448 protein-coding genes, 8 tRNA genes and 2 pseudogenes (2 of these 458 only partly in view) are annotated in these 461,373 nt (G+C 39.0%); 204 read left to right on the top strand and 254 right to left on the bottom strand.

What is annotated here, in order from left to right; genetic code table 11:
* From rplB to EHR01_RS05255, 27 genes are all read left to right on the top strand, one after another.
* Window positions 1-213, top strand: partial view of a 50S ribosomal protein L2 gene (rplB, locus tag EHR01_RS05385; RefSeq protein ID WP_135693651.1) — the 3' end only. It extends 624 nt beyond the left edge of the window; only the last 213 of its 837 coding nucleotides appear in the window; the start codon falls outside the window, past its left edge; the stop codon is at window positions 211-213.
* A 13-nt stretch (window positions 214-226) separates the two neighbouring features.
* Window positions 227-505 (top strand): 30S ribosomal protein S19, encoded by a 279-nt coding sequence (gene rpsS, locus EHR01_RS05380; protein ID WP_100743125.1) that lies wholly within the window; start codon window positions 227-229, stop codon window positions 503-505.
* An 8-nt stretch (window positions 506-513) separates the two neighbouring features.
* Window positions 514-864, top strand: a complete 351-nt coding sequence (rplV, locus tag EHR01_RS05375) for a 50S ribosomal protein L22 (protein ID WP_004783773.1) — start codon at window positions 514-516, stop codon at window positions 862-864.
* A gap of 3 nt (window positions 865-867) precedes the next feature.
* Window positions 868-1,545 (top strand): 30S ribosomal protein S3, encoded by a 678-nt coding sequence (rpsC, locus tag EHR01_RS05370; RefSeq protein ID WP_135693650.1) that lies wholly within the window; start codon window positions 868-870, stop codon window positions 1,543-1,545.
* 22 nt (window positions 1,546-1,567) lie between these two features.
* Entirely contained in the window at window positions 1,568-1,981 is a 414-nt protein-coding gene (gene rplP, locus EHR01_RS05365) for a 50S ribosomal protein L16 (protein WP_002974545.1), read from the top strand.
* Window positions 1,978-2,250, top strand: a complete 273-nt coding sequence (gene rpmC / locus EHR01_RS05360; protein WP_135693649.1) for a 50S ribosomal protein L29 — start codon at window positions 1,978-1,980, stop codon at window positions 2,248-2,250. The genes rplP and rpmC overlap by 4 nt, the downstream gene beginning before the upstream one ends.
* Window positions 2,251-2,253: 3 nt before the next feature.
* Window positions 2,254-2,523: a 30S ribosomal protein S17 gene (gene rpsQ / locus EHR01_RS05355; protein WP_012388932.1), complete on the top strand. Its 270-nt coding sequence runs from the start codon at window positions 2,254-2,256 to the stop codon at window positions 2,521-2,523.
* Window positions 2,520-2,912, top strand: a complete 393-nt coding sequence (gene rplN / locus EHR01_RS05350) for a 50S ribosomal protein L14 (RefSeq protein ID WP_002974152.1) — start codon at window positions 2,520-2,522, stop codon at window positions 2,910-2,912. The genes rpsQ and rplN overlap by 4 nt, the downstream gene beginning before the upstream one ends.
* A 1-nt stretch (window position 2,913) precedes the next feature.
* Window positions 2,914-3,297, top strand: coding sequence for a 50S ribosomal protein L24 (gene rplX, locus EHR01_RS05345; protein WP_135632113.1), 384 nt, complete (start codon window positions 2,914-2,916; stop codon window positions 3,295-3,297).
* A 2-nt stretch (window positions 3,298-3,299) separates the two neighbouring features.
* Window positions 3,300-3,851 carry a 50S ribosomal protein L5 gene (gene rplE / locus EHR01_RS05340; RefSeq protein WP_135693648.1) on the top strand — a complete coding sequence of 184 codons (552 nt, stop codon included), beginning with the start codon at window positions 3,300-3,302 and terminating at the stop codon, window positions 3,849-3,851.
* Window positions 3,852-3,861: 10 nt separating this feature from the next.
* Window positions 3,862-4,047, top strand: coding sequence for a type Z 30S ribosomal protein S14 (locus EHR01_RS05335; protein WP_012476296.1), 186 nt, complete (start codon window positions 3,862-3,864; stop codon window positions 4,045-4,047).
* A 16-nt stretch (window positions 4,048-4,063) separates the two neighbouring features.
* Window positions 4,064-4,462, top strand: coding sequence for a 30S ribosomal protein S8 (gene rpsH, locus EHR01_RS05330; protein WP_002973604.1), 399 nt, complete (start codon window positions 4,064-4,066; stop codon window positions 4,460-4,462).
* Window positions 4,463-4,476: 14 nt separating this feature from the next.
* Window positions 4,477-5,016, top strand: a complete 540-nt coding sequence (gene rplF, locus EHR01_RS05325) for a 50S ribosomal protein L6 (protein ID WP_002973724.1) — start codon at window positions 4,477-4,479, stop codon at window positions 5,014-5,016.
* A gap of 6 nt (window positions 5,017-5,022) precedes the next feature.
* Entirely contained in the window at window positions 5,023-5,391 is a 369-nt protein-coding gene (gene rplR / locus EHR01_RS05320) for a 50S ribosomal protein L18 (protein WP_135693647.1), read from the top strand.
* A gap of 3 nt (window positions 5,392-5,394) precedes the next feature.
* The gene (rpsE, locus tag EHR01_RS05315; protein ID WP_002973816.1) at window positions 5,395-5,898 is read left to right on the top strand and encodes a 30S ribosomal protein S5; all 504 of its coding nucleotides are present in this window, start codon (window positions 5,395-5,397) and stop codon (window positions 5,896-5,898) included.
* Window positions 5,899-5,911: 13 nt separating this feature from the next.
* Window positions 5,912-6,091, top strand: coding sequence for a 50S ribosomal protein L30 (gene rpmD, locus EHR01_RS05310; protein ID WP_135569118.1), 180 nt, complete (start codon window positions 5,912-5,914; stop codon window positions 6,089-6,091).
* A 4-nt stretch (window positions 6,092-6,095) separates the two neighbouring features.
* Window positions 6,096-6,629, top strand: coding sequence for a 50S ribosomal protein L15 (gene rplO, locus EHR01_RS05305; protein WP_135693646.1), 534 nt, complete (start codon window positions 6,096-6,098; stop codon window positions 6,627-6,629).
* A gap of 7 nt (window positions 6,630-6,636) precedes the next feature.
* A complete protein-coding gene (secY, locus tag EHR01_RS05300) occupies window positions 6,637-8,016 on the top strand; it encodes a preprotein translocase subunit SecY (RefSeq protein WP_004783927.1) in 1,380 nt (459 codons plus the stop codon).
* A 3-nt stretch (window positions 8,017-8,019) separates the two neighbouring features.
* Window positions 8,020-8,580 (top strand): adenylate kinase, encoded by a 561-nt coding sequence (locus EHR01_RS05295; protein ID WP_135693645.1) that lies wholly within the window; start codon window positions 8,020-8,022, stop codon window positions 8,578-8,580.
* A gap of 13 nt (window positions 8,581-8,593) precedes the next feature.
* Entirely contained in the window at window positions 8,594-8,812 is a 219-nt protein-coding gene (infA, locus tag EHR01_RS05290; RefSeq protein WP_012476295.1) for a translation initiation factor IF-1, read from the top strand.
* A gap of 8 nt (window positions 8,813-8,820) precedes the next feature.
* The gene (gene rpmJ / locus EHR01_RS05285) at window positions 8,821-8,934 is read left to right on the top strand and encodes a 50S ribosomal protein L36 (protein ID WP_002974084.1); all 114 of its coding nucleotides are present in this window, start codon (window positions 8,821-8,823) and stop codon (window positions 8,932-8,934) included.
* Between the two features lie 6 nt (window positions 8,935-8,940).
* Window positions 8,941-9,318 carry a 30S ribosomal protein S13 gene (gene rpsM / locus EHR01_RS05280; RefSeq protein WP_035983662.1) on the top strand — a complete coding sequence of 126 codons (378 nt, stop codon included), beginning with the start codon at window positions 8,941-8,943 and terminating at the stop codon, window positions 9,316-9,318.
* A gap of 11 nt (window positions 9,319-9,329) precedes the next feature.
* Window positions 9,330-9,743, top strand: a complete 414-nt coding sequence (gene rpsK, locus EHR01_RS05275) for a 30S ribosomal protein S11 (protein ID WP_004783964.1) — start codon at window positions 9,330-9,332, stop codon at window positions 9,741-9,743.
* A 9-nt stretch (window positions 9,744-9,752) separates the two neighbouring features.
* Window positions 9,753-10,385, top strand: coding sequence for a 30S ribosomal protein S4 (gene rpsD, locus EHR01_RS05270; protein WP_135693644.1), 633 nt, complete (start codon window positions 9,753-9,755; stop codon window positions 10,383-10,385).
* A 25-nt stretch (window positions 10,386-10,410) separates the two neighbouring features.
* Window positions 10,411-11,388, top strand: a complete 978-nt coding sequence (locus EHR01_RS05265) for a DNA-directed RNA polymerase subunit alpha (RefSeq protein ID WP_002974165.1) — start codon at window positions 10,411-10,413, stop codon at window positions 11,386-11,388.
* 1 nt (window position 11,389) lies between these two features.
* Window positions 11,390-11,905, top strand: coding sequence for a 50S ribosomal protein L17 (gene rplQ / locus EHR01_RS05260; RefSeq protein ID WP_135693643.1), 516 nt, complete (start codon window positions 11,390-11,392; stop codon window positions 11,903-11,905).
* Window positions 11,906-12,010: 105 nt separating this feature from the next.
* The gene (locus tag EHR01_RS05255) at window positions 12,011-13,831 is read left to right on the top strand and encodes a sensor histidine kinase (RefSeq protein WP_135693642.1); all 1,821 of its coding nucleotides are present in this window, start codon (window positions 12,011-12,013) and stop codon (window positions 13,829-13,831) included.
* Here EHR01_RS05255 and EHR01_RS05250 read toward each other — a convergent pair.
* Window positions 13,828-15,843, bottom strand: a complete 2,016-nt coding sequence (locus EHR01_RS05250; RefSeq protein ID WP_135693641.1) for a 1-acyl-sn-glycerol-3-phosphate acyltransferase — start codon at window positions 15,841-15,843, stop codon at window positions 13,828-13,830. The two genes, EHR01_RS05255 and EHR01_RS05250, sit on opposite strands and share 4 nt — an antisense overlap.
* Window positions 15,844-15,965: 122 nt before the next feature.
* Between EHR01_RS05250 and EHR01_RS05245 the strand changes: the two genes are divergently transcribed.
* The 4 genes from EHR01_RS05245 to EHR01_RS05230 all read left to right on the top strand — a co-directional run bounded on the left by EHR01_RS05245 (window position 15,966) and on the right by EHR01_RS05230 (window position 18,541).
* Window positions 15,966-16,991: an ATP phosphoribosyltransferase regulatory subunit gene (locus tag EHR01_RS05245; protein ID WP_135693640.1), complete on the top strand. Its 1,026-nt coding sequence runs from the start codon at window positions 15,966-15,968 to the stop codon at window positions 16,989-16,991.
* A 7-nt stretch (window positions 16,992-16,998) separates the two neighbouring features.
* Window positions 16,999-18,273 (top strand): adenylosuccinate synthase, encoded by a 1,275-nt coding sequence (locus EHR01_RS05240; protein WP_135693639.1) that lies wholly within the window; start codon window positions 16,999-17,001, stop codon window positions 18,271-18,273.
* 79 nt (window positions 18,274-18,352) lie between these two features.
* A tRNA-Lys gene (locus tag EHR01_RS05235) sits at window positions 18,353-18,425 on the top strand.
* Window positions 18,426-18,466: 41 nt separating this feature from the next.
* Window positions 18,467-18,541, top strand: a tRNA-Glu gene (locus EHR01_RS05230).
* Here EHR01_RS05230 and EHR01_RS05225 read toward each other — a convergent pair.
* Together EHR01_RS05225 and EHR01_RS05220 are read right to left on the bottom strand one after the other, a co-directional pair.
* Entirely contained in the window at window positions 18,520-19,404 is an 885-nt protein-coding gene (locus tag EHR01_RS05225) for a TIGR02757 family protein (protein WP_244309979.1), read from the bottom strand. The two genes, EHR01_RS05230 and EHR01_RS05225, sit on opposite strands and share 22 nt — an antisense overlap.
* Window positions 19,394-20,293 carry a hydroxymethylglutaryl-CoA lyase gene (locus tag EHR01_RS05220; protein ID WP_135693638.1) on the bottom strand — a complete coding sequence of 300 codons (900 nt, stop codon included), beginning with the start codon at window positions 20,291-20,293 and terminating at the stop codon, window positions 19,394-19,396. Before EHR01_RS05220 ends, EHR01_RS05225 begins: the two co-directional genes overlap by 11 nt.
* Window positions 20,294-20,364: 71 nt before the next feature.
* Here EHR01_RS05220 and EHR01_RS05215 point away from each other — a divergent pair, with 71 nt between their 5' ends.
* On the top strand, window positions 20,365-21,153 hold the full coding sequence (locus EHR01_RS05215; protein ID WP_135693637.1) for an ABC transporter ATP-binding protein: 789 nt from the start codon (window positions 20,365-20,367) through the stop codon (window positions 21,151-21,153).
* On the opposite strand, the gene EHR01_RS05210 is transcribed toward EHR01_RS05215, so the two are convergent.
* A complete protein-coding gene (locus tag EHR01_RS05210; protein ID WP_135693636.1) occupies window positions 21,108-22,124 on the bottom strand; it encodes a tetratricopeptide repeat protein in 1,017 nt (338 codons plus the stop codon). The genes EHR01_RS05215 and EHR01_RS05210 overlap by 46 nt on opposite strands.
* Window positions 22,125-22,132: 8 nt before the next feature.
* Between EHR01_RS05210 and EHR01_RS05205 the strand changes: the two genes are divergently transcribed.
* The 18 genes from EHR01_RS05205 to gshAB all read left to right on the top strand — a co-directional run bounded on the left by EHR01_RS05205 (window position 22,133) and on the right by gshAB (window position 38,347).
* The gene (locus tag EHR01_RS05205) at window positions 22,133-22,753 is read left to right on the top strand and encodes an ABC transporter ATP-binding protein (RefSeq protein ID WP_135693635.1); all 621 of its coding nucleotides are present in this window, start codon (window positions 22,133-22,135) and stop codon (window positions 22,751-22,753) included.
* A complete protein-coding gene (locus tag EHR01_RS05200) occupies window positions 22,734-23,390 on the top strand; it encodes a heme exporter protein CcmB (protein ID WP_135693634.1) in 657 nt (218 codons plus the stop codon). Before EHR01_RS05205 ends, EHR01_RS05200 begins: the two co-directional genes overlap by 20 nt.
* A 51-nt stretch (window positions 23,391-23,441) precedes the next feature.
* On the top strand, window positions 23,442-24,140 hold the full coding sequence (gene ccsA / locus EHR01_RS05195) for a cytochrome c biogenesis protein CcsA (RefSeq protein ID WP_135693633.1): 699 nt from the start codon (window positions 23,442-23,444) through the stop codon (window positions 24,138-24,140).
* A gap of 3 nt (window positions 24,141-24,143) precedes the next feature.
* Entirely contained in the window at window positions 24,144-25,271 is a 1,128-nt protein-coding gene (locus EHR01_RS05190; RefSeq protein WP_135693632.1) for a PP2C family protein-serine/threonine phosphatase, read from the top strand.
* Complete coding sequence (locus tag EHR01_RS05185; RefSeq protein ID WP_135693631.1) at window positions 25,268-26,125, top strand: phosphoribosylaminoimidazolesuccinocarboxamide synthase; 858 nt, start codon at window positions 25,268-25,270, stop codon at window positions 26,123-26,125. Before EHR01_RS05190 ends, EHR01_RS05185 begins: the two co-directional genes overlap by 4 nt.
* Window positions 26,107-26,355: a phosphoribosylformylglycinamidine synthase subunit PurS gene (gene purS, locus EHR01_RS05180; RefSeq protein ID WP_135693630.1), complete on the top strand. Its 249-nt coding sequence runs from the start codon at window positions 26,107-26,109 to the stop codon at window positions 26,353-26,355. Before EHR01_RS05185 ends, purS begins: the two co-directional genes overlap by 19 nt.
* Window positions 26,352-26,999: a phosphoribosylformylglycinamidine synthase subunit PurQ gene (purQ, locus tag EHR01_RS05175; protein ID WP_135693629.1), complete on the top strand. Its 648-nt coding sequence runs from the start codon at window positions 26,352-26,354 to the stop codon at window positions 26,997-26,999. The genes purS and purQ overlap by 4 nt, the downstream gene beginning before the upstream one ends.
* 54 nt (window positions 27,000-27,053) lie before the next feature.
* Window positions 27,054-28,337 carry a sugar phosphate nucleotidyltransferase gene (locus tag EHR01_RS05170; protein ID WP_135693628.1) on the top strand — a complete coding sequence of 428 codons (1,284 nt, stop codon included), beginning with the start codon at window positions 27,054-27,056 and terminating at the stop codon, window positions 28,335-28,337.
* 115 nt (window positions 28,338-28,452) lie between these two features.
* Window positions 28,453-29,691 (top strand): EAL domain-containing protein, encoded by a 1,239-nt coding sequence (locus tag EHR01_RS05165; RefSeq protein WP_135693627.1) that lies wholly within the window; start codon window positions 28,453-28,455, stop codon window positions 29,689-29,691.
* A 94-nt stretch (window positions 29,692-29,785) separates the two neighbouring features.
* Entirely contained in the window at window positions 29,786-30,538 is a 753-nt protein-coding gene (gene sufC, locus EHR01_RS05160) for a Fe-S cluster assembly ATPase SufC (protein ID WP_004783640.1), read from the top strand.
* On the top strand, window positions 30,535-31,692 hold the full coding sequence (locus EHR01_RS05155) for a SufD family Fe-S cluster assembly protein (protein WP_135693626.1): 1,158 nt from the start codon (window positions 30,535-30,537) through the stop codon (window positions 31,690-31,692). The genes sufC and EHR01_RS05155 overlap by 4 nt, the downstream gene beginning before the upstream one ends.
* On the top strand, window positions 31,692-32,006 hold the full coding sequence (locus EHR01_RS05150; RefSeq protein ID WP_135693910.1) for a Rieske (2Fe-2S) protein: 315 nt from the start codon (window positions 31,692-31,694) through the stop codon (window positions 32,004-32,006). The genes EHR01_RS05155 and EHR01_RS05150 overlap by 1 nt, the downstream gene beginning before the upstream one ends.
* The gene (locus EHR01_RS05145; protein ID WP_135693625.1) at window positions 32,003-33,247 is read left to right on the top strand and encodes a cysteine desulfurase; all 1,245 of its coding nucleotides are present in this window, start codon (window positions 32,003-32,005) and stop codon (window positions 33,245-33,247) included. The genes EHR01_RS05150 and EHR01_RS05145 overlap by 4 nt, the downstream gene beginning before the upstream one ends.
* Window positions 33,231-33,653 (top strand): iron-sulfur cluster assembly scaffold protein, encoded by a 423-nt coding sequence (locus EHR01_RS05140; protein ID WP_135693624.1) that lies wholly within the window; start codon window positions 33,231-33,233, stop codon window positions 33,651-33,653. Before EHR01_RS05145 ends, EHR01_RS05140 begins: the two co-directional genes overlap by 17 nt.
* Window positions 33,650-33,973 carry a metal-sulfur cluster assembly factor gene (locus EHR01_RS05135; RefSeq protein ID WP_135693623.1) on the top strand — a complete coding sequence of 108 codons (324 nt, stop codon included), beginning with the start codon at window positions 33,650-33,652 and terminating at the stop codon, window positions 33,971-33,973. The genes EHR01_RS05140 and EHR01_RS05135 overlap by 4 nt, the downstream gene beginning before the upstream one ends.
* Window positions 33,970-35,730 (top strand): gamma-glutamyltransferase, encoded by a 1,761-nt coding sequence (gene ggt, locus EHR01_RS05130; protein ID WP_135693622.1) that lies wholly within the window; start codon window positions 33,970-33,972, stop codon window positions 35,728-35,730. Before EHR01_RS05135 ends, ggt begins: the two co-directional genes overlap by 4 nt.
* Before the next feature lie 3 nt (window positions 35,731-35,733).
* Window positions 35,734-37,326 carry a glutamate--cysteine ligase gene (gene gshA, locus EHR01_RS05125; RefSeq protein ID WP_135693621.1) on the top strand — a complete coding sequence of 531 codons (1,593 nt, stop codon included), beginning with the start codon at window positions 35,734-35,736 and terminating at the stop codon, window positions 37,324-37,326.
* A gap of 1 nt (window position 37,327) precedes the next feature.
* Window positions 37,328-38,347 carry a bifunctional glutamate--cysteine ligase GshA/glutathione synthetase GshB gene (gene gshAB / locus EHR01_RS05120; RefSeq protein ID WP_135693620.1) on the top strand — a complete coding sequence of 340 codons (1,020 nt, stop codon included), beginning with the start codon at window positions 37,328-37,330 and terminating at the stop codon, window positions 38,345-38,347.
* A 14-nt stretch (window positions 38,348-38,361) separates the two neighbouring features.
* Here gshAB and EHR01_RS05115 read toward each other — a convergent pair whose 3' ends face one another.
* From EHR01_RS05115 to EHR01_RS05060, 12 genes are all read right to left on the bottom strand, one after another.
* Complete coding sequence (locus tag EHR01_RS05115) at window positions 38,362-38,604, bottom strand: glutathione S-transferase N-terminal domain-containing protein (protein ID WP_135693619.1); 243 nt, start codon at window positions 38,602-38,604, stop codon at window positions 38,362-38,364.
* 5 nt (window positions 38,605-38,609) lie between these two features.
* Window positions 38,610-38,918 (bottom strand): Grx4 family monothiol glutaredoxin, encoded by a 309-nt coding sequence (gene grxD, locus EHR01_RS05110; protein ID WP_135693618.1) that lies wholly within the window; start codon window positions 38,916-38,918, stop codon window positions 38,610-38,612.
* A 2-nt stretch (window positions 38,919-38,920) separates the two neighbouring features.
* Complete coding sequence (locus tag EHR01_RS05105) at window positions 38,921-39,145, bottom strand: BolA/IbaG family iron-sulfur metabolism protein (RefSeq protein ID WP_135693617.1); 225 nt, start codon at window positions 39,143-39,145, stop codon at window positions 38,921-38,923.
* 1 nt (window position 39,146) lies between these two features.
* Window positions 39,147-39,818, bottom strand: a complete 672-nt coding sequence (locus EHR01_RS05100) for a glutathione S-transferase family protein (protein WP_135693616.1) — start codon at window positions 39,816-39,818, stop codon at window positions 39,147-39,149.
* Window positions 39,819-39,833: 15 nt separating this feature from the next.
* Window positions 39,834-40,115: a BolA family protein gene (locus EHR01_RS05095; RefSeq protein WP_135693615.1), complete on the bottom strand. Its 282-nt coding sequence runs from the start codon at window positions 40,113-40,115 to the stop codon at window positions 39,834-39,836.
* On the bottom strand, window positions 40,099-40,869 hold the full coding sequence (locus EHR01_RS05090) for an ABC transporter permease (RefSeq protein ID WP_135693614.1): 771 nt from the start codon (window positions 40,867-40,869) through the stop codon (window positions 40,099-40,101). Before EHR01_RS05090 ends, EHR01_RS05095 begins: the two co-directional genes overlap by 17 nt.
* Before the next feature lie 2 nt (window positions 40,870-40,871).
* Window positions 40,872-41,789, bottom strand: a complete 918-nt coding sequence (locus tag EHR01_RS05085) for an ABC transporter ATP-binding protein (RefSeq protein WP_135693613.1) — start codon at window positions 41,787-41,789, stop codon at window positions 40,872-40,874.
* Window positions 41,790-42,821, bottom strand: coding sequence for an oxygen-dependent tRNA uridine(34) hydroxylase TrhO (gene trhO, locus EHR01_RS05080; RefSeq protein WP_135693612.1), 1,032 nt, complete (start codon window positions 42,819-42,821; stop codon window positions 41,790-41,792).
* Entirely contained in the window at window positions 42,818-44,200 is a 1,383-nt protein-coding gene (locus EHR01_RS05075; protein ID WP_135693611.1) for a dihydrolipoyl dehydrogenase, read from the bottom strand. Before EHR01_RS05075 ends, trhO begins: the two co-directional genes overlap by 4 nt.
* Before the next feature lie 95 nt (window positions 44,201-44,295).
* Window positions 44,296-45,087, bottom strand: coding sequence for an SDR family NAD(P)-dependent oxidoreductase (locus EHR01_RS05070; protein WP_135693610.1), 792 nt, complete (start codon window positions 45,085-45,087; stop codon window positions 44,296-44,298).
* Entirely contained in the window at window positions 45,084-46,094 is a 1,011-nt protein-coding gene (locus EHR01_RS05065) for a zinc-binding alcohol dehydrogenase family protein (RefSeq protein ID WP_135693609.1), read from the bottom strand. Before EHR01_RS05065 ends, EHR01_RS05070 begins: the two co-directional genes overlap by 4 nt.
* Complete coding sequence (locus tag EHR01_RS05060) at window positions 46,091-46,516, bottom strand: MauE/DoxX family redox-associated membrane protein (protein ID WP_135693608.1); 426 nt, start codon at window positions 46,514-46,516, stop codon at window positions 46,091-46,093. The genes EHR01_RS05065 and EHR01_RS05060 overlap by 4 nt, the downstream gene beginning before the upstream one ends.
* A 97-nt stretch (window positions 46,517-46,613) precedes the next feature.
* On the opposite strand from EHR01_RS05060, the gene EHR01_RS05055 reads away from it, so the two are divergent.
* Window positions 46,614-47,516, top strand: coding sequence for a LysR family transcriptional regulator (locus EHR01_RS05055; RefSeq protein WP_135693607.1), 903 nt, complete (start codon window positions 46,614-46,616; stop codon window positions 47,514-47,516).
* Here the strand turns inward: EHR01_RS05055 and EHR01_RS05050 are convergent.
* From EHR01_RS05050 to serA, 4 genes are read right to left on the bottom strand one after another with little or no spacing between them, the layout of a single operon-like run.
* Window positions 47,506-48,270, bottom strand: coding sequence for an endonuclease (locus EHR01_RS05050; protein ID WP_244309977.1), 765 nt, complete (start codon window positions 48,268-48,270; stop codon window positions 47,506-47,508). The two genes, EHR01_RS05055 and EHR01_RS05050, sit on opposite strands and share 11 nt — an antisense overlap.
* On the bottom strand, window positions 48,267-48,659 hold the full coding sequence (locus EHR01_RS05045) for an MAPEG family protein (RefSeq protein WP_135693606.1): 393 nt from the start codon (window positions 48,657-48,659) through the stop codon (window positions 48,267-48,269). Before EHR01_RS05045 ends, EHR01_RS05050 begins: the two co-directional genes overlap by 4 nt.
* 43 nt (window positions 48,660-48,702) lie before the next feature.
* Complete coding sequence (locus tag EHR01_RS05040; protein ID WP_135693605.1) at window positions 48,703-49,479, bottom strand: hydroxyacylglutathione hydrolase family protein; 777 nt, start codon at window positions 49,477-49,479, stop codon at window positions 48,703-48,705.
* Between the two features lie 23 nt (window positions 49,480-49,502).
* Window positions 49,503-50,726: a phosphoglycerate dehydrogenase gene (gene serA, locus EHR01_RS05035; RefSeq protein WP_135693604.1), complete on the bottom strand. Its 1,224-nt coding sequence runs from the start codon at window positions 50,724-50,726 to the stop codon at window positions 49,503-49,505.
* 57 nt (window positions 50,727-50,783) lie between these two features.
* On the opposite strand from serA, the gene EHR01_RS05030 reads away from it, so the two are divergent.
* Window positions 50,784-51,332: a hypothetical protein gene (locus EHR01_RS05030; protein WP_135693603.1), complete on the top strand. Its 549-nt coding sequence runs from the start codon at window positions 50,784-50,786 to the stop codon at window positions 51,330-51,332.
* Window positions 51,333-51,461: 129 nt separating this feature from the next.
* On the opposite strand, the gene lysS is transcribed toward EHR01_RS05030, so the two are convergent.
* The gene (lysS, locus tag EHR01_RS05025; protein WP_208721742.1) at window positions 51,462-52,946 is read right to left on the bottom strand and encodes a lysine--tRNA ligase; all 1,485 of its coding nucleotides are present in this window, start codon (window positions 52,944-52,946) and stop codon (window positions 51,462-51,464) included.
* Window positions 52,947-52,955: 9 nt separating this feature from the next.
* Window positions 52,956-53,594, bottom strand: coding sequence for a hypothetical protein (locus EHR01_RS05020; protein ID WP_135693601.1), 639 nt, complete (start codon window positions 53,592-53,594; stop codon window positions 52,956-52,958).
* Between the two features lie 106 nt (window positions 53,595-53,700).
* On the opposite strand from EHR01_RS05020, the gene EHR01_RS05015 reads away from it, so the two are divergent.
* The 3 genes and pseudogenes from EHR01_RS05015 to EHR01_RS05005 form a co-directional block, all read left to right on the top strand.
* Window positions 53,701-53,782, top strand: a tRNA-Leu gene (locus tag EHR01_RS05015).
* A 203-nt stretch (window positions 53,783-53,985) separates the two neighbouring features.
* Window positions 53,986-54,200 (top strand): annotated as a pseudogene (locus tag EHR01_RS05010) (hypothetical protein).
* Window positions 54,197-54,427: pseudogene (locus EHR01_RS05005) on the top strand (PIN domain-containing protein); the annotation flags it as partial. The pseudogenes EHR01_RS05010 and EHR01_RS05005, both read left to right, overlap by 4 nt.
* 880 nt (window positions 54,428-55,307) lie before the next feature.
* On the opposite strand, the gene EHR01_RS05000 reads toward EHR01_RS05005, so the two are convergent.
* Window positions 55,308-56,006, bottom strand: a complete 699-nt coding sequence (locus tag EHR01_RS05000; protein ID WP_135693599.1) for a HEAT repeat domain-containing protein — start codon at window positions 56,004-56,006, stop codon at window positions 55,308-55,310.
* 167 nt (window positions 56,007-56,173) lie between these two features.
* The gene (locus EHR01_RS04995; protein ID WP_135693598.1) at window positions 56,174-57,058 is read right to left on the bottom strand and encodes an alpha/beta hydrolase; all 885 of its coding nucleotides are present in this window, start codon (window positions 57,056-57,058) and stop codon (window positions 56,174-56,176) included.
* Between the two features lie 70 nt (window positions 57,059-57,128).
* On the opposite strand from EHR01_RS04995, the gene EHR01_RS04990 reads away from it, so the two are divergent.
* Window positions 57,129-57,560: a DUF1499 domain-containing protein gene (locus EHR01_RS04990; RefSeq protein WP_135693597.1), complete on the top strand. Its 432-nt coding sequence runs from the start codon at window positions 57,129-57,131 to the stop codon at window positions 57,558-57,560.
* A gap of 15 nt (window positions 57,561-57,575) precedes the next feature.
* Here the strand turns inward: EHR01_RS04990 and EHR01_RS04985 are convergent, their stop codons facing one another.
* The gene (locus EHR01_RS04985) at window positions 57,576-57,797 is read right to left on the bottom strand and encodes a hypothetical protein (RefSeq protein WP_004788665.1); all 222 of its coding nucleotides are present in this window, start codon (window positions 57,795-57,797) and stop codon (window positions 57,576-57,578) included.
* Window positions 57,798-57,877: 80 nt separating this feature from the next.
* Here EHR01_RS04985 and EHR01_RS04980 point away from each other — a divergent pair, with 80 nt between their 5' ends.
* Entirely contained in the window at window positions 57,878-58,456 is a 579-nt protein-coding gene (locus EHR01_RS04980; protein ID WP_341866991.1) for a methyltransferase domain-containing protein, read from the top strand.
* 34 nt (window positions 58,457-58,490) lie between these two features.
* On the opposite strand, the gene EHR01_RS04975 is transcribed toward EHR01_RS04980, so the two are convergent.
* On the bottom strand, window positions 58,491-59,930 hold the full coding sequence (locus EHR01_RS04975; RefSeq protein ID WP_135693595.1) for an APC family permease: 1,440 nt from the start codon (window positions 59,928-59,930) through the stop codon (window positions 58,491-58,493).
* Between the two features lie 139 nt (window positions 59,931-60,069).
* Here EHR01_RS04975 and EHR01_RS04970 point away from each other — a divergent pair, with 139 nt between their 5' ends.
* Window positions 60,070-60,324 carry a hypothetical protein gene (locus EHR01_RS04970; RefSeq protein ID WP_135693594.1) on the top strand — a complete coding sequence of 85 codons (255 nt, stop codon included), beginning with the start codon at window positions 60,070-60,072 and terminating at the stop codon, window positions 60,322-60,324.
* Window positions 60,325-60,484: 160 nt separating this feature from the next.
* Here the strand turns inward: EHR01_RS04970 and EHR01_RS04965 are convergent, their stop codons facing one another.
* The gene (locus EHR01_RS04965; protein WP_135693593.1) at window positions 60,485-62,155 is read right to left on the bottom strand and encodes an EAL domain-containing response regulator; all 1,671 of its coding nucleotides are present in this window, start codon (window positions 62,153-62,155) and stop codon (window positions 60,485-60,487) included.
* 146 nt (window positions 62,156-62,301) lie between these two features.
* Between EHR01_RS04965 and EHR01_RS04960 the strand changes: the two genes are divergently transcribed.
* On the top strand, window positions 62,302-62,571 hold the full coding sequence (locus EHR01_RS04960) for an RNA recognition motif domain-containing protein (protein ID WP_004788998.1): 270 nt from the start codon (window positions 62,302-62,304) through the stop codon (window positions 62,569-62,571).
* Window positions 62,572-62,612: 41 nt separating this feature from the next.
* Entirely contained in the window at window positions 62,613-65,186 is a 2,574-nt protein-coding gene (gene pepN / locus EHR01_RS04955; RefSeq protein WP_135693592.1) for an aminopeptidase N, read from the top strand.
* Here pepN and EHR01_RS04950 read toward each other — a convergent pair.
* From EHR01_RS04950 to EHR01_RS04940, 3 genes are read right to left on the bottom strand one after another with little or no spacing between them, the layout of a single operon-like run.
* Window positions 65,183-67,057: an AMP-dependent synthetase/ligase gene (locus tag EHR01_RS04950; RefSeq protein ID WP_135693591.1), complete on the bottom strand. Its 1,875-nt coding sequence runs from the start codon at window positions 67,055-67,057 to the stop codon at window positions 65,183-65,185. The two genes, pepN and EHR01_RS04950, sit on opposite strands and share 4 nt — an antisense overlap.
* Window positions 67,058-67,088: 31 nt before the next feature.
* Window positions 67,089-68,567 carry a tetratricopeptide repeat protein gene (locus tag EHR01_RS04945; protein ID WP_135693590.1) on the bottom strand — a complete coding sequence of 493 codons (1,479 nt, stop codon included), beginning with the start codon at window positions 68,565-68,567 and terminating at the stop codon, window positions 67,089-67,091.
* Complete coding sequence (locus tag EHR01_RS04940; RefSeq protein WP_135693589.1) at window positions 68,564-68,944, bottom strand: YopX family protein; 381 nt, start codon at window positions 68,942-68,944, stop codon at window positions 68,564-68,566. Before EHR01_RS04940 ends, EHR01_RS04945 begins: the two co-directional genes overlap by 4 nt.
* Window positions 68,945-69,039: 95 nt before the next feature.
* On the opposite strand from EHR01_RS04940, the gene EHR01_RS04935 reads away from it, so the two are divergent.
* A complete protein-coding gene (locus EHR01_RS04935) occupies window positions 69,040-69,813 on the top strand; it encodes a ParA family protein (RefSeq protein WP_135693908.1) in 774 nt (257 codons plus the stop codon).
* 30 nt (window positions 69,814-69,843) lie between these two features.
* Here EHR01_RS04935 and EHR01_RS04930 read toward each other — a convergent pair whose 3' ends face one another.
* Window positions 69,844-71,208, bottom strand: a complete 1,365-nt coding sequence (locus tag EHR01_RS04930) for a cyclic nucleotide-binding domain-containing protein (protein ID WP_135693588.1) — start codon at window positions 71,206-71,208, stop codon at window positions 69,844-69,846.
* A gap of 79 nt (window positions 71,209-71,287) precedes the next feature.
* Here EHR01_RS04930 and EHR01_RS04925 point away from each other — a divergent pair, with 79 nt between their 5' ends.
* Window positions 71,288-71,608, top strand: coding sequence for a YbaB/EbfC family nucleoid-associated protein (locus EHR01_RS04925; RefSeq protein ID WP_100717416.1), 321 nt, complete (start codon window positions 71,288-71,290; stop codon window positions 71,606-71,608).
* A 97-nt stretch (window positions 71,609-71,705) separates the two neighbouring features.
* Here the strand turns inward: EHR01_RS04925 and EHR01_RS04920 are convergent, their stop codons facing one another.
* The gene (locus tag EHR01_RS04920; protein WP_135693587.1) at window positions 71,706-72,437 is read right to left on the bottom strand and encodes an OmpA family protein; all 732 of its coding nucleotides are present in this window, start codon (window positions 72,435-72,437) and stop codon (window positions 71,706-71,708) included.
* Window positions 72,438-72,537: 100 nt separating this feature from the next.
* Window positions 72,538-73,386, bottom strand: a complete 849-nt coding sequence (locus tag EHR01_RS04915; RefSeq protein ID WP_135693907.1) for a flagellin N-terminal helical domain-containing protein — start codon at window positions 73,384-73,386, stop codon at window positions 72,538-72,540.
* 204 nt (window positions 73,387-73,590) lie between these two features.
* Here EHR01_RS04915 and EHR01_RS04910 point away from each other — a divergent pair, with 204 nt between their 5' ends.
* Both EHR01_RS04910 and EHR01_RS04905 read left to right on the top strand, forming a co-directional pair.
* A complete protein-coding gene (locus EHR01_RS04910; RefSeq protein WP_135693586.1) occupies window positions 73,591-74,157 on the top strand; it encodes a cob(I)yrinic acid a,c-diamide adenosyltransferase in 567 nt (188 codons plus the stop codon).
* Complete coding sequence (locus EHR01_RS04905) at window positions 74,136-75,479, top strand: peptide MFS transporter (protein ID WP_135693585.1); 1,344 nt, start codon at window positions 74,136-74,138, stop codon at window positions 75,477-75,479. Before EHR01_RS04910 ends, EHR01_RS04905 begins: the two co-directional genes overlap by 22 nt.
* A gap of 26 nt (window positions 75,480-75,505) precedes the next feature.
* Here the strand turns inward: EHR01_RS04905 and ptsP are convergent, their stop codons facing one another.
* The 6 genes from ptsP to EHR01_RS04875 all read right to left on the bottom strand — a co-directional run bounded on the left by ptsP (window position 75,506) and on the right by EHR01_RS04875 (window position 82,168).
* Window positions 75,506-77,233: a phosphoenolpyruvate--protein phosphotransferase gene (gene ptsP / locus EHR01_RS04900; protein ID WP_135693584.1), complete on the bottom strand. Its 1,728-nt coding sequence runs from the start codon at window positions 77,231-77,233 to the stop codon at window positions 75,506-75,508.
* A 62-nt stretch (window positions 77,234-77,295) separates the two neighbouring features.
* On the bottom strand, window positions 77,296-78,204 hold the full coding sequence (gene lpxC, locus EHR01_RS04895) for a UDP-3-O-acyl-N-acetylglucosamine deacetylase (protein ID WP_135693583.1): 909 nt from the start codon (window positions 78,202-78,204) through the stop codon (window positions 77,296-77,298).
* 178 nt (window positions 78,205-78,382) lie between these two features.
* Complete coding sequence (gene mce, locus EHR01_RS04890; protein ID WP_135693582.1) at window positions 78,383-79,156, bottom strand: mammalian cell entry protein Mce; 774 nt, start codon at window positions 79,154-79,156, stop codon at window positions 78,383-78,385.
* A gap of 32 nt (window positions 79,157-79,188) precedes the next feature.
* The gene (locus EHR01_RS04885) at window positions 79,189-79,977 is read right to left on the bottom strand and encodes an ABC transporter ATP-binding protein (protein WP_135569264.1); all 789 of its coding nucleotides are present in this window, start codon (window positions 79,975-79,977) and stop codon (window positions 79,189-79,191) included.
* A gap of 8 nt (window positions 79,978-79,985) precedes the next feature.
* Window positions 79,986-80,762, bottom strand: a complete 777-nt coding sequence (locus tag EHR01_RS04880; protein ID WP_135693581.1) for an MlaE family ABC transporter permease — start codon at window positions 80,760-80,762, stop codon at window positions 79,986-79,988.
* Window positions 80,759-82,168 carry a hypothetical protein gene (locus EHR01_RS04875; protein ID WP_135693580.1) on the bottom strand — a complete coding sequence of 470 codons (1,410 nt, stop codon included), beginning with the start codon at window positions 82,166-82,168 and terminating at the stop codon, window positions 80,759-80,761. The genes EHR01_RS04880 and EHR01_RS04875 overlap by 4 nt, the downstream gene beginning before the upstream one ends.
* Before the next feature lie 47 nt (window positions 82,169-82,215).
* Between EHR01_RS04875 and EHR01_RS04870 the strand changes: the two genes are divergently transcribed.
* Window positions 82,216-83,265, top strand: a complete 1,050-nt coding sequence (locus EHR01_RS04870; RefSeq protein WP_135693579.1) for a D-alanine--D-alanine ligase — start codon at window positions 82,216-82,218, stop codon at window positions 83,263-83,265.
* On the opposite strand, the gene EHR01_RS04865 is transcribed toward EHR01_RS04870, so the two are convergent.
* The 5 genes from EHR01_RS04865 to EHR01_RS04845 are packed head-to-tail and all read right to left on the bottom strand — an operon-like array spanning window position 83,234 to window position 87,744.
* Window positions 83,234-84,634, bottom strand: coding sequence for a high affinity choline transporter 1 (locus tag EHR01_RS04865; RefSeq protein ID WP_135693578.1), 1,401 nt, complete (start codon window positions 84,632-84,634; stop codon window positions 83,234-83,236). The two genes, EHR01_RS04870 and EHR01_RS04865, sit on opposite strands and share 32 nt — an antisense overlap.
* 3 nt (window positions 84,635-84,637) lie before the next feature.
* Entirely contained in the window at window positions 84,638-84,913 is a 276-nt protein-coding gene (locus EHR01_RS04860) for an exodeoxyribonuclease VII small subunit (RefSeq protein WP_135693577.1), read from the bottom strand.
* Window positions 84,914-84,922: 9 nt separating this feature from the next.
* Complete coding sequence (gene xseA / locus EHR01_RS04855) at window positions 84,923-86,200, bottom strand: exodeoxyribonuclease VII large subunit (protein ID WP_135693576.1); 1,278 nt, start codon at window positions 86,198-86,200, stop codon at window positions 84,923-84,925.
* On the bottom strand, window positions 86,201-87,310 hold the full coding sequence (locus EHR01_RS04850; RefSeq protein WP_004788646.1) for an AI-2E family transporter: 1,110 nt from the start codon (window positions 87,308-87,310) through the stop codon (window positions 86,201-86,203).
* 2 nt (window positions 87,311-87,312) lie between these two features.
* Window positions 87,313-87,744, bottom strand: a complete 432-nt coding sequence (locus EHR01_RS04845) for a hypothetical protein (protein WP_135693906.1) — start codon at window positions 87,742-87,744, stop codon at window positions 87,313-87,315.
* A 91-nt stretch (window positions 87,745-87,835) separates the two neighbouring features.
* Between EHR01_RS04845 and EHR01_RS04840 the strand changes: the two genes are divergently transcribed.
* From EHR01_RS04840 to clpA, 5 genes are read left to right on the top strand one after another with little or no spacing between them, the layout of a single operon-like run.
* Window positions 87,836-88,477 (top strand): DedA family protein, encoded by a 642-nt coding sequence (locus EHR01_RS04840; RefSeq protein ID WP_135693575.1) that lies wholly within the window; start codon window positions 87,836-87,838, stop codon window positions 88,475-88,477.
* A 27-nt stretch (window positions 88,478-88,504) separates the two neighbouring features.
* A complete protein-coding gene (locus EHR01_RS04835) occupies window positions 88,505-91,654 on the top strand; it encodes a SpoIIE family protein phosphatase (RefSeq protein ID WP_135693574.1) in 3,150 nt (1,049 codons plus the stop codon).
* Window positions 91,655-91,669: 15 nt separating this feature from the next.
* The gene (locus tag EHR01_RS04830; RefSeq protein ID WP_135693573.1) at window positions 91,670-92,836 is read left to right on the top strand and encodes a GNAT family N-acetyltransferase; all 1,167 of its coding nucleotides are present in this window, start codon (window positions 91,670-91,672) and stop codon (window positions 92,834-92,836) included.
* A complete protein-coding gene (clpS, locus tag EHR01_RS04825; protein WP_004788539.1) occupies window positions 92,837-93,178 on the top strand; it encodes an ATP-dependent Clp protease adapter ClpS in 342 nt (113 codons plus the stop codon).
* Window positions 93,175-95,442, top strand: coding sequence for an ATP-dependent Clp protease ATP-binding subunit ClpA (gene clpA, locus EHR01_RS04820; RefSeq protein WP_135693572.1), 2,268 nt, complete (start codon window positions 93,175-93,177; stop codon window positions 95,440-95,442). Before clpS ends, clpA begins: the two co-directional genes overlap by 4 nt.
* An 89-nt stretch (window positions 95,443-95,531) precedes the next feature.
* On the opposite strand, the gene EHR01_RS04815 is transcribed toward clpA, so the two are convergent.
* Together EHR01_RS04815 and EHR01_RS04810 are read right to left on the bottom strand one after the other, a co-directional pair.
* The gene (locus tag EHR01_RS04815) at window positions 95,532-96,080 is read right to left on the bottom strand and encodes a hypothetical protein (RefSeq protein WP_135693571.1); all 549 of its coding nucleotides are present in this window, start codon (window positions 96,078-96,080) and stop codon (window positions 95,532-95,534) included.
* Entirely contained in the window at window positions 96,077-96,535 is a 459-nt protein-coding gene (locus EHR01_RS04810; RefSeq protein WP_135693570.1) for a RidA family protein, read from the bottom strand. The genes EHR01_RS04815 and EHR01_RS04810 overlap by 4 nt, the downstream gene beginning before the upstream one ends.
* 155 nt (window positions 96,536-96,690) lie before the next feature.
* Between EHR01_RS04810 and EHR01_RS04805 the strand changes: the two genes are divergently transcribed.
* Window positions 96,691-97,134 (top strand): Hsp20/alpha crystallin family protein, encoded by a 444-nt coding sequence (locus tag EHR01_RS04805; RefSeq protein WP_135693905.1) that lies wholly within the window; start codon window positions 96,691-96,693, stop codon window positions 97,132-97,134.
* 11 nt (window positions 97,135-97,145) lie between these two features.
* Window positions 97,146-97,544: an Hsp20/alpha crystallin family protein gene (locus EHR01_RS04800; protein WP_135693569.1), complete on the top strand. Its 399-nt coding sequence runs from the start codon at window positions 97,146-97,148 to the stop codon at window positions 97,542-97,544.
* A 77-nt stretch (window positions 97,545-97,621) separates the two neighbouring features.
* On the opposite strand, the gene hisC is transcribed toward EHR01_RS04800, so the two are convergent.
* From hisC to EHR01_RS04785, 3 genes are read right to left on the bottom strand one after another with little or no spacing between them, the layout of a single operon-like run.
* Window positions 97,622-98,716, bottom strand: a complete 1,095-nt coding sequence (gene hisC, locus EHR01_RS04795; protein ID WP_135693567.1) for a histidinol-phosphate transaminase — start codon at window positions 98,714-98,716, stop codon at window positions 97,622-97,624.
* 4 nt (window positions 98,717-98,720) lie between these two features.
* The gene (locus EHR01_RS04790; RefSeq protein ID WP_135693565.1) at window positions 98,721-100,223 is read right to left on the bottom strand and encodes a 2-isopropylmalate synthase; all 1,503 of its coding nucleotides are present in this window, start codon (window positions 100,221-100,223) and stop codon (window positions 98,721-98,723) included.
* 24 nt (window positions 100,224-100,247) lie between these two features.
* Entirely contained in the window at window positions 100,248-101,609 is a 1,362-nt protein-coding gene (locus EHR01_RS04785; protein ID WP_135693562.1) for a hypothetical protein, read from the bottom strand.
* A gap of 45 nt (window positions 101,610-101,654) precedes the next feature.
* Between EHR01_RS04785 and EHR01_RS04780 the strand changes: the two genes are divergently transcribed.
* Window positions 101,655-102,026 (top strand): VOC family protein, encoded by a 372-nt coding sequence (locus tag EHR01_RS04780; protein ID WP_135693560.1) that lies wholly within the window; start codon window positions 101,655-101,657, stop codon window positions 102,024-102,026.
* On the opposite strand, the gene EHR01_RS04775 is transcribed toward EHR01_RS04780, so the two are convergent.
* On the bottom strand, window positions 102,005-102,775 hold the full coding sequence (locus EHR01_RS04775; RefSeq protein WP_135693559.1) for a glycerophosphodiester phosphodiesterase: 771 nt from the start codon (window positions 102,773-102,775) through the stop codon (window positions 102,005-102,007). The two genes, EHR01_RS04780 and EHR01_RS04775, sit on opposite strands and share 22 nt — an antisense overlap.
* A gap of 8 nt (window positions 102,776-102,783) precedes the next feature.
* On the bottom strand, window positions 102,784-103,494 hold the full coding sequence (locus tag EHR01_RS04770; RefSeq protein ID WP_135693557.1) for a queuosine precursor transporter: 711 nt from the start codon (window positions 103,492-103,494) through the stop codon (window positions 102,784-102,786).
* Between the two features lie 143 nt (window positions 103,495-103,637).
* Between EHR01_RS04770 and EHR01_RS04765 the strand changes: the two genes are divergently transcribed.
* Together EHR01_RS04765 and EHR01_RS04760 are read left to right on the top strand one after the other, a co-directional pair.
* Window positions 103,638-105,212 carry a glycosyl hydrolase family 18 protein gene (locus EHR01_RS04765; RefSeq protein WP_135693554.1) on the top strand — a complete coding sequence of 525 codons (1,575 nt, stop codon included), beginning with the start codon at window positions 103,638-103,640 and terminating at the stop codon, window positions 105,210-105,212.
* A 1-nt stretch (window position 105,213) separates the two neighbouring features.
* A complete protein-coding gene (locus EHR01_RS04760) occupies window positions 105,214-106,254 on the top strand; it encodes an L-threonylcarbamoyladenylate synthase (protein ID WP_135693552.1) in 1,041 nt (346 codons plus the stop codon).
* 8 nt (window positions 106,255-106,262) lie between these two features.
* Here the strand turns inward: EHR01_RS04760 and EHR01_RS04755 are convergent, their stop codons facing one another.
* Window positions 106,263-107,897, bottom strand: a complete 1,635-nt coding sequence (locus EHR01_RS04755) for a S49 family peptidase (protein WP_135693550.1) — start codon at window positions 107,895-107,897, stop codon at window positions 106,263-106,265.
* A 40-nt stretch (window positions 107,898-107,937) separates the two neighbouring features.
* On the opposite strand from EHR01_RS04755, the gene uvrA reads away from it, so the two are divergent.
* Entirely contained in the window at window positions 107,938-110,829 is a 2,892-nt protein-coding gene (gene uvrA, locus EHR01_RS04750; protein WP_135693549.1) for an excinuclease ABC subunit UvrA, read from the top strand.
* A gap of 6 nt (window positions 110,830-110,835) precedes the next feature.
* Window positions 110,836-111,903, top strand: a complete 1,068-nt coding sequence (locus tag EHR01_RS04745; protein ID WP_135693547.1) for an acyl-CoA dehydrogenase middle domain-containing protein — start codon at window positions 110,836-110,838, stop codon at window positions 111,901-111,903.
* On the opposite strand, the gene EHR01_RS04740 is transcribed toward EHR01_RS04745, so the two are convergent.
* The 3 genes from EHR01_RS04740 to EHR01_RS04730 are packed head-to-tail and all read right to left on the bottom strand — an operon-like array spanning window position 111,900 to window position 114,580.
* Window positions 111,900-112,856, bottom strand: a complete 957-nt coding sequence (locus tag EHR01_RS04740) for a cation diffusion facilitator family transporter (protein WP_135693544.1) — start codon at window positions 112,854-112,856, stop codon at window positions 111,900-111,902. The genes EHR01_RS04745 and EHR01_RS04740 overlap by 4 nt on opposite strands.
* Window positions 112,849-113,898, bottom strand: coding sequence for an OmpA family protein (locus EHR01_RS04735; protein WP_135693904.1), 1,050 nt, complete (start codon window positions 113,896-113,898; stop codon window positions 112,849-112,851). Before EHR01_RS04735 ends, EHR01_RS04740 begins: the two co-directional genes overlap by 8 nt.
* A complete protein-coding gene (locus EHR01_RS04730; RefSeq protein WP_135693542.1) occupies window positions 113,888-114,580 on the bottom strand; it encodes a hypothetical protein in 693 nt (230 codons plus the stop codon). The genes EHR01_RS04735 and EHR01_RS04730 overlap by 11 nt, the downstream gene beginning before the upstream one ends.
* Before the next feature lie 65 nt (window positions 114,581-114,645).
* On the opposite strand from EHR01_RS04730, the gene mgtE reads away from it, so the two are divergent.
* Together mgtE and EHR01_RS04720 are read left to right on the top strand one after the other, a co-directional pair.
* The gene (gene mgtE / locus EHR01_RS04725; protein WP_135693540.1) at window positions 114,646-116,049 is read left to right on the top strand and encodes a magnesium transporter; all 1,404 of its coding nucleotides are present in this window, start codon (window positions 114,646-114,648) and stop codon (window positions 116,047-116,049) included.
* A gap of 62 nt (window positions 116,050-116,111) precedes the next feature.
* Window positions 116,112-116,747: an LA_2219 family laminin/E-cadherin/plasminogen-binding protein gene (locus tag EHR01_RS04720; protein WP_135693538.1), complete on the top strand. Its 636-nt coding sequence runs from the start codon at window positions 116,112-116,114 to the stop codon at window positions 116,745-116,747.
* A gap of 47 nt (window positions 116,748-116,794) precedes the next feature.
* Here the strand turns inward: EHR01_RS04720 and EHR01_RS04715 are convergent, their stop codons facing one another.
* Window positions 116,795-117,766, bottom strand: a complete 972-nt coding sequence (locus tag EHR01_RS04715) for an LEA/WHy family protein (protein WP_135693536.1) — start codon at window positions 117,764-117,766, stop codon at window positions 116,795-116,797.
* Between the two features lie 30 nt (window positions 117,767-117,796).
* Window positions 117,797-118,567 (bottom strand): exodeoxyribonuclease III, encoded by a 771-nt coding sequence (locus tag EHR01_RS04710; RefSeq protein WP_135693534.1) that lies wholly within the window; start codon window positions 118,565-118,567, stop codon window positions 117,797-117,799.
* A gap of 50 nt (window positions 118,568-118,617) precedes the next feature.
* On the opposite strand from EHR01_RS04710, the gene EHR01_RS04705 reads away from it, so the two are divergent.
* The 8 genes from EHR01_RS04705 (at window position 118,618) to EHR01_RS04670 (ending at window position 131,911) form a co-directional block, all read left to right on the top strand.
* A complete protein-coding gene (locus EHR01_RS04705) occupies window positions 118,618-121,374 on the top strand; it encodes an adenylate/guanylate cyclase domain-containing protein (RefSeq protein WP_135693532.1) in 2,757 nt (918 codons plus the stop codon).
* 5 nt (window positions 121,375-121,379) lie between these two features.
* Window positions 121,380-123,506 carry a FecR family protein gene (locus EHR01_RS04700; RefSeq protein ID WP_208721730.1) on the top strand — a complete coding sequence of 709 codons (2,127 nt, stop codon included), beginning with the start codon at window positions 121,380-121,382 and terminating at the stop codon, window positions 123,504-123,506.
* Window positions 123,496-124,677, top strand: coding sequence for an LIC11435 family protein (locus EHR01_RS04695; protein WP_135693529.1), 1,182 nt, complete (start codon window positions 123,496-123,498; stop codon window positions 124,675-124,677). The genes EHR01_RS04700 and EHR01_RS04695 overlap by 11 nt, the downstream gene beginning before the upstream one ends.
* 43 nt (window positions 124,678-124,720) lie before the next feature.
* Window positions 124,721-126,013 (top strand): histidinol dehydrogenase, encoded by a 1,293-nt coding sequence (gene hisD / locus EHR01_RS04690; protein ID WP_135693526.1) that lies wholly within the window; start codon window positions 124,721-124,723, stop codon window positions 126,011-126,013.
* Window positions 126,010-126,870, top strand: coding sequence for a pantoate--beta-alanine ligase (gene panC, locus EHR01_RS04685; protein ID WP_135693524.1), 861 nt, complete (start codon window positions 126,010-126,012; stop codon window positions 126,868-126,870). The genes hisD and panC overlap by 4 nt, the downstream gene beginning before the upstream one ends.
* Window positions 126,871-130,293 (top strand): transcription-repair coupling factor, encoded by a 3,423-nt coding sequence (gene mfd, locus EHR01_RS04680; RefSeq protein WP_135693522.1) that lies wholly within the window; start codon window positions 126,871-126,873, stop codon window positions 130,291-130,293.
* A 100-nt stretch (window positions 130,294-130,393) separates the two neighbouring features.
* The gene (locus EHR01_RS04675) at window positions 130,394-131,062 is read left to right on the top strand and encodes a lipoprotein LipL31 (RefSeq protein WP_135693521.1); all 669 of its coding nucleotides are present in this window, start codon (window positions 130,394-130,396) and stop codon (window positions 131,060-131,062) included.
* 9 nt (window positions 131,063-131,071) lie between these two features.
* A complete protein-coding gene (locus EHR01_RS04670) occupies window positions 131,072-131,911 on the top strand; it encodes an undecaprenyl-diphosphate phosphatase (protein WP_135693519.1) in 840 nt (279 codons plus the stop codon).
* Here the strand turns inward: EHR01_RS04670 and EHR01_RS04665 are convergent.
* Window positions 131,891-134,440 (bottom strand): SpoIIE family protein phosphatase, encoded by a 2,550-nt coding sequence (locus EHR01_RS04665; RefSeq protein ID WP_135693516.1) that lies wholly within the window; start codon window positions 134,438-134,440, stop codon window positions 131,891-131,893. The genes EHR01_RS04670 and EHR01_RS04665 overlap by 21 nt on opposite strands.
* Before the next feature lie 30 nt (window positions 134,441-134,470).
* Between EHR01_RS04665 and EHR01_RS04660 the strand changes: the two genes are divergently transcribed.
* Genes EHR01_RS04660 through EHR01_RS04650 form a run of 3 tightly spaced genes read left to right on the top strand, consistent with a single transcriptional unit; the run spans window position 134,471 to window position 138,240 of the window.
* On the top strand, window positions 134,471-135,652 hold the full coding sequence (locus tag EHR01_RS04660) for a class I SAM-dependent rRNA methyltransferase (RefSeq protein WP_135693514.1): 1,182 nt from the start codon (window positions 134,471-134,473) through the stop codon (window positions 135,650-135,652).
* Window positions 135,653-135,677: 25 nt separating this feature from the next.
* A complete protein-coding gene (locus EHR01_RS04655; protein WP_135693512.1) occupies window positions 135,678-137,102 on the top strand; it encodes an MBOAT family O-acyltransferase in 1,425 nt (474 codons plus the stop codon).
* A 1-nt stretch (window position 137,103) separates the two neighbouring features.
* A complete protein-coding gene (locus EHR01_RS04650; protein WP_135693510.1) occupies window positions 137,104-138,240 on the top strand; it encodes a DUF1574 domain-containing protein in 1,137 nt (378 codons plus the stop codon).
* On the opposite strand, the gene EHR01_RS04645 is transcribed toward EHR01_RS04650, so the two are convergent.
* Entirely contained in the window at window positions 138,237-138,836 is a 600-nt protein-coding gene (locus EHR01_RS04645) for a J domain-containing protein (protein WP_135693508.1), read from the bottom strand. The two genes, EHR01_RS04650 and EHR01_RS04645, sit on opposite strands and share 4 nt — an antisense overlap.
* 63 nt (window positions 138,837-138,899) lie before the next feature.
* Between EHR01_RS04645 and miaB the strand changes: the two genes are divergently transcribed.
* From miaB to EHR01_RS04630, 3 genes are all read left to right on the top strand, one after another.
* Window positions 138,900-140,273 (top strand): tRNA (N6-isopentenyl adenosine(37)-C2)-methylthiotransferase MiaB, encoded by a 1,374-nt coding sequence (gene miaB, locus EHR01_RS04640; protein WP_135693506.1) that lies wholly within the window; start codon window positions 138,900-138,902, stop codon window positions 140,271-140,273.
* A complete protein-coding gene (locus tag EHR01_RS04635) occupies window positions 140,266-141,858 on the top strand; it encodes an LptF/LptG family permease (RefSeq protein ID WP_135693504.1) in 1,593 nt (530 codons plus the stop codon). Before miaB ends, EHR01_RS04635 begins: the two co-directional genes overlap by 8 nt.
* A gap of 72 nt (window positions 141,859-141,930) precedes the next feature.
* Entirely contained in the window at window positions 141,931-142,761 is an 831-nt protein-coding gene (locus EHR01_RS04630) for a hypothetical protein (protein ID WP_135693502.1), read from the top strand.
* Here EHR01_RS04630 and EHR01_RS04625 read toward each other — a convergent pair.
* Window positions 142,758-143,564: an FcpA-related putative periplasmic flagellar protein gene (locus tag EHR01_RS04625; protein WP_135693501.1), complete on the bottom strand. Its 807-nt coding sequence runs from the start codon at window positions 143,562-143,564 to the stop codon at window positions 142,758-142,760. The genes EHR01_RS04630 and EHR01_RS04625 overlap by 4 nt on opposite strands.
* A 51-nt stretch (window positions 143,565-143,615) precedes the next feature.
* On the opposite strand from EHR01_RS04625, the gene EHR01_RS04620 reads away from it, so the two are divergent.
* Window positions 143,616-144,071 (top strand): methylglyoxal synthase, encoded by a 456-nt coding sequence (locus EHR01_RS04620; protein WP_231292582.1) that lies wholly within the window; start codon window positions 143,616-143,618, stop codon window positions 144,069-144,071.
* On the opposite strand, the gene EHR01_RS04615 is transcribed toward EHR01_RS04620, so the two are convergent.
* Complete coding sequence (locus EHR01_RS04615) at window positions 144,048-144,524, bottom strand: SRPBCC family protein (protein ID WP_135693499.1); 477 nt, start codon at window positions 144,522-144,524, stop codon at window positions 144,048-144,050. The genes EHR01_RS04620 and EHR01_RS04615 overlap by 24 nt on opposite strands.
* A 27-nt stretch (window positions 144,525-144,551) precedes the next feature.
* Here EHR01_RS04615 and EHR01_RS04610 point away from each other — a divergent pair, with 27 nt between their 5' ends.
* A complete protein-coding gene (locus EHR01_RS04610) occupies window positions 144,552-145,112 on the top strand; it encodes a hypothetical protein (RefSeq protein ID WP_135693497.1) in 561 nt (186 codons plus the stop codon).
* Here the strand turns inward: EHR01_RS04610 and EHR01_RS04605 are convergent.
* Window positions 145,069-147,105: a tetratricopeptide repeat protein gene (locus EHR01_RS04605; protein ID WP_135693495.1), complete on the bottom strand. Its 2,037-nt coding sequence runs from the start codon at window positions 147,103-147,105 to the stop codon at window positions 145,069-145,071. The two genes, EHR01_RS04610 and EHR01_RS04605, sit on opposite strands and share 44 nt — an antisense overlap.
* Window positions 147,086-149,125, bottom strand: a complete 2,040-nt coding sequence (locus EHR01_RS04600) for a 6-bladed beta-propeller (protein ID WP_244309976.1) — start codon at window positions 149,123-149,125, stop codon at window positions 147,086-147,088. Before EHR01_RS04600 ends, EHR01_RS04605 begins: the two co-directional genes overlap by 20 nt.
* A 123-nt stretch (window positions 149,126-149,248) precedes the next feature.
* On the opposite strand from EHR01_RS04600, the gene EHR01_RS04595 reads away from it, so the two are divergent.
* The gene (locus EHR01_RS04595) at window positions 149,249-150,838 is read left to right on the top strand and encodes a peptide chain release factor 3 (protein ID WP_135693491.1); all 1,590 of its coding nucleotides are present in this window, start codon (window positions 149,249-149,251) and stop codon (window positions 150,836-150,838) included.
* 1 nt (window position 150,839) lies between these two features.
* On the opposite strand, the gene EHR01_RS04590 is transcribed toward EHR01_RS04595, so the two are convergent.
* From EHR01_RS04590 to EHR01_RS04575, 4 genes are read right to left on the bottom strand one after another with little or no spacing between them, the layout of a single operon-like run.
* A complete protein-coding gene (locus EHR01_RS04590) occupies window positions 150,840-152,753 on the bottom strand; it encodes a PP2C family protein-serine/threonine phosphatase (protein WP_135693489.1) in 1,914 nt (637 codons plus the stop codon).
* A 3-nt stretch (window positions 152,754-152,756) separates the two neighbouring features.
* Window positions 152,757-153,701: an LBF_2017 N-terminal domain-containing protein gene (locus EHR01_RS04585; RefSeq protein WP_135693487.1), complete on the bottom strand. Its 945-nt coding sequence runs from the start codon at window positions 153,699-153,701 to the stop codon at window positions 152,757-152,759.
* Entirely contained in the window at window positions 153,698-154,594 is an 897-nt protein-coding gene (locus EHR01_RS04580) for a FecR family protein (RefSeq protein WP_135693485.1), read from the bottom strand. The genes EHR01_RS04585 and EHR01_RS04580 overlap by 4 nt, the downstream gene beginning before the upstream one ends.
* Window positions 154,595-154,617: 23 nt before the next feature.
* Complete coding sequence (locus EHR01_RS04575) at window positions 154,618-156,720, bottom strand: (Fe-S)-binding protein (protein ID WP_135693483.1); 2,103 nt, start codon at window positions 156,718-156,720, stop codon at window positions 154,618-154,620.
* Between the two features lie 123 nt (window positions 156,721-156,843).
* Between EHR01_RS04575 and mqnC the strand changes: the two genes are divergently transcribed.
* Complete coding sequence (mqnC, locus tag EHR01_RS04570; RefSeq protein WP_135693482.1) at window positions 156,844-157,953, top strand: cyclic dehypoxanthinyl futalosine synthase; 1,110 nt, start codon at window positions 156,844-156,846, stop codon at window positions 157,951-157,953.
* 121 nt (window positions 157,954-158,074) lie between these two features.
* On the opposite strand, the gene EHR01_RS04565 is transcribed toward mqnC, so the two are convergent.
* The 3 genes from EHR01_RS04565 to EHR01_RS04555 all read right to left on the bottom strand — a co-directional run bounded on the left by EHR01_RS04565 (window position 158,075) and on the right by EHR01_RS04555 (window position 160,823).
* Window positions 158,075-159,223: a GGDEF domain-containing protein gene (locus EHR01_RS04565; RefSeq protein WP_238837971.1), complete on the bottom strand. Its 1,149-nt coding sequence runs from the start codon at window positions 159,221-159,223 to the stop codon at window positions 158,075-158,077.
* 102 nt (window positions 159,224-159,325) lie between these two features.
* Complete coding sequence (locus tag EHR01_RS04560; protein WP_135693477.1) at window positions 159,326-160,144, bottom strand: GerMN domain-containing protein; 819 nt, start codon at window positions 160,142-160,144, stop codon at window positions 159,326-159,328.
* Between the two features lie 34 nt (window positions 160,145-160,178).
* Window positions 160,179-160,823 carry an HAD family hydrolase gene (locus EHR01_RS04555; RefSeq protein WP_244309975.1) on the bottom strand — a complete coding sequence of 215 codons (645 nt, stop codon included), beginning with the start codon at window positions 160,821-160,823 and terminating at the stop codon, window positions 160,179-160,181.
* Between the two features lie 82 nt (window positions 160,824-160,905).
* On the opposite strand from EHR01_RS04555, the gene EHR01_RS04550 reads away from it, so the two are divergent.
* Genes EHR01_RS04550 through EHR01_RS04540 form a run of 3 tightly spaced genes read left to right on the top strand, consistent with a single transcriptional unit; the run spans window position 160,906 to window position 163,777 of the window.
* On the top strand, window positions 160,906-162,111 hold the full coding sequence (locus tag EHR01_RS04550; RefSeq protein ID WP_135693473.1) for a KamA family radical SAM protein: 1,206 nt from the start codon (window positions 160,906-160,908) through the stop codon (window positions 162,109-162,111).
* A complete protein-coding gene (locus tag EHR01_RS04545; protein WP_135693471.1) occupies window positions 162,108-163,103 on the top strand; it encodes a D-alanine--D-alanine ligase family protein in 996 nt (331 codons plus the stop codon). Before EHR01_RS04550 ends, EHR01_RS04545 begins: the two co-directional genes overlap by 4 nt.
* Entirely contained in the window at window positions 163,100-163,777 is a 678-nt protein-coding gene (locus EHR01_RS04540; protein WP_135693469.1) for an iron-containing redox enzyme family protein, read from the top strand. Before EHR01_RS04545 ends, EHR01_RS04540 begins: the two co-directional genes overlap by 4 nt.
* Here the strand turns inward: EHR01_RS04540 and EHR01_RS04535 are convergent.
* Genes EHR01_RS04535 through bfr form a run of 4 tightly spaced genes read right to left on the bottom strand, consistent with a single transcriptional unit; the run spans window position 163,764 to window position 166,876 of the window.
* The gene (locus tag EHR01_RS04535) at window positions 163,764-164,117 is read right to left on the bottom strand and encodes a DCC1-like thiol-disulfide oxidoreductase family protein (RefSeq protein ID WP_135693467.1); all 354 of its coding nucleotides are present in this window, start codon (window positions 164,115-164,117) and stop codon (window positions 163,764-163,766) included. The genes EHR01_RS04540 and EHR01_RS04535 overlap by 14 nt on opposite strands.
* Window positions 164,118-164,127: 10 nt before the next feature.
* Complete coding sequence (locus EHR01_RS04530) at window positions 164,128-165,273, bottom strand: acetylglutamate kinase (protein WP_135693465.1); 1,146 nt, start codon at window positions 165,271-165,273, stop codon at window positions 164,128-164,130.
* Complete coding sequence (locus EHR01_RS04525; protein WP_425269975.1) at window positions 165,270-166,373, bottom strand: THUMP domain-containing class I SAM-dependent RNA methyltransferase; 1,104 nt, start codon at window positions 166,371-166,373, stop codon at window positions 165,270-165,272. Before EHR01_RS04525 ends, EHR01_RS04530 begins: the two co-directional genes overlap by 4 nt.
* A gap of 26 nt (window positions 166,374-166,399) precedes the next feature.
* The gene (bfr, locus tag EHR01_RS04520; protein WP_135693461.1) at window positions 166,400-166,876 is read right to left on the bottom strand and encodes a bacterioferritin; all 477 of its coding nucleotides are present in this window, start codon (window positions 166,874-166,876) and stop codon (window positions 166,400-166,402) included.
* Window positions 166,877-166,954: 78 nt separating this feature from the next.
* On the opposite strand from bfr, the gene EHR01_RS04515 reads away from it, so the two are divergent.
* From EHR01_RS04515 to EHR01_RS04500, 4 genes are read left to right on the top strand one after another with little or no spacing between them, the layout of a single operon-like run.
* Complete coding sequence (locus EHR01_RS04515; protein ID WP_135693459.1) at window positions 166,955-168,055, top strand: thiolase family protein; 1,101 nt, start codon at window positions 166,955-166,957, stop codon at window positions 168,053-168,055.
* Window positions 168,055-169,128 carry a lipopolysaccharide heptosyltransferase II gene (gene waaF / locus EHR01_RS04510; protein ID WP_135693457.1) on the top strand — a complete coding sequence of 358 codons (1,074 nt, stop codon included), beginning with the start codon at window positions 168,055-168,057 and terminating at the stop codon, window positions 169,126-169,128. Before EHR01_RS04515 ends, waaF begins: the two co-directional genes overlap by 1 nt.
* Entirely contained in the window at window positions 169,112-170,431 is a 1,320-nt protein-coding gene (locus EHR01_RS04505; RefSeq protein ID WP_135693455.1) for an aminopeptidase P N-terminal domain-containing protein, read from the top strand. The genes waaF and EHR01_RS04505 overlap by 17 nt, the downstream gene beginning before the upstream one ends.
* 34 nt (window positions 170,432-170,465) lie before the next feature.
* Complete coding sequence (locus tag EHR01_RS04500; RefSeq protein WP_135693453.1) at window positions 170,466-170,924, top strand: MarR family winged helix-turn-helix transcriptional regulator; 459 nt, start codon at window positions 170,466-170,468, stop codon at window positions 170,922-170,924.
* Between the two features lie 14 nt (window positions 170,925-170,938).
* Here EHR01_RS04500 and EHR01_RS04495 read toward each other — a convergent pair whose 3' ends face one another.
* The 3 genes from EHR01_RS04495 to EHR01_RS04485 form a co-directional block, all read right to left on the bottom strand.
* Window positions 170,939-171,697 carry an enoyl-CoA hydratase/isomerase family protein gene (locus EHR01_RS04495; RefSeq protein ID WP_135693451.1) on the bottom strand — a complete coding sequence of 253 codons (759 nt, stop codon included), beginning with the start codon at window positions 171,695-171,697 and terminating at the stop codon, window positions 170,939-170,941.
* 72 nt (window positions 171,698-171,769) lie between these two features.
* Window positions 171,770-172,951, bottom strand: coding sequence for a M20 metallopeptidase family protein (locus EHR01_RS04490; protein ID WP_135693449.1), 1,182 nt, complete (start codon window positions 172,949-172,951; stop codon window positions 171,770-171,772).
* Window positions 172,948-174,507, bottom strand: coding sequence for a TolC family protein (locus tag EHR01_RS04485; protein ID WP_135693902.1), 1,560 nt, complete (start codon window positions 174,505-174,507; stop codon window positions 172,948-172,950). Before EHR01_RS04485 ends, EHR01_RS04490 begins: the two co-directional genes overlap by 4 nt.
* A gap of 241 nt (window positions 174,508-174,748) precedes the next feature.
* On the opposite strand from EHR01_RS04485, the gene EHR01_RS04480 reads away from it, so the two are divergent.
* Window positions 174,749-176,818: a thioredoxin domain-containing protein gene (locus EHR01_RS04480; RefSeq protein WP_135693448.1), complete on the top strand. Its 2,070-nt coding sequence runs from the start codon at window positions 174,749-174,751 to the stop codon at window positions 176,816-176,818.
* Here EHR01_RS04480 and rsfS read toward each other — a convergent pair.
* From rsfS to rplU, 10 genes are all read right to left on the bottom strand, one after another.
* Entirely contained in the window at window positions 176,805-177,170 is a 366-nt protein-coding gene (rsfS, locus tag EHR01_RS04475; RefSeq protein WP_004788822.1) for a ribosome silencing factor, read from the bottom strand. The two genes, EHR01_RS04480 and rsfS, sit on opposite strands and share 14 nt — an antisense overlap.
* 1 nt (window position 177,171) lies before the next feature.
* Window positions 177,172-178,329: a LytR C-terminal domain-containing protein gene (locus EHR01_RS04470; RefSeq protein WP_135693446.1), complete on the bottom strand. Its 1,158-nt coding sequence runs from the start codon at window positions 178,327-178,329 to the stop codon at window positions 177,172-177,174.
* Window positions 178,330-178,941: a bis(5'-nucleosyl)-tetraphosphatase (symmetrical) YqeK gene (gene yqeK, locus EHR01_RS04465; RefSeq protein ID WP_135693444.1), complete on the bottom strand. Its 612-nt coding sequence runs from the start codon at window positions 178,939-178,941 to the stop codon at window positions 178,330-178,332.
* Window positions 178,938-179,549, bottom strand: coding sequence for a nicotinate (nicotinamide) nucleotide adenylyltransferase (nadD, locus tag EHR01_RS04460; RefSeq protein WP_135693442.1), 612 nt, complete (start codon window positions 179,547-179,549; stop codon window positions 178,938-178,940). The genes yqeK and nadD overlap by 4 nt, the downstream gene beginning before the upstream one ends.
* A gap of 2 nt (window positions 179,550-179,551) precedes the next feature.
* Complete coding sequence (locus EHR01_RS04455; RefSeq protein ID WP_135693441.1) at window positions 179,552-180,817, bottom strand: glutamate-5-semialdehyde dehydrogenase; 1,266 nt, start codon at window positions 180,815-180,817, stop codon at window positions 179,552-179,554.
* A 4-nt stretch (window positions 180,818-180,821) separates the two neighbouring features.
* Entirely contained in the window at window positions 180,822-181,682 is an 861-nt protein-coding gene (proB, locus tag EHR01_RS04450; protein WP_135693439.1) for a glutamate 5-kinase, read from the bottom strand.
* Window positions 181,669-182,694: a GTPase ObgE gene (gene obgE, locus EHR01_RS04445; RefSeq protein WP_135693437.1), complete on the bottom strand. Its 1,026-nt coding sequence runs from the start codon at window positions 182,692-182,694 to the stop codon at window positions 181,669-181,671. The genes proB and obgE overlap by 14 nt, the downstream gene beginning before the upstream one ends.
* A 76-nt stretch (window positions 182,695-182,770) precedes the next feature.
* Window positions 182,771-183,028 carry a 50S ribosomal protein L27 gene (rpmA, locus tag EHR01_RS04440; protein WP_100742967.1) on the bottom strand — a complete coding sequence of 86 codons (258 nt, stop codon included), beginning with the start codon at window positions 183,026-183,028 and terminating at the stop codon, window positions 182,771-182,773.
* 3 nt (window positions 183,029-183,031) lie between these two features.
* Entirely contained in the window at window positions 183,032-183,361 is a 330-nt protein-coding gene (locus tag EHR01_RS04435) for a ribosomal-processing cysteine protease Prp (RefSeq protein ID WP_135693435.1), read from the bottom strand.
* A complete protein-coding gene (gene rplU, locus EHR01_RS04430; RefSeq protein ID WP_135632254.1) occupies window positions 183,362-183,670 on the bottom strand; it encodes a 50S ribosomal protein L21 in 309 nt (102 codons plus the stop codon).
* 118 nt (window positions 183,671-183,788) lie between these two features.
* Here rplU and typA point away from each other — a divergent pair, with 118 nt between their 5' ends.
* Complete coding sequence (gene typA, locus EHR01_RS04425; protein ID WP_135693901.1) at window positions 183,789-185,597, top strand: translational GTPase TypA; 1,809 nt, start codon at window positions 183,789-183,791, stop codon at window positions 185,595-185,597.
* 106 nt (window positions 185,598-185,703) lie between these two features.
* On the opposite strand, the gene EHR01_RS04420 is transcribed toward typA, so the two are convergent.
* Complete coding sequence (locus tag EHR01_RS04420; protein WP_135693433.1) at window positions 185,704-187,152, bottom strand: AsmA family protein; 1,449 nt, start codon at window positions 187,150-187,152, stop codon at window positions 185,704-185,706.
* A gap of 82 nt (window positions 187,153-187,234) precedes the next feature.
* A complete protein-coding gene (locus tag EHR01_RS04415) occupies window positions 187,235-187,663 on the bottom strand; it encodes a hypothetical protein (protein WP_135693431.1) in 429 nt (142 codons plus the stop codon).
* Window positions 187,664-187,710: 47 nt separating this feature from the next.
* On the opposite strand from EHR01_RS04415, the gene EHR01_RS04410 reads away from it, so the two are divergent.
* From EHR01_RS04410 to EHR01_RS04395, 4 genes are all read left to right on the top strand, one after another.
* Window positions 187,711-188,718, top strand: a complete 1,008-nt coding sequence (locus tag EHR01_RS04410; RefSeq protein ID WP_135693429.1) for a hypothetical protein — start codon at window positions 187,711-187,713, stop codon at window positions 188,716-188,718.
* A 171-nt stretch (window positions 188,719-188,889) separates the two neighbouring features.
* Window positions 188,890-190,710 carry a GAF domain-containing SpoIIE family protein phosphatase gene (locus tag EHR01_RS04405; RefSeq protein WP_100718308.1) on the top strand — a complete coding sequence of 607 codons (1,821 nt, stop codon included), beginning with the start codon at window positions 188,890-188,892 and terminating at the stop codon, window positions 190,708-190,710.
* 10 nt (window positions 190,711-190,720) lie between these two features.
* Window positions 190,721-192,145 carry an ammonium transporter gene (locus EHR01_RS04400; RefSeq protein WP_135693427.1) on the top strand — a complete coding sequence of 475 codons (1,425 nt, stop codon included), beginning with the start codon at window positions 190,721-190,723 and terminating at the stop codon, window positions 192,143-192,145.
* Window positions 192,146-192,183: 38 nt separating this feature from the next.
* Window positions 192,184-192,822 carry an LIC11874 family lipoprotein gene (locus EHR01_RS04395; RefSeq protein WP_135693425.1) on the top strand — a complete coding sequence of 213 codons (639 nt, stop codon included), beginning with the start codon at window positions 192,184-192,186 and terminating at the stop codon, window positions 192,820-192,822.
* Here EHR01_RS04395 and EHR01_RS04390 read toward each other — a convergent pair.
* Window positions 192,819-193,565, bottom strand: a complete 747-nt coding sequence (locus EHR01_RS04390; RefSeq protein ID WP_135693423.1) for a menaquinone biosynthetic enzyme MqnA/MqnD family protein — start codon at window positions 193,563-193,565, stop codon at window positions 192,819-192,821. The two genes, EHR01_RS04395 and EHR01_RS04390, sit on opposite strands and share 4 nt — an antisense overlap.
* A gap of 71 nt (window positions 193,566-193,636) precedes the next feature.
* Between EHR01_RS04390 and EHR01_RS04385 the strand changes: the two genes are divergently transcribed.
* Complete coding sequence (locus EHR01_RS04385; RefSeq protein ID WP_135693421.1) at window positions 193,637-194,494, top strand: CheR family methyltransferase; 858 nt, start codon at window positions 193,637-193,639, stop codon at window positions 194,492-194,494.
* Here the strand turns inward: EHR01_RS04385 and EHR01_RS04380 are convergent.
* Entirely contained in the window at window positions 194,491-195,012 is a 522-nt protein-coding gene (locus tag EHR01_RS04380) for an HIT family protein (protein ID WP_135693420.1), read from the bottom strand. The two genes, EHR01_RS04385 and EHR01_RS04380, sit on opposite strands and share 4 nt — an antisense overlap.
* 72 nt (window positions 195,013-195,084) lie before the next feature.
* On the opposite strand from EHR01_RS04380, the gene rsmH reads away from it, so the two are divergent.
* The 7 genes from rsmH to murC are packed head-to-tail and all read left to right on the top strand — an operon-like array spanning window position 195,085 to window position 202,687.
* Complete coding sequence (gene rsmH, locus EHR01_RS04375) at window positions 195,085-196,029, top strand: 16S rRNA (cytosine(1402)-N(4))-methyltransferase RsmH (RefSeq protein WP_135693418.1); 945 nt, start codon at window positions 195,085-195,087, stop codon at window positions 196,027-196,029.
* Window positions 196,017-196,370, top strand: coding sequence for a hypothetical protein (locus EHR01_RS04370; protein ID WP_135693416.1), 354 nt, complete (start codon window positions 196,017-196,019; stop codon window positions 196,368-196,370). Before rsmH ends, EHR01_RS04370 begins: the two co-directional genes overlap by 13 nt.
* Window positions 196,370-197,896 (top strand): UDP-N-acetylmuramoyl-L-alanyl-D-glutamate--2,6-diaminopimelate ligase, encoded by a 1,527-nt coding sequence (locus EHR01_RS04365; RefSeq protein WP_135693414.1) that lies wholly within the window; start codon window positions 196,370-196,372, stop codon window positions 197,894-197,896. Before EHR01_RS04370 ends, EHR01_RS04365 begins: the two co-directional genes overlap by 1 nt.
* Window positions 197,897-197,906: 10 nt before the next feature.
* Window positions 197,907-199,019 (top strand): phospho-N-acetylmuramoyl-pentapeptide-transferase, encoded by a 1,113-nt coding sequence (gene mraY / locus EHR01_RS04360; RefSeq protein WP_004788842.1) that lies wholly within the window; start codon window positions 197,907-197,909, stop codon window positions 199,017-199,019.
* Window positions 199,019-200,167 (top strand): FtsW/RodA/SpoVE family cell cycle protein, encoded by a 1,149-nt coding sequence (locus EHR01_RS04355; RefSeq protein WP_135693412.1) that lies wholly within the window; start codon window positions 199,019-199,021, stop codon window positions 200,165-200,167. Before mraY ends, EHR01_RS04355 begins: the two co-directional genes overlap by 1 nt.
* Window positions 200,164-201,249: a UDP-N-acetylglucosamine--N-acetylmuramyl-(pentapeptide) pyrophosphoryl-undecaprenol N-acetylglucosamine transferase gene (locus EHR01_RS04350; protein ID WP_135693410.1), complete on the top strand. Its 1,086-nt coding sequence runs from the start codon at window positions 200,164-200,166 to the stop codon at window positions 201,247-201,249. Before EHR01_RS04355 ends, EHR01_RS04350 begins: the two co-directional genes overlap by 4 nt.
* A gap of 13 nt (window positions 201,250-201,262) precedes the next feature.
* A complete protein-coding gene (gene murC / locus EHR01_RS04345; protein WP_135693900.1) occupies window positions 201,263-202,687 on the top strand; it encodes a UDP-N-acetylmuramate--L-alanine ligase in 1,425 nt (474 codons plus the stop codon).
* Here the strand turns inward: murC and EHR01_RS04340 are convergent.
* The 3 genes from EHR01_RS04340 to EHR01_RS04330 are packed head-to-tail and all read right to left on the bottom strand — an operon-like array spanning window position 202,682 to window position 205,702.
* A complete protein-coding gene (locus EHR01_RS04340) occupies window positions 202,682-203,782 on the bottom strand; it encodes a 5-(carboxyamino)imidazole ribonucleotide synthase (protein WP_135693408.1) in 1,101 nt (366 codons plus the stop codon). The two genes, murC and EHR01_RS04340, sit on opposite strands and share 6 nt — an antisense overlap.
* A gap of 12 nt (window positions 203,783-203,794) precedes the next feature.
* Window positions 203,795-204,292 (bottom strand): 5-(carboxyamino)imidazole ribonucleotide mutase, encoded by a 498-nt coding sequence (gene purE / locus EHR01_RS04335; protein ID WP_135693406.1) that lies wholly within the window; start codon window positions 204,290-204,292, stop codon window positions 203,795-203,797.
* A 30-nt stretch (window positions 204,293-204,322) separates the two neighbouring features.
* Window positions 204,323-205,702: a UDP-N-acetylmuramoyl-tripeptide--D-alanyl-D-alanine ligase gene (locus tag EHR01_RS04330; protein ID WP_135693404.1), complete on the bottom strand. Its 1,380-nt coding sequence runs from the start codon at window positions 205,700-205,702 to the stop codon at window positions 204,323-204,325.
* Between the two features lie 51 nt (window positions 205,703-205,753).
* Here EHR01_RS04330 and EHR01_RS04325 point away from each other — a divergent pair, with 51 nt between their 5' ends.
* From EHR01_RS04325 to EHR01_RS04315, 3 genes are read left to right on the top strand one after another with little or no spacing between them, the layout of a single operon-like run.
* Complete coding sequence (locus EHR01_RS04325; protein ID WP_135693402.1) at window positions 205,754-206,791, top strand: Gfo/Idh/MocA family protein; 1,038 nt, start codon at window positions 205,754-205,756, stop codon at window positions 206,789-206,791.
* Window positions 206,791-208,425 (top strand): ABC1 kinase family protein, encoded by a 1,635-nt coding sequence (locus tag EHR01_RS04320; RefSeq protein ID WP_135693400.1) that lies wholly within the window; start codon window positions 206,791-206,793, stop codon window positions 208,423-208,425. The genes EHR01_RS04325 and EHR01_RS04320 overlap by 1 nt, the downstream gene beginning before the upstream one ends.
* An 18-nt stretch (window positions 208,426-208,443) precedes the next feature.
* Window positions 208,444-209,004, top strand: coding sequence for a lipoprotein signal peptidase (locus EHR01_RS04315; RefSeq protein ID WP_135693398.1), 561 nt, complete (start codon window positions 208,444-208,446; stop codon window positions 209,002-209,004).
* A gap of 62 nt (window positions 209,005-209,066) precedes the next feature.
* Here the strand turns inward: EHR01_RS04315 and EHR01_RS04310 are convergent, their stop codons facing one another.
* Together EHR01_RS04310 and EHR01_RS04305 are read right to left on the bottom strand one after the other, a co-directional pair.
* Window positions 209,067-209,777 carry an amidohydrolase gene (locus tag EHR01_RS04310; RefSeq protein ID WP_135693396.1) on the bottom strand — a complete coding sequence of 237 codons (711 nt, stop codon included), beginning with the start codon at window positions 209,775-209,777 and terminating at the stop codon, window positions 209,067-209,069.
* A complete protein-coding gene (locus tag EHR01_RS04305) occupies window positions 209,777-211,654 on the bottom strand; it encodes a hypothetical protein (RefSeq protein ID WP_135693394.1) in 1,878 nt (625 codons plus the stop codon). The genes EHR01_RS04310 and EHR01_RS04305 overlap by 1 nt, the downstream gene beginning before the upstream one ends.
* A gap of 110 nt (window positions 211,655-211,764) precedes the next feature.
* Here EHR01_RS04305 and EHR01_RS04300 point away from each other — a divergent pair, with 110 nt between their 5' ends.
* The 3 genes from EHR01_RS04300 to EHR01_RS04290 all read left to right on the top strand — a co-directional run bounded on the left by EHR01_RS04300 (window position 211,765) and on the right by EHR01_RS04290 (window position 215,164).
* Window positions 211,765-212,553, top strand: a complete 789-nt coding sequence (locus EHR01_RS04300) for an AAA family ATPase (protein ID WP_135693392.1) — start codon at window positions 211,765-211,767, stop codon at window positions 212,551-212,553.
* A gap of 61 nt (window positions 212,554-212,614) precedes the next feature.
* Complete coding sequence (locus EHR01_RS04295; RefSeq protein WP_244309973.1) at window positions 212,615-213,757, top strand: hypothetical protein; 1,143 nt, start codon at window positions 212,615-212,617, stop codon at window positions 213,755-213,757.
* Window positions 213,758-213,817: 60 nt separating this feature from the next.
* A complete protein-coding gene (locus EHR01_RS04290; RefSeq protein ID WP_135693387.1) occupies window positions 213,818-215,164 on the top strand; it encodes a PrsW family glutamic-type intramembrane protease in 1,347 nt (448 codons plus the stop codon).
* Window positions 215,165-215,170: 6 nt separating this feature from the next.
* On the opposite strand, the gene EHR01_RS04285 is transcribed toward EHR01_RS04290, so the two are convergent.
* On the bottom strand, window positions 215,171-216,271 hold the full coding sequence (locus EHR01_RS04285; RefSeq protein WP_425269971.1) for an LB_137 family protein: 1,101 nt from the start codon (window positions 216,269-216,271) through the stop codon (window positions 215,171-215,173).
* 28 nt (window positions 216,272-216,299) lie between these two features.
* Here EHR01_RS04285 and EHR01_RS04280 point away from each other — a divergent pair, with 28 nt between their 5' ends.
* Together EHR01_RS04280 and EHR01_RS04275 are read left to right on the top strand one after the other, a co-directional pair.
* Window positions 216,300-217,817, top strand: coding sequence for a SpoIIE family protein phosphatase (locus EHR01_RS04280; protein ID WP_135693383.1), 1,518 nt, complete (start codon window positions 216,300-216,302; stop codon window positions 217,815-217,817).
* The gene (locus EHR01_RS04275; RefSeq protein ID WP_135693381.1) at window positions 217,814-219,370 is read left to right on the top strand and encodes a tetratricopeptide repeat protein; all 1,557 of its coding nucleotides are present in this window, start codon (window positions 217,814-217,816) and stop codon (window positions 219,368-219,370) included. Before EHR01_RS04280 ends, EHR01_RS04275 begins: the two co-directional genes overlap by 4 nt.
* A 31-nt stretch (window positions 219,371-219,401) precedes the next feature.
* Here EHR01_RS04275 and EHR01_RS04270 read toward each other — a convergent pair whose 3' ends face one another.
* A complete protein-coding gene (locus EHR01_RS04270) occupies window positions 219,402-219,725 on the bottom strand; it encodes an STAS domain-containing protein (RefSeq protein ID WP_020777405.1) in 324 nt (107 codons plus the stop codon).
* Between the two features lie 109 nt (window positions 219,726-219,834).
* The gene (locus EHR01_RS04265; RefSeq protein ID WP_135693379.1) at window positions 219,835-220,014 is read right to left on the bottom strand and encodes a hypothetical protein; all 180 of its coding nucleotides are present in this window, start codon (window positions 220,012-220,014) and stop codon (window positions 219,835-219,837) included.
* 107 nt (window positions 220,015-220,121) lie between these two features.
* Here EHR01_RS04265 and EHR01_RS04260 point away from each other — a divergent pair, with 107 nt between their 5' ends.
* Window positions 220,122-222,230 carry an EAL domain-containing protein gene (locus tag EHR01_RS04260; protein ID WP_135693899.1) on the top strand — a complete coding sequence of 703 codons (2,109 nt, stop codon included), beginning with the start codon at window positions 220,122-220,124 and terminating at the stop codon, window positions 222,228-222,230.
* Complete coding sequence (locus tag EHR01_RS04255) at window positions 222,230-223,006, top strand: M48 family metallopeptidase (protein ID WP_135693378.1); 777 nt, start codon at window positions 222,230-222,232, stop codon at window positions 223,004-223,006. The genes EHR01_RS04260 and EHR01_RS04255 overlap by 1 nt, the downstream gene beginning before the upstream one ends.
* An 8-nt stretch (window positions 223,007-223,014) precedes the next feature.
* Here the strand turns inward: EHR01_RS04255 and EHR01_RS04250 are convergent, their stop codons facing one another.
* Together EHR01_RS04250 and EHR01_RS04245 are read right to left on the bottom strand one after the other, a co-directional pair.
* On the bottom strand, window positions 223,015-223,554 hold the full coding sequence (locus EHR01_RS04250; protein WP_135693376.1) for an MORN repeat-containing protein: 540 nt from the start codon (window positions 223,552-223,554) through the stop codon (window positions 223,015-223,017).
* Between the two features lie 47 nt (window positions 223,555-223,601).
* Window positions 223,602-225,590, bottom strand: coding sequence for an ATP-dependent helicase (locus EHR01_RS04245; RefSeq protein ID WP_135693374.1), 1,989 nt, complete (start codon window positions 225,588-225,590; stop codon window positions 223,602-223,604).
* Window positions 225,591-225,668: 78 nt separating this feature from the next.
* On the opposite strand from EHR01_RS04245, the gene EHR01_RS04240 reads away from it, so the two are divergent.
* Entirely contained in the window at window positions 225,669-226,760 is a 1,092-nt protein-coding gene (locus EHR01_RS04240) for a response regulator (protein WP_135693898.1), read from the top strand.
* A 7-nt stretch (window positions 226,761-226,767) separates the two neighbouring features.
* Here the strand turns inward: EHR01_RS04240 and EHR01_RS04235 are convergent, their stop codons facing one another.
* Window positions 226,768-227,118 (bottom strand): hypothetical protein, encoded by a 351-nt coding sequence (locus EHR01_RS04235; RefSeq protein WP_135693372.1) that lies wholly within the window; start codon window positions 227,116-227,118, stop codon window positions 226,768-226,770.
* A 224-nt stretch (window positions 227,119-227,342) separates the two neighbouring features.
* Here EHR01_RS04235 and EHR01_RS04230 point away from each other — a divergent pair, with 224 nt between their 5' ends.
* Genes EHR01_RS04230 through EHR01_RS04205 form a run of 6 tightly spaced genes read left to right on the top strand, consistent with a single transcriptional unit; the run spans window position 227,343 to window position 235,923 of the window.
* Window positions 227,343-230,249 carry an LPS-assembly protein LptD gene (locus tag EHR01_RS04230; RefSeq protein WP_135693370.1) on the top strand — a complete coding sequence of 969 codons (2,907 nt, stop codon included), beginning with the start codon at window positions 227,343-227,345 and terminating at the stop codon, window positions 230,247-230,249.
* Between the two features lie 14 nt (window positions 230,250-230,263).
* Complete coding sequence (locus tag EHR01_RS04225; RefSeq protein WP_135693368.1) at window positions 230,264-231,664, top strand: undecaprenyl-phosphate glucose phosphotransferase; 1,401 nt, start codon at window positions 230,264-230,266, stop codon at window positions 231,662-231,664.
* Window positions 231,665-231,673: 9 nt separating this feature from the next.
* On the top strand, window positions 231,674-231,958 hold the full coding sequence (gene gatC, locus EHR01_RS04220; RefSeq protein ID WP_004788751.1) for an Asp-tRNA(Asn)/Glu-tRNA(Gln) amidotransferase subunit GatC: 285 nt from the start codon (window positions 231,674-231,676) through the stop codon (window positions 231,956-231,958).
* Entirely contained in the window at window positions 231,955-233,421 is a 1,467-nt protein-coding gene (gatA, locus tag EHR01_RS04215) for an Asp-tRNA(Asn)/Glu-tRNA(Gln) amidotransferase subunit GatA (protein WP_135693366.1), read from the top strand. The genes gatC and gatA overlap by 4 nt, the downstream gene beginning before the upstream one ends.
* A 1-nt stretch (window position 233,422) precedes the next feature.
* Entirely contained in the window at window positions 233,423-234,190 is a 768-nt protein-coding gene (gene hisF, locus EHR01_RS04210) for an imidazole glycerol phosphate synthase subunit HisF (protein WP_135693364.1), read from the top strand.
* Window positions 234,187-235,923 carry a sodium:solute symporter family protein gene (locus EHR01_RS04205; RefSeq protein ID WP_135693362.1) on the top strand — a complete coding sequence of 579 codons (1,737 nt, stop codon included), beginning with the start codon at window positions 234,187-234,189 and terminating at the stop codon, window positions 235,921-235,923. Before hisF ends, EHR01_RS04205 begins: the two co-directional genes overlap by 4 nt.
* An 11-nt stretch (window positions 235,924-235,934) precedes the next feature.
* On the opposite strand, the gene EHR01_RS04200 is transcribed toward EHR01_RS04205, so the two are convergent.
* From EHR01_RS04200 to folD, 5 genes are read right to left on the bottom strand one after another with little or no spacing between them, the layout of a single operon-like run.
* Window positions 235,935-237,038 (bottom strand): esterase/lipase family protein, encoded by a 1,104-nt coding sequence (locus EHR01_RS04200; RefSeq protein WP_135693361.1) that lies wholly within the window; start codon window positions 237,036-237,038, stop codon window positions 235,935-235,937.
* Window positions 237,025-237,798 carry a 23S rRNA (guanosine(2251)-2'-O)-methyltransferase RlmB gene (gene rlmB / locus EHR01_RS04195; RefSeq protein WP_135693359.1) on the bottom strand — a complete coding sequence of 258 codons (774 nt, stop codon included), beginning with the start codon at window positions 237,796-237,798 and terminating at the stop codon, window positions 237,025-237,027. Before rlmB ends, EHR01_RS04200 begins: the two co-directional genes overlap by 14 nt.
* Window positions 237,780-239,237: a cysteine--tRNA ligase gene (gene cysS, locus EHR01_RS04190; protein WP_135693358.1), complete on the bottom strand. Its 1,458-nt coding sequence runs from the start codon at window positions 239,235-239,237 to the stop codon at window positions 237,780-237,782. Before cysS ends, rlmB begins: the two co-directional genes overlap by 19 nt.
* Window positions 239,234-240,202 carry an acetylxylan esterase gene (locus EHR01_RS04185; protein WP_135693356.1) on the bottom strand — a complete coding sequence of 323 codons (969 nt, stop codon included), beginning with the start codon at window positions 240,200-240,202 and terminating at the stop codon, window positions 239,234-239,236. Before EHR01_RS04185 ends, cysS begins: the two co-directional genes overlap by 4 nt.
* A complete protein-coding gene (folD, locus tag EHR01_RS04180) occupies window positions 240,186-241,061 on the bottom strand; it encodes a bifunctional methylenetetrahydrofolate dehydrogenase/methenyltetrahydrofolate cyclohydrolase FolD (RefSeq protein WP_135693353.1) in 876 nt (291 codons plus the stop codon). Before folD ends, EHR01_RS04185 begins: the two co-directional genes overlap by 17 nt.
* 55 nt (window positions 241,062-241,116) lie before the next feature.
* Here folD and asnS point away from each other — a divergent pair, with 55 nt between their 5' ends.
* Entirely contained in the window at window positions 241,117-242,421 is a 1,305-nt protein-coding gene (gene asnS / locus EHR01_RS04175; RefSeq protein WP_135693351.1) for an asparagine--tRNA ligase, read from the top strand.
* A gap of 59 nt (window positions 242,422-242,480) precedes the next feature.
* A complete protein-coding gene (locus EHR01_RS04170) occupies window positions 242,481-243,284 on the top strand; it encodes a hypothetical protein (RefSeq protein WP_135693350.1) in 804 nt (267 codons plus the stop codon).
* On the opposite strand, the gene EHR01_RS04165 is transcribed toward EHR01_RS04170, so the two are convergent.
* The 6 genes from EHR01_RS04165 to EHR01_RS04140 form a co-directional block, all read right to left on the bottom strand.
* Window positions 243,247-244,104, bottom strand: a complete 858-nt coding sequence (locus EHR01_RS04165) for a hypothetical protein (protein WP_135693349.1) — start codon at window positions 244,102-244,104, stop codon at window positions 243,247-243,249. The genes EHR01_RS04170 and EHR01_RS04165 overlap by 38 nt on opposite strands.
* Window positions 244,105-244,106: 2 nt before the next feature.
* On the bottom strand, window positions 244,107-246,095 hold the full coding sequence (locus EHR01_RS04160) for an ATP-dependent DNA helicase (RefSeq protein ID WP_135693348.1): 1,989 nt from the start codon (window positions 246,093-246,095) through the stop codon (window positions 244,107-244,109).
* 116 nt (window positions 246,096-246,211) lie between these two features.
* Window positions 246,212-247,798 carry a sodium:neurotransmitter symporter family protein gene (locus tag EHR01_RS04155; RefSeq protein ID WP_135693347.1) on the bottom strand — a complete coding sequence of 529 codons (1,587 nt, stop codon included), beginning with the start codon at window positions 247,796-247,798 and terminating at the stop codon, window positions 246,212-246,214.
* Between the two features lie 99 nt (window positions 247,799-247,897).
* Window positions 247,898-248,293 (bottom strand): helix-turn-helix domain-containing protein, encoded by a 396-nt coding sequence (locus EHR01_RS04150; protein WP_015678327.1) that lies wholly within the window; start codon window positions 248,291-248,293, stop codon window positions 247,898-247,900.
* Window positions 248,294-248,393: 100 nt separating this feature from the next.
* A complete protein-coding gene (locus tag EHR01_RS04145; RefSeq protein WP_135693346.1) occupies window positions 248,394-249,911 on the bottom strand; it encodes an LIC12015 family putative lipoprotein in 1,518 nt (505 codons plus the stop codon).
* Window positions 249,912-249,940: 29 nt separating this feature from the next.
* Complete coding sequence (locus EHR01_RS04140) at window positions 249,941-250,240, bottom strand: hypothetical protein (RefSeq protein ID WP_135693344.1); 300 nt, start codon at window positions 250,238-250,240, stop codon at window positions 249,941-249,943.
* A gap of 73 nt (window positions 250,241-250,313) precedes the next feature.
* On the opposite strand from EHR01_RS04140, the gene EHR01_RS04135 reads away from it, so the two are divergent.
* Both EHR01_RS04135 and EHR01_RS04130 read left to right on the top strand, forming a co-directional pair.
* On the top strand, window positions 250,314-250,670 hold the full coding sequence (locus EHR01_RS04135) for an STAS domain-containing protein (protein ID WP_015680691.1): 357 nt from the start codon (window positions 250,314-250,316) through the stop codon (window positions 250,668-250,670).
* 3 nt (window positions 250,671-250,673) lie between these two features.
* Window positions 250,674-251,423: a diacylglycerol/polyprenol kinase family protein gene (locus EHR01_RS04130; RefSeq protein WP_135693343.1), complete on the top strand. Its 750-nt coding sequence runs from the start codon at window positions 250,674-250,676 to the stop codon at window positions 251,421-251,423.
* A gap of 105 nt (window positions 251,424-251,528) precedes the next feature.
* On the opposite strand, the gene EHR01_RS04125 is transcribed toward EHR01_RS04130, so the two are convergent.
* From EHR01_RS04125 to eno, 9 genes are read right to left on the bottom strand one after another with little or no spacing between them, the layout of a single operon-like run.
* Window positions 251,529-252,455, bottom strand: a complete 927-nt coding sequence (locus EHR01_RS04125; RefSeq protein WP_135693342.1) for a DUF2971 domain-containing protein — start codon at window positions 252,453-252,455, stop codon at window positions 251,529-251,531.
* Window positions 252,456-252,477: 22 nt separating this feature from the next.
* Complete coding sequence (locus EHR01_RS04120) at window positions 252,478-253,071, bottom strand: hypothetical protein (RefSeq protein ID WP_135693341.1); 594 nt, start codon at window positions 253,069-253,071, stop codon at window positions 252,478-252,480.
* Window positions 253,046-253,579, bottom strand: a complete 534-nt coding sequence (locus EHR01_RS04115) for a DUF4416 family protein (protein ID WP_135693339.1) — start codon at window positions 253,577-253,579, stop codon at window positions 253,046-253,048. The genes EHR01_RS04120 and EHR01_RS04115 overlap by 26 nt, the downstream gene beginning before the upstream one ends.
* Window positions 253,580-253,582: 3 nt before the next feature.
* Window positions 253,583-254,962, bottom strand: coding sequence for a TldD/PmbA family protein (locus tag EHR01_RS04110; RefSeq protein WP_135693338.1), 1,380 nt, complete (start codon window positions 254,960-254,962; stop codon window positions 253,583-253,585).
* The gene (locus tag EHR01_RS04105; RefSeq protein ID WP_135693337.1) at window positions 254,962-256,347 is read right to left on the bottom strand and encodes a TldD/PmbA family protein; all 1,386 of its coding nucleotides are present in this window, start codon (window positions 256,345-256,347) and stop codon (window positions 254,962-254,964) included. Before EHR01_RS04105 ends, EHR01_RS04110 begins: the two co-directional genes overlap by 1 nt.
* Window positions 256,348-256,381: 34 nt before the next feature.
* Complete coding sequence (locus EHR01_RS04100) at window positions 256,382-257,395, bottom strand: YheT family hydrolase (protein WP_135693336.1); 1,014 nt, start codon at window positions 257,393-257,395, stop codon at window positions 256,382-256,384.
* The gene (locus EHR01_RS04095; RefSeq protein WP_135632313.1) at window positions 257,382-257,990 is read right to left on the bottom strand and encodes a ClpP family protease; all 609 of its coding nucleotides are present in this window, start codon (window positions 257,988-257,990) and stop codon (window positions 257,382-257,384) included. Before EHR01_RS04095 ends, EHR01_RS04100 begins: the two co-directional genes overlap by 14 nt.
* Window position 257,991: 1 nt before the next feature.
* Complete coding sequence (locus EHR01_RS04090) at window positions 257,992-258,456, bottom strand: FtsB family cell division protein (RefSeq protein ID WP_135693334.1); 465 nt, start codon at window positions 258,454-258,456, stop codon at window positions 257,992-257,994.
* Between the two features lies 1 nt (window position 258,457).
* The gene (gene eno, locus EHR01_RS04085; RefSeq protein ID WP_135693333.1) at window positions 258,458-259,759 is read right to left on the bottom strand and encodes a phosphopyruvate hydratase; all 1,302 of its coding nucleotides are present in this window, start codon (window positions 259,757-259,759) and stop codon (window positions 258,458-258,460) included.
* A 122-nt stretch (window positions 259,760-259,881) separates the two neighbouring features.
* Between eno and lepA the strand changes: the two genes are divergently transcribed.
* The 3 genes from lepA (at window position 259,882) to EHR01_RS04070 (ending at window position 263,920) form a co-directional block, all read left to right on the top strand.
* Complete coding sequence (lepA, locus tag EHR01_RS04080) at window positions 259,882-261,687, top strand: translation elongation factor 4 (protein ID WP_135693332.1); 1,806 nt, start codon at window positions 259,882-259,884, stop codon at window positions 261,685-261,687.
* Between the two features lie 98 nt (window positions 261,688-261,785).
* Window positions 261,786-262,964: a hypothetical protein gene (locus EHR01_RS04075; RefSeq protein WP_244309970.1), complete on the top strand. Its 1,179-nt coding sequence runs from the start codon at window positions 261,786-261,788 to the stop codon at window positions 262,962-262,964.
* A complete protein-coding gene (locus EHR01_RS04070) occupies window positions 262,961-263,920 on the top strand; it encodes a glycosyltransferase family 2 protein (RefSeq protein WP_135693330.1) in 960 nt (319 codons plus the stop codon). The genes EHR01_RS04075 and EHR01_RS04070 overlap by 4 nt, the downstream gene beginning before the upstream one ends.
* A gap of 178 nt (window positions 263,921-264,098) precedes the next feature.
* On the opposite strand, the gene EHR01_RS04065 is transcribed toward EHR01_RS04070, so the two are convergent.
* The 3 genes from EHR01_RS04065 to EHR01_RS04055 are packed head-to-tail and all read right to left on the bottom strand — an operon-like array spanning window position 264,099 to window position 267,472.
* Window positions 264,099-264,830 carry a succinate dehydrogenase/fumarate reductase iron-sulfur subunit gene (locus EHR01_RS04065; RefSeq protein WP_135693329.1) on the bottom strand — a complete coding sequence of 244 codons (732 nt, stop codon included), beginning with the start codon at window positions 264,828-264,830 and terminating at the stop codon, window positions 264,099-264,101.
* 8 nt (window positions 264,831-264,838) lie between these two features.
* A complete protein-coding gene (locus tag EHR01_RS04060; protein ID WP_135583488.1) occupies window positions 264,839-266,764 on the bottom strand; it encodes a fumarate reductase/succinate dehydrogenase flavoprotein subunit in 1,926 nt (641 codons plus the stop codon).
* Between the two features lie 18 nt (window positions 266,765-266,782).
* The gene (locus EHR01_RS04055; protein WP_135693328.1) at window positions 266,783-267,472 is read right to left on the bottom strand and encodes a succinate dehydrogenase cytochrome b subunit; all 690 of its coding nucleotides are present in this window, start codon (window positions 267,470-267,472) and stop codon (window positions 266,783-266,785) included.
* Between the two features lie 239 nt (window positions 267,473-267,711).
* Here EHR01_RS04055 and EHR01_RS04050 point away from each other — a divergent pair, with 239 nt between their 5' ends.
* On the top strand, window positions 267,712-268,176 hold the full coding sequence (locus tag EHR01_RS04050) for a hypothetical protein (RefSeq protein WP_244309969.1): 465 nt from the start codon (window positions 267,712-267,714) through the stop codon (window positions 268,174-268,176).
* Between the two features lie 112 nt (window positions 268,177-268,288).
* Window positions 268,289-270,484 carry a SulP family inorganic anion transporter gene (locus EHR01_RS04045; protein WP_135693327.1) on the top strand — a complete coding sequence of 732 codons (2,196 nt, stop codon included), beginning with the start codon at window positions 268,289-268,291 and terminating at the stop codon, window positions 270,482-270,484.
* Between the two features lie 62 nt (window positions 270,485-270,546).
* Here EHR01_RS04045 and EHR01_RS04040 read toward each other — a convergent pair whose 3' ends face one another.
* Window positions 270,547-270,930, bottom strand: coding sequence for a DoxX family membrane protein (locus tag EHR01_RS04040; RefSeq protein WP_135693325.1), 384 nt, complete (start codon window positions 270,928-270,930; stop codon window positions 270,547-270,549).
* 213 nt (window positions 270,931-271,143) lie between these two features.
* Between EHR01_RS04040 and EHR01_RS04035 the strand changes: the two genes are divergently transcribed.
* A complete protein-coding gene (locus EHR01_RS04035) occupies window positions 271,144-271,731 on the top strand; it encodes a hypothetical protein (RefSeq protein WP_135693324.1) in 588 nt (195 codons plus the stop codon).
* 31 nt (window positions 271,732-271,762) lie between these two features.
* On the opposite strand, the gene EHR01_RS04030 is transcribed toward EHR01_RS04035, so the two are convergent.
* Entirely contained in the window at window positions 271,763-272,674 is a 912-nt protein-coding gene (locus EHR01_RS04030; protein WP_167482922.1) for a Rieske 2Fe-2S domain-containing protein, read from the bottom strand.
* Window positions 272,671-273,639, bottom strand: coding sequence for a hypothetical protein (locus tag EHR01_RS04025; protein WP_135693322.1), 969 nt, complete (start codon window positions 273,637-273,639; stop codon window positions 272,671-272,673). Before EHR01_RS04025 ends, EHR01_RS04030 begins: the two co-directional genes overlap by 4 nt.
* A 76-nt stretch (window positions 273,640-273,715) precedes the next feature.
* On the opposite strand from EHR01_RS04025, the gene EHR01_RS04020 reads away from it, so the two are divergent.
* Entirely contained in the window at window positions 273,716-274,354 is a 639-nt protein-coding gene (locus EHR01_RS04020; RefSeq protein ID WP_135693320.1) for a phosphatase PAP2 family protein, read from the top strand.
* On the opposite strand, the gene EHR01_RS04015 is transcribed toward EHR01_RS04020, so the two are convergent.
* Entirely contained in the window at window positions 274,292-275,146 is an 855-nt protein-coding gene (locus EHR01_RS04015; RefSeq protein WP_167482921.1) for a fatty acid desaturase family protein, read from the bottom strand. The genes EHR01_RS04020 and EHR01_RS04015 overlap by 63 nt on opposite strands.
* Window positions 275,147-275,243: 97 nt before the next feature.
* Here EHR01_RS04015 and EHR01_RS04010 point away from each other — a divergent pair, with 97 nt between their 5' ends.
* The 6 genes from EHR01_RS04010 to EHR01_RS03985 are packed head-to-tail and all read left to right on the top strand — an operon-like array spanning window position 275,244 to window position 281,892.
* Window positions 275,244-275,831 carry a YybH family protein gene (locus EHR01_RS04010; protein ID WP_135693316.1) on the top strand — a complete coding sequence of 196 codons (588 nt, stop codon included), beginning with the start codon at window positions 275,244-275,246 and terminating at the stop codon, window positions 275,829-275,831.
* Window positions 275,832-275,835: 4 nt separating this feature from the next.
* On the top strand, window positions 275,836-277,176 hold the full coding sequence (locus tag EHR01_RS04005) for a B12-binding domain-containing radical SAM protein (RefSeq protein WP_135693314.1): 1,341 nt from the start codon (window positions 275,836-275,838) through the stop codon (window positions 277,174-277,176).
* Window positions 277,173-278,555 carry a B12-binding domain-containing radical SAM protein gene (locus EHR01_RS04000; protein WP_244309968.1) on the top strand — a complete coding sequence of 461 codons (1,383 nt, stop codon included), beginning with the start codon at window positions 277,173-277,175 and terminating at the stop codon, window positions 278,553-278,555. The genes EHR01_RS04005 and EHR01_RS04000 overlap by 4 nt, the downstream gene beginning before the upstream one ends.
* Window positions 278,533-279,609, top strand: a complete 1,077-nt coding sequence (locus EHR01_RS03995) for a hypothetical protein (protein ID WP_135693312.1) — start codon at window positions 278,533-278,535, stop codon at window positions 279,607-279,609. The genes EHR01_RS04000 and EHR01_RS03995 overlap by 23 nt, the downstream gene beginning before the upstream one ends.
* Window positions 279,588-280,319 (top strand): hypothetical protein, encoded by a 732-nt coding sequence (locus EHR01_RS03990; protein WP_135693310.1) that lies wholly within the window; start codon window positions 279,588-279,590, stop codon window positions 280,317-280,319. Before EHR01_RS03995 ends, EHR01_RS03990 begins: the two co-directional genes overlap by 22 nt.
* Window positions 280,306-281,892, top strand: coding sequence for a GH3 family acyl-acid amido synthetase (locus EHR01_RS03985; RefSeq protein WP_135693308.1), 1,587 nt, complete (start codon window positions 280,306-280,308; stop codon window positions 281,890-281,892). Before EHR01_RS03990 ends, EHR01_RS03985 begins: the two co-directional genes overlap by 14 nt.
* Window positions 281,893-282,105: 213 nt before the next feature.
* Here EHR01_RS03985 and EHR01_RS03980 read toward each other — a convergent pair whose 3' ends face one another.
* From EHR01_RS03980 to EHR01_RS03970, 3 genes are read right to left on the bottom strand one after another with little or no spacing between them, the layout of a single operon-like run.
* The gene (locus EHR01_RS03980; protein ID WP_135693305.1) at window positions 282,106-282,696 is read right to left on the bottom strand and encodes an SRPBCC family protein; all 591 of its coding nucleotides are present in this window, start codon (window positions 282,694-282,696) and stop codon (window positions 282,106-282,108) included.
* A 12-nt stretch (window positions 282,697-282,708) separates the two neighbouring features.
* Entirely contained in the window at window positions 282,709-283,191 is a 483-nt protein-coding gene (locus EHR01_RS03975) for an SRPBCC family protein (protein WP_135693304.1), read from the bottom strand.
* A complete protein-coding gene (locus EHR01_RS03970; protein ID WP_135693302.1) occupies window positions 283,178-283,507 on the bottom strand; it encodes an ArsR/SmtB family transcription factor in 330 nt (109 codons plus the stop codon). Before EHR01_RS03970 ends, EHR01_RS03975 begins: the two co-directional genes overlap by 14 nt.
* 372 nt (window positions 283,508-283,879) lie before the next feature.
* Between EHR01_RS03970 and EHR01_RS03965 the strand changes: the two genes are divergently transcribed.
* Window positions 283,880-285,346, top strand: coding sequence for a flavin-containing monooxygenase (locus EHR01_RS03965; RefSeq protein ID WP_135693300.1), 1,467 nt, complete (start codon window positions 283,880-283,882; stop codon window positions 285,344-285,346).
* Window positions 285,347-285,418: 72 nt separating this feature from the next.
* Here the strand turns inward: EHR01_RS03965 and EHR01_RS03960 are convergent, their stop codons facing one another.
* The 3 genes from EHR01_RS03960 to EHR01_RS03950 form a co-directional block, all read right to left on the bottom strand.
* Window positions 285,419-285,919, bottom strand: coding sequence for a hypothetical protein (locus tag EHR01_RS03960; RefSeq protein ID WP_135693299.1), 501 nt, complete (start codon window positions 285,917-285,919; stop codon window positions 285,419-285,421).
* Between the two features lie 307 nt (window positions 285,920-286,226).
* Window positions 286,227-286,961: a L,D-transpeptidase family protein gene (locus tag EHR01_RS03955; protein WP_135693298.1), complete on the bottom strand. Its 735-nt coding sequence runs from the start codon at window positions 286,959-286,961 to the stop codon at window positions 286,227-286,229.
* Window positions 286,962-286,980: 19 nt separating this feature from the next.
* Window positions 286,981-287,056: transfer RNA gene (locus tag EHR01_RS03950), tRNA-Asn, on the bottom strand.
* A 220-nt stretch (window positions 287,057-287,276) separates the two neighbouring features.
* On the opposite strand from EHR01_RS03950, the gene EHR01_RS03945 reads away from it, so the two are divergent.
* Window positions 287,277-290,894 (top strand): vitamin B12-dependent ribonucleotide reductase, encoded by a 3,618-nt coding sequence (locus tag EHR01_RS03945; protein ID WP_135693296.1) that lies wholly within the window; start codon window positions 287,277-287,279, stop codon window positions 290,892-290,894.
* A 329-nt stretch (window positions 290,895-291,223) separates the two neighbouring features.
* Here the strand turns inward: EHR01_RS03945 and gspN are convergent, their stop codons facing one another.
* From gspN to EHR01_RS03875, 14 genes are all read right to left on the bottom strand, one after another.
* Entirely contained in the window at window positions 291,224-292,186 is a 963-nt protein-coding gene (gspN, locus tag EHR01_RS03940; protein WP_135693294.1) for a type II secretion system protein GspN, read from the bottom strand.
* A 1-nt stretch (window position 292,187) separates the two neighbouring features.
* Window positions 292,188-292,712, bottom strand: coding sequence for a hypothetical protein (locus EHR01_RS03935; RefSeq protein ID WP_135693292.1), 525 nt, complete (start codon window positions 292,710-292,712; stop codon window positions 292,188-292,190).
* Window positions 292,712-294,334: a cell division protein FtsA gene (pilM, locus tag EHR01_RS03930; protein WP_135693290.1), complete on the bottom strand. Its 1,623-nt coding sequence runs from the start codon at window positions 294,332-294,334 to the stop codon at window positions 292,712-292,714. Before pilM ends, EHR01_RS03935 begins: the two co-directional genes overlap by 1 nt.
* Before the next feature lie 2 nt (window positions 294,335-294,336).
* Window positions 294,337-295,437 carry a type II secretion system minor pseudopilin gene (locus EHR01_RS03925; RefSeq protein WP_004788923.1) on the bottom strand — a complete coding sequence of 367 codons (1,101 nt, stop codon included), beginning with the start codon at window positions 295,435-295,437 and terminating at the stop codon, window positions 294,337-294,339.
* Entirely contained in the window at window positions 295,400-296,041 is a 642-nt protein-coding gene (locus EHR01_RS03920) for a type II secretion system protein GspJ (RefSeq protein ID WP_135693287.1), read from the bottom strand. Before EHR01_RS03920 ends, EHR01_RS03925 begins: the two co-directional genes overlap by 38 nt.
* Complete coding sequence (locus tag EHR01_RS03915) at window positions 296,041-296,568, bottom strand: prepilin-type cleavage/methylation domain-containing protein (protein WP_135693285.1); 528 nt, start codon at window positions 296,566-296,568, stop codon at window positions 296,041-296,043. The genes EHR01_RS03920 and EHR01_RS03915 overlap by 1 nt, the downstream gene beginning before the upstream one ends.
* Window positions 296,546-297,064, bottom strand: a complete 519-nt coding sequence (locus tag EHR01_RS03910; protein WP_167482932.1) for a type II secretion system protein — start codon at window positions 297,062-297,064, stop codon at window positions 296,546-296,548. Before EHR01_RS03910 ends, EHR01_RS03915 begins: the two co-directional genes overlap by 23 nt.
* Before the next feature lie 88 nt (window positions 297,065-297,152).
* The gene (locus tag EHR01_RS03905; RefSeq protein ID WP_135693283.1) at window positions 297,153-297,614 is read right to left on the bottom strand and encodes a type II secretion system protein GspG; all 462 of its coding nucleotides are present in this window, start codon (window positions 297,612-297,614) and stop codon (window positions 297,153-297,155) included.
* Window positions 297,615-297,619: 5 nt separating this feature from the next.
* Window positions 297,620-298,846, bottom strand: a complete 1,227-nt coding sequence (locus EHR01_RS03900) for a type II secretion system F family protein (protein ID WP_135693282.1) — start codon at window positions 298,844-298,846, stop codon at window positions 297,620-297,622.
* Between the two features lie 5 nt (window positions 298,847-298,851).
* On the bottom strand, window positions 298,852-300,528 hold the full coding sequence (gspE, locus tag EHR01_RS03895) for a type II secretion system ATPase GspE (protein WP_135693280.1): 1,677 nt from the start codon (window positions 300,526-300,528) through the stop codon (window positions 298,852-298,854).
* Window positions 300,525-302,288, bottom strand: a complete 1,764-nt coding sequence (gene gspD, locus EHR01_RS03890; protein ID WP_135693278.1) for a type II secretion system secretin GspD — start codon at window positions 302,286-302,288, stop codon at window positions 300,525-300,527. Before gspD ends, gspE begins: the two co-directional genes overlap by 4 nt.
* A 1-nt stretch (window position 302,289) precedes the next feature.
* Window positions 302,290-303,204, bottom strand: a complete 915-nt coding sequence (locus EHR01_RS03885; protein WP_135693276.1) for a general secretion pathway protein GspC — start codon at window positions 303,202-303,204, stop codon at window positions 302,290-302,292.
* Window positions 303,205-303,233: 29 nt separating this feature from the next.
* Window positions 303,234-304,232 (bottom strand): peptidoglycan DD-metalloendopeptidase family protein, encoded by a 999-nt coding sequence (locus EHR01_RS03880; protein WP_135693274.1) that lies wholly within the window; start codon window positions 304,230-304,232, stop codon window positions 303,234-303,236.
* An 18-nt stretch (window positions 304,233-304,250) separates the two neighbouring features.
* The gene (locus EHR01_RS03875) at window positions 304,251-304,619 is read right to left on the bottom strand and encodes a type II secretion system-associated lipoprotein (RefSeq protein WP_135693893.1); all 369 of its coding nucleotides are present in this window, start codon (window positions 304,617-304,619) and stop codon (window positions 304,251-304,253) included.
* A gap of 120 nt (window positions 304,620-304,739) precedes the next feature.
* Here EHR01_RS03875 and EHR01_RS03870 point away from each other — a divergent pair, with 120 nt between their 5' ends.
* Window positions 304,740-306,185 (top strand): ATP-binding protein, encoded by a 1,446-nt coding sequence (locus tag EHR01_RS03870; RefSeq protein ID WP_135693272.1) that lies wholly within the window; start codon window positions 304,740-304,742, stop codon window positions 306,183-306,185.
* Here EHR01_RS03870 and EHR01_RS03865 read toward each other — a convergent pair whose 3' ends face one another.
* The 28 genes from EHR01_RS03865 to rfaE1 all read right to left on the bottom strand — a co-directional run bounded on the left by EHR01_RS03865 (window position 306,186) and on the right by rfaE1 (window position 329,838).
* A complete protein-coding gene (locus EHR01_RS03865; protein WP_100719942.1) occupies window positions 306,186-306,386 on the bottom strand; it encodes a hypothetical protein in 201 nt (66 codons plus the stop codon). It abuts the gene before it with no gap.
* 104 nt (window positions 306,387-306,490) lie between these two features.
* Window positions 306,491-306,838, bottom strand: coding sequence for a YraN family protein (locus EHR01_RS03860; RefSeq protein ID WP_135693270.1), 348 nt, complete (start codon window positions 306,836-306,838; stop codon window positions 306,491-306,493).
* Between the two features lie 30 nt (window positions 306,839-306,868).
* Window positions 306,869-308,056: an HD-GYP domain-containing protein gene (locus tag EHR01_RS03855; RefSeq protein WP_135693268.1), complete on the bottom strand. Its 1,188-nt coding sequence runs from the start codon at window positions 308,054-308,056 to the stop codon at window positions 306,869-306,871.
* A gap of 34 nt (window positions 308,057-308,090) precedes the next feature.
* Window positions 308,091-308,351 (bottom strand): EscU/YscU/HrcU family type III secretion system export apparatus switch protein, encoded by a 261-nt coding sequence (locus EHR01_RS03850; protein ID WP_135693267.1) that lies wholly within the window; start codon window positions 308,349-308,351, stop codon window positions 308,091-308,093.
* Entirely contained in the window at window positions 308,348-309,004 is a 657-nt protein-coding gene (locus tag EHR01_RS03845; RefSeq protein ID WP_135693266.1) for a hypothetical protein, read from the bottom strand. Before EHR01_RS03845 ends, EHR01_RS03850 begins: the two co-directional genes overlap by 4 nt.
* The gene (locus EHR01_RS03840; protein ID WP_244309967.1) at window positions 308,985-309,635 is read right to left on the bottom strand and encodes a ribonuclease HII; all 651 of its coding nucleotides are present in this window, start codon (window positions 309,633-309,635) and stop codon (window positions 308,985-308,987) included. Before EHR01_RS03840 ends, EHR01_RS03845 begins: the two co-directional genes overlap by 20 nt.
* 113 nt (window positions 309,636-309,748) lie before the next feature.
* Entirely contained in the window at window positions 309,749-310,186 is a 438-nt protein-coding gene (gene rplS, locus EHR01_RS03835) for a 50S ribosomal protein L19 (protein WP_167481627.1), read from the bottom strand.
* An 8-nt stretch (window positions 310,187-310,194) separates the two neighbouring features.
* Window positions 310,195-310,848, bottom strand: a complete 654-nt coding sequence (trmD, locus tag EHR01_RS03830; RefSeq protein WP_135693263.1) for a tRNA (guanosine(37)-N1)-methyltransferase TrmD — start codon at window positions 310,846-310,848, stop codon at window positions 310,195-310,197.
* Window positions 310,838-311,374 carry a ribosome maturation factor RimM gene (gene rimM / locus EHR01_RS03825; protein WP_135693262.1) on the bottom strand — a complete coding sequence of 179 codons (537 nt, stop codon included), beginning with the start codon at window positions 311,372-311,374 and terminating at the stop codon, window positions 310,838-310,840. Before rimM ends, trmD begins: the two co-directional genes overlap by 11 nt.
* Window positions 311,364-311,594, bottom strand: coding sequence for a KH domain-containing protein (locus tag EHR01_RS03820; protein WP_002974362.1), 231 nt, complete (start codon window positions 311,592-311,594; stop codon window positions 311,364-311,366). Before EHR01_RS03820 ends, rimM begins: the two co-directional genes overlap by 11 nt.
* A 7-nt stretch (window positions 311,595-311,601) precedes the next feature.
* Window positions 311,602-311,859: a 30S ribosomal protein S16 gene (gene rpsP, locus EHR01_RS03815; protein WP_002973959.1), complete on the bottom strand. Its 258-nt coding sequence runs from the start codon at window positions 311,857-311,859 to the stop codon at window positions 311,602-311,604.
* A gap of 47 nt (window positions 311,860-311,906) precedes the next feature.
* Window positions 311,907-312,569, bottom strand: coding sequence for a ribulose-phosphate 3-epimerase (rpe, locus tag EHR01_RS03810; protein ID WP_135693260.1), 663 nt, complete (start codon window positions 312,567-312,569; stop codon window positions 311,907-311,909).
* Window position 312,570: 1 nt separating this feature from the next.
* The gene (locus tag EHR01_RS03805) at window positions 312,571-313,590 is read right to left on the bottom strand and encodes a PASTA domain-containing protein (protein ID WP_135693258.1); all 1,020 of its coding nucleotides are present in this window, start codon (window positions 313,588-313,590) and stop codon (window positions 312,571-312,573) included.
* Window positions 313,587-314,555 (bottom strand): methionyl-tRNA formyltransferase, encoded by a 969-nt coding sequence (gene fmt / locus EHR01_RS03800; RefSeq protein WP_135693256.1) that lies wholly within the window; start codon window positions 314,553-314,555, stop codon window positions 313,587-313,589. Before fmt ends, EHR01_RS03805 begins: the two co-directional genes overlap by 4 nt.
* 11 nt (window positions 314,556-314,566) lie before the next feature.
* Window positions 314,567-316,519 (bottom strand): replication restart helicase PriA, encoded by a 1,953-nt coding sequence (gene priA, locus EHR01_RS03795; RefSeq protein WP_135693254.1) that lies wholly within the window; start codon window positions 316,517-316,519, stop codon window positions 314,567-314,569.
* Between the two features lies 1 nt (window position 316,520).
* A complete protein-coding gene (locus EHR01_RS03790; protein ID WP_135693252.1) occupies window positions 316,521-317,339 on the bottom strand; it encodes a hypothetical protein in 819 nt (272 codons plus the stop codon).
* A 1-nt stretch (window position 317,340) separates the two neighbouring features.
* Window positions 317,341-318,693, bottom strand: coding sequence for a sigma-54-dependent transcriptional regulator (locus EHR01_RS03785; protein ID WP_135693250.1), 1,353 nt, complete (start codon window positions 318,691-318,693; stop codon window positions 317,341-317,343).
* Window positions 318,693-320,516, bottom strand: a complete 1,824-nt coding sequence (locus EHR01_RS03780; RefSeq protein ID WP_135693248.1) for an LIC_11548 family sensor histidine kinase — start codon at window positions 320,514-320,516, stop codon at window positions 318,693-318,695. The genes EHR01_RS03785 and EHR01_RS03780 overlap by 1 nt, the downstream gene beginning before the upstream one ends.
* A complete protein-coding gene (locus tag EHR01_RS03775) occupies window positions 320,506-320,781 on the bottom strand; it encodes an HPr family phosphocarrier protein (RefSeq protein ID WP_167482920.1) in 276 nt (91 codons plus the stop codon). The genes EHR01_RS03780 and EHR01_RS03775 overlap by 11 nt, the downstream gene beginning before the upstream one ends.
* Window positions 320,756-321,724 carry an HPr(Ser) kinase/phosphatase gene (hprK, locus tag EHR01_RS03770; RefSeq protein ID WP_135693246.1) on the bottom strand — a complete coding sequence of 323 codons (969 nt, stop codon included), beginning with the start codon at window positions 321,722-321,724 and terminating at the stop codon, window positions 320,756-320,758. Before hprK ends, EHR01_RS03775 begins: the two co-directional genes overlap by 26 nt.
* A gap of 4 nt (window positions 321,725-321,728) precedes the next feature.
* Complete coding sequence (gene rpoN / locus EHR01_RS03765) at window positions 321,729-323,150, bottom strand: RNA polymerase factor sigma-54 (protein WP_135693245.1); 1,422 nt, start codon at window positions 323,148-323,150, stop codon at window positions 321,729-321,731.
* Entirely contained in the window at window positions 323,151-323,858 is a 708-nt protein-coding gene (lptB, locus tag EHR01_RS03760) for an LPS export ABC transporter ATP-binding protein (RefSeq protein WP_135693891.1), read from the bottom strand.
* A 55-nt stretch (window positions 323,859-323,913) separates the two neighbouring features.
* Window positions 323,914-325,251: an LptA/OstA family protein gene (locus tag EHR01_RS03755; RefSeq protein WP_135693243.1), complete on the bottom strand. Its 1,338-nt coding sequence runs from the start codon at window positions 325,249-325,251 to the stop codon at window positions 323,914-323,916.
* Complete coding sequence (lptC, locus tag EHR01_RS03750) at window positions 325,248-325,793, bottom strand: LPS export ABC transporter periplasmic protein LptC (RefSeq protein WP_135693241.1); 546 nt, start codon at window positions 325,791-325,793, stop codon at window positions 325,248-325,250. The genes EHR01_RS03755 and lptC overlap by 4 nt, the downstream gene beginning before the upstream one ends.
* Window positions 325,794-325,803: 10 nt before the next feature.
* The gene (gene kdsA, locus EHR01_RS03745) at window positions 325,804-326,649 is read right to left on the bottom strand and encodes a 3-deoxy-8-phosphooctulonate synthase (RefSeq protein WP_004789216.1); all 846 of its coding nucleotides are present in this window, start codon (window positions 326,647-326,649) and stop codon (window positions 325,804-325,806) included.
* Window position 326,650: 1 nt separating this feature from the next.
* The gene (locus EHR01_RS03740) at window positions 326,651-328,273 is read right to left on the bottom strand and encodes a CTP synthase (RefSeq protein WP_135693239.1); all 1,623 of its coding nucleotides are present in this window, start codon (window positions 328,271-328,273) and stop codon (window positions 326,651-326,653) included.
* Window positions 328,274-328,336: 63 nt separating this feature from the next.
* Entirely contained in the window at window positions 328,337-328,825 is a 489-nt protein-coding gene (gene rfaE2 / locus EHR01_RS03735) for a D-glycero-beta-D-manno-heptose 1-phosphate adenylyltransferase (protein ID WP_135693237.1), read from the bottom strand.
* A complete protein-coding gene (gene rfaE1 / locus EHR01_RS03730; protein ID WP_135693890.1) occupies window positions 328,822-329,838 on the bottom strand; it encodes a D-glycero-beta-D-manno-heptose-7-phosphate kinase in 1,017 nt (338 codons plus the stop codon). Before rfaE1 ends, rfaE2 begins: the two co-directional genes overlap by 4 nt.
* Window positions 329,839-329,952: 114 nt before the next feature.
* On the opposite strand from rfaE1, the gene EHR01_RS03725 reads away from it, so the two are divergent.
* Window positions 329,953-330,504: an LON peptidase substrate-binding domain-containing protein gene (locus EHR01_RS03725; protein ID WP_244309997.1), complete on the top strand. Its 552-nt coding sequence runs from the start codon at window positions 329,953-329,955 to the stop codon at window positions 330,502-330,504.
* Here the strand turns inward: EHR01_RS03725 and EHR01_RS03720 are convergent.
* The 3 genes from EHR01_RS03720 to EHR01_RS03710 form a co-directional block, all read right to left on the bottom strand.
* The gene (locus EHR01_RS03720; protein ID WP_135693232.1) at window positions 330,488-331,159 is read right to left on the bottom strand and encodes an LIC11631 family protein; all 672 of its coding nucleotides are present in this window, start codon (window positions 331,157-331,159) and stop codon (window positions 330,488-330,490) included. The two genes, EHR01_RS03725 and EHR01_RS03720, sit on opposite strands and share 17 nt — an antisense overlap.
* A gap of 89 nt (window positions 331,160-331,248) precedes the next feature.
* Entirely contained in the window at window positions 331,249-333,183 is a 1,935-nt protein-coding gene (locus EHR01_RS03715) for an AMP-dependent synthetase/ligase (protein WP_135693230.1), read from the bottom strand.
* Window positions 333,184-333,318: 135 nt separating this feature from the next.
* On the bottom strand, window positions 333,319-333,852 hold the full coding sequence (locus EHR01_RS03710) for a TlpA family protein disulfide reductase (protein WP_244309965.1): 534 nt from the start codon (window positions 333,850-333,852) through the stop codon (window positions 333,319-333,321).
* A gap of 77 nt (window positions 333,853-333,929) precedes the next feature.
* Between EHR01_RS03710 and EHR01_RS03705 the strand changes: the two genes are divergently transcribed.
* On the top strand, window positions 333,930-334,238 hold the full coding sequence (locus tag EHR01_RS03705) for a hypothetical protein (protein ID WP_135693229.1): 309 nt from the start codon (window positions 333,930-333,932) through the stop codon (window positions 334,236-334,238).
* On the opposite strand, the gene EHR01_RS03700 is transcribed toward EHR01_RS03705, so the two are convergent.
* The 8 genes from EHR01_RS03700 to recN all read right to left on the bottom strand — a co-directional run bounded on the left by EHR01_RS03700 (window position 334,227) and on the right by recN (window position 344,594).
* Window positions 334,227-335,360, bottom strand: coding sequence for a glycosyltransferase family 4 protein (locus tag EHR01_RS03700; RefSeq protein WP_135693228.1), 1,134 nt, complete (start codon window positions 335,358-335,360; stop codon window positions 334,227-334,229). The two genes, EHR01_RS03705 and EHR01_RS03700, sit on opposite strands and share 12 nt — an antisense overlap.
* A complete protein-coding gene (locus EHR01_RS03695) occupies window positions 335,354-336,223 on the bottom strand; it encodes a 3'(2'),5'-bisphosphate nucleotidase CysQ (RefSeq protein WP_135693227.1) in 870 nt (289 codons plus the stop codon). The genes EHR01_RS03700 and EHR01_RS03695 overlap by 7 nt, the downstream gene beginning before the upstream one ends.
* Before the next feature lie 18 nt (window positions 336,224-336,241).
* Window positions 336,242-336,670 carry an LIC11625 family surface-exposed protein gene (locus tag EHR01_RS03690; RefSeq protein WP_135693226.1) on the bottom strand — a complete coding sequence of 143 codons (429 nt, stop codon included), beginning with the start codon at window positions 336,668-336,670 and terminating at the stop codon, window positions 336,242-336,244.
* Between the two features lie 18 nt (window positions 336,671-336,688).
* Window positions 336,689-338,872: an ATP-dependent helicase gene (locus EHR01_RS03685; RefSeq protein WP_135693225.1), complete on the bottom strand. Its 2,184-nt coding sequence runs from the start codon at window positions 338,870-338,872 to the stop codon at window positions 336,689-336,691.
* Complete coding sequence (locus EHR01_RS03680) at window positions 338,873-341,749, bottom strand: BamA/OMP85 family outer membrane protein (protein ID WP_135693224.1); 2,877 nt, start codon at window positions 341,747-341,749, stop codon at window positions 338,873-338,875.
* A 4-nt stretch (window positions 341,750-341,753) separates the two neighbouring features.
* Window positions 341,754-342,185 (bottom strand): ExbD/TolR family protein, encoded by a 432-nt coding sequence (locus EHR01_RS03675; RefSeq protein WP_002987320.1) that lies wholly within the window; start codon window positions 342,183-342,185, stop codon window positions 341,754-341,756.
* A gap of 6 nt (window positions 342,186-342,191) precedes the next feature.
* Window positions 342,192-342,809 carry a MotA/TolQ/ExbB proton channel family protein gene (locus EHR01_RS03670; protein ID WP_135693223.1) on the bottom strand — a complete coding sequence of 206 codons (618 nt, stop codon included), beginning with the start codon at window positions 342,807-342,809 and terminating at the stop codon, window positions 342,192-342,194.
* A gap of 75 nt (window positions 342,810-342,884) precedes the next feature.
* Window positions 342,885-344,594 carry a DNA repair protein RecN gene (gene recN / locus EHR01_RS03665; protein ID WP_135693222.1) on the bottom strand — a complete coding sequence of 570 codons (1,710 nt, stop codon included), beginning with the start codon at window positions 344,592-344,594 and terminating at the stop codon, window positions 342,885-342,887.
* A 130-nt stretch (window positions 344,595-344,724) separates the two neighbouring features.
* On the opposite strand from recN, the gene EHR01_RS03660 reads away from it, so the two are divergent.
* A complete protein-coding gene (locus EHR01_RS03660; protein WP_135693221.1) occupies window positions 344,725-346,431 on the top strand; it encodes a cyclic nucleotide-binding and patatin-like phospholipase domain-containing protein in 1,707 nt (568 codons plus the stop codon).
* On the opposite strand, the gene EHR01_RS03655 is transcribed toward EHR01_RS03660, so the two are convergent.
* The 10 genes from EHR01_RS03655 to EHR01_RS03610 form a co-directional block, all read right to left on the bottom strand.
* A complete protein-coding gene (locus tag EHR01_RS03655; RefSeq protein ID WP_135693220.1) occupies window positions 346,428-347,429 on the bottom strand; it encodes a PLP-dependent cysteine synthase family protein in 1,002 nt (333 codons plus the stop codon). The two genes, EHR01_RS03660 and EHR01_RS03655, sit on opposite strands and share 4 nt — an antisense overlap.
* The gene (locus EHR01_RS03650; protein WP_135693219.1) at window positions 347,429-347,806 is read right to left on the bottom strand and encodes an FKBP-type peptidyl-prolyl cis-trans isomerase; all 378 of its coding nucleotides are present in this window, start codon (window positions 347,804-347,806) and stop codon (window positions 347,429-347,431) included. The genes EHR01_RS03655 and EHR01_RS03650 overlap by 1 nt, the downstream gene beginning before the upstream one ends.
* Window positions 347,807-347,813: 7 nt before the next feature.
* Window positions 347,814-348,440: a 3-isopropylmalate dehydratase small subunit gene (gene leuD, locus EHR01_RS03645; RefSeq protein WP_135693218.1), complete on the bottom strand. Its 627-nt coding sequence runs from the start codon at window positions 348,438-348,440 to the stop codon at window positions 347,814-347,816.
* A gap of 1 nt (window position 348,441) precedes the next feature.
* Window positions 348,442-349,836 carry a 3-isopropylmalate dehydratase large subunit gene (gene leuC, locus EHR01_RS03640; protein WP_135693217.1) on the bottom strand — a complete coding sequence of 465 codons (1,395 nt, stop codon included), beginning with the start codon at window positions 349,834-349,836 and terminating at the stop codon, window positions 348,442-348,444.
* A 77-nt stretch (window positions 349,837-349,913) separates the two neighbouring features.
* Window positions 349,914-350,738, bottom strand: coding sequence for a hypothetical protein (locus EHR01_RS03635; RefSeq protein ID WP_135693216.1), 825 nt, complete (start codon window positions 350,736-350,738; stop codon window positions 349,914-349,916).
* A gap of 4 nt (window positions 350,739-350,742) precedes the next feature.
* Complete coding sequence (locus EHR01_RS03630) at window positions 350,743-352,215, bottom strand: FHA domain-containing protein (RefSeq protein WP_135693215.1); 1,473 nt, start codon at window positions 352,213-352,215, stop codon at window positions 350,743-350,745.
* Window positions 352,175-352,930: an ATP-binding cassette domain-containing protein gene (locus EHR01_RS03625; RefSeq protein WP_135693214.1), complete on the bottom strand. Its 756-nt coding sequence runs from the start codon at window positions 352,928-352,930 to the stop codon at window positions 352,175-352,177. The genes EHR01_RS03630 and EHR01_RS03625 overlap by 41 nt, the downstream gene beginning before the upstream one ends.
* Window positions 352,917-353,504, bottom strand: coding sequence for a D-sedoheptulose 7-phosphate isomerase (locus EHR01_RS03620; RefSeq protein ID WP_135693213.1), 588 nt, complete (start codon window positions 353,502-353,504; stop codon window positions 352,917-352,919). Before EHR01_RS03620 ends, EHR01_RS03625 begins: the two co-directional genes overlap by 14 nt.
* Window positions 353,494-354,267, bottom strand: a complete 774-nt coding sequence (locus EHR01_RS03615; RefSeq protein WP_135693212.1) for an LBBP_01157 family protein — start codon at window positions 354,265-354,267, stop codon at window positions 353,494-353,496. The genes EHR01_RS03620 and EHR01_RS03615 overlap by 11 nt, the downstream gene beginning before the upstream one ends.
* The gene (locus EHR01_RS03610) at window positions 354,254-355,075 is read right to left on the bottom strand and encodes a glycosyltransferase family 2 protein (RefSeq protein WP_135693211.1); all 822 of its coding nucleotides are present in this window, start codon (window positions 355,073-355,075) and stop codon (window positions 354,254-354,256) included. The genes EHR01_RS03615 and EHR01_RS03610 overlap by 14 nt, the downstream gene beginning before the upstream one ends.
* Window positions 355,076-355,105: 30 nt before the next feature.
* Between EHR01_RS03610 and EHR01_RS03605 the strand changes: the two genes are divergently transcribed.
* Window positions 355,106-356,998: an O-antigen ligase family protein gene (locus tag EHR01_RS03605; RefSeq protein WP_135693210.1), complete on the top strand. Its 1,893-nt coding sequence runs from the start codon at window positions 355,106-355,108 to the stop codon at window positions 356,996-356,998.
* Between the two features lie 270 nt (window positions 356,999-357,268).
* Here the strand turns inward: EHR01_RS03605 and EHR01_RS03600 are convergent.
* Both EHR01_RS03600 and EHR01_RS03595 read right to left on the bottom strand, forming a co-directional pair.
* A tRNA-Leu gene (locus EHR01_RS03600) sits at window positions 357,269-357,352 on the bottom strand.
* A gap of 14 nt (window positions 357,353-357,366) precedes the next feature.
* Window positions 357,367-357,437 (bottom strand) — tRNA-Cys (locus EHR01_RS03595).
* Window positions 357,438-357,569: 132 nt separating this feature from the next.
* On the opposite strand from EHR01_RS03595, the gene EHR01_RS03590 reads away from it, so the two are divergent.
* Window positions 357,570-357,980 (top strand): LIMLP_04285 family protein, encoded by a 411-nt coding sequence (locus tag EHR01_RS03590; protein WP_135693209.1) that lies wholly within the window; start codon window positions 357,570-357,572, stop codon window positions 357,978-357,980.
* Window positions 357,981-358,018: 38 nt separating this feature from the next.
* Here the strand turns inward: EHR01_RS03590 and guaA are convergent, their stop codons facing one another.
* On the bottom strand, window positions 358,019-359,818 hold the full coding sequence (gene guaA / locus EHR01_RS03585) for a glutamine-hydrolyzing GMP synthase (RefSeq protein ID WP_135693208.1): 1,800 nt from the start codon (window positions 359,816-359,818) through the stop codon (window positions 358,019-358,021).
* A 42-nt stretch (window positions 359,819-359,860) separates the two neighbouring features.
* Here guaA and queF point away from each other — a divergent pair, with 42 nt between their 5' ends.
* The 3 genes from queF to EHR01_RS03570 are packed head-to-tail and all read left to right on the top strand — an operon-like array spanning window position 359,861 to window position 360,735.
* A complete protein-coding gene (queF, locus tag EHR01_RS03580; protein ID WP_135693207.1) occupies window positions 359,861-360,262 on the top strand; it encodes a preQ(1) synthase in 402 nt (133 codons plus the stop codon).
* Window positions 360,263-360,520: a SemiSWEET transporter gene (locus EHR01_RS03575; protein WP_135693206.1), complete on the top strand. Its 258-nt coding sequence runs from the start codon at window positions 360,263-360,265 to the stop codon at window positions 360,518-360,520.
* Window positions 360,517-360,735 carry a ferredoxin gene (locus tag EHR01_RS03570; protein WP_100719354.1) on the top strand — a complete coding sequence of 73 codons (219 nt, stop codon included), beginning with the start codon at window positions 360,517-360,519 and terminating at the stop codon, window positions 360,733-360,735. Before EHR01_RS03575 ends, EHR01_RS03570 begins: the two co-directional genes overlap by 4 nt.
* On the opposite strand, the gene EHR01_RS03565 is transcribed toward EHR01_RS03570, so the two are convergent.
* Complete coding sequence (locus tag EHR01_RS03565) at window positions 360,736-361,629, bottom strand: LysR family transcriptional regulator (protein WP_135693205.1); 894 nt, start codon at window positions 361,627-361,629, stop codon at window positions 360,736-360,738.
* A gap of 136 nt (window positions 361,630-361,765) precedes the next feature.
* Here EHR01_RS03565 and EHR01_RS03560 point away from each other — a divergent pair, with 136 nt between their 5' ends.
* Window positions 361,766-362,434, top strand: coding sequence for a type 1 glutamine amidotransferase domain-containing protein (locus EHR01_RS03560; RefSeq protein WP_135693204.1), 669 nt, complete (start codon window positions 361,766-361,768; stop codon window positions 362,432-362,434).
* 36 nt (window positions 362,435-362,470) lie between these two features.
* Here the strand turns inward: EHR01_RS03560 and EHR01_RS03555 are convergent, their stop codons facing one another.
* The 7 genes from EHR01_RS03555 to EHR01_RS03525 form a co-directional block, all read right to left on the bottom strand.
* Complete coding sequence (locus EHR01_RS03555; RefSeq protein ID WP_244309964.1) at window positions 362,471-363,886, bottom strand: alkaline phosphatase family protein; 1,416 nt, start codon at window positions 363,884-363,886, stop codon at window positions 362,471-362,473.
* A gap of 55 nt (window positions 363,887-363,941) precedes the next feature.
* Window positions 363,942-364,967, bottom strand: coding sequence for a flagellar motor switch protein FliM (gene fliM, locus EHR01_RS03550; RefSeq protein ID WP_002974265.1), 1,026 nt, complete (start codon window positions 364,965-364,967; stop codon window positions 363,942-363,944).
* Entirely contained in the window at window positions 364,964-365,950 is a 987-nt protein-coding gene (locus EHR01_RS03545) for a hypothetical protein (RefSeq protein WP_135693202.1), read from the bottom strand. Before EHR01_RS03545 ends, fliM begins: the two co-directional genes overlap by 4 nt.
* 62 nt (window positions 365,951-366,012) lie before the next feature.
* Window positions 366,013-366,612: a hypothetical protein gene (locus EHR01_RS03540; RefSeq protein ID WP_135693201.1), complete on the bottom strand. Its 600-nt coding sequence runs from the start codon at window positions 366,610-366,612 to the stop codon at window positions 366,013-366,015.
* Window positions 366,609-367,475: a peptidylprolyl isomerase gene (locus EHR01_RS03535; RefSeq protein WP_425269974.1), complete on the bottom strand. Its 867-nt coding sequence runs from the start codon at window positions 367,473-367,475 to the stop codon at window positions 366,609-366,611. The genes EHR01_RS03540 and EHR01_RS03535 overlap by 4 nt, the downstream gene beginning before the upstream one ends.
* Before the next feature lie 17 nt (window positions 367,476-367,492).
* Window positions 367,493-368,923 (bottom strand): argininosuccinate lyase, encoded by a 1,431-nt coding sequence (gene argH / locus EHR01_RS03530; protein ID WP_135693199.1) that lies wholly within the window; start codon window positions 368,921-368,923, stop codon window positions 367,493-367,495.
* Window positions 368,920-369,348 (bottom strand): heme-binding domain-containing protein, encoded by a 429-nt coding sequence (locus tag EHR01_RS03525; protein ID WP_135693198.1) that lies wholly within the window; start codon window positions 369,346-369,348, stop codon window positions 368,920-368,922. The genes argH and EHR01_RS03525 overlap by 4 nt, the downstream gene beginning before the upstream one ends.
* A 93-nt stretch (window positions 369,349-369,441) precedes the next feature.
* Here EHR01_RS03525 and EHR01_RS03520 point away from each other — a divergent pair, with 93 nt between their 5' ends.
* The 3 genes from EHR01_RS03520 (at window position 369,442) to EHR01_RS03510 (ending at window position 371,831) form a co-directional block, all read left to right on the top strand.
* Window positions 369,442-369,897, top strand: coding sequence for an NfeD family protein (locus EHR01_RS03520; RefSeq protein ID WP_135693197.1), 456 nt, complete (start codon window positions 369,442-369,444; stop codon window positions 369,895-369,897).
* 91 nt (window positions 369,898-369,988) lie between these two features.
* Window positions 369,989-370,909, top strand: coding sequence for an SPFH domain-containing protein (locus tag EHR01_RS03515; protein WP_004789303.1), 921 nt, complete (start codon window positions 369,989-369,991; stop codon window positions 370,907-370,909).
* A gap of 1 nt (window position 370,910) precedes the next feature.
* Complete coding sequence (locus tag EHR01_RS03510; RefSeq protein ID WP_135693196.1) at window positions 370,911-371,831, top strand: SPFH domain-containing protein; 921 nt, start codon at window positions 370,911-370,913, stop codon at window positions 371,829-371,831.
* A 31-nt stretch (window positions 371,832-371,862) separates the two neighbouring features.
* Here the strand turns inward: EHR01_RS03510 and EHR01_RS03505 are convergent, their stop codons facing one another.
* From EHR01_RS03505 to fliN, 3 genes are all read right to left on the bottom strand, one after another.
* A complete protein-coding gene (locus EHR01_RS03505) occupies window positions 371,863-372,339 on the bottom strand; it encodes an RNHCP domain-containing protein (RefSeq protein WP_208721729.1) in 477 nt (158 codons plus the stop codon).
* Window positions 372,340-372,527: 188 nt separating this feature from the next.
* Window positions 372,528-372,980: a GNAT family N-acetyltransferase gene (locus EHR01_RS03500; RefSeq protein WP_135693194.1), complete on the bottom strand. Its 453-nt coding sequence runs from the start codon at window positions 372,978-372,980 to the stop codon at window positions 372,528-372,530.
* Between the two features lie 43 nt (window positions 372,981-373,023).
* The gene (gene fliN, locus EHR01_RS03495) at window positions 373,024-373,545 is read right to left on the bottom strand and encodes a flagellar motor switch protein FliN (RefSeq protein WP_135693193.1); all 522 of its coding nucleotides are present in this window, start codon (window positions 373,543-373,545) and stop codon (window positions 373,024-373,026) included.
* A gap of 86 nt (window positions 373,546-373,631) precedes the next feature.
* Between fliN and EHR01_RS03490 the strand changes: the two genes are divergently transcribed.
* From EHR01_RS03490 to EHR01_RS03475, 4 genes are all read left to right on the top strand, one after another.
* Complete coding sequence (locus tag EHR01_RS03490; protein WP_208721740.1) at window positions 373,632-374,882, top strand: AAA family ATPase; 1,251 nt, start codon at window positions 373,632-373,634, stop codon at window positions 374,880-374,882.
* 122 nt (window positions 374,883-375,004) lie between these two features.
* Window positions 375,005-375,838, top strand: a complete 834-nt coding sequence (fcpB, locus tag EHR01_RS03485) for a flagellar-coiling protein FcpB (protein ID WP_135693192.1) — start codon at window positions 375,005-375,007, stop codon at window positions 375,836-375,838.
* Between the two features lie 53 nt (window positions 375,839-375,891).
* On the top strand, window positions 375,892-376,323 hold the full coding sequence (locus EHR01_RS03480) for a hypothetical protein (RefSeq protein ID WP_135693887.1): 432 nt from the start codon (window positions 375,892-375,894) through the stop codon (window positions 376,321-376,323).
* Window positions 376,324-376,326: 3 nt separating this feature from the next.
* Window positions 376,327-377,046, top strand: coding sequence for an RsmE family RNA methyltransferase (locus EHR01_RS03475; protein ID WP_135693191.1), 720 nt, complete (start codon window positions 376,327-376,329; stop codon window positions 377,044-377,046).
* Here the strand turns inward: EHR01_RS03475 and EHR01_RS03470 are convergent.
* Window positions 377,036-378,631, bottom strand: a complete 1,596-nt coding sequence (locus EHR01_RS03470) for a hypothetical protein (RefSeq protein ID WP_135693190.1) — start codon at window positions 378,629-378,631, stop codon at window positions 377,036-377,038. The genes EHR01_RS03475 and EHR01_RS03470 overlap by 11 nt on opposite strands.
* Before the next feature lie 156 nt (window positions 378,632-378,787).
* On the opposite strand from EHR01_RS03470, the gene EHR01_RS03460 reads away from it, so the two are divergent.
* From EHR01_RS03460 to metW, 3 genes are read left to right on the top strand one after another with little or no spacing between them, the layout of a single operon-like run.
* Window positions 378,788-380,092 carry an O-acetylhomoserine aminocarboxypropyltransferase/cysteine synthase family protein gene (locus EHR01_RS03460; protein ID WP_135693188.1) on the top strand — a complete coding sequence of 435 codons (1,305 nt, stop codon included), beginning with the start codon at window positions 378,788-378,790 and terminating at the stop codon, window positions 380,090-380,092.
* A gap of 8 nt (window positions 380,093-380,100) precedes the next feature.
* Window positions 380,101-381,237 carry a homoserine O-acetyltransferase MetX gene (gene metX / locus EHR01_RS03455; protein ID WP_135693187.1) on the top strand — a complete coding sequence of 379 codons (1,137 nt, stop codon included), beginning with the start codon at window positions 380,101-380,103 and terminating at the stop codon, window positions 381,235-381,237.
* Complete coding sequence (gene metW / locus EHR01_RS03450) at window positions 381,234-381,851, top strand: methionine biosynthesis protein MetW (RefSeq protein ID WP_004788834.1); 618 nt, start codon at window positions 381,234-381,236, stop codon at window positions 381,849-381,851. Before metX ends, metW begins: the two co-directional genes overlap by 4 nt.
* A 75-nt stretch (window positions 381,852-381,926) precedes the next feature.
* Here metW and EHR01_RS03445 read toward each other — a convergent pair whose 3' ends face one another.
* The 3 genes from EHR01_RS03445 to EHR01_RS03435 form a co-directional block, all read right to left on the bottom strand.
* Window positions 381,927-382,754: an Lcl domain-containing protein gene (locus EHR01_RS03445; protein WP_244309962.1), complete on the bottom strand. Its 828-nt coding sequence runs from the start codon at window positions 382,752-382,754 to the stop codon at window positions 381,927-381,929.
* Between the two features lie 606 nt (window positions 382,755-383,360).
* The gene (gene ilvA / locus EHR01_RS03440; RefSeq protein WP_135693185.1) at window positions 383,361-384,593 is read right to left on the bottom strand and encodes a threonine ammonia-lyase IlvA; all 1,233 of its coding nucleotides are present in this window, start codon (window positions 384,591-384,593) and stop codon (window positions 383,361-383,363) included.
* A gap of 251 nt (window positions 384,594-384,844) precedes the next feature.
* Window positions 384,845-385,693: a flagellin N-terminal helical domain-containing protein gene (locus EHR01_RS03435; RefSeq protein ID WP_002974229.1), complete on the bottom strand. Its 849-nt coding sequence runs from the start codon at window positions 385,691-385,693 to the stop codon at window positions 384,845-384,847.
* Between the two features lie 240 nt (window positions 385,694-385,933).
* Here EHR01_RS03435 and ispH point away from each other — a divergent pair, with 240 nt between their 5' ends.
* From ispH to EHR01_RS03385, 10 genes are read left to right on the top strand one after another with little or no spacing between them, the layout of a single operon-like run.
* Entirely contained in the window at window positions 385,934-386,881 is a 948-nt protein-coding gene (gene ispH / locus EHR01_RS03430; RefSeq protein WP_135693184.1) for a 4-hydroxy-3-methylbut-2-enyl diphosphate reductase, read from the top strand.
* A gap of 1 nt (window position 386,882) precedes the next feature.
* Window positions 386,883-388,505: a sensor histidine kinase gene (locus EHR01_RS03425; protein WP_135693183.1), complete on the top strand. Its 1,623-nt coding sequence runs from the start codon at window positions 386,883-386,885 to the stop codon at window positions 388,503-388,505.
* Window positions 388,506-388,553: 48 nt separating this feature from the next.
* Window positions 388,554-389,846 carry an ATP-binding response regulator gene (locus EHR01_RS03420; RefSeq protein WP_135693182.1) on the top strand — a complete coding sequence of 431 codons (1,293 nt, stop codon included), beginning with the start codon at window positions 388,554-388,556 and terminating at the stop codon, window positions 389,844-389,846.
* A gap of 10 nt (window positions 389,847-389,856) precedes the next feature.
* Window positions 389,857-390,222 (top strand): response regulator, encoded by a 366-nt coding sequence (locus EHR01_RS03415; RefSeq protein WP_135693181.1) that lies wholly within the window; start codon window positions 389,857-389,859, stop codon window positions 390,220-390,222.
* Between the two features lies 1 nt (window position 390,223).
* Entirely contained in the window at window positions 390,224-390,595 is a 372-nt protein-coding gene (locus tag EHR01_RS03410) for an STAS domain-containing protein (protein WP_135693180.1), read from the top strand.
* Window positions 390,595-392,796, top strand: coding sequence for a chemotaxis protein CheA (locus tag EHR01_RS03405; RefSeq protein WP_135693179.1), 2,202 nt, complete (start codon window positions 390,595-390,597; stop codon window positions 392,794-392,796). The genes EHR01_RS03410 and EHR01_RS03405 overlap by 1 nt, the downstream gene beginning before the upstream one ends.
* 10 nt (window positions 392,797-392,806) lie before the next feature.
* Entirely contained in the window at window positions 392,807-395,521 is a 2,715-nt protein-coding gene (locus tag EHR01_RS03400) for a methyl-accepting chemotaxis protein (RefSeq protein ID WP_135693178.1), read from the top strand.
* Between the two features lie 22 nt (window positions 395,522-395,543).
* Window positions 395,544-396,020, top strand: coding sequence for a chemotaxis protein CheW (locus tag EHR01_RS03395; protein WP_135693177.1), 477 nt, complete (start codon window positions 395,544-395,546; stop codon window positions 396,018-396,020).
* Complete coding sequence (locus tag EHR01_RS03390; protein WP_135693176.1) at window positions 396,020-396,508, top strand: chemotaxis protein CheD; 489 nt, start codon at window positions 396,020-396,022, stop codon at window positions 396,506-396,508. The genes EHR01_RS03395 and EHR01_RS03390 overlap by 1 nt, the downstream gene beginning before the upstream one ends.
* A 4-nt stretch (window positions 396,509-396,512) precedes the next feature.
* Window positions 396,513-397,565, top strand: coding sequence for a protein-glutamate methylesterase/protein-glutamine glutaminase (locus EHR01_RS03385; protein ID WP_135693175.1), 1,053 nt, complete (start codon window positions 396,513-396,515; stop codon window positions 397,563-397,565).
* Here EHR01_RS03385 and EHR01_RS03380 read toward each other — a convergent pair whose 3' ends face one another.
* The 5 genes from EHR01_RS03380 to EHR01_RS03360 are packed head-to-tail and all read right to left on the bottom strand — an operon-like array spanning window position 397,566 to window position 405,420.
* Window positions 397,566-400,319, bottom strand: a complete 2,754-nt coding sequence (locus EHR01_RS03380; RefSeq protein ID WP_135693174.1) for an ATP-binding protein — start codon at window positions 400,317-400,319, stop codon at window positions 397,566-397,568.
* A 5-nt stretch (window positions 400,320-400,324) separates the two neighbouring features.
* Window positions 400,325-401,971, bottom strand: coding sequence for an acyl-CoA carboxylase subunit beta (locus EHR01_RS03375; protein WP_135693173.1), 1,647 nt, complete (start codon window positions 401,969-401,971; stop codon window positions 400,325-400,327).
* A 47-nt stretch (window positions 401,972-402,018) separates the two neighbouring features.
* Window positions 402,019-402,360: an STAS domain-containing protein gene (locus tag EHR01_RS03370; RefSeq protein ID WP_135693172.1), complete on the bottom strand. Its 342-nt coding sequence runs from the start codon at window positions 402,358-402,360 to the stop codon at window positions 402,019-402,021.
* The gene (locus EHR01_RS03365; RefSeq protein ID WP_135693171.1) at window positions 402,357-405,104 is read right to left on the bottom strand and encodes a SpoIIE family protein phosphatase; all 2,748 of its coding nucleotides are present in this window, start codon (window positions 405,102-405,104) and stop codon (window positions 402,357-402,359) included. The genes EHR01_RS03370 and EHR01_RS03365 overlap by 4 nt, the downstream gene beginning before the upstream one ends.
* Before the next feature lie 4 nt (window positions 405,105-405,108).
* Window positions 405,109-405,420, bottom strand: a complete 312-nt coding sequence (locus EHR01_RS03360) for a hypothetical protein (protein WP_004788640.1) — start codon at window positions 405,418-405,420, stop codon at window positions 405,109-405,111.
* Window positions 405,421-405,494: 74 nt separating this feature from the next.
* Between EHR01_RS03360 and EHR01_RS03355 the strand changes: the two genes are divergently transcribed.
* The 3 genes from EHR01_RS03355 to EHR01_RS03345 all read left to right on the top strand — a co-directional run bounded on the left by EHR01_RS03355 (window position 405,495) and on the right by EHR01_RS03345 (window position 409,512).
* A tRNA-Ala gene (locus EHR01_RS03355) sits at window positions 405,495-405,567 on the top strand.
* A gap of 114 nt (window positions 405,568-405,681) precedes the next feature.
* A complete protein-coding gene (def, locus tag EHR01_RS03350; protein WP_135693170.1) occupies window positions 405,682-406,221 on the top strand; it encodes a peptide deformylase in 540 nt (179 codons plus the stop codon).
* 27 nt (window positions 406,222-406,248) lie between these two features.
* Window positions 406,249-409,512 (top strand): efflux RND transporter permease subunit, encoded by a 3,264-nt coding sequence (locus EHR01_RS03345; RefSeq protein ID WP_135693169.1) that lies wholly within the window; start codon window positions 406,249-406,251, stop codon window positions 409,510-409,512.
* Window positions 409,513-409,662: 150 nt separating this feature from the next.
* Here the strand turns inward: EHR01_RS03345 and EHR01_RS03340 are convergent, their stop codons facing one another.
* Together EHR01_RS03340 and tyrS are read right to left on the bottom strand one after the other, a co-directional pair.
* Window positions 409,663-410,853: a polysaccharide deacetylase family protein gene (locus EHR01_RS03340; protein WP_135693168.1), complete on the bottom strand. Its 1,191-nt coding sequence runs from the start codon at window positions 410,851-410,853 to the stop codon at window positions 409,663-409,665.
* Between the two features lie 71 nt (window positions 410,854-410,924).
* A complete protein-coding gene (tyrS, locus tag EHR01_RS03335) occupies window positions 410,925-412,151 on the bottom strand; it encodes a tyrosine--tRNA ligase (RefSeq protein ID WP_135693167.1) in 1,227 nt (408 codons plus the stop codon).
* Window positions 412,152-412,248: 97 nt separating this feature from the next.
* Here tyrS and EHR01_RS03330 point away from each other — a divergent pair, with 97 nt between their 5' ends.
* Entirely contained in the window at window positions 412,249-413,856 is a 1,608-nt protein-coding gene (locus EHR01_RS03330) for a glycerol-3-phosphate dehydrogenase/oxidase (protein ID WP_135693166.1), read from the top strand.
* Between the two features lie 44 nt (window positions 413,857-413,900).
* Here EHR01_RS03330 and EHR01_RS03325 read toward each other — a convergent pair whose 3' ends face one another.
* From EHR01_RS03325 to EHR01_RS03300, 6 genes are all read right to left on the bottom strand, one after another.
* The gene (locus EHR01_RS03325; RefSeq protein WP_244309996.1) at window positions 413,901-414,953 is read right to left on the bottom strand and encodes an NADase-type glycan-binding domain-containing protein; all 1,053 of its coding nucleotides are present in this window, start codon (window positions 414,951-414,953) and stop codon (window positions 413,901-413,903) included.
* 114 nt (window positions 414,954-415,067) lie between these two features.
* Window positions 415,068-416,840 carry an RNA polymerase sigma factor RpoD gene (rpoD, locus tag EHR01_RS03320; RefSeq protein ID WP_012388553.1) on the bottom strand — a complete coding sequence of 591 codons (1,773 nt, stop codon included), beginning with the start codon at window positions 416,838-416,840 and terminating at the stop codon, window positions 415,068-415,070.
* Between the two features lie 16 nt (window positions 416,841-416,856).
* Window positions 416,857-418,668, bottom strand: a complete 1,812-nt coding sequence (gene dnaG / locus EHR01_RS03315) for a DNA primase (RefSeq protein ID WP_135693164.1) — start codon at window positions 418,666-418,668, stop codon at window positions 416,857-416,859.
* Between the two features lie 12 nt (window positions 418,669-418,680).
* Window positions 418,681-419,136, bottom strand: coding sequence for a GatB/YqeY domain-containing protein (locus EHR01_RS03310; protein WP_135693163.1), 456 nt, complete (start codon window positions 419,134-419,136; stop codon window positions 418,681-418,683).
* A 19-nt stretch (window positions 419,137-419,155) separates the two neighbouring features.
* Window positions 419,156-419,374 (bottom strand): 30S ribosomal protein S21, encoded by a 219-nt coding sequence (gene rpsU, locus EHR01_RS03305; protein ID WP_002973784.1) that lies wholly within the window; start codon window positions 419,372-419,374, stop codon window positions 419,156-419,158.
* 87 nt (window positions 419,375-419,461) lie between these two features.
* Window positions 419,462-420,286, bottom strand: a complete 825-nt coding sequence (locus tag EHR01_RS03300) for a hypothetical protein (RefSeq protein ID WP_135693162.1) — start codon at window positions 420,284-420,286, stop codon at window positions 419,462-419,464.
* A gap of 105 nt (window positions 420,287-420,391) precedes the next feature.
* On the opposite strand from EHR01_RS03300, the gene fbp reads away from it, so the two are divergent.
* Together fbp and EHR01_RS03290 are read left to right on the top strand one after the other, a co-directional pair.
* On the top strand, window positions 420,392-421,426 hold the full coding sequence (gene fbp / locus EHR01_RS03295; protein ID WP_135693161.1) for a class 1 fructose-bisphosphatase: 1,035 nt from the start codon (window positions 420,392-420,394) through the stop codon (window positions 421,424-421,426).
* Window positions 421,427-421,438: 12 nt separating this feature from the next.
* Window positions 421,439-421,765, top strand: a complete 327-nt coding sequence (locus EHR01_RS03290) for a hypothetical protein (protein ID WP_238838132.1) — start codon at window positions 421,439-421,441, stop codon at window positions 421,763-421,765.
* A 55-nt stretch (window positions 421,766-421,820) separates the two neighbouring features.
* On the opposite strand, the gene EHR01_RS03285 is transcribed toward EHR01_RS03290, so the two are convergent.
* Window positions 421,821-423,104 (bottom strand): hypothetical protein, encoded by a 1,284-nt coding sequence (locus tag EHR01_RS03285; protein WP_135693160.1) that lies wholly within the window; start codon window positions 423,102-423,104, stop codon window positions 421,821-421,823.
* Between the two features lie 105 nt (window positions 423,105-423,209).
* On the opposite strand from EHR01_RS03285, the gene pdhA reads away from it, so the two are divergent.
* The 3 genes from pdhA to EHR01_RS03270 are packed head-to-tail and all read left to right on the top strand — an operon-like array spanning window position 423,210 to window position 426,517.
* Window positions 423,210-424,196: a pyruvate dehydrogenase (acetyl-transferring) E1 component subunit alpha gene (gene pdhA / locus EHR01_RS03280; protein ID WP_135693159.1), complete on the top strand. Its 987-nt coding sequence runs from the start codon at window positions 423,210-423,212 to the stop codon at window positions 424,194-424,196.
* On the top strand, window positions 424,197-425,171 hold the full coding sequence (locus tag EHR01_RS03275) for a pyruvate dehydrogenase complex E1 component subunit beta (protein WP_135693158.1): 975 nt from the start codon (window positions 424,197-424,199) through the stop codon (window positions 425,169-425,171).
* A gap of 11 nt (window positions 425,172-425,182) precedes the next feature.
* Window positions 425,183-426,517 carry a pyruvate dehydrogenase complex dihydrolipoamide acetyltransferase gene (locus EHR01_RS03270; RefSeq protein ID WP_135693157.1) on the top strand — a complete coding sequence of 445 codons (1,335 nt, stop codon included), beginning with the start codon at window positions 425,183-425,185 and terminating at the stop codon, window positions 426,515-426,517.
* Window positions 426,518-426,539: 22 nt separating this feature from the next.
* On the opposite strand, the gene EHR01_RS03265 is transcribed toward EHR01_RS03270, so the two are convergent.
* Window positions 426,540-426,749, bottom strand: coding sequence for a hypothetical protein (locus tag EHR01_RS03265; RefSeq protein WP_002973897.1), 210 nt, complete (start codon window positions 426,747-426,749; stop codon window positions 426,540-426,542).
* A 130-nt stretch (window positions 426,750-426,879) separates the two neighbouring features.
* On the opposite strand from EHR01_RS03265, the gene fliG reads away from it, so the two are divergent.
* Complete coding sequence (gene fliG, locus EHR01_RS03260; protein ID WP_135693156.1) at window positions 426,880-427,899, top strand: flagellar motor switch protein FliG; 1,020 nt, start codon at window positions 426,880-426,882, stop codon at window positions 427,897-427,899.
* Window positions 427,900-427,921: 22 nt separating this feature from the next.
* On the opposite strand, the gene EHR01_RS03255 is transcribed toward fliG, so the two are convergent.
* Window positions 427,922-427,998, bottom strand: a tRNA-Asp gene (locus EHR01_RS03255).
* A 103-nt stretch (window positions 427,999-428,101) separates the two neighbouring features.
* Here EHR01_RS03255 and EHR01_RS03250 point away from each other — a divergent pair.
* On the top strand, window positions 428,102-428,776 hold the full coding sequence (locus EHR01_RS03250) for a CDP-alcohol phosphatidyltransferase family protein (RefSeq protein WP_135693886.1): 675 nt from the start codon (window positions 428,102-428,104) through the stop codon (window positions 428,774-428,776).
* Between the two features lie 101 nt (window positions 428,777-428,877).
* Here EHR01_RS03250 and EHR01_RS03245 read toward each other — a convergent pair whose 3' ends face one another.
* From EHR01_RS03245 to EHR01_RS03230, 4 genes are all read right to left on the bottom strand, one after another.
* On the bottom strand, window positions 428,878-429,732 hold the full coding sequence (locus tag EHR01_RS03245; protein ID WP_135693155.1) for an ankyrin repeat domain-containing protein: 855 nt from the start codon (window positions 429,730-429,732) through the stop codon (window positions 428,878-428,880).
* A gap of 189 nt (window positions 429,733-429,921) precedes the next feature.
* Window positions 429,922-430,212 carry a hypothetical protein gene (locus EHR01_RS03240; protein ID WP_135632433.1) on the bottom strand — a complete coding sequence of 97 codons (291 nt, stop codon included), beginning with the start codon at window positions 430,210-430,212 and terminating at the stop codon, window positions 429,922-429,924.
* Between the two features lie 229 nt (window positions 430,213-430,441).
* The gene (locus EHR01_RS03235) at window positions 430,442-432,298 is read right to left on the bottom strand and encodes a PP2C family protein-serine/threonine phosphatase (RefSeq protein ID WP_244309995.1); all 1,857 of its coding nucleotides are present in this window, start codon (window positions 432,296-432,298) and stop codon (window positions 430,442-430,444) included.
* A 186-nt stretch (window positions 432,299-432,484) separates the two neighbouring features.
* On the bottom strand, window positions 432,485-433,108 hold the full coding sequence (locus EHR01_RS03230) for a TetR/AcrR family transcriptional regulator (RefSeq protein ID WP_135693154.1): 624 nt from the start codon (window positions 433,106-433,108) through the stop codon (window positions 432,485-432,487).
* A 147-nt stretch (window positions 433,109-433,255) separates the two neighbouring features.
* On the opposite strand from EHR01_RS03230, the gene EHR01_RS03225 reads away from it, so the two are divergent.
* Together EHR01_RS03225 and EHR01_RS03220 are read left to right on the top strand one after the other, a co-directional pair.
* Complete coding sequence (locus EHR01_RS03225; RefSeq protein ID WP_135693153.1) at window positions 433,256-433,900, top strand: class II aldolase/adducin family protein; 645 nt, start codon at window positions 433,256-433,258, stop codon at window positions 433,898-433,900.
* Between the two features lie 33 nt (window positions 433,901-433,933).
* Entirely contained in the window at window positions 433,934-434,665 is a 732-nt protein-coding gene (locus tag EHR01_RS03220) for a class II aldolase/adducin family protein (protein WP_135693152.1), read from the top strand.
* Between the two features lie 24 nt (window positions 434,666-434,689).
* Here the strand turns inward: EHR01_RS03220 and EHR01_RS03215 are convergent, their stop codons facing one another.
* From EHR01_RS03215 to EHR01_RS03200, 4 genes are all read right to left on the bottom strand, one after another.
* Window positions 434,690-435,178, bottom strand: coding sequence for a GyrI-like domain-containing protein (locus tag EHR01_RS03215; protein WP_135693151.1), 489 nt, complete (start codon window positions 435,176-435,178; stop codon window positions 434,690-434,692).
* A gap of 78 nt (window positions 435,179-435,256) precedes the next feature.
* Entirely contained in the window at window positions 435,257-436,117 is an 861-nt protein-coding gene (locus tag EHR01_RS03210) for an AraC family transcriptional regulator (RefSeq protein WP_135693150.1), read from the bottom strand.
* Window positions 436,118-436,128: 11 nt separating this feature from the next.
* Window positions 436,129-437,148: an HD domain-containing phosphohydrolase gene (locus tag EHR01_RS03205; RefSeq protein ID WP_135693149.1), complete on the bottom strand. Its 1,020-nt coding sequence runs from the start codon at window positions 437,146-437,148 to the stop codon at window positions 436,129-436,131.
* Window position 437,149: 1 nt separating this feature from the next.
* Entirely contained in the window at window positions 437,150-440,494 is a 3,345-nt protein-coding gene (locus EHR01_RS03200) for a PAS domain S-box protein (protein WP_135693148.1), read from the bottom strand.
* Between the two features lie 496 nt (window positions 440,495-440,990).
* Between EHR01_RS03200 and EHR01_RS03195 the strand changes: the two genes are divergently transcribed.
* Window positions 440,991-441,743 (top strand): SDR family NAD(P)-dependent oxidoreductase, encoded by a 753-nt coding sequence (locus EHR01_RS03195; protein WP_135693147.1) that lies wholly within the window; start codon window positions 440,991-440,993, stop codon window positions 441,741-441,743.
* A gap of 237 nt (window positions 441,744-441,980) precedes the next feature.
* Here the strand turns inward: EHR01_RS03195 and EHR01_RS03190 are convergent, their stop codons facing one another.
* The gene (locus EHR01_RS03190; protein WP_244309960.1) at window positions 441,981-442,322 is read right to left on the bottom strand and encodes a winged helix-turn-helix transcriptional regulator; all 342 of its coding nucleotides are present in this window, start codon (window positions 442,320-442,322) and stop codon (window positions 441,981-441,983) included.
* A gap of 209 nt (window positions 442,323-442,531) precedes the next feature.
* Between EHR01_RS03190 and EHR01_RS03185 the strand changes: the two genes are divergently transcribed.
* Window positions 442,532-443,335, top strand: coding sequence for an SDR family NAD(P)-dependent oxidoreductase (locus tag EHR01_RS03185; RefSeq protein ID WP_135693145.1), 804 nt, complete (start codon window positions 442,532-442,534; stop codon window positions 443,333-443,335).
* A 222-nt stretch (window positions 443,336-443,557) separates the two neighbouring features.
* Here EHR01_RS03185 and EHR01_RS03180 read toward each other — a convergent pair whose 3' ends face one another.
* On the bottom strand, window positions 443,558-444,418 hold the full coding sequence (locus tag EHR01_RS03180; RefSeq protein ID WP_100790507.1) for a flagellar hook-basal body protein: 861 nt from the start codon (window positions 444,416-444,418) through the stop codon (window positions 443,558-443,560).
* A gap of 112 nt (window positions 444,419-444,530) precedes the next feature.
* On the opposite strand from EHR01_RS03180, the gene EHR01_RS03175 reads away from it, so the two are divergent.
* The 5 genes from EHR01_RS03175 to EHR01_RS03155 are packed head-to-tail and all read left to right on the top strand — an operon-like array spanning window position 444,531 to window position 449,952.
* The gene (locus EHR01_RS03175) at window positions 444,531-444,899 is read left to right on the top strand and encodes an RNA recognition motif domain-containing protein (protein WP_135600463.1); all 369 of its coding nucleotides are present in this window, start codon (window positions 444,531-444,533) and stop codon (window positions 444,897-444,899) included.
* A complete protein-coding gene (locus tag EHR01_RS03170) occupies window positions 444,900-446,102 on the top strand; it encodes an ATP-grasp domain-containing protein (RefSeq protein WP_135693144.1) in 1,203 nt (400 codons plus the stop codon).
* The gene (locus EHR01_RS03165) at window positions 446,099-446,707 is read left to right on the top strand and encodes a class I SAM-dependent methyltransferase (protein ID WP_135693143.1); all 609 of its coding nucleotides are present in this window, start codon (window positions 446,099-446,101) and stop codon (window positions 446,705-446,707) included. The genes EHR01_RS03170 and EHR01_RS03165 overlap by 4 nt, the downstream gene beginning before the upstream one ends.
* Window positions 446,707-447,588, top strand: a complete 882-nt coding sequence (locus EHR01_RS03160) for a class I SAM-dependent methyltransferase (RefSeq protein WP_135693142.1) — start codon at window positions 446,707-446,709, stop codon at window positions 447,586-447,588. Before EHR01_RS03165 ends, EHR01_RS03160 begins: the two co-directional genes overlap by 1 nt.
* Window positions 447,589-447,597: 9 nt before the next feature.
* Window positions 447,598-449,952, top strand: coding sequence for a YhjD/YihY/BrkB family envelope integrity protein (locus EHR01_RS03155; protein ID WP_135693141.1), 2,355 nt, complete (start codon window positions 447,598-447,600; stop codon window positions 449,950-449,952).
* 72 nt (window positions 449,953-450,024) lie between these two features.
* On the opposite strand, the gene EHR01_RS03150 is transcribed toward EHR01_RS03155, so the two are convergent.
* The 12 genes from EHR01_RS03150 to infB all read right to left on the bottom strand — a co-directional run.
* Window positions 450,025-450,507: a rod-binding protein gene (locus EHR01_RS03150; protein WP_135693140.1), complete on the bottom strand. Its 483-nt coding sequence runs from the start codon at window positions 450,505-450,507 to the stop codon at window positions 450,025-450,027.
* Window positions 450,508-450,542: 35 nt separating this feature from the next.
* Window positions 450,543-451,679 (bottom strand): flagellar basal body P-ring protein FlgI, encoded by a 1,137-nt coding sequence (locus EHR01_RS03145; RefSeq protein WP_208721728.1) that lies wholly within the window; start codon window positions 451,677-451,679, stop codon window positions 450,543-450,545.
* A gap of 14 nt (window positions 451,680-451,693) precedes the next feature.
* Window positions 451,694-452,392, bottom strand: a complete 699-nt coding sequence (locus EHR01_RS03140) for a flagellar basal body L-ring protein FlgH (RefSeq protein WP_244309959.1) — start codon at window positions 452,390-452,392, stop codon at window positions 451,694-451,696.
* A 14-nt stretch (window positions 452,393-452,406) separates the two neighbouring features.
* Window positions 452,407-453,357, bottom strand: a complete 951-nt coding sequence (gene flgA, locus EHR01_RS03135) for a flagellar basal body P-ring formation chaperone FlgA (protein WP_135693138.1) — start codon at window positions 453,355-453,357, stop codon at window positions 452,407-452,409.
* Entirely contained in the window at window positions 453,357-454,154 is a 798-nt protein-coding gene (flgG, locus tag EHR01_RS03130) for a flagellar basal-body rod protein FlgG (protein ID WP_100790205.1), read from the bottom strand. Before flgG ends, flgA begins: the two co-directional genes overlap by 1 nt.
* A gap of 72 nt (window positions 454,155-454,226) precedes the next feature.
* Window positions 454,227-454,670, bottom strand: coding sequence for a dUTP diphosphatase (dut, locus tag EHR01_RS03125; protein WP_135693137.1), 444 nt, complete (start codon window positions 454,668-454,670; stop codon window positions 454,227-454,229).
* Window positions 454,671-454,811: 141 nt separating this feature from the next.
* Window positions 454,812-456,098, bottom strand: a complete 1,287-nt coding sequence (locus tag EHR01_RS03120) for a M16 family metallopeptidase (protein WP_135693136.1) — start codon at window positions 456,096-456,098, stop codon at window positions 454,812-454,814.
* Window positions 456,099-456,135: 37 nt separating this feature from the next.
* Window positions 456,136-458,226 carry a polyribonucleotide nucleotidyltransferase gene (gene pnp, locus EHR01_RS03115; protein ID WP_135693135.1) on the bottom strand — a complete coding sequence of 697 codons (2,091 nt, stop codon included), beginning with the start codon at window positions 458,224-458,226 and terminating at the stop codon, window positions 456,136-456,138.
* 5 nt (window positions 458,227-458,231) lie between these two features.
* Entirely contained in the window at window positions 458,232-458,498 is a 267-nt protein-coding gene (rpsO, locus tag EHR01_RS03110; RefSeq protein WP_100742754.1) for a 30S ribosomal protein S15, read from the bottom strand.
* Between the two features lie 26 nt (window positions 458,499-458,524).
* Window positions 458,525-459,454 (bottom strand): tRNA pseudouridine(55) synthase TruB, encoded by a 930-nt coding sequence (gene truB / locus EHR01_RS03105; protein ID WP_135693134.1) that lies wholly within the window; start codon window positions 459,452-459,454, stop codon window positions 458,525-458,527.
* Window positions 459,455-459,476: 22 nt separating this feature from the next.
* Entirely contained in the window at window positions 459,477-459,908 is a 432-nt protein-coding gene (gene rbfA / locus EHR01_RS03100) for a 30S ribosome-binding factor RbfA (protein WP_135693133.1), read from the bottom strand.
* Window positions 459,909-459,918: 10 nt separating this feature from the next.
* Window positions 459,919-461,373, bottom strand: the 3' portion of a protein-coding gene (gene infB / locus EHR01_RS03095; protein WP_135693132.1) for a translation initiation factor IF-2. Its footprint extends 1,290 nt past the window's final position; 1,455 of the gene's 2,745 nt are visible here — the last part of the coding sequence; its start codon lies beyond the right edge, outside the window; its stop codon occupies window positions 459,919-459,921.

Raw genomic sequence — 461,373 nt, 5'->3', positions numbered from 1 at the left:
GGACGTAACCGTTGGTTAGGAAAGAGGCCGAAAGTAAGAGGGGTCGTTATGAACCCTGTGGACCACCCACTCGGTGGTGGTGAAGGTAGAACTTCCGGAGGTCGTCACCCAGTGACTCCTTGGGGTAAACCTACGAAAGGATTTAAAACACGTAAGACTAAACCGTCTGACCGTTTTATTGTCCAAAGACGTAAGAAAAACAGGAATAGGTAGGATCTAGATACTCATGGCTAGAAGCTTAAAAAAAGGTCCGTTCATTGACGACCACCTCATGAAAAAAATTACGAGCCTAAACTCTGAAGGGAAAAAAACTCCCTTCAAGTCTTGGTCCAGAAGAAGTACCATTTATCCAGATATGATTGGTCATACAGTCATGATTCATAATGGCAAAGCGTTTGTTCCTGTTTATGTAAACGAAAACATGATCGGTCACAAACTCGGTGAATTTGCTCCCACTAGAACCTTCAAAGGTCACGGTGGAGACAAAAAAGTAGCGAAGAAATAGGTAGAGAGATGGAAGCAAAAGCAGTAGGAAAACACCTCAGAATTTCTGCCAGAAAAGCTCGCCTGGTTGCTGATGAAGTTCGTGGATACGATTACAAGGAAGCCATTGATATCTTGCGTTTTACTAATAAAGCAGCAAGTTCAATGATCATCAACCTTCTGAACTCGGCAGTGGCGAACGCAGTCCAAATGAACGAAAGTTTGGATCCAAGTTCACTTTATGTTAAAAAAATCTATGTGGATGACGGCCCTATCATGAAACGTTTCCGCCCAAGAGCACGTGGACGTGCTTCTAGGATCCGTAAACGCCTAAGCCACATCACTGTTGTTGTATCTGAAATCGAAAAGAAGGTTAGCTAATTTATGGGTCAGAAAGTAAATCCAATCGGACTACGAATCGGAATCACACGTAATTGGGATTCGGTTTGGTTTTCCAAACAAGATTACATCAAAAATCTTCACGAAGATATCAAGATCCGTAGATTCCTTCTGAAGAAATTCAAAAACGCATCCGTTGTGAAAATCGTAATCGAAAGATTCCCTGAAAAGATCAACGTAAATCTCCATACTTCTAAACCAGGTATGGTGATTGGTCAAAAAGGCCAAAACATCGAAGCGGTAAAACAAGAGCTAAAAAAATACGCTGATAAACCGATCGGAATGAACATCATCGAAGTGAAAAAACCAGAAGTGATTGCTCAAGCAATTGCAGAAACGGTTGCCCTTCAAATCGAACAAAGGATGCCATTTCGTCGAGTAATGAAAGCAGAACTTCGTCGTGCTATGCGCGGTGGAGTAGAAGGAGTGAAAATCCAAATCTCTGGACGTCTCAACGGAGCAGATATGGCACGAACTGAAAAGTATATGGAAGGACGAGTTCCTCTTCATACTCTTCGTGCAAAAATCGATTTTGGATTCAAAGAAGCTCTTACAACTTTCGGTCAAATCGGTGTGAAAGTATGGACTTATACAGGTGACTACTTCCCTACAAAAGAAGAGTCCGATGAAGATAAATACGCTGTAAAACGTAGAACGAGTTAAGAAGTACTAAAGAGAAACAATCATGTTAGCACCTAAACGAGTAAAATTTAGAAAACGCCAAAGAGGGCGCTTAAAAGGTAAGGACGAAAGAGGTTCTTACGTTGCGTTCGGTGAGTATGGTTTAAAAGCCATCTCTTCCGGTCGTATCACAGCGCGACAAATCGAAGCTGCAAGGATTACTATCAACCGCCAAGTGAAACGAGGTGGGAAATTGTGGATCAGGATCTTCCCTCATTTACCAATCACAAAGAAACCTGCCGAAACTCGTATGGGTAAAGGTAAAGGTAACCCTGAATTCTGGATTGCTGAGATCCGTCCAGGCCGTGTTCTTTTTGAGATGGCTGGAATTGATGAAGAAACAGCAAGAAAAGCACTTCACCTAGCAGCGTTTAAACTGCCAGTAGAAACTTCATTTGTTAAGAGGAACGTTCTATGAAAGACGATTTCAAATCACTATCTCCAGAAGATTTGAAGAAAGAAATTCTTTCCTCTTCCGAAGAAGTAAGAAAAGCAAGATTTCAATTTGGTGTGACAAGATCCCTTGAGAACCCAAAACAAATCCGCAATCATAAGAAGAGAATTGCCCAAGCGTTAACTGTACTTCGTGAGAAGGAACTAGCTGCAAAGGGTAAACTCAAACAAATCGCACCGAAAGCTGGTTCAGCTCCTAAAGCTGCTAAAACAAGCAAAGGTAAGAAGAAGTAGGTTATGGAAGATAAAAACTCTAAAAAGTCTTTAACCATTCAAGGTGTAGTTGTGAGCGATGCTATGGATAAAACTGTAGTGATCGAAATCATCACAAGAAAAGTGCACCCACGGTTTAAGAAGATTATGACCAGAACTTCCCGCGTGAAAATTCACGACGAGAAGAACGAGTGTCAGGTTGGTGATCGAGTCATCGCTGTGGAAACAAGACCACTTTCTAAGCAGAAACACCATAAACTTGTAAAGGTAATTGAGAAGGCGAAATTAGTATGATCCAACAAGAAACTATTTTACAAGTAGCCGATAACTCGGGTGTGAAAAAAGTCATGTGCGTTAAAGTGCTTGGCGGTTCCAAAAAACGCTACGCAACGCTTGGTGACGAAATCATCGTCGCTGTGAAAGAAGCACAACCTGCATACGGTCTTCGTGACGGGCAAGGTAAAAAAGTGCATAACAAAGCGGTTCAAAGAGCAGTTGTTGTGAGAACGAAAAAAGAAGTTCGTCGTCCAGACGGAACTTACATTCGTTTCGATGACAATGCCGTTGCCATCATTGATGACAAAGGGAATCCAAAAGGAACCAGGATCTTCGGACCTGTTGCCCGTGAACTTCGCGATAAAAAATACATGAAAATTATATCTCTCGCTCCGGAGGTTCTCTAGAATGGCAGCTAAATTAGCATATAGAGGCTCCGAGCCCACTAAATTCAAAAAAACGAAAATCAAAAAGGACGATGAAGTTCTTGTGATTTCCGGTAAAGAAAAAGGAAAAAAGGGGAAAGTTCTCGCTGTGGATAAACGCAAAGACCGCGTTTATATCGAAGGTGTGAACAAAAGAAAAAGATTCGTACGCCCAACGCAAGAGAACCCTCAAGGTGGAGCGATCGAAATCGAATTCCCAATCCATATTTCCAATGTGATGTTTCACGACGCAAAAGCAGAGAACAAAGCGAAGCCAAAGAAGAAAATTAAGGCTGTACGTTTGGGCTTTGCCAAGAAGGATGGTAAATCCGTACGAGTGACTCGACCTGAAGGGAAAGAAGTATAGTTATGGTACCTAGGCTTAAATCAAAATACGAGAAGGAAATTCGTCCTACACTCCAAAAGTCACTCGGCTTTCAAAGTGTCATGCGAGTTCCCAAACTAGAAAAAATCGTGATCAACGTTGGTATGGGAGAAGCTCACACCAACCCAAAAGCGATGGAAGCTTGTTTGGTAGAAATTGGCCAAATCACAGGCCAAAGACCGGTGAAAACATTCGCTAAGAAATCCATTGCGGGTTTCAAAGTGAGAGAGGGGATGGTGCTTGGTTGCAAAGTTACCCTTCGTGGTCATCATATGTATGAGTTTCTTGACAGATTCATTAACGTGGCTCTTCCACGGGTTCGTGACTTTCGCGGAGTTAATCCAAAAGGTTTCGATGGTCGAGGAAACTACAACCTGTCTGTAAAAGAACAGATCATCTTCCCTGAGATTCATTTTGATAAAATCAATACTATCTACGGGATCAATATCACTTTTGTAACGAACACGGAAGTGGACAAAGAAGCGTTCGAATTATTCCAAGCCTTCGGTATGCCTTACCGAACGGCAGGTAAGTAGGAGATTTATCATGGCGAAAAAATCAATGATGGAACGCCACGCCAAAGAGCAAAAATTCAAAGTGAGAGAGTACAATCGTTGCCCTCTTTGTGGTCGATCACGCGCTTATTTGCGCCGCTTTGATATGTGTCGTCTTTGCTTCCGGGACCTTGCTAGCAAGGCTCAGATCCCCGGTGTGAAAAAGTCTTCCTGGTAATTAGGTTAAGGTAAGTATGAGTCTTTCAGATCCAATCGCAGATATGCTAACAAGAATCAGAAACGCACAACAAGCAAAACATGAGCTTTGTGTGATTCCTGGTAGCAAAATCAAGAAGTCCATCCTCGATCTTCTTAAAGAAGAAGGTTTTGTAGATGATGTTCAAACAGTAAAAAATGGAAGTTTTGATGACTTCCAAGTGAAATTAAAATACGACACGGAAAAAAAACCGGTAATTCGTATGATCGAGAGAGTTTCTACTCCTGGTCGTCGAGTTTACATCCAATCTGGTGAAATCCGCCCGTTCCGAAATAACATCGGAACTCTCATCCTTTCGACTTCGAAAGGTGTGATGACTGGGAAACGTGCTCGCAAACTCAGAGTAGGAGGGGAAGTTCTCTGTAAGGTATTCTAGAGAACGATAACACCATGTCTCGAGTTGGAAAAAGTATCATCAAATTGCCTGCAAAGGTAGAAGTAAAAGCAGAAGCTGAAGCCCTTACAATCAAAGGGCCTTTAGGGGAATTAAAAACTCCGCTTTACGAAGGTGTCAGCGCCAATGTGGAAAACGGCGAACTAGTTTTCACTCGTAAGAGTGAAGACCAAAAGACTGTGGCATTACACGGTCTAGTTCGTTCCCTAGCAATGAACTGCGTAAAAGGTGTGACAACTGGTTGGGAAAAAAACCTAGAAATTACTGGGGTTGGTTACCGTGCTCAAAAACGCGGTAAAGACCTTGTGATGGCTCTTGGATATTCTCACGAAGTGGTTTTCCCTGAACCTACTGGTATCAAAATCGATGTCGCAGATCAGCTTAAAATCAAAGTATCGGGAATTGACCGACAACTGGTTGGACAAGTTGCGGCTGACATTCGTTCGAAAAGACCTCCTGAACCTTACAAAGGAAAAGGGATCAAATATCAGAACGAATACATCCGTAGAAAGGCCGGAAAAACCGGTAAGAAGTAGAACGTCATGATCAATAAGACAGCTAAAAATATCAAAAGATTGAGAAGAGCGGAACGAGTTAGATACAAACTCCGTTCGACCTCGGAAAGACCTCGGTTGGTTTTTAATAAAACAAATCGTTACCTCACCGCACAAATCATTGATGATGCGAAGGGTGTAACTCTTGTTTATGCAACCACTTTAGAGAAAAATTTTCCGAAACATGAAAATTCTAAGAAGAGTAAATCGGCTGCAACCGAACTCGGTAAAGTAGTCGCTGAAAAAGCGAAAAAAGCAGGAGTTTCCCAAGTGGTTCTCGACAGATCTGGAATGGTTTACCATGGCAAGATCGCTGCTTTTGCTGATTCTGCCCGCGAAGGTGGATTGGAGTTCTAAATGATGTTAGAAGAAGAAACAAAAGAGTTTACTGAGAAGGTCGTAAAAATCGACCGAGTTGCCAAAGTAGTGAAAGGGGGACGTCGTTTCTCCTTTAACGCACTTTCTGTAGTTGGCGACTCTAAAGGAAAAGTAGGAATCGGATTTGGAAAAGCAAATGAAGTTCCAGATGCCATCCGAAAGTCCATTGAATCGGCAAAAAAGAATTTAAAATCCATTCACTATATCGGTCATACCGTTCCTCACGATGTTGTGGGACAGTTCAAATCCGCTCGAGTGATCTTGAAACCAGCTTCTCCGGGAACGGGGATTATCGCTGGTGCTTCTGTTCGTTCCGTTTTGGAAAGAGCAGGGATTCAAGATGTTTTGACAAAGTCATGGGGATCTTCAAACCCTATGAACATTGTGAAGGCGACTATGGATGCATTACAACAGTTGGAAACACCGTCAATGGCGGTAAAACGACGTGGTGTTAGCCTCAAACACTTGTTTGGGCAAGATCTATAAAAGGTAACTGACTATGGAAGAAGTGATCGTAACGCAAGAAAGAAGTTCTATTGGTATCATTCCGGTACACAAAAAAACTCTGATTGCACTCGGCCTTAAAAAGAAAGGTCAATCCAAAAAACACAAAATGACTCCCCAATTGAAAGGGATGTTACGACAAGTAGGTTACTTGTTGAAAGTGGAAAAGGTATAATTGTATGGCGCAAGATAGAATTGAACAAGGTCGTGGATTCGGGGCAAAACGCCCGAAAAAATCCACATCCCTCGGCAACAAAAACTTGGTTCCCGTTCCAGAAGGTGCAAAAACCTCTCCGAAACGTGTGGGCCAAGGTCCTGGATCCGGAATGGGAAAAACTTCCACTCGAGGTTCCAAAGGACAAAGAGCTCGTGCAGCTTCGATGAGACGTGGATTCGAAGGGGGACAGCTTCCTCTTCACAGACGTTTGCCAAAACGTGGTTTTACCAATATTTTTTCTGTAGAGTTCCAACCAGTCAACTTGATCTCTTTATCAAAAGCAGGTCTTTCTGGGGAAGTCACTCCTGCGATTCTCAAAGCCAAGTCTTTGATTAAGTCTGAAGTAGGACCAATTAAACTTCTCGGAACTGGAGAAGTGACGGCTGCCATCACCATTACGGTAGATGCTTTTTCTGCCTCTGCAAAAGAGAAAATTGAAAAAGCGGGTGGAAAAGTCATCATTAGAGAAAAGAAAAAAGAAGAGAAAAAAAACTAGATAACCTATGTTTCAAACCATCGCTAACATCTTTCGAATCCCGGAATTAAGATCTAAAATCCTATTTACGATCGGTATGTTGTTACTTTTTAGAATGGGAACTCACGTGACCATTCCTGGTATCAATAGTTTGATTGTGACGGGCATTACTGCCGATCCGAGTGAAGGTTTCCTCGGAATGGTAGATTTGTTTGCAGGTGGTGCTCTTTTAAAATTTTCTATTTTTGCTCTAGGGATTATGCCCTATATTTCTTCTTCCATCATCATGCAACTTGTTATGGTTCTCATTCCAAGTTTGCAAAAAATGCAAAAAGAAGGAGAAGAGGGTAGAAAAAAGATCCAACAGTACACTAAGTACGGAACTCTCATCCTTTGTGCAATCCAATCGCTTGCTGTGATCCAACTTGCTAATTCTTGGTCTACTGGATCGGGAACAGCACAAGCGAAATACCCAGGGCTTATCAACCCATCTGTAGAAGGTTACTTTTTACCGATTGCGATGCTCTCCATCACTACGGGAACAGTTCTTCTCATTTGGCTCGGGGAACAGATCACGGAACGTGGGATTGGAAACGGGATTTCTCTTATTATTTTTGCAGGGATTATTGGCCGTATGCCAGAAGCACTCATTGCGATGTTTACTTCTGATACTTCTGATGCTCTCAGTATCCTGATTCTTATCATCATATTTATTGTTCTCATTGCCTTAACGGTGATTTTGACCCAAGGGGTTCGTCGAGTTCCGTTGAATTACGGAAAACAAATGGTGGGAAGAAAGATGGTTCAGGCTCGTAGCCAATCCATTCCATTTAAAGTGAACAGTGCCAACGTAATGCCAATTATCTTTGCATCTTCACTCATCCTTTTTCCACAAACAATTGTTCAGTGGTTATCCTCTAAGGGTGGTCAGTGGGCAGGTTGGGCAGTGATTATGGACTATTTCAATCCATTTTCACAAATTTGGTACCATGCCCTTTTTTACTATGTGATTTATACATCTCTTATCATTTTCTTTGCATATTTTTATACGGCGATTCAGTTCAACCCACAAGAGTTGGCAGATAACCTAAAAAAATACGGCGGGTTTATCCCGGGCGTTCGCCCAGGTAGCCAAACAAAAGATATGATTGAGAAAATCTTGAATCGAATCACCCTTCCGGGTGCTCTTTTCCTTGCTGGTCTTGCTCTTGCTCCGTATCTTATCATCAAGTTCTTAAACCTCGGTTCTAACACCGGTGGTGGAACTTTGGTGTATACTTTCGGAGGAACTTCACTTCTCATTATGGTGGGTGTGGCACTCGAAACTTTGAAACAAATCGAAGCCCAACTCCTGATGAGAAATTACGAAGGGTTCATGAAGAAGACGAAAATCAAGGGAAGAGTGTAACGAATGAAGAGACTCATTTTTATGGGGCCCCCAGGTGCTGGAAAAGGGACCCAAGCTGACATCATCAAAGAGAAATACCAAATTCCACAGATCTCAACCGGAGATATTCTCCGTGCTGCCGTGAAAAACGGAACCCCTATGGGTGTAGAAGCAAAAAAATATATGGACGCTGGAGACCTTGTTCCAGATGCTGTCGTTATAGGCATAATTCGCGACCGATTGGTCGAATCTGATTGTGCGAATGGATTCATTCTGGATGGATTTCCTAGGACGGTGGAGCAAGCAAAGGCTCTCTCGGAAATCCTCAAAGAGCTCCGCATGGAGCTCGACTCCGTTGTCAACCTAGACGTTCCTGACGAAGAACTCGTCAAACGGTTGCTAGGTAGAGCGATCAAAGAAGGACGCTCGGATGACAACGAAGAGACCATCAAAAACCGTCTGCATACTTACAACACAAAGACGTTGCCCCTAATAGACTTTTATAAAGGCTCTGGGATCCTTCGGCAAATCAATGGGTTGGGAAGTATGGAAGAAATCACTAACACTATTTTAAAATCGATCTAGTAGGAGATAGACCCTGGCTAAGGAAGAAGCAATCACGATTGACGGAACCGTTCTAGAACCGTTACCAAATGCAATGTTCCGAGTGGAACTAGAAAATGGTCACAAAGTTTTAGCACATATTTCAGGAAAGATGCGTATGCATTACATTCGTATTTTACCTGGAGATAAAGTCACTGTGGAACTTTCTCCTTATGACTTAACCAAGGGCCGTATTACCTACAGAAAGAAATAGGAACTATAATGAAAGTTAGAGCATCAGTTAAAAAAATCTGTCCTGAATGCAAAGTCATTCGCAGAAAAGGTGTAATCCGAGTGATTTGCACGAACCCAAAACACAAACAAAGGCAAAGATAGAAAGATATGGCACGTATCGCGGGTGTTGATTTACCATCAAACAAAAGAATAGTGATCGGTCTTACATACGTATTTGGTATTGGTAAGACTTCCTCTCAAAATATCCTGAAAAAAGCAGGAATTGACGAATCTATCCGGGTGAAGGACCTTTCGGACGAACAAGAAGCCGCGATCCGAAGAGTTATAGAAGAATCATACCAGGTAGAAGGGGATCTTCGTTCAGAAGTCAACCTAAACATCAAACGATTGATGGACGTAGGTTGTTACCGAGGTTTCCGTCATAGACGTGGACTTCCAGTCAACGGACAAAGAACAAGAACCAACGCAAGAACCCGTAAGGGAGTCAAGAAGACTGTAGCCAATAAGAAAAAGGCTACTAAGTAGAGGACTAATCCATGGCTGAAAAAGACGCAAAGAATAAAAAAGATACCAAAAAGGTTAAGAAAAAAGAAAAGAAAAACGTTCCACGGGGTAAGGTTTATATCCAAGCATCGTTTAACAATACAATTGTATCCATTACGGATATGGCTGGAAACGTTCTTTCTTGGTCCTCTTCTGGAATGATGGGTTTTCGTGGATCCAAAAAGTCCACTCCGTACGCAGCGCAAGTTGCTGCTACGAATGCCGCAGAGAAAGCAATTGAAGCAGCTGGTCTATCTGAAGTGGATGTAATGGTTTCTGGTCCTGGAATTGGACGTGAATCTGCCATTCGTTCTTTGACCACAAAAGGCATTGCAATCAAACTTATTAAAGACGTAACTCCGCTCCCTCACAATGGGTGCCGACCACGAAAAAGAAGAAGGGTGTAGGAATTAGATATGGCACGTTACCGAGGTCCAGTTGTTAAATTGATGAGAAGAGAGGGTCTTAACCTCTTTCTCAAAAATAGTCATACTTTACATAAAGAAAAATCTTCCCTAGAAAAGAGAAAGTACCCACCAGGTCTTCCTCCTAAGAAAAAAGGGAAGGTAACAGAATACGGTGCACAGCTACGTGAAAAACAAAAAGTAAAACGCGCTTATGGTGTTTTAGAAAAACAATTCCGTAGATACTTTGAAGAAGCATCTCATACTCCAGGCATTCCTGGTGAAAACTTACTCCAATTCCTTGAAAGAAGATTGGATAACGTTCTTTACCGTATGGGTTTTGCTGTGACTAGAAGACAAGCTCGTAACTTTGTAGCACATAGACATGTTCTTGTGAATGGTCACAGAGTGGATATTTGTTCTTATCGTGTGAATGTTGGTGATAAAATCGAAATTCGTGAGAAGTTCCAAAAATCTACGTTTATCGAAGAAAATATCAAACTTGCCCAAGCAATCAATCGTACTGCTTCCTGGGTCAGTGTGGATTATGCCAAGTTTTCTGGCGAAGTGACTTCACTTCCAACTAGAGAGCATATTGATATTCCTGTGAAAGAACAGGTAATCGTAGAGTTGTACTCGAAGTAAGAATTTAGAGAAGAAGGATACGACATTGTCTCCAAAGAATTTATTAAAAGGTTTTAAAAGACCCAAAAAAATCGAATTCACTACCGATGTGAATACACCAAACTACGGTAAGTTTGTTGCAGAACCTTTCGAAAGAGGAATTGGTACTACGATCGGTAACTCCCTTCGTCGTACGCTCATGTCTTCTATCGAAGGAGCGGCAATTTCCGCGATTCGAATTGAAGGAGTCTCACATGAGTTCTCTTACATTGAAGGTGTAGCAGAAGATGTCACTCGTATCATACTTAACTTAAAACAAGTTCGAATCAAATACGAGCCTGAAGACAAAGAAGCAAGCAAAGTAATCCACTTAGAACTAAAAGGTGCTGGTTACTTCCGTGCGGCTGACTTGGCAGTAGACTCTTCCATTGAAATCATGAACCCAGATCTTCATATTGCGACTCTCAATGAGGATGCCAATTTGATTATGGATTTGGAAATCCAAAGAGGACGTGGTTACGTTCCTGCGGAAGACAAAAAGAAAGACATCGAAGTGCTTGGAACAATTCCAATTGATTCAATCTTTTCTCCTATCCAAAAAGTATTGTTTGAAGTATCGGAAACGCGCGTTGCACAACGTTCTGATTACGAAAAATTAACTATGGAAGTTTGGACTGACGGTTCTGTTTCTCCAGAAGATGCAGTGGCTCAAGCAGCAAAAATTCTAAAAGACCACCTAACTGTTTTCATTAACTTTGAAGAAGAAATTGAAGAAGAAGAAGAAGAGTTAGATGAAGCTGACGAAAAACTAAAAGCAGCTTTATCAAAACATGTAGAAGAATTGGAACTATCAGTTCGTTCGACTAACGTTCTTCGTAGTTTGGAAATTGACTTCATTGGTGAACTCGTTAAGAGATCAGAAGACGAAATGACTAAATCAAAACATTTCAGCGAACAAAGTTTGCAAGAGTTGAAAGCAAAACTTTCCTCTATGGGACTTTCTTTCGGTATGAGAGATTTTTAAGATGAATAAACGTAATAAAGTTAAACAACTCAATAGATCCGCAGATCATAGAAAAGCTATGATCCAAAATATGGTAATCTCTTTACTTCGCCACGAAAGAATTGAATCTTCTGTTGCGAAGTTGAAGGTGGCTCGTTCTTACGCAGAACGAATCATTACTAGAGCAAAACGCAATTTGGATGCGAACCTAGCAAATCTTGACGAACAAAAGAAAAATGCAGCAATCCTGCATAACACACGATATCTTTATAGCCACCTTGGTGACCAAGAAATCGTAAACAAACTTTTGAAAGACTTAGCAAATCGTTATGCAGAAAGAGTGGGTGGATACACAAGAATCATTCGTTTGGTAAACCGTCCTTCTGACAACACAGCGATGGGAATTTTGGAACTTGTGGATCGCAAAACTCAAGATGAGTTAAAAGCGGAAACAAAAGCAAAACGCGAAGAAAAAAAGCCCGCTAAAAAAGAAGAAAAACCTAAAAAAGCCAAAAAAGAAAAAGCAGCTGCCAAGTAAGCAGAACCTTTTCTCCAATTTGAATAAAGAAGCCTACTCGAATATGAGTGGGCTTTTTTTTTATTGCATTCGTTTTGGTTTCCGATTAAATTCTACATTCCAAACATGCTCCCTTCCTTATCCACATCCGATTCCATTTGGCATACCGCCTTTAGTGCAAGTCCTATCGGGATGGCACTTACCGATATGCAGACTGGCCTTTACGTTGATGCCAATGATGTTTATTGTACTTGGCTTGGAAGGACAAGAGAGGAGGTCATTGGGAAATCCACTTTGGATTTAGGGATATATTCAAATGTCAATGACAGAGAATATATTTTGGCCGGATTAAAAAGAGATGGGTATGTATTGAATTTAGAAGTGCCACTCGTTGCAAAAACGGGGGCAACTGTCACCATCCTCTTTAGTGGTCGAATCGTTGAGAATGGAAAGTATCTTCTTTCAGCAGGACAAAATATCACTGCTCTTAAAGAAAAGGAATATCTTGCCGCAGTTTTGCAAAGTGAGTTGGTCATTAGCAAAGAACTATTTGAAAGTGTATTTCGACTAAACCCAGCAGCTGTTAGTTTATCGAATGCTGAAACAGGTCGATACGATGATGTGAATGAAGCATACTGCCGCTTGATTGGATTTTCTAGAGAGGAAATTGTCGGAAAAACTTCTCATGAATTGAATATTTGGATCACAAAGCTCGACCGGGCCAGGCTTTTAGAAGAAGTTCAAAAAAAAGGTTGGAGCACTGGGATGGAGGCGAGCATTCGAATGAAATCGGGTGAGATTCGCCATGTGGTTTCAGGAAATACAATTCTCAATAACCATGGGAAACCGGCTTTGCTTGCAATACTTATTGATATTACTGAATCCAAACAGAATAAAGAAGCTTTAGAGTTTGCGGTCAAAGAAAGAACAAAAGAACTGAATCGCATTTTAGAAGATTTACAAAAAACACAAGATCAATTGATTCTCTCTGAAAAAATGGCCACCTTGGGTCAGTTAGTCGCAAGTGTTGCACATGAAATTAATAATCCACTTGCAGCCATTTCCGCCTTTAGCGAACAGATTCACAACCGAATGGGAAATTTTGGAACAAGATTGTTTCAAATCAAAGAATGTTTCTCTAAGTATTCAGAAAAAGAAATCAATGAAATCATTTCCTGGGTCATTGAATTATTTACGATCAAACCGAAAACGTATGTATTTGCCGAATCCAGAAAAGCCAAAAAAAAATTGGAAGCTACCTTTCTTGATTTAGGGATTGAGACTGCGTATGATTTAGCGGATAGAATCGTTGATTTGGGAGTCTCCGATTTTATTTTAGAAAATCAAAATTTATTATCTCATTTTAAATCTTCCCCCTTACTAGAGTTAGTTTTGTCTGAATTAAATACGCTTAGAAGTGTAGAATCAATTCGACTTGCAGTCGAAAGAACTTCGAAAATTGTTTATAGTTTAAAAAATTATGGGCGTTTTGATCGTAACGAAGCCAAATCGGATATTAACTTAGTCGATACAATCGAAACGGTCCTGACACTGTACCAGAATAAAATGAAAACAGGAGTTGAATGCATTCGTTTGTACAATGCTAATCCTGTTTTAGCAGGTTATCCAGACGAACTCATCCAGATTTGGACAAACCTCATCTACAATGCTTTGCAGGCCATGGCGTTTAAGGGGATTCTTACCATCCAAGTAGACGAACTGGAAAATGAAATCATTGTGAGAGTTAGGGACAATGGACCAGGAATTCCTCCAACCATTCAGAAACGAATCTTTGAACCTTTTTACACGACAAAGGAAAAAGGAGAAGGAACGGGACTCGGTCTTGGGATTGTAAAACAGTCTGTGGAAGAAAGGCACCGTGGCCGGATTCAGTTCCACTCGGAACCCGGTCACACGGAATTTCAAGTTTACCTTCCTAAATCTTAGCGAGCCAGTTGCATTTGTAATTTCTCCGCCACCAAATCAAAATTCTCATTCTGGATTACCGTTCGGTAGGCAGAGGTAACAATGGGATGTCTTTTTTCATCCAATTGGATCAGGTTTGGTAAAACTTTGAGTCCATAAAAACCATTGGTGATTTTTTCTGGTCTTGTTCCATAGGCTAGGTCGTATCCATACTTTCTATCTCTTGTGTCGGATCCAAAACAAGCCAACATAAAATCTGTCATACCAGAAAGTCCATTGAATGTGGTTGGATCCCCACCAAGTAATACTCCAATGGAAACCATTTCATTAAAAAATCGATTACTTAAATGAAACAAAGTATTGTCTACATTCCCACCTAATTCTCGTTTGAAATATCCTTCAACAAGCCCCATAGCAAGCGCATAAACAGTTTTTAAAGCCCCACCAAGTTGTACACCTTTTGTATCCCTCGAATTGATCGCGGTTCTTGTAAAAACATAATTGTTTGTTAAAAGTTCTTTGAGTTTCGGAATGAGAGAGTCTTCGAAGGCTGAAATTTCAAATCCAGAAATTTTTCTTTCCATGATTTGGTCTGGGTAACAAGCACCAGAAACAACCGCTAGGCGGTCTCTTTCAATCAGTAACAATTCGTGTAAATCTTCTAAAATTAGACCTTTTTTTGATCCAGTGAAACCTTTGATGACGTTTACCATTGGCGATTTGTTTTTTTGCAAATGGGTTCTAATTTTAGAGTAAATTCCATCAAATTCCCATGGATTTGTACCTTGGATGAAGAGAGTGGCAGATTCTAAAACTTCTGGTTTATCCGAAAATTCGATATTTGGTGGGAGTTTGTAAATAGGATAATGAACTACATCGCGTTTTTCTTCATTACTTTGTTTTACCATTTCTGAATCAGGGCTGTAGATGGTGACTTTTACGTTTTTGTTTGCCATTACACATGCAAAAGCCACTGACATATTGGATGATCCAATGATGACAACATGTTCCTCTGGTTTTTTCGGGATTGAAATGAGTTGGTTGGTTTCTCTGACATCACCTTTATAAAGGTTACGATAGGTTCCGTGTTTGTGTTTGTTTAAGTTGCTGCCAACAAGAAGTGCAAGGTTATCAATGATAAACTGTTTTTTATCGCCCGTTCCAGGAAAGGAAATCTGTTCTATATGAGGTGGAAAGGATTCCATTTCTCTTTTTGTAAGTTCCCCAACAAGCACTGGTTTGCCGATGACAAGTTTTCCGACCGCTTGGTTAAATAGTAATCCTTCTATCGGGAGAATTTTTTCTGTTCCTTCTAGTGAGATTGGGAGGATGACTTTGTTTGCAACATAATGGTACACAGTGTCCACAAATGGCATAAGCCTTCCATCGCGAGACCTAGTTCCTTCCGGAAAAATGGAAATGACCTTTCCATCAGATTGGAGTTTCTGAGAATTCCGAAAGGCTCGCATATTGATTTTGGTCATCACATCCGAAAGAGAAGGGTTGTCGGCCATATCCTTTTTGGAACAAACTAGAAGGGTTCCAAACATATAGAGACCGAGGCGAGTGAAGTCTGGTTCGAAAGCAAGTCTCCCCGCAATAAAGACGAGTGACTCCGCAATTTTTCTTCCTTCTGGTCCTGAATTGTAAAGCAAAGTAAAAATGGCAGGCGCATCCAAATGGCTTAAATGATTGGAGATTAAGGTAACAGGGTATTTGCCAATGATCCCATCCAAAAGTTTTAGGTTTTCTGTTCCTTCCACCTTGAATTTATTCATGATGGGATCGAGAAATTTCAACATAAAGTCGCGAGGTTCAGGACGGATGTCTGTATACACTCCGATTTCTTCCAATCGTTCTGGTTCTTGGAAGATATCCATGACCTTTGGTTTTGGAGTGCTTTGTGAAAGAACTAAAAACTCTTCTAAAATGGACTTTGCTTCAGACTCGGTAAGACCTGATTTTACAAATAGGTGGATGTTCTCAAAAAATTCTTTATGCCAGCGTCCCAAAGTGGCTTCTTTTTCTGTCATGTATGCCTCTAAACCGACATTAAATTACTGAAAACTTTCGATTTGTCTATTCGATTTTTACAATTGATTGCGTAAATCCAGGATTTCTCTAAACTGACTTCTTGGGTGATCGAGATCCCGGTATGAATCAAAAAAACAAATCAATTTCCTCGGAACAAAAGTGGATTCCGGATGGATTTCATTTTTTAGGCCCCGAAGAAAGCAAAAACCGGCGGATTTTACTACAATCATTTTCAGAGCTCTTTGAGAAAGAAGGGTATTCTGAAATTAGCCTTCCTTCTTTTGACTATTCGAATTCTTTTCGCTCTCATTTGGATCATGGGTTAGAGAGTTTACTTGTGACAAAAGACTGGGATGGCAATGAACTTTCTCCTGGTGTGGATTTAACACTCCAAGTTGTGAAAGGAATGGCAGCTCGTTCCCATTGGGAAGAGAATCAAAATGTATTTTACTTTGCACGTAAGATTCGTGACCACAAAAAACGCAATGCGTCAAGGCGAGAAATTCTACAAATTGGTGTGGAGTCATTGGGAAAAAGCGATGCAAACCACATCCTATCCCAAATTCAAATTTTGAATCGGCTTTGGAAAAGTTCAGTTCCGAATGTTTCTTTTACCATTGTTTTTGGACACTCATCTTTTTTTCGTTCTGTTTTAGAAATTCTAGGTTGGAGTGAAGAACAAACAAACGTTCTGCGCCAACTTTTATATACGAAAAACTTACCTGAGTTAGTTTCTCTTGCCGCAAGAGAAAACACATCGGAAGTCCATATGCAGATGATCCAGTTGTTACTGCGTCCAATTCCCGTAATTGAGATGCCAAGGTTTCAGGATTCATTACAAAAGATCTTATCACCCAAAGAATGGGATACGCTGAAAGTGGATTTGGAATCCATCACAAGTTTTTTTGCTGAGTGGTCGAAAGTTCTCGGAGAGATTCCTTGTATTTGGGATCCTTCCCTTGTGAGAGATTTATCCTACTATACTGGGTTTATGTTTCAGGGTTATGTGGAAGGGGATCCTGAACCGGTTTTTGCCGGTGGAGTTTATAACGAATTGTATGAAAGTTTTACGGGAATCAAGAAGAATGCCTGCGGTTTTGCCCTGCACCTTGATTCCATTGAAGAAATTGTAAATAAGGTAAAATGAGGGAATTATGCCTGCAAATTTAGTTGTCGGAGCACAATGGGGTGATGAAGGAAAGGCAAAGGTAATCGATTATCTTTCCAAAGATACAGATATCATTGTAAGATACCAAGGTGGTGCGAATGCCGGTCATACGGTTGTGGTGGGTGGAAAAAAATACATTTTCCATTTGGTTCCATCTGGAATCATTTATGACAATACCACTTGTGTGATTGGAAACGGAGTGGTATTGGATCCGGAGTACTTTTTAAAAGAGTGCGCAGATTTAGAATCACACGGATTCAAAGTTAAAGATAAAGTTCTCATCAGTGATTCCTGTCACATCCTTCTTCCTTATCATCGATTGATCGATGAAGCAAGAGAGGCCGGTTCTTCACCTGAAAGAAAAATTGGAACCACAAAAAAAGGGATTGGGATGTGTTATGCGGACAAAATGCTTCGTAACGGAGTCCGTGCCGGAGACCTTTTAGATAAAGACCTTCTCAAACGAAAACTAACCCATATCCTCGAAGTGAAAAACCAAGAGCTTGTAAAATACTACGACTTGGAACCTGTCAACATCACAGAAATGTATGATTTCCTTTTGGACTTCGCTGACAAAATGGGAAAAAACATTGTGAACACAGTGTACTACCTCAATTCAGAACTCCAAAAAGGAAAACGTGTCCTTCTGGAAGGGGCACAAGGAACAGGACTTGATATCGACTTTGGAACCTATCCTTATGTGACTAGCTCCAATCCTACCACAGGTGGTGCATTGGCTGGATCAGGTGTGAGTTTCAGATACCTACAAGATGTGATTGGGATCACTAAAGCCTATGCCACAAGAGTAGGAGAGGGTCCGTTCCCATCTGAAATTTTAGGGGAAGCAGGGGATGTATTGCGCAAGTTAGGTGGAGAGTATGGTTCTACTACCGGAAGACCTAGACGATGTGGTTGGTTTGATGTACAAATGATCAAACATGCAGTAACTGTGAACGGAATCAATTCTCTCGTATTAACGAAAATAGATGTTCTTAGCCATTACGATTCGATTCCTGTTGTTGTCGGATACGAATACAAAGGCAAAAAATTAGACTTTTTTCCATCACAAGGACTCGAGGACGTCAAACCGTTGTTTGCTGAGTTCAAAGGATGGAAGGATGATATCTCAGGAATCAATACATTCTCTAAGTTACCAACACTTTGCCAGTCGTACATTAAGTCCTTACAAGACCTAGTGAATACAAAGATTGGAATTGTTTCCACAGGACCTGATCGCGAACACACGATCATCATGGACTAAAAAAAATCGAGAGCTCTTGATCTTTTTTTTAAGTAGTTGTTGACCGAGAAAGGTGGTTCGATATTCTTGGCTACAGAACGAGTCGTTAGCTCAGCTGGTAGAGCAATTCCCTTTTAAGGAATGGGTCCGGGGTTCGAATCCCCGACGACTCAAAGTAGAGTTCCTGTAACTCGCAAGTCACGTTCTTAAAAACGGTGCCATCGTCTAATGGTTAGGACACAAGGTTTTCATCCTTGCAATCGGGGTTCAATTCCCCGTGGCACTACCAAATACCAAACAAACTTCCTTCAAATAACAGGCTTCACAAACATCCTTTTGGTATTTTGCTGTGCACTTTTCAATAATTCCCACTCTAGTCAAATAGAAGTCGTATAACAAAGGATCTGCGGGATTTATCTTTTTAAAAAATTCTTTAATCAGGTATGCTTCTTTGGCACCGAAACTTTTCCGGTCTGTAATTCCTAAAATTTGAATTAATTTTTGAATATGGACATCCAAAGGGAAGGGGATTTGGTTTGGTTGTATGTTTTGGTAAAGACCGAAGTCTGGATAAGAATTTCTGACCATCCAACGTAAAAAAAGGGATAAACGTTTTTTTGGAGATTTTGCTTCCGGTTTTCCAATTAAAAATTGAAGGCCGTAAGAAAGTTTCCTTTTTCCCAGAGTGATTTTTAGTTCTTCCTCCCAAAAACTTTGGAATAAAGAAATCGAACTTTCTCCAACAAATTCACCTTGGCCGTTGGCTAGTTTGGATTCAAAGAGAGGGGATTTGGCAGCCAATCCTTGCAGAACACGAGCAAACGTTTGGAAAAAGATTTGGTTGTCAGTTTTTGTTTGAAACCGGTAGACCTTTAAATTTTTTAGAAACGTGGAAAAGGTATTATCCGCTTTTTGTAAAGTTTGGTAAGGAGAAGGGCCTAGGTCCAAAAAGACTGGTTTTAAAAAACCTTGGATACTTCTGACATTGCCGTAAGCATACAAACAAGAAATCAAAGAAACCACTTCTATATCAAGTGGGTCCTTATATCTTTTGGGAAAACATATGGGATCAGAATCTAAATAGTGAAGGTGTTCGTATTTTTTTCTTAAATCTTCTAACTTAGAATGGAGAAGGTCAAAATCAATCTGCATTCTTCATTGCAATATAAGTTCTTGAGGTTAGTTTTCTTCCGATTTTTTCTTCCATAAATCGACTAGCAGAAATAAGGGAATCCAATTGGATTCCAGTTGTATATCCTTCTCTATGTAAAAAATAAACAAGGTCTTCGGTGGCAACATTTCCAGCAGCTCCCTTAGCATAAGGACATCCGCCAAGTCCTCCAGCTGAACTATCAAAACTACGAAGTCCCATACTGAGCGCTTGTTTCGTGTTTGCGATGGCCATTCCATAGGTGTCATGGAAATGACCTGCAAGTTTATTTTTAGGGATTTTTTTCAAAAGAACTTCCAAAAGAGATTCTACTTCCGAAGGGACAGCGACTCCAATCGTTTCTCCGAGAGAAATTTCGTATACTCCAGCATCTAGCAGTCGTTCAGCGACTTCTAACGTTTTTTCTGGTTTTATTTTTCCTTCATAGGGGCATGCAATGACGGTGGAGATATATCCTCTTACTTTGATTCCATCCGATTTTGCTTGGGAGAAGATGGGTTTAAAAAAATCCAAACTTTCTTCAATCGTCATATTGATATTTTTTTTGGTAAAGGTTTCGGAAGTGGCAGTAAAAACTGCTACCTCGGAAAAACCAGCCTCCTTTGCTCCTTCATAACCTTTGGCATTGGGTGTGAGTGAGGAAAACTGGACTTGGTTTTGATACTTTGGAAGGATGAGTTTTGCAAGTTCTGATGCATCTCCCATTTGAGGAATTCGATCTTTGCGAACAAAGGAAGTGAGTTCTATATGTTTAAATCCGCTTTCTACTAGACGGGATACGAATTCAAATTTATCCTGAGTGGAAAGAATGGTTTTTTCATTTTGCAGTCCATCTCTTGGGCCTACTTCTGTGATTTTAATTTGTTCCAATTCTCCATTCTCCTTCTCATTCAACTTGATGTTAAAAATAAGAAACGCAATGATTTTATGGAGTGAACCCAATGTTTGCTCTTAAAAATGTTTCGGTACATATTGGCGGGCGCAAACTTTTACAGAATATCAATTTAGTAGCAAAGCCAAATCTAATTACGGGCCTCATTGGAAAATCAGGTTCTGGAAAATCGACTTTGTTCCGGTTGGCCCTAGGACTACTCGACGAAACATCTGGATACGAGTGGAGTGGGTCTCTCTATTGGAAAGAAGAGAAATTACCCCAAAGGAAAAATCCCAAACTGCAACCAGTCTTCCAAGACCCACATGGGAGTTTTTCTCATATAGGCACTATGAGAGAATTGTTACTCGAACCAATCCGAATCCAAAATGGAATTTTTTTATCCAAGGAAACCAAAAAAAGAGAATGGACTCGGATTGAAACTTTTTGTGACCGATTTGATTTGCCAAAAGAATTATTAGGAAGGACAAAACAAGAGTTAAGTGGAGGTCAGTTGCAGCGATTTGCAATCCTTCGAGCCTTACTCACTTCTCCAGAATATTTACTTTTGGATGAACCAGTCACTGCCCTTGATGTTCTTGTCCAAAAAAAAATCGCTGAAGAACTAAAACAAATCAACCAAACCGAAAAAATAGGAATGTTTATTGTTTCTCATGATATAGGATTTTTATCCTATATGTGTGATCAGATTTTTGTTTTGGATGGTGGCGAAATTGTAGAATTTGGTCCAACGAATGAGATTCTATCGAACCCAAAATCTTTGTTGTTACAAACCTTAATGGAGGCAAGGAATCATTCGTTTGGGGGGGCCGTTTCTTCTTCTGAATCATCCAATTGAGTTCGTTTTGCTTCGGCAAATTTTTTCGCAATGTCACGTCTTCTTGCAATGACTTTGGAAGAAACTGTGGCAAAAAAGGGATCATTTGTAAAGGTAAGCATCTTTGTATATTCTTCTTCTGCCGTTTCATAATCAGTGACTTTAGAAGCAGTTTCTGCAAAATAATAATGAAATTTTTTATCGTAAGGTTTTGGTTTGCCTTCCGCTGTGGTGAGTGTTGTGCGATTAAAAATTTTATAAGCGATGTGAAAGTTCCCTTTTTCCATTTCGAGTCTTGCAAATCCTAATTTTACATTGGGACTTTCTTCTTCGATTTTTAATGCTTTGTTTAAATAAAGAAGTGCTCTGTTTTTTAAACCAGTGGCCAAATAATGATCAGCCAGACGAATTAAAGCCTCAGTGTCATAGGGATTTTTTTCTACCGCCAGTTTGTAATTCATAATCGCATAATACACTTGGCGTGTGATTTCAGAAAGAATCGCAATGTGGAGGTAGGTTTTAAAATAATCTGGCATTTCTGCTTTGGCATATTCAAATTCAACCAAAGCTTTTTCATATTTCATTTCAAGTGAATACAATCTTCCTAAATTGTATCGGAAAGGAAAAAATTGGGGATCAAAACGAATGCCTGCTTCTAACCGTTTGATCACATCTTGACGAACATTGGGTTTTCCCGAAAATAAAATTTCAAGAGTATCATTATTCCATTTTCCAGAATTGGTGATGGTTTCTTGTTCGTAAGTAAAACTTCCATTTGATTTGGGAGGTTCCCCTTGGAAAAGTTTACCCCTTGCGAGGATAAAGTCGTCTTTGTGGTAAATAAAAGACCCATTGGGAAAATCAGAAGTATCAAATTCTTGGTCTTTGCCCCAGAGGATTTCTGGGTATTCCACGTTTCCAATCAATTTTTGTCCCCAAATCAGAGTGTGGAATAAAAACAGAAGTGCGAGACTAAAGCTACGGAAGAACATGGTGTAGAATGAACCAAACCCTTTTGGAAACAAAAGCGCTTACTATAACTGTCGGCGAAAAGGTCTTACTGAAAGAGATTTATCTTTCTTTTTTTGAGACAGGCCTTGTGGCTGTGCTCGGAGAAAATGGAGCAGGGAAGTCCACTCTCCTCAAAGAAATATACCACCATTCTCTTTCTTCTCCCAAATGGACTTGGAACCAAGGCAAAAAAAAATTGAGTTATCTCGGTCATGAGTTGGGATTTTACTCCTCCTTAAGTTTAGAAGAAAATTTAGAATATTTTGCTAAGTTAGACGGGCGTCCTTTGGACCAATCAAGGAAAAACCATCTTTTAGAATCTTTCCGGTTACAGAAACGGATTTGGGATCCCATTCACACCTTTTCACGTGGAATGAAACAAAAAGCTGCCATCCTTCGGGTTCTACTTTCATCGGCAGAAGTGATTTTGTTTGATGAACCTTACACCGGGTTAGATGCTGATTCCTCAAAAATTCTCAGTGACCTTCTCAATGAAGAATCCAAATCAAAACTGATTTTGGCTGTCCTCCATTCGATTCCCGACGAATTAAAATGTACATCCCAATTACAAATTGAAAAGGGGGGTGCTATTGTTACTCACCTTACTTAAAAAAGAATTTTATCTGATTGGTAGGTCTCTTGGTGGGATCCTTTCTCTTTTTACTTTGAGTGTTTCTGTGGTATTTATTTTTTATACCTCAATTGAAGTAAATGAGATGTTAACGGAAAGAAGTGTACGTGGGATCAAATGGGCCATTATTTTTATCCTTAACTTTGTGATTGTAAGCCAAAGCCTTTGGGAAGAACGAGAATCGATGGGTTGGGAGGCCAGTCTCTCTTTTGTGAGTCCTATTTCCCTTTATTTGGCCAAGTCCTTTGCCATTTGGTTTTGTACCATCCTTGTGAATGGTGCCCTTGTTTTGGTCCTTTCTGTTTTCTTTCAAAACATGAGTATGGATCGGTATTTCGGAGAATGGCTTTTTGCAAACCTTGGCAGTGGGTCACTTGTGTTCCTTGGAGTTTCCCTTGGGCTCATTGCTTTTGAGAGTCGTTTGAAAGAAATTATCATTCCCTTGTTGCAACTTCCGTTTTCCATTCCACTATTTCTTTTTGGGTTGGAAGCGGAACATCGGTATTGGCTGGAACCAGGGTTTTACCTACCTTCCGTGGGACTTCTCTTGTTTTTTATGATTTTTTATGCAACGCTTGGTTCGGTGATGATTGAGATTCTAAGGAATGAGCACTGAGACCTTGTTTTCTCCTAGAATTTCTTTCTATCTTTGAAAATTTGGAATAAAATGGAACGTAAGATTCGGATATTCCACCCTGTTTTCGACATCGGTTTTTATCTCGTTGTGTGCGCCACACTTGTCTTTGCCGTTATCTTTTCGTTAGTGTATCCTAATGTCATTTTGGAACAAGGACTAAGTCACAGGATTTTTTATTTACATGTGCCTGTCGCCTGGGTTGCGTTATATGGCCCAATCCTTTCTTTTGTTTTTTCCCTAATTTTTCTTTTTACCAGAAATTTGCTTTGGGATAGACTTGCCTTTACCGCAAACCAACTTTCCTTTTTATTTGCGGTTGGAGTTTTGTTTTCTGGCCCCATTTGGGCCTATAGCGCCTGGGGAGTTCCTTGGGACAAAACGGATGCTAGGTTACAATCCTTCTTTATTCTTTGTATTTCCTTGGTAAGTTATTTTATTTTCCGTTATTTAGTTCCTGCCAAATCCAAAAAAGCCATTCTTTCTGCTTATCTTTCCGTCCTCTGTGCTGTGAGTGCTGTACTTACCTGGGGTGCCATTCGGTGGATTGAAAATCCAGGAAACCATCCTGGTAGTGTTCTGGGAAAAGGGGGAATGGATTCTGATATGAAACAGAGTATGTGGCTTGGGGTAATTGCCTTCCACTTTCTCTTTCTTTTCCTTTTTCTTGTTTCCAACCGTAGTGAAAAAATCCAAGATATTAGATCCAAACTGAAAGCGGAACTGGATTAAAATATGCCAAAAGAAGAATCCACTCATACCATTCTCATCGTAGATGACGTTCCTGAAAACGTGGAACTTTTGAAATACCTTTTGCAACAAGAAGGTTTTAAAACATACACAGCCTTTTCTGCAGAAGAAGCACGTTTGGTATTGTTAAACACGGCAATCGATACACTCTTGTTAGATGTAAATATGCCGGTCCAAGATGGGTTTTCTTTTTGTAGGGAACTTCGAACGATGGATCAGTTCAAACTCCTTCCGATCCTCTTCATCACTTCGATAGAAAGAGAAGTAGGGTTTCAAGAAGCCATGAAAAATGGTGGCGATGATTTTATTAACAAACCTTTCAATAAAAGGGAACTAGTCGCAAAAATTCATTCTGTCATTCGTTTGAAGGACTTACAGGACGAGTTGTACAGACAAAAAAGTAAATACGAAAAAGAATTACAGACCGCAAGGCGAGTCCAAGACCAACTCATCCCAGAAAAAAGTTTTATCTGGAACGGGATCAAAGCACAGACCTTGTTCCATCCTTACTTACAAATAGGTGGGGACTTTGTTGATTCTTGGATCGAAGAAAAAAAACTCCATATTGTCATTGCTGATTGTTCTGGGCATGGACCGAGTGCTGCCCTCATTGGTGCCATGTTCAAAATGCAATTATTTAACTTAGTGTCTACTATGGATCTTAGAGAACGTGTGGCACATTTAAGAAAAAACATGGAATTAGTGTTACCAGAAGATTATGCGATTACTTTCTGTTATGCGATTCTAAATCAAGACTTAAAACTTTCTTATATCAACGGAGGCCATCCGGCACCCATTGTTTATATGGATGGTGAAACAAAGTTTTTAAAAGGAATGAGTCCCATGATTATGGGAATTAATTTTGCGGCAAATGATGAAGTACAAACTGTACAATTAAAAACAGGGTCAATGTTTTTTATGTATACCGATGGGGCAAGTGAAGCAATGAACCCAAAGTCGGAATATATTACAGAAGAAGGAATGAAGGATATCTTTCATGAATCCGTAAAGTCTGGAAAAGATATTCTACAGTCAGTACAATCGAAAATATTAGAATTTTGTGGAGCGTCCACTCCGAGTGATGATATGGCAATGGTGTGTATACAGTTATGATTCCAACTCCTAGTTATAAAGGAAAAGTAAGGGATGTATATGATTTGGGAGATTCTCTTCTTCTAGTCGCTACAGACCGAATTTCTGCATTTGATGTTGTGTTTGAAGAACCTGTTCCGGACAAAGGAAAAATTCTCACAAGAATTTCTACCGCATGGTTTCGCAATTTCCCAGAAATTCCGAATCATTTGATAACCGATGATGTTTCTAAATTTCCCCCTCCCTTTCAAAATGAGGAATCTCTAAGGGATCGTTCAGTCCTTGTCAAAAAAGCAAAACGAATTGATTTTGAATGTGTAGTGCGTGGGTATTTGACAGGTTCGGCTTGGAAGGAATACAAAACAGATGGGACGATTGCCCATGTTCGTTATCCCCAAGGTCTTTTGGAATCACACCAATTTGAAACACCAATCTTTACACCTGCTCGGAAAAATGATTCCGGTCATGATGAAAATGTAAGTGAATCAACAATGGAAGAAGAAGTCGGTAAGGAACTATTTTCCAAACTGAAAAACCTATCTCTTAAGCTTTACAATGCAGCCCATAAACAAATGGCAAACCAAGGGATCCTTCTTTGTGATACAAAATTTGAATTTGGCCTGGTGAATGGAAATCCCATCTTAATTGATGAAATCCTCACTCCGGATTCTTCGCGGTATTGGGATGCGTCCACCTATGCACTTGGCAAAACCCCTGCCAGTTTTGATAAACAAATTTTACGGAATTGGCTCGAATCCACCGATTGGGACAAAAATCCTCCCGCACCTGCTTTGCCCGAATCCTTGATCCTAGAACTACGTAAAAAATACTTGGAATTGGAAGATAAAATCACGCTATGTTTGTCGCAAAAATAAACGTCACTCTCAAAGAATCGGTCCTTGACCCACAAGGCCAAACCGTTCTCCGCACCCTTCACGACCAAGGGAAAAGTTCTATCTCTGACTTAAGAGTTGGAAAATACATCGAAATGAAAATCGATGCCAAATCTTTTGCTGAGGCTGAGACACTTGCCAAAGAAATTTGTGAATCGGTCTTAGTGAACCAAGTCATTGAAACATACCGGTTGGTTGTGGAGAAAGTATGAAGGTTCGGGTGGTTACCTTTCCTGGTTCCAATTGTGATAAAGATGTAGGGTCGGTTCTTGAATCGGAATTTGGAGCTCAGGTAGACTACACTTGGTACAAGGAATCTTTTTCAGATAAACCTGACTTAGTTGTGCTTCCTGGTGGGTTCTCTTTTGGAGATTATCTACGATGTGGTGCTATGGCGAAGTTTTCGAACGCAATGGAATCCGTAGTCAAATACGCAAACCAAGGCGGAAAGGTATTAGGAGTTTGTAATGGATTCCAAATCCTCACTGAAGCGGGCCTGCTTCCTGGTGCCTTACTTCATAATCGAACTTTAAAATACATTTGTAAAGATGTGGACCTCGTTCCCGTTTCGGAAAATAGGATCGCAAAAGAAATCAAAGGAACACTATCCATTCCGATTGCTCACGGCGAAGGCGCTTATTTTGCTGATGCAGATACTTTAGAACGATTAGAAAAAAATGGACAGGTGGTTTTTCGTTATAAAGAAAATCCGAACGGTTCTTTACATGATATTGCTGGGATTTGTAATGAAGCTGGAAACGTTCTAGGAATGATGCCCCATCCAGAAAGAGCCGTAAATCCATATACGGGAAAGATGGATGGAAAACAAATCTTAGAGGCTCTCTTAAAAAAATAGAAATCTTTTTAACCTTTTCTTGCTTTTTCGTCCAATGGAATTACAAGGGAAGGTATGCGATTTCAAGAAGACTCTATTGATTGTGTGGACTTCATTCTTAAAAAAGATGAAGTATTGACCATCATCTTAGGTGGGGGAAAAGGAACTCGTTTATTACCTCTAACAGAAAAAAGATCCAAACCTGCGGTCAGTTTTGGTGGAAAATACCGACTCATTGACATTCCTATTTCCAATTCACTTAACAGTGGTTTTGAAAAGATCTTTATCCTTACCCAATTTAATTCTTATTCTCTCAATCGCCATATCAACCGAACCTATGCGACAAACAATATCCATCAAAAGAGTTTTGTCGAAATCATTGCCGCTGAACAAACTGTATCCAGCGCCAATTGGTTTGAAGGGACAGCGGATGCCGTAAGAAAAGTCCTTCCCTATATTCGAGAACAAAAACCGAAATATGTCCTCATTCTTTCTGGTGACCAACTTTATAATATGGACCTCTCTGATTTTATGCAGAGCCATTTGATGGATCCAGAAACAGAAATTTCTGTGGCTACCAATGCAATCCCTGAAGACCAAATTTATGGACTTGGGATTGTCAAATCGGGAGTAGGAGGGTTCATCCAAGAGTTCATTGAAAAACCCCAAGAGATCACCCAAGTGGAATCCTGTCGCACAAAACAAGGTAACTTCCTTGCGAATATGGGAATTTATATTTTTAACACATCGACTCTCATTGATGTACTAGAAGATCGCAATATGGCTGACTTTGGAAAAGAAATTTTACCCAAGGCCATCCGAGAAAGAAAAGTGAAGGCTTATACTTACGACGGTTATTGGGAAGACATCGGAACCATCAAAGCTTTTTACGAAGCCAATTTGATGTTAACCGATCATATCCCTAAATTCAATTTATACCTTGAAAAAACACCGATTTATACAAGGGCAAGGGCTCTCCCTCCTTCCAAAATCATCCAAGCAGTCGTGAACCAAGCTCTCATTTCAGAAGGAACCATTTTGAACCAATGTGAGGTGCATCGTTCCATCATTGGGGTGCGCCAACTCATTGCCTCTGGAACCAAGATCTATGACTCCATCATTATGGGTCTTGACCATTATGGATACTTTGATCGGAAGTCAGGGAAGATCCCCATTGGGATTGGGCCTAACTGCGAAATACGACGGACAATTGTCGACAAAGACTGTGCCATAGGAGCCAACGTGCGTCTGTTAAACGAACAAAATCTCCAGGAATATGAAGACGAATACATTCGAATTCGAGAAGGAATCATCGTGGTTCCACGCCACACAGCTGTCCCAGATGGGTATTCAATCTAAGGCAATTTGACATATTTGGGTCAAATTTGCGTCATTTTTCCTTGAAGTTGTCTCAAATTTAGGGATTTTGACTTGTCAGTTTTGAACTTAGTTCTAGCCTGGACGAAAGGGAACCATGTTCACAACGGAATCAACGGAAGGAAACCAGTTTTGGAACGAGACATACTTTGTCCCTCATTTCCAACCCATCGTTAATGCGATCAATCGCTCTATTTCAGCTTATGAAGTGCTTGGACGTCAGTTCAATCCAGAGGAAAACACCTACCATTCTTTAGGTGGGCTTTTCCACAATCGGGACCAGGATCCGGTTCCGGTGTACAATATTGACCGCATCCTTAGGGAAAAGGCAGTCCAGACTTTGAAAGAGAGTAATCTTCGGACCAAACTCTTTTTCAATATGATGCCAAACTTTCTTTCAAGGGTCCATCACACTGATCTTTTTGCCGAAAACTTCCATATCATCCAACTCATTGAAAAATACGGAATTGATCGCAACCAAGTTGTGATCGAAATCACGGAAGATGAATTTGATGGATCGATTGATCGTCTGATCCAAATTGTTCAAATTTTTCGAGACTATGGTTTAAAAATTGCGATCGATGATTTGGGAACAGGATTTTCCAATTTGGAACGAATTGGATATTTACACCCTGACATTATGAAAGTCGACATTCGCATCATGCGAGAGAGTCTGAACAAAAATTCCTTCAAACAAGTCCTCGGTGCCATTTCGGAGATGTCTCAAAAACTCGGAAGCCAACTTCTTTTTGAAGGGATTGAAACCGAGGAAGAGGTAAATCTTGCCCTTTCCATGGGTGCCAATCTATTACAAGGTTTCTACTTTTCTACTCCCAATCCACATTTTCTCAACCGCAATACATTCTCTGATAAAATGAAAACAGTACTCGAAAACTTTTCCAGTGTTCGTTCTACGGAATTACGGGAAAAAGGAGTCAGGGAACAGAGGATCATTGACCAACTCCAAGATTTGTTTTATGAACTTTCTGATGTCAAAGAGGATGAATTCTCCTATCGGTTTGGCCAAATCCTAGGCTCTTTGCCAAGAGAGATCCTCAAAGTCTTTGTTTGTGACGGTGAGGGTTACCAAATCACTCCCACTTACGATTTGGATCGTTTGAATGGCGGGTATTTGGAAAGAACCAGACAAATTGGAAACAATTACGCTTGGAAACCCTACTTTTTAAAACACAAAGAAGAGTCGGAGCGGTTTCGCAAAAAATGGGGGGTCACTTACCCTTTGTATGATATTTCAAACCAAAACCAATATGTGATTTTTACCTTCTCGCTAATGGATGGAAAGATCCTGATTGCACAGGTGGGTTGGTCGGAATAGAATCTTGTTTTTTTTGAGTGGTGCTTTTTCCTGGTAGAAGGGATTCGTCTAAATTATAGAATCATTCTAAATACATACAATACAGGATACCACCTTGTCCGCTATTCTCGAAATTAAATCTCTGCACGCTAGTGTAGGGGACAAAACGATCCTCCGGGGAGTCAATCTCACCATCGGACCCGGAGAGGTTCATGCCATTATGGGACCCAATGGGTCAGGAAAGAGTACCCTTTCCAATGTCATCCTTGGCCATCCAAAATATACCATCACATCGGGGGACATTCTCTTTCGAGGAGAGTCCATTTTAAACAAAACAACCGATGAAAGGGCAAGGCTTGGGCTCTTTTTGTCCTTCCAATACCCAACTTCTCTCCCTGGTGTTACCATTGGAAATTTTCTAAAATCCATTCTCAAAGCGCATAGGGGAAAAGAAGTTCCCGTCAAAGAATTCAAACAAGAATTAAAACAGTCTATGGATCTTTTGGAAGTGCCTCAGTCATTTATCGGGCGTTATGTGAATGATGGTTTTTCCGGTGGGGAAAAAAAACGAGCAGAAATTTTACAGATGAGTTTGTTAAAACCAGTTTTATCCATTTTGGATGAAACTGATTCTGGTTTGGACATTGATGCACTTCGCATTGTTTCGGAAGGAATCAATTCGAATCGAAATCCTGAACGTTCCATTCTTCTCATCACCCATTACCAACGGATGCTTAATTATATTGTTCCTGATTTTGTACACGTGTTTGCTGATGGACGAATTTTAGAAACTGGTGGCAAAGACCTTTCCTTAAAACTAGAGGAAGTTGGTTATGATTGGATTTTGGAGAGAGAAGGGGTCAAATGAATTCCTCACTCATAAAAAATCGATTGGTTCTCACAAAAGAACAAAATCCAAAATTTTATTCATCCTTACTCGAAATTTGGAATCAGTTAGAAATTCCAAATGATTCAGAAGAATCATGGAGAAAATTCCCAATTGGTTCTGTGGATTGGAACGAATTACAATTTGATCCAAAGGAAATCAATAGTGTTTCGTCTGAAGAAAATTCAGCAGAACAGGCATTATCTGAAGAAGTCATTGATTCCATTTTTGAAGCTATTTTAAAATACACACCGAAGGATTACTTTGCCTTTCTTAGTTTGGTTGCGGCGCCTAAATACGAGATGATACTTTTGGAAGAAGGAGAATCGGATTTCGATTTTGAAGAAGAAGGGGATAAACCAAAACATTCTGTACGGATTTTTTATCTCACAAAAGGAAAAACAACCAAAACACAAATCCAATTCAAAAACCAACATGATTCGGATAACCTACATCTGACTTCGGCTTTGGATTTTTATATTGCAGAAGATTCTTCTTATTTGGAGATTTTGGATCGTGAATCGAGTGATCCGGATTTATACCGATTCCGTAATGTTTGTATTCTTGGCCGAAATGATTCCCATATAAAATATCACTATTATCCAATGGGTGGATTTCGTTCTAAATTGTTTTTGCATGCTCATTTACTTGGGAAAGGTGCGGAAGTGACTGTAGATGGGGTATCAGCTCTTGGTGGTCGAAACCTAAAAGATTTAGATATGGAAATGTTCCATCATGCGGATTTTACCACTAGTAAAATTAGTTACAAAGCCATTGTGACTGATAAATCCCACCATATTTTTACGGGAAATTTAATCATTCCACCAAACTTAAAGAAGGTGACTGCTCACCAAGAATCGTTTAACCTTTCGTTGAATAAAAAAGCAAGAGCAGAGGCCAATCCTAAATTGGAAGTCCTTGCAGAAGATGTATCTTGTACACATGGGGCAACTGTCGGAGACATTGATGAGGAACAGTATTTTTATCTTTTGTCACGTGGACTGACTCCAGAAGAATCAAAGTCTTTACTTGTCACTGCCTTTTATGGTGAAACCATTCATTCGATTGGATTTTCAGAAGAAGTAAAGTTATCATTAGAATCTGAAATCAAAGAGATTCTTGTAGGAGGCAAATGATGGCCTTTAAAAAATTAATCTCTGTTTCCGAAGTTGGTGAAGGCAGTTTGGTGGTAGTCAAAACCCGTCATTTTAATCTTGTTGTGACAAAAGTCGAAGGGGAATTCTTTGCGTTTGAAGATTCTTGTACGCATGACGGAGAAGAAATCTCTTGTGGAAAATTAGAAGGTTGTGTCATCACTTGTCCCAGGCATTTTGCAAAGTTTGATGTACGCACGGGAAAGGTACTAGCTCTTCCTGCTACAGAACCCCTTGTGGTTTTTCCTGTTCGTGTGAACGGAGCCGATTTGGAAGTAGACTTGGAGGCGGTATGAGTTTAGATCCTTACCAAATCAGAAAGGACTTTCCTATTTTATCTCGTATTTTGCCAAATGGCAAACCGCTTGTGTATTTAGACAATGGTGCTTCTTCCCAAAAACCACAGTCGGTGATTGATGCAACGAATCAATATTATACGAACGACAACGCCAATATCCATAGGGGAGTCTATTATTTATCCCAACATGCAACCGAACTTTTTGAACGCACTAGGATTAAAACTTCTCATTTTTTTCAAGCACAGTGTGCAAAAGCAATCATCTTCACTCGTGGAACAACTGATGCCATCAATTTAGTGGCACAGACTTGGGGTCGAACCAATATCTCCGAAGGGGACGAGATTGTTTTATCCGTCCAAGAACACCATTCCAATCTAGTTCCTTGGCAAATGTTGGCCTTAGAGAAAAAAGCATTTTTAAAGTTCATTCCTATCCAGGAAGATACTACTTACGATTTATCTAACTTAAACGAAATCATCACCAAAAGAACAAAACTTGTCGCCATAAGCCAGATGTCCAATGTCACAGGAACGGTTCATGACTTAACAAGGATTATCAATCGTGTCCGCCAAGTGGGGGCAAAAGTTTTAGTGGATGGGGCGCAGGCAGCTTGTCATATGCCCATCCATTTGGTGGATATGGATGTGGACTTTTATGCTTTTTCCGCCCATAAGATGCTTGGGCCTACAGGTGTGGGAGTTCTTTTTGGAAAAGAGGAAATTCTGGAAGCTATGCCACCTTGGCTTGGTGGTGGAGACATGATCGAATCTGTGGAGCTGGAAACTTCTACTTATGCAGCACTTCCGGCAAAACTGGAAGCAGGGACTCCCAACATTGCTGGTGTGATTGGATTTAGCCATGCACTTGATTACTTACAAAAAGTAGGGATGAAAAACATCAAAGAACACGAACGGATGTTAACCGAGTATGCTTTGGATCGGCTTTATCGAATTGGTGGCCTTCGTATTTATGGAACCGAAGATTTAGACAAAAGAGGAGGAGTTGTATCCTTCACCATGGACGGAATCCATCCTCATGATGTTGGGTCCATTCTGGATGAAGAAGGTGTTGCCATTCGTGTGGGTCATCACTGTTGCCAACCTCTTATGAAACAATTGTCCATTCCTGGGACTTGTCGTGCTTCATTTTATTTATACAATACAAAAGAAGACATCGATGCCCTCGTACATTCGATTGAAAAAGTAAAATCAATCTTTGGTCGTGTCGCAAGAAAGTAAATTTGAAGATTTCCTACGATGGAAATCCTTCGGGTTATGGGAGAAACCTTCGGTTCCTTACCAAACACTAAAAGGGCTTAATCCTCTTTGCGGCGATGAAATTTATATTTATTACCAAGAGAAAGAAGACCATATTTTCCAAATTTTGGGACTTGGTGGTGAGTCTTGTTCGATCTGCTCGGCTGCAGCAGGTCTTCTTTTTCGAAAGAAAGAAGACCTTACTCCCAACCAATTCCAGTCTTATCTACTAGATCGGAAAAATTTTTTGGATGGTGAGGATTCTTGTTTGATTGGGGACGAAGAAGAGATATCCTTTTGGAAGGTTCTTCGTAACCATCCCGGCCGTTATCGTTGTGGTCTCCTTCCTTGGCAGACCTTATTAAAATTCAGAGAGGGTAATTTATGATTCGTGATCCAGAAACAGAAAAGGAATGGGAAGTATTCCATAGTGTTCGTATGGTGGAAGACCCGGAAATCGGCATCTCACTCATTGAACTAGGTTTGATTTATGATATCAAGGTAGAAGGTGAAAAAGCGGACATCACTATGACCTATACTTCGCTTGCTTGTCCCGCCGGCCCCCAGATGAAACAAGACATTGAAAACCATGCCCTTCGGGTAGATGGGATTAACGAAGCGGTGGTCCATGTCGTTTGGAATCCGAAGTGGGAACCTCGTTCTATGGCAAGCGAAGAAGCCAAAATGCAAATGGGGATCTTCGATTGAATTTTCCTTTCCAGATTCGCCTCCTTTTCCTTGTTTTATTTGTCTTTAACAGTTGTGAGACGATTCCTTTTTTACAAGGATCATTTTCGGGAAAGGAAGAGACAAAAATTCATCTCCCACAGATTGAGGGAGCAGATACAAAACGGGCACGTTATGAATTTTCGGGAAAAGAGATCATCATTTCTTCCGACCATCCTCTGGCCTCTCAAGCAGGAATGGAAGTTTGGAAACAAGGGGGGAATGTGGTGGATGTTTTTGCCGCTTCTAGTTTTGCGATCTCAGTCCTTCGTCCTCATTCCACAGGTTTATTCGGGGGTGGATTTGCCGTCATTTTTTTGCCCCAAAAGGGAAAATGGGCTTACGACTTCAGAGAACGTTCACCAAAAAAAGGAACTTCTTCTTTTTATCTAAATCCAGATGGCTCAGTGGCTTCTGGTAAAACTTTAAAAGGTGCCTACAGTGCAGGGGTTCCAGGAAACGTTCAGGGAATTTTACAAATCCAAAAACAACATGGGAAATTACCTTTAAATGCAATTTTGGCACCTTCGATTCGTTATGCGAAAAATGGGTTTTCTGTGTATGCTGATTTAGCAAATGTGATCTCGAAAACTTGGCCAGAAATGAATCCAGCCATGAAAAAAGTTTTTGGGATTGATAACCGGGCCATCCGGGAAGGTGAACTTCTCATCCAAGAAGATCTGGCAAAAACTTTGGAACGCATTGTTGAAAATGCAGAGAAAGAGTTTATCGAAGGGGAAACCATTCAACTGGTGACCAACTATTATTCTGAATATGAAAACTTTATCACTAGTGATGATTTCAAAACCTACCAAGTTCGGGTGACGGATCCTTTGGTAAGTTCGAGTTGGGGACATACTGTCCTTACCATGCCACCACCTAGTTCTGGTGTGCATCTCGTAACGATGATGAATTTGTATTCGGAAATGCAAAAACGAAAGTCCTTTCCTTCGGGGAATGTGGGGGAAATGATTCGCATCATTGAATCGATGCGGGTAGCTTACAGGGACCGAGCCGAATTTGGAGGAGATCCATTCTACACAACAGTACCTGTTCCGAAACTTTTGTCTTTAGGGTATGCCAAAGAGGAAGTAAACGAAATTGAAAAAAAAATCGTTTCGGGAAGTTGGCCCGGGCAAAAAGAAGAAAGTAAAAAACCTGAATCTTATAATACCACACATATCTCGATTATGGATAAGGACGGAAATGCTGTTTCTTCCACCCAGTCCATCAATGGAATTTTTGGGGCAGTGCAGATGGTCCCTGGCACTGGTCTTGTTCTCAACAATACGATGGACGACTTTGCAGTCGCACCCGGTGTTCCGAATCTTTACGGACTTGTAGGTTCCAAGGCCAATTCCATTGAACCTGGGAAAACTCCTCTTTCCAGTATGAGTCCAACCATCCTTCTGGATGAGGTTGGGAAAACCAAAATGGTGATTGGAGCTCCCGGCGGTTCGCAGATCCCAACATCCATTTTTAATACCTTATACCGGTATTTGGTCCAAAAAGAGGGTCTTTATGAAAGTGTTTCTTATCCGAGAATTCACCACCAATTCCAACCAGATCGTATTTTTTTAGATCCAGAAATAAAAGACTCCTTTCCGCAAACGGAATTACCATTTTACCAAGTCCAATATATTAGGCATCGTGCGAAAGTATTTGCCGTAGTGAGAGAGGGAGACCGTCTGATTGGCGTGTCAGATCCCAAAGGGGAAGGAGTCCCTTTAGGTTTTTAATCCATGAAATCAAAGTTATTAACATCGAACAAAAAAAATTCAACCCGTAATTTATTATCAGAAGAATACAGAGCTTGTTTACTAAGCGCCAAACATGGATTAGAGAGAGAAAGTGTTCGTGTGGATGGAAAATCCCAGATCTCCACAAACCCACATCCGAAATCTTTGGGTTCAAGTTTAACCCACCCACTCATTAAAACTGATTTTGCCGAAGCACAAATCGAATATGCAACAAATGTACATAAGTCTATTCCGGATGCTTTACGAGAACTGACAGAATTACATGCCTTTACTGCCAGTCGATTGGATGCAGAATATTTATGGCCCTTTAGTATGCCCCCGGTTTTACCTTCTGAAAATAAAATCGAAGTGGGAAATTATGGAACCTCTGTAGAAGGTCGAAAAAAAACTATCTATCGGAATGGATTAGGGCACCGGTATGGAAAGAAGATGCAAACGATTTCGGGTGTGCATTACAATATTTCCTTTGACACTTGTATGTTATCGGTAGTTTCTGAAAAACGTTTTAAAAAACCATTAACACCAAGTACAAAGTCACAAATATACTTTGATACCATTCGTAATTTTTATAGAATTTCACCTGCTTTATTGTATTTATTTGGGTCTTCTAGTTTAACGGATGTTACTTTTACTGAAGAGTCGAAACAAATTAAAAAACTAGATTCTAAAACTTTAAAGTCGGATTTTGCCACAACTCTTCGTCTTTCTAGTATTGGATATACAAGTAAAGTGCAAGGGAAATATCCTATTTCGGTAAATTCTCTGGAAGAGTATGCTTCTGACATGTGTCAGGTTGTTTCTAAATCTTACACACCATACAAACAGTTCAACGGAAAACCAACCAACCAGCTGAATGACCATATCCTTCAATTGGAAAATGAATACTACTCTCTTGTCCGTCCTAAACAAGTACCGAAAGGTGACGAACGAGTGGTGGATGCACTTGTGGAACGAGGAGTGGAATACTTAGAAATTAGGCTTTTGGATTTGGATCCTTTTTCTGCCATCGGTGTGGAAGAAAATAGACTCTATTTTTTACATATGGTTTTACTCTATTGTATGTTAAATGAATCACCTAAAGCAGATTTGGTGGAAATGGCAGACTGGAGAAAAAACCAAGAAGTAACCACTTGGTTTGGTAGAAAGGACGAAACAAAAGTTAAGTTTATGGGAGAAGAAATGAACCTCAGAGATTTAACCTACCAACTCTTTGTGGAAATTCAACCCATTGCTGACTTATTGGATGAAAATGATGGGAACGGCCCTTACAGTAAAGCCTGGGAAAATTTTTGGGAAAAATGGAACGATCCAAGCCAACTGGGTTCCACAATGTCAGAACTAGATCTAAAAATTCATAAATCCAGTTTTCGTGAATTTGGCCTGACACTTGCAAAATTACATAAAGAAGAACTTTTACAATACCCACTACCACCAAACGTAATCAAGTATTATGAAGATTTGAGTGTACAATCCATTTACGAACAACAAAAGATTGAAAACCTAGAGGGCAGTCATTTAAAGAAAAATCAAAAACCCATTCAAATTAAACCTCTAAAACTTTGTAGTGGGGTTTGAAGTGTCAGAGACAAAACCATTACCAGCAGGCTTTGAAGATTTAGAAATTTCCACACAAATCATCATTCGGGACGCCCTGACACGAGGGATCAAAATTGAGATGGTTGACCGCAAAGAAAACTTCCTACGTCTCGTCCAAGGAAACCATACGGAGTTTGTCAAAGAAGCGAGTAAAACGAGACTCGATAGTTTGATGACATACCTTGTAATGGAGAATAAAATTGCCTCCAAACTTGTGTTAGAGGAGAATGGAATCCGTGTTCCTGTGGGTCGAAATTATTCAAATTTAGAATCTGCTTTGGAAGACTATTCTTTCTTTTTAGACAAAAAGAAAGTCATTAAACCTGTCACAACCAACTTTGGACTGGGAATTGGAATTTCGGAGCCAGGAGATAGTTTAGAAAAATTTACTTCCTTTGTGAAAATTGCTTTGGGACTTTCCAATTCTATCATCATAGAAGAATTTATGGAAGGACCAGAGTATCGATTTTTGGTGTTAGGTGATGAGGTAATGGCTGTTTGTAACCGAGTTCCTGCCAATGTCATAGGAGATGGAAAAAGTTCGATTCGGGAACTAATCCAAAAAAAGAATGAAGATCCTAGACGGGGAGAAGGCCATAAAACCGCACTGGAAAAAATTCAGATGTCGGAAGTGGAATCACAAATCCTAAAAGACCAAGGCCTAGGTTTTGATTCGGTTCCAAGTTTAGGGGAACAAATTTTCCTCCGAAAAAATTCCAATATCTCTACCGGTGGAGATTCTCTTGATGTGACAGACAATGTACATCCAGAATTCAAATCCATTGCTGTATCCTGTGCCAAAGCAGCAGGGGCTGTGATTTGTGGGATCGATATCATTTCCTCAAGTATTGAATCAAAACCAGATCCAAAGACTTATGCGATCTTAGAAATTAATTTCAATCCTGTTCTTTATATCCATGAGTTTCCATATAGCGGCAAACCAAGGTTTGTTGGTGATAAAATATTGGATTTACTTGGGTTTCAATCGACTTCGAAGTAAGTAACTTCTTTCGATTAAGAGTATTTTGATTTTAAGTAAGTTATGATGTCTGCTGATTCATACATTTGGACATCACCATCGACGAGAAAAGGAACTTGGGAGATTCCTCCAAGCCGAACCACTTCTGCTCGGCCGGGAGTTCCGTAAGAAGCCTCAACAAATTCAATATCTTTTCCAGGTACAAGACCAAGTGATTCCGTTGTATGGATCACACGTCTGCAATAAGGGCAAGTATCGTATTGGAAGAGGCGGATCATAAAAATTATCCTGCTCTTTTGGTAAGCTCGCCAGACTGAGCCATTTGTACTGTGATGTCATGACCACCTACAAATTCACCTTTGATGTAAAGCTGAGGGATGGTCGGCCAGTTGGTAAATTCTTTGATTCCTTCTCTGATTTTCATATCAGAAAGAACATTGAAAGAACCAAACGGAATTCCGAGTTGTTTGAGAGTTGAAACTACTCCTGCTGAAAATCCGCATTGTGGCATTTCCGGTGTTCCTTTCATAAAAAGAAAAACTTTTTCTGAATTGATTAAGGATTCAATTTTGTCCTTTAACTCTTGTTCCATGGTTATTCGCTCCTAGTTTCCAATGCCAAAGCATGGATTTCTTCTTTTAATTCATCTTTCAAAGTGGCATACACCATCCGGTGTTGTTCAATGAGGCCCTTGCCAGCAAAGCCAGAAAAGGTAACCACTGCTTTGATATGGACTCCATCCCGATAGGGATCAAGAATTTCCACTCGAGAGCCGGGTAGGCCATCTTCAATTTTCTTTTGGATTTCTGGGATTGTCATCCTATAGTATTCCTCCCATCCAGGAATGGTGGGCTTTGATAAATTCAAGATATTCTTTAGGCACTTCTGGTAAAACAGAATTCTTTACAGATGGCAATGAAAGTAGAGTTTCGCTCCACTTTTGGATTTTTGGAAAATCTTTTAGTAAGTAAAGTTCTGGGTTATGGTCGGCTAAAAATTGTAGGCGCATAAAAAATGGAGCAAAGGCAGTATCCACCAAATGCATTTTGGATCCAGCAAAGAAAAGAGAATTGCTTGTGGAGGAAGGAAGGCTTGCTTCTAAGATTTTGAATTTTGAAAGGAGTTCTTCTCTTTTTTTATCCGAATCTGTTTTTTCCTTTGCCATCGTCCATCCGTATTGGTCCACAAGGAGGGCACTGGCAAATTCTGTCCAGGAACGGTGTTTGGCTTTTTGGATGGGATCTTTCGGATGCAGAGCGGGTGCACTCGTTTCATCAAGGTATTCGTTGATGACTGCGGATTCGAAAATCACATCGTCTCCCACTTGTAAGACGGGTACTTTCCCAAATGGAGAAATCTTTAAAAACCAATCAGGTTTGTTTGCGAGGTCTATGTATTTGATATCATAATCCACTTTTTTTTCAAGAAGGTTGATCACAGATCGTTGCACATAGGGACAAAGTTTAAAGCTGATGAGAACGGGTTTTGTCATACTGATTAGACTCACCTAAGGAGCAGAAAGATCCATTTCTAGAGCATGGAGGCCTTTCTTAAATTCTTCTCCGAGTTCGGCGTAGACCAATCGGTGGTTTTCTACAGTGGATCTTCCGGAAAATTTGGAGGAAACCATTTGCAAACGGAAATGGGTTTCTTTGGAGTCTTTGGTCATTCCTGGGTGGCCCGCATGTTCGAGAGAAACATCTCGAAGGAGGATTGACACAGGTTGAAATTTTTCATGAAGGATGGTTTCCATTCGATTCAGTCTTGAGTTTTTAGTTTCTGATTCCATAACCAATTTTCATTAACCTCACATTGATAATAAAAAGAATTCCTGAAAGTAGAATGATGAACCCAAAAGAAAAGTATAAATTTACATCGGTTACACCAATAAATCCATATCGAAACAAGTTCACCATATAAAGGATGGGATTGAAGTAGGATACCATTTGCCAAAATCCAGGAAGGTTTTTTACCGAATAAAAAACACCACCAAGATACGTAAGTGGAGTTAAAATGAAGGTGGGAATGATGGTCACATCATCAAATTTTTTTGCAAACAGTGCATTAAAAAAACCACCTAAAGAAAACAAAATGGAAGTCATAAGGACAGTGAAAAGAATCACAAACGGATTATGGAACCGGAGGTTTGTAAAAAATAGAGAGGTAAGTGTGACAAGAATTCCCACAAAGATTCCTCGCACCACACCACCAAAGGTATAACCGATGACAATGGTATAAGGTGAGGTCGGTGACACGAGTAACTCTTCAATGTTTTTTTGGAACTTACTGGAGAAAAAGGAAGAAACCACATTGTTGTATGAATTGGTGATGACACTCATCATAATTAGGCCCGGAACAATGAACTCAATGTAAGTGAATTCTCCTATTTTTCCAATTTGACGACCAACTAGTTCTCCAAAAATTAAAAAATATAAGGCCATCGTGATGACTGGTGGGATGAGAGTTTGCACCCAGATCCGAATGATGCGAATCCATTCTCTTCGCACAATGGTTTGTAAGGCTGTGAAGTTTTGTTTCCACATATTTAGTTTTTTCCTGTTAATGATAAAAAGAGTTCTTCCAATCGGTTGGATTTATTTCTAAGACTTAGAACTTCTAAGTTCAGTTTTGTAAGTTCAGTAAACAATTGGTTCACCGATTCTTTTTTATCTAACTGAACTTCTAAACTATGGTCATCTAACCAGTCCCAGGTGAATTTTTTTGACATAGGTTTTGATTTGATCGATTTTTTTAAATCGATAATAAAAGTTTCTTTGTCCAAACGATGTAGGAGTTTTTTCATCGAAGTGTTTTCCACAATCTCTCCCTTGTCGATGATGGCTATGTTCTTACACAGAGATTCTGCTTCTTCCAGGTAATGGGTTGTGAGGATGATGGTTTTTCCAGCCTGGTTCAGTTCTTTTAAAAATTCCCACATAGACCGACGGATTTCGATATCCACACCTGCTGTGGGTTCATCTAAAATCAGAAGTTGGGGATCGTGGACGAGGGCCCTTGCAATCATCAGTCTTCGTTTCATGCCGCCGCTGAGTTGGCCGGCAGCTGACTTCCGTTTGTCGATCAGTGATAGTTTTTCTAAGTAATATTCGACTTTTTCCTTGGCTTCTTTGTATGGGATTCCGTAAAAACCGGCTTGGTTGATTAGGATTTGTTCCACAGCTTCAAAAATTCCAAAATTAAATTCTTGGGGGACAATTCCAAGAAAGGTTTTGGCAAGGTCAGGTTGCAAATCAATGTCAGTTCCAAAGATTTTGACTTTCCCTCCTGTTTTATTAATCAAAGAACTTAAAATTCCAATGGTTGTTGATTTCCCTGCACCATTGGGACCAAGTAAGGCAAAAAAATCTCCTGATTCTACTTTCAGATTTATGGAACGAAGGGCTTTCACTCCATTGGAATATGTCTTTTCTAAACCTTCTAATTCGATTGCGTATTTTTGCATTTATCTTCCTACTAGTTTCCTTGTTAGATGGTGTGTCGGATACTTTTTATTTTTGATATTTTCTTTTCGTAAGTTTTTTTGCATATCTTCTGGGAGTAAGATGATATTTTTACATTCCTCGGAACAACAACCAAGAAGTTCTTTAGAACAATCTTCACATTGAACAAGAAGAACATGGCAACCAAGATTGGCACAGTTGGTATGTCGATCACTCGGTTTTCCACAAGTATAACAAACGGTTAGAACATCATCTGTCACTCTTTCCCCCAAACGATCATCAAAAACAAAGTTCTTCCCTTTGAACTTAGAAGGGATACCAGCATCTTGGACTGCCTTTGCATAATTGATGATCCCTCCACGCAATTGGTGGACTTTGGAAAAACCTTTGTATTTTAAATAGGCGCTGGCTTTTTCACAACGAATCCCACCGGTGCAGTAGAGTAGAATTTTTTTATCTTTGTTTTCTTTTAAGAGATCTTCCACAAGAGGTAATTCTTCTCTAAACGTTCCCACATCAGGTAGAATGGCATTCTCAAAATGTCCTACTTCGGATTCATAATTATTTCGTAAATCCACCACAACCACACCAGGTTCGGAAATGGCATCATGAAACTCGAGAGGTGTTAGGTGAGTTCCAACATCCGAAGGATCAAATTTTGAATCATCAAGTCCATCAGCTACAATTTTTTTGCGAACCTTAATGGCGAGTTTGATAAAACTTTCTTTTTTGTCTTCGACAGCATCGTTAAAATAGATTTTGTTTAGTTCGGGAATTGAATCAACTGCCGAACGTAGTGCTTCATAGTTTTCGATCGGGATTGAAAATTGGGCATTGATCCCTTCTTTTGCTAAATATATTCTACCGAGAATACCTAAATCTTCAAAGGCATCATAAAGTTTGTCCCGAAATTGAATTGGGTCTTCCAATTTCACATAACGATAAAAGGAAATGACACGACGTTCTCTTGTGTCCATTTCCACACGTTTTTTTAAGGTTTCTTTGTCATAACGGTTGAATAAAAACTTTTTCATTTGGCACCTTTCAGTTTTTCTTCTTTTACTTTTCGAAAAGCATTTCTTGTGATCTCAGAAATGGCAGGGTGGATATAGATCATTCCCAAATAATCATCTAATTTGGCTTTTAAATACATCCCAAGTAGGATTTGGTGTATGAGGTTTGCTGCTTCCTCACCTATGATATGAGCACCTAGTACCTGTTCGGTTTCTTTGGAAACTAACACTTTCACAAATCCGGAATCGGACATTCTTGCCATCCCTGTGGCACTGGAAGAATAGGGGTTTACACCTTTGTAATAGGGAATTTGTTTTTGGAGGAGTTCCTCTTCTGTGAATCCAACACTTGCAATTTGAGGGTGTGTGAATACTGCTTCCGGCATAGGAGGGTATTGGATGGGTTGGTTTTCTTTTTTTCCATACAAAAGGTCAAAAAGATATTCCCCTTCAAAATTGGCACTATGGCGAAAAAAATACCTTCCGATCACATCGCCGAAAGCATAAATTCCAGGTTCTGTGGTTTCTAAGTGATCATTCACTTGGATGTATCCACTAACGTTTGTTTTGATTTTAGTATGTTCGAGTCCAAGATCGTCCGTATTCGGTCGAATACCCGTGGCCACTAGAAGCAGCTCTGCGGAATGGGTGGTTTTTTTTCCTTGGTCGTTCCACCCTGTGACAAAAAAAAGACCATCTTTGAATTCTACTGTTTCGATTTGATAATGAGATTCGATGGGGAATGGTAAATGTTTATTTAATTCCTTTTTGATCTCACCATCAGCTGTTCGCAAAACATCTGTTCGTGTAAGTCCGATTACATCCGAACCATAGGCCTTGTAAGCTGCACCCAGTTCCAAAGAAATAAATCCGGCACCAATGATGATGAGTGATTTTGGAAATTTGTCTGGAGACAGTGCCTCTCTCGAAGTCCAAAACGGAGTTGTTTTTAGTCCAGGGATATCTGGGATATTGGGTCTTGTCCCTGTAACAATGAATATATGTTTGGCGGTATAAGTTTCTTCTCCATCGGATAGGATACGTTCAGCGATGAATCGAACTTGTTTTGGGTAATAGTCAATATTTGGATTTTTTTCGTAAGCGATGGGAATGGAATCGGAATCTGATTTTACCGCCTCGTTCACTCGTTTGAAAATTTTTGTGACATCAGCTACAGGTTTCTCTTTAAAAAATACAGGGTATTTTTCCGTACCCTCTGCCATACGCATGAGTTCTGAAGGATAAATCACCATTTTGGAAGGAATACAACCCCGATTGAGACAAGTCCCTCCCGGAGTTTCCTTTTCAAAAACAGCGACTCGTTTTCCGATTTTGGAAGGTGGGGTTACAAGTTTGGTTCCTGCCCCCGCCCCAATGACAATGATGTCATATTCTTTCATACTGGTTCCAGCTTGGAAATTTGCCGGTTTTCTGTAAATGAAGCAAAATTCCTTTTCCTATTTTTAGAAAAACCAAACCATCCAAGTTCCGGGTTTTAAATCGATTTATAGACTCCTCCATCAGCTCGAACGGAGGCACCGTTGATCATCGATGCAAGTTCGCTTGCGAGGAAGAGGATGACATTCGCAATTTCCTCAGGTTTTGCAAAACGTTCCACTAAGGATGAGGGTCTATTTTCTCGAATGAAGTCCTTTGCCATTTCTTCCTTTGATTTTCCCTTTTCCTTTGCCAGGGACTCAATAAAATCTTCCACCCCTTCCGAAAGTGTAGGGCCTGGCAAAACCGAATTGACTGTAACACTTGTTCCCTTACAAACTTCAGCGCTACCGCGAGAGATGGAGAGCTGTGCGGTTTTACTCATTCCATAGTGAACCATTTCCACAGGAATGTTGAGAGCCGATTCACTTGAAACAAAAACAATACGGCCGTAGTTTCTTTGGATCATCCCTTTTAAGTAATATTGGGTGAGTTCGGCACCACTTAAGACATTGGTTTCATACATTTTTTTCCAATCTTCTCTTTTGATTTCAAAAAAAGGTTTTGGCTCAAAGTATCCTGCATTGTTCACCAGTACATCAAGTTCAGGAATTTCTTTTGTCAGTTTTTGGATTCCTTCCTCTATTGCTAAATCGGCTGATACCCCACCTAACTTTGCATTCGGTACGATTGCTTTGATTTTGGAAATGGCCACTTTTACATCTGCCTCCGACCTACCGTGGAGGAACACTTCAGCACCTTCTTTTGCAAAACTCAGTGCGGTTTGAAACCCAATCCCTTTTGTGGATCCTGTCACCAAAACTTTTTTGTCTTTTAGACCTGTATTCATTTTTTGATTCCTCCGAGTACGATTTTACCTATCGTTTTTCCTGTTTGTAATAGTTCGTGTGCTTTGTTTAGACTCTCGACAGTCATCTCTCCCAAATCTAATTTGTTTGTTGGGATGATTTTTCCTTTGTCCACAAGGTCGCCAATTTCTTCTAACAATTGTTTTTGTTTGATTCGGTCTTCTGTTTGGTACATGGACCTTGTAAACATAAACTCATTTAAATATCCATTACTTTTGGATTTAAGAAGGTTCATATTGAGGGGAGATCCAGATTCGACGATAGAACATATATTTCCAAAGGGGAAGAGCACCTTCGCTAAATTTTCGAAATGGTCTTTCGGATCACTCAAAAGAAGGACTTCATCAACTCCATTGAGTCCAAAGGTTTTGATTTGTTCCAGGTAATCTTTGTTTGGATTGACTACCAAATCAGCACCGAGGGACTTGACCCAAGTGTTCGATTCTTCTCGGGAAGCCGTCACAATGACCTTTGCATTTGTTTTTTGTTTTAAAATTTGTATGGTGATACTTCCCACACCCCCAGCACCTGCCACAACAAGAACTGTTTTATTTTTTAATGGATCCAATTTTAATTTTTCAAAAATGGACTCATAAGCAGTAATCGTTGTTAGAGGAAGGGATGCAGCTTCTTTGAAACTAAGAGTTTTTGGTTTTTTTCCTACTATAAACTCATCTACTACTTGGAATTCAGCATTACTTCCTGGTCGTTTGAGATCACCTGCGTAAAAAACCTCGTCTCCCAATTGCAAAGTGGATACCTTTGCACCAAGTTCCGTCACAACACCTGCAGCGTCCCATCCTAAAATTCTTGGACCAGGATTTTCCTTTGTGATCGAATTTCTAACTTTATAATCGACTGGATTGACAGAAATCGCTTTGACTTCTATTCGAACATCGTGTGGTCCAATTGGTTCTTTCGGAACATCTAATGTTTGTAATACGGATTTTTTTTCAATGGAATCATAAACGGCGGCAATTACTTTCATAAATTCCTCATTTTAAAAAATGAATCAATTGATAGGATTTGGTTATCTACCGAACTTAGAGCTAAAAAATAACAGACCATATAAATCATTTGGATTCCAACGATCTCCCATTTTTCAAGTAAACACATTCCAAAGATGAGTGAACACATGAGTAAACTGGCCAATACCAAACTCCATTTTGTATTCCATCCTAAAATGATGAGAACACCTAATAATAATTCCAGAGGAGGGATGATATATCCCATTGTACTAATGAGAACGGACGGGAGTGGAGTTTCAGAAAAAAGGGTTTTGATCCAATCCCGAAAAACTTCATATTTGTTGCCCATGCGAACAATGCCATGCCCTAAAAGGTTGGCTCCGATAGCGATTCGTAACACTAGACTGGCTAATGTGATTCCGTTGGTTTCTATTGCATTCATAGCACCCGGTCTTTCTGGGATCCCGTTTTTGTATATAAAAAATATTCAATTATGTATTTGATTGACTTATTGTATATTATTAGTATACAATGGTGGGATGATTTCACCGATTCGAGACCTCGATGACCTAAAAACCTTTGTTTTGGTGGTCCAAGAGCGAAGTTTTACCCAAGTTGCCGCACGTTTGGGGTTAACAAAGGCAGCGGTTGCCAAAAGAATCCAGGGTTTAGAAAAACTTTGGAACACACAGTTGTTTTATCGGAACACAAGAAAGGTGATCCCTACAAGAGAGGCAGACCTAATTTTTCAAAAAGTGATTTCTGTCATTGAGAGTGTGAAGGAACTAGAAAATTCTTTAACCAACAAAGATGAGTTAGAGGGAATCCTTCGGGTCACATGTGTGAGTTCTATGGCAAAGAATTTTGTATCCGAAGTCATAGAAAAGTTCCAAGAACAAAATCCTAAAATTACCATCCAACTCATTGTCACCGATAGTTTGCTCGATCTTATGGAAGAGTCGATTGATATTGGAATACGTGTCGGAACAGAGATTCCATCTGGACTTGTTGGAATGGAATTATTTAAAAATAAAATTTCAATTGTTGTGAGTCCGTTGTATTTGAAAATGAAAAAGAAAATTCTTTCTCCAAAGGATTTAGAAAAACATAATCTTTTGTATTTGGATTTACATAAAACGGTTCAATTTTCTGGAACTAATTTGTCTTTGAGTGATGTAACAAAGGAGAGATACTTTTTGTCAAATGATGCTGCAAGCCTTGTGCAAATGGGACTGAAAGGAAGAGGGGTTCTCATTCGTTCCTTTTGGGACATTGAAGAATATATCCAAGAAGGAAAACTGATTCCCATCTTAACCGACCATTCCTTAGAAAACTTTGGAAGTGTCTGGGTGATCCATCCGAGTAACAGGACTCCTTCCAGAAGGATGATGGTCTTTCGTAATTTTTTAGAATCTGAATGCAGTTTGCGATTCAATCAATGAATGGATTTTTGACCTTCTGGATTTTTTCGATGATTTCATTTTTTCGAATTTCAAAGGTATCGGGTGGGTCCAGTTGGTTCCAAGATTCATAAAGTTTTCTTCTATTTTCTGGAACCGGAATCCCATATTTCCATTCCATATAAAAATAGGTTCGAGCAATGTCACCGCGAATGTTTGGTTTGGGTTCTGCTGATTGTTCTTTGAAATTGATTTCAAAATCACATAACCCATAGTTTCTTTCTTCACCTTCAATTTCGCCATACGAGAAGGTTCCACGGTCTGCATTGATTTCTCCGGGAACAGGAACAATATTGTGCATATCCGCTTCCATTCGATTAAATTCAGGATCGGTGGCCCTGCAACATTTTCGTCCCCGCACCGGTTTTCCATTGGCCTCACAGTTTTCTTTAGTCCAACATTCCCTGTTATTCCCAAAACTATAAGCAGGTACAATGTGTTCCCACTCAATCCATGTTTGGCGGTGGTTGTCTTTTCGGCTTGAGAGCCCGCAGGAGGTAAAATCGATTTTGAGCCTTCCGAAGTTCTCTTTATCTTCTGAAAAGGAACAACCACAATAGAAGTCAGTTCCCACCTTTTTATAAAAACGTTTTAGAACCCGTTTGGCTTTTTGAAAATCAAACTCTCTAGAGTGGTATTCTTTTGTTTCTTCTTTTTCTTCTGTTTGCGCGTAGAGAAAAAAACTAACCAAACATAGGAGAAAAAAAGTGAAATAGGTATAGTGGACTTTTTTCAAGGGAGAATTGGTAGTAAATAGATCAACATTGTACAAAGAAATGCTAAAGTCCAAATGGTTGACCTAGCTTTTGGTAGATCTGCAATATAAAGATAAATATATAAAAAACGCAAAGCCACAAAACTCATCGCAAGAATTTCTAACCAATAAAAATCAACTTCCAGGAGAAGATTGAATAAAATAGCGACAGAAAAAATCGAAAATGCCTCAAATCCGTTTTGATGTGCACCGTTCGCTCGAGCACCCCAACCAGTGAGTTTTGATTGTTGCATTCTCGGATGATGGTTATCGTAACCTTTTCCTTCTTTTGCCATTGCAATGGCAACAATTCCTTTTGCTAAATAAATTTGGCCGATTGAAACAAGTAAACAAATAGTAATGATCGTCATTGGCTAAAGTTTGTCTTTTCTTTGTAGTTTGTAAAATACAAAATTACCAATGATCTCTTAGTTTTCGTAGTGTCAAAAATATGGAACGATCATTTGAATAGGTTTCCTTTAGCTCCGTTAGTCGGTCTTTGACTGAGTTTGTATTCCTTCTAAAAAAAGGGTTTAGGTTTTTCTCTGCACCCATTTCAGAAATTTGAAAAGGTTTTAAAGAAGATTTGTAACTGTCCCGATACGTATTCTTTGGATCCACATGTTCTGCAAAATTTAAATTATTATCCCAATAATCATGACCTGGATACAGTAAACAAGAATCGGGTAGGGATTCAAAACGAGATTGAATAGTCTCATATAAAACGTTTGGATCTCCACCTCGAAAACAATTTCCTACACCTGCATTAAATAGGGTATCTCCGGAAAAAATCCCTAAGATGGTTTTTGAATTTTTACGAACAAAGCTTAGGTGGGAAAATGTATGGCCAGGTGTATCCCAAACAGCTAGTGATTCTTTTTCCACGGAAAAAACAAGATCACCTTCTTTTAGAATTTGATCCATCCCAGGAATTTTGTGTTTTGCATCTTTGTGACCGTAGACAATCGCTTTTGTTTCTTCTTTTAGTTCTAAATTGCCTTGGGTATGGTCTCCATGTTCGTGGGTATTGAGAATTCCTTTGATTTTCACTCCTAACTTTTGTGAATGGTTTAGGATCTGTTTTGCATCAAAGGGATCAATACAATATGCCTCGCCTGTCCGATTGGAATAAACGAGGTAACTATAATTTCTGAGTGGTGAGTTTGTAAAGATGGGAAGGATTTCTATCATTTGAGCCAATCCTTCCCAAAGTTTTAATAGAGGATTCGAGTCCGGATCGAATGTTTATGGGCTTTGATTTTGTCTTTTAGTTCATCACCCAAGTTTTTATCAATTTCCATACTCAAATAACCAATGTTTGCTGAAGTGCTCAAGTTTTGTGTTAAAATATTTCCACCTAAATCGGATATGATGGAGTTGATATCTCTTAAAAAACCTGGTTGGTTTTGGTGGATATTGAGAATTCTATGGTAACCCGATTTCAAACTACCTAATTCAATATTAGGAAAGTTTACAGAAAAAGTAGTAGAACCATTATTCACATATTTTAATAATTTTTCAGCCACTTCTGATCCAATGTTCTTTTGAGCTTCTTCCGTAGAACCACCGACATGCGGTGTAAGAATGACGTTTGGTAAACCTTGTAATGGACTTACGAAAGGATCATCATTCGATTTTGGTTCTTCTGGAAACACATCCACACCTGCACCCGCAAGTTTTCCAGACTTTAAACCTTCAACAAGTGCATCGATCTCTAAAACCTTTCCACGAGAAAGGTTTAACAAATAGGCACCGGGTTTCACTAGGTTCAGGTGTTCTTTTCGAAATAGATTTTTGGTTTCTTCTGTTTCTGGAACATGGAAGGTGATAAAGTCAGATAGTTTGAGAAGTTCTTCGTAACTATGGACAGAGGATGCGTTCCCAAGTGGCAGTTTTGAAATGATATCATAAAAGACTACTTTCATCCCCATGGATTCGGCAAGTACCGATACTTGTGACCCAATATGCCCGTAACCAATGATCCCAAGTGTTTTTCCGCGAACTTCAAAACATCCTTTTGCAATTTTATTCCATTTACCCAAATGGACATCTCGTGATTGGTCAGTTGCTTTTCGTGCGAGCATAATGATCTCTGCGATCACAAGTTCTGCTACAGACCTTGTATTGCTATAAGGTGCATTAAAGACAGGGACTGCTCGTTTTTCTGCTTCTTCTAATTCCACTTGGTTGGTTCCAATACAGAAACATCCAATGGTCATTAATTTTTTAGCATTTTGAAGAGCTTTGATCGTAACATTTGTTTTGCTGCGAATGCCTAAAACATGTACATCTGCAATTCTTTCGATGAGTTCCGCTTCTTCCATCGCATCTTTGACGAGGGTTACGTCAAAACCGTCTCGGTGGAAAAGTTCGTAAGCATCCTTGTGGATGTTTTCCAGGAGTAGGACTTTTATTTTTCCTTTGGGATAAGATACCATAGGAACAGGATTTTTTCCTTTGCTAAACCTTGCACCTCGAAAAAGGTTGAGCTTACCATGGAAAGAATCTTCTCCCTCACCCGAATTTCCTCCATTTTTCTCACTTTTTTGGTTGTTGTTTCCTGCTCGGGAACCAAAGCCTATGTGGTCACACCGGAACCAACCTTAGAGCAACAAACGGCAATTTCCAAAGAGATCTGTTTGCGAAAATTTCTTGGGTTGTTTCCTGGAAAACGCCCTTGTATGTATTTTAAAGCAGAAAGAGACAATGGTACGGGCCTTGTGCAATATTTCCTTCTCTACGAAATTGGAACCTTTGACGTGGACATTCCCATTGGTGTGTCTTTAAAGTTAGGGGATACTTGGTACAATCTCAAACGGACAAATACAGATTATTCTGATACCATTATCATTAGCTCTGCGATCTCATCCGAACTCATTCCTAAAATTGGAGAAAGCCAAAACATCGCGGTTAGTTATACAAATAGAAAAGAAACCCTGAACTTCAGCCTAAGTTCGGGCCAAACTGCAAACTTTCAGTCAAATTTATCTAAACTGATTCGTACCATCGAATCAGAACCAAAACTCAATATTAACAAAAAGTAATCGTTTTGAATTGCTAAATAAAAAAAGCCTCGAGGAAAAAATCCTTTGAGGCTTTTTTTATCCCCCAAGACTTCTCTCAAAGTTTGTGCGAGAGAAAAGTCTAGTAGGAAAGTATTTGGGTCTTAAATCCTATTCCGGTCTCATGAGTGGGAATAGGATGGTATCTCGGATGGAGTGTGAGTCAGTGAATAACATCACAAGCCTATCAATTCCAATCCCAAGACCACCTGTAGGTGGGAGTCCATATTCCAAAGCACGAATATAATCATCGTCCATCATAAAGGCTTCGTCGTCCCCAGCCTCTCTTTGTTTTACCTGTTCTTCAAACCTTTCTCTTTGGTCAAAAGGATCGTTTAACTCAGTAAAGGCGTTACCAATTTCCCGACCTGCCACATAAGGTTCAAATCGTTCTACATATTTTGGATCATCTTCCCCTGATTTTGCGAGAGGTGAGAGTTCCTTTGGAAAATCAGTGATAAAAATTGGTTGGATGAGGTGTGGTTCTACAAGAGAACTAAAAACGTCATCACATACTTTCCAAATAGAAACGGAATCAGAAGAATCCACTCCTTTGGCTTTTGCCTGTGCAATGGCATCATTTAGGTCAGTGATTTTACTAAAATCAATTCCAGAGTATTCTTTAATGATATCAATGTATTTTGCACGTTTCCATGGAGCCGATAAATCAATTTGGTCTTTTCCATAAGCAAACTTTAAACCTTTGCCAATTGACTGTGCTACAGAAACTATCATTCTCTCTGTGAGTGATAACATAGTTTCCATATCACCAAAAGCCATATAGGCTTCCATCATGGTAAATTCTGGATTGTGTTTTGTGGAGATTCCTTCGTTACGAAAGTTGCGGTTGAGTTCAAACACTCGATCCATTCCACCCACAATGAGTCGTTTTAAGTAGAGCTCTGGTGCAATTCGTAAAAATAATTCCATATCGAGTGTGTTGTGGTGGGTGACAAAAGGTCTTGCGGCAGCACCCCCAGCGATAGGTTGCATCATTGGAGTTTCTACTTCCAAAAATCCTTCATTTGTCAAAAATTTACGAATTTCAGAAATGATACGAGAACGCATTTTAAATGTTTCTCTTACATTTTCGTTCACAACCAAATCCACATAACGCATACGATATCTTTGTTCTACGTCAGAGAAAGCGTCATAAACCACTCCGTCTTTTTCTTTGACAACAGGAAGTGGGCGGATACATTTTGCGAGTAGCTGAACGCTTGTTAAGTGAAGAGTGGTCTCTCCTTTTTGTGTTTGGAATAACCAACCTTCGATTCCGATCCAATCTCCTAAATCTAATGACTTAAATAGAGAATAGTTCTCTTCTCCTAAATCATCACGAGTCGCATAAAGTTGGATAAGACCTTCTGCATCTTTTAAGTGAGCAAAACTTGCTTTTCCCATCACACGTTTTGCATGCAAACGTCCGCCAAGTTTGAAGGACTTTTTTTCCGTTTGGTTTGGATCAAATCCGGCAATTAGGGATTTTGAATTGGCATTGGGAAAAAAACGAAGAGGGTAGGGATTGATTCCTTTGGCTTTTAAATCGTTAATTTTTTGAATGCGTTGTTCTATCAGTTCGTTGGAATCTTTGATTTCATCCATTTAAAGGATACCTCTAATATAAGAATACAGATAACGTACAAATTCACCGGTGATTTCTCTGACCCCATCTTCTGTTAAAAACCAATTGGAACCGGAGACCTCTGAAGGAAATCCATAAGCGGTAACCTTGATGGGCAAACTGGCTAAGGTTTTACGATAGGTTCCTAACACTCTTTTGGTTTCATACTCTCGGCAAAGAAGTAAAATGCTCACCAGATTGTCAGAAACGGCTATTTTTAATAGGTTTTTGGATGCCTCGTCTGTGTCACCCATTTTGGATGTTTGGATTAAGAGTGAAGAGAGTAAGTTTTGGCTTAATCCTTGGGTAACAAGTTGTTCCTTAATTTTGGATTCAACTTCCAAAGGGGAAAAAACATGGTTTTGTAACTTATCCTCTCGTATAACAAGAATCAGTTTTTTGAAATCTGCACGGCTGGATAAGGTAACAATTGCTTTTAAATTCTTTTTTGTCGGCCAAGTGTTTGCAATTTCTAAAACAGCAATATCTGATTTTTGGTAAGTTTCAGATGATTTTAGCCAATACGGTGCCGAAAGGAGGAGACCAACCAAAATAAGAAGGGGAGAGAAAAAACCAATAAAGAGGAGTTTGAGTCGAAAGGTTAGATCGGATACTTGCATATGGATGACCCCTACAACCTACCGAAAGACAAGGAGGAGTGACAAGAGAAAATTCATCTCCTTGACGAAAGAACCCGTTTTCCTAACCTGTCCTACATACACACCCGCTCGGATGGTGGAATTGGTAGACACGCTACTTTGAGGTGGTAGTGCCGCAAGGTGTGGGGGTTCGAGTCCCCCTTCGAGCAGTTGGATAAATAATCCTCACAAACATCTATCCCCCGAACATACGAAGAATCCTTAGTTCTAGCACGAACTTTACATTTCCTTATAGAATAGTTTATGAATAGAGCAATGCGACAAAAGTCTGTTATATGCAATGTTCACATAACTGTCATTAAATTAAAAAAATTTTTTGTAAGATACGAATTTTCATCGTATTTTTAATCGTATGAAAGTAACAGCAATACTTCCTGATGAATTAATTACAGAAGTTCAAAAATATACTGAAGGTAAAATATTACCGATTCGCTCCAAAAGGCACTATCCGAATGGGTAAAACTTGCAAAGGTAAAGAAGCTTAATGAAAAATCAAGAAACAAACCGCTTGAATTTTCATCCCAGTTTTCTGCTGAAAAAATTAGTAGAATTAATAGAACAAAATGATTTTAGTTGATACTTCTGTTTGGATTGAATTCTTCCGAGGAAAAGAACCTTACTTTTCAAAATTAGTTAGACTCATTGAGGCTTCGGAGGTCATCGCACATGAAGTTGTCTTCGGAGAAATTTTGCAAGGCTGCAAAAACAAAAGCGAAATTGAGTTTGTTTTAAATTACTGGAGAAGTTTAAATAATATTCTATCTAATGGAGCCCTCATTAAAGCTGGAAATTTACTCACAATAGCAAATAATCGTTTAACGGTAATTCTGTTATACTGTATTTTGTAGTTATGGTGAATCTTGCCGAATTGATACTGATGCATTTCCAGAGAGTAATTTAAGATAAAAAGCGTTTTGAAGTGTTCTGACATCATTCATATATAGTCGATATTGTAACTCTGTCGGAGTAGCTGAAATAGGTGACTCCATCGTTAAACTTGAATTACTCACATTGCAAAGTCTTAAGGCCGAGAATTCTAAACTGGTTGTCGCATCTTTCGTAATTACCAAAAAGTAATCTCTGTTTTGATTTGGCGGAGGCAAATTGTTGGTTGATGAAATATTAAAGATAACCGACCTTGTTGTGGAAAGAGTTAGGGGGTAATTTGTTCCCTTTTCAAGCGTTAGATCAACGGCAGGGCATCTACCTGGGCTAGATAGAAGCATTAGGTATAAGCCAAAACCTACATATTGATCGGTATTGTTGTCGCTTGTATCTAATAGCCTACTCAATCCCGTGCATGAATAATTGAATATAATCAATAAACAAATGACTAAATACTTTTTCATAATGATTTTACTCCTAGGTTAATCATTTTTTCTGATATCATCTTTCTAGGTGCAACCGTCTTAGTTGTTGTCATTTTTTAGAACTCCAATGGCAAGGGAATTTAGTTTAATCTCTTATGGTTACAAGAAAAGGCAAAGGCCACCATTTATGAAACTTAATGTATTGTAATTTATCTTTTTATGAAATTTGAATTATACTAAAGGTTTATGCCTGTTAGACTATTGAATCTAGCGAATGCAGAATTTGTATATAAAAAATTTTGTTTTAATCTATTTTGGATCAAAATAGATATGTAATAGCTGTTCTAAAAAGGAATTAATTCTGTTATACGGAATTTTGTAGTGATTCCACCCAAGTTTTATCCATCACTTTTAATCTGTTTTTCTTTAAGTTCTCTTTTATAATCCATTGGATTTGTTTGTTTTTGTTTTTTGCAATTTTTTCAAAAGATGCTTTGCCTTCTTTTGGAAGAGAAACAATGGCAACACTCCATCCATACCCTAGTGTTTTTCTTAGGGAATTTTGGTTTTCGGAGAGTTTTCCTTCGATCTTAGCAAAGGGCATAGTGATCTGTTTAAGGATTTCTAATAGTTCCAAAATAAATGGTTTTTCCTTTAGGAGTTTGGGTTCACATAGGGCTGCAACAATGGCCCTTCTTTCTAAATCATTTCCGTCTATCCAAACTTTTAAATTTTCCAATATTTCTTTTGTATTGTTTTCTGTAATTTCCTGGATGCCTATCGCTACAGCTTCCCTTATTCTCCAGCTGTTATGAGAGGCATATTTTCTAATGGTCGAGAGTGTTTTCTTTATATGATTTTTATTTTTTATACAAAATCCAACGATTCCACACATAACAACAAATTCTTCTGGAGAATCATGTATATCATCCTGGCAATAGGATAAACATTCCGATATTTCCTTTGCCGAAGCGGTTTTTGAAAAAGAACCAAGTAGCTCCAAATTTCCCCTTGGACCGGGGAGGTGAGAATTCTTTAAAAGATGTTCAACTGTTTGGGACATCGGTTTTATTTTTTAATTCTAATTATTGATTCAAAGTATGGTTTCTGTTTTGGAGCAAATGATGAGTTCTAACTTGGTCAATTCTTAACGTATTTCAAGAATATGGACCCAGGTAGAATGATAATTTTTTCTTCTTTGACTCACCCAAACGAACCGAAACAGAACACCTATTTTAGATACTTCTGAAAAAATCCAACGGCTCTTGTTTCTGCTTCTTTCGGAGAAAAATTCCACAGACGTTCGTGTCTATTGCACTCTGGAGACCAAAGGGATTTAGGCTCTCCTGCCTTTGCAAATAAATCTTTTGCATGATGGTAGTCGACGTAATCATCTTTTGTGCAGTGAAAGATGGCAATGGGTCTTGGGCTAATGGATGCAATATGATCTATCGGTCTTACTGAATCAATGTCCATATCACCACGGAGATTTAATGCGAGTTTGACGACTGGAATGAGTGGATAATAAGGAATTCCAAAATCGCGTTTTGCTGATTCTACAAGAACATCAATGGCACTTCCATACCCACTGCTAAAAATACCAGCTTGGATTTCTGGATGTTCTGCCATTGCGATGATACTGGTCGCAGAACCCATTGAAAATCCGAAAATTCCAATTTTTTGGAAACCCTTCGATTTTAAGAATGTTAGTGCTGCTTCAACGTCTTTTTGTTCATGAAATCCCATGGAAGCAAATCCACCATGATTACGACGCAAACTTAGTAAAAGTAAATTGTAACCTGCTTCATGTAGGCTTTTGGCAAAACGAAGTCCTTCGTTTCTTTGTCCCCCGTGACCATGGACCATGATGATTGAACCTTTATTTTGTTTGGCGGGTATCCAGTAACTAACAAGGTTCAATTTGTCCACTGTTTCGAATTGGACTTCTTCAAATTCCAAACCAAGTTCCATAGGGCCTTGGCAATACACATGATGGTCTAACTTACAATTGACTTTCGGATATAAAACTAAACTAGAAAAATAATAGGAAATGGCAACGAGTAAGATGATTATGAAAATCAATCCCGAAATGGTGTACTTTATGGTTCGTTTCATGAGCACATAAAAAATACGAAAAAACCAAATTCTGCAAGTAAAAAAAAGACAGATTCCATTTTTGGAAAATATGGAATCTGCACTATCTGTTTTCTTTATTTGTTGTATGAGTGTTCTCAGTCCTCTTTCCGGTGTGAGTGATGGGGAACTTCGAGGTTGTCCGCCTTCGCCTAACTGTGTTTCAAGCCAAAGTATGGAATACAATTTTGTTCATAAAGTAGACCCAATTGTTTATACCACAACGCGAAAGGTAGCCTACGAAAGAATGGCGAAGTATTTCCATGAATCTGAAAACATCTGGATTAAAGAAGAGAAGGAAGGGGAATACATTCGAGTGATATTTTTTACAAAGGTATTTCGATTTCCTGACCGTGTTGAGATTTATTTTCCAGAAGGAAAACAAGAAGCCCAAGTTCGCTCTCAATCCATTTTGGGACTTTGGGACATTTTTGCTAACAGAAGAAGAGTCAATCAGTTCCGAGAATTACTCGCAAAAGAATAAAAAAGATAATCTCCCTTACAATTGTTTGATTAAAGATTTTAGATCATTAATGAGGGAAAAGGGAACAGGTTTAATTTCTTCAGCTAGTTTGATTGTGTCTTCAATCGTGCGAGTGAGAACTTGTTTTTCTGCAGCATAAGCAGCTTGTGGTAATTTGGACTTGTTTTTCTTAAAAATTGTTACTTTGTTATCAATGATTTCTATCATTTGGTTCAAATATTGAATCTTTTGGTCCATAAACAAAACTTGTAACACAGCCTAAAGAAATGAGAAACCAATTTTTCGAAAACGAGAGGAAAATCATCGTAGGGGATACAATGACAGATGAAAGTTGGGATGCCTTCCTCCCTTTGCATTTGCAGAAACTTTCCCCGTTCCAATGGACTCCGATTTCTGTGATTGAAAGAACTTGGAAATATCTTTTTTCCGATGGTGTTACATCCGTTGTTGATTTAGGTTCGGGAGTTGGAAAGTTCTGCATTAATCTTTCACTTTTATCTTCCGAATCCATTGAAGTCATCGGATTAGAAGATAGAGAAGAACTCCTTTCCGTTTCTGAAGCCATGAAAAAACTTTGGGGGCTTTCAAGGGTCCAATTCCAAAAGAAAAATTTTTTAACTCATTTTCCTTTTGGGCATTCTCATTATTATTGTTTTAACCCTTTGTATGAAACCATTAAAGGTAGCCATTCGATTGATTTAAAAAAGAATAAATCGGCAAATCAATTTTTAAAAGACTTACGCACTTTCAAACAGAATCTTTTTTTATTGAAACCAAAATCAAAACTCATCACCTTCCATGGGTTCGGTGGTAGTTATTTGCCTGGATTTAGATTGGTTTTGAATGAAGAAATTTCTGGTGGGGAGTTCCAAGTTTGGGAAAAGGATAATACCTAATCCCAAACAGGTAAAACCAACAAACAATTATTTTTTAAGAGGTTTTTCTTTGTAAATGTGGTTTGGTTATAAAGAGATAAAGAATTCCTGAAAATACCACTACTAAGGATGTAAAAATCATTCCATAATTAATGTACCAGGGTTCATCTGGTGTTCTTGGCCAAACCATATTGGCGACCGCTGTGATTCCGTAAAACAGAGCTAAGGCGTTGATGAGAAACCCTAGTTTTCCTAAACGAAACGATCCCGATGGTTTCCATCCTTTGGATCTAGCATACAAAGCCGCAATGACTACCATCTGAAACGCGACGTAGATTCCCGCAGATGCAAAACTAATAATCGTTGTGACTGCATCTTGTAACCAGTGCCCGATACTTGCGATGACAATCGGAATCAGACCCGTAACGATCAAAGCATTCACTGGAACTTTTCCTGATTTGGAAAGATGGTTTAAGTGTTTACTTCCAAAGATCATCCCATCACGGGCAAAGGAAAATAATAGTCTACTGGCAGCTGCTTGTAAGCTGAGTAGACAAGATAAAAAAGAAACCATGACGACAGCAATCACCATTCGGTAGCCAGTTTGTCCCATTGCAGCCATAAGTGTTGTGGTAACCGGGTCGGCGTCTTCTCCAGAGATTGCTTTTTCTACATTGGGAAGAGCAAGGAGAAGTGCTAAACAAACAAAGGTGGCGGCTCCTCCACCGATATAAATGGTCATACGCATTGATTTTGGGATCGCTGAACTTGCGTTTGGTGTTTCTTCCGCAACATCACCACAACCCTCAAATCCATAATAACAAAACATCGCAGCTACCGATGAGGCGAGAAAAGCGGGAAAATAATTCACTCCCTCCCCAAAGGAAAATGTATTCCAGAGAATGGATATTGAATTTACTTTTGCAAAAAGTAAAAGGTAACCACCAACAACAACAGCTCCAATCAGTTCACATAAAAAACCAAAAAACGCAACTTGAGCAAGTAACCTTGTCCCACTTAAATTGAGAATGGTAGAGATTAGGATCATTACAATCGCAATCCAAATAAAGCCAGAATTACCAAACTCTATGCCGATGAGTTGGCTTAAAAAAGGAGCACCACCTACTGCCACAGCTGCGACAGTGGTAAAGAGGGCCCAAGCATAAACCCAAGCTGACATCCAAGCCCAACGTTCTCCCACCAAACGAAGAGACCATGGATAGATCCCACCTGAGATTGGGTATTGGGATACAATTTCACCAAAGACCAAACATACCAAAAATTGACCAAAACCGACAAGTAGGTAGTTCCAAATCATGGGAGGCCCACCTGCTTGGATGGCTAGGGCAAATACGGAATACACTCCCACAACGGGAGAAAGGTAAGTAAAACCGAGAGAAAAGTTTTCCCAAAAACTCATACTGCGTTCAAATTCAGATTTGAGTCCAAGTGCTTCTAGTTGTGCTGAATCCTGATCCAGAGTTTTTTGGTCCATGAAAGATCCTTATAATTGATGATAGTTTTGGTTCCAGGATTGGTTTTAGAACGAGGTCTGTTTTCTACAAACGATTTTGTTTTTCCATTGACGGATCGAAATTTCGAAACTAGAATCCTTGCAGTTACGGAAATCAGATATGAAACAAACACTATTCTTAGCAACCATCCTTTCCCTTTCACTCAGTTGTGCTAGTTCGCAAACAAGCGACGGATCTTCTGAAGAACCAGGCCTTATGGACAAAATCATTGAAAAGGCAAATTCCGAAGAAGGCCAAAAAGCCATTCAAATGGGAAAAGAAAAACTCCAAGACCCTGCCACTCAAGAAAAGCTGAAAGGTTTGCTCTCTAAGGAAAAAAAGAAAAAAGAAATCCCAGGAGTTCCTGCACAATAGTAGTATTTTCAACTCAAAAGGACAAACCTCACATTCGATTCCAAAGAATCGTGAGGGTTGTTTTCTCTAAAAAACCTACTAAAATCCACACTTTCTCCTGACCGAAAAACAATTTCTTTTAGGATCCAATTGTAACCTTGCAAATAATCAATCGGTTGTCTTACAGTTGTAAGTTGGCTTCTGTTGGGATGGTAGGTGAAGGTTTCATAAATAAATACCCTTGGGAATATTCAATTCCTAAGGTTTCAATCATATCTTGGATGGCGGGTCGATCCACAAACTCGGCCACTACTTTTGCTCCAATTCCTCTCGCCAGTTCCACGATCCCTTGTACAAGCAAATAAGCAGTTTTATTTTCTGGTAAATTCCGGATGAACTGGCCATCAATTTTTAAATAATCAGGATCAAATTCTAATAAACGCGCCAAGTTTGAATATTGGACTCCGAAATCGTCGATGGCAATCTGGCAACCAATGGTTTTTAAATCGCGGATGGTAAAGAGGCTATTTCTATTTTCTGAAAAACTGACATCTTCCAAAATTTCAAAAGTCACTCGATTGGGATCAATTTGGTAATGGGATAGTCTTGCTTCTACCCATTTGCTAAAACTTTTATATTCTAATTCAGATTCAGTGAGGTTGATGGAAAAATCAAAGGGTTTGTCAGAAAAGTAATTCATTGATTCATCAATCATTTGTAAACCAATCATACGAATGCTTCCTGTCACTTTTGCTAACTTCATAAATACATCGGGAGTGAGAATGGCATCCCTGTCTTTGATCCGAGCCAAACACTCAAATTTTCGTATTTGTTTTGTTTGGTTATCAACAATCCCTTGGAAGTAGGGGATAATTTGTTTGTTTGTGATCGCCGATTGGATTTTTTGACTGCGTTGGAAGTTTTGTAAATGATGGTCTGTGGAAAGATCTTCTGTATAAGAAACAAAATCAGAAGATATTTCTGTTTCTGCACGAAACAATGCTAATTTTGCTTTGTAATAACAATCTTCTTGTCCAGAAGCAGAAGAAAAACGACAATCTAAGTGGAACCCAACGCCATCTAAAATCAAATCGTCTGATTTTAATAAAAGACGAAAACTTCTGATTTTTTCTACCAATGATTGTTCGGATAAATTAGAAAGGACTGCAATTTCATCTGAATAGATATGAAACACCTTTTCTTCATTTTGTAAGTGAACCGAAAGCAATTGTAATAATTTTCTAAATAATTTTCTATAAACTTCAATCCCAAAGGTTTTGATGATGGTCGGAAAACTGACAATTTTCATCAGTATCATCGAATGTTCGTTTGATTGTGGCCTTTCTGATTTTAATTGTTGGACTAAAGATTCAAAATTAGGGTATTTCGAATCTCGATGAAAGTAGAGGGTATCAGCAAGTTCTTTGTTTTTTTCTTCTAAGGTTTTTTCTTGGAAATAAGCATCAATTGCCTGTTTGATGGTGAGTTCTAAGTCATGGGCATCCCAAGGTTTGGAAAGGTATCGATAGAGACAGCCGTGGTTGAGTGCATTTCCTATGGCTTGGGCAGGGGCTTGGCCTGTGAGCATAATTTTTTTGGTTCGGGGATGAGTTTCCTGCATCTCAATGAGAAATTCGTCTCCTTTTTGGCCAGGCATCACGTGGTCGCAAATGACAACGGCTAGGTCTGCGGAACTTCCCTCAATTTCTTTCATAATTTCCTTTGCTGTTTCTGCACTTTCCGCAGTTTCAATGGTGAAATTAGATCCAAAGACTTTTTTTAATTGTTCCTTTAGATTCCAAAGGATGAAGAATTCATCATCGATGCATAAGATATAGGGTTTTTCGTTCAAAGGGTACCTGGAGAAGAGTCTTAAATAATTGCGATCTTTCAGAATATGCAAGAAATATTTGATGTTGACATTTTCTTTCGATTGTATCTAATCATCCCGGTTCCCAAGTCGCTTGGGTGCGTGCAATTGGTTTTACGAGGACAGGAATGATTTCTAAGAAAATATATGTGGGAAATTTAAAATTTACCCTTAAGGAAGAAAATATACGCCAGATATTCTCCGTTTACGGAGTGATTCAAGATCTGAAAATGATTCATGACAGAGAAACTGGAAATTTTAGAGGGTTTGCTTTTATTACTTATGCCAATCCAGAAGAAGCAGAAGAAGCCGTCACCCAAATGAACGGTCAGCCTGTCGATGGAAGGAACCTGAAAGTGACTTTTGCCGAGGATAAAAGAAAAGAAAAACAGAACTAAAATTCACTTTTCCGGGATTGCCCATCCCATAAAGAAGGAGGATGACTCCATCCTCCTCTCTCGTCCATAAATTAGAAGATTACAAACCAAACCCTTGGTTCACTCCTGAAGTGGATCTTCGATTTGACCTGGATCTGCACCTGACAGTTGTCAGAGCCGATTACCAAGTGGTCCTTGCTACTGATACAATTCAGCCGCTATTTTTAAACGGTGAATCTTTAGAATTTTTATCACTCCGGATTGATGGAGCCATTGTTGACCCGGGTGATTACCAGGTTTCATCTTCTGGAATTTTAATCCCTCATCCTCCGAAACCTTCCTTTCGACTAACAATAGAAAACCGAATCTTTCCTGCAGGGAACACATCCTTGGAAGGACTATACAAATCGGGTTCTATGTTGTGCACACAAAATGAACCAGAAGGTTTTCGAAAAATCGTATATTCCATTGATCGACCAGACAATATGATGCGCTTTCGTGTTACCATTTCTGGAGAAGTTTCACTTTTTCCAGTGATGTTATCGAATGGGAATTTGTTAGACGAAAGGGTCATTGGAGGAAAACGAGAAGTCCTCTGGGAAGATCCTTTTCCAAAACCATCTTATTTATTTGCCCTCGTTGCCGGAGAACTAGTGGAAACCGAAGATTTTTTTACCACGAGGTCTGGAAGAAAAATCACCCTAAAGATCTTTGTCGAAAAAGGAAATGAAGAGAAGGTTAGTTTTGCTTTTGATTCATTAAAAAAAGCAATGCGATGGGATGAGGACACCTTTGGACTCGAATATGATTTGGATTTGTTTATGATTGTCGCTGTGGAAGATTTTAATATGGGCGCCATGGAAAACAAAGGCCTCAATTTATTTAACGCCAAACTTGTGCTTGCTGACAAAAAGTCGGCAACAGATGAAAGTTTTGAAGCCATTCTTGCAGTGATTGCCCATGAATACTTTCATAACTGGACTGGAAACCGTGTCACTCTAAGGAATTGGTTTAATTTAACTTTAAAGGAAGGACTAACAGTTTTCCGAGACCAGTGGTTTACGGAAGATATGACAGACCCTGCAGTCAAACGAATCAAAGATGTTTTGTTTTTAAAGGAATTTCAGTTTCCGGAAGACCAAGGGCCTATGTCACATCCTATCCTTCCTAAATCTTATAAAGAAATGAATAATTTTTATACGGTTACTGTCTATGAAAAAGGAGCGGAAGTCATTCGGTTGGTTTCGGAACTAATAGGAAGAGAAAAATTCAAAAAAGGCTTACAACTTTATCTGTCAAAATATGACGGACAAGGTGTCACCTTTGAAGAGTTTGTTTCCTCTATGGAAGAAGTGGCAGGTGGTCCAATTCCTTATCTGCGAAATTGGTACCATCGTAGTGGAACTCCTTTACTTTCTGTCAAAGAACATTATGCAAAGGATTCAAACGAATGGATTTTAGACATCACCGATACAGGTGCCGGCGAATATCCGTTAGTTTTTTCTAATTCTCTTGCAGTTTTTGATCGAAAAGGAACCATCCTAAAAGAGGAAAAGCGGTTGATGAGTGGAGCTCGTGATCAAATTCGATTTTCTGCCTTGGACTCAAATGGAACAAAGCCTGTTATTTCTTTATTTCGGTCTTTATCTAGTCCCATTCGTTTGGATTACAACCAATCTGAGGAAGAAAAACAAATTTTGGCAAAGGTGGAAACAGATGGGGTGTCACGTTTTTTTGCGTTTCAAAGTTTGATTTTTGATTGGTTTCGTAAGTCTTTAGAATCTGGTTTGGAGGAAAACTTTTCTATCATCTTGGAAACCATTGCTGATTCTTTTGGAAGGAATTGGGACAAAACATATCATAGTTTTTACCTGTCCTTTCCTGGCCTAACACAGATTAGTGAAAACATTGGTTGTTACGAATTTCAAAAAATCCAAAAATTAAGAATTTTTGCCATTCAAAGCATCGCAACCACCTTCACCAATTGGTTCCAAACTATTTTTGAAGAAAACCGAAAAACCATTCCTGTACAAACAAAGGAAGAGATCGGAAAAAGAAGATTAAAGAATATCTGTTTGTATTATCTTCTTTACGATCCATCTAAGAAGTTTGAACGTCTGGCAGTTGCAGAACAAAGAGAAGCAAAACATATGAGCGAAGAAGTTTCTGCGATGCGTTTTCTTTTAGAAGTAGATTCGAAAGAAAAGGAAAAATCCGTAAATTTATTTTTTGAAAAATGGAAACATGATAATTTGGTTTTGGATGTTTGGTTTGCCGCACAGGTTGGAACGGGCGAAAATCGTTTGGAAATAACAAAACTGTTAGAAAACCATCCACAGTTTAACATTCGCAATCCGAATAAGGTTCGTTCTTTGTATTTTAGTTTAGCAAGAAATCCTTTGACTTTTCATAAAGAAGATGGGAGTGGGTATTCATTTTTAGCAGATCGAATTAAAACTTTAAATGAAATCAATCCTCAGATGGCAGCAGCTCTAACCAAATTGTATTCCCCTGTTTCTAAACAAAAAGGGGAACTTCCAAAAATTGCCAAAAGGGAATTAGAAGTCCTAGCTTCTCTCCCCAATCTTTCAAAGGAATTGGGGGAGATTGTTGGAACTATACTTACATCTCTTTAAACGTACATAGATTTGATCAGGTCTTTGTATTTATCATGGATGACGTTCCTCTTCATTTTGAATAGGTTCGTCAATTCATCGCCCACTTCCATGGCCTTGGGCAAAAAGCGAAAGTCTGTCAGTTTTTCAAAAGATTTGAATCCATTTTCTGAGGAGATCTGTTTTTTGACGATGTTTTGGTAATAAAGTCGAATCTCTTTATTTTGGTTTAAGTTTTCACCTTCTTTCGGGTTGAGGCCTGCTTCTTTCATTCGATCTTTGTCGGGCCAAATCAATGCCGTGAGCGATTTTTGGTCCTGACCAACCACAATCACTTGGTTGATAAGAGCATTTTCTAATAATAAATTTTCGATGGGAACTGGCTCCACATTTTCGCCACCTAACAGAACGATTGTGTCTTTTACGCGGCCTCTGACAGACAAGGTATCATTAAAGGAAATAAAACCCAAATCTCCTGTATTCATCCACCCGTCATGGATGGCCTTGGATGTGGCTTCCTCGTTTTTATAATATCCTTTCATTACTTGTGGGCCTTTGATATGTATGATTCCCATTTTTCCTTTGGGAACTGTCTCTCCTTGGTCATTCACCACTTTGACTGCGGTTCCATCTGGCCATTTTCCAACAGAACCTTGGACAACATTTCCAACAGACCGAACTGAAATGATGGGAGCACATTCTGTCATTCCGTAACCTTCGTATACAGGAATTCCGATGACATTAAAAAATTCATCCACATGAGAGGGTAGTGCTCCTCCACCAGAAATTGTTCCTGTTAGGTGGCCACCTAAAACATCTCTGATTTTAGAGAACACCAGACCATCTAGTACTTTTGAAAGTAAAAATAGATTTAAAACATAACCAAGAGAAACTGCTGTATTTTTTGCTCTTTCAAATGGAGATTCTTCCTTTGTTAAAAGTTTGTTCCCGGCAAGGTAGTCTTGTCCATCTTTGAACTTTTTACATATATCATAAGCAAAATCAAAAAGTTTACGTTTGTTTTCTGGTGCTTTTTCTAACTTTTGTTTGATGCCCTGATATAAATTTTCCCATAACCTTGGAGCAGATGCCATAAAACTTGGTTTGATCTTTTGGAAATCATCACGTAAATCACGGATATTCGTATAAGCAATGGATGCCCCTTCTGCAATGATTGCATAGTCGATGGCCCTTTCAAAGATATGCCAAACGGGAAGAATGGAAAGTGTTCTATCTGTACTTTTGAGTCCCACTCTTGGCGGAACTTTAACCACATTGTACACCATATTCTGGTGGGTGAGCATGACCCCTTTGGGCATTCCTGTTGTGCCAGAAGTATAGATGATGGTAAAAAGATCATCTGGTTTGACTTGTTTTGAGCGAAGTTCCAAAGAAGGCAAATTTTTCCGTAGGGCTTCGCCATCACGAATTAGTGTTTGTATAGAAACTGCAAGTGTATCCTTGGAATCAAATCCAGGATCTAAAATGATGACTTTTTCTACTTTTGTATTGGAAAGAATTGGTTTTAAAGAATCATACAATTTCTCATGTTCCACATAACAATACTTACTTTCCGAATGGCTAAGGATGTATTCAATTTCTTGTGGGGTGGAATCAGAACCTCTTGGAACGTTGATGGCACCGTTTAACAGAGTTGCGATGTCGGCAATCGCCCATTCCGTTCGGTTGTCTGCCATCAGTCCAATACGATCACCCGGTTGGATGCCCATCTGTAAAAGGGAGAGGGCAAGATTTTCTGCATTATGAAAGATATCTGTGAACGTACGACCGATAAAGTTTTTTCCCGCATCCTTTCCAAAGAACATTTCTTTGGAGCCATAGGCTCTATTGGCATAATAAAAAACATCATTCAGCGTCGTAAAATTTTTCATTGATCGTATCAGTCTCCGTTGGAGCTGAATATCATTGTTTTTTTTGTTTATTCAAGTAATATTTTCTTTTATGTGAAATCCCATTGGGAGATTCAAAAAAACGATCAAAGAGAGGATCAATATTCATTTTTTCGATTAATTCAAAATCATAGAGTAAGGCTTGGTGGGTCCAAAGATTTCCTTCTTGTTCTCGGTTTGTTGCAAATGAAGCCCGTCCCAATTTATAATACACAACAGGCAAAAACTCTTTTTCTCCACCCAATATTTGTGCCCGTTTTAAGTTTGTATAGGCATCTTCCCAGCGGCCAAGACTTAGTTCACAAGATCCCCGGTAGTAAAAGAGAAAAAAACGAGGATAAGCGGTCAACCGACGGCTATTCAGTTTTTCTAAACTAACTAAACAGGAATTTGGATCTTTATCCATAAATTGTGCATAGGCTAAGTTGAGTGAAATTTCAGGACTAATTTCTCCATGAGTTTTTTTATATATTTCAGAAGTTTTTTGATAACTGTCTTTTGCTGTTTTGTAATCACCTAGGACATAAAGATAATAATAGGATTTATAAATTAAAACATCGAGAGAATCGGATTCGCAAGCACGATAAGAAAAAAACTCATCAAGTGTTTTTGTAAAGGAAGGAAAGTCTCTTTCCGTGTATTCAATGTTTGCAATTTTTTTTAATAAAGCGCAGGTGCGAGATGTTCCGTTGGATACTTCCTTTTTGTATTCTTTTAAGGACTTTCTGTATGCTTTTAATGCTTCTTGGAATTTTTGATTTGCTTCGAGTTGGATTCCTTCTCTCTCTTCTTTTTCTCCTACACCTTCACAATAGGATTCTTTGTTGCCTTCATAGTAACAAATTCGTTCCCTAAATCCATTTTCGTTAGAATCGTATTCAACTCGCACCAGTTGGCAATTTTTAAAGTACCACCATTCGTCCATTCCGCCAAAATCGTTTTTATCTTTAGTGATTTCTTTTGGACAACCTCCTTGTGCGTAATAGGTAAAACTATCTTTTTTCCCATTCTTTGTTTCGTCTTCTTCTGTGAGAAACATTTGGCCTTTGGAATCATAATAATCCCAACGAAAAGGAAAAAATTCTTCTTCATTCAAAAAGAAAGAAAGTTTTAATAGTGAACTTCCTTCTTTCCATCCGGAAAAACAGGAAAATGAAAGTTTTCCACTTAAAAAATTCTGTGCAGGATCTCCATAATGATCTGTTAGGTGAGACCTGATGTCCTGTTTGAATCTTGGATAGGGGTAGTTTGTATGGTATTTGTCTAAATACTTTTGACAAAACCAAAAAATTTCATGATTTAAGGATTCTTTATGTAATACAATTGGAAGATCAGCACCAAATCGAAAACTAAAACGTTTAGGACTATGGTCTGAAATTTCAAACTTTTCTTTTGTGTTTTGGACTGCCTTCCAATATTCCTCTAAGAGACCTGCTCGAAGAGGACTTGAAAATGAAATTAGAAATGTAAGAAGGAAAAGGTAAATTCTCAAGATTTACTTTTTAAATACAAATCATATAGAACGGGATTTTCATATGGATTTCCCACCTTACGGATGGAGAAAAGTTGTAGAATAGGAGGCCCATTTTCCAAATAGAAGGCCCCATGTTCGTTGTTATAACGAATTACCCCTGTATGTTGTGTTAGGTTTCCACCTTTGGCAACCGTATGTTCAATGATGTCTTCTTCAAAAAGATCTTTATCATATTTGTCTTTGAGACCAGTGAAACTATTTACAACATAATTGTCTTCATTCGAAATTGGTTGTCCAAACTTCAGAAGTTTTCCATCGAGGGTTAAACTAAAGCCTTTCTGGGTGAATTCTTTTTCTTGTTTGTCCCAAACGCGGAACCGAATTGTAAATGCCATAACTGAACCCAAATTAAGGCAAGCGAAGTCCTTTCCAAGGAAAATTCCAAAAAAAATCGATGGTCAATGGAAGAATTCGAAAGATTCTTTGCCCCATGAAGGTCATTTCGATTTCCAATATCAAAGGGGGGAGTGGAAAGTCTACTACAGCTGCTCACTTGGCCTGTGCCCTTGCCAGAAGGGGGAAAACTCTGGTCATCGACATGGACATGCAGGGAGATTTGACAGATTTTTGTTTGCCTGATTTGGATCTAGCCCAACTAGACGAATCGAATGTCATGAGTGTCCTCCTTGGGATGAAGAGGATCACTGACTGCATTCGAGAAACCAAAACCTTCGATGTATTGCCTTCTACACTTAGTTTAGCAAAACTCACCAAATACAATCCTGATTCAACTAGCCTTTGCCTACAATTCAAACGTGCATTAGAAGAAGTACGAAACAAATATAAATTTGTGGTCATCGATACACCGGGTTCTGCCAAACATGAACTCACCACTGCAATTTATAATTCAGAACTGATTTTGATTCCGGTGACTCCGAGTAAGTGGACCATCCGAGCAGTGAATTTGCTTCTTGATGAAATTTCGCAAACAGAAACTATCTTTAGCCAAAAGAAAAAAATAGCCTTTGTTCCATCCTGGTTTGGACCTTCTAAAAAACACAGAGATTTACTGGACAAACTAAAACAGATTGAAGAGATTCCTACACTTTCTGAAATTCCTAAATCAGAAACCATCAAAACGAAAACAGAAAAACAAGAGAGTTTAAAAAAAGACAGCAATGCTTGGCATGCCTTTGATGTGTTAGCTGACGAATCCATTGCCCTTGTTGATCCAGAAAATTCGATTCTTTTTATGAAACCTTAGATTTGGTCGGTTTCATATACTCAATTAAATTTAATGAGTTTCATTTGGGTTTGATTTAGATGCTTGGTTTTTTTTTCTTTCTTCTGCGATCCCTTGGATGTGTTTTGCAAATCCGGGGTGGTGTTTTAATATTTCAGCAAACCGGTCTTTTCCAAGTGTATAAACATCGCAATAAGATCCTGCTTTAATAGTTGCGGTTCTTAAAGAGTCATCAATCAAACTCATCTCGCCAAAAAAAGAACCGGAATTGAGTGTTGCGAATATTTCTCCCGTTTTTTCTTTGATCACTTCCACATGGCCTTTCGATAAAAAGTACATATTGTGCGGGACATCACCTTCTCTGAAGATGACATCACCTTTCATATAAAAAGCAGGTTTTAATTCTAAAACCACTTCTCTTTTTAATTCTTCTGGTGCATTTTTGAAAAATGGAACCACTGAAATCAAATGATTATGCAAAAACATGGACACATCAATTTTGATACCGGATGGAAGTTGGTCCCAAATTTCGGTTTCATCAATTCCGTGTTTGTTTTCCCAAAGATTGACATAGTAGGAACGGATTCGATTGGCAAGGTTAGGTGGTAATTTTTTATATTTAATAAAACTATCGATTGTATTTAATTTCTCTTGGAAGGTGACACGAGAAATATCTAAATTAGAAAGTAGGGTGGCAATATTACCAATGACATATCCATAAATACCGACACCTAAAATCATCACTCCCATTGTATAGATGGTTTGGCTGTTTGTGACCGGTGTGATGTCCCCATACCCGATTGTTGTGAGGGTTGTCACAGACCAATATAAGGCACGAATGTATCTAGTGGTTATATCCTTATCCGGCAAAAACTCTGGTCCAAGGTGGATCCAACCACAAGCCACCCAATGCGCAAATAGACTTGTCCAATAAACAAAAAAGATCAATCGAAAGGTCATAGGATTGATCACTTCGACCAGTTTGAAGCGGTCATCGGAATCCGCACCCAAGGCCAAAAGTCTAAGTGATTTAAAAAGTTCAAACACACGAACCGAACGGAGCAGGCGTAAAATTTTTAAACTATCGGTCACTCCGAAGTATTGGAAAAAAAATCCCCCAAAAAGATCAAAAGGAAAAGCAGATAAAAAATCGATGAGAAACCAAGAGCGTAAATAAGTTTTTGTGACAATTCTTCTATTATGAATGAGGAGTCTGTCTTTTAAAATTGCTGTGTTAAAATTTAAGATTACATCAATTCCAAATACAATTTGGATTGCCCTTTCAAAGAAGTTCACACCGGCAGATAGTTTATAGTGAAAGACCAAACGAATTGGCACTTCAATGGCAAAGTAAGTAATACAAATAAATACAAAAAGATCCCAGATTCGTTTGTACGGAGAATTTGGATGGATCATAATTTCATTATCGACAAGGAGAAGTTTTATATTTGCCTTCTTTTTAAGAAAAATAATCCTGAAAGGAAAAGAGGTGATTATGTTCGGTGGAGCGGGCGGAAACAAGTTTGATATGCTCAAACAGATGAAAAAAATGCGATCGCAGGTAAAAACCATGGAAAAGGAACTTGCCGGTCTCAATTTTGTAGGAATTTCAAAAAACAAACTTCTCTCTGTGACTTTGGATGGAAAGTTCCAAATGAAATCCATTCAGATTGAAGATGAACTCCTTGATAAAAAAGATAAAAATCTTCTAGAAAAGTCCATCCAGGAAGCTTATACAAAGGCTTTGCAAGACGCACAAGCCGGTGCCGCCAAACAAATGCAGGCCATGGGCGGATTTCCGGGACTCGGAATGTAAACTGGTTTAGAACAGATAAAAAAAGCCTACAAAGACTGTAGGCTTTTTTACACAGACGAAAGGGACATTTTGTCCCTTTTTTTATGTCTTAAATTGATTAACTTGCGGGAACAATTTCCACTTCTACACGGCGGTTGGATCCGTCTTTTGGATCTACTCCTTTGAGAGGTGAAGAAGACCCAAGTCCTTCAATGGTTCCAATTCGTTTGTTTTCCACACCATTGCTAGTGAGAGCATTTTTTGCAGTCACTGCTCGGTCTTTGGAAAGGCTTAGGTTGAGATCTTCTGAACCAGTTTTATTGGCATGACCAGAGATATTAACTTTGGTTTCTGGATAGGCTGCAAGTGCTTCAGCCAACTTATCAATATTTTCTTTACCTTTTCCTTTGAGGTCAGCCTTTCCATCTTCGAAAGCAATTCCTCCATCCATAGTTGCAGTGAGAGCAACTGTTTCTCCGCCTCTTTCACTTTTTGTTAGAGTGATTCCTTGTTTTTTCATCTCTTCTGCCATGTTGTCGTACATTGTATTGAGATAAAAACCAGTTCCAAGTCCAGCCAAACATCCTGCTCCTAGACCTACAATCTTACCTTTGTTTTGTGGCTTTTTCTTTTCCATAGCCAATGAAGATTTGATTTGTCTTTGGATGTCGTTCTTTTTGTCTTTAGAATCTTTTTTACGTTGTGCTTCATCGTACACTGCACCAAGCGCCAGACCAACGCCACAGCCAATGGAAGTGCTTAGGATAAGTCTTTTTGTATTGTCAGATAATCCACAAGAGATTGTGGAAAGTAATGATAGGGATAGAATTCCTGAGATGATTTGTTTCAAAGTGATTGTCCTCGCTTACACGGTTAGTGAAGTATAAGGACAAAGTTTGAAGAAATCCTCCTTGTTTGCAAGGAGGATTTCCGTTTCTTTTTCGATCGGATTAGTATCTGTCCGTGAGGAGTTTTACTACGGATTCCGGTCGGAGGTTTGCTTGTGCAAGCATCGCCACACCTGATTTGGTAAGGATTTGGTTTTTGGAATATTCTACCATTTCCGTTGCCATGTCAGCATCCCTTACTTGCGATTCAGAAGAAACAATGTTCACATAGTTGTTACTCAGTGATTTCAATGTTAAATCCAATCGGTTGTAATAGGCTCCGAGATCAGACCGCAAGCGGTTGACCTTGGTGATTGCATCATCCAAAACTTGGAGTGAATCGGATGCCTTATTAGGAGTTGATAGAGTCAACTTGCTCCCAGCTGTTTTTAGTTTGAGTGAAGAACTTGTCATCGTATTGATATAGAGTTCTATTTTCTCTGAACCGTTCGCACCCACTTGCAAAGTCATTGGATTTTTGGAAGCACGAGAAAACCGTCCATCCAATGGTTTGATTTTGTTAAACTCAGCAGAAGTCCCGATTCTTTCCACTTCTTCCACAAGTTGGGATACTTCTAACTGAACCAGTTTTCTGTCTTCGTTAGAGTAAATCCCATTTGAGGATTGCACTGAAAGTTCGCGTAACCTCTGTAAGATTGAGTTTACTTGGTCTAAAGATCCTTCGGTCACCTGGATGAACGACATACCATCCTGGGTATTTCGTTCTGCTTGGCCAAGGCCCCGAATCTGCGATCTTAGTTTTTCTGACACTGCAAATCCCAGAGAGTCATCTCCTGCTCTGTTGATCCGCATACCTGTTGCTAGGTGCTCCATGGACTTGTCCATGTCACGACTAGTGTTTGTGAGCGCTCGTTTCGCAACTAGCGCGCTGATGTTGTGATTGATAATCATTGTCACACCCTCCTGTGTGTCCATGACCCGCTTGTTTCCCTACATGCGGAGAAAAGAAAAAAACACTGCCCCGGATTCCGTTTCCATCGGGAAGAGAAGGGGTTGCCTGCCCTTGGTTCTTCCGTGAATTTTGCCTTTCCAGATGATTCTATACTAAAAAACTAAGGCCTGTAAAGAAAATTTAACCATGAGAGGAGTCAGAAATTGAAAATCTACACCAAATTTGGCGATGGTGGTCAGACCTACCTTGCCTCTGGAATCAAGGTCTCCAAAACAGATCCAAGAGTGGATCTTTATGGAAGTTGTGATGAATTGAATAGCACCCTTGGCCTGGCCCTTTCTTTTGCCAAAGACCTCAGCTTGGAATCGAACTTTCTTGAGTATTTAAAGAGCATTCAAAGTTTTCTTTTTGAAATTGGATCGGAACTTGCAGGGTATGTGCCTAGAGATTCGAAAGAGGGAACAGTGGTTCATTTGACTGATGTCGAAAGTTTGGAAAAAGAAATTGATCGTTTGATGGAAGTTCTTCCTGAGATTAAATTTTTTATTCTTCCGGGTGGATCATCTATGGCAAGTGCTCTCCATATCGCTCGTACGATTTGTCGTCGTTTAGAAAGAGACCTACTTGTTTTTATTGAATCGGGAGGAGAAATCCATTCCGATTTAAGAATATACCTCAATCGACTTTCTGATTATTTATTTGCGGCAGCACGTTTTGTGAATCATGCAATAGGACAAGAGGAAACCATTTGGAAAAGCAGGACCAAATAGAATCGCATATACACCCGAAGGGGATCACTCCACTGTTTCTCACTGAAATGTGGGAAAGATTGAGTTATTATGGAATGAGGGCACTCCTTGTTTTGTATTTAGTAAAATCTTTGGGTTTTTCTGATGCAGATGCAGGAGCAGTTTATGCTTTTTATACCAGTTTTGTTTATCTAACACCAGTTCTTGGGGGATACCTAACAGATCGTTTTTTTAGTTATCAGTTTTCTATTTATCTAGGCAGCTTTTTAATGTTATGTGGACATATTTCTCTTGCCTTCTCAGACCTTTCATTTTTTTATTTAGGCCTTGTTTTACTTGCTTTAGGAAACGGTTTTTTTAAGCCCAATATGTCTACCATCTTTGGAAGATTGTACAATGAAAAACCAGGATTACGAGACAGTGGATTTACGATTTTTTATATGGGAATTAATTTAGGTGGCCTCATCGGTCCTATCATTTGTGGGAGTTTAGGAGAACAAGTGGATTGGCATTTGGGATTTTTATCTGCCGGTGTTGGTATGGGTATTGGAATGATCGTTTTTTATTTCGGAAGTAAACGCCTGCCAAGTTCCATTTGGAACAAGGGAAACGATTTGATATTACCATCTAGCGTAAGTTTGTCGGATCACGAGACCAAACCTAAAATTTTACTCATTGTCCTACTTTCGTTTTTTAGCATTTTCTTTTGGATGGCCTTCGAACAAATGGGTTCTTCTCTTAATTTATTTGCCTTACGAAATACGGATCGGTTTCTTTTTGGTTTTGAAATTCCTGCTTCCGTATTACAATCCATCAACCCTTTGTTTATCCTTCTTTTTGGACCTCTTGTTTCTATCCTTTGGACTACCTTAGCCAAAAAGAACAGGAACCCCAATCCAGTTTTGAAATTTGTGCTGAGTTTGGTTCTACTGGGGATTGGTTTTCTTGTGATGGTGGTGGCAGGGGAAGTGGCAGAAACAGGAATCTCTGTTTCGATTCTTTTTTTAGTTTTTGTGTATTTTTGGAATACGTTGAGCGAACTTTGTCTTTCTCCTGTGGGTTTGTCCTTTGTCAGCCAAATGGCTCCGGTGAAATATGCATCGGTTCTTATGGGGATTTGGTTTTTATCCAATGCTTTTGGGCATTATGCTGCAGGAATTTTATCAGGATACCAAAACCAATGGGGAAGTATGACAGTTTTTTATGGATTTTTTGTTCTATGTTCTTGGTTAGGTGCCATTTTGTTATACAGTATTTACGTTTGGAAAAAAAAGTCAATCTTGCATCTGTTAGCAGGTGGGGAGAAAAAGGATACTTTGTCTTTAGACCTCAATCGAATCTAAGTTTTAGAATCGGATAAAACAAAGGTTTAACCCTTGGTTTCTAAAACCAAGGCTTCTATTTCTTCGAACTTTTCTTCCCCTGCAAGTGCAATCACCTGTTCAGCCAGAAGTTTTGCTTTCCATGTAGAAATCTCTTGCACTTTTTCTCCCACTTCCCGCATCAGAGGTAGAGCTGAACTCAAATCTCGAAACCCAAGACCAATGAGGACAGCGGTAAACATGGGATCACTGCCGATTTCACCGCAAATGCTAATGGGTTTCTTTTGGGAATTGGCCACATCTGCAATGTTTTTTAACAACAACAAAAAGACCACTTGCCAAGGATTATACAAATCTCCCACCAAATGATTGTTACGTTCCACTGCGAGTAAATATTGTAAAAGGTCATTGGTTCCCACACTATAAAAATCAACCTGATTTCCAAGAAAAGGTAAGTTTAAAGCGCAAGCAGGTGTTTCCACCATAATCCCAAGTGGAATTTTTTTGGTGATTGCTAGTCCTGTTTGTTTTAGTTCTTCTAGACATTCCGCAAACAAAACTTTGGTTTGTAAAATTTCGGATCTAGTGGTGATCATAGGAAGCATGATTCGCATGGTTCCGAATTCACTGGCGCGAAGAAGTGCCCTTAGTTGTTCTTTAAAAAAGTGAGGATGTCTTAGTAGATAACGAATCCCTCGATTGCCAAGAAAAGGATTTTCTTCTTCGTATCCATTCTCCATTTTATCGGCACCAATGTCCCATACGCGGAAAGTGACGGGACGTCCTACCATTTTTAGTAAAATTCGTTTATAAACTGCAAATTGTTCTTCTTCTGTAGGTTTGAATTCTACATAACGAATGAATAAAATTTCTGTTCGAACAAGACCAATCCCATCGGCTCCTTGTTCAAAAGCCAAATCCACTTCGTCTTCAGAATCTATATTGGCACGAAGAGAAAACTTTTTTCCATCTTTGGTTTTGATTTCCTTCGGACCGTCACTGACTTCACGAACAGGTTGCACTTTGTGGATTTCACTTTTAATTCCAGCAAGTTTGATTTCATCGATTCCGGGGGACCTGTTGAGAATTCCTTTAGTGGCATCGAGTAAAATATAATCATCATCTTCTACGTGTGAGGTGATGTTTTTTAAACCGACAATTGTGGGGATTCCATAATTTCTTGCGATGATTGCCGTGTGACCTGTTTTTCCTCCGAAATCGGTCGCTATCCCCCTAAGTTTGCATTTCCCCAGTTGGATCATCTCCGAAGGAGTGATTTCTTTTGCAATGAGGATGACATCATCTGGAATTTTTGTTTGGTCGGCTACTTTATCCGGGTAAAGATTGGATTCGATCCTTTTTCCAATATCTAAAATATGATCCGCACGTTCTCTGAAAAATTCATCTGGTATGGATTGGAATTCATCATACAAGGAGCTAACGGCTGTTTCAAGGGCAAGTCCCGCCGATTCGTTGTTTTGTGCAATTCTTTCGAATACACGAGCCCGAAAGAGTGGGTCGTTTAGGAATACAATTTGGGATTCTAAAATTTCCGAAAGTTCACGGTTCGACTTGGATTTTTGGACGAGATCAGCTAGATCTTCCTCAGTTTTGAGTAGTCCTTTTTTAAGGAGTTCCACTTCTTCTTTGATTTCATCGGGAGAAAGATCGGTTCGGTCTTCCCGTTTCCGTTTGGATTGTTTCCAACGGAAAACCTTGCCATATACGGTGCCTGGATAGGCGGAAATGCCTTTGAATGTGGTTTTTTCTTCCATCCGTCCCTTTGCCAAAAATACTTTCGGCAAGGCTTCGTTTGGAAAGTAAAAAAAGAGGGATTCTAACGTACCGCTTGTTTTTTAGAAAAGAGCGGAATTCGTTTGCTTTTGAACTGGGTGAGTTCGTTTCCAGTGACTTGGCTCATGATGCATTTGGCAAGAGAAATGTCTAGGGCATGTCCCGCTTTGGAAGCAATGAGATGGCCACGGAATGGTCTCCCCATCACAGCCAAATCCCCAATCAAATCCAAAATTTTATGGCGAACACATTCGTTGTCATAACGCAAAGTATCGTTGAGATACCCGTCGTCAGTGAGAACCACTGCATTGTCAAGAGAGCCACCCATTGCTAGGCCACGGGCTTGCAAGGCTTCCACATCTTTCAAAAACCCGAAGGTTCGGGCAGGAAGGATGTCTGTTCCTAAAATGGATTCGTCAAGGGTAGTGGTGTAGGATTGTCCACGCAAAAGTGGGTGGTTAAAATCGATGCTATAAGTGACTTTTAATTCATCGGAAGGCAACATGACGAGGTATTTGTCCCCGTCTACAACCCAAATCGGGTTTGCGATGGTAATGGGTTCGATGGTTTCGTCTAGAACTCGAATCCCTGCGGAGCGGATTCCTTCCCAAAAAGGAAGTGAGGATCCGTCCATAATGGGAACTTCGACGGAATCAATTTCAAAAATACAATCAGTAATGCCTAAGGTATGGACTGCGGCGAGAAGGTGCTCGATGGTTTGCACCCGGTTGGAACTTCCGTCTCCGATGGTAGTGGCGTTACTTGTGTCGACAACATGGTCGAGAGAGACGGGAATTCGGATTTTTTGGGTCCCTTTGTAGAGGTAAAAGATCAGTCCTGTATTTGCTTCCGCAGGATGGAGCCGTAAAGTCACCATTTTTCCGGAATGGACGCCAATTCCCCTGAGAGTGATGGAGTTTTGGATCGTTTTTCTGTGTATCGCCGTTACCATATTCAGTTCCTACTTACAAATTTGTAGAAAAGGGGGGAGGGACAATTCCAAAACCGTGACCCCAAGTCAAAAAAATGTCTCCTTTTTACAACAGTGTGGTGGGAATGTGACGGCCGGGTTTTGTGCGCTAAACTAAAGAATTTTACTACAAAACAGACCGCATTTTACGTGTTAGTGCTTAAAAAGCACTAAGAGCGGAGCGAATGAAACTGGTCACAGGTGCTTGTTCCCTTGTATCTTCCAATCCTTCCCGTAGTTCCTTCAAAACCACTTGGGCATCCCCAAGGGTGGTATTGACCGATTTGTGGACATCACTTTCATTGATGAGTTTTCCGAGTGTCCCTTGTCCTTCGTTGATCTTTCCTGTGATCCCGGCAATGTTTTGCACTGTTTTCCGAATGTCGGAGCGGTTTTCGGCAATGAGTTCGGAAAGAGATACGAGTGGGTCTTGGGTGACCTTTCCTTGGATGGGTATCATTTTTCCCGACCTTGGAGAGATCTCCACTTTGGTGAGGGCAGGCTCCGTCATCATGTATTCTTTGGTTTTGGGATCGACCGGAAACTTAGAACCTGGGTCGAGAGAGACCACCCGGCCCGAAAGTAAACTTTCGTTTTTGATTGTGATTTCGTAGTTAGAAAAAAGCTGCACCTTTCCTTTTAAGAGAAGGGTGAGCTCCACCTTGGTTCCAATCCCTGTTTCTCCCTCGGGCAGTAGGTTTCCATATTCGTCAATTTGCACCAATCGGATTTTAGAAACATAACCGAAAGGAACCCCGTGGATGGTGACTTTGTTCCCGATTTTGATTCCTTCTGCATCGGGAAAATAAACGGGGAGTTGGTATCCTGATTTTTGAAAAGGGCCACCTTCTGTGACAATGGTAAAATAACCCACAGCTACAAGTGAAAAGATAAATAGAAGACCGACAATGAGAGCACGACCTACGGTAGGCATTCCCTAAATTTCTCCTAAAGTGATGGGCAAAGTCAATTGGATTTTCCTTTTTTTAATTCGGAATGATCCAGAATCATCGGACCAACGGTATTGCCGTGAATGAATTGTTGGATGACTGGATTTGTTGATTTTTGGATTTCCTCTGAGGTTCCGCAAAACTGCACCTTACCTTCATAAAGAAAACTGATACGATCGGCAATTCTGTAAGCGGAATTCATATCGTGAGTCACTACTATGGATGTTAGACCTAATTCCTTTTGCAAACGAATGACTAAATCATTGATGACATTGGACATAACCGGATCAAGACCCGAAGTAGGCTCATCGTATAACACGATTTTAGGTTGGGAAGTGAGAGCGCGTGCAAGACCCACACGTTTTTTCATCCCCCCGGAAATATTACTGGGTAAGGTATCTTTGGCGGGAACTAAATCGAGCCATTTTAACTTTTCCATGACAATACGATCCAGTTCTTCCCCAGAAGCAATTTTATGTTCTCGCAAGGGAAGGGCTACATTCTCATAAACAGTAAGCCAGTTGATGAGCGCACCTGATTGGAATAACACTCCTAGTTTAGATCTAAGTTCTTCTCTTTTTTTCTCACTGGCGTTAACAATGGATTCACCAAAAATCTGACAATCTCCTTCGTCGGGATCAAGGAGTCCTGTGATATGTTTGAGACTCACCGATTTTCCTGTTCCCGAAGGCCCAAGGATGACCATCGTCTCGCCTTGTTTGACGGTTAGGTTCATTCCTTGTAAGATCTTTCGTTTTCCGAAAGCTTTATGGACGTTTTTCATTTCAATGGCAAAGGGTTCCATCATTTCCTTCATTTATAAAATAGAGCGGTGAGCACATAACCAGAAAAAATGACCATAAGAAAAGATGTGACCACAGCCTTTCTTGTGGTTTGGCCTACACCAATGGCTCCACCTTCTGTCCTAAGTCCTTGGCTACAAGATATGGTGGAGATAGAAAGACCAAATACATAACCTTTGAGAAGACCCACATATAAATCTTTTAGCCCTGGAACGGAAGATATACGATAATAAACATCTTGGAAATAACTGATCATATCGATTCCCAGTTGAAAATGTCCTACAATTCCACCACCTAAGATACCTAAAGCGGCTGAATACACACATAAAACAGGAACCATCATGGAGAATCCAACGATCCTTGGGAGTACAAGATACCTGATTGGACTAATGGACATCACTTCCAAAGCATCAATTTCTTCTGAAACTTTCATGGTTCCGATTTCAGCAGCCATCGCCGAACCAACAGAAGCTGCCAAGATGAGTGAGGTCATAAAAGGGGACATTTCGCGAGTGAGGGTGATGGTGAGTAAAAGTCCAATTTGACCTTCGGCTCCAAAATCGCGAAGTCCAAGGCCGGTGTTTAGTCCAAGGATCATTCCTGTGAAAACAGAAACAATGGAGACTACAAACAAAGAACCAACTCCAGCAATAAACATTTGTTCTAAGATCTCTTTTCTTTTGAAATAAAGATGGTGAGATTGTCCTATAGCACGAAAAAGAAGAAGGACAGTATAACCAACTGCATAGAGAAAAGGTTCCAAGGTTTTGGAATACAGGCGTTTCATAGTTCCCACCAGAGGAGTTTGAATTTATTTTTTGTATCTCGGGTATCAATTCCAAATAATCCATAAACAAAATCATAACGGAACCCCGTCGGTGATTTGGAATACTCTACGAGTAAGGGAATGTGGATATGAGTTTCATCCTCTGTCCAACGATGCGAATATAGTCTTGTGATTAAATGCAAACGTTTCTCTCCATTGGACGATCTTTTGTATTCGATGAGAGAGAAGATGGGTTCCCAAACATCCTCCATCACTTCAAATCGAACTGGGATAATGGCTAGGGTATTCCATCCAAAATTCCCATCGGCATCTTTATGATACCGGAATAGGGGCCAAAGTTTCCAGTAATAATCTTCTCTTCCTGTTTGGACATATTCACTTTTCATATGGGAATAAAAAGGTAATAAAAAATGAGAAGTAGCTTTTAAGTGTGATGTATTTTGCGACAAACGAATGTAAAATGGTGTTATAAACTCCGCTTCTTTTTTGGCAAAATAAGAATATCCATAAAAAGGAAAAAATACAAGTTTTTCCGTATCTTTTTTTGTAGAAGTGGTATACTGAAAAAAAATAAAAAGAGCAGTGTAGTTGGTTTGTCCTGTTTTTTTATCATACCCATAAGAGAATAAAGAATTCAAAATAGGAAACCAAAGGTAGGCTCTACTTTTCATATTCCCATCTCTCGAATCCTTACTGTTATAAAGTGGGAAAAAAATAGAATATGTGGTTGGTTCTTTTTTATCCAATCTTTCTTCTCCCCATTGGAAAAAAGGCCAAAGAAGGGACTGTCGTTTGTATTTTCCTTCGTTTTCCTTCTTTGAATAAATCGGGAAAATACGAATGTCACTTCTTGTTTCCGATCCTCCCCACATCACCAAGGGCCAAAGGATGGATTTTGCTTCATAGGTTTTATACTTCCATTCGGAGTAAACTGGAAACAAAACATAACTTAGTTCTTGGTAGGAAAGTTTGTTTCTAATTTTCCCATAGAGAGGAAACACACTAAAATAGTTTTCTCTTTGTGATTCACCTTTCCCCCAAATCAAAAGAGGAGTGAAGAGGATGTCTTCATCGTCATCACCTTCTTCATGTTTAAATCCTGTCCCACTGAAGAAAAACAAAGAAGACCAGGTATACCAGTAGTTGGTTTCTTCTTTGTAATAAAATGGGGAGAGATAACTTTTAAAACGAAAGGCATAGGTTTTATCTTGAAAACCCATGTAGAACGGACGAAAGGCTAAATAACTTTGCCTGCCCCGTTTTTCAGATTCATATAAAAACCAAAATTGGTGGTAATCAGACTTGATATCTTCTGTAAAGGAATTGGGTAATTTGGCAAAAATCGAGGAACTGAGAAAGAAGAGACAAAAAACAATTCCGAATTGAATTTTAAAGCGGGAATCCACGTAATTTCAATATCTTCAAGTTTCTATAAAAGGAATCAAGTGATTTCATGACCCAAACAAAAATCGCACTGCTTTTCGGGGGTATCTCCGGGGAACATATTATCTCCATTCGTTCTTCTTATTTCATTTTCAATACGATTGATCGGGAAAAATACCAAGTTTGTCCGGTTTATATCGACCAATCGGGAAAATTTTGGATTCCTGATGGAAAGGATCCGGCCTATCCTGATCCCGCTGGCAAATCGGAAACTGAGTTTCTGAATGAATTTTCTTCTGTCAACGGGATAACCAAACCTTCTTCCGGTGCCGGTTTACTTGAACATGGATTTGAGGCCGCCTTTTTGGGGTTACACGGGGGAGCTGGCGAAGATGGTAGAATCCAGGGGTTTTTAGATGTATTAGAAATCCCTCATACAGGATCAGGGGTTTTGGCTTCTGCTCTTGCTATGGATAAATATCGGGCAAATCTTTTATTCCAAACCATTGGAATTCCTGTGGCTCCTTTTGTGGATTTAGAAAAAGGAAAAACGGATGCAAGAAAAACAGTTTTAAATCTTCCTTTCCCGTTTCCCGTCTTCATCAAACCAACGCTTGGTGGTTCTAGTGTCAATACGGGAATGGCAAAAACTCCCGAAGAGGCAATGGTTCTTATCGATAAAATTTTTGTTTCGGAAGACCGAGTCCTGATCCAGAAATTGATATCTGGAACAGAAGTCTCCATTGGAGTTCTGGAACGTTTTGAAGGCGGAAAAAGAATTCCTTTTCCCTTAGTGCCAACAGAGATTCGACCCAAATCAGAATTTTTTGACTTTGAAGCCAAATACACAAAAGGGGGAAGTGAAGAGATCACTCCTGCACCTGTGGGGGATGAAATTACAAAAAAACTACAAGACTATACTTTGAAATGTCATGATATTTTGGGCTGTAAAGGGTATTCACGAACGGATTTTATCATTAGCGACGGAATCCCTTACGTTTTAGAAACCAATACACTTCCTGGAATGACGGGAACAAGTCTTATCCCCCAACAAGCAAAAGCACTCGGGATCGAGATGAAAGATGTATTTACTTGGCTTCTAAGGATTGCCCTTTCTTAGGAAAAAAATACATCCCAATTAAGATGGCGATAAGGCTTGCTATGGTTCCGTAAAAATGGCTTGTCATATCGTCACCATAAACCTCCAAAATAAGCCAGGTGACAATCCCAACGAGTAAAGAAAAAAGCGCAGATCTTTCATCTGCCTTTTGGCTCATAAGTCCAAATACCATCGGGATAAATAAAGTCACAAGGGAGATCCCGCCTGAGTCTTCCACAAGAGCATAAATCGAAGGTTTTCCCACTGCAAGTAAAAATGAAATCCCAGCAATGATCAGGACTGAAGTTCTAGAAAGCAAAAGTAGTTTTTTATCATCCATATCCTTGAATGCGTATTTTAGAATATTCTCAGATAATATTGAAGACGGAGCAAGGATGGCTCCAGATGCCGTCGAAAGAATGGCAGAGATCAGTGCAGAAAAAAATAAAACTTGAATCCAAGGACTGGAAAACTTGGAAATCATCGTCGGGATCAGAAGTTGTCCTGTTTCGGAATTTAAATCAAAATTTGGGATAAGGCTTTTGGCATGCAGTCCTAAAAACAGAGGGATAAGTGCAAAAAGTAAATAAAAAACAGAAGAGAGGTAAGAGGCACGAATCGCTACTTTTTCGGACTTAGCAGACATGACCCTTTGGAAAATATCCTGTTGGGGTAAAGATCCAAAACCAACAACCATCCAAGCAGATAAGTACAAAGTCCAAGCATGGAAATTGGATTCAGGAAAAAAATTAAAAAATCCATCTGGTTTTTCTTGGATGCTGGACCAAATCGATTTTACACCATTTAACTCATATAAAACGAATACGAGGCCAATGATGATGGAGATGGATTGGAAAAAATCGGTCAAAGATACTGACCACATTCCCCCTAAATAAGTATAAAAAACAACAAGGCAGGCTCCAATCACGATGGCAGTGAATTGATTGATTCCAAATAGAATTTGAACCATAATTCCGAGAGCCACAAATTGTGCCGCTACCCAACCAAAATAGGAAAAGATAAGGCAGATCCCGGCAATAAACTCCATCTTTTTTCCATACCGGTTTCTGTAGAAGTCACCAAAGGTAAGGATTTGCATTCGATAAAGATACTTCGCAAAAACGAGTCCAAGTAGAAAAAGACAAAGGGCTCCACCAAACGGATCTTGGATGACTGCTAAAAATCCTCCTTTCGCAAATTCTACGGAGGAGCCAAGAATGGTTTCACTTCCAAACCAAGTGGCAAATAAAGCTGCTGTGGAGATGGGGAGGGGTAAACTTCTACCGGCTAAAATAAAGTCTTTGGAATTTTTTACTTTTTTTGCCGCATAAACTCCAATTGCAATCGTAATGAAAAGGTAACCTATGATAAATGCAGCTTGGAAATTCATTTTTTAAAATAAGTCTTCTTCCACTGGTTTCGAAGGACTTTCATCTTTCTTTTTTTTCACTGATGATTTTACAATTTCACCACTGGGAGCCTTTGATAAAAATTCAATTTTTGCTTCAGCATCGACCAATCTTTCTGAACAAACTTTTTTTAGTTCCATTCCTCTTTCATAGGCTTTGATGGATTCTTCTAAAGAAAGAGTTCCTCGTTCTAATTTTTCAGCAATGTCTTCCAATTCACGAAGTGCTTCTTCAAAGCTAACTGTTTTTTTCTCAACCATTTTGAATTCCTATATTTTTTCTTTTACTTCTACAAGAAGTTTTCCATCAGAAAGAAAAACTTCTAAACTATCATTTTCTTTGATTTTATGAATGGAGGATATAACTTGTTTGTCCTTATTTCGAACCACCGAATACCCTCTTTGTAAAGTCCCAAGAGGAGAAAAATGAACTAATCTTTGTTCTGCGAGGGTAAATTTATTTTGAATTCGTTCTAAATAAGATTTCCAGTTCTGTGTTAAGGTATCAAACTTTTGAAATTCGCTTTGTTTGCGTACCAAATAGTTTTTTCCAAGGAGAGAAATTTTTGTCATCAGTTCATCAAGAGCAGTGGATCTTACATCTAAGAGAGTTTTCGGATTTTGAAATACGGGCCTTCCTATGATCCCTGCCCATTTTTCTTTTCCCAAACGGACAACACCATTGAGTGCTGCTTTTAGTCTCTCTTCCATTTCATCCAAACGGATGAGGGTATCTGAAACATTGGGGATAGCTAGTTTTGCTGCAGCCGTGGGAGTAGGAGTTGTTGCATCCGCAGCTAGGTCAGTGAGCACCCGGTCAATTTCATGACCCACAGCAGAGATAATTGGAATTCGAGAATTGTAATACGCCATGACCACTGCTTCTTGGTTAAAGGCCATAAGATCTTCAAAGGATCCACCACCTCGGCCAGCAATGATCACATCCACTTCCCATTTCGGATCATTGATTTCTCTTATGGCTTCTATGATGGAGCTTTCTGCCCCATCACCTTGGACAAGGCATGGTGAAACTAAAATTTGAATGGAAGGATTGAGGTCTGTGGCAATCCGAATGATGTCTTCTACGGCGGCACCTTTGGGAGAAGTGACAATACCTAAACGTTTCGGAAATTTTGGAAGAGGGCGTTTGTGCGTTAGATCAAAAATTCCTTTTTCATGTAGGCTTTTTTTCAGTTTCTCAATTTTTAATAGGATGTCCCCTTCACCGATTTCCTCTACTTTTTGTACGGTAATGCTATAATACCCGCCTGGTTCATATACAGAAACTGAACCATAAACCAAAATCTCCATTCCATTGCGAAGAGGTGTTCCTTTATAGTTTTTTGCCTGGAAGGAAAAGAAGGCACATTTGATGACACTTGCCGAATCTTTTAGAGAAAAATACATATGCCCAGAACTATTCGTTTGGGAATGGTTTGAGATTTCTCCCCGAATCCAAATATTTTTGAATTCAGGAGAATCTTGAAGTTTGGCTTTGATCAGCCGATTGACTTCACTGACACTGAGCGATGAATCTACTGTTTCCATTTAAGTAGTCTGAAAACGAGTTTCTCTAAAAATTTTCCAAAAATCCCAAAGGATGATGACAAGGGTTAAAGCCATTGGTCCGATGATAATCCCCGCAACACCAAACTCTTGTAAACCGCCAATAAGAGAGAGAAAAATTAAAAATGGATGCGTTTTTAGTTTTTTGTCTAAAATTTTTGGTTTCACTAAGTTTTCTAAAATCAAATAACTTGCTCCACCAGCGATCATAAAAAGAATACTACCTGTCCAATTCTCTTGGACTAAACCGATATAAAGTCCAATCGGTAACCAAACAACAGATGTTCCGACAACGGGGATTAATGAAAAAATCGTAGCAATGCTTGAAAGTAAAAACTTATTTGAAACAGAAGTAAAAAGTAACAAAACATAGATTAGGGCACCTTGTAACAAGGAAATAAATAGGTTCCCCATCATTACCGTACGAATTGCTTCTTCTATTCTTCTACCTAGTCTCTCTTCTATTTCTGTTGGGAACGGTAACAAAACAAAAAGTCCATGTTCCATCCTACTTCCTTCTTTGTATAAAAAGAAAAGTAATATAAAAGTAAAGAATGCATTGAATATGATGGCACCAGGTACTTCAAATGAACCAAGTAAAAAACCAGAAGAGTTTTTTAATAAACTATAAATGGAATCTAAGTTTAGAATATCCATATGTTGGCCTACATACTCGCGGTACATCAGAGGAAGTTTGATCCAAAAGAATTCATTTTCAGTAAAAAAATCTGTCAACATCGGACTATTGAGTAACAATGCTACGATAGATTCTTCAGTGAGTTGGTTTCTAATATAACTGACTAAGTTTAATGATTCTCTTATCAACGTAGAGAGAATGAGATAGGAAGGGATAAATACTCCCGCAAGCATCAGGATGACCATGATGTAGGGAGACAATCCATGAAACTTGACACCTAAAAGATTCTTTAGTTTTTTATGAGTTTTCCTTGTGGTGAGATAAAATAATAAGGCAAGGAAACTCGCCCAAAGGAAAGGTTTGAAAACAAAAAATAAAGTAAGACAGGTTCCTAAAAAAATCGCACCGAGTAGTAGGTATACGATTGTTTCGTTTTTATTTTTAATCCAATTCATTTTTAATAACTAGAATGTTTTCTGAAATAGAATCGAATGTAATTAGTATTTGTTCCTGATGCGGAAACAATGATGGAAAGGGATTTTTTAATGAAACCTTCTAGTAAGTAGGAAACCTCACCATTTTTTTCGCTTTTTTCGATGAGTTTCCAATCACCTTGTGCGGCTCTTGCTTCGATTCTTTTTTGAATCATCTCCAAACTTTCTTCTGATTCCAGAAGTAGGCTTGCTTCCTTTGTATGGATATGACTTGTTTTGAATTCGCTGGATTGTAGTAGTTGCGCTTTTTCAGGAAAAAAGGACTGAGGAAATGCGGGCGGAGCATTCATCGGGTATTTTGTCACAACGATTTGATCAAATCGATAGATTTCGGTTTGAGGAACCGGGCGACATTCCCAGAGAACAAGAAGTAAAATAGGCAAAAATCGAAGCATTAGGGAAAGCAAATGTGAAACTAGTGATTCCTTCCATTCATTTTTTTAAATCTTTGTTGCCATCTGGTTTGGAAACATATCCTCTTCTTTTGTGCTGGATTTCTTAGAATTTGATGTGTTTTTGAATCGGATCCTTGCATTGCCCCCGGCTGTACTTTGGGCCTTTTTTTGTTTTTCTAACTTTCTGGAAAATATTTTCCCCCCTTGGCCAGGGGATACTGTCACAGTCTTTTCTGGGTTTTTATCTTCAAGTCCCGGCTCTTCACTCTCCTTATCATCGATCATCTGGGCAACCTACTTGGGAAACCTTTTGGGGGCCCTGGCCATGTATTTTTTTGGGGAAAGGATCTTACAATTTCTAAAACGATCTAAGTTTCCTTTTTTGGCCGCACTCTACCAAGAAGAAAATTTACATAAGACTCTCGTTTGGTTTCGAAAACATGAAGTGATCGTTGTCCTCTTGTCACGGTTTTCGGCAGGGATTCGGTTTTTTGTCTCCATTGTTGCGGGTATGGCCAAAATGAACGTCATTAAATTTGTCCTTCTATATTCTTTGGCTATTTCGATTTGGTGTGGACTCTTACTTTCGGGAGGTTCCCTGCTAGGGTCCAATTGGAACCAAATCGTTGTTATGTTATCATACTACAATCAAACCATTGGAATAGTTCTCATTTGTTTATTTTTGTACTTTCTATACCAAATTAGGAAGAAAAGAAATACAAAGTTGACATGATTTGATCTTCTGTTAGGGTTTTCACCCATGAACTCTTGGGGAAATATAGCGTTTGATTTTTATACATTCGGCTCGCTCGTCGGTGTTATTTTTACTTTTTACAATGCACAATTTTTTTTGACGGTGAAAGAAAAATCGGAAGCTACCTATCAATTGGGAATGGGTACTCTCTGGCTTGGCCTGTTTCATTTTGGGTATCTCATTAATTTTTCTTTTATGGGTCCTTCATCTGCCTATCTGCGATGGCTCGTCATCATAGGTGCTATGGCTGGAGCGACATACCTAACCAGCTTTTTTTTAAGTTACCCCGAAGTTTATTTCCCCCGATTAAAAAAATACCTCTTTAGGGTTATGAACTTTGTCGTTGTGACTGTAACTGGTTACTTTGTATACATTAGCCTAACAGCCGGTAGGTTATTTTTCTTTAGTGGTCATTATTGGGATTTTCCTGTTCCTGTTTTTTACAAAGCTTATGCTATTATCGTTCTGATTTTTTTTGTTACCTTTTCTTTCGTTGCCATTGTGCAGATATTCAAAATGCCAAAAGAGTCGAGGTTTGCATCAGCAAGCATTCTCATCGCCTTTATCCTTGTGACCATCCTACCAGGAATTATGAATGCACAATCAAGGGATGGAGCCATTGGTCGCGGGCTATACCAAACCATTACGGATTTAGTTTTGGTAGTTGGTTTGTTTGTTGCCAATGTAGTTTATATCAATAATACAAAAGACAAAACTACGATTATTTCACGAATTATTGGAATATCTCTCGCATCATTTTTGTTAGTTTTGCAGCTTGTTGCTTATTCTGTCATCCAACAGTCTGAATCAAACTATGATATGGTGCATACAGCCAGAGCCAAAAATTACATCGCAGGAATCGAAACGGACCAAGTTCCCAGTTTTCATTATACTTATGATATTAACGAGAAAGAGTTTGTTCGTAAAAAAGGATTCGAAGAAACTTCTGTGGAACCTGCAAGTTACGAATCAGAATATTGGAATTCCTGGGCTTTGGAAACCATTCTTTCTTACAAACAAAGTTCTGATTGGAAAGAAAAAACAAGTCGTCTTTTTTCAAAGTTACCAGAGTCAAGCAAAGGTTATGCTGCTGAAATCAAACGGCTTTTGGCATTGGATCAAGTGACAAGCCCGGAACTTCTCATCCAAGAATTGGAATCTGAAAAACGTAAAATCCTCTACACTAGAAATAAATTAAGAGAAGTCCCCGTAAAAAATTTTTCCGAAGGGGCGGAGTCATTGGTTTCCAAAAAAGATGGACCACTATCCGGTTTTTATGGCGCAGCACGGACTGTTTTAGAGGCGGACATTCCTGAAGAAAAAAAATTCGAAGTCCTGGATCAAATGTTTTCCCCTATGCCGAATCATGGAGACAGAAATTACCGGGGTCGGGTTAAATTTGCCGAGAACAATCCAGAATACTCGTTTTATGTAAGTTATCTGGTGGTGGATAAAGAAAAAGGACTCATCCATGAAGTGGGTTATCCTTATTTGGATTACCGGGAATTCCAGGAAGAAGTCACACTTCCTTGGATCATTGGTGTTTTGTCTCTAGCGGTGCTTGTCATTTTTGGATACAGATTGTTTTTCCTAATTGCACTTTTAAGACCAATTGAACAAATCATAGAAGGTTTAACAGAGGTAAACTCCGGGAACTTAGAACATAGACTGACAGTTCATGTGGAAGATGACATTGGATTTATGGCAAGATCATTTAACAGAATGGTGCGTTCAATCCAAGCAGCCAGAAAAAAATTGGAACAATACGCTGACCAATTGGAAGTAAAGGTGCAGGAACGCACGAAGGAATTGGAAAATTCTTTAAAAGAGGTCCAATCCTTAAAACACCAACAAGATGGAGATTATTTTTTAACCTCGCTTCTTTTGCAGCCGTTTAATGCAAATAATGCGAATCATGATAATGTCCAGGTTGATTTTTTACTAGAACAAAAGAAAAAATTCACCTTCCGCCAATATGAAAAAGAAATCGGTGGGGATTTGAATATTGCCAATCAGATTTTTTTAAACAATCGTTCCTATACTGTATTTTTAAATGCAGATGCAATGGGTAAGTCCATGCAAGGTGCTGGAGGAGCGCTTGTTCTTGGTTCTGTTTTTGAATCGATCATCACAAGAACTCAACTTTTAAGTGAGGCTCGCAATACTTATCCGGAACGTTGGATCAAAAATACCTTTTTAGAACTTCATAAAATCTTTGAAGGTTTTGACGGTTCCATGCTTGTTTCATTGGTTCTTGGACTCATCGATAATGAAACAGGTCTTTTGTATTTTATTAATGCAGAACATCCTTGGATGGTTTTGTACCGAGATGGAATTGCCAGTTTTATTGAAAACGAACTTATGTTTCGAAAACTAGGAACTTCTGGAGTCCAAGGAAATTTATATATCAAAACATTTCAGTTGGAAGCAGGAGATGTTCTACTGGCTGGATCTGACGGGCGTGATGATTTACTCATCTCACATACAGAAGATGGGAAGCGAGTCATCAATGAAGACGAAAGACTTTTTCTTCGCGTTGTGGAATCGGGAAAAGGAGATTTGGACCGGATTTATGAAGAGCTGCGCCAATATGGTAGCCTAACCGACGATTTATCACTTTTAAGAGTTTCTTTTATTGAAGAAAAAGAACGTTATAAAATTGAGAAAGAAAAACTAAAAGAAATTCAATCCTTACTCCACAAAGCAAAAGAGGCGAGTGAATCTTCGGACCTCCAAGAGGCAGTTTCGTATTTAGAAAAAGCCAATTCTTTGGAAGAAAACATTCCTGAAATCAAAAAGAAATTCATCCAACTCTATTTAAAACTCAAAGACTATGGAAACGCCAAAAAAATGGCCAAAGACTATAGTTTGTTAAAACCAATGGATACGGAGATTATGTACATCACTGCTTTTTGTGCAAGGAAAGTGGCCGATATCAAAACAGCCATTGATTTTGGAGAAAGGGTTCGCCTTCGTGATCCAAACCATGTCAAAAATTTGATCAATTTAGGGCAGACTTACTTGGCTGATAAAAACTTTTCTCGGGCAGAAAACATCCTAAGTTCTGCTTTGGAATTGGACCCAGAAAATCCAAGTTTGCAAAGGCTTCTTGACCACATTCGGAAAAAACAAAACAAACAAGATGTTGTGGGTTAGAGTCTAAGATCTACATTGAGTGAAACATTTGAGATAAAAATTTCCGAAAGTTTTCGAGACTTTACTGAAGAGGAATGGAATCTTCTTGTACCAGCTGATTCCGTTTTTCAAGAATACGAATTTCTTTCCGGGTTAGAAAATGCTGGTTGTATCGGGAATGGGGATTGGATCCCGGTCCTTGTTTCTGCTAGAAAAGAGGGAATTTTAAAAGCTGTCCTGCCTGCTTACCTTCGCAGTGATTCGTATGGCGAATATATTTTTGATTTCCAATGGGCCAATGCATTCCACCGGGCAGGAATTCCTTATTACCCAAAATTGACGGTGGCCGTTCCTTTCACACCCGTGACGGGGAATCGAATTTTATTTTCCGCCGAGTTAAGCGATACGGAAAAAGATTCTCTTGGTTCTCATCTCCTGCAAAGGCTGATTCAATTTGGAAAGGAAAAAGAAACGTCTTCTGTTCATATTTTGTTTTGTAAGGAAAACGAACAGAAGTTAGGCATCCAAAATTCCTTTGCTCCAAGACTTTCTCACCAATACCACTGGTTTAACAAAGGTTTTGCGAATTTCGAAGAGTTTTTATCCACTCTTGTCAAAGACCGTAGAAAGACAATCCGCCAAGAACGAAGAAAAATTTCGGAATCGGGTCTTGTGATCCAAACCCTTACCGGTGACCAGATTACCGAGGATCATGCTCATATATTTTTTACGTTTTATCAGGATACCCATTCGAAAAAATGGGGCCAGGCCTATTTGAATCGAAAATTCTTTTTGGAAATGCATCGTAGTTTTCGCCATCGTTTGGTTCTTGTATTGGCAAGTGACCCTTTAGGGAAACCAGTTGGTGGAAGTTGGAATGTTTTTCGAGACGGGTTTTTATTCGGAAGGTATTGGGGAGCTTTGGAACATGTTCCCAATTTACACTTTGAATGTTGTTATTACCGATTGATTGATTTTGCAATTGAACATAAAATGGAACGAGTGGAGGCCGGTGCCCAAGGGGAACATAAATTCTTAAGAGGTTACGAAGCGGTTCCCATGTATAGTTTGCATCATATTTATAATGAACAGGGCAGAGCGGCTATTGAATCCTATTTGGAACGAGAGATTGTGATGGAAAGGGATAATATTTCCGCTTATAATTCACAGTCTCCTATCAAATCGCTTCGGGAGGGAACTTAAGTGTCAGATCCAAAACGCAAATCTTATACCGATATGAACGTGGAACTTCTCGAAAGAGAAAAACAGAAAAAGAAATTAAAAAAACCTGACCGGTATAAAGTGATTCTCATCAACGATGACTACACCCCGCAGGAATTTGTGGTATATGTACTTGCCAATGTCTTTCGGAAATCTATGGAAGAATCTCGTCAAATAATGTGGAAGGCTCATACTTCTGGGTCAGCCGTTTGCGGGGTGTATTCTTTGGACATTGCAAGAACAAAGGTAGCAGAAGTACATAAACTTGCGGACGACGCAGGACATCCATTACAATGCCAATTGGCAAAAGAGGAGGACGAATGAACCTTTCCCTGGATTTAGAAAAAACCCTAGAACTTGCAGGCAAAGAGGCAAGTAAATACCACCACGAATTTATCACATTAGAACACTTGTTATATGGTCTGACTTTTAATGAAAAAACAAAGGATGTTTTGATTCATGTAGGATGTGATTTGGACCAACTTCGTAAGGAACTCACCGAGTACTTTGAAGAAGACCTTTCTACCATTGCCGTTCCCGATTTAAAAATCCAACCTAGGTACACGGTGGGAGTGCAGTTTGTCATTCAATTTGCGGCCTTCCATGTCCAAAATTCAGGAAAAGAAGAAGTGGATGGAAACAATGTGCTTGTGGCCCTCTTTCGAGAAGAAGATAGCCAAGCCTTTTATCTATTGGCCAAACAAGAAGTCAACCGTCTGGATGTGATCAAATACATCTCGCATGGGATCAAAAAAGAATCGGAACCAGAAGAACTTAATTTTTCAGAAGAAATTGAACCAGAAGAAGGTGAAACAGGATCCCGTAAATCCGCGCTGGAAAAGTTTTGTGTCAATCTCACAGAAAGGGCTAGGTTAGGAAAATTAGATCCATGCATTGGTCGAGAAGTGGAAATTGAAAGAACCATTCATATTTTATCGCGGCGTCGTAAAAATAATCCTATTTTTGTAGGGGAAGCGGGAGTAGGAAAAACCTCGATTGTTGAAGGAATCGCCGAACGAGTGGTAAAGGGGCTTGTACCAAAAAGTTTACTGAATCTAGAAATATATTCACTTGATATGGGACTTGTGATGGCAGGAACCAAATTTCGTGGAGAATTTGAAGAACGTCTAAAGGCCATCTTACAAGAAGTAGTTGGTAAACCAGAACGAATCATCTTTGTGGACGAAATCCATACCATTGTGGGAGCTGGAGCAGTCTCCGGTGGAAGTTTAGATGCTTCCAATTTGATGAAACCAGCCCTTGCCAATGGAGAACTCAAATGCATTGGGACCACAACATACAAAGAATATAAATCGATCTTTGAAAAAGATCATGCACTCTCTCGTAGGTTTCAAAAGATTGAAGTGACTGAACCTTCCAGAGAAGATGCGATCGAAATCTTAAAAGGACTTAAACCTAAATATGAATCTTTTCATGGTGTGACCTACAGTGCCAAAGCCATCGAAGCCTGTGTGGATTTATCTAGTCTTCACCTAAGAGATAGGTTTTTACCAGACAAAGCCATTGATTTAATGGATGAATCTGGCGCCTTTGTGAAGTTACGTGATGAGAAAAAAGAAAAGGCCAAAAAACAAGTTGGGATTTTAGAAATTGAATCCCTTGTGGCCAAAATTGCCAAAATTCCAGAAAAAACTGTCAAAGCAGATGATAAAAAGAAATTAGAAAATCTGGATTCCGAAATTAAATCCATTGTCTTTGGACAGGATCATGCCATCGAACAAGTGGTAGATGCCATCCATTATTCTCGTTCTGGTCTCAGTGACGAAGGAAAACCAATTGGTAGTTTCCTTTTTGTTGGTCCTACTGGTGTCGGTAAAACAGAAGTGGCAAAAACTTTGGCAGAAAAAATGGGAGTGGAGTTTCTGCGTTTTGATATGAGTGAATATATGGAAAAACATTCCGTTTCACGTCTGATTGGAAGTCCTCCCGGATACGTGGGTTATGACCAAGGTGGTCAACTGACAGATGCCGTAGCTAAAAATCCCCACTGTGTGTTGTTATTCGATGAAATAGAAAAGGCACACGAAGATATTTATAATATTTTATTGCAGGTAATGGACCATGCCACACTCACAGATAGCACTGGTAAAAAAGCAGATTTTCGCAATGTAATTCTGATCTTAACCACAAATACGGGTGCTCAGGAAAGTTCCAAACCCCTTCTCGGTTTTGATTCTGACCGTTATGATGACAGGTCTCTAAAGGCCATTGAAAGGACATTTACTCCTGAGTTTCGAAACCGACTCACAGCAGTTGTCGAATTTGGAGCTCTTTCCATTCCGGTAGTGGAGCTCGTGGTCAAAAGAATGTTCCGTACTTTGCAAACAAAGGCAACCGAAAAGGGAATCCATTTGGAGTTGTCAGAGAAAGCCGTGCGGCATTTGGCTGAAACAGGTTACGACAAAGCAATGGGGGCAAGGCCCATCCAAAGAATTTTAAATGCAGAGATTGGAAAACCTCTCTCTAAAAAAATTCTTTTCCAAAAAGATAAGGGAACTCGTTATCTCGTGGATGTAATTGAAAAAGAGGGAAAGGCGGTTCTTGAAATTTTGGAAGAGAACGAGTAAAGCTGTTAGGAAAAAAGTTTTTTAGATTTTAGCACCAAACAAATTGCCCGATGGAGTATCAGGCAATTTGTTTGGTTTGGTTTGGTTTTTTATATCCTGCCGAGAACTTCATCCTCTCTTTTGAAGGTAAGGTATCCAAAGACAAAGGCTCCGAATAATGATCCCAAAAATAAATAGAAGGGTAGTCCCAGTCCCACTTCTTCCGGTTTGACAAAGTCATAAAAATAACGTTTTGGGTCTAAGTATCCCCAAATCACAAATACAATTGAAATCATTTGGCCTGCGAAAAACCAAATCCTTGTCCACGATGATTTCCAAAATCCCAAAAAGAAAAAATTGAGAAGTGCGAGAAGAATAAACACGGAATTTAATTTAGGACCAAGGGAAATGGATTCTGTAATTTCAAAAAAACGAATTTGGTATGAGAACCAGGGTAAAACAGAAAAGAGAAGTTGCAAAAATAAAAAAATAAAAAATATTTTATCAAAGAATATTTTATGATTCCAATACCTGTAAAGTGTCAAAAATATTTTCTTTGTTAGGTGCCACCAAGCAAAGATTAGGTCTGGAACAAATAATAAAGATTCTTTTAGAAATTGAACAACAAGAAAAAATTTGGAAAGAAGGGAACTTGTCATTCTACTTCTGCAACCATTTCCAATTCTACGGAAGCATCAAGAGGAAGAGAACTCACGCCAATTGCAAACCTAGCATGTTTACCTTTTTCACCAAAAATGGCTGCAAGAAGTTCTGAGGCACCATTGGCAACTAAGTGTTGTTCGGTGAATTCAGGTGTTCCTGAAACAAAAACTCCTAGTTTCACTATGGATTTGATTTTGTCTAAAGAATCTATATGGAGTAGAGTTGCCGCTAAAGCATTTAAAACACATTGTTTTGCCTCTTCTTTGGCTTCCTCGAGACTTAGGTCTTTTCCAACCTTTCCCGTTTTTCGTAGTTTTCCTCCGACGAGCGGAAGTTGTCCGGAAGTAAAAATCAGGTTTCCCGACCTTTTGGAAGGGATATAGGAAGCGAGGGCCGCTGGAACAGGAGTAATTTCTAAACCGAGTTCTTTCAGTTGGTCTTGGATAGGCATTGGATTCCAGCATCACTGGGCCCATCGTGCGAGACAAAATTTTTTTTCCAAAAACGGCTAAAATAGAAAACATTCTTGACGATTGGCAGTCAAAAGTATAGATTGCTAATTGAAATAGCAGTCGTGCTTAATGAGTGCTAAAGAGGAGAATGAGCATGTTGTTCCGAATTCTAGACCCACAAACAAAAGCAAATCAGTTCTGGAGAGATTTTGACAGACTGAACGATGAGTTGACTCGTTCTATTTTAGACAGTCAATTTGGATCTTCGTCCAATTTCCCTCCAGTGAATGTTTATACAAAGGAAGATGAGGCCCTTGTGACTTGTTTACTTCCGGGACTCGAACCAGACCAAATTGAAATCAATGTAAAGGACAATCTTCTTTCGATCCACGGAAAGAAAAAATCAGAAGAACTCGCCGAAGGAACGGAAGTCTTACGCCGGGAGATTTTTAATGGAGAATTCCACAGGACTTTAGAATTACCGTTTCGAGTTGATTCGGAACATGTCCTTGCAAAATTCACCAATGGAATTTTAAACATCCATCTTCCTCGTAGAGAAGAAGATAAACCTAAAAAAGTATCCATCACACTTGGGTAAGGAGATAAGTTATGAATACACTGACAAAAGAAAATCATGGAAACGTTTCAGAGACCGTCGAAGGTAAGGACCAAAAGTTAACCACTCGTGTTTATTCACCTAACGTGGATGTATTGGAAACAGAAGAGGCCATTTTGTTCTTTGTAGAAATGCCTGGAGTGGACCAATCCTCGGTGGACATATCCATTGAAAAAGACCAATTGATTTTGGAAGGTAAATTTGTTCCGGTGGAAGAATCTCGCGGCCAAGTGCGACTTGCAGAATACAGAGAAGGAAACTACTACCGCAAGTTTACCATAGGCAAAGCAATCCATTCAGATAAGGCCACTGCCAAAATGAAAAATGGAATTTTAGAGTTAACCATTCCCAAAATGGAACCTAAAAAAACAAAAATCGAAATCCAGAAATAAAATCTCTTTGGTGTTTGGTAAATCGAAAGAGAATTTAATTGCGAACCCGGGTACCTGCAAAGGTGCACCGGGTTTTTTTAGACCAACTCACGAATGGTTTCTAATAGTTTTGTATTTTCCTCTTTTGTTCCAATGGTAATTCGTATATAATCTTTGGAAATTCCGGTGGAAAAATACCGAATGAGGATGTTTTTTTCTTTTAGTTGTAAATACAAACTCTCTGGAGAAACACCTAACTTTGGTTTGCAGAATAAAAAATTAGTAGAGGAATCGGGAATGGTAAAACCAAGAGATTCCAATTCCTTTTTTAGTTTTGTCCTTTCTGAAATGACTAGAGTTCGTTTTTCCAAAAAGTATTCTTTGTCCGCATAAGAAACCTCTGCCACAACTTGTTCTAAAATTCCCACATTATAAGAATCTTTGAGTTTGCGGATCCAGGAAATGACTTCCAGTGACCCAACTAAATACCCAACACGTAGACCAGCTAGGGCATAGGATTTCGAGAAGGTTCTAGATACCACTAAATTGGGATAGTTTTTGATTTCTGAGAGCAAACTAGAGTTAGGCTCTGTAAAATCAATATATGCCTCATCAGATAAAACGACTCCGGAAAAACTTTTTACTAAATTTAAAAGTTTTTCTTTGGGTTCTTCCACACCAGTAGGCGCATTCGGATGAGCAAAACAAAGTAGTTTTCCTTGTTCTTTTTCCAAGGATTCAAAATCAAAATGTAAGTCGGATTTAAGGGGAATGGCTTTGTAAGTAGCTCCCACCATCATCTGTTCGGTAAGAACCGGATAAAAGGAATAGGTTGGGTCTGGGGCAACAACCACATCTCCTGGGCCAATGAGGGCTTGGAATAACAAACGTAAGGCTTCATCAGATCCATTGGTGACTAATACTTGATCCGGGTCTAAATTGTAGTCTTTTGCAATGAGTTCCTGAAGTTTTCTTCCGTGGTAGTTGGGATACTTTCGTAAAACACCTGTCTCCAATACTTTGTCTACGGCTTCTTTGATTTTAGGAGAAGGTGGGTAAGGGTTTTCGTTTGTATTGAGTTTGATTGTTGTTGTACTGAGGCCCGGTTGTTCCCCAGGTGTATACGGTTTGTACGTGAGTAGTTCCTTACGAACCAGAGACTCGATCGAAAAAAGTTTGGTTTCGGTTTTCATAAAATCACAACCGGTTCAAAGCATTGATATACGCTTTGGCACAAGCTTCAATGATATCGGTAGAATCCCCTTTTCCAACCACCCTACGTTCGCCGTCTTCTAACGTGACTGAAGCTTCTGCCATCGCATCTGTTCCTTCTGTTACCGGTGAGATCACAAGTCTTGAGAGGAGTGGGGAAAGGCCAGTGGCCATATTAATTGCTTTGAATATGCTATCGACTGGACCATCTCCGTGGGCTTCCGAGAACTTGGTCTCTCCTTTGATGAACAAAGAAATTTTGGAACTTGGAGTTTGGTTGGAACCAGTATTTTGTTCAAAAGAAAGGAGACGATATTTTTCATCCACTTGGGACCTGCTAATCTCTGCTTGGAATAAAGCAGCGATGTCTTCATCGAATACTTCCTTTTTTTTATCAGCAATCTCTAGGAAACGATTGTAGGCATTGTCAATTTCTTCCGGTTTGGGATCAAATCCCATACGAATGACTCGGTCTTTAAAACCTGCCCTTCCGGAATGGCGTCCAAGAACCATACGATTGGATTTGAGTCCCACAGATTCCGGAGTCATAATTTCATAGGTTTGTCTATTTTTAATCACTCCATCTTGGTGGATTCCAGATTCATGCGCAAAAGCATTTGCTCCCACAATGGCTTTGTTAGGTTGGACCACCATACCTGTGATGGTTTTTACCAAATGAGATCCACGAGTGATGAGAGTAGAATCAATTTTTGTTTCCACACCAAAAGCATCTTTTCTTGTTTTGAGAGCCATCACCACTTCTTCCATAGCTGTGTTTCCGGCTCTTTCTCCGATCCCGTTGATTGTACATTCAATCTGACGACCACCAGCAAGAACGGTTGCTAGAGAGTTCGCAACGGCAAGTCCAAGGTCGTTATGGCAATGGGCAGAAAAAATCACTTTGTCGGCTCCTTTCACTTCCTTTTTTAAGAAACGAAAAAGATCCATATATTCTTGTGGGGTTGTATAACCAACAGTGTCTGGGATATTGATGGTAGTGGCACCTTCTTCGATGACAGCTTCCACTAACTCACGCAAGAACTCCCATTCGGAGCGAGTGGCATCTTCTGGTGAAAATTCCACATCGGTGACAAAGTCTCTAGCCATTTTTACAGCCACTCTTGCCATCTCTAATACTTCCGAAGGAGACTTCCCAAGTTTATGTTTCATGTGGATGGGAGAAGAAGCAATAAAGGTATGAATGCGTTTTAGTTTGGCAGGTTTTAGGGCATCGCGAGCTGCTTCTAAATCAGGTCGAAGGGCACGGGCCAGTCCACAGATGATAGGACCTTCAATTTCACGTGCGATGCGTTCCACTGCTTTGAATTGAACGGGAGAAGAAACGGGAAATCCTGCCTCGATGATATCCACCTTCATACGGGCAAGGTGTAGGGCAATTTCCACCTTTTCATCTTCGCTCATAGCGGCCCCTGGGCACTGTTCCCCATCCCTAAGTGTGGTATCAAATATGCGTACGTAATCTTCCATCTACTTCCAGATCATACGCTCGCTTCACTCTGTCAAGTGCGTATGGAATGCACCCGTGATCCAATGGTAGGGTTTCCCATCCTTGCCTATAGGAATGGGAGTTTTTCTCCCTTCACTCCAAAACCGGATGGGCTTTTCTAAATCGTAAGGGACTTTTGTTTCGGTGATTTGGGTGAAGTAGGCCTTGGTTTTCTCTCGGGGAAATGGAAAAAAGAAAAGGATCCCTGAAAGTAGCAAAAGAACCAAAACGGGGGCCTTCGGATTTATCTTTTGCAAAATGGGAAAAAATACCCAGGTGATTCCCAGAAGAGAAAAGAAGAGAAGAGGGAACAAATACCGAATGGGATAAGGGTGGAGGTAGGTAAACCTTCCTATAGTGAGTAAAAGCATCAAAAGGACAGGAAAAAAAACAAGGAGCAAGTGTTGGTTTAATTTTGGGAATCTAGTAAAACTGAAAAAGACCAGTCCAGTTAAAATGAGAAGGGACTTTCCTTGGTAAAAAATATGTTTTGAAAAATCAAAAAGATAAGTTCCCGAAAGTGTAATCACTTCTTTTGGATTCAGTTTGTTTAGGTAGGTGAATAAAGTTTGGAAACTACTGGGAATGGATAAACTATCTTTGAATCCAAAGAAAATGAGTTCATTCCAAAAAAGGAAAAACATTGCCAAAATCCAAAATCGTTTTTCTTTAAAATATGAAATTCGATCAGCAAAAGGAATTTCCAAATTCCAAATCCGAACCACAAAAAAACTAATCACGCCGACAGCAAAGGAAAATCGATCGGAGAGATAGAGGAGCGAAAAGCCGAAGAAAAAAATGAAAACCAAAGGAAGTGGTAAAACCTGCGAGGACCTGGATTTCCTTTTTGCTTTATCGTTTAACAATGAATATAGATAGATTGTGAGAAATAGAGAGAAAAAAAATCCCGAACTATGATGAGCCCCAGAAAAAAAATAACTAAAAGGAAGGGGTTTGTCACCTAATCCATATCCGATGAGTGAAAATATAACCAATAGAAATTCAAAGCAGTACAAAAATTCTAATGATTTCGATTTTGTTGTATAGAATGAAATAAAAATGGCAATCCCAAGAAGGACAAAAAACATTTGGAAGGTTCCATAAAAACTCGGAAGGTATAAAAAAGGGACAAAGGGAAAAAGAACCAAATCAATCAAAAGGTCCGGGAAAAAATAAGGAGAAGGTGGGAGATACCAATGCCCTATCCCTTTCCCAGAAACCAGATCCTTCAGTAATAAGGGAAGGTATAAATGATCAGCCGAATGAATGGATTCAAAATATATGGTTTCGCATAACAAAAAGTTAATGATGGATGAAATGGAAAAAAACAAAAAAAAGGAAAATTTAGACGGGGTTTGGATCGACATAGGATTCTTAAATAAAATTCTCAAACTTAAGGTAGAGTTCCTTGGATGATGATAGAAAATAAAAACATGGATTTAGTCCTCCCTCAGTTTTTTTCGGTGAATTTATTCGGTGGAGAAAATACTGCGATCCCAGCACAGTTTTACCAATCGTTTTTGGGTGGAACTCTTCTAAAAGAAAGTTTTGGCCATTCCGAATTGAAACTTACAACTGGCCAAACCATAGTCTTTTCCAAAAATACAGAACATTGCCCCGTGCGACCAGGGACCATTACCATTCAATGTTTGCCCGAAACGGTTCAAAACCATCCTCAACTTTCCACTTTGAAGTTAGTCGAACAAATACCAGGGAAGAATTATTCTTTGTATGAAGACCCTTGGGAGAACTGGATTTGGATTTATTTTTTAGATTCTAAGTAAGTTGCCAAAAGGTCAGGGTAATCGGTAATAAGGCCCGCCACTCCGGCAGTAAGGAGTGCCTTCCATTCATCTTCCGTATTGGTGGTATAAGGAATCACCAGAAGAGATTTTGCCTTTAATTCATCTACAAATTCCATGGAGCAAGCAGAAAGATGTGGAAGGATCAAATCTGGCTCATAGTCCATATAATTCTTGTTTAGCGAATCTCCTTTTTCGACAAGAAGGCCACGTAGTACTTCTGGATCCTCTTTGCGAATGAGATCCACAAGATCCCAATCAAAACTACTCACCCAAATTCGATTGCTAAGTTTCCATTTCCGAATGAGTTTCACAAGGGCCAGAGCCAGTGCCTTTCTTTCTTCTGGGTTCCCTTCACTTTTCATTTCAATATCGAAAACTGTGTTCTCTGGAAGAGTTTGGATCACTTGTGAGAGAGTGGGAATTTGTTCCCCTTCAAAGGCTTCATCAAAAAAACTCCCCGCATCCAGTTCAGCTAAGTCGCGGTATTTATATGCAGAGACTTTTCCTTCACCGTCAGTTGTACGATCGACTGTAAAGTCATGGATGACCACAAGTTCTCCTGAGGCACAAAGCATGGTATCCAATTCAAAAAACCTTGTGGATTCTGCACCGACAAGAAAAGATACAAGGGTGTTTTCGGGTGCAAGTCCACGAGCGCCCCTGTGCCCAATATTCGCTGGACCATTTCCCAAAATGGTTTTGAGTCTTTCGATTCTTGGTTGGAACATATTCTCCCTTACCCTGGTTGAATGGTGGACTCTAGTCCTTCTTCTTCCATTGCTGCACTAAACATTTGTTTTTTCAATGTTTCTCCTAAGTAACGATCAATGTAGATATGGATGGCATAAAGAAGTGGTGTGATGAGAATGGCCACTCCCAATTTATAAAGAAAGTTTGTATTGGCAATGGAGATCAGTTTGGAAACGGGATGGTATTTTCCAAGGGCGATGAAGATGACCACATAAGAATCGATGAGTTGCGAGATGACGGTAGATCCTGTGGCACGTAGCCAGATATGTTTTCCTCCCGTTTTTTTACGAAGGAAATGAAAGGTGTGAAGGTCAATCATCTGGCCAATTACATAAGCGATGATGGAACCAAGGATCACAAGTCCGGAATTGGCAAACACCCGTTCAAAGGAGGCATCATCAATGGGTGACTCAGGACTTGCGGGAATTTGGATATCGATCACGATGAGGAGGTAAGCAAAACCAATCATCACCATGCCAAGAAAGGTAGTAGCTCTAACCACTTTGCGACCATAATATTCATTGAGTAAATCCGTGATGATAAAGGTAACAGGAAAAGGGATAACCCCCATCGTCATCGTAAACCCGAAGGCAAAAAATAATTTACTACCTGTGAGTTCGGCAAGAAGGAGAAAGGTGAGAAAAAAACTAAGAAGAACCGTATAAAGAATCACCGGTTTTTGTTTGAGAAGATGCATAATATCTTTTTCCTTTCTTTTTAATTTCGACTAGGAGAGATTCCTGGTTAAAAAATTATGGGATGAGAAATAGGTAGTGAGTGGTTCCATAATTCTCTACTCTTTTTTTATCATACGATCGATAATCATACTAGAAGTAATTTATGTCCGAAAAAGAAAACCCATCCACACCGAATCGTCCGCTGTCGAATGCAGCTAAATATACTCTCTTATTTGCCTCTTGGGTATTTCTTTCCGCCATCTCCTTTTATTTAGGAATGAACTTAATCCAAAATGATGGAACGGCTCTTGTTTTAAAAGACACTGCCAAAGCCGGGAATGCGAATCCCAGTGTTGTGGAAGCATCCACTCCTTCTCTCGGAACTCCATCGGAGATGGAAACCAAGGAAAACGGAGAAAACCAAACAAACAGCGATTCCCCTGAGGAATCTGTGGAATTGCCTGGTTTTGTTCCTGACGAGAACGTAAGTTTCCGCTCTTCTGCTTGGTCCACCGATTGGACTGCCATGAAAAAGACAGTCCATCTTTACAATGAAATCCATCCTTTTATTTATACCATGAAAGGTGGGCTTTCCAATAATGGGGAACTCATTTCGAGTTGGTCCAGTTCTTCCAGAAAAGAACGAGTACAGGAACTCCGTGCACTCAATCCTAAAGTAAAAATCATTCCGACCATCTTTCGTTGGGAAAATCCAAAAGAAAAAATCCAAGAAAATATTGGAATGGGTGGACGTAACGACATCCGTGACCACCACATTCAAGTCATCGTAAACGAGATTATGACCTATGGTTATGATGGGATCGATATCGATTACGAAGGGATGTCTTGCGATAAAAAAGAAAAGTTTGAAGAGTTCTTTGTTTTACTTGCTCGTGAAGTTCATAAAAAAGGAAAACTCATTTCGGTAGCAGTGCATCCCAAAACGCCTGCGGAAAAAAGTAAAAAGAAGGAACTCCAATGCCGTGGTTTATCGAAACCTATCGCATTAGACTTCCGTGAAAATTGGAGAGGGCCAACCACCCACGACTATGCCTTTCTTGCCAAACACGCAGACCGAGTCAAAATTATGGCTTATGAACTCCATCCACGAAAGTACCACAACCCTGGACCTGGTCCCCAAGCACCGAATGTTTGGTTAAAAGACATTATCACTTACGCGAAAAAGAGAGTGCCAACACATAAACTCTATATGGCGATTCCTACTTACGGATACGATTGGGCTCTGAATTGTAAAGCATCTGCCAAAGCCATCTATCATTCTGATGCCCAAAGGATCAAAGCAGGGACACATAAAAATCGCCAACCTACTGATATCAATCGTATCTTAAACGAAGAAAACAAGGTAGCGAGCTGGCGAAACTTATCCAAGTTTTCTGACATCCATAAAAACCGTGCGTATGAAGATCCATCTCTTTGGTACACTAGTGGTGGATGTGATCGTGTTGCTTTTTATATGAACCGCCGGGCCTTTGAAGAAAAAATGAATCTGCTGCGAAAATACGATTTAGGTGGTTTCTCTTTTTGGCAACTCGTGACAGACAATGATCCAGAAATCAATGTGTATTTGAGTAAACTGGTCCAAGGCCAACTTCCTCCTGTAGAAAAAGCAAAAGAGGAAGAAGAACCTAAAGAAGAAACGGTTCTCCCTGCCAATGAATCAAAAGATGCATTGAAAGTATCTGAATCAAAATCAAAAACCAAAACTAAAAAGTTTTAAAATGAAAACCTTAATCTCTTCGGATGTAAGTTTGCTTGCGAACCTCATCCAAGAGGGCAAGGTTGTGATCTTTCCCACAGAAACGGTTTATGGAATTGGAGCCTCTACCCGAAGGGAAGGGGCTTGCCTTCGGGTTTACGAAATCAAAGGAAGGCCGAAAGACAATCCCTTGATTGCGCATTTTCATTCGATCGAATCCATTGAAGAGGTTTGTGTATTAGGGGAACTCGGTCGAAAGTTATTAGAAAAATTTTCGCCAGGCCCTCTCACTCTCATCCTTCCGAAAAAAGAAAAATCGTTATTTCCTAAGGAATTGGATACTTTGGCCGTTCGAATTCCAAAAAATCCTGTCATCCGCGAATGGATTCGGCAGACGGGTGGACCTGTTTCCGCTCCTTCCGCCAATTTATCTGGTAGGCCCTCCCTTACCAAACTAACAGACGTTGTGCGATACTTCGAAGGGAAGGTGGATGGAATCTTAATTGAGGAAGAACCAAGTTATGGAATTGAATCCACAGTGGTGAGTCTTGTGGGAGAGCATCCAATTCTTCTCCGACCTGGTTCCATTGAATCAGAAGAGTTAAAAACAATCCTACCGGACTTGATTTTGCCCAGTCCTTTCGAATCTTCGCCTGTCCTGTCTGTTTCCCATATTCCGTTGAGTCCAGGAACCAAATACAAACACTACGCGCCCTCAGCACAAGTGGTAATTGCTTCCAGCGAAGAATTCATCCATAGTTTAGAGGTTGGATTTGATCCCAAAGAGACGGCTTGGATTGGTTTTTCTTTATCCGGAAATGAGGGGAAAGGAAAGGTTTTGTCTGAGAGAAACGATTTTCTTTCCAAGGAAGGAGAAGGGTTCAGGGAATTTGATCATTTTTCTCTTGTGTCGACAAACGAAGAGTATGCGTCCAAACTCTATGCTTTCTTTGAGGCCTGTGATCTTGCTAAAATCCAAACCATTATTTGTGAAGCTCCCAAACTGGGTAGGGGATGGGAAGGTTTACGAAACCGGCTCGAAAAAGCCTCCCGTAGAAATTAAAACAAAATTTACTTTCTATTTTTCCAAAAAAGGCGCACGGGACTTAATAGTGATACTTCGTTAAAAGATTCGAGAAATTTTAGTTCAGCCATAAGCCCACCAAGGAGTGGGATTTTATTTTTCAAATTGTAAGCTGGGAGTTCCTCTGTCACTATGATGGGTTTTCCACCTAACCTTTCTTTGATGTCGTGTACGGCATCCAATAGTCCTCCAAGGGAATCTACAATTCTGTTTTCCACTGTAGGCAAATACACTCGGCCCATTCCAATTTTTGGCATTTCTTCCAAAGGAATCTTTCGGCCTTCGGAAACTCGGCGGTAAAATAGGCCTTCCGTTTTTTTGATTTGGGATTCCAAATATTGTACACTTTGTTTGGAGAGAGGTTGGAATTCGGAATGGATGTCGCGAAAGGGATAAAATCCTACGGCTTCTTTATTCAGTTGGAATTTTTTGTATAACTTTTGTAAGTTGGCCCTGATACTGACGGCTCCAATGGATCCCGTAATGCATACAGGAGAGGCTGTGATATGATCCACCGCCGAACCAATATAATAACCACCACTTGCCACTGTATCTTTAAAGTAAGCGGTGACAATTTTTGTTTTTTTGAGCTCCATAATTTCTTGATGGATTTGTTCGGAATAAAAAGCAGATCCACCGGGAGAGGAAATTTCTAAAATGACAGCTTTTATTTTTTTATCTTCCGCAAGTGCTTTTAGATTAGGGATGAGTGAGAAAGCTTCAATTTTACCGTTTTCTCTATTTTTATGCAAATAGTCCCCACCGGTAATTCCTCCTTCTAAGGGAAGGACAACCACTTCTGCTTTTCGTTTTGGGAAAAAACAAAAATCTTTGATGGAATGATGTAAAGATGGGTAGTTTCCAGAAAATACTTTTCTGTCTTCAGAGAAAAATTCGTTCTCTGTTTTGATTCCTGTAATGACACCTGCTGACAAAAGTTCATCGGCTGAAAGCATCGGTTTGTAAAATAAAGATTCTAAAGACTTTTGTCCATTGGTAAGGGCAGCAAGTAATACTTTACGTAAATCTAAAATCAGAGTTTCTAAATTCTTTTTTGCTTCTTTAGAAAATTCCCCTCGTGTAAAACTTTCGGCAAAGGATTTGTATGGGCCTGATGCAAAGGCTTGCACTTCGATTCCCCAGGTTTTTAAAAATTTACCAAAAAACATGGGTTCGGCGCTTGGAAGTAAAACCATAAATTCAGATTCTGGGGCCAAAAATATTTCTGTGGCGGCTGTGAGTAAAAGTAAGGTTCCGACTCCACCTTCTTTGGCAAATATTCTCACTTTTTTCCCTGATTCTTTGATCGCTAAAATTTGGTTTCTGACTTCATAGAATTCAGAGAGAGTCCATTCCAATGGTGGTAAAGAAATATCCAATGATTTGATTTTTTCATTTTTTTGGATGAGTTTGAGAAGGATGAGAAGTTCGAGTCTTGTGACCGTTTCTTCCTTCCCTTGCAATTTTTTGACAAAATATGATTTGTAAGAATCCTCAAAGACGGCAGGAAATTCCAATTCATAAACTTCCCGACCCCTTTGAAAAATTAGGCTTAGACGTAGGTAAAGTAAGTACAGAAGCCGGAAGGGAAGGAAAATGATTAAAAAAAGAATTCGAAACACGTAAGATCCTCTTCCGTCATTTCTTAAAATTCTTTCCAGAATGAAAGAGGAAAACAAGCTATCCGTTGTGGATTCCTTTATTCGTATTCGTGGCGCTCGTGAACATAACCTAAAAAACGTAAATCTTGATATCCCCAGGGATAAACTTGTGGTGATTACTGGGCTTTCTGGATCAGGTAAGTCTTCTTTGGCCTTTGATACCATTTATGCCGAGGGGCAACGAAGGTATGTAGAGTCTCTTTCCAGTTATGCCCGCCAATTCCTTGGACAAATGGAAAAACCCGAGGTAGACCAAATTGAAGGTTTAAGCCCTGCCATCTCCATCGAACAAAAAACAACACATAGGAACCCTCGTTCGACGGTGGGTACTGTCACTGAAATTTATGATTATTTACGGCTGTTATATGCTCGTGTTGGGAAACCGCATTGTCCGAAATGTGGGACTCCAATTTCTAGCCTGTCTGTAGACCAAATTACTGACCGGATCAATTTATTTCCCGAAGGAACCAAACTCCAAATTATGGCCCCTGTCATCCAAGGGAAAAAAGGGGAACACAAAGAAGTCCTCGAACGTTATAAAAAAGAAGGATTCAATCGGGTGCGAGTGAATGGGGAAGTGTATTCCCTCGAAGATGAAATTCCATTAAAGAAAAATTTCAAAGCCGATATCGACATCGTTGTGGACCGGATTGTGATGAAACCAGGAATTCAATCTCGGTTGTCTGATTCTGTGGAAACCGCTTTAAAAACTGCCGAGGGGATTGTGGTTGTAGAAGACGGTGAAAAGGATCATCTTTTTTCACAAAAATTATCCTGCCCCAAATGTGATGATGTGAGTATCCCCGAACTCACTCCGAGACTATTTTCCTTTAACTCACCTTTTGGTGCTTGTTCCAATTGTGATGGCCTTGGTGCCCTCTTGGAATTTGATGAATCCCTTCTTGTCACTGATCGTGAAGCTTCTTTGGCAGAAGGTTGTATTGAAGCTTGGGGAGGGTCCAAATCCAATTCCTATTGGTATATGGCCACCATACAAGCGTTATCCAAAAAATTAAAATTCAACTTAAATACCTCTTGGAAAGATTTACCTGAAAAAGTGAGAAATACCATTTTACATGGAGATTCTTCCATTCATATTGATTATGATTTTCGTGGTGCCAATTCCCATTATGAATTTTCCAAAAACTATGAAGGTGTGATTCCGAACCTCAAACGAAGGTACAAAGAAACCAAATCAGATTCTATGCGCCAATGGTTTGAATCCTTTATGACCAATCACGACTGCGATGAATGTAATGGAAAACGCCTTCGTCCAGAAGCACTGGCTGTCAAAGTCCAAGGGATTGGAATTGATGCTTATACTGGATTCTCGATTGAAAAGGCCTTGGACTTTACCAAATCCTCTGATTACAAAGGGGCAGAAGATACCATCTCCAAACCCATCTTAAAGGAGATTTTACAACGACTTCATTTTTTAAACGATGTGGGAGTTGGGTATTTGAATTTAAGCCGTGCTGCTGGAACTTTATCCGGTGGTGAAATGCAAAGGATTCGCCTTGCAACCCAAATTGGTTCTCGCCTAATGGGCGTTTTGTACATTTTGGATGAACCATCCATTGGTCTTCACCAAAGAGACAATACGAAACTCGTCCAAACCTTAAAAGGCCTTCGTAACTTAGGAAATACAGTTCTTGTGGTGGAACATGACAAAGAAACGATGGAAGAGGCTGATTTCATTGTGGATATGGGCCCTGGGGCTGGAGTCCACGGCGGCGAGATTGTTTCTTTTGGAACTCCAGAACAAATCAAAAAGGACAAACATTCTGTCACAGGGAAGTTTTTATCTGGGGAAAAAAGAATCTCCATGCCGGAAACGAGGCGGGTAGGAAATGGAAAGTTTTTAAAGATCACTGGAGCTACACATAACAACCTAAAGAATGTGGAAGTATCCATTCCACTAGGGACACTAACGGTGGTTACGGGGGTTTCCGGTTCTGGAAAGTCCACTCTCATCAATGAAATTCTTTATAAGGAACTCGCAAGTTCTGTGATGGGAATGAAACTTGTTCCAGGAAAACACAAAAAAATCATTGGCAAAGACCAAATTGATAAAGTCATCAATATTGACCAATCGGCCATAGGTAGGACTCCTCGTTCCAATCCGGCAACTTACACTGGTTTGTTTACATTTGTAAGAGATTTATTCAGTGGACTCGAAGAAGCAAAAGTTCGGGGTTATGGCCCAGGGCGATTTAGTTTCAACGTAGCTGGAGGACGCTGTGAAAAATGTGAAGGGGATGGAATCTTAAAAATTGAAATGCATTTCCTTCCCGATATTTATGTGGAATGTGAAGTCTGTAAGGGGAAAAGATACAACCGTGAAACCTTAGAGGTCAAATACAAAGGAAAACATATTTCTGATATTTTGGATATGACCGTAGAAGAAGCTGTCGTTTTTTTCGAAAATATCCCAAACCTCAAAAGAAAACTAGACACTCTGATGGATGTGGGCCTTGGTTATATCAAACTCGGACAAGCTGCCACTACCTTTTCCGGGGGAGAAGCGCAAAGGATCAAACTTTCTACAGAACTTTCCAAAAGACCAACAGGCAAAACACTCTATATTTTAGATGAACCGACGACTGGCCTTCATTTTGAAGACATAGAAAAACTTCTCTCTGTTTTACAAGTGCTTGTGGACAAAGGAAATTCAATGGTCATCATCGAACATAACTTAGATGTGATCAAAGCAGCAGACTATATCATAGACATTGGTCCTGAAGGTGGAGACGGAGGTGGTGAGGTGATCGCCACAGGGACTCCTGAAGAAATTGTTGCCGTTAAACGTTCGTTTACTGGTCAGTATTTAAAAAAGGTTTTGGAAGAAGAGAAGGCTCTCGATGCCAAATTTTCTAAAAAGAAATCTAAGTAAATTTTTGTGAGTTTGTATCCCGAAAATTTGATTCTGAAATATGGAAACTCTGGATCTCCCTATCCAAAAGATTCAGAAGGAATCGAGGGCTTTTACCGGAGTTGGAAACCTTATCTTATCTATGAAGGTTTCTACCATTTCCTACTTGGTCTCGAGTCTTATTTAGAATTTCAAAAGAAACTTTCTCTTTTGGCAGAAGAGCCGGTTGGAGTTTCCTTAAGCCTTTCTTGTATGGTGGAAGTGAATGTGGCCGGAGGAATCCTTGGTCATGCGAGCCGAATCCATTTAGAAAACCATAACCAAAATCAGAATCTGAAAACTCTAACCCAAGAGGTTCTTCATTCGCTTTGGGATGCTTTTCGAACTGGCAATCCGACGAAAATTTATGCTGTGGGAGTGAGTGAACCTGGTTGGGAAACGAAACTTAAAAAGTTAAGTTCGAGGGTTACAGAAGGAAAGTTATCTGGAACTAAATCCTTTATCACAAATGGGGCGGAAGCAGATACCATCTTTTGGGTGACCAAATCGGAAGAGGGAAATCCAGTTTATTTGGTCAAACGGAATCAAAATACAAAAAGTCCAATCATAAGGCAAGATTCTAACAATTCTAACCAAACTAGTGAAGAATCCTTCCATACCGATTTTACTCCGCTGGTTACCCACCTCAAACTAAAGTTATGCGAATATCCGATTCAGCCAGAAGATTTGATTTTAGAAAACTATGGAAAATTGGGAATGGAACTAAGACTAAAAGAACTTCTTTCTTTGGTATCCTTACTCATTGGAAAATCCAAAAAAGTCTCTTTGGAAAATGAATTTGTAAAAGAGGAAAGAGAAAAACTCACTCTCTGGCGAAACAATTTTTTATCAGAGTGCAAAGGAAATCCAGATACGGTTTTTTTACTTTCTGGTTTTCCTTATCCGACAGAGGGACTTCTTCTGGCACTGAGCAAACATTGGAATTTAGGATCTCCAAAAGATCTAAAGTCTGTCGATCCAGACTTCCAACTTTTTGTTTGGGAAGACCAGTTCACGGAGTATTTAATCCAAAAGAAAAAAAGAAAACTTTCTTAATGGTGGTGGTCGTGCGCATGTCCGTGGCTATGCCCATGATGGCCAAACTCACGTTCCGTTTCTCTAACAGAAATTTCTTCTAATTTTTCTTTGAGTGAAGAGGATAGAATTTCTACAGAAACAAAAGGTACTCCAAATTCGCACTTAAGGACTTTGTGAATTTCTAATACGATTTTATCTCTGTCTGTGTTTTGGTTTACTAAGATCTGTAATTCGACAGAAAATACACCGGAAGTGAGTTTTCGAACAGTAATTTGAGAAACGGCCTCAATCCCTTTTAATACTTTAATATGCTCTAACAAATGTTCTTTGTCAAAATCACTCGTGTCAGCTTCGATTAATATTTCAATAGATTCTTTTACGATTCCATAAGAAGTTTTTAGGATAAAAATTCCAAGAATCACACTAAGGAAATGATCCACTTCTTTAAATCCGGTGAAACGAATGATAAGAGCTCCGAGGACTACTGCCAAGGTTCCTAATAGATCACTTAGAACATGCAAATAGGCTGACTTTAAGTTGAGACTGGTTTTACTCACTCCCACAAGAAGCCCCGCCGATACCAAATTGATTCCAAAACCAATGGCAGCATAAGCCAACATTGAGTCGGGTTCTACATGTGCCGTTCCTGAAAAACGTAAATAACTTTCGTATAAAATGAAAAGGGCAATGCCAATGAGTAGAAAGCCATTGAATAAGGCCGCAAGCACCTCAAAACGGTGAAATCCAAATGGGTATCTTGTTGTAGGTTTTTTCGATGCAATGAGTAGGGCAAATAAAGAAATGAGATGGGCAAATACGTCAGTAAAGATATGGCCTGCATCTGCGAATAGAGCAAGGCTTCCACTTTCCCTAGAACCAATCCATTCGATAAAAAAAATAGCTATGGATAAAATACCAGATAGGCTTAAAAAAAATACCAATCGGGAACGTTTGGGTCTTGGTTTAGTCATTGTTTGTGTTCAGTGACCCAGTGGCTCTTGGTACCACAACAATGTCCACACGACGATTGAGCGCCTTATTTTCTTTGGAAGTATTGGGAACAATTGGTTGGAATTCACCATAACCTGCGCTCGAAAAGTTTTTTGGGTTTAGATTTTTATTCTGTAACATATATTCCAAAACGGATAATGCTCGTTCGCTGGAAAGATGCCAATTGTTTCGAAACTTAGTTTTGATCGGAACATTGTCAGTATGTCCTTCCACAACAATATAGTTCTCTGGATAAGAAGCAAGGATCTCTCGGATCTTATCGATGGCAGGAAGAATGGCAGGTTTTAGTTCCGAGGAGCCACTATCAAAGGAAATTTTATCATCGATATTGATGATGAGTTTATTGTGAAATCGTTTGAGTCGAATTTGGCCAGAGGTAATTTCTTTTGCTAATTTTTCTTCAAACTCTTTTGTTTGTTCCGCGAGGCGTTCCAATTCTCTTTTTTGTTCTTTTGTGAGTTTGCGAAGGTTTCCTAGTTCCTCTTCTAAATTACGAATTCTTTCTTTGAGTTCATCAATTTTTGATTCATAGGTATCTCGAAGTTTTTGTTCTTTTTGGAGGCATTCCCTCTCTTTGTCTTCGAGTTTTTTCTTATAAGCATCTAAATCGGCCCGGTCTTTTTCTTCTCGTTTTCGATTTTCTTCCGCAAGAAGGCGTTCCTTATCTGTTCCCTTTTTTTCCAGACTGCGAAGGCGCATATCGTAATCACGCATTTTGTCGGAATATTCATCTTGTTCTTTGGCGCGATTGCGTTTTTCCAATTCCAAATCTTCAGTGAGATTTCGGTTTTGCGTTTGGAGTTCTTTTTTTTCTTCTTCTAACCGGTTCAGTTCGTTTTGGTGTTGTTTGCGAATGTCAGCTAATTCCAATTCTAAAGCATATTTTTCTTTATAAATTTGGTTGTACTCATAAGGGAAATATACCCAATCGGCAGAGATTTTTGTTACGGATAGAAAACCGTATAAGAAGAGGATGCCAATGAATTGGATTTTATTTCGCATCATCAAAACTATCCTCTAAATTGACTTTTGGTAAACTCGGTGCTTCTGTTTTCACCCGTTCCCAGTCAGAGACACGACGACGAGCATCTGATTTTTTTTCCGCATATTGGGTTTCATAAATTTCTTTTTTGATGTATTCTGGATCAGCGGGAGTTTTTCCTTGAGATTCTTGGAACTTAACTGCAATTTCGGAACGAACTAATTCCAGTTCTGCGATGAGTTCCCCGAGAGCTGCTTCTTTCATTTCCAAATAAGCCTTGTCTTCTTTTTCCTTTTGTACCCAGGTTTTGTATCTTGTTTCTTCTTTGGCGCGCTCCAATTCATGACCTTGGCTTTCTTCTAAATACTTTTTGGATGTGGCAGAGTCTTCTTTCAAAACAAAATAAGTTTCTTTGTTTCTGGCCAAATCACGTTGAGCACTGTGTTTTGTGACTTTGGACTGAGAGATTTTGATGGCTTGGGTTGTGAGAGTGTTGGCCTTTCTTTGGGCCGAAACTTCGTTATTCAATTTGATGATGCGATCGGTTAGAACTCTTGTTGCGTTCTTTTGTTCGGCATTCATCACTTCGTCCCGAACATAGGCATCGGGAACCTTATTAATTTTTGGTTCGAAAAGAACACATTGGGAAAAAACTAGGAGAAGAAAAAGATTCGTTTTCAAAATTCGAACTCGTGCCGACATAGGATATAGCCTATGCTCCACGTGACATAACCGTCAATTGTAAATTTCAGGAAATCCGCTGATTTATGGAAGAAGAAAGAAAGAAAGAGTCCGAATTCCGAATCAAAATCGACAGAGAGAGCGATTCCTATGATGAATTTGTCGGACAGATCAAAACCCTAGTTTCCGAAGAAAATTCAAAACAATTAAAAGAGATGCTAGATGGGGCTCACCCCGCAGACATCGTCACTTTATTTCGTGATTTAGAAAGGGAAGAGGAATTATACCTTTTCCGTATCCTACCGAAAGAAGACCAGGCCTATGCCTTAGTCAAAATGGAAGAAGAGACTTTAGAGTCTTTTTTAGAGGAACTTTCTGTAGATGAAATCTCCAATACTCTGAACCATATTGAAACGGATGAAACAACATACCTTCTTTCCTATCTACCTAGCGCTAAACGAGAGTTAGTTTTAGCAAACTTAAGTAAAGCTGATAGTTTTGAAATTCGATCTCAACTTGGATTTCGTGAGTCTTCAGCAGGACGACTTATGTCCAAAGACTTTGCCACTGTTTCCATCACAGACAATGTTCGCAAAGGAATCATTAATGTTCGAAAAAAAGCAAAGGAAATTGAAGATATCTACCAAGTGTATGTCACAGATGAAGATGGAGTTTTGGAAGGATTCATCCCTTTAAAAGATTTATTTCTCACTCCGATCAATACCAAAGTGGCAAAGATAACCAATTTTTCTGTATTTGCCTTTCATTACGACGTGGATCAGGAAGAGGTTGCCAATACCTTTAAAAAATACGATTTATTCAGTGCAGCGGTAACGGATGATTTGGGAAGGATCATTGGTCGGATCACTGTTGATGATGTATTAGAAATTGTGGAAGAGGAAGCTTCAGAAGATATCCTCCTCATGGCCGGGGTTTCTGAAGACGAAAGACTTTCTACCCCCATTTTACAATCGGTAAAACGTAGGATTATTTGGCTCAATGTCAATTTACTCACTGCCTTTGTGAGTTCGACTGTTGTTGCATTTTTTGAAGATACGATTTCGCAAATTGTGGTACTTGCGACTCTTATGCCAATTGTGGCAGGTCTTGGTGGGAATGCAGGAACGCAGTCCGTAACAGTTGTTATTCGTAATATTGCCACTGGAGATCTTTCTTTTTCCAATTGGTGGGAAGCGGTAAGAAAAGAATTTACGATCGGTGTTTTGAATGGGTTTGTACTCGGAACCGTTACAGGACTTATGATCTTTTTTGTGAAAGGGAATCTTGTACTTGGTCTTGTGGTAGGAACTGCTATGCTTGTGAATATGATTGTAGCATCTCTCACTGGGTCCCTTGTCCCCATTGTTTTAAAAGCGATGCGGGTGGACCCGGCGATTGCTTCATCTATCTTTGTGACAGCAACCACAGATGTATGTGGATTTTTCTTTTTCCTCGGACTTGCCACAGTGTTTGCAAAATATTTAATTTAGGAATTGTCCCTTGGATTTTAAATTCTTGCCAGTGAAGGAAAGGGCCAAATACTGATGACAAAATGAAATTCTTGCCTTTGTTTTTACCGGTTGTTTCACTTTCTTTGATCCTCGGTTGCCAATCCACTCCGCAAACCAATACAAATGTTCACACTGAAACCAGTCAGGAAGTGCACCAAACAAAGGATGTACTCCCACCTCCTGGTGGCGAAGGTGAAATCATCCTAAACGAAAAAGGAGAAGAGGTTCAAAACCATTCAGGAGAAATTCCTTTTTTCCAAAAAAAGAGCGATCTTCCCACAGAACTCTTTCGGGTCTATATTGCTTCTGATTCCTATATGGTACGCCAAATTCGTCATACCGATAAAATTCGCAGAAAACCGGATGCCGGTGGGGATGAACTTTCCAAAGAAGAAATGAGGAAGTTTGACCTCTTAAGTTTTGTGGATGATGGAATGATCACCATTGGCCTCAATACAGTCACTGGCAAATTAGAATCCATTGCTTTTGACCGTCGGGTTCCAAGAATCAATGACGTAGCAAAGATCATTCAAAATGATGCTTCACGTTTTAATTATGAACATGCCTCTAAAGATGGAACACCCATCATCACTAAGTTTTTGATTAGTTATCAGATTCGTCTGTATCCTGGAAAAACCAGAGACGAAATCAAACAGATGTTACAAAAGAAAAAGTAAACCGACAATCCGTTTCGGTTTACTTTTTAGACCAATCGTTTATATACTTACCACTTAAAATTCCCTTGTTTTTCGTATTGGAAGGGAATTGGTTCAGATACAGAAGGAACCTTTAGTCCAGAATCCCCTTTTAAGTCAAATTGAGCCGATTTGTTTTGAATGGTTTCATATAACGAAGAACTAATCGATGTTATGGGAAACTTTGTGGCGATTTTAACAGTAGAAGTTTTTCCAGAATTTACAATTTCTTTTGGAGTTCCGTTTAAAAAGTTTTCACCAGCAAGATTTAAATCATAATTAAGTCCTGTCAGATTTAAATTGGAAGCTGCCTCATTAGAAAATATAAAATCAAATTCTGTATTTAGGTCTAATTTTAAATTGGATAAACCTGCTTTGGTTGCTGAAGTTGCGGGTTGTTTTGATCCTCCCAGAAGCCCTTTCAAAAATCCGGTAGCAGTGTCTGCCAAAACATCCGTATTTGATGCACTCAAAATCTCTGCTTCTGTGGGCATAAGGATTTTAAAGTTTTTAATTTCAACATTGGGAAGGATGGCGGGGATTTCTCTTTTTTTGACAAAAGGAAAACTAAGGGAATCTTTTCCAAGAAGTTGCCATTGTTTTGGGATAGGAACTTTCATATTTCCTTCTGCACTTACTTCTAACATTGGTTTGTTTGGAAATTTTTTGTATAAATTCAATAGATCTGTATATTTAAGTTTTACTTCCAGGGGAAGTTGTTTTGTTTTTTTTCCTTCAATGGCTCCTAAATCTGTTTTGATTTGAGAAAGTTTTAAACCTTCTATTTTGATATCCATATCCAGTAAGGAACTGGGAAGGGAAACTGGGTAAGGATTTTCAACGGAAGTGACAACAGAAAGTGTGATATCTGTGAGTGTGATATTTTTGATAGATAAGGAATCGAATTCAAATTCAGGCAAAGGAATTTTATCCTGAATCACACCGAGAACAGAACATTGGAGAGTGAAAAGAGAGATAAGAATAGGGATGGCCAATTTCATCCCAGAACTATCTCCTAAAAAACTACTTTGTCAAGTGAATTGGATTTTCATAACGACTGGTGCATGGTCGGAGAGAACCGGTTCTTTGGCAATTGAAACTGATTCCAATTTGTATGAAGAGGATTTTGTGATAAAAAAATAATCAATCCTCCAACCCTTATTGTTCTTTCTTGCTTGGAACCGATATGTCCACCACGAGTATTCGTCTCGGATCTCCGGCTGTAAAACTCGAAAACAATCTAAAAATCCAGAATCTAAAAACTTGGAAACCCAGGCTCTTTCTTCGGGAAGGAATCCAGAACTCTTCTGGTTGCCCTTGGCATTGTGGATATCCAATTCCGTATGTGCAATATTGACATCCCCACAAACAACCAAAGGTTTTTTCTTTTTTGTATAGGGTTTTGCTAGGTCAAAAAAGGAATCTAGGAAAGTATACTTTACCTTTTGTCTCTCTTCTCCACTTGTGCCCGAGGGAAAATACAGATTCCAGAGAAAAAAATCTGGAAACTCTAGAAATAGTGACCTTCCTTCACTTCGATAGATTCCATCACCAAATCCGACAACCACGGATTTTGGTTTGAGTTTGGTAAGAACAGCAGTTCCGCTGTATCCTGGTTTTTCTGCAATGCAGGTATGGACTTCATAACCCAGACTTCGAAACTCCATTCGGTCAATTTCTGATACAGGAGCCTTTGTTTCTTGGAAACAAATAATGTCAGGATTTTCCTGACGTATAAAATCTAGTAAACCTTTGCTCAAACTGGAGCGAATTCCGTTGCAATTTAACGTGATGATTTTCATCTAGAATTGAGATCGATTGTATGGCCGAATAAGTCGATACTAAAAATGGCATGATAGAAATTTCCGCTGAAATTCCGTTCCTCCGAACGTCCAAACTCGCTTTTCTTTTCTGGGACGAATCCCCTGGAAGCCTAGAAACCTGGGATTGGAATGAGGGGATTACTATATTCTTTCAAACTCGGCGTGCCGGGGAATTGGAATTCCGATTTGGACCTCCGCTTTGGGGTATTCCAACTGATACCAATCGCATTGAGTTTCCCTTTGTATCCATTCATAATATCCCAACAAATAAATACCTAGCTACAGAGTTATCAAGGTTAGGCGAAGAAAAAACAATTTATGTTCTGATCCCTAAACGGATGGAATTAGAAGCACGATCTGTTTTTGCAAGATTAGAATACCTTTGGGATGATAAAATTTCTCCTGATCGTATATCCCATAAATTTGGTCTTACCGGAAAAACAAGTTCTGTTTCAGAATCACAGGTTACAAAAGAAACAAATTCCAAAAAAAATCATTTCAGTTATCCTCCTCTGGAGTTTGTAGGAAAGTCGGGACGAAAAAAAATCAAAGAAGAGGTTTTGGTTTCTGCGGGGAACCTAAATGGTTCTTATCCAGAAACGGATTCTGAACTTTCTTTTGTAAATCCAACTGAAGTTACTTCTTTTGAAGATGAGTCACCAAATCATCCTTATGATTTAATTGAATCTTCTTTTGCCGAAGAGGTTGTGACAAAAGAACCGGTTCCAGTGGAAATTTTATCAAAAGCGGAATCGACAGAATCTAAAACTACAGAGTCTCCCGAATTACATACATTAGATGGATCCTCAAATACTAAGTTTTCACTTCAGTTAAAAATGATGGGTGTCATTAGTTTTCTTTTTGCATTGTCTGTGGGAGTTATTATCTTTTTTGCTTCTTTCTATTTTAAAAGATCCATTGAACTTCAGTTGCGAGACAATAATATTCGTATTGCGGAAATCATTGGTTCAAAAGTTAAATCTGATATTCTAGGAGTAGTGGAAAAAGGTCGTCAAATTGCAATTACCCTTACAACCCAAGGCCTTCCGGAAGCTGAAAGAAAACTTCTAATCAAAACTTTTTTTCAAAATGATAAAGAATTCATTTATTTAGGAATTTTTGAAAGAAAAGAAAATACTCTCATTATGAAACGAGAGGTATTTAATGAAGAGGAACTTAAAAAAAGTTCTGTTACAGAAGAAGATTTTCATAATGTTGTAAATCGCAATCGAGATGCATTGGCTGAGGCCTTTAATGGACAAGCCGTACTTTTAAACTCAAGTCCTGGATTTCAAGAACCATCATTCGCCATTGCCATTCCTACTTCTGAAAATGGGGAATTGGACAACGCTCTTGTGATGATTGTTAAATTAAACAAAATCATTGGTGCATTCTCCAAAAAGGGAATCGAAACTACCTTCATGGTAAACGGGAATGGGACTGCCCTTGCTCATCCCAAAGAAGACTTAATTCTTGCGGCCACTGACCTTGCTTCTATGCCAATCGTAAAATCGATGTTAACGAGTGCACCCAATACGGGACAAATGAGTTATATCGATGAGGAATTAGGTGGTTCTTATTTAGGTTCCTTTCAAAAGATTGGATTTGCAGATGCTGGAGTGATTACGATTGTTTCAGAAGAAAAAGCATTTGCTGACGTTTATAAAAGCCAAAAAACAAATCTATATATTGCAGGAATTGGACTCTGTGCAGCACTGATCTTTGTATTTTTCTTTTCTAAAACAATTACAAAACCAGTATTACAACTTCTTTCTGCCACTTTAGAAATTGCAAAAGGTAATTTTAAAATTGGAATCAAACCAACGACTCAGGATGAGGTTGGACTTCTTACCAAATACTTCATCGATATGGGACAAGGTTTGGAAGAAAGAGAGAAGGTAAAAAACATTCTGGGAAGTATGATTGATCCAGTTGTGGTCCAAGAAGCCATGGTAGACCTTGCGGCTTTGAAACGAGGATCAGAAACTCATATCACTGCATTTTTTTCTGATGTTGCAAGTTTTTCAACAATCTCAGAACAATTAAAATCCGCGGATCTTGCAGCTTTACTGAATGAATATTTATCCGCCATGACCCTTCTTCTGAAGAAACATGAAGGAGTTTTAGATAAGTACATTGGGGATGCTATTGTTGGAATTTTTAATGCTCCCGTTCCTGTAATCGACCATGAACTAAAAGCGGCTCGTGCTAGTGTCGATATGGTGATGAAACTTGCTGAACTAAGGGAATATTGGACAAAAAACAATCTTTATTCCAAAGAAGCTCAAGTGATGGATGCACGAATTGGATTGAACTCTGGACCAGCTAAGGTTGGTTTTATGGGTACAGATGCCTTAGCTTCTTACACGATGATGGGTGATACAGTCAACCTTGCTGCCAGGTTGGAAGCGGCAGGTAAGGATTATGGAGTCAACATTCTGATTACCGATCCGATCCAAGCGGCCATCCAAGAGGAAATGGTGACTCGTTATATGGATTTGGTTCGGGTAAAAGGAAAAAATGAACCTGTCAAAATTCATGAACTAGTAGGTTATAAATCTTTGGTTTCACCAAATCAGATAGAAGCTGCGCAGATTTATGAAGCCGGTTTCAAAGCTTATTTAGAAAAAAACTGGATTTCTGCGATTCAATATTTTACGGAATCTGAAAAGGCAAAAGGTCAAAAAGATAAATCCTGCCATATGCTCATTGAACGTTGTGAAGAATATAAAATCAACCCACCTGATTTTGATTGGGACGGTGTGTTCACAAGGACACATAAATAAGTTTTATGAGATGGTTGAACGATACAAGATTTGTTGTCACTTCGTTAGTTTTACTAATTCTTGTATTCTCATACTTTCTCTATCGAAATTTAAACGATCGTTTCATTGACTCATCAAGCCCTACGATTGGAGTGATTACTTTCAAAAATAAAACTGTACTACGAAAGTATAATGATGCAGTTGTTTGGGATTTAATTGAATCCAAAACAGAAGTAAAAAATAGAGATACAATTCGTACAGAAGGATTATCTGACGCTGTTCTCACCTTAAATGATGGAACAAAAATCAATATATCCGAAAATTCAATGATTCTTTTGGATATTTCAGATCGGAATATTAATATTAATTTTGCTTATGGATCATTTGAAGCTGCCCGTGAAGGAACAGTTTCTGGTGATATGAAAATGAACATTACCGCTGGTGATAAAACCGTACAAGTAGCAAGCGGGGATGTAAAACTCGATAAAACAAAATCTGAATTAAACATCAAAGTAGACCAAGGGGAAGCAAAACTCACTACTAACGGAAAAGAAGAAACGATAGCCAAAGACCAAGTAGCAAATGTTACAGAATCTGGAGTAAAAGTAGGAAAACCTGTATATCGATTGGTGGGGCCTGAGGATAGAAAAAATATTCTTTCCGAATCTGGTTCAGAGAAGATTTTATTTGCGATTTCTGGTTGGAAACAGGATCAATTCAAACAAACAAATCCAACGATTGAAATTTCATTATTCCCCGACTTTTCCAAATCTTTGGTCAAAGAAAAGTTAACTTCACCAAACCTATCTAAAAAATTAAGTTCAGGTTCGTATTATTGGAGAGTTTCGTATGAAGACCCAAATTCAAAATCCAAACAAACAACAGAGGTGTTTCAGTTTAGAATTTTAAGTGATCCTTCATTAAAAATCTTAAGTCCTAAACCAAATGAAGTTTTTTCTTATACCCAGGAAGTTCCTGTGGTTCGTTTTGTATGGAATCCTCTGGATCTTTATTCTTCTTATACAGTCCTTGTTGCTAAAGATACAAATTTTTCAGATATCGCTGTTTCAAAACAAACTCAAAATCAATCCTTAGCCTTTGATTCTCTAAAAGAAGGAAATTATTTTGCAAAGATCCAAGCAAAATCCAATCTCCCTGGGATTTCGGAGAAGGTTTCCTCTGTTATTAGTTTTCAAGTCACAAAAAAAGCAAATTTGACTCCTCCAGAGCTTTTAGAACCAAACAAAGGAAAAAGTTTTGCAGAAGAACAAACAAAATCCCAACTATTCTTTTCTTGGAAGGATGATAAAGACTTCATTCAATATGAGTGGGAACTGAGTTCTGATTCTAATTTTTCATCAAAAATTAAGACGGAGACTATCAAAAATAATTTTCTAAAACTTCCAAGTGGTCTTGGTGTCGGAACCTATTTTTGGAGAGTGAAAGGAATTGGTTCGAATGGAGCTACTTTGGAATCAAAGTCCAATACCTTTACAGTGATCGCCAAAGAAGAAATGGAATTAATAGCACCAGCAAACGGAGCTGAGGTGGAAGTGGATGAACGCTCTGTTGTCATTCTAAAGTGGAAAAAGTTAACAGGAAAATCTAATTACGAAATAGAAATAGCAAAAGGATCAGATTTCCAACATCTTATCACAAAGGAAACGGTTTCTGGAAATTATTTTGAATTCAAATCCAAAGATTTTGGCAGATTTTTTTGGAGAGTGCGACCTGTTGGATCGGATTCATCGGATACTAGCGCACCTCGCAGTTTTCAAATGATTTCCAATATGGAACCTCCTAGTTTGGTGAGTCCAAGTCGAAATGAAACTGTCGATTTGTTTTCTAGAAATTCTATTTTGTTCACATGGAAATCAGTTGAGAAAGTTTTTAGTTATCGAATTCGATTGATCGATATTTCTGGGATTCGAGAAAAACAAGTATTGAACGAAAGGATTAACTCTACAAGATTCCAATTCAATGAAATTCAAAAATTGAATGTAGGAAGGTTTCGTTGGGAAGTCGCGGCACTCTACAAACAGGCAGATGGAACGGAACGCGAATCTGCTTATAATAAACAGGACTTTTTTATTTCAGTTCCAGAACTAAAGGTTCCAAAAATCCTAACACCAGGGAAGATTTATGTGGAATAACTTTCGGTTATGTTTCATTTTACTTTTGGTTTCTTTATCTTCTCTTTTCGCACAATCAAGTAATGAAGAGGGAACTCAATACCAATTGCGTTGGTTAGACGTAGAAGGTGCAACAGGATATGTTTTAGAAATTAAGAATTCCAGTGGCTATCTTGTTCTTTCAGAAAGAGTGAATGGGACAAGTTACGATTTGGTAAACTATACTTCTGGGATTTATGAACACAGAGTGGCTGTAATCAATAAACTGGGTAAAGTAGGAAGTTATTCGGAATGGGTAAGATTTGAAGTTGTTGTTTCTAAGGTTCCGACATTAACAAAAGATTCCGTATACTCTGTGTCGAAGGAAGAAAAAGAAAAAGTATTTTTGTTAGAAGGAAAAGATTTTATCAGTCCTATGAAAGTTTACATGGTGACTGGTGGTAAAAGAATTCTTGCTAAAAAAGTAGTCATTGAATCGGATTCGGTTGCCAAAGCAACTTTCGCAGTAGATGCTGATACTGATACGGGAATTTATGATTTAGTTTTAGAAAATCCACGGAATAAAGTGCTTACCGCCAAACAAAGAGTTGTTTTATCAGATTCAAAAGAAAAAGCAGCTCGTTTTGCGCAAAGGCAAGAGCGAATCGTAAAAAAAGAAATCCCTGAAGACTACTACGAAACTCCATACTTTTCAACACTTTGGAGGTCTACCGTTCTACCAGGTTGGGGCCAAAAATACATTGATGGAAACAATTGGAAACTTTATGTATTTCCTGTTGTTGCCCTGTCTGCCGTTGCTCTCTATGCCAATTCCTATAATCGGTTTTTAAGTGCTAGATCCGATTACCAATCTACAGTCCTATTGGGAGCTTTACTTGTGGAGAGACAGGATACGCAAGTTTTATGGTTAATCAACCGAACCAATGCAGAGGCAAAATTTAACTCCGCCAAGTCTGAGTTAGGTGTAATCCAAGCCGGAGCTGGGATTTTAGGCGTTTTTTTACTCTATAATATTGTAGATTCTTATTTTTCAGCCAAACGGAATGTTGCAAACTATGAACCTGGATTTCCTCTGGGTGAAACGAACAAACGTGTGCAAGCTTCCGTCAGTACGGATGCGGGTTGGAACCAATCAAAATTTGCCTATGAATATAGCTCGAGGTACCAAATCGAATTCTCTTCCCGTTTCTGACAAAAAGCTTGTTTAGGGAAGGTCTTCCCCTCATGCTGATTTTATGCCGATTCCCATTTTACGTTCCGACAGAAATTCTAAAAAAGAATTGGATCGTTTCCTTTCGGGAGCGAAAGAAGATCTGAGTTCTGCTACGGCAAAAATCCTTCCAATCTTAGAGGCCGTCCGAACGAGGGGAGACAAAGCCCTTATCGAATACACAGAAAAATTTGACGGGATTCAGTTGCATTCGGTTAGCCTTGATCCGCATTCCATACAAACAGATCTAAATCAAAATGTGAAAGAAGCCTTCCTTCGGGCTAAATCAAATATCGAAGCCTTTCACGAGGCACAAAGAAGAGAGTCTTGGTCGAGGACCATTGATGGCAACCGATTGGGTGTCAAATACACTCCCATTCCTTCTCTTTCTGTTTATGCTCCTGGTGGGAAGGCATTGTATCCTTCTAGTGTCCTCATGGGTGTGATCCCTGCCAAAATTGCTGGAGTCAAAAATATCCAACTAATCACTCCGCCACAAAAAGAGGGACTTCCGGATATTCTTGTTTGGTTATGCCAAATTTTGGAAGTAAATCGGATTGTTACAGTTGGTGGAGCGCAGGGAATTGCTGCTGGAGCTTACGGAACAGAATCCATTCCAAAATCAGAATTCATTGTTGGTCCAGGAAATGCTTATGTAGCAGCCGCCAAATCATATTTAGCTGGGCAAGGTATCATTGGTATTGATAGTCCTGCTGGCCCGAGTGAGGTTTGTATTATTGCTGATTCTTCTGCTAACCCGAAATGGATCGCTTGTGATATGTTATCGCAAGCAGAACATGGGGAAGATTCTTCTGCCATTTTACTCACAACAGAGGAAGATTTTGCAAAAGAGGTAAGTGAAGAATTGGAAAAAGCCTTTGTTGCACGCCCCAAACGGTTAGAGATGAAACAAAATTCCATTTATAAAAATTCAGCTATTTTGGTTTTTCCGAGTATAGAAGATTGTATTTGGTTTTCGAATGAGTTGGCTCCCGAACATTTAGAAATTCAAACAAAAGATAACGAATCCGTTTTTTCAAAAATTGAACATGCAGGCAGTGTTTTTATTGGTCCATATTCACCAGTGGCTATGGGGGATTATATCAGTGGTACCAATCATATCCTTCCGACTGCCAGAGGTAGTCGAATCTATTCTTCTCTTGGCGTGGATACATTTTTGAAACGAGTAACTTTCCAAGAAGTAACAAAAGAATCCTTACAAACTCTCTATCCATTTGTAAAATTAATGTCGGAATTAGAGGGATTGGATGAAGAGCATGGAACGAGTGTTAAAGTTCGTACAGAGGAATCATTGTGATCGTTATATCTAACATTCAAGAACTAAAAAAACAAATTGGAATATGGAAAAGGGAAGGATCCTCCATTGGTTTTTGCCCTACAATGGGAAGTTTGCATTCAGGTCATATGGATTTGGTAGAAACTTCGAAGAAAAAAACTGATAAAACAATTGTATCAATTTTCGTAAACCCCACTCAGTTTAATGATCCAAAGGATTTTGAGAATTATCCGGTGAATACAGAAACCGATTTGAAGTTATGCGAAGAAAAGGGAGTGGATTTGGTTTTTTTACCCGAAGTCAAAACCATTTATCCGGATACCAAAACTCCAATCCAAATGAGTATCCCAACATTACAAAAACACCTTTGCGGACGCACAAGGCCTGGTCATTTTGAAGGTGTATTACAAATTGTATCGAAACTATTCCATTTAACTGAACCTACGACTGCTTTTTTTGGACTGAAGGACTACCAACAATACCGGGTGATTTCGGCGATGGTACAAAATCTTAATTTTCCTTTGGAAGTGGTTGGGGTTCCCACACGAAGGGAGCCGGATGGGCTTGCAATGAGTTCACGTAATGTTCGTCTGAACTCTAAAGATAGGGAAACAGCAAGTCTCATTCCAAGAATGTTTGCCTTGGCCGAAAAAACTGTTCTTGGTGGGGAACGGAACCTTCCTCTTTGGAAAGAAATTCTAAGGGATTTTTTGCTCACAGGAAGTTCTGTTCGTATTGATTACTTAGAAGTTGTAGATCCAGTTGATCTCCAACCGATTGAAAAAATGGAAGGAGAAGTGCTTCTCGCATTGGCTGTGTTTGTTGGTGATGTTCGTCTCATCGACAATCAGATAATTAAAATTCCAATTGAAACCTAAATGTCCAAAGAAATCGAAGATCGAAAATTTAATCCTAAACTTGTATTATCTGAAATAAAGACTACCTTAGTCAATTTGAGTGGGATTCCAGAATCGGCTCATTCTTTTGTGACAGGTTCTTTGTATGAAACACTTAACTCAGATTCTACTTTTTTAGTTGTACTGCCGACTAACCAAGATGCAGAGAGTTTTTCAAGAGAACTGTTGAGTTTTTTACCACAAGAGGAAATTTTTTATTTCCCTGGTCCAGAAAATATTCCTTATGAGTATACAAAATGGCAAGTAGAATGGAAACGTGATAGGATTCTTACAATCAATCGTATTTTGTCAGGAAATCGTTGTTTGGTGGTTACTTCAGTTTCTGCTCTTCTTAGAAAACTTCCGGTAAAAGATAGTTTAAAAGGAAAATCCATTACATTAAAACTGGGAAAAGATTTTCCCTTGGATCGTTTATTGTCCGATTTGGTCAATTTAGGATATCATAGGGAAGAAGTATGCGAACAGTTTGGTCATTTTAGTTTAAAGGGTGGAATTTTAGATATTTACACTCCTTATTTGGCAAACCCTGTGCGAATTGATTTTTTTGGCGATACGGTAGATGAAATTCGAACCTTCGATCCCAATACCCAAAAGTCCATTGCAAAAATTCAAGAAATTGTCATTACTGCAGCAAACGAAACCATTGTGAGTCGGGAAGAGAAGACAAAATACCAGGAGATTTTGGTTTCCCATAAAGAGAGACGCATTCCCATCGACTCGGAATTAGAAATCATTGAGGAACATCTTCCGTTGATTCGAAATCACGAAGGTTTTTTAAATTTCTTTCCTAAGAAACCAATTGTCATCTTTCCTAGATTTTTTGATACGAAAGAGCGTTCTTATGGAATGGAAAGAGAATACAACACTCTTTTCGAAAAGAAAAAAGAAGAAGCCCTCTGTTTAAAACCAGAAGATTTACTCTCCTTTGGAGAGGAATGGAATACTCTTACTTCAGAGGAAACTCCAGGAATCCGGTTTTCGCTTTTACCGGACCACCAGAAAAATTTTTCCTTTGAACCAATCACTGAAGTTAGGGGGTTTCGTGGAAAGATTCGTGAGGCAAAAGAATATTTTTTAGAGTTATTAAACGAAGATCCCAAAAATAAAATTTTTATTACTTCTTCCTTTTCTGCTCAGATGATGCGATTAAAAGGATTATTTTCTGAGAACGAAATAGAAACCGTTCATTCTGAATCGGAAGAACCAAGACCCCTTCCACTTACTTCAGTTAATCCTGGAATTCATTTAGTGATTTCTGATCTAAAACGTGGGTTTCATGTTTTAGAGGATCATATCTATATTTTTACTGATAATGATTTATTCGGGCGTCAGTACAAACGAAAAACTCGTTATAAAAAACAAGCCTCCCAGATGATTGAATCTTTCATTGATTTGAAAGAAGGCGACTATGTAGTACATGTCAATCATGGTGTGGGCCGATTTGTCAAAATTGAAAGAACAAAAGCAGACGGAAAAGAAAGAGACTTTTTAAAATTAGAATATGCAGGTGGGGATAGTTTATTTGTTCCCCTCGATCAAATTTCGTTAGTTCAGAAATATATTGGCGGAACGGACACACCCAAACTCGACACTCTTGGAAAAAATTCTTGGAAAAAAGCAAAAGATCGAGTTCAGGAATCTGTTGATAAACTTGCCGAAGAACTAGTGTTACTTTATTCGAATCGAATGAAATTGAATGGTTTTGCATTTCCACCTGATACCATTTGGCAAGAAGAGTTTGAAGCCGCCTTTGAATTTGAAGAAACACCTGATCAAATTTCTGCAATTGAATCGGTAAAACAAGATTTAGAATCTGCAAGGCCAATGGATCGTTTGGTCTGCGGTGACGTTGGATACGGGAAAACAGAAGTAGCGATTCGTGCTGCATTCAAGGTAATTATGGCTGGGAAACAAGTAATGCTTCTCACTCCCACAACCATCCTTTCCTTACAACATTTTAATACTTTCAAACTGAGATATGAGAACTACCCGGTAAAAATTGCTTTTGTTTCTCGTTTTCGTTCGCAAGCGGAAATTCGAGAAGATCTAAAGAATTTTTCAGAAGGTAAAATTGACATGCTCATCGGAACTCATGCGATTTTGTCTTCAAAGGTAAAACCCAAAAACTTAGGCCTATTGATTATTGACGAAGAACAAAAGTTTGGTGTCACTCACAAAGAGGCGATTAAAAAATTCAAAAATCTTGTGGATGTTTTGACCTTAACAGCAACACCGATACCGCGAACTTTGCATATGGCTCTCACTGGAATTCGTGAACTTTCTATAATTTCGACAGCACCAAAAAATAGACAAAGTGTCGAAACTTATGTTTTGGAAGAAGATGACACTCTCATTCAGGAAGCGATTCGGAAAGAAATTGAAAGAGGTGGGCAAGTTTTTTATCTTTACAATCGGGTGGAATCAATTGAAGAAGAGGCCGCTTATATTCGTTCATTGGTTCCGGAAGTTTCTGTTGGTATCCTTCATGGTCAGTTGACCGAAGATGAAATCGAAGAAACCTTAGTCGATTTTTATGAAAAAAAATATGATATTTTAGTCACAACAACAATCATTGAATCAGGAATTGATATGCCAAATGTCAATACTCTGATTGTGAAAAGGGCTGATATGTTTGGTCTTTCCCAGTTATACCAAATTCGGGGACGTGTGGGTCGCTCTGATAGAAAAGCCTATGCCTATATGTTTTATCCATCTAAAAAACTAATGACTGAACTTGCAGAAAAGAGGCTGAATACAATTTTCGAATACCAAGAGTTAGGTTCAGGTTTTAAAGTCGCCATGCGTGATTTAGAAATTCGCGGTGCGGGGAATCTTTTAGGGAAAGAACAATCCGGTGATATCATGGAAGTAGGTTTTGATCTATACGTCAAAATGTTAGAAGAGGCGATTTCACGAATCAAAGGTGAAGAAGTGCGAGTGGAAGTTCGTACTGCTGTTAATTTGAAAACAAACTTCTATCTTCCAGATGATTATATCCCGGATACAAAACAGAAAATTGAGTTCTACAAACGTTTTGAAGGATCTGCGAATTTGGATGAAATCGAGGAACTTTCCCTTGAGATGGAAGACCGATTTGGGGAACTGCCTCAAATTGCAAAGACCTTCGTGGAATTGGAAAAAATCCGCACTTTGGCTTCCAATTTAGGTTTCGAATTCGTGACAGAAAAACCTGATGAAATTCTATTCAAATGTGGAACCTATTTTCGGGGAAATCCTGACCGTGTGATCCAAGCCATGGCCAAGTTCAAAGGTTTGCTCATTTCGCCTCAAGAGCCATCTGTATTGCGTTATACGATTCCGGAAAGAGAAGATCTCCAAAAAATCAAAAAACTGCTCTCTCTTTTGGAATTTTTAGCCGCTTAATTTTTAAGCATTAGATTCAATCTAGTTCGCTTAAAAAAGGATGGACATTGCGGGAATTCACGAAACCATCATCCCAAATCCTTTCAGGCACTAAAATAATATGACTAAAATCCTTCCTTTGTTTGTTTTTTTGGCATCTCTTTTCCTCGTTCAGTGTTCGGACTCCTCTCCGGTCATCGAAACTTTGGATAACCATAAAATTACCGTAAAAGACTTTGAAGCAGCTTATGATACCGCTCTTGATTCAATCAGCCGTTTGCAAAATATCGAAAAGAAAACCCTTTTGGAATTCATTGAAAAAGACATCAATGAGGTTCCTCAAAACTTTCAAGATTTGAACTACCAACTTCAAAAGAAAAACTTCTATCAAACTTACCGCCAAATGATTATGACTCGACTTGTTGCTGAGAAAAACGGATACATTTCTCGTCCGGACGTTGCAGAAGTCATTAAACAAGTGGAAATGCAAACCATTGCTCAAATGTACGTTTCGGAACAAGTTGAGAAAAAAATCCAAATCACTGACGAACAAGCAAAAGCGGAATGTGAAAGACTTCGTGGTATGGATCGAAATATCGCAAACCTAACAATTGATAAATGCCTCACTTTTGCAAAAGCACAAATCAAGCAATTACAAACAAGAGAACAACTTCCTCTGGTAGTTGAAAGAATCAAAGAAGAAGTTACCATCAAACGTAACGATAAATTTGATTTAGATGCATACCTTGCACCAAAGAAAAAAGTGGAAGAACCAGCTGACAAAAAATAATAAGTCGGAATGGACAATACTTTAAATGCGTTTCTCCGTGGCATCATTGAAGCTGCCACGGAATTCCTTCCCGTTTCTTCTACAGGACATCTTTTTCTTTTTAGTTACTTTTTTCCTTTTGAAAACCTTACAATTGATCATGAAGCCTTTGAGGATTTGTTTGATATATTCATACAAACAGGTGCAATACTTTCTGTTGTAGTATTGTATTTCAAAGTTTTATGGAAACATACCAAAACTGCCGTTCAATTTGTAACCAAAACTACCGATGATAAGTCTGGATTTGAATTCTATCGCAATTTAATTGTTGGGATCCTTCCTATCCTCATTCTCGGTTTTTTGTTTAAAAACGTATTAGACCAAATTAAAATGAGACCTGATCTTCTTTTAATCCTTGGACTTTCTTGGTTTGTGGGAGGTCTTGTGATGGTGTTTGTAGAATTGAAACATTATGACGAAGGAGATGGTCGGATCATTGGGATGAAGGAGTCTATACTTGTTGGTCTTTTCCAATGTTTCGCTTTGATACCTGGTGTTTCAAGGTCAGCAGCAACAATCATCACTGCAAGGACACTTGGTGTTTCGAAAAAAGACTCTGCTGAGTTTTCTTTTTTTCTTGCGATTCCCGTCTTAACTCTTGCTGGTATTTATAAACTTTACAAACACCGAGCCATTTTGAATTCGGAGACCATTGGCCTTCTTTTTTTTGGTAGTATAGTTTCTTTTGTAATTTGTTACTTTATCATTCGATTGTTTATGGCCTTTATCCGCAGAAGGAGTTTTTTGTCCTTCGGAATCTATAGAATTCTACTTGGACTCCTTGTTGTTTTATACTTTTTCCGCGGTTAAAAATTCTAAATAAAACTCTTTTTTGTCTATATTCTTTGTTAAATCAAGCAGATGCAGAAACAATATTGTATTCTGCTTGTGAAACTTATTTCTTAAAAACAGTCGTTCGCTCCAAATCACAGCTTCTTGTGTTTGATTGTTTTTGAATAAGGTTTTAGCTGTCAGATAGAGATAGTCTTCTCTATTTGGATTTTCATTTGTCGCCAGTTTAAAATTTCGAATGGCTTCTCCCCAATTTTTCAACTGATAATACAATTTCCCTGCAAATGCATAAAAATTTGGGTGAGGGAATTTTTCCTTAAGAGTTTCTAATTGTTCCAATGCGAATTCATATTTCTCTTGTTTTGCTTTTGTTTTGATTTCTATATATTCTTTTTTGACAAAGTCAGGGAGTGACATCCTTCTGTTTTTTGGAGAATATTCTATTTTTAGAAATGATAGGTCATCAGTGATTTCTCCATTTGTTTCGATTTCATAAACCAAATTAGTGAGATCTGACTTAGAACGTTCCACAAAACGTAAAATTAATGTTTCATCTTCGTTGATAATTCTTGTGCCGTTTTCCTCTTGGATAAATCCGATGTCGTCTCTTCCATCCGAACCAATGAGTAAAGTATCTCCTGGTTCTAGCGCAAAGGTTTTGATTTGAAAGTAATGGTCGTTTTTGGGAAAGCCGAGTTTTCTCATGGATAGTTCTGTTTCAATAAATGAAGCAACTCCATCTCTATAGAGAATACTCCAAGGATGTTCTGCATTGATATAGTAAACAAATCCATCTTTTGCGACCATCCCAAGGACAACACTAGACAACATTGATCCATCAAAACTAACAAATACAGATTGTAGTTCCACGTATAAATCTTTTAGCCAAAGTTCTGGTGGTCTTGATTTAGTATAACTGGATTTTGCTCGGGAAAGTACTGCTTGGAATACAACGCCTAAGACCAATGCGCCGCCTGCACCTTGGATTGATTTTCCCATTGCATCTCCATTGGCAAAAACAGTATATTCTCCTAATTCCAAATGCACAGTACCAACAATACAGATGTCGCCGCCAATTTCTCCGTCTTTGCCTCGAAATTGAAATTTTTTCTTTTGGTTCACATAGGTTTCAATATGAATCTCTGGAATATGGTTATCGATGCGTGCAAGTGGATGGATGAGAAGGGATGTTAAAAAGTAATCACCATCTTGTTTTTCTTTTAGAATTTGTAATTGGTTTAGTGATTCATTTAAGGCGTCAGTTCTTTCTTCTACTTTTTTTTCTAAGTTTTTATTTAAATCTTCTACTTCCTCATTTAGTTTTACAAATGAATTTGCGAGAATGATCGCAAGAGAAATATTGAAAACAAGAAATGTATATCCCATAATTCGTGGGAACACCCAGTAATTACGATTAGTGGCTGTGTCAACGACTGCTGCAAAAAGAACGATCGTAAGCCCGATGGTAATATAAAATGCTCTTCTCTCTTTTTTCTTTAGGTTTTTGAAAAGAATCGCAAAAATTAGTATAACATATAAAACCCAGGTTGGTTGGATGAAGTTAGTCAGTAAAAAACTAAACGTTTCTATGTTATGAGTCAGCGCAAAATAGATAAAACAAACAAGTTGAATTCCATCTAAAATTTTACCAAGGATATGGTATTTTTCTTCGAATAAGGTGCGAAGAAAATGATACATGAATGGTATGAGTAATAGAATTGTCATGTATTCCAATTTTTTCATTTCTAAAAATGAAAAATCAAATTCATACTTTAGTTGGTTTCTTAAGAAATTATAAATAACGAACGAGAAGGAAAATAATGCAAAAAACAAATTTTCTCTATCTTTTCTTCTTCGAATAAACAAAAAGAGAAAGTAACCTCCGACTGTAGAATAAATCGTCAGAAATAGTAACTTAATAAATTCGTCTTTGTAAAACCGTGCGTTGACTTTATCTGTGGGTCCAAGTAGGGTCTCATCTTGTTCGATCCCACCAGAGTTTCCGAAATAAGGTTGGATTTTAATTAATAAAAGATTTTTTTTCCCATACTGAATGAGTTGAGAGGGAATATTGTAAAATCGTAACTTGTCATATGCTTGTGGTTCCGTTGCATTCCATTCTCCTGTTTGACCTATCAATTTCCCGTTTAAATACGTCCTGTCCCTATCATTGATCACTCCTAGGCGAAAACTTAATTGTTTAGTTGAATCCTCAGGAAACTGAACCCATTTTGCTAGTGTGACAATTTTCTTTGTAGCATAGTTTTCTTTATTTTGATAAAGATTTCCTGGAACTGCGATTTGTTTCCATGCTTTCGTTTTGAAATTTGACTCTGTAATGGATTGGATTTCTTCTTCGCTCAATTCGTCTTCATTCATATACCAAAAGGAATCGGGATCATTTTGATTGGTATCGAGTGAAACAATATCATTTTCATTGGTTTTTGTAGTAGAATTCGGTAATGTTTGGGAATGAAGTAGGGAAAAAGAAAAGACAAGAAAAATGAGAATCGATTTTATCATATATAAACGAACTTGAACGTTCATAACTCTGTAATGTTTCCAAATGGATTCAAAATGGTCATTCGATTAAAAAAGAATAAAGAAAAAGCAGTATTAAATTTTCATCCTTGGATATTTTCGGGAGCCATAGCTTCAGAAGAAAAGGGATTGCCTTCCGGTTCCATTGTACGAGTGGAATCATCATCAGGTGTTTTTTTAGCCTGGGGACATTATGATCCCAAAAGCCAAATTCGTATTCGTTTGTTCTCTTTTGAAGAATTGAAAAATGGAAGTGAAGAATCATTTTGGATTGAAAAATGGAACGCTATTTATCAATCCAAAAGATCGCTTCTCCCCAAAGAAACAACTGGATTTCGTCTTTTTCATTCAGAAGGCGATGGAGTACCTGGTGTAGTTGTCGATTGCTACCATGAAACAGCTGTTATGCAGCTAAAAACACCAGGGGCTATGGGTCTATGTGAATCTTTGGTTTCATTTTTATCTCAAAAAGGTTTCAAAACCATTTTAGAAAGACGTGAAAAATCAGATGATAAAGTTGGCGGAGATTTTATTTTTCATAAGGGAACAGAAACAGAACCTGAATTTACTGAACATGGATTCAAGTTCATTGCTGACATTACGAAGGGACAAAAAACAGGATTTTTTTTAGACCAAAGAGACAATCGAGCATTGGTATCTCGTTATGCAAAGGATCGTATAATTTTAAATACCTTTGCCTATTCTGGAGCTTTTTCTGTTTATGCATTATTAGCTGGAGCAAAATCTGTTCATAGTTTAGATATATCGAAACAGGCAATTGAACTTTGTGAAAGAAATCTAGAACTAAACGGAATTAACTTAAAACAGCAGTCTGAAAAACACAAAAGTTTGATTTTAGATAGTTTCGATTATCTAAAGACTATGGATTCCAATTTTTATGATTTAATCATTTTGGATCCTCCAGCATTTACGAAAAGTATAAGTACAGTCAACCAGGCTAGCCGAGGTTACAAGGACATCAATATGAGGGCCATGTCCAAAATAAAATCTGGGGGGCTCATTTTTACCTTTTCTTGTTCACAGCATATTTCCTTTGATCTCTTCAAAAAAATTGTTTTCGGTGCTGCCAAGGATGCCAAAAAGAGCGTTAGAATTTTGCACCATCTTACCCAAAGCCCGGACCACGCATATTCTGTCTTTCATCCGGAAGGAGAATACCTAAAGGGGCTTGTGATTCAGGTTGATGGGGATATATGATCAATAATATTGGTGAAATCTTAAAATGAAATTTACGTCCCTTAGTTTTCTTTTGTTCTTTCTTGTCGTGTATTGTTTACACTGGGTCTTTCGCGGCAAATTCCGCTTGGGGTTTTTGTTTTTGGCCTCTTTTGCTTTTTATGCAGCTTGGTCAATTCCATTTGCTTTTCACTTTCTTTCGATTGTTTTGTTAAATCATTTTTTTAATAAACAAATTCTGAAAAATAAATCCTCCTTTTGCTATCCTGTTTCTCTATTTGTTAACTTTGGAAATTTATTTTTATTTAAATATTTTTATTTTCTTTGGGCTTTATTTTTTCAACTCACAGGAAGTTTGTTTTTTGCTCCCGAATCCATCCAAAGTTTTTTAAACTCCCAATTCGGTGTTGATTCCATCACTTTACCTCTTGCGATCAGTTTTTATACCTTCCAAATGGTTGCCTATACCATCGACATCAAAAGAGGGACAGCTGAAGAGAATCCAAACTTTTTCCAATTTGCACTTTTTATCTTTTTTTTCCCACAGTTGGTGGCAGGACCCATTGTTCGTCACGGAGAATTTTTTTACCAATTAGAAGTTTGGAATGCAAAGAAAGAACAACTCTTTGAAGGTTATTATTTAGTTTTTCTTGGTTTATTCAAAAAGGTTGTTATTGCCGACAACCTTTCACCAGTGATCGAACCAATTTTTCAAAATCCGGACCAGTATGATGGTTTAACGAATTTTATCGCCTGGTTCGGTTATGCGGCAAGAGTCTTTTGTGATTTCAGTGGTTATACGGATTTAGCTAGGGGACTTGGGAAACTTTTAGGTATCAATTTACCGGAAAACTTTCATGCTCCATATCTATCACGTTCCGTCCGAGAACTTTGGACTCGATGGCACATGACGCTTGCTACTTGGATTAAAGACTATATTTATTTTCCGTTAGGTGGTTCAAGGGTATCTGAGTATCGCGGTTACTTAAATTTAATTGTTACCTTTACACTTGCTGGATTCTGGCATGGAGCTAATTTTACTTTTATTATCTGGGGATTTTTGCACGGTTTGATGTTAAGTGTGGAAAGAAAATGGGAGCTCATTCGGAAAACCGACAAAACTCTGGTAACCCCATATTGGAAGCAAGGTTTGGGAATTATCTATGGATTCTGTTTTTTTGTTTTTACCATTCCATTTTTTAATGCCCCAAGTGTTCATAATGCTTTGACCATGTATGGAAGGGCGTTCACGGGAGCTTCTGGGGAACGAACCAATAAAATGGAGCTGATTGTTTATAGTTTGGCTCTTACTTTTTTGCTCAACTATATACAAACGAAACCAAGTTTTCCTCGCGAGAATTGGTCAACCAAAACTTCTGTTAGTTTTCTGCTGTTATTTTCATTGGTTGTTACCATCTTATTGGGTTATTTAGCACCGGGAGGAACGGAATTTATTTACTTCCAATTTTAATATGAATTCAAAATTTAAATTTCCAGTCGTTTTGTATCCTATCCTTTTGGCTTTGGCATTATTCCTTTTGGATAAAATTTTCTTTTTACCTGTAATTGTTGAAAACACATATAGTTGGAAAAAAATTGAAAGAAAGTTTTATGAATTAAAAGAAGACCTTTTTGAGGTAATGCTTGCGGAACAACAAAAGAATCCTTCCAAACAAATTGGTTTGATTTTGGGTAGTTCCCGTTCAGGTGAATTTGATTCGGATATGTTGGAATCATTTTTTCCCAATACAAATTCCTTTAATTTTGCGGCACCTTTTGGCCCACCCAGTTTCCAAGCTTATTGGTTAGAACGAACTCTTAATTCAAAGTTACCGTTGCGGTATGTTCTCATTGAGGTGGATCCTCTTTTATTCTCTCAGTCTGCAATTGATTATTCTTTAAACGGCTCGTATGATAATGGTTATGTATTAAGTCATATTGATTTATACAGAGCCAAAAATAAAAATCCTTGGGCTTCCAATGCGAATGGTTTTTCAACTGACGAAGTAGAAGTTTATTTTTTAAAGAAACTTTTTGCTTTGTACAAATACCCACTTGATCCTACTGCAATTAAAGCAAATAACAAAGAAATTGAAGTTGGCTTTTTTCCTGGTATGTCTGTTGGAATCACTGGTAAAGATCATAAACGTAACTATATTGATAAAATCAAAATGGTGAATCGGGTGAAGTTTGGAGCTTTGCCAAACGAAATCAAGTTTGCGAATATGGATGTGTTTTTAGAACGAGATGCGGAAGCCATGTACAACCAGTATTTAAGGGGCCAGTCCCTTGCTCCCACTCAAGTATATTTTTTTAAGAAGATGCTTCAGCTCTTAGAGGGGACAGGAATTCCTGTAATCATCTATTTCCCTGCTGTTTCTGATGCTTTAAGAAAACGTATGTCTAGGGATGGGCTTTTAGAGAATTTTAATTCTGAGATTATAAAGGCAGTGGAAAAGGCAAAAGAAGTTCCCAATTCTAAATTCACAGTGGTAGATCCCAATGTGGATCCTCGTTGGGTTTGTAAAGACTTTGTGGATTCTCTCCATTTGAGTGGAGCTTGTTTTCCGAATTTATTACCAATTCTTTTCCCAAAAGAAGTTCGTTAGTTTCTTTTTTGTTTTCGTTTTTCTAATTCCTTACTGAGAAAATGGAAACGGAAAAATAGATATCCGAGGGCACTGAGGACAAGAAAAATTCCAGAGCCCCAACCGGAAACAGAATCTAACCATAACTTTTCGGTTTTTTCAGTTTCCAGTAAAAGAGAGTGGGAAAGAACAAATCCTGAATATACAAGCAAATTCAAAACCATATAGATAGTGGTTTTTTTTAGAATCCAAAGTGTATCTCCCATCTCCTCACGAAATCGTGTAAATTCACCAAGAATTTCTTGATAGGTTTTGTTGTGGTTTAACCTGTATTGGTCGTAGGCTTCTTCCATTTCTGGGTCCTTTGCCTTTCCATCCAAAAGCACAAATTCAAAGTCGAGTTCTGAATCGTATTCCTTTCTTTTTTTGGGATCACTGAGGGTCAAATAGGCCCTTGTCAATTCGAGAATTTTGTCCCTGGCCTCAGGACTCCCTGGTCCTTGTAAATGTTCCCAGAACTCCAATTCCTTTTGATAAATGGCTTCGATGGTCTCAATTGTGGATTCTTTCTTCACCCCCAAAATTTCGTAGAAGGTTTCTTTTTTTGTCCAAGCCATATACACCTTTTCGTACCCATCTTCTTTGCTTTACAAGGAGATTTTCTGGAAAAACATATCATTATGAACCCATCCTTGACTGAAACCTCAACCACGGACACAATCCAACTCGGAAAGGTCTATGTGGAAACCTACGGGTGCCAAATGAACGAATACGATACCGGGATCGTCAAGGAGCTCTTTCGAAAAGAAAAATATGAAACTACGGAATCCGTAGAAGACAGCGATATTATTTTTTTAAATACCTGCGCTGTTCGTGAAAATGCCCATGCAAAGATTTATGGAAGATTGCAGTCTTTGGGTTACCTGAAGAAAAAAAATCCCAACTTGGTGATTGGCGTTCTTGGGTGTATGGCACAGAATTTAGGGGAAGATTTGTTCCATCAAGAACTTCCTCTCGATCTCATTGTAGGTCCAGATAATTACCGAACTTTACCGGAACTGATTCAAAAAATACGTGGAGGAGAGCGAGATGTCCAACTCACTCGACTTTCACGAACAGAGACTTATGATGAATTGGAACCCAAAGTCGTAAACGGAATCCAAGCTTTTGTAACCATCATGAGAGGATGTAATAATTTCTGTACTTTCTGTGTTGTTCCTTATACAAGAGGAAGAGAAAGAAGTCGGGAACCAGGCTCCATCATTACAGAAATTCAACAGCTAGAAGTAATGGGTGTAAAACAAATTACCTTACTTGGACAAAACGTAAATAGTTATTCATATGAAAGTACAGATTTCTGTGGCCTTGTTGAAAAAATTCTCGCAGAGACAACTGTGGAAAGAGTTCGATTTACTAGCCCGCATCCCAAGGACTTCCCAGATCATTTAATTTCCCTGATGGCAAAGGAAGAAAGGTTCTCTTCTCAAATTCATATGCCTTTACAAGCTGGAAGTTCCAAAGTGCTTCGGGATATGAAACGTAGTTATACCCAAGAAGAGTATTTAGATTTAGTCGCTAGCATCCAAAGTAGAATTCCTGATATTGGAATCACTTCTGACATTATTGTTGGATTTCCAGGTGAAACGGAAGAAGAATTCCAGGAAACCTTGGAAGTCGTTAAAAAAGTTAAATTTGATATGTCTTATATGTTCAAATACTCCGAAAGGGAAGGTACGATCGCAAAACGAAAGTTTATTGATGATGTACCAGAAGAAGTAAAGAGTAAACGTTTGATTGAACTTGTTGAACTACAAACAAAAATTTCGCTCGAAAAAAACCAATCTAAGATTGGAACCGTGTTTTCAGTATTAGTTGAGAATACTTCCAAAAAATCGAAACTTGAGTTTTGTGGTCGTTCCCATTGTGGGCGAATGATTGTATTCCCAATTCCAGAAGGACATTCCACCGATCCTGAAAACTGGATTGGAAAAACAGTAAATGTTTTGGTTGAATCTGCCACTAGCGCAACATTAAAAGGGAAACTCGTTGGCTAAACAAGTTGACCTTCGCACTGTAAGAGTCTTTTCAAAAGATGACTTACCACCGGGTTTTATGGTGGATACAGATCGTTTGGGAAGATGGAAGCGGTTTAAACCATCCATCCTAAGAATCTATATCCTAAAGGAAATCCTAAGTCCCTTTCTTGTTGCCCTTTCGTTTTTTACAATGATTTATATGGCAGTGGCCATTCAGAAAATGATTGGACTATTTGTGGGAAAGGGTGTCGATTTTTTTCGTCTTTTGGACTATATGGGATATGTCTTTGGAAATACACTACCAATGACAATTCCTATGGCATGCCTTATGTCAGGGATTATGGCGGCAGGTCGTTTGTCTGGGGATTCTGAAATTACTGCGATGCGGGCATCAGGTGTTTCTTTTCCTTATATATATTCCAACTTTCTTGTTTTTGGGTTTCTAATGACTTTGATTGTTGGGTATTTGAATTTTTATCTCGGACCAGAAAACACTCGTAAGATGAAGGATTTTGATAACTGGATTGCTACATACAATCCGTTGCTCGCCATCCAACCTGGCCAATTTTCCGGAGACAAAACCCAGGACTTTTTTTCAGAAAAGGGTAGAACCATGTACTCTGGTGGGATTGATGCGGATGGAAATTTAAGTAACGTTCAAATCCGCGAATGGGCGATCTCTGCAGATGGAACTGACTTTATTATGGTAAATAATTTGGCTGTTCCGATGGGTGGATCTCGTATGTTACAAATCATCAATGCCAAAGAAGGTTTGTTAGTTGAAAAAAAGAATTTAGCAGGAGAGTATGAAAAGTCTGTTCGTCTACGAAAAGGTTATGTAATTGAGTGGGATACAGAAACGAATGCCATTGGAGTTACTAATTTTATGGATGGAGAAATGGACTATAATACTCCAGCTAAAAAAGATACAAAAACTCTGAGTATCAACGTAAAGCCTGATACATTTTCATTACCTATGCTCATTGAAATACGTAATGCGATCGAATCGGAAGGTTTAGAAAACATTCCAGGATTGGAAATTCTGAAAGAATATGGGTTATCGATCAAAGGTGTCGGTGGCCTGAAACAAATGGTGGAACAATTTAAGTATGAGTTACTAATGGGTGCAACTAGCGGTAACCAAGAAGAAATGGCTCAAAAGTTTGCCTTGTTCACTCAGCTTTCTGAACTACTCAATGAATCAAAAAAAACACTCACTGGCTTCAACGTAGAAATCCATAAACGGTTCGCAACCCCTCTGTCTTGCCAGATTTTTTTCTTTTTGTCTTTTCCATTAGGTTTGGTTGTCAAACGTTCGGGAAAAGGAATGAGTTTTACCCTTGCTGTCATTTTCCTTTTAATCTATTATACTTTTTTTATTTTTGGTTCTGGAATTTCTTACAAAGAAAATGTCCCTGATTGGGTTGGACCTTGGTCGGCTAATATTGTCATTGCCACACTTTCCATCTACATCATGATTTCACGGACAGATGCCAAATTACCAGATTCCATCCGTAGCCGACTGGGTTTTTATTTCCGATTCCGGGACCTCTTGGATGAGAAGATAGAACTTGTAAAAAATCGGTTCCGAAAAGCCAAATAAGATAAAATTTGCTAGAAAATTCCCCTTACTACAGTCCTATAGAATCAGTAGTTGTCGCACAGGAGATCTGATTTGAAAACTTCTTATATTTGGAATATTTCTAAAGGACGACCTTTTCCGGTAGAGCTTTGGAAACATTCGAAGATCAAAGTTCAAGTCAACCAAATGCAGTTGGACGAATTGGATCGAATCACGATCGGTCCGAATGATATTCATATTTTATTCCTCCAAGTAACTCTTGCGGAATGGAAACAGATCCAATCAACTGTTTCGTCCTCATTCGAGGCCAATCCCTTTGTTTCATTGATTTTGATTTCCACCGAAGACGGGGTAAACCAGATCCAAGAGATGGTCGAAGGTCATTCGAAATATTTAGTTTTAGAAAATCCGCTTCATGTTAGAGAACTTCGAATGATTTTGGATCGAACCATTCAATCCGAATCATACAAAGCGGCAGCCCTCGACATTGGAAATTCGTGCTTAGAAAACGTTGGTTTTTTTGAAGGAGTGTTTTCTTTAGCCCATCAAGAATATGAAGAATCCAAAAAAGAAAACGAGGCGCTTCGATCCATTCTGAAGTATGAAGAACTAGTCAAACGTTCCCAAGCAGGAATCAATACTGCATTGGATAAAGTGAATGACATGAAAAATCAAGAATTGATTGAACTTCATGCACGTGTGAAGGCAAGCCAACAGTTGGATGAACTTCGAGAAAAAGAGTTAAAACAAGCTCTTGAATTACAAAAAGCAACAGAACAAGTGTTAAACTATTCGCGAATAGAAGAAATGAACTTGGACAAAATTCTTAGGGCACAAGATCGACTTTTCGAATATACAGAACAAGAAATTAAGGAACTTGTCGAAGAAAATAGAGCCTTAAAAAAGAAACTCGGAATTTCTTAAAAATCCCTTCCTACTTTTTCTTCTATGGTTGCATATTCTTTTGAATCGCGACCGTAGTGGATTTCCGCAAATCTTAATAAATGTTTTTTCTTTAGTTCTTTGAACTCATAGTAGAGTTCCTGGTTTTTGGAACGTAAAGCAGTTTGTTCCATTTTTTCATACGAGAGTGCAAGCAAACGGTGTGGTTCCGCTTCCGCTTCGTTTTTTGGAGAAAGATCCATATACCGCTCTGCAAAATCAATGACTTGTAGGTAATTTTTATAAGCTTCTTGGTGTTTGATGTATTCTCTATAAATTCCAGATTTTAAATCTAAATAAGGTGCACTTTCTTTTACTTTTGGATTTTCTATTTTATCCAATAGATTCATGGCTTTTACAAGTCGAGCCACCGTTTGTGATCGTAAATCAAAGAGTAACTTTTGAAATTCTTTTTCCTTGTTTTCTTTTCTGATTTGTTTTTGCCATTCGTATCTATCTTCATAGTAGATTTCTTTTTTGGAATCTTCTCGACGTTTATCGATATTTTTTTTGGCAGATTCAAAATATTCAATGGCAGATGAATACTCCTTGTTTGCATCTTGCCAACGTTTTTGGGAGTTTTTTTCATCAACTAGATTTAAGACAGGAATTGTATCCAATCGTTCGGAATTTTCTCCCCAAGGGGAACCGGATTCGGGAGTGGTGGGGAGAATGGACTCCACCCGATTTTCAGGAGAAGATGACTGATTTGGTTCTTTGGAACGAAGCGGGAAGGTTCCTAAGAAAATCAAAGAAATCCATAAAAATAGGATGGGAAATTTCATTTACAGGGAAACTTTCCTTGAATCCTAGATATTGGCAAGAACTATCATTCTATGGTACTAATTCAAAGAAAAATGGAGATCACAAAAAAGATCGTCCTCATTGCTCATGACAATCGAAAAGAAGATTTATTAGATTGGGTAAAATACAATAAAGGCACTTTAAGCAAACACCATCTCTCCGCTACTGGAACCACTGGAAAATTGATTCATGAACAAATTGGCCTTCCTGTGTTTCGTTTTATTTCCGGACCACTTGGCGGCGACCAACAAATTGGATCAAAAATTGTAGAAGATGGAATTGATTTTATGGTTTTTTTCTGGGATCCTCTCTCGGCACAACCACATGATCCAGATGTAAAGGCCTTGCTTCGAATTGCAGTATTGTATAATATTCCAATGGCTTGTAACAGGTCCAGTGCTGATTTTTTAATCTCCTCTCCTTTGATGGAAAGAGAATACAGCCGCCAATTGATTGATTACGGATCAAGAATACCGGCAAAAAATTAGTTCTTCTTTTACGCCAAAGTGTTTTGCCGTTAGTTCGTGTCGTTTCCGAAACATAAAATATAGAAAAGGGAATATAAAAAATCGGGATAAAGGCCAGAGATAAAAATTGATTTCAATTTCTTCAGAAAGGATACATGAGTTTTTTCCATCAGTTCCATCTAAAAACAAATGGGTATGTTGGAATTTTAAGAATGGACCTTTCTCTTGGCGGTCTACAAAAAAATGGTTTTGTTGATAAGCAATATGTCTTGCGATCCAAATTGTTTTCCAAAAGGGGAAGATTCTTATTTTAAAAATAACTTCTTCACCAATTGCTAAGGATTTTGGTGGTTGAATGATTTCGATTCCTTTGGTTCCACCAACTAAGGTTTGAAAACCAATTGGTTCTTCATGAAATCGAAAGAGTATTTCTTTATTGATTGGAAACTTCGATCGATAGATAAATGTATTCATGGTAATTAGAATGGGATCAGAAGATAAATGATTTGGTTTTCCTTTAAAAAAAAGAAAGAGAAATTAAAAGTTTCTGATGAAGCCAAAAAAAGAATTTTAGAGGAATCAAATCGATTCGGAAAACCGCAAATTTTGTTAATCGAAATCAAACGGAACCAAGAAGGCCTCGGTTCTGTATTTGTTGGGTTTAGTGAAAAAAAATTGTCCGAAACGGGAGATGTCCGTTGGGTCAGAAATGAAGACGAGTCTCTCTTGAGTCGTGGGGAGCTTCAATATGAATCTGGAAATTTCTATTTTTATCCGAATGTCGATTTGGAATGGAAAAAAACATCACATACCAACATACACAAGCTAGTTGCTAATTACGAATTTTCAAAAGAACCAATTTATTTAGAATCAGAGAATTTTCTTCGTTTGCGTCCAATTCTCTATGAATGTTTTCAAAGGGAAGGAGTCCAATCACTTTATCTCAAAGGGAAACTCTGCCAGTTGGAAATCCCAGATCTTAACAAAGAAAAGGAAGAAATAATTTCAGAAGTTCTTCTTACTTATCTTTCTTCTCTTTATTTGAGTCCGTGGAAAGAATGACACTGTCTCCGGTAGCCAATTCTTTTTCCCACCCGCGAACATTTGGTTTCACAGAAGAAATGGATTTGCCAAGTTCTGTGATTTCACCTTGGAAGAGAGGATTTCCCTTTCTCTGGAATTCTAATTTTGAATCTTTTTTTAATCCGTCATCTTTTCCAAGGGAAACAATGACCTCATCTTTTTTGACCTTTAGTATTTTTCCTTCTTTGGGAAGTAGGTCTCTGATCCGTTCCCCAATTCTATGGATGACAGTTGGCAAACTATCTCTTCCTCTTTGGTTTGTGGACCATGTTGCAATATCACGTAATCTATTTCGATCATAAACAGAAACATCTAGGTGGATGTCCCCATCTTTGATTTTATACTTTCCGTGAACTACATAACGTATTTTGGCAGCATTTTTTCTTTTTGAATCCAGAAGATGCAAATTGTCAATGGCAAAGGGTAATGTTTGGGAAAAAGGATGGTAACTCATTTCCTTGAGTAGTCCCCGAATCTGTTTAAATTCATCACCATCCACAACACGAACCATTTGCATTTGTTTTAAATTATAACGTAGTGCTTCTGACAACAATCTTCCCGCCTGTAAATGATATGGGAACGGTAAACTTGATTCCATATCAAAAACATAAACTTCTGGACTGTAACGAACCGTATTATCTAAAACAGAATTCGGATCGATTTGAAGATAACCTTCGCGAAACTCCAAAGAATCTTTTAGGTTTTTAATGGAAAATTCCAATTTGTTCTGAAGTTTGAAGGAGTTTGGATCTTCTTCTCTAAGTCTAAGTAGTAAATTTGTATATTTGACTGATTCCCCGGTTTGGTTATAAAATTCCAGAAGTTCTTTTCTGATCACAGGTGTTTGTGGGCTCAGATCTTTGGCCCGTTTTAAATGGAATAAAGAACTCTTGTGGTATAACGAGTGTTTTTCGGAGTAAAACCGGTCTCTCCTATAGTCACCCAATTCTCTTCTTAGTTTTGATTCTTCCTTTTCATTTGAAAGTGTATATTCTTCGGCTTCAAATCTAAGAATCTCATCCAAATCATCTAACTGTAGAGCTCTACGATAATGGTATGTAGCAAATTTAGTTTCTCCTAACTCCCAAGCCAAGTTAGCTTCAATGCTATGGTAAAGTTGGTTTTCCGGATATTCTCTTGCTAATTCATAAATGGTTCGAAAGGCTCTCTTTTTGATTTCCTTGTCTCCATTAAAATTGGATAAAATGATATCGTGGTATACAGAATAAAAACGAGCTTCTTCTCCTTTCGGATCTAGATTTAATGAATTCTGCAATGAGTCCTCAACAGAGGATAAAACCGCTTTTAATTGATTCGGATAAAAGTAGTTTTGATACAAAAGTACTTTCGCTTTGAATGCGAATCCCTCTGGGTCATTTGGTTCCTTTTTAGAATAAGAGTCGATTGCATTGAACGAATCTGTATAATTTTGTTTTGTAAAATACAATTCTGCTAACATACGTACCAAATCGGACGGTTCTTCTAATCGTTTAGACAGAGTGTTGATTTTATAAATGGCAGAGTCCAGTTTTCCTTGTTTTTGGAGAGATTTTGCTTCGGTGATTCGTAAAGCAGTATTGTTTGGAAATTCAATCAGTAATGGATCAATTAATTTGGATATCCCCACAAAATCGGAATCAAGAAGGTAAATTTCAGATAGTCCAGTTACTGCCGGAATATGTTTTGGGTCTCGATCCAAAATTTCTAAATAGAATTTTTTACTCTCGCGAAAAGCACCTAATTGGAAACTACAACTGGCCACACCAAGTTTTGCGTCGATTGAGTTTCTATTCTTTTGTAAAGCCGATTGAAAGAATTGGATTGCTTTTCGGCAGTTGTGTTCGGCTTGAAATCTTTTCCCTTCGGCAATATCTTCAAGTGTGGTTGATTCACCGAATAAAAGTGAAACAAAAATTAAAATTCCAAACTTAAATATGAATCGAGTGAAGTATTTAACGAGGTTCTGGAACAAAGTATCCTCCTTCATCTCGACCTTTCACACCCCGATGTTCCACTCCAATGGCTAATTTGATATAACGATTGATGAGTTCTGGATTTGTATCTGTTTTGTAAGACAAAATGTATCGGTAATCAATATATGACTTCAATTTTTTGTATAATTCGCGTTCCTCTCCCTCTCCATCAAGTACGATGTAGCGACCGTTTGTTGGCCCTGTCATATCTGACCAAGAATCTTCGAGATTAATATTGGGATTAACTGTCAAAACATAAATAGGAATAGAATGTGCTTTTGAAAAGGCCACAATTCTTGATTTTTGGTATTGAAGGAAACTATCTTCTCTACTTTCTCCGGACACCAAATAAACCAAAGCTTTAGGACCAGTTTCTAAAGAAAGTTTTTGTAAGGCAGCTATACTTGCTTTCCCGAAATTGTATTTTTCCTCCGGGAGACTATCTCTGATTTTTGCTAAAATATCACGGAGGGATACGGTTTCCGGTAAAATCAAATTACTATCTTTTCCTGCTCGGTACAAAGCAATTTTATCATTGTCATGTAGGGATCGAAAGAAAGGGAAAAGACCATCTTCCAGTGCTAGTTTTCCTTTTTTCAATCCTTCGCTATTTTCATAAACCATCGCTACACTTAATTTATCGTTTAACTTGTTTTTGTTGGCCAAAGAGAATAGAGGAGTCATATTGTCGTTTTCAAATATTCGAAAACTCAATCTGTCAATTCCAACGATTTCTTTGCCCGCGCGATTACGAACCCGAGTGTAAATATGAATGTCTGGAAATCCAGAGGTATCAATAGATTCAATTTTTAAATCTAAGTTAGAGAGAAGATTGTTTTTTTGTGAAAAAATGTCGATTCTGTGTTTTCCAAAATCTACAAAATAGAGACTTCCTGTAGAATCCATATTGGTAGAAAAAGGGCGAAATAAAACTCGATACACTCCCTTTTTATCTCTAAACTTACTCAATTGTTTCCACTCACCATGTAACAACGAATAGGTCCAGATGCCGGTCAATTCATCGGTAAGAAAAATTTGGTTATCTAAGATGCGAATGCTTCTTGGTTTTTTCCATTCTGGTTTTTGAATTATATTTAAAGTATTACCATCGCCATCAAAAACTAAAACTCGAATGTTATCTTTATCAACTACATAGATTTTTCCATCATGGATTGTAATTCCTGACGGGTTTCCTAGTTTTGAATTACCAGAACCTTGGAATTCTAAAAGAAATTTTCCGTTGGAATTGAATTTTTGAATTCTTGCATTTCCAGAATCTGCAACAAAGATATTTCCGTTGGAATCTATATAAATAGAAGAGGGGCCTCGAAACTGTCCTTGGCCTTTTCCTGATCCACCAAAAGATGAAATAAAACTTCCAGATAAATCAAAAAGTAAAACTTCGTCGCGGGCAAAATCGGCAACATAAAGTTTTTGGTTATGATATGCGAGAGAAACCGGGCGATCTAGTTTTCTTGTAATCCCACCTCTCCAATTTGAGAGAGGATTTCCTTGTGCATTGAATTTAATGATATTGGACGTATCAAATCCAGCAACGTAGAAATTACCATCTTCATCGAAAGTGATGTCCACTGGATTACGAAACCGATAACCCCGAATGGAATCTCCTTCGATCGTTTTAAAATATACTTTTTCTTTGTCTGTCACTCCGCCGGCAATGGCCAAACGTAGAGCTTCAATTTTATTGACAATGAGAAGATCATTTTTGGCTTTTGAAGCAAGAATTTCCAATTCATCGAGAGCTTCTTCCCATTCACCTAGCAGGTAATAGTTGTTGGCAAGTTCTAGTCTGGCCAAATGAAAATCTTTCTTTAAATTGACAGCCTTTTGGAATCGTTCTTTGGCTGCGGAATACTCTCTTAAATTTTTATAAGTGAGTCCTCGTTTGAATTCTTCCTTGGCATTCTCTTCCCCCAAGGAAAAGTTGGGAAAGTCCAGAGGGAAAACTTGTGTGCTTACCAATAGAAAGAAAAACAATAGTAACTTTCTCAAAGACATTCCCTCCGCTCCCAATCTAATGGGACATAATCTACAAGTCAACCCCTTCCTTGGGATTTGGACCTTTAGTTTTCTCTTTATTCTCGACAGAATCTTAAATTTAGACAGCATGGAAACCAAGTTATGTCTCCTGATCTTATAGAACGTGAAGTCCGCCGCCGAAAGACTTTTGCCATCATTGCTCACCCCGATGCGGGAAAAACAACGCTTACGGAGAAGCTCCTCCTTTACGGAGGTGCCATCCAACTTGCCGGAGCGGTCAAAGCCAAAAAGGAAGGAAAGTCTGCGACTTCCGATTGGATGGCAATGGAAAAGGAAAGGGGAATCTCCATCACTTCGGCAGCCCTCCAGTTCGAATACAAAGACAATATTCTAAATCTCCTAGACACACCAGGCCACGAGGACTTCTCCGAGGACACTTACCGCACCCTAATGGCTGCCGATACTGCCGTGATGGTTCTTGATGCCGGTAAGGGGGTCGAACCACAAACCATTAAACTTTTCCGTGTTTGTCGGGACCGGGGCATTCCTATCATCACATTTATCAACAAGATGGATCGACCGACTAAGGACCTTTATGCGCTTCTGGACGAAATTGAAAAAGTTCTTGGGATTAAGGCTGTTCCAGATGTTTGGCCTCTTGGAACCGGATTTGATTTTAAGGGGGTTTATGACCTCAGAGACCAACAATTGTATCTTTTTGATAGGACTCCAGGGGGAAAACAAAAAGCCGTATCTCGTATGGCAGGTCCTAATGATCCGAGTTTGGATGAACAGTTTGATTCCGAAATCGTAACTGCATTTCGTGAACAAACTGATCTAGTCGAAAATGGAATTGGAAAAGTAGATAAAAATTCATTTTTACTTGGAAAGGAAACACCGGTTTACTTTGGTTCGGCGGTTAATAATTTTGGGATCGAACTTTTTTTAAATAAGTTTCTGGAATTAGCTCCAGGTCCTGATCATATCCCCCTTCGGGATGGAAATTATTTAGATCCGATAAATTCCCCTTTCAGTGCCTTTGTTTTTAAGGTGCAAGCGAACATGAATAAGGCTCACAGAGATCGAATAGCTTTTTTAAGAATTTGTTCTGGTGTGTTTGAACGAGGGCTCAACGTAAATCACAACCGATTGGACAAACCAGTCAAACTTTCTTCGAGTTTTGCATTTTTTGGACAAGATCGAAACACGGTTGATACTGCTTATCCCGGAGACATCATTGGACTAGTCAATCCAGGCACATATAAAATTGGAGATGTACTATCAACGGGGAACACACCTCCTTTACGACCTCTTCCTAGTTTTGCTCCTGAACTTTTTGCAACCATCTCTTGTAAAGATACCTTACAATTAAAGTCTTTTAAGAAGGGACTTGACCAATTGGCGGAAGAGGGAATCCTCCATCTTTTCACCTCACGAACGATTGGTGGTGGGGTCCCGATCATTGGCGCTATGGGTAAACTCCAATTTGAAGTTTTCCAACGTCGTTTAAAAGATGAGTATGGAGCCGATACATCCATTCATATTTTGCCTTATGGGATTTCTCGATGGGTGAAAAAGGAAGACCGAACCAAAATCCCATCCAACGCAGGACTTGTAGAAGATTTATTTGGAAATATGGCCCTTCTTTTTGATACTGAGTGGGATATGAATTATTTTCACAAAAATAACGAAGGGATCGAACTCTTGGAAAATCCTCCGCTGGAAGATTGATCTAAATGACGTCTATCCCAATCCAGGTGATATCATCAAGGAAAGGGATTCCCTCTGAATAGGATCTGATTTTTAGTTCTAATTCTTGTTTGACGAGGGACATATGTTTGTCCTTCATCGCAGACAAAAAATCTTTTAATTCCTTGTCTCCTAGTTTTTCTTCTTTAGAATTTTCGACATCTTTCAGCCCATCTGTGAAAAGATAAAAACGATCTCCTCTTTGGATGGGAAATTCCAAAACTTTTGGTTCTATTTTAGGAAGCATTCCAAACATTGGGTTTAATTTTTCGGGACAAAGAATCTCATCTCCTGAGAGGTATAACATCCCCGGATGGCCTGCGTTTCCGTATAAAACTGTGTTTTGATTAAAATCAAATAATAAAAACAAAAAAGGAACAAAAGCAAATGGATCCGGAAAATGATTGGATACACCTTCATTCATTTTTTTTAGAATTTCTTTTGGATCGGATTCTGTTTTAACAATTTGATGGAATAGAACCCGTAGAACTGTCATCATCATGGCAGCTTTTACTCCATGTCCTATCACGTCACCAAGGGCAAAAATGGATCTATTGTTTCCCAAATCAATATAGTCGTAATAGTCACCACCCACTTGGATCAGTGGTTTATATAAAACTTCATAATCTAAATTGGGTAAAATGATAATTCGATTGGGAAGGTATTTCTTTTGTAAGTCTTTTGCGTAGTCCATTTCCTTTTCGAATTCTAAACGTTTTTTCGTTACATTCTGTACGAGGACTAGGGCTCCGCTTGCGAACCGATATTTTTGTTCCAAAAACCAAAGTTGGTATGTAAATTCCAATAAATAAACAGAACCATCTTCTGAATAAAACTCAGATTCCTCTTTTCTAAGTTTAGTAAGGTCCAATTGTAAATTGGATTCATCCTTTAGGAATAAATTAACTTCTTTTTCAATCCACTCTTTGACGGAAAGTTGGTCTCTGAATAAATTTGTTACCAAAAGTTTTTGTTCGATCTCTTGATTCTCTAAAAGAATTTTTCCCTTTGAATCATATAGGATGGCTGCATGGGGAAACTCTTGTAAAAGAAGTTTTAACTTTTGTTTTGATTCAATTTCTCTAAGTGAAATTGCGAGAGAAAAAACAAAGGATAAAAAAAGTAAGGAAACTAAAATGACTATATTCTTTTTTAGAGATTCTTTTATCGGAATTAAGACTAATTCTTTTGGGCTAACAATGAATAAGTGAATTGGTAGTCCATACATTGGGTAACTGACAACAAAATAATCCAAATCATCCTTTTTTGTTTCCCGAAGGGATGGCAGATTGGAATGAGTTTGGAGAGAAGATTTTACATCGGATTTCCAAAAATCAGAAACTAAAAATTCATCCTCGATAAATCCTGAAATTCCAAAATCTCCTTGTGTGCCGAGTAAAAACAAACCCTCATTCGGATCACTAAAAGGTGAATCAAGTAAAGCATCTTCTAAAAACTTAGCAGAGTGTATGGAAACATTCTTTTCATCTAAAACGAAAAGATACGATTTTTTTTCAGATCCCCAGTCGCATTGTAACAAGGTAATTTCTTCTAACTGGGAAAGGTCTTTAGGAGTGGGAACACAGCGGTTCATTATTTCTGGAAGTTCTGTGATGGGAATCATCCCTACGTTTTTTTTTTCAGAAATCTCTCGGTTGATTTGTTCTCTAATTTGGTTTTCTAAATCAATGACAAGGAGTTGGATCCGAATGAGTTGGAATCTTTGGTTCCAATCCAAAGCTTCTTTGTATCTGGAATGGATCATTGAAGAAACGAGAAGAAAATAAGGAACAATTAAGAAGGCAATGATTGATAGAAATAATTTAAGAAAAGATTTTGTTTTAATTACATACAAAAAATGATCAAATAGTTCTCGGATTCTATTTCCGGTGAACACAGGTTAGTTTCCTTTTTTTGTCTGTAGAATTTTGATTTTTTGAGGGACTTCTTCGTTTCCCAACTTGTCTGTGGCTGAAATTTCTAAATCTAAATCCTCCGAACAGGAATGAATCACGTTTGTCCAAGAAGTTTGATTTTCCCAGAGATACCATTCTGATGGAGTTTTTTTTCCACAAATAGTGCGAAACCGGATAGAGTCTAATCCCGATCCTGTATCGGTTGCTAGCAGTTCTAAATGGGAATTGGGCCCTACAAAAGAGAGAGACGATTTTCTGAAAGGAGGAGATTGCCAATGAAACTCTGTTTTTGGGGGAGTTTTGTCCACACTAAACTCCCAAACTTGCATAGAATCAGAAATTCCTAGTTCATTAGTGACTTGGTATTCAAGTTTATAGTTTCCATCATTTGCAAATGTTAACTCTGGTTGTTTGGTAACCACCCAAGGTCCGCCGTTCACACGATAACGAACGTAAGTTTTCATTGGTTGGCTTAAGATGGGTTTTACGTGGATTTTATTTTCTGTTAAATAATAATGATTGGTTCCTTCCTTGTTCGTTATAGGAATCAAAACATCTGTTGTGGCTGGTTTGCGAGCCACGATTTTACTCTGTTCCTTTGGTTTTCCAAAGGAATTCACTGCATATAGTTCTGTCCAAAACCCACGTACTTGGCGTTTGGCCACGGCCCGAATCCGAAAGTATTCATATCCATTGGGGATATACAGTTGGATTTTCCCTGGACCTGCTACCACTCGAAAAGGAATCTCCAAGTCGAAGTTAGGTTCTTTCCATAATTCAAATTCATACTGAATGATATCGTCTCTATCCGGTTCGAGAGAGAATTTGATGGTTTTTGGTTCGGAAAAGACAGGAAAAAAGAATCCTAGACTGATAATCAAAAACCCAAACAAAAATAGGAATAATCTGAAATGATGGAAAGGATTCATTCTTCTTTTGGTTTCGGAGGATCTGGTAAACTGAAAGGTTTTAGCGGAGGTTTGCCTTTTTCGACAAAGGTCGCAAAGCCAGAAGGAACGTTTACGGTTACATTTTGTGCGGAGACTGCCACAAGTCCTTCATAACAACTTAAGGTTGTATTCCCAGAAGGATCTACTTCTGTAAGGAAGTCCGTTCCTCGAACTTCAGATATGGCAGAATCTGTTTTTAGTAAAAACATTCTTTGGTTGGCAGATGGTTTTTTCTGAATGATGGAACGAATTCGTCCTTTGCGAAGATATAGTTCATCCGGTTCTGTATCTGATTTTCCCTTTTCCATAATCACATGGCTGTTTTCTGTGATTTCAAACCGAGAGCCTGATAACAAAAGAAATTGGGCTTCCGAATCTTTGAAAGTACGCACTTCATCTTTTGCATAGAGTCCTTCACCCATTGTGGCTCCTGCCCAATCGGAGCTTTTCTGCGAAACTTTTAAAACTTCTGTTTTTCCCGTATACCTTTGGAGGTCGGCGAGTGGTTTTTTACCCAAACTTTTTGGAATCCATAATTTCATTCCAGGAATGATCAGATTCGGATTATCAATTTGGTTGGATTTGAGTAGTTCTTTCCATTTCCTTGGATCATCTAAATAGGTTTTGGAAATGATACTCAGAGTTTGTCCTTTTTCTACGATGATGGTGATTCCGTCGCCTTCTGGCGGATGGATGGTCTGTTTGGACTCTCCAGTTAGGGAATTAAAAATAAAAGCCTGAAGGACAAATAAAACAAAGAACCAATGTGAGATAGAATAAGGTTTTGGTTGAGAAATAAAAAAGGTGGAAGTTTCCCTCCACCTTTTCCAAAGAACAACCAAATCAGTTGCGAGGAAATTTTGAAATTTCATTTTTTCCTCACAACTCTGACTTGTTAGTCGATGTTCTCAGCAACTAACTCTGCAATGTCTTTCACTTTTACAGAATCAATTTTTTCCGCAGCTTTGACACCATCTGTGATCATAGTGATACAGAATGGGCAAGCAGTGGCGATTGTAGTGGCACCCGTATCAAGAAGTTGTCCTGTACGTTTGCTATTCACACGGATACTTTCAGGATTGGATTCATCTACATGTTCTTCCATCCAGTACTGTGCACCACCCGCACCACAACAAAGTCCTTTGGAGTGATGGTCTACTGCTTCTTCGATTTTTCCACCGGATACCTTTTTCACAACATCACGAGGGTTATCGTAGTTGTTGTTATAACGACCGATGTAACAAGAATCGTGGTAAGTGTATTTTCCGGTATTAGCATCATCAGCCACTTTCACATCAATTTTACCATCTTTGGATAGTTGGTTTATGTATTCAGAGTGGTGGATGACTTCGAAGTTTCCACCAAATTGTGGATATTCGTTTTTGATAGTGTTGTAACAATGTGGACAAGCAGTAACGATTTTTTTAATTCCGTAACCGTTGATTGTGTCTACGTTGGTTTGTGCTAAAGTTTGGTAGAGGTATTCATTACCACCGCGGCGAGCCGAATCTCCAGAACAACCTTCTTCGGTTCCAAGGATTCCAAAGTTTACTTCAGCCTTTTGCATGATTTTAACAAAGTCACGAGAGATCTTTTTGTTTCTTTCATCAAAAGCACCCGCACAACCTACCCAATAGAGTACATCTACGTTTTTGTCTTCTGCTTCTGAAAGAACTTTCACACCAAGACCTTCTGCCCAGTCTGCTCTAGTATGTGCTCCCACACCCCATGGATTGGAATTGTTTTCCATGTTTGTGAAGGCTTTTTGAAGTTCAGGACTCATTTTTGATTCCGCAAGAACTAAGTGACGGCGCATTTCAATGATGGCATTTACTTGGTTGTTTCCTACAGGACATGCTTCAACGCACGCATAACAAGTCGTACATCCCCAAAGAGCTTCTTCACTAAGACCCTCGTGTGAGTTGATGACTCCCGTTTCTAAAGCAGCAACTGCTTCTGCAGCTTCTTCAGGAGTTTTTCCCGCACGTGCTGCTGCCACTTCTGGCATTTTCTCTAACATTTGGTGTTTGAGTTCCACAATGATTGCTTTTGGATTTAAAACTTTTCCAGTTCTATTGGCTGGGCATTCTACTTGGCAACGTCCGCATTCAATACAAGACATACCATCGAGTAGGTTTGGCCAAGGAAAGTCTTCTACGCGGTTGGATCCCCAAACTGCATTTTCATCATCTAAATTAAGTTTAGAAAGTTGGCCTTTTGGAGTGTCTGTCGCAAGGAAATAGTTAAACGGAGCAAAAATTAAGTGAGCGTGTTTTGATGTAGGAACATACAACATAAACGAGAACACAGTGATGATATGGCCCCACCACATAATTTGGAAAACGATGTCGGCAGAAGAATTTGCAACACCGATGGATTCCCAAACGGAACCGATGGCTCCATCAATAAGACCTGCATGAGTGAAGTAAGTTGCCGCAACTGTTTTAGCACCATTCCCAAGTAAGGTGGTAACCATAAGAGTGGCAATCATACTGATCACAACAGCTGAAGCTGGAGAGTGAACATCAAGACCTTTTGCTTTTTTGATCCAACGTCTCCAAGCAAAGAAACCAAGACCAGTGAGTACAAGAATAGAAACGTAGTTTACTGCTTGTTCATAGATATGGTTTGCTGATTCACCCAAAAGAAATTCAGGAAGAGCAAATTTGTAAGGATCGTCCATGACATATCCAAATACACCAGCAACCATTTGGCTTGTTGTATGGATGGTATACACGAGAAATCCGTAAAAAACAAATGCGTGCATGATTCCGCGCACTGGTTCCCGGAAATTTTTCTTTTGTAGGACAACGTTTATTAAAAAACTTTTAAGCCGAAATCCAATATTTAGGTTCTTTTTCGCATCTTCATTGAAGAAAGCAGGACGACCATTGAAGATCAGTCCGAGCCTGTAAAGGATGGCGCGGACAAAGACAATGTTTGCCACGACGAAAAATGCTGTGAATAATAGGTGAAAGAGTATTCTTCCGATATCCATTTATGTTTATGCCCTTAAGGTGTTTGGTATTTCCTAGGATTTGTATAGAAAAATGAATGTCCAGGAAAATTCGGTTTTTACAGGGATCTGTCAGAAGATTTCCTGTCCAAGTAGGTAGAGATTATGAACTTAGACTCGTTTTCATTTAGCCCAAATGACCCCGCAGATGCTGTCCTTTTGAACGCTGTCCAAGGCAAACGGATCTCTCCTGCAGAAGCACTCCTCCTTTACAAAAGTGGGGACTTTCTGAAAATCCAAATGGCAGCAAGGTTCCTTAGGGAAAAAATACGTCCTCATACTGAAGCCAGTTACACCATGTTCCGAGTGGTGAATTATACCAATTATTGCAATGTGGAATGCAGTTTTTGTTCCTTTATGGATGAAATTGGGAATGGAAAGGGTTATGTTCTCTCCAAAGAAGAGATCTTACAAAAAATGGATTATGCCGTGGAAGAAGGAGCAGACCAAATGTTTCTCCAAGGTGGTGTGTATCCAAATCTTCCTTTTGATTATTATTTAGATGTCATTCGGACAGTAAAAGCAAAATACCCAAAGATGCATATCCGTGCCTTTTCTCCTGTGGAAGTGATCAATTTAGAAACCATCACAGGAAAACCTCTCAGAGAAGTTTTACTCATTTTAAAAGAAGCGGGTCTTGATTCGGTTCCTGGAGCTGGGGCTGAAATTCTCACAGAAAGGATGCGCCAAATCATTTCCCCAAAAAAAGCCACTGTATCGGAATGGGTTCGTGCAATGGAAACCTGTCACGAAGTAGGACTCCTTGGATCAGCAAACGTCGTTTTTGGATCGGAAGAAACAGAAGAAGAGGTAATCGAACACCTTAGTGTGGTCCGAGACCTCCAAGACAGAACCGGTGGATTTTTATCTTTTATTCCTTGGACCTTCCAACCACAAACCAAAAGGTTTAAAGTCAGGCCAGTGCCCACGCATGAATATTTGAAAGTGCTTGGGATCTGCCGCATTTTTTTAGACAATATCAAACACATTGAAACTTCCGTGATGGTTCTTGGAAAAGGTGTGGGACAACTGGCACTTTATTCCGGGGCTGATGATATTTCCTCTGTTGTCATTGAGGAGAATGTACTTCGTTCTTTTGGATTAAAAACAGAAAAGGAAGCTCGTAAGTTTTTAAAAGAAGGGGGGTTCCAACCCATCCGACGAAACTTACTCTACACCGAAGAATACGACTGCAACCGAGCAGGGGTGGAGTAAAAAAAAAGACGGGCTTTCACCCATCTTGGAAGTTTTACACCTTATCCGTTATGGACATAAACTGAGAATCAGTCTCAATTTCAACACTAATGAAATTTGCAAAACCTGTCGATCTTTTTTTTTAAGATTCGATAAGAGTGATTCTGTTTCTTCCCTCATTTTTTGAGGTATAGAGGGCTGTATCAATTTTGTGATAGAGTTCATCAAAACTCGGATCGTCTTCTGGACGAAAGAGTGTGGCCCCAATGGATACTGTTAGGGTAAGGGACTCTCCTGGTTGGTTGTGAATGGGGATTTGTAACCGTTCCAATTTCTCACGAATGGACTCGGCAAGAACCTGCAAACCTTCTCTATCAATGGGAGAAACAAGAAGGCAAAATTCATCTCCTCCAATTCGTGCTGCAATGTCTGTGATTCTTGTTCGGGACTTTACCGTTTTGGCAAAAGCTTGGATGGCAAGGTCTCCTTGTTTGTGACCGTATTTGTCATTGATTGCTTTTAACCGGTCCAAATCTAAAATCACAAGACCAATGATAAACCCTTCTCTGTTGGATCTTTTTTTATAGAGATCAAACTGTTCGAGCAGATGACGCCTGTTAAATAGTTCTGTCATCGAATCCACACGTGAAAGGTCTTCAATTTTTTGATTGATCCGAAGTAATTTCCCGACTGTGATCCTAAGTCTTGCCTTTACCCGGTATTCTTCAAACCGCCAGTAGTTGATGAGGAGATTTGCCACAAATCCAAAGGCGAGTAAAAAAGAAACGATGAGAACATCTTGGTAAAAAACAAAACGATCAAATCCTTGGATGCGTGAAAAGTTTAAATGTAAGGGAATGAATACAGCAATGTAAAGAGTGGAAAGAAGTAGAATCCGGAAAGGTTCAATCCATAAAAGAATTGAGGCACTGGCAATGACAATGGCAGAACCAAACAGATAATAGGCATGGTTTGGTTTATCATACACCATCATTGGAATATAGAGTAAAATCAGACCAATGAGGACAAGACTTGTGATTCCGTAGATATGTCTTTGGTAGAGTTTGACTCTTTTTTTTCCAAAGAGATAAACAAAAAAACAAATGCCAAGAGAAGAGATTCTAAAAAAAGCAATCCAGAAACTGGCTTCTTTGGTTCGCACAAGGGAATCAACAAACAAAAGAGAGATGATTGAAGTAAAGGCCGTCATCACACTAAAAATCTGAAGGGAAGAGCCTATGTCGGAAATATTTGTGGCGGTGAAACTAGGATGGTAGGTTCGTAAAAACATTTTACGAAAAACAAAAAAATATCTTTTGAATGTATGCCTACGCATGTAAGAACCAGAACTAAAGATACCGAAAATCTAAGATCTGTAAACCATTTCCTTGAGTTAGAAAATGATTACCTTCCTTTGGGATCTGGCAAGAACTTCAGGAATTGTCATTCCATCACTGCCTAAAGTCCGAATTCTTTCCCCATTGGAATAAAGTATTACTCCTTTGATTCCAAAATTTCCAATCATGGTAAATGAAATTTGATCGAGTCTGTCTTTTAAAATTTCCATACTCCCTCCATAACCGATATCTTCCGAAATTGAAAGATGGAGGATTCCATTTTCCAAACGGTAATTGGGCTCCATTCGGACTCTTTTGGATAGAGCAGAAAGTACCCCTTTGCCTTTTTCTTCAGGATTTGGTCCTTTTGTAAGTTCTTGGAATAAATAAGGGATGGGATCTCCCCCTGGAAATTCCCGGGTGAGTTTGACTAGCTGGGATTGGCTATTTTTGCCGGTTCCATAAAATTTTAAGAAATATACAGGTAAGTACCCGGCATCCACTTGCAGTCGTTTGCCGGCGCCAGGAAACCTGTCTTCAGGAAGAGTGATTTCCGGAATGGTTTCATCCACTAGTTTTGTGCGAGGTTTTTGTTTGGAATCAGAATCGGGAAAGGTTTGGGTCAAAACTTCTTCTTCCCAATTCAAATCATCTTCCCAATTTTCTTTGGCAAAAGGATCGGAAGGTTCCGCAAATTTTCCCTTATCTTGCGATTTGCCTATATTGCGGAATCCTTGTTTGGGGAGAAAACTTCCAGTGGCTTTCGGGTCAAAGCCCATTGACTTTTCAATGAGGACCAGTACAAGAAAAATCCCGCCAATCAAATAGCGTAAAGATTTCCATTTATCATCTTGGATTTGGGGATGTACCGCCACAGTATCAATGTCGGAAAAGTAGAGAATTTCGAATTTAAAAAAATTCTTTCAAATTGGGTAAATCATCGAATTTCCAATCGAAATCCGGAATTTCGCCAGGAAGGCCGTGACCATAGGTGCAGAAACCAAATGGACATCCATTCTCTCTTGCTGCTTCCCAATCACTATGTCTATCTCCAATCATCGCAATGGCACTTGGTTCTAAATTGTATTTGCGAACATACTCCGCAAGGATTTCTCCTTTGGTATGGATGGTGTCTTGGTTGATGACAACAATTGGTTCGAAGTATTGTAAAACGCCTGCTGTATCTAAAACGGTTTCAATATAAGCTTTTCTTCCGTTGGAGGCACAAGTGATGGTGTATCCTTTTTCTTTCAGATAATGGATGGTAGAACCGACACCTGCATAAAAATCACCACCACCGCTTCTAATAGCGTCGCAGAGTAGGTCTAGAACCCTTCCAGAAATGATATCCCGTTCAGATTCAGGAAGGTCAGGCAAAAGGTTTTTAAAGATGGTACGAACGGGTTTCCCAATCTCATTCATAATCTGGTCATGACTCGGTAAGGACGTGATTTTTCCCGTCTTTTGTGCAAACTCTTCGATTGCCTGCACATAGGTCTTAAAGATTATGGATTCTGAGGAAAATAAGGTCCCATCGACATCGAAGGCGACCATGCGGATTTCCCCCAGGCGGTTTTCTTGCATTACCACCAGAAAAGAATTTGGCGGTCTCTTGGCAAGTAAGGAATTGGAAGTTATGCTCGTGCAAAGCAGTTTATCAGAAGTTCTTAAGGCGCGCGAAGAGCTGTATTCCCGAACAAATTGGACGGATCACACCTCGCAGTTGCAAAATCGAGTGAAAGGGGAAGACTTATCTCGGTATTTTGTTCTAACAGAATCGGAACTCATAGGAATTAGAGAAACCATTCGTTTGCATGTTTCTACCACTCCTTATTACCTTTCCTTGTCAAGCCCCGATGACCCCAATTGTCCCATTCGAAAAATGATTGTTCCTCGTTCCGAAGAGGCAGTCCTTTCTTCTGAAGAAAGTGCCGATCCTTTAGATGAAGAACGACTAAGCCCTGTTCGTGGGCTGACCCATATGTATCCCAATCGAGTTCTTTTATTTTCCAACCATTCTTGTAGTGTGTATTGCCGCCATTGTATGCGGGGACGAAAGGTATCTTCGAATGAAGAAAGAATGGAAAAAGGGGATTTGGAAAAGGCATTTGAATACATTCGAAACCATTCAGAAATAGAAGATGTAGTCATTAGCGGTGGAGATCCATTAAACTTAGCAGATTCAAGACTTGAGTGGATTCTTTCGGAATTAAACTCTATACCTCATGTAAAAATTTGTAGATTAGGTACAAGAAACCCAGTCACTTTGCCATTTCGCATAACAGAGTCTTTGTGTAAAATCATTGAAACTTATAATAACGACAAACTTTCCATATTTTGTAATACCCAATTCAACCATCCCAAAGAATGTACAAAAGAATCGAAAGAAGCAATCCTCCGGTTATTAAAAGCGGGTGTTTCTGTCGGGAACCAGTCTGTACTTTTAAAGGGAATCAATGATGAGGAAGAGACCATGCTAACTCTCCATAAAAAACTTTTGGAGATGCGTGTTCGTGCTTATTACCTGTATGATCCGGAACTGATTCCCGGTTCCAGAGGGTTTCGTACCCCGCTTGCCCGTGGGATTGAAATTGTAGAATATATGCGGGGAAAAATTGGAGGGATGGGGATCCCACAATTTGTAAATGACCTTCCTGGTGGAGGTGGTAAAATTACCATTTCACCTAACTGGTATTTGGGCTATAATCCCAAAACCCGCCAACATGTATTTCGATCGGCAGTCACAAAAAAAATCCATTTATCCTTTGAACCAGTAGATTCGAATAAGGAATCCTATTATCCTGTTTTGAGTGATGCGGATTTGGAGAATCTCGGATTATGAAATGTACTGTGATTCTTGCGTGTGATGTGTATGATCCAAGTGCACCCGAACTTTCTCAGGAATGGGAATCTGAAGAGACCATCCAAAAAATGGAAACTACCATTAAGGATTTAGGTTATGATGTGGCTGTTTTATCAAACCCAACAGAGATTACGTCCGTTCTTTGTAACATTCCCTTAGAAGAAAGAAAACATTGGATGGTTTGGAATTTAATTGAAGGATACCAGTCTCCAAACAGAGAAGCATACATACCGGCGTTATGCGAGTATTTAGCAGTGCCTCATACGGGAAGTTCTGCGGCAGTCCAAACCTTCACTTTAGATAAATACAAAACCAATCTTTTTTTAAAATCCTTTGGAATTCCCACAACAGATTTTTGGCTTGTGGAAGATAAAAACCAAACACCACCGGGGAACTTTCCTTTGTTCATCAAACCTAATGGAGAGGGTTCGAGTCTTGGGATAAACGAAAAAAATCGGATTCAGAATTCTAATGATTGGATGGAAGTTTTACCGGCGTTAGTTGAAAAATACAGTCCAGTCCTTGTTGAATCTTATCTGTCGGGAAGGGAACTGACAATCGCAGTACTCGGAAATAAAGGAAGTTATTCGGCCACAGTTCCTGCTTTTGTTGATTATCCCGGTTCTGTATACAGTGATCTTGTCAAATCTAAAGAAAGTTTTGTGGAATCTTTGGATTTTTCTGTGCCAAAAGACCTAACTAATACTCTGCAAACTTTTGCAGTACAAATTGCCAATTTCCTAGGAAGTTCTGGTTACATTCGTATCGACTTTAAATTGGAAAAAGACCTACCGTATTTTTTGGAAGTAAATGCCACTCCCGGTTTTTCTTCTGTTTATTCCACATTACCATTGTTATGGGAAAGCAGTGGGAAAACTTATTCTGAACTTTTAAATTATGTTTTGGATTTAGGATTTCAGGAATATAAACATCATCATCGTTACAAGTATGCAAAGGATAAAAACTTATGAACATAGTGGAAACTTTAAAAAAGGATGTGGAAACTCATCCCATCCTTAGATCGCAGTGGTTGTTAGAACGAAGTGCCTCAATGAGTTTTAATGACTTAATTTTATGGCTAAGCCAAGAATACTTTGTGTCAATTGGCTTTGTAGATTGGTTTTTGTTAGTGGCTGCCAAAACAAGAGACCAAAACGCAAAAATAGTCCTTGTGGAAAATATTTGGGGAGAACTTGGAGAAGGAAAAATTGCAGACACTCACGTTTCCATTCTCATTGAATTTTTAACAAAATTAAACTTTGATTTTGGCAACCATAAGATCCTACCCGAAACCAAAACGTATTTGGATAAAATGGAGTCCATCATTGCAAAAGGATTTTTTTATGGGCTTGGAGCTCTCGGTCCTGCAAATGAATACCTATTAAAATTGGAATATTCTCAGATTGCTCTTGCATACAAAAAACTAAAAACGGAAATGACCCTTCCCGAAGGGAAATTTTTCCAAGTAAATTTGGAAGCAGATGAAGGTCATAGCCAACGTATGTTTGAGTTGATTGAAGAAACAGCCATCACAGACGAATCAAAGAACCAAGTGATCGAAGGAAATTTACTGGCTCTAGTGGCAAGGGAAGATTTTTACAAAGGACTTTCTCGTTTGGATAAAGAACGCCTTACGAAAGTTTAGTTCGAAATCGTTTCAAAAAAAACATAACTCCCATTCCGAAAAAGGGGACCAGGGGCAAATACAAAAGGATACTGAAGTATTTGTATTTGTCCATTTTCCAACTTAGTTGTCTGACTGCAAAAAATCCAGGATAACGTATCCCTGATTCAATGAGTTGAACTTCTCCCGCACACAAAGTTTTGTTTAGTTCTTTGTGAATGGATTTTAGTTCAGTATCTGTGAGCTTATGAAAAGAAATAATTGCCACCTGATCCTTCGTTTTTTCTCGAATGATTTTTGCCAGGCGGGTACAAAACCCACAATTCCCATCATACACTAAAACTGAATTCTTAGATAACATAGGTTTGGGTTTACTTTGGAAAAAAATCTTCAGGTTGTGATTTTAAGATTTGGATCGTATCTGGAATGAGTGATTGGCCAAGTCCCAACCAATAATAATACCAACTTTCATCCTTTTCAATTCCTTGTGCGACAGACATATACCACTTGTTGATATTATTGTCAGGTTTGCTTCGCCAAAAAAGCGGTTTGCAATGTTCTAAAATTTGGTCCCAAATATCGCGACCCACACCCGCACCTCTTGCCACCCCATTCACAGCAAATTTAGAAAGTAAATATCCATTTTCTGTCTTTTGCATCCAAGCACAGGCCCTATAAGATTCTTCTAAAAATAGAACATCAAATTTAGTTTTATAAAACTCTGGTTTTAATGGTTTTCCAAAAGATTCTTCAATCAGTTGGAAAACTCTATTCATATCCACATCCTCAGTGGAATGACAAACCCTGATTTTATTTTTTCGCTTAACAAGAGTTCCGCTACCTTTGACCGTAAAAAGTTCAGTCAGTAACGTAAAGGGTGAGGTAAGGACAATACTAAATTTTGGGTCTTCTATTTTTGACAATAGGTCTTCAGAAAGTTGGATGAATTCCTCCTGTGACCGAGATAGAGTCATCCCTTCCGGGAGAGACAAATGAGAATCACTTTGTAAAATAGATTTTACCTTATTTGTATTTGGATCTCGTAGTGGACCATCGATCGAAACATAAATGACTTTGGAAGAATGGAGGATGGAACGACAACGATCGATGAGTGCAGAAAGTTTTTCTGATTCATCATCCCAAAGTAAAATTGGAATTTTTTTCTGACTGATACTTTTGGTAACTTCCTCTTTTAGTGGATTGTTACGATCCACAACTTGGTATGAAAAACCAAGACTTCTTTCTCCCTCGGAATTTGATTGTTCGAGTGGGAAAAAAACTTTTAAGTATTGGAAACTATCTACTTCCAAAATCACAAAGGGAAAAAGATCCAATTGATACAGAAGTTTTAGATCTGAAAACAAGGCTTCGGAACTATCAAATATTGTTTCCGAATCGGCATAAAGAATTGCAAATGATTCAGGCGATAAAGATTGGAATTCCTTTAAGAAAAGTAGTCCATCTCTAGGATCTCTTGTGATTTCAAAGACCCGACTGAGTACGTCTTTGGAATTCATTTCCCCCCTCTGATTTCATAATCAACAATCTTTGCTTTGAGGTTTGCGTGTTTCAAACTCAAATGAGTATTTTCTTTGAGTCCAAATTTTCCAAGGAGAGAAAAATCTCCCGAAAGAACGGTAAACTTCCATCCACCAAATTCATTTTTGATGACTTTTCCAAATTGAAAGTACATCTCTTTTAAATCTTCCATTGGTTTTCCAATTCGTTCCCCATACGGAGGGTTTGTTACTACATGGCCCTCCTTTCCAAATTGGTTTTTGAGATCTAAACAATTTCCCACTTCAAATTGTACAAAGTCTTCCACCCCAGCTTCGTATGCATTTTCTTTGGCGATCCGAACTGCTTCGGGATCGATATCAAATCCAAAAAGATGTGGGGAATTTGGTTTTTCTCTTTTCCTTTCATTGAATACATACGTGGGAAATAAGATTTGAAAAACAGGAGATTCTGCAAACAGGAAACGATTAATTTCGCCATACAGCCGTTCGCGGAGAGCCGCTTCGATAAGGATGGTTCCCGATCCGCACATGGGATCAACCAATGTGTTTCCTTCTTTCCATCCGGATACCTCGAGCATGGCTTGGGCAATGGGTTCTCTCACAGGTGCATTCCCTGCAAAAAGTCTGTATCCACGTCTTCCCACGGGATCTCCCGAAAAAGAAATTTCAATGCTAAACTTATCTGTATGAGATCTCACAACAATGGTGATGTCCGCCATTCGTTTTTCAATTTCCGGGAGAGGGACCTTTTTACTCCGCAAACGATCGAGAACTGCATCCTTGGTTCGATGCATGGTGAATTCAGAATTTTTTAATTTATCTTTGGTCTCTGCATCAATTCGAAAACTAACCTCGGGTCCAATGTATTTTTCCCAAGGAAGTTCACTCACTTTAGCATAAAATTCGTCGTACGTTTCTGCATTTTCATGTAACAACTGCAAGTTGATTCTTGACGCAAACTTGGTATGAATGGCAAACTGAATGACATCTTCTTTTTTTCCGGCAAAAAAAACTCCACCCCGGTTGGAACTGGTAATTTTAAGATGGTGGGATTTTATTTCGGTTTCCAAAAGCGGAGAAAGTCCTTCTCCGCAAATGGCATGGTAAGTGGGGTGAGTAGGTTTTATTCCGAGTCTCCTAATTTTTGAGCCAAGTAGTTTTGGATGCTAATCGAATCGATAATGGATTTTTGTGTTTCAATCCAATCAATATGTTCTTCTTCAGAAACAAGGATTTTTTCCAAAAGTTCTCTTGTTCCATTGTCTTTGGCTGCTACGCAGATATCAATGCCGCGGTTGAGTCTTTCTACTGCATTGTATTCTAACTGTAAGTCATGGTCCAACATCTCAGGAACCGTTTGGCCTACGTTGATTTTTAAATACTTTTGCAAGTCAGGAGTTCCATCGAAAAAGAGAATCCTTTCAATGATTTCGTCTGCATGTTTCATCTCTTCAATGGACTCTTTTCTGAGGTATTCTGCAAGTTCCAAATACCCCCAGTTTTTACAGACTTTTGCATGAATAAAATACTGATTGATGGCTGTGAGTTCTGCAGCTAGAACTTCCGCTAAAATGTCGATTACTTCTTTTTTTCCCTTCATATGGGTAGCCTCATTTTCTCTCTTCAAATGGAAAGATAATTGGTTTTCATAGAATAGGCAAGCGTAAAGTATATTCTAATGAAGAAAGTTTACATTCACAATCCATCATTGAGTGTATTCGGAAAACACAAAGGATCACAACTTGATTTATCCTTTGCGACCGCAAAACAATCTGTACATGAGTTTCAATCTCACAAAATTCAGTTCATCATCTACGCTAGTTTTTCACCTGATTCCTACAATCACGAATACCATTTATCTGCAAAACTCCCTGGCTTACTGGGAGTTCGAGATGTTTATTCCATAAGAATGGAAACTGCTTCTTCTTCAGGAGCAGCCGCTTTCCAATTGGGGGTGAATTTAATTCTTAGTGGAAGGTTTGATCATGGACTTGTTGTGGCAACGGAACTGATGAGCCAACTCAACCGTGAAGAGAGTAATCTTTTGTTAGGTTCTGTTCTTTCTGATGCGCAAAAGTCTCTCGGAATGTCAATGGCACAAGGTGGTGCCATGATCACTCGTAAGTATTTAAATGATTATGGATACAAAGAAGAAGACCTTTTTGCCATCTCAAAGAAATTACATGACAACGGACTCTTGAATCCCAAAGCACATATCAAAAAGAATTTAACCCAGGAAGAATACCAAAACCAAACTAAGATTGCAAGTCCCTTGGGATTGTATGATATCTCACCACTTTCTGATGGGTCGGCTGCCCTTATCCTTTCCAAAGATCCAAGTTCTATTTCTGTCAAAGGGATGGGATCGGGAACCGCACCTTTTCTTTCGTCAGCGGATCCAAGTTTTTTGGCCAATCGCATTGCCTTTGAAAAGGCTTATGCTGAAGCTGGTGTGGGACCAAGTGAGATTGATTTTGCTGAATTACACGATGCGTTTACTCCTTTTGAACTCGTTGGTGCCGAAGATGCAGGTTTTTTCAAACGAGGAGAGGCTTTATTCCAGGTAAAAGCAGGCCTTACCCATCCTATGGGCAAAATTCCTATCAATTCTTCTGGTGGACTCAAATCCCGGGGCCATCCAGTGGGTGCCTCAGGCCTTGCACAAATTGTCGAACTTTGCCGGTTCTTTGAGGAATGGCCGGAAAAGCGGTTGGCAATAGCACAAAGTATAGGTGGACTTGCAACAAACAACTTTGTGTCTATACTAGAAAGAGACTGATGCCAGAAAAAATACTCATCATCCAAACCGCTTTTTTAGGTGACCTGATCCTATCCACTTCGTTTTTCCATGCGGTAAAAACGGAACATCCAGGAGCAGAAATCCATGTGCTCGTGAATGCGGGTACAGAATCTGTTTTGGAAAACAATCCAGATTTAACAAAGGTTTGGTCACTTGATAAAAAACGAATCAAAAAGAATCCGTTTGCGTTTTTGCATTTCGCTGGATTATTAAAAAAAGAAAACTTTAACAAGGTATATTCGGCGCATTTTTCTTTTCGTTCGAGTTTGTTATCATACCTTACAAGGGCTCCGATTCGTATTGGTTATAAAGAATCCGGCTTTTCTTTTTTACATACAAAGACGGTGCAAAGACCCAAACAAGGTCCACATGAAGTAGAAAAACTTTTTTCCTTATTATTTGAGGAATATGATTATCCTACTGGAAGAGAAAGACGACCCTATTTATTCCCAGGAAAACAAGAGGAAGATTCTTTTTTAACAAAGAAAAAAGAAATTTTAAACCATGAAGATGGATACATTCTAATAGCTCCTTCTTCTCTTTGGGAAACCAAACGAATGCCCGAAGAAAAATTTGTGAGTGTCATCACACAAATCCTTCGCAAACGAAAAGAAACGGTTATCTTAATTGGAAGCAAAGCAGATTTAGAAATTGAAAATACAATTGCACGGTTGATGAAAACAGAACCTTTAGAATTAAAAGAAAGGGATCGTTTGCTTTCTCTGGTGGGTAAAACTAACCTAAAAGAACTAATGGTTTGGATTCGGAATGCCAGTGCGATTATTTCCAACGACTCCAGCCCCATTCATTTTGCCTCTGCTTTTAATACTCCTACGGTTATGTTATATGGTGCGACCATCCCTGCATTTGGATATGGAAGCCTTTCTGATAAACATAAAATTATGGAAGTACAAGGTCTAAATTGTAGGCCTTGCGGGATTCACGGTGGACGAATTTGTCCAGAGGGACATTTTCGTTGTATGATGGACCAAAATCCTGTACGTATTTTCGAGGCCTTAGAGGAAGTCATCACTCATGAAATTACCAAATAAAAAAACAAGAGAATACAACTCTAAGTTATATCGTAGTCGGATCACAAACATTCAGAAAAAGCTAAAAAAAGGGGAAATCTTTTTACTTTTTGCAGCAAACCATAAAATTAGAAACCGGGATGTAGAGTATAAGTTTCGCCAAAATTCCGATTTTTATTACCTAACAGGGATTACAGAAGAAGACTCTATCCTTGTGATCACTCATGATGTTTCAGGGATGTTCTGTTTACCCAAAGACAAAGAAAAAGAAATATGGACGGGGATTCGACTTGGAAAAGAAAAAATCAAATCCATGTTAGGTTTGGATTTTTCTTATGATTTAAGTGAATGGGAAAAAGAAAAATCTGCTATCCTGATTGGGCATCATACCTTATACTATTTTTTTGGAGAAAACCCAGACCGTGACCGGGAACTGATTTCCGAATGTAGAAATCTATCGGAAAGGGCAAGGGAAGGGAAATTTGGTCCGCATAGGATAGAACATCCACATTTTCTACATGAAGAAAGGCTGACAAAATCCAAGGAAGAAATCGCAATCTTAAAAAATGCAGCTGATGTCACAAAACATGGCCATATGCGCATTATGCGAGAGAGTAAACCAGGGATGTATGAATATGAATTGGAAGCTCTCCTTGATCAAGAGTATTTAAAATATGGGTCAATCGGTGGGGGATATGGCCATATTGTTGCCGCTGGAAAAAATGCCTGTATCCTTCATTACGTTAGTAATGACGATCTTCTCAAAGAAGGAGATTTGGTCCTTGTCGATTCGGGTGCTGAATGGAACTATTATACAGCTGATGTCACACGTGTGTTTCCTGTCGGAAAAAAATTCACTGAAGCTCAAAAAACAATCTATGAAATTGTATTGTATGCTCAGAAAAATGCGATTCTTAATTCTATCTCCGGTACTCCTTTTAATGAAGTACATGAAAAAACAGTACGTTTCCTCAGTGATTGTCTAAGAGAAATGAGATTTTTAAAAGGGAGTTTAGAAGAGATCATCGAGAAGGGAACCTATCGAAAATTTTACATGCACCGGACTGGCCATTATTTGGGAATGGATGTGCACGATGTGGGAAGATACTTTTTAGATGGAAAATCTAGACCATTGAAAGATGGTCAGGTAGTGACTGTGGAACCTGGACTATACTTTGATCCAACGGATGAAACCATCCCAAAAGAATTTCGAGGGATAGGAATTCGAATCGAAGATGATATTGTCATCCATGGTAAAACTCCCATCAATTTAACCGAATCCATTCCGAAAGAAATTTCAGAAATTGAATCTTTAAAGAGCTAATGGAATCCAACTTTGTAATGTTGGTTGGTATTTGATGAGTAGAGAACTTCCCAAACGATTTCGATCCGTTCGCTATTTTGATCGTATCAGCTCGGAAATTGCAGACATTGTTCGCAGTGAGATGGAAAAGTTGGGTTATCCCGGTCTTACTACATCTCATTTTGAAATTTTAACCTTTCTCTTACGTAGCACTGTTCCCATCAATATGACACAAATTGCCAAAACCATCGAGAAGACGAAGCCCACTTGTACAGTTCTTGTCAACAGATTGGTCAAAGAGGGCCTTGTGGAAAGAAATCCATCTCCAAATGATGGAAGGGAATGGGCCTTACTTTTATCGAAGGATGGGAAAAAAATACGAAAGAAAATTGTGACTATTTCCGCAAAACTTCTTTCGTTACAAACTTGGGGAATCTCAAAAGAAAACGAGAATATTTTGTATCCTATCCTCGAAGAAATTTATAAACACATTCGAAATAAAAGAGAAAATTAAATCATTCGCTTTTTTTAGGAAGTAAAGACAGGTCTTCTGACTTGAACGGAAGCAGAAATTCCTTCTTGCGCATCTTTAGATTGGATACTTTGGATGGTTGCTTGGATGTCCGTTTCAATTAACGATAAAATGTTTTTTTGTACATTCAAAATTCCTAATTTTGTATCTTTCATTGCTGACAGGGAATTTTTCTTTAGTTTGGTTTGAAGAGATTTTGACTTTTTCTTTACGTCTTCCTCTGTTCCAACAATTTCTTCAAACAAACTTGGCATTTCTTTGGCTTTAAATGCATCACCTAATAATACATGTCTTTTTGCGGCATCATATCCAACTGCTTCTCCTAGTAGGGCATAGATAAATGACGGAACTTGAATTCCAATTTTTACCTCAGGCAAACCAAATCGAATGTCTTCTGTTGCATAACGATAGTCACAAACAAGAGCAAGCATTGCTCCGTATCCTAAAGCATGGCCAGAAATTTCTGCGATTGTTGGAACGGGAAGGGTAAACAAACCTTTTAAGTTGTCATAGAACAAATTTAAAAAGGGAGCTAAATCTTTGGAAAGATCCATTGTGCTGACAGTGGTAAGATCAAGTCCTAGAGAAAAAGACCCAGGAGAATCACTTTTTAATACAATGGCTTTGGAATTTGATTCCTTAGCAGTTTGAATTGATTTTTTCAATTCCAAAAACGATTCGTTAGAAAAACTGTTCTTGTCGTTAATGCCCAATCGGATAAATCCGATTCCGTCTATTTGTTCGAATGAGATCATTGGAATCCTCGGAAAAATGGTTAGATGTCTAACTAATAGAATAGGTCAAAAAACAGACAAGTTTATTTTTGTTTAAAATGAATTTAAAAGATAGGTTTTGATGACTTCTTTCATTACGGAAAGGCCAATGGGAAGGGCATCTTCGTCAAAATCAAAAAAAGAACTATGGTGGGAGTGGATAAATCCTTTTGCCTCGTTCCGAGATCCAATAAAAAAATAACAACCTGGTTTTTCCATAAGGAAAGCCGAAAAGTCTTCCCCTCCCATGGTCCTTGTATTTTCTTCTGTGAGGCAATCCTGGCCCAGAACATTCTTTGCGGCAGTTCGAACGATATCAGCCATTGCCGGATCATTGATGGTTGGTTTGTCAATTCGGTTGTATTCAAAATCAACTGTGGCCCCAAAGCCAGTTGCTACTTGATTCACAAGAGATTCCATTCGTTTGGGAATCATTTCGTATACGGATTTGGAATAGGTACGAACCGTTCCGTGAAGGATTGCTGTTTCAGGGATCACATTGAAGGCATTTCCAGAATGGAAAGATCCCACGGTCACCACACAGGGTTCCAATGGATCTACATTTCTGGAAACTAATGTTTGTAAAGCGGTCACCAAGTGAGAACCTACTACAATCGGATCCACTGTGTGTTGTGGGATTGCCCCATGGCCAGAGGTTCCTTTGACTGTAATTTTAAATTCATCAACAGAAGCCATCATGGTACCGTTGACCACCCCCACTTTTCCTAGATCAATATGATTCCAGACATGGAGAGCAAAAACGGAATCTACTTTGTACCGGTCCAAAATTCCGGATGCGATCATTTTGTCCGCCCCTGATCCACCTTCTTCCGCTGGTTGGAAACAGAGGAGAACTCGACCTTTGGGAACAAATTCTGAAAAAGAGGCTTTTAATTCAGAAGAGAGGGCCATAAGGATGCTTGTATGCCCATCATGTCCACAAGCATGCATCTTACCTGGGTTTTTACTTTTGTAATCGTGGTGATTTTCTTCATGGATCGGGAGGGCATCCATATCGGCTCGGACGAGGATTGTTTTTCCTGGAATTCCAGAATCAAATAAAGCAACAAGTCCAGTTTCTGCGATCCCTGATTCCACTTGAAAACCCAAAGATTCTAAATGGGCTTTCACAAAAGAGGCAGTTTCCCTTTCCTCATATTTGAGTTCGGGAAACTGATGGAAGGTTCGCCTGTATCGAACCATTTCCTCTTTTCTGTGAGAAGGGTAAACTTTCATAATTTGTCAGTTTCTTGTTTGGCTCTTTTTTCGACTTCCTCTAAGATTGAGTAAAGATCGAGACCATATTTCTCAAATAGAGAATTTTTAGCCAATTCATAACGAACTAAATTGATATTAAAGTTAATCTTTGCTTGTGTGACGGCAAGTTCCACATTCGCCAAACTATCCAATGCATTTTTTACGTTAACAGCTGTATAACGTCCCTGGCGAAACCGTTCAATCAATCCATTATAGAAAATTTCAGTTTCTTTTCTAGTTTTTAATAAGTCCTTTAAGAGCGCATGACTTGCTAAAACTGCTTCGTAACGGTTATCAATTTCTTGCGTAATTTCTTGTTCCAAGTTTTGGATTTTCATCTCGTTCACTTTGAGATTCGTTTCCGCATCTCGAATTCCCGCTTTGATTCCTAAGTCCCAAAGAGGGTAAGACATCTTTAATTCAGCCAGAATTTGTGGGTGGTTAAAGGATGTGATTCCCCGTTGGCGCGCAATGAAATTGTCTTGTGGTGAAATAAAATTCTGTCCAATCGAACTATAAGAAAAGGTGGCAAGTAATGAAGGATCATCTTCTGCAAGAGCAGTGCTCAAAGCAAGTTTTGCAATTTCTCTTTCCCGTTTTAACATTAAGTAATCGGTTCTTCTCGAAAGTGCATATTCTTTGTCAGCCTTTAGGTTGATGCCCGTTGGCAAAGTTTCACTTAAGTCAGTGACTCCTTCAATGGAGGAGCCAGTGTCCACATTGAGAATTCGCACTAAATTTCTTTCGGCTTCAATACGATCTACTTTTGCTTTTTCTAATAGAGATTGGGTTCTAAGAAATGCTTGGTTCCACTGGTTGACTTCAAATCCTTCCGAGAGCCCCAGTCCAGTTTTTCGTAAGGTTAGGCGCCTGATCTCTTCTGTATTTTTGGATACTTTTTCGTAAGTGGCAATTCGAGAATCTACAATGCTAAGAGACCAATAATCCACAAGGATCTTGACTACAAGTTGAGTCAAAATGTTGATATAGTTTTCGCGAACAAGAAGGGTTTGGTTTTTTAAAAGTTTTTCTTTATCTTCTTCGTTTTTACCAAATCCATATTTGAGTAATTCTTGTGACAATGTTGCAGTGACAGCACCTGTATACATAGGTGGAGCCGCGAGTAAACTTCCAAATCCACTCTGAGAAGCAGGATCTTCAAAGGCGTTTACGTCATAACGAATTGTACTGATTTCTGTTTTGAAATAAGTTCCGGTTTTGAATTGTTTTTCGATACCGGCAGAAATTTTATCTTGGGAACGAATTGTTCCGGCAAAGATGTTGTTTCTGTTACTTGGAAAAAGTTGTTTGGAAGACTGGATACTTGCCAAGGCCTTCCAAGTGTATTTGGATTCATTTTTCCATTCGGGGCTGTCAGCCTTGACAATTTCCAATTTGGCATTTTGAACTATGGTGTTGTTCTCAATCACCTGTTCGATGGCTTGGGAGATCGTGAGTCGTAGTTTTTTCGGACCATTCCCCGATTGGAGGGATTCAGGAATGGTATTCCCGTTTTCCCACTGGGAAAGCTGCATCCGTTTGACATCCTCTTCAAAGTCAGATTCCGCAAAAATAGGGAAACTTAAAAGACTAAAAGATATTAACCAGCTGGTCAACTTTCGAGGACTGATAAAAAAATACGGGGTAGAAATATTGTGACTGTTCAATGGAAACTTCTTAAACCCCTTACACAGACAAGATGAAAAAATCAATCTTGTCAATCAACCTAAAATGTAAAAAGCTACGTGGAGAAACCTTAGTTTCTGGGAGAACATTGTGGCAAATCTGTCGAAAAAACCGAATCGTTTGGTTCATGAAAAAAGTCCTTATCTGTTACAACATGCACACAATCCCGTTGATTGGTTTCCCTGGGGAGCGGAAGCCTTCGAAAAAGCCCAAAAAGAGGATAAAATCATCCTTTTGTCCATTGGGTACTCGACTTGTCACTGGTGCCATGTGATGGAACGGGAATCCTTTGAAGATGATTCCACAGCAGAAGTCTTAAACCGTGATTTCGTATGCATCAAGTTAGACAGGGAAGAACGTCCAGACATTGATAAAATTTATATGGATGCTTTGCATGCTATGGGAACCCAAGGGGGTTGGCCTCTCAATATGTTTCTTACCCCCACAAAGGAACCAATCCTTGGGGGAACTTACTTCCCTCCGGAAAATCGCTACGGAAAACGAAGTTTTAAAGAGGTCCTTCGATTGGTTTCCGAGGCATGGAAGAACCAAAGAGAAGAACTCGTCACAGCTGCTTCTGATTTGACACAGTATTTACGTGATCATGAAACTAGACCCAATGAAGGAAAACTGCCTGCGAAAGAAATCATCGAAAATAATTTTGAACGATACCTGCAAGTGTACGATAAAGATTTTTTTGGATTCAAAACTAACTCAGTTAATAAATTTCCCCCGAGTATGGCCCTCAGTTTCCTTACGGAATTCTACTTATTAAAAAAAGACCCTCGTGCCTTGGAGATGGCATTTAACACAGCCTATGCCATGAAATCCGGTGGGATTTATGACCAAGTCGGTGGTGGAATTTGCCGTTATGCGACCGATCATGAATGGCTCGTTCCTCATTTTGAGAAGATGTTGTATGACAACTCCCTCTATGTGGAAGCCCTCTCTTTGTTATACAAGGCTACAGAAGAACCTTTCTTTTTAGAAGTGATTCGAGAAATCGTTTCGTATATCAGACGTGATATGACCTTGGGTTCCGGTGGGATTGCCAGTGCAGAAGATGCCGATTCCGAAGGAGAAGAGGGAAAATTTTATCTTTGGACCCATTCTGAATTGAATCAAATTATTCCTGATGAAGAAATCCAAGGATTTTGGAATGTCACCGAAGAAGGAAATTTTGAACACCAAAACATCTTACATGTATATTGGAAGGGAAAAAATCCTTTTGTGGATGGGATTCAATTCAAACCAGAGTTTACTAACAAATTAGAAAACACAAAAGAAAAACTATTGGCAAATCGTAGCCAAAGGATTAGACCCCTTCGAGATGACAAAGTCCTTACTTCCTGGAATTGTCTTTGGATTCGTGCTCTTTTGTCTGCTTATGAGGTTTCTGGTGACACTGAGTATCTCAATGATGCCAAAAAGATTTATCAGTTTATCACAAAACAACTAGTTGGTGAAGATGGTTCCATATTAAGGCGATTCCGAGAAGGAGAGGCCAAATATTTTGGAACATTACCCGATTATACAGAATTCATTTGGGTTTCTATGAAACTTTTTCAGTTGGATGAAGATATTGAAGCCTATACTAAGGGAAAACGTTCTTTGGAATATTTGTTCTCTCATTTTGCCTCCACTGTGGGTCCATTTTACGAATCCTTTCATGGGAATGAAGATTTAATTGTAAGAACTATTGAAGGTTATGATGGAGTTGAACCATCTGGGAATTCAACCATCTTACATTTGTTTTATCTTTTGTTTTCTTTTGGATACAAAGGACAGGATTTAGAATCAAAGGCGAATGCTATTTTTTCTTATTTCCTTCCAGAACTAACGCAAAATTCGTTAAGTTACCCTTCGATGATATCAGCATTCCAAAAATTTCAATACCCTTCGAAGGAAGTCCTTGTGGTTTACAAAGACAAGGATGCAACGGAAATCAAATCCATTCGGAAAAAATTAAGTAAATTAAAAGATCCGAATTTGGTTTGGCTTGTATTGGAAGAATCAAAGGCAAAACAATTAGCGGAAGAATTAGAACTCCTTACGGGTAGAGGGGCGGGCTCTGGGATTTTATTCTATGTTTGCCGCAATTTTTCTTGCGAGTTGCCAAAAGACAACTGGGAAGATACACTCACTCTTATACAACAATAGGAGTGGCATCTCCCCAGAGACGATCTAATGAATAATAGGTTCTCATTTCGTCAGTCATAATATGCACACAAATTTCACCGTAATCGAGAAGGATCCAACCTGTTGCGTCCTTAGGTAGATCTGTTAGGTTTTGTCTTTTGACTGCCAGTTTCAAAGGTTTCATGTATTTATCAATGTCCTTCGCACAAGATCTACCTTGTGTTTCAGTTTTGACAGTTGCAATTACGAATAAAGATAAATAACTATGTACATCTTTTAGATCCAAAAATTGGATGTTTTCACATTTTTTGTCAATTAACGTTTGTTTGATTTTTTTGAGATGTTCTAATGTCTCGGCGCTGATATTCGGCATTTTAGTCCTTGGAATTTTGAAAATCTTCCCCGAGGATCACAGTGGCATCTAACCCTAAATCTTTTCTCAGTGCAAAGTAAACCTTGCGTCCTTGAAATGTATCGGAGATAAGATCGGTGTACTGTGTGTTTCCGGAGCGGTTTAGGATGATACTGGATTTAAAACTAGAATCCCAGGCATTGTCAACGGAGAGAACTTTCAGACCCTTATCATTCAGAAGCACCTTACCATATCTGGCAAGCCCATTTTTAGGAGTTCCATTTAAGACTTCGATCCTTGCTCTTTCCCCTTCGCTAAAAGATAAGGATTTGAGTTCACTAGAGAATTTATGGAAGGCAACTTTTACCGTTTCTTCATTGGCTTTTAAAACTTCATCTTTGAATTTTGGGCGACCCATTGGCTCACCCGGAACTTCAGATACTCCAAAATGGATCTTTTCTTTTTTCAAAAAATCAATCAATGTTTCCCATTCTTTAGCTGAAAGATTTGTGGTCATCTGGCTATGAAGGTAAGCCACCCTTTGTTTTCCGAGTAGATCTCTTTTATCATGAATGGATTCTAAGATGGTTAAAAATATTGTTTCTTGGATTTCGAGCCTTCTGATATAGGAAATCATCGATTCATCGGTGAGTGAACTCATCCAATCAAAACAATCCTCACCATCCAGAATGTACGTCTGTTTGTTACGAGCGTAGTTTTTGGTTATGTGCTGTGATTTTGGTTCAAAAAATAAATTTAGTCCGCCAAGTAAATTTACCCAATTTTGAAACTGTTCTTTGGTCCAAACGATTTTAAATGGAATATTGGAATCTAAAGTATCTTCCAAAACAGATTCCAAATAAGAAGGGGCAGAACTTCCTTTTTCTTTGAGTGACTTTTCTCCATCATCAAAACTGGTTTTGGGATTTACAAAGAATAAAGCAGCTTTTTTCTCATTCGGATAAAACTCCGCATAAAGAGAAAATAGATATTCATCCTTTTCACCAATGACAGAGAAGAGAATGGGAAGTCGTTTGCTTTGGGAAAATTTTTGGTCTAGAGAAAAGCCACCTTTCGAACGAAACACTAAAAAAAGTAGGGCAATCAAAAAGAAGGAACCAGCTGCAATGAGAAGAGTTTTTGCCGGGATCGGTTGTTTTTTAGGAGCTTCGCGTAACATCTATTTGGTTTCCTTGATTAAATTAGCTGATTGGTTATACGTATAAAACGTATAGGGATGGATGACTTCCTTTTTTTCCATTAGAAAGGAAATGGTTTGAGAGGCTTTCATAAAAACTCCGTATAATAAATTTTCCTCCGTTTTTGCCACCCATAAGGAAAGGTCCGGTTGTCGGAATGCATAGTCAGATCCTAAAAAATCCGCAGCATAGAGAATTTGGTCCAAAAGTGATGGTGAGGTATTTCCTAAGGTATGGGAGGAAATTGCTTTTGCAATTTCAGAATCAGAGAAACCATATTCTCTCTCTAACCATAGCGGAGCCGAAAAAGCATGAAGGGCCTGCGAGGGAATATCGTTTAGTTCTAGAGAATATTCATGAAAGAGTTTCGAATGGACTTCCGGTTTTTTCTGTTTGGTGATGTCATGACAAAGGCCTGCGAGGTATGCTTTTTTCGGATGGGGGTGTCCGTGAATTTTTGCAAGTGATTCCGCATAATTTGCCACTCGAAGGATATGTTGAAACCTGGTTTCTGTGACATGGTTTGGAACTTCTTCGGTAAAAAATAAAATCCAGTCCTCTAAGGAAACATTTGTCTTTGGAATTTGTTTCACTTTGGGTCACCATCATCTCTTAGATTTAAAAACTTCAGAGCCAGTTCCTTGGTTTTAGGTAAAAGATACTCTGTAACTAAGTTTCCATAAAAAATTTGTCGAATTTCTGTGCTACTGATGGGTAATACAGGATTTGTCAAAACCCTGATTTTGGATTTGGGAATAAATTCTGGAATGAAAACTTCATTCGGAAAAGAAGTTTCTCTCCTCACTACAACAACCATTTTGACGAGATTTAGAATTTCTCGAAAGGACTTCCACAGATCAAAAGAGCTTAAATTATCTTCTCCTATCACAAGAGAAATTTGCGCATTCGGATGGAGATTCTGTAATAAACGTAAACTATCAACCGTATAACTTATATTTGGTTTTTTGATTTCCTCATCCCAAAGGATCACTTTTTCCGAAAGGAAACTTTCAAATTCGCTAAGACATAGTTCCCAAATTTCATTTGCACGAAACTCTTTTCCCTTTTTTTTCAAAGGAGAAACATAGTTAGGACAAATATAAAGTAAGTCATTGGGATAGGATTTGGAAATCGTTTCAATGACATGGCGATGTCCCAAATGTGGGGGATTGAAACTTCCTCCAAAAAACAAAACTTCCATCCTTATCCGCGGACTTGTCCTCTTCCTGTCACATAAGTTGTAGTCGTTGTTAAGTGAATGAGTCCCATTGGTCCACGCACATGAAGTTTACCAGTAGAAATTCCAACCTCAGCACCAAGTCCATATTCACCGCCATCATGAAAACGGGTGGAACAATTTACAAAAATAGCAGCACTATCTAATTCCTTCTGAAAGGTTTGGATCTCTGTGATATCTTCCGATAGAATACATTCTGTATGACCGGAACTATACTTTCGGATATTTTCCATTGCCTCTGAAAGGGAATTTACTATTTTTATACTAAGTCTCGTATCTAAAAACTCAGTATAAAAATCTTCTTCTGAGGCTAGTTTGGTCGAAGGCACAATTTTACGAACGGATTCATCCCCAAGAATTTGCACTCCATTTGATTCTAAAGATTCCAATAAATTTTTTAAATTTGGATAGTCTTTATGAACCAAAAGGTTCTCCAAAGCATTACAAACCCCAGGGCGTTGCACTTTTGAATTCAGTAAAATCGGAAGGACAATCTCTGGATTTGCATGTTGGGAAAGGTATAGATTAGTAACACCTTTATCATGTTTGATGACAGGAATTTTACTGTTTTCCGAAACAAACCGAATGAGAGCCTCTCCACCTCGGGGAACAATGACATCAATTAAATCATCTAATTGGAAAAAAGGAACCATTGCTTCTCTGTTTGTATTTTCGACAAAGGTCACGACATCCTTTGTCACACCGGGTAGTTTTTTTTCTTCAATGGCCTGATGAAATAAAGAAGAAAGGATTAAATTCGAATGAAAGGCTTCTGAACCACCGCGCAAAATACAGGCATTCCCTGATTTAAATGAAAGAGAAGCAATATCAATGATGACATTGGGTCTGGATTCAAAAATCGTCATGACCACACCAATAGGCACGCGTTTGGTAAGAAGTTCGAGTCCATTGGGAAGGATGGTTCCACGAACCACTTCCCCCACGGGATCAGGAAGGTTACGAATTTCTTCGATGCTTTTTGCCATTCCCTTGATTCGTTTGGAATCAAGAAGGAGTCGATCCATCATCGAGGAGGATAAACCTTTCTCTTGGCCATTCTTCATATCAATTTGGTTTTTTTCGATGATCGCAGATTCATTTTCCAAAAGAAGTTCTTCCACACGTTTCAGAACCGAGTTTTTTTCTAAAGTGGTGAATGCTTTTAGACCTCTACTGGCTAATCTGGCCTTGGTTGCTAGGTCTTTTGCGTAACTTGTCAATTCATCTGCCATAATTTTACTCCGAAGTTAAAGAAAAGAAATGGGTTTGGATTTCAGAAGCATTAGGAATTCGGTGTGGGAAGGCAGTGTTGGCAATCAAGGTTCCAAAATTTTCTGTTTCAAAGAATTGGGAAATCGCATGTTTTTTCTCGCCATTCACAATCCCAGTTTTGATTCCGTAAGGTAACAAAAGTTTAGCGGCATTAATTTTGGTAAACATTCCACCAGTTCCAGGGCCCGAAGGTCCTGTTGCCAGACTTTCAGTATCTTTTGTAATTTCAGTGAATAAATCAATTTTGAAATCCTCTTTCAAAAATCCATCGACACCTGTTAGAATGAGGAGAAGATCCGCTCCGACAATGGAGGCAACAATGGCTGAAAGGATATCGTTATCTCCTAAATTGATTTCTTCTGTGGAAACGGAATCGTTTTCATTCACGATGGGTAGAATTCCCCAATCTAGAAGTTGGCGGAAGGTTTGTTTGAGATTGGTAAAACTTTTATCTTCATTCAAATCCTTTCTTCCAAAAAGAATTTGTGCCATAGGGATATTCACACGGCTAAAAAAACTTTCATAAAGATTCAGGAGTCTGTTTTGGCCCATAGCAGCTAATGCTTGTTTTTCGGCCAGTGTGGTTTTTCCGTTCGGAACGTTTCCACTTTTTTCGTTAAGAAGTTTTTTGCCTTGGGCAATAGCACCAGAGGAAACGAGAATCACTTCCTTTCCTTGGTCCCGAAGAGTTCGTATGTCACCGACTAAATCATATAAAAAGTCATTGATTTTTGTTTCTTCACCGGAAACACGAGCGCTCCCAATTTTGATGACAATGAGTTTCGCTTTTTGAATTGAACTTAAAAATTCCTTACGTGTTTTCATAAACTAACTTCGATTTTTCAGGGAAAAATACTTTATCAATTCGTTCTAGTAGGTAGTCTAGGTTCGACTCTTTATCTGCAGAAATACAAATGATTTCCCCTAAATGGGAGTAGTTCTTTTGGATCTCCGCTGTGAATTCGGGATCCCCATCCCAAATATCCATTTTATTGATTACAATTAAGAATTTCTTAGAAAGTAGAACCTGATTATAGTTCCCAAGTTCGCTTCGTAACATTTCCAATTCTTCTTCGAGTTGTAAATTCCCACCGTCAAAAAGAAAAAGAATCCCTTGGACTCGTTCAATGTGTTTGAGAAAACTAATCCCAAGGCCTACACCCCGAGAAGCCCCTTCAATGATTCCAGGAATATCTGCCACTGTGTATCGAAACAAATCTTCGTGTCTATGCACCACACCAAGGTTAGGTGAAAGAGTAGTGAAAGCATATCCAGCAATTTTAGGATGAGCGTGGGTGATTTTTGCGAGTAGGGTCGACTTGCCAGCATTAGGAAGTCCAACAATTCCAATGTCTGCGAGTAATTTTAATTCTAAGATTAACGAAAGTTGCCCACCATCTTCTCCGGGTTGGCTATAACGAGGAGCTTGTTGGACAGAAGTTTTGAAAAAGGTATTTCCTTTTCCGCCACGTCCGCCCGTAGCAATGGTAAAAGTCTCCCCATCATGGTTGAAGTCGTAAATAAGTTCCATGGTAACAGAATCAATGATTTGGGTTCCGACTGGCACTTTTAGAATTAAATCTTCGCCGTTTTTTCCGTTCCGGTTTTGCCCAAGACCAGGTTCGCCGTCTTGTGCGGCATACATTCGATCGGGGAGGTAGTTTTCCAAAGTCATCATCCGACCTTCGGCAACAAAAATGACATCGCCCCCTTTGCCTCCGTCACCCCCATCCGGACCGCCAAATTCTACAAATTTCTCTTTATGGAAATGGACAGAACCTGCCCCTCCGTGTCCGGCTCGAATTTGAATGGGTACTTCGTCGATAAATCCGCTCATAATTTCCTTTGGTCAAAAAAAAACCCGTTCAAGGGAGATCCTAAAACGGGTTTTGCCTCTCAAATGTATGAGAGGATTACACTTTCGGGTAAACGGAGATTTGTTGTCTTTCTCTAGTTACGTGTTCGAAAGTCACAACTCCATCAACGAGTGCGTAAAGAGTATGGTCACGACCAATCCCTACGTTTTTTCCCGGTTTGTATTCAGTTCCTCGTTGGCGCACAATGATGTTACCAGCGATGGCAAATTGCCCACCGTAAACTTTTACACCAAGTCTTTTCGATACCGAATCACGACCGTTCTTTGTGGATCCTCCACCTTTCTTTGTAGCCATTGTTTACCCCTTTATTATTTCGTCTTGGATGGAAATCGCTTGGGAATGAGAGTTTTCTAAAGATTTTAATCCAAACTCAACCATGGAAAGTAGGCTTTGGTAGCCATCTCTTTGGTTCTTTTTGACTAAAAAACTTAAGTATCCGTCTCGTTTTTCTTCCGATTCCAAACTGCTTTGTGATGCCAAATAGGAGTGAGCACTCTGAACCAGAGTGGAAACTCCTGCACACAAAAGATTTTCGCCTTTCGAACCTAAGTCCTTGGGAGAATGTCCTTCCAGTTGGATTCCTGCGATTTGCCCTCCTAAATCTTTAAAAATCTTACTATAAATCAATTATCCGTTGATTGAAACTACTTGGAGTTTTTGGAGTTGTTGTCTATGACCCCAAGACTTCTTGTAGTTTTTTCTTTTTTTGTATTTGAAACCGTGGATTTTATCACCCTTGCAGTCTTCTAATACTTTCAAAGTTACTTTGGCACCAGATAGTGCTGGTGAACCAATGTTCACTTTGTTATTATCGGAAAGGAGTAGGACTTTCGTTTCTACTGTGCTTCCAACCGAGTTTCCTGTTTTTTCTGCGACGAATACCTGGTCAGGAGACACTTTAAATTGTTTGGCTCCAAGTTCAATGATGGCGAACATATAACTATCCTAATCTCTTTCTCGAATGTAGTTCTTACCAGGATTTCTGATGGGCACCTCTTGTCAAACTGAAATCCCCATTTACAGCCTAACTGGATTAGAATTTCTGGTAAAAACAATGGAAATTCGCAACATCGCCATCATCGCACACGTCGACCACGGTAAGACGACACTAACAGATTGTATCCTTCGCCATACGGGCGCCGTAACCGCAAAAGAAGACCGAGAAAGACTCATGGATTCCAACACTTTGGAACAGGAAAAAGGGATTACCATCCTTGCCAAGAACACTTCGGTAAAATACAAAGGCACTCGCATTAATATCGTAGACACTCCAGGTCACGCTGACTTTGGAGGGGAAGTGGAACGAGTTCTGTCCATGACAGACTGTACATTATTACTTGTCGATGCATTTGACGGTCCAATGCCACAAACTCGTTTTGTACTTGGAAAGTCTCTCCAACTTGGGCACAGACCGATTGTGGTTGTGAACAAAGTGGATCGCGAAGGTGCAAGACCAGGATATTCAGTTGACAAAGTTTTCGATTTGTTTAGTGATCTTGGTGCCACCGAAGAACAGTTAGACTTTCCAATCATCTATGCTTCGGCAAAACAAGGTTGGGCAGTAAACCAACTTTCGGAAGTTCCTGGTGTCAACATCGAACCTCTTCTTGATAAAGTTTTGGAACATGTTGCTGCCGTAAAAAACGAAAGTGACAAAGCCCTCCAATTCCAAGTCACAGCTCTTGATTATAATGAATATGTAGGTCGTATTGCCATTGGTAAAATCTACCAAGGAACCATGAAAAAAGGTGCAGATGTCACTTTAGCAAAAACAAATGGAACCACTGCTAACTACAAAATTACCAAGCTTTATGGCTATGAAGGACTCACTCGTTACGAAATCGATGAAGCGGGTTCTGGAGATATCGTCGCTATGGCCGGGATTCCAGATGTATTCATTGGAGATACAGTTTGCGATCTTGGGAATCCACTCCCACTCCCTGCCATCCAAGTAGAAGAACCAACCGTTTCCATGTTCTTTATGGTCAATAACTCTCCGTTTGCTGGAAAAGAAGGAAAGTTTGTTACCACAAGAAACTTAAGAGAACGCCTTGACCGGGAACTTGAAACCAACGTGGCACTTCGTTTGGAAGAAACGGAAGACAAAGATCGTTTTAAAATTTTAGGACGTGGAGAACTCCACTTATCCATCCTCATTGAAAACATGAGAAGGGAAGGATACGAACTCCAAGTATCTCGTCCAGAAGTAATCATCAAACAAAACGAACTTGGGGAAAAGATTGAACCTTACGAAACACTCGTAATGGACTTACCTGACCAATACTCGGGAGCTTGTATCCAAGAACTAAACCGCCGTAAAGGTGAGTTAACAGGAATGGATGCTCATACTTCCGGAATCACTCGCGTGGAATACACCATTCCAACAAGGGGACTCATTGGATTTAGAGGTCATTTTATTTCTGAAACTCGAGGGGAAGGGGTAATGTCTAGCCGTTTCCTACGATTTGATAAATACAAAGGTGAAATTCCTGGTCGTAAAAACGGAGCTCTTATTTCTATGGACTCTGGGGAATCCACTGCATATGCATTATGGAAAGTGCAAGAACGTGGGGACCTTTTCATTGAACCACAAGTAGCCGTGTATCCGGGGATGATTCTTGGGATGAACAGCAGGGATTCTGACCTGGAAGTAAACCCAGTTCGTGAGAAGAAGTTAACCAACGTTCGTGCTTCTGGATCAGATGAAGCAATTCGTCTTGTTCCACCGAAGAAACTCACCTTGGAACAATCCATTGAATTTTTAGATGATGATGAACTTCTGGAAGTAACTCCTCAAAGTTTGCGTCTACGTAAAAAAGTTTTGGATGCAAGTATGAGAAAAAGATCTGGTGGTGGGAGATAGATAGAATTCAAAACTCTAACTGATTTCTAAAACCAAACAAAAAAGGGACTAAAAATTTAGTCCCTTTTTTTATGCATAGAGGAAAGTAAAGGGATGCTTTTTCGATTTAAAATCCCAATCCTTTCAGAGCATTTCCCGCACCCGGAATTTTTTTCAACGCATCACCAGCTTTTCCTTTGATGACTTCTTTGACAGCGCCTCCGATAAGATCGGTGATGGTACCTAGACCCACACCAAGTTCTACATTTGGATTGCGAATGTCTCCATAGGTTCGAAAAGGAATAAAAAGCCTTTCGTCTTTGACGAGATTGCCAACAATTTTATTGCGGAGGGCTTTCGGATCACCTTGGCCTTTGGTAACTTGTTTGATTTTTTCATCCACTGATGCTAGAGATTTTTTGGATTCATCTTCATCATAGAGCATACCCATTCTCATTTCATGGTAATTTGTTGTAGTGACGATGTAAGATCCTTTGGTGATTTGTAAGTCATAGTTTTTGGTTGGAAAAGTGGGTTCGTCGAGAAAGGTTACCTTTCCATTGCTATATTCAACATGAAAGGATACGTCTTTTTTTAGTTCCGCTTTTTCTTTGAGTTTGTCTAGTTTTAAACCGGCTTGGTTCAAGGCAGGAAGTTCCCCTGCAATCGCATCGAAAGCAGCAAATCCAGAAACAAAAGAGTCTTCTTTCATGGTAACTTCATAATTTACTTTAGGATTCACTAGCCCTGTTTTGACCACAAAAGGAGTTACCTTCCCTTCTGTTTCCAATATAAACTTGGCAGCTTCTTTTTTGTTTCTACCGATGATTGTGACATCCGCATCAAAATTCACATTTACATTGTTATGCGAATCTAAATCACTTCCATCAATATCAATATCTTTTAATTCTAAATCTAATTTTTGAACCAAAATTTGTTGGCCAGTTTTTCTCATATAAACTTGGATGTTTCCTTCTTGAATCCCCACAAGTCCCATCTTAATGGCAATCGGAATGTCTTTGATGGAAAAAGGTCCAGAAGGTGGGGCACTTGCCTTTTCCTTTGCTTCTTCCTCAGCTTCTTTTTTCTTCTCCGCTAAAGCTTCGGGAGAAAGCGCTGGATTCTTTTCACCATCTACAATTTTAGGTGTTTTAAAAAGAGATGTTAAATTATTTCCACCGTCTTCATTCATCGTAAGAGAGATTTCTGGTTGTTTGAGTAGGATTTTATTTACCTTTAAGGTTTTTGTGAGAAGTGCTAAAAAAGATATTTTAACATCTGCTTTTCCCAATTGGATAAGACCTTTTGGCTTTGATTTTCTTTCGTCCAGAGGGATGCCTTTGTTGGCTACTTCATCTCTTGGGGCAAGGATGATCCCTTCAATTTCAATTCCAGAGAGGACATTGAATAGACTGATGTTGACTGATTCGACATGGGCTCGTACATTGATGGATGATTCGATCTGTTTGACTAAAAAACTGGGAGTGATCAAACTTCCAGCAAAAACTAACGCGATGATTACGATGAGGAGAATTGTTGCAATGACTGCTCCAATTCCGTACCCTATTTTTTTCATATGGTCTCCTAATTCCGACACTAACGAGTGGAATAGAGACTAAGATAAATTTTATTTCTGTAAAGTAAAAAAGGGAAAGAAATTAATTCAAAAATCGTACCGAACTGATAATGTTGGTTAACTGTTGGAAAAGTTCATCACCCACTTCTTCATCAGAGTTGTAAGTGACAAGAAGCATTCTAGACTGGTTTGCAACCATATACACCATCCATACTCGATCTTCCTTTAAAAATTCGCAGGCCCGAATAGAGGAACCTTCATTGTTTTCAAAAACTGCCACGTTTTCCGCATCATAATCGATTTCGTGAATTTTTAAATAGTTTTCTAATTCTTTGTCTACGTTGAAATCTTCTAATTTTGATTCGAAGGCATAAACTTGCAAAGCACCTCCGCCATCAGGATGGAAAAAAGCAGGAATTTCTTCCACTACCATATGTTCCCAAGTGGCAGGGAATAGAAAGGAATACCAACCTTGTGGGGACCGAAATTGTTTGTAGAGTGGTTTTGTCATAAGAAATCCCTTTTCTTTCCAATAAATCTTTGGAGTAATGGCAGTAAATGATTTTCAAAAGAAAATGGTATTTCCCTGTCATTGCTCTTTATTTCTCCACTAGTTTTTTGGGAACAATTTCCGCACAAGTTTCTGGTTATGAATCAGCTTATCCATCTGCCTACTTGTTGGGATTATCTTCATCCGGGGTGGTTAGCCCAAATTCAATGGGAACCGTTTACGGAAATTCTGCCTTTCTTTCATTTCAAAACAAACATATTGTGGATGGAGGAGTAAACTTAAGTTATGCGAACCCAAAAACATCTCCTTTATATCTTTCTGGTGCTACTTATTTTTCATATTCGGAATCGATAGGATTTGGGTTTCGGGGAAAACCAATTTTTTTAAGGTCTTTTCCAGCGGATGAAAGGTATTCGAATTATGCCTTTCAAGGTTTTGTTACCTGGAGATGGAACGAGTATTTATCATTCGCCCTTCATTTGGGTCCGGGTGTTTCGGGACGTATGGGTGGATATAGTTCCTATTCTTGGAATGTATCGGTATCAAGTGCATTTCAATATGGTAACTTTCGATTGGGGTACATTTTAGAATCACCAGGAACCTATCGATTTGACAAATACTTAGAAACTGAAAAACTAAAAGAACGACTGCCTGAACGGTTGTTAGTGGGTTTTGGTTATCGACTAAATGAATGGATTGATATCCAAGTAGAGGGGAACCGAACCTTCTTTGAAAAATCTTATACTTCACTCAATGGTGGGAAAAATTCTCTTCAATATCCAGTTCATACGATGTATGCAGGTAACATTGGTTTAGCGATTGGGAAAATTGAATCATTCCAAATTTTATCCGGACTTGGTAGAGAGTTTCGTGCAGATGCGAGCCTAAGAGGGTTTTATACTGCCTCTCTTGGAATTGCTGGTTCTATTTTTCCTGGAGAACTGGGCCCTGGGTATTTGTACTCGATTTCTGTGCAAAGATCAGGCCTTGGTGTTCCAGAAAGAGACGGGGCTGAGACCCGAGCCTCTGCACAAATCCAAATTCAGTTCCAATGAAGAACACCATTTGCTTAAATCTTACACAAATTGGCTGGTTTCCATAAACACTTCTTCTCCCTTTTGTTCTCATTAGATACATATTGTAGAGAAATATAGGATATTCTGACTTCTTTAGGCGAGTTGCACTGTCGGTACGATACTTGCATCTAAATCAGAAAGGTATCCTATATGGTTGATTTCAAAGTTTCCAAACGAATGCTCGTCAACTTCCGCGGACAAAACAAGGTCGTGGGAGGATTAACAGATAAAGATAAAATTGCGATCCTTCTCTACATATCCAAAGAATTTGCTAATTTAGATAGAGAAGACCAACTCTTTTCGAAAGTCATCCTGATCTGTCAGGAAATTTTTGAGTCGGACAATACGACACTCCGGCTCTGGGATGGAGAGTATCTTGTCCCTGTCAAGTTTGTCAAAGAGACCGAACCTCCCCGTAGAAATTTAGTGATGGGAGAAGGTTATTCGGGAGCAGTTTTTGAAACCAAAGAACCTGTTCTTGTGAATGATCTCACTCGTTCGGCTCACTTCTTTGATGAAGGTGAAACCACAAAATCAGTGATGTGTGTTCCCATCATGCAAAAAGAAGAAATTCTTGGAACTCTTGCAGTGGAAAGTGAACGCGAAAATTTTTATATCACCGATGATTTAGAAATTTTAGAAGCATTAACTTCTCAACTGGCACTAGCTCTTTACGGGGTCAGACTCATTGAAGGTCTTGTCACTGCAAGAGCAAGAGAAGCTGCCATCTTGAATCAGTTGGAATGGGATTTAAAAATGGGACGAAATGTCCAAAGCCAAATCCTCCCTCAGGACTTAAGTGCTTGGAATGGAATTTATTTTGCAAGCCACTATGAACCAATGGCAGAAGTCAGTGGTGATTTAGTTGATATCGTTAGACAAGGTCATTCTTTAACAGCAATTAACATTGATGTGTCGGGACATGGAATTCCAGCGGCACTAGTTACCATGGCCATCCACCACCAATTCCGCAGATCCGTGATGGCAGGACTTGGACTCACCGAAATTATGGAAGAACTTGGTGAAAAACTAAGAGAACAATTACCAGAATCTACCTATTTTACTGCCTTTATGGTTCGGATCTTTAGTGATTATACATTCGGTTATGTCAACGCAGGCCACCAACGAATGTTGCATTACAAAGCAGCTGATGACACTTTCATTCAGTATGATACCAAAGGGGTTCCACTCGGGATTCTTCCTGTAAGAAAAATTGATTACGAAGAAAAACAAGGCCGTTTGGAGCCAGGAGATTTTTTACTTCTGATCTCTGATGGATTTAGTGAACAAAGAAATCATTTAAAAGATGAGGTTGGTGTCGAAAGAATCCAATCCTGGTTACATGATGAACGAGAAAAACTTGTGATGGAAGGAAGAGGAAAGGTTGATTTAAAAAAACTGTCCGCAGCCTTTGTGGAGAGGTTTAGAGCCTATCAAGGTGACGTTCCCAATGGAGACGACTTAAGTTTTCTTTTCCTTTATTGCGGGGATTCCATTCCAGAAGCTTCGCATTACATCCAATTGGCGAAACAATCCAATTCAAAAATGAAAATGGAAGAAGCATATGCGCAAGCTTTGAAGGCCTTTAGCATTGATTCTTCTTTAAAAGAGATATTGGTGTTTTTAGGAAAAATGTATTACCGAGATGGGAAATATAAAGAGGCAATACGGTATTTAGAAGAATATTTGAGAACTTCGGGTGATAATACAGCTGCCTCCCATTTTATGATGGGAAGAGCGTATTACAAAGCGGGGATGATTTCGGAAGCAAAACGAGCGTTAAAGATGGCACTCTCTAGTGACCATAGTTTTGCCAAAGCAAGTATTCTACTTGCACAATGTTATTTGAAAGAAAATGCGAAACCAAAAGCAATCAAAGTATTGCAACAAGGCGTAAAGAACACACCTCAAAGTTTGGAATTAAAAACTTCTCTTTTGAGGTTAGAATCACACTCGCAAAAAGTCGGTTAAGGAAAGTTTTATGAAACAAGTTAGCGTATTTTTATTTTTAACGGTTCTTCTTTTTGGCTCAACCATTGGAGCAGAAGAAGTAACAAATAACCAAGAAAGTTTAGAATCATTGGCAAAAGAAATGGCAAGTATCAAGTCTTCTCTTGCAGAAACAAAACTTGCCTTAGAAACAACAAAACAAGAGGCAAATTGGGTTTGGACTTGTATAGCAGCCTTTCTTGTATTTTTTATGCAAGCTGGTTTTGCTTATGTGGAAGCAGGATTCACAAGAGCCAAAAATGCTGTGAACATTCTGATGAAAAACTTCTCTGACTTAACAGTGGGAGCCATTGCTTATTGGGTGATTGGTTTTTCCATTATGTTTGGTCCCCAAGTGTTAACAGGATTTGGAGTGGGTGTTCCTTCCTTTGCAGAAAGTCTCATCAATGCTGAGGATGGAAGTATGGATCCCTCTAAGTATACTTTTTTTATCTTCCAAATTGTTTTTGCTGCCACAGCCGCAACCATTGTTTCGGGAGCGATGGCAGAAAGGACAAAGTTTTCAGCTTATCTGGTTTTTTCGATCATCATCACTGCTTTTATTTATCCAATTTTTGGCTCCTTTGCTTGGGGGAGCTTACTCGGAATTTCTACAGGATTTTTAGAATCTCTTGGGCTTGGTGGTGGAGAAGGAGTGGGATTTCATGACTTTGCTGGATCCACTGTTGTTCATAGTGTAGGGGCATGGGCAGGACTTGCTGGTGCGATTGTAGTGGGACCTCGGATGGGAAAATTTCAAACCGATGGGCGTGTGTATCCTATTTTGGGTCATAATATGTCCATGGCTGCCCTTGGTGTGTTCATCCTTTGGTTTGGTTGGTTTGGGTTTAACCCTGGTTCAACCACTTCCATAGAGGGAGGAAGTTTTGCAAGGATCGCTGTTGTTACACATATGGCTGCTTGTGCTGGTGCCATTGCTGCTATGGTTCTCACTTGGATTCTTTTCAAAAAACCAGAAATTGGATTAACTTTAAATGGAGGACTGGCAGGTCTTGTCGCCATCACCGCTCCTTGTGACGTGGTGAGTATTACTGGTGCCATTTGTATTGGAGCGGTGGCTGGAGTTCTTGTGATTGTTTCCGTTCTGTTCTTAGATAAAATCAAAATTGATGACCCAGTGGGAGCTGTTTCGGTTCATGGGGTTTGTGGGGCTTGGGGGACTTTGGCAGTCGGTTTGTTTAGTGTGGAAACAGGATTATTTTCTGGGGCTGGATTTGCTCAATTTGCAGCTCAAGCAATCGGAGTGGCGACTGCCTTTCTTTGGGCTTTCCCAACCAGCTTCCTTATGTTTTATATAATCAAAAAGACCATTGGACTCCGAGTTTCGGAAGAAGAAGAATTATTAGGTTTGGATATTTTAGAACACGGAAACGAAGCTTACCCCGTTTCCAAATAGTCCTTGACCCTAGGCATTCTATATGGGAAGCCTAGGGTGTGTTTCGTTTTCCTTTAGTTTTCATTTTATTTTTTGTCGGTTGTTTTGAATACGAAGAGACTATCCTCTTTCGAAAACTCAGCTCTGGAACAGTCGAAATTGCTTATACAGTTCCCTTAAAAAGGGATTCCAACGATTCCCTGATTAAATTTTTACCCACTTCCAAAGAAGAAATCATTAATTCTGTTAAAAAGAAATCGAATAACAATCTACAGGTGAGAGATTTTACCTTTCGGGAATTGGAAAAATCTGAAACCACTGATATGTATTTCAAACGAAAAGGAAAGGTTTCCTACAAACTCGACTTTGAAGATCCTTTGCATTTGGAAGGGGTATTGATTGGAACTTTTTCTATTAAATCAAAGCCAAGATCTCTCACTGTCAAAAGAGATTTTCCTAACCTAACAGATAACGCAATTCTAGATAGCAGTGCTGGAGAGAAAAAAATCATTTCGGAGACTTCTCGGTTACTCAAGGAAGGACGCATCCAGTTTAAGGTTTTATTTCCCAAAGATTCAGAATGTAGCTCGAACCGTGGTTTTATTGGACTTGGAAATTTAACTTACCAAATTCCATTGCAAGAAACTTTGGAAAATCCAGACTCCAAAACCTGGGAGTATAAAATCCGTTTTTTCTAAACGAGATTTAATTCTTTTGCCGTTTTGATAAACAAATCGAAACCATCTAAATTTTTCTGTTCTGGTATATAGTGTAATTCTTGTTTGAGATAACGATCTGTCACTGCAATCGGTAATCTTTTTTCTTCTTTTATGATTGAGTCCAATTCTTTTAGCCCATATTCCAAAGCGGTTAAAAAAAGTCTGTCATCCCAAACCTTCCCTTTGGGGAAGGCCCAAAAAGCAAAACAGAAATAAAGACCGGTTGACCTGTTCCACCATTCCGCAAGATCTACAACTTGGTATCCTGGAACCGGAGTTTGTAATAAGGCATGGTCACCAAACAAAAGATGAGACCCAATCCCATCTAACATCATTTGCGAAATCTCGGAAGCTGGGGTGGGAACTACTTCCACAATTTTTCCAAACTCACGATAGAGTAAACATTGCAATAGGGCCACACTCGATCTAGACCCCTTGTCTGTATAAACAACTTGGGGCATCCCGGCATCTTTTTCGTGCCGGAAGAAAAGAACAGAACGAACAACATCTCTTGCGCAAACTCCCACAACTTTTGTATAATCCAAGGTTTCGTGATTTCTTTCACATTCGATGGAAGAAACGAGGGCACAGTCCAATTCTCCTTGTTTCAGAAGTTCGATGAGAACACTCGGGTTCTCATACACTGGTAAATATCCGGAAGTTCTCTCAAAATATAGGGTTAGGGGGCGGGCATTCAGGTGTTTTACAATGCCAATTTTCATTATCTAATTTCCCTTCTAAAAAACAACTTGTCAGATCGAGAAAAACGTGTCGAATCACTTACGAGGGCAAATTGGACTTTCGAACATCTTTAAACACAATCGGTGACGCCGAATTTGAATTCATTAAAAATTTAGTGTACAAACAAGCTGGGATTTTTTTAGCACCGCATAAAAAAATCATGGTCCAGTCCAGACTCAATGCAAGGCTCCGTACCTTAGGGATTACTAGTTTTGAAAACTATGTAGCAAAACTAAAATTAGATCCTAAGTTTGCTACGGAAGAAATGCAGGAGCTTATCAACCGCATTACCACTAACAAAACTGATTTTTTTCGCGAAAACCATCATTTTGAATTTTTAAAGAACCAATACTTTCCTGCGTTAGAACAAGCAGTCGCCACTGGTGGTCCCAAATCGCTTCGGATTTGGTGTTCTGCGTCTTCCACTGGAGAAGAACCTTATTCCATCGCCATCACTGTGTATGACTACTTCCATACAAAACCGGGTTGGAATTGTAAAATTTACGCATCAGATATTGATACCCAAGTGATCGCCACTGCAAAAAAAGGAGTGTATCGGGATGAACGTCTCGAACCTGTTTCAGAAGCAGTGAAAGCCAAACACTTCAATAAAACCATTGAAAAAGATCATGTTTATTATGAAGCAAAACCTCACCTAAAGGCTTTGATTGATTTTAAACAGATTAATCTTTTGCATTTTCCATTTCCGATCACTGAGAAATTGGATTTAATCTTTTGTCGGAATGTGGTCATTTACTTTGACAAACAAACACAAAAAACTTTGTTCCAAAATTTTGAAGCTAGTTTGAAACCAAAAGGATATTTGATTCTTGGTCACTCGGAAACTATGTTTGGAATTTCCGATAGTTTTAAATTTTTAGGACATACCATCTATCAGAAGAAAGACTAAACATTCTCTGGTTCATTGGCCCAAATCTTTTTGAGATCTTCCCACATTTGGTAGGGTTCATAGATGACAATCCGAGTATTGGAAAGTACATCTAAAAAACCTGCCTCATTGGGAAATCTGGGCACAATGTGTTCGTGGATGTGAGGTATGGACCCGCCACTATTTTTTCCTAAATTATAACCAATATTAAACCCTTGCACCTTCCATTGTTTTTCCAAAATTCGCATCGTTTTTTGGGTCAACCTATGGATGTCCAAAGCTTCTTCTTCCGTAAGTTCTAAGTAGTGGATGATATGACGTTTGGGAAAGATAATGATATGACCGGGATTGTAAGGAAAAAGATTCACTGAAACAATGGAAAGTTCTGTTTCGGCAATGGTCAGGTTGGGAACAATTTCGTTTTTGTCTCGGACCCCACAGAGGATACAATCCACATTGGGTCTGTCCCCTTTGGCATAACCCAATTTCCCTATGCTGAACAGGTTTTTTCTAAGAGAATGTTCTTCATAGGAACTCATTTGTACTTTCAATCTCCCCAAAGGATTAAAGGATTGCAAGGATTTTGACAGGTATACAGTAAGAAAGTAACAGTGTCAGAATCGCCTCATATTCCCGTACTTCCAAGAGAAGTCATTGATTTGCTACAAAAATCGGAAGTCACCGAACCCCAGTGGTTCTTAGATGGGACTGCTGGTGAAGGTGGTCATTCCAAACTCATTCTACAAACCTTCCCAAATGCAAAACTCATCCTCATTGATCGAGATGCCGTCATGTTGGAAAGGGCAAAAAAAGAAATCCAATCTGTGATTGGTTCTCTTGACCGTGTTCATTCTTTTCAAATGAATTTTTCTGAAGTGGATAAAGATTTGTTGGAATCTTTAGGTTGCCCCGGACTCGACGGAGCCTTAGTTGATTTAGGGGTCTCTCTTTTCCATTTCTTACATTCAGGACGGGGATTTACTTTTAAAAATGAAGAACCTTTGGACATGAGGCTCGAACCGCAAGTGGGCAGGAAAACTGCCGCCGATATCGTCAATTATAGCACCGTTTTACATCTAAAAAAAGTGTTTTGGGAATATGGGGAAGAACGTTGGGCATTAAAAATAGCAAATAACATTGTACAGTCGAGACACAAAAAAAAATTCCAAACCAATACCGACCTAGTAAAACTTGTGGAGGCATCCATCCCAAGAAAGTTCTGGCCTAAAGAATCACATCCAGCAACCAAAATATTTCAGGCTTTGCGGATCGAAGTCAACGAAGAACTGTTACATGCAGAAAAAGGGATTCGTAACCTTGCCGAGTGTTTAAAAGTGGGTGGTATACTAGCATGTATTTCATTCCACTCGTTAGAAGACAGAATTGTCAAATGGACCTTCCGTGACCTAAAGGCATCTGAACATTTTGAAATCCTTACCAAAAAACCAATCTTACCCACTGATACGGAAATCAAAGAAAATCGGGCATCCAGATCGGCAAAATTAAGAGGTCTTCAAAGGATAAGTCCGATATTAAATAAGAGATGGGAACGATGACTGGAAAATTAAAGAACATTCCGAAATTCTTTTTCGATTTTATTTCTCCCCTCAAACCTTTTGTTCTCTTAATTCCTTTTCTTTTATTTTTTTATTCGAGTGTTTGGCAAGGATTGGAAAAGGCAAGACTCACTAGACAGATCCACGAACGTACTTCCACCAAAGAAGAATTAAAACGCAAAAACGATGAATTAAAAATAGGAATTGTTTCTTATACATCCGCAGAACGAATCGAAACTCTTTACAGAAGGACTTACCAGTTTCTTCCCATCAGTTTAGGAAATCGTACGGTGACCATCGAACTTCCGCCAATTCCTGATGAGGTAATCACTCAAAAATAATGAAAGTATCAGAAATTATCAAACGAATCCCTGAATTGAAACTAATCAAAGGAGAAAGCTCAACAGAAGTAGCATATATTTGGGCTGATAGTCGAAAATTAGAGGCCAGGGATATCTTTGTTTTGCCGGAAGAAAACACAGAAAAACAAGAGACCTTTTTAAATATGGCACTCGATAGAGGATCTGAAGTTGTTATTATTTCTAAACGTGATATTAAATTAAAAACTTTAGAATCTTTTCCAGTGGTCCTTGAAACAGAAGAAGCTGTGGGCGAAGCCCATGGGAAAACTGCATGTTTACTTGCAGGTAACCCAGCAAAAAAAATGAAACTTGTGGCCATCACGGGAACCAATGGAAAAACTTCGTTAACATTCATCCTTTTTCACCTAGCAAGGAAAGTTGGGAAAAATGCTGCCCTGATTGGAACTGTTCAAATTCAAATAATGGACCGAGTTTTAGAATCGGGATACACAACTCCAGATGCTTCTTCATTAAATCTACTTCTTAAACAGATGTTAGATGAAGGTATTGAATATGTTTTTATGGAAATGAGTAGCCATGGATTAAAACTGGGGCGTGTAGCAGGTCTTGAAATTACTTGCGCTGGATTTACAAATTTAACACAAGACCATTTGGATTTTCATACTTCTATGGAAGATTATTTTGAAAGTAAATTTAAAATCTTTCAACTTTTGGAACAATCTTCTGTAAAAAATAAATTTGGTCTCGTTGCTTCAGATGTTTCCTTTGGGGAAAAGATGGTAAAACGAATTGCGGAAGCAAAATTCAAATCCCCAATTTATTTACTCGGAAAATCTGGGGAATTTAACTATTCGAATACAAAACTTTCTCTACTTGGAAGTGAATATCGCTTTCATAAAAAAGCAAAAAACCTTCCTTTTATCGAAGTTCGTAAAATTCGAACAAACCTACTTGGGAATTTTAATGTATTCAATACATCATTTGCATTAGCAGTGGCTTACGAGTTAGGTTTTCCTTGGGAAGAAGTGATTTCCTGTTTGGAAAAAATTCCAACGGTTCCTGGACGGTTCCATGTAGTTCCATTTCCAGATAGGTCAAGAATTGCCGTTGTGGATTATGCCCACACACCAGATGCTTTAGAAAATATTTTAAAAAGCTGCGTGGAAATTGCTCCCAAACAAATCATTTGTTTATTTGGATGTGGAGGGGACAGAGACCGCACGAAACGTCCGCAAATGGCAAAGATCGCTGAGAACCTGGCTGATCTTGTCATTCTCACTTCTGACAATCCAAGGACGGAATCGCCAGAAGCTATTTTAGATGAAATTGAATCTGGGTTCTCCCGTGGATTCCAGAGATATGAAAAAATTGTCGATCGGAGATTGGCGATCAAACGAGCCGTGAGTTTACTGGAACGGGATGGAATTTTGGTCGTAGCCGGAAAAGGTCATGAAACGTATCAAATCATCGGAAAAGAAAAATCAAAATTTATTGATTTTGAAGAAATAGAGAATGCTTTTCAAAACTTAGAATTAGGTCGATAGGGGAAATAGAATGTTCCAGTGGATTTATGAATCGTTTGGAAACGATTATGGTTTTCTTAGAGTTTTTAGTTATGTAACACTCCGTGCGATGATGGCGGGTCTTACTTCTATGTTTATTACTTTTCTTTTTGGAAAGTCATTGATTTCGTTTCTTCTCTCTTTGAAGTTTCGAGAATCGGTTCGTAACGACGGTCCGCAATCCCATGCTGCCAAATCAGGAACACCTACAATGGGTGGTCTTATAATGATTTTATCCCTGACCATTTCAACTCTGTTATGGGGAAATCTTTCCAATCTAAATGTTTTGTTACTTCTTGTATCTGCCATTCTCTTTGCAGGCCTTGGATTTACTGATGATTATATGAAGTCGGTTAAAAAAATAAAAGGGGGAATGCGTGCTCGGACCAAATTTTTAGTTACCATCTTCTTTGCTGTATCCATCACAACTCTCTACTTCTATTTTACGGGAAAATCAAATACAGTTGCAACCAAAGGAACTATATTTACAATCACTGATTTATTTTTGCCTTTTGTCAAAGGCCCGGTTTGGAATTTAGGAATTTTAGCAGTTCCCTTTGCCATCATCGTTCTCATTGGAAGTTCTCATGCAGTCAATTTAACGGATGGATTGGATGGATTAGCATCCGGCACTGTTGTTATTGCCACAGCAACATTTGCACTTATTTCCTATGTATCAGGAACTCCGTCTGCTGCTAATTACCTTCACATTCCGTACCTTCCAGGTTCTCACGAATACTCAGTATTTCTAGCAGGTCTTTCTGGGGCTTTACTTGGATTTTTATGGTTTAATTGCCATCCTGCCCAAGTGTTTATGGGTGATACTGGATCTCTATTTCTTGGGTCCACACTTGGACTTGTTGCCATTATGCTCAAAAAAGAAATCCTTCTTGTCATCCTCGGAGGTATATTTGTGGCTGAGGCAGTGAGTGTGATTTTACAAGTAGGTTCCTTTAAACTGACTGGGAAACGTATTTTTAAAATGGCACCTTTGCACCATCATTTTGAATTGTCAGGTTGGTCGGAAGAAAAGGTTGTGATTCGATTTTGGATCATTGGAATCATTCTTGCGATCATTACCTTATCTACACTGAAAATCCAATAATGCAAATTTTTCGGAACATACAAAACCTCTTTCGTTTTGGGACTTCGAGGTTTGATGGTCCGGTATTGTATGGGATTTTTCTTTTGTTTGGAATGGGTATTGTCATTATGTACAGTGCCTCCGTGATTCCCGCAGAACGTGAATTTTCAGATCCCAATTATTACCTAAACAAGCAGTTGTTATGGGGTGCGCTTGGGATTTTTTCATTTTTGGTTTTTAGTCAAATTCCCTATCAGTTTCTTGTTAGGTGGTCTTTTTTGTTTTCTGTTTTAAGTTTATTACTTCTGATTTCCGTATTCATTCCTGGACTAGGAAAATCTGTTGGGACAAGTTATGGAAGAAGTTTTAACCGTTGGATCCAAATAGGTGGAGTTCAAATCCAACCATCCGAATTTTCAAAAATCAGCATTCTGTTATTTTCATCTTATTTTTTTTATAACTTTGATTTTAAAAAGGTAAAATGGGACCGGAAGAAAATTACTTCGGTATTTCTTATTTTTGTAACATTGGTTCTCATTGTCATTGAACCTGCATTTGGAACCACTGTCGAACTTCTACTAGTTTTATTTTTTTTCGTCCTGCTTGCTGGTTTCCCCATGAAACGACTTTTTATTTTGGGTGCCTCTGTTCTACCGCTACTAGTAGTTCTTGTGACACAAGTTGGGTATCGTAAAAAACGATTAGAAATTTGGCTTGATCCTTATAAATTTCGATTTGATGAAGGGCACCAACTTGTCACTAGCTTTCGTGCCTTTTTTGACGGAGGAAGTTTGGGAAGGCCCGTTGGATCAGGTTATGCCCATAGATATTTGGCCTATAGTCATACCGATTTTGTGATGGCTTCCTTTGTGGAAGATTTTGGATTTTTAGGATTTTTGTTTTTTCTTTTTCTCGTTATCTTTCTTTTGGTTCGGATCTATTTTTTACTCCTTCGGACAAAAGACAAACTTGGCTTTTTTTTAGGTTCAGGAATTCTGATTCTCTTTGGGTTCCAAACAATTTTAAATTTATTTGTTGTTACCGGAATTGTACCCGTCACAGGGATCTCCCTTCCGTTTCTTAGTTATGGGGGATCGTCTCTGATCACAATATTCATTCTATTCGGAATTCTTGCCAACATCACAAGTAAAGAGAACCTGGTCTTATGAGTGGATCTGTTCTAATTGCAGCCGGTGGAACCGGTGGTCATATTTCTCCTGGTGTAGCGCTCGCAGAAGTATTGGCTGAAAAACTTTCTTCCTTTGGGTTTGAAGCGGTGTATTTGCATTCTCTTGTTCGAAATAAAGACAACCCAGATTTACTCAACCCTCCTTGTGAAGTCCTCTGGCATAATGTACCACAGTTAGGTGGTATAAAGACAATCATTTATCCTTTTTTGTTCTTATTTCCCTTTTTAAAAACTGCTATTCTATTCAATCGATTAAAGGTAAAAGCTGTGATTGGGATGGGTGGGTATTCGAGTCTACCTGCAATCCTATATGCAATTTTATTTCGTAAACATTTATACCTTTGTGAACAAAATTGTGTTCCGGGAAAAATCACACGGATCTTTGCCAAGTTTTCAAATAAAATTGCATTTAGTTTTCCGCTAGCGGAAGGTTACGTCATTAAGGGAAAAACCATCGGTAATCCTGTACGAAAAAGAGTGATCCCAGAACACCTCAATATAAGACAAAATGAAAATCTTCATGAAGGCAAAAAGAATACAGTAAATGTTTTGGTGCTTGGTGGATCACAAGGTGCTAGGCAACTCAACCAAATGATTCTGAAAACAATGGAGAATCCAGAAATTTCATCAAAATATAAATTCAGACTTCTCACAGGGACTTCTCTGTATGAGGAAACAAAATCAAAATCAGTCGGCGATGCAGAAATTATTTCTTATGCCAATGATATGAAACCAAACTATGAATGGGCAAACATCGTTGTGGCAAGATCTGGAGCTGGTGTACTCGCTGAATGTTTGGTGTTTGGATTGCCAATGATCCTCATTCCTTATCCCTACGCTGCAGACAACCACCAAAAGGAAAATGCTAATTATATAGAATCGCAAGGTGCTGGTGTGAGCATTCATTCCACTTCGGATGACCCAACAAGGCTTGTACAGATTCTACTTGGTTGGAAAGACCATTCTGAAATCCTTCGCGAGATGGGACATGTATCTTTGGCATTGTCCAATGTCAATGCAGCCTACCAAACGGTTTCCTATTTTTTTACTGAACATAACTGACGTATCTAAAGAAATGAAAGGTCCGATTTTATTTTTAGGAATTGGTGGGAGTGGGATGTCGAGTCTTGCTCATATGGCACTCGATTTAAACCTTCCTGTATTGGGATATGATCAAAAAAAAACGGATACCACGGCTTACTTAGAACAACGAGGGGCTTTGATACAAAATGAGATTTCTAAAATTCCCCTAGATGGAATAGAAATGGTAGTTTATAGTTCAGCGATCAATGACAAACACAAACAAGTGTTTGATGAAATTAGAGAAAAACAAATTTCTCTAAAACATAGATCTGAATTTATGCACCTGCTTGTTTCAAACCAGAGATCAATTTCAGTTGCAGGTAGCCACGGCAAAACTTCAACTACAACGATGGTTTCCCAAATTCTTTCAGAACAGGGAATGGATCCTACCATCATGATTGGTGGAGATACAAGCCTTCTTGAAAAAAGAGGCGGAAAAATAGGGAAAGGAAGCTTTGCTGTTTACGAATCAGATGAATCTGATGGAAGTTTTTTGAAACACAAAGCTTCTATTCGTTTATTAACAAATATTGATAACGATCACTTGGATTATTACAAAACAAGAGATCGGTTGGAAGATGCATTTTTTGAATATATGGCCTTTGGTGTGGAAGGGGACCTTGTTTTATTTGCAAGTGATCCAGGGATTCGGGAAGTACTGATTCATAAAACATTGGAAATTTCCTTTCACCCTAATTTCCATCTGTATCTTTGTCTGGAGAAAAAGGAAATCGAGGGAGAATGGTTTCACAAACTGCAAACAAAACTCGGTAATCAATTGATTTCGATTGTTTATGAAATCAAAGATGGTGTTTTAGAATTTCAGTTTCCCGAGCCTAAGAAGTATTTTTTGCAACTTCCATATCCAGGTGTTCATTATTTGACAAATGGGCTTGTCGCGTTAACTGGTGCTTATGTAACAGGGGTTCTTCCAGAAATTTCAGTGAACATCCTATCTCGTTATATCGGTGTAAAACGAAGACAAGAAACTTTGGGAACTTGGAACGAAGTGACAATTATGGATGATTATGGCCACCATCCAACAGAAATTGCAATGGTCATTCGTTCCCTAAAGAACCAATTAAAATCCAAGGGTAAACTTGTGGTAATTTTCCAACCACATCGATACACTCGGACTCAATTGTTGTTAGAAGATTTGGCTAAGTCGTTGGCTTGTGCAGATAATCTTTTTTTACTTCCAATTTATTCTGCTGGGGAAACGCCAATTCCCGGAATCACCCACCAATCGTTTTTACCATTCCTAAATTCCGAAAACACTGAATTGTTAAGTGGAGAAATCGATCCCGATTTAACTACCATCAAACGTAAATTAAACAAAGGAGACATTCTACTTTGTTTGGGTGCAGGAAATGTTCGAGACTGGGGACTTAGTTTACAAAAAACCAACGAATTATAAATCGTGGAACAAGGGATTTACTTCCTCTAAATTTCCTTTAAAGTTCATATGACCCATTTTCCTTCCGATTTTCGCTTCCTTTTTTCCATAAAGATGTAATTGGTATCTATCATCTTTTAAAAGAGTACGAGCAATTTTTAGGCTCTCCTCATATTGATTACCCAAAATATTTTTCATTAAGGTTGGTTTTGGCCTAACATCTGTTGGTGGATGATTCCCAGTGATGGCAGAAACATGCAAATGGAATTGAGAAAAACTTTGGCAATCCTGTGTAAAATGTCCAGTGTTATGTGGTCTAGGAGCAAATTCATTCAAATACAAATGATTGTCTTTGAGGAAAAATTCTACGCCAATGGTACCAATATAACCAATAGATTCCGCCAATTTTGAGGCCATTTCTATGGCTTCTAAATTTAGGCCAGTGGGAATTCTTGCTGGATAAATTGAAAGATCCAAAATATGATCTTTGTGTTCGTTTTCAACAGCCCCATAACAGACAATTTCGCCGTTTTGAAACCGAGTGAGGATGATGCTGATTTCTTTTTGAAAATTAATTACTTCTTCAATTAAGTATTCTTCGTTTCCATTTTGAAATGCAGTTTCTAAAAACTTTTTGTAATGGCTTTCATCTTGGATTTTCACCTGTCCTTTCCCATCGTATCCAAAACGTAAGGTTTTAATGATCCAAGGAAACCCAATTGAAACTTTTTGATTAGAACTATCTTTTGTTAGATGAAAAAACTCAGCAGTTCTAAATCCCAATTTTCTAAAATGTGTTTTTTCCAAAAACCTGTCTTGGGCAATGAGCAAAGCTTTCGGTGGTGGATAAATAGGGGTTTGTTTTGATTCCGATTCCAAAAATTCTAAGGTGGCTTTGGGAATGTTTTCAAATTCAAAACTCAGAACGTTTACTTTTGAAAGAAATTCTTTTAAATCAGAAAGTGAATCATAGGATGCAACAGTTGAAAATGCTCCAACACGCATACAAGGTGATTCTTTATCTGGTGAATAACAGTAAAAATCATAACCAAGGGGGAGTGCTTCTAAACACATCATTTGGCCCAACTGACCCGATCCTAAAACACCAATTTTCATATATGCTTCTCTTTAGATAAGTTGGTCATTTTTCGAAAGAGCTAACTTTCGATTTGTATCCGCATAAGACTCTAACTTTGTATGTAATGTTTGGTCCAAAAGAGAGAGAATTCGAACTGCTAATAAACCAGCATTTGCGGCACCACTGGTTCCGATGGCAAGAGTGGCAACAGGTACACCTTTCGGCATTTGAACGATAGAAAGAAGACTATCCATTCCGTTCAAAGCCTTGGATTGAACTGGAACACCTAACACGGGCAAGGTAGTAAGGGAAGCCGTCATTCCCGGTAAATGAGCAGCACCACCAGCACCAGCAATGATCACACCAAAACCATTTTGTTTTGCCGATTTAGCAAATTCTACCATTCGTTCTGGAGAACGATGAGCGGACACAATTTCCTTTTCATAAGGAACTCCGAACTCTGACAAAATATCACAAGCTTCTTTCATGGTTTCCCAATCGGAATGAGAACCCATAATCACAGCTACTTTAGGTAGATTTGTAGGCATACGTGTAATCTAGGAAAAGCCAATTCTGGATCAACCCTTAAATGTTTCCAAGGCCATAACAATTCGTTCCATTTTCATAGACCTTGAACCCTTTACGAGCAAAACAGATTTTTTTGGCACGTTTGTTTTTACGAACTGAATGAGTTCTTCCACATCTAGAAAACATCGGGCATTCGGAACTTTTTTTACCATTGGCTTTGTTTCTTCGCCAAACCCTAGTAAGATTCCTTTTCCGATTTTTTGGATTTCTTTGCCAACCTCTTCATGGTAATATTTTGAAAACTTTCCAAGTTCTTTCATTGAACCAAGGATCCAGACTACATTCTTATTTTCCGCGAACTGGCCTGTCGCTCCGATGCTTGAAAGCATTGATTCAGGGTTTGCGTTGTAACAATCATCAATGATCGTATAATATCCTCGATTGATATTCAATCGTTTGTCGGGACTTTTATAAGTTTCTATTGTTTTTAAAATTTGATGAGGATTTATTTGGAAATGTATACCAACTGCAAGCATTCCGCGTACATTGCTTAAAAGTTTTTCTCCAGGTAGTTTCCAATCCACCTTTTGGCCATTCCATTCCAGTTGAAATCCATTCGGTTTTACTTGGATTGTTTTTAAGTTTGGTTTCTTTTTATGATTCCAAACGATGAGTTTGGTATTTTTTTGTTTCGTTCTGAGTTTTACTCGGCTTAAAAATTCCAGATCATCTGGTACAAATAAAACAGAGTGGGGACGCATACCTTGGATGATATCTATCTTTTCCTCTGCGATTGTTTGTCTTGATTTGAGATTTTCAATATGAGCGGAACCAATATTGGTGATAAGTGCATGTGTGGGTTCTGCAATATGAGAAAGTCTAACAATTTCACCTCTGTGGTTCATCCCAAGTTCACAGATGACAACTCGAGTTTTTTCTGTGATTCGAAATAAAGTAAATGGTAATCCAATTTCATTATTATAATTTTTTTCTGTCACTACAAGAGTTTTTGAATTTAAAAATCCAAACAAACCACCTAACAAATCCTTGGTTGTTGTTTTTCCGGATGAACCTGTGATCGCAAGAACAATGGGTTGGAATCGATTTCTGTGATAATTTGCAAGTTTTCCGAGTGCCACCAAACAATCGGGAACTAAGATGGCTCGGTTCCTTTCGGATTCGGAAAGAGTTTTTAAAATCGGATGATTTTTTTCGCAAAGGAAGGCCAAAGCACCTTTCGCTAAGGCATCAGAGATAAATTCATGTCCATCTCTTGTTCCCCGCAGAGGAACAAATAATGTCCGGTCTTTTGTTTCCACAGAGGAGGTGGTGATCCATTGGAAAGTAGGATTCTCTGTTTGTTCCCAGTGCCAGTCTTTGGAAAACAAACTTAGAATAGTTGACAGGGAATATTCAAATGGTGCGATCATAGCTTCTACGCCAGTTTCTTTCAGAAAGAAAGATTTGGAAGAAAAAGATAAATGAAACGATCCAAAATCAAAACCATCCTGATCGGTCTAGGACGGATTTGTTCCGGTTTGGAAAGGGATCCATTTCGTAAAAAACCTTGTACCCATATGGGTGTTTTACAATCCGAATGGGGCAAAAAACGGTTTTCGTTTCTTCTTGGATATGATTCCGACCCCAAAAAATGCGAATCTTTCCAATCCCAATGGAATCAGGACGCAAAACTAGTGCCAAATGATCCCAGGAAAACTTCTTTCGAATCCTCTATCGATTTAGCCGTCATTTCGACCCCCAGTTCGTACCATGAAGATTGGGCCATTCATTGTGTCCAATCGGGAATTCCCAACTTACTCATCGAAAAACCTGTGGCTCTATCTGAAATCGGAGCAAAGAAGATCCATCAGTTGGCAATAAAGCACAACACAAGGATTTGGATCAACCATGAAAGACGTTATCATCCCAGTTACCAATTTGTGAAAGACCAACTCACCAAGGGAGTGTTTGGCGAACTCAAATCCATTCGAGCATCCGTTTTCACATCTGCCAAAAATCCGGGCCTTGCTTTTTCTAAGTTAGGTGGAGGTCCATTGCTTCATGACGGAACCCATGCTGTTGATTTGATCCACTGGTTGATTGGAAAACCTAAATTACTCCATTCCAAACTGGAAAGGCCATATAAAAATTCGGTGGAAACACGAGCTGTTGCTTGGTTTCAGAACCAAACCGGTGTAGAAGTATTTTTAGATGTATCAGGTGGACGAGACTACTTTCAATTCGAACTAGACATTCATACTAGTAGAAATCGAATCATTTGTTCGAATGATGGATTTTCCTTCTTTCAATCAGTACCTTCGCAGTTATACCAAGGGTTTCAGAGTTTGGTTCCTTTTGTTCCCAAACAATTCCCAAAACCTGAAACAGCAAATGCCTTCATTGGAATTTATGAAGAAATAAATCAAGTGATCCAAGGAAAAAAACAAAGAATGGAAGGAACTCTTTCTGATAACATCGAGATTTTAAACTTGATAGAATCAATTTACAGGCGAAAATAATGAACTCTAAAAAACATAGGTCCGCTTCGATTTATCTATTTGTGATCAAAACCTGGATAGAATATCTATTTTTGACAAAATTCAAAAAGAAATTTTATTCAGAACCCAAATATGAATCCATCCGCATTCACTTTCTTAAATCAAAAGGCAAAGAAACAAAACATCTTTTTTTTGCAATGGGTGGTGTATATATCAAAATTGGCCAATTTGTCAGCAATTTATTCCATATACTACCAGAAGAATTTTTATGGGAACTTCAGGATTTGCAGGACAAAATCCCACCTAGAGAATTTGAAAAAATCAACGAACGTTGGTTAAATGACTATGGGAAATCCATGGAAACGATTTTTACGGATTTAAATAAATCTTCATACGCAAGTGCATCCACAGCCCAAGTTCATATCGGATATTATAATGGCAAAAAAGTAGCGATCAAAACTCTCTATCCAAAAATTGAAGAAGATGCCATTCGCGATTTAAAGACTATTTCTAGGGTGATTTGGCTTATTGATAGGTTTGTTTTTAAAGTTTCAGCCAAAGAAGTGAATGAACAATTAAACACAATGATACGTTCGGAACTTGACCTTCGAAGTGAGTTAAAAAATCTAAAATATACTAAACAATTATTTGCTTTGGAAAAAGATTTTTTCTTTCCAACTCCCATTGAAGAACTATGCAACAAACATACATTGGTGACAGAATTTGTGGAGGGGAAAAAAATCTATGAAATTGAACCTTTAGATTCCTACACAAAGAAGAATCCCAATTTAGAAAAATTAATTCGTGCTTATATACTCATGATCTTTGAGTATCGATTTTTTCATGCAGATCCACATCCTGGAAATTTAATCTTTATGGAAACAGGGGAACTTTGTTTTATTGATTTCGGTGCAGTCCAGTCCATCTCCGAAGAAGAAACACGTATTTTAGAAAGAATTTTAATCGGTGCAATGCGAAAAGATTATCATTTGATTTCAGAATCCTTATTCGAATTAGGTGCTGTTACAGAATCCTTATCAAAAGAAGAACTCATCCAAATTGTCAAATACTCACTTGAAAAACTAAACCGTATCCTTGATTCGACAGATCATTTTCGTAATATCAGCTTTGATACACTAAGGCCCGCCGAAGACCTCCGTTTTCTAAAAGAAATTCAAGTAAGTTTGAAACGTTTGCTTTCTAGCCTAAAACTTCCTCCAAATTTCCTGAGCCTCCACCGTGTTCTGGCCCTTTTACTTGGAAATTCCTCTTATCTGGATCCGACGCGTTCCATGATTGATTATGCAGAAAAACCCTTTTCTCAAATCGTTCTGAAAGGAAGTTCCTTAAAAAAACTTTGGAAAGATGAAGGGGAAGAGTTCATTACGAGTCTTTTTTCCTTACCGAAGGAATTAAATGAGTTTTTATATAAATGGAACAGAGGCGAATTCCAAACCCCTGATTCATCCAGAAAAGAGGAGCTAAGGCTCAAGGAAATATTCACCTTTGGAGCATTAGGATCGATATTTTTCTTTTTCGGAATGTATTATTCGGAAAAATTCTGGAAAGAACCGAGCATATTATTTTATATACTATCAGGACTTAGTTTTTGGTCTTTAGCCAAATCAAGTCTAAGTTATTGGAAACAAAAATAAACGGAACCTCTCTAATTTATGAATCTACCTAAAACTCCTTTTTTTTCTGTCTTTAAACCTGGATACTTGGCTTTTGTTCTGTTTGGTCTTTTTTTAGACCTGATCACTAAATACATCATCATTACAAAAATGTTAGCTCATGAAAGTATTCCTGTGTTAGGTGATTTCTTTAGATTGTCATTAACATTTAATACAGGGTTTGTGTTCGGTCTTTTCCAAGACAATGCGCTTCCTTCTTTGTTTGCTACTGGATTTGCGATTGTCTTTCTTATTTTCTACCGTTGGCAAAATGCTGATTTGGGAAACGCCTGGGGTTGGAACTTTGTTATGGCAGGTGCATTCGGAAACTTTTTAGATAAATTTTTTGTCAAAATTCCGGGAGAAGGGTTTCGATTTGGATTCACTCCTGAAAAACCAGGAATTGAGTACATCGGTGTTGTTGACTTTTTAGATTTTGAGTGGCCAAACTTTTTACTGTTCGACCGTTGGCCTGCGTTCAATGTCGCAGACTCCTGCGTTTCGATTGGAATCGTAATTCTTTTACTTACAATGGATTGGAAAGAGTTAGATAAAAAATAATTTAGAAAAACGAAGCAAATTTGGGACAAACCATTTATAATTTTGTCCCAAATCAAATACGATTATAACAGATAACTTCTCATCACATTCACAGACAAAGTTTTTAATACATCTTTGTCTTCTTCTACTTTTCCCACTTTCCAATTGATTCCCGAAGGTGATGCATATAAACTTCTTGCAGGTTTTCCTTCTGATGGTCCACAAACACGGATGAAATGAACTGATTTTTCTTTTGCAAGTGCTTCAAAGTAAGTTAGATCTTCTTCATAAGAACGTGTTTGTTCTGCTGAAGATAGGTAAAAAATAATTTCGATGTCTTCTTTTTTAAATTCTTCCCAAATGGATTTTTTTTCCAAATCTTCTCCGACAAGAAGCCCAAACCGAAGTCCACCCATAATGAAAATAGATTCAGTTTTTCCTTCCTTCACACCTGGTTCTTTCGAAGAAGAAGGAGATTTTTTTTCATAAAAATCAACGAGAACTAAGGATTGGAGAATCGGAAGTGCTGAAACCAATACTCCTTCCTCATTTTTGCGGTAATGAGTTCCTCCCAAAATGACTCCTGAGAAACTTTCAGAGATTTCTAATAGATGGTCTTGGTATTCTTTTTCGTGATTCGCAGCATTTTCAGGAGACTCACTTTGAAAGAAGTGAGGAAAACCTTCTGGTAAAATTAAAAAATGCGCCTTAGTTTGTTGGATTTTGGCAATTTCCTCTGGGCTAATCCGTTTGTGTAAGTTCTTTTGATAAATTGCGATTTTGATGACTGCCATTAAAAAGGATTCCCCGATGGTAATATGTCATCATCTAAAGGATCATCAGAACTGTCATTTTCTTCATTTGTTGAATCTTCGCTTGCACCCGTACTTTCTGTATCATTTGTTTCTTTATCCAAATCAGCAAGTTCTGTTCCACTAGATTCTACGGGTCCGTTTCCTAAATCTACGCCGAAAGAAGATTTCATTTGATCTGGAGTAAGTTCCACAAGCCCACCAAACAAATCTCCTGTTTCTAAGCGATCATACAAAGCCATCAAATAACAATAAGATTCCATGATACATTGTTTCACTGGTTTTTTATTGAGTCTTTTTCGAGACTCCATGGAATCCAAAGTTAAAACATCATTCATGTTTGCGACGATTTCCTTTTTGCCCTTCATATCTTTGATGAGCACAAGGAGGGAATCTCTAGATTTTAAGCTGAATTCTTTAATCGCCAAACGAACTGTTCTCGATTGTCCTGTCCGTTTTTGTTCAATCCCAGTTAATTTTTTTGAGGCTTCAATATAATTAGCGCCAGGGTTTGCTTTGTGTTTTTCTAATTCTCTAAGAATGTCATTATAAATTCGGAATTGGTCAATAATGGTTCTTGTGCCTTCATAGATATCCAACATCTTTTGACGATAGTCCACCTTCACTCCATTGACAGAGCCAGGTTTGATATCAATTTTTTTTGTGGTCATCACAAAGGAATATTCATCATCAAATTCATAAAAATAAAACAGAGCAAGTAACGCTTTGTCTGAATCCGGAATGTTGGCGTATTCATTTTTCGGATCAAACTTTTTACGAAGTTTCGGAATAGAATACATCTGCATCAAACGAAGTCCATACGCTTGTTCTTTCGAAAGAGGGATTTCTTCTTCTTTTTTATCCTCGTCTTTATTCTCTTCTTCTTTTTTTGTATCCTTAGATTCTAATTCTTTTCCACCAGGAACGTTTTCACCTGATTTTCTTTGTCCAGGGCGATCTTCTGGGTTAATCCCAAGGAGATTTTCCATATAACGAGAAATCAGTGGGATATTTTTATTTTCTGCCCGAAGGATTACAAGATACAATCTGTCAAAAAAACCTTCAAATAGGTTGTCGATTTCTTGTGTTACTTTACGTTTTTTATTCGCATAAATCAGAGAAGGTTTTCCCTCTAATTTTTGTAACTCATCGTATGCTTGGACAAAAGATTTTTTCAAAGTCTCTTGGTAAGGATAAAGAATATACATCCTTTTAAAAAGAGCGTATATAGGATTTTTGACTCGTTCAATGGCGACAGGAGACTCCGGTGCTACCATGATTGGGTCTGTAATGTCTGTTAATTCAGGTCCATTGTATAGTTTTTGACCCATGGCGAGTAATTCGACAAGTAGGGGATTAATTTTATCGAGTGCTTTACTCAGTTGTGGAGAATATTGTTGGTTGGCTAAAAGTTCATTTCCGCTGTACTGCAACTCAATTAATGCTTGTTTTGCGCGTATACTAAAGTCGTGCATAAACTTCGGAGTGAGATCACTGGAACCAAAGGAAGTGACTCGCGCAAGCCAACATTTCAGTTTGATTCCAAACCGAGCAGAAAAACTACTAATCTCTTTTTCATATTGTGCTTTGGAATCTGCTTGGGACTTTGTGTTCCCTGAATCGGATTTGTTTTGGTTATTCCCGCGACTTCCCGAACGGCTGTCATCACCACGAGAAACTGTGCTTTGGCGCACCTTAGGTTCCGGGCGACTTTTTTTTGTGTCGTCTTCTTTTGGCGGTTGTTTTTCCTTTATGATCTCCCCGCCGGCATTGACAAACTTATTGAACATATCCTTTCTTGCAGAATCATCCAGTTTCCCTACGCCAATTGCCCGTTTCGTATTATCAAAATCGCCCATAATTTACTATCGTTCCAATTCCTCAATATGGGAATTCAATTTCTTACAAAAAGCAATTTTTAGTGGATTCCCCTGTTTTTCTGAAAAGATTGGAGTCCAAAAGGTACACCATGGCTGATTATATCCTGTCCGAAGATCTAAAAGAAGCAGTCCAAGTTGCGGAAATTACAAAGCGACCACTCCTCCTCAAAGGAGAACCTGGAACTGGAAAGACACTCCTTGCAAGTTTCCTTTCCGAGACCAAAAAACTTCCATTCTATCGCTGGCATGTCAAATCCACAAGTCTAGCCAAAGAAGGACTATATTTTTATGATGCGGTTTCGCGGCTGAATGACTCGCGGTTTCCAGAAGAAGAGGCCATGCTCCGAGTTCGGGATGTCAAAAACTACATCCGGCTTGGTGCTTTGGGGGAAGCATTTTCACAATCTCACAAAGCGGTGGTTCTCATTGATGAAATAGATAAAGCAGACATTGAGTTTCCTAACGATTTACTTTTGGAATTAGACAAAATGGAATTTTTTATTCCGGAAACCAAAGAACATATCATCGCAAAAGAAAGACCAATTGTCATCATCACATCGAATAATGAAAAGGAACTACCAGATGCTTTTTTACGAAGATGTATTTTTCATTACATTGAATTTCCAAAACGGGAAGCAATGAAAGAGATCATCCGCGCACATTATCCTTCGATTGAAACAGAATTTATGGAAAAAGCATTGGCGATGTTTTATTCGATAAGAAAAATTGAAAGCCTTCGTAAAAAACCTTCCACTAGTGAACTCCTAGACTGGATTCAAGTCCTTCTAGTTTCAGGAGAAACTTTGGAATCGAGTAAAATTCCTTTTGCAGGAACTTTATTTAAATCGGAAGAGGATTACCGGGTTTACTTAAACTGATATGTTTTTGGATTTTTTTTACAATCTAAGAAGGGAATCTGTTCCTTGCTCTACAGGAGAGTTGATTGCATTTCTTGCCACATTAAGAAAGTTAACGGACTCCTCTGGATATATGAGTTTGGACCAATTGTACCGAGTAGGACGACTCAATTTTGTCAAAGATTTAAAATACTTTGATAGTTATGATTTGGCCTTTTCCCAAACCTTTGGTTCTTGGAAAGAACAAAGAATTCAATTTCGAGATACCTTGTTTGAATGGTTGGAAGAAAATATTCCAAAACACTTAACTGATGCGGAAAAACAAAATGCTCCTCATATGAGTATGGAAGAAGTCATTGAAGAACTCAAAAAAAGATTAGAAGAACAGAAAGAACGCCATGATGGCGGAAATAAATGGGTAGGGACTTCAGGCACTTCACCCTTTGGCAATTCTGGATATAATCCCAATGGAATTTCCATCGGAGGAAATACAGAAGGAGAAGGGAATCGATCTGGTGTTAGTTTGTGGAATGAAAGAAAATACAAAGCATACAGAGAAGATGAAATTTTAGATACAAGATCCATCCAACTAGCTTTAAAAGAACTCCGTTTTTTAAAAAAAGAAGGAAGGAGAGAACTACATGTTGATAAAACGATTGATAGAACCTGTGAAAATGGAGGTGAAATAGAACTTGTAGAAGAAAGAGAACGTAAAAATTCACTTAGGCTCGTACTCATAATGGACATTGGGGGAAGTATGACCCCGCATTCCGATCGAGTGAGTAAACTATTCAGTGCCAGCAGAGGACTCTATCATTTCAAAGAAGTTCATAATTATTTTTTTCATAATATCTTTCATGAATATTTATACGAAAACCACGAATTTCAAACAAGGATTTCTCTCAAACATTTCGAAGAGAAGTTTCGCAAAAACACTAAATTGATATTTGTGGGTGATGCCTATATGGCTCCTTATGAGCTAATGGGGACACCTTACAATCCTTATGCGTATCATTCTACCAACTCGGATGAAAAACAAAGAAAAGCAAAAAGTGGACTAGAATCACTAAAAGAATTGGTAGGCTATTTCCCTGAATCGGTTTGGCTCAATCCCGAACCCAAACGTTTTTGGGGCGCTCCGACCATCGAGGCAATTGAAGATGTTGTCCCTATGTTTCCCCTAACCATCGAGGGCTTACGAAAGGCTGTAAAAAGCTTGGTTTAATCCATTTTCTCATACATTTCTCATTGATTTTCAGGATTTTTCTGCCGTTAATTTTACCAAATGATCAACCAATTTTCAATACCAAGTTTGGTCATTTGCCTTATCAATTTAGTAACTCTGGGTTTTTATTACTCGTTCTACCGGTTTCATTTTTACAGGTTTACCGAGTCCTTTTTACAATACACTGCCTTTGCCTTTTCAATTTTTAGCGCAGGGATTGCCCTGGCCTTACAATTACTTTTATTAAATTTGCTACCCAATGGGGGGCCTTATTGGAATTCCTTTATCCTATCTTCTTTTGTAGAAGAACTTGCAAAATTACTCGGGATCTATTTATTTTTTAGAAAAAATCAAGATGAATTCACTGTTACCGATGGAATATTTTACGGATTGGTGTTAGGTGGCGGATTCGGTCTCGTTGAAAACATTTTGTATTTTATTAATACTGGGCTTTGGTCACAAGTACTTCGTTCGATTACAGCTCTTCCTATCCATATGATGAATGGGGGACTCGTTGGTGCTTACCTAATGATGTTTTTATTTCATAAAAACCCAATTTTTAAATGGGGAAAATTAGGATTCGGATTTTTTCTTTGTGTGGGGATTCATGGATTGTATAATCTTTCTATTTTTCAAGAAATTGATTTACTCTTTGTTCTTCCTTTTTGTATTCTTTCCTTGTTTTTTATTCTTGAGCTAACAATTGCTAAATCAAGAATCCTTGTGCCAGGCCATATTCTGAAACTAATGAATATGAGTATGGAAGAGTATGAAATTCTTAGCCGCCACAATCGGCATGAAGGTTGGATTCAAAATATACAAAAACATATTTCCACTTCGGGGATTAAACTTTTACAATACCCAAACTTACGCCATTCCATTATCACTACGTTTTTTTTAGTACCGGGAATTTTTTCCATTTATTTGTTATTTGAATCACCAGAATGGATATCTTTTAAGTTTCCAGACCTTGGACTGCAGGATTATTTTGCTCTTTTTGTGATGTATCCCATTGTATTGTCACTTATGTTTTTCTTTGCTGGTATTTTGAATCCATATTTCTTTAGAGATCGAATGTTAGCGGTTCCTTTATTTAGTTCCGTTGATTTACATTTAGGAAACATTGAAGAAAATTCTGCTATTTTCCACATCCATGCAAATATGTTTTACTTACCCACATCGCAGATGTTTCCTGAAAATTCGAAAGTTAAATTTGACCTTTGGATTGGTTTAGATTGTTTTGTAGGTCTTTCGGGAACCATTCTTTGGTGTAGGGAGAATGAAGAAGGGAATTGTGGAGCCATGTGCCAACTAGATAAAATTCCATACCCTTTTCTTTTTAAATGGCATTTCCTACGTTTGAGGCAGAATTTAAAAAATTTATTTTTAAGAAAGGCTTTGGCTTAAAGGCACTTAAAACTTGGATTCAAAACTTAATCCGTAAAACAAACTATCATTTGGCCTAAACTGATTTCCAATTCCTAAATAAGTTGTGTTGGCATTGGGTTTCATATCCAATAACGGTTTTAGATAGACACCTGTTGCATTTTCTTTTTTTGATTCCATTCGACCTAAATAAAAACTATCAATCAAACTATAAGAGATGATTGAAGTAAAGACAACAGAATAAATGAAGAAACGTTGTCTATGAAAATCATAATGATCCGTGCTTAATGTATTCGCAAATACAAAAACTCTTCCATCACTAGTTGGGATGTATTCGATATCTTTGTTGATTGCATTGACAGATGCATTGTACTCATATAACATTCCTAAGCCGGAAAGGAATGCACCGCCAAAAATAAATGCAGCTTTTCCATATCTTTTTTCGGTGATGGGGGAATAACCTGGAATGACTTTTGGGGTTTCTTCTTTAATAACTTTTACAATCACCGATTTGTTTTGAATTTCAAAAGATTGGAAATCCAAAATATCAACAGACTCAAGAGTTTTTATATCGGTCTCAATGATGATTCGACCACGTTCCAAGGATTTGAAATTTCCTGAAATTTCTTTGCCTGCAAATACCCATTTCCCTTTGGCCCCAAGTTCGATGTATCGTTCCATCGGAAGATCCGATTCTGCCTGAACTTTCAATGAGGAGATTTTTTTTATGGGAATGATTTCTAATTCCAAAGGGCTATTTTTTTTAGAAAAACTAGCGTTGGTTTTTGTCAATTTGGTGAGGATCAAATCGCAGTCTTCCACACCGAAGGTTTTGTAATCTGCACAAGCCGGAAGTCCGTCATAGCCCACATCAATTCCTAGAACCTCTGTATTCAGGAATTTATAACGTTTACCCTGGTCCTGCCATTCCACGTGTGTCGCGGTAACGTTGACAACCTTTCCATTCAGTACTTCCCCTGATTTCAAACGAATCTTATCCGCCAAAAGGGAGGAGAGACTCAAAAACAGCAGAAAGGTTAGAAATACTGTCCGTAAACATCGTAAGGATGATATGTGGGTGCCTAAATCCAATGGGAAAATCTCAATTTTGTGATAGATTTCTATCACTTAATTATCGACAATACAAGTAATTGCCGTGAACAAAAGCAAAATCAAAACGACGAATTCCTTACGCTTTAAGATTGGACTCTTTTATTCCCTTCTTGCCTTACTCAATATCATCTTTTTTACGGTGATGATTTTTGAAAATCAATCGGATTTACTCCTCAAGAACTTTCAATTCCAATCGGAAAACCTTGCCAATACCATTCTTGCCGACATCCAAACCATCGGACTTTCAGGTGCCAAAGACGAAAGTTTTGAAGTTTTTCGCAAAACCTTAAAATTGTATGAAATTACAAAATTTTCTATCTTTGATCCAGAGGGAAAAATCATCCTTTCCGAACCAGAATCGGGACCCGGTACCAAAGAAATTGCGGAAGATGTTTTAAAAAAAACCAAAGAAGTTTCCTCTGATAAGGAAGGCAATCTATTCAAAGCAAGGTATAGTTTAGATCTAAATGAATCGGATTTTACTGTGAACTTTCTTTTGCCGATTCGTCTTTCTGATTCGAAAGAAGTTTTTCTTTTCACTCATTTCAATATATCCACCATTCAGGATCGATTGAAACAACTCTACATCCAAGTGGGTTATGCCGTTCTTTGGGGAATTGTATTTCATATTATTTTTGCCATTCTTGTCTACCGCGCCATTTTCAAACGAGTTGGATCTTTAGAAGTCGCCTCAAAAGGAATGGCAACTGGTAATTTAGAATCTCGAGTCACTTGGGATTTTAGAAGTAATGACGAATTAGATAGTTTAGGAAAGTCATTTAACTTAATGGCGGAAGAAATCCAAAACAAAGTAACGACCATTACACGGCTAAATGAAGAAATCAATCAAGAACTACAAATCGGAAAAGAAGTACAAGAGTTATTTTTACCTTCAGTAAAAAAATTCAAAAAATTCAATATTGGTAAATTATACAGACCAATGCGAGAAGTATCTGGAGATTTGTACCAATACTTTCAATTTCCAGAAAACAATTATTATGGATTCTTTTTGGCAGATGCATCTGGACATGGTGTTTCGGCAGCTCTTGTAACTGTTGTCATGGCGATGTCTTTACAAGCCATAATGAAAGAAAATCATTCAGCAATTCAAGCAATCAACCAACTTGGTGAAGTGATTGCCAATCGACTCCAAGCTTCCTTTTTTGCAACAGGAGTCTTTGTTGTTTTCGAAGAACCTGGTGTTGTAAAATTTGTGAATGCAGGTCATAACGCTCCGTTTATCATTCGACCATCAACAAAAGAAATCACTTATGTTGATAGTTCCGGTCCCCCTCTCGGTATGGGTGATGATATTCAGTATTCTTTAGATTCTTTCCCTGTTCTACCGGGAGATAAAATCATTCTTTATACTGATGGTGTAGTTGAAACTCCAATCAAAGAAGGCGGACTTTTTGGATTGGAAAGATTTACGGAAGTTGTTTTAGAAAATATCCATTTACCAAACTCAGAAATTGTTGAAAAGGCAATGGCACTTCTTGAAGAAAAACATGAGGAATATAAGGATGATGTCACAATGATTGTCCTTGATGTACCGGAATGAAAAAGTTTTTCTTTTTCTCTCTTTTCTTTATTCTGTTTTTCTTTTTTGCATTGGCTTCACAGTCCATAGTCAGTGTCAAATTACAAGAGTTAAGATTCGGAATTCTTCGGGACCAACTGATGAACTACGAACTCTCTTCCCAAACCTTAAGAGAGAGACTCAAACAAATGTTTCTTTCCAAAGATGATTATATGACTGAAGTAAAAGTCAATATCTTGGAATCAGGGATTATGAATTCGGAAACAGAAGGTCTTGACTTAAAGATGAGTTGGCAAGATCGATTTGGTCTTTATGTCATTAATTCAGTCCGTTTTTTAAATTTTAAGCCAGCCTTGGAATTAGAGGAACAACAAAAAACCATCATTCGATTGCAGTTTGCTTTTTATATGGAAAGGACAAGAAAGTATCCAATTGCATCTAAAAAATACCAAGAATTAGAGGATTCCGTTACTTCTTCTTTATCTGATGAAATGGCATTCACACTCCTTCACCATGGATATTGTTTGGTGATGATGGGCGAAAGAGAAAAAGCATTTGTCAAACTCACCAAAGCCATTGATTTATTTCCTGGAACCCACTATGCTGAAAATGCGAGTTTACTAATTAGTTTTTTAGAAGAGGGCGAAAAGAAAAAAGAAGAACTCAAAAGCAAAAAAAAATCACCTGAAGAGTTAGCTTACTCACTTTTCCAAAGTGGAGATTACGAAGAAACATTAAAAACTTTAGAAACTCTTCCGGTTTTAACCAAAGACCAATCTTATGTCAAAGCTCGGGCAATGGAAGAACTTGGAAAAACCTCAAATGCAGTAAAAGAATACATACAACTTGTAAAACAAAAAGAAAACAAGGAAGTAGCAATCCGAGCAAACAGACGTTTGCTGCTAATTGGTAACTTTTACCAAGAAAACAAATCTCTTGTAGCTTTTTCTAAAGAAGAGGCAACAAAGTTAGGTGATACAAAAGCAGCTGAAAATATAGAGGAAGGAAAGAGTTTAGTTTTAAAACCCGTGATCATAGAAAAGGTTCTCAAAGCTGAAACAGCATCCAATCTCTCAGAAGAAGAATCAAAAGAACTGAATCAAATCAAAGAGAATATTCGTGAATCTTTAGAAGATTCTAAAGGGGAAACTACCAAACTAGCAGCGGTTGTTTCTGAGGAAAAAATTCCTCTTGTTCCGGAAATCGATGAATCAAAACCAAAACTGACTGAAGAAAAACCAAACCTAACGGATGCGAAAAAAAACATTTCGAAATCTCCCTTAAAACTCAAAGTTAAGTTAAGAGATGGAAGGGAAGTGATTTGTGAGGAAGTAAAAATCGAAGGAAATCTTGCCACCCTCCAACTCGGATCCTTTGGGCTGAACCTCCCTTATGATCTTGTGGTTTCCGTTCAGGTTTCTGCCGACCGAGGGATTCCTGTCAAATTAGTGACTGGGTCTGGTATCCAAGGAGAATCCAACCGCTGGATTCAGAATGGGTCTGGGGATTGGACAAAACCAAAATCAAATGAAGAGCCGGTGGTTAGAGGAGAGGTAAAATCTTTCCGGCTCTGAAAAAGTATGAAAAAGAGGAGAAGCCGGGGCCTTACGGAAGTTCCGCCTCTCCACCTAAAATAGTAAAAAACTTATCCAAACTCGAAAGTTTCAAAATCACCATTACATCTTGGCTCACATTGAGTAAAAAAAACTGTCCTTCTTCCGACTTCAGCTTTTTTTGCAGGTTGGCGAGTAAGGCAATTCCAGAGGAATCCAAAAGTTTGATGTTGACCATGTCAATTGCTACAGACTCGGCCCCGTCATCGATGATTTTATGGAGTTCTTTTTTTAATGCGGGTGCAGAATAAATATCGAGGGAACCCTCTAGAGTAACAACTGTATGATTTTTAACTTGTTTTGTTGTGAAATTCATTGAACTTCCTACTGGCACGTATACTATCTGTTTACTTGCCAATTTTGTAAAGAATTTTTGTGGAAACTTGTTTCACTTGTTGCATTTGCCATTTTGATTAGAAAAAACCCTAGGTTTGTAACTTTTTTAAAACCAAGGTAATTGCTTGGTTGAAACCATCGTAACCACCCTTGTCATAATCATTGAGTCCCTTATAATCCAAATTACTCATGTCCAAGAGTAATTTCCTTAGTTCATGCTCTAAAGATTCTTTTTTGATATAATTAGTTTCAAAAGTTTTCGGATGCACTTACGGTATCAGACGAAAAATCCTAGTTTTTTCGAATCTTTTTTAGGTTGAGATTTTAGGAAAAATACGAATTCTTAGTGGGAGAGAAAGCCTTACCGGCAACTACAATGGGCAGTCCAATCAGCGTTCTAATACTCGAAAACGATTCTAATAGTGTATTTGATCTTGTGCGAGAGATGAAAGCCAATGGCCTCAGTCCTCTTTACCGAGTGGTCGAAACTTTCCAGGCTTGGGAAGCTACAGTTCATGAAGAAGACTGGGATGCAATCATCTGCAGTACGAGAGAACCATTCCATTCGGAAATCCCAGTTTACTTACAATACTTAAACGACAAAAAAATCGATATCCCAGTAATTCTTCTGAGTGATAGCGAAGAATTCTCGAAAAACTTAAGTTATATGAAATCTGGTGTCAATGATCTCATTGAAAGAAAGAATTTGGTACGACTAACGGAAGTTTTAGAAAGGGAACGACGGGAACTTGTATATAGGAAAGAAAAAAATACTACCGAAACTTTTTTGTACCAATCATTACAAGAAATCCAACTTCAAAAATTCGCCCTTGACCAAGCCAATATCGTTTCCATTACCGATGCCAATGGTATTATCACTTATGTAAACGATGCTTTTTCCAAAGTCACAGGGTATGGTAAATCAGAACTCATTGGCCAAAACCATAGGATTATGAAATCCAGTGACAAAACAAAAGAAGATTGGGCCAAAATTTGGGAAGGCATTCAAAAGGGAAATGTTTGGAGAGGGGAAATTCGTAATATTCGAAAAGATGGAAGCGATTATTGGGCAGATACAACCATTGTTCCTTTCACAAGGCAAGATGGATCTGTATTTCAATACATAGCCATCCACCATGATATTACAGATCGAAAACTTGCCGAACAACAATTAACCCATGATGCATTTTATGATAGCCTTACCGGACTTCCCAATAGAGCACTATTTCTTGCAAGAATAGAACAAAAGATCTTTGCTTATAATACAAAAAGCACCGGATATCCTATTTTATTCTGCATCAATATTGATAATTTTAAACGAATCAATCATTCTCTTGGAAATGAAGCAGGGGACCAAATTCTTGTTATTTTTTCAGAACGTTTAAAACAATTTTCTGATACGGATGCCATCATCACAAGACTTGGTGCCGATAACTTTTCGATTTTAATCACTCATCTTCTCTCCATTGATGAAGGCATTAATTATGCGATGAGACTACTCGAACGACTAGGTGATCCGATTCCCCTTGGTGGATATGAAATTTATCTAACAGCATCTTGTGGAATTTCTGCCTTTGGACTTGGTGGTAAAGATGCAGACGTACTTTTGCGAAATGCAGAAATTGCAATGTTTCATGCAAAATCGCAGAAGGTAGGAACTGTATCAGTATTCAACCAGGCCATGCAGGAAAAAATCCATTTCCAATTGGAAATTCAGAATGATTTGAAAAAGGCCCTTACCCATAACGAAATTTTTGTTTTTTACCAACCGATCTTGGATATTAAAGAAAACAGAATCGGACATTGGGAAGCTCTTGTTCGTTGGCGCCACCCACAAAGAGGAATGGTTTCCCCGGGAGAATTTATTCCCTTGGCTGAAGATTCAGGTTTGATTGTTCCCATTACAAAATTTGTTTTAGAACAAGCAGCCAATGTCATCGAGGAAGTACAACTCAAACAAGGACTTCCTATATCCATTGCTGTGAATCTTAGCCCACAAGTATTTTTTGATCAGAATATTTTTCATTGGATTGTTGATTTACACAATCGTCGAGGGATTCCTTATACCTCCTTACAAGTTGAAATCACCGAGAGTTTGGCGATGAAAAACCTCGCAGAGACTGTTCCCATCCTTTCCAATCTTATTGATATAGGAGTAAAGGTTGCTCTGGATGATTTTGGAACCGGTTTTTCTTCTCTTTCTTACCTAGAAAAACTTCCGCTTTCCATCGTTAAAATCGATAAATCCTTTTTGAATAATGTGGAAGAAGGATCAAAAGAAAGTTTTTTACTAATTTCAATTATCAACATGGCGCATGATCTCGGTTATTCGGTGGTGGCGGAAGGCGTTGAAGAGATTGAGCAGCTAGAACTTCTTAAGTCTTATGAATGTGATAAAATCCAAGGATATTGGTTATCAAAGCCCATTGGAAACGACGAAGTTGTCCCTTTTATTCATCAATTTTATTCAAAACAGGAAAAGTAATGATTCGAATTTTAAATTTAGTTTTTGTTATCCCCATCCTCATTCATTGTAGCACGTCTCCCACGGGAAGAAGACAGATATTGTTAGTCAAAGATGCTGAAATGAATGAAATGGGTGGAACTGCCTTTTCAGAAATGAAGACAAAAACACCAATCGATTCCTCTACCACAGCAAATGCCTATGTCAATTGTATTGTATCCGCAGAGTTAGCGGTGACCACGGATACAACGGGAGTAGATACATGGGAAGTTGTTGTATTCAAAGACAATACACCTAACGCATTTGCATTACCTGGCGGAAAAATTGGTGTTCACACCGGTATGTTCTCTGTATCTAAAAGCAAAGACCAGCTAGCAGCCGTAATTGGACATGAAATAGGCCATGTGATTGCTCGTCATGGAAATGAAAGAGTTTCACAGAACCAACTTGCCGGTGGATCTGTGAAACTTTTAGAAAGTTTAGGAAAACCGGCTGTTGCAGGCGCACTCGGGATGGGAGCTAAATTTGGAATCCTATTACCATTTTCGAGAGAACATGAATCCGAGGCTGATTTAATTGGTTTGGAACTGATGGCAAAATCTGGATTTGATCCACGGCAAAGTGTTGAACTTTGGAAAAATATGAGCACTCTCGGTGGAAACAAACCAAATGAATTGTTATCAACTCATCCATCTGATGCCACTAGGATGAAACAATTGAATGCAGCAATGCCAAATGCTTTGGCACTTTGGGAAAAAGCAAAGGCAGAAGGAAAACGTCCCAACTGCCAATTATAAACTGACTGTTATTCGCAGAGAAGTTTTCTTCCTGCGATTTTACAATTCCTCGCCTTACCTTCGTCAGTCAGAACTCCAATTCCTTCCTGACCATCGGAGGTAAAGTCACCCGAAACGGATTTTCCATCTTTGAAACTATAAGTACCTTTGCCGTTGATTTGTCCGTTTTGGAATTCACCGACGTATTTATCCCCATTTTTAAAATGATACTCACCGGGACCTTGTTTTTTATCTTCTAAATAGGTTCCGCTAAATTTTTCTCCATCTGTATAAAGAAAACTTCCTGAACCTTCTCTTAAGTCATTTTTAAATGATCCAGTATAAACATCACCGTTATCGTACACATATTTACCGGTTCCGTTGACACAATTCCCTTCGATACAACCAAATTTTTTCCCACCCTTTTCTGGATCTTCCAGGTTGGCATTCCTTGTGGTGGATTTAGGATCTTGGTTTGTTTGTTCATCCTTTGTATCAGGAGACACACAGGCCAAATACATTGGTAAAAGAAACACTCCACAAAGAAAGCGGCGAAAGGATAAATTCATACGTCCCCCAAATATGAGACCCATAGTAGAGGAAGATTTTTTAGAAATCAATTCAAAAAGTATCGTTGGATGTCCTGGAAGCGGTCGTTTTCCAACTTAGATTCTGGCACTTCTTTTGGATTTTCAATAGCGATCGGATGTTCTTCTTCGACGAGTTCTGATAAATTTGGCAAATCTACCAAAAACCGACTGATCGTTGTTAATCGATTTTTATCAGTAAAAACCGGTGATGTTAAATACAATCCTTGTTTGGCTCTAGTGATTGCCACATAAAACAATCGCCTTTCTTCTTCCAATTCTTGTGTTGTTTTGATTCGAGAACTAGGCAAACTTCCTTCCACAACTTGCATAGTGAAAACATATTTCCACTCGAGGCCCTTTGCTGAATGAATTGTGGATAAGGTTAAAAAATCATCTTCCTTGGTATCAAGGGGACTCGTATCCATTCGTTCGGTTGGATCCAGAGTCAAATTTGCCAAATAGTCAGATAGATTCGGGGAGGACTTACTCAAAATTTTAAAGGACTCTAAATCTAATTTTCTTTTCTCAAAGTCATCATACTCTTCTTCCAGAATCGGAAAATAATGTGTTAGAATCGCTTCGACGATCGCCATACTATTTCCTAAATTGAAACTCTGAGACTGAAATACTTTGATTAGTTTTTGAAAAGATATTTTTGCCTGTTCAGGAATCCCTAAAAAAAATGTTGGCGATTCAAACACGGACTCCCAGCTGAACTCATTTGTTTCTATGTTTTTATAAAGGACCTGCGCATATTTTTTACCGATATGTTTTTCTAAAAGTAAAACCCGATTCCAGGAAAGTATGTCTTTGGGATTATCGATGATACGGAGGTAAGCGAGTAAATCCTTTACGTGAGCTAAATCCAAAAATCTTTTTCCTCCAAACTTTCGAAAAGGGATTTGTTTTGTTGTGAGTTTCACTTCTAAAAGGTTGGAAATATAACCAGCACGAAAAAGAACAACAATTTCCGAAAGGGGAGTTTTATCTTCATATAATTCCAAAATTTGGTCGACTATCCAATTTGCTTCTTCTTCCGAAGATTCAAATTTTATATGTTTTGGTTTTTGGGAACTAGAATGTCTGTTTGAAACCAAATGTTTTTTATAGTTTTCTTTACTTTGGTCTAAAACCGAATTTGCTAAATCCAAAATTGGTTGAGTACTTCGATAGTTTTCTGTTAGATGAATGGTTTTTGTGTTGGGGAAAATTTTTGGAAAATCCAACATATTGTTTACATTGGCACCGCGAAATCCATAAATACATTGTGCATCATCACCCACAACGAGAATGTTCTGGTGTTTACTTGCAAGCAAACAAGCGATATGTGCTTGGATTCGATTTGTATCTTGGTATTCATCAACCAAAATGTACTGATATTGTAATCCAACTCGTTCTCGGATGGATTCTTCTTCCATTAAAATTTTTCTTGTGAAATCAAGTAAGTCGTCAAAATCCAATGAATTGTGTTTAAGTTTGAGATCTATATACTTCGTTTTTACTTCTTGGATTTCTTTTGTTAAGCCAAGAAACATAGGGTATTCTTTTTGTAGAAGTTTTTCCAAAGAAATTTGTAAGTTGAAACAACTAGAAAAGATCTCAACTAAAGTTTCTTTTTTGGGAAATCGAACTTGTTTGGTGACAACCTGATCTCTAGCCATCCCCACAAGACTTGTGGCATCATCTTCATCTAAAATCGTAAAATTTGAATTGAGGGAAACAACTAAGGAATACTTCCGAAGGAAGTGGTGGCAAAAGGAATGGAAAGTCCCACCTTGTACAGACAACATACGTGAATCGAGTTTTGTTGCTGCACGATGTAACATCTCTTTGGCTGCTCGCCTTGTAAAAGTTAAAAGTAAAAGGGAACTTGGATCAAATCCATTCTGAACAAGGGAAGCCAATTTATTGACAAGAGTGTTAGTTTTTCCAGTACCAGCACCCGCCACAACTAGGATGGGACCTGGGGGGGATAAAATGACTGAATTTTGAGCCTCGTTTAAATCCTCATTCACAATACAGAGATTTGTTGTATGGATTCTGTTGACAAACTCTTATTATTGTATTTGATTGATGAATCCGGTTTTAATGATATGACAGCAGTTGTGGGAACAGAGAAAGAAACAGACGTTAAAAGAATCCTTGTCGTAGAGGATGAAAGAATCATTGCCATCAATATTTGTTCTACATTGAAACAATACGGATACAACGCTAAATACGTTTCTGATGCCAATGATGCAATCGAACATATCGAAAACGAACATTTTGATCTAGTGTTAATGGATATTATGTTAAACGGTCCCATGGATGGGATTGAAATCGCAACGATAATAAAAAAAACAAAGGAAATCCCTGTCATTTATTTGACTGCGTATTCTGACGAAGCTACCATCAACCGAGCAAAGGCCACAGAACCTTTTGGGTATTTAATCAAACCATTTAACAGTCGTGATTTATATATTTCTGTAGAAATGGCAATATATAAATCTCAAGTCCAAAAACACATCCGAAATGTTGAAAGTAGGCTTGCTGAAAATCAAAAATGGGAAACCATAGCCCTCGTTGCTTCTGGAATCTCGCATGAAGTCAATAATCCACTCACTTCTATTTTGAATTTGGCAGATTTGATATCTTTAGAAGCCAAAAAAATAGGCAATCTTTCCTTAGAAGAAAAAGCATCCAAAATCGCAGAAGAATCGGATCGAATTGCAAAAATCATAAAAAACCTAGTCTCTTATTCACAATCAACTTCTTCTCAATGGACATATTCTAATTTAGGAAGTATCCTCAATGACACTCGGTCTTTTCTCCACCAGTATTTCTTAAAAGAAGGGATTCAATGTGAAATTGAATTTGGAGATGTTCCGCTTGCTTATTGCCAACCACAGAAGATCAAACAAGTCCTCCTCAATTTGATGCAAGACGCACGTGTTCGTGTCAATACAAGAGAAGATTCGATTGGTCGAAAGATCTTAGTCACACTCAAACAAGTGGAAGAGGATGGATCAAGCCATATCCTCATTCAAATTAAAGACAATGGTGCAGAAGATTTGATGAAAGGAATTGCACAATTCAATTCCTTAGAAGTAACCAAAAGTATTGTAATCGAACACAAAGGTAAAATGTACAGAGATGAAGAGGGATCATCCTGGTATTTCACCCTGCCAATCATCAAACCACTTTAACGTTTGTTTAACGGTTACCCAAAACAAGAGGTTTGGGTAACTGCGGAGTTTCTTCTAATAATTTAAAAAATAACTGAATTCGACTGGAATGTAACATCCAGTTGTCCTCTAAAAACAAACCGGCTAGAAAAAAATTAAAGTCTTTATAATACAAAAATGATGTCTGTGGATTCTTTGTGAAATCAAGGAGGATGGCAAGAGCCAGCCGATTGGCACTCTCATCTGGACCAAAACCCTCCATGGGGATTTGGATGGTGGGTTCGGGGACCATAAAACAATGTTCCGTACTTCCTTCTCTGACTTTGAGATTGTACCGCAAAGTACCAGGAATACGCTCTCCAGAGTAGGTTTTTGCCATTCAAAACTCCCGGATGCCCAATGATTGAGCCTTTTGATTATGTCCATTACATGAATCGTTCTGCAACTTCTTTTTCCGTTAAAATACGGGACCTGAGTCCGAAATTCTGCCTGGTTTTCCATTGATTTTTTCGCCCGGTGTAAAACTCTCGTTCTATACTTTCAAAGCCCGCTGTGCAAAAATCCATTCGTTTCTTCATATTATTTTATGGTTTTCTCTTCGGAATGGAAATTCTGGCGCAGGATATCAACGGGCTAAAACTTCTGTTTCCAGAACAAGCTGGACAGACAAAAAATGCTCAGGAAGAAGAAAGAAAACAAACTACGGCACAAGTCCAAAGAGGTCTTGTTAGAAAATCTGTTGATTCCATGTCAGATCGCGAAGTGGAAGACAACCTTCGCAATTTAGGACTCAATCCATCCGGAACCATTTACACAAAAAGGGAAAGACTCCGTGAGGCTCTTGTCCCAGAAGAAGAACAAAACTTAACTCCCGAATCTCTTCTTAGTTCTCAAACCAAAAAAGGTCCTCCCATTCAAATTCAAAACGCAGCGGAAGGACAACTTTTAAACATTGATAAAACAAAAGGTGGGGTCCTTGTCCTTCGTGGTAAGGTTCGATTAAAAATTAGATCCGGTGAACTTGTTGCTGATTCAGTTTCGATTGATGCCAATCGCCAAGAAATTTATGCCGAAGGTGGAGTAGAATACAAAGACGGATCAGCCAAAGTAAACGGCGACCGGATGATCTATGATTTAAAAATCAACCAAGGTGTTGTTTATAATTCAAAGTTGAGTATGTTTCCTTCTCATTTCATTGGTCAAAAAATAAAACGATTAGATGAAAAACGTTACTTATTGGAAATGGGATACTTTACTGCTTGTAATGCGGAACTTCCACATGAATCATTCCAGGCAAAAAAAATCTTTATACATGATGATCGATCCGTAGTAGCATATAGTGTTTCCTATAAAGTAGGGGGAACATCCTTATTTTGGCTACCTGTTTTGTATAACTCCGAATCAGGAAATGGAGTTACAACACAAATTGGTAAAAACAATACACAAGGTTGGTTTTGGCAAAACTCATACCAATGGTCTGATTCTTATCCGAACAGTATCTTCCTTGCCAATGGATATAAATTTAGATTTGATATGTATGAAAAAACTGGCCAGGCAGCTCAGTTAGAGATGTGGAAACTATCTCCCTTTTTAAATTATAATATTAATCTTGGTTACGCAAATTATAAAAACACTGCCATTACTCCCGTTTATGAAGATCGATTTAAAAATAACGGATTGGGCAACGTAGCGGTCACAAACAACGTAGATCGAGGGGAAATGTTTCCCAATACTGGGTTGCCTTATCGCAATACAGGCGTTAACTATGACCCTTGGTGGAAAACAGATATTCGATTGAACGCTAAATTCAATGATTTTTCTCGTGACTACACAAGAAACGTTCAATTACAATATGAAAACTATAGCAATCGTCAGTTTGATTATGAATTTGGAAATAGATACCAACCTTCCAATTCTTTACAGTCCTTATACACATATAGAGATGTTCGTTTTGGACTCATTCGTAACTTACTCAATTGGAACTTAAATTATACGGAAAACCGAGGTGATTTAAGCGTTGGTATTTCCATGAGCCGTACACTTGTGTATCAAATCCAAGCAAACCAATATTTTGCTGCACAAGACACCTTACCAGCAGTAACAATTAGAAACTCAAGTAATATTGGTTTGGTGCCCGGAACAACAAGTCCAATCTATTGGGATTTATTATTTCAAACCAACATCAATCGGATATATGGTGTTCCGCAACAAAAAACGAATCCAACTACTGGTGTGGTTGATCCAAGAAGCCAATACCAAGATTTTGTTTTGCGATCTCAAACCAATGTAATCGGAGAAACTGGATTTCGTTCTCCCATTGCAATGGGCGCATATATGTCGTTCACACCTTCCGTTTATATGGGAGCAACAAAACAAACAGTGGAATTTCCTGGTTCGGGTAATGATTTAAACAGCCCTGATCGTGATGTGAACAAAGCGTATGCAACACTTTTAAAACAACAATCTTATCAGTATGTTCGCCAATCCCATACAGTTCGTATGGGGATTCCAGAAATCTTTTTATCAACTACTTATCGTCGTTTGGATGCTGACAAAGCAGAAGCAAAAGACCCTATTCTTGGAAATTTAAGACAACACGAAGCTGAGTTTTCCTTAGAAAGTTATGCACTTAATGACTGGGATATTTCTGTTAGAACCATTCGTGATTTACGTCAGTTTTCTTCTGCATACAATCCTGGCCTTACGAATATGCAACGTTGGTATTATACGGTTGTTCGAGTGGGTGGATTCTTTGATTTTGTGGATGGATTTACAACACGCAGACCAAGTCTTTTGGAAAGAAAACGTAATTTTTATTCGGGTGTATTCATTAACAATGATTATGTGCATCATACTCCACAAAACAGATCGCTATCAAATAACTTAACCGTATCTTATAAAATGGGTGGGTTTTCTTGGCCTATCATTCGTGCATTTCGAAGTTTAGAAATTGGATCTACTTGGTATCATGTTTATAAAGATAGTTATTTAGACAGTTACCGATTTTTCTTTAAAACCGATGTAAAAGTAACAAGATATTCGGGTATTGAATTAGAACTAGATTCACGAGTGACTGAACCTTGGCGTTTGACAGCACTTGCACAGGGACAATTCTATGCAATGAATACCAGTCCTGAACTATACACATCACAAACGGGAACCAATTATGACCAAACTACCATTTGGGAAGATTTGGCGGCAGGAACTGGTGCCCAAGGCCAAACACAAAGACAAAAAACTGTTTTTAATATCAATCGGTTCATGATGACCTTGAAGTTGGATTTACATAACTGGGAATACCGTTTAGGTTACAGTATGAACCTAAGAGCATTACCAGGAGGTCTTGCAATGAACAACCAATTGACTTTTTACGACCAATCTGTATACTTTTCTGTTAACTTAACCAATTTCAGTTTTGGCGAATCGTCATCGGCACAAGCCACTCGGGTTCGTTTGTATAGATTCCGCAAACGTCCTCTGGACGGAACGACAACAGACTTAACGGAATAATTTTCGAGTTTATCATGTTAAAAGAAAGAAGCCAATCCTTCAAACTCCTGTTCATTGTAACAGATTTCTTTATTGCACTGACAAGTTTTGTTTGTGCTTATGTGATTCGATATTACCTTTCTCCTGATTCAAGTTTCCAAATCCAAACAATTGATCCTGTAAATTATCTTATCTTAGGGATCGTTCTCGGGTTTTCGCAAGTTTTATCTTTTCTTTCTATCGACTTATACCACCCAAGACGAGGTTTATCTTTTTCTGATGAACTTTTTGCTATCATTACTGGTGTTATTTTAAATTTACTTGTGGTTCTTTCTCTTTTGTTTTTCTTTCGAGGAGAAAGTTTTTCCAGATTAGTTATTGGTTATTTTGCAATTTGTACAACCATCCTCACTTCCTTTTCTCATTTTATATTGCGTACTTTTATGCAATACCTACGAAGCAGAGGATTCAATTTAAAATCGGTTCTTATCATCGGAACAGGAAGATCAGCCATCAACTTTTCTGAAACCATCAAAAAACATTCCATTTATGGATATATGGTGAAAGGATTTGTTGCAGGGAAAAAAAACTTAGCTCCCAAAAAAATACATACAGTCACAACAACAAACAAATTAGAATCTTATGTAGAAGAAAACAACATTGACTTAATTGTATATGCTTTGTCTCACGAAGAAGGGGATTCTTTAAAAGAAGTCATCGATATTGCTGATTTTCATGGTATCGATTTAAAAGTAATTCCCAGTTATGAAGAAATTGTAACTGCAAAAGGAAGGGTGGAAGTTCTGGATGGGATTCCAATTATTTCTATCAGAAATATACCTTTGCGGTTGGGATATAATTTAGTTTTAAAACGAATCTTTGATATCCTGTTTTCATTATTTTTTATCTTATTATTTAGTCCTTTTTATTTGGTCATCGCATTACTTGTAAAACTAACGAGTAAAGGTCCGATCTTTTACAAACAAGAGCGAGTTGGTCTTGATAACAAAGTTTTTGGTATGATAAAGTTTCGATCCATGGTCGTACAAACCAAAGAAAAGTCTGATACTTTATGGACAATCAAAGATGACCCTCGGGTGACTGCGGTTGGCGCAGTCCTTAGGAAATTATCATTAGATGAAACACCGCAATTTTTTAATGTATTAATTGGTGACATGTCAGTTGTAGGACCAAGGCCTGAACGTCCATTTTATGTTGAAAAATTCAGAAACGAACATTTGCAATATATGAGAAGGCATGCCGCTAAAGCAGGCATTACTGGTTGGGCACAAGTCCAAGGATTTCGTGGAGACACCTCCATTGAAAAACGAATTGAAGCAGATATATTTTATATTGAGAACTGGTCTTTATTACTCGATATTAAAATTATTTTATTAACTCCCTTAAAAGCTATTATTGATAGGAATGCATACTGAGGAAAACTTATGGATGAAAAAGAATTAAAAAACATTGCTAATTTGGCAAAACTTAACATTGATGATGCCGAAGTATCTTCCATGTTAGGTGACTTTTCTCGGATTGTACAATATGTGGACGAAATCAAAAACCTAGACACTTCCAGTGTAGGTGATGATGAAATTTATGAACAAATCTTTTATGAATTAAGAAAAGATTTAGCTGAAAACGGTTTAAAAAGGGACGATTTAGCAAAAATTGCTCCTGCTTATGAAAATGGATATGTTGTGGTTCCAAAGGTGATTGAAACATGAAAGACTTAATTTTTCTCACTTATTCTGAGATCAAAACAAAACTTAATGATGGAAGTATTAGTTCCAAAGAACTAGTATTAGCTTATATCAAACGAATTGAATCAACAGATGCAAAGGTGAAAGCTTTTTTAGAATTCAATAAGGAACGAATTTTAGCCCATGCTGAAGAAAGCGACAATCGAAGAAAAGCAGGAAAGTTACTTTCCGAATTCGATGGAATTCCCATTGGAATCAAAGATAATATCTGTATTACTGGTGAAATTACTTCTTGTTCTTCTCATATTTTAGAAAACTTTCGTTCACCATACGATGCATCAGTCATTCAAAAGCTAAAAGAAAAAGGTTTTGTTTTGTTTCCTAGGCTTAATATGGATGAGTTTGCCATGGGTTCCTCTACAGAAAACAGTGCCTTCCAAACAACAAGAAATCCTTTTGATACAAACAGAATCCCAGGTGGATCTAGCGGCGGTTCTGCGGCGGCTGTGGCAGCTTCTATGTTACCGGTTTCTCTCGGCTCCGATACGGGAGGTTCCATCCGACAACCTGCGGCACTCTGTGGAATCTGGGGTTTAAAACCTACATATGGTCGTGTTTCCAGATACGGACTTGTGGCTTATGCTTCTAGCCTCGACCAAATTGGACCTTTTTCAAATGATTTACAAGGGATTGCAGACTTATTAGAGATTATTTCTGGATTGGATCACAAAGACCAAACGACTGCAAAAGTAGATTCCTTTGAAACAAATTCAGTTTCTTCCATTGATTGGAAAGGGAAACGAATTGGTGTGATGAAAACGGAAGAATTCAATTTTTCACCAGATGTAAACAAACGTTATACGGATATATTAAAAGAAATTGAATCGAAGGGGGCAATTCTTGTTCCACTTGATTTTTCTTTATTAAAGTATGCAATTCCAGTTTATTATTTAATCGCTACTGCAGAATGTTCTTCCAACCTAAGTCGTTTTGATGGAATTCGATATGGATTAAGAAAAGAAGGCGCAGGTAAATTGGATGATTTATATTCTGAATCTAGAACTCAAGGATTTGGTCCAGAAGTCAAACGCCGAATTCTACTCGGCACTTTTTCTTTAAGTTCTGGTTATTATGATGCGTATTACGGAAAAGCTCAAAAAGCAAGAGTTCTCATTCGCAAACAATATGCAGAATTCTTTAAGTCAGTCGATATTATTTTTCAACCAACCTCACCGACGACAGCATTCAAAGTAGGGGAAAAAACCAAAGATCCAATCCAAATGTACCAAGCGGATATCCTTACCACTTCAGTTAACTTAGCTGGAGTCCCTGCCATCAGTTGTCCTGCAGGATTGGATTCAGGAAACCTTCCCATTGGTTTACAAATTACTTCTTCACATTTTGATGAATCAAAACTTCTAAGTTATGCCAAATCGGTTTCTGAATTAGAAATCTGCAAACTACCTCTTCCTACCGAGATCATCTAACATGGATGAGCTTACCAAAAGAGTCATTCCTTGTTTGGATATCAAAGGAGGAAGGGTTGTCAAAGGTGTTCAATTTGTTAACCTAATTGATGCAGGTGACCCGGTCTCCTGCGCAGTCGCTTACGAAGAAAACAAAGCAGACGAACTCTGTTTTTTGGACATTACTGCTTCTTCTGATAAACGAGATATCCTTCTCCATTTGGTGGAGCAGGTGGCAAATCGACTCTTTATTCCGTTCACAGTAGGTGGAGGAATTCGTACCATAGAAGATGTGAAAGCAGTTTTAAACAAAGGAGCTGACAAAGTTTCAATTAATACAAGCGCTTTTCAAAATCCAAAACTACTGAAAGATTCTAGTGAAATTTACGGATCCCAATGTATTGTCTGTGCGATCGATGTCAAATTTCATCCCGAACGCAAACGATACGAAGTATATCTCAATGGTGGACGCATAGAAACTGGTAGAGAGGCATTGGATTGGGGTAGGGAAGCTTTTGAAATGGGTGCTGGTGAAATTTTACTAACTTCAATGGACAAAGATGGTACCAAAGATGGATTTGATATCACACTTATGAAATCTTTTACATCCAATCTATCCATCCCGATCATTGCATCCGGTGGTGCAGGAAATCCGGAACATATGGCAGAAGTCATTCTCCGAGGGGGAGCAGATGCAGTACTAGCTGCTTCTATTTTTCATTTTGGAGAATTTTCGATCCAAGAAACTAAACAAACAATGAAAGAGATGGGAATCAAAGTGAGATTATGATTTCCTTCCATTCACTTGATTTTGTTTTTTTTCTTTTCCCATTTGTAATCATTCTCCTTCTTCTTTTTTGTTTTAGATCCAAACAAAAATCCACAAAAGAATATTTTCAAGCAGAAGGCAGTTTATCTTGGTTTGTTGCTGGGACTGCAATGGTTGCCACCACTTTTGCGGCAGACACTCCTCTTGCTGTAACAGAGATTATAAGGGGGCAAGGGATTGCTGGAAACTGGATCTGGTGGTATATGGCTGTTGGTGGATTTATTACCGTATTCTTTTTTTCTAGATTATGGAAACGTTCTGGTGCATCTACCGATTTAGAACTCATTGGACTTCGATACAGCGGAAAAGAAGCAGATTTTCTAAGAGGATTTAAAGCCTTCGTCATTGGTTTTTTACTCAACCTAGTCATTCTTGGTTGGGTCAATTTGGCGATGCTAAAAATTATTCCAGTTTTTTTCCCAACAATGACTTCTTCTCATATTCTCATCTATTTATTGTTATTTGGTGTTTTTTACACTTCAATAGCCGGTCTCAGAGGAATATCCTACATTGATGTATTCCAGTTTTTTTTAGCTTGGTTCGGTTGTATTCTTTTTGCTTATTACGCCATAAATCTACCAACTATTGGGGGTCTGGAAGGCTTAAAATCGAAACTAAATGGAAACAAAATTCTTTTTTTTCCTAATGGTTTAGAAGGAAGTTTGCCTTGGGACCATTTTTTAATTCTACTAACAGTTCTTTGGTGGTCTAGTTGGTATCCAGGTTCGGAGCCGGGAGGGGGAGGATATATTGCTCAGCGAATTTTGGCTACCAAAGATGAAAATGCTGCTTTAAAAGGTTCTCTTTGGTTTGTTGTTGCGCATTATTTTGTTCGTCCATGGCCATGGATTCTAGTCGCATTAGTATCCATTGTTTTATATCCCAATCTTACCGAAGTAGAAAGTGGAAAAGGGTTTCTGATGGTTTTACAAGAAGGAATGCCAAATGGAATGATGGGACTCATGCTGAGTGCATTTCTTGCAGCTTATCTTTCCACACTCGCCACCCATTTGAATTGGGGCGCATCTTATTTAGTAAATGACCTCTGGAAACCAATGTTACAAAAAGGAAGGTCGGATTCATATTATTTAAAAGTTTCGTATGGAATTCAAATTATAACAGCCGTTTGTTCTTATTTTTTGGCAGTTTATGGAATGGATACGATAAAAGGTGCCTGGGTTTTTTTATTGGAAGCATCTTCTGGTATTGGGTTTATTTTAATTGCAAGATGGTTTTTTTGGAGAATTTCTGCTTGGACAGAAATTTTTGCATTCATCCTTTCTCCTATTTTATACTTACTCTTTTCTGTGTACTTAAAAATTGGATTTCCTTATTCCATTTTATGCACGGCAGGTTCATCCGCTATCTTACTCATTGTATCAACTTACTTTTTGCCAAATACAGATAGGAATGTATTGTTTCAGTTTTATGACCGAACCAAACCTCCTTATTTTTTTTGGAAGGGACTATTTGTTACGGAAAAGAATCGCGAACAAATCATTTACCCAAATGAATTGTTTGTTTCTCTTGTTGGAACCATTTCTGGTCTTTTTTTTGTTTTTGGTGGTCTCTATACAGTCCAGTGTTTGTTATGGAACGAAGGTTTATTCATCTTGGGGTTTTTGGTATTCCTTTTGGGACTAATTGGATTATATCTTTCTCTCAAATCTTTACAAAAGAACGAAATCAAATAAAATATTTCTCCTTAGTAAGGAGAATTTCGAATTTCTGTGATCACCTGTGTGAATAGATTTATACTTTTTGAATTATTTGGGTCAACGGTTTGGAAAGCCATCATAGAATGATCACAATCGGCTATATCAATTTGTTTGTAGGATAAATTTCCGAGCCTTGCACTATTTCGAGGAACAATTCCATCTGATTGAGTAAACCCTGCATTCGATAAAATCGTACACCCAGTATTATAATAAAAAGTTTCTCCATCATTACAACCGCTCATTACTCCGGCAAAACTGACAAACTTTCCATTTATGTTGTAGTTCAAATATGATTGGTTGATCACATCAAGGACAAGATTCTCAGCCCCATTCAAATTGGATTGCCCCACACCTTGGTTGGTATATCCCAGTTCGGATCCACCTTGAGTTCCCACAAGGTAATTTCCAAGGTCATTTAAAAAAGGGTTACTTGCTAAAAAACTGGGAGTTGCAAAGGGAGATCCAAATTGCGGGCTTGCCAGAGTGACAACTAACCGAACAAAAGGAAGGTTTCCAGTGTCAGGAGATAAAGCCACTCGAGTCACAAGGCCTCCCATAGAATGGGCTACAATATAAACCTGATCTGAATCATTAAAATTCAATCGTAACGTATTAAAAAATTGTTTGCCATTGATTAAAATGCTATTGGAAGTTCGGTAAGTATATACATAGAAATCAAAGTCACTGTTTGCTGAGGCCCTGCCTTCTTGGAAGTGAATCAGTCCATTGGAAAATGTATTTTTTATATTTTGAATTTTTTTCTCATCGTTTGTAATGGGATCAGAATCTCTTTCAGCAGGATTCCAGCCATGAATCAAAACGATCTTTTTTTTTCCGGACTTGGGGAAAAACTCAGAAGATATAAATTGTGAATCGGATAAGTTCCGAGAAAAACCAGGGAAAAAACCATATAACTTTTGGTTGGGATTGGGCAGAAGGCCAAGAAGAGCGAGTAAAAGCGCTTCGTCATTTTTTTTCTCTTCGGAGACAAATTCCTTTCGATAGAAGTCGTAAATACAAGATGGAAATACGAAAGTTCCAATCAAAAGATTTAAAACAAAAAAAATAATATTTCGCCTAACGCGAAACATTTTGTACCCGATCCAAAGTGATTCCGCAAGCAACCACTACATTTAAAGATGTTACGGAACCAAAAAGTGGGATCCTTGCAACATAATCTGCTTCTTCTAATAACAATCGTTTAACACCTTCACCTTCATTCCCCATAATGACCGCCATTTGAGATGCATCAGGCAAAGTTTCCCAAATAGCTTCTTCACCTTCCTCATCGGTGGCAAGAATCCAGTATTCATTTTTTTTCAAAAATTCCATCCCGTGCATCAAGTTAGCAACTCGGTAGATTTGTAAATGATGGACCGCTCCCGCAGAAACCTTTTCTACAACAGGAGTAATTGGCGAAGTATCTCGATCGGACATTAACACATGTTTCACGCCCATACATTCAGCAGTTCTCAGAATATTCCCAAGATTCCCAGGGTCTTGGATACGATCCAAAATGAGAATTGGGCCTTCGCCAGCCTCTACATTCTGTTTAAATTGTTCAAACCCAAGTGACGAAAACGATTTTTGTTTTGTACGAATGATAACATAACCTTGGTGGTTTTTATCTGAGGCAATACGATCAAGTTCTCTCGTGGAAACCGTTGTAAACTTTACTGAATTAGGAATGTAACCCCGGATTCTTTGTTTCTCTTCATTTCCCATTGAATCTTTGACAATGACTTCTCGAATGGTTTTTACACCGCGTTCCGGAGCCATCTGTTCCAAAGATTCTAAAAATTCGTAAAAATTTCTTTTACCAAAAAGTATTTCTACTGGGCTTTTTTCCATGTGGTTTTTCCTTCTTTTGTGTCAGCGAGAAGGATTCCTTTTTCTTCCAACTCTTTACGAATTTTGTCGGCAGTAGAGAAATCTTTGTTTTGTTTTGCGGTTTTTCTGGCTTCTATTTGTTCCAAAATCCACTCTTCAGCAATTCCATCTAAAGACTGGATTTTTTTCTCAAAGGAAAAAACAGCAAAGAGTTCATTCGTTTTCAAAAACAATAATAGCGCTTCTTTTAAAAATAAAGAATCAAAAACTTTCGTATTTGAATCCAAAAACTGGTTCACAATCCTTACGAGTTCAAAAACAGAAGCAAGTGCTTTGGGAACATTCAAGTCATCTGCTAAAGAACTCAAAAACTCCAAATTTAGTTTCTGTAATTCGGGAACAGAAAAATCATAATCTTTTGAAGATTTTGGAACCTCGTCCCATAATTTCCCTGCATCCAATATTCTATAAATAGTATTTTGAATTCTTTCCATTGCAGTTTTGGATTCTTCCAATTTGCTCAAAGAAAAGTTCAACTTACTTCTGTAATGTGCTGAAATCAAATGGTAACGAATGGCATTTGGATCATATCCTTTCTCCAAAATGTCTCGTAAGGTATAAAAATTTCCTTTACTTTTAGACATTTTCTCTCCATCCACAAGGAGATGTTCACAATGTAACCATACCCCAACAAACTCTTCGTTTGGATAAGCCCCGTAACTTTGAGCTGCTTCATTTTCATGATGGGGAAAGAGGAGGTCAATCCCGCCGGTATGAATGTCAACGCCTGAACCATACACTTTGCGTATCATGGCGGAACATTCTAAATGCCAACCAGGACGTCCCGTTCCAATTTTCGTATGCCAACATTTTTCTTCTTCGTTCTTTTGGTTTTTCCAAAGGACAAAATCACGAACATCATCCTTTTCATATTCATCTGCATCGTATCGAACTCCAGACTTCATCCCGGAAACATCGATTTTTGAAAGTTCCCCATAACGGCTAAATTTTTGAATGGAAAAATATAAACTCCCATCCTTTTCGTAAACAAGGCCGTTCTTCTGAAGTGTTTCAACAAGTCCTACCATGTCTTCAATGGATTCAGTGGCTTTTGGATAATGTTCTAATTTCTGAACATGGAGAGTTTCCAAATCTTTAAAAAAAGCCTCGGTCCATGGTTTTGTAAATTCTTCGACGGAAATGTTTCTTTTGATCGATTCATTGATAATTTTGTCATCAATGTCTGTGATGTTCATAGATTGGTTGAGCTTATATCCACCGAGCAGTAAAGAACGGCGAAGAACATCGACAAACAGAAACGAACGAATATTTCCGATATGAGCAAAATTATAAACAGTTGGCCCACAAGAATAGATACTTACATTCAAAGGATCTTTCGGTAAAAAAGATTCTTTTTTTCCTGATTTCGAATTCTGAAATACAAAGGGAACTACTGTCATAAAGCAAAAATTTCTTTAACAAATTCCAAATTGGCTTGGGGTTGTTTGTCTTTTCCAGCTTCATTTCCTTCCGTTGGATACAACTGCATACGTTTATCACAATTCATATGATTAAACAAAGCAAAGGTGGATTTTGGATGAGAGATCACATCTTCCATTCCACACGAAAAAAGAGCAGGGATTTTGATTTTTTTGGCAAAGTTCAAAGCATCGAAATAAGCCAGTTCTTTTTTATAATCTACTTTTTTAGTGGCCCTTTTTTCTAAAAAGGGAGTGAGTTCACGAATCCAAGGATTCCCCTTTAGAGAAATTTGGTCCTTATCAATATAACAAAAAGATGGTGTTTCGAGAATCAATCCTTTGATTCGATCGGAATAGGCTGCACCAAATACAGATAAGGCAGAACCTAATGATTTTCCATGTAAAATGATTTGGTCTCCGTCAATCCCGTCGGTCAAACGCAAAAACTCAATTGTTCGAATTACGTCCAAGTAAAGTTTGCGCATGTAAAAATCTTCTTTTTGATCGAGTCCATGAGCAAAATAATTAGGCGTCCAACCAATGGGTGCCTTTCCAGTCGTTGGGTCAAGGGGAGCATGAACCATTTCCTCACCATGCCCGCGTAAGGTGATATGAAGTTGGGCCACACCCAAATCGGAATATCCTTTTTGAATTTCTTCTGGAACAGCTAAATAGTCATGAAAGTAAACAACAACGGGCCTGTTTCCTCTTTTTCGAGGGATTGCTAGTTTTCCATGTAACACGTGATTGTCGATACTTTGAAAACTAATATCATTGAGAGATTCCCAAATAAACGATCCTTTCAAAACAGTTTTGTATGTTGCTTTGATCGGAACTTTTTTTAATTCGACTATCCCTGCTTTCCAGAAACTATCCAAGTCCGATGGTGGGTCTAGTTTTGGAACCGTTTGAAAACATTCGTCAAAACTAACGGTTTGAGGCATGAGAATCCAACTTAGGAGAAAATTGATTTAAAAAACTATACATGGTTTGTAGCAATAGAACTGAGATCGTCATCGGACCAACACCACCAGGTACAGGAGTATAATAAGAAGCTTTGTCTTTTACCTTGGAGATCTCAATATCGCCAACGTTGCCAACATTATAACCAGCATCCAAAACGACTGCACCTTCCTTAATCCAATCTGCTTTAATAAATTCTGGTTTCCCAACAGCACCTACCACGATGTCAGCTTGTTTCACAAGTTCTGGTAAATTTTTTGTTTTCGAATGACATAAGGTAACAGTGGCATTTAAGTTTGTAAGCATAATCGCCATCGGTTTTCCAAGAATAGGGGACCTTCCAACAACAACAGCATGTTTACCAGTTACATCGATTCCGTATTCCTGAAGCAAAAGAACCATCCCATACGGTGTGCAGGGAAAATATGCTTCGCTATTCATTGATAGTTTTCCAAAGGAAATGGTGGTGACACCATCTACGTCCTTTTCTAATGCAATTTCATCAAAACACAGACGTTCGTCAATTTGATGCGGAACAGGATGTTGTAAAAGAATTCCATTCACTGAATCATCCGCATTCAGTTTTTTAATTTCAGCTAACAACTCTTCTGTGGTTGTTTCTTCTTTCATCCGAACATAACGAGAACCCATTCCTACTTTTTCACAGGCCTTAACCTTCATGTTCACATAGGTTTCGGATGCGGGGTTATCCCCAACTAGGATGGTCGCAAGAGTCGGAACTCCTTTGCCTTCGGATTTAGCTTTTGCTAGTGTTTCTGCGATTCGATTTCGAATTTTTTCGGAAATCGCTTTACCGTCTAATAGGATGCTAGATTTCATTCTGTAAGTTCAAAATTTCAGAGAAAATCGAACTGGCAAACAGAAAAAACCATCCATGACTCCAAGTTTAGATCCATCACAATCCAATTCTCCCCATTCCGCTGCCACCGTTCGTTTCCAAGGTTGGGTCCAAGGACTCCGTGGAAACAACCATGTCCAATTCCTCCAACTTCGGATGGACGGTAAGATTTTTCAGGTAGTGGCGGAAAAAGAATTTTTAGGTGAAGAAACCTTCAAGGAAGTAAAAGCTCTTCCGCAAGAAACTTCTCTAGTCGTCATCGGAGTGTTACAAGAGAATCCCAAAGCACCCGGTGGTAGGGAACTTTTCCTACATTCCTTTACGGTTGTCGGAGAATCACACCAATACCCCATCACACCCAAAGAACATGGGCCAGATTTTTTACACAACCATAGACATCTCTGGCTACGATCGAAAAGACAACTAGCCATCCAGAGGGTGCGTTCCGAATTGTCTTTTGCCATCCGTGAGTTCTTTCGAAACGATGGTTACACTCTCATTGACACACCCATCTTGACAGGATCAATCGGAGAGTCCGCAGGGACATTATTTTCAACGGAATACTTTGATCTAGGACAAGCCTACCTGGCACAAACAGGTCAGCTCTATCTAGAAACAGCTGCCTTTGCTCATTCCAAAGTGTATTGTTTTGGACCCACCTTCCGTGCTGAAAAAAGCAAAACAAGAAGGCACTTAACTGAATTTTGGATGCTTGAGGCAGAGACTGCTTTTCTTGGGCAAGATGGAAACATGGACCTACAAGAACGATTTGTCAAAGTTGTACTCCAAACTACCATTGAACGAACTTTAGAAGACTTAAAAACTCTGGACCGGGATCCAGTTCCACTTTTAGAACAATTAAAAAAACCATTTCCCCGAGTGGACTATGGCGAAGCAATCCAAGTTTTGCAGACTGCTGGTGAAGAGATTGTTTGGGGTGAGGACATCAATTCGGATAGAGAACAAATCCTTACAAACCATTATGGAAACGCCATCTTCATCCAAAATTTCCCAAGGGCCATCAAAGCCTTCTATATGAAACAAAATCCAAATGACCCCAAAACCGTTCTCTCTGCCGATTTGATTGCACCGGATGGAATTGGGGAGATCATTGGTGGTTCCGAAAGAGAAGAATCCTACGAAAAAATCGTAGAGCGCTTACAAGAGGAAGGTCTCCCACCTGAAGATTATTCTTGGTATTTGGACCTACGCAAATATGGCTCTGTTCCCCATGCTGGGTTTGGGATGGGACTAGAACGTGTGATCGCCTGGATTTGTGGTTTGTCCCATATTCGGGAATGTATTCCTTTCCCGAGGATGATTTACAGACTAAGTCCATAATTTTTCTTAAAGGAAATTTTGTGCACAAACCGATCTTTTTATAGAAAGAGAGGAACCTTATGGCACAGCAAGCAACCCAAGTTTTAAATACATCCATCGAGAAGGAAGCTTGGGATTTATATGAGGTAGGATCAAACGAAGATGTCGTTGTTCTTGCAAAACGTCATCCTGAGAACTTTTATATCCAACATCTTGGTTATTTGGCCTTGTATGAACTGACAGGAAGAGTGACTGTCGCTGCACCAAAAGGAATCTCAAACCTAGCTCCTCTTGTTGATGCTATCCAAAATCATGAACTTGGAAAAACAACGGATGCATGCAAAAATCTAAACTTATATTTTGCCACACAAACTAATCCTCTTTGTTTTTCTATCATCCAAACTGCGATCAAAATCTACTTCCGTGCAGAAGCTTATGAAGATGCGAAGTCTATCATTGCAAGATACAAAAAACAATGGAATGATAACTCCTTTGTCAAAGAAGAACTAATCTCAACATACTATTTAAAACGATATGATGAAGTGATCAAAGTATTCCGTGATAACATGAAGTTATTAAATGATTCCGATATTCATAAACTTGTGGGTATGGCACTTCTCTTTTTGGATCGCCATAAGGAAGCAAATTTAATTTTTGAAAACATTCCTGGTAAATTGAATCTACCAAGTTTTGAAGAAAAACGAAAAATGTATGATTCCGTTTACAAAAAAATAGCAGAATTAGAAACAAAAACTAGTTCGTTGGCTCATAAGGATTTAGAAGACATGGGTTTTGCTTATCTCTTTCACGGAGACTATGTAAAAGCAGAAAAAATGTTTTTATCTCTTACTGAGAAACTAAAATCAAAACTCTGCAACGTGTAAGATTTTTTCGAGTTTCGGGGTGGCTTAGTAACTTGGCCGCCTCGTCAGTGGGGATCACTAGATCGGTTTGGTTTTTTCCTGCTGTAGCAAGTGCTAAAACAAAATAAGGATTTTTTCCTACCTTGGCTTCAATTCCTTTTCCTAATTGTTCTTCTCTGTACACAATGTACCCAGTTTCCATCGCATAGGCTTCTTTAACATAAAGAGGAGAGTATATGTCAAGGCCTCTGTCTGTTTGGATCTTAGGGAATAGTGCATGTTTTAGATTGAGATGACGTGCATCTACTACAAGGCCTGAAAATTCCACCGGAACAACTTCTTCACTAAACTCAGGAACAGGTTCTGTTCCGTATTCAAAAGGAATATGGGCAAGGATTCCATCCTTTCCTTTCAATGGCAAACTAGCCTTTGCTTCCAAAACATTTTTTACAAATTGAAAATCATATTCTTCTTTTTCTGAACCTATATAAGAATTGAGTCGAAGCCTTGCTTGTTGGTTCACTTGTGTGTATTCGTACACGGTATAATCTGCATTAAAAAAAATTGACTCTAACCTTTGGCTGAGTCGCACCCGGAGTTTTTCTCGGGCTTTTTTCCTCGCCATGGAATGTGCTTTCCCTTGGCTTGTAGCAGTGTTTTTTCCAGAGAATTCAGGATCATCTTCATCAAACACAATTTTGGGAATGGTTTCTTTTACGGAAGAAGTCACAACAAGGTCTGTCCAATTGACAACTGAGGAATAGATATCCTTATCTTGAATGGGTTTTGAACCAAGAGAAACAGAAAGGAGTAAAGCCAATATTGGATAGATTCGTTTCATAGTTAAGACTTCGGCAAAAGTTGGAATTTTCTTTCCAATTCGTTAAATTCTGTAATGAGAGGAACTCCCTTTGGAAGACTTTGCAAGACGTTTTTTCCATAGGACTTTGTATGAACGCGAGGGTCAAGGATACTGACCATTCCTGTATCTGACTGGGATCTGATGAGTCGGCCAAAGCCTTGTCGCAAAAGCAAACAAGTTTTAGGGACCTGCATTTCCCAAAAGGGACTTTTCCCTTTCCGTTCCATATCTTCCATCTTTGCCTGGAGAACCGGTTCTGTTGGAACTTGAAAAGGAAGTTTTGTCACAATCACATTTCGAAGTTTATCACCTTTAATGTCCACACCTTGCCAGAAACTAGATACTCCAAAAAGAACACTTTTCTCATTGGCAAGAAACTCTCGTTTGGCGGCAATCGGTCCCATTTCTGTCTGCGAAAAAATAGGATACGGAACCTGATCCCTTAGTTCTTCATAAAGTTCTGATAATAATTTATTGGATGTAAAAAGAACAAAGGCATCTCCTTCGGAAAGTTTGAGAAGGCGTGCAATCCAATAAGAGAGATCTGACTTATTTCGTTTTGGGTCTTGGACAGGATCCGCCACTTGTTTTGGTACAAACAGGAGAGAGTGTGTGTTGTAAGCAAAAGGAGAAGCGAGTGTTTTTGTTTTAACCTCAGTTGTTCCCACTTCTTTTAAAAAATACTGAAAGTTTCCCGCAGTGGGAGAAATGGTGGCAGAGGTCATCACAACAGAATCCATATTGGGAAAAAGTGAATTTGCTAAAATTTCATCTGTATTTTTTGGTTGGGAGAATAAATAATAAAATGGATCTTTTGCTGATTGTGGCGGCGGTTCTATCCAAAAAACCAAATTAGGATTGGATTTCAGTCGGAAGTCATTTAAGAAAGAAGAGGCTTTTTTTAGGTTTCCGGAAACCATCTCTAATCCAAGAGCCATTTCCTTTTCTTCCATATCCTCGCTGTCTTTTTTGTATTTAGAAAGAAGACCTTCTAATTGGGAGGCTAAATCAGCTAAGGTATCTTCTAATGCTCCGTTATCCAATTTAATTCGTTCAGTATGACGAGTAGAAAACTGATTGAATTGTAGAGGGATGGCAGAAAGTAACATCCGAAAAAAATCATTCGCATAACCAATGGAAGCCTCCACCGACTTCATGATCTTTTCACCGTTTTTTAGCTTTAAGACAAGCCCTGTGCGTTTTTCTGGAAAATAAAGGTAATGGAGGAGATTCATCAGTAGATCATAACGAATTTCAGATCCAAAGGCCTTTCCTACAATTTCAGGGAAAGCATGTGCTTCATCAATGACCAGTTGCGAAAACGGTGGGAGGAGTTTAAAATCCCCAGCCAAATGACTTGCAAGTAAGTGATGGTTGACTATCAGGATATTGGCTTTTTTCCATTTTTCCTTTTCTAAAAAATAATAAGAAGAACTAAAGTTGGGACAATTTCTCCCCAAACAATTGTCAGACTCACGGGAAACCGAACTCCAAAAGGAATTCGATAAATACCCATCATATTCTGCACGGATTCCTGCCGTAGTTTGTTTTTCCCAATTCACAAAATATTGGATAGAGGATTCCATTTCTGGACCAAAGTCACCCCGTTCCATCACTCGATTGTATTTTCGTTTGCAGAGGTAGTTGTTGGCACCAAGAGCAACCATTGCATTGACAGAAACACCAAGAGCTTCTGCTACTAGTGGGATATCTTTATATAATAATTGGTCTTGTAAGGATTTTGTTTCGGTGGAAACAACCACGGTACAATCATTTTCCAATGAAAATAGGGCACTTGGAATCAAATATGCAAGGGACTTTCCAACACCAGTCCCTGCTTCAATCACCCAATTTGAGCCAGTGTTAAAAGCAGACTCAATGGAAGTTGCCATTTCCATTTGTTCTTTTCTAACTTCATAATCCTTCCAAAGTTTTGGAAGTTTGTTTGTAAAAACAGATTGTACGTCCAATCGTTAATGCCTATTGCGAAAAAGAAGAATGATACAAACAACAGTTAAACTGATTACAGAAACAAGAGAGATTGTCATAATCAGAATTCCTTGCCAATTTAGTTCCCCAGATGGAATCATGTGGCCACCTTTCCTTTTTTGTGATCCAAGGCTTTGGAAACTAAAACATAAATAAAACCATAAATCAAAACAAGTCCTATCACTACTGAACGAGCAACAATTGCTTTGGTTTTGGCATCTTCTACACTTTCCCCTTTGATTTCAGCGAGGGAACCCATAACTTCTGGATTCATTTTATCTAAATATTCAGGTAAGTTCATGTAACAAAAAGAAACAAAGATAAAAAGTAAAAACCAAGGAGTGATGTATTTCAAAACAAACTGAATTGATTTAGGGAAGGGAATGAGACTACCTTCATTCGCATCTTTGACTCCGTTTTCCACTCCAATCTTAAAAACAAAGATAAAAATTTGAATGGAGGCCAAGATGTAAATCATAATGGTTCCAATATAAAAATCGGCGATATCAAGTGCTGCAAAATCTTTGTTAAAGTAAATGATCGGAAGGCAAAGACAAAATGTAAAAAGAAATAATAGTAGGGAAGATTTTCGTCTGCCTACATGAAATCCTTCTTCTAAAAATAAAATTCCAGGCTGCAACATTGTCACAGACGATGTAATGGCAGCAAGAAACAATACAAGAAACCAGAGTCCCCCAAAAAAGGCACCCCCAGGCATCATTCCGAACACGGAAGGTAAGGCAATGAATCCCATTCCAAAAGTCCCAAAAGAAGTAACTTGCATTCCTAAAAATAAAAATGCTACGGGAATGGTGATCATCCCACCAAACACAACTTCTGCGAACTCGTTCAGAGAAGCAGAGGAGAGACTCGACAAAACCACATCGTCTTTTTTCTTTAAAAAACTAGAAAACACGAGAGCAATCCCAAAACCAGTAGATAAAGAAAAGAAAATTTGTCCTGCAGCACTGATCCATACCTTAGGTTGGGTCAGTTTTGACCAATCTGGGTTCCACATAACGGCAAGACCTGATTCAATTCCAGGAATTGTTAGAACACGGATGAGAATGATGGTTGCACAAATTCCCATTAGTGGCATCGCAATTTTTGCAAATGCTTCGAGTCCTTTGGAAAGTCCACGGTAAACAAGTAAAAAGTTAAACAATACGCAGAATAAAAAAAATACAATGATAGGAGACTGAAAACTGGATCCATTTGCTTCTGCACCAGTTAAATGCATAAAGAAAGTAGAAGCTTGTTTTGTCATCGCATCTTGGGTTGAACCAGTGAGGGACATTTGCCCTGTGAGAAAATAGTAAGCATAAGCCAAACACCAAGATTCGATAAAAACGTAATAAACGTAAATCATCACAGGGATCATCACGCCTATGGTTCCAGAAAGTTTGAGAGGGAATCCTTTTAAGTATTCACGAAAGATAAAGGGAGTGCTATGTCCATGTTTGCCACCCATCCTGCCCATAGTCCATTCTGCCAAACAAACAGGAATTCCCAATATGAGGAAACTTGTGATATAAGGAACCATAAAGGCACCGCCGCCATTTTGTACGGCTTGCCCAGGAAATCGCAAAAAATTTCCAAGTCCAATCGCACCACTTGCTACAGCCAAAATCAAACCGATACGACTGGCCCAGCCATCATGGTGTTCCACTTGTCTCTCTTTCATCAGGGACTATTGAATGTATTAGGAATTATGTGACAAAATCTTTTTGTCGAAGATTGAGAAAAAGCAAGGCTTTGACACCTTGCTTTGGTGATTTTCAAATTAGCCGAGAAATAGCTCGTTTTTTTCCATTTTTAGAACTTTGGAGACCAGATTTTTAAAATCTTCCGGTGGTTCCAAAAGTCCCAGTTCTACTTTTGACAGAAACGGAGTGGAAACCTTCAATTTCTTTGCGAAATCGTATTGTTTGATTCCTAACTCACGTCGGACTGCCCAAAGTTTATTTTTCAATCCGTTGGAAAACTCAGGGTAGATGTCTTCCACAGCGCTTTCGTTGAAAAGCTTATCAACAGAGGTTTTGAGATATTTTGCACAAGACGACTTGAATTTTTCAGTCGGATCTTGGGCTCCAGTCTCAATTTTGGATAGGTAACTTGGAGAAACTCCCAGTGCCCTTGCCATATCGTACTGTTTGATACCTCTCTTCTTTCGAAGCATGTAAATGTGATTGTTCATTTATCCCCCCTAACAGTCAGAATATGTCAAATATGGCAAAATTCAATAAAAAAATTTTGCCATATTCCAAATCTTACAAGGGCTATAATGTAACTTCTTTTAAACGATCAGAAGCAATGACCAAGTTGTAAGTGGTCTTTAAACCTGCGACTTTTTGTTCAATAAAGGAATTTCTTTGTGCACCTTCCATTTCCGATTTGATTCTCTCACGAACGGCAGGATATGGCTTAGGAATGCGATTCTGTGGGTTTTTAGGATCTGGATCTGCATAAGCGTACATTTTTCCTGCTTCATATGCATCTCGCATTTGTGCTTCTGTCACAGTCACAGGAATGGCTTTGATTTCATCTTGTAGCGATTTTAACGCCAAAGAAACTTTCATTTTATCCATTTGCATGATATAACCAATCTCTGAACCAACATCTTGCACTTGGTTAGATGTTTCTCCAATTTTTCCTTGGAGGATGGTAGATTGAAACAAATTCAACATGTCCCAAGTTTTGGATTTTTCATCTTTGTATTCTTGTTTTAACACATCTGGAATGGCTTCAAAGTCAGCTGTTAAATCTTTCCAAGTGTAGTTTTTTCCATCACGAGCAGAATATAAAGAGTAATTAGGAGTAAAAATTTTAGGATCAATATCATTTGGACCCGAAAAACGAGGAAGGTTCGCAACAGTTATGCCACTTTCTTCTGTGATTCGTTTTAGTTCTTTTTGATACAATCCTTGCTCATATTCTTTCATTGTATGAGAAGCAAACTGGTTTGCCTTGTCAGCAGATTCGCCTTCAGTAAAGTAAGCAACAGAAGCCTTTGTTTCAGCATCTTCGTGAGTTTTTCCGTATTCAGTTGCTTCTTTTTTGAAATCATCAAAAATAGATGTAAAATATTTTTTTAATCTTTCTGGGTGAACCTTTTCTGTTCCTGTTGAACGAACAACATAGGCAATCCTACCTTCACCGGCTTTTGCATAAGAAATAAAAGTACCTTTTTTAGCTTTTTTTACTTCTGTTAGAATGTCTTCCAAAGGAGTTTCCGCACAATTTGTGCAAAAAGGTTCTAACTTTCCCGCAATTGGTCTTCTTGTAATATCTTCCGTTACTTTGGAAATTTCTTCTGCAATTTCTTTATCTGAAAGTGAATTCAATTTTGTTGCTAAAGCTTCTGCGTTTTTCAAATTCGTTGCTTCGTCTTCACCACGAACAAGCGCTAGTTGAAGGTTTACAAATTCAAGAGGTTTTTCTTTTAAACCGTTCTTCACATACTCTCGCATATAAACGTTTAATTTCAAAAACTGGTTCACTAATGATTCAATTTTTTGAACATCTGCTTCAGCAACTTTTTTGGAAGAGATTGCATCTTTTAGTAAGATTTTTTCTAAAGCGATACTTTCTAAGATTTTGGCTTGGATGTCAGCACTGATTGGTTGCGGTTCTGTGTTTCCTCTTTTAGAAGCCTCAATCACAAAGTTCATTTCTTTGCGTGTTACAGTTCCACCATCAAATGTCGCAAGGATTTCTGAATCCTTGGAGCAATTGAGAAGTGATACGAAGATCAAACCGAGTACGGGACCCAGAGTGAAAAGTTTGTTTAGATTCATTGGATATCCTTGTCTATTTTCAGTATTCTTTAATATTTGCGAACAGGTTTTTCGGGCTTTTTGGAATCCGAAACCGGTGGAGTAGGAATAACCGGTTTTTCTGCGATGACGGCAGCTTTTTTGGCCAAAGGTTCGGAACGAGAAACATTTAATTTGAGAATCTCCGATTTTTGATCCTCTAATTTGTTCATTTCCGATAAAAATGTTTCTTTAAGAATGGGGGAATATTCCCTATCGGAAGCTAGGCGATCCGTCAATTTTTTAAGTTCGACGACATCACGATCCAGTTCTTCCAGTTTTTTGTATAAATGGGCAACCGTTACCTTCAAACTCCACTCCTTCCAAAAGTTTTATTTACTTGCAATAGAGTGCAAGAATGAAATAAGAAAAATAGAATTTTTTATGAGCTTAGACGATTTAGTAGTTTCCACTGAAAAAATAGACACTGTGTATGTAACCAAATTGCAGGGAAACCTAAATAACTTCACTGCTGAGAAATGCATCAAATCAGTACTCAATTCCTTAAAACATGGGTCTGTAATTCTGGATTTGGAAGAATTGAATATGGTCACAACCCAAGGAATCATCGCATTCAAAACTCTTAGCGAAGAAGCCTTCCTTCACAAACATAAAATCATCTTAGTCAATCTGCCGTTAAGCGTTAGACAAGCTTTTTTAATGGCAGGAGTTCGTAATTTATTTCCCATAGCAAACAATGAAGAGGCAGCATTCAAAATGGCCTCAAGACCCAGCAGGTAAACAGTGAATTCAGGATTTAATTTTTTTCGTAAAATTTGGCATGTGCTCGGGCTCATCATTCCCGTGACTCTTTTTTTTGATCCCTTCCAAGATACCTTCCCATTGGTATACGCAACAAGAGCCATTCTAGTAACTCTTTTAGCTGGACTCCTTGCCTGTTTGTTTGTTTTGGAGTTGGTCCGATTAAGCCATTCCGGCTTTGAAAACTTCTTTTACAAATATTTTGGATTCTTGATGAAAGAATCGGAAAGAAAAAGATTCAACGGAACCGTTCCGTATTTTTTTGCCAACTTCCTTGTGGTTTTGTTTTTCCCCGCTGAAGTAGCCATTCTTGCCATCCTCTTTTTGGTCATTGGAGATCCTTTTGCAGCCTATGTTGGGAGTAAGTATGGGAAACATCGATTCTACAACGGGAAGTCGGTTGAAGGGATTATTGGTTTTTTGATTCCTGCATTTTTATTTTCCGTCCTTGCACTCTTTCTCATCACAAAATCTCATCCAGGAAGTTTCCTTGCCATTTTGGATGACCAAGGGAACCTTATTTTGACTCCCATTTATATTGTATTCTTTTCTGTCCTATCTGCTTGCGTAACAGAGTTTTTTGCAAATACTACTGCCAAAGGACTGGTGGATGATAACCTTCTTATCCCGATTGTGGGAGCGACGGTACTTTCTGTATTGTCTTTGTTGTGTTTGGATTATACACCTACGGATTTTATCTTTGATCCAAAGGTTCTCTACATTCAAAAGTGACGGATCTTTAAGATCTCCTCATTGGCTGGGAGGAAACCATTTTCAAATCGGAGCAAAACTTATGCATTAAATAAAGTGTATCATTTAGACTTAGTTGTAGTATTTTTAGAATCTCAATGTATTGAATTTAGTATATTGGAATCCTTTAAGGAGGTTTCCGATATTTTGATTAATTAATTCTTTAAAATTTACGTCAAAAATCTTTTTCTCTTCTAAATAGCGAGAATTTGGTCCGATTATAATTTCTTCCAATGCATGCTCGAAGCTTTCATTTGCTTCGTTTCTAACGATCGGGAGATTGACATAACTATAGAAATTATTTTTATTTAAACCTAATTTAATTCTATTTTCATCGATATCGGCTCTTGGATTTCTTAATACTAACCTTATTTCTTCTTCATCTTCGAAATGTGGATTCTTTATAAAAGGTACAAATAAGTGAATGATATTAAAAAAACCTTCCGTTGCTTCCGCTAAATTATCTAATGAAAATTTTTCGATTTTTCGAAGGAAAAGATCTAATACTAGTTCAAAAATCGCAATTTGTTTTGATTCATTGTATATACAATGTAAAAGTTCAGCTCCTACACTTCCACAATAACTAGCAATAAATGCTTTAGTAAAAACTAACGAATATGCATCATTGAAAGATGTATAACTTCGCCAAAGAAAAAGATCGTCTTTTTTCTTAGAAAAGCTAACAATAAAAATATCTGGATAGATTTTGTTTTTAATTCTAATATCTAGATCTTTTTTAATTTCGCCAAGAACTAGGTTTAAATTGGCATTCTCATTCGTCCTACGATTTAAGATATTTGATAGAATTTCATATGCTCTAATAATTTCGCTTACATCATTTAAACTTGATGCATGATTAGCTCGAAGAGTTTTAGAATGTAGTATTCCGTTTAATCCAACTCCTGTTGTGTAATGACACAAAGGGGTGAAATCACTACGCTCATAATATAAATTTTGCGATTCAGCTACCTGAAAGACTATCTCCATTATTTCGTCATTTTTTAGCTTATTCATAATTCACAATCACTCATTTGAATTACTTCCAACGAAGTTCCACTGTTCTCTGTTTGGTGATTGGTTCCATACCTGGAACCATTACTTTGTATTCCAAAAAAATGACTCCTAAGTCCTCCAATTGAAAAGGGGACTTATCGATTCCTTTATGGCGAAACTCTTCCTTTAAGAGTGCACCCAAATAATGAAAAGAAACCACTACATTGTTTTGGAATAAATTCCCTTCCATTCGTTCGGAAGAATTTCCATACTTTAAATAGGCAACATACCCGGAACGAAAGGATTCTTTTCCCATTCCGTTATATGGTTTTGGCAATACAAGGCGAAACCCTGGAGTTTCTCTTGCCGTAAAATATAAAAAATTTCCAAAATCTTCGTAGGTGGGATTTTCTTTTTTAAACAATTGTTTATCAAGATAAATCACATCTTTTTCTGTTTTGGGTTCTGTACAATCTAAGGGTTCATTAAAGTTATCACAAAATTGAAACGAGTTAGTTTCTAACCCTCCACAATGTAAAACCAACAAGCAAAAAATCAGGTTCAAAATTCTCATTTTTTTATTGGTGCAAATTTGAGACATTGGCATTGGATTAAGATTTGAATTTATTAAATTCATAAGATTCCCTGAGAGTGTTGAAAAAATAACTCACATCTCTTTCTCGGAAGTAGTTTTGTGCAGATTCAGCGACCACCAACTGACTTCTAGAAAAATGATAAACAGTCTCACAGTAAACCCCTTGGAACAAATAAGTGCGGTGAAAATCATCTTTTGATTTCGCAATTACAATGTTATGCGAAGTGACGTAACCCGGAATCAGAAGCACACTCTGGTCTTTTTTTTGTAATAAAGATTGGAATTCTAAACATTCTTTCTTTTTTTCAACTAATTCTTCTCTGTGAATTCTTTGTTTAAAAGAAAGGACTTTTGTAAACCTTCCAGGATATGCAAATACCCTTTCTGTTTCATCAGGGGTCCATTTGGGAAGGGAGACTGATTCATAGAGAATTTTAGAAAACCGTTTTTCTGCCATAGCCTTTAGCTCAAAAAGGATTCCTTCTTCTTGATAAGATAGAATCACAAAAAACGAAGCTCCGGGTGGTCTTTCTAAAATCTCTTGTGGCATGGTTTACTCTTCCGTCACTCCCGTAATGGTAAATCCATCGAGTAACATATAAGGAACAAAAGACGATTCCCCCAAAAGTTCTCCTTCTTTGGAGATCGCTTCTATTTGATTCAATGCTTCAAACGCATTTCCCACAATTTGTACCTCTCGGACCGGAATCTTCTCTCCATTCTCTAAAAGGTATCCGCCTTTGATCACTCCTGAAAAATCACCCGAAGCTCCATCTTTGGTTCCAGAGATCCGATTCACAAATAAGGTTTTACCAGGAAGTTTGAAAAACTCATCCTTTGCTGCTGATCCAGGTGCAATTTGTAATTGTTTGGGACCGCAACCAGGGAGACTTTGGGCTCCACCTGTGGCACAACCATTGGATTTCGGAAGGCCTGCTTTTTTGGCTTCATAGGTATTGTAAAAGTAAGTATGCAATACACCCTCTGTAATGATTGGTTTTTTAGAAGTAGGGAGACCCTCCCGATCGAAACCAGTTGAGCCCATAAAACTATTGTTTGTTGGATCATCCCAAATCGAAAGTAGGGAAGAAGCAACTTTCTCTTCCAATTTTCCTGCCATTTTCGATTTTCCTTTGCGTAGGCTTGTTCCATTTAAAGAACCAATAAAAAGTCCGAGAAAAAAAGAATACACAGCCTCAGGGGGTAGTAAGACCTTCCCTTGAAATCCAGAGATGGGTTTTGCATATAACGCTCCCATACATTTGTCTCCAAAATTCATAAAGGCTTTTTTCCATAAAGTTTGGAACTGAGTTTTGTCAAACCCACTGGCAGAATCATAATCAAAACTTCCGACTAAATCTCCGTCCACACCCATTCCCATTACCGATGCAGAAAGTTCAGCTCCTAGTTCATGGGCCATCACACCTTTGGAAGAAACAATCAGTTTATAACCTTTGCTAAGCGAAAAGTCTCCTGAGTCAATATTGACTTTGGAATACAAATCGTTTCTCCATCCGAGAGCTTCTTTTGCGGATGCTACCAAATCCTCAATTCCCATTGTATCTAAGGATGCGTCATACTGGTTGAAATGATTCTGGATGGATTCTGGTTCCGGAAGGACTAAATCCAAATCGGGAGTGGATTGGCTTTTAGCCAAACTATAGGCTTCTTCAATGGACTGGTAAAGACTAGGGATATGATTGGAGATGATAAAACCTTGGTTTCCTTCATGAATCACCCGAATTCCAAACATATTTTCTTCGGTCGCAGTACAGTTGTTTAAGTCATTTTTTTCTAAACTAACATCTTCCGAATATCCGTAACTGGAATAAATCTCTACCTGGTCGATCCCATTTGATTTTGCTTTTTTGACTAAATTAGAAAGTAAATCTTTTTGGTCGTTCAAACGTTTTTCAATCGAATTACGATCCATTATTTACCACCTAATAATACTTTTGTGCGAACATAAGGTCCACCCGCATCTACTTTAGCAGGTTGTCCTTTCCCACAATGTCCCGAACCCAAATCCCATTTGAATTCTTTGGAAACCATATCTACATTTTGTAAAACATCAAAGGCAAGACCAGATACCGTCACACCTTTTAAGAGGTCCGTGATCTTTCCATTTTGGATGCGGTAGGCTTTTTGAACGGCAAACATAAATTCACCCGTCGCATCTGCTTGGCCATTTTTGGCACCATCCAGATAGTAACCATCTTTTGTATTTGCAATCATCTCTTCCAAACTAGAATTTCCGGGCATAAGGAAAGTGTTTCGCATGCGAATGAGAGGAACATCACCATACTCCCAAGCCCTTGCCGATCCCGTTGGTGCCACTCCAAATCGTTCTGCTGTTTCTCTGTTGTGGAGGTAAGAGGATAGAATTCCATTTTTTATGATGACTGTGTTTGTAGGAATGACTCCTTCATCATCTACAGGAATGGAACCACCAGCTCCTTCGTAATATTCCGAATACCCAGAGTCGCATAACGTCACCAAGTCGGAACCAACCCTATGACCAATTTTTCCTTGGGCCACAGAACCTGAGAGAACAAAGTCTGCCTCTACGGTATGGCCAATGGCTTCGTGCACGAGAAGCCCTACAATCGATGGAGATAAAATCACAGTGGAGAGACCTCCTTCAGGTAAAGAACTGGAAAGTAAATCCACAGCTGTTTTACAGGCTTCGTCGGAAATTTCTGTGGGAGACTGGGAACGAAAGAGGCAGTCCCAACCACCTGTCACACCAATGGAATGAGAACCTGATTCCATCTTTCCATCTTCTTTTGCGACAGCGGAAACTCGAAATTCTGGTCTTACCATACTAAAAAAACTATCAGCCCCGTCGGTAGTCACGATCGCTTTCTCTTCATAAATTTCAGAATACCCACAACCCACGGACTGGAGCTTAGCTGATTGTTTGGCGGCAGCATTTTGGATGTCGAGAACGAGTTTTAGTTTTTCCTCTACCGTGCGGTTACGAAAGTCTTCAATCCCTTTGCCAATAAAATCACCAACAGCAAAATTTGCCTTTGGCAAATTCGGAATTTTATCTTTTCGGAGAGCTGAAGATAGGCGAGCCGCTTTTTTGGCTACCTGGATGGCATTTTGGATGGAGGATTTGGAAATTTCACTGGTGGATGCAAACCCCCAAGTTCCCGCTTCCAAAACTCGAACACCGACACCTGTTCTTTTGCGTAGGGCAGTGGATTCCACACGTCCCCTTTCGGCGAAGAAGGAACGACTTTCTTTATGGTGGTATCTTAGTTCCACGAATCCGGATTCTTCCGCCAAACATTCTTTTAATAGGTTTCGCATACGTCCCTTCCTTAAATTTTAATTATTATGATGATTACGATTTGATTTGAGAATCAAAAAAATCGAGGAGGATCCGAGGAAGCCATCTTCCTTCTGGATTGTCTGGAGAAGGGTCACTGATAAATCCAACATGTCCCCCTTTTTCCGTAAGAACCGTTTGTATGAGCGGGTAGGATTTCCATCGAATTTCATGCCAAACTTCAGAAGGAACTACAGGGTCATCGTCAGCATGGACTATGAGGCCAGGAACTTTGATTCCCCCAAGGTATTTGACACTGGAACAAATATTGTAGTATTCCAATACATTCGCATAACCAGAAATTGGTGCTGTGAAAAAATCATCAAAATCAAAAAAAGACTTACTGCGTAACACTCTTTCTTTCATTTTATCTGAGATTTCATAAACCCCAGATGTTACCTTTTCTTTCATAGTATCCAAAAAATGATCTCGGTAAAAATTTCCGGCTCTTGAATCAATAAAGTCACAACTACGTTTTAGATCCAAAGGAGGGGATGTGGCCGAAAACGCCTTCGAATAGTGTTCCCTTTTTTCTCCAAAAAATTTGATCACCAGATTGGCCGATAAAGAAAAACCAGAAACAAATATAGATCTTGAAAAATGTTGATAAATGTATTTTAAGACAACATCCAAATCTTCCGATTGGCCGGCATTATATGGTTTTTTGGCAATCCCAAGGCCACGACCACAGTTACGCAAATTCATTCGTACGACCCCATAACCGCGGTTCAGTGCTTCTTTTCCAACACTCACCATATAATGAGATTCAGAACTTCCTTCCATTCCATGAATGAGAAGTAGGTAATATCCATTCCATTTGGAGGCTTTTTTTCGAACAAAAGAAAGAGGAGGGTTGTGTTCCAACCAAAGGTGATCCCCAGACCCATCGTTTGTGGGAATGAGGATACTTTCTGAATAGTACTCATCCTCTAGAGAATTGTCTGGAGGAAAGAGTACGTTGTAGACAGTTTGTAAATGTCTACCTTCTAAAAATCTTCTTGGTTTAAATTCTCTGTTAGACGACGTCAATTGTGTTTACGATCTTATCTACAATCCCGTAAGCTAATGCTTGGTCGGCATCCATATAATAATCTCGATCGGTGTCTTCGACCAATTGTTCGTAGGTTTTGCCACATGCATCCGCTAACATTTGATTGAGTTTTTCCTTAGTTTTGACAATGTCCTGAGCATGGATGAGTAAATCCGTAGCTGGAGCTTGGATCTGTCCGCCAATGGAAGGTTGGTGGATCATCACTCGACCGTTAGGCCAAATGTAACGATTTCCTTTTTTCCCGCCAATGAGTAGGATAGAACCCATAGAAGCTGCCATTCCCATACATACTGTATGCACTGGTGAGGAAATCATTTGCATTGTGTCATAGACAACAAGGCCTGAAGTAACCACACCACCAGGGCTATTGATATAAAACGTAATTGGTTTTCCAGGATCTACCATTTCCAAATACATAAGTTTGGCGGTGAGCTCCTTGGAGGATTCGTCAGTGACAGGACCCCAGAGAAAAATTTTCCTTTTTTCCAGGAACTTCTTTCCCATGTTTTTATCGCTAATGAGATCTTGGATGGTTTCGGTGATTTCTTTTTCTGGTGTTTCTTCTTCTGCCATATTAATTCAGTCTTTTGTGATTAGACATAGGTTGCAAGCGTTTCAGCTTGAAGTAAACGCCTAGAATCAGGAAAACACTGAAAGAAATAAAAAAGAAACGTAATAAAAAGAGGGGTGGTTCTTTCCAATCCCCACTAAGCCCTGCAGTTCGGAGTGATGCAGGAATCGCTTTTGGTTTTTCTGGCGTTAGGGATAAAGTTTCTTCGAATTTCAATACATGAGCAGTTTCAGAGAGTAGATAGTACTTTCTTGCTTCCTGTTCTAAGGCATATGCATCATTTTTTAGGCGGCGTTCTTTTTCTTCCAATCCTTGGTTTTCGACCACAAGCCTCTCGACCTCTGCATTGAGATTTTGTAATTCTTTCTCAAGACGCATACGTTCGGCAATCCCTGACTCGGACAAAAGTCCGAGATAGATTCCAGCACAAATATACGTTACAAGTAAAGAGGCTTTCGTTGGTGTCATATTACCTTAGGTTGTAAAAAGTATTTACTCCGCTGTAAGTCGCATTTTTACCGAGTTCTTCTTCGATCCGAAGGAGTTCATTGTATTTCGCAATTCGGTCCGTTCTACTCAAGGAACCTGTTTTGATCTGACCGGAATTGGTTGCCACGGCGATATGGGAAATGGTTGCATCTTCCGTTTCTCCAGACCTGTGGGAAACCACAGCTGTATACTGGGCTTTTTTTGCCATTTCAATGGCACTCAGGGTTTCTGTAAGAGTTCCAATTTGGTTCACTTTGATGAGAATGGAGTTACCAATCCCTTTGTTTATCCCTTGGGAGAGCTTTTTGATATTGGTTACGAACAAATCATCCCCCACAAGTTGGATCTTTTTCCCCAGTTTTTCGGAAAGTTTTTTCCAGCCTGTCCAATCGTTTTCATCCAGACCGTCTTCCATGGTAATGATCGGATACTTGGACACTAAATTTGAGTAGTATTCTACCAGTTCTTCCGCAGTCTTTTCTGGTTTTTTCTCCGCTTTGAGGATGTATTTCTTTTTCTTCTCATCATAGAACTCAGACGCAGCGCAGTCCAATCCAATTTTGATATCAAGATCTGGTTTGTATCCTGCCTTTTCAATGGCAGTGAGGATGACTTCGATGGCTTCGCTATTGCTGGTTAGGTTTGGTGCAAATCCACCTTCATCACCCACAGCGGTATTGAGACCTTTTCCTTTGAGAACTGATTTTAGGCTATGGAAAACTTCTGCACCCATACGAAGGGCTTCGCGAAAATTGGGAGCAGACACCGGTAGAATCATAAATTCTTGGAAGTCGATATTGTTGTCTGCGTGAGCACCACCATTGATGATATTCATCATGGGAACAGGAAGTTCACGTGCAAAGGTTCCACCGATATAACGATATAGTGGAAGGCCTGCATGTGCTGCCGCAGCTTTTGCCACAGCCATAGAAACACCCAACAGGGCATTGGCACCTAACTTGGACTTGTTGGCAGTTCCATCTAGGGAAATCATAGTTCCATCAATGAGGAGTTGGTTTGTTGCCGAAAGGCCTAAGATGGATTTAGATATTTTAGAATTTACATTTTCTACGGCTTTCAGTACACCTTTTCCGGAGTATCTTTTTTTATCACCGTCACGAAGTTCTACGGCTTCATGTTCACCAGTTGACGCACCAGAGGGAACCGCCGCACGACCAAAGGAACCGTCTTCAAGTGTGACATCCACTTCAACGGTTGGATTTCCTCTGGAATCCATAATTTCACGGGCTTTGACGGAACGAATGCTATCTTTTTGGGACATCGGGAATTGTTTCTCCTAAGGGATAATTTCCTCCCAGTGTTAGGAATTTTAAGCCTCTGACAATAAACTTTTTCGACAAAGAGCCTTGTTCTAGGAAAATGACTTAAAAAGAAGAGGGAACCGTGAACGAACGCCAAAAATTCACCCGCAATTTTTCCATCATCGCCCATGTCGACCATGGAAAATCCACTCTGGCGGATCGTTTGCTTGAGATTGGTCTAGTCACTGACCAAAGGACAAAAAAAGACCAAATTCTCGATTCCATGGACATCGAAAGAGAACGTGGGATTACCATCAAAGCGAACAATGCGTCCTTTGATTACCACGCCAAAGATGGGAACGTATACCACCTCAATTTAATTGATACCCCGGGCCACGTTGATTTTACATACGAAGTGTCCCGTTCCCTTGCTGCTTGTGAAGGGGTTTTACTCATCGTTGACGCAAGCCAAGGAGTAGAAGCTCAAACTTTGGCCAATTTATATTTAGCGATGGATTTAAATCTTCGCATAATTCCTGTTATTAACAAAATAGATCTTCCTTCTGCCGATATTGACAAATGTAAACTCATGATCGAAGAATCTTTGGGGCTCAATCCAGAAGAAGCCATTCCGATTTCTGCAAAAACAGGGCTAAATGTACAAGAAGTACTCGAATCCATTTGTTATTTATTACCTCCTCCTGTTGGGGATGTAGATGCTCCTCTCAAAGCATTAATTTATGATTCCTTCTTTGACACTTATATGGGTGTGGTTGCGAAAGTTCGTTTGTATGATGGAAAACTTCGCAAAGGCGAAATGATCCATATGATGAACATTGGCCGCCAGTTTACTGTAACGGAAGTGGGGATCAATAGACTCTCCATGGTTTCTTGCGAAGAATTACAAGCAGGTGACGTAGGTTATGTGGTCGCTGGTATGAAAAAGATGGGTGATGCCAAAACAGGGGACACCATCACCCATGCCAATCGCCAAACTGCCGAAGATGTCAAAGGATTTAAAGATGCAAAACCCATGGTATTTGCTGGTCTTTTTCCTATTAACGGGGAAGACTTTGACGCCCTTGTGGATGCCATCGAAAAATTAAAGTTAAATGATTCTGCTCTCACCTTTGAAAGAGAAAATTCAGCAGCCCTGGGGTTTGGATTTCGTGTAGGATATCTCGGTCTCCTTCATATGGAAATTGTTCAGGAAAGGCTGGAAAGGGAATTTAATTTAGCCCTTATTACCACAGCTCCGTCCGTAAAATTTCGAATCACAACAACGAAAGACGATGTGATCGAAGTGGACAACCCTAGCAAATGGCCCGATCCCATATTAATTGGGAAATCCGAAGAACCTTTTGTCAAAGCAACCATTATCGCTCCCGAATCTTATGTGGGAAATATCATGTCTCTTGTGATTGAAAAACGTGGGATCCATATGGATACGGTCTACCTTTCCAAGGACAAACTCCAACTCACCTATGAACTTCCCTTGGCGGAACTTATCTTTGAATTCTACGACAAACTCAAATCCTATACCAAAGGCTATGCATCTTTGGATTACGAAGAAGTGGGGTATCGAGATTCGAAACTTGTTCGTATGGATATCCTTGTGAATGGGGAACCGGTGGATGCCCTTTCCTCCATTGTCCACAAATCCAAAGCGGAAGAACGGGGAAGGGTCATCATTGAAAAACTAAAAGACCTGATCCCTCGCCACCAGTTTATGATTCCATTGCAAGCGGCCATTGGTTCCAAAGTAGTAGCCCGGGAAAGTATTTCTGCCCTTCGTAAAAACGTAACAGCCAAGTGTTACGGTGGAGACATTTCTCGTAAGAAAAAACTTCTAGAGAAACAAAAAGAAGGAAAGAAACGGATGAAACAAATTGGAAACGTAGAAATCCCTCAGGAAGCCTTCTTATCCATTTTAAAAACCGGGGACTAGAATTCAAATTGTGCCAAATCATTCTTTTGGCACAAAATGGGCTCGGGTCACCCAAGCGTCCACTGCCCATGAATCCAAACAAACAAGCTTGATATCCATTGAATTTTGTTCCTTATGATCGTATGGATCCTTCCCGTTTTTTCCCCTCACTTCCGATCCACATTTCAGAAATCCCCTTTACGATTTTGGATTCATTCGTATCTAAAGCGGAGAAAACCGCTCGCTCTCTAGACACTCCTTCAATTCCAACACTCCATTTCATTAGGGATGACTTACTGCCTTTTGGTTTTGGAACCAAGTGGAGGAAAACACAAGGGATCCTCCAGTATTTGCAAAAGAATCGAATCCAAAAAGTGCTTCTATGGGGTGCTATCCATGGAAACTATTTGGCAAGTTTTACAACCATTCTCCGTAAGAATGGATTCACTGTAGATACGATTGCCTATACAAGGGATCCCCATCTTCGGTCGTATAACGAAAGATTGGTTCGAGGGCATTCTCATACTTTGGTTTGTTATGCGAACAGAAAGGTTACCTTTGATGATTGGTTGGCAAAAGAAAAAGAGTATCAAGGACTCTCTTTACCGGAATTTGGAATCCACTCGGGGCAAAACCTTGGACTCCGCTCCTTTTGGCAGGAGATAGAGAAAAAAATAATCCAGTTTCTTGATACCTCTCAGCCGAAGTTTCAACGACACAAAATAAATGCCATTCTCCGAATGGAAATTGGATCTGGGGCTACCTTTCTCTCCGCCTTTGATTTTTTTTATGGAACTTCTCTCCTTGTCCAAGGAGTGATGGTCGGAGAAAACAAAGAAACTTGGCAAAAAAAAACGGAGGATTTACAAAAACAGTTGGGACTAAAAATCATTCCGATCCCAACAGAACAAATATTAGAAATTCCAAAAGAGGGAAAGAATTCCGAAGCCCATTTACAATTCGATAACAATCGAAACAAAACAACGGTTTCTTTTGGCAAACAGTCTAAGTCTCAAAAAGAATGGATTCGAGAGTTTTATCGAAATACGAATATCCTCTTAGAGCCGATTTATAGTGGAATGACGGTTAAACCCTTACTGCGAGAACTAAACGAGATGCAGATAACAACAATGTCCAAGCCGTTGCCAACTCCATCAGAATCATTGCCAAATCCTCCTTCCTCTTTATCTTCCGGTACGAATCCAATCTCTTCGATACAACCAGTTCCCATTTTTTACCTCCACCAAGGAGGCCAAATCCAACATCTAGATTTGATTTTGGAAAAGGATCACCAATGAATTCTTTCGATAGACCGCTTGTTTCCATTATTATACCCACCTATAACCGAAAGACCGTCGTCGACAGAGCCATCGAATCAGTGATAAAACAAACCTATCCCCACTGGGAACTCCATATTGTCGATGATGGATCGGACGATGATACATGGAAAGACCTCCTTTCCAAACTTCCTGGTTGGAAAGGGAAGCTATCTTCCTTTGGCAGAAATCATAAATCCATCCAGATCCACCAAACAGAACATAGGGGAGTGAGTGGGGCAAGAAACTTTGGAATGGGAAGGGCAGAAGGTGAGTGGATTGCCTTTTTAGATTCGGATGACGAGTGGTTTCCCGAGAAACTTTCCAAACAAATGGAATTTCATAAATCCCATCCAGAATTTTTCTTTTCCCAAACGAGAGAGGTCTGGAACAAAAAAGGCAATTTAATGGAGCCCAAAGGAAAATACAGGAAACTCTCTGGATGGTTTTTAGAAGAGTCATTGGATAATTGTATGGTAACAACATCTAGTTTTTTGGCCCATAAACCAACCCTGGAAACCATCGGAGGATTTCGCATCGAACTACCCGTATGCGAAGATTACGATTTATGGAACCGGATTTTGTTATCTGGCCATCCCATTGGTTTACTCGACGAAAACTTAATGATCCGTTACGGTGGTAGCGATGACCAACTTTCGAATCAATACCAAGCTCTCGAAAGATTTCGTTTGTATTCGCTACTACTTACGAAAGAAGAATTCAGGGTCATTGGAAAATGGGAATTATTAGAACCACTTACAAAGTCCCTTTTCCAAAACGCCATCCAATCGAGACTTAAGACCATTCTCCAAGGTCGTGTCAAACGAGGAAAAGAAATAGAATGGATCCAACGTTTGATGACTGATTTTTTATCAGATAAACCAATTTCAAAAATGGATTTAGAATCATTGTTAGATGAGAATCAATTTGAGTTTTGAGTGAACTAGACTTCTAGAGAAGCCAAAAAAATAAATCATTCTAATTTCTGAATTCGCTCAAAAGATTATAAAAAAACCCGACTGTTTCCAATCGGGTTTATATCGCTTCGTGACAAAACGAATCTCTTTGCAAATAAAACTCCCCAAGAAAGAAATCTTCTTCCTAAGGGCAATTCAATTAGCTTGCGATAAATTCTCTGTTAAGTCTAGTGATAAAGTTCACCGAAATTTCTTTCGGACAAGCTGCTTCACATTCGTATTGGTTTGTACAATTTCCAAATCCTTCTTTATCCATTGCATTTACCATTTTACGAACACGTTCTTTCTTTTCGACCACACCTTGCGGGAGGAGTGCCAAATGTGATACTTTTGCGGATACAAAAAGCATCGCCGAAGCATTTTTACAAGCTGCTACACAAGCCCCACATCCAATACAAGTTGCCGCGTCCATCGCAAGGTCAGCATCCACTTTTGGAATCGGCAGTGCATTTCCGTCAGGTGCTCCACCCGTGTTGATGGATACATAACCACCCGCTTGGATGATGCGATCAAAAGCAGAACGATCCACTAGAAGGTCTTTTACCACAGGGAAAGCTTTGGCTCTCCACGGTTCGATAAAAATGGTATCTCCATCTTTGAACTTACGCATATGCAATTGGCAAGTGGTAGTCCCTTTTTCTGGACCATGAGGAACCCCATTGATTACCATGGAACATGCCCCACAAATTCCTTCGCGGCAGTCATGGTCAAAAGCAATCGGCTCATCACCTTTTTTGATTAGGTCATCGTTCACAACATCCAACATCTCAAGAAAAGACATATGTTCGCTGATGTTGTTTGCTTCATAACTCACCATGCGACCTTTATCGTTTTTATTTTTTTGTCGCCAAACTTTAAGGTGTAACTTCATTGTATCCATTATTTGTAGCTCCTTACGGCTAGGTGGATGTTTTCATACTCGAGTTTTTCGCGGTGTTCTACAGGAGCCTTTCCTTCACCTTTATATTCCCAAGCAGTTACGTGACAGAATTTATCATCGTTACGTTTTGCTTCACCATCTTCGGTTTGGTGTTCCTCACGGAAGTGACCCCCGCAAGATTCCTCTCTTGTGAGCGCATCTAAACAGAGTAGTTCACCAAACTCTAAATAGTCGGCAACGCGACCTGCTTTTTCTAACTCTTGGTTGAGCTCAGATCCAGATCCGGCAACTTTTACGTTTTTCCAAAATTCCTCTCTCAGTTCAGGAATTTTTTTCAAGGCATCTTTGAGGCCTTTTTCGTTACGTGCCATACCACACTGATCCCACATAATTTTACCAAGGGCTCTATGGAAATCATCCGGAGTTTTTTTACCGTTGATTGCTAATAATTTATTAGTCATCTCACGAACACGGGCTTCTGCTTCTTTAAACTCAGGTCTGTCTGTAGAAATGTTTTTATGACCTTCTTTAGCGAAATAATCACCAATGGTATAAGGAATCACAAAGTACCCATCAGCGAGACCTTGCATGAGAGCAGATGCTCCGAGTCGGTTCGCACCATGATCAGAGAAGTTTGCTTCTCCAAGAACGTGAAGGCCAGGAATATTGGACATGAGGTTGTAATCCACCCAAAGACCACCCATCGTATAGTGAACTGCAGGGTAAATACGCATTGGCACTTTGTAAGGGTTTTCTCCCGTAATACGTTCATACATTTGGAAGAGGTTGTCGTAACGGTCAGCTACTACTGGTTCACCCAATCGTTTGATGGAATCAGAAAAATCTAAATACACACCAAGTCGTTTGTCACCGACCTTCGGTCCTACACCAAGACCATTGTCACAAGCTTCTTTGGCAGAGCGGGAAGAGATATCGCGAGGTGCTAAGTTTCCGTAAGAAGGGTATTTTCTTTCAAGGTAATAATCTCTTTCGTCTTCAGGAATTTCGTGAGGAGCACGGAGATCATCTTTTTTCTTAGGAACCCAAACCCGTCCGTCGTTACGGAGAGATTCAGACATAAGAGTTAGTTTGGATTGGTAGTCTCCTGCTTGTGGGATACAAGTAGGGTGAATTTGCGTATAACAAGGGTTTGCAAATCCTGCCCCTTTTTTGTAGGCACGATAAGTAGCAGTTACGTTTGATCCTTTTGCATTGGTAGAAAGGTAAAATACGTTTCCGTATCCGCCGGATGCGAGAATGACAGCATCTCCTGCGTGGGAAGAAATTTCACCAGTCACTAGATCACGAACTACGATTCCTTTGGCGTGACCATCAACAAGAACTAGTTCCAACATCTCTGTTCTTGGATACATTTTCACTGCACCACGAGAGATTTGTTTTTCAAGAGCCGAGTAGGCGCCAAGTAACAACTGTTGGCCAGTTTGTCCTTTTGCATAAAAAGTACGGGATACTTGCGCTCCACCAAAAGACCGGTTGGATAGGGTTCCGCCATACTCACGGGCAAAAGGAACTCCTTGTGCCACACACTGGTCAATGATGTTTGTGGATTCATGAGCCAATCGATAAACGTTTGCTTCACGAGCACGGAAGTCACCACCTTTTACAGTGTCATAGAACAACCGATATACGGAGTCACCATCATTTTGGTAATTCTTTGCCGCATTGATACCACCTTGGGCAGCAATGGAGTGAGCTCGTCTTGGGCTATCTTGGAAACAAAAAACTGAAACTTGGTATCCAAGTTCAGAGAGTGTAGCAGCAGCAGAAGCTCCTGCAAGTCCTGTTCCCACGATAATGACTTTATACTTACGTTTGTTTGCCGGGTTTACAAGTTTGATGTCTTGTTTGTGTTTATCCCATTTTTGTTCTAATGGACCCGACGGAATTTTTGCGTCTAATTTCATAACTTCTCCTAAAAACCCTTAACGGACATACCCGAGTAAAATCGAGATCGGCATGGAACAGTTTCCCAGGAAAATGATAAGACCAAGTCCTGTAGAAGCTTTCTGAATGGCTGGGTTGTGTTTTGGTGCAAGGATTCCCAATGTTTGTAACATAGATCCCAACGCATGAGAAAAATGAAGAGCAAGGAAAACCATAAATATGATATAAGTTCCGGAAATGATTGGATCTTGAAATCCGAGGATCACCATTGCATATACGTCATGAACCACATCTCCATTTTTGAGAATGTACTCATAAGTGTAATGTTCCGGATTCGTAATTCCTAAAGTAAAATGTGCCAAGTGGTAAACAAGGAATGTGAGTAAAAGGAGTCCACTATAAGCCATTGTGCGAGAAGCAACAGAAGCTTGGATGGTAGAACCTTTTGCATAAGACACAGGCCTTGCTTTTGAGTTTTCAATTTTAAGAAGAATGGCGGTGCATACGTGCCCAAAAAAGGCAACAATCAGTCCAATCCTTGCTACCCATAGTAGCGGTCCTAAATCTTTGAGAAACTTTGCGTAGGTGTTTAATTTTTCTGGTCCTTGGAAAACTTGAAGGTTTCCGACCATATGAAGGATCACGAACCCAAACCAGATAAATCCGGTAATGGCCATTATGATCTTCTTTCCAATTGAGGATCGAAAGAAGTCTAGACTCAACGTCATTGAAGAGCTCCTGTAGAGTGTAGGTGTAAATTTTTCTATTACGTCCAGTTTCAGACTGATTCCACTTCCCGTAAATTCATAAATCTTCACTGAATAAATCTTGGCGATTTGAGTTTGTTTCTCAATAAGGATCAGAGAAATCCCAAACTTGAAAAGGGGTTGAGTTGGGGCCAGAGGCCAGTGATTGTAGCAAAATCTTGCGAAGAGAACAAAAAGGGAACAATCAGATTCTTCATTCCTTGTCCAAGACGGCCATTTTATATTGTTTTTTCTTCCTTTCCATTCAATGTTCCAAACCCAGTGGGAATTTTCCTGAAAATCGAAAGGCTTATTTACGTGAAGTAGGATTGCCGATCCTTGTGACCATTCGTCCACGCCACAAAATTAGTACAAAAGAATTACAGTTGTTTGTCAAAACAGAAAACCTAACAAACATTAATATATCAAAATTTCAGATTTTATTCTTTGCTCTCGACCTACAAAAACAAATTTTAATTCCAGAAGACAAAAAAACTCCAGAGTTGATTTGTTCGATCGAAAAAAAAATCCAACCCAATGTAATTCTTAAATGCCATGTAGGTCCTTATGTTTATACAAACCTATGGTCTTCGATCCAAATTCAATCTATTTCATTTACGACAGAGGATCAAATTCGCCATGTGATCAGCGAAGAAGACTTAGATGACGTGACTGTTTGGTTATAAGATTTAGTCATTTTATTTCAAAAAAAATTCATCGAGAATTTAAAAATAGAAAAGAATCAAATCCATTGGTGTTGACACCCAATTCATAAAATTTTAATATTCCCAGACCATTATGTTTTCAAAAATCAAAAATGATCTCCCTTCAGGCTTAGTTGTATTCTTAGTTGCACTCCCACTTTGTTTGGGTGTTGCCTTAGCAAGTGGAGCCCCATTACTTTCCGGAGTGATTTCGGGGGTCATCGGTGGAGTGATCGTTGGGATTCTCAGTCATTCGAGTACAAGTGTCAGTGGACCAGCAGCTGGGCTTGTGACTTTGGTGTTGGCTGCAATTGCCGGTCTTGGTGATTATCATACTTTTCTTCTTGCCGTTTTTCTTGCTGGATTTATTCAAATCACGATTGGTTTTTTAAGAGGTGGATTCATTGCAAATTACATTCCTTCGAATGTGATCCAAGGATTACTCGCATCCATTGGAATCATCCTTATCTTAAAACAAATTCCACATGCCGTGGGATTCGACGTAGACCCAGAAGAGGATTTTATCTTTTTTCAAAAAGATGGAGAAAACACATTCTCTGAACTTTTTAATATCATCAATTTTTTTTCCTGGGGAGCTGTTTTCATTGCCGTTTCTTCTCTGGCACTTATCTTTACCTATGATAAGGCAAAATGGAAACCTTTAAAGTTTTTGCCTTCACCAGTCCTTGTCATTCTTTTGGGAGTGTTTCTAAACGGTATTTTTCAAATTTACTTTCCTGGACTTTATCTTTCTGAAAAACATTTAGTCTCGATACCCAATATCAAGAACTGGGAATCTGTTTTTTTCTTTCCCAATTTTTCTGCCATCTTGGATAGTAAGGTTTGGTATTTTGCCTTTACAATTGCTGCCTTTGCAACTCTCGAAACTTTACTTAATTTAGATGCTGTCGAAAGGATTGACCCTCACAAAAGGTTGGCATCACCAAACAGAGAACTTGTGGCACAAGGTATAGGAAACTCGCTCTCTGGTTTGATTGGGGGTCTACCGATTACTTCTGTGATTGTTAGAAGTTCTGTAAATATTTATGCGGGAGCAGAATCAAAACTATCAACAATATTCCACGGAATTCTTTTGTCCGTTAGTGTAGTTTTTTTTGGATCTTTTTTAAACCTAATTCCACTTTCTTCATTAGCTATAATTTTAATTGTTACTGGCTTTAAACTAACAAACTTAAGTTTATACAAATCCATTTACAATAAAGGAATTTACCAATTTCTCCCTTTTATAGCAACGATTATAGCAATCATCTTTACTGATCTTCTAACAGGTGTATTAATTGGGCTTTCCATCAGTTTTATATTCATTCTCAAAAACAATTACAAAAATCCATTTTCTGTGGAAACGGAAACTCTAAATATTGGTGAAACCATAAGGATAGAACTTCCAAACCAAGTATCTTTTTTAAACAGAGCATCCATTAAAGACACTCTTTGGGCCTTGCCTGAAAATTCCAAATTGATAGTAGATGCATCAAACTGCAATTTTATTGACCATGATATTTTAGAAGTTTTAGAAGAGTTTAAAACGGTGGTTTCTGTAGAGAAAAAAATCCAACTAAATCTAATTGGATTAAAAGATTCTTATGAACTGAGTGATCAAGTTCAGTTTGTCAATATTTTAGACAAAGAAGCACAACAGAAATTAACTCCTGATGAAATTTTGGATTTTTTGAAACGAGGGAACGAACGGTTTGTCAAAGGGAAATGGTCGGAAAAATACTTCAAACACCAAGTGAATGCCACCGCTTTTGGACAAAATCCCATTGCAGTAGTTTTATCTTGTATTGATTCTCGAACCAGTCCCGAAATTATTTTTGATGCAGGTCTTGGTGATATCATATCAATTCGTATTGCAGGGAATATCGTTAACGAAGAAATACTTGGAAGTTTAGAGTTGTCCTGCGACAAAATAGGGACAAAGTTAATTGTCGTTCTTGGACATTCTAATTGTGGGGCAGTTTCAAGTGCTCTTTATGCTCTTCGAGAAGGAAACATCGCAAGCATCACAAACAAAATTCAAAAAGCAATTGATGAATCAGAAAAAATCATCCATCCCATCCAAAAAGAAAACGAACATATTTTCAATCATGTTGTAAAAGCAAATGTGAAAAATTCCATCCAGGAAATTTTAACTAAGAGTCCATTTTTATTAGGAAAAGTGAATTCTAAAGAAATCAAAATTGTCTCAGGTTTTTATGATACTTCTTCTGGCGAAGTCCAGTTTTTTGAATCGATAGAACCAGTGGGGAAAGGAAAAAATTTGATTTAATGAGCATGTAACACCCCCAGACAAAAAATCAATATCGTTGCCTGGGTAGTGGTCTATTTTGTTTATTTATATACAGGTACAAACAATGGTTTGTATGCATTACGATTGACGTAAGCAATAAAAGCATTGGCAACAACAACAAAAATTCCAACAGGGATTCCTTCAGGGGCAATCATGATGTGAACAAAGAAAATGTTCACAACAATAGGTGCAATGACAACAGAAGCCAGTGGAACAAACCTACCTGACAAAAACGCAATCGCACAAACTAACTCCGTTACTTTAATGAGGGTCATTAAATAACCGGAGGCCTTGATACCATCATTGAATACTTTTAAATCACCCGTAGTTTCTGGTTGTTGGACCAAGTTAAAGAGAATTACCACGGAAGAAAAAAGGAATAATGCACCAAGCAAAACCCTAACGACTATATAAGCAATTTTCATACCATTTTCCTTTGAATGTTCTTTTTTCCAAACTAGGACTATCCAAAAAATCGTCCTCGTTTTCCGAATTATGAACAAAACAAATAGAAAGTCACTATGTTTTCAAAGATTCTAAATATCAAAAACCGAATTGAGAGGAAACTTTTCGGGTTTTTTCTGAACTAAGCTGCAATAAACTCGTTGTTTGGTGACATTGATTTGTGGGCTATATTTATGAAATATCGATTTCACCTTGCTTCAGCTATGTTCTGTTTGTTGGCTAATTGCGTAGCAACTTCCCGTACGGATTTTCCACAGACAGATCGATCAGAAAATTCGCTACGACTCCAATATGCACAGGAGCTAGAAACAAAAGTTTTAAAAGTAGGTCCATCACAAGAAATTTCAATCGGACAATTTGCACTCCAATCACTGTCAAACACGAGCCCTCGTTATTTTTCCGTTAGTTCTTTATCACCTCTCAAATCCAATGACCCACTGGAACCTGGTGTAATTGTGTTAAGAAAAGTCCAAGTGGACCGATCTCTGGAATTTGAAGACGGAACTACTAAATTTCGTCATGCCACCTTTGCTTCGATTGTCGAGTTTTTGGTGATTAGTCCTTTGGGAGAACAACAGAGAATCTTAGGACATTCTGAACAAATCATATCCAGAACTATTCCTTTTAGCGCTGATGACAAGGAGTCAAAAGACAAAATTGCAACAAGCATCCAGTCGGCAATTGAGGAAGGTTTAAGACAAATCGTCTCTTTAAAGGAATTTCCGTCTTTTTTTAAGAGTCAGAATATGTTTCAAAGGTAAGTTGGTATAAGAAAAAAATCCCGAAGGGCTGTCAAATTGGTTCATTTATCGATTTTAAATAATCACCAATGATACTAAGGTATGGGTCTTTCTTCAAATTTTCATGATTCACATTCATTCCTTCTAATGGTTTGATATCTGCCAATAAAAATCGCTTAAATAAAAAACCGGCAAAAAACATTCGTATAGAATTTAAAAAGGGAAAACTTTTTTTCTGAATGAGAATACCTGAAATCATTGTGTGAGATGGAAAAGGATTGAGTGATAATAGTAACTGACTTTTGAATTTACCTAAGTCAGATTCTACGGTAAACAAATATCCGTGATATGTCTGAATGCGCACTTTAATATGATTATTAGAAATCCATTTCATTATATAATCAGAGAATTTGGTTCCAATTACCTCCGAATTGTATCGAAATTCTAAAATATTCTTTTTTTTATCCCAACGAATTTGTGGCTCATCAACTAACCTACGTTTGTGAACATATTCCAAGTGAATAGGATCGAATGCATTGATCAAAATAGCTTCCCAATTGGTAAAAATTTTCTTTCCAGGGAAACTCTCATACATTTGTTCCAGTTTGGGAATGAGATTCAATTCAGGAAAAATTGGATTTGAATTTCTTCCAAAATAAACAAATACGGAACCAAACTCTTCTTTTGTGATAAATCTTTTTTGTTTGTATAAACCCAATTTAGATTTCAAAGAATTTCCGTTGGAATCAAAACAAATTTCATGTAATGAACAACGTATTCCATCTTTAGACCAGGTTGCATTTCCAAGGTGAGCTCCTAAATGAGAGCAATGAGCTTCTAGTGCGACGATTTCATTCTCTACATTTCGAAAGAGAACAAAGTCCTGAAATTTAGTAGGAAACGAAATTACTTTTCCTTGTGGTAATTCTTTAGCAGAACAAACCAAAAACCAAACTTCTTTCAAAATAACCATCCCTTCTGCAAGGCATGAAAAATTTGGTGTAAAAGATTTGAAATTTTTGGTGAACGGAAATAGTGATCTGCCCCCCAAACAGGGATTATCTTAGATTCCGGCAATATAGCATCTAAAAGCAGAGTAATTCCATCATTAGGACCAAACCTAGATAGGTACTGATAACGCCCGCGGATCGTACCTTTTAAATGAGATTCTATAGGGAATCCAACAACAGATACTGTTTTTAAATGTTTTGGAATCGAATATGATTGATTCAACAATTCAGATTGAAGGGAGAAATCCGAAACAAATTCGAGAGGAATCCCAACGACATTTAACAATGACTTGCTGAAGAAATTTTTTACTTTAGAATTTCCTACAAAACGTTCTACTAAGTGCAAACCTTTATGTACCCCACAAATGGAAATCCATAATTTGACTTTTGAACTAATTTCAGGGTAGGACTCTAAAAAAACACGAAAATCGGAACTACCTTTGCTAAAAGAAAAAACATACAAGGGTTCTTTTTCTTTCTTTATGGTATCTAATATGATTTTTACATTTTCGCTAATTTTGCCTTTGCTAAGTACTGGAATTTTGGATGCTTCTAATCCAAACTTTTTTGCAATTGATAGAATTAACGAGCCATCACCAGCATATTCCGGTAATTCTTCATAGAGACCAGCAGGTACAACTAGCACCTTACCCTTAATTTTACCAAAGTTTCCAGATTCAGGTGCAAACGACTCAAGTTTTTTATAAAACGAAGTAGATTCGGAACGATTGCGAATCAGGTCATAAAGAAAAGCTGTTGCCAAATCGATTCCATACGTCTTTTGTATTTCCAAAAGTTGATTTGCTTCAAAATTCCGAAAATTGATTTTTGGAAAAATTGATTTAGCTTTTAGAAATAAATCTGTCTCATCTAATACGGTAGCAGGGATTTCCTTTTGCAATAGACGAATTAACGACATATAGCGAAATTACGAATCAAAAAAGATTCGTCCACAGAAATTAACAAAGCGAGCTTAAGAAATAATTCCAAATTTTATGAAAATTCCAAACAAAAAAGAAATAACTTATTATTTTACTCATTTCTTTTGGCTTTCTCTTCTGTTTGTTGCATCCTATGGATATACAAATCATTTTGCGTCACAGAGAACCGACCATTTCGAATTATACATGGATATAGAGAAGAGAATTCCTTTTTTACCTGGCTGGATTTTAGTTTACTTTTCCATCAATGGATTCTTTGTTCTACCTTTGTTTTATTTAAACAAAGGAGAAATGCGATTGTTATCTCAATGTTTTGTTTGGATCACGATCTTTGCTTCAATTTGTTTTTTGGTTTTTCCAATGCGGCTTGGCTATACAAAACCCGGATCCATCACCACTTTTCCGTTAATCTACAAACTTTTTTATACTATTGAAAAACCTCATAATCTATTTCCATCTTTACATATTGCATATTCATCTCTCATCCTTCGATTTGTTATTAAAAAAACGAATCACACTGAAAAACTAATATTTCTATTTTGGTTTATCTTTTTAGTATTTTCCGTTCTTTTTACGCACCAACATCACATTTCTGACATTTTTGGTGGAATGATGCTTACTTATCTTGTTTTAAAAATTACGATGTACTGGCAAGGGAAGAGGAGGGGCCTCATCGGTAGAGATAGGTCCTAACCACATTTTCAAATATTGTTTTAAATAAGATCGATCCGCTTTCCTTTTTTTTCCCAGTTTTGATAAAAAAATCCAAGGGAACTCTGGATATTCGTGGTGTTCCCTATCCCAATTCCCATTTAACAAAAGTAATTCGTGCCATCTAGATGTTTTTAAATTAAAAGCCCCTTCAATTACTTTTCTTTCGGTATATGCATGAGTGATGTATTGACGAGTTGACCAGTTAATCCCAAATAAAAAATAAAGTATAAAAATTGCCATTGGTTCCATAAGCCCAATGTAAAAAATTAAACTCCAAAGAATCAAAATTCCTGCTGTTTCCCATCGAATTTTTGGAATATCCGAAGGTTGAAGGTCTTCTAACATAACTTTCGTGCTCAATCGATTTTGAAAAATTTTCCAATTACGAGCATTAGGAAAAAAAGCAACTAACAGATTCCCAAGCACTGCACTCGGCCAAAAAAAACCAAGTAGAATCGAATACCATTGAAAATATTTAACCATTCGATGATCGCTCTTTGAGATTAAATCAAAGGATTCATAAATGGTTCGATTGTATGCATGATGTTTGGAATGAGTCACTTGCACCAAGGTAAAGGAAATCGGAAACAAAAATCCAGAAAGTATCCCGCCTAAATAGTTGAGTCGAGGATTTTTGTGGAAGTTTCCATGTGCTGCTTCATGTAGGAGAGCATAATTTGTCAAAAGAAGAAACGAAAGTGCTACCAAACAAACGATAGTTTGGGGACTAAATGAGGAATCTTTAATGTAAAAGAATGTAACAAAATACAAAAAGTAAATCAATCCCTGGATGGCGAAATTTAATCTTCCTGGAATCAAATTTCTTATCTTGACAAATGTTTTAATGATGATCCTCTCTAAAATCCGTATGAAATCTCTCAGAATTCTCCTTCTTTTTCCAATCATTTTCGCAATCTCCTCACAATTATTTGCAGAAGATCCCGTACATAGCGAATTGAGAAAATTTAAAACTGATTTAGAATCGGCAATGAAAGAAAAAGATATTGCCAAAATTATACCCTTCATCCACCCAAATGCCGTAGTGACTTTCGCTAATGCGGAGGCCGTCCGAGGACCTGAGGGTGTCGCAAATTATTTAAAAAGAATGTTAGCTGGTCCAAACAAAGTGGTCAGTAAGTTCGGGACAAATATTAACGTTGATGAACTTACCATTTTATACGGAGGGGGAACCGTCGGAATTTCCTTTGGCGGATCAGATGATTATTTTGAGCTAACAGAAGGGATTTCCTTCCATTCCAAAAGCAGATGGACTGCCACTTTGGTGAAAGAAAAGGGAAAATGGCTAATTGCCTCGGCTCATGTTTCCATGAATTTATTTGATAACCCTCTCCTAACGGCTGCTAAAAATAGTTTGTATTGGATTGCTTGTATTACCTTTCTCATTGGATTAGGTTTAGGGATTGGTTCTGGGAAATTCTTTTTCAAAAAAGGATAACCCTGTGTCCCAAACTTTAAAAATCGCCCTAATTTCACCGAAGGGTCCTCTCTACCGGCATAAAACCGGTATTTTTCGCAAAGACCTACGTGCGGCACCGCTTACCTTAACTACGCTAGCAGCTTTGGTTCCTAAGTCTATGGGAGCCGAGGTAAAAATATATGATGAGGGGATTGAAGACCTTCCTTTAAATATCGAAGCAGATTTGGTGGGTATGACTGTTATTACGGGAAGTGCACCTAGAAGTTATGAATTAGCCGCTAAATTTAGACAAGAAGGAAAAACAGTCATTTTAGGCGGGCCCCATGTCACGTTACTTCCTGAGGAAGCCAAAAGACATGCTGATTCGATTGTAACGGGTTATGCAGAAGAATCATGGCCAGAACTTTTGAGAGATTTTCAAAACTTAAAATTAAAAAAACATTACACAATGTCTCATTCCTTCTCTTTAGAAAAAAAAGAAAACCTACCTTTTCCAAGAAGAGATCTATTAGATCAAAAAAGTTATAAAACACTAAATACATTCGAAGCCACTAGAGGCTGCATTCACAGTTGTGAGTTTTGCGTAGTGCCTGTTGCATGGGGAAGAAAACCATACCAGAAACCCATTGAACATATAATAGAAGATATCAAACAAAGGAAAACAAAACAGGTATTATTCTATGATTTAAATTTAATTGCAGATAAAGATTATGCAAAAGAATTATTCAGAGCGTTAATCCCTTTAAAAATTTATTGGGTTGGATTATCAACAACTCTCATCGGTAGAGATGAAGAATTGTTTGATCTTTTGATTAGAAGTGGATGTAAGGGACTTCTCATTGGTTTTGAAAGTATTTCGAAAGCTACGTTAAAAACCACCAAAAAAACTTTTAACAATCCTGATGGTTATTCAGATCTGATTCGCAAGTTAAGGAATGCAGGGATCATTATCAATGGAACTTTTGTATTTGGAAATGACGATGATAGTATTGAAACTTTTAACGCAGTCCGAGATTTTGTCATCGAAAATCAAATTGGATTACCTAGATTCTCAATTTTAACTCCCTTTCCTGGCACCGCTTTATTCAACCGCTTAGAAAACGATAACCGTATTTTAAGTAAAGACTGGAGTAGGTATGATGGCCAACATGTAGTGTTTCAACCAAAAAAAATGAGTCCTGAAGAATTACAGTTAGGTCATGAAAGAGTTTGGAAGGAAGTTTATTCTTTTAAAGGAATTGGAAAAAGAGTTTTAGGAAATTTTACTAGTATTTTTCCCATTGTCCTTGCAGCTAATACAGCTTACAGATATTATGCGCACAACCTCTCCCGTTTTTATACTTGTCGTGGAGGGTTAGTTTGAGATTAACCATCATACATCCTTGTATTGGGCGAATTCCGGGGAAAAAATACATCAAAGGCTGGCAGATGGAGTCATTACCTGCCGCCCATTTGGCAGGTTTAACTCCCAAACACATAGATATCAAATTTTATGATGATCGAATGGAAAAAATACCCTTCGATGAACCAACTGATCTAGTCGCAATTAGCATTGAAACATACACGGCAAAACGAGCCTACCAAATCGCGACAGAATACAGAAGAAGAAATATCCCTGTGGTTATGGGTGGTTTTCATGCAACCTTAGTTCCAGAGGAAGTGTCAGAATATGCGGAAGCTGTAGTAGTTGGTGAAGCCGAAGCTATATGGAAAAACTTAATTTCTGATTTTGAATCTGGCCAACTCAAACGATTCTACAAATCAGAAAAACGTCCCGATATAACAAAAATAATACCCGACCGGTCAATCTTAAAAGGAAAACGATATTTGCCTATAGGTTTAGTGGAAGCTGCGCGAGGTTGCACGTTTAAATGCGACTTTTGCGTGATTCAAACCTATTTTGATTCTACACAAAATAGAAAAGAAATAGAAACCATTTTAGATGAAATCAAAAGTATTTCCGATAAACGTAAGTTAATTTTTTTCGTAGACGATAATATTGTCTCTCATCCCAAACAAGCTAAGGAATTTTACAGAGCCCTCATACCATTAAAAATTCGATGGGTTAGTCAAGCCGCCATTACAATGACACATGATGATGAAATGCTCCAACTTCTTAAAGAGAGCGGTTGCCAAGGTGTTCTAATCGGTTTTGAATCTTTAAACAAAGATAATCTATTAAAAATGAACAAATCATTTAACGTAACTAAAGGAGGGATCGAAGCAGCTGTTTCTAAAATGAATGCATTCGGAATTAGACTTTATGCTACTTTTATTTTTGGTTATGAAAACGATACAATGGATTCTTTCCAAGAAGCAGTGTCATTTTGTATAAAACATAAAATTTTTATGGCGGCATTCAATCATTTGACTCCATTTCCTGGTACTCCTTTATACAAAAGACTGGAAGAAGAGGGTAAACTCATTTATCCCAAATGGTGGTTAGCAGACGAATACAAATACGGACAAGTTCCCTTTCGTACGGAACTAAATCCGGAAACCATCCAATTAGAATGTGTAAAAGCCAGAAAATCTTTTTATTCCTACACATCAATTTGGAAACGGATGTTTTCTAAAACCAATTCTGGTAGTTTTTTTATGTTACAAGCTTATTTATTTATCAACTTACTATTGAGAAAAGAAGCCGCACTCAGAGACTTATATCCACTCGGCGACCTCACCTTTAAGGGTGAGCTCTTAAAAGTAAAGGATACCGCACTTGCATTCAGTAAAAATTCATAGTGCAAATAAAAAAGAAGATGAAGAACTTGTCAGTTTCAGTTCACAATTTCCATCAGAAGGAGGATTCAAACTCGCCTTAGATCGTTCACCATCCTACTTCGAATCTTTATTAAAGGAAGGATTCAATCCCGACATCATAATTGGTAGAGATTCTCACTCAGGTAAAATCGTAGGTATTGGACATCGAACGGAATTGAATTATATATTAAATGGAACCAAACAACGGTTGGGTATTTTAAGTGGTCTTAGACTTTTAAAAGAATTCCGATCGGGAATTGCACTCGCAAAAGGTTATAAAAAACTAAAAGAACTCCATAATCAAAAAACTTGTCGAGGTTACCTCACAACCATTCAATCAGAAAACAAAAATGCACTAAAAATCCTTACCTCAGCGCGTGCAGGACTACCCAATTACCACTTTATCGACCACTTAACCACATTTATATGGAATCCAACTGTTTCAAAAGAAATGAAAAATTTGCAAATTCAAATATTTTCAAATTCAATAGTTGAAACTTATCTAAACCAGTCCCACAGGAATCATAGCTTTCTCTCTCTTGTGGTTCCAAATTTTATTGAAAAACAGTTAAACGTTCGGAAGTTTTCCATATACACAAACCATGAATTGATAGCCGTTTTTTCCCTTTGGGATCAATCAGCTTGGAAACGTTGGAAAATTTTGAAATACAATGATTACTGGAAAGTTCTACGTTTTTTTTATAATTGTTGGGCTAAAATTAGGAGATTACCTTCGCTACCAGAAGTGAGAGCTGAACTATCATACGTATTTTTAACCCAACTGAAAATAAAACAAAGCCAAACAAAATACTTAAATTCAATTCTAAATAAGATATTGGAAAAAACGAAAGAAGAATTTCCAAACACATACCTATGTTATACGCTTGCAAAAAACGATCCTTGGTATGACACTACAAACCAAATACCTGCATGGAAAATACAAAGCCACGGGTATCTAGTGAATTGGGAGGCAAAGTCACCAATTTCAAATTCTCTACAGAAAGGATTTAGCGAATGGGAAGCAGGTCTTCTTTAAATTTAAATTGTGAAATTGTAGAACCAACAGATCTTTCAGAATCTCAAATCAACCAAATGTATGATTTAATGGTTAAAAATTATACGGGCATGAATTTATTTTACTTCCAAGCCGATTTAAAAGAAAAAACAAAAATATTGCTATTTTACAATGACCAATCTATCGAAGGATTTACTAGCCTAAAGATCAATACAATGGAGTTAGATAACCAAACAATACAAATTGCTTATTCTGGCGATACAGTACTTGCCAAAGAATTCCGAGGAAGTTTAGCGATTCCCATATACTGGGGCAAGTTTATGTTAAAAGTTTCTGAAGGGAAGTATCCATTGTATTGGTTATTAACTTCAAAAGGTTTTCGCACATACCGATACCTTTCCGTTTTTTTTAAAGATTTTTTCCCTAAACCGGAGGGAAGCTACGAAGACCTAAAACTCTTAAGAAATTTAATTTCTATCCAAAACTTCGGAGACGATTTTGATCCAACGAAAGGGATTTTAAAAAGAAAAACAAATATCCAAACCATAATAGAAATTGAATCGGACAAGAAAGCCATAGAAAACTCAAAAGATCCCTATATCAAATTCTTTGCATCAGCAAATCCCAACTATGTTTTAGGTGAAGAACTTGTTTGTATTGCGAAATTCTCTAAAGACAATATTCTTCCATTCATTTATAGATACTTAACTTCAAACAATGAACACCCGTAATATTATTTCGAATATTTGGAAACTAAGTTGTTTCGCTCCTTACCAATATTTTCTCAAAAACCAAAACAATCTTTCAAATGTACAAAAAGAAAATTTGAAAAAAATTTTAAACTTAGCAGAAAATACAAAATTTGGGAAAAAACACTCTATTCGCTCCCATTGGGAGATTGAAGAATTTCAAAAAAGAATTCCAATTTCCGAATACAATGATTATGAAGAATTTTTAGACTCTATTTTAGAGGGAGAGCCAGATGTATTAACTCAGTCAAAAATAAAAAGAATGGGTTTAAGTAGCGGCAGTTCGGGAAAAAACAAATTCATTCCTTTTACTGAAAAATTGTCAAAGGAATATTCAAATGCAATTAGTATTTGGATTTATGGATTATTTCAAAAATTTCCGGAAACCAAAAATGGCCAATTTTATTTTTCGGTTTCTCCATCTGGTTTTCCAGAAAGGAAAGATAAAAAAATAACTGTCGGCTTTGATAAGGATGGAGATTATTTAAAACCCTTAGAACGTCTTTTTGCAAAATCATTACTCATTGTTCCGGAATGGTTGAGCCAGATTCCTGATACAAACTACGTTATGTATGTAACCTGTTTAAGATTATTAGCGGCAAAAAATATTTCTTTTATTTCTATTTGGCACCCCAGTTTTTTCATCTCCATACTCGAAAGAATAAAGAAAGATAAAAATAAATTGATAGAAGACTTGGAGAAAGGAACCATATCTGAGCCACTGAAAACAAATTGGGAAAAAAGAATTTCTTCCTTAACAATCAAGGATCCAAAACGAGGAAACGAACTAAAAAAATTCCTCTTATCTGATCCTCCTTGGGAGAATATTTGGCCGAGTCTAAAGAGAATTAGTTTATGGACCGATTCATTTGCCGAGTCATCATCCTTACAATTGAAAAAAATTCTTCCTCACATTAGTTATGAATCTAAATCTGTATTTGCTACGGAAGGAGCTATCACTGTTCCATTTTACACCGACTCTCAAACCCCTAAAAATTTATTAGCATATACTTCGCATTTTTTTGAATTTATGGATTCTAAAGGAAGCATTCATTTACCAGAGGAACTTCAGGTGGGAATGGAATACGAAGTGGTGATGACTACGGGAGGTGGTTTCTACCGTTATCGTTTAGGTGATCGATTTCAAGTCATATCTCATATGGGTCAAGTTCCGGAATTACGTTTCCTTGGAAGAAAAGATGATATCTCCGATTTAGTTGGAGAAAAATTAAATGAACATTTCCTCCAAAACGAAATGAAAAAAATATTTTCTGACTTTAGTTTTTTAGAAGGTCATTGTTTTTTGCGGGGGAACCTTACGGAAAAAGTAGCTTTTTATGAGCTGGTGACACTCATACCAATAAACACTTCTGACATCGATATTTTAACCCCATTACTAGAATCTATTCTCAACAAAAATCCTCACTACGCATATGCACGTCGTCTTGGACAATTAAACCCAGTGAAAATCACCGAAGATCTAAACACTCAAAGTAAGATAGGAAGAGTTTCAACGAACAAACAAAAATTTCTAAGAACCCCAAAACGTATTTAAACAATGCCATCCTCATTACCGTCTGGATCAGGATTTCTATGATCCTTTTTGTAAAGTATGTATAGAAACAAAACTGTAAAGGATGTACGAGTACACTCAAAAACCCATCACCCCTAATGCGACATAATACTAATTATGGGAAGTTGAATATCGAATCCGTTACATAAAACCTAGTTTGCCTTTACCATCCCAGGGGCTCTCAAACAATCGAATTTATTTCCCTTCTAATAAGATAGAATCTAGTTTGTCGAAGGAATCAGACCAACCAATTTGCATTACTGGTTTCAAACTTTGAAAGGTTTGTCTTTCTGCATCGGTAGCATTTCCGAAAATTTCCCATCGAACAGAAACTTTCGTACTATTGGATCCATCAGGAGAAAAATGAACGGTAGTTAGGAGTTTGTCAGGATAGGCTTGAGAAAAGGGTGCTTTGACTAAATTTCCTGATATGTCCGAAAAATTTTGGGTATATACAATTAGATCACTGGAATTGATGATTTTATAATGTAGGGTACCGAACTTCGTTTTTCCATCGGCAGTAGTCATAGACCAAAGAGAAGTTCTACCTTCTTTTACATCGGCCTTAATAAAATACATGGAAGCACCTTTAGGCCCCAACCATTTCGTAAATCGATCCGGATTCACCCAGGCTTCAAAAACCAATTTCGAACTTGCTTTAAAGGTTCGATTGATAACAAAAACATTTTGATCTATCGAATCATCGGAAACCTTTAGGGAATGGCATCCATTGAAAACTAAAATAAAGAGATTAAGAATCAACATAGTTGAAAGATTTATTTTCATGGAACAGTCCCCCTACTTTATTTTATCCAAATAATTTGCCAAGTTGCCCACATGTTGTTTCCCACCTTCGATAGCACCGTATTTTTGATTCACTCGTTCGAGTTCTTCTTTACTTGAAAAAATTTGTTCCATAAGAAGATTCGTTCCATTTCCACTAGTTTCTAAAATAATCTTTGATTGGAAGTTTACATCTTCGTCTCCCTCTCCATCACCAATATGTTTATAAGATATGAGATTCGGTTTTTTGATTTCAATAAACTGGATTTTGTTTTTATAATCATGACCATCTGGGCCATGCATAATAAACTCCCAAATCCCACCATTGGAAAAATCTAAACTTTTGATTGTTAACGTAAATCCATCGGGACCCCACCATTCTGTTAGGTGTTCGGGGCTCGACCAAACTTCAAAAAGAAGATCCACTGGAACATCGAAATATTTTTTATACGTAACTTTGTTTTCTTCAACGACTGTTTCTAAATTATTTTTTATCATTTGATCTCTCCATTTTTAATTTCATGACATAACGATCCAATTTATCCAAACGTTTCACCCAGAGGTTCTTTATTTCGATCATCCAATCTTCCATTTCCTTCATTCCTTGTTGGTTCAGGCTATAAATACGTTTCTGTGCTTCTTTTTTCACATGTAGGATTTTTGCTTCTTTGAGTAATTTTAGATGTTGTGAGACAGCAGGAGGACTCATTTGAAAATTTTGACTAATTTCTGTGGAAGTGAGCTCTCCATTTTTAGCTACGAGTCGCACAATATCCCTTCTTGTCTCATCTGCCAACACTGCAAAAGCATTCATAATGTATTAATTAAGCAATCACTTAATTAAGTCAATACTTAATTAAAATAATACGAAGCCACTTCTATTTTTAAATTGAATCCTTCCGTGTAGTTTTGTGCTTTTGTCGTTTGCTCTAAAAATCGATAGGATCCATTAGGTTAACAGATGCTAACTGAGATACTCCTGAACTAATCCCATCTGTGTTCATATGCAAATTTCTAGAATCAGTATGATTCCAATTACAAATTTACTTTTACCTTTTTTATCACATTTATGTTTTTTTTATTGCAAACGTTCAATAATCCTATGTCATACTCTTTCAGTTGTAAACTACAGAACCATGTTCTCGTAACAGACCAAAGATCGGAAAATACCAAATGAGGAACTTAAATGACAACATCACTTCTTAGAAATCCATCAGTCGTGGTGATCGGTGCAGGAATGACAGGCATCCTACTTGCGATTGAACTAGAAAAAGCAGGGATCACAGACGTTACCATCTTAGAGAAAAAAAACGATCTGGGAGGAACTTGGAGAGAAAACACCTATCCCGGTGTTGCTTGCGACATTCCTGCTCATATGTATACTTACAGTTTTGAACCGAATCCGGAATGGAGCCATCGTTTTGCCCATGGAGACGAAATCCAAGCTTACTTCAAACGAGTCAGTGAAAAATACAAAGTCACACCCAAAATCCATTTCAATGAAGCCGTTTCAGAGGCATCGTATAACAATGGAAAATGGACAACAAAAACAAATAAAGGAAAAACATACGTATCCGATTTTCTGATTTCTGCAACGGGGATTTTACACCACCCTGCTCGTCCGAACATTCCTGGACTTGATTCCTTCCAAGGAAAATGTTTTCATACAGCTGAATGGGATCATTCGGTTGACTTAAATGGAAAACGAATTGGAATCATAGGAACAGGTTCCACGGCAGCACAAGTAATTCCAGAAATGGTCAAAGTGGGGAAAAAAGTTTCCGTTTTCCAAAGAACTCCTCAATGGATCGTTAAGGTTCCAGATGCCAATTATTCTGAAAAGGATAAAGAACGTTGGAGAAATGACCGTAACATCCTCAAACGTTTTCATAAATGGTATACATTTGCTGTAGAACAAACGTTTTCAAAAGCCGTTATTGGGAAAAAACTCCCTCATATGCTTATGAGTTTTCTTTGTAAAAGAAATCTAAAAAAATCTGTCAAAGATCCAGTATTACGGACAAAACTAACACCTAACTACCGCGTAGGTTGCAAACGTGTGATTGTAAATTCTACCTTCTATGATGCGATTCAAAAACCAAATGCGGATTTGGTGACAGAAGGGATTGAAAAAATCACTGAAAAAGGAGTGGTGACTAAAGATGGAAAACTCCATGAACTGGATGTTTTGATTTTAGCAACAGGATTTCACCCATTCAACTTCATGCGTCCAATGAACCTAACAGGAAAAGATGGAATCTCGATTGAAACCGTTTGGAAAAAGAAAGTCCAAGCCTATCGCTCTCTCTTTATTCCCCACTTTCCCAATTTTGTATTGATGCTCGGACCGAATACTCCCATTGGAAATTTCTCTGTCATTGCGATGAGTGAAGTGCAAACTAAATATATAATGAAGATCATCCAAGATTGGAGAAAAAAGAAATTTGATTCCATTGAAACGACAGAAGATGCTTTAAAACAATTTGCGGCTTACCTCAAAGCTGGAATGAAAAATACTGTTTGGCTCGGTGGTTGTCAAAGTTGGTATTTGGATCCAGATGGTGACCCTGCGATGTGGCCTTATACCTGGAGTCGTTGGGAAAAGGAAATGAAAACGCCTGAGTACAAAGACTTTGTTTTGCAGTCCTTTTAACTTTTTTTAAAATCCTAAACAACATTTTTACCGGTATTGCAAATCAATACCGTTTTTTTTTGTTTTTCTACTTTAGTTTAAATTTTTAAAATGACTTTTCCAAATTGTACCTTCAAAACTTTCCGAAAGAACTGGTTTAAATGAATCAATTTCTTCTGGAGAATTTTTAATTTTCGTAATCGTTTCAATTCGAACCTGTTTAGTATGTCCGCCGAAGGCAGCCGTCAATAAAACACCTGCTCTATTGTTTTCTACACCTGGTGCGATTTTTTTTGATAGTTCTAACTGGTTTCCTTGTAAATTCAGACCATCTTTTGCAAACATACAGTATATAGTTCCTAGAATATTCATTTCATTCTCTTTGACTCGAAAGGTCGATTTTGTAATTGATTCATCATCTAAAATTACGAACAAGTCTGCAGAATGGTTGGACTGTTGATCCAATCGATAAAAGCCAGCTATAACATAATCACCAGGTTCTAAATTTAAAAAAGTTACCTGATCACGACTTTCAAATGTGGATTCGACTATAGGCAATTCCGCATAGTTTTTTTTATCTTTTGATAATTTCATCAAAAATACTTTCGATGCTAATCTATCAGGCACCAAAGGAAAATATATGGGGAAACCAATTTTTAAGGTAACAGCACCTGATTTATTATTAATATTGTTAGTAGTGGGCTTCTTGACTGGAGTTACACATCCAATGAATGTGATCAAAGAGCATATCAAGAGAATGGATTTGAATGATTGTTTCATGGCTAAATAAAACACGAGTTATGTGTCATTCGTCAAGTGTTAAAACAGAAATTTCCTTTGTTTTATTGAAAATAAATATCTGAACTTAAATTAGTTTTTAATTTTAGAACTGAAAATTCTCTTATGTTTCAACAATTACTAGAAAAGGGAACTTGTTTCCATCCAATTGATTGACCAATTCCTCTAACCATTTCAATTCGACGCCCACACAACCAGATGTGGGTTTGTTATCATTCCAAGGATGTAAAAAAATCATACTGCCAAAACCGGGTACTGCCGGTTTTGTATTGTGTTCAATCACAACAAATAATTCGTAAATTTCAGAATCCCATAAAGATACGGCACCTTTTTCTCTGTGTTTTATGAGTTGGTTGTAATTTTTGGAACTGGGAGAATCACTCCAATGAGAATTCTTTCGAATTTCATTGTATTCTAAATTACGAATTTGTCTTTTTTGTTTGCCAACGATCCTTTGGATCGGAAAAATCCCCAAAGGAGTGTGTCCGTCCCCTTCTCTTTTTTTTTCTCCTGAAATAAGCCCACTTCGCCCAAGACGAACCGGTATTTTTTCAAGGACTGATACCCATTCTCCCTCATTGAGTGTATAAAAATTTAAAAATCCGGTGGTCTCACCCGGTTTTGCAGTGATGAAAAGGATCTGTTCTGAGTCCAGGAGAGGAGAATCTGGTGGAGAATTTCCTTCGCCAGAAAGCGGGCAGAGAGAAAAAAAATAGAGAAAACTAAAAAGAACAGTGATACAATTGATTTTCTGGCATTGAAATTGCTTTGATTTTAGGGAGAAACCTAGAAAATGGAGCCAGGATGCAAGGGATTTCGGAGAGTCGATGGATTTCAAAACTCTAGAATGACTCGATTGGCTCCCCCTGCTGGGCTCGAACCAGCGACCCAATGATTAACAGTCATTTGCTCTACCGACTGAGCTAAAGGGGAATCTCGAATCTGTGACCATGCTACGTAAGAAGGTCGCTAGGTCAACGAAAAAAAAGATTCAGAGCCTACAGAAATTTTGCAAAAATTCTAAAAAATCAGGGAACCTAAGCTTAAAAAATGGATGTTTCCAACTAAAGATACCTTCATTGTGACATAATCCTCTCCGCTCCTGGTAGGGGAAAAAATAGAAATTGTATATGTTGTTGTAGATGGGGTCTGCATGAAAATTGAGAGGCATTTTACCAAAGGGAATAAGGGTCTTTACCCGAATTTAACTTGGGTCCGTAAGGATTCTAAAATTACGAATACTGACGGGTCAGTTGTATTTGAGGCCAACGGAGTGGAAGTTCCGGATTTTTGGTCGCAGGTAGCAACAGATATCCTCGCGCAGAAATACTTTCGAAGAAAAGGTGTTCCCAAATATTTAAAGAAAGTAGCAGAAAAAGGAATTCCTGAATGGTTACAACGTTCGGTTCCGGACGATGAAAAACTTTCCGCTCTCAACCCAGAAGATAGATTTGTAGGCGAATCTGATTCCAAACAAGTTTTCCACCGCCTTGCGGGATGTTGGACGTATTGGGGTTATAAATACGGTTATTTTACAGATGAAGATAGCGCTCGTGTCTTCTATGAAGAAGTTATTTTTATGCTCGCAAGCCAAATGGCTGCACCCAATTCCCCACAGTGGTTCAATACAGGACTCCACTGGGCTTATGGAATTGATGGAAAATCGCAAGGCCACTACTATGTGGATCCAAAATCGGGAAAACTAGTAAGGTCGGCCTCTTCTTACGAACACCCACAACCCCACGCTTGTTTCATCCAATCAGTGGATGATGATTTAGTGAATGAAGGCGGAATTATGGACCTTTGGGTTCGTGAAGCTCGTCTTTTCAAATACGGATCAGGAACAGGAACTAACTTTTCTAACTTACGTGCTGCCAATGAATCTCTCTCTGGTGGTGGAAAAAGTTCTGGGCTCATGTCTTTCCTTAAAATTGGGGACAGAGCTGCGGGAGCCATCAAATCAGGTGGAACCACTCGTCGTGCAGCGAAGATGGTTTGCCTTGATATGGACCATCCGGACATCGAAGAGTTCATCGATTGGAAAGTGCAAGAAGAGAAAAAAGTGGCATCCCTTGTTACGGGGTCCATTCTCAACAACCGCCTCCTCAATGATATTATGAGTGCTTGTTCTTCCGCCAAACAGACACTTGGTGAAGAAGCGGTTTACGATCCAGCTGCCAATTTAGATCTCAAAAAAGCGATCCAAAAAGCAAGGAAAGCATTTGTTCCAGACAACTACATCAAACGAGTGATTGACCTTTCCAAACAAGGTTACAAAGACTTACTCTTTGAAGAATTAACCACTGATTGGCAATCCGAAGCTTATAATACTGTTTCTGGACAAAACTCCAATAACTCCGTGCGAATCACAAATGAGTTTATGGAAGCAGTGGAAAAAGACCTTCCTTTCCACCTTTATAACAGAACGGAAAAAGAAAAAGCAAAGGCAGCAAATAGAGAAGCAAAACCTTCTAAAACTTTACGTGCGCGGGATCTTTGGGAAAGAATTGCCAATGCTGCTTGGAACTCTGCAGACCCAGGAACGCAGTATCATAGCACGATCAACGAATGGCATACTTGTCCAGAAGATGGAGCGATCAATGCATCGAACCCATGTTCTGAGTATATGTTCCTCGACAATACTGCATGTAACTTGGCTTCCGCAAACCTTGTTAAATTCTTAAAAGAAGATGGAAGTTTTGATGTAGCGGGATACCGTTACTTAAACAAAATTTGGACCATCATCTTAGAAGTATCTGTACTTATGGCGCAGTTCCCTTCCAAAGAAATTGCAGAACTCTCTTACAAGTTTAGAACTTTAGGACTGGGATATGCAAACCTTGGTTCCCTTCTCATGATCATGGGAATTCCTTATGATTCACAAGAAGCGATGGCTGTGACTGGTGCGATTTCTTCCATCATGCATATGACTTCTTATGCAACCTCAGCAGAGATGGCAAAAGAACTTGGACCGTTTGCTGGATACGAAAAAAACAAGGATCATATGCTCCGTGTCATTCGTAACCACAGACGTGCTGCTTACAATGCACCAAAAGAAGAATACGAAGGCCTAACCATCACTCCAGTGGGAATCAATCCATCGTTCCTTCCTTCCTACTTACTGGAAGCAGCAAAAGAAGATTCAGACAGAGCGTTAGAACTTGGTGAATTGTATGGATACCGTAACGCACAAGTTACTGTCATTGCACCTACAGGAACCATTGGTCTAGTGATGGACTGTGACACTACAGGAATCGAACCAGACTTTGCTCTCGTGAAATACAAAAAATTAGCTGGTGGTGGATACTTCAAAATCATCAACCAATCAGTGCCAGTGGCTCTTAAAAAACTTGGGTACAGCCAAGCAGAACAAGATGCCATTGTGAACTACTGTAAAGGTCATGCAACTTTCAACGGTGCCCCTGGTGTGAACACAGCTCGTTTGAAAGAAAAAGGTTTTACAGAAGATGTATTGGAAAAACTCGAAAAACAACTTCCATTTGTTTTTGATATCCAATTCGCATTCAACAAGTTTACGTTAGGCGAAGATTTCCTATCCAAAACATTAGGATTTGAGCCGGCAGTTTATAACTCTATGAGTTTTAACCTTTTAGAGACACTTGGATTTTCTGCAGATGAAATCACTCAAGCCAATGATTATGTTTGCGGAACGATGACTATCGAAAACGCACCTTTTATCAAAGAGAAAGACCTAGCTGTTTTTGATTGTGCAAACAAATGTGGAAAATACGGAAAACGTTTCTTATCTTATCAATCACATATCCGAATTATGGCTGCGGCACAACCATTCATTTCGGGTGCGATTTCCAAAACGATCAACCTTCCCGAGGAGGCAACCATAGAGGATGTTAAAAATGCATACCTCATGTCTTGGAAAGTAATGATCAAAGCAAACGCACTTTACCGTGATGGATCCAAACTTTCACAACCACTTAACTCCGTATTCCAGTTGTTAAGTGCTGTGGGTGAGGAAGAGGAAGAACTTCAAACTTCTTCTGCTCCCAAAACGGTAACAGAAGTTGCGGAAAAACTTGTTTATAAATACATTGCGGAAAGAAGAAAACTTCCACACCGTCGTGCAGGTTATACACAAAAAGCTATGGTTGGTGGTCACAAAGTATATCTCCGCACAGGAGAATACGAAGATGGCCAACTGGGTGAAATCTTTATCGATATGCATAAAGAAGGAGCGGCTTTCCGTTCTCTTACAAATGCGTTTGCGATCGCAGTTTCTCTTGGTTTACAACATGGAGTTCCACTAGAAGAATTTGTAGAAGCTTTTACATTCTTCAAGTTTGAGCCAAACGGTATGGTTTCTGGCAACCCTCACATTAAGATGTCAACTTCTGTGATCGATTACATCTTTAGAGAACTTGCCATTACCTACCTAGGAAGATACGACTTGGCACAAGTATCTCCCGAGGACCTAAGAACAGATGAAGTAGGAAGAAAAGCAGATCCAACAAAGGATCTAGTGGGAAAGCAAGAAAGTAGCGGACTCCGTGTTCCGCTACAAGTTTCTCCCATTTCCATGAAGTCTGTTTTGGAAGAAAAACCGGAACCGGTAGCCGTGGCAGGTGGAACACCAACAGCAGCACAATCGGCAGCAGCAACTTTGAAAATCATTGGAGAAGCGAGAACCAAAGGCTATACAGGAGATTCCTGCACAGAATGTGGTTCCTTCCAAATGGTTCGTAACGGAGCTTGCCTGAAGTGTATCTCTTGCGGATCCACGACTGGCTGTTCGTAAAATCTAAACTCCAATCAAGATCTTACACTCTGGTCGTTTCGATCAGAGTTTAGGGTGGATACAAAAAGAGATCTTTGGGACAAAAACCCTTAGGTCTCTTTTTTTATTCTTTTGCCTCTCTACTAAATTTAAGATCTGAATGAATCATCACCATCTAGCCCACAAGCACCGTATGTATTTTTTGCGAGACGGCGACCAATCAATGTAGATTCGATTATGAAAATAGAATCTTTGTATGAAAGGAAATGAAGAAAGTAATCCCTTAAGAGAACAGGATGCCATTCTTTCAAGAGATCCTATCACTAGGAAGTTATGCTAAGATAGAGGACTTAAGGGACTGGGGCCGGTTCGATGGAAGTCTCTTCTGTTTTGGGCGCACCACCACCTAATTGATTTAAGTTGGGGAGGTCTACTTTTGGAGAAGAAAAAGTTCCACGAATTGGGATACAAGTTTTTCCCCCTTCTTGCGGAAGTAAGGCAACCATTCCCACCAAATCTTGGCGTTCCTGGGCAAATTTTTCGGTTAAAGTAAAACAAACTTTTAAATCTAACTGGGAAAAGGATAAGGTATCAGAGAGGCGAACCACTCCCTGGAATTGAAATTTCGCAAGGGAAGATTCCAAAATCCCGCGTTCCAAAAGTAACTTCCCCGAACGAATTTTAAATACAATATTCGCCTTACGGATGTCAGTTCCTTTTAAACTACCTAAAAAAGGAATTTCGGCAGATTCTTTGATTTTTCCACCTGAAAGGTCAATCTCGCCTTCTCCATTCCATTTTGTAATTTTGTCGTCGATAGGAGAAAGGCGAAGGGGTATGTCCAAAGTTTGGATGCTCATGGCCCATTCACTCCCTTCAAAACTAAAATAACCGATATTGGCATCACCTTCTAATCTTGATTGCAAAAGTCCAAAAAGAGAAACACCTAAACTGATTTCTTCTGCCTTAATCGCTGTACCAGTTGGAAAACTTGCAACAAAACTATCAAAAGATTTTCTTCCAATCATAGGAAAGTGAATTTCTTTGGCATCCATAAAGATACCGGTTTCTTTTCCTGTTTTGATTAACACAGAACGAACAATTTCGTTTAACGGAAAAATAAATAAAGTGAATACCAAGAAGGAAACAACGGCAATCGTAACTAAAGTTAAAATTTGTTTGCGGTTGACTTTGGAATGTTCTTCATCCCCGTCTTCGTCAAACAAATCACCGTCATCTTCCAAAAGACTCTCTTGGATTTCTTGGCCTTCACTGTCTAGGAAATCTTCTTCCAACTCATTTTCTTTTGGCATCTTATTTCCCTTTGGACAAACGACTATAGGATGAAACTTTTAAGTTCACATCATAAATTTCTTTTTCAGCAAACGGTTTTCGAAAACTAAGCAAATCTACCTTTGCTTGGATTTGTTTGTTCTTTTCTATATCATAAACAAGTTTTATAATGTCTTGCAAAAGCACGGAACGAAAGGATACGTCGATCGTAATTTTATTATAATCTTTTTGGATGACATTACTTGTGTCCTTCATGGTTTGGACTTTGTCTTTGAGATTATAACGAACCAGTATTTGGTCCAATTTCGAATACATGATGCTTACATCTTCTTCACTTCCACCGGATTGCAAACCGCGTAAATAATTGTATTCCCGAATCACTCGGTCGAGTTCTGTTGCCTGTGATCTTGTTTCAAAAATTTCTTCCGTTAAGCTATTTCTTAAGTCAGAAAATAGTGTGATGATTGTATAAATCCCAAGTAAAGCCACAAAACTAATGAGCCCTGTGACTAAAACACGTTCTCTATCATTTAGACGATCAAACATTAAGGTTCATCCTTCGGAGTCACAACATCCATTTTAATTTTAAAACTGACTTTGAATTTGTTAACACCAGTGATGAGTCGTTTGTTTTGGATTTGAATATTCGTAAATTTTTCAGATTTTTCTAAAGCTGATTGAATTGTCCCTATTTCTCCAAATTCATTGACCCTGCCATAAATTTGAATTTCCTTTTCTTCGAAATTAAACTGGTCCAAAATAAATGGTAAAACATCTGGAGATGGAAATTGTTCCGTGGCTTCATTCAAAACATCCAAAACACTTTCTTGAGAAAGGAAGAGGCGATAAATTTCCGTTTTTTTACGTTCTGCTTTTAATTTTTTACTGGCTGCGTCAAGTGGATCTTCATCTTCTCCCAGCTCTCCACCGATACCATTCTTATATTTTTCCAGTAACACCTGCTTGTTGGCAGAAATCTTTCTTTTATCTAATATAATTCCGATAATGAAAACACCAAATAAAAGAACAAGAGATATACTAACTAAAATTAAATGAGGTTTAAAGGCAGATAATTTAAACCGATTTGTATGAATTCGTTTTGCAAATCCGGTTTCTAAAAAATTCACCCGGTTTCTGGATTCAAAATGTGTGCCTGTAGCGACAGCCGTCACAAAACTTGGATCTTCAATTCCTAAGAATTCATACCTACCGGTTTTAATTCCTAATTTTTCTTCTAAATAAGAAGTAAGGCCAGGGTATAAACTAGCCCCACCTGATAAAAGAATGAGACTTGGTCGTTCTGTTTCGGGAAGTGAAAAAATACTATTTTCAACTTCGTGAATCAATTGGTCAATTTTTGCTAAAATAAATTTTCGAAGAGATTTCCATTGAACAGAAGTCATATGGAACTTTGAAAGAAAACTTGATTCCTCTGATTTTTCAACGGTTTCAAAAAGAAAACCAACAGGGAGTGATTCTTTAAGAACACGAGCATCTTCCAGTTCGATCTTTAACAAATTTGATATCTCTAAACTCACATCCTCTCCACCAATATAAATTTGGCGAGTATGTCGAAGTTTTCCTTCAAAGACCACATTGAGAATGCTATACCTTCCACCCAAATCAAGTTGTAGGATGGTTTGTTCTGCAAGTAACAAGGGATAGTTTTTCGTAACAAGAGAAGACAAAGCAAAGGAATCAAGAGACAAACAAGATAAAGAAAGATCTCCCTTTGCAAAAGGTTTTAGAGCACGAAGTAATTCCGAGTGATGTACATTAAAGGAAATGACTTCCGAGTTTTCTTTATTTCCTCTCCAAGTTTTACCAATAACTTCCAATTCTTCCATGGGATAAGGAACCAGGTTTTCCACTTCAAATGGCAAAACTTCTTGGATGGCTTTTTCTGAAACCAAAGGAACAGTCAGGTCGCGTACAAAAAGATTATGGATACCCAAATTGAGGAGAAAACGATTCTCTTCGGGAAAAAAACTTTGAATGAAACGAATGATATTGTACTCGAAGGGATCCCCTTCTGATTCATCAAGTTCCACAACAGGAAGGCTTTCTGTGCGAAGGATCACAACTTTTCCAAGAACCTTTTTAAAAAGAACTCCTTTGAGAAACGTGGAACCATAATCGATTGCTAGGTATTGGTCAAATGATAACATAATTAATCTTCAGTATAGTATAACATTTGGTTGTTGGTAAGGTCAAAAAGACCAGATACTTTCCGAACCACTTTATCCTTGATAATCCCAACCCCTGTAATTTTATAAACTTCGCCTTTGGTTTTGATACGTCCACCAGAGACATCTGTTCCCTCACCCGCCAGTTCCTTATACAGAGTGAGGTCCCCTGTCGTTTTCACTTGGAATTCTGGTTCGGTCTCCAGATCTTTCAATTCTTTAATATAGCCTCCTTTCTGCAACTTGAGTTTCAAAATTTTCATGGCTGCCTGTTTGGTCATAAAGTCGGAAAGAGAAATCAGGACAAAATAGGGGGCTGTATTGATATTGATCCGATCATCGTAAGAATCGCCCGCGGGTAAATAGGCAGTGATATTGTTGGAGAGCACATAATCCTTATCGGAACGAAGGGCTCTTTCCTCTTCTGTCATAAAGTCCTTTGAGTTATTTTTGTCATAGTCCTTGGGTTTCAAACTTTCATATACAACAGATCGATCAAATCCTTTCACACTTAAAAGCTCTGAAAGCGAATAGAGGGGTGCATTTTTGATTTTTCGAGGTGGCGAAAGCCGATTGTAATAGTACTGTTCTGCCCCTCCTCCCGTTTCCTGGTGGTTTTCATCAATCCAATCCAAAATAGGAAAAATCATCTCTCGTTTTAATCCAAACTGATAAAAGAGGCGAGTGACCATTTCAATGGTTCTTTGGTTGGGTTGGTCATCATAAATTTTTACAAGAGAGTTGATATTGATTTTTCCATCTTCTGGACTCATGGTGTAATAGATAACACCTCCACCCAGTGGAATGGGAGGCGGGTCCATCGCAAGACCAGATTGGTATAAAACTTCTTCTGGAATTTTTTTAAGTGCTCCCACTGCCCCCATAAAACCTGCCTTGGCAAGCATATGAGCTCTAAATCCATCAGCTTGAGAACGAGCAACTCGGTATTCCGTTGCAGCATCTTCAAAAAATTTTGAGGCTGTGAATAGAGAAGCCGTACCTATGGCCATCACCAGGAGATAGACCATAAATCCTTTTTTGGCTTTTTTATTTGTAGAGGATAACCGGATGCGCCAGCGATTCATATTTAACAAAGGCATTCCCCACAAGTGATATAATTTCAAACCGAATGAGTCTTGGAATTTTTTTAGTAGTACGGGAATTCCAATCATCAACCCATTTGTCTCCGCGTTCGGAAAATTTCATTTGAAAACTTTTTACATTTTCTAATAATACATGTTCGACTCCACCTTGGGTAGGAAAGGTATCAATCATTTCATCTTCCCGACGGATTAGATAAGACAATCCATCCATTTTGGGATTGGGCATCTTTCGCAAATAAAAAGAAACTTCTCTGACGGAAGCCTGTCCTTCTTCTTCTGAATTGGGATTAGAAGTGGCAAATACAATCCGGTCATTTCTTGTACCTGTCACTCCATCTTGTTTGCCCACAAATAAAATTCTCTTTTGATTATCGATAAAATAAGTTCGAGAAAGTGTTCCCCGTATATTTTCCATTGCATAAAGGATGTCTTTACGATTAGCTCCTTTGTTCGAAGCTCCTTTTTTTGAAATCTTATTCGCTGTATAAAATACAGAAAATATTCCAGTAAAAATTACCGCCATAATCATCACAACAATGGAAATTTCCACCAATGTGAATCCACGTTTATGACGACAAATAAACATTAGTATTTTGTACTCCTGAATGTTTCTACACTATATGTTTCTTTTTTGTTTCCATCCATATAAAAAATGGAAACCTTTACTCGAAATACTTTTAAAACACCACCTGTTTCAAAACTTTTTTTCTGACCTCTTTTTTTCATAAGGTCACTAAGCCCAACATCCTTATCACCTAACATATCTTTGGGTGCTTTATTCCGCAGAGCTTCCGCATTCGGGCCACCTGCAAGTTTGAGTAGATCCATTTCTTCTTCTTTGATTTCTGTTTCGAAAGTGTATCCAGGGAAGGCATCGATGGAACCACGAGAAGTATCTGTTTGCATGGTAGTAGAGGAATCTACCTGAGCCATTTTAATCTTTGCTAAATGTACTGCGTTGGCAAGTAGAACAGCTTTTTTCTGATAAGAGATTCCTTCGGCAATCAGAGAATATGTATACGTCATCACCATTGCTGCCATTGCCATTGCAATTGTGACTTCAAAAAGAGTAAAAGCAGGACGGAGAAAACTATTTAGGTTGGGTTTTCGCATTGGAGTCTATCTGTTCATCTCTTTCATCAAGCCCATAAGAAATTTTCTGGATCTGATTTGTTTCTGGTTCTGGAAAAAATTCTGTTTTATGGATTTTGATTTTTCCACCATATCGGTAGATTTGAATGGTTCGTTTAATTTCCGTATCGGAACCAACATATAAAAACAAATCAGTAGTGGTTCCTTGAGGAGTAAATACAATTCGAATTTTTCCTTCTGATTTAGGCTTACCACCTAAGTCACGTACGCTGACAATTTTTGAATAAAATGGTAAAGTAACCTTCTTTAAAATGGCTTCTTCTTCCAGACCTCCTTCCTCTCTTTTCAAAAGAAAAAACTGGTATTCTCTTTTTTCAAAGTCGTATTGGAATAAAACTGATTGGTTTGTGAGCTGGGCTTTGTTGTAACCGAATTTAAAAGATTCTTGCAGTTTCACTGCAAGATCTTCAGTAGAAGGGATGATTAGGTTGCGAAGAGTTCCTCCGACAATCACCATAATCAGACCAAGAATGGAAATTACAACGGCAATCTCAATCAGAGTGAGACCACCTCGTAATTTCCTTTTGGTTTTCAAAACCGAAATTTTATCGGAAAGCGGCTGGGTAATCATCCGGTGAAAGGATATTAAAATCTTTATTTTTTCCTTCTCCACCTTCTTTTTTATCTTCACCCAAAGTGAGAATTTGAGGAATAGCTCCTTCAAATTTCAAAACATAAGGTGTTTTCCAAGGATCTTTTAAAACTGCTTTTTCACGAACGATTGGTTCGTAATCATCACCGATTTTATCATCATCTGGTTTTTCAATTAAAGCTTGTAACCCTTGTTCTTCGGAAGGGTATTTGTCATACACTTCTAAATAACGTTCCAGTGCCGTTTTCAAAACTGCGCTATCATTTTTAAGCTTCAATTTTTTTTCGCCTTCACCCCGGTTTCCGATACTGGAGTAAAGAATAGCCATAAGAGATCCTAAAATGAGCATTACCACGGTAATCTCAATTAGAGTTAGTCCCTCACGTATCTTTCTGTGTTTCCCTTTAGTTTTCATAAACTCTACATCCCCTGGATTTCTTGAGTTAGTTTGTACATTGGCGTCATAATCGCCGCCATGATTGTAAAAATAATTCCACCCATTACAATGATCATCATTGGTTCTAATGATTGGGTCAAAGATTTTATTGCCGTATCCACCTCGGATTCATAGATTTCCGAGAGTTTATTCATCATTTCGGGGACTTTGTCAGACGCTTCCCCTGCACTGAGCATCCCAAGAACCATTTGCGGAAGTACCTGGGATCCTTGTAGAGAATCCGAAAGTTTCCCGCCCTCTTTGATTTTGACGATTGCCGCTTCAATTTCTTCTTTAAAAACTGTATGGCCTACAACATCAGAAACAATGTTCAAAGAAACAATTAAAGGTACTCGGTTCAGAAGTAATATCGATAAATTCCTAGCAAAATTCGAAACCAAAATTTTACGGAGTAAGGTTCCAATCACCGGTAACCTTAACAAAAATTTGTCCCAAGTTTTTTTCCCTTCGCCTGAACTTTTCCATTTCATAAAACTGAGGAACCCACCGGCAATGGCACCGAGAATTATAAACCAATAATTGGTCAAAATATAAGATAAAAAAATAACACTTCTAGTCAGTAAGGGAAGTTTGGCATCAAAGGAAGCAAACAACTGTTCAATTTGCGGAATGACCACCACAAGAAGGAAAATGGAAACACCTAAGGATAGTAAACCCATAATCATGGGATAAATCATCGCCACTTGCACTTTGGATTTTAACTCAGAAGATTTTTCTTCCAGTTCAGCTAACCGATGCAAGGTGTTTTCGTAATTTCCGGTAGACTCACCAACTGAAATCAAACTTGGGTACTGGTCAGGAAAAACTGTTTTATGTTTTTTCATGGACTCAGAAAGGCTCATCCCTTCTGTGATGTCTGCACGCATCTCAATCAATACTTTTTTGAAGTAGATGTTTTCCACTTGGTCAATGATCGACAACAAACATTTATCAAGTGGAATACCCGCACCAAGTAGTGTTCCAAGTTGTTTACAAAATAGGCCTACTTCTTTTCTGGGAATTCGGTATAATAATTTTGATAAAAATGGGAAAAGTTCTCTTTCTTCTTTTTCACGATCTTCTTGGATAGAACGAACATAAAGCCCTTTCGCCTTTAATTTGTTACGAGCCGCCTGAAGATTCGGGGCATCGATAATATTCTTTTCTTCTTTCCCCTTTCTGTTGAATGCAACATACGTATAAAGTGGCATAAAATCTAAGATACCCGAAGGACTTCTTCTGGGGTAGTAACACCCTCAATCACTTTATATTTACCGTAATCTTGCAAAGTGGAAAGGCCATTTTTTACAGCCAGTTCCTTGATACGATTTGCATCGGCTCCTTGCAAAATCGCACGTTTGATTTCATCGTTCATGGTGAGAAGTTCATACAAACCAGTTCGGCCTTTGTATCCAGAATTTAGACAAGAAGAACAACCTTTTCCCCTGTATAATACACCATTTTTTAATTCTTTTCTATGGATTCCAAGACCTGCCAAATCTTTATCAGTAGGCTTGTAACTAGTTTTGCAATCCTTACAAATCACACGAACAAGCCTTTGTGCCATAAAACCTAAAACTGAACTTGTAATGAGGTAAGGTTCGATTCCCATATCCACAAGTCTTGTAACAGCCGAAGATGCATCATTCGTATGTAGGGTAGAAAACACTAAGTGTCCCGTGAGTGAAGCTTGGATGGCAATCCTTGCCGTCTCCTCATCACGGATCTCCCCTACCATCACTACATCCGGATCTTGACGTAGGATGGAACGAAGGCCGGCAGCAAAGGTAAGGCCTATTTTTTCGTTCATCTGCATCTGAGAAATCCCATCCATTTGGTATTCCACTGGATCTTCACAAGTAATGATATTTCTCTCTTCTGTATTGATTTCGGAAAGTGCAGAATAAAGGGTCGTCGATTTACCAGAACCTGTCGGACCTGTTACCAAAATGATTCCATAAGGTTTATAGATTAGATGTTTAAATTCACCGAGGATTTCCTTATTAAAACCCATAGTGTCAATCGAATACTTTTGGTCCGTTTTGTTTAAGATACGCATTACGATACGTTCCCCAAACTGACAAGGGATGATGGAAACCCGAACATCCACATCTTTCCCTGCTAACCTAAGTTTAATTCTACCATCTTGCGGCAAACGGTTTTCCGCAATGTTTAGATTCGACATAATTTTAATACGTGTGGAAATACCCGCCAAATAAGATTTAGGTGGGCTCAAAACTTTTTGTAAAACACCATCCACACGGTACCGGACGACGACAGACTTTTCAAATGGTTCTACGTGAATATCAGAAGCTCTTTCCGAAACTGCTTGGGATAAAATCACATTTACCATCTTAATGATGGGAGCTTCATTTGATAAATCTAATGCATCGGATTCAAAAGCATCGGAGAGATCCCCGAAACTTCCGTCCATTTCATCCATCATCTCTTTTGCTTCGGCAGTGGTTTTGTCGAATTGAGAATGGATGATTCTCATAATTTCGTTTTCGGTGGCGAGAACGAACTGGATTTCGTATCCTTTTAGGAAGGATCTCATATCATCCATTGGATGGAGATCTGTCGGATCACAAGTGGCAACGATTACTTTTTTGCCTTTGACAGAAACAGGTACTATCTTAGAACGTTGGACAAGTTTTAGTGGAATTTTTCCAAACACATCCTCATTTCCAACAAACTCAAGTTTGTCGATAAACTCCATACGATGGAGTTTTGCCAGGGCCTTTAGAATGTCAGTTTCAGAAGCGAGACCTTTTTTTTGGATGATATGAGTGATGGGAAGATTTGTTTTTTCCTGTTGTTTGGAAATATCTTCGAGATCCTTAATTGTAAGGATCCCATCTTCTAATAAGATTTGGCCTAAACTCTTTCTCATCGTAATTTCTTTTCTCGTTCGTCGACCATCCTTTCTTGTTCATTTTTCTTTTGGATGGTCATACGATCCGATTTATCGCGGTCGTCTAGGATGTGGGGAGTCAAAAACACCATCAAATTGGTTTTACGATTTTGATTGGTAGTCCTTCGGAATAAAGTTCCAAGAAGTGGAATCTCACCTAAAATGGGAATCTTTTGCACTTTCTTTTGTTTGTCATTGGAAAGTAGTCCCCCAATCACAATGGTTTGGATATTGTCTACAACGATGGTTGTTTTGATATCACGTTTGTTAAAGGTTGGGTTTCCTCCCGTTGCTTCCGAAGAAATCCCTGCTACGTTTTTAATCTCTTGGTAAAGATCTAAGGTGATTCGATTATTTTTATTTATATGGGGAGTGAATTTGAGTTTAATCCCTGTTGGGCGGTATTCGAAGTTGGCGACTGTGACTGCGTTGTCTCCACCAAGACCTGCGTTACGGTTTTGTGTTCTCACAGGAACATCTTGCCCCACGTTGATTTCTGCCTCTTGGTTGTCCAAAGTCAAAATTTGAGGAGCAGATAAAACATTAAAATTTTCATTGGTAGAGTTTGCATTTAAAATACCAATGATCTGTTGGCCCCCACGACGAATGAACCCAAGTGAAAATCCAGAAAGTGTGTTTACGTTAGTTGGTCTCCCGTTCTTATCGATGACCCCACCAGTGGCAGCAAGACCAGTATTAAACTGTCCATACGCCAACTCTTGGTAACGCCAATCGATACCGAAGTCATTAAGATCAGTAGATGTTAACTCTACGATTAAAACCTCAAGTAACACTTGTTTTCTGGGAGTATCTAGAATTTTTATAATTTTTTTGATTTCTTCCCATTCTTGAGGAGTTGCCGTCACAATCAGTGAGTTAGACTCTTTATGTGCTACAGCTTTGATTTTATCTTGTTTGCCTGGAACTTTCGCTTGTTGTGCCACAGGTTGTGGAGGTGGAGTTGGCTTTCCATCGGGTCCAGGTTCTCCTGGTTGACCACTAGGTGCAGGTGCCGTTGGTGCATCAGGCATATCCAACTTTACAAGGATTGCAGCAAGTTTTTCTGCTTCATTGTATTCCAAGGTATAAATATGAATATCACCAGCAGAAGAAATGGACCCAGGTCCATCCACTCTTATGTCCAAGTTATCCACTAACTTTAGTAACTTATTGATATCAGAGGTAGAACCGGAAAAAATCAATGTATTTTGGTTTTTGGGAATGATGATATCTGTATCCGGAGAAGTAACCCTTTTAAGGATTGGCTCTAGTTCCACAGCATTTGAAAATTCTAACGGAACAATTTGTGTGATGGTTTTATTCAGCGAAACTTCAGATTCAGAAACCGGATCTTTTCCAATGCGCACAATCGGAGACTTAGCAAGTGCATCTTTGATTTTGACAACTTTGATAAGATCATTTTCTTCAATCAGTCCGAAACCTTGTGTTTCTAAAACGGATTTCATAAACCCGTAGGCATCTTCAATTTTCACTCGTTTCTGAGAAATGATCGTTACTTTTTTTCCTTTGACCGCATCATCAATCAAGATGTTTCTTTTGATGATTGCACTCATCCCCATAAGGAAATCTTTGAGTTCTGTGTCTCTCCAATCGGCAGTAAAACTTGCAGGCTCCGGGGAAGATTTTGTTTTGGGTTTTCCCTTTTCTTGGGAAAAGCCCGGTGTCACAAATACATAAAGGCAAATACTAAGTACTACTAAAGGAAGACGATTTCTCATTTTAATTCCGAATGATAAATTCATATGTGATTATTTTGCCTTGTCTCTCTAAATCCACTGTAATTTTCGGAGCTTGTTTGATCGAACCCCAAATTTCCAACATTTTCTCTGTTTCGTTCAGTGGCATTCCATTGACACGTTTGATGATATCCCCGCCACGAGCACCGAGGGAATAAAACACATGGTCTTTTGCCACCTGATAGATCTTGTAACCCTCGATCTTTCCGTCTACCAAATGAGGACCAAACCTTGCATTTTTATAGATAGTATTCGGGTCCTTCAATTTCCTGTTTACGTCTTCTCGGGAAAGAACTTTTTGAACCGTTTGGCTGGATGGCCCTAAACTTGAGACCGCGGCCGCATCTTTCGGGCGGATTCGTTCTTTTGCTTGGGCGGGAGTTTCGCCAATATTCACTCGAAGGCTAAGCCCACCTTTTTTTAGAACCACATAATGTTGTTCGATGGTTTGGACCTTGTATCCACCCACCATTTCACCCGTTCCATATTCTTCAGAATCATTGTTTTGTTTTTCTCGGATGGTGACACGAGCAAAAGACCAATGTCCAGAAAGAGTTCCGGTGACAAGCATCTGGTCGTCATCTCCATTGTCCTGAGCAATTTCAGGATCTAGCGGTGTGCCATCTGCGCCGCGTTTGGTGGCATCATTTGGATCATATACTTGTCCGCGAATCAAATTTCCCGTAACGATGTCTTCGTAAGTACTCACCGCCAAAATTACTTCTTGGCGCATTTGTTTGGGACGAGTGTTCCCAGCAACGCTGATACCTGTTTCTGTGGAAAACAAAAGGAGAAGGACCAACTTCAATAAATAGGCAAGAGAAAAAGAAAAGAGTAAAACCGCCGGAATCAATGTCAAAAACTGACTCGACTGAATTCTTTGAAGGATTAGATTCATGCTCCCCACAAACCGGAGAAAAACTCCGATTACATTCCGGCTACTTCAGATTTAGGGAGTCTTGTGACTTGTTTTTCCGTGATGCTTAAAGCGGATTCAGGATTCATAATTTTCCCGTTTCGAAACACTTCAAAATGCAAATGTGCCCCTGTTGCTGTTCCCGTCCTTCCGACAAGAGCGACCACACGACCCATCTTCACCGTTTCCCCAACCTCAACTAAAATCTGTGAACAATGGGCGTAAACTGTTTTATAACCATTTTTATGTTGGATGGTAACCGAATTTCCATACCCGCCGTTACGACCAGTAAAAACCACTTCTCCGTCGGCAGCAGATAAAACAGGAGCTCCCACTTTGGCAGCAAGATCAAGTCCCGTATGATACACTCGATTGTATTTATTAAAAGGATCCACACGTCGTCCAAACCGAGAAGTCACTCGGCTTTGTGGTACAGGCATAATGAAGATTTTTTTGAGAACCACTCTGGAAGAAGAAGCATTTTTTACTTGGACAGGAACTTCCAAAACTTGGCCGATTTTCAACTGGTCACCAGCAAGTCCGTTGTGTTTCTTTAATTTGGCCAATTCAATAGAAAAAGAACGAGCAATCTTTGATAGGTTGTCTTTTTTTTGTACTGTATATTTTTTTACAATGATTCCGGATTCGTGAACCACCGTATTACTCACAACGGGAGACACATCAATGTATTTGGGTAAATCGAGAGAAGCTAGTTCTACTTCATCTTCATCAGAAGATACATTGACTCCGGCAGAAAAGAGTTTATGAACTTCGGAATCTTGGGATTGAGAGCCAAAGAGACGAAACATCCCAGTTTCTCCACCGGGGAGAGATTCATTGATTTCGGAATGGATTTTTTGGAAAGGGTTTGCGAGAAGCCCGGATCCCGAAAGAACCAAAAGAGAAAATGTTACCAACCGGAGGACTTTCACGATTAAAATATCGGGACTAAAGGGGAAGAATCTTGAACCAGAAACAAAGAAAGAAAAAAAACGAAATGCTAGCGACAATGGAGACTTCCCAAACCTTTATTTCTTTGTTTTTTTGACACTGGGTTCTACAAGAGTGAATTTTTTAGAAACCCACTCTTCCACATCTTCCAAGTCATACTGCTTCTTTTTTATATCATCATTGATGATATAGGCTGCCAATTTTCCCACAGAAGACTCTCTAGACTCCGCAATGGGATACACCTTCAATTTCAATAGAGAAGGTGTGGATTCGATATAAATCTTAACAAGAGTTCCTTTTTTCCAAACTTCAGTTTGGGAAAATTTGATCTCCTCTTGTAAGGCATATGTCTTTCCATCATAGTATTCATTGATTTCCCTTAATCTTTCTTTTTTAATCAACCTTTGGGAACAATGACTGAACACAAGGAGAAGAACGAAGGGAATTACACGAATGACACTACAATTCAAAGCAAACTCTCAGGAAAAGTCACCATGATGCCTTATTTATGAAAAGTCTTTTTTATTTTTTGGCCCAAAAGAGATAGAAGATTACCCCTTCTCGTTGTGATCCCCAAACGCGCTGAAGTTGGTAGCCTGTTATACGAATGGAATGGGACAAAAGAAATCCAAGTCGAGGTTGGGATCCGAAGAGGACTTCCTTATTTCCAAATTTTGGGTTCTGCGACTCTATCCACCAAAGAATCCAAAGATCGCATCCGTTTGGCTCTGGAGGCTTCAGGATACCAGTTCCCACTCGAAACCATCATCATCAATTTAAAACCGGCTCATATCCCGAAAAGGATGGTTTGCCTGGACCTAGCCATTGCAGTGGGAATCCTCCTGGCAACAGACCAAATCCAAATTCCAGAAACCCAGGTCCTTTTTTTGGGAGGGTTGGGACTTGATGGATCGATTCTCGGAGGAAAGGAACTATTGCCCTATCTTTGGCAAAACCAGAAGCAAACGGGGGCTTCCCTCTGCCTCCCTCGTTCTTTAGAAAAAGAGACCCTACCCGAAGGCAAGTATTACTTCCTCGAGAACCTGGATGGACTTCGTGAACTAAAACTCGCTTTACCCGACACTCGAGAGATTCCTTCCTCACCCTCAGAGCCTCTTACTTGGAACGAAGTACATTTAGATCCTTACCAAATGAAAGTGTTCCAAGGGCTTTTGTATTCTGTTCTTGGAAAACACCATAGCCTGCTTTTGGGTAGCCCTGGTTCGGGCAAAACGATGCTCCATAGAATGTTAGAATCTTTATTGCCAACTAAGGAAACAAGAGACCAAAAAAACCAAGGGATTTGGACTTTGGAAGGAGAGTTCGAAATTCCCTCAAACAAACGCCCTTTTCGTTCCCCTCACCATTCTGCAACAGAAGTGGGCCTTGTGGGAGGAGGACTTCCCTTCCAACCAGGAGAAATCTCAAAAGCCTTCGGAGGAATTTTATACTTAGATGAAGCCTTGGAATTCAAAGATAGGATTCTAGAAAGCCTCAGAATGCCTATGGAAGATTCGTATTTGGAAATTGTAAGGATGAATGAAAAAACAAAGTTAAAAACTGATTTTACCTTAATGTTATCGGCAAACCCCTGCCCCTGTGGAAATTATCATAGTAACCAAACTTGCCATTGTTCCTTACAAAGAATTCGTCTCTATTTACAAAAAATCAGTGGGGCTTTTTTGGATCGAATCACCGTCTTTCAAACGTTATTCGAAACATCAAATGATCGGTGTATCAAATTAGAAGAATTCAAAATGAGACAAATTCTAATGGAACGATTTGCATTTCGAAATACAAATCTCATTCCAGAAGATGAAGATAAAAAAATCCAAAAAACTCTGGATACAGAAAATCAAACCAAACAACTGTCCTTACGAAAGAAAAAACAAATCATTTCTTTGGCAAGAACCATTGCAGATTGGAATCTCTCCCCCCGAACCAAGGAAGTACATATTTGGGAGGCCGTAGACTATTGTATCGGATACCAATGGATTTATAGTTTGGGATAATTACTTTGAAATAAAATGCGAAATTTCCATCGCAATTTTATTTATCGCATAATCCATGTAAGCTGGATCATCGATCTTCTTTTTGTAATTTTCGAATTTTTTCTGGATGGTAGATGCCATCCCTCTTTTCCGGAGTAATACCGGATCTGGACCAAATTCTTCGGTTTCGGCTAAATTCCCAAAAATACTAAATTGACTCATGTGGTTACTTCCTTGTAACAATCAAACTCTCATCCTTGAGAGCGTTTTCCCTTATGGGATACATGAACAATCGGCCCGGTACAAAAATCCCTTGATGAAGTATTTTAGAAGATTGACGAATAAAAACGCACTTCCTTTTTTTCAGTGATATGGATCAAATTAAGCGAAGGTGTTAGGTGAACAAAAGCCGGAATCTCTTTCAATAAATAGTAATATACCTTCCGCATTCGCTTGCGTTTTGTCTCATGAAAACATTCCAAAGGATGAAATCCAGTGCGTACGTCCCAAGTTTTCACATCAGAACAATGGAGGAAATCGTTCTCAAGGCTAATTATGTCTAGTTCCCCAAAAGATTTTCTGAAATTACGAAAGAGGATGGTATGACCTAAAGAATCCAAAAATTCAACGGCCAAATCCTCACCCGACCTACCTAGATCCGTTTTTTTCGGCATTTGTCGGGCCATCCCATTGCCAAAGAAGGATTAGTAAATCTGTGAAAAGGGAATGGCTTGTTGGATGTAGAGATTTAAGTCTTTCATAAGATCCACAAATTCCAAATGTTTGAGGCGTTTGCCTTCTGCATCTTTTGTGACTCGGATGACGGGGCGAAGAGGTTTGTCTTTGTTAGATTCAATGACCATACCCATCCTTAGGTCAGAAAGAACGACACCGGACCCCACAGGAAACATAGAAAGTTTATTTAAAAACAATCTTACCATTTTTAAATCAAAACGGTTCACGTTTTCACTGATCATAATCTTCATCGCTTCGTAAGGAAGGATGGCTTGTCTGTACGGCCTAGGGTGGATCATGGCAGCAAATTGGTCAGCGATCATAAACACTTTTGTGAGTTCTTCGATTTGGTTGGCAAGAATCCTCTGCGGATAACCAGAGCCGTCCACAGCTTCATGGTGTTGGAGGGCCACAATCGCAAGAGAGTTTTTTAATTTTAATCTTTGGGTAAGGATTTGGTAACCTGTGACAGGATGGCGTTTGATGGTTTTTAAATCTAGCTCTGAAAGATTTCCTTTTTTTTCAGACACTTCTTCTGGGACTGTGACCATTCCAATGTCTGCAAAAAGAGAGGCCAAAGCCAAATCGATGAGTTTGGGTCTAGAAAATTCTAAAAAATTTCCAAGCATCACCGAGAAGAATGTCGCATAACAGATATGAGTGTATAAGTAATATCCTGAATGAGAATGGGACAAAAGTAAAATGGGAATTTGTGCATTGGCTTTTGTATGGTCTGCAATCCGCTCTGCTATTTCACGAAATTCGCGAATTTCCGTATAACGACCTTCGGATGCTGATTTATAAGTTTTTTGCACTAAATCAAAACAGTCTTTAAAAACAGCATTGAACTCAACCTTTGTGGTATTAGTTTTTTCTAATAAATATTTAAAACGTGTGGAATTTTCATCATCTTGGTAAAAAGGAAGGTTGGTATCAAAATATCCAGGACCTCCACCAGCGGTTGCTTTTTCACCTGCTTCGGCCAATACCTTTTCTCCATCCGTTAAGACAAAGCTGATTCCAAATTGAACCAAGCGGTCTAAATCTTGTTGGGTGATGGGTTGGTCAGCTCCGACAAAAACAGTGTCCTTATCTAAATAAATTGACTTAGTAAACTTCGAGCCAGGTTCCAAGTCTCGAATGGAAATTTTCCGCATAATTGCGTAAATCCTAGTAAGAAGCTTAGAAACATCAATTGTTTTTCTTTTGTCTCTCTAAAACAAGAATTCGAAACACTGCTGCCACTGCTTCATACAATTCCCTGGGAATTTCTTTCCCATTAGGGAGATGATCTAAGGTTTGAATCATCACTTCATCTCTTATGATAAGAACACCAGACTCTTTGGCGAGCCGAATCAAATTTTCAGCCAACCTTCCTTCTGCCTTTGCCACAAGTTTTGGTGCGGAATGAAAGTTCGGATCATAAGCAAGGGCTGCCATTTTTTGTTTCATCTATAATCTCCGTTAAAGGTTTCTTCCTTCCAAGTTTCCACTTGCACCGAACGGATTTGGGGAAAGTCCCGAACAAGGTTTGCCAAAGAGTGATGTAAGTTTTGGTTTTGGAATGGCTTTTCTCTTGTGATTTGCACAAGGATCGGTTTATCTTTCTCTGGATCATAATGGAATTGGATTCCCATCGCACCTGTTGCTTCAGATTCCCAAAATACATAGAGAACCAAACCCTTGTTTTTTGGTTCTACTACCATATGTAATGATTCTTTGGCATCAGGATCAATATAAGAAAGAAGATCCGAAAATCCAGTTTCGCCTAAAAGATAATTCCAAATTGGTTTTAAGTCAGAAACCTCCATGGATTTGGAATCCGATTGGATCGCCATCCACTGGGTCCAACGCAAACGATTCTCTACTTTCCAGGAATTTGTTTGGACTTCTCTTTCGAGTCCGTTTACCAAAAGAGTTCTTTGGTCCGTTGCAATCTTTTTGGTTTGTCCAAGAGAGTTAGAATGCAATCCTTTGGAAGGAACGGAACCTTCTTTAGATGTTTTGGTTTCGAATGGGGAATTTTTTACCTTTTGCTTGTGGGTCAGTTTGCCCAGAGAGAAAAACGGAGAAAGAGAATTCTGATTAAAAAAGAGAGGGCTCACTTCCCTCAGATCGGAGAAATTTACAAAAACTCAACCTGTGGATCGGAGAAATTCCGAGTTTCAAAAGTGCCTCCCTATGTTCTTCAGTCCCATAACCTTTGTGTTTGGCAAATCCGTAACCTGGATATTTCAAATCCATTTTTTCCATATATTCATCTCTATAGGTTTTAGCAAGGATGGAGGCCGCAGAAATGGAAGGGATCAAATCATCACCTTTGGGAAGAGAGAAATAACCTTCTATAGGTTTTGTGATCTTTAGTTTATAATTTCCATCTGCCAAAAGATAGGGCCTACTGTTTAACAATTTGTCTTCTTTCCGAGTTGTCTTTTCTTCGTAAGCAGATGTGGACAAATTCAATTTTTCATTCACAGTAGTTTTGGATTCAATTGATTGTGAGTTTGTCGGCAAACACCGATTCATCCCATAAAAAATGGCTTGGTTGATATTAAACCGATCAATGAACTTGGCGCTAACAAAACTCACTCGGAAATAGGAAGCATACTGAATGATTTCCTTTCTGAGTTCGATTCGTTTGGGTTCTGGAATTTTTTTGGAGTCGCGAAGACCTTTTAAGATTTCTCCGCTTTTGATTTTTTCTAATGTTTTGAGGGTAAAGGAAACACAACCCACAGAGACGGGGCCGGCAAGTGTACCACGACCTGCTTCATCGAGTGAGTAACAGGTCAGGTGAGGAATTTGAAATTCAGGAAAGAACGGCCGAGTGACGACCGTTTCAAGAGAGATTATGCGCTAGGTGCTTCAGCAGCTTTTGCTTGTGCAAGAGCGGCTTTAGAAGCCTCATCCTGTCTCTTTTTATCTTTGGCAACAATTGCTTGTCCGCCTTTTCTTTCTTTGATACGTCCCGCTTTTCCTTTTTTATCACGGAGATAGAAAAGTTTTGCACGACGAACAGATCCTTTACGAACGAGTTCAATCTTTGCAATGCGTGGGCTATGAAGTGGGAAAATTCTTTCCACTCCGATATCATAAGACACTCGTCTTACTGTGAAAGTTTTGCTTTGTGATTTGTTCGCAATGGAGATCACAATGCCTTCGTAAACCTGAACACGTTCTTTTCCAGATTCAACGATTTTGTAGTGAACTTTTACAGTATCACCAATTTCGAAATTAAGTTCGTTCTTTGCTTCGCCTGCGAGTGCTGTTTCTAGAATCTGATTCATGGCTTCCTCTAAGAATGATTTCTTGTTTTGCGGTTTTTCTGCCGCCATTTACGGATCTCTTCATGATGCCCACCGAGGAGAACATCTGGAACAGTCCAACCCATAAAATCATAGGGTTTTGTATACTGAGGGTATTCTAATTCTTCCGTTTCGTTGTGCGATTCTTCGAGAAGGCTTTCTTCTTTTCCTAAAAACCCCGGAACAAACCGAGATAGGCAATCGGCAACAACGAGAGCAGCTAAATCCCCCGATGAAATAACATAGTTTCCAATGGCCACTTCCCTGTCAATTAAATGCTCTGCGACACGATGATCCACCCCTTCATAGTACCCAGAAATCAAGGTAATGGTCTCTGAGGACTCGTAAATCTCCCTTGCCAGAGTTTGGTTGAAAAGTTCCCCTGAGGGACTGAGGAGGATGACCTTCCCTTTATTTTCGCCAAGGGACGCTAAAGCCCGGTAAATCGGACCCACTTGCAAAAGCATTCCGGGGCCACCACCGTAGATGGTATCATCTACCTTTTGGTGTTTGTTGTCAGCAAAGTCACGAAGGTGGACGGTATTGATTTCCACAACCCCTTGTTTCACAGCTTTGCCCGGGATTCCGGTATCAAAATACGAGGTGATTTTTTCTGGGAAAAGAGTGATGAAATTAAACTTCAATCCACTGCTCCCAGCTTATGATTTCTAAGGTTTTGGATTCTAAGTTCCAATCTCCTACAAATTGATGGAGAAAAGGGATAAGCACAGTTTCGCCTTCCCCTGATTTTGGTTTTAGTTCCAAAATGGGATGAGCAGGATTGTCGATAACCTGGGTCACAACATAATGCAGAGATTGACTTGTTTCTTTGGAAATCGCCACAAGACCCACCAAATCTTCTGTGTAAATTTCGCCGTCAGTTGGTTTGGGCAAATCTTCTCTTTTCCATAACAAAGAGAATCCGCGGTATTTGATGACAGTTTCTGGAGTTTCAAAACCCTTTAGTTTGACTAGGAAATGATTTCCGTTGGGTTTGATTTCATCGATTTGAATGGTAGACTGATTTCCGCGGGCGTCTTCGACTGTGCAGGTAAACGGTGGTTTGGCGGATAGTAGGGTGTCACCTTCTGTGAAAACTTTGATGAACCCTTTGATTCCATGTGAGGATCCGATGACCCCCACTTTCACTAAACTTGGTTTAGTCGACAATTTCTAAAGTATAGTTTTTGCCTTGTTTGGTTCCGGCTGCTTGTAAAACAGTACGCAAAGATTTTGCAATCCTTCCGTTTTTTCCGATCACCTTCCCTAGGTCTTTTGCTGCTACCCGAAGTTCGATCACTGTTTCTTCCTCTCCGGGGACTTGGTTGACAGCCACTTGTTCTGGTTGGTCAACGAGAGATGTAACGATATAACGAACTAAGGATTCCATGTATCAATTAACCTTTGAATTTTGACCAAACGTCGTCTTTTTTCAAAAGAGCAAGAACTGTATCAGTAGGTTGAGCGCCTTTTTTTAACCAAGAAAGAGTTTTTTCTTCGTTGAAAGTTGCTTTTTTCACAGAGGAAGTAGATGGATGAAAATGTCCAATCGCTTCAATGAACTTTCCGTCACGTGGAGCACGGATGTCTGCTGCGACAATGCGATAGTGCGGGTCTGCTTTTGTTCCCGTTCTTTGTAATCTTAATTTAACCAAGGAAAAATACCCCTTTTATAGCGAGTTTTTTAAATAAGGACGATCTGTCAAGAGCGAGTTCTAGCACTTGCAGCGAGTTCCTTTAATTTTTTGCCCTGTGCGTTCGGATCTCCTGTTTTATAGAGACCAGATCCCACAACGGTGATGTCCACTCCGAGTTTTGCAAGCTCTTCCATATTGGATTCGTTCACACCCCCATCCACTTCCAATTCAATATTGTAGGGTTTCGTGAGTTTACGAATTGCCGCGATCTTCTCAAAACCGGATTTCACAAAGGACTGTCCGTAAAATCCAGGATCGACTGTCATGAGTAAGACAAGATCCAAATACGGAAGGATTTGAGAGATGGATTCTGGAGGTGTTTGGGGATTCAGAGAGACCCCCACTTTGATTCCCGCTTTTCGGATCTCTTCTGCCAGTCTTACAGAGAAGTTTGTCGTTTCAATATGGAAGGTGATACAATAAGGATTGAGGTCAAAGTATTTAGGCACATGGAGTTCGGGATTACTCACCATCAAATGTACATCGAGTGGGATTTGGGTATGGGACTTCACTTCTTTGGTGAATGCTTCCCCAAAGGAAATTTGAGGGACAAAGTTTCCATCCATCACATCGATGTGAATGAGGTCGATATTTTCCTGTTTGTAAGTGGGAAGCTCCGTGGAAAGTCCCGTAAGTTTTGCGGCAAGGATCGAAGCAGAAATTTTCATATTAATAAGTTCCTTTGAGTTTCCAAACCTTAGCCACTCCGGTTTCTTTGCCAACGAGTGTAAGTTTTACATTTCCCGAACGATGGATGAGAAAACGCACAGGTTCATCTTCTTTTAGTTTTTGATTGGTTAAGATTTCTTTTTCGATTTCTGTATCTTCCCCAGGTTTTGTATACTTGAGTTTGGCAGAATAAAGATCATCATCATCTACTTCATATTCCAAAAATTCATAATCCTGGACAAGTGATTCTGAAGGTTTTAAATAGTAAGCTCCCAATTCCGCACCAGCAGGTTTTAATTCAAACGAAGATGTGAGTCCATGTGAATCACGAAACTCTGGTTTGGTGGCTTCTTTTAAACGATAAGGAATTTTTTTTCTTTGTAAAAAATCGACAACAAATGGAACAGGAGTTCCTACAAATTTTGTGGAATCCAAAGGTTCATTTGCTGATTGGTTGGATTTTTTTTCTGTATTGGGTTCTGTTACGAGTAAATAGATTTTTTCACCTGAATGAGTTTCTTTTCCAGGCCCAGGAATTTGGTCAATGATGGTGTCAGCAGGTTCATCGCCCACAGCAGGCACATAAGTGATCCCACCAATTTGTAAAGGAACATATACTTCCCCAGAAAGTACCTTTTCTAAAATGGCTTTGGCACGTTTTAGATCCTGGCCTTTGACATCGGGAATGGTGACCCGATCAAATCCAATGTTAACAGTAAGATAAAGTTTAGATCCAGCTTCTACTTCCTTACCTGGATCAATGGACTGGGCGAGAATGATCCCATCTGTTTTTTCAGGTATCCTTTGGGTTTCTAAACGGACTTTGAGTTGGAGTCTTTGGAGTTCGTTATGAACCTCAATGTAGTTTTTACCAATCACATAAGGCATCATTACCTTTTGTTCTTCTTTGGTTCGAACCACGACCACAAGGAAGGCAGCTACAAAAAAAACAAGGAGCCCTAAACCAACAAATAGAACATAACCACTGTAAGGTAGGATTTTTAGAAACTTTTCTTTCACGTAAATGATTCTCCGGCTAAAACCCGTGCCCCATTGAAAAACTCAAATCCTTTCATGGGTTTTTTCCCTTCGGGTTGTAAGGTGTCTATACCAAGCAGGTTTCCGTCTCCACAGAGGCAGAAAAGCCTTTTTTTCTGGTATAGGAAAAAGGAACCAGGGCTGAGGCCTTCCGGTATAGGAACCGGTTCCTCTCCGGTATTGGGTAGAAAGGAGGAGATCAGGATGAGTTTTTTGTCCCGAAATTCGGTCACTGCCAATGGATCAGGATACAAGGCACGGATCCTGTTGTGGATGTTTTGGGCAGGCTCAGACCAATGGATGGGACGATCACTGGCTGTTATTTTTTTACAATGGGTTGCCTCGTTAGCATTTTGCGGTTTCGAGGTCCAAGCGGTTTCCGTAGATTCTAATTCCTTAAGGAGACGGATGAGTTCTTTTCCGCCTTCTTTGGTGATGGTTTGCAAAAGAGAGGCTGTGGTTTCTGTGGTTTCCACCTTCCAAGATTTCTGGGAAATGATATCTCCCGAATCCACTTCCTTGGCTAAAAACTGAATGGTAAACCCAGAGTTCTCTTCTCCACTGAGGAGGAAACTTTGGACGGGAGAGGCACCGCGGTATTTGGGGAGTAAACTTCCATGTAGGTTGATGCTACCGAATTTGGGATCTAAAAACACATTATCGGGAACGATCGATCCATAAGCATAAACGATATGAACAGGAGAACCGTAAGATAAGATTTGTTTTTGCGCTTCTTCATCGGTTCTTAGTTTCGGAGATTGGATGACAGGGATTCCTTTAGAAACTGCCAATTCTTTCACAGGTGTGGGAGTGATGGTTTGTTTTCTTCCCACTGGTTTGTCAATATTGGTCACAACAAAGTCGATGGTGATTCCTGCTTCCAGTAACATAGAAAGTAATTCTTTGGAGTGTTCAGGGGATCCGAAGTAGCCAATTGAAAGTTTCATAATTTATCCTATTAAACAAGTTCTAAAGGATCCAAATCATATTCAATATAACATTTGGAATCAACTTTAAACTTTGATTTTGTTTCGCGCAAAAGATTTCGTAAGGTAGTGATGGATTTGGATTTTAACAAAATATGATACCTAAAGTTATTATCAATTTTATAAAATGGACATTGGCTTGGCCCAAGAAGAGTGATGGAGGCATCCATATTCTCTTTTAAAAGTTCAGAATAAACAACAGATTGTTTATTTGCAATTTCCTCATATTTTGATCTGAAAACTAGCCTCGCCAAACGAGAAAAAGGTGGATAGAACAAATCCCTTCTAAAAGTCAATTCCCACTCAAAAAAAGCAGGGTAGTTTTGTTCCATTGCCATCTTAATGACTGGATGTTCGGGATCATTCGATTGGATGAGGACTTCCCCTTTTTTTTCACCCCGACCGGCCCTACCTGCCACCTGTGAAATTAGAGAATAGGTTCTTTCGCTACTGCGAAAGTCAGGAACTCCCAACCCATGATTGGCGTTTAAAATTCCCACAAGACTGACGTTTGCATAATCAAGTCCTTTTGCAATCATTTGGGTTCCGGTAAGGATGTCTAAATTTCCTTCGCCTAACTTTTCGAGAACATCACGGGTGACTTCTTTATTTTTGGAACTGTCTTGGTCCAATCTTTCAATCCGAGCTTTGGGAAAATGAGAAAGTAAATACTCTTCCAACTTTTGTGTTCCTGCTCCAAATAAATCCAGCTCCTCGCCGTGAATCTGTTTTAAATTCTGTAAGGTTGATTTGTATCCACAAAGATGACACCTTACCGTTTTATCAGAATGATAACAAAGTGTTGCCGTACATTTCGGACAATGGATGAATTCTTTTGTAGCGGTGGAATAAATAAAGGGATTATAACCTCTGCGATTCAGAAGGATGATGGTTTGTTCTTCCTTTTTCAATCGGTCTGCAATTTTAAATTGCAAATCGCCCGAAAGGAGTTCACTATCTTCTTTTTTTTCCGTAATTTCTACTGTGGGAAGTGATGCCTCCGGATTTGCCCTTTCCTTTAATGCCGAATATCCAATTTGACCTGCTTTTGCTAAGTAAAAAATTTCTAAACTCGGAGTGGCAGAACCTAACAACAATTTACCGTTTGTTTTTAAAATTCTTTGTAAAGCCACTTGGCGCGCATGGTAACGAGGAGAGCCGTGTTCTTTGTAAGAACCATCATGTTCTTCATCCAAAATAATGAGGGCAATGTCAGACAAAGGAGCAAAAACAGCGGAACGTGTTCCGATACAAATCCGTTTTTTTCCTTCCTTTAAATCCAGATAGTTTTGGAATTTTTCTGAAGTTCTGAGATGTGAATGTAAAACCGCCACTTGTCCAGGAAAGATCCGTTCAATCCTTGTAATGGTTGGATAAGTGAGTGAAATTTCAGGAACAAGAAAAATCACTGATCCTTTGGGTTGGGAAAGAACCTCCGCCATAAGGTGGAGATAAACTTCTGTTTTTCCACTTCCCGTAATCCCATATAACAAATGTGTGTTGGCTTTTTGATTTTTGGTGATTTCATCGAATGCTATTTTTTGAGCAGAAGTTAAAGGATATAATCGATCAAACTGAATTTGGACGGGAGATTGTTTTTCCTGTTTTCTTTTTTTTCCTTTCGGGACCATTAAAAACAAGGCTTCGCCAAGAGAAGAAAGATAATTTTCTGCCATCCACTCCGCAAGATCCAATTGGTCTTCCGTTAGGACTGGTTCCTTATCCATACTCTTTAGAATGGAAAGAGTTTCATAATTCGGCTCATTCGAGTGGATCTCGATCACAACCCCTTCCCATTCCTTTCCATTCAGAGGAACAAGAACTCGAACTCCTCTTACCAAGTTTGGAATGTCCTCGGGAATTTCATAGGTTAAGGTTCTACTTTCCCAAGATAGATTGAGAGCAACTTCCGCAAATTGGATCATACTAGAGATAAGGTTTTAAAAGAGATAAATGAGAAATAAAACTATCTTCCAATTCTTGTTTTTCTTTTCCGTATTGGAAAAGGTTACTTTCCGAATCTGTCTTTTTTGCCTTTTCACCAAGGAAAACAAGGGCTTCTGGGGATCTTGTGGTGACAATTGGAATGGAAAGACCAGACAAATCCCATTTTATTTCTTTACCAAGAAATTCTTTTGCTTTCTCGGCACCAAACAATAATTTAGCGGATGAACCTAAAATCACAATGGATTTAATTCCAAATTCTTCTACTGTATCTTTTACATGAAATTTGCAATTTTCCACTCTGGTTTGCCAATCGTTTTCTTTTGAATCTGTATTCGAAAAATTACATGCCGGATATTCTTGGTAATAAAACTCTTCGAAAGAAAATCCAAATACTTTTTGAATGAGTTCTCCCCAGCTACTTTCCGTTAGTTTGTCTTTAAATATTTGGTTTGGTTTCGTTTTTGTGAATGGTTTTTCTTTCGGACTTGTGGCCCCGGAATAATGAAGCACCAAAACAGGTTTTCTTCCTTTATGTAGAAACTGCCGAACTCCGCTGAGTTTTCCTTGGCAAAGTGTACAAGAAAAATTAACTAGATCCTTATTTTTTCTTTGGTTCTCTTTCTGTTGTTTTTTCTGGATTTCAATGGATTCTGGAACTTTAGATTTCCAAGGGAAAACAAAATCATTAGGATCTTTTTCCTCTTGGAACTGATAAACAGAAACCGATTTGTTTTGGATTAAAAATTTAGTTTCTTTAAGAATGTCAGTAAAACGTTCTAAAATTGATTTTTGATCCATACTAACCTTCGTTCAACTGTTCAACAGAAATATTTAAGGAACGTAATTTTCGATACAAATGTGTTCTTTCAATTCCTAAAGCCTTTGAAGTTCTTGTCACGTTCCCTTCACAAATTTGTAGGGTTTTGATGATGTATTGCCTTTCGAACTCTTCTTTGGCATGTTTCAAATCCCCACGAGCGACCATTTCATTTGCTTTTTTAAATCCGTGAAGGGCTTCCTTTACATCTTTGGCTCGGATGGTATCCCCTGGAACCAGAATACTCAAACGTTCCAAAATATTTCCAAGTTCTCTTACATTCCCTGGCCAAAAATGAGTGGTGAGTGCATCAAGACCCTCTCTGTCAATGGTTTTTGGAGAAAGTTTATTTTCAGAAATGGATTTATTCAGATAAAATTCTGCAAGTAAAGGGATGTCCAAATTTCTTTCTCGTAACGGAGGTAATTCCAATGGAATGACACTCAATGCATAGTATAAATCTTCTCGAAATCGTCCCTCCCTGATGGCCTCTTCCACATTGGAGTTGGTAGCAGCAATGATTCGAACATCGACGGGAACAAATTCTTTTCCACCCATACGTTCTAGTTTTTGTTCAAGGATTACCTTTAAAACTTTCGATTGGATGGAAAGAGGTAAATCACAAACTTCATCTAAAAACAAAGTGCCATTCCCAGCAGCTTCCCATTTTCCCATTTTGATTTCTGGACCTGTTTGGTTACCATGTATTTCGGAACCAAATAACTCTTGTTCTAAGGTTTCTTCGGGAACGGAGGCACAATTGAATTCAATATATGGTTCGTTTTTTCTTTTGGAATTTTGGTGGATGGCCCTTGCTGTCAGTTCTTTTCCTGTTCCGTTTTCGCCAGAAATAAAAACACGAGCATTGGTTTGCGCAGCCTGAAAGATAGCAAACTTCACACGTTTGATGGGAGCAGATTCTCCTAAAATTTCGTCTACCTCGAGTTGGAATTCGGGAATCTCATGGTCTTTGGTTTTTTCTAAAGCAGACTCAATGGTCTGAATGACCTTTTCGATGGAGAGAGGTTTTTCTAAAAAATCAACTGCTCCTTTTTTAGTAGCATTCACTGCAAGTTCAATGGTCCCGTGTCCCGAAATCATCACAATCGGCAAACTGGAATATAATTTTTTGCATTCATCTAATATAGAAAGTCCATCTTCTTTTCCAACCCAAACATCTAGCAGAACGAGCGATGGCCTTTCTTTAGATAAAGCTTTGAGCAGAGATTTTCCATTAGCAAAATCTTCCACTGAATAATCTTCGTCTTCTAAAATCACCCGGAGGGATTTTCTGATTTCTTTTTCATCATCAAGTATATATATCAATTTTTGCATCAGTGACTATCCAAAGGAAGTTCGATTCTAAATTTACAACCACCTAACTTAGAATCTTCGACAACAATGTGTCCGTGGTGATCAATAATAGTTTTTTGAACTATGGCAAGACCAATCCCTGATCCATGATTTTCTTTTGTAGAAAAATAAGGTTCAAATACTTTTTCTTTCCATTCTTGTTTTAAACCAGGTCCCGAATCATCAATTTCAATTACAATGGATTTGCGAAGTGCTTTCTTTTGTAATTTTGACATGATTCGAATTTTTTTCCGTTTCAGGCTTAAAATATCCATTTCCTCTTTGGGGTTTTCTGCTGATTGAATAGCCTCAACAGCATTTTTAATTAAGTTATTGATAACACCAAGAAACAATCGTTTGTCGAGAAATACCTCAGGCAGATTTTCAGCAAATTTTAATTCAAACTCAATATCGGTAGTGTCTTTAAAAAGGGCAACTGCCTCTTCCAAAATGGGATTTAGTTTTTGATTAATGAGTACAGGAACCGGCATTCTTGCAAATTCGCTAAATTCTTTGACAAGATGTTCGAGAACACGCACTTGACCAATGATTGTATCTGTCGCATCAAATATAACTGATTCTAAATTTTCAGATTTCGGATTTTGAAATTTTCTTTGTATTCTTTGTGCAGAAAGTTGAATAGGAGTGAGAGGATTTTTGATTTCATGGGCCATTCTCTGTGCAACTTCTTTCCACGCGGCAATCCTTTGGGTGTGCATGAGTTCTTCTGACTTAGCATTTAAGTCACTGACCATTTGATTGAAACTATCAATCAAAATTCCCATCTCCCCTTCTTCCGTTTTTTCTAAACGAATATCAGATTCACCTAACGAAACTTTTTTTGTTGCGTTTGCCAAATTAATGATGGGCCTAGAGATACGTCTTGCATACAAAAAAGAAAACAATATAGCAATGAGAAACATCGCAAAAGAAAAGGAAGCAATGGTGATCCGAACACTAAAAGGAATTTTTTCTTTCCATAAACTTACTTTTTCATAGGTAGAAGTTGCATTGACAATATTCTGAACATCTGATTCCAAACCCTTGTGGATTCTTTGTCCAACGTAAACATCCATCCCTTGCCCCAGAAAAAATTTACAAAGGATATAAGAACGATCGCTTAAATACAACCGACTCACAAAGATTCCGTTTTGTTTTGATTCTACAAATTCCAATCCTTTGAAATTACGAAACAAACTTCTAGATTCAAAACTAAGTTTCCCAGATTCAACAAAACCCAAATAATACTCATTTTTCTCAAACAATCCGTTTTGCACACTTTTTTGGAAGACAGAGTATCCGTCTGGCTTTATCCCTTTCAGCCTAGAACGTAAAATACCAACTTTGCTTATAAATTCTGCCTCAATTTCTTTTTCTTCATTTTGTATGATCAAATTGGCAGAACGAAGGGCATTGGAAATATCAACACGATAAAACCCTTCAATCAACCTACCAGTTAAATTGGAAGAAAGAATAAAAATTGGCAATGATGGAATCAGGGCAACAAACAGAAAAGCAAGCGTTAGCCGGTAACGAATGGAACTTCTAATTTTTCCAGTCTCTCGGTTACGGCGATTGCGATAAACATAACTAAGTATTAGTGAAAGTACAAAAAATGGAATTAGGATGAATACATAAGTATCCAACTTTGAAAAAAAAGAAATGTCTTCTTCTTGGCGAAAAAAAACAAACTCAGAAAAAACAACAGATACAACTATCGTCAAAAAAAAGATAAATATATCGCGAAGATAATAACGATTTTCATCAGATAATCTTGGAAGTATTTTAAAAAATCTAAGTGGCATTGGCTTCAAAATTTCGACCAACCAAAGTTTCTAAAGCAAGAAGTGCCTCCTCTTCTCCTTTTCCATCTGCTTTGACAAAAAAAATAGAACCGGGTCCAAGAGCTAACATCATAAGACCCATAATGGATTTCCCATTGACTTCAATGTCATCTTTTATGACAAAAATCTCACAAGGGAAACTTGCAGCCATCTTTACAAACAAAGAGGCTGGCCTTGCATGAAGCCCGGAACTATCTTCTCTAATCTTTAATTGGATTTGTTTCAATGGAACTCTGTTGGATATATGTATTTAGTTTATTAGAAAATTCTTTAGCACTATTTTTCCCCATTTTACGCAAACGTTGGTTCATCGCTGCTGTTTCAACAATGATAGGGATATTACGGCCTGGTTTCACTGGAATTTCAATGTATGGAACAGAAACACCAAGGATCTCTTCCATACTTTGTTCGATTCCGGTCCTTTCGTATTCACCGGAAGTTTGTTCTTCCCATTCTTTTAAATTGATAATGAGTTCAATTAATTTGTGGTCTCTGACAGATCCGACACCAAATAGATCTTTGATGTTCAGAATTCCCAAACCTCGAATTTCCATATGGTGACGCAGTAAATCAGAACAAGATCCTATCAAATAACTTTCACTTAGGCGACGAATCTCCACCATATCGTCCGCAACAAGTCTGTGACCTCTTTCAATCAACTCCAAAGCAGTTTCACTTTTTCCTACACCAGAGCGACCTGTAAGCAAAGTCCCAATTCCAAATACTTCAATGAGAACACCATGACGCATCGTACGGGGTGCAAGAGCACGATCTAAAATTTGAGATATCAGTGTGATGAATCTATGAGTGGCAATTTCTGTTTTAAAAAGAGGAATCCCTTTGGCCTTTGCTCTTTCTACAAACGGAACTTGTGGTTCATTACCATGTGTATAAATGATACAATTCAAATGAAATTCAAAAAACTTCTCTGTAATTTCGTGGAGTTTATCTTCTGCGAGAGAATTGAGATAGGCCCATTCTCCTTTCCCCAAAATCTGGATACGATCATTGGCAAAAAAGTCAAAAAATCCAGTAAGAGAAAGTCCTGGTCGATTGATTTCAGCATTATTGATCCGATTGGAAAGTCCAGCTTCACCAGTCACTAAAACCAATTGAAGGTCTTCATGATCTCTAAGAATTGTATCAACCGTGATCCCTGGAACTGGCATTGGATTACCCCTTTAAAGAACTGATCCTTTTTCTTTCGTTGGAAGGAAGGATTCTGAGGACCTTTCTATACTTTGCAACTGTTCGACGAGCAATTTCAATTCCTTTTTTCTCCATGAGCTCAACGATATCTTGGTCCGACAAAGGATTGTTTTCATCCTCATCTTTTACCAAATTACGAATGATTTCATGAATTTTTTTGGAACTTTCCTTTCCTCCTTCTGCAGACTTCACCCCAGAGGAGAAAAACCATTTGAGTTCAAAAATCCCCCAAGTGGTTTGAATGTATTTATTTGTTGTTATGCGAGAAATTGTAGATTCGTGTAAATTGAGTTTTTCTGCTACTTCCTTTAAGGTAAGTGGTTTGATAAACCCGATCCCACCTCGAAAAAAATCCACCTGAAAATCGATGATACAACTCACCACACGTTGCAAAGTCTGTCTTCTTTGTTGGATGGATCGTATTAGCCACTGAGCTGAGCTATATTTTGTTTGAAAATATTCCTTTTCTTTAGGAGGCAGTTTTTGATTTAAAAGTTCTTTGTATTCTTCTTGAATCGAAAGTTTTGGTAACCACTCATCGTTAATGAATATATTAAACTCATTTCCAACTGCTTTGACAACTACATCAGCAACAACATAATCTATTTTTCTTCCCTGGTATGTTGTGGCAGGGTATGGTTCTAATTTTTTGATTAACCTTGCTAAAATGAGGATCTCTTCTTCCGTAATTTTAAGGTTTTTTGCAATTTTTTTATAATCAACTTTTTCTAGATCTGATAAAAACTCTCCAATCAATTGGTGCAAAAGAATATTATCTGGAAAAAGAATTTTCCCCTGGATGAGGAGGGTCTCTTGCATATCCTTCGCGCCAATCCCGATGGGATCCAGTTCATTGATAACTTGTAATACCCGCCGAACTTTTGTTTCAGGGTATCCCATTTCTTTTGAAACAATAGCCAAGTCATCGGTAATAAAACCCTTATCGTCAATCATACTAATAAGGACTTCGCCAATCTCAAATTCTAATTTGGTAAGTTTGATAAGCCTTAATTGATTTAATAAATGTTCTTCTAATGTTTCTCCACGAGTGGAGGATTCGATGTATTTTTGATTTCTATCACTTGCTTCTGTATCATACGTCCGTGGGCCTTCTAAAGAATAAGAATCTTGCCAATTGACATCGGTACTTTTTTCATGATTTAATTTTTCTAATCGTTTTACTTCATCGATTGAAAAGAGTTCCGGCATTTTAGTTTTTTCATCTACACCGACCTCATCCAACAATGGATTTTCCAAAAGTTCGTTTTGGATTTTATCAGAAAGTTCTAACGTGGATAAAGATAACAGTTCAATGGACTGACGTAAGTCCTGGGTCATCACCAATTTCTGCGTTTGGCGTTGTGAAAGTGAAGCCCCGAGTTTCATTTATAGTTTAAAATCCTCACCCAAATAAATTCGTCTGGTTTCTGGATCACTAATTAAGTCATCTGCTGTTCCGGAAATGAGAATTCGACCACTGTACATGATATAGGCTCTGTCCGTAATTTTTAATGTTTCTCTTACGTTATGGTCAGTGATTAAAATTCCAAGACCACGGTCCTTTAATGATTGGATGACATTTTGGATATCTTTCACCGCAATCGGATCCACACCAGCAAAAGGTTCATCCAAAAGAATGAAATCGGGATTTGTTACAAGTGCACGTGCAATTTCACAACGTCTTCTTTCACCACCGGACAAAGTGTAACCTTTTTGGTTGGCAACTCGCATGATTTGTAACTCCATTAGGAGTTCATCCCGGCGACGAATGATTTCATCCCCAGGAAGATTCATCGTTTCTAAAATAGCTTCTAAGTTTTCAGCAACGGTTAGTTTACGGAAAATACTTGCTTCTTGTGCCAAATAACCAACACCCATTCTGGCTCGAATATGCATGGGAGCTTTTGTTAGGTCTTCATTATCAATAAAAACATGGCCTTCATCAGGAGTGACAAAACCAACACTCATATAGAAGCTTGTAGTTTTTCCGGCACCATTGGGACCGAGAAGTCCAACAATTTCCCCTTTTCGAATATAAAAACTAACGCCATCAACTACTTTTCGTTTGTTATATATTTTAACAAGATTTTCCATCCGGAATGTTTTTACATTCGAATCAATTTCTTGTTTCTGCGTTTGTGTTTGAGTTTTACTTTTTTTCGCCATTCGGTATTACCTTCAGCCCATCTGTCAGATAAGCTTTGTCCGATTTAGGAAAGAGAATGATCTTTCCTGCAGAGACCTTTGTATTGTCCTTTACCAGAGTCGGATTTCCTTCTAGAACCAGTTCATCTCGTTTTTCAAAATACGTTGCATATTCTCCAGTAGCGGTGGCAGTTTGTGTTTCTACTTCCACATTTCCTCTTGCCACTGTTTCAAACCGCTCATCAAACCTTTCCAAAAATACAGCGGTTAACTTTCCCCGTTCTTTTAATTCTTTTTTGTCCAAAAAAACAATTTGGGGGGATTCTGTTAGATAAGAATATCCTTTCTCTTTATCATAGGATAAGAATCCACCTTCCATACGATAAGCGTTTTCGCGATCTAAATAACTGACGTTTCCTGTTGCTTTGATATCTTTATTGTTTCGACGACTTTCTAAAAGATTGGCTTTAAACTCAGAACTTTTCCGATACATAAAGGCATCTCCACTCATAGAAGTTAGAGTATCTTTGCCTTTATTTTTGTGAGTTAACGTTTTACCGGTAAACAAAGTGACAACACGTTCTTTTGTTGTTGTATCTTTCTCTTTATCTTTTTTATTTTCATAAGATACTTGGTAGATGGTTGCATCTCCATCCAATTGAATGCTTCCTTCTTTCACGAAATAAGAAAGAGTTTGGCCAATTAAAAAACGATTTTCTGAAAAGAGGAACGGTTCCCCAGCCAAATCTATCCGATCCTCTTTTTCGGAGAATACAGCATCTTCACCAAAAACTTGGAATTCATCAGAAGTCACCACTACCTTACCAGCTAAATTTGTTTTGGCTTCTTCTAAGTAACGAACTATGGATTGGCATTGGATTTTAACGACCTTTCCATCTTTTTTCTGCACAAGCACGGGGTTGTTTTCCAAACTTACCGTTCCGCCTATTTTATTATAAATCCCTTTGGTAGCTGTCAAGGTGACTCCATTTTGAAAGTCTTCCACAACCACCTGACCTTTTAAATTCCCGATGAGAGCATCTTCACCAATGATTTCAATTTCGCGAGCACTCAGTTTGATGGTTTTATGCATAATATAAGCACCACCACCTAGAATAAAGACTTTCATGGGTATTCCATTAATGGTTCTCTCTTCCTGAGTTAGGCTGCTTCCTCCCCAAATAACAGGGATCTTGTCCTTTTTATCTTTTTTCTTATCAGGAGATAGGATTGAATCTTCTTTTTTCAAAAGATCTTCTGAACCGTATAACACAGGTATTGGCGAAGGATTTGCAGAAAGTATAGAAATAGAAAAACATAAAAATAGAATTACCTTTTTCATTGTTTTTCCTTCAGCGGGTTACTCCCACCCACAGTCACTGCTTTGGGTTGGATGATGGTAAATTTATTCAGTCCTTTGTCTGCACGAAGTCCCTTTCCTCGAATGGTTGTCCCATCGGAATATACCAAAACGTCTTCTTCTGAAGATAAAGTTTTTTCATCCAAATTGTATGTTAAGGATTCTGATTCTATAAATTTCCCATCATTGGTTTTAAGTCTCACCTTTCCACTTAAGACCACTGTTTTTGTTGAGTGATTGATCTCACCGCGATCTCCAGTCATTGCTGAAGTGGCATTTCCCTTTTCATACTGTTTGAATTCGAAACCGTAAATGATGGTTTTATTTTCTTTTGGAAAAATATAAGACTCTTCGCCTTTTAGTTTCCACTCCAATTCCCCAGAATCTTTATAAGAAGAACGTGAAAAATGACGCATAGAAACCATAGAACCAGATTCTCTTTCCACTTCAATGCGAAGGTATTCCTTATCTTTACAATTGATCATTGCCAAAAGAAAAATGGAAATCAACATCCTTCGCATCATAGAAGTTGCTTTAGGCCTCTAAAAACTTGGTTTTAACCAAACGATCAAGTTCGAGAAGTTGTGTTAAAAGATTTTTTGCCTTTGCTAGTGGAAACTGAGTGGTGGCATCAGAAAGTGCCTTTTCCGGATCTGGATGTACTTCCATAAAAAGTCCTTCCACACCAACAGATACTGCACCACGCACCATATGAGGGATGAATTCACGAACCCCACCGGTAATATTTCCAGCAGCACCCGGAAGTTGTGCGGAATGGGTGGCATCAAATACAATCGGAATTCCATGTTTGTGCATCATAGGAATTCCACGTAAGTCAAACACTAGATTTCCATATCCGAAACTAGCTCCCCTTTCGGTTACCATATACTTTTCAGATCCTGACTCTTGGATTTTTGTTTTGATATGACGGGTGTCATCCGGTGCCATAAATTGGCCTTTTTTGACATTCACCCATTTGCCAGTTTCTGCTGCCTTTGCAATGAGATCTGTTTGGCGGCTAAGGAAAGCTGGAATTTGAAAGATATCAACGGTGTCTTTTAAAGGGTCTACTTGGATGGTTTCATGAATGTCTGTGAGGACAGGAACATTGTATTTGTTTTTGATAAAATCTAAAAGTTTTCTTCCTTCTTCCAAACCAGGTCCCCTGTAAGAATTAATAGAAGACCTGTTGGCTTTATCAAACGAAGATTTAAAAATATAAACGATTCCCAAATCATCACAAATGGCTTTCATCTCGCCACAAACTCTATCGAGTAAGTCTTTGTTTTCCATCACACATGGTCCGGAAATTAGGAAAAAGGGATTTCGACCCCCGATTTTTTTACCGAAAAATTCTCTTTCTTCAATTAAATCGTACATCTTAATCCTCCGTTTTTTTAGCTAATTTGGATGCTGCTCGAATGAACCCAGCAAACAGTGGATGTGGGTCAGTTGGTTTGGATTGAAATTCTGGATGGAACTGAACGCCAACAAACCAAGGATGGTTTGCCACTTCTACAATTTCCGCCAAACTTCCATCAGGCGAAAAACCCGCTAAATTCATTCCTTTTTTCTCAAAATCATCTTTATAACGCAAAGTGAATTCGAAGCGATGTCTATGTCTTTCGGAAATACGTTCTGCTTTGTATTCCGAATAAGCAAGACTCCCCTTTTTGACGATACAAGGGTATGCACCCAGACGCATGGTTCCGCCCATTCTTTCGATTTCTTTTTGTTCTTCAATCATTGAAATCACTGGGTATTCTACATTGGGTTTAAATTCTGTAGAGTTTGCATCTTTGAAACCGAGAACATTTCTTGCAAATTCGATCACTGCACATTGCATCCCAAGGCAAATTCCGAAAAAAGGAATTTGTTTGGTTCTTGCATAATGAATCGCAGCAATTTTTCCTTCAATCCCACGTTCACCAAATCCACCAGGAACCAAAACACCATGAACACCTTTGAGTAGTTCTTTGATATTTTTAAAATCAATATCTTCTGGATTGATTTTAACAACGTTTACTTCTACGTCATTGGCAATCCCACCGTGAGCAAGAGATTCATAAACAGAACGATACGCATCTTGTAATGAAATATACTTTCCAATTAACGCCACTTTTACGGTCTTTTTTGTATTTCGAATCTTTTTGACCATATTTTCCCACTGGGAAAAATTCAGTTTTCGGAGATCCATACCAAGAGCATTTAAAACCACTTCATCTAATTTATCTTCCCGATACATAAGAGGGATTTCATAAATGGAAGTATCAATATCAACTGCAGAGATTACATTTTGTTCTTTTACGTTACAAAAGAGAGAAATTTTATTTTTCATCTCTTTGGACATTGGTTTATTAATACGGCAAATTAAAATGTCTGGTTGGATTCCAAGAGCTAGAAGTTCTTTTACCGAGTGTTGTGTTGGTTTCGTTTTTGCTTCGCCCGCTGCCGTAATGGTAGGAACAAGAGTTAAATGCAAAAACAATACTTGGCTTGCTCCATGTTCATAACGCATTTGCCTGATGGCTTCGAGAAATGGAACTGATTCAATGTCACCAACAGTTCCCCCGATTTCTACAATCACAAAATCCGTTTCTTGGTCTCGTGTTAAGTTATAAATTCGGTTTCGAATTTCATTAGTGATATGAGGTACAACCTGTACGGTTCTTCCTAAATAATCACCTTTCCTTTCCCTTTCAATCACCGCGTGATAAATTTGGCCTGTGGATACGGAATTTTTTCTGGAAAATTTAGATTTTGTAAATCTTTCGTAATATCCTAAATCTAAATCTGTTTCTGCTCCGTCTTCCGTCACATACACTTCCCCATGTTGGTACGGACTCATCGTACCTGGGTCAATGTTGATATAGGGATCCATTTTTTGTAAAGAGACGGTATAACCCCTGGCTTCTAACAAACAACCGAGAGCTGCAACGGTAACCCCTTTTCCTAAAGAAGAGGAAACGCCACCGGTAATAAAAATATATCTGGTCTTGGACAAAATGGACCTCAAAAAAGAATGTTTTTTACAGAGTGGCGGGATTTGGGTCCAAAATCAATACGTTTAGGAAGGAGATTTGGCTTTTTCTAAAATCTTGGTTGTCGATTTTCCTGAGACAAAAGGCAAAATTTGAATATCCGCTCCCATCTCTTTTAAAATTTGGTATTCCGGAAGGGTTTCCACTTGGTAGTCCCCACCTTTGGAGTGAATGGATGGTTTTACTTTTTTCAAAATTTCTAGTGGCGTATCTTCTGCAAAAGAAGAAACAAAGTCTACTGACGAGAGTCCTGCAAGCACAAACATTCTATCTTCACAAGAATTGACTGGTCGAGATTCTCCTTTAAGTCGCCTAACACTTGCATCTTCATTGACCCCAATCCATAACAAATCCCCTAAATCCCTTGCTTGGGCCAAATAACTCACATGACCAGGGTGCAAAATATCAAAACACCCATTGGTAAATACAATTCGTTTCCCTTCCAAAGCCTTTCTTTTGGATTCAATTTGATCGAAAGAAACAATTTTTGAATTTAATGTATCATAAAAACTCATTGGTTTACATCCAAATAACCTAGTGTTTGTAAAGCTTCTTCAATTTCCGGTTGTGTGACAGTAGCAGCACCTAACTTACCAACAACGATACCTGCACTCACATTGGATATAAGAGCTGCATCAGCAATGGACATTCCGGTAGCCACAAAGGCAGTGTACGTGGTAATCACCGTATCACCGGCACCTGTCACATCAAATACTTCTTTTGCAACAGTCGGGATATGATAAAAAGAATCCGTCTTTCTTTCAAAAATAGACATCCCTTTTTCCCCTCGAGTGATCATCATAGCATCGGGTGTGAGTTTTTCTGAGATCTCCCGACATGCAGTTTCAATTTCAGAATCACTGATCAGTTTTTTACCCAAAGCCTTTCCGGCTTCATGGTGGTTGGGTGTCATGATATGAATATTTTGGTATAGGAAAAAATGGCTGACTTGCGGGTCTACTGTCACAATTTTATTTTCTCGGTTACAAAGGCGAATCACCGATTGAATGAGAGAAGGTGTGAGATAACCCTTATCATAATCTGATAAAATGACAGCGGAACATTCTTTTAATTTTGATTCAAATTGTTTTAGGATAGAATCTTCTTCCTCTTTTGTCAAAGGAACTACTTCCTCCCGGTCCACCCGACAAATTTGTTGGTGGGTCGCTATGATCCTTGTTTTTAAAATGGTCGGTATGGTTTTGGATTTTAATAAAACGAAGTCTTCTTTCGAAACAGAATTTTGGAGTAAAAGTGTTTCTAAAGAATCCCCTGCTTTGTCCTCTCCAATCCGTCCAAACACAACACCCGAAACTCCGATGGAAGATAAGTTTTGAACGACATTGCCTGATCCACCTAAGGATTGTTTTTCGTTGCGAACCCAAACGACTGGAACTGGTGCTTCCGGGGAAATTCGTTCCACAGAACCAATCAAATACTCATCCAAAATCAAATCTCCGATCACAAGCACTTTGATTTTGCCTAAATCCTCAAAAGATTTACGGAGTGAAGTTTTCTTTATTTTCAACAAAGCCAGATCCTTGAATTGGTTTACAACTAAACAGAGAATCTAAAACCTTTCTCTGTGTCAACCTTCCCCTTACCTCTCTTTCCCTTGCCAGATGTATTTCTGTTTCCGGGAATGTTTTTGCCTCTCCATATTTTTGAACCCAGATACCGGATGATGTTAGACTTTTGTATGGAAAATGGTGGGGAAATGGGAATGGCTCCTTATCCTAAAAATTGGATTGGAGCGGGACTCCCTCCCATCCCAGAAGTTGTGGGGTATGGACATATCATCCAAAAGGAATCCTTACCCGATGGGAGATCCAATATCATTTTGGAAGGGATTGGGACGGCAGAGATTGTTAGTTTGGATTCCACAGAACCGTTTTATATCGCACAAATTGTCCGTCGGGAACACCAAAGAAATAAAAATGTTTCAGAAACATTAAAAGAAAAAATAGAAGAGTTACTAGTTCTCACCAAACGGATCTTACTTGCAGAAGGGGCAGAAGAAGACTTAATTTTGAAAATGAATCAAATTTTAGTCCATCCATATCCGGTAGATTTTATCGCCTCACTCATTTATTTTGATTTTAAAACCAAACAAACCATTTTAGAAACCACTCATTTGGAAACCAAAGCCGACCTTCTCAAAACGGTTTTACTTGGCCTTAATTTGAGTGAGTAGGATTTTTCGTTTTTAACTCTGCCACTAAAAATAAAAATTCTGGTAAATCCGTTGGGTTTTCACGAAAAAACACCCTTGGGTTCGTTTCTTTTGAATTCAAATACAAATAACTAGAGTTTTCTTTACGGATGTATGCTCGATCCAAGTAGTGATGGGTTTGAGAATATTGTAAAAAATCTTTCATCAAATCACTAATGGCAATGTCACCTTCGCTTTGTTTGTTGGTTGCAGAAAAGAAAACCGAAGTTGTATCTTTCTCCACCCTCTCCCAATGAAATTCATGTGCCCAATGCCCTTTCCCACCAAAGGTAAGGGCTGGAATGAGAGAATCAGAAACTAAGTTGGGAATGAATTCTTGGGATTCCCAAGGGACCCCTTTTCCTAAAAAATTCACTTTGGCTAAGTATGTTTTCCAATGTTTGGAAAGACCCTTCACTTGGAGTTTCGGCAAAGACAAACTCTCCCGTAAAAAACCCCTTAAAGTTAAAAATCCTAAAAAACCGAGGTGCACTTGGGTCACAGATTGGAAGTCCCAAACCTCTTCTTGTTTCATGTGCGATAAAAACAAAGAATCCATCGCATAAAAGTCCTGGTGTTGGTAGGGGTAAAAAACGCCTGTAGATGAGGAAACTAAAGATCCGTCCTGTCGATTCACAGTTAGAATATCGACGGGAAGGGAAAAAGGGAAGAGGAAAAACCGCCCGGAATCTCTCTGGGCGGTATAAATTTAAACCTTACTAATCCTTAATCACCAGCATACAAAGCAGCAATTTTATCTTTGTATTTTTCTGTGATCAGGTGGCGTTTCATTTTGAATAGGTTTGTCAATTCATCACCCACTTCAAAGGTTTTGGTAATGAGGATAAAAGGAGTTACCTGTTCAAAAGACTTAAATCCAGTTTTTGTATTGTTTAGGGCTTTGATTTCCTTTTTGTAGAAATCGAGAACCTTCGGATTTTCAATGAGTTTCTGTTTGTCAGTCTCAGAAATTCCGTTTTCCTTTGCCCACTCAGTCAACTTATCAAAATCAGGAACCACAAGAGCTCCCAAGTTCTTTTGGTCTTGTCCTATCACCATTACTTGTGCAATATAAGGAGACTCTGTCAGTTTGTCCTCAATTGGAACTGGCTCTACGTTTTCCCCACCAAGGAGTACTACCGTATCTTTTGCACGGCCAGTGATGGTCAGGGTCTTTTTGAAATTGAACATTCCAATATCTCCCGTATCCATCCAACCATCCTTTAGAACCTTAGCAGTGGTTTCCGGATTTTTATAATACCCTTTCATCACTTGTGGTCCACGGATGTGGATGACCCCACGAGCCCCGTATTTTCCAGAAATGAGTTTTTGGTTGGCGTCCACATGAGTGAGAACCTTTCCCAATTCATCACGGATTTGAACGGAAGTTTCTGGAGTGATGACCCCAACAGAACCTTGGACTAGTTTTTTAAAAGTACGAACCGAGATGACCGGAGAAGTTTCCGTCATTCCATACCCTTCCAAAACATTGATTCCAATATCATTGAAGAAAGCATCCACATGTCTTTGGAGGGCACCACCACCGGAAACAGAAGCTTTCAGTTCCCCACCAGTTGCCTCTCGAATTTTGGAAAGAACCACTAAATCCAATAGGAAATATGGAATGGCCAAAATGATCGCCAAAGCTAAATAATAAAAACCTTTGAAAAGGGAAACAATGGGATTTCGTCCCACGTAATCCACTTGGTTTCCTTTTAAAAACCTTGTAGCGGCATTGAAATGTTTTGAGAAAAAATAAGCCAAGTTGAACAAACCACGGCGCAGAGCTGGAGTTTGTTTTGGATCGTTGATTCTTGTATAAATTCCGTTGTAGATACTTTCCCAAAGTCTTGGAGCAGAAGCCATAAAAGTAGGTTTAGCCTTTTTCATGTCATCTCGCAAATCACGAACGTTGGTGTAGTATGTCGCACAACCAGCTGCAATGGCTAGATATTCAAAAACTCTTTCGAATACGTGCCAAACAGGAAGGATAGACAACATTCTTTCATCTTGTTTGATTTCGATCATACTGCCTAGAATGACTGATGTTTGGTGGATCATGTTGCTATGTTTCAACATAACACCTTTTGGCATCCCTGTCGTTCCAGAAGTGTAAATGATTGTAAAGAGATCATCAGGAGCGATTGCTTTCATACGCTCTTCTGCTTTTTTAGAACCTTTTGCGCGGAGTTCTTTTCCCTTTTCAATTAGATCATAAAGTTTTAAAACACCAGTGGCAGTGGATTTTTTATCCATAACAATGAGTGTTTTTGCAAATTCTAATTGAGAGCGGTTCTTTTGGAATTTCTCGAGCATTTTATCATTCTCAAGAAAAATTACCTTTGCTTCACAATGGTTTAGAATATAAGCAATTTCTGAATCGGTAATGTCGGTTCCACGAGGAACATCTGCTGCACCGGCCATGAGGATTCCATAATCGGAAACAATCCATTCCAATCGGTTATCAGCAAGCAAGGCAACATTTTCCTTAGCAGCTACACCCAAATCAATGAGAGCTTCTGCTAAGTTGATACCAAGATCATATACTTCTTTAAAAGTGACGGGTTGATAGGACTTAGATTCATCCTTACTAACGAACGCGGGGCGGTTCCCAAATTTTTCAGCACTCTGCTGGAAGAGTTCGGGCAAATTGGCTGGCATTATTCTGACTCCTTTCTCAAAAGAAAACGTAAAAAGGTATCTTTAAGGGACTTTTTTAACGAACATGAGTCAAGACATTTTCAATCTTGTCATTGAATTCAAGGGAAAATCAAAATGTTGTTTCGCATTGCACAATTATGGCAGATCAGAGTTTGCCCAAACATGTGAACGAATCACAAGTCCTGAAAGGTCAGACCCAATCAGACCATACTGCCGATACACGATTTTTCCTGACCGATCAAAGACAAGAAGGCATGGAATCCCTTCTACATGATAAAAATCTGTCATTTTCCAGTCTTTATCCAGTAAGGTGGGGTAACTCATTTTCAATCGTTCCATATCTTTTTTAATTTTTTCTAAGGGTTCTGTTGTGTCAGTGTTGATTCCACGAAAGACAAAGTCCTTTTCGGAAACAGAGGATTTCCACTTGTTGATCGTCGGCACTGCCTTTGCACAAGGTTCACACCAAGTTGCCCAAAAATCTAATACAACAACCTTGCCTTTCCAATCCTCCATTCGTTCTGGATCACCTTGGATCATTTGGAGTGGTTCAGGATAAAAATCGTCAGCTTGTCCCTCTGGCTTACAAAAAAGGAGAGAAAGGAGAATCATTAGATAAAAACTGGATTTAACGTATCGCAAAGTTTGGGTCATTTTATTTGAATTCATTGATTTACAATTACTTCTCCAACTTAGACGAATGGAATGATTACGTAAAGGGAAACTGGACAGGGAAAGGAATTTCTATGATTCCCTCAAGTGTTCAACCCTATGAAACCGGGGATGAAACAACCGTTACGTGGAAAGCAAATTCCAAAGAAATCAAAACTCAATTCAAACGTGGGAAATCTGAATTTTCATTTGTTTGGATTCTAGAATCGGAAGTACTTTGTGACCGAGTCAAATTGGTGGCACAAGATGCCGACTGGGAATGTGAAATCCAGGCTATGACAAAAGACCGATTTCATCTGCACGTCCTTCCAAAGTCAGACAAATCCAAAATTCTTTATTCTGGAGTGGTCACAAAAAAGAAGGGATTATTCTCATTCCTCTAAAACCTTTCTAAAAACTTCTTCTGTGATTTTGGCTGCGTTTTCCCAAGTAAATTCAGAAACAGATACTGTTAATGGTTTCGGATTTTCAAAATACTTTTTAATTGTCTCGGCCCAAAGTTTTGCATCTTCTTTCGTTTTGTATGGAAGATAAGTAACCCCATCTTTTCCAATTTCATGAAATGTGGGAATGTCAGAAACAACACAATTCAACCCATGAAAGATAGCTTCTGCCATAGGAATCCCAAACCCTTCATACTTACTGGCAAAAGCAAATAAACCTGCTCTTTTGTAGAGATGTTGTAATTCAGAATCAGAAACAGAATCCAAAATATGGATGTCTTTGTACAAACTTCGTTCCTGCAATAACTCTTCGATAAACTCAGGTGATTCCCATCCAATTTTTCCGACAATCACCCAAGGTCTGTAATGGTGTGGTTCAGTCTTACGGTATTCCCGAAAGACCTCAAGTAAAAATGGATAGTTTTTTCTTGGTTCGATTGTGGAAACCGATAATAGAAAATCTGTTCCCAAATCTTTTACTCGATTGGAAATTTTTGTTTCCAAATGTTTTGTCATCTCGATCGGATTCACACCTGGATAGGAAACACCGGTTTGATCAACAGGATAACCAAATTTGCGACACATATCAGTGCTTGTTTGTTTCGAAATCGAGAGAATAAAACTTGATCGCCTAACAGAGTATCTCTGAAACAATCTTTGTTGGACTTTTGCGATCCAACGCATAGTTTCTGGATACAAATACAAAACCAAATCACAATATGTAAGAACTGCTTTCAATGAACTTGGTAAAAAAGGTGGTAAAACTTGTTGTGATCCCCAAAAAAGATCCAAACGATGTTTCAATAAATAAAACGGAATGTATAGATTGTAATACAAACCACCTTTCCATTTTAAAAAGCCACCACCATTCACCCAAGTGATATTAGGCAATGACAACACAGCTTTGTGGTCTTCGTGAATGGGTAAATGCGAAAACAAAAAGAAGTCGTATTCTTCTTTGTGTGGAAAAGCTTTTAGTGTTTCCGCAATCAATCTTCCCACTCCAGAAACTCGAGTGGAAAGAGGCCTCGCATCAAGGCCAATTCGTTTGGTTTTTACCATCGTTCCTTTACCTTGAGGGATAATTGGTGGATATCTATTTTGGATTCTAAATATTGGACAGCAGTTTTTTTACCAGCAACCAAACCATAAGATAAGGTATTGGACTGGTTAAAAAGATATCCTTTGTCCTTCAAAGGAAAAGAAGTGAAATTCTCTTCATCCAAAAGAGCAATGCCCCCACAAATGTCCCATTCGTTTTTGGGTTTTAAGGAAACAATTAGGTCAATAAATCCTGCAGACAAAAGTCCCAATTTATAAGCGATGCTTCCCATGGATCGAATCTCAAAATCTTCCTGCCAAAAAGAATCGGAGAACAGTCCTTCTTTCATTTCCGATAAAGACACTAGTAAAACGGGTTTATTGGGAACAGGTTTTGATTCCTCTAACTGGTGCAATACGGAACCACTTTCCACCACAAGGGTTCTGAAATTTTCTTCTGTAGAAAATGGAGGTTGTAATTTCGCAAAAAAAGTATTTCTGATTTTGGAAAAAAATTCTCCAGTAGCCGGATTAAAAACCACTCCCCAAACTGCTTCACCATTACGAACAAGACCCAAACTCAAAGCAAACTGGTCATTTTTTTTTACAAATTCACGAGTCCCATCAATAGGATCTAAAATCCAAACCCATTCCTTGTCCAAACGTCTATTTGTATCTGTTTTTTCTTCTGATAAAAAACCATGGTTCGGAAAACGTGAAGAGATTCTTTCAAAAAGAAACTCACTTGCAAACAAATCAGCCTCGGTGACTGGGTCATTGCCACCTTTGTCGCGAATTTGGAAGTCTGATTTATAAATGGAAAGAATAGAATCTCCAACTGATAATACCCACCGCCAAACTTCCTGAAAATCTTTTTCTTCCATTCCGCCCTGATCAGTAATCTAATTCTTTTTTTCTTCTTTATGGGCGTTTGAACCTAAATCCAAACCTTCCGGTTTTTCCAATACGATCTCTTCCGATGGAGAAGTAACATATGTCTCTGGATCTACTGGAAATTGGTATTGAAAATAATAGTTTTTATACTTAACAAAAAAAGTATTTGTTCCTTCTGGTCGTTCCGTTTGTAAATCCTGAAATTTTAGATCCTTTAAATCTTTTTTGGGATTTGCTAGACGTTTAGAAAGAGTACTTCGAACTGAACTTACCATATTGGATTCGAAATTCTTTTTTTTCTGTTCTTCTGTTAGTTTTGGATTCCGAAGGTAATCTTCTAACTTAGTAAATTCTTCCGCCAAACCAGAGTTCTGCTGTGCATTTACTAATGTCAAAGGAAACAATACAATTATACTTAAAGTCCAAAATCGATTCATAGCCATTCCTCTTCTAGTTCATGAAATTATCTCTAATGGTGTGTATGCCAATAAGAATTTTTTATCCAAATGAGATCCAAATCGAACTTCCACCTTTCGATTGTCCCCCGATCCCGAGATGGTTAAAATACGACCATCTCCGTATACTTTATGCCGCACTTTGGTTCCAACCTGGAAATCCCCATCGCCAGACTTTGCTAGTACTGTTTCAAATTTTTCTTCTGATTTCTGAAACCTTTCTGCCCTCGGTGAAAACTCGGGTCTCCTGACACCAAAACGATTTTCAGTGAATTCTCCCTCAATGAATTGGCTCGGAAGTTCTTCTAAAAATTGGGAAGGCAACCTTGCTTCTATTTCACCGAACTTTCGAGTGAACCGCGAAAAACTAATTTCTAAATTTTTACGTGCGCGAGTGATCGCCACATAAGCAAGCCTTCTCTCTTCTTCCAAACCATCTGCAGAGTCAATGGATAAAAAATGCGGAAAAGTTCCCGCTTCCATTCCTGCCATAAATACATGTTGAAATTCTAGACCTTTTGCATTATGGACAGTCATTAGAATGACATAGTCAGGTAATTCTTTAGTGTTATCTTCACTGGTAATCAAAGATATATTCCCAAGATATTCTTCAAGTGTTGCTTCTGGATTATTTTCTTCAAATTCCTTTAATGCATTCACAAACTCATTTAAGTTTGACAACCTGGAAAAAGAATCTTCCGTACCTTCATTCTCTAAAAATTCGCGATACCCAGAATGTTCCAAAACATCATAAGCAATTTCAGAAGGAGTTTTTTTTCCAAGATCTTCCATCGAAGAATCAAACATCCTATATAAGGAAGACAATTTCTGCAAAGTTCCTTTTTTGATATCAGGCACAGTTTTTCCCAAACATTCAAATAAAGACAGACCTTCATTCACAGAATAGGATAACAAACGATTCACAGTTGTATCACCAATCCCTCGCGGTGGCGAGTTAATGATACGAAGAAGAGAAGTGGAATCGACTGGATTGACTACCACGGAAAGATAAGCAATCAAATCCTTTACTTCTTTTCTGTCAAAAAAACGAAACCCACCAAAAATTTTATAGGGAATAGCTTTTTTTCTCAATGCTTCTTCAAAATAACGAGATTGCGAATTGGTTCGGTAGAACACGGCAAAGTTCGAATACTTTTGTCCCCGCCTCGCATTTGCCTGGATTTTTTGAACAATTCCTTCTGCTTCTTCAATCTCATTCTGATAAGAAGTGAGTTTGATTTTATCTCCCGTAGGATTCTCTGTTCTTAAAGTTTTATTTGTTCGTTGTTTATTATTTGCAATTAAAGCTGCAGCCGTTTCAATAATAGTTTTTGTAGAACGGTAGTTTTCTTCTAACTTAACAACAACAGCTTCTGGATAATCTTTTTTAAAATTAAGAATATTAGAAATATCTGCACCACGCCAAGAATAAATGGATTGGTCATCATCTCCTACCACACAAAGGTTTTTGTGAAAAGAGGAAAGGGACTGCACCAAATGATACTGAATTTTATTTGTATCTTGGTATTCATCCACCATAATGTATTTCCATAACCTTTGGTATTTTTCCAAAATGACAGGGAAATCACGAAACAAAATAACTGTTTTTAAAATCAAATCACCAAAATCCAAAGCATTCCGCAAATCTTTTCGTTTTTCATATTCTAAAAAGACCGAAGCAATTGTTTTTGTATAAGAATCATCCGCCTTTTTTTTGGCATATTCTTCTGCTGTCATAAAAGAATCTTTTGCCGAGGAAAAGGCATTCGCAAGACTAGAAGGGCGAAACTCCTTTGTGTCCATATCTTTGGATTTTAAAATTTCTTTAATGAGAGACTCTTGCATATCACTGTCGTAAACAGTAAAATTATTTCCAAGCCCCAAAGCTTTTCCTTCCCTACGTAACAAATACAAACAAAGGGAATGAAAAGTACGAACCAAAGGTTCAGCATTCCCCTCCGGTAGTAGACTCCGGCAACGACTGCGCATTTCCTCAGCAGCTTTGTTCGTAAAAGTTACGGCAAGGATTTGATTCGGATAAACCTTATGATTGAGAATGAGGTTAGCGATTCGATAGGTAATGACTCGAGTTTTACCTGAACCTGCTCCCGCGAGAATCAGGAGTGGTCCATCAACTGTTTCAACAGCTATTTTCTGTTCGGAATTAAGCCCAACTAACTCCACTTAGAATCGCATATCTCCAATACCAAAAACGAATTGAAAACTATTATTGTCCGGATAAAGACCAAAAGGACGGTCTTCTACACCAGTATAACGAATCCTCTGCGCAAAATACAAACGAAGTGGCAATACGGGAATTTGAATCCTTAGTCCAAATCCCCATGAAAAACGGAAGTTTGACATGGAAAGGTTTTTACTAGAAAGAACCAAATTACCAGGATCATTCACTACTAGCGGTGAATCCGGCAGTTTTTGTCCATATGAATTATAATGTTCATACAAGTAAGTTTCAACAGGTTCTTTCGAACGTTGTGCTTGCACTAATGAATCATAATTTTTGAAGAACTCTTTTCTTTCTCCAACTGCACGGTTAATTTGTTCATACATCGCACCAGCATCGAAGAAAACAACAAACCATAATAACGAAGGTTCGATAGGGAATCGCATTTCAGAAGTAAACAATACCCTGCTGGAAGCACCATCCTTCCATTCATCAGGATAGTATTTATCATCAAAAAACCAACCACGAAGTGATTCATACCCACCAAGGAACAACCTGTCTTGGACCTGTATATAAGGGATTCGTTCCTTATCTTGATTTTTATACTTCGGAGTTCGTTCAAATGTAAATACAGATGATGTTCTAAATTGTTGGACCACCCGCCAGCGCCTAAGGGCGTTTTTGCGAATGAGTCCAAAAAATGTATAATCGAACCAAGTATGGTAGTATTCCAAAATTGGACTGAACTGATCGAAATGGCTTTCTCCCCCGAGGAATTGACCAACATTATCAACTGAAAAAATTAAGTTAAAACCTTGTGTGGAGTTAAAAACGTTATCACGACTATCGTAAGCAATACCGTTTGTTAACTGAGATCGAAATTGCCAACCACGATCCACTTCCGCTAAAACTTGATCAGATACAAGTGAGGTTGGTCTAGTGGATGCAAAAAAGGAAGGCGAATAACGATGGAAGTGAGTCCAGTTAATTAGAAACCTGTGACCAAGTCCCGCACTAACTCCCACACCAGAACGTTCATAAGATGCAACTTCCTTAATCCCTTGGTTGTTGTTTTCTGTAATGGAAGTCGCTCCCACATACAAAGTTCGGGAAGAATAAAAAGCAGAAAGAGTAAGTGACCAAGGTTTGTCCATAAACCAAGGTTCAGTCCAGGAAATTTGTAAATAACGACGAATTGGACCAAACTCAACCCGACCAGTGATCTGTTGCCCAGAACCATTTAAGTTATTTTCACCTAACTGAGTAAAGATGGAAAATCCTGTAATGGTTCCGTAACCACCCCCCATTGATACTGTTCCTGTGGGCTGTTCCACAAGTTCAATGATGAGGTTCATTTTGGTTTCATCTGAACCAGGTCTCATGTTAAAGTTTACTTCTTTAAAATAACCTAAGTTAAAAATACGTTCTCTGGAACGATTTACAAGTGTGGAATTAAAAAGGTCACCAGGTTTAAAAAGAAGTTCTCTACGAATCACTCGATCCTGTGTTTTTTTATTTCCTTTGATAATGATGTTTTCAATAAAAGCTAAATTGTTCTCACGAATTGTAAAATCGACATGGATGAATTTTTTACCGCGTAACTTTGGCTCATTTTCATAAATCTTTCTTAATTTCGCAACATTCAGTCGGTTGTATTCTTCTGTACAATCAGAACTCGCATCTGAGCTCCCACGTTTATCACAGTTTTCGTATCGGGATAAAGATCCATCACTCAACTCAATGACCTTTCTACGCGGAATTACCTGCGCAAACAAATATCCTTTTGCCGAATAAGCTTCGTTAATGGAAGCTCTATCTTTTTGGAACTTTGTTTCATCAAAAACTTCGCCCACATCAGCTGGGGCAAATTCAAATTGGTCCTCTAAGAACTTAACAGGGTATACGGGAGCCCACTCTTCTTTTGGTGTTCCGATCGGGTTATTTTCTTTGTTTAAAAATTGTGGCATTCCATTGGGAGCAATGGTCATATCATGACTAGTGGAATACCCATTATAGAAGTATTGTTCTCCTTCTATAATCTTAAAATTAACAATTACCACACGTTTGTCTTTTTTCTGTGGATTTTCCCAACGAATTTCCCAGTTGGTTCCTTCGTTACTAAGTTCTGCATCAACATAACCTTTTGATTTTAAATAAGCAGAAATTTTCTGTTTATCAGATTCAAAAGCGGATTCTTTAAATACACCCGATTCAATAATCCCACTTTCTTTCAAATCCATGATGCCTTGGATATCGTAGGTATCGATTTCGCTATTCCCAAAAATATTAATTTTACTGACGGGGATTTCTTCACCTTCATCAATAATGAATTTCACTTTTACAGTGTTAGTTTCTGGATTTACCGGTTCTGTTTCAAAACGTACATATGCTAAAAAGAAACCTTCATCTCGGTACTTTTTTAAAATTACTTCTTTGGAAAGAGTCACTTTTTTCGGAGTGATCACTTCGTTTTCTTTCAACGGGATTTTATCACGTAAATCGGAAGGGAAAACCTCATCGGCCCCAATAAAGTCAATGTCTTTCACCCGAGGTCGTTCTTTTACAACCACAAGGATTTTAACTCCCTCTCCGTCAGCTTCACCTTGGATATCAATATGATAAAAGAACCCGGAAACAAAAAGAGCACGCATATCTGCGTTCAAAATACCTTGAGACAATTGCATCCCAGGGCGCATGTCCATTAAATCCAAAATATCATCAGAAGAAGTATTGATATTTCCCTTAAACTCAATCTTGGTGATGACTTTATCGATAAAGACAGAGCGGTTTGACCAAAGGGAAACCCACTCTGCCGAAACTAATAAAAGGAGAGATAAAACAAAAAGACTAAAATACTTTATTTTCTTTCGAATATTCAAAGAATCACTTAGATGTGCCTTTTACCATAGCAAGGTTAAAGCGACTAACACCCGCAGCATTCACTGCATCGATTACCTTAACCACAACCTGATATGATGCACCACCATCTCCACGAATAATGACTTTATTTTTTTTAGGGTCTCTTTCTTTTTCAGGACCAAGAAATCCATTAATTTTTTCAGTCAGTCCCTCAAGCGGAACTGGTTCTGAACTTTGGTCCAAATAAATTTTCCCTTGTTTGTCTACAGTGATGACAAGTTCATCTTTTTGTTTTTCTTTAGCGACACTGGATGAACGAGGTAATTCCACCTTCAATGCAGTGTTTTTTTCTAAAGTTGCATTCATCAAAAAGTAAATCACTATAAAGGAAATAACATCGATTAGCGGTGCAAGTTCAATGTTATTAAATGATTTTTGCGTTTTGCGAAATTTCATTTAGTTTTATCGTTTGTTTAGGTGAGGTAACACCAAATCAGTTACGTTTTCCATTTCTGTGATTCTTTCCTCTTTCATTCGAGAGAAAAGATTGTAAAAAATGTATGCAGGAATCGCAATCCCAAGTCCCATCGCAGTTGTAATCAAAGCTTCGGAAATACCAACTTCCGCACCTTGGGTTCCTGCTCCTTCCGCAAAGGAACGAACAATTCCAATGACCGTTCCAAGAACTCCTAGTAATGGAGCAATGGTCGCAATGGTTCCAAGACCTGTTAAATACCGTTCCATCAAATAAATTTGGCGGAAACCTTCTTGGCGGATGTCCTCTTCCCAGAACTCTACACCTCGACGTTTCAGATCAAATGCCATACGCAAAAGTACAGCTGCCGGAGATTGAACGTCTTGGCCCAAAACATCCTTTGCTTCATCCCATTTTTGTTCACGAGCCAATTCCCGAACACGGCGGAAATGGTCTTGAGGGATCGCTTTTAATCTCCAGTAGTAAACAAGTCGTTCCACGATGATAGTGAAACCAACAATTGAAACAAAGATGATTAAAATGGGAATGGTTTGTGGTGGAACCGAGGAAATGATTGAATCTGATTTAGCGAAAGGAAAAAACATGAATGAGACCCCATTGAAGGATTACGAATAGAGTTTTCAGTCTTCCCTTTTTCGCCAAATACTATTTTTAGACGGCTAACCTGCTTTTTTCATCAAAAGATCTGTAGCCGCTTTTAGCACTGCCGATGTCACTTGTTTGCCACCGATCATGCGAGCCAATTCTCGTTTTCGTTCTTCAAAGTCCAAAACGGAAGCAGAAGAGACCGTCCGACCACCTTCTTGACGTTTTTCGATCTTGATTTGGTGGTCCCCTGAAGCGGCAACCTGTTGTGTATGCGTAATCAGAAGAATTTGTGAGTTCCTTGCTAGTTTTTTAAGCTTTACCGCCATTGCTTCCGCTGCTTCCCCACCAAGTCCTGTGTCGATCTCGTCAAGAACCAACATCTGGGGAGAAGGTGCCTGTTTTCCGAGAACACTGCGAAGGGCAAGCATCACCCGAGACAATTCTCCCCCCGAAGCCACTTTTCGGAGAGGTCTTGGTTTTTCTCCAGGATTGGCGCTAAAGTAGAACTCAATTTGGTCAAGGCCTGACTCAGAAAGGAAATAAGACTTGGAACCCTCTTCCACTTCCCCATCAGGATTTTCTTCCCAACGAAGGACTACTTGGAGTTTTCCACCTTCCAGTCCTAAATCCACCATTTCCTTTTGGACTTCCTCTTCAAACTGAGAGATGACATTACGACGTAACTTCGACAATTGAAAACCAAGTTCCTTCATCTCAGCTAAGCACTGGTCCTTTTTGATTCGTAAAAAATCCTCATCTCCCGCTTGTTCATTCCAACGTTCGAGTTCTGCTTTTTTTTCTTCTAAAAGAAGATTGATTTCGGCCAAACTCACATTGTATTTTTTCTTCAATTTTTTAATATCTTGGAGTCTGGACTGCACCATATCCAATCTTTCAGGACTAAAAAATAACTCTTCTTCTTCCTCACGAATGACAGACTTAAGAGATTTTAATCTGTCATAAACCTCTTCCCATTCTTCTAACATTTCCTTTTTTTCAGGAATTAAGATGGAAATTTTTTGAATGGCATGAATGAGAGTTGGAAATACTTTTAAAATCGAATTTTCCTTTTCAGTCAATTCCTCTAACACCAAACGGTAGTTTTCTGCAAGTTTTTCACCATTTGCCAACAGAGATTCTTCAGTTGTCAAACTTTCATCCTCACCTTCTTTGGGAGAAATGGATTCAATCTCTTCGATTTCGTATTCCAATATTTCTTTTCGTTTGATCATGGAACGTCTTGTTTCTTCGAAATCAGTCAGTTTTTGTTTCCAGTGGCGATATTGTTGTAATGCAGATTTAAATTTGAATTTAAGAGATTCCAAATTACCAAAACGATCAAGAAACTCCAATTGGTTTGATTTTTCCAATAAGAAGAGTTGTTCATTTTGGGAATGAATCTCTGCCATGGTTTTTCCTAGTTCTCGTAAATGAGTAGTGGATGCGAGGCTCTCTCCGATTTTTACTCGTGCTTTTCCATCCTTCATGAGTTCCTTTGTGATGACGATCTCATCTCCCGTATAACGGAAACCTTGCTCCATCAAATAGTCTTTTGCTAAGTTCTGTCCGGTCAAAGAAAGAACGGCCTGCAAAGAATACCTGTCCTTTCCTTGCCGGATATTGGCAGTAGAACAGCGGCCACCAAACAAAGAAGCCAATGCATCGAAAATTAATGATTTTCCGGCACCAGATTCTCCAGTGAAGACAGAAAGACCATCCGCAAGAGAAAGTTCCAGGGATTCGAAGAGGGCAAAATCTTTAATTTTCAAATGTGTAATCATATAGACTCCTGTTTGCTATACATACAGTTACTACTTAACAAAAATATAGTCAATGAAATTTTTTAGAATTGGGTAAAAAACGAAATTTCTCTCTCTTTCCCATCTGGAACTCTGGTGGAAAAGACACTGTATGAAAGATTTAGAAGGAAAAATTCACCTAGTTTCTAGTCTCCCCCTGTTCCGTGGCCTTTCACGAAAAGAAAAGGTTTGGGTGGCAGAATCCGTTCATATCGTTGAGGCAGAAAGAGAAGAGACCCTTTTTACGGCAGGGGATTCCGATCGAAGTTTATTCTTGATTCTTTCGGGAGGGATCAAACTATTTCTCCCTAAAAAAGGTGAAGGGAAAAGAGAGGAAGAAGTCCAATACCTCAAAAAAGGAGAGTATTTTGGAATCCAATCCCTACTGACTGGCGAAAAGCACAACCATACAGCCGTTACTGTTAGTGAATCCAGATTTCTTGTTCTTTCCCAATCAGGTTTCCAAAAGTTAATCCAAAAAATCCCCTATCTTTCGATTACATTTTCAAAAATGTTAACAAAATCGTTACGAAGTGAACTTCTTGGGGGAAGAGAATACTTTCGTAACTCAGTGGTTTGTCTCGTTCATTCTGATCCAATTGCCAAGGAACGAATCGCAAAAGAACTCGTAAAAACCATTGAAGCAGAATCTGGAAAAAAATCGGTTGTCCTCCATTTCCAACAAAATGGCCAAGCAGACAACCCTTATGTAAAATCATATAAATTTAAGGATTCAGATTCAATCAAAGAAACACTTGGAAAACATTATGCGAGCCATTCCTTTATCTTTTTAGAAGTTTTTCCAGAAACAGATGAAGAGCTAAAACGTCTGTTAATTGATGAAGCAGACCATATTGAAAACTTTGTATCTTTGGATAAAAAAATAAACCTCTGTGATTCCATTACAAAAGAATCAAAAGAAAACGAAATCCTTTACCATGAAACAAATATCAAAGACATTCTCGACCATGGGAAATGGGAAATTTTTATCCGTAGAAAAGCAAGAGAACTATCCGGTGTAGAAATGGGAGTGGCCCTTGGTGGAGGTGCTGCCTTGGGTCTTGCACAAGTGGGAATCATGAAAGTGTTGGAGGAAGAAGGGATCATTCCAGATATGATAGCAGGAACCAGTATTGGTGCGATCATTGGAGCTTTCTTTGCCAGTGGCCTTGGTTACAAAGGTATCTTACCACTGCTAGGTGAGATTGATAGTATTTTCAAAATGTTCAAATTGGTAGATTTGTCTTTTCCGGGCCAAGGGCTTCTTCACGGAAAACACGTTCGAAACCTTCTTGAAAAATATTTAGGGGATCTTTATTTCGAAGACTTACCCATCAAACTCAGACTCATCAGTTGCGATATTTCCACACGCCAAGAAATTGTTCTTTCCGAAGGTAAAGTTTTGGATGCAGTGATGTCGAGTATTTCGATCCCTGGGGTATTTGTACCCCAACCCCAAGAAAATGGAAAAACCTATGTGGATGGAGGGATCGTCAACCCACTTCCAGTTTCTGCCTTAACCCATGAAGGAGTTCAGAAGATCATAGCAATCAATTCCATGCCTAGTTCAAAAGATGAAATGAAAACAAACAAACTTTTGAATTTGAATGTATTGGATATCATCGTCAATAGTTTGTATTCTTTGCAATACCGTATTGGAAAGTATAGTGCTCAGGAAGCTGATGTGTATCTCAACCCAATTTTACCCAATTCCAATTGGTTTGAATTCTGGCGAAGTGCAGAGTTTATCCAACTAGGGGAAACTGTTGCAAAAAGTTCCCTAGAGGAAATCAAACAGTTGTTTAGCGAAAAAACTTAATCTCTATCCGGAGAAAGTATCACTATGTTATAAGGATTTTTTTCATTCTTTTCTGATTCAGAAAGAGACTCCGAAAACCTAAGAGCACCTGTGATCACGGTTCCAGTTGTGAGTCCTGCAAAGATTCCTTCTTTTTCGTAAAGGTCGGCTTGCAAATGTAGGGCCTCGTCTTGGGTGACATGAAAGTAGTGATCGATGAGTTTGGGATCATAAACAGCAGGAAGTTGGATTCTTTCCCTTTCTTTTGGATTATCTGTTTTGCCATATTCCATAAACGGCGAATTTTGTTTTCCCGCAATGATGACCTTAACACGGCGGTCTTGGGATTTTAAATACCTACCGATTCCTGTAATGGCCCCGCCAGACCCAGGAGCAGAAATCACCGCCCCCACTTTCCCTTGTAAGTCGCGCCAAATTTCTGGCCCAGTGGTTTTGAAATGAAAATTAGGATTTGCTGGATTGGATGCTTCATCAGGAATCCATCCACCTAGTTTTTTGACCTTTTCTTCCGCTAGGTCATACAAACGACTCAAGTCTCCTTCGCCGGTGACTGTCACTTCTGCCCCATAACTTCGGAGTAGTTGGATTCGTTCTGGTGCCGTATGAAGGGGAACCAAACAATACACCGGATACCCTTTTACCTTGCCAATCCAAGTGAAACTAATGGAGGAAGAACCAGCACCAACAAGAACCACGCTCATCCCCTTTTTTAGTTTTCCTCTTCTTTCCGCATCAATGTACATCGCAATGGCAGTACGATCTTTGGCAGAACCCGTTGGATTTAAAAATTCGGCTTTTAGGTAAAACTGAACTCCAGAATATTCTGATCCAATTCGATTCAACCGAATGAGAGGAGTGTTACCAATCAGCTGGAGGATATTATCATGAATGGGTTTGGCAACGGAAAGTTCCTTTCCAAAGATACCTTGTACGTTATTCAGTGCCTGCAAAAGGCTATTGCCTAGGTCATCGATGCCTTTGGAAATTGGATCTATCATTATTTTACTTTAATCAGCTCTACATCAAAAATCAAAGTGGAATTCGCAGGAATCGGACCGATAGCACGAGCACCATACCCATATTGTGGAGGGATGGTGAGTTTACGTTTTCCACCTTCTTTCATTCCCACAATACCACGTTCCCAACCTTGGATGACTTGTCCTTGGCCAAGCTGGAAACTAAAAGGTTCACCACGATCCACAGAAGAATCAAAAACTTTTCCGTTCGTTAACTTTCCTGTGTAATGAACAACCACAGTTGTTCCGCGAATTGCCTCTCTCCCTAACCCTTGTTTGGTGTCTTGAATGAGAAGCTCATCTGCCAAAACACTACCCGTTAGAAATAAAAATCCTAGTAAAATTGAAAACCGTTTCATAGTGCGATTATACGGTTTTTGCATACAACCAGGGAACTTCTTTTTGGTTCTTTTCCTCAAATTTTTGAATAAAATCTGCCTTTTGGAGAGTGAGTCCGATATCATCAAGTCCGTTGAGTAGGCAATGTTTACGGAATGCATCGACTTCAAATGGGTATTTTTTTCCCTCTTCCGTCACCACCACTTGGTTTTCTAAATCAATTTCTAAGTTCGCACCTGGTTTTTTATCTATTGTTTGGAAGATCTCTTCGACTTGGCTTTCAGATAAAACAATGGGCAACATTCCATTTTTAAAACAGTTATTGTAAAAAATATCTGCATAAGATGGTGAGATGATCGAACGGAATCCATAGTCTTCTAAAGCCCAAGGAGCATGTTCTCGGGAAGACCCGCAACCAAAGTTATCTCTCGTCACAAGGATATTGGCACCTTTGTATCTTTCAGCATTCAGAACAAATTCCGGATTTGGTTTTTTTCCGGCGTCATCTAAAAATCTCCAGTCATGGAATAGATGTTGCCCAAACCCTGATCTTTCAATTTTACGAAGGAATTGTTTCGGAATGATTTGGTCTGTGTCTACGTTTGCCTTATCCAAAAGGGCAGCGATTCCTTTTAACTTTGTAAATGCTTTCATCTTATTTCCACTCCCGAATGTCTACGAAATGTCCTTCCACTGCCACAGCTGCTGCCATTGCAGGACCAACCAAATGTGTTCGTCCGCCTTTTCCTTGTCTTCCTTCAAAATTTCTGTTAGAAGTAGAAGCACAACGGTCACCAGGCGAAAGAACGTCATCGTTCATCGCAAGGCACATGGAACAACCAGGGTTACGCCATTGAAAACCAGCTTCTAAAAAGATTTTATCAAGACCTTCTTGTTCTGCCTGTCGTTTCACACGTCCAGATCCAGGAACAATGATGGCTTCCACTTCTTTGTTTACTTTTTTCCCTTTGACAGTTTCAGCAACAACACGTAGGTCTTCGATTCTAGAGTTGGTGCAGGAACCAATAAAAACCTTATTCACTTTAACATCAGATAATTTTTGGCCGGGTTTTAAATCCATATAAGCAAGAGCGGATTCTGCTGATTTTTTCTGAATTGGATCATTAAAGTCTGTGGGCGCAGGAACCGTTGCAGTCACAGGAATCACTTGGCCAGGAGATGTTCCCCAAGAAACCATAGGTGCAATTTCATTCGCATTTAAAACTACAGTTTTATCAAACTTGGCACCAGCATCCGTTGCATAAGCTCTCCACTTAGCAGCTGCTATATCAAAAGAATCTCCTTTAGGAGCAAAGTCTCTTCCTTTGATATAGTTGATAGTCGTATCATCAGGAGAAATGAGTCCCGCACGAGCTCCTGCTTCAATTGCCATATTACAAATGGTCATACGGCCTTCCATACTAAGGGAACGAATCGCATCGCCAGTAAACTCAATCACGTAACCCGTCGCCCCATCCGTTCCGATTTTATCGATGGTCGCAAGAACTATGTCTTTGGCAGAAACAAGAGGAGAGAGTTTTCCATCCACTCGAATCTCTAAAGTTTTTGGTTTCTTTTGAACGAGAGTCTGTGTGGCCAAAACATGTTCTACTTCGGAAGTTCCAATCCCAAAAGCAAGGGCACCAAAAGCACCATGTGTGGCGGTATGCGAATCTCCACAAACAATGGTCATTCCTGGATGAGTCAGACCTAATTCCGGAGCCACCACATGGACAATTCCGTTGTCAGGGTGATTGATATCAAATAATGTAATTCCGTTTTCTTTGCAGTTGTCCATCAGTGTTTGCATTTGAAGGACTGAGATTGGATCCACTGATTTCCAATCACGTGTTCGTGTGGAAACGTTGTGATCCATAGTGGCAAAAGTCGCATCTGGCCTTCGCACTTTTCTGTTGGTTAATTTTAAACTTTCAAAAGCCTGCGGGCTTGTCACCTCATGGACAAGGTGTCTATCAATATAAATAAGACAGGTTCCATCTTCCTCGTGGACCAAATGGTCATTCCAAATCTTCTCAAACATGGTTTTCATAACTAGACTCCCCCACTTCCAGTCATAACTCGGACATGGGGTAGTCTGTCCAGGGAATTTGAAAAAATAGAGGGGTTCTAAGGGGTTTGGACAGTCGCTCCGTCTACATAGGTTCCAGAAAGTCCGCTACAATGAGTTGCGGCAGTTCCCCCACCTCCACCCGTTTTGGGTGCAGTATAAACACCGATGATATAACCAACTCCAGACTGAGTCACTTTGCAAGAACCAACGACACTGGTTTCTGTACATTTGGCAGACTGTTTGGTTCCAGAGAGGCAACTTGTTAAATATCCATAATAATTTTGGCAGACACCTGAACCTAAATCACATGCAAACTTAAAAGTTTTAGTGGAGCCGCCATTCAATAGATCGGACAAATCAGAATCAGAGATGGTTTGTACTGGAGTTCCATCCGTTAACACTGTCAAAGGATTTGCAGTTCCACTTTCTTTTTGGTATAAGTAAATTAAATAACTACCAGCCTTTGTAAAAGTAATGACTGTTGCAGGGGAATCCACTTTCGAATATTCAGTTCCTTCTTTTGCCAGTGTAGCAGAAGATAAATCCAAAGGGCAGCTTGTGGATACATAAATGGAAACTTTCGCATAACGAGAAAGTACGACTCTTGTACCAATTTGAGCACCAGCGATTTGCATGACTGCATAATATGTATCCCCAACGAGCGCAAAAGAAACAGCCTGTGAAGTAGTTGTGATTCCTGTATAACCTGCTTTGATTTGGGTTCCAAGACCGGCGACAGTACATCCATTGGCCCCTGATTCTTTTGCAAGTAGAAGGGAAGTTGTTGCATCATTTTTGGAAGATTCGCCAGAACATTGAACCAAAAATAAAAAGAGAATCAAAAGAATAAGAAACACTTTCTTTTTCACTAGTTGCAACATATCTTCACCTTCCTCGAAATGACAGGATTGTTTTTCCAATTTGGATTTCGTCCAAATTATGGAGAACTTTGGGACGAAGTAACTTCTTACCGTTCAAGTATACACCGGTCTCCGATACACAATCAAACAATATATACTTCCCCTTCCTATTTTTTATTTTTGCATGAAGCCCTGCTACGGTGGGATCTGAAATTACCAAATGATTGGATTCCCAACTTCCAATGGTCACTTCATCAAACTGAAGTTGGAATTGATCTGTATTTTGATTTCCTTCCCTTCGCATCAAAACAGCATAAGAGTACGCAGTTCCTGGAAGTGTTTCTTTCTCTGCAATGGCAACGGCAATTTCTCTGTCACGAGCTGCCCTTTCCAAAGTTTCCCCATACATCCGATCATATACTTGTAGTTCTTCTTTGCGTTCAGAAAATTCAGGAACAAGAGAATTGTGCGCAGGAGGTGCATTTTGGTTCTCTTTCTGATTTGTTTCTTCAAACCCTCGTAAATAATATAAAGCCGCCAAACAAAGGAAAATGAGAAATAAACTAACGGGAAAAAAGAATAAAGGGTCAGAAAGTTTTAGATACAAAGAGCGAAACAACGAAAGTTCATACTGAAATTCGAATCGAATGCCTTGGTCAACAGAAACCAAATTACCAAAAACTAAATTTGTCTTCCATTGAGAAAGTTTCCAAGGTGATTCATATACCAATTCAAAATCCGGTTGCCCCAAACCTCTCAAATAAGAAAAAAGATCCGCATAACTGTCCGATTTAGTAATTGAATAATGTTTTCCATTCGCATAACTTGCAAGTTTGGTTGCCTCCAATGAACTGGGAGCAAGGACGATGAGTTGCAAATTTTTTTCACGGATGCGTTTAGCAAGTTCTGGAATTTCAAAACGATCTTGCCATTCCGAAGCAAAACTGACAAAAACAAGAATATGATCTTCGGAAGATTGGTTTCCCTTTATCGATTCTAAAAAATTTTCCCAGTTCCGAATGGGATAAACGGGAGCAGGTTCTTTCGGAAAAGGAAAAGATATATCTAAAACATTTGAACGAATTCTTTCGAAGGAATGTTTATTTGTATCAGACTGAATTTGTAACTGAGTAGAACCACCACTTTGTTCCGAAATTTTTACCAATTGGTTTGCCAATTGGATGATCCAACGTCTGTCCTCTGCATCCGTGTAACTGGGAATGGAAAGGTATAAGTGAATGGGATTTTTTGAATCTGTCTTTTCGAAGCGAAAGGATTCAGTAAACCTTCTATTTGATTCCAATTGTTCAGAAAGAACGAATCCATTTGGATCCAAAATTCCATTGGAATGGAATCGAATTTTTACTTCTGGATAGGAGCGAACGTCGATCGATCGGAGTTTGAACCCAGGGTTCGCAGTTAGAACTACTGGAAAAAGAATAGAGAGGAAAAACCAATTACTGAAAGAGTAAAGATGCTTCCTTAAGTTGTTTTCCATATTCTGTTTTTGGCTCCAAGTTGTGGTTAAAAACCGGAATGGTTTCAACAACTTCCCCTTGTTTCATTATCGTAACTTGAGAGGTCAGACTTTCGACGATCCGAAGCTCATGTGTAATAAAAACAACTGTCATCCCCATTTTTGCAAGGTTTTGGACAGTTTCTAGAACAATTTTTTCGGAAAAAGCATCGAGACCCGTGGTTGGCTCATCTAAAACGAGAATCTCTGGCGTACGTAAAAAAGCAAGGGAAAGGAGAATCCTTTGTTTCTCTCCTCCAGATAAAGTCTTTGCATATTTTTTCCAGTGATTTCTGGGAATGGACAAACGATCCCAAATTTGAAACAACGATTCGAAATGGATCGCAGTCAATTTTGATAATTTAAAAAAATCTTTGATTTGTGCTTCAATGGTTCGGAAAGGATGAAAGGCCCAATTAGGATTTTGCGGCACCATAAACAACTTAGAACCCAAATTAAGATGACTTACATCGTCACCTAACACAGAAAATGTTTGATATGTCAACTGGCAACCTTCCGGAACCATACCAAAAAGCGAAAATCCTAATGTTGATTTTCCTGACCCCGACTCGCCAATCACTCCATAGACAATGCCTTTGGGAATTTCCAAAGAAATTCCATTCCAAATCTTTTTCCCATCCTTAGTGGTAATGGTGGCATTTTTGATTTGGACAGCAGGAAATTCAGTCGAGTCCAAAGAGTTCCTTTTCTATGATACTACAAAGGATATGGCCAATCAGAATATGGCATTCTTGGATTCGAGCAGTAACCTTAGATGGGACAATGATTTCTACATCGGCCTTTCCTTTTAGTTTTCCACCATCGCCACCTAAAAATAGAACAACCTTCATACCAATTTTTTTTGCTTCCTCTACCGCCAAAATGATGTTTTGCGAATTTCCAGAAGTGGTGAGTCCTACAAATACATCTGACGGTTTTCCAAATGCTTGGACTTGCCTTTGGAAAACATATTCATAACCATAATCATTCGAACAAGCGGTAAGAACTGCTTGGTCACTATTTAAAGCTAATGCGGGAATGGCTTTTCTTTCATTGCCTGACTTATAACGAACCACAAGTTCTGCGGCAATATGAGAGGCATCACAACTTGATCCGCCATTTCCACAAAAATACAATAATCCATTTTGTCTCAGTGATTCTGTCAGAAGTTTTCCCGCAGCTTCAACGGACGGCAAAAGTACCGGCAATAAACTTTGTTTTACTGCAATTGAATCTTCGATTTGTGTTTGGATGAGCGATTTATGATCCATGGTTTTGTTCTTTATCCCTTCTTTCTTTGATGGCATTCACAGCATTTCCGAACTCGATCAGCGCAGACCCGAATCCAAATAAGTTTTTGGCTTTAGAATAAGGATTATTTTGGTCTGTATTTCCAAGATTCAGATAGAATAGTTCGTCTCGTACGAGTTTCTTTTGTCTTTCCGTAGCCACGGACTCAAAAAAAATCCGACATTCTTCACCTATGGCAAGCATCGCAAGTGCCATTGCATTTGGTTTCATATGCAAAACCAATTGTTCTTTCCAAAATCGTTCGAAGGAAAGGACAACTCTCCAATCTTCTTTCGGAGCATTTGAATCTAAAAATAAATCAGTTTTCGGAATGGAAAGTGATGAGAGTAATCCATCGAGTCCAGAGAGATCCTTCGAAAGATTTTGATTCAACTCCCCTTCATCCACAAACAAAACACCAGACCATTTTTCTTCTTTATTTTTATACAAATGGTTTCCTGTGACTAGAATCAAAGAATAATCCAATCCTTCTGCACGAAATAGTTTTTCGTTTGTTTTTGTTAAGCGAAACTTGGGGGATTCAATCACCACACCGGAACTCACCTGTTTAGTGCGGAGTTTCTTTTTCCAATTATCAATGGCGACTGCCCATTCCATAGAAAATGTTTTTGGTTCTTTTTTTCTCTTTGACGGGTCTTGGTCTTCTGCCTTCCCCTTCGTACTGAAAAAACGTAAGAACCAGGAGAATAAACCAGGTTTGGATGGTTTTTTAGTTTTTGCCATATTCTTTTCTAATATTGGAAGGGCGTTCTATTTGTTTTCTGTCTAGTTCATACAACTTAGCATATTTCAGAAAAGTTGAAAAGGAAGAGGCAATCGCAATCCAAAGCCCTGGAATCCCATCTAAAAAACCAAATTTAAAAATATAAATTTCTAAAAATTTACCAAAAGGTTTCAGAATGGTTTTCGTAAGAGAAAATCGTTCTCCTTTCGCATAACGAGTATAAGCAACGATACTAGAGAATTGATTGATGGTTGTGATTTGGTGACTAAAATCTGTAAAACTATAATGAAGGATATCTCCTTTCATTATTTTTCCAACAGAGCCTGGTTTTAGTTCGATAAAATCATGCGGGTTTTCTCCCACCCAAGTGGCCGAATTTTTTTGAAATAAACGATACCGGCGAAGGGGATACCAACCGCTATAACGAATCCAGCGTCCCAAGTGGTAGGTTAATCTTGCAATTTTAAATCCATTGGCATGGATCGACTCTGATTCCAAAAATGCCTGGATGGATCGAACCAATGTTTCATTTGCCCGTTCATCGGCATCCAATGACAAAATCCAATCATGAGAACAAAAACCAATGGCTTTGTTTTTTTGCTCCACATGGCCCGGAAACGGAGATTCATAAAATTTTACTTTGGAAAAAGAAGTCGCGATTTCTTTTGTACGATCAGTACTTATGGAGTCCAAAACAATGATTTCGTCGGCAACGGTCTCGACGGAACGGATACAATCTCCGATATTTTTTTCTTCATTGAAGGTGATGATGGCCACCGACAATTTTCTTTTTCTCTTGCCTTCCATAGGAGTTAAAACCTATTCTTTGAACCAAATATGATTGGGAAAGAAACATTTCATAAGATTTCCGTTGTTTTTCTATACCTTTTTTTCGGTCTTTCTCCCTTTTCGATTAGCCTTTGTCAAATTTTGGCAGGTGCCTCCTTATTCTTTTTGTTCTTGGACTGCATACAAAAAAGAGAATTTCCTAAATTCGGACCTCAGATCCTTTTTTGGATTCTCCTTTACCTTAGTTTTCTTTTTACCCCTGTATTCGATTGGGACCAAACCAACTGGAAACAAACCATTTTCCGCTCCGAATTTGGAGATGTTTGGATGGCCTTTTTATTGTTGCACCAGACAAGGCTCTCTTATCGAGAAAAGACTAAGTTAAAACATGCGGTAAGAATCGGAGCCTTCTTTCTCCTCCTTTCAGGAATTCTCTCCTTGGTATCACCGTATCGTCTGGCACCTTTTGTAATGGATGGATTCCAATACACGGAAGGTAGGAGACTCCCCCACCTTCTTGTTGTCATTTGGGAAAAACTTTCTCTTTATTTGCCGATTGGGTTCCAAAGTACCCACCTCACTTACGGAGGTTTACTTGCCATCTATCTCCCTTCCATTTTGGAGAGAACCTTTCGATCCTTCCAAATTGCGAGAAAAAAAACAAACTCCATATTTTACCGAGTTGGATCCTTAACATTGAGTTTGGTTGGATTCTTTTTACTTTTCCTCAACCAAAGTCGTTCCATTTGGTTTGGACTCCTTTTTGGAATCTTACTTCTTTCCTCACAAAAAAAACTACAAATCAAAAAATACCTACCAGCACTTAGTTTTGGGATTTTGGGAATAGCCGGGATCCTTTTGATTCTCTACCAAAACAATTGGCTTTTCCAAAGAGCCATTGACGATTTATTCGCTAAACGATCGTTAGAGAACCAACGAGTTTGGATTCATAAAATGAATTTTGCAATTTTAAAGGAAAATTATCATTTGGGAATTGGATCAGGAAATTATCCAAAAGAATTTATCACCCAAGCAACTCCTTTGGTGAAAGAGTTACCGGAACTCTATTATGATTTATCGATCACACCCAAATCGCACGCCCATTTTGATTTTCTGCATTTTTGGATTTTAGGCGGTCTCACTTCAGTCGTAGCTTATCTTAGTTTTTTATATGGGATCACAAAAAAAATATTACAAGTCGGCAAAAGTAATCTTTTTTATTTAGGTTTTTTCAGCGTCATTTTCGCAGGAAGTTTCCAATGTTTTCTGTTAGATGATGAAGTAATACTTCCCTTTCTTGGTCTTTTGATATTACTTCCTTCGACTTCGATTGGAAAAAAAGAAGGAAAGAAGGATTTTATACAAAAGGGCCAAATGAAAGTGTATGGAATTCTGTTTTTTTGGATTTTGATTTCTAGTTTAGGGGCACTCTATTTGACAAAAACGCCTGCCAAGGATCTTTTTTTTCATAGGACTCGCACAGAACATAACTTTCCATCTCCCATTGCCCAATCTTCCGTCAACTCGAAGGTCCCAATCTTACTTCCGACGGGAACCAGGGAATTTTATTTTAAACTGGCCGGTTGTTTGGACCACGAAATGAATTTTGATACGAACCCGAAGGTACGAGTTTCTGCCATTCAGTTTTTTATCCATTGGGAAGAAATTCCTGACGGTCATCTACCGGAAACACTCATCCTTGAAATTCGCAAACGGGAGAGCTTTGACCAGGACAAAGAGTATAAAGTCCAAGCAGAAAGAATTGTACAAAAGGAAATATTTTCCAATTCAAAACAAATCCAAAAAATCCAAGTGCATCCGAAAGAGTATTTAGAATCTCTTGGAAGCGGGATTGAATTTGTTGATTTTGGGTTTTTATTTTCTTGGAAAGGGGAAAATCCATTCCTTCCCCGAATTGAAATTTCTGGGAATTGCGACTAGTTAGCGCGGGAAGAGCATAAAGTTGTTAAGAAGTAAGAGATGTCGATTGTAGTTTGGTTTGATTAGGTACGTTCGCGGGAATCGCTTCGATCTTCGGCCTTCCTGGCCTTTCGATCTCAGCCCGTCTTGCTCGTCACCGAAAGGCATCCTGCCTTCGGAAAAAACGTATACGCTCATCCACCCTTGGCCTTACGGCCAACTTCGCCTCCGGCTTCTATAAAGCCTTCGCGGGGTCGCTACGTTTTTTTTGACTCGCAATCGTTCGATTCATACCTGGAGCGGGAATCGAACCCGCACGGGATTACTCCCACAGGATTTTAAGTCCTGTGTGTCTACCAGTTCCACCATCCAGGCGAATTTTCAGTGATAGGCGTCGGCCGGATTCGAACCGGCGGTCAAGCTTTTGCAGAGCCATGCCTTACCACTTGGCCACGACGCCAATCGTGACTTTGGATAGGCTAAAATGGGAAGGCCTGGTGTCAAATGGAAACTGAATTCACTTTTCATCGGATTGTAACATTTCGCTCAAAAATCAAATTGCCTAAGGTCCGAAAGCAGATGGGCTGTAATTATGAACCGAATGAACTTTCTCACTGTATCCATTTTATTGCTCCTCGCCCAAAATTCGTATGCGGACACAGTGACAGTAAAAGCAAACAAAGAGGTAATGGAGAACGTAAAAACATCTTCTCCGACTGCCAATTATGTTTTAGTAGAATCTAAAGACGGCACCAAACAAGCGTTTAAAAAATCGGCTGTCGAAGTAGTAACTCTTCCTGTTGTTTGGGAAGAGGCAAAAGAAGAAAAACCTGGATTCTTTGGGTCTCTATTTGCTTCCAAAGAAACCAAGGAAGAGACAAAGACCGAATCCAAAAACCCTGAGGAACCAAAAGAGAATCCGGAGAACCAAAGTTTTATCCAAAGAAGGTTACCTGAACTTGCAATTGGCGGAATGGCCCTTCTCTGGATCATTCTTCCTTAAACCATTGTTTAAAGAAAAAATTTAAAAAACTACTAATTTCACTCCCATTCAATCGTTCCCGGTGGTTTGTGAGTGAGATCATACAACACCAAAGAAATTTGAGGCAAAGCTAACAATTCCTTGGTGATTCGTTCTAAAATCTTTCGATCCATCGCATAAAAGTTGGCGGTCATGGCTTCTGTTGATTCGACTGGACGTAACACTACCCCATAAGAATTTGCGCGTAAACCGACAGGAACAAGAACCACAGGCATTTGCCAGATAGATGTATGGATAGACTCCTCATAAAGGATTCTGTTCACAATGGCATCGGCTTCTCTCAAAATATCCGAATGTTCTTTATCTAATTTCAGTTTGGTATAATGAAAAGATCCATTAAATTGACTGATCCCTGGTGCAAAAACCACTCGATTGATTTCTTTTTTAAAATTAGTGATTTCGACAGCACATTCATCTAACTCATTCCAATTGGTAGAAAAGTCATTTAACACTGCACAGTGGGCATAACTTCTTTGGTCACCTTGGACCCCTACGGAAAGAATTGGTAAAATTTTGACTTCTGCATTTTTCTTAGAAAGAGCCAAATCAGAAAAATCGATGACCGGTGGTTTTGTTTCTGGGCTTGCAATCATTCGCACCACAAGTCCTGGTCCCGGAAAAGGATGCCTTTCAATCCATCGTTCAGGAAGTCCAAGAAGTCTACCCAGTTCTCTCACTTCATCTTTATACAAATCAGCGATGGGTTCGATGATTTTACCTTCTTCGATGAGTTTTTCAATTTGAGGAACACGGTTGTGGTGGGTTTTGATTTTATGCGAATGTTTGGTTCCCCCAGATTCAATGGTATCCGGATAAATGGTTCCTTGGCCAAGAAGCCAATGTTCCGAATCCAATCCGAGAGAATCAGTCGCCTTACTTTGTGCTTCTAAAAAAAGATCTCCCACAATACGACGTTTTCTTTCTGGTTCAAATTCAGATTTGAGGTGTTGATAAAAAATCTCACTTTCATCCCAAATGGTAAGGTCAAATCCGACGTGGTGGAGGTTGTCCATAAGATCCTTCACTTCGTTTTTACGCATAAAACCTGTGTCCACAAGGAGCCCCTTCACTCGGTCTTTCCCAAGAGCTTTCGCTAGAAGTAAATAGGCAACGGAAGAATCCACACCCCCGGAAACGAGTAAAAATACATTTTTACCAACAGGGACTTTCTTTTGAAGTTCAGAGATTTGTTCTTCTAGAAACTGTGAGATACTCCAACTGGACCCAGCATTACAAAGATTCACAAAGTTCCGAAGTAAAACTTCCCCTTCCTCAGAGTGTGTCACCTCTGGATGAAACTGAATGCCAAATTGTTTTTTAGACTCATTAGAAACAAACGCATAACGACAATTATCTGATGATGCTACTATCTGAAATCCGTCCGGCATACGAACCACTTCATCCCCATGGCTCATCCAAACTTTTGTTTTGGGAGAAAGTGACTTAGAAAGAAATGAATTTGGATTTTGAATTTCTAAGATGGCGGGGCCATATTCTTTTGAATTAGAAGAAACCACCTCTCCACCGAGAGCCTTCATTAACAATTGGTGGCCATAACAGATTCCTAAAATGGGAACTGATGTTTTGAAAAATCCATCTGGTAAAAGCGGAGCTCCAGCTTCATAAACACTACTAGGGCCACCTGATAGAATGATTCCAGCATAGGACTCGTAAACAGAGAGAGGTTCTTCATTGGAAAGAATTTCCGTATAGGCTCCGAGCCTACGAATTCGGGAAGCAATGAGGTGAGCGTATTGACCGCCGAAATCGACGACTGCAATTTTTTTATCACTTTTCATGGGATGATTCCAAAATAATTTTGCAATTGTCGGGGTAAACAAATGTCGGAAAAAAAATCAGAATCTTCTTACGAGGACAAACAAGACCATATCCCGTCCTGGAAAACCCCGGAAATCGAATGGTTTGCCAATGTATATGCTGGCAAAGAATACAATATCGAATTCACCATCCCCGAATTTACCGCTGTTTGCCCCAAAACAGGCCTTCCCGACTTCGGAACCATCTATATCGATTATATCCCAAGGGATAAATGCGTAGAACTCAAATCACTGAAAGAATACATGATGTCTTACCGTAATGTAGGAATTTTCCATGAAAACGTTGTGAACAAAATCCTCGAAGACTTTGTTTTGGCTGTGAATCCCATGTATGTCAAGGTGGTGGGGGATTATAATGTTCGGGGTGGTGTCAAAACCATAGTGAAACGAGAGTACAAAGCCTAAATGGAAAATCTAATAGGTTATATCGCTGCCTTTTTAACGACAGTATCCTTTCTTCCCCAAGTGCTCCGTGTGGTGATGACCAAACAAACCAGAGACATCAGTCGAAACATGTACATTATGTTTTTTTTAGGTGTGCTCTTATGGTTTATTTACGGAATTTTAAAATCTGATTTTCCCATCATTCTCGCAAACGCAGTCACTATTTTTTTTGTATCGATCATTTTATATTATAAACTCAAAACAGAGGACCAAACATGAGAAAAGCTTATGTAGACAAAGACAATTGTACTTCTTGCAACCAATGTGCTGATAATATGCCGAAATACTTTATGATGGATGAGGATGATGTTTCCCAAACTCATATCGGAGGTGAATCCATCAATGATGCGATGATCCCAGACGAAGACGAAAAAAAAGTGCAAAAGGAAATGGATGAATGCCCAGGGGAATGCATCCACTGGAAAAAACATTAGTCAAATCGACTCCTCCTCCAACCAACTTTTGAGTCTTTGGTAAATTCCCTCCAAAGACTGAGGTTTCATCTCTCGACTCACAAGATAAAGTTGGTTTTCAAAACCCTGACAGTTCTTTTCATTTATATACAGAGAAGTTTTTTTTCCAAGCAAATAAGTCGGTAAAACAGAAATCCCTTTCCCGATCTCGATAGCTGTCTTAATATCATGAAGGTTTGGTATCACTGAGTATTCTTTGATTTTTGGTCTGGAGTCAAAGTTTACCTTCCAGAACCGCCTAACAATGGCAAAGTCTTCGCTATACACAATCCAATGTTGGTTTTCCATCCATGATTTTATCATTTCGATTTTTGGTTCGGTTTCTCCGCGAAAGGGAAAATGGGAATCCAAACGAATGGATTTAGATACAACCAATCCAAAGGTTTCCTTATACAGTTCTTGATAATGCAGACCTGGAAGGTTTAACTTCTGGTTACTGATCACAAAATCAATCTCTTGTTTTCTTAACGCCTCCATTAGTTCCTGCGGATGCCCATAGCGGACATAAAAACTCGTTTCCATCTTGGCAAGATTCGGCAAAACTTTTTCTAAAAAAATTTCTTTGGCAGAACCAATGCGAAGTCTTTCTATTTTTTCTTTTGGTTTGGTTGTCTTTTCGATTCGCTCTAGTTCTTCCATCGGACCTGCAATCTGAACATACAACCGTTTGGCGGCATCAGTTGGAATTAAATCTCTGGAAGTGCGGCGAAACAGAACTTCCTTTCTGTGTCGTTCCAATGATTGTAAATGCAAACTGAGAGCCGGTTGGGAAAGTCCAAGAATTTTCCCTGCTTTTGTTAAATTCCGCTCCCGGTAAATACAATAAAAACTTTGGTACAATTCGATGGGGTTCATATTGGTATTAATTTTTTAATATCAAATTATCAGCACCATCATTATTCTAATATCTAGTTTTCATTGTCTAAAAAAACGAGAGGGAAAAAATTTTCCTATCGCAGTATTTAAAAACTGCAAACGAAGTGAGGATCGTATGAAAAAAGTTTTATTTGTATTAACAAGCCACGGAGAAAAAGGAAATGCTGGTTCCACTGGTTATCATTTAGGAGAGGTTTCTCATCCGTGGAAGGTTTTACATGATGCCGGAGTGGAAATGGATTTGGTTAGTCCCAAAGGAGGCGAACCACCTGTCGATGGGTTTGATTTAGAAGACCCGGCAAACAAAGAATTCTGGAACCATCCAGTTTACCAAAAAAAGCGCATCCATACAAAAACACCAAAAGAGATTCAAATCAGTGACTACTCTGCCATCTATTTTGCCGGTGGGCATGGAACTATGTGGGACTTTCCTGAAAACAAAGAACTCCAAAACCTTACAAGATCCATTTATGAATCGGGAGGAATTGTCGGAGCAGTTTGCCACGGCCCATCGGCACTTGTGAATGTCACTTTGTCCAATGGTAAAAACCTCATTGCTGGCAAACGAGTGAATGGATTTTCCAACGAAGAAGAAGAGATTGTGAAACTAGAAGGTGTCGTTCCCTTTCTTTTGGAAAACAAACTGATTGCAGCGGGTGGGAAGTATTCCAAATCAGCACCTTGGAGTAGTCATGTAGAAGTGGACGAAAGACTTGTCACAGGACAAAACCCGCAATCAGCAAAAGCGGTGGGAGAGGCCATTCTTAGTTTACTAAAAAAATAAGAAGAACCCTTTCATCGGAATCGATTCAAATCGATTTCAATTTGGATCAGGCTTTGTGTGCAAGGGTGGCACACGAGGCCCATTGGTTTTCTTTTCTTTCAGATTTAAGATGTCTTTTACAATTCCATACACATCTTTCACCGATTGAAAGTCATGTTTTTTTCCAGCTGGATCATAAACAAAGCCAATGGTTTTCATCTCGGGGTTTGTATTCCAATATCCGTGTCCGTGTATTTTGATTTGTGATTTGGTAAACACGTCCCCTTTTCTCGTACCACTAAAAAACATTGGTCCGTTCGTACGAAAAATTCCCAAAGTTTTCGGATGGATTTTTTTTTGGAGTATAGGATTTTCTTCGGATTCAGTAGATGAGTTTGTCATTTCACCTAACTTTTCATTGGTAGCTGTTGGAACCCATTCCGCTCCAGGACAGGCAGTTAAAACTTCTGAAACAATGGAATTTATTTCTTCGGTAGAAACATTGGCATTGGTTCCAGGCAAAAGGATGGCAGTCCCACCAGAACTCTTAAAAGTTAGTTGGTAAGTACCTGCCTCATCCAGAATATACCCTTTTTGTTTTAGGATCACATTGGGGGCACAAACAACATCGGCTGAAAAAAATCCATGATCAGAAACCATCACAATCGCAGGCCCTTTCGGAGTAAAGGCTCTGACGGATTGTAAAAAAGAAAAGATAACTTGGTCTAGTTCAACCAACCGAGACAAAGCCTTTTCAGACCCAGGACCGAATCCGTGATGGTTTGTATCCAAATCCGTGGTATAAACAAACATCAAATCCGGCATTTTTTTCTGAAAAAGCCAAGTGGCAGTATTTAGTTTCACTTCATCTTTGGATACATCGTTTAACGGAAATCCAACGGCAAGTTCGGCCTCTTTGTGCAAATCCTTTGTAGAAAGCACTCGGAGGAGTTTATCATCTTCTGGATTTTTTTTTCGCCAATATTGAGGGAGGTTCCAATCGATATTGGCACCAACGGTAACAGGCCAAAAAACATTGGCAGTTTTTTTGTGATTTTCTTTGGCCAAATCCCAAAGGGTGGGAACTTGGATGTCTTCTGTATACCACATCCATCCCCCATCATTCTTCTCAAAAGGATCAGACAAAGTATTGTTATAAATTCCATGTTCGGCGGGATCTTTTCCGGTTACCATTGAGGTATGAGCCGGATAAGTCACAGTAGGATTGACTGTAGTGATTTCGGAAACACCGTATTTCTGAAATAGTTCAGCTAAATGGGGGAAATAAGAACGATACTTTGGATCCGACCAGTAGTAAGCAGGAAATCCATCAATAGACAGAACAATTGTTTGGCGAACCTTGACTGGTTTCTTAATTTGTTTCTCCATAGTTTTTTTGGATCTGGCATCTAACGAAATACTTCCGGAGAAGAAACAAAAAATGGCTAACGAAAAGAGGAAACGAGTTAGCATTGGAAAAAAATATCCCATGATTGGTCCGTTCGCATAAAGGTCGTTTAGCGAAGAACTAGTATTCTTGTTCCGATCTTGTGGATCCAAGAAGTTCGTCCGGAATGTCCTCGATGCTATCACCAATTTGGATGGCAAGACGGTTTCCCACGCGACCCGGTGTGGCCTTGAACTTACTGCGATCCCCTACTTTTACCATAAGGTCGGTTTTGATTGGAGTGTTTTCTAGTTTGATCACATCTCCTACATGTAAGTTCATGAGATCATTCAGAGAAATATCCACACTTCCCACTTCGGAAATCAGAGGAATTTTGACTTGGTCGAGTCGCTCTTGGATGACGGCACGGTTTTCATCCACTTCCCCTTTACGAATCGAAGAATACCAATACTGGGCAGAAAGTTTATTGATGATGGGTTCAATCGTGATGTAGGGAATACAAAGGTTCGTCATCCCTTCCACCTCCCCCACTTTGGTTTCGAGGGTAATTAATACCACCATGTCATTCGGAGGAACTACCTGTGCGAATTGTGGGTTTGTTTCGATGTTTCCAAGTCTTGGGCGCAGGTCAATTACCGTGGACCAGGACTCTCTTAAGTTTCCAAGAATCCTAACAATGATCCCTTCCATTACCGATAACTCGATATCGGAAAGTTCTCGGTTGACCTTGGAAGATTCCCCCTTACCACCAAACAGACGATCGATGATTGTAAAGGAAATGGATGGATCGATTTCTAAAATCGCCGATCCACGAAGGGGGTCCATATTGATGACGGCAAGGGTTGTTGGATTTGGAATGGAACGAATGAATTCTTCGTAAGTCAACTGGTCCACGGAAGCCACGTGCACCACAACGAGAGCACGAAGCTGCGCAGACAGACCAGTTGTTGCCAAACGGGCAAAGGTCTCGTGCATCATCTGGAGTGTACGAATTTGGTCTTTTGAAAATTTATCCGGACGTTTGAAGTCGTAGATTTTGACTTTCTTTTGTTCCCCAACCGAAGAGTATTCATCCTCGGAAACTTCTCCTGAGGAGATGGCATTTAACAGGGCATCAATTTCGTCTTGGGAAAGGATTTCCGTCATTTTTTTACCTTTACGAGTAAGTTTTTAATCTGCCAAAATCCAACTCGGCTTCCTTCTTCTTGTCGCAAGGTGTATATATATTCGTACCTTGTTTTGAACCGACCCATCATTCTTTCTACATAAACTTGAACACGGGCATCTCGTTTTGATGGATAGTCCACGTTCATGACCTTAAAGTATTTTAAAACACCGGAGGGTGTCTCCGTCAAATACTCTTTAAAGTCTTCGATGATCGTTTCGCGTTCCCCAAGTCCAGCTTCGGTATAGGCACTGCTGAATCGATCATAAGCCAAAATATATTCGGAAAAATCGATCCACTTAAAATGGTATTCCCATCGTTTTTTCATCTCCGCTCCAAGAAACAGGAAAATGGTCTCTTCTGGAGAAAGACCACCGTTTTCCGTAATTTGGCGGGTGACGGTTTCCCTTCTTTCTGCTTTGGGATTTTGAAATAGAAATCCCAAAGTATTCCCGGAACGAAGGAAGGCTGATTTATCTTCAGTATAATTGGGATAAAAGTAACCAGTTACATAGAATTTTTGGTCAGGTAAAAAACTATAATGTTCATCCAAATAAATGGTTTTGGAAAAGGATTCGTTTCTGTGAAGGCTCACTTCTTTATTTTCATCGCCCACCAAATTGACAATGGTGGTTCTTCGTTTGAGAACCGGATCTGGAAACTCGGGATCTTCGATGGGAGTGAGGATTCTATCATTTTCATCTTTCACAATGATTTGGAAAGAATAACGAAAATCAAAGGAAGGAAAGATACGAACCACTTCTTTTCCCGTATTCGTCACGGTAAAAGTGAGCGGAACTCTTTCTCCGGCTTGGTAACTTCTTTTCGTTAAGGACAAGCTGATTTTAGACTGGAGAGAGACAAAATTATCAATTCGTTCCCCCCTGGCATCCCTGTCAGGAAATGCATAAAGAGAATCTACCAAAAGAATTCCTAAAATCACGAAGTTTCGGAGAGACCGCATACAGTTTAAGATTTCGGCAAGATTTGGAATTTTCGAAAGAATTTTTAGGACATAAAAAGCGACTAACCGGTACCCATTTTAGCCTCAGCCAAAATGTAGTCAGCAATGCGGATGAGTCTTGTCATGATAGAACTCAATTTTTTGTATTGGTAGTAGTTTTCTCTTTGTTTGTCCAAATGGGGTTCCACAAGGGCCACTGTTTTGGAGGAAACTTTTAGGTTTTTGATCTCGTTTTCGGTGACCCCATACAGGTTGGCTTCGGAAACAAAACGATTTAGTTCCTTCACCAAACTTTCATCCGTAAGATCTTGGATTTCGAATACCTTTTCAATTTTTAGGATAAAATCAGTTAACGTTCGTTTGATCTTAGATTCTTCTTCGGTGGGGCGACGTTTGGAAGTGACCTGGTTTAAGGATTCATACCGTTCCAAGGCCGTTTCATAAAGTTGGGCCATTTTTGATTTTTGACCCAAAATAAAACTGATAAAACTAAGGAGACCGACAAAGGTATCGGGGTAACGATTGATTCCCCCGATTTCATCGAGTGCATTCGCAAAAGCTTCTTCATTATGCGGAATGGTCATAATGAATTTTAACACCGGTTCCACCGAGGAACCGGATGTGTATTTTTGAATGACTTCGATGCCTTCTAAGTAGTTCATTGGCGTTTGTCGATGATGACAACCTTACGGATGGTTGTCTGTAGATTTCCTTTTTCAATGATTCGGTCAAGTACATCGTATCCAGAAACTAAAAATCCAAATACTGTATGGAGTCCATCGAGATGCGGAGTGTCCACTTGGTTGATAAAAAACTGGGATCCATTGGTATTGGGACCTGCATTCGCCATGGCCAAGGCCCCTCGAACAGCTCTTTTGCTTGGCAGAACTTCGTTGTATCGGTATCCTACACGGTGTAAAACTTCTAATACTGGTAATTCCATTGCTTCTTGGTAAGCTTTTTCTACTTCTGTTCGTTTCTCTTCAAACTCAGCTCTCGATTGGATTTTAAATTCCGCTAGGACAGCTCGTTGGAGTTGGGATTGGTATTGTGGTGCGTCTTTGATTTTGACTTTATCAAGTCCAAGTGCCTTTCCGTTGATTTCATCTTCTATCTGAAATCCAGGTCCACCTGTTCCGTCTCCTCTTGGGCAACCACCTTGGGCCATAAAGTTTTCGATGACTCGGTGGAATTTCAATCCGTCATAATAAGGCCTTCTTTCAGTGCCTTTGTCGGTTTTGAAATCTTTTTCGCCTTGGGCCAAGTCGATAAAGTTCTGAACCGTTTTGGGGGCGGCAGTATCATAAAGTTCTAAAACCAAATCGCCAGAAGTAGTTGCCAACACAGCATAAATGGCAGGTTTTTCCGGTAACTTGACCGAGGTGGCATCTTGGCGTTTGACAATCACTTTGGAAGGTGAATAAGATACAGGTTCATAAGTGATTTTTTTAAATGTTTGGTCACTACAGAAAACGGTTTGGGTTAAAGCCAAAAAGAAAAAGGCAAAATAAGAGAGTTTGTTCATTACACTGGATTTCATATTTATTTTTTACCTTTGGATTCTATCGATTTTAGCTTTTTGGTCAATTCGTTTACCTTTGCCTTGGCTCGTTTGATTTGTTCTTTTTGACGAAGAAGTGAGGTTCCTCCCATCACATCTTTTTTATCACAAGAAGTTTCTAGAGAAATGGCCGCTTCATACCCAGGATCTGTGAGTACCGCATGGATTTGGCCCCTCTCTCCACTAGGAATCGTAAACAAATCATACCCTTTGGACGAGCAGTGTTTGACCAACTCTCCCACAATTTCATGGGCAGAACGGAATGGAATTCCTTTGGCACTGACAAGCCAGTCGGCAAGGTCTGTTGCTGTAGAAAATCCAGAACGAAGGCTACGGGTAGCATTTTCAGGAAACACTTGGACCCCAATAACCATATCACGTACCCCTTCGATACTCAGTTTGACCTGTTTGACTGTATCAAATAACGGGAGTTTGTCTTCTTGAAAGTCTCTGTTATACGATAAAGGAGTACCTTTTAGCATTACAAACAAATGAGTCAAACTTCCGATCACTCGTCCCGCCTTCCCCCGAATGAGTTCGGCCACATCTGGATTTTTCTTTTGTGGCATAATGGAAGAACCAGTAGTCAAGTGGTCAGGCAATTTAAAATAACTAAACTCTTGGGAAGTGTATAAAATGATCTCTTCACAGAAACGAGAGACATGGATCATAAATTGAGAAGCTGCAAAAAGAAATTTAAAAATATGATCTCTTTGGCTTACGGCATCCATTGAATTTTCAGAAATCCGAGAAAGAGACAAATCTTTTCTCATAAAGTCTCGGTCAGTGGCATAATTGACACCTGCAAGAGCACCAGAACCTAATACTAGTTCATCCGCTCTTTCGTAAGCGCCTAAAAAATCTTCGAAGTCCCGAACATTGGCCCAAAAATGAGATAAAAAATAATGAGAAGCTCGAATGGGTTGGGCAATTTGTAAGTGGGTGTATCCAGGGATGATGGTTTTAGTATGGGCTTCTGCTTTTCCGATCCAAGCACCAAGTAAATCCAAAAGTAAAACTAAAATGGATTCCACTTCCGCCTTGATATACAAACGAACATCCTGGGAGACCTGATCATTTCGACTTCTACCTGTATGTAGTTTTTTTCCTAAATCTCCCAAAAGCTCCGTTAGGCGAGATTCGATAGACATATGAATGTCTTCGTTTTCGATTTTGAATTCAAACTTTCCAGAATCGATTTCTTTTTTGATCTGCCCAAGACCGGTTTCAATTTTTCTTTGTTCCGATTCGGTAAGGATTCCAATACGTTTTAACATTCGAGAATGGGATATGGAACCTTCAATATCGTGCGCATACAGTTCTTTATCAAAACTAATCGACTCACCAATGCGAATCATCAGAGATGAAGGTGGTGCGTCAAAACGACCACCCCATAATTTTTTCTCTTTCATTCCGAATCCTCACTAAAACGATCCGACCATTGTTTTAAGATTTCTTTATCTTTGTCAGATAACCTAGCACTTGGGTGTAACAATAGATAGTCTTTGGGAGGCATCTCACCTTCCTCAACTTGTTCCCAAATTTCATAGATCTTTTTGTTTTGTTTTTTTTGCGTTAGAAGTCCAAACTCGGAAAAATTTAATTCGTCTCTTCCTTCTTCCACATGGTGGGAAATGAGTAAGGATGCGGGAAAAATATAGGAATACGCTGGCCAAATTGTTTCGTTCGAATGGCAATCATAACAACTACGCTTCAAGATTTCTTTGGTCTCTGCACTGGTTTGGATCTCTGCTTTGACGGGAGGATTGGAGCGATCGATGGGAAAAAATTGGAGGACGAGTAAAACTCCGACTAAGATGAAAAAAATTCGTTTCACACAAGACAGGTTCTAACCCTTCCTCCGAAATCAAAGTATTATTTTTCTTGCCTTTGCTTAGAATCCATTGTTCCTATTCTTTAGAGGTTTCTTTTGGATTTTATTTTCACAAACTCACCTTATGTCTGGATTTTTCTTGGGCTCACACTTTTGTTTTCGGAATTCCTTTTGCCGGGAACCTTTGTGATGTTTTTAGGAATTGGAGCCATTTTTACTGGGATTCTGGCTCGTCTCGTACCAATGGAGTTTTATTCCCAAGTGGTTGTTTGGGTGGTTTCGAGTTTGGTTTCTATCCTTCTGGGTGGGTCTGCCGTCCGACGTTTTTTTAAATCAGAATCTTCTGTAGATCCTTTTGTCAAAGATGATTTTTTAAACCAAATTGTGCCTGTAGAAACTGATATTTTAGTGCAAAGGCACGGAGGAAAAATAAGGTTCCAAGGTACCCTTTGGGATGCTGTTTCTAACGATTCCAAAATAACCAAAGGAAACTATGTTCGAATTTTATCTCGGGAAAATCTGACTTTTACCGTAGAACGAGTGGATTCATAAACAAAAGATTTCATTTTTTTTTACAGAGATTCAAAAAACCCTTTTCTCTTTTTCCTCATCTCGTATGGTCAAACGTCACAAAGGAGAAACTATGGGCGCGACCGTCATTGTTGTATTTTTGGTCATTGTTTATATCATCAAAAAGACAATTATCATTGTTCCAGAACAAAGTGTTTATGTTAAAGAAAGATTAGGTGTATTAAATGGGGTTTTGAAATCGGGATTTTATTTTATGATTCCGTTTGTAGACCAAATTCGTTATCGCCAAAATCTAAAAGAACAAACCATCGATATTGATCCACAAGTTTGTATTACAAGGGATAACGTATCCGTAGAAGTGGATGGGGTATTGTATTTAAAAGTCATCGATGGAGAAAAAGCATCTTACGGAATCGATAACTTTATGTTGGCAACAACCCAACTTGCACAAACCACACTTCGTTCTGAAATTGGAAAATTAATTTTTGATAACTTACTTTCAGAAAGAGATGAAATCAATGGACGAGTGGTTTCCAATATTGATAGAGCCACTGATCCTTGGGGAATCAAAGTCACAAGGTACGAAATTCGAAATATCACTCCACCCAAACAAATCCTTCTCGAGATGGAAAACCAAATGAAATCCGAAAGAGAAAGGCGAGCAGAGATCACCATCTCCCAAGGAGAAAAGGAAGCTCGGGTGAATCATTCTGTTGGAGAAAGACAAGAATCGATTAATATTTCCGAAGGGGAAAAAATCCGATTGGTGAATGAAGCGGATGGACGCGCGCAAGAGATCACTCTCATTTCCAATGCCACTGCAAAAGGATTACAACTCATCTCCGAAGCCATTAGTAAAAAAGGTGGAAAAGAAGCTGTCAGTTTACAAATCACCCAAGAATACTTGGATGCTCTCGGTCAAATTTTGAAAACTTCCAAAACCACAGTGGTTCCAGAAACTTTAGCAAACATTGGTGGAGTGTTTGAAGGCCTTTCCAAAATCACAACCAAAATCCCTCAGGTAGGAGAATAGTATGGAATTTGTATACTTAGCCTTTTGGTCTATTATTGCCATTTATTTGGTTTATAAAATCTTTCGCTGCATCCGCATCATCCCAGCTCAGGATGTTCTCATTGTGGAACGACTGGGAAAATATTCTAGGAGTTTACGAGCAGGATTTCATATCCTCATCCCTTTCATTGATCGAGATGCGTATTACCATACTCTCAAAGAACAATCAATTGACGTACAACCACAAATTTGTATCACACATGACAACGTACAGGTGAAGGTGGATGGAGTGATTTATCTAAAAATCATCGATCCAGTTCGTGCCTCTTATGGAATCGAAGATTTCCAATTTGCAGCCATCCAACTTGCACAAACCACAATGCGTTCAGTGATTGGAACAATGGAACTAGACAAAACGATTGGAGAAAAAGACCTAATCAATTCTACGATTGTAGCAGCCATTGACCAAGCATCGGAACCTTGGGGAATCAAAGTCAATCGTTATGAAATTTTGAATATTGTTCCACCAAAATCGGTTCTTGATGCGATGGAAAAAGAAAAGAAAGCACAAATCGCTAAACGTTCGCAAGTGCTTCTTTCCGAAGGGGAAAGAGATTCGAGAATCAACCGCTCCCTCGGTTTTAAAGAAGAAGCAGTGAACAAATCGGAAGGGGAAAAACAAAGAAGGATTAACTCAGCCGAAGGAAAAGCAACAGAGATTGAAGCCCTTGCTGTAGCAACAGCAAAAGGGATTGAAGCCATTGCAGGTTCCATCTCTGAACAAGGTGGTGCCTCTGCGATCAAACTCCAAATCACAAAGGCATTTATCCATAACTTCCTCAATGTTGCCAAAGAGAATACGGAAATCCTCATCCCTGCGGATGTGATGAATTTACCAACCCTCATTGCCAACCTAACAGAAGGGAAAAAACCAAAAGCATAGTAGGACAATCCTTAAATGCCATAACAATAGTTTAACATTTGTCATCCGGTGGACCGTCCACCGGATTTTCTCTAAACAATCGAAAACTTGGTTTTGCCATTGCTTGGGCAGCAAGCGAAACAAGAAGTGCCTCGTTATCATCTGGCCCAATCCGATTGGCATGGATCACTCCACATCCCTTACATCGGTGTAAAATCACCCATTCCCCTTTTCTCACCCAAATGGAAATGGCTTCCATCTTACTTCCACATGTGGCAGCACGGTCACCAGGAGAATTGTCCAGATGCAAACTCGTCAAACAATTCGGACAATGGTTTCTTTGGTCTGTTCCAAACCCAGGAGGAAAAACCATTTGTTTGCATTCGACACAACGAAATTCATCTACATCAGAACGGAATCGATGAGATTTGATTTTCGGTTTTAGAGACGAAAAGTCTTCGTCTTCATCATCAAAACGTTTTTTCTTTGAGAACTTTTGAAATTTTGATCGTTCGGATTCACGTACCATATCCAGTTTTTGCGGCAAAACAAAAAGAGGAACCAAAACAGTGGATGAGAGGAATAGACCGCCTGTGCGAAGATAGCCGCCTCCTAATTGAATTTAGGCGGGGTATCCAAAACAAGTTCACCGTTTTGGCGGTCTACACAATGGCTAGAGTTAACATAGAGAACAGATTGGTAAGAATGGAAACGTTGTCAAGGAGAATCGGATGTCAATTTTTTGCAGAGGAAATAACAATTTTGCCCTTCCGGGTAATTGGGAATCATCCCTACTTCTTCGTATCCCAGTTTTAAATAAAACTTCGGAGCTTGGAAACCGAATGAATATCCAAACACAAGCGTGGCCCCAAGAGTTTTGGCCTCCTTTTCAATTTGATTTAGTAATTTAGTTCCTAAATCCATTCCTCGTTTTTCTTCAGCCACCCAAAGGAGTTGGAGGTTTAGACCTTTAAAGAACAAATAACAAAGAGAGGCTGCAACAAGAGTCTCTTCCTCTTTAACAAGGATGGCAAAAAATTCTTTTTTTTCAAGGTTTGGGTCACCTAACTTGGAAACACTATATGTATGGAGGAGGTCCCAAAGTTCCGTTTGTAATTCTTCGGAAGGATTGGTAATCTTTATCAATGAATAAGGAGATACAAAGTCCATCGAGATACCGACTCACCAAGTCACTTGGCGAATGTTGATTGGATTATAAAAAAGCTGGTCCACCCAGTCTTTCCATTGGATCTACAATTTGAGTGATTTGAACTCCGTAATAATCATCCAGGATGATGAGTTTTCCGCGCCCAACCAATTTGCCGTTGGCTAAGATATCTAGTTCTTCTCCAATGTTTTTGTCTAACTCAACCACAGTACCTTCGGTCAGTTGTAAAACATCCTTGATGAACATCGTGGTTCGTCCTAGTTCAATCGTGAGTTGAAGGGTAACATCTAAAAGTAAGTTAAGATTGGCAGTATTATTTCCTGGACTACCTTGTGATTTGGTAGCAGACCTTGTTGGACTGGGAGTGGCACTTGGGCCTAAGGCTGCGGCAATGTCGGCAAAAGATGGACCGTTGTCATCTCCACCACCACCTCCGACGAGAGCATCCAAATCATCAAGACCACCGCCACCTCCGCCGGAACCGCCAGCAGCAGGAGCATTTCCTCCTCCACTAAATCCGCCGAGTAGAGCGTCTATGTCTTCTTGTGATAGTGAACCTTCACCCATATCTTTGCAACCTCTCCAATCTATTCGTCGGTGGAAATCAAAATCCTTCCTTGAAAAAAAAGGGAAAGTTCCGTATTTTGTTCCTTATGTCCAATTCTCAGTCCCATCTGGATTATTTTAAAGCGAAAGAACTCTTTGCATCGGAACTAAAAAATGCCAACTACCAGTTTGTTCAGGAAAAAGAAGAAACCTTGTTTCGGTTTCGCACAGAAAATGCGAGTAAAGACCGTATTTTGGACTGTTTGGGAATTATCAGAAATTATATTGAAAACTTTCGCATTTATAATTTTGAAGAAGGATATATCAGCATCCAAACACTAAACGAAAATCTCTTTGAACCACAAAAGAACCTTTCGGGTAAATTTCGGATTCGATTTTCTTTCAAATCGGATTTAAAACTGGAATGTTCCAAACATGGAGATTTTTCCACCAAAGAAATCCAAACCTGTGTCAGTCTCTTCCAATTTTTAAAGGCAGATGGAACAGAAACAAGAGACCCAAGGATCCTCCTCCACCAACTAGGGGCCGAAGTGTATGACCCTCACTTAGAAAAAGCCAAAGGAAACGATTTGGGGTTTGATTCTGTTTTTGGTTACGATGGAGTGAAGGCACAAATTTTAGAGAGTTTGGTCTTTCCTGTTTTGAAACCGGAACCATTTTTTGAAATCACCAAACTTACCCGTAAAAAACCAAGCCAGAATCTCCCTCGAGCAGTTCTCTTTGAAGGTGAACCAGGAGTGGGAAAAACAAGCATGGCAAAAATTGTTTCCCACCTTTGCGGGGTTCCGATGGTCTATGTGCCCATCGAATCGATCTTAAGTAAATACTATGGGGAATCTTCCCAGAACTTGGCCATGGTTTTTGATGCGGCAGCCTTATTTCCCAAATGTATGCTCTTTTTAGATGAAATTGATTCCCTTGCCACATCTAGAGAAGACGGGTTGTTTGAAGCCACAAGGAACCTATTGAGTGTCCTCCTACGCAAACTAGATGGATTTGCCGAGAGGAGCGGCACGATTACCATTGGTGCCACCAACCGAAAAACCGACCTCGATTCGGCCCTTTTGTCAAGGTTTGACCGAAAGATCTACTTTCCTTTGCCAAACAAAGAAGAACGCAGTAAAATTTTGGAAGGTTATGCCAAACAACTGAAACCAAATGAACGCCAAAAATTGGCAGAGGTTTTGGATGGAGCCTCAGGACGGAACCTTAAGGATTATTGCGATTACGTCGAACGCCGTTGGATCACCCAAAACTGGGAAAAAGAGGACTTTTTGTCCGCTCCCGAAATTTCTTTTTATTTGGACTCCTTCCCAGATTTTGGTTGGAAACGCTAAAAAGTAAGAGTTTCGGCTTCAATCTTCCTGGTGATTTACCGATAATTTTTACAGGATAGTTGTTTACGACCATTGGTCGTTCTTTGGTATCCTTCAAATTAACCTTTTAGGAAGATTCGGACATGAAAATAAAATTAATTCTCCCCATCCTTTTGCTCAACTTTGGGGTTTTCGCTCAAACTGGTAGCTCGGAAACAGGTTCTACTTCTGCAGGAATTGACCCTACCCAATCCGGTAAGTCCATCACTGAGACAGAAAAAGAACTAGATGATAATATTTCTGAAGTGAACAAACGCCTTCGTTTGCACACAGTTTTATTTAAAATGAAAGTGAGAACTCTTCCTCACCGCACTGTCCTTTACAAAGGAAAACCAAGTGCTGACGGAGAAAGATGTGAAGCAACTGACAAACAAGAAGCACAAGATAACACTTGTTTGCATTTAGAAGTGTTTGACTTTGTGGGAAGTGAAGATGGACGTTCTGGAAAAAACTTAGGTGCAAAATTCAAAAAGATGGAACTCTTTTTTGAAGGTGCAAACAACGCTGATCCAGATCCAAGAAAAGAACAACCACGTAACATTACAAAAGTTAGAACATATATTTACCAAAACAACTTTGTTTTAGAAGACAAAATTATCTCTGTAATTGCTGATGTTGCACCAAATGGTACACCTGCGCACAACGATAAAATTGAGCTCTTCTACCAACATGATGACTATCCTGTTTGGGGAACTCCAGAAACTCCTTCGGAAAAAGGTGTTGGTAAATACATTCTATCAAATGTAGAGAATACAAAAACAAACCCGATTCGAAATAATTTCAAAAAACAATTCTACTTCAAGAACTTGGACTACTTCGACAAATTGTTTACAAAACTTTTCGATTATAACGATCGCGATTCTAATAAGCATTACAAGAAGAACGTTGAAGCATTGAAGAGTTCTTTAAAATACTAAGAACAACAGGTTCTTAATTGAATCTCGTTAAACAATGTCCGAATTGTTCCACGATGTTACGGTTCCCTGCTACACAGGGAACCATTTTGGTACAATGTCCCGTTTGTTCTCATCGTTTTACTTTTGTTCCCGATTTAGAATCAGCTGACGATTTTTCTGCATCGGAGCAGATCCCCTCTTTTCAATTCAAACCTTCATTACAAAGTTACAAAGACCTAATCCTTGATTTGCTTTATGCTCCCATTGATTATTTAAAGTCAAAACAAGGGCCGAAAAAAAGAGAATTTCGTTTGATCCCGATTCTCCTATTTGTAATTCTACTTTTGTATTTTTGGAAATGGTCTACTGTTTCTGAATCACAAAAACCTGATCCAATCATAGAAGAACAATTCCAAAACCCCAAGATGGAATTGGATCCAGAACCAAACCCTGTGGATCCTAGAGAAGAATCACAACCAGAAACAAAACCTAGTTTTGAGATTTGAATTTTGAATTGGATTCTTGTTTACGAAAAGGAATTAATTCAAAACCACCTAGTCACACTAACGGATGAAAGGCATTCCCATATCCGAAACATTTTAAAAAAAGATGTGAATGAAACAATTCAAGTGGTCATTCCTTTTTCCGGTAATTTTCTTTTTAAAATCCAATCAACTAACGAATTTTCGACAACTTTAGAGAAATTTAATTCTCTTCCAAACACTTTAAAACCACTTTCAATCCATACCTTCTTTTCCCTTCCAAGGCCTCAAACTGGGAAAAAAATATTACACCTAAGCGGAGCTTACGGTGTAACCTCTGTATCCTTTTATGCAACAGAATCTAAAAACAAAGAATATTGGACCTCTCCTGTTTATACCAAGGATACAGTTTCTTATTTAGAAACGGGTTTAAGCCAAACAGGAAATTACAAACTGCCGGATTTACATTTGGCCCAATCAGAAACCTGGAAACCTTTTTTAAAATCATGGAAGGGAAAGGTACTTATTTTGGATCGCGAAGGAGAAAATTTTGCGGAAAGTTTAAGCCAAAATCAAAAATCGTTTGAAGAGATTCTTTTTGTTTTTGGACCAGAATCTGGATGGAAACCTGATGATCTCTTGTTTTTTAAAGAATCTAGTTTTACTCGAGTTAGTCTTGGAAATATCAATTTGAGAACAGAGTTTGCTTTCTCAGCTCTTTTACACCAATTGTTTATTAGAAACTAATTCCACCAGAAACTAAAAATCGAATTTCATCGATGCTAATAAAAGACTTTTCACTACTATCTAAATAATACTTTCGATAATTTTGTAATCTTAATACGATGGGACCAAAGGATTTTGAAATTTCGGCTGCCGCCTGCGTGTTATTGTCTAAATCAAATGCCTTTCCTTGTGACTCATATCCCTTTTTGGTGTAATAAAATGACATTAAAAAAGACGATCCTAAAGGAATATAAGCAGCAGCAAACACACGTTTATTGCCTTTTAAACCATAATCTTCTACTGCAAACTCGAATCCAAGGTGATAAAAGTTAACATAAATTGTATGATAATAACCAGTGACTTTGGCATTGGACTGGTTTTCTAAATAATCATATTTTGGACGAAGGGGTGCAGAAATTGGAAATTTTTGAAACCGTTCCACTTCGTAAAAACTATCAAAATACATAGGAGCATAGTTTGCCGTCATCTGACGAAACTCAGGTTTTAGTATGATATTAAGATCTTTTGTTCCTAAACGAAAGATACTTCCGTAATGAGTTCCTTGTGCCCCATCTAATCCTTTGATTTTATTAATATCCAAATAAGGTGTGAATTCCACGAAAGGAAGGTTTAAAAGTCGGTATTCAATATCCATCCCCTCAACAGAAGCTCTCGTGACCTGAGTTGTTTTGGGATTGTCCAAATTCTTTTCTGTTACAGGAGATCCGTTGGTATTATAAGACATTTGAACAGGTGCAGCCCGGTCCCAGGCTCTGGTATAACCAATCGTCAAACGGTTGTACCATGGATCATTATCCACAAGCTCCATCCGAGAATCTTTATTATAAGGGCGAATTTCCTTTTTTCTAGTTTCTTCAGTTTTTTTGGCTTTGGATTCTTCGGAACCAGCTTCTTCCTCTACGCTCAAACGTCCCGATTCATCCAAGACATTTCCTCGTAAGTTCATGAGGTATACCAAATCAGAAGATTTATCAAATAAGGAAAGTATAGATTTTCCAATAGCCAGCGGTTTGATATAAACTCTTGCTGCATTCACTTCAAAATTAACAACTGAATTTGCAAAATACTGAACACCAACATAATCTGTATTTAGATCTGCCATCACTCCAGGATTATAAGAATCAAACCGAGAAGAACTTTGGTATTTATTGACTATGGTTCCATGACCAATATAACCATCGACCATCTTACCTGTGTAAGCTGAATATGTTACCTTACCTGGAATTTGTTGGTTGTAGGTTCCGTATGATATATAATTTAAAACACGGGAATAATCGTTTTTGCTATTGTAATCCATCTCTCGAATTTTTCCCGCTTTACTATCGAGCTGGAGTGGTTCTTTATCAACCGCAAGAGCATTGATGGGAAGAGAAAAGGAATACCCGAAATTGTTTCCATGGTTGTAGGTAAAATTGGGAGAAAAATACCCATAGTAGTCTTTTTGGAAACTAGATCCACCAGCGTCGAATTGTAAGGCGGAAGCTCTCCTCGATTCTGTGCCCGTAGGAACCCAAACCTGCGCTTCCAATAGAAGAAAACTAGGAAGGAAAAGCAGAAATAATACTTGGGTCAGAAGAAACTTCATCACAATACGATGATTATCGTAAGATTTTGGCCTGAAAATAAGAAATAATCTCTTCGAAACCGATCCAATAAAACGAACCAAGACTCTGCTTTATTGGATTTTTTCTTGACAAATAGGAGAGTAAAGACAAGGATGGTAGGACCATCGGGGGAATCTATGCCACGTAATTTTAAACCAGAAACCATTGCACTCCACGGAGGACAAGAACCGGATCCGACCACAACATCGAGAGCCGTGCCTTTGTACCAAACCACTTCCTATGTATTCAAAGATACGGACCATGCAGCAAGGCTCTTTGGCCTACAAGAGTTTGGAAATATCTATACAAGGCTCATGAATCCAACCACAGATGTTTTAGAAAAACGTGTGGCTGCTTTGGAAGGTGGAGTCGCAGCTCTTGCAACTGCCTCTGGACAAAGTGCTGAAATGTTGGCACTCCTCAACATCGTAGAAGCAGGACAAGAAATTGTTGCGTCTTCCTCTTTATATGGTGGAACATACAACCTTCTCCATTATACATTTCCAAAACTCGGAATCAAAGTTCACTTTGTAGACCAATCAGATCCTGAAAATTTTCGTAAAGCATCGAATGATAAAACAAGAGCATATTATGCAGAAACTTTAGGAAATCCAAAGTTAGATACCTTAGACATTGCAGCAGTGAGTAAAGTCGCAAAAGAAGTAGGTGTTCCACTTGTGATTGATAACACGATGCCTTCTCCATTTTTGGTGAACCCATTGAAACACGGTGCTGACATTGTTGTGCACTCTCTCACTAAATTTTTAGGCGGACATGGAACTTCTATTGGAGGAATCATCATCGATGGTGGAAGTTTCAATTGGGGGAACGGAAAATTTAAAAATTTTACAGAACCAGATCCTTCTTACCACGGATTAAAATTTTGGGAAGTCTTTGGCAAGTTTGAACCGTTTGGCGGCGTGAACATTGCGTTTATTTTAAAAGCTCGAGTCCAAGGCCTCCGCGATCTTGGCCCAGCCATTTCTCCTTTCAATGCTTGGCAAATTTTACAAGGTGTGGAAACACTTCCGCTTCGTATGGAACGCCACTCAAGCAATGCTCTCAAAGTTGCAGAATTTTTATCAAAACACCCTAAGATTGAATGGGTCAACTACCCAGGCCTTCCTACGGACAAAAACTATGCCACAGCAAAAAAATATCATGAACGTGGTCTTTTTGGTGCGATCGTAGGATTTGAAATCAAAGGCGGAGTGGAAAAAGCCAAAAAATTCATTGATGGACTCGAACTTTTTAGCCTTCTTGCTAACATTGGTGATGCGAAGTCTCTTGCCATACACCCAGCATCCACAACTCACCAACAGTTGACTGGTCCTGAACAAATTTCTGCAGGTGTCACTCCAGGTTTTGTTCGTTTGAGTGTCGGTCTTGAAAACATTGATGACATTCTGGTAGACTTGGAAGAGGCATTAAAAAATATCTGATTAAGACTATGCCTACCTCCGAACAGAACGAGTTTTCCCACGGATCCGTAGGTGTCGTATACACTCAGAGTATTCAATTTGACTCTTTGACTTTAGAGGGGGGTGAAACCATCACTCCTCTCGAAATTGCCTACGAAACGTATGGCACACTCAATGAAAAAAAAGACAATGCCATCCTAGTTTGCCATGCACTATCTGGGGATGCACATGCAGCCGGATTCCACGATGGAGACAAACGTCCTGGTTGGTGGGATTATTATATTGGTCCGGGCAAAGCCTTTGATACCAATCGTTACTTTATCATTTCTTCCAATGTGATCGGAGGTTGTAAGGGATCAAGTGGTCCCCTCACCGTTAATGGTAAAAATGGAAAACCCTTCCAATCCACTTTCCCTTTTGTCTCCATAGGGGATATGGTAAATGCACAAGAAAAATTAATCAGCCATTTTGGAATTCATAAATTATTTGCCGTTGCTGGTGGTTCAATGGGTGGAATGCAAGCCTTACAGTGGTCAGTTGCTTACCCGGATCGACTTAAAAATTGTATTGTGATGGCATCTTCTTCCGAACATTCTGCACAACAAATTGCTTTTAATGAAGTGGGAAGACAGGCAATCCTTTCTGATCCCAATTGGAACCAAGGTTTGTACACCCAAGAAAATAGGCCTTCCAAGGGACTGGCTCTTGCCCGAATGATGGGACATATCACTTACCTTAGTGATGAGATGATGCGAGAAAAATTTGGTCGTAAACCACCCAAAGGAAATATCCAATCCACAGACTTTGCGGTCGGAAGTTATCTGATTTACCAAGGAGAATCCTTCGTGGATCGGTTTGATGCGAACTCATACATTTATGTTACCAAAGCACTCGATCATTTTAGTTTAGGAACAGGAAAAGAACTGACCAAGGTTCTTGCGAAAGTGAGATGTCGATTTTTGGTAGTAGCATATACTTCTGATTGGCTGTATCCACCGTATCAATCGGAAGAGATAGTAAAATCTTTGGAAGTAAATGCAGTTCCTGTTAGTTTTGTAGAACTCAACAATCCAGCAGGGCATGATAGTTTTTTATTACCAAGTGAACAACAAGACTCGATCCTAAGAGATTTTTTAAGTTCTACGGACGAAGGAGTATTCCTTTGAACATCCATACGAATGAAGCCCTAGGTTTGGATTTAAAAAACAGACCTGATATCTCCTACATTGCGAACCTGATCAAACCAGGCGAAAGGGTTTTGGATCTTGGTTGCGGGTATGGTGAACTTATGTTAATCCTCAAAAACAAGGGAGTTCGTGTCCAGGGAATTGAAAAAGATGATAAATGTATCATCCAATGCGTAAAAAAAAGTTTATATGTCCATCATGGAGATATTGACGATGGACTCAAACACCATTTGGACCATAGTTTTGATTTTGTCATCCTCAACCAAACTATACAACAGACGTTAAATCCTGGTGAAATCATTAAAGAATGTTTGCGAATCGGCAAACAAGTGATCATTGTATTTCCGAACTTTTCTCATTGGCAAATTCGCTCTTCCATCCTTCTCAGCGGGAAAACACCCGTAACAGAACTTATGCCGTTCCACTGGTATGACACACCTAACTTACATTATCTATCTGGAAAAGATTTTGAAGATTTTTGCGATTTCGAAAGGATCAAAGTATTACACAGAGCTTTTTTTAATCGGACAAGACAGATTAAACTGTTTCCAAACTTGTTTGCGACATTAGCCTTATTTGTGATCAGAGCATAAATCGTTTTCACATTTGCCTTAAGTGAAATCTGACCCTACAAAAGAGAGATTGAATTCAAAAAATGAATTTCCAAATTATAATTCGGACACACACCGAACAAAACCCGTTGCATCTTTAAATTCATAAGATTGGTTGCCAATATTGAAATCGACCATATAGGTTTGTTGGTCACCTAAGGCCGGAAAGGTTTGAGGACTCCAGTACCTTGCAGCTTGTGCATTGGGAAATAGAACTGGATCGGCCGTGGCACCTGAGTATTTAGTAGCATCCCCAACTGTACTACACCCATCTTCTCCGGTAATGACTCCGGTGTTGGTTGCACTGCAACGAATGACCGAAAACATTTCCTGGTAAAATGGAAGTCTCCAATTTTTTCGTGCGTATGCACTTTGCAGATTACGTGAGACACAAGTTTGATAGACTGCTCCCATATTCACAAGTTGCGTATTACTCCCACCATTACATGCATTTGGATTTGTCGATGAATCATATCCATCAGTTGCTGTACAAAAACTAAGTGGTTGCGGAGATCCAACGGAACAATCACCTTTGCCAACGCCAATGCTTGTTCCATCTGGATTCCAAGTAGATCCAAAAGTACACCTATCCCACAGTAGTATTTTTCCATTCACGACTGTCCTAACAAATGGACAGGTAATCTTAGTATTAATAAAACCATCTCCTGTCCAGGTTCCCATATCCCAAACCATACAATGAACATCATTTGGTTGTATCGGAAAATCAAGTTGGATGTATTTTGGTGAAGCAAAAACCGACATTTCAAAATTACCATTTGCTGAAACAGTAATATAACTTCCATCAGAAGGTGATCGAATGATTACTGAAGAAGTATTTAAGCCGGATACGGATCCTTTGAGAGTAAACGGGCGTGGGTGAGCCACTATCCATTCATTGACTAAACGCGTTTGCCAAAACGAATCGGTCCTGGGGTCACTCGGATTATTCCATTCAAGTTTACAATTAATGTAAAAAAAAGGAAAGAATAGATAGATAAAAGATAGTATGCGAAGTGTTGAATGTCGATGGTCCAAAAACTTATCCAATACATCCTAAATTGTATACGAGTAAGATGAATTCAATAAAAGTTTTTTGGAAATAAATTGCATTTTTTAAGGGAAATCAATAGGTTTGGTTGGACTCGGAAGGTATACTTTCCCCGCCCTAATCGAACTGGGTGGGGTAATCCACCCGCCACCCAATAACGCCTGTTTATCATAATCTTTCCTAAAAGGAAATTCAAAACAGAAAACCTAAAATTTTTACAAAGAAAAGTTCATAATAATGCGAAAGCCCGGCAATCACTCCGGGCTTTTAGCTGTACGACGATCCTTCAATCAATATAGATATCGAATCAAAACTAAAATCCTTTAGGGATTTCCTGAAAAAATAACCAAAACAAAACAGGAAATTCCATCCGATGGTTCTAGAAAATGATGATAAAGTGACTGGAAAAAAAATCCACATAACGGAACCAATTGAACTATTTATTAAATTAAATATTCAAATAAATTCTCGTCTTGGTTGACCAAAGTGAAATTCAAATGGAACGCATCCATTCTTTCTAACAATGATTGAAAATCATCCCTAGACTTTAACTCAATTCCAATCAGGGCAGGACCAGATTCTTTATTATTCTTTTGAATGAATTCAAATCGGACAATGTCATCGTTTGGACCAAGTATCTCATTTACAAATTGTTTTAAGGCGCCAGGTCTTTGGGCAAAACGAACAATAAAATAATGTTTTAAACCTTCGTAAAGCAGTGACCTTTCTTTGATTTCCTGCATTCGATCAATGTCGTTATTTCCACCGCTTAAGATACAAACTACTTTTTTTCCACGAATCTGATCGGCATACTGGTCCAATGCAGAAATACTCAAAGCTCCTGCCGGTTCTGCCACTATAGCATCTTCATTGTATAATTTCAAAAGAGTAGAACAAACTTTCCCTTCCTTGACGAGTAATAGATCAGAAAGAATATCTTTGCAAATGGGAAACGTTAGATCCCCTACTTTTTTTACTGCCGCTCCATCGACAAATTTGTCAATTTTATCAAGTAAAACTGGTTTCCCTTGTTTGAGAGCTTCCGTCATGGAAGGCGCACCAAATGGTTCCACTCCTATGATTTTTGTATGTGGAGATTTTTCTTTAAAATAACTACCCACTCCAGCGCATAATCCGCCTCCGCCAATGGGAACAAAAACATAATCAATTTCAGACTCTTCTTCTAAAATTTCTTTAGCAACAGTACCTTGTCCTTCCATAATTTTTATATGGTCAAAAGGAGGAACAAAGACCATATGATGAGTTTTAGCATATTCTAATGCAAAGGTTTGACATTCATCAAATGTATCACCCACCAATACAATTTCGATCTCATTGCCACCAAACATTTTAACTTGATTGATTTTCTGTTTGGGTGTGATGGCAGGCATATAAATCACACCACGCAAATTTAAAATTTTGCAGGAATAGGCTACACCTTGCGCATGATTACCAGCACTTGCACAAACGACACCCCGCTCTCTTTCCTCTAAGGTTAAACTTTGGATTAGGTTGTATGCTCCTCTAATTTTATAGGATCGAACCAATTGCAGGTCCTCTCGTTTGATAAAAATTTTAGCACCAAAACTTTCTGATAATTTGGCATGGAATTGCAATGGAGTTTTAAATACTATCGAATGGATCGCATTGTATGCTGTTTCAATATCTAATTTCATCAAAGAGGACTCACCCATATCTTCTAAAATACATAATCTGTTTTTTTAGAGAATGAATTTAAATATAAAATATAAAATATAAAAAAACTACATGAAATTGGTTCAAGGAGTAAAAAAGATAAAATGTTTATATTAGGGAAGGTTTTGAAAAGGGAGAGATATGAAAATTTAAAAAAAGAACCTTAAGAAAATCGAGAAACCAGAGGCGGGGCCCCAACCACCCTGCCCTACCTTTGGTTTCTCTTATCCTATTACTGGAGCAATCTCATCACTGACTGAGACTTCATGTTTGCTTGCGCAAGCATTGATGTAGCAGCCTGAGTTAAGATTTGGTATCTTGTGAAACTGGTCATTTGTTCAGCCATGTCAGTATCACGGATACGAGACTCAGATGCTTGTGTGTTTTCATAAGCATTCATAAGTCCTTTCGCAGCATGCTCCATACGGTTGTAATAAGCACCAAGGTCAGCTCTTTGTTTAGAGATAACTCTTAGGGCATCATCACAAAGTCCGATTACGGAGTTTGCTTTACCTGCAGTCGAAAGAGAGATGAAAGTAAGAACCGTAGGGTTTCTTAATCCCAATGCCGCAGTGTTCATTGTTTCAATGTACACGCGCTCTCTTTGGTGCATGTTAGCTCCAATATGGAACCACATACTAGCAGTTGGGTTGAGACGAGCAAATGCTCCTGTAAGCAGTTTCATTTTGTTGAATTCTGCTTGAGAAGCAATACGATCGATCTCGTCCACTAGCTGTGAAACCTCGACTTGGATCTGTTGTCTATCTTCTTCCGAGTAGATACCGTTCGCAGCTTGCACCGCGAGTACACGAACACGTTGAACGATTTCGTGTGTTTCTTGAAGATATCCTTCCGCCGTTTGAATTAGGGACATACCATCTTCAGTATTCTGTTCTGCACGTCGAAGACCAGCAATCTGAGTTCTCATTTTCTCAGATACTGCAAGTCCAGATGCGTCATCTCCGGCTTTGTTAATACGCATACCAGAAGACAACTTTTCGATATCTTTGCTCAGGTTCGCGTCGTTAGACTTCAAAGTTCTGTGTGCAAAGATCGCACTTACGTTGTGGTTGATAATCATCCGGGTTCCTCCTTGAATCCGTTCCCTCGCCACTTAAGGTTTTCACCTTGAGTCCGAGAAATTGATGAATTTTCGAAGAGGCCATCCTTGGCCTTTTCAAGATAAGGATCGGTCATTCTGGGAGGGAGGATAATAGGGAAAATGAAATAAAAATTGAATAAAAATAGAACTTCCCCTTTTCTAAAATATGTCCTGGAAATTCTATGGAGTTGGATTGAAAGAAAAGGCAGGCCTAATTCAGTGTTAGAGACAATATATTTAGCGAACCCCCGGGGATTTTGTGCGGGAGTGAAGTATGCCATTTCCTATGTGGAAACTGCATTCCAGGAGAACCCAGAAGCCCCTCTTTATGTTCGCAAGGAAATCGTCCACAACCAACGAGTTGTCGAAGAAATGAAGAAAAAAGGCATCCAATTCATCGACGAACTGAAAGAAGTTCCCGATGGTGCCACTGTTGTATTTTCTGCCCATGGAGTTTCCCCGGAAGTTGTAAAAGAAGCCACAGAACGAAAAATGAAAATTGGAGATGCCACCTGCCCCCTTGTCACTCGGGTCCATAAAAAAGCACGAAATATCAAAGATTCTCACCAAATCATCTATATTGGTCATAGAGGCCATGATGAGGCAATTGGAACGATGGGAGAGGCACAGATGTTTCTTGTGGAATCTCCAGAAGATGTGGAAAATTTACGGAACAAAATCGCAAAAGACAAACCACTCACCTATCTCATGCAAACCACCCTTTCCGTGGCTGATACAAAAAATATTGTCAAAAAAATTGAAGAAGTATTTCCTTACGTAGAACATCCTCAAAAGGATGATATCTGTTATGCGACAACAGAACGCCAGGAAGCAGTCAGGTCAATGTTAGAATCAGTAGATGCAATGCTTGTGATCGGTGCAGAAAATTCTTCTAATTCTGTTAGATTATGCCAATTGGCCAAAAAAACAAGACCTGCCAGTTTCCAAATCTCACGGAAAGAAGATGTAAACCCCGATCATATTAAAAATTCAGGAATAAAAACCCTTGGTATCACCGCTGGTGCCTCAAGCCCCCAAATCCTTGTGGATGAAATTGTAGGAGAGATTTTAAAACATTTTCCCGATGCCAAGGTATCTCTTTTTCCGGAAAGCAGAGAAGATACCATGAGTTTTAGATTACCGAAAGAACTACTCAAACAGTATTAGTATGGATCTGGATCCTTGGTCATTGCTAAAGGCCTCTTTAGAGGGGAATGACTCGGGAACCGCCATTCTTTCCATTGATAGGTCGTCTAAAAAATCTGAGATCCTAATTAAAAATCAAATATTTGCATCATTAGAACCAGAATTTGATTTAAACACCTTTCTTTGCAAAAAAATTGAGAACTCAGACTTTTCCACAGAACTCATTTATATCACAAACGGAACCATTCTGGAAGCTTCCTTTGGTAAGTTTCAATTTCCAGAAGGAAAAAAAAACAAAGAATACACAAAATTCTTTATAAAAGATATTACCACCAAACAAAGACAAGAAGAAGAAATTGCCTGGAGACTTCGGTTTGAATTAGGGGTAGCCTCCTCAATTCAAATACTCATCCAACAACCTTCCATTCGAGAAGGCTTACCACAAGCAATCTATCAGTTGTTATACTTTACTGAAATGGATTCTGTTTTTTTTCTTAAATATGAAACGGTAGGAAAAAAAGACTTTTTTAAAACTTGGGCCAACGAACGAAAGACCACCAAATACCCTTTATTGCCAGAAAAATGCCAAACGGAAGATTGGTATGATTTGGGTCTTGGTCGTTGGGTTCATAAACTAAAAAAAGGAAAAACCATTTATTTAGACCCAAACAAAGCCTTACCAAGAGAAAAATGGTTCTTCGAACAAACCAAAGCCGAAACAATACTACTCATTCCTGTTCGTTTTGAAAATCGCTTTTTGGGAGTTATGGGTTTTTTCAAATACAAACAGAATTCGCCCATCGAACATGAAAATCTTTTGATTTACCAAACGGTTAGTCGTTGGATGGGACTTTTTGTCCAACGGGATTTGGATCTTACAGAACTGAATCGCTACAAATCAACATTAGAATCTTTAGTTTTAGAAAGGACCGTTGCCCTTACCAAAACGAAAGAAGAATTGGAACACGCCTACCGAGCTAAAACTGAATTTTTAGCCCATATGAGTCACGAACTAAGAACACCCTTAAATTCCATCATCGGATTTTCGAAACTGATTCAGTTACCTGATTCAGATGAAACCGGAAAGGAATACTTAAACTATATTTATACCGGTGGAACGAGACTCCTAAATATGATCAACGAAATCCTAAATTTGATGAAAATCGAATCGGGACAAATTCAAATCCAATTAACATCGTTTAAACCAGAAGACATATGTCGCCAAACATTGGATTTAATCCAACCACAAGCCAACGCAAAGGGAATGGAAATTCGATTTCGTCCACCTTTACAATCAAAGGTGATCCACTCTGACGGTGGAAAAATCCAACAAATTCTACTCAACCTCCTTTCAAACGCTATCAAATACGCAAATCATCCCTATATCGAATTGGATTGTGAATGGGCGGAGGGAAATTTAGAGATTTCTGTCCGTGATTTTGGGCCAGGGATTTCAGAAGAGGATCAAAACCGTATTTTTCATACCTTCACCCGGTTAAACGACGACGGAAAAATCGAAGGAACGGGGCTCGGTCTTTCGATTTCTCAAGGTTTGGCGAACCGGCTAGGAGGTTCACTAGAACTTAAATCCCAATTAGGGCAAGGTTCCATTTTTAAACTCAAGTTACCCGAAATAATAAAATAAAGGAATTGAACCCTATAGAATTCTCCCGTAGGATTTCCGATAATCTATATGGTGGAATCGAACGTAAACCAAAGTCAATCCTCCCAGGCTCGGGTAAAGGAACACCTAAGGCGTCCCAAAGAACCAATCCTGATCATTGAGGATAAAAAAGAAAACCAAGTCCTACTAGAAGCCATCTGTAAGCGGATTGGTATGGATGCAGATGTAGCCGAAGATGGGAAGATAGCCCTTGAGATGGCTGCAAAACGTCCATATAGTCTATATTTGGTGGATTTAATGATGCCCGTTTTGGATGGAAAATCATTCATCCGTGAACAAAAAAAATTAGAACCAAATGCCGTTTTTATGATTCAAACTGCCATCGACCAAATCGATGAAATCATAGAAATCATGAAAATGGGCGTGTATGATTATCTTTTAAAGCCTCTCCATGTCGAAATTGTTGCAGATCGTTTAGAAAAAGCATTAGAATACGTCTACTTAAAGCGAATGGAATCACTTCTCGTTGATGAAGAATCAAAAGAATTAAAGAGCCAATTGGAATGGCTTAATTACAAAGAATCACATAGAAAAACCAATGAAGTAAATTCGGAACTCCATTCGATTTTAAATTTAAAAACTACTTTGATGCAAGGTTCAGGCCTTGGAGCCATTTCAACGATCATAGATTCCATCCAACAAATGAAAGTGGATCTTGGCAAAGATTACTCAATCAACAAAGAGTTTTGGGATCTTTTGTATGAAAATCACGAACACAATATTGCTATGATGAGTGGATTAGATTTGGCAGTAGACCTAATCCAAAACAATACAAATTTGGTTAGAACAAAAAGTGAAGACCTACTCGGTTTACTTCCTTCTCTTGTTGAATCATTTCGAGATGAAATTATCGAACGTGAATTAAAGGTAAACTTACCAGTTGTAAAACAATCTGTTTTCCTTGACCTTGATTTAGAATCAATGAAAGTTGCCATTCATGAAATATTTACCAATGGGCTTAAATATTCTAAAAGAAAATCTCATTTTGATGTTTTTGTTACCTTTGTGGATGGTTACTTTTGCCTCTCTGCTAAAAACAACATCATCGATGATGAATATGCCAAACAACTGGCTCAGTCTGAAAAAAAACTGATCGAACCTTTTTTCAGAATCCACCCACCCGTTGAAAGTTTTTATTCAAAAGAAAAATTCAGTTTGGGATTGGGGTTAACGATGGTTGATTTTATCCTACATAGACACAATGGGATGTTTTTCATACGAAATGCCATCGACCATACTACGGAAGTCAAAGCAGACTGCATCATTGCAGAAGTATTTTTACCAATCCAAAACGAAAAATAAGGAAAGAACCATGAATAGGAAGATATTGATCATCGATGACTCTGCAGTATTCAGAAAGATTATCTCTGTACATCTAAAGAATGCAAACTTCGATCTCATTGAAGCAGGTGATGGATTAGAGGGTTTAAAACAATTAGAAGGCAACGAAGTGGATTTGATCGTTTCAGATATGAATATGCCAAACATGGATGGGATAAGTTTTATCAAAAAAGTGAAAGAGAATCCTAAATACAAATTCACACCCATCATCATGTTAACAACAGAATCCCAACCAGAAAAAAAACAACAAGGGATAGATGCTGGTGCAAAAGCATGGTTAACGAAACCATTTTCTCCAGAAGAATTGTTGGATACAATCTCCAAACTAGTAACGTAAAATGGAACCTGTCCAAAACCTAAAAAAAACAAACATAGGCTTTGATATCACTTGGGAAGGGTATTTAACCGTACCCTTTGTTAAGGATTGGAAAAAACTATCAGAGGTTTGGACAAGTGGAAAAGGACAAGTATATTTGTTAGACTTAAGTGGAATCCAACGAGTGGACTCAGCAGGGATTCAGTTCTTGATGTATCTTAAAACTTTAAGTCAAAAAAATCACTTTTCCTTAAAATTAGAAAACCACTCACTACCTGTTTTGAAAGTTTTAGACCTTTTGGGACTCGTTAGTTTTTTTGGTGATCGAGTGAAGGTAAAAAAAGAGCACTCGAACGAAGTAGAATTTAGATATGGTACGAGGAAAAACAACTAATGGATTTAACTGAGGTTATAGATGCCTATTTAGTTGAATCCGACGAATTCCTTCGGGATATGGAGGCAATTCTCTTACGTACAGAAACTTCTGCCCCTAGTGATGAAGATTTGAATGCCATCTTTCGAGCTGTTCATACTATCAAAGGGACAGCAGGAATGTTTGGATTTGAATCCACTGTGAAGTTTACCCATGTTGTGGAAAACTTACTGGATCGATTGCGTTCTCATGAAATCAAGTTCCAAGCTGAATTAACAGAAATTCTACTCAAAGCAAAAGACCACCTTTCCTATTTAGTCGCAGAAGAAACCAAAGGCAAAATCCCTGAGTCAAAAATCATGCAGGGAAATTCAATTTTAGATTTAATGAAACCCTTCCAAGGTTCTGAAATTGTTACTTCCGAAAAAAAGCAGATCCAGAAAGAAAATGAAATTGGTTTAGATAAAAAAACGAACTATTTGCTTTCTGCAGAAAACCAAACTCAAACAATCCAAAACCATAAGGATTCAATCCCTGGATATCTGATTTCATTTCGACCAAACCGTAACGTTTTTTCGCAAGGATTAGATCCTATCTCCTTTATTGGATATTTAAAAAAAATCGGGAAAATTCAATCGGTGAAAACCATTGCAGAAACCATCCCAAACACTATGGATTTTGATCCAGAATCTTGTTATTTGGGCTTTGAAATCCACTTGGAATCTGACGCTGGTTTGGATGCAGTAAGAAAAGTTTTTAACTTTATCGAAGCCGACTCTTTTTTACACATTCTCCCTCCTGATGCGAATATTGAAGATCTAGCAGACCTATCCTTCCAACTCCCAGAAGAAGAAATTTTACTTGGGAACATTTGGAGAGAAATTCAAATACTAACAGACGCTAGTCTTGTAAATTATTTTGAAGAACTAAAAAAAAGAAAAACAGGGATCAGTACGAACTCAGAAGAAAATCATTCTTCCCCTCCTCCCCACTTATCTTCAGATGAATTACACGAAGACAAAACAATCACAAATCAAAAACAAGACCAAAATAAATCAGCAACCATCAAGGTAGATTCAAAACGAATTGATAAATTGATCAATCGTGTGGGAGAACTTGTAGTTTCCTGTGCAAATATGAACCAACTCATTGGTTCCATGGAAGATTCCAACTTACAAGAATCGTCTATGCTTGCGATGCGTCTTCTAAACGAAGTGAGAGAAATTTCTTTAAAACTAAGAATGGTCCCAATTGGAGACACCTTCCAAAAATACACAAGGACTGTTCGCGATTTAGGGAAAGAACTTGGAAAGGATATCAAACTTATCACAGAAGGAAATGATACGGAACTCGACCGGAATATTGTTGATAAGTTAGGTGACCCACTCACACACTTAGTTAGAAACGCTTGTGACCACGGATTAGAAACTTCCAAAGAAAGGGAAAAAAAAGGAAAACCAAAGCAAGGTACCATCAAACTAAATGCCTTCCATGAAGCAGGAAGTGTTGTGATAGAAATCACTGATGACGGAAACGGAATTCAAAAAGAAAAAGTTTGGCAAAAGGGAATTGATAAAGGCCTCGTGTCTGGGCCGCTACCTGATTCGGAAGAGGAAATTTTTAAACTTCTTTTTCATCCTGGACTATCAACAGCCTCTCAAATCACCAATGTTTCCGGGAGAGGTGTGGGACTTGATGTAGTTTTACAAAATATTGAATCCCTCCGAGGTTCGATAACCGTCAAATCCACACCGAACCAAGGAAGTCGATTTATCATTCGACTCCCACTCACACTTGCCATCATCGATGGGTTTTTAGTAGAGGTTGGTAAAAACCAATTCATCATACCGATGGATATGGTATTAGAATGTTTACATTTTACAGATGATAACAAGGTTGATTCCAATCAATTCTTTGCGCTTCGAGGAAATTTAATTCCATTTCTTCGTCTGAAAGATTATTACCCATGTGAATCGAGTGGAGAAAATTCCAGAGAAAATATTGTTATTGTAAGGAATGGAGAAAAAAAAGCAGGAATCGTTGTAGAACGACTTCTGGGCGAATACCAAACGGTCATTAAACCAATGGGCTCAGTATTTCGCCATGTAAAAGGTGTTAGTGGGTCAAGCATTCTCGGTGATGGGAACGTGGCACTAATCATTGATATCCCTTCCTTATTTGAAAGAACCATTGCCGTCGAAAACGAAAGATTATATAAATGAAGAGGATGATATGAAAAACATAAAGATAAGCACTAAGCTAATAGGCTTTTTTCTTACAGGTCTAATTTTTGTAATTTGGACTTCTGCTTATTCTTGGGGAATACTGACTGATGTAAGTCATTCGGAAGAAACAACACGGATTCATCTGCAAAAAACAGAAAACCTAACTTCCATTTGGAACCTAAGTCAATCGATCCAATCCGATCTCTTCACCGTCCTCCAGTCGCAAGAAGTAGACAAAACCTATGTTGCCAAAATTAAATATGACTTAGAAAAACTGAATTCAGCTTGGGAACAAATTGTCTCTCTCCAGGCGTCTACAGAAGAATCAACAATCATAAAGACAACTATATCGCAAAAAGATGATTATTTAAACATTATAAAATCCTATGTAAACGAACCAGAGGATCCTACAAAAAAAGAAAATTTAAAATCAAATCTTTCGGAATATTGGAAACCCTACTCTAGTTCTATCTCCAAATGGAATTCCCAACTCACAAAAGAAAGTATTTCTGAAATTTCAAAAGGTATGGTGACTCCAAAGGAAAAACTATTCCCGGTTTATATTTCAGGAATTGTCTTTCTTCTCATCACTGCTAGCTTACTATTCTTACTACTCAAACAGGTTGGAAAACCACTAAGAGATGCAATTCAAATCAAAACAGCCTTAGATTGTGTCTCTACAAACGTAATGATTGCTGACTTAGACTTAAAAGTTGTCTACATGAACAAATCAATTCGCGGTATGTTTGATAAATCGGAAGCAGACATCAAGACCCAAATTAGAAATTTTTCACTCAAAGATCTAATGGGAAGTAATATTGATAGTTACCATAAAGACCCAAGCCACCAGCGCAGACTTCTTGGAACCTTCACATCCGAACACAAAACTAGCATTAAAATAGGAAACAGAGAGTTTAATTTAATTGCTAACCCTATCATTACAAATTCTGGCGAACGTTTGGGCAGTGTAGTGGAATGGGCGGATGTTACGGAAGCCAATGCGAATTCGAAAGCCATTGAAAGATCACAAGCAACCATTGAATTCAGTATGGATGGAACAGTTACAACAGCAAATGAAAAGTTCCTCAATTTAATGGATTACAGTCTAAATGAAATCAAAGGCCAACACCATAGAATTTTCCTTGAGTCACAAGAAGCAAATTCAGAAGCCTATCGCCAATTTTGGGCTGCTCTCAATCGAGGGGAATACCAATCATCTGAATTCAAACGTATTGGGAAAAATGGAAAAGAAGTTTGGCTACAAGCCACTTACACACCAATTCTTGATGCTAACGGTCGACCATACAAAGTCATCAAATTTGCCACTGATATCACAGAAAACAAAAAACTAGTAAGGGAATTTATTGGCCAAATCGAAGCAATTAACAAAGCACAAGCGACGATTGAATTCAATATGGACGGAACAATCATCACTGCAAATGATATCTTTTTAAAAACAATGGGTTATGGATTGCAAGAAATTGTTGGCAAACACCACAGAATGTTTGTGGAATCTTCCATGGTCAACTCAGAGGAATACAGACAGTTTTGGGCAGCCCTCAATAGAAGTGAATACCAAACAGCTGAATACCGTAGGATAGGTAAAGATGGAAAAATTGTGTGGTTGCAAGCCACTTACAACCCGATCCTCGATTTGAATGGAAAACCATATAAGGTCATCAAATTTGCCACCGACATCACAGAACAAAAAAATCTAGCAATCGAAACTTCACGTATTGTAGATGATCTTGTTGTTGGACTCTCTGCATTAGAAAAAGGTGATCTCACACAATTGATCACTAGCGAATACGAGGGAGGATTTGCTAAACTTAGAGATTCTTTCAATAATACATCTAAAAAATTAGTTGATATCATCAACGATGTAAGAACAAACACTGATGCACTTGTCAACGCTGCAGACGAAGTGGCTTCTACAGCGAGTACACTCTCCCAAGGTGCAAGTGAACAAGCAGCCTCTGTAGAAGAAACATCGGCTTCCTTGGAAGAGATGGGTGCCTCTATTGACCAAAATGCTGAAAATGCAAAACAGACAGATACCATTGCAACAAAATCTGCTAGAGACGCAAAACAAGGTGGAGAAGCAGTCAGAAATACTGTTTCGGCAATGAAAGAGATCGCTGACAAAATTTCCATTATTGAAGACATTGCATACCAAACCAACTTACTTGCATTAAATGCTGCAATTGAAGCAGCAAGAGCAGGAGAACATGGAAAAGGATTTGCTGTCGTCGCCTCTGAAGTGAGAAAATTGGCAGAACGTTCACAGAAATCTGCTAACGAAATTGGAAGTTTAGCAGGAAGTTCCGTACAAATTGCGGAGTCTGCAGGAAAACTCATTGAAGAAATTGTTCCCGCTATCAATAAAACAGCAGACCTTGTGCAAGAAATTACAGCAGCAAGTCAGGAACAATCTTCCGGAGTGAATGAAGTAAATAAGGCAATGGGCCAACTAGACCAGGTTTCCCAACAGTCAGCAAGTGCATCGGAAGAACTAGCAGCCATTGCTGAGGAATTACAAGCCCAATCAGAAAAATTACTTTCTTCTATAAGTTTTTTCAAATTGGGAAAACATTCGACACTACAATCCGCCTTAGATTCAAAACACTCAAAACTAGCGGCCAAAACTGCCACTCGACTACAAACACCAAACCCAAGAAAGGTGGATTCGTCAGATGATAACAACAAGTTCCAAAAATATTAAAAGATTAAGGTAGGATATCGATATGCAGGAACTTCAATACCTAACTTTTTTAATTTCGGAAGAACTCTTTGGGCTAGGAATTTTATATATCAAAGAGATCATTGAGTTCGAATCAGTGACCCATGTACCGATGATGCCAGAGTATATACCTGGTGTCATTAACCTAAGGGGGAATGTGGTTCCAGTGATAGATCTCAATATGAGATTTTACAGAAGGAAAACCGAAACCAACCGTAAAACTTGTATCATCATTACTGAAATCAAAGTGGAAAATGAAATCATTGATGTTGGTTTACTAGTGGATGCAGTCAACGAAGTGGTTGATATCACACCAGAGTCTATTGAAGAACCACCTAGTTTTGGTTCAAAAATCCGTTTGGATTTTATACAAGGCCTAGGAAAATTAGAGAGTAAATTTGTCATTATCCTAAAAGTAAACCAAATTCTGGAGCTTTCGGAGTTACAATCCATCCAAGAATCATCGTCCAATGTTGTGTGATGGATTCACCAAATGTAGTAACTGACCGGTTTCTAAACCCTGGAGAAATTTTCTTCGGAGGACCCGAATTTAGAGTGAGAACCTTACTTGGTTCTTGTGTTTCCATTGTCTTGTGGCATCCTGATAAACACATCGGAGGAATGTGTCATTACCTGCTTCCAACCCAAACGGATCAACATCTTGAAAAAACTCATAAATATGGAACCGATGCTATTTTGTTTTTTTTGACAGAAATAAAAAAACATCACACAAAACCTAACGAATTTTATGCAAAAATCTTTGGAGGATCCAATATGTTTTTAAATGAAGAAAAGGAAATACTGAAGGACAATTCCACTTCAAACGTAGGATCACGAAATGCTGAATTTGCAAAAAAGATCTTAAAGGAAAATGAAATTAAAATCATCTCCGAAGATACCGGTGGAACTTTATCCAGAAAAATATATTTTACAGTCTGGGATGGCGAAGTTTGGGTAGAGAAAAAATAAAAATATGAAAAAAATCAAGGTGTTTGTAGTCGATGATTCAGCTGTCGTAAGACAAGTGTTAACTGAAATATTCAAATCGGATCCAACCTTCGAATTTCTGGGTAGTGCCTCCGATCCGATTTTTGCTATGGACAAAATGAACGGTCATTGGCCCGACGTGATTGTTTTAGATATCGAAATGCCAAGGATGGACGGACTGTCTTTCTTGAAAAAAATTATGACAGAACGGCCCACTCCTGTTGTGATTTGTTCCACTTTAACGACAGAAGGTTCCGACACAGCATTGATTGCCATGAGCTTAGGTGCATGCGAAATCATCACTAAACCCAAAATTGGCTTAAAAGATTTTTTACATGAATCCACAATTGAACTGACCGATGCAGTGATTGCAGCTGCATCCGTATCTTTAAAAGCCCTACCCAATCCAAAAGAAAGAAAAGAATTTTCAATCAAAACGGAAAAAAAACAAGATATCTCTCAACTTCAAGCCACAGAAAAAATTGTCGCCATTGGAACTTCCACCGGAGGGACCATTGCCCTAGAAGAAGTTCTCACCAAACTAGCAAGAGACAAAACACCAGGGATCGTGATTGTTCAACACATGCCTGAAAAGTTCACTGAAACTTTTGCCAAACGATTGGATTCCATTTGTGAAATTAGTGTGAGAGAAGCAAAAGATGGAGACCGAGTTGTGAGAGGCCTTGCGCTCATCGCGCCAGGGAACCGCCATATGACAGTTCGGCGATCTGGAGCCCAGTATTTTGTGGATGTGGCAGATGGTCCTTTGGTAAATCGACACAAACCTTCTGTGGATGTGTTATTTCGATCTGTTGCAAGACAAGCGGGACAAAATTCCAAAGGAATCATTATGACTGGAATGGGTGATGATGGGGCTTCAGGACTTTTGGAAATGAAAGAGGCTGGGGCTGATACGATTGCCCAAAATGAAGAAACGTCGGTAGTATTTGGAATGCCGAAAGAGGCAATCAAAAGAGGAGGAGTGAATCACATCCTCCCCCTCACTGAAATTTACAAAACAATTGTGGGTTACGGTTAGTTAACCGAGACCCAATTCTTTTGTTACCTTGACTTTTCTAGAACGAATTTCTTCGGGAGATTCTTCCTTTAGAATTTCATCTGGTTTGATTTTAAAGATGGGTTGAGCTTTTGTCACAATCTTTCCGTCTGAATCCACCATTAGATTTTTCACAATGGTTCCACTGACAGGTGCCAAAATCTTATTAAACATCTTCATTACTTCGATGATAAATAGAGGTTGGCCCGCTTGGAAATGATCCCCTTCACTTATGAGCATAGGTAGATTCGGTGCTTCTTTTGAGTAGAACATTCCACCCATAGGCGCTACAATTTCATCCCCCGACATTTTTGGTGGAGGGTTCAGTGTTTTGATAAACGCATCTCTAGTATCTTTAGCTTTGAATTCATCAGGAACCACCCCATCCAAATCCGCATTCACATCCAAACCAAAAAAGTTAGATTTGATTCCGATTTTCGGAAGTAATAACAGTGTATCAAGACCAGCTTGGAAACCGTTATGGCTTGCCACCGAAGCATTCCAAAGTTCCTCAGAAAGCGACTTAGATGGATTTTTACCTTTTGCAAGTGCTTCCGATAAATCCTTCCAAGAGCTAAGCCCTGTTCGTTTGGATAGTTCGGAATAAAAAGCTTTTGCTTCGTTTAGTAACGCAGCGTCGTGATCCCAAATCTTTTCAGAACTTGGTTTTTCTTCCGTTGTATCCAAATTCAAATAGTAATACAAAGAATCCAAAAATTGGATCGGGTTTTCATTGAAAGTGATGTTGTTACCACTGCGAGTCCAAAGTTTTCCATCAAAGTATCCGAGGAATCCACCGAGTAAGTGTGGGTTTGCAAGGAGACGTTCCAAAGGACGAATCACAAGGGTCATCTTTTTGTTTAGAATTTTCTTGAGATCTGCATCGGCAGCCTTGGTTTTTTCTGACCAAAGATATTCCAAATCCAAATCGTTGATGATGGATTGTAAAGAACCGATTCCAGCCAAGTAGGAAATCATAAACGCAGTGGATGGTTTGAACATCGCGTCCTTACCCAAAATCCACTGGATGAGTCCATAGTGAACGAGTAAGTTCGTTTCGAGGTTTTGTCCCCTAAGCTCTGTTTTACGAAGAATATTACCTAAAATTTCTAAGTTTTCCGTTCTGCTATTTCCATAAGAAACAAGAAGAGCCACATTCGAATCATAAGCTCCAGCAAGGTTGTAATGAACAAAGGCACCTGTATCAGGGTTACGAGTACAAATCCCTTGGTCATCACGAATTTCTTCAGGAAGAGCATTCGACCAGTTTTGGATGATCCCTCCAGCGTGTGGTTGGAGAGCGCGGTTTGTCGCATTGATCCGAACTTCTGCGCCGGATACGTTTCTGACAATTCGTTCTGGTTTTGGAACTCTTGGACCGTGGATGGAAAGAACCGCCATCGCTTCCACAAGAGAATCAATGTAGAAAAAATCATTCGGATCATTTGGATTGGTGAACTTCATTTTGTACACCATCTCAGTCACACGGTGTTCCACCTGAATCCTTGTGTTTACTTCCATAAAGAAGAAACTATTACCTTCCACAATACATTCAAACGTAGAAACAGAATTTAAACGAATTGCCTTTCCAAACACTTCTGCTTGGTGTTCCATATCTTTTAAAGTCTGAACATCTTTGTCGAGGATGGCTGCTTTTTTGGCGTTAGAAGATCGAACAAGATCCGCTTCTTTTTGGAGTAACTCAACTGTTTGCGAAATTTCCAACAGTTTTTGTTCGTGCATCTGCAAAGAACAATCACGACCACCAAGAGACAAAGACCACTCTCCGTTACCGATGAGCTGGATTTCGTTATGGCGTGTGTTTTCAATGTTGAGCTCAATGAGGAAGTTTCTGTTGGAACCAACGGCAGTAACTTTAGATTCCGCAAGGATTTCCATAACAGCAGCATCAATTTCTGATTTTTCACTGATGACACGTTGGCCTTTTCCACCACCACCACCGATGTATTTAAATCGAATTCGTTTGCCTGGATACTTTTTCCAAATATCTTCACAAAGAATGGAAGACTCTTTTTGTAAGTCAGGAATAGAAGTGATGTCTATGGTTTTTTCGTAAGAAAGTTGGAGTAAGTCTTCCGCATTGTCTTCCAATGCTTTGGAATCATTAAAAGAAAAATTTAAGTTATTTTCTTTTGCAACTTTCAGAAGTCCATCTTTGGAATTCCCCGTTTTACGAAGTAAAGCAAGGGCAGTGATATTATCAACACCAGGAGTTACCGATACATTCAGACTTCTTGCGAGTTTTTTTGCTTCGTCTTTGGCACCAGCACCTTTTGCCACATGGGAGCTTGGACCCATAAATGTGATCCCAGCTTTTTCAATGGCTTCGATGAATTCAGCATCCTCTGCCATAAATCCGTAACCTGCAAAGATATGAGTGTATCCATTGTCTTTGGTGATTCCGATGATTTGGCGAATGCGTTGTTCTTTCTCTTCTTTACCCGCTCCCATATAATCAGGAACTCTATGGATATTTTCTGGGAATCGAAAGTTACGAAGTTCCGGAGCAAGGGCCTTGGGATAAACGATGGAATCTTTTTCGGAAAGTAAAATTCCGTATTCCTTCACCCCAATGGCATCAAATACATCCATGGTTTCCTTACGAACAGGGCCACGGCAAACAATCAGACATTTGATCGATTCCACAGTAAAGGAACGAATCCATGCCGATTCGGATTCTTGGAACTGAATGCGTTTTAAATTCTTATCTAACATGGAAATTATTCAAACTCCCTTTGAGGACCGGACATTTCCGCCGGTTTGTATTTGGACATTAGGAAATTCAAGTTTTTCGATAGTACGTTTCTTGTATAACCAGGTAAAATGATGGAGGAAACAGAACCAAGAGAAAGTGCTTCTTTTGGATTCATAAGTTCTTTTTCGTATCGTTGTCCGATTTCGAAAAGTTTGGCATCGCGAGTGGCGGCTGCTTCTTTTTCACTCATTCCTTTTTTCACATTGGCCAAAAAATCTTTTTGGATACTTGTGATTTCATCTTTGTAAACATACTCTTTTCCGGCAGGGCCCATCACCGCAATCCTTGCTGTCGGAAGTGCGAATACCATCGAAGCTCCCGTAAAATAGGAGTTAAATGTTGCATACGCTCCACCAAATGCATTACGAATGATAAGAGTGAGTCTTGGAGTTCTAAGATCAATAATAGAATCGAGGAGTTTTCTTCCTTCGAGAACAATCCCATTGTGTTCTTGGTCGCGTCCAGGTAAAAATCCAGTTGTATCTTCTACAAATACCATAGGGATATTGTATAAGTTACAGAATCTTACAAAACGAGTTCCTTTGCGAGATGCCCCGATATCAATCTGACCAGAAGATACTGCAGAGTTATTGGCAAGAAAACCCACCACATGACCACCGATACGACCAAAAGCAGTTACAATGTTTCTTGCTCTTTGTGGTTGTAATTCAAAGAACTCACCATGGTCACAGATTTGTTGTAAATAAAGTGTGATATCAAAAGGAGTGTTCATTCCTGTTGGGGAATTGAAAGTTTTTCTAAAAAGAATGTCTTCTTCGTAAATGAACCTGTCTACTGGATCCGAAGTCGGATAGAACGGCGCAAAACTGTGGTTATTGTCTGGTAAATAAGAGAGAAGTCGGATGGCTGTTCGCAGCGATCCTAATTCATCGCCTGTGACTAAATCGACCACACCTGACTGGCCATGTACTTTTGGGCCTCCCAGGTCTTCGGCAGAAATGTCTTCCCCAAGAACGGACTTTACCACCCCAGGTCCCGTGAGACCAAAGAAGGTTCCATCACATTGGATCATAAACGATCCTTGGCGAGGGAGGTAGGCTCCACCACCAGCATTGAAACCAAACATAAGCATAACGGAAGGAACCACACCGCTGATTTTGCGAAGTGCGGTAAAGGCTTCCGAATAACCGTCGAGTCCACCCACTCCCGCAGGAACATAAGCACCTGCCGAGTCGTTCATCCCGATGAGAGGGATTCCGTGGGTCCCTGCCATTTGGATGAGGCGAGCGAGTTTACTTCCATTCGTTGCATCCATAGAACCAGCACGAAGGGTGAAGTCGTGTCCGTAGACTGCCACATCACGGCCTTTGATATTTAAAATTCCAGTCACAATAGAGGCACCGTCTAAATTCGGTCCCCAGTTTTGGTAGGTGATATTAGGTTCTTCGTCAGTAAGGACTTTGATTCTCTCCCAAACCGTCATACGGTTTTTGGAGTGTTGGACGCGGATTCTATCTTCTCCGCCCCCTAGGATCGGTTTCTCAATGAGTTCCTTTCCAAGTTTGAGAGCATCATCATAAATTCCGGTTTGGGTTTCCGGAGCCTTGGATTCTTTGAACGGGTTGTTTAGGGAATACTGCTTGGTTTCCATAAGTTTTTTTCCAATGTTTTGTTTAGGATCACTTAGAAAAGTGATTTTTACTTCAGAGCAGAGTCTAAATCAGGATAAATTGTAAATAGCTGCTGCATTCCAATGATATCGAAAACTTTCTCAACTGCGGGTTGCAATCCACAGATAGAAATGCTGATTTTTTGTTCCTGGCAAAGGCGAAGTGTTGTGACGAGCAACCGAAGTCCGGCAGAAGAGATAAAGGGAACATCACTCAAATTGAAAACAACTGGTTTTCTTGCGGCACTTACGAGAGCCATCAAATCCTTTTCAATTTTATGTGTGTTGTGTACGTCCAAATTGCCTTGGACATGAACAACTACCTTGTCCCCAACCGCTTCCGAATGGATTCCAATTTTTTCTTCGCTCATACAATAGTTTTCTCCAAATAGGTTATATTTTGTTTCCCGTTGAAGTCGTAGGACACTTTGTCCATCAGAGTCTCCATCAGATAAACGCCGAATCCTCCCTTCCGTTCGCCTTTTAAATTGGCTTCCACGGAAGGTTTAGGAACTTTTTTTCTATCGAAGGGTTTTCCTTCGTCAATGAGTACAACTTTTAGATTGTCGCCAAGGAGTTCCAACTTACATTCGAAACTAGGGTGAGTTAGTTCCGTATTCTTGTAACTATGCATGACTATATTGGTCGCTGCTTCATCCAAAGATATCAGAATATCGTCGAAAGCAAAAGGTTTTGTGATTTTCCCCTCTAAATGTTCAGAAATAAAATCTCTTAAGTGAGGGATTTCATCTGGATGGGCGGGAAAAACTTTCGAAATTTCAAAGCTAGTCACTTCTGCAAATTTTAAGATCATCACAGTAAAGTCATCATACTGTTCATCGGAACGAGAAAACTTTCGGATATCATCATACACGGCCTCTACGATACTTTGAGAGGACCCTAACCTTCTTTCGATGATAAATTCAACAAATCTGTCGAGGCCATACTCTTCCTCGTCTGGATTTTTTTCCTCAATGGCTCCATCTGTATAAAAAACCAAAATGTCGCCAGGTTCAATTTGGATTTCGCCACCCTGGTAATTGGTATGGGGAACCACTCCAAGGGGAGCTCCTTTTCCTTTTAGAAGTTCAAAACTTCCATCAGTACGAATCCAAATTTGGTCATTGTGTCCTGCGGACGCAAATTTGAGGGTTCTTGTTCGCCTTTGGTAGTTGACTAGAAATAAAGTCACAAACATTCCCGATTGAGAATCTTCATAAATCAATTGGTTGGCACGAAATAAAAGTTCAGAAGGAGAAAGGTCAGTGGTTCTGGAAAGTGTACGAATGATGGAACTAGACATAGCCATAAATATGGCGGCTGGCAAACTTTTTCCAGATACATCTGCCACTAAAAACGAAAACTGATCTTCCCCGAAAGAATGGAAATCATAAAAATCACCTGACACTTCTTTGGCGGCAACAGACATCACCCCCAGATCAAAAAGCGGGGATTGTAACAACGAATTTGGCAAAATATTGTTTTGGATTTTCCTTGTGATTTCGATTTCTTTTTCTATCGACTTCTTGGTAATGATTTCTTGGCTGAGGCGTAAGTTTTCATAAGCTTTTGCGAGTGGCGAAGACAGAGTTTTTAACATACGAAGGTCTGTTTCGTTAAAGGAATGAGCCGATTGTTTTCCACTGACATACAGTGCCGCACGTAAGTTCCCCCCTCTTGGGGCAATTGGCAGAATGAGAAAATTTTTCTTTAAGGTATAAAATTCTAATTCTAAAAAGGATTCCTCTAGTTGTGAAGAAACCACAGCCATTCGAGGATTTCCTGATTCCATGAGGCTTAAAAAAAGCCGGCTTTCTTGCATTAGAAAAAAAGATTCCCGAACAATCCCGAGTTGTCTTGCATAGACCTGGATTCGGTTTTTATTTTTTTCCTCGATGATCACCATTCCCGCATCTTCGCATGACAATTCTTTGGTGAGAATACTCAATGTTTTAGACATTAGCCCCAGTTCATCATGGGATTCAAGGACGGCTTGCCCCAAATCGAAAATGGATTCAAGTGTGCTTAATTTTTGTTTGAGTTCGAGGTTTGTGACATTGAGATTATCGAGAAGCCTTGTTTTTTGGATGGCCACGGCACATGCACTGGAAAAAGACAAAAATGTATCAATATCATCCTGGCTAAAATTATTTCTGTCAATGGTGTTAATGGCTTCGATGACACCAATCACTTCATCTCCGACGATCAGAGGACTTGCCAGAATATTTCTAGTAATAAAATTAGAAGCTTTGTCTACATCCCGAAAGACACGGTTGTCATTTTGTGCATCATTGATGATCATGGGTTGTTTGGTAATTGCAACAGTTCCGGCAATCCCTTGGCCCACAGGCACTTTGATTTTTGATACTTCTTCTCTTTTTTCACCAGTGACCGTATGAAAAACCAGGTATTCTTTTTTATCATCTAACAACAACAAGGAGCTAGCTTCCGTTCGAAATACTAATTTTGCGGATTCCATCACCATCACAAGAACATGTTCCAAATCGACACTAGTATTAATTAGAACAGCAACACGAATGATCTCTTCTAAAAAATACTGAAGGCGATTGTTATTGTTATGAATATTGGCGTTGTCGATGAGAAGAAGAATGGAAGTTGTAAGAGAATTAAAAAATTCTGGTTCAGTTTCCGAAAGAACAGTGTCTTTTAAAAGTGCGTTTAAGTTTGCGCTAAAATAGTTGATTAAGTCCAAATCTTGTTCGGAAAAATTTTGAAAATGTTTTATTCCCTCAAGTACCAACACCCCAAGTGCCAAATCTCCAATTTCATCGCCCACATAACAGGCGATATACGACTCAGACACGGGACCGTCCGAATCCTTTAAGTGAGAACCCTTTTTAATAAGAATACTTTTACGGGTTTTGAAAACATGTTTGGCAATAGAACCTGCGGTGGATTTATCATTTACCAATCCAAACCGGCTGAGGTTTCCACGTTGGTTTTTAAAATAAAATGCTGCTGATTTCGCCGAGACGAGTCGTTTCGCTTGACCCAGAATAAAATAATACAGGTCATCCAGTTCGGAAGAAGAGGAAAGATAAAACCCGCCTTCTTCGTTTTTTCGGATGATCGGCGGAAGAGAGCTTGGTTTCAATTGTTTAATCTTTGTTAAATTTTAAAGATTCTTCTCTTAATTTTCGATTGGCATCTTCCAAAGACTTAATTTTGTCGAAGGCTGACATGAGTTCGTCCCGACTGAGATTGGAAACCATCGAACTGGCTTGCACCGTTTCCTTTGCTTCCCTAAGTTCCATCCGAGAGTAATCGATGATTTGTTCGTACATACGGATGATTTCATCGGCATTGGCTAATTCTTGTTCGTTTAGTCTAAGAACTTTTTCATAGCCTTTGATGATATCCGATTGGATTTTCAGTTTTTTAGTCAGTTCTTCTACCGTATCTTGTCCCATAACATCTTGGTTCCTTAGCCATTTTAGGATTCTGTTGACAGACAAACGCAGTCACCCACCTTGGATTAGCACAAGGGGACGTAGCTCAGTTGGGAGAGCGTTTGAATGGCATTCAAAAGGTCGGGGGTTCGATTCCCCTCGTCTCCAAAATCCCTCCCGGAATTTCACAGTTCAAAGCCTCCCCTGTCAAATTCTTTTTCATTTGGATAGGAGATCACTTGATCAATCAGTGACCTTTTTCAATCTATTCCATATTAGATTATGGCTGTTAGAAAAATCCTCAAGATTGGCAATCCCTTACTCCGTCAAACGAGCGAAGACGTAACTGAATCCGAAATCCAAACCAAGGATTTTAAAAAACTGATTCGAGATATGTTTGAAACCATGCGTCATGCAGAAGGTGTAGGCCTTGCTGCACCCCAAATTGGTGTCATGAAAAAGTTGGTTGTAGTAGGCCAGGAGGATGACAATGGAAGGTATCCTGGAACTCCAGAAGTTCCGAACCAAATCATTTTAAATCCAGAGATCACCCCACTCTCACCTCCAGGTGAAGGTTTTTGGGAAGGTTGTTTATCTGTTCCTGGAATGCGTGGGTACGTAGAAAGACCGGATAAAATTCGAATGAAGTGGCGAGATGAAAACTTTGAGGAACATGAAGAAATCATTAGTGGTTACCGTTCCATCGTATTACAACATGAGTGCGACCATTTGTTCGGAGTTCTATATGTGGATCGCCTCAAAAGTACAAAGTTATTCGGTTATAACGAAGACATTGATACTGCAGGTAAATTGTTAGATTAATTAGTTTCTTTCTCCTAAAGGAGTTTTATGGGCACATCCATCGTTCAGTATTTTCTTTCCAAAAGTTTATTCGTAAACCTTCTTACCTTTTTGATCATTCTTGTCGGTGGATTTACAGCTGCGACAATGAATCGGGAAGCGTTTCCCAATATCAACTTTGATATTGTCAGTGTCACTACGGTTTATCCTGGTGCTGCACCTGCCGATGTAGAAAAATTAGTCACCAAACCTTTAGAAGATGCAATCAAAGAAGTGGATGGAATCAAAGAATTCCGCTCTGCTTCTTTGGAAAATAGATCCGGTATCATCATTACAATTGATCCAAATACAAAAAACACACAAATGGTAGTCGATGATTTAAAGTCAGCCATTGACCGAATCCAAGATCTACCAGAAGATGTGGATGATCCCATTGTGACAGAAATCACAACAGCAAGACAGCCTGTCATAGAAATTCACTTATCTTCGACATCAAAAGACGGCAAACCTCTATTAAATGCAAAAGAGCTCAGAGACCAGGCAAAAATCTTAGAAGAAAAACTAAAAGACCTCCCATCCGTTGCAAGAATCACCAAACGAGGTTGGCGAGAACGGGAAATGAAAGTGGACTTAGATCCGGACAAACTAAGAGCTCTTTCTCTTTCCTCCACTCATGTACTCAATGCCCTTCGATTACGAAACATCAATTTTCCTGGTGGGAATATCAACGAAAGAACAAGAGAAATTATTGTTCGCACTGTGGGTGAATTTGATACAGCCGAAGAAATTGAAAATGTTTTTGTTCGTTCAAACGATGCCGGACGTTCGGTCCGAATTCGAGATGTCGCTCGTGTGACTGAAGGTTTTGAAGACTCTGAATATTTGGATAAATCCAATGGTGATATTGCGATTGCTCTTACAGTGATCAAAAGAGAAAAAGCAGATGCCATCACAGTTGTAGACGATTCCAAACAAGTTGTAGAAGAATTTATAAAGTCTACAGGCGGAACCGTCAAACATGCCTTTGTCAATGACCTATCAAAATACATTCGCAGAAGATTAGGTGTTTTAACTTCTAACGCCGTATCTGGATTATTTCTTGTGACCGCTTCTTTATTTGTGTTTCTCGGATGGCGGATGGCTCTCATGACAGCACTTGGAATTCCGATCTCCATTGCGATGACTTTTGTTGCCATGAATTATATGGGATTAACATTAAATTTAATCTCAATGATGGGACTTATCATTGTTGTGGGGATTTTGGTGGATGATGCCATTATCATTTGTGAAAACGTTTACCGTCATTTGGAAATGGGAGAAGAACCTTTTGAAGCAGCAATGCGTGGGACAAGCGAAGTTCTTGCACCTGTAACTGCCACAGTCACAACAACAATTGCCGCCTTCGGACCCATGTTATTTATGACGGGAATTTTTGGTAAGTTCATCCATTCCATTCCTCTCGTTGTGATTTTGTCTTTATGTAGTTCCCTTTTTGAAGCCTTCTTTATGTTGCCTTCTCACTTATACGATGTAAGTAAAGCAAGCGATATGAAGGGAGAAGTCAAAGAAGAATCCCACTGGTTTGTGAAATTCAAAGAAAGAACCTATTTACCTCTCCTCAGTTTTGCTCTAAAAAACCGCTGGAAGATGGTAGGACTCCTTATGGGCCTATTTGTGTTTTCACTTGCCATCCAAATAAAATTTGGAAAATTCAAACTTTTCCCTGGGGCCATTGAAACCTTCCAAGTCCGTGTGACTGCCGAAACTGGACTAAAACTTGAAGAAACAGATAGATTCATTCGTGTCATTGAAGATGCTGTAGGGAAACTTCCGGAAGGAGAAGTAGAAAACTATATTTCGCGAGTGGGGATCATCCAAAAAGACCCTAACGATCCTTTCACCAAACGGGGAAAAAATTATGCACAAGTGATGGTGTATTTAACCCCTGATGACAACCGGGAAAGATCCACTGAAAAAATCATCGAAGTGGTCCGCCAAAACACCAAATTCATGTTAAATGAGAATGCCCTCAAACTTTTAGAAGAAAAGTTAGCAAAAGAGAATCTTGGTAAAAAAGAAGAGGAACCCATCCCTACTTCTGAGATTCCAAAAGCCTTTCTTCCCTTAAAAGGAAAACTGGTGAACCTAGAATTTGAAAAACTAGCCGGTGGTCCACCTGTGGGAAAACCAGTCGCCATTGAAATCAAAGGAGATGACTTTGCCACCTTACTCAAAATTGGTGCAGAATACAAAGCAGCTCTTGCCAAAATCAATGGAGTCACAGACATTGGAGATGATTTTAACGAAGGAAAAGATGAAATTAGAGTTTCCGTAGATGAAACACTAGCTTCTTTTGCGGGAGTCAGTGTTCAATCAGTATCTCTTGCCATCAATACTGCCTTACAAGGGACGGTGTCCACAAAAATCAAACGGGCTGATGAAGAAGTGGATGTTCGGGTTCGATTTCCAGAAGAATACCGTTCTTCTCTAACCCACCTAAACAAAGTTTATGTCAATAACCTAACAGGGAACTTAATCCCGGTTTCCAGGCTGACAAGTTATGATAGAAACCCAGGGCGGGCCTCGATCAACCACTTAGACGGCAAACGATTGCTAACTGTAACTTCTAATATTGATGAAACAGTTTCTACCTCTAGACAAGTCAACATAGAGGCCAAAAAACTTACTGAAGGAATTATTGCGAAATATCCTGGTTATTCTGTACGTTTTTCAGGAGAAAACAAAGATACCGAAGAATCGATGGCTTCCCTCGGAAGAGCTTTCCTTGTAGGCCTTATTATCATTTATATGATCCTTGCCTCGCTTTTCCGTTCGCTTGCCCAACCACTGATTGTGATGAGTGCCATTCCATTTGCCGTCATTGGGGTGATTTTTGCATTTTTAATTCACGGACAACCATTCTCTTTCCTTGCTTTCCTTGGAATCATTGGACTTGCGGGGGTGGTCGTCAACGACTCCATCGTCCTTGTGGATTGTGCCAACCAATTACGACTGGAAGACCCAAGTAAATCCACATTTGAGTTGTTAGTGGAAGCCGGGAGTATTCGTCTAAGAGCTGTTATGCTCACAACAGTCACAACTGTTCTAGGTCTTCTCCCGACCGCTTATGGAATTGGAGGAAAGGACCCTTTCCTTGTTCCGATGGCATTGGCATTTGGGTGGGGACTTGCTTTTGCTACTTTTATCACTCTCATTATGGTTCCGGTATTTTACCTTAACCTTTATATGTTTAAGGATTGGGCTGTAGCAAAATTCAAATCAAGACAATCCAGAAAAAAAGGATTCGCATAGGATAAAGTTTTTTTCACTGGTTTACTGTGACATCTTTGAACCAAAGCGCAGTAAACCAGAAAGTATAGTCTTAAAAAGAATCTATTTTGGAAATGTAAAAATTTAGGGACTAAACGTCTTTTTTAGAAAGATATAAATTGAATTTAAAATTCAATCCTTCTTATCGTTTAAAACTTCTGAAAGAGTCACAAACCTATATCCTTTTTCCTTCATGCGCTCAATGAAGGCAGGAAGGATATAAATCAATTTGTCAAATTTTCTTGGACCACCCAAATGCATCAGGATGATAGCACCGTTCATTCCGTTCGCATCGGCTTTTTCCCAATTGTCTAAAAAAGTTAAAGTTTCCTCTCCCGTTTTGTAATGAGGATTACGAACTACTTCTTTTTTGCCTTTGGACGTTTTTTTATATAAGAACTGTTTGCTGATATAATCCGGTAAATCAAGAGATCCCTTGGAGTTATTGGACCACATGATATGATCGGTATAACCAAGACTCGCATGGGCATCCAAAATCAATTGGCTAAGGGCACCGTAGGGAAGTCGATAATATTTTTTTAACTCTTGTTTGGTGAGAGAATGGAAGGTATCTTCCACACGTTTTAGCTCTTCTGCCATACGAGGAAGATCCAAAACCGATTTAGACAAATACTCAAGGACCAATCGTTTCTTTAATGAGGTTTCCGTCACAGACCTTTGGTAATTAAAATGGGACCAAGTGTGGTTCCCAAATTCCACCGATCCAGTTTTTGCCATTTTTTTAATAAAATCTAAATTTTGACGGATAAAAAAGGATCCATTGATATCAGAAGGTCTTTCATTAGAAAGAAAGAGAGTCACTTTGATTTTATGATCTTTGATATAATTGTATAAAACAGGAAGTTCCTCTCCTGTTGCTAAATCAAAGGTAAGAGCAATTTCTTTTTGGGATTCATTTCCCCGTAAAATATTTCGACCTTTGGAATTTTGACTGACTTCTTTTAGAAACTGAATGTTCTCTTCTACTTGTTTGGCAAGTTCTGTATCGGGTTCGGTATCCCCTGCCAGAGCATATTCTTCACGAAGTTGCTCTTGGTACATAAGAGAAAAAAGAGATTGTTCCAGTTCCCTGAGATTCTTTTCTTTTTCTTTTACTTCTGTTTCGAGTTTGGTAACACTCAGACTCAAATAAAGCAAATACCCACAAAGAACAAGGACAGTGATTCCGACAAAAGCCAGAGCAGAAATCAGGGCAAACTTTCTGAGTTTTTTGGCAAACAGCCGGTCTTTCTCGATGTCCTGGGAAAGTTCATGAACGATATCTTGAATTTCCTTTTCTTCGTTTGTCGGATCGAGGGACATGCGGGTATTTGGTTTTCCTTATCTTCTAATATCGGATTTTGACCTGTCGTTCTAAAACAGGCCCAGATTCCTTAGGTCTTTATCTTTAAAAATTTTCCTTTCTTTCCCTGGCGGATGAGGTATTCCTTTCCCGGCTCCAAAGTGAGGCCTTGGTCAGTGATTTTTTCCTCATCCAAATACAAACCACCTGCTTGCACGAGCCGGCGCCCTTCTGAAACACTAGGAATGAATTTCAATTGTGAAAGAACATAAACGAGAAGCGGTGGTTTTTCCGAAAAATATGAGGCATCTAATGTTTCTGTGGGAATCTCATCAGGGAGGGCTCTGTTTTTTGTATTGTGGATGGCTGTCCACTCTTCCACTGCTTTCCTATTTTCTTCTTCTGGATGGAGTTGGTCCATCACAAGAAGAGCCAGTTCCGTTTTGACTTCTTTCGGATGGAGAGATTTGGAACGTATTCCTTCCTTTCGTTTTTCCATTTCAGAATTGGGAAGGTCAGTCAAAAGTTCAAAATAATTCCACATCAGATCATCCGAGATCGACATGATTTTTCCATACATGTCGATGGGTTTCTCTGTAACTCCCACATAGTTTCCGAGAGACTTAGACATTTTTTTCACACCATCAAGTCCCACAAGTAGTGGTAAGGTAATGACAGATTGAGGTTTTTGTCCGTATTCTCTTTGTAAGTCGCGACCGACTAACATATTAAATTTTTGATCCGTTCCACCCAGTTCCACATCTGCTTTCATGGCAACCGAATCATACCCTTGTACAAGTGGGTATAAAAACTCAATCATAGAGATGGGAGTTCCCGCTTTATGACGTTTGGTAAAATCGTCTCTTTCCAACATTCGAGAAACTGTATATTTAGATGTTAAAACTAAAACATCTTCAAACTTCATTTCCGAACACCAATGCGAGTTGTATAGGATTTTGGTTTTATTTGGATCTAAAATTTTAAAAACTTGGTTTTGGTAAGTTTTGGAATTTTCCAATACCTCTTCTTTCGAAAGACGTTTTCTTGTTTCTGATTTTCCAGTGGGATCACCAATCATTGCGGTAAAATCACCGAGCATAAAACAAACTTCATGGCCTAGGTCTTGGAAATGTTTGAGTTTTCTTAGTAAAACAAAATGGCCTAAATGCAAATCGGGAGCAGTAGGATCAAAACCCGCTTTGATGGTAAGGGAAGGTTTGGATTTGATCTTTTCTAAAAGTTCAGCCTCACTGATGATCTCAACAGTTCCTCGGCGTATGGTATCTAATTCTTGGTTCAATTCTCTTTCAGTTTTCATAACAAATGCAAAAATTTTCGATGGTCGAAATGGTGACTTTTGACAATACTAACCGTAGAATCTCTATAGGCAACCACCAAAGTACGTAAAAACCCTTATGAATCATTTAGATGAAAGAAAACAAACACTAAAACAATTAGAAACAACGGACTACGATGTCTTAGTATTGGGTGGAGGAGCCACTGGATCTGGGACAGCACTCGATGCTACCTTACGTGGCTACAAAGTAGCCCTTTTAGAAAAACAAGATTTTTCTGCAGGGACTAGTTCTCGATCCACAAAACTCATCCACGGGGGAGTAAGATACCTTGCCCAATTCCATTTTAAACTCATCTACGAAGCTTTGTCGGAAAGAAAACGCCTTCTTTTCAATGCACCTCATCTGGTGAAACCACTTCAATTTGTTTTGCCTACCTATGTTTGGTGGGAAAAACCTTTTTATTCTATCGGACTCACAATGTACGATATCCTTGCGGGTAGGTCCATAGTTCCTGGACATGAAAGGATCTCAAAAGCAACTGCGATTGATTATTTTGCCTCTATCAAAAAAGAAAAACTGAAAGGCGGAATTTCTTATTTTGATGCCCAGTTCAATGATTCAAGACTCAATGTCACAACGGTAAGAGCTGCGAAAGAAAATGGAGCCGATGTTCTTTCAAGAATCGAAGTGGTTTCCTTTTTAAAAGATGCCAATGGAAAAATCACAGGTGTGACAGCCAAAGACCTAATCACAAAAAAGAAAATCAATATCAAGGCAAAGGTCGTTGCCAATACCACTGGAGTTTGGATTGATTCGCTTCGCAAACTAGATGATCCAAAAGTGGAAAATGTTTTAGCACCCAGCCAAGGAATCCATCTTGTCTTCGACAAAGCAAAGTTACCTTGTCGCACGGCAATGATCATTCCGAAAACGGCCGACGGACGTGTTGTTTTTGTCATTCCTTGGGAAGGAAAAGTACTTCTCGGAACCACAGACACTCCGATTCAAAAAATTGAGGAAGAACCTCTGCCTCTACAATCCGAAGTGGAATTTTTATTAAAAACGGGAAATGACTACCTAGATACCAAACTCACCAAAGCAGACATTGAATCTGTATTTTCTGGCCTTCGTCCTCTCATTTCTACGGGAGATAAAAAAGACACTAAATCCATCTCACGCGAAGAAGCCATTCTCGTTTCTGACTCTGGCCTTGTCACGATGTCAGGTGGGAAATGGTCTACCTTTCGAAAAATGGCGGAAGACCTTACAGATAAACTCATCTCTGTCGGAAACCTTCCAGAAAAGATGAATTGTGTGACTGCTAATTTTGCATTTCCAGGTGCTGATGGGTATTCCAAACATTTGGTGGCAAAAATCCAAACCATGTATGATCTTTCTTATGAAACGGCAGTTCGTTTGGTTGATGCATTTGGCGGAGAGGTTCCGATGATTTTGGGTAAAAATCCAAAAGAAATCAAAAAGGGAACCGGATACTTTGTCGAAGAGATCAAACATTTTGTAAAAAAGGAATTTGCCCTTTCTGTAACTGATGTCCTTTCGAGAAGATGGAGAGTTGTATTTCTGGATTTAAAATTGGCAGAGTCGTTAGCGGTTCCAGTTGCCAACACTCTTGCCAAAGAACTTGGATGGAAAGAGACAGAAAAAAAATCCTCTTTAAACGAACTCGTGGGTCATATCAAAGATTTAAAGAAAACAATTGCTTAACAAAAAATAACGACACGAGTAGATTGGATGGTAATTCATCCCATCTACTTTGGTCTAGGAAGTTCATAATGATAAAATGTCCTACCCGATTCCTTTTCTTTTAAAACTAATAGAAAATGCGTTTTTGGATTAAAGACTTCAGAGAATCGTGTTCCCAGTTTGGTTTTGAAATTTTCATAATCTTCATCCCCCACCTCAGCACGTTTGAAAATCCAAGATATATTTCGTTCAATCCCACCCGCATCATAATAACTTAAGTTTAACTCTAGTCCCTCTTCCGAAGATTGAAGGATGGTATATGTTCCCACAATGGAAGGTAAAAAACCCAAAGGGTCACCTTCCCCATACATCTCAGAAAAACTAAAGGTTTGGTCGGCCTTAAAGAAAACAGGTAGGATGGTTCCTTGGTCATAAAATAAAATGGTACTCTTTTCATTGGCCAAAACCAATTGTTTGAATCCAGAATAATGCCTTTCTGCTTTCCCAAATTGTTCAATGGTTCGTTTGATTTTGTCAAAGGAAACCCAAGGATAGGATACAAAACTTTCTTTTTGGATTTCTCCAAATTGAAGTTCTGAAATACAAACTCGTCCGGTCGATCCCAAACCATGGGTTTCCAAAATTTCCAAACGAATCACATTCCCTTGGAACTTGGAATCCAAATCCAAAACTTGAAATCCTGATTTCCCGAACTTGGGTTTCCCAATTTCCAAATCCAACGTAGAACCAATTTTCATTTTTGATTTTTGGTCATTCGTTTCCATCGTAAAGGAAGTGAGGCGTAGTTTTTTTACTGCATCATTTGTTTTTAGATCATTAGCAGATTTATGAAATCCATTTAGCATTCGCAAGGCGGAAAACTGAGAATACGAATTGAGGTAAAGTGTAAATCCAGAACCGAATTCTTTGGCATTCGCACAAAATGCCGTGGAAGTTTTAACATCCAAAGCAAACTCCGGACTGAATCGCCAAGGTTCTTCAGGATTCATTTGCCCAACACTTTGAGTGCGTCCATAGTCCAGTTGTTTTTCGGAAGCCTGGCAATTGTATAAAAGGGAAAACAACAAAATTGGAAAAATAAGATGAATCAAATTCATACCAAAAAAAGAAAGATCATCTGATGGGCGAGTCTTACGAAAAAAAAAGAGATCCATGGAATTTCCAAACCATGAATCTCTTCTAAAGACCAATCAAGCGAAAAACAAAATTGTTTAATCGATATAGTCTTTGAGTTTTTTCGAGCGGCTTGGGTGTCGAAGACGACGAAGTGCTTTTGCTTCGATCTGACGAATCCTTTCCCGAGTCACTTTAAATTGGTATCCCACCTCTTCGAGAGTTTGCGCATACCCATCATCCAAACCAAATCGCATCCGAATGACCTTTTGTTCCCGTGCCGGTAAGGTTTGGAGAACCTGACGGATTTGTTCTGAAAGAATGGAAGACGCTGCTGAATTGAGTGGCGAGATCACTTCCTTGTCTTCGATAAAATCTCCGAGTTCTGAATCCTCTTCCGAACCCACTGGAATCTCAAGTGAGATTGGTTCCCGAGCTACGTTTTTCACAGCCTTCACTTTTTGCACTGGCCAGCCGAGTCGTTCTGCAATTTCATCATTGGATGGATCGCGACCAAACTCTTGGACAAAAAGACGAGTTTCGCGGATCACTTTGTTCACTTGTTCGATCATATGAACCGGAACACGGATGGTACGAGCTTGGTCAGAGATCGCACGAGTGATGGCTTGTCTAATCCACCAAGTGGCGTAAGTAGAAAATTTATAACCTTTTTTGTATTCGAACTTATCAACAGCCCGGATAAGACCAATGTTTCCTTCTTGGATCAGGTCAAAGAAATGCATTCCACGGTTGGCGTAACGTTTAGCAATGGAGACTACCAAACGAAGGTTTGCTCGAACGAGTTCACGTTTCGCTTGGGCAATTTCTCTTTCGCCTTTGATGATTTTTTCACCCCAGTCTTTGATTTCGCCAACAGGAGAACCGGCTTCCTGTTCCATACGACGGAGTTTTCTTTCATTGTTGCGAATGTCTTTGATGACTTCTCTGACTTCATCAATATCGCAACCCATCATCTTTTCGATTTCATCTAGATTTTCATTTTTTTCGATGAAACGGTTGAGGGCTTTGATTTCACGAACATCATGTCCGTATTTGGCTTTGATTTTAAGGAAATGTTTCTCGATTTCCTTAACACGAAATACCATTGATTTGATCTTTTGGGAGATCTTTTGGATTTCTTTTTGAGAGACTCCAATTTTACGAATGGCTTCGTCAATTTTACCAGTGGATAAATCGATTTTCTCTTTGAGTTCTTTGAACTTCTTAGAATTTTCAGAATACTTACGAATTCGGTTTGTGGATTCGTTTAAAACTTTTTCATCCTGTTGGATGAGTTCCATGTTTTCAAAAAATACTTTTTCTAATTTGTCCGCTTGCTCTTGGTTGAGTGCGTACATTTTGTCCACTTTCACCAAGTCATAAACTTTGATTTTTTTGGACTTAATTTTTGGAATTAGTTTTGCAAAATTTTGGCGAAGAATAGAAGAACTAAGGATTGTTTCTTCAATAATTTTTTCACCCTTCTCAATCCTTTTGGCAAGAAACACTTCTGTTTCTCCAGAGATCAGGGATACTTTACCAATTTCTTTTAAATAAAGACGAATCGGATCTTCGGAACTAGAGGAAACACTGGACTCTCTTTTTTTACGTGCAGGTTTCTCTTTTGTTTCTTTAGTAGTTTCTTCTTTTGTAGTCGTGAGGGAACTAGATTCTTCCAAAGACTTTTTGGAATACTCTTCTACAATTTCAATCCCCATCTCGTGTAACAAAGTAAAGACATCATCAATTTTTTCGGAATTTAAGATTTTATCCGGAAGTATTTCATTGATTTCATCATAAGATACCTCTCGATTTGCTTTTCCGATCGAGATGATCTTTTGTACTTCTGGTAGGCTTGCTAGATTTTCCATTCTACCTCTATCCTCTTTATACTTCTAACGTTTGGATCGTTCGGAGATACACGGATCTCTTATTTTTTTCACTTTTTAAAAGTGAAAGTTCTGATAAAAGATTGTTCTTTTCTTCAATCGTTAAATCAGGTTTGGCCATCTCTTTGACAAGTTCTTCCATCCTTGCGTCATCCAACAAATCCGCATGGTAAAGAAACATCCCCTTAAATAAACCTGGTGTTGTCGATTCATCGGCCGTAAAATGTTCGGCAATCATTCCCAGGTATTCCGAAGGAATCTCTTCCCTCGAAAGAATTTCTGCAGCTGTTAGGTTCTCATTCTGCAAATATTTCGTATATAAATAGTCCCAAAGAAAAGCAGAAACTTCATCTCGAAACTCCAGTGATAACAAATCATCAGCGAAACTAAATAGTTCCAAATTCTGAATGAGCATTGCGATCATCTTACGTTCACAGACCAAAATGGGGGAAGGTTTTCCCGGTTTGGCCACAGCACGTTCTTTTTTAGTATCGACCGCAGAGGGGGTCGAAGTTACACCCGGCTTGCCCCGAAAATCCTGAAAAAGCGAAGAAAATGAAAGTCCGAGTTGGCGTGCCCCCTCTTCTAAATAGACTTGTTTGTCTGTTTCCTTTTCCATGGGTTTTAGGAATTCAAAAAGTTTTTTGACACCTGCCTGTTTTTCTTCTGCCAAAGAAGAAGGCCCAGCTCCTGCAAGGATCTCCCGAATCATAAATTGGGAAGCGGGTGCTGCCGATTCCAATAAATCTCTGATTTCTTGTTTGTTATGGTGAAGGGAATAATCAAAAGGATCCTTTCCTTCTGGTATATGACAGACTTTTACCGAAACTCCTTCTTTCGAAAGAAGATTCACAGCACGAAAGGCACCTTTGGTTCCCGCTTTATCAGAATCCATCATTAAGTACACTTTGTCCGCCATATTCTTTAAGATACGAACATGGCCTTCTGTAAATCCGGTTCCGAGAGGTGCGACGACAAACTCAATTCCTTTTCGAAATAGTCCAATGGCGTCAAACACACCTTCCACAATGACCGCTTCTCTTGTTTTTCGAATGCTATCTTGGCTCAAATTTAAATTATAAAATGTACGACTTTTATCATAAATCAAAGAGTTCGGGCTATTGATGTACTTGGCTTCTTCTGATTCACCGAGGAATCTACCGGAAAAGGCAATCACTCTCCCTCTGGTATCAATCACAGGAAACATGATGCGGTTACGAAAAAAATCATAAGGATCTTTGTTTTGGTCCTGTCTTTTGAGTAGTCCTAACTGTTCGCCAAGTTTTACTTCCGCCTCGGTTTTAAAGAGTTCTGAACGTAAATTTCCAAAACCGGGAAGGCCAAATCCAATTTTAAAAACTTTTAAATCTTCTGAATACATCCCACGTGATTCCAAATACTTAAGGGCAATTTCGCCGCTTTGCTTATTTAAATTCTTTTGAAAGTATTCCAATGCTTTTTGGGAAACTTGGTACAGGGCTTCTTTTTTTCGCTCTGATTCTTCCTCTTCTTTTGTTCTTTCGACAAGAGGAATTCCTGAATAATCAGAAAGGATTTCTAAAGATTTGAGGAAGTCTACCTTTTGGTAGTCCATCACAAATCGAAACAAATCACCGGATGCTTTGCATCCAAAACAGTGGTAGAACCCACCTTCTGCATTTACGTTGAAAGACGGAGTTTTTTCATTATGGAATGGGCAGATTCCAACAAGGTTTCTTCCCATACGACGCAAAGGAACAAACCGGTTGATATAAGAATCAATGGAGACTTCTCTGCGAACTCTTTCTTTAAAACTTTGGTAAGGATTCACAGTATAACAGTATTAACTGGCGCTAAGTGCTTGTTTTGCGAGAGAGGATACCTTGGAGCCGTCTATATTTTGCCCTTTAAATTTTGCCATTACTTTACCCATCACCTTTCCCATATCCTGGGCTCCGTTCGCATTCAATTCCGCAATGGCTTCGTTCACTGCTCGAGAGATTTCTTCTTCGGAGACTTCTTTTGGAATATAACGTGAGATGACTTCTGCTTCCTGAATTTCTTTGCTCGATAAATCGGGACGATTGGCTTTGTCATATTCGACAGCTGTGTCCTTTCTACGTTTGAAATTGGATTTTAAAATCTGCATCACTGCAGTATCCGTTAATTCGGAAGCACCGGTTTTGGTTAATTCGTATTGAATTTCTGCTTTGATGAGACGCAAAGTGCCGAGGACTGTTTCATCCTTGGCCTTTAATGCCGTTTTTAGATCGGTACTAATCGTCTCTTGCAGGGTCATTGGATAACCGGCTTAAAGATTACAGTTTATCTTTTTTAGCAAATAGTCTTTTCTTTTTGTCTCGTTTGCGTTTCGCTGCCTCGACTGCCTTTTTTTTGACAACGCTCGGCTTTTCGAAGTATTCACGACGTTTGATTTCGCTCATGATACCTGCATTCGCACAATCTCTTTTGAACCTACGAAGCGCAGCCTCGATGGATTCCCCTTCTTTTAAATAAATCCCTACTTGTGGGGTCATAGACAAACAACTGTCCTTTTGTAAAAATGGTCTAGTTTTGACGGTATCGGAAACCGCCCTGATTTGTCAATTCAGCCGAAAAACTAATCAGAAATTTTCGATGAAAATGGCAGAAAATCGAGAATCATCCGCTAAAATCTCCCGGTCAATGGGGAAAATCTTGAGTTTGTAGTCCAAAATCAAATGTTTGGAAGGAAAATAAAGGGATCCAAACCTATGATTGGCGCCATCGAGAGTTTCTCCCGGACAAAAAAGGAAATAGGACCTTGGGTTCAATTGGAAATTGAATTCGTTTTCTTTTGTTTCTTTGTGCAGGGTGGCGGTCACTTCCCGTAAGATCTCTTGGCTTTTGACCACACCCAAAGGTTTAAAAAAGGGAGAGAGGTCCTGGAGGTGAAAAAATGCAATCACTCCCGCAGGCAGATCCTTGGTGAGAGAACGATCTATTTTTTTTCGGATTGGCTCTATGATGGTTGGAAAATCCAGAAGGTTCTTTTCCCGAAGGGAAATCCCTGTGGCACAAAAAGTCAAAACTTGGTTTGATAGATCTTCCCAATTTCGTTTTGAAAGTTCTGGTTCGATTTCCTGGACAACAAGGGCAAAAACAGGAACTTCTCCTTCAGGAAGGCGAATGATATTGATCTTTAAATCCCTTCCCCCTTCTGAAAAAGTCCCAAGGGATTTTGGTTCCATAAATTCCAGTTCCCGGACGAGGGTTGTCATTTGACCGGAAACAAGACTTCTGAGCCATTCCTCTTTTTCCGTCCTACCAAATTCATAAACGATTTCACCGGCAAGGTAAACCCAACCCAAATGGGCGCCGACACTGGCAAAACTAATGCCAAGCCTACGGGAATGGTAGTCTGTCATTTGCATGGAGGGGGATGGACTTACATGAGTTGGATCTATCATCGGAATCTAGTTTTAGTATCGGCGCGGGCCTGACCAATCAAAAGGAGAAAGGATTGCCCCTGGCGTTATGCTCCCAAAATGGAGTAAAAACAACTCGGGGAACCTGTGAACGCAACACCGAAACAAAAAAAACTCATCTCTCTATCGCAATTCATTCTAGAAGAGCAACTCAAAATCCCTCATGCCTCGGGAGAATTTACGGCCCTTCTCAGCCACTTAGTCTACGCAGCCAAAATTGTTGGTCGCGAGGTCAGAAAAGCAGGGCTTTTAGATGATATTCTCGGTGCCACGGACGACACAAACGTCCAAGGCGAGACCCAAATGAAACTGGACCAATATGCGGACAATGCCTTCAACCAGTCCCTTAAAATATGTGGCCATCTTTGTGTTCTGGCCAGCGAAGAACACGAACATATCATTCCCATTCCTGGAGGCTACAATATTGGAAAGTACACGATGGCGATCGATCCTTTGGATGGATCCTCTAACATCGACACCAATGTATCGATTGGAACCATTTTCTCCATCCACCAAAGACTAGAACCCAATTCCAAAGAACCTGGAAACGAAAAAGATTTATTACAACAAGGCCATTTACAACGCTGCGCAGGTTATATCATTTATGGTTCTTCCACGATGCTTGTCCTTTCTACAGGAAAGGGTGTTTCTGGGTTTACCTTAGATCCAAGTGTGGGTGAATTTTTACTCTCCCATCCGAATATGCAAATGCCAGCGTCTGGGGATATTTATTCTGCCAATGAAGGAAACGCATCCTATTGGTCTCCGGAAGTACAAGCCTATCTCCAAAAAATCAAATCCATCGAAGGTGGAAAAAAACCAAAAACAGCTCGTTATATTGGATCACTTGTTGCGGATTTCCATAGAAACCTTTTGAAGGGAGGGATTTTCCTCTATCCGAATGATACAAAATCTTCCAAGTATCCGAATGGAAAACTTCGTTTGTTGTATGAAGCAGCTCCTATGGCGTATATCGCAGAACAAGCTGGTGGAATGGCCGTTACTGTTAAGGGTGAGAGAATCCTTGACCTGACCCCGAAAGACCTTCATGAAAGAACAACGCTCATTATTGGTAGCAAAAAGGAAGTAGAAGAATTTCTTACATTTGTTCCTAAGTCATAATTTTCGAAACCATTGAAAGAAATTTCTTTCAATGGAAATGATGTTCTAGTAGTTTTGGCAGAATTAAAAGATTTTAGGAGAGAACTTTCAATGAATAAAAAACTACTCGTTTTAATTCTTGGTGTGACTATGGCTTCTGGACTTGCATTCTGCAAAAAAGAAGAGCCGGTTGTTGAAGAAAAAATCGAATCTGTTGAAGATGCAGCGAAAAAAGTAACTACAGAAGTAGAGAAAAAAGTAGATGCAGCAGTGAAAACTGCAGAAGCAGAAGCTAAAAAAGCAGCAACAGGCGCGATCAAAGACGCAACAAAAGACATTAAAAAACCAGCAGGTTTCTAATCATCTTTTTCTGTAAAAGAGAACCAACCGAAGTTTCGGTTGGTTTTTTTATTTTCTAACTATCTGTATACTTGATCTTAGCATGCAGTTCTTCCTCTAAAGCACATTTCGGATAGGTTCCCACATCAAGAGAAGTCCCAATATGACCAAAAGGGTCCTGGGGAGAAATGATTCTTAAATCCCAACCATTCACAATCCAAGGGCATTGGTAATTTTTGTCTCGGCAAAGAATTTGTGCTGCTTTTGGTTTCGGATAGGCCCAAGCGGAAGTTTGGAACTTACATTTGTTTTCAATTTCTGCAATGGTTCGAATGCGTTTGATGGCTTGGTCAAATTCTTTAAACCTGCTTGTCATTGGATCGGCAAGGTCTTTTCGAAAGAGTCCTTTCTCTGCATTGTAAGTAAACATCACTAACAATTTTTCAGACACATGTTCCTTTTCAGTGGATACCTTTAAATTTTCCATGATGTAACGAGCAATTTTTAATGCATCTAATGTGACTTCAGCAGTGTCATCAGCATACTCACCCGCCTCTTCTTCATCATCGCTGGCATCATCTTCCATCCCACTTCCAGCCAAAAGATCCTGATTCAATTGGTGTTTGCGAAGGTCATCTACGTTTACTGTAGCAGGAACCACTCCAGGAATTTCAAACCCATTGGAACCATGGTTGTTAATCGCACTGATGACTTCTTCTGGTAGGTTCAGTTTTCTTGCAATTTCCAAAGAAAGATTGACTGCAGAAGAAAGTGAAGACCCGAAAAAACTTTGTTTGTACAATCCTTCCTTCGATACAGCTATGTCAGCGCAAAGACCAGCTAAAAAACTGAACCGGTTGACCATCTTAAACCCATATTGTTTTTGGATCACCGATCCTAAACTCAGAAGGCCAAAGTCAGCAAGATGATTAAAAAACTCTTTGTGATTGAGAAGAACACGAAAAAAAGATAAAGCAAGTGACTTGGAATAAAATGAATTTTGAATGATTCCTTTGAGACTAGCCATTCTCTCAGCATTTTGTTCATACAAATGAAAAATAAACTCATTGGATCTGTCTTCAATTCGACTGAGGATTGCTTTCGAAAGGACCATTCGAAGCATCCGCATCAAATCTTTGGACATTGCTAACTTAAACGAAGGGATGTAGTTTCCTTCCATACCTTCTAGTTTCTTTAAAACGTTTTCCTTGATCGCCACTTTTTCTTTGATGAGGATACTACCGTTTTTATCAACGACTGGTTCACTGAGAGAAACAGAACCTAACAAATCATAATCAACAGCAAAATTTTTAAATTCATTGAATTCTAAGAATTCGATTCCAGCGTTCGTAATTTTCATAAAGGTCCTAAGGAAACTGTCTTTTACGATCCTTCTGAGAGCAAGATTTTTGCTTTCCTTCTGCGTCTAAATAGTGTAGTTTTTTAGTCGTTTTGGAGGTTCTCGTTGGTTTCTTCTATCCCAAAAGACTCACAATCTGTGAGCGAGTTGAAAGAGTTCTACAGACAAATGGTACTTATACGAAAGTTTGAGGAAGCCGCTGCCAAAGCCTATAGCGTAGGAAAAATTGGTGGGTTTTTACATTTGTACATCGGCCAAGAGGCAGTGGGTGTTGGTTCGATCGCTGCCCTCACCCCAAAAGACTATATTGTTTCCACCTATAGAGACCACGGCCATGCACTGGCTAGAGGACTTAGTCCCAAACCTCTTATGGCTGAGTTATTTGGAAAAGGAACAGGGATCTCAAAAGGTAACGGCGGTTCGATGCACTTTTTTGATCGCAACGCACACTTTATGGGTGGGCACGGAATTGTGGGAGGTCATATCTCACTTGCCGCAGGGATTGCCTTTGCTTCTAAATTTAAAAAAGAAGATTCTGTCACCATTTGTTTTTTTGGCGAAGGTGCTGCCAATATTGGATCGTTTCATGAGGGTTTAAACCTTGCTGCTATTTGGAAACTTCCCGTCGTTTTCATATGCGAGAACAACCATTATGCGATGGGAACTCCCGAATATAGGGCTCTTGCTGTCAAAGATGTTTCTGTGAGGGCATATGCTTATGACATTGCTCGCGACCATATCGAAGGAGATGAAGTGAGAAAGGTCAGAGACCATGTCCAAGTGGCTGTAGAAAGAGCTCGCCGTGGTGAAGGACCAACTCTCATCGAAGTTTCCACTTACCGGTTTCGGGGCCATTCCATGTCGGATCCTGCCAAGTATAGAACCAAAGAAGAATTAGAAGCTTATAAAAAGAAAGACCCATTGATGCGAGCAAGACACGAACTTGAATTAGGTGGGATTAAAACAGAAGAATTGGACAAAATGGATTTGGAAATCCAAACCCAAGTGGATGAAGCTTACCAATACGCAGAGACATCACCAGAACCTCCCCTTTCCCAACTACACAAGTATGTGTATTCGGAGGATAAATAAATGGCCATTCTAACTTACAGAGAAGCGTTAAACCGTGCCATGGTGGAAGAAATGGAAAAAGATCCATCCATCTATTTAATGGGAGAAGAAGTGGGACATTACCAAGGGGCTTATAAAGTTTCCCAAGGGATGCTAGAAAAATTTGGGGAAGAGAGAGTGATTGACACTCCTATTTCTGAAAATGGATTTGCTGGGATTGGAGTGGGTTCGGCGATGGTTGGCTTACGCCCCATCATTGAATTTATGACTTGGAACTTCTCTCTTGTTGCCATTGATCAAATCATCAACTCAGCCGCAAAAATGAATTATATGAGTGGGGGCCAGTTCCCTATGCCGATTGTCTTTCGTGGTGCCGGGGGTGCGGGAGGAAGACTTGGTGCCCAACACTCCCAAGCTTTCGAATCTTGGTATGCCCATTGTCCAGGCCTCAAAGTGGTTTGTCCTGCCACTCCAAAGGATGCTTATGGCCTACTCAAATCTTCCATCAGAGACAATAACCCTACGATTTTTATTGAATCAGAAGTGTTATACGGATCCAAAGGAGAAGTCCCCGAACAGGAATACACCATTCCTTTGGGCCTTGGCGAAATCAAACGGAAAGGTACAGACATCACACTTGTGACTTGGTCTAGAGCTCTCGGGTTTGCCGAAGAAGCAGCGGCCATTCTCGAAAAAGAAGGGATCTCTGTCGAAATTGTGGATCTACGCAGTTTACGCCCGTTAGATGAAAATCTAATTTACGAATCTGTCAAAAAAACAAACAGGGCACTTGTTGTGGAAGAAGGATGGCCTGTGGCAGGATTTGGTGCCCAAATTGCTTACCTCATCCAAAAAAATGCCTTCGCTTATTTGGACCACCCCGTGGAACGAGTGACACAAATGGATGTTCCCATGTCTTATGCTGCCAACTTAGAAAGAATGAGTTTGCCAAACGCAACAAGAGTTGCCGATACCATCCGCGAGATGTTACAGTAGGAGAACCGACAATGGCAAAAATTCAAGAAATGACCCAACTTTCCCCTACGATGGAAGAAGGAACCATTGTGAAGTGGTTAAAAAAAGAAGGAGATTCCGTCTCTCCTGGCGACATCATCGCCGAAGTAGAAACAGACAAAGCAGTGATGGAAATGGAGGCCTTTGAAACAGGAGTGATCTTAAAAATCCTACATTCAGAAGGTGCCAAATTAAAAGTGGGACAGGCTTTGGCTGTAATTGGGAAACCAGGGGAAGATGTATCTTCTCTGTTAGCGGATCTTCCCAAACCATCACCTAACCAAACAAAGCCAGAAACTGCACTCCCAAAAGAAACCCAAGCCACCCAACCTTCCGTTTCGTTACCCACGACCCCGGTAATCACTTCCCAAGAATCTGAAACAAAACAGAACCCAACCTCGATGAACTCGGTTACTGCGGTTAGCGAGATAAATCCAACAAACCGAGGAGGACTTCGTGTCCTTGCCTCTCCTCTGGCCAAATCGATTGCCATTGAACACGGAGTTGATTTGCATACAGTGATCGGAACAGGGCCTGAGGGAAGGATCACTAAAAAAGATGTTTTGGATACTTTAAGCCAAGGGTCTCGTTCAACTCAATACGCGAGCAAAGCCGCAACACGCGCAGATGAAGTTGTGACTTTGAATGGAATGCGAAAAACCATAGCCAAACGCCTGACCGAATCCAAACAAAATCTCCCCCACTTCTATTTGAATGTGGATGTAAATGCAAAGGCAATGGAGTCTTTTCGTTTGGAACTTTCCGAATTCCAAAAACATTTGGATCCAGAACTCCAAGTCAAAGTCAGTTTAAACGATATCATCGTCAAAGCCACTGCTGCAGCCCTAAGGCTTCATCCCAAAGTCAATGCGAGTTTCCAAGGAGATTCTATTTTACAATTTGGTCGAGTGGATGTAGGGATAGCTGTTTCTCTCGATGGAGGTCTTTTAACGCCCGTTATCCGTGGAGCAGATGGGAAATCCATTTTAGAAATTTCGAAAGAAGTGAAGGAACTAGCAAAACGTGCCCGGGAACGCAAACTAAAACCCGAAGAATTTTCAGGTGGAACTTTTACCATTTCCAATCTAGGAATGTATGGGATCAGTCGGTTCACTGCCATCATCAACGAACCAGAAAGTGGGATCTTGGCCGTTGGTTCTGTGGAAGACAAACCGGTTGTGGAAAATGGTTCCGTGGTAGCAGGCCGGGTTTTGTCTCTCACTTTGTCTTGCGACCACCGAGTGATCGATGGTGCGGTGGGGGCCGAATTTTTAAGGACTCTCAAGAGTCTTTTAGAACAACCGAGCCTTATGGCCGGTGTGATCTAAAACATTCGGAAGTGGTTGTAGTTTATGCTGCGAAAAAATCAGCGCTTTGGATGTCTGCGATAGGGATACGAACCACACCATTCGCTAGATTTCCAATCACTACATCGTCCATCATTTGGCGATTTTTATCGAGTTCAATACTTTGTCCGTCTTTCAAGTGGAGAACGATATCGATTCCTCGGTAGTGGATGTATCTTTCGAGTGTGTTTTTGAATTTGTGTGCTTTGTCCATCTGGTTTTGTTTCCCTTATCTTTGTAACTTACAAAGGGTATCGTACGAAGTTAATGAGACCTTTAGAAAATTTTGTCTCATTAGATAAGTTTTTTTTGACAGTATCAGGAAACTGGGAGAATTATGTCACATGAAGCCCGAGAACAGTACATCCGCCACTCCTGGCGTACGGAAAGCCGCCCTCCTCCTTTTATCCCTTGGCAAAGAAAGAGCTGCCGATGTCCTGAAACATCTCGATGACACCATGCTCGAAGCAGTGATTCTGGAAATGTCCAAAATCCGCTCCATCTCGAAAGAAGAAAGAGAGGTCATCTTAAAAGAATTTCATAATACCATAGAAGATTTAAACGAAACCACATCCGGTGGGCTCTCTACTGCGAAATCCCTTTTGGAACAGACTGTCGGAACAGAAAAAGCCAATGTGATCCTAAAAAAAATCCACAAAGAAGAGACTAAAAACGATTTTGAATTTTTAAACCAAGTGGAGCCGGGAGTTTTGCAAGGAATGCTCGGAACTGAATCTCCACAAATCATTGCCGTGACCTTATCACATTTGGATCCCAAAAAAGCGGCTGATGTTTTAAAACTCTTTCCCAAACCAGAACAGGCAAAAATAGCTGTAAGACTTGCCACCACTTCCAAAACCCATCCTGATGTGATCCAAAATATCGCAAGGATCCTCAAAAAACGATATGAAGAAAGGGACAAACAGGAATACTCCGAAGCAGGTGGGGCTCACGTCCTTGCGAACATTTTGAACTTTATGGAAAAAGGGGCCGAAGAAACGATTCTTTCCGAACTAGAAGAATCTTCACCCGATGTAGCCGACCAAGTCCGTGAAAAACTTTATACCTTTGAAGACATCCTTTCTTTGGATAATAAAGAAATGCGAATCCTTATCAACCGTTTGGCTGATGACTCGTCCATATCTCTTGCCATCCGTGGTGCCGGAGATGAAATCAGGAAAAAATTCCTAAACAATATGAGCCAAAACAGGTCTGAAGATATTTTAGATGCCCTGGATATGAAACCACGAGTCACCTTACGAGAGATAAACGAAGCAAGAAGTAAAATTGTGCAAGTGGCGAGAGTTTTAGAAGAAGAAAACCAGATTCTATTTAAGAAAGAAAAAGAAGAATATATTGAGTGAAGGGAAAATCTAAGATATCCGATGGCGGAGTTGACGGGGCTCGAACCCGCGACATCCTGCGTGACAGGCAGGCACTCTAACCAACTGAGCTACAACTCCATCGGAATAAAGACCAAAGTATAGAATCGACTCCGAGAGTCAACACAGTTTTCATTTGTTTTCTTGCCTTTCGTTAGAATTTTTAGAATCTGGCATTGGTTCTATGCAAATCGAAGAAAAAAAAGCCAAAGACCTTTTCCAGGATCGTATCTTTACCCTTTCCAATTTTTTATCTGTGTTTCGGGTGTTGTTACTCCCCTTTTTTTTCCAAAGCACATATGCCTATGCACATGATCCTGCGAACTTACGCGCTTTTTCTGCATCGATCTTTTATGCACTTGCTGCTGTCGTCAGTGATTACCTCGACGGACTCTTTGCTCGTCTCCTCCACCAAGAAACCACTCTCGGTAGATACTTAGATCCAGTCTGTGATAAACTCGTTACTCTCGGTGGACTCTTTGTGGTTACCATTCATTTTGATTTTCCTAGTTGGATCCTCATTGTATATTTTATTAGAGAGATCCTCGGTGTTTGGCTTGGTGGGTATTTGTATTTAAAACGTGGATTACAAGGTCGACCTAACTGGTGGGGAAAATTTGGTGTGGGAATTGTAGCCGTTTCCGTGATTTGGTATATGTCATTACCTTACTTTTTAAAGTTTGGTGCCCCTTATTCTTTTTTACTCCATCCTGTGATCTCTGCTTATGTTTTACTTTTTGTCCTCACAGCAGGTGTTGTGGCTTATATCGTTCGGTATTGGAATATTGTCTTCCATCCAGAAGCCATTGAGTTAGATCCAGAAAACAAAAAACAGGCCAAAAAATACCAAAAGATTTAATTTGATTTCTACTGATCATTTCATTTGGCAAGAGGTCTTTTAAGTCCCAACCAGAAACCAAAAGTAGAAATCAAACTTATCAATACTTTGTTAGTCGTTTATTATTTCAAAGTACCTGTTCTTTTTCTGCGGAGTAAATACCACTCATACAAATTTTGTCCCGTTTCTGCCCAAACAAATTCCGCATAATGGTAGTATGCCCCATCAGCTGCATTGATTGTGAGTGCTGAATAATTTTTAGGATTCTCATACACACCTTTTGCGATATCTGCAGGCATTTCAGTAATAGCACCTGTAGCAATGTGTTTGTATTTAGTGAGGATTTTGCCATCTGTTGTTTTGGCTTTTGCATCCGTAATTTCGAGTTTTTTCATTCCCTTGGATTGCAAGTAAGAAAGAAATTCTGGTTTTCCTTGGGATTTTCTAGCTTCGGCCATTTCCCAAATAGCATTTTTTCCAGAACTATTGTAAACGTTTACGTTCGCACGAGCTTCCACCAAAACCTTTACTAGTTCCAAATCAGAGATACGAACGGCATTCCATAAGGCTGCGTCAAAGTCTGGTGCAAACGTATATTCGCGGTATCCTGCAATGTTTGGATTGGCTCCTTTTGCCAAAAGTAATTTTGCAATTTTAGCATTGGCCACTCGGTCGAGAGCTGTTCTTGCACCCCAACGAAATTTCATTCGGAATGGTCCAATTCGATCTGTATAATCACATTCTTTAGAGCGATTATCAACTTTAGCACCTTTGTCTAGGAGAAGTTTTACTAGACCTTCATCACCTTCCATAGCAGCAATGGTAAGTGCATGAAAACAATCAGACGTTTGGTTTACTTCAGCACCTTCTTCAATCATTTGTTTGGCTTTGTCGAATTTACGATCTTCGATTGTGTAGGGCAAACTCGCACAAGAGACGAATGCCCATAAAAGGATAAGAGGAATGAGATTTTTCATGCCAGCATCATAACGACAAAGATTCGAAAGGCAAGAGAAAAAAGGAAACGAGTTGGAGTGGTTGGATTCTATTTGTTAAGGAAGGGGGGCCTTGAGCGTTTCTTTTCGTGGTGAACTAAGGGATAATAGAACAGGTTCTAATTTAGAAAGGATATTCCAAAGGAATCCAATCTATTATCCCAAAGGGAATTAACGTCTTTTTTTCTTTCTTGCGACTTTTTTCTTCGCTGCTCTTTTCTTAGCAGTTTTCTTTTTCGCGGGTCTCTTTTTCGAGAGAACTTTCTTAGTTTTTTTCTTTGCCGCTTTTTTCTTTTTAGCAGCCTTCTTCTTTTTAGGAGCCGCTTTTTTGGCTTTTTTCTTCGCTGCTTTCTTTTTTGCGGCTTTTTTCTTCTTAGGAGCTGCTTTTTTAACCACAACTGCTACTTCCGGAGCAGGTTCTTCTTGGATTTGTGGTATTTCTATTGTTTCGTTTTCTTCCATACATGTAACCTTATGAAGATAGTATCAAATCTTCCTTCTGGAAACGATAACAAAGCTTGGATTATTAAAAGTAAATTCATTTTTATGATGAAGCATCACACAAAACTAATTTATTTAAAAATGATTCTATTTTTGAGAGAATGTTTGTAAATTTTCTATCACATCACCTTAAAGTTTGTAAACAAATTCACCTAACCCCTAAGATACGAGTTGGACCACCAACTTTGGCTCAAGTACTTCTGTGATTTTGTAAACGTAGGATTTCTTTTTGGTATTCTTCTGCTTTGTCTGGCCGTTTTGACTTTCGATACAGCCGACTGAGAATCTTAATGACCGGGATTACCTCCGGTTTCCTACTGTAGATCCTTTCGGCCATGTCAATGGCATCATCAATCAAACTTGCTTTTGCATATTGGATGGCACCATCAAAGATCATTTGAAGCCCTGATGGGTGGAGATTAGAAAAATTCTCAGCGGCACGACCAGCTTCGGCCGGTTTCTCCAGTTTACGATACACTCGGTGCAATAATTTCCATACGGCTGGGTCAAAGGGATGGAGGTCAGCATATCGGATGAGCAATGGGAGGGCTTCCTTGTCCTGGTTTTTTTTGTGAAGCCGGATCGGCTCTTCTAAATTCGCATTTCTCTCCCTGGAATCCCATTGGGTTTGGGGATGGAACCTTATGCTCAGTAAAGAAAGATCATCTGTTAATTCTCCGATTTTTTGGAGAATTTTGCCCAAAGTTTCAATATCCCCAAGACTTGCTTCCGCATGTAACAAAATCGATGTATGGTCCATATTGATCACTCGGTTTGTATCGGTTGTATTTCCCATACTGAGATCATCACGCCCATCGGATCCAATGATGATGGTATCTCCTGGGCGAATCCAACAAGTTTCAATCCTTGCTTTGTCCTTTTGCATTCCCAATTTAAAATTGGTGGCTTCTTCCGATAAAAAACTAGCCTTTCCATCTCTCAATCGAATCGGAAAAGGATGTTCCGCATTCAGGTAATACAAAAATCCATTTTCTTCATCCACTAAACCAAGGAGAAGGGACATGGACATCGAACCATCAAAACCTTCAAACACATCATTTAAGTCATTGAGTGCAGTGTGTAACCATCGTTCGGGATAATATCCAGAAAGGATTCCTTCTCTATGAGTTCGTTCTACCAAAGCACGAAAGGCAGTCCCAAACACAAGGACTCCCCCTGCTCCTTGCATTGATTTACCCATTGCATCCCCATTGGCAAAAACAAGATAACTGCGTCCACGAAGAACAATCTGGTCTGCCACACAGATATCTCCTCCCAGTTCATATTCTCTATTTTTGAATTGGAATGATTTCTTTTGTTTGATATAGGTTTGGAACTGAACCGTTTTCGAACGGATGCGAATCCCGGAAAGAGGACGAGTGAGAAGTGACGTAAGATAATAATCTCCATCTTGTTGGTATTTCAAACGACTCACTTCTCCTATGGCATCTTCATAGGAACGATTGAGAGTTCGTAACATCAGTCCGAGTAAAAATAAAATGGAAACTCCTGTGATGAGAAAGTCTTCACTGCGAGCCTTCTCTGAAGAATAATCAAAAAACCATTCGGGATGAACTGTCTGGATGTAATTCACTCCAAAGAGGGCTCCGACAAAAAATACAATGGCCATCCAATCAAACTTCTTTCCAAGGATGAGCATATTCAATACAAGGATGGGAGCCAGTAACATCACATTGGCACTGACAATCCCACCACTGTATTTGATTTGTAAAAAGGATGTCAGTGAACTTATGATAAAAGTGGGAAGGATGAGGATTTGAAATTTGTTTTTAAACCGTGCTAAATAATAAAAAAGACAAGCAAATCCAAAAGCAACCCAAAGAGAAATAAGGCCACCTATTTCAAATCCTTCACGAAAGAATTCAGAGGTAAGTCCCACTCCCATCGCAATGATGCCCGCAAAGAGTGTTCCATTTAAGATACGATGCCTCATCACAAACCGATCGGTTGGTCCCAGAACAAAAGAAACGAATTGGATTAGAATATGATTCCATTTTCGAACCAATGAATGGAATGGACCTACCATCATCTCGGACTCTCCTATGCGAAAAGGCATTTACGATCAAAAGGAAAGAACCAAAAAGTCCCCATCAAAATCTTTTTGAGATTGGTCCTAGCCCAAAGACGTAAGAGGTAATCTTACAAAAAACGAACAATTGTCGATTGTTTTTTCTGGGATTTGGGAAAATCAAAGAGCGAAAGGAAAATGAATTTATTTCCGGTCTTTTAGATATTCAGGTAAGTAGGATCGTAAATAGGCAACTGCCGCCCTTCCCGCTTCGCTCACCATTTCTTCTGTGATTTCCCCCCCTTCACGATACGAAAATCGAAAGACGGAATCAATGATTGAAACGGCAATCCCCACCTTTCGTGCTGCCTCCGGCCAATCAGGAAGTACAAATCGTTCTGCCACTTGAGACAAAGCAAGTGCTGCGATTTTATCATCCAAAGCCTTTCCAATGTACATGGTTTCTTCGTTTCGAACTCCATAAACAACTCGAACCAAGGCTGGGTCTTCTCGAACCACTGCGGCTGCTTCTTTTGCTAAAAAATGTACATAGTCTTGCCAAGAGCCAAAAACGGAAGTATCTACTTTGGCCAGTCGTTCGGAGACCAATTCCGAATGCACCAAACGCAGTCCCAGATAGAGCGCTCCCAGGTTGGGAAAAAAATGATAAGCAGAAGCACGTGGAATCCGAGCTCTTTCGCAAACCTTTGCGTAGGTAATGGATTCCGGTGATTCGGTTCGCAAAAGCTCTCGCAAAGCTTGGACAAGGATCGCTGGCCGTCCAAGGTCCTCTGTCTTTTCCGAAAGATTTTTGGTTTGTTTTCGCATTCTTACCGACAAGTGCCGAGTTTTTATCCTAATTCAAGTAAAAAATGGCACTAAAACGAAAAATTAGTCGACAAACGCCCGAATCATTAGAAATTCTAATCGACAAGAGTCGGGTATTCATTCCACCCGAGGCAGGAGACGAAAGCAATGAAAGATTCCAAAATTGAAACCGTAAGAAAGGCGATGCTTTCCGCCTGTATCAAGTTAGCTGATCTTGGTTTTTTAGCAGGGGTCGGTGGAAATTTAGCAGTACGGATTGATTCGGAACTGATGGCAGTCACTCCTTCAGCAACAGATTATTATACAATGAAACCAGAAGACCTTTGTATTTTACAAATCAAAGATCTCAAGATGGTAGATGGCACCAAACAACCAACAACGGAAAGTGGAATTCATGCATCTTTTTTTAGTCTGAGACCAGAAATCCAAGTGAGTTTACACACACACCAACCACTTGCAAGCGCAGTATCTTTACTTGGTTTGGATATGGATATTGAATCCCAAGAAGGGAAAAAAAATATAGGAAATTTTGTACGAATTGTATCCTATGCTCCGTCTGGAACTTCCTTTCTTGTCAAAGCATTTCGAAAAAGAATTATCAAAGAGACCAATGCTTATCTTTTGCGTAATCATGGTTTGGTTTGCGGAGCTTTGACATTGGAACAAGCAATCGCAAGTGTAAAGTTATTAGAAAAAGAAGCGGCACGTTTTCTAAAAACAAGAATCGAAAAAAATCCAAATTTATCCCAGATGCCACAAGAAATGAAAACTCAGTTAATCGAAGCTCTCTAAAATCAATTTGTGAATTCGATCGAAGGAAAAACAATGAAATCATCTACTACCAAAAAACTAAATCCAAAATCTGAAACACAAACTGATGCAGAAGAATTAAATCATTTATGGCACCGCTTAGATACAAAAGGTTTATTACAATCTCATAAAGCCGATCTATCCTTTCGTCTTCCGGGCAAAGGAAGTTTTCTTCTCATCCATAGAGGGGAAGGAAAAAAATCAAAAGTGGAAATTGGCGAATTCCCCATTGAAAATCCAACCGCAGCGATCAAAATCCAGTCCAAGGACGAAGCGACTCTCAATCAAATTCGCTTCCATGCAAGTTTATATTCTTTAAGATCTGATATTGGGGCCATCGCTTCGTTTCAGCCAGAATGGAGTTCTTTACTAAAGACACTAGACCATCCTCTCCCATTAGTATTCGATGAACAGTGCCGCCAATTAGGAGCACCGGTCTCTCCCATTCCCAAACGAATTGATGGAACTGTAGAAACAAGTTCCATTGTCCTCGGAGGAGCCAACGCCTTTTTGGATGAAGAGGCAGTGGTCATCACGAGTGTCACTCGAGAGAAAGCCATATACAATTGTGAGTTGATTGAAAAATGTTCAAAAGCTTATCTTTTAGCTCACTCCACAGGAAGTCCGATCAGAAACATTCCTTGGTGGGTACGTTTCATTGCAAAAAGTAGACTACTCAAAGATGAAAAAAAAGCAAGCATTGCTTACGCCCGTGGTGAAAGACCAACGGGATTTAAGGCCTACTAACACTAGTTCAATCAAGAAAGCAGACTAACGAATTCCTAAGTAAATATCAAACTGGGAATGGTTGGGGTCTTTCGCGTTGGTACCGTAGATTTCCAAATCGGTTTTGTAAGATCGATTTTTGCGGTATTTTTCTTCTGACCAAATTTTTTTCCAAGTATTCATTCCAATTTCAGAAATTGGACCCCACTCCGTGGGAACTTGGAGATAATCAGACTCAAAAACACTTACGGTTGTTAAGTGAGGTGGAAGGGAATCCAGAGAGCTGACCTTCGTGCCAATTAAAATGGTGTATTCCCCGTGTTCGTCTGTTTCAAATTCTGTATAAGCCACAACGATTTCGGAAGGAACCAAAGGATTTGGAATTTGGGAAAGAATCCCCTCTTCCCAAAACCTTTGCCAAAGGGTGGCAATTTTTCCTTTTCCAGACATTTCTTTCGCATTGGAGGTTCGTGCTGTGATCCCGACAAGGACCATCGGTCCTAAATGAATTTTGTGAGTTGAAGTTTGTTCCATAAATAGATCCTAACGCAAACTGGATTTGGGTTCTTGACTATTTGTGCTTTTTTATAAAAACTAAGTGAAAAAAAGAATTTATTTAATAGGGATATAAATTTCTGATTCTGGATTTGTATTTGATTGGAACCGGTCATCAAACAAATCAAAATCATCGCTAAATTCTCTTTCATACCCAGTGTTTGGCATCCAAGTTCCGTAGATATATTTCCAACCATTCAGGATGTCTTGGTTTTGGTTTCCGGGGACAGTAAACACCATATACTTTGCTGGTTTTAATGTATATGCGACAAATCCAGAAGGAATTTTTGTCTCCTTTGTGACTTGTGCCCCAATCATCACATCAAAATTTTCCGCATAATCCCAGTTTGTGTAAATACCAATTAAAGATTGATTCACTCGGTTGGGGATTGGTTCCATAAAACCACCGCCGATAAATTCTCCCCAGAATTTAGGAATATCGATTTCATTTTGGCATTTCTGCATGGTGGTTCGGTATGTTTTTCCAATAAAAGTGATTTCGTTTTTGGTCACTATCTGTGTTTTGATTTTTGATCCATCAATCCGAATCCCATCTCGTAATAAATCCACCTCCAATTTAGAAAAATTTTTATGTTCTAACTGACTTCTATATTCTGATGGATTGAATCCATATTCGGATCGAAAGGCACGAAGAAAAGATTCTGGAGTTGTATAATGATATTTTAATGCAATGTCAATGATCTTATCTTTTCCTAAAATTAAATCATTCCCTGCCTCGGTAAGACGTCTTTTTTTTATATAGGTATAAACAGAATAACCAGTCACATAACGAAACACCCGTTGGAAATGCCATCTGGATTGAAAGGTATTTTTGGATACATCTTCTGCACTAATATCTTCTCTTAGATTTTTTTCGATAAATTCAATCGCTTGTTTGATATGGTCATAATAATCCATTTCATTTTACATCATTTCGAATCTTTACTTTTCTGCATTTCCATTTCTTCGGGCCATTGGTTTTTGATCTCTAGAATTTTTGGCAAAACTGTAATGAATTTTTGTACTAAAACAGGATCAAAATGTTTTCCTGATTCTTGTTTGAGAAACTCAATGGCCGCATCTACTTCCCATGCTTTTTTATATGGCCTTACTGTCGTTAAAGCATCAAATACATCAGCGATTGCAATGATTCTCCCTTCCAAAGGAATATTTTCTCCTTTTAATTGGTATGGATATCCTGTTCCGTCGAACTTTTCGTGATGAGTAATGGCAATGGATCTAGCTAATTTCAAAAGACTCGAATGATGATCTCCAATGATTTCAGCTCCTATCTCTGGATGGCGTTTCATCATTTCCCATTCTTCTGGACTTAGTTTCCCCGGCTTTTGAATGATAAAATCAGGAATTCCAATTTTACCAACATCGTGCATAGGTGCTGCATTCAGAATTTCTTCTGCTTGTTCAGAGCTGTAACCAAAAGCAAGAGCTAGGGTTTGAGAATAATGACTCATACGAATCACATGCATTCCCGTTTCATTGTCTTTATATTCAGATGCCATACCCAAACGTTGAACAATCTGTAAGCGGGTGGTCTTTACTTCATTTACGTTGACAAGCGAAAGATGGTTTTTGATCCGGGCTTTTACAATGGGAGGGCTTACTGGTTTTGTGATATAATCAACAGCACCTAACTGAAATCCTTTTTCTTCATCTTCGATATCGCTCAGTGCAGTGACAAAAATCACAGGGATATATTTTGTTTTTTCATTCGATTTTAGAATTTTGCATACATCATGGCCAGTCATCTCTGGCATCATCACATCAAGCAAAATGAGTTCAGGTTCTTCAGAAATGGTAAGTTCAATTCCTTTGTTTCCATCTTTGGCAAATAAAAGCTGGTAGTCTTTCTGTAAAATTTCATTGAGTATTTGTAAGTTTGTCGCTTCATCATCAATGATCAAAACCTTCGGTTTATGATTTATTTCCACTCTAACCTTCTCCCATAATTCGAAGTTTTAAATTTTTTAAATTTCGGATTGTATTTTCAAAATCAAATTCTTGGATAAAAGAATCAATTTCTGAAACGATATCAGAAAATATTGAATCCGTTAACGTATTATATAAATACGACCATTCAGTTTGGTCGACTGCACCTTTAGAAAAAGAATCGATCAATTTTTCAATGGCTGAATCTAACCGGTCTTTCAATTCCACAGGAATCTTTCGAATGACTTGAGGTGATACTTTTTTTGTTTTTAATTCTTTTGCAAACTCAGTTACAAATTTTTGGTAAGACTCTTCAAAGATTAGTTTAAAATTTTTAAAATCTAGCTTGGTCAATGTTTCCTTTTGTAATTTTGTTTCTAAATTAAGTGTGTGTTCAGCTATGGAATTGATTCCTAAATTTGATGAAACACCTTTGATTCGGTGTAGAATTGCTCTTTTGTCACCGAGTTCACTAGGGAACTCATTTGTATCCTCAAACTCCCTTCGGAAATCAGAAAAAAAACCATCTAACATCGAAACATATTTTTCCAAAGAACCAAAGAGGCGGATCCCCCTCCTTGTCTGAAAAAAATCTATTTCGTTTGGATCTAAACTTGTATTATTTTTGAAAGTTGCTTTGTTCCCAAAAACTTTTTCAATTTCTGAAAACAAATCTTGGAGATCAATCGGTTTGGAAACAAACCCATCCATACCTGCATTTTTGGCCGAAACCTTATCTTCATCAAATACACTTGCGGATAATGCAATGATCGGAATGCGAGAAGATCCTTTTTTCTCATAGGTTCGAATTTGCCTTGTGGCTTCCAATCCATCCATTTCTGGCATTTGGATGTCCATTAAGATCAAATCAAATGGTTTGACTAAAAATAAATCCAAGGCTTCTTTTCCGTTTCTTGCAATCTCCACCTCATGACCGTTCGAAGTCATCAGAAGTTGGATGAGTTCTACGTTTTGTTTTACATCATCAACGATGAGGATTTTGGAACTTGGTAAATCCAATTGGATCTTTTCATTTAACTCGAAAACCGGGACTCCCTTCTCCAAAGGAAGAGAAAAATAAAAATCAGTCCCAACACCAAGTTTACTTTCGACCCAAATTTTTCCTTTCATCAGTTCGACTAATTGTTTTGAAATTGTGGTTCCAAGTCCTGTCCCACCAAATTTTCGACTCATGGAAACATCTGCTTGGGTGAAAGGATCAAAAATTTTTTCCATCCGATCCTCTGCAATCCCAATGCCTGAATCTTGAATGCGGAATAACACCTCTGAATCTTTTTTGGTAATTTCCAGTTGGATTAGTCCTTCTTTTGTAAACTTAACCGCATTGCCAAGTAAGTTTGTTAAGATTTGACGGATGCGTAAACTATCACCTTTATAATAGTCTTCCAGATTGGGATCGAGATGAGATTGAAATTCCAAACCTTTCTTTCTAGCTTCCATTCCCATTGCAGAACAAACTTGGTCAACAAGCGAATAAAGAGAAAAATCGATTGTTTCTAGTTCTACTGCACCGCGATCTAATTTAGCTGAATTCAAAACATCGTTTAACAGACGCAATAATGACTTAGCAGAATTTTTTACAGTTTCTAAATGGTTTTTTTGATTTCCTAACAAATCACCGGCAAGTAAGACTTCAGTAAATCCAATAATGGCATTCATCGGAGTTCGAATTTCATGACTCATATTTGCCAAAAACGTAGTTTTGGTAATGGCAGCCATCTCTGCTTTTTCTTTGGATTCAATGAGAGCTTCTTCAATCATCCTTCGATCGGTGTTGTCTAAAATCACACCATCCAAATATTTGACTTTTTTTTCTTCATCAAATACAAGTCCGCCGTATTCAAGAACCCAACGAATGTCTCCTGACTTCTGAATGATTCGATAGTTTAAAACAAATGTATCGGAGGTATCAATGGCGTTTTGAATGAGATTGGCTACATGGCTTCTATCTTCAGGATGAATGATTTCGGAAAATGTACGGATCCGTTTTGGTTCTATAAAATCTTCTGCAGGATATCCAGATAAAGTAAAGATGGCATCACTCATAAAAATTGAAGTCCAATGATCATCGGCAAAACACCGATACACAACACCTGGAATATTTTGAATGAAAGATTTTAGTTGTTCTTCATTTTCTTTTAAAGCGTTTTCGATAATGATTCGTTCCGAAATATCACTGATCAATCCGACAAAAACATCATCTTGAGGGAGTTTGGTATGGCCAATGGCCAAACGAATCGGAAATGTGGTTCCGTCTTTTCGAATGGCAATGGTTTCCCTACCGACACCGATAATTTTGGCTTCCCCTGTTTTTAAATAATTGGAAAGATAATTGTCATGTTCCCTTTGAAAAGGGTCCGGCATCAAAATCTTTACATTTTTGCCAATAATCTCTTTTGCTTTCCATCCAAACATTTGTTCGGCTGTAATATTAAATTCTTGGATGATTCCTTTTGTATTGATCATCACAATGGCATCGGCAGCAGTTTCAATAATCGCTCGTAACCTAGATTCACTTTTTAAGAGGTTCTGAAAAAGATCTTTATAACTAATAAAAGCAATGGTAACAACTGCAGACCCAATCACAAAAATACTACCAAATCCGACAAGGGCTGCCAAAAAAAGCTGATCTGAATTTGTTTGATCCAAAACCTGACCTGGTTCTAAGACAAATCGAGCAGCGGCCATTCCAGTATAGTGCATCCCAGAAATGGCGCTTCCCATCACAATCCCACTCAGCAATGTTAAATATTTAGTTTTTATTTTTAACTTTGATTCTTTTAAACGAAACTGAATCAAAATAGAAAGAATCGCAAGAGAGATTGCAACCACAAGAGAAACCAAAAACAAATACGGATCATACATAAGCTTTGGCCGCATTTCCATTGCGGCCATTCCCATATAGTGCATAAATCCAATCCCTGCTCCGACTAAAATCCCTACAGAAACTAATTCTTTGCGGGTTATCTTCTTTTTATTTAACGTTTGCAATGCGAAGTATGAAGCAAAAAAACTGGGAAGGATAGAAAGAATTGTTACTGATTTATGGTAAGTGACTTTTGTACATAAGTCAAAAGACATCATCCCGATAAAGTGCATGGACCAAACCGCTCCACCCATCGATAAACTAGATGTAAATAGAATGGCCAAACGAGAGAATTTGTTCTCAACGTTTGAAAAACGGCTGAGCATATAAAGAGAAATCCAAGAGGCAAAAATAGAAATGAAAATGGAAAGAGAAACCAACCAATAATTATAAGTACCTTCGACAAAGAACAATTGATCCGCATCTAAGATAAAAAAATGTTTTAGAAATTCGATCCCCATTTCTGTCTCCTCACGCCATCTAAATCCTATCATTTATTTAAGGATTCTTTGGATACCAGGTAAATTAGATAGATTCTAAAATGTAAGTTTTATTTTCAGTACTATCACTAACGAAAAAAGAAATAACCTGAAACCTCGGAGCAAGTTGTCATATTTTTTACTATATATCAAATAATAGCGAAAACAAAACATTCGCATAACAAACGTTATTACTAAATATTGTTCAAATATATTAATTTTCTAATTCTGCTAAGTTCCCAATTGCACCAATTCTATTTTTTAGGAAACAAAAGTCAGTAAAACCGCGATTGTGATTTGAGTTTTCCTCTTCAGCCTACATTTCTATTGAAAATAAAGTCATATCTTCAATTCATTTAATTTTATGTATAAGATTATAATCAATTTAATATACCATTCGGTCTACATTTAAACACTTCATCTAACAATGATTTATAATTTTTATTGCTTCTACTGCTTACCTAAATATGTTTTGGTTATGGAATTAATTTTAAAAAATAAAAATGCAATTGTGACTGGTGGTGCACTCGGAATCGGGAGGGAAACCTGTTTGTTACTGGCAAAAAAAGGAGCTCACGTTCTTGTTTCCGATATCAATGTAGAAGAAGGCTCTCGTCTTGCCGGGGAAATTGAACGTTTAGGTGGGTCAGCTGAATTTATCAAATGTGATGTAACAATCGAAGAAGAAATCATTTCCGTCGTTGAAACATTCAAATCTCGCAACCAAAGATTGGATATTATGGTGAACAATGCAGGAATTGCCAATAAACCTACCTTTATGCATAAAGTGACAACAGAGGTTTGGAACCGTTTGATCTTAATGGATCTAACCAGTGTATTCTGGTGCCAAAAATATGCCACAAAACTGATGCTTGGTGACCGTATCGGTGGATCCATTGTGAATGTTGCCTCCATCGCAGGGCTTGGTGCTTCTCCTTCGCTTGGACCTTATTGTGTGGCCAAAGCGGGAGTGATTGAACTGACAACCACAGGTGCCTTAGAAGTCGCACGATTTGGTGTTCGGATCAATGCGGTCTGTCCCGGTTGGACAGAAACTGCCATCCTAGATGTAGCTGGAGAAAGAGGAAAGGATGCGATGGAAAAAAATATTCCCATGGGAAGGCTTGGCAAACCATCGGAAGTGGCAAACCTCATAACGTTTTTAGCATCCGAAGAATCCAGTTTCATTACGGGATCGGTATATCGTGTGGATGGGGGAACAAGGAGTTAGGAGTTTGTGCATCCATTCCTCTGTGAAAGGGATACGAAGGGCTTGGTCTGACGAATGTCAGACGGAAGCGTTAGCGCACCCCGGAGAAGCCCGGTCCCCGAAAGTCGATAGAATCGAAGCTCTAGTAAAAAGAACTTAATATAAATTTAAAACAATGTCTTTCGGGGATTCACACGAGAAAAAAAATCCTATGGCAGAAAGGAAATCTGATGATTCATTAAGAAAGATTTCATTTATCTAATCCTTCTCTGTAGTTGACGTCAGTTCCTTTTTTAGGTCTTTCATCAGAGCGCGCACAACTGTTTCTTTATCTTTTTTTACTGCTTTCATTCTATCTTTTAGATCTTTAGGAATATCAAAATACTTTTCAGCCCATAGATGAATTTCCACTAAGATAGGAAGTAAATCGATTCCTTTATTCGTTAACTGATACAGAACTTTTGCTTTGCTATCAGGATGGTCTAATTTTTCAATCAGATCATTTTCCTCGAGCAACTGAAGCCTGGATGCAAGAATATTTGTAGCAATGCCTTCTCCTGATTTCAAAAAATCACCATAAGTGCATTTTTTATGGTTCATGAGGTCTCTGATAATGAGAAGGGACCACTTATCCCCCCAGATATCAAGAGAACAACTAATGGGACAATCTGATCTTTTTTGATTTGTTGGCATAATTTTTCAAAAATTTCACTTGCAAATTAAAAGTAGTTTTCGTCCATTATACTTGTAAATTGCAAGTGATTAGTATATAGGATTTCAATTTACATGATTAAAAGCAAGGATAAAATATGAAACAGACAATTCTCGTTACAGGCGCTTCTTCTGGAATCGGGCTTCTGATCGCAAATAAACTCCATAAAGACGGTCATACTGTGGTCGGTACAAGCCGAAATCCAAAAAACCATTCCTCCCAAGTGCCTTTTAAAATGATTGAATTGGACATTACCTCGGATAGCTCCATCGAATCCTTTGGAAAACGATTGTTTAATGAAATTCCAAAATTAGATGTTTTAATCAATAACGCGGGATATTTAGTTGCAGGTCTTGCTGAAGAGACATCGATTGATTTAGGGAAACAACAATTTGAAACTAATTTTTGGGGGACTGTGAAAATCACCAATCAGTTGTTACCCTACTTTAGAAAACAAAGATCTGGAAAAATCATAACCGTTGGATCATTTTTAGGACTGATTGGACTACCAACCGTTTCCTACTACTCCGCTTCAAAACATGCACTTGAAGGTTACTTTAAGGTTCTCCGTTTTGAACTTAGAGACTTTAACATTAAAGTAAGTATGGTGGAACCAATGAGTTTCCAAACAAATATTGGTAATAATGCGGTTCGTTCTGATTTGCAAATTGAAGATTATGATGTTTTACGCAAACAAACTGCGGCTTTTTCTAAAAATGAATTCAGTAATTCGCCAACACCTGAACCAGTGATAAGCACCATCGTTCAAGTGATTCATGAAAAAGATCCAAAATTTAATTTTCCAGTAGGCGCGGGTGCCTCCTTTATCCTTACGATGCAACATTATGCATATAAACTATTCGAAGGTGCTATCTTAAAGAAGTTGCGTAACGCTAAATAATATTCGTTAACAAATAGTGAATTTATATGAAATGACAAAGGAACAAATCATCCGGTAGTGGACAAAGTGTTCCGGTTTGAAAAATTCAATGAGACTTTGGTTTATGTAGCAAGTGGACATTCGAAAGGGGGTTGTTGTAAACGTAATTTAAATTTTTACAACAACCTTTGATGGAAGGATATCTCTATAGTTCGAATCAAATAAATTATGCGATAATATAACCTATCGCATAATTTCGAATAAACGACCAAGTAAACTGTCTTGGGTTTGCATGGTTTTGGAGTTTGCTTCGTATGCGCGGTTTACTTCAATCATGTCTACCATCTCAGTTACGACAGATACATTCGAAGCTTCTAAGTAACCTTGTAAGACTTGTGGGGCAAGAAGTTCAGGAAAGGCAGTAGGTTCGCCGGATTCAGGAGTGTCGGAATAAAACGAGTCCCCTTCTTTGTCTAAGTGGCGTGGGTTTTCAACCGTGCGGATTTTTAATTTATCAAGTAGAACTGGATCTTCAAATCTGTTTTCGCTAAAATTGGTTCCGTCTTTGGGTGCGGTTCCGAGTTTGGCATTGATGTAGATTTCCCCATTTTCTTTCACAAGGAAATTTCCTTGGTTCACTTGGATGGGACCTTTTTCTCCAAGAAGAGGAAACCCTTGGGGAGTCACCACAAACCCATTTTTATCCAAAACAAAACTCCCACTCCGAGTGAGGCGTTCTCCCCGGTTGGTAAGAACGGAAAAGAAGGCAGGTTTTTCCATTCCGGGTTGGTCTTGGACCATCAAATCAAAAATATTATCAGTTTTTTTCACAGCCCCTTGTTCGAAGCGAGTGTACACTTCATTTACCTCGGCACCAAACCCTAGTTTACCGACAACTGGGGATGTATCAAAGGAACCCATAGGAGTTTTTCCAATCCCATCTTCTGAGTATCGATGGAGTAACATTTCGGGAAAGGTTTTGAAGACTGTGGTATCTTTTTTAAATGCAGTTTTATCCACATTGGCCAAATTGTTGGCAATCACATCCATTCTCACTTGTTGGGAAATCATCCCATTGGCACCAGTATAGAGTCCTCGTAACATAACGTTCCTACCTATATTTTCTTTCGACAAGATCCGCCAATTCCCCAAGAGAAAATGCGACATAGTCAAAAAAGAGTTGAAGTTTTCACAAAAATTCATAGAAAAGAAGGACATGAAGTTATCCATTGGAAACCTACCCCAGTCGCTTACCGAAGAAGCCTTAGAAAAACTTCTTTCTGCTCATGGAAAAGTGGAACACCTCCAAATCAAACGGGACAAAATCACCAAGGTATCCTTGGGATATGGAACGGCAGATATGGCGGATGCTGATGCCACCAAGGCAATTTCGGCTCTCAACGGAAAAGAAATCGAAGGTAAGGCCATCGTCCTCGTCAACCAGGAAGAACTGACCAAATCCCAAAATGAAGCCGCGAAAAAGAAAGGAAGCCCAGCCGTTTCCAAACCTACTTTTGGCAGAAACCAAACTTCAGGTGGTGGCAATACAGGAGTCCAAAGAAGAGGCGGGTCTCGCGGTTCATAGATGAAACAGCTTACCGGCAGTTATCTTTCCATCGGAGCCGGAGAGAACCAAATCCCACTCATCCGAGCGGCAAAAGCCAGGGGACTCAAAGTAATCTCTGTTGATACAAATCCAGAGGCCCCGGGTCTTGTGGAATCAGACATTCGCATATTAGAATCTACTCATGAGTATAGAAAAATCCTTCATGCCATGAGTCGTGTCCCTCTTCCTTTCAAACTAATGGGAGTGGGTTCCAGGTCATTTGGAAAAGCAGTTTATACAGTTTCTTATTTAGCAGAAAAATTAAAACTCCGGGGAAATCCTCGCGATACGGTAAATTTGTTTTTAGACAAAGAAAGGTTCAAAAACTCGGTGGGAAAATTTGGGATCCCCCTCCCCCCTTCCGTACAAACTAACTTACAACCCAAAGCCAAAGAAAAAAAGGTGGAACTAAAGTTTCCACTCATCGCCAAACCGAAAGAAGGTTCTGGGAAAAAAGGGATTACTGTATTCGATTCGGAAGCAGAGTTTAAAAAATTCACTCGTTTGAAAGCAAGTGAAGGCTATCTTTTGGAACCTCTGATTTCTGGGGATGAAGTTACTGTCCTTGGTTTTGTCATTGCCAGACGATTTTATTTGATTTCTCTCACAGACAAAATTACCACTGGAAAACCTAACTTTATTGAGGTGGCCCATGTGGCACCTTCCCAACATATCGATATGGCAGGAGAAATCAAAATGATCTGCCAGGCAGTTGTCACGGCAACCAAACTAAAAACGGGACCTTTTGTTGCCGAATTCAAAATCACCAAAAATAAAGAATGTTTTCTGATCGAATCGGCTCCTGAAGTAGGCGGAGAATTTTTGGCAGATGTTCTTATCCCCGAACACTACGGATATAAATACTTTAATGATTTACTTTCTGTGACCATTGGTGAAAAAACAAGGCCTGGTTTTTTAAAAAAAGCGAAGGACGGAATCACCAAATCGGCATTAGTCTTTACCCTTCCCCCGGAACGCCAAAAAAGGATGGGAGAACCTTTCGTCTTAGAACCAAACACAGGTGAATCTGTCTTTTTCCAAAAACAATTGGTACCGAGCGGTGCGACACTCGATAAATTAGAAGGAAATCACAAAAGAACCCAAGTGTTTGGTATCTCAACCAAACTATCCATTTCCACCAAAGATTGGTTAGATTCCATTTTTCAAAGAATCAACTCATGAAAAATGTCTGGGATGAACACTATGAAAGACCTAAGTCAAAATTGGCCTTTCCGGATGAAAATTTAGTCCGTCTTTTGTCTAGGATCCAACCAAAGAATAAAAATGCACTAGACTTTGGCTGTGGTTCTGGAAGGCATTCTTATCTTTTGCAAAATGAAGGTTATTTTGTCACTGGTTGTGACAATTCAAAAACCACCATTGATCTGTTAAATGAAGGTAATTCACCGATTCGTTTCCTCCACACTCCAGACGCAGACCTCCCATTTTCTCCTAATGAATTTGGGCTCATCTTAAGTTGGGGAGTTTTCCATTATAACAAAAGAGAGGAGGCAAAAAAACTCCTCTCCTCTTTATATGAATCCTTGGATGCTGGCGGGTATCTTTTGGGTTCGATCCGCGCGGATGGGGATACCCATCTGGGTCTAACACAAGGAAAAATGAATTTATCCGACTTAAGCGGCGGTTATGCGGAAACCTATTCTCTTGAAGATTTAAAATCTTTTTTATCCATTTTTTCCAAAACATCGATTGGTTATTCGGAAAGAACTCCACTTGGAAAACTAGAGGAGCGTATTTGTCACTGGTTTTTCCTTGCTGAAAAATAATGAATCCGAACCCTACTTTGTCCGAAATTTGCCCTCTAGACCAAACTAACGATTGGGAACCACTTTACACAACAACCGGTAAATATGCAGGTTTATCCATCGTGGAATGCAAACACTGCAAACTCCAAGCACTCTATCCTCGCCCCAACCAAAAAGAACTTTATACCAAAGACTACTACCAAGGCAAAGCGGAGTATACATACATCGATGAAAGGGATCATAAAAAATTCTTTCAGTATGTTTGGAAGGCAAGGATTCGCAATATCAAAAGGTTCGTAAAGTTCGGAAACTTTTTAGACATTGGATCTTCCTTTGGGGGATTTTTAGAATCGGCAAAGATGGAAGGATTTTCTGTGCAAGGTGTGGAAATTTCAGAGTATGCTTCCCGTTATGCGAATGAAAATGGAATTCCTACTTTCCAAGGGGATTTACTGGATGCAAAATTTCCAAACGAATCCTTCCATGTGATCACGATGGTAGAAGTGATCGAACATATAGAAAATCCAAATTTATTTTTTAAAGAAATCACTCGGATTCTAAAACCAGGAGGACTTCTCCTATTGCAAACTGCCAATTTTGATGGATGGCAAGCCAAATCAGAAGGTTCAAACTATCACTATTATATGCCTGGCCATGTTTTTTATTACTCCGATACCATCTTAAAAAAAATATTGACGAACCTTGGATTTAGTCGTTTTGTATCGTACTTCGGAGTGGATTTTCCCTTATATGCGAAACTACAAAAATCGAGAGGATCATTTCACAAATGGAAAGATTACTTCCAATGGTTTCGCATTTCGTTCTACCATTTTAAGTCAAAATGGAAACGAAACGGATTCCCCATCACTTCCAGTTACGTTTTGTACGCTTTTAAAAAATAGGTAGACCCAATGAATGACACCACCCAACCTCCTTTGCTTGTACGACTCACTACGATTCCAGAAGAAAAAGGTTGGAAACGAAAACTCATTTTAGGGATTCGAGTTCTCCTTGTCTCCATCCACCGGTTTATGAAAGATGATTGCCTCATCATTGGATCAAGTCTTGCTTATACAACCATTGTCACTCTGATCCCAACACTCACAGTAGCACTTGCTCTCATCACTGTTGCTTCGGGGATCCAAACAAGGCAAGGGGAAATGGTAGATGAAATCAATGCCTACCTACTCCGAAATAATATTCAGTTTGATATCACACCATATCTCGAAACTTTAACAGATATCATTTCCACCGCTTCTCAAATTGGAGCCGTTGGATTTGTTGTTTTTATTTTTTCTGCAACGGCAGTACTACGGTCTTTAGAAAAAGCCTTCCATATCATTTGGAAAATTGACCTTCACAGAAATTTTATCAATAAGTTTGTATTTTATTTCTTTTTAATTTCTTTTGGTCCTCTTCTCTTTGTTGTCGGAAAAAATATCACAGATAAAATTTCTGATTCCGTTCGCCCTCCCCATCTCAAATCCATTGTTTCCACCAAACATGGAGATCTTTGGGTGGCAGGAGAAAAAGGAAATATTGGAAGTATCAAAGAACTAAATAAACCCGTATCCTTTATTCCAAATTCCAGTATTGATTTCGAAAATATGCTTTGTATTGATTTTGATACTGTAGAAACAGGAACCTGTAAAAAACCCGAGATCTCAAAAGAAAATTTTTTCCGGATTCGTAGTGTCGGGAATGCCCTATTTTCCATCTCGGAAGAAGGAAGTTTTCTTTATTCCAATGATTTAGGAAACACATGGAAACTTCATTCACTCAAAGGAATCACCGTCTCAGATTTTGGAGCCATTGATTATGATACTTTATTTATCCTAACAAAGGATACACGAACCCTTCGTTATGAAATCGGAAAAACTTTAAAAGAAATCAAAAGATTCACCGATCCTGCTATCACTCCCATTCGGATTCGTTTTTTTTCCGACAAAGATGGATTCATTTTGGACCGAGAAGGAAGGCTCTGGAAAACGAGCGATGGAGGGATCACTTTTTTCCCACAGGAAATTTCGCCTAAACCTTTAAATGACATTGCATTTCTCAATCGTAATGTTGGGTTTTTAGTGGGCGATAGTGGCGCTGTATTCAAAACCGTGGACGGAGGGTATACTTGGACAGACCTAAGTCATAGAAAGTATTCCTACGAACGTATTTGGGTATTTGCCTCTCCTAAAAAACAAGATTATGATGTTTATATCCTCACTTCACTTGGTGATATTCTTTTGTCAGAAGATGAGGGAGAAAACTGGTCCACCGCTTATAAAGGAAAAGCCGGGATGATTTTGGATATGGTCCTTCTTTCCAAAAAAACGAAAGAAACAGCGGAGGCTGTTACAGAGGGATCAGAATCCCAGGCAGAAGAAATAGTGGAAATCGAAACAGAACCGGAAGCTAACTCCCAAAGCGAAAGTATGTTAGGTTTAGTAGGTGTTGGAGAATTCAATAAAATCATTCGAGTGGAGGAAGATGCGAAAGGCCAAACCATTTGGAAAAAATACCAAGGGGGAAAAAGGTTCTTCTCTCTTTATTCCATTTTCCAAATTCTCCTACCTCTCCTTGCTCTTTGGCTTTTCTTTTTGTTAATTTTTAATATCATCCCTAATACAAAAGTTCCGATCAAAGCATCTTCTATTGGTGCAGCGGTGACTGGAATCATTCTCATCATTTTCTTTTGGGGGTTTATCAATATCTATCTAACCTCATTCACGGAAAAAACGATGATTGTGTATAAGGCTCTAGCGGCAATCCCCATTGCACTTCTTGCCATTTACTCCATCTCACTGATCATCCTGTATGGTGCGGAAGTCACTGCCACTTTACAATTCCCAGACCGATACATCCTTCCGAAACATCCGTTCGATGACATTGATAGTAATTTGTCTTATGAATTTTACAAAACCATTCAGGTATTGGCCCTCACCTATGACCACCAATCCAAACAGGGAGAACTCATCAAACTTTCTGGGATACGGAAAGCGCTTCTCATGCCAGAAAAAGATTTAACTACCATTTTAGAAAAGTTAAACGAGGCCAAACTAATAGAGACAACGGAAGACAAACGAGTAGCTCCAGTAAAACTGAAAGAACAGATTGATCTGGTTGCCTTATACGAACAAACTTCCAGTTTTAAAATTGGGGCACCGAAAGAACTCAAACAGATTTCGCCAAAACTAAATGAAAGCCTAAGTGTGTTGGAAGAGAAACTAAAAGAAGAACTTAAAAAAATCTCGTTTAAAGATTTGATTTAAGGAAAAACCAAATCAATTGAATGAATTGTTCGCTTTCGATTCTCCCTGTGGTATCGAAAGCGACTAAAGGGTTTAGAAATAAGGATTTTTTTTCACGGGCGGAAGGGATGCAGACATCTGTTTGTAGATCTCTTCTGCAAGTCCCATGGATTCGTTTTGGGAAATGTTCTTTGCATACTCATCGTATAACATATCTTCAAAAATTTCTTCCGCGTAACCACCATCAATGAGTTTTTCTTTGTGAATGGTGTTTTTCATTTCCTTTAACATCATCTTCACAAATACAGACTCAAATTCTACGGACGCATCATAAAGTTTTTTTCTGTAAGGATCTTCTTTTATCTCCTCGCGAATGTTTTGTGGGACTTTGAGCGAAGAAGAACTGACCTTACCTATAATTTCTTCATGGTTTTCTAGTAAGTTCTGGAAATCAGACAGACCTTGTTTTTTTGGTTTTCCAACTTCGTCTGCATAGGACTTCATCCGCGTGAGAATGGATTCATCCTGGGAGCGGCTTAAGCGGTTCGAGTAGTCTTGGATTTTGTGAATGTCCATATTATGTCTTCTAAATCTATCGGCAGATTTTCCAATTACTGAATCACAAGTTCCGCTTTTAAGGCCCCTTGTTTCTTCAAAGCCTCAAGAATCGAAATAATGTCCCGGGTAGAAGCCCCCACCTTGTTGAGAGCTCCCACCACATCCGAAACTTGGGTGGTTTCTTTGAGAACAAAAACAGATTCGCCTTTCCCTTCTTCTTGGATGGGAAAAAAATACCGAGCCTTGTCTCTACTGGCAATTTGGATGGTCAGACCTTGTTGGGAAATAGCCACTTCATCAATGGCAATATTTGCTCCCATCACGATCGTCCCTGTCCTTTCGTTGATCACCACACGGGCCACAGGCGAAGAATTAATCGTTAAATTTTCTAACTTCGCAAGAAAGGCCAAATCCAGTTTGGGTTCTCCTGTTGCCATTTCTCCGGGAGAAGTTTGGCCAGAGGTTTTTAGAGGAAGGGGAACTAGGACTTCTGTAGGAGAGACTACTTCCGGAACCACAGCAAGTTCGGCGGTTATGGCATCCACAATGGCACCCATAGTTGTATAATCTTTTTCGAGAAGTGTGAGTTTGACTGATTTTGTCACAGGGGCATTGGGAACCGATTTTTCCAAAATCGCACCCATTGGAACAAGCGCGGTATTGGATCCTGATTTTTTATCAGCACCACCTCGTTTTTTCTCTTTCCCACCAAACGCGAGTATGCCGGAAGCAACGGCAATGGTTTCCCCATTCCCTGCTTTGAGTGGAGATTGCAAAAGCACTCCCCCTTCCAAAGAACGTGCATCCCCCAAAGAAGAAACTAAAACATCAATTTTATCCCCTTCTTTCAAGTTGACCGGAACGTTGGCTGTGATGAGAACAGAAGCTGTGTTTTTGGCATCCCTTAGATTCTTTTTGGTATTCACACCAAGACCTGCGAGGTAATTTTGTAAGGCCTCTTCAGTCAGAGGATTTTTTGTATCTCCAGTACCATTGAGACCTACCACAAGGCCAAACCCTGTGAGTTGGTTTTCGCGAACCGCATCAATTCGCACGAGATCCTTTAGTCTTGTTTCTACAGCAAAAATAGGGAGAGTTCCTAAAAGGAAAACGACACTTGCGACCAATGGTTTTGAAAAAAATCGGAAAGTTTCTTTTTTAAACTCTAGGTAAGTATGATTTTGATTCATGGATAACATTCTATTTACTCACTTTCACCTAAGAGTCGTTTGATATTTTTCAAAATGATTTCTTGTTTTTCTGGCTCCGATAGTTCTGCTTTTTCAGTGACGGTTCCATCGGGATTTGTGATCCGTTTCATTTGGATATTAGGATTTGTGAGTTCTTTTGGATTTAAGGTTCCTTGGTATTCCACTCTCAGGTTGGCAATCAGATCACTCGAAATGAATCGATTTTTATCTAAATCTTCAGGAGAAATAGTTCCCGACAAACGAAGGTTAATTCTTTCTTCCGATAAATTAAATACCTTACTTCCCTCAAGTTCCAAATTCCCCGTACCTGGATCAATCCCTGTAACAAGGACTGCCATGACACCTACCACTTTGCCTTGAGATTTGGACTTACCAACTTTGGAACGCATGTATGTGGAATTCGAGTTATAAGCAGGAAGGTCGGGAACTAACTTTTTATCGGGAACCGTTTTGATATCGTTATCAAAAGTAGCTTTGTATTCGGATTCATATTCGACTCGAAGCCCGTTTTTTAAAACCACTTTAACAACTGTCCCTGGTTGGATGGTTTTCGGATACGAATACGGATCCTTGTCTTTCCATAAAGAATCCGCAACCAAAGTAGAAGCAGATGTAAAGAATAACAAAATAACAAGTAGAAATAAAAAAGAAAAAATATTCGTTGGTATCTTTTTAGGTTTATCTTTCAACATGATTCAGAATTCTCCTAAATTTCTTCCAGAAGGCAGATCCCTTCGTTTTGGACTCTAGCTTTTATGATTTTTTGGGAAGCTAGATTGAGAACAGGGATTTCATCCCCTTTGTTTCCCGATGCCAATGCCCTTGTTTTGATTTTTAAGAATAGATTTCCAGTTGTATACACAAGTTGAACCTCTTGTCCTCTTTCAATGGTATGTAAAGTTCTCACTTGTTTTTTTTCAATGGTCGCATCACTCAAGAGAGCATTCAGAGCCGTTTTCCCAACAGGACTTTCTTCCACATACTCGCGGTTATGATCAGCGGTAAAAAAAGAGCGAAGTTCTACATCTTCTTCTGTGAGCACAGTTTTTGCTGGGATTTCTTTTGTTGTAAAGTAAGCCTTTTTCTTTTCTTCAATCAAAAAAGGAACCGATTCCGAATGGATCATCTTCCCTTCAAAATAATAATCCAATGGGAAAAGCCTTTTCCCCCCGTGGAGGGTGCGACCCGTATTTCGCCAAACGAGTTTCGTTCCAGAGATCGTAAGGATAGAATCTTTTTCAGAACTCAACCGAAACAAATCTCCTTCTTCACCAATCGTCTGTTCTACGGATTCTTTCAGATCCTTCCAAAGAGAACGTTCCAATTCTTTTTTTGAAACTGTAGCGGTTTTCGGAAGTAAGATCCCCTCTTTTCCCATCACTTCAAAGGAAACAGATTCACCTGTTTCTTTTGTTTCTGAACTATAACGAGAATTTAAAACATCTACCAATTGTTCTGGTGTCAAAACTTTGGGTGATTGTAAATTTTGAAAAATGACTGGGTTCCAGTTTCCTTTCCAGTTGGTAAAATCAGAAAGACGGATCTCCCCTGCACCCACAATGGTTTTGGGTTTTAAGTAGAGTCGAAAGTCTTTCCCACTTGCCAAGGTGGGCAAAGTGAAACCTAAACTAAAAAGAAAAAGTACCCAAGGTTTCATTAACGTTTGAGTCCGATCGCCGTAGAAAGCATGTTATCCGAGGTTTGGATGGTTTTGGAATTGGATTCATAGGCCCTTTGTGCCACAATCATATTCACCATCTCTTCTACGATCTTTACGTTACTCATCTCTAAAAACCCTTGTAAAACACTTCCATATCCTTCTTGCGAAGGCATCCCTGGAATTTCAGGACCAGAAGCCACAGTTTCACGAAACAAGTTTTTCCCCACAGCCTGGAGACCTGCCGGGTTTACAAACCGGTAGAGTTCCAATTGGCCAATGGTGGTTGGTCGAATGTCGTTACCGATTTTTACGGTCACTTCCCCTTCTTCGGAAACCATTAGGGTATTGAGGATGGCATTTTCTGGTAGGATGATCGGTGGTTCGAGTAAGTAACCGTTAGAGGTCACCACTTGTTGGTTCGAATCAATTTTGAAAGATCCATCTCTTGAGTAAGAGAAAGTGCCATCGGGCATTTGGATTTTGAAAAAAGCCATCTCGCCGGTTAGAGCAAGGTCTAGTTTATTTCCTGTGGCTTGGAAAGATCCAATTTCGAATAACTTCTGTGTGGCGGCGACTTTCACACCATGACCCACATTCACTCCAGTAGGAATTTCGGAAACAGAGGTGGCTGGAGTTCCCGCAAGCACTTGGTGTTGGTACACTAAATCTTCGAAGTCCACACGATTCTTTTTAAAACCAGTGGTGTTTACGTTGGCAAGGTTATTGGCCACCGTATCAATATGGAATTGTTGGGCAATCATCCCGGTAGCACCGGTCCAAAGGGATCGCATCATAAAAAGGCACCTCTACAGCTTCCTATCGGTAGAGTTCAAAAAAAGCTAAGTGTCTTTTTTTCTAATTATGTCTTATTTTCCCGTACTCCCAAATCCACCGGCTCCCCTTTCTGTGGCGGAAAGTTCTGCCACAACTTGGATGGGAAGTTGGGCAACCGAGTGAAGCACCATTTGAGCCACCCGAGTTCCGGGCTCCAAAACAAAGTCGGTACCACTTAAGTTTAAAAGTGGGATGAGAATTTCTCCCCGATAATCAGAGTCGATGGTTCCGGGACTATTCGGCATCACAATCCGGTTTTTGGTAGAAAATCCACTCCTTGGTCGAATCTGGCCTTCATATCCTTCCGGAATGGCCATCGCAAGGCCTGTCGGAACAAAAACCACTTCGCCTTTGGGAAGGATGAGGTTATCAGAAAGGCAGGCCGACAAATCCATACCCGCTGCCCCTTGGGTTTTGTATTCTGGGATGACGGCTCCCTCTTTTAAAATCTGAATGTGAATTTCAGGTAATTTCATTTTGTCCTTTGTATGCGTCGTTTTCTGTCTATTAGTTCCAGGCTAGAAGGTTCTTGCGTAAGATTCCAATCTGCTTCGCATCTTCTTTGCAGAGTTTGTTTTTTAAAGTCTTCTTTCTATCTTCTTTCCGGCCTTGTTCACCTAACCACCAAACTGTACGGGGATTTTGGCAAACTGAGATTCTGACATATCTCCCACACAAGACAAATGCACTTTTTTTAGATCAAACAATTGTTTTGCGGTTTCATTGATTTCCTCTAAGGTCACCGACTTGATGGATTTCATTCGGTCTTCCAAAGAAAAATACTTACCATAATAAATTTCCTGGAGACCAATATTATTCATTCGGTTTTCAGGAAGTTCGTATCCGATGGCAATCGATCCCATTTGGTTAGATTTTGCATCGGCAAGTTCTGATTTGGAAAAACCATTTTTAGAAATACTTTCCAATTCCTTTAGAATGAGTTCCACACAACGCGCTGCCTTTTCTTTGGAAGTGGCAGAAGAGATGGAAAATAATCCCGTTGTTTTGTAATAGGAAGGAAAACTATAAATGCTATAACAAAGCCCTTCTTTTTCTCTGATGTTTTGGAAAAGACGAGATGCCATTCCCCCACCAAGGATTGTCGAGATGAGTTGGGTGACAGTCACTGTTCGGTAGTCCCTTTTGTTTCCATTCACACCAAGCATGATATGGAACTGTTCGATTTTACGACGCTCCAAATGCTTCGAATAACTTTTTTTAGGTGCTGGAATGATGAGCTCCGTCGGATTTTTACCTACAGGATTTTCAAAAGAAAAATATTTATTAGTTAGGTCCAAAATTTTTTCCCAAGTGAAATTTCCAGAAACGGAAATCACCATATTTTTAGGGAAATAATGTTTTTCAAAAAAACTGCGGATGGATTTTTCACTCACTCCAGTGACTGATATTTTAGTCCCAATGATATCACGGCCGTAAGGTGACTTTCCAAAGATATTACGAAAATAATAATCATAAACAAAGTCATCGGGAGCGTCTTCGTAAGAACGCATTTCTTCCATAATGACACCCTTTTCTGTATGGATGTCTTCTTTGCGAAAGAGAGGACGAAATAACATATCGGAAAGAATATCAAAAGCAAGTTCTGCTTGGTCTTTGATTGCGACCACGTAGTACTGTGTGTATTCACGACCAGTCGAACCATTTAGAATTCCACCGACTCGTTCAATCGACTCAGCAATTTCTTTACTCGTTCTACGTTCCGTATCCTTAAAGAGCATATGCTCTAAAAAGTGAAAGTATCCATGTTCGGAATTAGTTTCGGCAAGACTGCCTTGTTTCAAAAAAACACCCACCCCCATTGAGGATGCGTGTTTCATAGGTTGAAAGAGAACCGTTAACCCGTTGGGTAAAACGGTTCGTTTGCATTCGATGACGGATGCCATTGGTTTTACTCCCCCCAAACAGTCGTTTGGGGACTGTTTAGTTGTCTAAAAGGACATCCTTACGAGAAAGATCGATTTTTCCCATTTTATCAACGGAAATCACCTTTACCTGAATTTTGTCCCCTTCGGAAACAATATCACGAACCGATTGCACTCGTTTCACATCTAGTTTAGAGATATGGCAGAGTCCTTCTTTGCCTGGAAGGATTTCCACAAAAGCACCAAAGTCTGCAATTCGTTTGATGACACCATCGTAGATTTTTCCTACTTCGATTTCTTCAAAGATCCCATCAATCATGGCGATGGCTTTTGCTTTAGACTCTTCACTTGGTGAAGCAATGGTCACTTTACCTGTGTCATCCACAGAAATTTCTGATCCAGATTGTTCAATAATCGCACGGATCATTTTACCACCTGGGCCGATGAGTTCACCAATTCGATCTTTTGGAATTTGTTTTTGAGTGATGCGCGGTGCATTTTGGCTCAAATTACCTTTCACAGAAGAAATGGATTTATTCATCTCACCAAGGATATGGTCACGACCCACTTCTGCTTGTTCGATGGCTTTTTGTAAAACTTCCAAACCAAGTCCATTTACTTTTAGATCCATTTGGAAAGCAGTGATCCCTTTTTTGGTTCCTGCGAGTTTGAAATCCATATCTCCAAAATGATCTTCGATTCCGGCGATATCCGAAAGAACCGCAAATCGACCCTTTTCATCGCTGAAAAGACCCATCGCAATTCCTGATACAGGACCAGAAATCGGAACTCCACCAGCCATTAGTGCTAAGGTTCCCGAACAAACTGAAGCCATTGAGGACGATCCATTAGATTCTAAAATTTCAGAAACAAGTCGAATGACATAAGGAAAGTCTGTTTGAGTAGGCAGGACTTTTTTAATCGCACGTTCTGCTAGGTTTCCATGACCAATTTCACGTCGGCCAGGACCTGAGTTACGTCGCACCTCTCCCACAGAGAAAGCTGGGAAATTGTAGTGCAACATAAAGTTCTTCTCTTTGGAACCTTCCAAAGTTTCGTATCTTTGGTTGTCGGAAGTGGTTCCAAGAGTCATGACCCCAAGAGATTGGGTTTGTCCTCTGGTAAACACTGCCGAACCATGAGGTCCAGGAAGCACATCAATCTCACAAGAAATTTGACGAATTTCGTTGGTTTTACGACCGTCAAAACGAATTCCTTCGCCTAGCACGAGTTCGCGGACCACTTCGTATTCTAATTCATGTAAAAAATGTTTGATATCTTTTGATTTGTCTTCGGGAGCGAGTAGAGTTTTAAAATGTTCTACTGTTTCTTTGTTAATTGCTTTGATGTCATCGTTACGTTTTGCTTTGTCTGCATTTTTGTTAGCAACAGTCAAACGGTCGAATGCGAACTCACGAATTTTTGCATGGAGTTCTTTGTCAGGAGCTTTTAAAACAACTTCCTTTTTGACAGTTCCATTTTTCTTAGCCAACTCTTCTTGCATTGCCACAGCCACTTTCAACTGTTCTTGGGCAAAACGAAGTGCTGCCATCATATCTTCTTTGGAGATTTCGTTTGCTTCCCCTTCGATCATGACGATGGCATCTTTTGTTCCCGCAACTACCAAATCCAAATCGGATTTTGTAATTTCTTCGTTGGTTGGGTTTAAGATAAACTCTCCACCGATACGACCGATACGAGCACCAGCAATGGGACCCGCAAAAGGAATCGATGATACAGAAAGTGCCGCCGAAGCTGCGTTGATCGCATGGCCTTGGACAGAAACTTGTTTGTCTGCTGATAATACTTGTATGAGAAGTTGTACTTCCGAGAAGTAACCTTCAGGGAACATTGGGCGAATCGGACGATCTAAAATTCTAGAAAGGAGAACTTCATGTTCTGCCGGTTTTGCTTCTCGTTTGAAGTAACCGCCTGGAAAACGACCTACTGAGTAAGCTTTCTCCGTGTATTCGCAAGTGAGAGGGAAAAAATCTTGTCCTTCTTTTGGTTCGTCAGCTGCACAAACAGTCGCAAGCAAGACCAAATTTCCGGTTTTGTATACAACCGACCCGTGAGCTTGTTTCGCCCACTTGCCGGTCTCAATGGTGATAGAGTCTCTACCCCAAGAACCAGTGAACTCTGTAGCCATAGGAATTACTTCCTAAGGCCGAGTTTTTCAATCAGCTTTTTATAACTTTCTACGTTGGACTTTTTCAAATATTCCAACAAACTCTTTCTCTGGTTCACCATTGCGATTAGACCGCGGCGAGAGTGAAAGTCCTTCTTATTCGCTTTGAAATGCTCAGTAAGGTCTTTGATTCGAGAGTCGAGAAGAGCGATTTGTACTTCTGCAGAACCTGTGTCGTTTGGTTTGCTACCGAATGTAGCAATGATCTGCTGTTTTTGTTCTTTTGTGATCATACTGGTGTCCAGATTTTAATACGGACTCATTTAGAAAACATAATTTTTGCAGCAGGGTCAAAAAATACTTTTCTGTACCGGTAAGGAATGTGGTCCGGTTTCCCTTGGTAATCACACCAAGCAAGGATGGTATCCTCGTCTGCGTCGAGAATGTAAAACCCGTTTTCGACGGGCTTCGGGAGTTTGTCCCAGATGTATCCCCCGTGGATGACGGCTTTTTTCTCTGCCTCGTCCACAATGCGGGTGGGAAGTGGGAATACTTCTTTCCAATTTCTGAGGTCATGGGGGGAAATTTGGTCCAGAGTTTTCACATCTTTCAAATCGTAATCCCCAATGGATTCACGGACCAGTCTTTGTAGGGACAGTGGGATTCCCCACTTCTCCGAAAGGTCGAGGATGATTTTCCGAATGTAGGTTCCAGAACTTACATGTATTCGAAAGGAAAAACCTAATTTGGTCTTTTGGATGTCTGCCACTTGGTAGATCGAGATTTGCCTTTCTTTTTCTTCAACCACCGAACCTTCCCGGACTAAATCCGACTGGCGTTTTCCTCCCACTTTCAGGGCAGAAATTTTCGGTGCTTTTTGCGAGGTGAGAGCGGTGAGTCGATTCAGTTCCTCTTCTAGACGACTAATCGGAAATTCGGATTCAAAACGAGGTAGGATCGTCTCCCTTTCATCCACTTCCACCACCCCATCTGAATCTCCCGAATCGGTTTTTAAACCCACAGTCACTTCAGCAAAATAAGATTTATCTTTTCCTAAAAATACTTGGGAAAAGGCAGTGTAGTCCCCACAAGGTAAAATGAGTAAACCTTCGGCAAACCGGTCCAAGGTTCCTGTATGTCCCACGGATTTTTGACTTAACAATCGTTTGGTTTTCAATACTAAATCGGAACTTGTGATCCCAGGTGGTTTGTAGACAAATAAAAATCCAGAACGATAAGGTTTCGACATAGGAATATCCACCTATACAATGTTACTTGCTATTTGGATTTGATTCTGAATCCTCTTCAGAACCAGTATCTTCTACCGATTCCTCCGGATGAAGTTCTTCAAATAAAGTTTTGGGAGCGGATTCATCAATGAGACGATTCACTTCTAAACTTTTGATGTAGTTATTGTCCCAGACAAATGTAAATCTTGGGTTGGTGTGAAGGTGAAGATTTTTTCCCACAAGAGAGGAAAGAAAACCAGCACAAGAAACTAGTCCCTGTGTGAGTTTTTTTCTTTCGTTGTTATTACAAAGAGCAGTGAAATACACTTTTGCATATTGCAAATCTTCGCTGATCTCAATCCGATGGAAACTCGGTAAAAAGACCCGAGGGTCCTTTACCTTGCCTTCCAAAATGGCTGTGGAGATAAGGCGAATGATCTCCGATTCGAGTTTTTTCATTCGAATGGGATTCATTTACGTTACCTTACAGTTTACGAGCAATCTCTCGGATCTCGTAAGCTTCGATTTCATCACCCACTGAGAAGTCATTGAACCCATCAAGTAAGATACCACACTCAAATCCAGTCAGAACATCAGCCACATCGTCTTTCATACGTTTGAGGTTTTTGATCTTCCCTTCCCAAGTGATTTCACCAGACTCGCTCGAGATGACCCGAACATAAGCTTGTTTTGTGACCTTACCAGATTTCACCATACAACCTGCGATGTTACCGACTTTAGAAATTTTGAATACGTCTCGGATTTCTACCTTACCAATTACGTTTTCTACTTTTTCAGGTTCGAGCATTCCTTCCATGGAAGCTTTCACTTCGTTTACCACATCATAGATGATACTGTAGTATTTGATTTCTACTTTTTCTTTCTCTGCAAGTGAAACTGTTTTTGGATTCGCACGAGTATGGAAACCAATTACGATGGCGTTCGAAGCCGATGCCAAAATGATATCGGAATCAACAATGGCTCCCGTTCCTGCATGGATTACATTGAGACGAACATCAGCAGTCGAAAGTTTTTCGAGTGCTTCTTTAACTGCCTCAGTTGATCCACGAACGTCCGCTTTGATGATGACTTTGAGTTCTTTGAGAGCACCTTGTTTGATGATCTCACTCATGTTGTCGAGTGTGACACGAGTGGCCGCATTTTTCGATTGGCCTAGTCTCTCATAATCTTGACGGCTATGAGAAATACTTCTCGCTTCTTTGTCATCAATCACCACATCAAATGGCGCCCCTGCATCTGGAACCCCATCGAGACCTGTCACAAGGGCAGGAAAGGATGGACCCGCTTCACGGATGGAATGACCAAGATCGTCATACATAGCTCGCACACGACCTGCATGAACTCCCGCAACAAAGGCATCTCCCACACGAAGAGTTCCGTTTTGGATGAGAACGGTTGCCACAGCACCACGACCCGGATCGAGTTTTGCTTCGACAATGGTTCCTTTTGCTTTTCGTTTTGGATTGGCTTTGTGATCAAGAAGTTCTGCTTGGATGAGAAGCATCTCGAGTAGTTTATCAATACCAATATTATTTTTAGCAGAAATATCACAGAAGATGGTTGTTCCACCCCATTCTTCTGGTTGTAAGCCGTAGTTAGAAAGTTCTTGTCTCACCTTTTCTGGGTTCGCTGCTGGTAGATCAATTTTGTTTACCGCAACAATGATAGGAACTTCTGCTTCTTTGGCGTGGTTGATGGCTTCAATCGTTTGAGGCATCACCCCGTCGTCGGCTGCAACAACTAACACAACAATGTCGGTTACGGAAGCACCACGTGCTCTCATGGAAGTGAAGGCTTCGTGACCCGGAGTATCGAGGAAGGCAATTTTTCCACGATTGGTTTCTACTTGGTAGGCACCAATGTGCTGAGTGATTCCACCCGATTCCCCTTCTGCCACTCGAGACGAACGAATGGTATC

Origin of the sequence: Leptospira mtsangambouensis, from assembly GCF_004770475.1 — a bacterium.
Lineage (GTDB): Bacteria > Spirochaetota > Leptospiria > Leptospirales > Leptospiraceae > Leptospira_A > Leptospira_A mtsangambouensis.
Note: the sequence above shows the minus strand (reverse complement) of the source record. Positions and strands in the feature narration are given on the sequence as shown.

Bases quoted from the DNA above. Each gene is read 5' to 3' on its own strand.
- rpsS (WP_100743125.1), top strand. From the start codon at position 227: ATGGCTAGAAGCTTAAAAAAAGGTCCGTTCATTGACGACCACCTCATG.
- rplV (WP_004783773.1), top strand. From the start codon at position 514: ATGGAAGCAAAAGCAGTAGGAAAACACCTCAGAATTTCTGCCAGAAAA.
- rpsC (WP_135693650.1), top strand. From the start codon at position 868: ATGGGTCAGAAAGTAAATCCAATCGGACTACGAATCGGAATCACACGT.
- rplP (WP_002974545.1), top strand. From the start codon at position 1,568: ATGTTAGCACCTAAACGAGTAAAATTTAGAAAACGCCAAAGAGGGCGC.
- rpmC (WP_135693649.1), top strand. From the start codon at position 1,978: ATGAAAGACGATTTCAAATCACTATCTCCAGAAGATTTGAAGAAAGAA.
- rpsQ (WP_012388932.1), top strand. From the start codon at position 2,254: ATGGAAGATAAAAACTCTAAAAAGTCTTTAACCATTCAAGGTGTAGTT.
- rplN (WP_002974152.1), top strand. From the start codon at position 2,520: ATGATCCAACAAGAAACTATTTTACAAGTAGCCGATAACTCGGGTGTG.
- rplX (WP_135632113.1), top strand. From the start codon at position 2,914: ATGGCAGCTAAATTAGCATATAGAGGCTCCGAGCCCACTAAATTCAAA.
- rplE (WP_135693648.1), top strand. From the start codon at position 3,300: ATGGTACCTAGGCTTAAATCAAAATACGAGAAGGAAATTCGTCCTACA.
- EHR01_RS05335 (WP_012476296.1), top strand. From the start codon at position 3,862: ATGGCGAAAAAATCAATGATGGAACGCCACGCCAAAGAGCAAAAATTC.
- rpsH (WP_002973604.1), top strand. From the start codon at position 4,064: ATGAGTCTTTCAGATCCAATCGCAGATATGCTAACAAGAATCAGAAAC.
- rplF (WP_002973724.1), top strand. From the start codon at position 4,477: ATGTCTCGAGTTGGAAAAAGTATCATCAAATTGCCTGCAAAGGTAGAA.
- rplR (WP_135693647.1), top strand. From the start codon at position 5,023: ATGATCAATAAGACAGCTAAAAATATCAAAAGATTGAGAAGAGCGGAA.
- rpsE (WP_002973816.1), top strand. From the start codon at position 5,395: ATGTTAGAAGAAGAAACAAAAGAGTTTACTGAGAAGGTCGTAAAAATC.
- rpmD (WP_135569118.1), top strand. From the start codon at position 5,912: ATGGAAGAAGTGATCGTAACGCAAGAAAGAAGTTCTATTGGTATCATT.
- rplO (WP_135693646.1), top strand. From the start codon at position 6,096: ATGGCGCAAGATAGAATTGAACAAGGTCGTGGATTCGGGGCAAAACGC.
- secY (WP_004783927.1), top strand. From the start codon at position 6,637: ATGTTTCAAACCATCGCTAACATCTTTCGAATCCCGGAATTAAGATCT.
- EHR01_RS05295 (WP_135693645.1), top strand. From the start codon at position 8,020: ATGAAGAGACTCATTTTTATGGGGCCCCCAGGTGCTGGAAAAGGGACC.
- rpmJ (WP_002974084.1), top strand. From the start codon at position 8,821: ATGAAAGTTAGAGCATCAGTTAAAAAAATCTGTCCTGAATGCAAAGTC.
- rpsM (WP_035983662.1), top strand. From the start codon at position 8,941: ATGGCACGTATCGCGGGTGTTGATTTACCATCAAACAAAAGAATAGTG.
- rpsK (WP_004783964.1), top strand. From the start codon at position 9,330: ATGGCTGAAAAAGACGCAAAGAATAAAAAAGATACCAAAAAGGTTAAG.
- rpsD (WP_135693644.1), top strand. From the start codon at position 9,753: ATGGCACGTTACCGAGGTCCAGTTGTTAAATTGATGAGAAGAGAGGGT.
- rplQ (WP_135693643.1), top strand. From the start codon at position 11,390: ATGAATAAACGTAATAAAGTTAAACAACTCAATAGATCCGCAGATCAT.
- EHR01_RS05255 (WP_135693642.1), top strand. From the start codon at position 12,011: ATGCTCCCTTCCTTATCCACATCCGATTCCATTTGGCATACCGCCTTT.
- EHR01_RS05250 (WP_135693641.1), bottom strand. From the start codon at position 15,843: ATGACAGAAAAAGAAGCCACTTTGGGACGCTGGCATAAAGAATTTTTT.
- EHR01_RS05245 (WP_135693640.1), top strand. From the start codon at position 15,966: ATGAATCAAAAAAACAAATCAATTTCCTCGGAACAAAAGTGGATTCCG.
- EHR01_RS05240 (WP_135693639.1), top strand. From the start codon at position 16,999: ATGCCTGCAAATTTAGTTGTCGGAGCACAATGGGGTGATGAAGGAAAG.
- EHR01_RS05225 (WP_244309979.1), bottom strand. From the start codon at position 19,404: ATGCAGATTGATTTTGACCTTCTCCATTCTAAGTTAGAAGATTTAAGA.
- EHR01_RS05215 (WP_135693637.1), top strand. From the start codon at position 20,365: ATGTTTGCTCTTAAAAATGTTTCGGTACATATTGGCGGGCGCAAACTT.
- EHR01_RS05210 (WP_135693636.1), bottom strand. From the start codon at position 22,124: ATGTTCTTCCGTAGCTTTAGTCTCGCACTTCTGTTTTTATTCCACACT.
- EHR01_RS05205 (WP_135693635.1), top strand. From the start codon at position 22,133: ATGAACCAAACCCTTTTGGAAACAAAAGCGCTTACTATAACTGTCGGC.
- ccsA (WP_135693633.1), top strand. From the start codon at position 23,442: ATGGAACGTAAGATTCGGATATTCCACCCTGTTTTCGACATCGGTTTT.
- EHR01_RS05190 (WP_135693632.1), top strand. From the start codon at position 24,144: ATGCCAAAAGAAGAATCCACTCATACCATTCTCATCGTAGATGACGTT.
- EHR01_RS05185 (WP_135693631.1), top strand. From the start codon at position 25,268: ATGATTCCAACTCCTAGTTATAAAGGAAAAGTAAGGGATGTATATGAT.
- purS (WP_135693630.1), top strand. From the start codon at position 26,107: ATGTTTGTCGCAAAAATAAACGTCACTCTCAAAGAATCGGTCCTTGAC.
- purQ (WP_135693629.1), top strand. From the start codon at position 26,352: ATGAAGGTTCGGGTGGTTACCTTTCCTGGTTCCAATTGTGATAAAGAT.
- EHR01_RS05170 (WP_135693628.1), top strand. From the start codon at position 27,054: ATGCGATTTCAAGAAGACTCTATTGATTGTGTGGACTTCATTCTTAAA.
- EHR01_RS05165 (WP_135693627.1), top strand. From the start codon at position 28,453: ATGTTCACAACGGAATCAACGGAAGGAAACCAGTTTTGGAACGAGACA.
- EHR01_RS05155 (WP_135693626.1), top strand. From the start codon at position 30,535: ATGAATTCCTCACTCATAAAAAATCGATTGGTTCTCACAAAAGAACAA.
- EHR01_RS05150 (WP_135693910.1), top strand. From the start codon at position 31,692: ATGGCCTTTAAAAAATTAATCTCTGTTTCCGAAGTTGGTGAAGGCAGT.
- EHR01_RS05145 (WP_135693625.1), top strand. From the start codon at position 32,003: ATGAGTTTAGATCCTTACCAAATCAGAAAGGACTTTCCTATTTTATCT.
- EHR01_RS05135 (WP_135693623.1), top strand. From the start codon at position 33,650: ATGATTCGTGATCCAGAAACAGAAAAGGAATGGGAAGTATTCCATAGT.
- gshA (WP_135693621.1), top strand. From the start codon at position 35,734: ATGAAATCAAAGTTATTAACATCGAACAAAAAAAATTCAACCCGTAAT.
- EHR01_RS05115 (WP_135693619.1), bottom strand. From the start codon at position 38,604: ATGATCCGCCTCTTCCAATACGATACTTGCCCTTATTGCAGACGTGTG.
- grxD (WP_135693618.1), bottom strand. From the start codon at position 38,918: ATGGAACAAGAGTTAAAGGACAAAATTGAATCCTTAATCAATTCAGAA.
- EHR01_RS05105 (WP_135693617.1), bottom strand. From the start codon at position 39,145: ATGACAATCCCAGAAATCCAAAAGAAAATTGAAGATGGCCTACCCGGC.
- EHR01_RS05100 (WP_135693616.1), bottom strand. From the start codon at position 39,818: ATGACAAAACCCGTTCTCATCAGCTTTAAACTTTGTCCCTATGTGCAA.
- EHR01_RS05095 (WP_135693615.1), bottom strand. From the start codon at position 40,115: ATGGAATCAGAAACTAAAAACTCAAGACTGAATCGAATGGAAACCATC.
- EHR01_RS05090 (WP_135693614.1), bottom strand. From the start codon at position 40,869: ATGTGGAAACAAAACTTCACAGCCTTACAAACCATTGTGCGAAGAGAA.
- EHR01_RS05085 (WP_135693613.1), bottom strand. From the start codon at position 41,789: ATGCAAAAATACGCAATCGAATTAGAAGGTTTAGAAAAGACATATTCC.
- trhO (WP_135693612.1), bottom strand. From the start codon at position 42,821: ATGAAAAAGTTTTTATTCAACCGTTATGACAAAGAAACCTTAAAAAAA.
- EHR01_RS05075 (WP_135693611.1), bottom strand. From the start codon at position 44,200: ATGAAAGAATATGACATCATTGTCATTGGGGCGGGGGCAGGAACCAAA.
- EHR01_RS05070 (WP_135693610.1), bottom strand. From the start codon at position 45,087: ATGAATACAGGTCTAAAAGACAAAAAAGTTTTGGTGACAGGATCCACA.
- EHR01_RS05065 (WP_135693609.1), bottom strand. From the start codon at position 46,094: ATGAAAGTAATTGCCGCCGTTTATGATTCCATTGAAAAAAAATCCGTA.
- EHR01_RS05060 (WP_135693608.1), bottom strand. From the start codon at position 46,516: ATGAATGCAATAGAAACCAACGGAATCACATTAGCCAGTCTAGTGTTA.
- EHR01_RS05055 (WP_135693607.1), top strand. From the start codon at position 46,614: ATGATTTCACCGATTCGAGACCTCGATGACCTAAAAACCTTTGTTTTG.
- EHR01_RS05045 (WP_135693606.1), bottom strand. From the start codon at position 48,659: ATGACGATCATTACTATTTGTTTACTTGTTTCAATCGGCCAAATTTAT.
- EHR01_RS05040 (WP_135693605.1), bottom strand. From the start codon at position 49,479: ATGATAGAAATCCTTCCCATCTTTACAAACTCACCACTCAGAAATTAT.
- serA (WP_135693604.1), bottom strand. From the start codon at position 50,726: ATGGTATCTTATCCCAAAGGAAAAATAAAAGTCCTACTCCTGGAAAAC.
- EHR01_RS05030 (WP_135693603.1), top strand. From the start codon at position 50,784: ATGGAAAGAATCTTCTCCCTCACCCGAATTTCCTCCATTTTTCTCACT.
- EHR01_RS05020 (WP_135693601.1), bottom strand. From the start codon at position 53,594: ATGCAAGTATCCGATCTAACCTTTCGACTCAAACTCCTCTTTATTGGT.
- EHR01_RS05000 (WP_135693599.1), bottom strand. From the start codon at position 56,006: ATGTCCCAAACAGTTGAACATCTTTTAAAGAATTCTCACCTCCCCGGT.
- EHR01_RS04995 (WP_135693598.1), bottom strand. From the start codon at position 57,058: ATGAAACGAACCATAAAGTACACCATTTCGGGATTGATTTTCATAATC.
- EHR01_RS04990 (WP_135693597.1), top strand. From the start codon at position 57,129: ATGGAATCTGCACTATCTGTTTTCTTTATTTGTTGTATGAGTGTTCTC.
- EHR01_RS04985 (WP_004788665.1), bottom strand. From the start codon at position 57,797: ATGGACCAAAAGATTCAATATTTGAACCAAATGATAGAAATCATTGAT.
- EHR01_RS04980 (WP_341866991.1), top strand. From the start codon at position 57,878: ATGACAGATGAAAGTTGGGATGCCTTCCTCCCTTTGCATTTGCAGAAA.
- EHR01_RS04975 (WP_135693595.1), bottom strand. From the start codon at position 59,930: ATGGACCAAAAAACTCTGGATCAGGATTCAGCACAACTAGAAGCACTT.
- EHR01_RS04970 (WP_135693594.1), top strand. From the start codon at position 60,070: ATGAAACAAACACTATTCTTAGCAACCATCCTTTCCCTTTCACTCAGT.
- EHR01_RS04960 (WP_004788998.1), top strand. From the start codon at position 62,302: ATGATTTCTAAGAAAATATATGTGGGAAATTTAAAATTTACCCTTAAG.
- pepN (WP_135693592.1), top strand. From the start codon at position 62,613: ATGACTCCATCCTCCTCTCTCGTCCATAAATTAGAAGATTACAAACCA.
- EHR01_RS04950 (WP_135693591.1), bottom strand. From the start codon at position 67,057: ATGAAAAATTTTACGACGCTGAATGATGTTTTTTATTATGCCAATAGA.
- EHR01_RS04940 (WP_135693589.1), bottom strand. From the start codon at position 68,944: ATGGCATTTACAATTCGGTTCCGCGTTTGGGACAAACAAGAAAAAGAA.
- EHR01_RS04935 (WP_135693908.1), top strand. From the start codon at position 69,040: ATGAAGGTCATTTCGATTTCCAATATCAAAGGGGGGAGTGGAAAGTCT.
- EHR01_RS04930 (WP_135693588.1), bottom strand. From the start codon at position 71,208: ATGATCCATCCAAATTCTCCGTACAAACGAATCTGGGATCTTTTTGTA.
- EHR01_RS04925 (WP_100717416.1), top strand. From the start codon at position 71,288: ATGTTCGGTGGAGCGGGCGGAAACAAGTTTGATATGCTCAAACAGATG.
- EHR01_RS04915 (WP_135693907.1), bottom strand. From the start codon at position 73,386: ATGATTATCAATCACAACATCAGCGCGCTAGTTGCGAAACGAGCGCTC.
- ptsP (WP_135693584.1), bottom strand. From the start codon at position 77,233: ATGGAAGAAAAAACCACATTCAAAGGCATTTCCGCCTATCCAGGCACC.
- lpxC (WP_135693583.1), bottom strand. From the start codon at position 78,204: ATGGTAACGGCGATACACAGAAAAACGATCCAAAACTCCATCACTCTC.
- mce (WP_135693582.1), bottom strand. From the start codon at position 79,156: ATGCCTACCGTAGGTCGTGCTCTCATTGTCGGTCTTCTATTTATCTTT.
- EHR01_RS04885 (WP_135569264.1), bottom strand. From the start codon at position 79,977: ATGGAACCCTTTGCCATTGAAATGAAAAACGTCCATAAAGCTTTCGGA.
- EHR01_RS04880 (WP_135693581.1), bottom strand. From the start codon at position 80,762: ATGAAACGCCTGTATTCCAAAACCTTGGAACCTTTTCTCTATGCAGTT.
- EHR01_RS04870 (WP_135693579.1), top strand. From the start codon at position 82,216: ATGACCCAAACAAAAATCGCACTGCTTTTCGGGGGTATCTCCGGGGAA.
- EHR01_RS04865 (WP_135693578.1), bottom strand. From the start codon at position 84,634: ATGAATTTCCAAGCTGCATTTATCATAGGTTACCTTTTCATTACGATT.
- EHR01_RS04860 (WP_135693577.1), bottom strand. From the start codon at position 84,913: ATGGTTGAGAAAAAAACAGTTAGCTTTGAAGAAGCACTTCGTGAATTG.
- xseA (WP_135693576.1), bottom strand. From the start codon at position 86,200: ATGGAAACAGTAGATTCATCGCTCAGTGTCAGTGAAGTCAATCGGCTG.
- EHR01_RS04850 (WP_004788646.1), bottom strand. From the start codon at position 87,310: ATGAATTGGATTAAAAATAAAAACGAAACAATCGTATACCTACTACTC.
- EHR01_RS04845 (WP_135693906.1), bottom strand. From the start codon at position 87,744: ATGCTTCGATTTTTGCCTATTTTACTTCTTGTTCTCTGGGAATGTCGC.
- EHR01_RS04835 (WP_135693574.1), top strand. From the start codon at position 88,505: ATGAACTCTTGGGGAAATATAGCGTTTGATTTTTATACATTCGGCTCG.
- clpA (WP_135693572.1), top strand. From the start codon at position 93,175: ATGAACCTTTCCCTGGATTTAGAAAAAACCCTAGAACTTGCAGGCAAA.
- EHR01_RS04815 (WP_135693571.1), bottom strand. From the start codon at position 96,080: ATGACAAGTTCCCTTCTTTCCAAATTTTTTCTTGTTGTTCAATTTCTA.
- EHR01_RS04810 (WP_135693570.1), bottom strand. From the start codon at position 96,535: ATGCCTATCCAAGACCAACTGAAAGAACTCGGTTTAGAAATTACTCCT.
- EHR01_RS04805 (WP_135693905.1), top strand. From the start codon at position 96,691: ATGTTGTTCCGAATTCTAGACCCACAAACAAAAGCAAATCAGTTCTGG.
- EHR01_RS04800 (WP_135693569.1), top strand. From the start codon at position 97,146: ATGAATACACTGACAAAAGAAAATCATGGAAACGTTTCAGAGACCGTC.
- hisC (WP_135693567.1), bottom strand. From the start codon at position 98,716: ATGAAAACCGAAACCAAACTTTTTTCGATCGAGTCTCTGGTTCGTAAG.
- EHR01_RS04790 (WP_135693565.1), bottom strand. From the start codon at position 100,223: ATGGAAGATTACGTACGCATATTTGATACCACACTTAGGGATGGGGAA.
- EHR01_RS04785 (WP_135693562.1), bottom strand. From the start codon at position 101,609: ATGTCGATCCAAACCCCGTCTAAATTTTCCTTTTTTTTGTTTTTTTCC.
- EHR01_RS04780 (WP_135693560.1), top strand. From the start codon at position 101,655: ATGATGATAGAAAATAAAAACATGGATTTAGTCCTCCCTCAGTTTTTT.
- EHR01_RS04775 (WP_135693559.1), bottom strand. From the start codon at position 102,775: ATGTTCCAACCAAGAATCGAAAGACTCAAAACCATTTTGGGAAATGGT.
- EHR01_RS04770 (WP_135693557.1), bottom strand. From the start codon at position 103,494: ATGCATCTTCTCAAACAAAAACCGGTGATTCTTTATACGGTTCTTCTT.
- EHR01_RS04765 (WP_135693554.1), top strand. From the start codon at position 103,638: ATGTCCGAAAAAGAAAACCCATCCACACCGAATCGTCCGCTGTCGAAT.
- EHR01_RS04760 (WP_135693552.1), top strand. From the start codon at position 105,214: ATGAAAACCTTAATCTCTTCGGATGTAAGTTTGCTTGCGAACCTCATC.
- uvrA (WP_135693549.1), top strand. From the start codon at position 107,938: ATGAAAGAGGAAAACAAGCTATCCGTTGTGGATTCCTTTATTCGTATT.
- EHR01_RS04740 (WP_135693544.1), bottom strand. From the start codon at position 112,856: ATGACTAAACCAAGACCCAAACGTTCCCGATTGGTATTTTTTTTAAGC.
- EHR01_RS04735 (WP_135693904.1), bottom strand. From the start codon at position 113,898: ATGCGAAATAAAATCCAATTCATTGGCATCCTCTTCTTATACGGTTTT.
- EHR01_RS04730 (WP_135693542.1), bottom strand. From the start codon at position 114,580: ATGTCGGCACGAGTTCGAATTTTGAAAACGAATCTTTTTCTTCTCCTA.
- mgtE (WP_135693540.1), top strand. From the start codon at position 114,646: ATGGAAGAAGAAAGAAAGAAAGAGTCCGAATTCCGAATCAAAATCGAC.
- EHR01_RS04720 (WP_135693538.1), top strand. From the start codon at position 116,112: ATGAAATTCTTGCCTTTGTTTTTACCGGTTGTTTCACTTTCTTTGATC.
- EHR01_RS04715 (WP_135693536.1), bottom strand. From the start codon at position 117,766: ATGAAATTGGCCATCCCTATTCTTATCTCTCTTTTCACTCTCCAATGT.
- EHR01_RS04710 (WP_135693534.1), bottom strand. From the start codon at position 118,567: ATGAAAATCATCACGTTAAATTGCAACGGAATTCGCTCCAGTTTGAGC.
- EHR01_RS04705 (WP_135693532.1), top strand. From the start codon at position 118,618: ATGATAGAAATTTCCGCTGAAATTCCGTTCCTCCGAACGTCCAAACTC.
- EHR01_RS04700 (WP_208721730.1), top strand. From the start codon at position 121,380: ATGAGATGGTTGAACGATACAAGATTTGTTGTCACTTCGTTAGTTTTA.
- EHR01_RS04695 (WP_135693529.1), top strand. From the start codon at position 123,496: ATGTGGAATAACTTTCGGTTATGTTTCATTTTACTTTTGGTTTCTTTA.
- hisD (WP_135693526.1), top strand. From the start codon at position 124,721: ATGCCGATTCCCATTTTACGTTCCGACAGAAATTCTAAAAAAGAATTG.
- mfd (WP_135693522.1), top strand. From the start codon at position 126,871: ATGTCCAAAGAAATCGAAGATCGAAAATTTAATCCTAAACTTGTATTA.
- EHR01_RS04675 (WP_135693521.1), top strand. From the start codon at position 130,394: ATGACTAAAATCCTTCCTTTGTTTGTTTTTTTGGCATCTCTTTTCCTC.
- EHR01_RS04670 (WP_135693519.1), top strand. From the start codon at position 131,072: ATGGACAATACTTTAAATGCGTTTCTCCGTGGCATCATTGAAGCTGCC.
- EHR01_RS04665 (WP_135693516.1), bottom strand. From the start codon at position 134,440: ATGAACGTTCAAGTTCGTTTATATATGATAAAATCGATTCTCATTTTT.
- EHR01_RS04660 (WP_135693514.1), top strand. From the start codon at position 134,471: ATGGTCATTCGATTAAAAAAGAATAAAGAAAAAGCAGTATTAAATTTT.
- EHR01_RS04655 (WP_135693512.1), top strand. From the start codon at position 135,678: ATGAAATTTACGTCCCTTAGTTTTCTTTTGTTCTTTCTTGTCGTGTAT.
- EHR01_RS04650 (WP_135693510.1), top strand. From the start codon at position 137,104: ATGAATTCAAAATTTAAATTTCCAGTCGTTTTGTATCCTATCCTTTTG.
- EHR01_RS04645 (WP_135693508.1), bottom strand. From the start codon at position 138,836: ATGGCTTGGACAAAAAAAGAAACCTTCTACGAAATTTTGGGGGTGAAG.
- miaB (WP_135693506.1), top strand. From the start codon at position 138,900: ATGAACCCATCCTTGACTGAAACCTCAACCACGGACACAATCCAACTC.
- EHR01_RS04625 (WP_135693501.1), bottom strand. From the start codon at position 143,564: ATGAAATTTCCCATCCTATTTTTATGGATTTCTTTGATTTTCTTAGGA.
- EHR01_RS04620 (WP_231292582.1), top strand. From the start codon at position 143,616: ATGGTACTAATTCAAAGAAAAATGGAGATCACAAAAAAGATCGTCCTC.
- EHR01_RS04615 (WP_135693499.1), bottom strand. From the start codon at position 144,524: ATGAATACATTTATCTATCGATCGAAGTTTCCAATCAATAAAGAAATA.
- EHR01_RS04610 (WP_135693497.1), top strand. From the start codon at position 144,552: ATGATTTGGTTTTCCTTTAAAAAAAAGAAAGAGAAATTAAAAGTTTCT.
- EHR01_RS04600 (WP_244309976.1), bottom strand. From the start codon at position 149,125: ATGTCTTTGAGAAAGTTACTATTGTTTTTCTTTCTATTGGTAAGCACA.
- EHR01_RS04595 (WP_135693491.1), top strand. From the start codon at position 149,249: ATGTCTCCTGATCTTATAGAACGTGAAGTCCGCCGCCGAAAGACTTTT.
- EHR01_RS04585 (WP_135693487.1), bottom strand. From the start codon at position 153,701: ATGAATCCTTTCCATCATTTCAGATTATTCCTATTTTTGTTTGGGTTT.
- EHR01_RS04580 (WP_135693485.1), bottom strand. From the start codon at position 154,594: ATGAAATTTCAAAATTTCCTCGCAACTGATTTGGTTGTTCTTTGGAAA.
- EHR01_RS04575 (WP_135693483.1), bottom strand. From the start codon at position 156,720: ATGGATATCGGAAGAATACTCTTTCACCTATTATTCACAGCATTTTTC.
- mqnC (WP_135693482.1), top strand. From the start codon at position 156,844: ATGAACTTAGACTCGTTTTCATTTAGCCCAAATGACCCCGCAGATGCT.
- EHR01_RS04565 (WP_238837971.1), bottom strand. From the start codon at position 159,223: ATGTTTTTACGAACCTACCATCCTAGTTTCACCGCCACAAATATTTCC.
- EHR01_RS04555 (WP_244309975.1), bottom strand. From the start codon at position 160,823: ATGGTCGCCTTCGATGTCGATGGGACCTTATTTTCCTCAGAATCCATA.
- EHR01_RS04550 (WP_135693473.1), top strand. From the start codon at position 160,906: ATGCTCGTGCAAAGCAGTTTATCAGAAGTTCTTAAGGCGCGCGAAGAG.
- EHR01_RS04545 (WP_135693471.1), top strand. From the start codon at position 162,108: ATGAAATGTACTGTGATTCTTGCGTGTGATGTGTATGATCCAAGTGCA.
- EHR01_RS04540 (WP_135693469.1), top strand. From the start codon at position 163,100: ATGAACATAGTGGAAACTTTAAAAAAGGATGTGGAAACTCATCCCATC.
- EHR01_RS04535 (WP_135693467.1), bottom strand. From the start codon at position 164,117: ATGTTATCTAAGAATTCAGTTTTAGTGTATGATGGGAATTGTGGGTTT.
- EHR01_RS04530 (WP_135693465.1), bottom strand. From the start codon at position 165,273: ATGAATTCCAAAGACGTACTCAGTCGGGTCTTTGAAATCACAAGAGAT.
- bfr (WP_135693461.1), bottom strand. From the start codon at position 166,876: ATGAAGGGAAAAAAAGAAGTAATCGACATTTTAGCGGAAGTTCTAGCT.
- EHR01_RS04515 (WP_135693459.1), top strand. From the start codon at position 166,955: ATGAAGAAAGTTTACATTCACAATCCATCATTGAGTGTATTCGGAAAA.
- waaF (WP_135693457.1), top strand. From the start codon at position 168,055: ATGCCAGAAAAAATACTCATCATCCAAACCGCTTTTTTAGGTGACCTG.
- EHR01_RS04505 (WP_135693455.1), top strand. From the start codon at position 169,112: ATGAAATTACCAAATAAAAAAACAAGAGAATACAACTCTAAGTTATAT.
- EHR01_RS04500 (WP_135693453.1), top strand. From the start codon at position 170,466: ATGAGTAGAGAACTTCCCAAACGATTTCGATCCGTTCGCTATTTTGAT.
- EHR01_RS04495 (WP_135693451.1), bottom strand. From the start codon at position 171,697: ATGATCTCATTCGAACAAATAGACGGAATCGGATTTATCCGATTGGGC.
- EHR01_RS04490 (WP_135693449.1), bottom strand. From the start codon at position 172,951: ATGAAAGTTTACCCTTCTCACAGAAAAGAGGAAATGGTTCGATACAGG.
- EHR01_RS04485 (WP_135693902.1), bottom strand. From the start codon at position 174,507: ATGCAGCTTTCCCAGTGGGAAAACGGGAATACCATTCCTGAATCCCTC.
- rsfS (WP_004788822.1), bottom strand. From the start codon at position 177,170: ATGCCGAATATCAGCGCCGAGACATTAGAACATCTCAAAAAAATCAAA.
- EHR01_RS04470 (WP_135693446.1), bottom strand. From the start codon at position 178,329: ATGTTACGCGAAGCTCCTAAAAAACAACCGATCCCGGCAAAAACTCTT.
- nadD (WP_135693442.1), bottom strand. From the start codon at position 179,549: ATGGAAGTTTTGTTTTTTGGAGGAAGTTTCAATCCCCCACATTTGGGA.
- EHR01_RS04455 (WP_135693441.1), bottom strand. From the start codon at position 180,817: ATGGCAGATGAATTGACAAGTTACGCAAAAGACCTAGCAACCAAGGCC.
- proB (WP_135693439.1), bottom strand. From the start codon at position 181,682: ATGAAAACACGTAAGGAATTTTTAAGTTCAATTCAAAAAGCGAAACTC.
- obgE (WP_135693437.1), bottom strand. From the start codon at position 182,694: ATGAGCGGATTTATCGACGAAGTACCCATTCAAATTCGAGCCGGACAC.
- rpmA (WP_100742967.1), bottom strand. From the start codon at position 183,028: ATGGCTACAAAGAAAGGTGGAGGATCCACAAAGAACGGTCGTGATTCG.
- rplU (WP_135632254.1), bottom strand. From the start codon at position 183,670: ATGTTCGCCATCATTGAACTTGGAGCCAAACAATTTAAAGTGTCTCCT.
- typA (WP_135693901.1), top strand. From the start codon at position 183,789: ATGGAAATTCGCAACATCGCCATCATCGCACACGTCGACCACGGTAAG.
- EHR01_RS04420 (WP_135693433.1), bottom strand. From the start codon at position 187,152: ATGAAAAAAATAGGGTACGGAATTGGAGCAGTCATTGCAACAATTCTC.
- EHR01_RS04415 (WP_135693431.1), bottom strand. From the start codon at position 187,663: ATGACAAAACCACTCTACAAACAATTTCGGTCCCCACAAGGTTGGTAT.
- EHR01_RS04410 (WP_135693429.1), top strand. From the start codon at position 187,711: ATGATTTTCAAAAGAAAATGGTATTTCCCTGTCATTGCTCTTTATTTC.
- EHR01_RS04405 (WP_100718308.1), top strand. From the start codon at position 188,890: ATGGTTGATTTCAAAGTTTCCAAACGAATGCTCGTCAACTTCCGCGGA.
- EHR01_RS04400 (WP_135693427.1), top strand. From the start codon at position 190,721: ATGAAACAAGTTAGCGTATTTTTATTTTTAACGGTTCTTCTTTTTGGC.
- EHR01_RS04390 (WP_135693423.1), bottom strand. From the start codon at position 193,565: ATGAAAATTGGCATTGTAAAACACCTGAATGCCCGCCCCCTAACCCTA.
- EHR01_RS04380 (WP_135693420.1), bottom strand. From the start codon at position 195,012: ATGAGTTCCTATGAAGAACATTCTCTTAGAAAAAACCTGTTCAGCATA.
- EHR01_RS04370 (WP_135693416.1), top strand. From the start codon at position 196,017: ATGGGAACGATGACTGGAAAATTAAAGAACATTCCGAAATTCTTTTTC.
- EHR01_RS04365 (WP_135693414.1), top strand. From the start codon at position 196,370: ATGAAAGTATCAGAAATTATCAAACGAATCCCTGAATTGAAACTAATC.
- mraY (WP_004788842.1), top strand. From the start codon at position 197,907: ATGTTCCAGTGGATTTATGAATCGTTTGGAAACGATTATGGTTTTCTT.
- EHR01_RS04355 (WP_135693412.1), top strand. From the start codon at position 199,019: ATGCAAATTTTTCGGAACATACAAAACCTCTTTCGTTTTGGGACTTCG.
- EHR01_RS04350 (WP_135693410.1), top strand. From the start codon at position 200,164: ATGAGTGGATCTGTTCTAATTGCAGCCGGTGGAACCGGTGGTCATATT.
- murC (WP_135693900.1), top strand. From the start codon at position 201,263: ATGAAAGGTCCGATTTTATTTTTAGGAATTGGTGGGAGTGGGATGTCG.
- EHR01_RS04340 (WP_135693408.1), bottom strand. From the start codon at position 203,782: ATGAAAATTGGTGTTTTAGGATCGGGTCAGTTGGGCCAAATGATGTGT.
- purE (WP_135693406.1), bottom strand. From the start codon at position 204,292: ATGCCTACAAATCTACCTAAAGTAGCTGTGATTATGGGTTCTCATTCC.
- EHR01_RS04330 (WP_135693404.1), bottom strand. From the start codon at position 205,702: ATGATCGCACCATTTGAATATTCCCTGTCAACTATTCTAAGTTTGTTT.
- EHR01_RS04325 (WP_135693402.1), top strand. From the start codon at position 205,754: ATGAAACGATCCAAAATCAAAACCATCCTGATCGGTCTAGGACGGATT.
- EHR01_RS04320 (WP_135693400.1), top strand. From the start codon at position 206,791: ATGAACTCTAAAAAACATAGGTCCGCTTCGATTTATCTATTTGTGATC.
- EHR01_RS04315 (WP_135693398.1), top strand. From the start codon at position 208,444: ATGAATCTACCTAAAACTCCTTTTTTTTCTGTCTTTAAACCTGGATAC.
- EHR01_RS04310 (WP_135693396.1), bottom strand. From the start codon at position 209,777: ATGGCAGTCATCAAAATCGCAATTTATCAAAAGAACTTACACAAACGG.
- EHR01_RS04305 (WP_135693394.1), bottom strand. From the start codon at position 211,654: ATGGGCGATTTTGATAATACGAAACGGGCAATTGGCGTAGGGAAACTG.
- EHR01_RS04300 (WP_135693392.1), top strand. From the start codon at position 211,765: ATGGCTGATTATATCCTGTCCGAAGATCTAAAAGAAGCAGTCCAAGTT.
- EHR01_RS04290 (WP_135693387.1), top strand. From the start codon at position 213,818: ATGATCAACCAATTTTCAATACCAAGTTTGGTCATTTGCCTTATCAAT.
- EHR01_RS04275 (WP_135693381.1), top strand. From the start codon at position 217,814: ATGAAAAAGTTTTTCTTTTTCTCTCTTTTCTTTATTCTGTTTTTCTTT.
- EHR01_RS04270 (WP_020777405.1), bottom strand. From the start codon at position 219,725: ATGAATTTCACAACAAAACAAGTTAAAAATCATACAGTTGTTACTCTA.
- EHR01_RS04260 (WP_135693899.1), top strand. From the start codon at position 220,122: ATGGGCAGTCCAATCAGCGTTCTAATACTCGAAAACGATTCTAATAGT.
- EHR01_RS04255 (WP_135693378.1), top strand. From the start codon at position 222,230: ATGATTCGAATTTTAAATTTAGTTTTTGTTATCCCCATCCTCATTCAT.
- EHR01_RS04250 (WP_135693376.1), bottom strand. From the start codon at position 223,554: ATGAATTTATCCTTTCGCCGCTTTCTTTGTGGAGTGTTTCTTTTACCA.
- EHR01_RS04240 (WP_135693898.1), top strand. From the start codon at position 225,669: ATGACAGCAGTTGTGGGAACAGAGAAAGAAACAGACGTTAAAAGAATC.
- EHR01_RS04235 (WP_135693372.1), bottom strand. From the start codon at position 227,118: ATGGCAAAAACCTACTCTGGAGAGCGTATTCCTGGTACTTTGCGGTAC.
- EHR01_RS04230 (WP_135693370.1), top strand. From the start codon at position 227,343: ATGGAAATTCTGGCGCAGGATATCAACGGGCTAAAACTTCTGTTTCCA.
- EHR01_RS04225 (WP_135693368.1), top strand. From the start codon at position 230,264: ATGTTAAAAGAAAGAAGCCAATCCTTCAAACTCCTGTTCATTGTAACA.
- gatC (WP_004788751.1), top strand. From the start codon at position 231,674: ATGGATGAAAAAGAATTAAAAAACATTGCTAATTTGGCAAAACTTAAC.
- gatA (WP_135693366.1), top strand. From the start codon at position 231,955: ATGAAAGACTTAATTTTTCTCACTTATTCTGAGATCAAAACAAAACTT.
- hisF (WP_135693364.1), top strand. From the start codon at position 233,423: ATGGATGAGCTTACCAAAAGAGTCATTCCTTGTTTGGATATCAAAGGA.
- EHR01_RS04205 (WP_135693362.1), top strand. From the start codon at position 234,187: ATGATTTCCTTCCATTCACTTGATTTTGTTTTTTTTCTTTTCCCATTT.
- EHR01_RS04200 (WP_135693361.1), bottom strand. From the start codon at position 237,038: ATGTTTCGCGTTAGGCGAAATATTATTTTTTTTGTTTTAAATCTTTTG.
- rlmB (WP_135693359.1), bottom strand. From the start codon at position 237,798: ATGGAAAAAAGCCCAGTAGAAATACTTTTTGGTAAAAGAAATTTTTAC.
- cysS (WP_135693358.1), bottom strand. From the start codon at position 239,237: ATGACAGTAGTTCCCTTTGTATTTCAGAATTCGAAATCAGGAAAAAAA.
- EHR01_RS04185 (WP_135693356.1), bottom strand. From the start codon at position 240,202: ATGCCTCAAACCGTTAGTTTTGACGAATGTTTTCAAACGGTTCCAAAA.
- folD (WP_135693353.1), bottom strand. From the start codon at position 241,061: ATGAAATCTAGCATCCTATTAGACGGTAAAGCGATTTCCGAAAAAATT.
- asnS (WP_135693351.1), top strand. From the start codon at position 241,117: ATGACTCCAAGTTTAGATCCATCACAATCCAATTCTCCCCATTCCGCT.
- EHR01_RS04170 (WP_135693350.1), top strand. From the start codon at position 242,481: ATGGCACAGCAAGCAACCCAAGTTTTAAATACATCCATCGAGAAGGAA.
- EHR01_RS04165 (WP_135693349.1), bottom strand. From the start codon at position 244,104: ATGAAACGAATCTATCCAATATTGGCTTTACTCCTTTCTGTTTCTCTT.
- EHR01_RS04155 (WP_135693347.1), bottom strand. From the start codon at position 247,798: ATGAAAGAGAGACAAGTGGAACACCATGATGGCTGGGCCAGTCGTATC.
- EHR01_RS04150 (WP_015678327.1), bottom strand. From the start codon at position 248,293: ATGCTTCGAAAGAAGAGAGGTATCAAACAGTACGATATGGCAAGGGCA.
- EHR01_RS04145 (WP_135693346.1), bottom strand. From the start codon at position 249,911: ATGAATCTAAACAAACTTTTCACTCTGGGTCCCGTACTCGGTTTGATC.
- EHR01_RS04135 (WP_015680691.1), top strand. From the start codon at position 250,314: ATGAGCTTAGACGATTTAGTAGTTTCCACTGAAAAAATAGACACTGTG.
- EHR01_RS04125 (WP_135693342.1), bottom strand. From the start codon at position 252,455: ATGAATAAGCTAAAAAATGACGAAATAATGGAGATAGTCTTTCAGGTA.
- EHR01_RS04120 (WP_135693341.1), bottom strand. From the start codon at position 253,071: ATGAATTTAATAAATTCAAATCTTAATCCAATGCCAATGTCTCAAATT.
- EHR01_RS04115 (WP_135693339.1), bottom strand. From the start codon at position 253,579: ATGCCACAAGAGATTTTAGAAAGACCACCCGGAGCTTCGTTTTTTGTG.
- EHR01_RS04110 (WP_135693338.1), bottom strand. From the start codon at position 254,962: ATGGATCGTAATTCGATTGAAAAACGTTTGAACGACCAAAAAGATTTA.
- EHR01_RS04105 (WP_135693337.1), bottom strand. From the start codon at position 256,347: ATGCGAAACCTATTAAAAGAATGTTTGGCGGAAGAATCCGGATTCGTG.
- EHR01_RS04095 (WP_135632313.1), bottom strand. From the start codon at position 257,990: ATGGCAGAAGAAGAAACACCAGAAAAAGAAATCACCGAAACCATCCAA.
- EHR01_RS04090 (WP_135693334.1), bottom strand. From the start codon at position 258,456: ATGACACCAACGAAAGCCTCTTTACTTGTAACGTATATTTGTGCTGGA.
- eno (WP_135693333.1), bottom strand. From the start codon at position 259,759: ATGTCCCAAAAAGATAGCATTCGTTCCGTCAAAGCCCGTGAAATTATG.
- EHR01_RS04070 (WP_135693330.1), top strand. From the start codon at position 262,961: ATGAATTCTTTCGATAGACCGCTTGTTTCCATTATTATACCCACCTAT.
- EHR01_RS04065 (WP_135693329.1), bottom strand. From the start codon at position 264,830: ATGAAGTTACACCTTAAAGTTTGGCGACAAAAAAATAAAAACGATAAA.
- EHR01_RS04060 (WP_135583488.1), bottom strand. From the start codon at position 266,764: ATGAAATTAGACGCAAAAATTCCGTCGGGTCCATTAGAACAAAAATGG.
- EHR01_RS04055 (WP_135693328.1), bottom strand. From the start codon at position 267,472: ATGACGTTGAGTCTAGACTTCTTTCGATCCTCAATTGGAAAGAAGATC.
- EHR01_RS04045 (WP_135693327.1), top strand. From the start codon at position 268,289: ATGTTTTCAAAAATCAAAAATGATCTCCCTTCAGGCTTAGTTGTATTC.
- EHR01_RS04040 (WP_135693325.1), bottom strand. From the start codon at position 270,930: ATGAAAATTGCTTATATAGTCGTTAGGGTTTTGCTTGGTGCATTATTC.
- EHR01_RS04035 (WP_135693324.1), top strand. From the start codon at position 271,144: ATGAAATATCGATTTCACCTTGCTTCAGCTATGTTCTGTTTGTTGGCT.
- EHR01_RS04025 (WP_135693322.1), bottom strand. From the start codon at position 273,639: ATGTCGTTAATTCGTCTATTGCAAAAGGAAATCCCTGCTACCGTATTA.
- EHR01_RS04020 (WP_135693320.1), top strand. From the start codon at position 273,716: ATGAAAATTCCAAACAAAAAAGAAATAACTTATTATTTTACTCATTTC.
- EHR01_RS04010 (WP_135693316.1), top strand. From the start codon at position 275,244: ATGAAATCTCTCAGAATTCTCCTTCTTTTTCCAATCATTTTCGCAATC.
- EHR01_RS03990 (WP_135693310.1), top strand. From the start codon at position 279,588: ATGGGAAGCAGGTCTTCTTTAAATTTAAATTGTGAAATTGTAGAACCA.
- EHR01_RS03985 (WP_135693308.1), top strand. From the start codon at position 280,306: ATGAACACCCGTAATATTATTTCGAATATTTGGAAACTAAGTTGTTTC.
- EHR01_RS03980 (WP_135693305.1), bottom strand. From the start codon at position 282,696: ATGAAAATAAATCTTTCAACTATGTTGATTCTTAATCTCTTTATTTTA.
- EHR01_RS03975 (WP_135693304.1), bottom strand. From the start codon at position 283,191: ATGATAAAAAATAATTTAGAAACAGTCGTTGAAGAAAACAAAGTTACG.
- EHR01_RS03970 (WP_135693302.1), bottom strand. From the start codon at position 283,507: ATGAATGCTTTTGCAGTGTTGGCAGATGAGACAAGAAGGGATATTGTG.
- EHR01_RS03965 (WP_135693300.1), top strand. From the start codon at position 283,880: ATGACAACATCACTTCTTAGAAATCCATCAGTCGTGGTGATCGGTGCA.
- EHR01_RS03960 (WP_135693299.1), bottom strand. From the start codon at position 285,919: ATGAAATTATCAAAAGATAAAAAAAACTATGCGGAATTGCCTATAGTC.
- EHR01_RS03945 (WP_135693296.1), top strand. From the start codon at position 287,277: ATGAAAATTGAGAGGCATTTTACCAAAGGGAATAAGGGTCTTTACCCG.
- gspN (WP_135693294.1), bottom strand. From the start codon at position 292,186: ATGCCAAAAGAAAATGAGTTGGAAGAAGATTTCCTAGACAGTGAAGGC.
- EHR01_RS03935 (WP_135693292.1), bottom strand. From the start codon at position 292,712: ATGTTTGATCGTCTAAATGATAGAGAACGTGTTTTAGTCACAGGGCTC.
- pilM (WP_135693290.1), bottom strand. From the start codon at position 294,334: ATGTTATCATTTGACCAATACCTAGCAATCGATTATGGTTCCACGTTT.
- EHR01_RS03925 (WP_004788923.1), bottom strand. From the start codon at position 295,437: ATGAATCGCTGGCGCATCCGGTTATCCTCTACAAATAAAAAAGCCAAA.
- EHR01_RS03920 (WP_135693287.1), bottom strand. From the start codon at position 296,041: ATGTTTATTTGTCGTCATAAACGTGGATTCACATTGGTGGAAATTTCC.
- EHR01_RS03915 (WP_135693285.1), bottom strand. From the start codon at position 296,568: ATGCGAAAACCCAACCTAAATAGTTTTCTCCGTCCTGCTTTTACTCTT.
- EHR01_RS03910 (WP_167482932.1), bottom strand. From the start codon at position 297,064: ATGGTGATTGTCGGAGGAACTCTTCGCAACCTAATCATCCCTTCTACT.
- EHR01_RS03905 (WP_135693283.1), bottom strand. From the start codon at position 297,614: ATGAAAACTAAAGGGAAACACAGAAAGATACGTGAGGGACTAACTCTA.
- EHR01_RS03900 (WP_135693282.1), bottom strand. From the start codon at position 298,846: ATGCCACTTTATACGTATGTTGCATTCAACAGAAAGGGGAAAGAAGAA.
- gspE (WP_135693280.1), bottom strand. From the start codon at position 300,528: ATGAGAAAGAGTTTAGGCCAAATCTTATTAGAAGATGGGATCCTTACA.
- gspD (WP_135693278.1), bottom strand. From the start codon at position 302,288: ATGAGAAATCGTCTTCCTTTAGTAGTACTTAGTATTTGCCTTTATGTA.
- EHR01_RS03885 (WP_135693276.1), bottom strand. From the start codon at position 303,204: ATGAATCTAATCCTTCAAAGAATTCAGTCGAGTCAGTTTTTGACATTG.
- EHR01_RS03865 (WP_100719942.1), bottom strand. From the start codon at position 306,386: ATGAGTCAATTTAGTATTTTTGGGAATTTAGCCGAAACCGAAGAATTT.
- EHR01_RS03860 (WP_135693270.1), bottom strand. From the start codon at position 306,838: ATGCCGAAAAAAACGGATCTAGGTAGGTCGGGTGAGGATTTGGCCGTT.
- EHR01_RS03855 (WP_135693268.1), bottom strand. From the start codon at position 308,056: ATGCGGAAAATTTCCATTCGAGACTTGGAACCTGGCTCGAAGTTTACT.
- EHR01_RS03850 (WP_135693267.1), bottom strand. From the start codon at position 308,351: ATGAAACAAAAAATGGCAGCCCTTGCTTATGATCCGAACTTTCATTCC.
- rplS (WP_167481627.1), bottom strand. From the start codon at position 310,186: ATGAATCAGATTCTAGAAACAGCACTCGCAGGCGAAGCAAAGAACGAA.
- EHR01_RS03820 (WP_002974362.1), bottom strand. From the start codon at position 311,594: ATGGAATCCTTAGTTCGTTATATCGTTACATCTCTCGTTGACCAACCA.
- rpe (WP_135693260.1), bottom strand. From the start codon at position 312,569: ATGAAAATTTCTGCTTCGATCCTTGCCGCAAAACTTACGGGACTTTCC.
- fmt (WP_135693256.1), bottom strand. From the start codon at position 314,555: ATGAAACTTTCAATTGGCTACTTCGGATCCCCTGAACACTCCAAAGAA.
- priA (WP_135693254.1), bottom strand. From the start codon at position 316,519: ATGATCCAATTTGCGGAAGTTGCTCTCAATCTATCTTGGGAAAGTAGA.
- EHR01_RS03790 (WP_135693252.1), bottom strand. From the start codon at position 317,339: ATGGATCAAAAATCAATTTTAGAACGTTTTACTGACATTCTTAAAGAA.
- EHR01_RS03785 (WP_135693250.1), bottom strand. From the start codon at position 318,693: ATGCAAAAATTGATATATATACTTGATGATGAAAAAGAAATCAGAAAA.
- EHR01_RS03780 (WP_135693248.1), bottom strand. From the start codon at position 320,516: ATGCCACTTAGATTTTTTAAAATACTTCCAAGATTATCTGATGAAAAT.
- hprK (WP_135693246.1), bottom strand. From the start codon at position 321,724: ATGCCAGTTCCAGGGATCACGGTTGATACAATTCTTAGAGATCATGAA.
- rpoN (WP_135693245.1), bottom strand. From the start codon at position 323,150: ATGAAACTCGGGGCTTCACTTTCACAACGCCAAACGCAGAAATTGGTG.
- lptB (WP_135693891.1), bottom strand. From the start codon at position 323,858: ATGGAAAATCTTGTTAAAATATATAACAAACGAAAAGTAGTTGATGGC.
- EHR01_RS03755 (WP_135693243.1), bottom strand. From the start codon at position 325,251: ATGAAAAAGGTAATTCTATTTTTATGTTTTTCTATTTCTATACTTTCT.
- lptC (WP_135693241.1), bottom strand. From the start codon at position 325,793: ATGATGCGAAGGATGTTGATTTCCATTTTTCTTTTGGCAATGATCAAT.
- kdsA (WP_004789216.1), bottom strand. From the start codon at position 326,649: ATGTACGATTTAATTGAAGAAAGAGAATTTTTCGGTAAAAAAATCGGG.
- rfaE2 (WP_135693237.1), bottom strand. From the start codon at position 328,825: ATGAGTTTTTATGATACATTAAATTCAAAAATTGTTTCTTTCGATCAA.
- EHR01_RS03725 (WP_244309997.1), top strand. From the start codon at position 329,953: ATGTTTTTGCCTCTCCATATTTTTGAACCCAGATACCGGATGATGTTA.
- EHR01_RS03715 (WP_135693230.1), bottom strand. From the start codon at position 333,183: ATGCCAGCCAATTTGCCCGAACTCTTCCAGCAGAGTGCTGAAAAATTT.
- EHR01_RS03710 (WP_244309965.1), bottom strand. From the start codon at position 333,852: ATGAATTCAAATAAAATGACCCAAACTTTGCGATACGTTAAATCCAGT.
- EHR01_RS03705 (WP_135693229.1), top strand. From the start codon at position 333,930: ATGATTCCCTCAAGTGTTCAACCCTATGAAACCGGGGATGAAACAACC.
- EHR01_RS03700 (WP_135693228.1), bottom strand. From the start codon at position 335,360: ATGGTAAAAACCAAACGAATTGGCCTTGATGCGAGGCCTCTTTCCACT.
- EHR01_RS03695 (WP_135693227.1), bottom strand. From the start codon at position 336,223: ATGGAAGAAAAAGATTTTCAGGAAGTTTGGCGGTGGGTATTATCAGTT.
- EHR01_RS03690 (WP_135693226.1), bottom strand. From the start codon at position 336,670: ATGAATCGATTTTGGACTTTAAGTATAATTGTATTGTTTCCTTTGACA.
- EHR01_RS03675 (WP_002987320.1), bottom strand. From the start codon at position 342,185: ATGAAATTTCGCAAAACGCAAAAATCATTTAATAACATTGAACTTGCA.
- EHR01_RS03670 (WP_135693223.1), bottom strand. From the start codon at position 342,809: ATGTTTTTTCCTTTCGCTAAATCAGATTCAATCATTTCCTCGGTTCCA.
- recN (WP_135693222.1), bottom strand. From the start codon at position 344,594: ATGATTACACATTTGAAAATTAAAGATTTTGCCCTCTTCGAATCCCTG.
- EHR01_RS03660 (WP_135693221.1), top strand. From the start codon at position 344,725: ATGAAAGATTTAGAAGGAAAAATTCACCTAGTTTCTAGTCTCCCCCTG.
- EHR01_RS03655 (WP_135693220.1), bottom strand. From the start codon at position 347,429: ATGATAGATCCAATTTCCAAAGGCATCGATGACCTAGGCAATAGCCTT.
- EHR01_RS03650 (WP_135693219.1), bottom strand. From the start codon at position 347,806: ATGAAACGGTTTTCAATTTTACTAGGATTTTTATTTCTAACGGGTAGT.
- leuD (WP_135693218.1), bottom strand. From the start codon at position 348,440: ATGAAAGCATTTACAAAGTTAAAAGGAATCGCTGCCCTTTTGGATAAG.
- leuC (WP_135693217.1), bottom strand. From the start codon at position 349,836: ATGAAAACCATGTTTGAGAAGATTTGGAATGACCATTTGGTCCACGAG.
- EHR01_RS03635 (WP_135693216.1), bottom strand. From the start codon at position 350,738: ATGTTGCAACTAGTGAAAAAGAAAGTGTTTCTTATTCTTTTGATTCTC.
- EHR01_RS03630 (WP_135693215.1), bottom strand. From the start codon at position 352,215: ATGGAAAACAACTTAAGGAAGCATCTTTACTCTTTCAGTAATTGGTTT.
- EHR01_RS03620 (WP_135693213.1), bottom strand. From the start codon at position 353,504: ATGGATCATAAATCGCTCATCCAAACACAAATCGAAGATTCAATTGCA.
- EHR01_RS03615 (WP_135693212.1), bottom strand. From the start codon at position 354,267: ATGGCAAAAACTAAAAAACCATCCAAACCTGGTTTATTCTCCTGGTTC.
- EHR01_RS03610 (WP_135693211.1), bottom strand. From the start codon at position 355,075: ATGGAAGGCAAGAGAAAAAGAAAATTGTCGGTGGCCATCATCACCTTC.
- EHR01_RS03605 (WP_135693210.1), top strand. From the start codon at position 355,106: ATGATTGGGAAAGAAACATTTCATAAGATTTCCGTTGTTTTTCTATAC.
- EHR01_RS03590 (WP_135693209.1), top strand. From the start codon at position 357,570: ATGAACCGAATGAACTTTCTCACTGTATCCATTTTATTGCTCCTCGCC.
- guaA (WP_135693208.1), bottom strand. From the start codon at position 359,818: ATGAAAAGTGATAAAAAAATTGCAGTCGTCGATTTCGGCGGTCAATAC.
- queF (WP_135693207.1), top strand. From the start codon at position 359,861: ATGTCGGAAAAAAAATCAGAATCTTCTTACGAGGACAAACAAGACCAT.
- EHR01_RS03575 (WP_135693206.1), top strand. From the start codon at position 360,263: ATGGAAAATCTAATAGGTTATATCGCTGCCTTTTTAACGACAGTATCC.
- EHR01_RS03570 (WP_100719354.1), top strand. From the start codon at position 360,517: ATGAGAAAAGCTTATGTAGACAAAGACAATTGTACTTCTTGCAACCAA.
- EHR01_RS03565 (WP_135693205.1), bottom strand. From the start codon at position 361,629: ATGAACCCCATCGAATTGTACCAAAGTTTTTATTGTATTTACCGGGAG.
- EHR01_RS03560 (WP_135693204.1), top strand. From the start codon at position 361,766: ATGAAAAAAGTTTTATTTGTATTAACAAGCCACGGAGAAAAAGGAAAT.
- EHR01_RS03555 (WP_244309964.1), bottom strand. From the start codon at position 363,886: ATGCTAACTCGTTTCCTCTTTTCGTTAGCCATTTTTTGTTTCTTCTCC.
- fliM (WP_002974265.1), bottom strand. From the start codon at position 364,967: ATGACGGAAATCCTTTCCCAAGACGAAATTGATGCCCTGTTAAATGCC.
- EHR01_RS03545 (WP_135693202.1), bottom strand. From the start codon at position 365,950: ATGCGGTCTCTCCGAAACTTCGTGATTTTAGGAATTCTTTTGGTAGAT.
- EHR01_RS03540 (WP_135693201.1), bottom strand. From the start codon at position 366,612: ATGAACTACTTAGAAGGCATCGAAGTCATTCAAAAATACACATCCGGT.
- EHR01_RS03535 (WP_425269974.1), bottom strand. From the start codon at position 367,475: ATGAACAAACTCTCTTATTTTGCCTTTTTCTTTTTGGCTTTAACCCAA.
- argH (WP_135693199.1), bottom strand. From the start codon at position 368,923: ATGAAAGAGAAAAAATTATGGGGTGGTCGTTTTGACGCACCACCTTCA.
- EHR01_RS03515 (WP_004789303.1), top strand. From the start codon at position 369,989: ATGGGCGCGACCGTCATTGTTGTATTTTTGGTCATTGTTTATATCATC.
- EHR01_RS03510 (WP_135693196.1), top strand. From the start codon at position 370,911: ATGGAATTTGTATACTTAGCCTTTTGGTCTATTATTGCCATTTATTTG.
- EHR01_RS03505 (WP_208721729.1), bottom strand. From the start codon at position 372,339: ATGGTACGTGAATCCGAACGATCAAAATTTCAAAAGTTCTCAAAGAAA.
- EHR01_RS03500 (WP_135693194.1), bottom strand. From the start codon at position 372,980: ATGGACTTTGTATCTCCTTATTCATTGATAAAGATTACCAATCCTTCC.
- fliN (WP_135693193.1), bottom strand. From the start codon at position 373,545: ATGGGTGAAGGTTCACTATCACAAGAAGACATAGACGCTCTACTCGGC.
- EHR01_RS03490 (WP_208721740.1), top strand. From the start codon at position 373,632: ATGTCCAATTCTCAGTCCCATCTGGATTATTTTAAAGCGAAAGAACTC.
- fcpB (WP_135693192.1), top strand. From the start codon at position 375,005: ATGAAAATAAAATTAATTCTCCCCATCCTTTTGCTCAACTTTGGGGTT.
- EHR01_RS03480 (WP_135693887.1), top strand. From the start codon at position 375,892: ATGTTACGGTTCCCTGCTACACAGGGAACCATTTTGGTACAATGTCCC.
- EHR01_RS03470 (WP_135693190.1), bottom strand. From the start codon at position 378,631: ATGAAGTTTCTTCTGACCCAAGTATTATTTCTGCTTTTCCTTCCTAGT.
- EHR01_RS03460 (WP_135693188.1), top strand. From the start codon at position 378,788: ATGCCACGTAATTTTAAACCAGAAACCATTGCACTCCACGGAGGACAA.
- metX (WP_135693187.1), top strand. From the start codon at position 380,101: ATGCCTACCTCCGAACAGAACGAGTTTTCCCACGGATCCGTAGGTGTC.
- ilvA (WP_135693185.1), bottom strand. From the start codon at position 384,593: ATGAAATTAGATATTGAAACAGCATACAATGCGATCCATTCGATAGTA.
- EHR01_RS03435 (WP_002974229.1), bottom strand. From the start codon at position 385,693: ATGATTATCAACCACAACGTAAGTGCGATCTTTGCACACAGAACTTTG.
- EHR01_RS03425 (WP_135693183.1), top strand. From the start codon at position 386,883: ATGGATCTGGATCCTTGGTCATTGCTAAAGGCCTCTTTAGAGGGGAAT.
- EHR01_RS03420 (WP_135693182.1), top strand. From the start codon at position 388,554: ATGGTGGAATCGAACGTAAACCAAAGTCAATCCTCCCAGGCTCGGGTA.
- EHR01_RS03415 (WP_135693181.1), top strand. From the start codon at position 389,857: ATGAATAGGAAGATATTGATCATCGATGACTCTGCAGTATTCAGAAAG.
- EHR01_RS03410 (WP_135693180.1), top strand. From the start codon at position 390,224: ATGGAACCTGTCCAAAACCTAAAAAAAACAAACATAGGCTTTGATATC.
- EHR01_RS03405 (WP_135693179.1), top strand. From the start codon at position 390,595: ATGGATTTAACTGAGGTTATAGATGCCTATTTAGTTGAATCCGACGAA.
- EHR01_RS03400 (WP_135693178.1), top strand. From the start codon at position 392,807: ATGAAAAACATAAAGATAAGCACTAAGCTAATAGGCTTTTTTCTTACA.
- EHR01_RS03395 (WP_135693177.1), top strand. From the start codon at position 395,544: ATGCAGGAACTTCAATACCTAACTTTTTTAATTTCGGAAGAACTCTTT.
- EHR01_RS03390 (WP_135693176.1), top strand. From the start codon at position 396,020: ATGGATTCACCAAATGTAGTAACTGACCGGTTTCTAAACCCTGGAGAA.
- EHR01_RS03385 (WP_135693175.1), top strand. From the start codon at position 396,513: ATGAAAAAAATCAAGGTGTTTGTAGTCGATGATTCAGCTGTCGTAAGA.
- EHR01_RS03380 (WP_135693174.1), bottom strand. From the start codon at position 400,319: ATGTTAGATAAGAATTTAAAACGCATTCAGTTCCAAGAATCCGAATCG.
- EHR01_RS03375 (WP_135693173.1), bottom strand. From the start codon at position 401,971: ATGGAAACCAAGCAGTATTCCCTAAACAACCCGTTCAAAGAATCCAAG.
- EHR01_RS03370 (WP_135693172.1), bottom strand. From the start codon at position 402,360: ATGAGCGAAGAAAAAATTGGAATCCATTCGGAAGCGGTTGGGGACAAG.
- EHR01_RS03360 (WP_004788640.1), bottom strand. From the start codon at position 405,420: ATGGGACAAGATACGGTAGAAGAACTGACTAAAAAACTGAAAATCCAA.
- def (WP_135693170.1), top strand. From the start codon at position 405,682: ATGGCTGTTAGAAAAATCCTCAAGATTGGCAATCCCTTACTCCGTCAA.
- EHR01_RS03345 (WP_135693169.1), top strand. From the start codon at position 406,249: ATGGGCACATCCATCGTTCAGTATTTTCTTTCCAAAAGTTTATTCGTA.
- EHR01_RS03340 (WP_135693168.1), bottom strand. From the start codon at position 410,853: ATGTCCCTCGATCCGACAAACGAAGAAAAGGAAATTCAAGATATCGTT.
- tyrS (WP_135693167.1), bottom strand. From the start codon at position 412,151: ATGAAAACTGAAAGAGAATTGAACCAAGAATTAGATACCATACGCCGA.
- EHR01_RS03330 (WP_135693166.1), top strand. From the start codon at position 412,249: ATGAATCATTTAGATGAAAGAAAACAAACACTAAAACAATTAGAAACA.
- EHR01_RS03325 (WP_244309996.1), bottom strand. From the start codon at position 414,953: ATGAATTTGATTCATCTTATTTTTCCAATTTTGTTGTTTTCCCTTTTA.
- rpoD (WP_012388553.1), bottom strand. From the start codon at position 416,840: ATGGAAAATCTAGCAAGCCTACCAGAAGTACAAAAGATCATCTCGATC.
- EHR01_RS03310 (WP_135693163.1), bottom strand. From the start codon at position 419,136: ATGACCCTGCAAGAGACGATTAGTACCGATCTAAAAACGGCATTAAAG.
- rpsU (WP_002973784.1), bottom strand. From the start codon at position 419,374: ATGACCCCACAAGTAGGGATTTATTTAAAAGAAGGGGAATCCATCGAG.
- EHR01_RS03300 (WP_135693162.1), bottom strand. From the start codon at position 420,286: ATGATAGATCCAACTCATGTAAGTCCATCCCCCTCCATGCAAATGACA.
- EHR01_RS03285 (WP_135693160.1), bottom strand. From the start codon at position 423,104: ATGAAAATTACGAACGCTGGAATCGAATTCTTAGAATTCAATGAATTT.
- EHR01_RS03275 (WP_135693158.1), top strand. From the start codon at position 424,197: ATGGCCATTCTAACTTACAGAGAAGCGTTAAACCGTGCCATGGTGGAA.
- EHR01_RS03270 (WP_135693157.1), top strand. From the start codon at position 425,183: ATGGCAAAAATTCAAGAAATGACCCAACTTTCCCCTACGATGGAAGAA.
- EHR01_RS03265 (WP_002973897.1), bottom strand. From the start codon at position 426,749: ATGGACAAAGCACACAAATTCAAAAACACACTCGAAAGATACATCCAC.
- fliG (WP_135693156.1), top strand. From the start codon at position 426,880: ATGAAGCCCGAGAACAGTACATCCGCCACTCCTGGCGTACGGAAAGCC.
- EHR01_RS03250 (WP_135693886.1), top strand. From the start codon at position 428,102: ATGCAAATCGAAGAAAAAAAAGCCAAAGACCTTTTCCAGGATCGTATC.
- EHR01_RS03245 (WP_135693155.1), bottom strand. From the start codon at position 429,732: ATGAAAAATCTCATTCCTCTTATCCTTTTATGGGCATTCGTCTCTTGT.
- EHR01_RS03240 (WP_135632433.1), bottom strand. From the start codon at position 430,212: ATGGAAGAAAACGAAACAATAGAAATACCACAAATCCAAGAAGAACCT.
- EHR01_RS03235 (WP_244309995.1), bottom strand. From the start codon at position 432,298: ATGGTAGGTCCATTCCATTCATTGGTTCGAAAATGGAATCATATTCTA.
- EHR01_RS03230 (WP_135693154.1), bottom strand. From the start codon at position 433,108: ATGCGAAAACAAACCAAAAATCTTTCGGAAAAGACAGAGGACCTTGGA.
- EHR01_RS03225 (WP_135693153.1), top strand. From the start codon at position 433,256: ATGAAAGATTCCAAAATTGAAACCGTAAGAAAGGCGATGCTTTCCGCC.
- EHR01_RS03220 (WP_135693152.1), top strand. From the start codon at position 433,934: ATGAAATCATCTACTACCAAAAAACTAAATCCAAAATCTGAAACACAA.
- EHR01_RS03215 (WP_135693151.1), bottom strand. From the start codon at position 435,178: ATGGAACAAACTTCAACTCACAAAATTCATTTAGGACCGATGGTCCTT.
- EHR01_RS03210 (WP_135693150.1), bottom strand. From the start codon at position 436,117: ATGGATTATTATGACCATATCAAACAAGCGATTGAATTTATCGAAAAA.
- EHR01_RS03200 (WP_135693148.1), bottom strand. From the start codon at position 440,494: ATGGGGATCGAATTTCTAAAACATTTTTTTATCTTAGATGCGGATCAA.
- EHR01_RS03195 (WP_135693147.1), top strand. From the start codon at position 440,991: ATGGAATTAATTTTAAAAAATAAAAATGCAATTGTGACTGGTGGTGCA.
- EHR01_RS03190 (WP_244309960.1), bottom strand. From the start codon at position 442,322: ATGAACCATAAAAAATGCACTTATGGTGATTTTTTGAAATCAGGAGAA.
- EHR01_RS03185 (WP_135693145.1), top strand. From the start codon at position 442,532: ATGAAACAGACAATTCTCGTTACAGGCGCTTCTTCTGGAATCGGGCTT.
- EHR01_RS03180 (WP_100790507.1), bottom strand. From the start codon at position 444,418: ATGTTACGAGGACTCTATACTGGTGCCAATGGGATGATTTCCCAACAA.
- EHR01_RS03175 (WP_135600463.1), top strand. From the start codon at position 444,531: ATGAAGTTATCCATTGGAAACCTACCCCAGTCGCTTACCGAAGAAGCC.
- EHR01_RS03170 (WP_135693144.1), top strand. From the start codon at position 444,900: ATGAAACAGCTTACCGGCAGTTATCTTTCCATCGGAGCCGGAGAGAAC.
- EHR01_RS03165 (WP_135693143.1), top strand. From the start codon at position 446,099: ATGAAAAATGTCTGGGATGAACACTATGAAAGACCTAAGTCAAAATTG.
- EHR01_RS03160 (WP_135693142.1), top strand. From the start codon at position 446,707: ATGAATCCGAACCCTACTTTGTCCGAAATTTGCCCTCTAGACCAAACT.
- EHR01_RS03155 (WP_135693141.1), top strand. From the start codon at position 447,598: ATGAATGACACCACCCAACCTCCTTTGCTTGTACGACTCACTACGATT.
- EHR01_RS03150 (WP_135693140.1), bottom strand. From the start codon at position 450,507: ATGGACATTCACAAAATCCAAGACTACTCGAACCGCTTAAGCCGCTCC.
- EHR01_RS03145 (WP_208721728.1), bottom strand. From the start codon at position 451,679: ATGAATCAAAATCATACTTACCTAGAGTTTAAAAAAGAAACTTTCCGA.
- EHR01_RS03140 (WP_244309959.1), bottom strand. From the start codon at position 452,392: ATGTTGAAAGATAAACCTAAAAAGATACCAACGAATATTTTTTCTTTT.
- flgA (WP_135693138.1), bottom strand. From the start codon at position 453,357: ATGAAACCTTGGGTACTTTTTCTTTTTAGTTTAGGTTTCACTTTGCCC.
- flgG (WP_100790205.1), bottom strand. From the start codon at position 454,154: ATGATGCGATCCCTTTGGACCGGTGCTACCGGGATGATTGCCCAACAA.
- dut (WP_135693137.1), bottom strand. From the start codon at position 454,670: ATGAAATTACCTGAAATTCACATTCAGATTTTAAAAGAGGGAGCCGTC.
- EHR01_RS03120 (WP_135693136.1), bottom strand. From the start codon at position 456,098: ATGGCATCCGTCATCGAATGCAAACGAACCGTTTTACCCAACGGGTTA.
- pnp (WP_135693135.1), bottom strand. From the start codon at position 458,226: ATGGCTACAGAGTTCACTGGTTCTTGGGGTAGAGACTCTATCACCATT.
- rpsO (WP_100742754.1), bottom strand. From the start codon at position 458,498: ATGATCACAAAAGAACAAAAACAGCAGATCATTGCTACATTCGGTAGC.
- truB (WP_135693134.1), bottom strand. From the start codon at position 459,454: ATGTCGAAACCTTATCGTTCTGGATTTTTATTTGTCTACAAACCACCT.
- rbfA (WP_135693133.1), bottom strand. From the start codon at position 459,908: ATGAATCCCATTCGAATGAAAAAACTCGAATCGGAGATCATTCGCCTT.